This window comes from Sphingobium sp. LF-16 (genome assembly GCF_003711185.1).
Taxonomy (GTDB): Bacteria; Pseudomonadota; Alphaproteobacteria; order Sphingomonadales; family Sphingomonadaceae; genus Sphingobium; species Sphingobium yanoikuyae_A.
In genome coordinates this window covers 1365001-1824198 of record NZ_CP029335.1, presented here as the reverse complement: position 1 = coordinate 1824198, position 459198 = coordinate 1365001, and the positions used below count along the sequence as shown (strand labels likewise).

The window sequence follows — 459198 nt, the reverse complement described above, 5'->3', positions numbered from 1 at the left end:
GCGCCGGTGTTCGATCCCAAGGGGCGCGAGGTGGTGAGCGCCCATTCGGTTCGTTACGACTATCTGGTGCTGGCCTATGGATCGGTCACCAATGATTTCGGGACGCCGGGCGTCGCCGACAATTGCCTGTTCCTCGACAGCCGGGCCCAGGCCGACAGCTTTCGCGATCAGTTGCTCGACCATTGCCTGCGCGTGTCGCGCGCCATGTCGGCCGATCCCGCGTCGGATGCACGGGTGCGGATCGCGATCGTCGGCGGTGGCGCCACCGGGGTCGAACTGGCGGCGGAACTCTATAATGCCGCCGATGCGCTGGGCTATTATGGACTGGAGGTGTTCGACCGCCAGCGGCTCGACGTCACCCTGCTGGAGGCGGGACCACGCGTCCTGCCGGCCTTGCCCGACCGACTGGCCGACGCCGCGCGCGAGGAACTGGAGGTGCTGGGTGTCAAGGTGCGCGCTGGCGTCGCCGTCACCGCCTCCACGCCTGAGGGGATGGAGACGAAGGATGGTGGCTTCGTCCCCGCCGATCTTCAGGTCTGGGCCGCCGGGGTCAAGGCGGCGGCGATCCGCGATGGCCTGGATGGGCTGGAACTGTCCCGCGCCGGCCAGGTGATCGTGCGGCCGACGCTACAGAGCCTGGCCGACGACCGCGTCTTCGCGATGGGCGATTGCGCCTCCTACACGCCACAGGGCGCCGATCGGCCGATCCCGCCGCGCGCGCAGGCCGCGCATCAGATGGCGGACACGGTGTTCGCCAATCTCGGCCGACTGATGGCCGACCGCCCGCTCAAGAGCTTCGTCTACAAGGATCATGGCTCGCTGGTGTCGCTCAGCCGCTATTCGACGGTCGGATCATTGATGGGCAAGCTGGTCGGCGGGCGCATGGCGGTGGAAGGGCGGCTCGCCCGCTTCGTCTATATGTCGCTCTATCGCATGCATCTGCTCGCCGTTCACGGCAACATACGCGGTCCCGCGCTGATCCTGGTCAGCCATATCAACCGCTTCGTACGCCCGCGCCTCAAGCTGCATTGAGGCGCCGGGCGGCTGCGGCGGCAAGCGACAGGGGCATCGCCACAGAATTGCTGCGATCAAGTTGAGACGAGCGGCTGCCTGCGGCCTGGTCTGTCGCCTGAATGCGCCCCTAAGAGCCATTTTCGATGTCTTGGAAATGGTAGCGGAGGAGGGACTTGAACCCCCGACACGCGGATTATGATTCCGCTGCTCTAACCAGCTGAGCTACTCCGCCCCATGGGCTTCGCAGGGGGTGTTTCCCTGCGGTGAGGCGGCGCTATACGCAGGGGATGGACGGTGGTCAACGGGGCGATTGCAAAAATCTGCATTCTTTTTTGAACGCCCTGCCAGAGGCCCCATCGCGCGCTCGTTTGCGCGCGTAGAAACGATCGGCACGACCTATTTCCGCAATCCCGACATGGCCGACGGAACGCTTTTTCCGCTCCGCCATTTTTGTCTTGCAATCGCAACGATGCGGCGCACTATTGTTGCAATGCACAACCGGCCGAGGGCCGAGGGAGGAACGACAACTTGCCCTTCCATGAAATGTTTGAGCCTGATGGTTCGCTGCGCCCCTGTTACGACGAAGTGCAGAAATGGGTGGAGCGGACAGGCATAGCCGGGCTCAATCGTCGCATGGATGAGGCGGAAGCGATCTTCCGGCGCATCGGCATCACCTTCGCCGTCTATGGCGAGGGTGGCGACCCGGAACGACTGATCCCCTTCGACCTGCTGCCGCGCATCTTCACCGCGAACGAATGGCGCATCCTCGACAAGGGCATCCGCCAGCGCGCCCGCGCCCTCAACGCCTTCCTGCACGACGTCTATCATCGCGGCGAGATCGTGAAGGCGGGCATCATGCCGGCCGACATCATCTATCGCAACAGCGCCTATCTCGCCGAAATGGCCGACTTCACCCCGCCGGGGAAGGTCTATAGCCATATCGTCGGCATCGATATCGTGCGCACCGGGCCGGGCAGTTTCGAGGTGCTGGAGGATAATTGCCGCACCCCCTCGGGCGTGTCCTACATGCTCGAAAATCGCGAGATCATGACGCGCATGTTCCCCGAGCTGTTCGCACAGGGCATGGTCGCGCCGGTCGACGATTATCCCGCCGAACTGCTCAAGAGCCTGAAGGAAGTCGCGCCGCCCGCCTGCAAGGGCGATCCGGTGGTGGTGGTGCTGACGCCCGGCTCGCTCAACAGCGCTTATTATGAGCATAGCTTCCTCGCCGACCTGATGGGCGTGGAACTGGTCGAGCCGGCCGATCTGTTCGTCGACAATGACCGGGTCTGGATGAAGACGACGCTCGGGCCCAAGGCGGTCGACGTCATCTATCGCCGTATCGACGACGAATATATCGACCCGCTGGTCTTCCGCCCCGACAGCCTGCTGGGCGTGCCGGGCATCTTCAGCGTCTATCGCAATGGCGGCGTGACGCTGGCGTCGGCGCCCGGATCGGGCATCGCCGACGACAAGGCGGTCTATATCTATGTGCCCGAGATGATCCGCTTCTATCTGGGCGAGGAGCCGATCCTCGACAATATCCAGACCTGGCAATGCTCCAAGCCCGACGAAATGGCCTATGTGCTGGAGCATCTGCACGAACTGGTGGCCAAGGAAGTCCATGGCTCGGGCGGCTATGGCATGTTGATCGGACCCAAGGCGAGCAAGGCGGAGGTCGAGGCCTATGCCGAGCGGATCAAGGCCAATCCCGGCGAGTTCATCGCCCAGCCGACGCTGGACCTGTCGACCGTGCCGACGCTCGGTCCGGCCAGCGTGGTCGGCCGCCATGCCGATTTCCGCCCCTATTGCCTGGTCGGCAAGCAGTTGCGGCTGGTCCCCGGTGGCCTGACCCGCGTGGCGCTGACCGAAGGGTCGCTGGTGGTCAATTCCAGCCAGGGCGGCGGGGTCAAGGATACCTGGGTGTTGCAGGATTGATGGGCGCAGCCGCTTCTCTCCTTTCGATTACCCCTGATGATGCAGGGCCGGGCGCAACGACGTCGGCCCCCACGGTGAAAAGAGCCAAGACATGCTGAGCCGGACCGCCGAAAATCTCTTCTGGATGGCGCGCTATATGGAGCGCGCCGAAGCCACCGCACGGCTGCTGTCGATGGGGCAGCGCATGGCGATCCTGCCGGGTGCGCATCATCGCGACGAATGGCGATCGGTCGTGCGCGCGACTGGGGCCGGGCATCAGTTCCCGGACGGCGTGCCGGTGACGGAAAGCGATGTCGTGTCCTTCCTGATGCTGGACGCCGACAATCCCAGCTCGATCCGCTCCTGCCTGCTCAAGGCCCGCGCCAATGCCAAGTCGGCGCGCACCATGCTGACCCAGGACATGTGGGAGGCGCTCAACGACGGCTGGCGCAAGCTCGACAGCTATGACGTGGCCGAGGCCAAGGCGCAGCTGCCGGCGCTGATCGACTGGGTGAAGACCCGTGTCATGACCTTCCGCGGCGCGGCCCATTCGGGCCAGCTGCGCAATGAAGGCCATGACTTCCTGCGCTGCGGCTCTGCGCTCGAACGGGCGCAGATGACGCTGCGGCTGCTCGACGTGAAATATTATGTGCTGCTGCCCGAAACCGAAGTCATCGGCGGCAATCGCGATCATTATCAATGGACGTCGGTGCTTTATGCGCTGTCGGGCGCGCGCGCCTATCATCATGTCTATGGCGGCACCTACACGCCCTGGCAGATCACCGATTTCCTGATGCTCAACCGGCTGTTCCCGCGCAGCGTCGCCTATTGCTGCGATCAGCTCGCCTATCGGCTCAACCGGCTGGCCGGTTGGCACAATGCGCGCGGCACCTGTCATGACACGGTCAAGCAGTTGGTGAGCGAGTTGGAGGAACTGGACGCCGGCGAGATTTTCCGCCGCGGCCTGCATGAAACGGTGCAGTACAGCCTGATGATGAGCAACCGGCTCGGCGTCGAAATCGCCGAAACCTATCATTTCGGCTGAAGGGGGAGGGGAAGCGCGCCATGAAATTGCTCGTCCGTCACCAGACCGTCTATGGCTATCCCGCCTCCGCCGGCCGCGTCGCGATGCGGCTGAAGCTGGTGCCGGTCGATACGCCGGGCCAGAAGGTCCATGACTGGCAGGTCAGCATCAATGGCGAGGCGCTGACCAATTTCCGTCCCAACAGCTATGGCGAGATGGAGGCGGTCTGGGTCCGCCATGATAGCCTCAGCGAGGCGGTGATCGTTGCCGAGGGGTTGGTCGAGACGCGCGAGACCCATGGTATTGGTGGCCTGCCGCAATGCCGGGTCGATGCCCGCTATTTCCTGCGCGACACGGCGCTGACCAGGGCGTCCGATGCGATCCGCGCCATGGTTGCCGCCCTGCCGGAAGGAGACGGGCCGCTGGCGCAACTCCATGCCCTGTCGGCCGCGATCAGCGATGCCGTTCAATATCGGCCGGGCGTGACCGGCGCCGACACGACCGCGGCGCAGGCTTTTGCTTTGGGTGCTGGCGTGTGCCAGGATCATGCCCAGATCTTCCTTGCCGGTGCGCGCCTGCTGGGGGTGCCGGCCCGCTATGTCTCGGGCTACCTGCTCGCGGCCGAGGGCGATCTGCTGCACGAAACCCATGGCTGGGCCGAAGCGCTGGTGCCGGGGCTGGGCTGGGTCGGCTTCGATCCGTCCAACCGCGTCTGCGTCACCGAACGCTATCTGCGCCTGGCCAGTGGCCTGGATGCCGATGAAGCTGCTCCGATACGGGGCTCCGTGACGGTCGCGGGCGATATCAGCATTGACGCCGATGTCCGGATCGCGCAGGCGGAAGACGGAGTCGAGGAACGGCAATTGCAACGCCAGCAACAGCAGAGCACGCCCACGCCCCGCTCCTAGGGTAGAGATAAGCAGGACTTCGGGGCGATGACCTATTGTGTGGCGGTACGCGTGGACCAGGGGCTGGTCATGCTGTCGGACACCCGGACCAATGCGGGCATGGACAATATCGCCCGCTTCCGGAAAAGCTTCACCTATCATGTCGAGGGTGAGCGGGCGATCACCTTGCTCTGTTCGGGCAATCTGTCGATCACCCAGGGGGTGAAGACGATGCTGTCGCGCGCGATCCGCGAGGCTGAGAGCGATCCCGCGGTGGAGACCATCCTCAATTGCGACACGATGCACCGCGCGGCGCAGCTGGTGGGCGATGCGATGCGCACCATGCAGGGCCGCTACCGCGAGAGCATTGCGATGGACGGATCGGCCGCCAGCGCCTCGATCATGATCGCGGGCCAGCGCAAGGGCGGCAAGCCGCGCCTCTATCTCATCTATTCGGCCGGCAATTTCATCGAGGCGACCGAGGACACGCCCTTCTTCCAGATCGGCGAGCATAAATATGGCAAGCCGATCCTCGACCGCATCATCCAGCGCGAGACGAGCCTGGAGGACGCGACCAAGGCGGTGCTGGTGTCGATGGATTCGACCCTGCGCTCCAACCTGTCGGTCGGCATGCCGCTCGACCTCACCGTGATCGAGACCGACACGTTCGACTTCCGCGTCCGCACCCGGATCGAGGCGGATAATGAGGAATTTGCGATGATCTCGCAGGGCTGGTCCGCCGCCCTGCGCAAGGGGTTCGAGGATCTGCCCAACGTCCTAGATTAAGGGGAGGGGGCTAACCCGCCACCTCCAGCAACATGGTCGCGACCGCTTCCGGCTCGGTGATCATCAGGTCATGGCCGGTATCGATCTCGAAATTGCGATGGCCTTCCAGCTGGCGGGCGCGGGCCTCCTCCGGGCTGTTCTGCAACGCATGGGTGCAATTGATATTGGTGCGCGGCAGGCGAAACGCCGCATCGCCATTTTCCAGACGTAGCGGCTGGCCGAAGCATTTCCACGGATGCGGCGTCAGCCGCGCCTCGGTCCAGGCGACATCGGCCGGATCGGTGATGCCGAAGAAGCCCGCCATGCCGGGGAAGGGCCACATCACCAGTTCGATCCCGTCGACGGTGCGGCCCATGGCGCGGGTCGGTTCCATCTGGGCCGGCGCCACTATTTCCAGCGATTCCCCGTCCCTGGGATGGGCGGCATCCAGATAGACCAACTCGCGGATGCGCTCGGCCGCGCGATCGGCGACGCCGGTAATCACCATCCCGCCATAGCTGTGCCCGACCAGGATGACATCCTCCAGCCCCTCGAACGTCATCAGCGCCACCACATCCTGGATATGCATGTCGAGATCGATGTCGGCGTGGAGAAGATGGGCGCGCTCGCCAAGGCCTGTCAGCGTCGGGCAATGGACCTCATGCCCCGCCGCGCGCAGCCGCCGGGCGACCTGCTGATAGCACCAGCCGCCATGTCCCCCGCCATGCACCAGCACGAATGTCGCCATGCTCCGTCTCTCCCAATGACTATCGATCCGCCATTTGTGATACATAATGGATCATAGGGCAACGCGACTTGTGCAACGCCTCGGCGATGCTGCGGTTCAAGCTTTGGCCGTCCCAAGCAAATCTCCTGCCCAACTCCTGCTTGCGCGGGGGCTGGCAGGGCCTATCTCTGGCGGCCACACGAATCGCAGCTGGAATTATCGATGACCGCCACCCACTCCACCCGCATGCTCATTCTCGGTTCCGGCCCGGCCGGCCTGTCCGCCGCCATCTATGGCGCGCGCGCGGGCCTGGCGCCGATCGTGGTGCAGGGTATGCAGCCGGGCGGCCAGCTGACCATCACCACCGACGTCGAAAATTATCCGGGCTTCAAGGATGTGATCCAGGGCCCCTGGCTGATGGAACAGATGCAGGCCCAGGCCGAACATGTCGGCGCGCAGATGATGTATGACCAGATCGTCGACGTCGACCTCAGCGAACGCCCCTTCAAGCTGAAGGGCGACAGCGGCACCCTCTATGTCGCCGACACGCTGGTCATCTGCACCGGCGCCCAGGCCAAGTGGCTGGGCGTCGAGGGCGAGGAGCATCTGCAGGGCAAGGGTGTCAGCGCCTGCGCCACTTGCGACGGCTTCTTCTATCGCGGCAAGAAGGTCGTGGTCATCGGCGGCGGCAACACCGCGGTCGAGGAGGCGCTCTACCTCACCAACCACAGCCATGACGTGACCCTGATCCACCGCCGCGACTCGCTGCGCGCAGAAAAGATCCTGCAGCAGCGCCTGCACGCCCATCCCAACATCAAGGTGCTGTGGAACAAGGCGGTCGACAAGTTCGTCGGCGGCGGCACGCCCGAAGGTCTGGTCGGCGTCGATCTGATCGACACCGTTACCGGCGAGAAGTCGCATGTGCCGACCGATGGCGGCTTCGTCGCGATCGGCCATCACCCCGCGACCGAATTGTTCGACGGCAAGCTGCCGCTCGACGAAGGCTATATCGTGGTGGAGAAGGGCACGACCCACACCGCCATTCCGGGCGTCTTCGCGGCCGGTGACGTGACCGACAAGATCTATCGCCAGGCGGTGACCGCAGCCGGCATGGGCTGCATGGCCGCCCTCGACGTCGAACGCTTCCTCGCCGAAGCCGACTTCGAGCAGCTGGTCGAAGCGTAAGAGCCTGTTTGAAAAATCGCGAAAGGGCGATTTTTCAATACGGTACCAGCCCGCTCCCCCGCCCAACAGGATGACACTGGATCGGGCGGTTGGGCGTGGGAGCTGGCTGGAACCGGCTTCCTCGAACGGACTCCAAGAAAAAGGGCTGGGCCGGAAACGGCTCAGCCCGAACTTCTTTGGGAAAGGGCGGCTTTCAGCCCAGCTTGGCGCGCAGGAAGGCGACCAGCGTGCCGAAGGTCTCGAACGTGTCGCCGTCGATATCCTCATCCTCGATCAGGATGTCGAAGCGATCTTCCATTTCGGTGAGCAGGCCGGCAACAGCCATCGAGTCCAGCTCGGGCAGGGCGCCGAACAGCGGCGTGTCGGCCTCGAACGCATCGGCCCGCTCCTGCGACAGGCTCAGCACGTCGCGCAGAAGCGCCCGCACCAGGGTTTCGATATCGTCTGTCCGGTCGACCGGCTGAGTGGATTGCGCCCGCATGATGGCGGCTATCTAATGGCTCGCCGCCTATCCGACAAGCGCGGAAATGCAGGTGCGCGCGGCGGGAATCCAGCTGGATGCGCGGCGCGGATTGAACAGGTCGATCTGGTAGAGGGGAATGCGCTCGTCCATCCATTCGCGCTTATAGTCATTGTCACCGGTGCCATAATCGATCGTTGCGACCCGATCCTGGTCGATGGCATGGGCGAACATCGCATGGCTCAGCAAGGTGCCGGGCGACCCTTCGTCCTGGGTTCTGTCATGGGCCAGCTTGTGGATCAGCGCCGTGCCATGTTCCACCGTCCATAATTGGGTCGCCACGGCGCGGCCGTCCAGTCGGGCAAAGCCCAGCCGCAAGGTGCCGGCATCGCTTTCCCGCTGCGCCAGGACGCGCAGGAAGTTGAGGCCAGGCTCGGGTGCCTTCCAGCTATGCGCCTGCACATCGACATAATCCTGCCACAGCGTATCGGTCAGCTTGTTGTGGATGCTGAGGTCGTAACGCTCCTGCCGGGCCTTGCGCCGCACCTGGTTGCGCAACCGGCCGGGGCGCTGCGCCCAATAGCTAGAGAAATCCCGGCCATCGACATGCAGCAGATATCGGCCGCCCATCGGCCGCTGCACCGCGAACCAGCCGGCGCGGCGAAAGGCGCCGATCAGCGAGCCGGGCAGGGCAAGGGGATAGAGGTTGATCTGTGCCTGTTCGCGCAGCAGATGGCGGGCGATATTTTCCAGCAGCCGGGCCTGTTGACGCGCGTCCGGCGCCCCCAGGAAAATCGGGCTCCAGGCGAAACTATACCAATTGGCAAGGGCAGTTAGGCGACGAGCCGAGGGCGCGAGAAGGAACAACCAGGCCTCGCAGGCGTCCTCTGTCTGTTGGAACACCCTGAGCGGGGTGTCGCCAAGGCAAAGGGGGTGCAATGTTTCAAACCAGTCCAGCCGGTCGAACAGGCTGTCGATATGGGCGCGGTCCATCCGGCCGCCGATCGCCGACCGCACTTCCGACAGCGTCCGATATTCCCTTGGGACCAGCAACCTATTATCTCCCGGCACCTTAGCTGCCCTTAGGACCTAATTCTGGACATGACGTTAAGCGACCCCCTGTTGGCTTCCAAGGCGCCAATCGACGATGCCGATGTGCAGCCGATAGACCATCTGCTGCTGCGTGGCGATCCGGAACGGCCGGCGCTCGCGGGGCGGTCGGGCGCGCAGGACTATGCCGAACTGGAACAGGCGCTTGGTCGTCTCGCCGGATGGCTGGCGGGCTTTGGCCTTGCGCCCGGCGCGCGGGTGGCGAGCTGGGTGGCCAAGGGGCCGGTCGCGGCGCTGATGCCGCTCGCCGCGCCGCGCGCGGGGCTTGTCCATGTCCCCATCAATCCGCTGCTCAAACATGCGCAGGTCGCCCATATCCTGGCCGATAGCGGCGCGGCGCTGCTGATCGGCACGGCCAGCCGCCTGTCGACGCTGGCACCCGGCGATATTCCGGCTGGCTGTCATCTCCATCGTGAGGATGATGCGGCCGCGGGGATGAGCGGCGGCGCGGCATTGCCGCCGTCCGATGCCGCGCCCGATGCTCTGGCCGCCATCCTCTATACCAGCGGATCGACCGGCCGGCCCAAGGGGGTGATGCTCAGCCACGCCAATCTCTGGCTCGGCGCGGTGTCGGTGGCCCATTATCTGGGGCTGGCGCCGGAGGACCGGACGCTGTGCGTGCTGCCCTTCAGCTTCGACTATGGCCAGAACCAGCTGCTTTCCACCTGGTATGCGGGCGGTTGCGCCTATCCGCTCGATTATCTGACCCCGCGCGACGTGGTGAAGGCGGTCGATCGCTGGGACATCACCACCCTGGCCGGGGTGCCGCCGCTCTGGGTACAACTCACCGAACTGGACTGGCCGGCGGAGATCGCGGCCAGGCTCCGTCGCCTGACCAATAGCGGCGGGGCGCTGACCCGGCCGCTGGTGGCACGGTTGCGCGCGCTGTTCCCGCAGGCCGATCTCTATCCCATGTATGGCCTGACGGAAGCCTTCCGCTCCACCTATCTGTCGCCCGCGCTGGTTGACAGTCACCCGGATTCGATGGGGTCGGCCATTCCCTTTGCCGAGATATTGGTGGTCCGTCCCGATGGCTCGCTGGCCGAGGATGACGAGCCGGGCGAACTGGTCCATGCCGGCCCGCTGGTGGCGCAGGGCTATTGGCAGGATGCAGCGCGCACCGCCGAGCGCTTCAAGCCGGCGCCATCCGCCTCGCGCCATGGCGGCACGGCCGTATGGTCCGGCGACACCGTCCGCCGCGACGCGGATGGGCTGCTCTATTTCGTCGGCCGCGACGACGCGATGATCAAGTCGGCCGGCAATCGCATCAGCCCGACCGAGATCGAGGAGGCGGCCGTTGCCGTCGCCGGCGTGGCGGAGGCTGTCGCCCTCGGTGTCAAGGATGAGCGGCTGGGACAGGCAGTGCTGCTGCTGCTGCGCGCCGCCGACCCCGATATATCCGCGGCTGTTGCCGCCCATCTGAAGGCCGAACTGCCCAATTTCATGCAGCCGCGCGAGACGCTAGTGCTTGCACAGTTCCCGCGTAACCCCAATGGCAAGATCGATCGAGTCGCGCTGGCCAAGGAGTATGCGTCATGAAGCCCATGGGCCCCATTCCCGCCTGGTTCGCCGAGGAAGAAGGCATGTTGCTGATCGGCGGCTGCGGTGCGGCGAGCCTGGTCGACGAAGCGGGCGACACGCCGCTGTTTGTCTATGACATGGGGATCATCGAGGCGCAGGTCCGCCGCTTCCGCGAGGCGATCCCCAAGCGGATCGACCTTCATTATGCGATCAAGGCCAATCCCTATGCGCCGCTGCTGGCGCGCATGGCGGGGTTGGTCGACGGTTTCGACATCGCATCGGGTGGGGAACTGGCGATGGCGCTGGAGGCCGGCATGGACCCGGCACGGATCAGCTTTGCCGGACCGGGCAAGCGCAATGACGAACTGGAAGCCGCCATCCATGCCGGCATCACCATCAACCTGGAGTCCGAGGGGGAGGGCGCGCGCGCCCTGACCGTGGCGGAGCGTCTGGGCAAGGTGCCGCGCCTCGCCGTGCGGGTGAACCCGGATTTCGATCTCAAGGGCTCGGGTATGCGCATGGGCGGCGGTGCCAAGCCCTTCGGCGTAGATGCCGATCGCGCGGCCGCGCTGGCGCGTGCGATGATCGATGGCGGCGCGGACTGGCGCGGCTGGCATATCTTCGCCGGCAGCCAGGCGCTCGACCCGATGGCGATCATCGAGACCCAGGCGGCGACCATCGATCTGGCGGCGCGCCTGTCCGATGCCGTCGGCGCCGCGCCGCCTCTGGTCAATCTGGGCGGCGGTTTCGGCATTCCCTATTTTCCCGGTGACGAGCGGCTGGACATCCGGCCGATCGGCGTCGCGCTCGACACCGCGCTCAATGCGCTGCCCGATATCCTGACCGACAGCGCATTCGCGATCGAGCTGGGCCGCTGGCTGGTGGGGGAGGCTGGCATCTATCTGACCCGTGTGGTCGATGTGAAGCAGAGCCAGGGTGAAACCTTCGTCGTCGTGGACGGTGGTCTGCACCATCAACTGGCGGCCAGTGGCAATTTCGGCACGGTCGTGCGGCGCAACTATCCGATCGCGGTGGCCAACCGTTTCGGGCGCGAGCCGACCACCCAGCCGGTCAATGTCGTCGGCTGCCTATGCACGCCGATCGACCGGCTGGGCGAAAAGGTCGCGCTGCCGCCAGTCGATGTCGGCGATTTCATCGCGATCTTCCTTGCCGGTGCCTATGGCGCGTCGGCAAGTCCCGCGGCCTTTCTTGGCCACCCAAGTCCTCGTGAACTATTACTTGGCTAATCCATGTCCGACAGCAGGCCTAACCCTATCTTTACCCTTTTCCGGCATGACGAGGATGAAGCCATGGGCCTGCACGCGATCATTTTTTCCGATCGCGCGTCGGCTATGATGGTATGAAGGGGTGAATTTTATGCGTTTTCAGCGGATTTCTAGGCTCCTGATCGGTGCATCGCTGCCTGCGGTGGCCCTGTCGGGCTGCGCTTCGACCAGCTCCGCGCCGCAGCTTCCCCCCGCATCCTTCGTCGCGACCCAGGAAGGGCCGGGCGAGGAATATATCATCGGCCCGCTCGATAACCTGACCATCTTCGTCTGGCGCAACCCGGAACTGGGCGCCAAGGTGCAGGTGCGTCCCGATGGCCGCATCACCACGCCGCTGATCACCGACATGCCGGCCGTCGGCAAGACGCCCAAGATGCTGTCGGACGATATCAAGCTGGCGCTGACCCAATATATCGAAAATCCGCTGGTATCGGTGATCGTCGACAATTTCTCCGGCACCTACAGCCAGCAGGTGCGGATCGTCGGCGCGACCGAAAAGCCGGCCTCCATCCCTTATCGCGCGAACATGACCCTGCTTGACGCCATGATCTCGGTCGGCGGCCTCAGCGAATATGCGTCCGGCAATCGCGCCCGCCTGGTCCGCTTCGACAAGGCCAGCGGCAAGCAGAAGGAATATCAGGTCCGCATCGGCGACCTGCTCAAGAAGGGCGACACCAAGGCCAATGTCATGCTGGTGCCCGGCGACGTCATCATCATTCCGGAAAGCATGTTCTGATCATGGCGGGTCTGTACGACGAGCTGCTGGTCCTCCTCCACGGCATATGGAGCCGGCGCTGGATCGCGCTGGCCGTGGCCTGGGGCGTGTGCATGCTGGGCTGGCTGGGCGTGTCGCTCATCCCCAATGGCTATGAATCCAAGGCGCGGGTCTATGTGAACACCCAGTCGCTGCTGGAGGACAAGATCGGCATCACCCAGGTCCAGTCCCAGCAGGATCTCGACCGGGTGCGCCAGACGCTGCTGAGCGCGGAAAATCTGGAAAAGGTCGTGCGCGGCACCGACCTTGCCCAGACCATTTCCGGACCGCGCGACGTGGCGGGCAAGATCACCACCCTGCGTGAGCATATCACCGTGCTGGCCCAAGCGGACCCCAGCATGATCGACATCAGCGCGACCTCGGCCGACAGTGGCCTGTCGGATGGCGCCAATGCCCGCATCGCCCAGCAGGTGGTGCAGAAGCTGATCGACATCTTCCAGGAAGAAAATCTGACCGGCGGCCGCACCGAAACCCGTCAGAGCCTGGCCTTCCTCGACCAGCAGATCGCCGGTCGCGGCAAGCAGCTCGAAGCGGCCGACAAGCGGCGCGTCGAATTTGCCCAGCGCTATGCCGGCGTGCTGCCGGGCGCCGGCACGATCAGCCAGCGCATGGATGCGGCCCGTCTGGAAATCAACAATATCGATGCCCAGCTGGTGCAGGCGCAGAGCGCGCTCAGCGCAATGAACGGCCAATTGGCTGGCACCCCGGCGACCCTGCCGGGCGTGGCGGTCGGCGGCGGTGCATCCCCGCTGGCCCAGGCCCAGGCCGAACTCGCCGGCATGCGCGCGCGCGGCTGGACCGCCAGCCATCCCGACGTGATCGCCGCCCAGCGGCAGGTCGACAATCTGCGTCGCCAGGGCGGCGCCAGTGGCGCGGCCGCTGCCGGCACGCCCAATCCCGCCTATCTGTCGATAAAGTCGATGCAGGCCGAACGGGCCGCCACCGTGCAGGCGCTGTCGACTCGCAAGGCGCAGCTTCAGGCCGATCTCAACACCATGACCGCGCATCAGATCGATGAGCCGGGCGTGGCGTCCGAACAGGAAAAGCTGGATCGCGACTATGCCGCGCTCCAGACCCAATATGACAAGCTGCTCGCCGACCGCGAGGAGATCCGCCTGCGTGGCGACGTGAAGACCGAAACCGGTGCGGTGCAGTTCAGCGTGCTTCAGCCCGCCAGCCTGCCGACGGCGCCCGCTGCACCCAACCGGCCGCTGCTGCTGCTGGGCGTACTGATCCTCGGCATCGGCGCCGGCATTGGCGTCGCTTTCGCGATCGGCCAGCTCAAGGGCACCTTCCCGACGGCCGCCCGTCTGGAACGGGCCGTGGGCATTCCGGTCGCCGGGTCGATCACCCAGGTCGCCAGCACGGCCCAGGTCACTCTCGACAAGCAGCGGATGAAATGGTTTGCGGGCGCCAGCGGCGGCCTGGCTGCCCTGTGCCTGTTGTTGATCGTCGTCGAATTCATCCAGCGCGGTACGGCGTGAAGGAGCCTGATCCCATGAACCAGCATAGCCCCATCAAGGGCCGCGGCTCGCTGATCGAACGCGCCACCGAGATTTTCGATTTCCAGGCGGCCCTGCGTGGTCGTGCGGCGCCGGCCGTCGATGTGCCGGCCGATGCGCCGCCACCGCCGCCGATGTTCGATCCCGCGCCGCCGGCGCCGGCTCCGGTCGCGTCCGATGAAGCGCCGATCTTCCGTGCCCAGGCCTGGACCAGCCCGGCCCAGCCGGTCGATCGCGACCGACTGACCGAAGCCGGCTTCCTGGTGCCCGGCGCGCCGGTCACCGCGATGAGCGAGGAGTTCCGCCTGCTCAAGCGCGGGCTGCTGACCCATCTTCAGGACAATCCGCGCGGCAACCGCATCCTCCTCTGTTCGCCCCATAGCGGCGAAGGGAAGACCTTCTGCGCGATCAATCTGGCGCTCAGTCTGGCGGCGGAGCAGGATCGCGAGATTTTGCTGGTCGATGCCGATTTTGGCAATCCGGGCATCCCCGAAACGCTGGGCCTGCAGGCCGGGCCGGGGCTGATGGATGCGCTCGCCGATCCGCTGGTCGCGATCGAGGATTGCGTGCTGCGCACCGACATTCCCTCGCTGTCCGTCCTGCCGGCAGGCCAGCGCAGCCATGCCGACACCGAATATCTCGCCTCGGCGCGGACCGAAATGCTGCTGCAACGGCTGACCGAGGGGCGGCCCGACCGCATCATCGTGTTCGATTCCCCGCCCTTGCTCGCGGCCTCGCCCGCTGCCGTGCTGGCCAGCCATGTCGCGGTCGCGCTGCTGGTGGTGCGCGCCGACAAGACGTCGGAAAGCGCGCTGCGGGAGGCGGCTGCACTGCTGAAGGGCGGGGCGCAGGTCCAGTTGCTGCTCAACGCCGTCCGCTATACCGGCGGGGCTCGTCGCTTCGGTTCCTATTATGGCAAGGGCGAGGCGGGATGACCGCGCGTGACCTGATCGCCGGCACCTCGCTGCTGGTGCTTGCCAGTGTCAGCGCCCCGGCGCTGGCACAAGGCACGCCTGCGTCCACCAGGAAGGTCGACGTGACGCCTTATCTGGGCATCGATCAGGTGGTGATGGTGCCGCTCAAGGGCGACGGCGACGTCGTGACCTATACCAATCTCACCGCCGGCGTGACGGTGGAGGTCCAGACCCGCCGGCTCAACGCCGCAGCGGACGTCCAGTATATGCACAGTTTCGGCTGGGGCCACGCGACCGATTCCGACGTGCTGAGTGGGATCGCCAATGCCGGCTACAAGCTGACCCCCGAACTCACCCTGCAGGCCGGCGGCATCGCCTCGCGCGTGCGCACCGACGGCTATTCGGGCGCTGCGGCGATCGACAATCGCTACACCAGCCAGATCTGGGGCGGCTATATCGGCCCCAGTTACGCCACGAAGGTCGGCGATCTCGACATCAAGGCTTCCTATCGGCTGGGCTATGCCCGCGTCGACGACGATGTCGATGTGAATGCCCCGGACGCCGCGATTGCCAATGGCTCGTTCGCGCAAAGCTGGACGCATGACCTGAATGGCTCGATCGGCTTCTCGCCGGGCACGATATTGCCGGTCGGCCTCACCGCCAGCGCGGGCTATAGCCGCGAGGATGCCAGCCAGCTCGACCAGCGGTTCGAGGATGTCTGGGGCCGGGTCGATGCGATCATGCCGGTTTCGCCCACGGTCGCGCTGCTCGGCGGCATCGGCTATGAGGATATCGAAATCAGCCAGCGCGCGCCCTTGCTGGACGAGGATGGGGTGCCGATCATCCGCAACGGCCGCTATGTCACCGACAAGAGTTCGCCACGCGAACTTTATTATGATTTCGGCGACCTGATCTGGGATGTCGGCGTGCTGTGGCGGCCCAATCGCCGTACTTCGCTCAAGGCGACGGTGGGCGAACGCTATGGCGGCATGTCCTATCAGGGCCAGTTCACCTGGCAGGGGCGCAACAGCAGCGTTGGCATCGCCGTGTTCGACGGCATTGAAAGCTTCGGCCGGATGATCACGGCGGATGCGGCCGCCTTCACCGGCACCAACCTGATCGTGCCGCGCAATCCCTTCACCGGCGATCTCACCGGCTGCGCCTTCTCGCCGACCGGCGGGGGCGAATGCTTCAACGATGCGCTGGCCGGCATCACCGGCGCCAATTTCCGCTATCGTGGCGTCGCCGGGCAATATTCCACCCGGCGCGGCCCCTGGGGCTTTGGCCTGGGCGGCGGCTATTCCAACCGCAAGTTCATCACGCCGACGACCCAGAGCGTGCTGATCAGCGGTACCCACGACCAGAATTGGTATGGCAATGGCACCGTCACCTATGCGTTCAACGACCGCGATTCCCTGGATACGGCGGTCTACATCAATTATTTCGATGCCAGCGGCGCCCGCGCCGATGTCTTGAACTATGGTGCCTTCACAAGCTATTTCAGAGGCTTGACTAGGAAACTTACGGCATCGGCTTCGCTCGGCGTCGATGCGGCGAAGGCGGATGATTTTGACACGCTGATCAACGCGATGGGCCAGGTCGGCCTGCGTTACAGCTTTTAAGGGAATTCCGGTTATAAGGGCGTCTATGCGACGCCGGCATGCCGGATGGAGACGACAGATGTACGATCAGTTCTATGGATTGCAGGGCCGCCCGTTCCAGCTGACGCCGGACCCGCATTTCTATTTCGAGAGCACGACGCATCGCAAGGCACTGTCCTATCTGGGCTATGGTCTGGCGCAGGGCGAGGGCTTCATCGTCATCACCGGCGACATCGGCGCCGGCAAGACGACGCTGGTCGGCCATCTGATGAGCACGATCGATCCGGCGCGCCTGACCGCGACCAAGATCGTGTCGACCCAGGTCGAGGGCGACGACATGCTGCGCCTTGCCGCGCAGAGCTTCGGCCTGGCCACCGACGGCGTCGCCAAGGCGCAGATATTGCGCCAGATCGAGGCCTATTTGCAGGGCCAGGCCCGCGCCGGCCGCCGTTCGCTGCTGATCGTGGACGAAGCGCAGAACCTGCCGGTCTCGGCGATCGAGGAACTGCGCATGCTGTCCAACTTCCAGTTGGGCGGCCAGTCGCTGCTGCAGATATTCCTGCTCGGCCAGCCCGAATTTCGCGACCTTGTCCGGTCGCCCGAGCTGGAGCAGCTGCGCCAGCGCGTGATCGCGACCCATCATCTCGACCCGATGCTGCCGCAGGAAGTCGAACCCTATATCAGCCATCGCCTGACGCTCGTCGGCTGGACCGGCAATCCCTATTTCACCGACGATGCGCTTGACGCCATCTATGCCGCCACCGGCGGCGTGCCGCGCCGCATCAACGCGCTGGTCAGCCGCGTGCTGCTGCTGGGCGCGCTGGAGCAACTGACCGAGATTGACGGTCAGGCGGTCCAAGCGGTGATCGAGGATATGGGCGTGGACGAGGATGTCAGCGCCGAACCGATCGCCCCGTCCGTGCTGGATACCGCTGGCGAAACCGCGCCGGAACCGATCGCACCGGCCGAACCGGTCGCCGCTGCCCCCGCACCGCAGGCGGTCGCCTGGCAGGCCCCGGCGCAGCCCGATCTCGTGTCGCCCGCCGTGCATGAGGAGATCGAGGCGCTGCGTGCCGAAATCGCCGCCCTGCGCGCGATGCAGAACCATGCCTCCTATGCCGCGCCGACGGTCGATCCCGAAGCGCTCAAGGGCTGTTTTGCCCTGATCGAGGAGCGCCTGTCGGGCCTCGAATTCCGCGTCGAGGAACAGGATGCGGCGCTGCGCCGCGTGCTGACCCTGCTGGTCGACTGGGTCGAGCGCGACGAACGCGCCGCCGATCCGGAGCGTAACGCCGCCTGATCGCGCCCGCGCGGCAACACCGGGACAAGATCATGATGCACAATGCCCTGTCCGTCGATGTCGAGGACTGGTTCCAGGTCGGCGCCTTCGAGCGGACGATCGACCGTTCCGATTGGGAGGGGCTGACGCATCGCGTCGAGCGCAACACCGATGCGGTGCTGGACCTGTTCGCGCAGGCCGGCGTCACCGCGACCTTCTTCACGCTGGGCTGGGTCGCCGAACGCTATCCCGCTTTGATGCGCCGCATTGCCGAAGCCGGGCATGAAGTCGCCAGCCATGGCTATGACCATGCCCGCGTCTTCACCTTCACGCCCGAACAGTTTCGCGCCGACCTGCGCAAGTCCCGCGCAATCCTGGAGGATGCCAGCGGGCAGAAGGTGTCGGGCTATCGCGCGCCCAGCTTCTCGATCGATCCGCGCACGCCCTGGGCGCATCCGATCCTGGCGGAAGAAGGCTATGCCTATTCCAGCAGTGTCGCGCCGATCCGGCACGACCATTATGGCTGGCCCGACTCGCCCCGCTTCGCCTGGAAGCCGGTGGCGGGATCGGAGCTGCTCGAACTGCCGGTCACCACGGCAAAGCTGGGCCAGCGCACGCTGGCGGCCGGCGGCGGGGGCTTTTTCCGCCTGCTGCCCTATGGCTTTTCACGCTGGGCGATCCGCCAGGTGAACGGCCAGGCGCAGCGGCCCGCCATCATCTATTTCCACCCCTGGGAAATCGACCCGGATCAGCCGCGCGTCGCCGGCGCGCCACTGCGCTCGCGGGTGCGCCACTATACCAATCTGTCCGTCATGGCCGCCAAGCTGCGCCGCCTGACCCAGGATTTCGCCTGGACCCGCGTCGACGCGCTGGTTGCGCAGGAAGCGGCGCGCGCCACATGATCGCGGGCAACCGGGCCGATCTGGCGATCACCACGCTGGACCTCAAGGATCCGGCGCAGGCGCAGGCGGCCGATGCCTATGTGCTGGCTCATGGCGCCAGCACGCCCTTCCATCGTCCGGCCTGGCTGATCGCGATCGAGCGGGCGACCGCGAACCGGGCGCTGATGCTCGCGGCGGCTGCGCCATCGGGCCAGATTTGCGGCCTGCTGCCGCTCCAGCATGTGCGCAGCCGCCTGTTCGGCCAGGCGCTGGTGTCCGCCGCCTTCGCCGTCGACGGCGGTATATTGGCCGATGATCCGGCCGTGATCGCCGCCCTGGCTGCTGCCGCCCGGAATGAAGCGCGGGCGCGGGGCGACGTGCCGGTCGAACTGCGCGGCGGTGTCGCACCGGGGGAGGGGTGGCGCGTCTGCGAGGGCGAGCATGTCGCCTTCGTCCGCCCGCTTGCCGCCGATGACGAGGCGGAACTGCTCGCCATACCGCGCAAGCACCGCGCCGAACTGCGCAAGGCGCTCGCCAATCCGGCGCTGACCGTCGATCATGGCCGCTCGACGGCACATCTGCGCGACCATTATCGCATCTATGCCGAATGCGTTCGTAACCTCGGTACCCCCGGTCTTCCCCGCGCGCCTCTTCCGCGAGGTAATTGCCGCCTTTGGCGCGGATGCCGACATTAGCATCGTGCGCGATGGCGATCGCGATCGCCCGGTCTCGGCCGTGCTGACCCTCTATCATGGCGACCGGGTCATGCCCTTCTGGGGCGGCGGCGGCGCCGATGCCCGCCGGCTGCGTTCCAACGAACTCATGTATTATCGCCTGATGGGCCATGGCCGCGCCCGCGGCGCCCGCCGGTTCGACTTTGGCCGGTCCAAGGTCGGCAGCGGCCAGGCCGCCTGGAAAAAGAGCTTTGGCTTCGATCCGCAGCCGCTCGTCTATTATGACTGGTCGCCCACCGGCCAGTTGCGCGACGTCAGCCCGACCAGCGCAAAATATCAGCGGCGGATCGAACTGTGGAAGAAATTGCCGCTGCCGGTCGCCAATCTGCTGGGGCCGATGATCAGTCGGGGCCTCGGCTGATTACCATATATTCAGTCCTTTGGGCCTATGCCGGTGCCAGGGTACTGAGGGAATGAGCAGATGAATGCGATTGTCGATCTGAGCGTCATCGTCGGAGAGGCGCGTCTGTCCGACCCGGCTGTCGTGGCGGAAATCGATGCCTGGGTCTGCGCCCAGCCGGGCTCGACGCCCTTTCATCGACCGGCCTGGATCATGGGTGTGGAGGCCGGCACCGGCCAGAAGGCGATCATGCTGGTCGCCCGCACGCCCTCGGGCGAGATCAACGGCGTGCTGCCGCTCACCCATATCCGTTCGGCCCTGTTCGGCAAGGCGCTGGTCGGCAGCGGATTCGCGGTCGATGGCGGCATTCTCGCTTCCCATCGCAAGGCGATCGCCAAACTGGCCGACGCGGCCTGGTATCAGGCGGAAAAGCTCGGCTGCGACACGCTGGAACTGCGCGGCGGCGAAGCGCCCGGCGGCGCCTCATGGCAGAACAAGGCCGACGCCTATCTCGGTTTCTCGCGCGCGCTTGCCGCCGATGACGAAGCGGAACTGAAAGCCGTGCCCAAGCGCCACCGCGCGGAAATCCGCAAGGGGTTGGGCAACGACCTCCAGTTCGAGACCGGGCGCGACCAGCGGCTGCGCGACATCCATTATCGCCTCTATTGCCAGAGCGTCCATAATCTGGGCACGCCGGTCTTCCCGCGCGCGCTGTTCGATGCCATCCTCGACCGGTTCGGGGCGGATGCGGACATCGCTATGGTATCGAAGGACGGCAAGCCCCTGTCGGCGGTCATCAGCCTCTATCATGGCGGCGCCTGCATGCCCTATTGGCATGGCGCCGGGCTGGAGGCGCGGGCGATGCGCTCCAACGAAGTCCTCTATTTCACCCTGATGCGCCAGGCCCGCGAGCGCGGCCTCACCCATTTCGACTTTGGCCGGTCGAAAGTCGGCACCGGCCCCGCCGCCTGGAAGAAGACATGGGGTTTCGAGGGCGATCCCCTCGGCTATCATCTGCGCACCGCGCCGGGCAAGGAGACGCGTGACGTCAATCCGCTCTCGCCGCAATATCGGCGCAAGGTGGAATTGTGGAAGAAACTGCCGCTGCCCGTCGCCAACCTCATCGGCCCGCATATCGCGCGGGGCCTTGGATGACGGGTGAGCTTCTTTTCCTCTGCCATCGTATCCCGTTCCCGCCCGACCGGGGCGACAAGATCCGGTCCTATCATCTGCTTCAGCGGCTCGCGCAGATGGCACCGGTCCATGTCGGCTGCTTTGCCGATGATGATCGCGACATGGGTTTCGCCCCGGACATGGCGCGACTGACGGCCAGCCAGTGCGTGTTGATGCGCGACCGTTCGCGCATCGTCGCCGGCCTCTCGGGCCTGGCGCGCGGCCAGTCGCTGCTGGTGTCGCTGTTCGATCATCCGGACCTGCATCGCTGGGTCGCCCAGGTCATGGCCGAACGGCCGATCCGCGCCGTCATTGCCTATTCGGCGCAGATGGCGCATTTCGTGCCCATGCTGCCGGCGGGGGTGCGGTTCCTGATGGATTTCGTCGATTTCGATTCGGCCAAATATGCCGCCTATGGCGCGCAGGAATCTGGCCCGATGGGCTGGATCAATCGGCGCGAGGGCCGCGTGCTGCTCGATTTCGAGCGCAAGGTTTCGGCCCGCGCCGATATCTGCAGCTTCGTCAGCGAGGCCGAAGCGGCCTTGTTTCGCGATGCCTGTGGCCTTGGCCCGGACCGGATCGTCGCGCTCGAAAATGGCGTGGCGCTCGACTATTTCGACCCCGCCGCCGATTTCCCGGCGGTCGATAAGGGGGCATGGCCGCTGATCGTCTTCACCGGCCAGATGGACTATCGCCCCAATGTCGAGGCGGTCGAGAGTTTCGCGCGCCAGACGCTGCCCGCCATCCAGTCCGCACGCCCTGACGCGCGCTTCGCCATTGTCGGCCGCAATCCGTCGAAGCCGGTGCAGGCACTTGCCGATCTCCCCGGCGTCATCGTCACCGGCGGCGTGCCTGATGTGCGTGGCTGGCTGGCCGCTGCCGATCTGGTGGTGGCCCCGCTGCGCATCGCGCGCGGCATCCAGAACAAGGTGCTCGAAGCCATGGCGATGGCCCGTCCGGTCGTCGCTTCGCCCCAGGCCGCCGAAGGCATTGATGCGGTCGATGGCCGCGATTTCCTGGTCGCGGATGACCCGGTGGCCGAAGCCCAGGCGGTCCTGTCGCTGCTCGCCGATCCAGCGCGAGGAACGCAGCTCGGCCTCGCCGCCCGCCGCCGTGTCGAGGACCGCTATCGCTGGTCGGCGACGCTGGGCGGTCTGCCCGACCTGCTGCTCGGCGCGCCGGGCAGGGCCGATCCGCAGGCCGCATGACCGATCGCGCCCGTTCCCTTGCCGATATGCCGCGCATCGGTCTTGCCGGCTGGCGTGGCCATCTGACCGCGCTCGGCGTGGTCGCGGCTGCCATATTGACGCTCTTCTTCGACGATCTCTATTCGATGGTCTCGATCTGGTGGAACGCGTCCACCTTCGGCCATTGTCTCTTCATCCCGATCCTCATCGCCTGGCTGGTGCAGCAGCGTCTGCCCGGCCTGCGCCAACTGGAGCCGGTCGCCTGGCCGCCGGGCCTGATCTGGCTGGGCCTTGGCGCCTTTGCCTGGCTGCTCGGCGCGGCGGCGGGCGTCGCGATGGTCCGCCATGGCGCGCTGGTCCTGATGCTTCAGGGTGCGGTGATCGCGCTGCTCGGGCCGATGGTGGCGCGCGCCTTGCTCTTCCCGCTCTTCTACGCCTTCTTCATGGTCCCCTTCGGTGAGGAGATCGTGCCGCATCTTCAGTTGGTGACGGCGCATCTGTCGATGATGTTCCTGACGCTGGCCGGCGTGCCCGCCCATATGGAGGGCATCTTCATCACCACCCCGACCGGCTATTTCGAGGTGGCGGAGGCCTGTTCGGGCGCCAAGTTCCTGATCGCCATGACCGCCTATGGCGCGCTGGTCTGCAATGTCTGCTTCCAGACCTGGCCGCGCCGCATCCTGTTCATGGCCGGGGCGCTCACTTTGTCGGTGCTGGCCAATGGCGTGCGCGCCTTCGCCACCATATTGGTCGCCCATCTGACCACGGTCGACGCGGCCGTCGGTTTCGACCATGTCGTCTATGGCTGGGTCTTTTTCGCGATCATTATGATCATCGTGATGGCGACCGCCTGGCCATTCTTCGATCGTAAGCCCGGCGATCCCTGGTTCGATCCCGCGCCGCTGCAGCGCCCCGTCCGGCGGCAGGCGCCGGCCGGCATGATGGCGGCCATCGCACTCGGCATCATCGTTGCCGCGCCGCTCTGGCTGGCGGCCACTGCGGCCACCGCCCGTCCGCTGCCATCGCGCATCGATCTGCCGGCGGTGCCGGGCTGGACCCGCACCAGTGCCGCCCAGACCTATCCCTGGAAACCGCGCTTCGATGGCGCCGATCATTTCATCTCGGGCCGCTATGCCAATGCGCACGGACAGGTCGTGGACCTCGTCGTCGCCGCCTTTGACCGGCAGGAGGACAAGCGCGAACTGGTCGGTTTCGGGCAGGGCGCGGTCGATCCCGACAAGGAATGGACCTGGTCTTCGCCCGCGCCGGCGCCCGCCGACGCACGCGGCGAGCAGATCACCGGTCCCGGCCCGCTCGTCCGCCATGTCGTCAGCTTCTATGTGGTGGGGCAGGGCGCACCGACCGGCAGCAAGCCGGAAGTGAAGATCCAGACCATGCTGGCCCGGCTGCTCGGCCGCGATCCGCGCTCGGTCGCGATCCTCGTTTCCGCTGAAGAGCATCCGGGCCATCCCTCCGACGCGGCGATCGCCGCCTTCCTGCGCGATCTGGGCAATGTGAAGGAATTGGCTGACCGCAGCGCGGGCATAGGCTAGGACCGTAACAATGTGCGGAATTGCGGGCATCTTCCATCTCGAAACGGCCAAGCCGGTCGATCCGGCGCGGGGTGCGCGCCATGCTGGACGTGATGCCGCATCGCGGCCCGGACGGCAGTGGCATCTGGACCGCGCCGGGCGTGGGCCTCGGCCATCTGCGCCTGTCGATCATCGATCTTGGCGGCGGCGCCCAGCCGATGCTGACCGAGGATGAAAGCCTGGTCGTCACCTTCAACGGCGAAATCTACAATTTCGCCGAGGTCCGCGCCGAACTGGAGGCGAAGGGCCATGTCTTCCGCACCGACAGCGATACCGAGGTCATCCTGCACGGCTATCGCCAATGGGGCGAGGAGTGCGTCAGCCGCTTCAACGGCATGTTCGCCTTCGCCCTGTTCGATGCGCGCGCCCAGTCGCTCTGGCTGGTGCGCGACCGGCTGGGGGTGAAGCCGCTCCATTATGCCCTGTTGTCGGATGGCAGCCTGATCTTCGGATCGGAACTGAAGAGCCTGCTCGCGCACCCCCTGCTCCGCCGTGCGCCGGACCTGAGCGCGGTCGAGGATTATCTGGCCTATGGCTATGTCCCCGACGATGCCTGCATGGTCGCGGGCGTGCGCAAGCTCGGGGCGGGTGAGACGCTGCGCCTGGTGCGCGGCCGTCCGCTGCCCCATCCCCAGCGTTATTGGGACATCAGCTTTGCCGATCGCAGCAAGGCCAGGCCCGAGGCGCTGGAGGAGGAGCTCGTCGCCCTGATGCGTCAGGCGGTGCGCTCGCGCATGGTGTCCGACGTGCCGCTCGGCGCCTTCCTGTCCGGCGGCGTCGACAGCAGCAGCGTCGTCGCGCTGATGGCAGAGGCGTCGAACCAGGCGGTCAAGACCTGCACCATCGGCTTCGACGTCGCCAGCCTGGACGAGACCGCCTATGCCGACCGGATCGCGCGGCGCTTCGCCACCGACCATCGCACCCGTATCGTATCACCCGATGATTATGGATTGGCCGACACGCTGGCCTTCCATTTCGACGAACCCTTTGCCGATGCCTCCGCGCTGCCGACCTACCGGGTCTGCGAACTGGCGCGCGAACAGGTGACGGTGGCCCTGTCCGGCGATGGCGCGGACGAGGCGTTTGCCGGCTATCGCCGCCACCGTTTCCAGATGCAGGGGGAAAGGCTGCGTGGCCTGATCCCCGCGTCGGTGCGCGAACCCTTGTTCGGCACGCTCGGCCGCTATTATCCCAAGGCCGACTGGGCGCCGCGCCCGCTGCGCGCCAAATCGACCTTCCTCGAACTGGCTGGCGACGGCGGCGAAGCTTATGCCGCCTCGGTCGGGGTCACGCCCCATGCCCTGCGCCAGCGTCTCTTCAGCCAGGACATGAAGAGCCGGCTGGGCGCCTATCGCGCCGAGGATCGCTATATCAAGGCGATGGCCAATGCCCCGGCGCGCGACCCGCTTGATCGCGCCCAATATGCCGATATCCGCATCTGGCTGCCCGGCGACATCCTGACCAAGAGCGACCGGATGAGCATGGCCGTCAGCCTGGAAGCGCGCGAGCCGCTGCTCGACCATCGGCTGGTCGAATTTGCCGCCCGCCTGCCGGTTGCCCAGCGCATTCGCGGCAATAGCGGCAAATATCTCATGAAGAAGGCGATGGAGCCGTTCCTGCCACAGGATATTCTCTATCGCCCTAAAATGGGCTTCGTGACGCCGATCAGCGCCTGGTTCCGCGGCGCGCTGGCGGGCGAGGCGACGGCGGTCGCCGGCGGCTCGGCCCTCGCCCGCACCGGCTGGTTCGACACGAAGATGCTGGCGAAAATCGCGGCCGACCATAAGGCCGGCATATCCGACCATGGTCGCCTGCTCTGGCAAATGGTGATGCTCGACAAGGCGCTCGGCCGGCTGTTCGGCGCGTGATCCCCTTGCAACCGGCCCCGCCCGGTGCCAACGGGACAGCATAATGAATATGCAGGGCGCCTCATTGACTGTCTCGAAGGAAATTGTGCGGCTGCGCCTCTATGCGCTGTGCCTGGCCGGCGACATGGCGGGGCTGTTCATCGCCTTCCTCCTCGCCAACTGGCTGGTCGTCGGCGCCTTCCTGGGCGAACCGGGCAAGCCGCATGGCCTGGTGATGTTCTCGATGGTCGCGCCACTCTATGCGATCCTCGCGGTGCAGGGTGGTGCCTATGGCATCAACACGCTGGATCGGGTGCGGCGCGGCATCTTCCGCGCACTGCTGGCGCTGGCGCAGGCGGCGCTGTTGATGCTGCTGATCGTCTATCTGGGCAAGATCGCCGAACAGCTGTCCCGTCTGACCTTCCTCACCGGCCTGCTGCTCGGCGCGGCGACGCTGGCGCTGGTGCGTCTGGCCGTCGCGCGCCTCGCCGTCCGGCTGCTGGGCGATGTCCCACATCTCACCGCCGTCATCATGGACGGGGTCGCGATCGAGACCGGCGCCCATATGGAGGTGATCCAGGCGGACGCCGCCAATCTCCACCCCGAACGCCATGACGCCGACATGGCCGCACGCCTGGCCGCCGCCGTCGGCATGGCGGAGCGCGTGATCGTCGCCTGTCCGCTCGAACGGATGGACGACTGGTCGGCCGCGCTCAAGTCGCTGTCGGCGCGGGGCGAGATCGTCGTCCCCGAACTGCTGCGCTTTGCCCCCGCGCGCGTCGATGAGTTTGACGGCCAGCCGACGATCATCGTCGCCGGCGGCCCGCTGCAATTCCGTGATCGCCTGATCAAGCGGCTGTTCGACATCCTCGTCGCCACCATTGCCACCATCGCGCTGTCGCCCGTCCTGTTCGGCGCTGCCCTGGCGGTGAAGCTGACCAGCCCCGGCCCGATCCTCTTCCGCCAGCCGCGCATCGGCAAGGATGGGCGGCCCTTCTCCATCTACAAGTTCCGCTCGATGCGGACCGAGGCGAGCGACCACAAGGCTGCCACGCTGACGAAGCGCGATGATGATCGCGTGACCCGCGTCGGCGCCTTCCTGCGCAAGACCAGCATCGATGAACTGCCCCAGCTCTTCAACGTGCTGAACGGCGACATGAGCGTCGTCGGACCGCGCCCCCATGCCGCCGCCGCCAAGGCGGGCGACAGCCTCTATTGGGAGGTCGACGCCCGCTATTGGGAACGGCATTGCATCAAGCCGGGCATGACCGGCCTTGCCCAGGTGCGCGGCCATCGCGGCGCGACCGACCATCATCAGGATCTGATCGACCGGCTCCAGTCGGATCTGGAATATGTCAGCGACTGGTCGATCTGGCGCGACCTGCGCATCATCGTCGCGACGCTGGGTGTTCTGGTGCATCACAAGGCCTATTGATCATGATCGACCTTCTGCTTGTCCTTGTCCTGCTGCTTTCGCTTGTCGCGGTCGCCTGGCCTTTCTTCTTCTATCCGCTGATCCTGCGCCTGTTGCCGACCCGTGCGGAAGCGCCGGCCGATGGCCCGCTGCCCAGCGCCTCGCTGCTTTTCTGCGCCTATAATGAGGCTGCCTCGATGCCGGACAAGCTCGCCAATCTGGCGATGCTGAAGGATCGGCATCCTACCCTCGAAATCCTGGCCTTCGATGATGGATCGTCAGACGGCACCGCCGGGTTGATCGCTGCGCAGGGGGGCGGCGGATTTATCACCCTGTTGCAGGGCCCCGGACGCAGCGGCAAGGCGCATGGCATGAAATTGCTTGCTGCCCGTGCGCGCGGCGATGTGCTGATCTTCACCGACGCCAATGTGCTGCTGGATGCCGACGCGATCGACAATCTGCTCGCTCGCTATGCCGATCCCGATATTGGTGGCGTGCTCGGATCGCTCCATTATCTGGGCGAGGGCGACAGCGCGACCGCGGCCGTCGGCTCGCTCTACTGGCGGATCGAGGAGAGGCTGAAGGACGAGGAGTCGCGCACCGGCAATGTGCTGGGCGCCGACGGTTCGATCTTCTCGATCCGTCGCTCACTCTATCCGGAATTTCCCGATAGCGTGCTCGACGACCTCACCGTCTCCATGGCGGTGGTCTTTGCCGGCAAGCGGCTGGTGAAAGCGAAGGATGTGATCGCGCGCGAGCGGCTGGTGACCGGGCGCGGGGACGAGTATCGGCGCAAGGTGCGGATCGCCGCCCGCGCCTGGCACACGCACAGCCATTTGCGCCCGCAACTGCGCCGCATGGCGGCGATCGACCGGTTCAAATATGCCTCGCGCAAGATCGTCCGCTGGTTCGGCGGCCTGTTCATTCTGATCGGCGCGCTCGCTGTGCTGGTGCTGGCGTTGCGCTTGTCGATCCTGCTCGCCATGCTGGGGGTGATCGCGGTGACGGCCCTTTTCCGCATCGGCGGACGGGCCCGCAGCGGCCCGCTGGCAACATTGATGGATATATTGATTGCCTATGCCGCAACCCTGAAGGGCGTGGTCAAGGCCATGCGCGGCCGCACCGTCACGATCTGGAATCCGGCCCAGTCGCGATAATCTTTCGCGCTGATCCCCCTCGCCAAAGCCGCGCCATATTGTATAGGCCGGAAGCTGATACCGAGCGGAGAATGGCGTGATTACTGTCCAGCGGGTGGCCAAGGCCGCCGGCAAGCATCTGACCAAATTGGGTCTCGACCTGCGCAAGGCGTTGGGTGCCTCCGCCAATCGCGGCTGCCCGGCCTGCGGCATGACGGTCATCGGCTTCTTCCGCTATGGCGACAATGGCGAATGGGGCTGCCCCAATTGCAACGCCTCGCCGCGTGAGCGGCTGATGAACTATCTCATCATGAAGGGCGTGTTGACCGTGCCGACCGACGGCGCGATCCTGCACATGGCCCCCAATGAGGGGAGCCTGGTGAAGCGCTTTTCTGAAGCGGCCGACTATGTCCCGGCCGATCTTGATCCCGCGCGCTATACCGTGCCCGGCATGCACAAGGTCGACCTGATGGCGCTGTCCGACAGCGATCGCTACGACCTGTTCTATGCCAGCCATGTGATGGAGCATGTGCCCGACGACATGGCCGTGCTGCGCAATATCCTTCGCGCGCTCAAGCCGGGCGGCGAAGCCTGGCTGATCGTGCCGCTGTGGGACAAGCCGACCGAGGATGGCAGCTTCGACATCCCACCGCGCGAGCGGGAACGGCGCTTTGGCCAGTGGGACCATGTCCGCCAATATGGCCTCGACTTCGCCGATCGCATCCGCGCCGCCGGCTTCGAGCTGGAGGAAATCGATGCGCGCGACATCGACGCCGACACGCGCCATTTCTATGCGCTTGATGATCGGCTGTTCCGCGCGCGCAAGCCGCTGGGAACTGCGACGCAGTGAGCATGCTCGCGCGGATGGAGGCATCCGCCCGCATCCTCGCACTGGTCAAGCTCGCCAATGTCGGGCTGGTGATGATCTGGGGTTTCGCCGTCACCTTCGTCTTCGTGCGGGTGCTGCCGCTGGCGGAGTTCCAGGCCTTCCTGCTGCTCGTCGCCTTCGGCAATTTCACCATTTCGGCGGAATTCGGCCTTACCAGCATCATCTATGCGCGCCTGCGCCGCTTCTGGCTGGGCAGCGATGAGGCGGCGGCCGATGGCGGGTTCCGGCTGGAGGAAATGGGTGTCCTCTTCCTCTTCCTGGGCCTGCTGATCGCCGGCGCGGTCGTCATCCTGCTCGGCGCGCTGGCGCTGGGCGGGTTGCATACGGCCATGCCGGCGCTGTTCCTGCTCTTCTTCCTCACCGCCTGTCTCAACCTGTCGGCTTTGCTCGCCAAGCGGGCGCTGGCAGCGATCGACGGCAATTTCCTGTGGGAAGGGCTGGATTGCGCCCGCCGCCTGGTGACGATCGGCCTGCTGGCGGCGATCCTGTTCGGGCTCGATCCGCGTCTGTCGGTCGCGTTGCAACTGGCGGTCAGCGTTCTGGTGATCGGCTATGCCATCGTCCATGTCCATCGCCGCCTCGGCATGCGCCGCAGCCACTGGTTCGCCTTCCGCGTTGGTGGTGGGCATGTGCGCCGCCATTATCTGCGCGATATCGGCGCGTCGGCGGCCTTCACCGTGTCGGACATCGTCGCCTATAACGCGCCCTATTTCACCATCGCCATGGCCACCAGCGATGCCCGGCCGATGCTGCTGTTCGACTTTTTCTTCAAGATGTCGCGCTCGCTCTCGATGCTGGTGCGCGCCATGGTGGAGGCGGCCCTGCCGCGCATCACCCGCGCCTATCATGCCGGCGAAAGCGCGCGGGTGCGCCAGCTCCTGACCCGTGCGCTCGGCGCCGCGCTCTTCTTCGCGCTCGCCGGTTCGGCGTTTCTGATGCTGATCGGCGGCTGGCTGTTCGACAAGCTCTTCGACAGCCGCGCCGCGATCGACCAGGCCGACTTGGGCCTCACCGCGCTGGCACTGGTCGCGCTCTCGGTCATCTGCGTCTCGGTCTATGTCCAGGCCGCGCTCGGCCGCTTTGCCCATCTGCTCCAGCGCTCGCTGCCTTTCCTTGCCGGTTCGCTGCTCAGCGTTCCGCTCGCCGGCGCGCTTTGGCCCGATCGCTTCGATCTCGGCTTCCTCGGCCTCTATGCCCTGACCCTGATGCTGGCCGCCGGCCTGCATCTCGTCTCGCTGCGCCGACTGGTGCGCGCATGAAGATTGCCATGCTCGATCCGTCGCTCTTCACCGGGCGCTATGATGACGGGCTGTGCGCCGGCCTGGCGCAGGCGGGCGCTAACGTGACCCTGCTCGGCCGGCCGATGCGCGCTACCGATGCGATCGTGCCGCAGGGCTATAGCTACGCGCCGCGCTTCTTCCGCCACAGCGAGGCCCTGCGCGATCGGCTGGGGGAGGGGCGGGCCTTCCGTCTCGCCAAGGCGGCCGAATATGGCCTGACCTGCGCGCTCGGCAATCTCGATGCGATGACCGGCGCGGACGTCACCCATGTCCAGTGGCTGCCGCTGGCGCCGGCCGACCGGCTGATGCTCGATCGGCTCAAGGGCCGCACCGCGCTCGTCCACACCGTCCATAATGCCGATGCCTATCATGCCGACAGCGGCCTGCAGGGGCGCGGCTATCGCGCGCTGCTCGATCGGTTCGATGCGTTGATCGTCCATGGCGACACGACGCGCGCGGCGCTGGTCGGGCAGGGCGTCGATCCCACCCGCATCCATGTGACGCCGCACCCGCCGATGCGGCTCGCGCCCGCCACCCCGGCGGACCTTGCGGCCATTCCCGATCCCGCCGCGCCCCGCATCCTCTTCTTCGGCACGATCCGCCCATACAAGGGCGTCGACCTGCTGGTGGAGGCCTGCCTGTCGCTCTGGCGCGCGGGTCACCCCTTCGAACTGGTGCTGGCCGGCAAGCCCTTCATGGATGTCACCCCGATCCTCGATCCGGTTCATGCCGCCGGCTTCGGCGACCGCCTCATCACCGATTTCGGCTTCCTCACCGAACCCCGGCTGGACGCGCATATGGCAAAAGCCGACCTCATGGTCTTTCCCTATCGCCATATCGATTCGAGCGGCGCTTTCCTGTCGGCGCTGCACCATGGCAAGGCGATGGTCACCTCCGACGCGGGTATGTTCGGCGCCTTGCCGGACGGCGTCACCACGCGGGTTCCGGCCGGAAATGCGGTGGCGCTTGGCCAAGCCCTCTTGCCGCTGATCGAAAGCGCGGCCATCAGGCAGGCAGTGGGGGCGCGGGCGCGCGCCTATGGAGATATTATGGGCAATTGGAAGGACATGGCCTTGGCGACGATGGATATTTACCGCCAGGTGCTGCGCGCATGAGCCGCTATGTCCGCGAATTGTCCGACCGAGCATTGGCCCTGCGCCTGGCGCTGGCCGGCCGCGTCCACCAATATCCCGAAATCCAGGCGCTCAAGCGCTTCCTGTCCGCCTTCGCCATCGACTGCCTGTTCGACGTCGGCGCCAATCGTGGCCAATATGCGACCATGGCACGCAAGGATGCGGGCTTTGCCGGCACCATCCTCTCCTTCGAGCCGAACCCGGACGTCTTTGCCGAACTGAGCAAGGCCGCTGCGTCGGACTGCAAATGGCATGTCTTCAACATGGCCCTGTCCGATTTCGACGGCACCGCCAGCTTCAACATCATGGCCGCGGACCAGTTCAGCTCCCTGAAGGCGCCGTCGGGCGCACAGGACGCGATCTTCGCCGATCGGAACAAGGTGACGAAGACGGTCGAGATGCAGTGCCGCCGGCTCGACAGCCTGCTGCCCGAACTGCGCGCCGCCCATGGCTTTGCCCGGCCCTTCCTCAAGATGGACACGCAAGGGCATGACCTGTCGGTCTGCGAAGGGGCGGGGAGCGTCATCGCCGACATGGCCGGCATCCAGACGGAACTGGGCGTGCGTCCCATCTATGAAGGCGGCACCGGCTATCGCGCGATGATCGACTGGCTGGAGGCACGCGCCTTCGTCCCCTCCGCCTTCTTCGCCAATAACAAGGGCCATTTCCCGCTGCTGGTCGAAATGGACGGCATCTTCGTCAACAAGGCGCTGCTGGACAGCTGATGCCGGGGGGAATGCCCTTCGTCAGCGCGCGGCGCCTGTTCCTTGCCGGGGCGATCGGCCTCGCTTTGTGGCTGGGCGCGACCTTCCTGTGGCATGTGACCTGGCGTCAGGGTGTCAGCCTCGCCGTCATCCTGTTCCTGGACCAGGATTTTCCGGCGCTGATGATCGGTCTGTTCCTGCTGGCGCTGGCCGCGCCCTTTGCGGAGGGGATGGGCTTTCGCCTGCCGCAACCGCGCGCGCGCATCATCGTGCCGATCATCGTGCTGCTGGGGCTGGCCGCCTGGGCCGGTCATTATGCCCTGTTCCAGGATTATTCGGTTTCCCGCGATGAAGAGGTCGCGCGCTTTGCCGCCGCCTATATGCGCGAAGGCCTGTTCGCCCGGCCGATCCCGGTTGAATGGGAACCCTATCGCCGGGCGATCATGCCCGAATTTTTCTCACCCTTCGGCGCCGCCGACTATTGGACCGCTGCCTATCTGCCGGTGAACAGCGCGATCCAGGCCCTGTTCTGGCAGATGGGCGACCCCAATCTCGCCGGCCCGGTCTTGCTGGTGCTCGGCCTCTTCTCGCTGTGGCGGGTGGCGCTCCATCTCTTCCCCGACCGGCCCGATGCCGTCTGGGTAACGATGCTGCTCGGCCTTTCCTCGGCCCAGCTCTGGGTCACGGCGATGACCCCCTATGCGATGACCGGCCATTTCGCATTGAACATGGTCTGGCTGGCGCTGGTGCTGCGCGGCGGCATTGCCGGCCACCTCTCGGCCGGCGTGGTCGCGCTGATCGCGGCGGGGCTGCATCAATGGCATTTCCCGCCCATCTTCATCGCCCCCTTCATCCTCTGGATGCTGTTGGCGCGGCGCTGGACCGTGGCCGCCTTCCACGCGCTGACCCTGGTCGCGATCGTCATCGTCTGGGCCAAGATCTGGCCCGGTTTCCTGCTCCATGCGCTGGGCGCGCCGACCGATGTGCGCCCGTCTGCCGGCGTCGCCGACAAGGTCGGCAGCCTGTTCCAGCGCCTGGGCGACCGCTGGCAGCCGCTGGTCAATCTCAGCCGCTATGCCGCCTGGAACAATATATTGATGGTGCCGCTCGCGGGCCTGGGCGTGCTGGCGATGCGCTGGCGCGATGCGATCCGCGGGCGTGAGATCGCCCTGCCGCTGGCGCTGGGCTGCCTTGCCGGGTGCCTGCTGGCGCTGGCGCAGGGCTATGGCTGGGGCTTCCGCTATGCCCATGGCTTCATCGGCCCCTTCTGCCTGCTGGGCGGTCTTGGCTGGGCGCGCTTCCGGCCACAGGGGGCGATGCGGCCGATCTTCATCGGCTTCGTGGTGACGCTGCTGACCGCCGGCTTCCTGGTCTGGCGCACCCATGTCTTCGTCGAACCCTATGCCGCCAGCCACCGCATGATCGACGCCTCGCGCGCCGACGTCGTTCTGGTCGATCCGCGCGGCGGCCTCTACGTCACCGATCTGGTGCGTGGTCGTAATGGCGTGCCGGGCAAGCCGATGGTCATGAACCTCGGCATGCTGACGCTCGATCAGGTGGACGAGCTGTGCAAGACCTATGTGGTCGAGCTGTTCGACCGCGCCGAATTCCGCCCGCTCGGCGTGCCGTTGGCGCGCTGGAATCTCGGGCGCATGGACACGCTGCGCGCCCATATGAAGCTGGCCGGTTGCGATCGCCCGGTCCAGCCGCCGCTGCCCGAGACGATCGACGACGCCATGAACGCCGCCGATAACGCCTTCTAGATACCATGGCCGTCATCGCGAGCGAAGCGTGGCGATCCATGGATTGCTTCGCTTAGCTCGCAATGACGCAATGCGTTAGCTTGAAGGGCAAGTGAGGGGCATCACTGCCCCTTCACATAGACCCGCTTGCCGTTGATCCAGGTTTCCAGCACCTGCGTACCGCGAATGTCGGTCGGGCTGGCCGTCTCGATATTGCGGTCGATCAGCAGGAAGTCCGCCCGCTGCCCCGGCACCAGGCTGCCGAATTTCTTCTCGGCAAAGCCGGCAAAGGCCGCCTGCCGGGTAAAGCCGTCCAGCGCCGCCTCGAAGCTCACCTTCTGCTCGGGCATCCAGCCACCGGCCGGCTCGCCCCTGGCGTCCTGTCGCGACATGGCGGCGGCAATGCCGGGGAAGGGATTGGGGCTTTCGACCGGCACGTCCGAACCGAATGCCAGCGGCACCTTATTGTCCAGCATCGCCTTCCAGGCATAGGCGCCCTTCAGCCGGGCCTCGCCCAGCCGCGCCGTCGCCATGCGCCAGTCCGACGTTTCATGCACCGGCTGCATCGACGCGATCGTGCCATAGCGGGCAAAGCGCGGCAGGTCGGCCGGATCGATGATCTGGGCATGTTCGACGCGCCAGCGCCGGTCGCCGCTATAGGTGTCCGACATTTCCTGGATCGCGTCGAGTATCTCGCCATTGGCGGCGTCGCCGATCGCGTGGACCGCAACCTGGAAATTGTCCATCGCCGCCCGGCTCATGATGTTGCGCAGCTGCGTCGACGGGATCATCGGCAGGCCGCGCTGGCCCGGCGCATCGCTATAGCCCGCCTTCAGCCAGGCGCCGCGTGACCCCAATGCGCCGTCCAGCAGCAGCTTGATCCCGCCCATGCGCAGATGATCGTCATACAGCCAGGGCGTGGGTTCCGGCCCGGCGATCAGCACCATATTGTCGAGGCCATAGGCATAGGACATGATCCGCACGCGCAGCGCGCCGCGATCGGCCGACCGGCGGAAGGCCTGCCAATCCTCGATGCTGGTGCCCATGTCGGCAATGCCGGTGATCCCCACCGCCAGCAGCGCGCGCTGCGCCTTTTCCAGCGCATTGTCGCGATCCTTGGGGGCAGGGGCGGGCACGACCTTCTGGATCAGGTCCATCGCCTTGTCGACGAACACGCCCGCCGGCTTGCCCGCTGCCATCTCGATCCGGCCACCAGCCGGCGCCTTGGTCGCGGCGCTGACGCCGGCCGCGCGGATCGCGGCGCTGTTGGCCCAGCCGGCATGGCCGTCGATCCGCTCCAGCCAGACCGGAATATCGCCCACGGCCGCGTCCAGTTCGGCTGCGGTCGGGAACCGGCCCAGCCCCCATGTCTCCTGGTTCCAGCCGGTGCCGATGATCCATTTGCGGCCGGTATTCTCCTGCGCATAGGCGCGGATCTTCGCCTGTGCCTCGGCCAGCGATTTCGTGTCGGACAGGTCCAGCGTGATCAGCGAAAGGCCAAGCCCCATGACATGGCCATGCGCGTCGATCAGGCCGGGGATCAGCGTCTTGCCGCCTGCGTCCAGCTTGAAGCTCGGGCCTTTCGGCCGCTCGGGCCAGGGCTGGCCGCGCTTGGGCTTCTTGGGCTTGTACTCGGGCTCCTGATAGCGGCCCTGGATCAGCTTCTCGACCTTGCCCTCATCGTCGATCATCAGCGCGCCGAAATGGACGATCTTGCCATCCGGTCCGATGGCGATGCCGTTCACATTGTCGATCACGCCCGATGCATAAGCGGGCATGGGCAAAGCAAGCGCGGCAATCGCCGCCAGCATTATCTTCCTCATGCGCGGGTGATCCGCCGCACCAGCGCGCTGGTATCCTGCCGATGGCCGCCCATCGCCTGCACGTCGGCGTAATATTGATCGACCATCGCCGTCACCGGCAGGGTCGCGCCATTGGCCCGCGCTTCCTCCAGCGCCAGCCCCAGATCCTTGCGCATCCAGTCCACCGCAAATCCGAAATCGAAACTGTCCTGCGCCATCGTCTTCCATCTATTATCCATCTGCCAGCTTTGCGCTGCGCCCCCCGAAATCGCCTCGAACACCTTGTCCAGGTCGAGTTCCGCCGCCTGGGCAAAGCGCATCGCTTCGGCCAGGCCCTGCAGAACGCCGCCGATGCAGATCTGGTTCACCATCTTCGTCGTCTGGCCCGCGCCGGCCTTGCCGACATGGACGATGCGCGCGGCATAGGCCTGCATCACGATCGTCGCGGCCGCCACTGCCGGGGCGGACCCGCCGCACATGATCGACAGCCGGCCATTTTCGGCGCCCGCCTGACCGCCCGACACCGGCGCATCGACGCAGTGCAGGCCCAGGCTCTCGCCCTCGACGGACAATTGCCGGGCAATGCGCGCTGAAACGGTCGTATGGTCGATGAACAGGCCGCCCGGCTTCATCGTGCGGAACGCGCCTTCGCGCCCCAGCGTGATCTGGCTCAGGTCATCGTCGGTGCCGACGCAACTGATGACGATGTCGGCCTCCTCGGCGGCCTTGGCCGGACTGATCGCGACTTCGCCGCCATAGGCCTCGGCCCAGCTCTTGGCCTTGCCGATCGATCGATTGTAGACGGTCAGATGATGCCCCGCCTTGGCCAGATGCCCCGCGATCGGGCCGCCCATGACCCCCAGGCCGATAAACGCGATATTAGCCATAAGCCTCGTACATTTCGTGCGTGCAACCAAGCCATAGGGCCAGTTTTCGGCAAGTGCCAGTTTCTTCACCGGCAATTTTGCGTTAGGGCGCTGCGCCATGAACACGCTGAGCAAGATAGAGGGCGCCCTGCCGCTGCCCGTCACCGTCGATGACATCCTTGCGGCCCGGACACGCATTTCCGGGTCGATCGTCAAGACGCCGACGCTCATTAGCCAGACCTTCTCGCAAATGCTTGGCTGCAACGTCTATCTGAAGTTCGAAAATCTCCAGTTCACTGCCGCCTACAAGGAACGCGGCGCGCTCAATCGTCTGCTGCAACTCGATGAAGCGGCCAAGGCCAAGGGCGTGATCGGCGCCTCTGCCGGCAACCATGCGCAGGGTCTTGCCTATCATGGCAAGCGCCTTGGCGTGCCCGTCACCATCGTCATGCCGACCACCACGCCGATCGTGAAGGTCACCCAGACCCAGGGCCATGGCGCCACCGTCGTCCAATATGGCGAGAAGTTCGACGACGCCTATGCCCATGCCCGCAAGCTGGAGGTGGAGCAGGGCCTGACCTTCATCCATCCGTTCGACGAGCCCGACATCATCGCCGGCCAGGGCACGGTCGGTCTGGAAATGCTGGAGGATGCGCCGCAGATCGACACGCTGATCATACCGATCGGCGGCGGCGGCCTCTTCTCGGGCATCGCCACCGCGGCGCGCGCGATGAAGCCGGACATCCGCCTGATCGGCGTGCAGGCGGAACTCTATCCGTCGATGTATGACTTCATAAAGGGCGCGGACCTCGCCTGCGACGGCGACACGCTGGCCGAGGGTATTGCGGTGAAGCAGCCGGGCGAGCTCACCCGTCGCTTCGTCGAGCGTCTGGCCGACGATGTGCTGCTGGTCACCGAACGCCGGCTGGAGGAGGCGGTCAGCCTGCTGCTCCAGATCGAGAAGACGGTGGTGGAGGGGGCCGGCGCGGCCGGCCTCGCCGCACTGCTCAGCTATCGCGAGCAGTTTGCCGGTCGCAATGTCGGCCTGATCCTGACCGGCGGCAATATCGACACCCGCCTGCTCGCCAATGTGCTGCTGCGCGATCTCGCCCGTTCGGGACGTCTCGCCCGCCTGCGTATCATCCTACAGGATCGGCCCGGCGCGCTGTTCCATGTCGCCCGCATCTTCGACCAGGAAGCGGTCAACATCCTGGAACTGTCGCACCAGCGCATCTTCACCAATCTGCCGGCCAAGGGGCTCAGCCTCGACGTCGAGTGCGAAACCCGCGATGGCGCTCACCTCCAGCGGCTGATCGCGGCGCTGGGCGCGGCGGGTTATGAGGTCGCGCCGATCGAGGTTGCCTGATTTTGGGACATGCTTAACCATCGGTAAAAATTTCGTGGTAAATGACCTTTTCATGGTTGGGCCGGGACGGCATAGTCCGACCATGAAAAGGCAAATTCGCATGACTGAATCGGGGGGAGAGGCATGAGCGCACCATTCCGCTTTCCGCGTTTCTTCGTGACGAACCCCAGCCCTTGCCCCTATCTGCCGGGCAAGAGCGAGCGGAAGGTCTTCACCGAACTCAATGGCGACAATGCCTCGGAACTCAATGATGCGCTCGGCCGTATCGGCTTTCGCCGCAGCCAGAATGTCGCCTATCGTCCCAGCTGCGCCGATTGCTCGGCCTGCGTGTCGGTGCGCGTCGTCGCGCAGGAATTCAAGCCCAACGCGACCCAGCGCAAGCTGATCCGCCGCAACAGCGACCTCGTCGTCACCGCCTGCAAGCCCTGGTCGACCGAGGAGCAGTTCGAATTGCTCCAGCGCTATCTGCGCGCGCGGCATCCCGGCGGCGGCATGACCGAAATGGACGAGATGGACTTTGCCGACATGGTCGAACAGACCCCGGTCGAAAGCCATGTCGTCGAATATCGCCTGCCCGGCGAGGATGGCCGCCCCGGCAAGCTGGTCGGCGCCTGCCTGACCGATCGCCAGGGCGACGGCCTGTCGATGATCTACAGCTTCTTCGACACCGAACTGGAAGATCGTCCGGGCCTCGGCAACTTCATCATCATGGATCATATCCAGCGCGCCGCCCGCGCGGGCCTGGCCTATGTGTATCTGGGCTATTGGGTCGATGGCTCGCAGCGGATGCAGTACAAGATCCGCTACCGCCCGCTCGAAAAGCTCAGCCGCGCCGGCTGGGTCCGCTTCGATCCGGAGGAGCAGGCGCAGGCGATCCGTGTCGTCATGCCGCGGGACGAGCCGCCGCTGCCGGTCGAACTGGCCGCCATCTTGCGCCGCTGACGGCGCAGTTTCTGTAAATTACAGATTCTCGATCATTCCGGTTACGTGCAGGCTTGTTTAAGCTTTTCCTGCATCATCGCTGCCATGACGAACAGGGCGGCACGGCAATCGGGGATGGGCGATGGATCGCTTCGCTGATCGGCGCTTTGCCGATGGCGCCCGCGAACTTGGCGGGCCAGCGGCCCATATGCCGTCCGGCGCTAACATCGCGCACAGGACATTATCAGCCAAGATCAAGTATGTACGCCCACCCGTCATTCACTGGTTCGCGGATTATCGCGGTCGGCTGCTGACCTACTGGGTCGAGGGCGAGGTGCGGGGCGGGGGGCTTCGCATGGGGCTGATGCGCCATGGCTGGCGCAAGGGCTTTGATTCGGTCGATATCGGGATCATCATACGGGCCGCTGCCGCGTCGTCGCAGCCGGAACCGCTGGTCGTTCGCCTGCGTTGCGCAGATGGCGCAAGCCGCTGGTGCCTGCTCCGCATGACGCGGCAGGCAATGCCCGCAGGGGCATGGCGCTGGTATGGAACGGTCGAGGATATGCATGATCGTCGCGACAAACAGGCTGAATTGCTGGAAACCGCACTGGCGGAAAGTCGCGAACATCATCGCTGGTCGGTAGAACTCAGCCCCCAGGTTCCCTGGACCGCCACGCCCGATGGCGCGATCGAGGAGGTCGGGCCGCGCTGGCGCGATCTGACCGGCAGCTCGCCCGAACAGGCGATGGGCGCCGGCTGGATCAACGCCCTGCATCCCGACGACATGGACCGGACCCTGACGTTGTGGCGCGAACGGCTCCAGTCGGGCGATCCGGTCGATGTCGATTATCGCCTGCGCCTGCGCGACGGCAGCTATCGCTGGATGCGCGCCCGCGCGGCCGCCCGGCGCGATGGCAAGGGCGCGATCATCCGCTGGTATGGCACGCTGGAGGATATCCATAATCAGAAGCTGGCGCAGCAGGCGGTGGCCGAGAGCGAGGAGCATTTCCGCCTCGCGGTGCAATCGGCGCGGCTCGGCATCTGGGACTATGACGCCCGTTCGGGCCAGCGCAGCTGGTCGGCGGAATTCCGGGCGATGCTGGGCCTGACGGCGGATGCGCCGGCGACCACGGAACTGGCCCTGTCGCTCGTCCATCCCGATGATCGCCACAAGCTCAAAGCGATGATGGACGGCGTCGCCGCCAATGTCCTGCCGCCGCATTTCGAGGCGACCCTGCGCGTCCATCGCGCCGACAATGGCGCGCTGCGCTGGATCCGCAGCACCGGCTGGGCGACGCGCACGGAAGTCGGCCAGTTGCGGCGGATCATCGTCACCTTCCTTGACGTCACCGAACAGCGCGATGCGGAAGAACGTATCCGCTGGGCCGCCACCCATGATCCGATGACGCGGCTGCCCAACCGGACATTGTGGCAGGGCGTGCTGGAGGAACTGGCGGATCAGGCGCGCCCGACCGGCGCGGGCTTCGGCCTGATGCTGTTCGACATCGATGACCTCAAGCGGATCAACGATTCGCTCGGCCATGACGCGGGCGATGCGCTGCTCTGCGGCTTTGCCGAGCGGCTGGCCGCGGCGGCGCCGGTCGATGCGGTGGTCGGTCGCCTGGGTGGGGACGAGTTCGGCCTGATCGCCGCCTCGCTGGTGGATAGTGCGACCGTGCAGGCCTGCAGCCAGGCGATATTGGACAAGATGCGGGTGCCCTTCGCCTATCAGGGGCAATTGCTCGAAGCCGGGGTCAGCGTCGGTGGCGCCGTGTTCGGCGAGCATGGTGACGATGCGCATGAACTGTTCAAGGCGGCCGACCTGGCGCTCTATGCATCGAAGGCGAGCGGCCGCAGCCGGCTCACCATGTTCCATTCCCAGTTGCGCGCCGACGCGCAGCAGCGCAGTTCGATGATCCACATGGCGCGCCAGGTGATCGCCGAGCGGCTGGTCGAACCCTATTATCAGCCCAAGGTCGACATGCGCAGCGGGCAGGTGCTGGGTTATGAGGCGTTGCTGCGCTGGCAGCATCCCCGGCTCGGGGTGCAGGCGCCCGCTACCATCGCCGCCGCCTTCGAGCATGGCGAACTGGCCATCCGCCTGACCGACCTCATGCTCGACGCGGTGCTGCACGACATGGCGGCCTGGCTCCGGATGGGCTTCGATCCCGGCCGGGTGGCCGTCAACGCCTCGGCGGCGGATCTGCTTCAGGCCGATTTTGCCGATCATGTCCTCGCTCGACTGGATCAGCATGGCGTGCCGGCACAGAATTTCGAGATCGAAGTGACCGAGTCGGTCTTCCTTGGTCGCGGCGCCGATCAGGTCGCGCGCGCGCTTGATCGGTTCGCGCGGGGCGGGGTGCGTATCGCCCTCGACGATTTTGGCACCGGCTTCGCCTCGCTCAGCCACCTCAAGCAATATCCGGTCAATGTGCTGAAGATCGACCGCAGCTTCGTCAGCCATGTCGACAGCGATGCGGGCGACGCCGCCATCGTCGACGCCGTCATCAAGCTGGGCAGCAGCTTCCGCATGGAGGTGGTGGCCGAGGGCGTGGAGACCGCCGAACAGGCCGCTTTGCTGCTCCAGCATGGCTGCCATATCGCGCAGGGCTATCATTATGGCCGGCCACAGCCCGCCGCATCGGTCCTGGCTGCGCGCGGCGCGGCGCCTATCGCGCCGAAAAAGTGACCGCCTCTATCTTGTTGCCATCGGGATCGCGCACGAAGGCGCCATAATAATGATCGTCATATTGCGGCCGCACGCCCGGCGGCCCGGCATCGCTGCCGCCCAGCTCCAGCGCCAGTCGATGAAATCCGTCGACCGCGCCGCGATCGGCCGCGACGAAGCAGATATGGATGCCGTTGCCGGCGCTCGCGGGCGCGCCATCGACCGGTGTCTCGACGCTGAACACCACGTCGGTCACGCCATAGTCGAGCGAATGGGGATGGTCGCGCAGGCTGCGATAGCCCAGCAGCGCCATCAGCGGGTCGTAGAAGGCCCGCGCCCGCGCCACATCATTGGTGCCCACCGATACATGATGCAGCATAACGCCCCTCCCGTCGCCTGATCCCGCCCGTCAACGCACCAACCCATGGTCGCGGTTCCGGACGGTTCAGCGCGGCGTCGCCTCGGTCGCATAGCGGGTGGTCGCCTGGGTCGTGCCGTCGGGATTGATGATGATGGTCGTCACCAGCGGCGGTGGATAATAGAAGCCGCCCGAAATATAGCCGCCCGGCGGCAGGCCGGGCACCGGCGGAGCGGCCGACACGACGGTCGTGGTCGCCGGCTGGTTCGACCAGTGCGTGCCGCTCGTCGCCGCCACCGATGCTGGCGGAGGCGTCGGAGCCGCCGCAACAGTCGTCACCGTCGACGCGCTCGGGCTGACGGCGCTGCTGGCATAGGCGGGCGCATCATAGTCCACGCCGGGGCGGCTGGACGGTGCGGGCTGTGGTGCGGGCTGTGGCGCGGGGCTATAGGTCACCATGTCGTCGGGCGCGCTATAGCCGGCCTCGCCACCGGAACTGGCGATGACGGCCGGCTGCGGCGCTCCCTCTTCATAGCCGCCTTCATAACGCGACCAGTCGATGCCGCTGCGCACGTCGCGCACCCGGCCATATTGGTCGGTCATCACCGCATCGTCATAATAGCGCGACCAGCCATAGCCGGTGGTCGGCGCCGGCAGGCCATAGGCGCCATAATTGGCGATGAAGAAGCGCGGATGGACCCAGTAGGCGGGCAGGGCAAAGCCCACGCGTGGCCGCTGATAGCTTTGCCAGCCGCCCGGCGCGGCCCAGCCGGCATACCAGCGCCCGTCATAGCGCGGCCCCCAGCGATGGGCAGTGGCGGTCGTTGTCGTCGCCGTGGTGGTGGTACGGACCACGCTCGTGCCGGATGCGACCGGTGCCTGCGCGGCAACCGGCCCTGCAAGGCTGGCGATCAGCGCCATGGCGCTGCTGGCGAAGAATAAGCGCGCGGCCATCATCATGCTCCCTGTTCCTGCAGGGGCGTCGGGCCGCCCGCACGGTCATCATGCTAACGCGGAAATTAGCATGACGATCCGTGCAACGCCATGTTCGGCTTATGAAATCCTGTCCCGGAACGGGGCAGGGCGGCGATCAGCCGATGCGGCCGGCGACCCGCGCGACCAGCGCTTCCAGCCCCTGCTGGTCGGCACTGTCGAACCGGGCGGGGCGGGGGCTGTCCAGGTCCAGCACGCCTATCAGCCGGCCGTCATGCACCACCGGCACGACGATCTCGGACGCACTCGCCGCGTCGCAGGCGATATGGCCGGGGAAGGCATGGACATCGGCCACCAACTGCGTCTCGCGCGTCTGCGCGGCGGTGCCGCACACGCCGCGGCCCAGCGGGATGCGGATGCAGGCCGCCTTGCCCTGAAAAGGCCCCAGCACCAGCTCATCCTCGACCATGCGATAGAAGCCCGCCCAGTTGAGGTCGGGCAGGAACTGCCAGATCAGCGCCGACAGGTTCGCCATATTGGCGACAGCATCGGGTTCGTCGCGGGTTAGCGCGTCGGCAGCGGACAGAAGATCGGCGTAAAGCGTCGCCTTGTTGGCGTCGGCAGCGGGGGCGAAATCATACATGGGCACGCATATAGGATGGCCCGCACCGCTCGGCCAGAGGCTAGGATGTCGGGAGGGGTTTATCGATCAATCGCCGCTTGAGAGGGGCCGGCAACAGCAGATCTGCATAGGATATGCCCGTGTAGCAGCGTATCTGGACGACAAGGCCGGCAAGCAGGGCGATCGGTGCAATGAGGTTCCACGCCATCACCAGCAAGGGCGCGGCAAAGGCCATCCACAGGATGATCCGCTCTTTGCGATGAAGCGCGTGCCATTGGCCATAAAGCAGGATCGCGAAGCCAAGGCAGCAAACCGTCAGGTCATAGTTGAAGATATAGGGGGTGATCAGGGCCGTCGCGGTGGCCGTGATGAAGGCCAGTTGATGGACGGTGCAGTGACGCGCGCGCCAGACCATGTAGAGCGCGCTGCCCGCAAACAGGGTCTGGGCCAGCAGCGGCAGCCAATAAGGCCCCGCGCGCAGCGCGACATAGGCCGATGTCATCATGAAGAAATAGAATTTCTCGCCTTCGGCGGTCATGATCCGGGTTTGGAGGGCAGAGGTATCCGTCAGCCAGGTGGGCCAGAGATCGAAGCCGAACGCCAAGCCGCTCAGCCCGATCAGCCCCAGGGTGACGGCGAGTGCCGCGCCTATCGCCCGGAAGGCCCTGCGATGGACCAGCGTCAGGGCAATCAGCAGGCCCAGATGGGGCTTGAGCGTCAGCAGCCCGGCGACAAGGCCGGCGCGGACCGGCGCATGGCGCAACTGGGCGAAGAACAGCAGCCACAGGCCGCCAATGACGAACCCATAATGGCCGACCCAGATATTGACGATCGCCGCCGGCGTCAGCAGCGCAAGCCAGGAGGACAGGCCGGCCGGTATGTAGGGACGGGCCGCCCAGGCAAAGAAGATGGCGCCAAGGCCCGTCCACAGGGCGAGCGCAACCGGATAGGGAAACAGCGCAAAGGGTATCGCCAGGAACAGGCTATGCGGAGGATAGGAGTAGTTCAGCATCTCCAGCGGGCCGAAAAGCCCGGCCTGCCAGTCCATATAGGACTGAAAATCATAGAGACGCTCAAGCTGGTCGGTCAGTGCGAGCGTTCCGCCGGACCAGACATTGAGGAAATCGCGGCCGATCAGAAGTCGGGCTTCGGGCAGGTGCAGGCCGTCAAGTTGGCGCAAATCCGAGAGGATCAGGAAGGCGCCCAAGAAGGTGGCGGCAACCCACATGAACCAGTTCCAGGGGCGCGGTGGCAGAAGAATAGGGCGTTCGGCCGGCATGGCATCCTCGGGAAGCTGGGAACGCAGTCCTGCGCTCAGCCCTTCCTAGCAAGGCAATGATGGTTAATTCGTAAATGGCCGCTAGATTCAGTCCATCCTGACCCGGCCGCGTCCCTGTTTCACGGCGGCGCGCTTGACCTTGCCGTCGACGCGGCGCTTCTGCGATGCCTTGGTCGGCTTGGTCGGGCGCCGCTTCTTGGGCACGATCGTCGCCTCGCGGATCAGCGCGAACAGCCGCTCGCGCACCTCCTGCCGGTTGAGCAGCTGCGATCGCGCGCCCTCGCTGCGCAGGATCAGCACGCCCTCGCGGGTCATGCGCGATCCGGCCAGGTCCGCCAGCCGCTGCTTCACTACATCGGGCAGCCCTGGCGAGGCGGCGACGTCGAAGCGCAGCATCACCGCGCTGTCGGTGGTGTTCACATGCTGGCCGCCCGGCCCCGACGCGCGCGCGAAGCTCTCGACAATCTCGTCGCTGTCGATCGCGATGGAGCGGGTGACCGGGATGGCGACCATGGCGCAGGGCCGGGGCTTACAGCCCGGCCTCCTCCAATATCTCGGGGCCGAAACCTGCATCGACGAAGCTCTGCGGCAGCGGCGCGGTCGCCTGCGCCGGCGGCTTGTTGTCGCCGCGCGGCACGCTCAGGAAGCGGCTGTGCAGCAGCATCGCGCCCTTTCCGTCGCCATAGACCGGGTCGCCGACGATGCCGAAGCCCAGCCCATGCTGGGCATGGACGCGGATCTGGTGGGTGCGGCCGGTCTCGGGCGTGAAGGCGATCAGCGCGCGGCCGTCCTTCACCGCCAGCTTGCGCCAATGGGTGACGGCGGGCTTGCCCGCCTTCGCCGCGATCATGCGCCAGCCCTGGCTCGGCGTGCTCACCTTCTTGAGCGACAGGGCGATCGTGCCTTCGTCCGCCTCGGGCACGCCCTCCAGCACCGCGACATAGCGCTTCTCGACCGTGCCGGCCTCGAACGCGGCGGCAAAGCGCTTGTGCGCCTTGGGGTTGCGCGCGAGCAGCAGGCAGCCGCTGGTGTCGCGGTCCAGCCGGTGGACCGCCAGCGGCCAGCGCTGAAAGCCGAAGGTCAGCGAGGCGAGGTGGTTTTCAAGGCTGATCGATCCGTCGCGCGGCGCGTCGACCGGCAGGCCGGCGGGCTTGTCGAGGATGATGGCCTCGCCATCGATGAACAGCACTTTGTCGCTAAGCAGGGTCAAATATCAATCCGATCGGGAAATCTGGCGTCCGGGTAATCTGGCTGGGCGATTGACGCCCACGCCGCATCCTATAGGGCGTGGAACCGATGGAGAATAGGGGCCTTGCCTATCAACATGCGCCGCAGCGGCTCGACTGGGTCGATGTCGCGCGCGGCATCGGCATCATCGCCGTGGTGTTCGGCCATGTCTGGACGCGTGGGCCCTTGCGCGACGCCATGTACAGCTTCCACATGCCGCTCTTCTTCCTGCTGTCGGGGATGCTCTCGCGCCCGCATCCGGTCGGCGCCTTCACCCGGCGCCAGTTGCTCGGCCAGATGCGCCCCTATGCCATCTTCCTCGCGCTGCTGATCCTGGCGGATCATATCATCGAACCGGCCAAGGGCAATCTGCCGATCTTCCACCAATGGCCGCGCGATCTGCTGCTGATCCTGCTCGGCGGCTATTGGCTGCGCGGCCCCTATACCATCTTCTGGTTCGTGCCCTGCCTGATGCTGGCGCGCATCCTGTTCAACCTCGCGCTCAACCGCTGGCCCGATCCGCGCGACCGGCGCTGGCTGATCCTGATGCCGGGACTGCTGGTGCTGGCGGAGGGGCTGGGCTGGATGACGCCGGCCTCGCCGCTCGGCCTGCTGAGCGTGCCGATGGCGATGATCCTGCTCTGGGTCGGCGCGCTCTGGCCCCGATTGCACTGGCGCAATCTCTGGATCGCGCCGCTCGGCCTGCTCGCGCTGGCAGGGCTGGCCGGCTGGCTGCCGACCCTCAACATGAAGGCGGCCGACTATGGCTGGCCGCTGCTCTCGATCGCGTCCGGCATCGCGACGTCGCTGCTGCTCTTCCGCCTCTCGGCGCGGCTCGCGCCAGTCTCCGCCCCGCTCGCCGCGCTTGGCCGGGCGTCACTGGTCATCATGTATCTGCACGTCGCGATCATCCATTATGGCACGCCCTATCTGGCCAGGCCCTGGCTGCTCGCGCTCGCGCTGCTGGCGCCCCTTGCCCTGTGGCACTTCATCCGCCTGTTCCCGCGCCTCAGCCGCTGGATGCTCTAGGGCAAGGACGGCGCCGACGCTGGCCAGGATCGCCAGCCCGCCAGGAAGAAGGCGATGGCCGCCATGGCGCGCGCATGCGTTCGGTCTGAAACGCCAGCCGGCTCGATCCCTTGCGCCGCCCGGTCCAGCGCTTCGCCGGCGACCAGCCGCACGAACATGTCCGCGCCCATCCTGACCGTCTCTGCCGGCCGGGCGCCATCCTCGGCCAGGATGGCCGCGATCGCCGTGCTGGCGCGCTGGAACGGGCCATCGACGCTGAGCGCCAGCCCCGGCTGACGCGCAGCCTCGGCCACGATCATGCGATACAGCGCGATCGCATGGGGATTGAGCAGCCAGCCGAGCAAAATCTCGCCCGCCGCCTGTAAACGCTGTTCCAGCGGGCCGGCCTCGACCCGCGCCAGATTGGGCATGCCCGACTGGCGGGCTAGGCGCTCGACCACCTCGACGAACAGGTCCGACTTGGTCCGCGCGCGGCGATAGAGGGTGCGCTTGGTCACGCCGGCGCGGCGGGCGATGGCTTCCATGCTGGCCCCCTGGAAACCGGCCTCGATGAAGGTCGCCAATGCCGCATCCAGCATCGTCGCTTCAATCTGTTCGGCCGCCTCGCGCGATGGCCGGCCGGTCGGCCGCGCCGATCCGTCGCTCCCTGATCCGTCAGCCCGCTGGCTGGTGTCGGCGGCCATCCCTGCTTTCCTTCCATTCGGCTCCGGCATAAAAGGATACGGAACCGGATACTTTGAGTCGAGTTTATTTCCCATCGGTCATGCCGTCGCCCGGCGGCGATAATCAAGGAGCAGTTGGAATGGCGTTGTTTCAGGATCGGGTCGCGATCGTCACCGGCGGTGCATCGGGCATCGGCGAAGCGGTGGTGAAGGATTTGCTGGCGGAAGGCGCGAAGGTCGTCATCGCCGATTTCGACGAAGCGGGGGCGCAGCGTCTCGCGCAATCCTGTGGCGAGGATCGGGCGCGCGCCTTCAAGGTCGATGTCAGCGATGCACAGGCGGTCAGCGCCAGTGTCGACTTCGCCGTCGAAACCTTCGGCGGACTGCATCTGGCGGTCAACAATGCCGGGATCGGCGCGCCGTCCACGCCGCTGGCCGACATCGCCATCGATGACTGGCACCGGGTTGTCGGCGTCGATCTGCACAGCGTCTTCTACGGCATGAAATATCAGATCCCGGCGATGCTGAAATCCGGTGGCGGCGCGATCGTCAACATGGCCTCGATCCTGGGCGCGGTCGGCTGGGCCGGTTCCGCCGCCTATGTGACGTCCAAGCATGCGGTCGTCGGCATGACCAAGACCGCCGCGCTCGACTATGCCGCCCAGGGTATCAGGGTGAATGCGGTCGGGCCGGGCTTTGTCGAAACCCCGGCACTCGGCAAGACCATGACCGATGCGGAACGGGCGGTCCTCGCCGGCCTGCATGCGTTCGACAGGCTGGCGCGCCCGGAGGAGATCGCTGCCATGACCAGCTTCCTCCTGTCCGATCGCGCTTCCTTCATGACCGGAACCTATTATCCGGTCGATGGCGGCTATCTGGCGCGCTGACGGCGCGGGGCGTCAGCCCTGCTGGATCAGCGACAGCCGATGATCCTCGCCGGCGCGGGCGACCAGGGCGTAGGCGGCCTGGGCGATCACCTGCGCCTGGCTCAGCGCGGCGGCATCCTCCTGCTGGGCGGGAGCGACCGGGTCGGCGACGGCCGATGCCGCTGGCGACGCATAATAGCCCGCGTCGGACAATTGCGTGTCCAGCGTGGTTTCCGGTGCCGCGACGGCCTGCGATCGCGGCGCTGGCGTGGGCGCGCTATAGGTCAGGGGTGACAGCGAAGCTGACAGGGCAACGCTATCGCTGACGACGGCGGCGGATTCGCTTGCGATCGCCGGCGCCGGCGCGGTCGCTGCGGCAGTTGGTGTCGTTTCGACCGCCGGCTGGACGCTGGCGACCGGCTCGCTGGCCGCAACCGGCGTGGTGGCCGCCGGTGTGCTCGCCTCTGTCACTTTCGCTGTCGTGCTGCCGCTATTCTGGTTCGCCTGCCGAACCTTTTCGGCAAATTCTTCCATCGCCTTCTTGAACTGGCCCCAGCCATTGCTCGAGCCGCCGATCGCACCAACCATCTCTGTTTCGCTCCCGGTCCCCGATCCTGCCATGGCGCGGCGGGGGCTGCGAATTTGACAAGGAACGGGCTTATCCGGCGATTAAGCATTCAGTGCAGATGGCGCAGCTTGTCCGGGTTGCGCATGATGTAGATGGCGGTCACCTGGCCATCCTCTATGTCCAGTGCGGTGGTCTGCAACTCGCCATCGGCCTCGCGCGTGACGAAGCCGGGCAGGCCGTTGACCATGCAGGTGCGCAGCAGGGTCGATCCATATTTGCCGAACAGCACTGCCAGCGCCTTGTGGACCTGCATCACCTGGCCATGGCCGATCGCCGGGCGGATCGCGGCCGGGCGCTTGCCGCCGCCATCGCTGTGGAAGCTGACATCCTGCGCCAGCAGTGCACCCAATGTGCTCATGTCGCCGCTGCGCGACGCGGCGAAGAAGGCGCCGGCAATCTCCAGCCCGCGCTGTTTCTCGATCTGGAAACGGGGGCGGGCGTCGCGGACATGATCGCGCGCGCGGGCGGCGAGCTGACGACAGGCGGCAGCATCGCGCCGGATGGTCCTCGCCACCTCGTCAAAGGCGAGGCCGAACACATCATGCAACAGGAAGGCTGCCCGCTCCAGCGGCGACAGCCGCTCCAATGCCAGCATCAGCGGTAGGGTGACATCCTCTTCCTCGTCCGCTTCCTCGACAACCGGCTCGGGCAGCCAGGGGCCGACATAGGTTTCGCGCTGCGCCCGCGCCGACTTCATCTGGTCGAGGCAGAGCCGGGTGACGATGCGGCGGAGAAAGGCTTCGGGCTCGCGCACCGCGCCATGGTCGGTGCCCATCCAGCGAATGAAGGCATCCTGCACCACATCCTCGGCATCGGCGACCGATCCCAGCATGCGATAGGCGACCCGGATCAGGCGGGGACGCAGCGGGTCGAAGCGCGCTGCCGCGTCCATCTGCGTCCCCCGCGCCATCAGGCTGCTGCCTTCATCGGCATGTCGTACCAGAGGTTGAAGCCGACGGCGATGCGGTTCCAGCCATTGATGATGTTGATCATCAGGGTCAGCTTCACCTGTTCCTCCTCGGTGAACTCCCAGTTCAGCGCTTCCTTGGCCGCTTCATGGGTGTGGCCCTTGGCGATTTCGGTCAGCGCCTCGGTCCAGCCCAGCGCAGCGCGCTCGCGGTCGGTATAGCAGGGCGCCTCGCGCCAGGCGGTCAGCAGGTAGATGCGCTGCTCGATCTCGCCCTTCTCGCGCGCTTCATAGGTGTGCATGTTGATGCAGTTCGCGCAGCCGTTGATCTGCGACGAACGGATCTTCACCAGTTCGATCAGGCTCGGCTCCAGGCTGTCGGCGACAGCGGTGGACAGCGCGGTCCAGCTCTTCATCAGCTGCGGCGCGGCGGCATAGGGATTGATCTTGTCGGTCATGATACAGCTCCTTTGCTTGCTATTGCTGACATGACGAGACGGCCGCGCCCGATGTGACATGGGCAGCAACTTTTTTCGTCGGGCTTGAAAATATTTTGCCGATTCCGGCTCTGGACAGGGGGCGGGGGCAGGCGCTAGCGGCCGCGCCCTATGTCTATCATTGCCACCATCATGAACACGGCCACCGGCCAGCCCATCCAGAAGATGAAGTTCGAGCGCATGCCCAAGCCCTGGGTCTCGCTGAACCTTGAAAATGGCGAACTGGTCACCGCCGACCGCGTCGTCGTCGGCAAGCCCGCACCGGGCAAGTTCATCACCCCGGTCGAAGTCTGGGTCACGCCCAAGACGCTGGGATGACATCCACAAGGTTCGGTCACGCCAACATTGCCGGATCGTAAAATTCCATTGAGCTCCTAAAAAAGGCCCTTATATCGGCGGTTTGCTGAGTGGGGACTCAGGGGGCTTGGGGGATTTTATCAGATTCGCGGCGCGTCTTGTCGCGTCGGTGCTGTGCGTGCCGACGTCGGTTGCCAGTGCGCAGCATGTCGATGCGGAACGCGCATCGACACCTGCCATCCTGTCGGCCGGACAGATTTTCGACGTTGCCGAATCCGCGCGACAGGCACGCGATTTCGAAACCGCCCAGGCGGCCTATCGCGCCCTGTTCGCCGATGCCGATCCCGAGTTGCGGATCGAAGCGCGCTTCCGGCTGGGGCTGATGCTGGCCGACGACCTGCAACGCTACAGCGATGCGGCGGTCGAGTTCCGGCATATCCTTGATGTAAAACCCCATGCCGCCCGCGTGCGCTTGGAACTGGCCAGGGTGCTGGCTGCCAGCGGTGACGTGCGGGCTGCCGGCCGCGAAATGCGCGCGGCACAGGCTGCCGGCTTGCCGCCACAGGTCGAGCAGATGGTGCGCTTCTATGCCAATGCCTTGAGCGCACGGAAGACGCTCGGCGGTTCGATCGAACTCGCCCTTGCGCCCGACAGCAATGTCAATCGCGCGACCCGTTCCGATCGGCTTGGAACGGTGATCGGCGATTTCCTGCTCGACAAGGATGCCCAGGAAAAATCGGGTGTCGGGCTCAGTCTGCGCGGCCAGGGCTATTGGCGCCACGGCATCGAACCGGGCGCGGATCTGCTGGTGCGCGCGTCGGTCGGCGCCTCGCTCTATCGCGATGCCTCTTTCAACGACATCAGTGCGGCGTTGCAGGTCGGCCCCCAATATCTGTCGGGGTCGGATCGTATTACCGTGGCGGCCGGGCCAAGCTGGCGCTGGTATGGCGACCGTCTCTATTCGACCGGCTATGGTGGCAGCGCGAATCTGCTGCACCCGGTGGGAAAACGTAGCCAACTTCAGCTTGAAGGTGGCGTTACCCATGTCCGCAACCAGCGCAACGCCTTGCAGACAGCGGATGATTTCACCCTGGCCGGGGCATTTGATCATGCCTTCAGCGCGCGGGGCGGCGGCGGCGTTCAGATGTTTGCCCTGCGCGAAGCAGCGCGCGATCGCGGTTATAGCTTCGTCAGTGGTGGGGGCAGCGTCTATGGCTTCCGCGAAATGGGGCGCACGACCTTCGTCGCGACAATGGGATACAGCCATTTGGAGGCTGATGCCCGGCTGCTTCTTTATCCACGCCGGCGCATCGAAAATCGACTGAGCGCGAGCATCGGGGCGACGTTACGCGCCTTGCAGGTCGGTCCGTTCGCGCCACTGGCGCGGCTCAAATGGGAACGCAATCGCTCGACCATCGAAATCTATCAATATCGCCGAATTTCTGCCGAGTTCGGCATCGGTTCGGTTTTCTGACGGGGGAATGAAGATGACGAAACAGGCTCTTCGCGGCGCGAGCGCGATCGCCTTCATGCTGGCGCTTTCTGCATGTGGCGGGGGTGGTGGCGTGAACAGTACGCCCACTCCCACGCCAGCACCTACTCCGACTCCGACGCCCACACCCACACCCACACCGAGCGCCAATGCGGATCTGGTCGCACCGCTTGTTTCGGAAACTTTCGTCAATAATGCGGTGGCTGGTACAGCCAGCTTCCCGGCAAATGGAGCAGGTACGGCGACTGCCGCCAAATCTGCACTGACGTTCCGTTATGATGCGTCGAGCAATCGCTATTCGGTGTCGGCCGCCGACCGTTCGCAGAATTTTGCTGTATCGAGCAGGGATGCTGCGCTCAGCAATGCGGACCTCGACGTTTATGTCGACAAATCGGGTAACCGCACCGACACGTTGGCCGTTCGTAAGAACGCAGCCGAGAAGGGGACGCCTGACAGCCCGCAATTCCAATATGCCGGCGCTGCCGTGTGGCAACGCACCACAGCAAATAACAGCGCAGTGAGCGCCACTGCGGATGCCTTTACCTATGGCGTGGAAACAAAGGCTTCGGCCATGCCGCTCGGCGGCACCGCAACTTTTGTGGCATCGCTGAACGGCATTGCCACCTATGCCGACACGGCGCTGGGCCTCAAGGGTGCGGGCACGCTGAACATTGATTTCGCCTCTGGCGGCCTGACCGGCAATGGTGATTTTTCCACCTATGGAACGGATGGCGGAAAGGTGGACACCAGCAACTGGTATGCCAGCGCCAGGATCGCGTCCGGATCCAATGCCTTCAGCGGCAGTTTCACGATCGGTGCGCCCAGCAACCCGGCCGGGTCGTTCGATGGACGCTTTTATGGCCCCAACCATGAGGAACTTGGCGCGGCCTGGAGCTGGAACACGCCGACAGGAGGGCGCGCCTATTTGGGCACGCTGCTGGGGCGCGACCTGGCAACATTGCCGGCCAATGGCGGGCTGGATGCGCTGCGCGTCAATGAGGCGTTCGAAACCACGGGCATGCAGGCGCAATATATCCTGACCTCGCCCACCAACAGCTATATGCAGCGCATCACCAGCCTGACGACACCGCCCGTCACCATGCGCTATTCGGAAGATAGCGACAGTCTGGTGGTCAATCAGTTTGCGGTGGTCAGCGATGTCGCCTTGACCGACGCGATCAGGGATGCTGCGGCCAGCAATGCGTCCTTCGACGTCTATCGGACCACGAAGACGGAAACATTTGGTGGGGTCGCCAGCGAACATCCGATCGAGATCCGTGTCCTGAAACCGGGCGCCGGAAACCCGACGATTGCGCTGACCTATACCAGCTTTGCAACCTGGTCGGTTGGTCCCGTTCCCAGTCTGTATCAGTCCGACGTCAACGAAACTGTGCTGGCCTATGGCCGCAAGACGCCGGATGGCGCGATGCCGCGGTCTGGTTCGGCCAGCTATGCGGCGATCATCCAGGGGATCACGACTGTGCCCGTAAGTGCCAGTGCAACGCAGCGGCCCTATGTCATCACGGGCGATGCAAGCCTCTCCTATGATTTCGCCGCGGCCCGAATGTCGGGCGTGATGCGCCCCGTGGCAACCGATCGCGATAGCGGGCAGCGCTACGAACTGGGGGCGCAGAATTTTGCCGGAAGTTCCATTGTCGGCTCATCCAGCTTTTCGGGACAGTTCGAAAAGGAAATGACCATTCGTGGCATTGGCACCACTAATGGCAGCATCAACGGCCAGTTTACCGGCCCGCAGGCGCAGGAATTCTTTGCGCTCTGGAATTATGGGATGATCGATCCGGTCAATGGCGGCACGCTCAACATGGGCGGCGTCATGGTCGGCAAGCAGACGCAGTAGAACGGCCCCCAGTTCGAAAGAAAAAGGAGCTGGCGCGCAGTCCCGGCGTGCCAGCTCCCTACAACCTGGTGGCGCACCCATGCGACCGAAGAACGCAGCCAGGCTGCGTTCCCCAGACGGCGCGGGTTGCGATTAACCGTGCAATTTGATCGCGGTTTCGGCGATCCGGCGGCCCTGATAGCGGGCGCCGTCCAGTTCTTCCTCGCTCGGCTGACGGCTGCCGTCGCCGTCGGCCATGGTGGTCGCACCATAGGGCGAACCGCCACGCACCTTGTCGACGCCCATCTGACCGGCAAAGCCATAGTCCAGGCCGACGATCGTCATGCCGAAATGCAGCAGGTTGGTGATGATCGAGAAGAGGGTGACTTCCTGGCCGCCATGCTGCGACGCGGTCGAGGTGAAGGCGCCGCCGACCTTGCCGTTGAGCGCGCCGCGCGCCCACAGGCCGCCGGCCTGATCCAGGAACGAAGCCATCTGGCTCGACATGCGGCCAAAACGGGTGCCGGTGCCGATGATGATCGCGTCATAATCCGCCAGTTCGGCGACGGTCGCGACCGGGGCTTCCTGGTCCAGCTTGAAATGGGCAGCCTTAGCGACTTCCAGCGGCGCGGTTTCGGGCACGCGCTTGATGTCGACCTGCGCGCCGGCGGCGGCAGCGCCTTCGGCCATGGCCTTGGCCATCGTTTCGATATGCCCGTAGGACGAATAATAGAGAACCAGAACCTTAGCCATTGTCACGTCTCCTTGCCTGAACTGAAAGGTTGAAAAGGGTGGTCGCCCGCACAAGGGAGGGAGCATGCGGGCGACCCGGACCGGTTCGTTGGGGAGGGGGAGTAACGAACCGGCGCGTAAGCTTCATGCCTATTCGCTGTCGACCAGGACGATTTCGCTGTCCTCGATCGCAGTGATGGTGATGGGCGCGCCGCCGATGATGGCGGCGCCGTCCCGTGCCTCGAAGGTTTGGCCATCGATCTCGATCCGACCCGTCGCCGGGACCAGATAGAGGTGGCGGCCTTCGGCACTCTCATAGGTCACGCTGTCGCCGGCCTTGATCGTGCCGCCCAGCAGCCGGGCGTCGGCCCGGATGCGCAGCGCTTCCTTGTCCTCGTCATGGCCGCTGGCCAGCACCACCAGCTTGCCGGAGCGATCGCCCTTCGGGAAGGGCTTGGCGCCCCAGCTGGGCGATCCGCCGACCGAACGGGGAATGACCCAGATCTGGAACAGGGTGGTAGTCTCGTCCTCCAGATTATATTCGGCGTGGCGGATGCCGGTGCCGGCCGACATCACCTGGACGTCGCCCGCCTCGGTGCGGCCCTTGTTGCCCAGGCTGTCCTGGTGGGTGATCGCGCCGGTGCGGACATAGGTGATGATCTCCATGTCGCTGTGCGGATGGGGCGGGAAGCCCGAGCGCGGACCGATCTCGTCGTCGTTCCATACCCGGATCGCGCCCCAGCCCATGCGGGCGGGATCATAGTAATTGGCGAAGGAAAAATGGTGCCGTGCGTTCAGCCAGCCATGGTCGGCATGGCCGAGCGACGCGAACGGGCGGCGCTCGATGCGGCTCGCGGTTGTCGTGCTCATAGGGTCTGCCTTTCGATTGCGATGCCGGATGCTTCCGGCTTGCTTTCCGACAATCTAGCGATCAGGTTCGTTTCTTGAATAAGCAGTGTTGAAACGGATTGTTTCCCTATGCGCCTACCTGATTTCGAGGCCTGGGCGATGTTCGCCGCCGTGGTCGAACATCGCAGCTTTACCGACGCGGCCAAGGCGCTCAGCGTCTCCAAGGCCACCGTGTCCAAGGCGGTGACCCGCCTGGAGCAGCATCTCGACACCAGCCTGTTCAGCCGCACCAGCCGCCGCCTGGCGCTGACCGAGAGCGGCCGGCGCCTTGCCGATCATGCCCAGCGTATCCTGGCCGAAGGGCAGGCGGCGGAGGAGGCTGCGCGCGACGAGACCGCCGAACTCTCCGGCACGGTGCGGCTGGGTGCGCCGATGAATTTCGGCCTGCTGCGGATCGCGCCGCTGATCGCGCAGTTCACCAAGGAAAATCCGCTGGTCGATGTCGACCTGCATCTGTCCGATGCGAAGATCGACATTGTCGAACTCGGCCTCGACGCCACCATCCGCATCGCCGACATGCCCGACAGTTCGCTGCGCGCGCGCCGGCTGGCGGACGTCCATATGCATGTCGTCGCCTCGCCCGCCTATCTGGCCGAGCGCGGCCGCCCGACCCATCCGTCCGACCTCGGCAGCCATGACTGCCTCTGCTATTCCAACGTCACCGCGCCCGATGTCTGGCGCTTCACCGGGCCGGGGCAGCAGAATGTGACGGTGCAGGTCCGCCCGCGCATCACCGTCAACAGTGGCGAGGCGATGATGCCCGCGCTGCGGCTTGGCGTCGGCATCGCCCGCCTGCCCGATTTCATCGTCGGCGATGCGATCCGCTCGGGTGAGCTGGAGGAGATTTTGCTCGATTGGCGGCCGCCGCCCTTCGGCCTGCATCTGGTGACGCCGCCCTCGCGCCTGCGCCCGGCGCGGGTGGAGGCGCTGCTCGACTTCCTGACCCGTCACCATGGTTGCTGAGGCTGGTTTACGAAGTGCAAATTTCCGCCTTGTGATCGCCGCGGATCGCCCCTGCGAAAGGCGGAACCATGGCAGGACTTTGCTCGTTTCATCCCGTAATCCAGCTTGACTCGGCGGGCTTCGTTACGGGGTCAACGCTTTGTAAATAGATTCGTTTTTATACGACTCGCGGATTCCTGCGGGTTAGCGAAAAATTAACCTTTGTCCTTCAGAAGTTTTTTGGTTAATGATTGCGAGCAGAAACCGTTCTGGTGGGGTGAACGGACCTGCGACACGAAGGGGCTTCCAATGCGCGTGCTGCTGATTGAGGACGAACCGACCACCGCCAAGGCGATCGAGCTTATGCTCACGACCGAGGGCTTCAATGTCTACACCACCGATCTCGGGGAAGAGGGCCTCGATCTCGGCAAGCTGTACGACTATGACATCATCTGTCTCGACCTGAACCTGCCCGACATGCACGGCTATGACGTGCTGAAAAAGCTGCGGGCGGCACGGGTGCAGACCCCGGTGCTGATCCTGTCAGGCGTCGCCGAAATGGACAGCAAGGTCCGCTCTTTCGGCTTCGGCGCTGACGATTATGTCACCAAGCCGTTCCATCGCGAGGAACTGATTGCGCGCATCCACGCCGTGGTCCGCCGCTCGAAGGGCCATTCGCAGTCGGTCATCCGCACCGGCAAGCTGGCGGTGAACCTCGACGCGAAGACCGTGGAAGTGGACGGCAACCGCGTCCATCTGACCGGCAAGGAATATGCGATGCTGGAGCTGCTCTCGCTCCGCAAGGGCACGACCCTCACCAAGGAGATGTTCCTCAACCATCTCTATGGCGGCATGGACGAGCCCGAACTCAAGATCATCGACGTCTTCATCTGCAAGCTGCGCAAGAAGCTGGCGCTGGCCTGCGGTGGCGACAATTATATCGAAACCGTATGGGGCCGCGGCTATGTGCTGCGTGATCCCGATGAGGTCGAGGCGCTCGAAGCGCGGGTTGCCTGATCGACCGCTGATTGCATGTCAGGGGGTGGAAAGGCCGGCGGTCCGATGGGATCGCCGGCCTTTTCCATGTCCGCCATATTGTTACAAATTATGTAATTTCCATAGAATTAAGCTGCCATTTACCATCGATGCCTAGGCCGGGGGTGAAGGAGTTTTATGTTCATGGGCCAGGCCATTCACCCCCACAGCCGCGATGCCGTCTGGGACGCCATCTGCCGTTCGCAGGCGGTGATCGAATTTGCGCCGGACGGCACGATCCTCTGGGCCAATGACCTGTTCCTGGCGACCATGGGCTATGCGCTGGGGGAGATTGTCGGCCGCCATCACCGCATCTTCTGCGATGAAGGCCAGGCGCGCTCGGCCGCCTATGCAGCCCTGTGGGACAAGCTGGCGCAGGGCGATTTCGATGCCGGCGAATATCGGCGCCTCGACAAGCATGGCCGCGACATCTGGCTGCAGGCCACCTATAATCCGGTCTTCAATGCCGAAGGCCGAGTCGAGCGCATCCTCAAGATCGCGACCGACACCACCCCGTCCAAGATATTGCGCGCGGAACTCAAGAGCACGGTCGACGGGCTGGTCGACATTGTCGAGACGATCAGCGGCATCGCCAACCAGACCAATCTCCTCGCCCTCAACGCCACGATCGAGGCGGCGCGGGCGGGCGAGGCCGGGCGGGGCTTTGCGGTGGTCGCGGCCGAAGTCAAGAAACTGGCGGGGGACACGCGCGCGGCGACCGATCGCGCCCGCGCCATGGTGGTCGCCTCCAGCTGATCCCGTCGCCCGATTGCGGACATGATGCGGCCGGCGATCCGATGGGGATCGCCGGCCGTTTCCGTCAGGCGACGGCTACGGGGTTATGGGGTCAATCCGTGGCCTGATCGGAAGAGGAAGGGGTAGCGGCCTCGCTCTGCGGCTGGCTGGTGCTGCCATGGGTCTCGCCGCTGCCCGAAACCTGCCCGCTCGCGTCGATCGAGGCAGCGCTGCCGACGGCATTGGTCGCGTTGCCCGCGACATTGCCCGCCGCCGACCGTGCGCCGCTGGCCGTCGAGCCCGCCCGATCGCGGGCGGAGGCGACCGTGCTGCCTGCCCGATCACGCGCCGATGCCACGGTGCTGCTGGCCCGATCGCGCGCCGTCGCGACGCCGCTTTCCGTCCGGTCCCGTGCGGCGCCGACCGTGTCGCTCGCCCGGCTGCGCGCCGTATCGGCCGCGCCGGTCACATCGCTGGTGCCCAGCGTATCTACCGCCAGATTGCCGCTGGCCGATCCCGATCCGCTGGCCGAGCGGCTCTTGCCACGACGGGTTGCCGATCCTTCGGCGCGGCCATTGCCGTTGCCGCTGGCGCCGACCCGGCCATTGTCGAGGTCGATGCTGCGATCCAGACTCCCCGATCCGCCGAACGAACCACCCAGCGCGCCGCCCAGGCCGCCGGTCATGCCGCCCAGTCCGCCACCACCCAATGCGCCGCCACCGCCCAGCAACTGGGCCGATGCGGGGGCCGTGGTGAGCGCCGCGAGGCAGGCGGTTGCGATGATAATCTGCGTCTTCATGGACCGTCTCCTTGGTCATCTTGATCCGATGACAGGACAACGGCGGGGCGTTTCGCTTTAATCCCGAACGTCTAAATTTTTCTCGCAAGGCATGGAAATTCAATCCCTATTTCTGCAGGTGCCGCACAATATGCCGGCGCCATAGCCCTTGCCGCGGGCGGGTTTCGCCTCCCGCCGCAATGCCTCGACCGATCCGCCAGCCATCAGCCGCCCGGCCACCAACGGCGCCGCAAAGGATGTGCCGCGCACCTTGTCCCGGCCGCCGTGCATGTCGGCGGCCATCATGTCCGCACCGGGCGCGGCGAAATCGACATGGGCCGCGCGCCCGGCCTCGGGCAGCAACCGGTCCCGCCCGTCGACGCCGGTTACGGCGATCACCTGCGGATAGGATGCGGGGTAGGCGGGCGGGGCGGCCGGGCCGTCATTGCCGACTGCCGCGACCAGCATCACCCCCTTGTCGCGCACCAGCCGGATGGCCCCGGCCAGCAAGGGATTGTCCGGCCCGACCAGGCTGATCGTCACCACCCTCGCGCCGCGCGCCGCCATCCAGCCCAGCGCGCGGACGATGGCAAAGCTGCTGCCGCCGGCCGGATCGTCGCCATAGACGTCGGCGACCAGCAGCGGCGTGCCCGGCGCGGCGCCCTTCACGCTGCCATATCCGCCGATCAAGGACGCGACCGCCGTGCCATGGGCGCTGGCCCTTGGCGCGCCGGCCACGAAGCCGCGCTGCTCGATCGGGCCGGCCAGCGCCGGATGCGCGGCCACGCCGCCGTCGATCAGGCCCGCCGCGCCGCGCCCGACCGACCCATGGCTTGCCAGTGCAGCCGATCGCTCTGCCGCAGCCGCGCCGCTCGGGAAATAGAGATTGTCGGCGCTCGCCTGCGCCTGCGGGGCGATCTTGCGCACATTGCGCAGCGCGCGCGCCAGGCTCTGGCCATCCGGCACGGTCAGACGGGTGATCGCCATGTCGATCCCCTCCGCCTCGATCCGTTCCACGCCATAGCCGGCCGCCCGTAGTGTCTCGATCGCGGCCGCGTCCGCCCCGGTCAGCAGGATGATGCCGCGCCGCGCCGGCTCTCGCCGGTCGTCCAGTTCGACCGCGTCGCCATGCTGGCGCAGCAGCACGTCGATCCGCGCCGTGCGCGCCGCTGCCAGCCGATCGGCCAGCCGTGCCGGCGACAGCCGATCCAGTCCGCTCTGGTCGACGATGCCGCCCAGCCGGTCGAGCGTATCGGGCAAAACCTGGCCGACCCCGCCCAGCGCACCGCCCCCCAACGCACTGGCGGCTGGCGCCGGCAGCAATTGCGCCTGCGCACCCGGTGTCGCCAGCCACAATCCCGCGATCAGCAACGGGCGCGTCCATCTCATCTCTGTCTCTTCCCGCCGGTCATCGCCGGCCTTTTCAGCGTCAAAATCGTCCATCGTCAAAAAAATCCGGTTGCTGGACTTTCTGAAGGATGAAACGGCCGGGCAGGGACGTTTCATCCCTGAAAGCAATTTGGAGAAACCATGTCGTTCGAGCGCGACCTGCTGGCGATCCTGCCCCGGCTGCGGCGTTTTGCCGCCAGCCTGTCGCATGATCGCGCCGATGGCGACGATCTGTGCCAGGCGGCACTGGAAAAGGGGCTGCGCGCCCGCGACCAGTGGCAACCGGGCACGCGGCTCGACAGCTGGATGTATCGGATCATGCGCAATCTTTGGATCGATGAGGGCCGCGCTCGTCAGCGGGCCGCCAGAACCTTCGCCCCGGAAGAGGCGGGGGCCGATGTCGGCTATGCCGGCGACAAGGCGGTGGAGCAGGCCATGACCCTGTCCGACGTCGATCGGGCGATGCAGGCATTGCCGCCCGAACAGCGCGAGGCGATCGCGCTCGTGCTGGTGGAGGGGCTGTCCTACAAGGAGGCGGCTGCGATATTGAACATACCCATGGGCACGCTGACCTCGCGACTGGTGCGCGGTCGCGGCGCGCTCATTGAACTATTGGGGGAAGCGGCATGACCGACATTGATGAAGCCATGCTGATCGCCTGGGTGGATGGCGAATTGGACGAGGTGACGCGGCGGCGCGTCGACCGCGCGGCGGCGGAAGACCCGGCGCTGGCCGCCCGACTGGAGCAGCATCGGCGGTTGCGCGCGCGGCTGGCCGGCCATTTCGCGCCGATCGCGCAAGAGGATGTGCCTGCGTCGATGCAGGCCATGCTGGTGCCGCCGACGGTGGTGCCGATCGCGCGTCCCTCGCGGCGCTGGAGTTGGGTTACGGGCGGCGCGATCGCCGCCAGCCTGCTGCTGGGCCTTGGCATCGGCCATATGTCGGGCGGGCCGGTAGGGCCGATTGCGGTAAAGGACGGCGCGATGCTGGCACAGGGACCGCTCGCCACCGCGCTCGACAGCCAATTGGCCTCGGCCGGGGAGGATGGCCCGGTCCGTATCGGCCTTAGTTTCCGGCGCAAGGGCGGCGGCTGGTGCCGCAGCTTCGACGGCGCGGCCATGGCCGGTGTCGCCTGCCGCACCGATGCCGGCTGGCAATTGCTGCAGGCGGTGCCCGGCAAGGGCGAGACGAGCGAATATCGCCAGGCCGCCTCGGCCGATCCGCGCCTTCTCGCCACCATCGACGGCCTGATCGACGGCGCTCCTGCCGATGCGCAGGGCGAACGGGCGGCGCAGGCGGCGGGCTGGCGCTAACTGCCGCTTCGCTGTCGCCTGACTGTCGCTTCACCGTCGCGTCACTGTCGCTTCGGTGGCGCGTCAGGGACGCGTGGCAGGCGCGCCAGACCGCAAAAACGGCTGGTTTCACGTCGCACGACACTGTGAACTTTCAACTGTCGCGTCAGAATTCCAGGTTCAGCCGGCCATAATAGAAACCGCCGCTGATCCCATAGGGGGCATAGGCATTGTAAAGGCTGCCGGCCGTCCGGTTCACGGGCTTCAATTTGTTGGGATAGGTGTTGAGCAGATTATTGGCGCCGAACGATAGCTTGACGCCCTTGGTCAGCCGGTAGCCCAGTTCGAGGTCGAGGATCGTCTTGGGGCTCAGCTTCTCGTCGACATAGCCCAGGGTGCAGCCGGCACTGCCGGCGGTGCAGGCGGCAAAATCCTCGGTATGATAGACGGCGGCGCTCGCCCGCTGATAGATTTTGCCATAGCGGGTGGCGCGCAGGTTCAGGTTGAAATCGCCCTTTTCCCACAGGATGTTGCCGATCAGCTTGTCGCGCGGCGTGCCTTCGGAAAGGTCGCCTTGCTTGGCCCGGCCGATCAGCACCAGCCCGGATGCGGCGATCTCGTCGGGGACCGGGTCGATATGGGTGAAGATCGTCTTGTTGAAATTGGCCGACAGGCTGATCGTCGCGGTGCCAAGGTCGCCCAGCCCCGCCCGATAGGTGCTGACGATGTCGAGGCCGCGGGTGCGCGTATCAGCCGCGTTGGAGAAGATGAGGCCGCCGGCAATGCCCTGGATGCCCGCTGCCGCCAGCGCATCCATGACCACCGGGCCGCTCAGCGTTTCGGACAGCAGGATGCGGTCCCTGACCTTGATCTGATAGGCATCGACCGTGACGTTGAAATTGGGGGCCGGGGTCAGGACGATGCCGGCGGAAAAGTTGGTCGACTTTTCCGGTTTCAGCGGCTGCGCCCCTAGCGCCCGCGCGGCAACCCCGTCGACCGGCAGCGCCTGCACCGGCAGCAACTGGTTCACGCCGTTGACGGTGACGTTGATCGTGGAGGAGGAGGCATAATGTTGCTGCTGCAGCGTCGGCGCGCGAAAGCCGGTGCTGGCGGTGCCGCGAATGGCAAAGCCGCGAAACGGCTCGATGCGCAGCGACGCCTTGCCGGTATCGGTGGTGCCGAAGTCGGAATAATCCTCATGCCGTCCGGCAAGGCCGAACTCCAGCCCCTCGACGATCTGGCCTTCCAGATTAATATAGGCGCTCCAGTTGTCGCGGCTCCAGCTACCCGATCCTTCGGGCAGGAAGCCGGTGACGCCCTGCGACCCGACCCCGGTCCGCGTCGCCCCCGCGAGCCAGCTGCCGGCCGGCGAGACATAGCCGCCATCGATATAGGATTCCGGGTCGCCCGGACCGATCAGGAACTTGTTCTTCTTATATTCGGCGCCGACCGCGACCGACAGCGGCCCGGCGAGGCCGATATCGAGCTCCTTGCTGAAGTCGAGATTGCTGGTCCATTCGTCGAAGCGGATCTTGCCGAGATAGAAATGGGTCGGGCTGGCCGGTCCCATGGAGGGGTTGAGCGAGGTGGTCTGCGCATATTTGACCTCGTCCTGCGCATAGCTGGTCGACAGGTCGACATGGATGCCGCCGCCAATCTCGCCGCGCAGGCCGCCGGCGACCTGAAAATCCTCGTCATAGACGTGGATGCGCGGGATATAGCCCTCGGGGTAGATTTCCAGGATATTGTTGAGCGCCGCTGGGTTGCGATAGGTCAGCCAACCGGCTGCATGCCGCTTGGAATAGGTGCCGAAGCTGTACAGCTCCATGTCGCCGCCAACCGGCATCATCGCGTCATAGCTGGCATTGCCGCCGATCACCTGCGGCTGGCCATATCTGGCGCGAATGCGGTCCGGATCGGCATTGCGCGCGTCGCCGGTGGGGTAGAAGGGATTGCTGGTGATCGGACTGCTGTTCACCACCGTATTGTCCTGCAGCACGCCTTCGCCCGACAGGTGGATATAGCCGCCGTCCGGCCCGATCGCGAAACCCTTGTCGATCTGCCAGCGGCCCTGCCAGCCGCCATTGTCGGCGGTGCTGCCCATGGTCAGCGCCGCGCCGCCCTGCGTGTCGTTCTTCAGGATGATGTTGACGACGCCGGCGATCGCATCCGACCCATATTGCGCCGACGCGCCGTCGCGTAGCACTTCGATCCGCTGGATCGCATTGCCGGGGATCAGGTCCAGGTCCGGCGGCGACTGGCCATTCTGGACCGACCCGTTGATGAACAGGGTGGCGGTATTGTGGCGCCGCTTGCCGTTGACCAGGACCAGCAACTGGTCGCCGCCCAGGCCGCGCAGCGACAAAGTGCGCACCGCCCAGCTGGCGCCCGCGCCGTTGTTCGACACATTGATCGACGGCACCAGCGTGCCGAGCAGGTCGCGCACCGACTGCTTGCCGCTGGCTTCCAGATCCTTTTCCCCCAGCACGTCGATCGGCGCCAGGCTTTCGGCGACGGTGCGGGTCGTCTGGCGGGTGCCGGTGACGATGATGGGCGCGGATTCCGCTGCCGGCTCCGGCGCAGGCGCCATGGCGAGGCCATCAAGCGTAGCCGTGCCGCTCGCCTGCGCGAACTGGATCGCCAGCGGTCGGCGACGCACCGCGCTGCGGTTGGGCGGGGTGACGAGGGCGATGACGCCGGCGCCGGCCGGGGATCGGCGCAATTCGGTGCCGGCCAGCAACTGGCTGAGCGCATCGTCGGTGCTCAGCCATCCTTCGACCCGGCGGCTGCGGATATTGGCGACTTCATCATAGGGGAACAGGATGCGAATGCCGGCCTGCGCCGACAGCGCCCGCAGCGCGCCGCTCAGGGGCTGCGACGGGATGGAGAATTTGTGCCGCTGCGACAGGCTGGTGTCCGGCGCAGGGGCGGCAAGCAGTTGGGTCGGCGCAACAAGGCATGTGGCGAGCGAAAGCCCCGCCAGAACATGGCGTTTCTGCATGATATGTCCCCTGCTGATCGGCATTTTTTGCCGTTGGTCATGGGAACGAAATATGGTGGGCGATCCGCCATGGACCGGCAACAAAAGCGTCAGGCTGTGGTCGCGGCTGGGGAAGGGCTCAGGTTTCGCCGGTCTGAAGGAACCATCGGTCCGCGCCCTCCAGGCCGATGGCAGTCAGCCGGCCGGAATAATAGGCGCCGGTATCGATGCCGATGCGATTGGCCAGATTTTCGACCTCGGGCGTGATGCTGTGGCCATGGACCACCATCTTGTCATGCCGCCCGCCATGGTTGAGGAAATCGCCGCGTATCCAGCGCAGATCGGACGGTCGCTGCTCGGCGATCGGCACCCTGGGGCGGATGCCGGCGTGGACGAACAGATAGTCGCCGACCGTCAGATGATCGACGAAGCTGTCGAGGAAATCGACATCCGCGCGGGGAATATAGTTCAGCATCCAGTGGGCGATCGCCCCATCATCCATGTTGGCGCTCAGCGAAAGCGGCAGGCCGTAGCTGGCGAGCGTTTCCATGCCGCCGATGCGCCGGAAGAAGCCGACCGCGCCCTGATCGCCGCGCGCAGCCATGACGAAAATCTCTTCATGATTGCCCTTGAGCAGCCGGATGTCGCTGCCCGATCCATGCAGCGCCCGGACCCGCTCGATCACCTGCGCCGAATGCGGCCCACGATCGATCAGATCACCGAGCAGGATGAGGCCCCGGCGCTTTCCAGGCCGCAGCGCATCGTCGGCCGAAAGCATGCCGAGCAACTGGTCGAGCAGGTCGAGCCGGCCATGAATGTCGCCGATCGCATAGATGCGCCAGTCATCCCCCACGCTGGGAGGCGTCCCGTCCCGGTCATCGGATCGGCGCAGGAATTTCAGCATCGGGAGGGCCATGTGCGCTTCATGGCCCGCGATGCTGCCACAGCGTCACAGGCGCGGCAATGTCACGCCCTGCTGTCCCATATATTTTCCGGCCCGGTCGGCATAGCTGACCTCGCAAGGCTCGTTGCCCTGCAGGAACAGGAACTGGCAGGCGCCTTCATTGGCGTAGATCTTGGCGGGCAGCGGCGTAGTATTGGAAAATTCCAGCGTCACATGGCCTTCCCAGCCCGGTTCCAGCGGCGTGACGTTCACGATGATGCCGCAGCGGGCATAGGTGGATTTGCCAAGGCAGATCACCAGCACGTCGCGCGGGACGCGAAAATATTCGACCGTGCGGGCAAGCGCGAAGCTGTTGGGCGGGATGATGCAGACGTCGGTCTTGCGGTCGACGAAGCTGTTGGAGGCGAAATCCTTGGGATCGACCACGGCGCTGTCGACATTGGTAAAGATCTTGAACTCGTCGGCGACGCGCGCGTCATAGCCATAGGAGGACAGGCCATAGCTGATGCAGCCGTCGCGGCGCTGATTCTCGACGAACGGCTCAATCATGCGGTTCGACTGGGCCTGCTTGCGGATCCAGCGGTCGGAAAGGATGGACATGGGTCTGTCAGCTCTTCTGTGCAGGGGTGATGCCAAGGTCGGCCGGGCCGAAGGCGTGGGGCAACAGGTCGGCAACGCGATGTTCGACCAGGCCGTCACCTTCGGGCGCGACGCAATAGATGGCCAGGGTGCGGCCGGCCATCTGTTCGGCCTCGTTGATGACCTGGCGGCATCGGCCACAGGGGCTGACGATCGCCTCGCCGCCGACGCTGCCGTCCGCCGCCATGCCGCCGCCGACGACCGCGATCTCGGTGACATCGGCCAGACGGCCCTGCGCGTTGACGGTCGCCAGCGCGACGGTTTCGGCACAGAGCGACAGGCCATAGCTCGCATTTTCGAAATTGCTGCCGGTGACGATGCTGCCATCGGTCAGGCGCACGGCGGCGCCCACGGCAAAGCGGCTGTAGGGCGCATGGGCATGGGCCAGCGCGCCGCGTGCTGCCGCGACCAGCGCGGCGATATTCTTGTCTTCTGCACTCATGGTGCCACCACATCCCATCTGATCGGTCCGTCGACGCCGTCGATATGCCGCATGTCGCTGGCTGTCCACATCACCCAGGGACGTTTGGCATAATCGGGCGCGAAGAAATTGCCGTCGACCCACAAGGTCCGGTTGATGCCGCTGGCAATGTCATATTGGGCGTCGAAATCGGCGCTGATGTTGAGCAGGGCGGGCTTGCCGGCATGGCTTTCGACCAGATTGACCAGCGTGTTGAGTTCCGACAGCACCTGATCGCGGCCGGGGCGCGTGGCGCAGGATGGATCGAACCCCAGTCGGATGACCGGGGGCAGGGCGGCATTGTCGCGCGGTACGGTGGTCATGAACTGGGTCGCCTGATCGACGGCCTTGGCGCACAGGCTATAGTCCAGCGCCGCGCCATAGCGCATGCCCGCGCCACGCGCGCCGCGCCAGTTGGCGGCGAACAGCGGGTCGCGCAGGCTGGCGCCCCTGGCCGCGCGAATATAGGCGAAATCCGCCCCCTGCGCCGCCAGCGTGCCCCATTCGACCAGGCCGGTGTCGGATGTCACCGATACGCCCTGGGTCGGATATTCGTCACGGTTCGGAGCCCATCCGCGTGCATAGATCCACAGTGCCGAACCCAGCACCATGATGATTGCCAGAACCGCCCCCAAGCGGACCAGCAAGCCCCCCAAAGTCAAACGCCCGATGATATTACCCCTTGATGTGCAGGACGCAGATAAGTGTGAACAGGCGGCGCGCGGTGTCGAAATCGACCGCGATCTTCCCCTCCAGCCGCTCTTTCAGCATGTCCGCTGCGTCGTTGTGAATGCCCCGCCTGGCCATGTCGACGGTTTCGATCTGCGCTGGCGAGGCATTGCTGATCGCCTGATAGTAACTGTCGCAGATCGCGAAATATTCGCGGATCGGCCGGCGGAAACGGCCCAGGCCCAGGATGATCGCCTCCAGCGGGCTGTCGTCCGCGCGGTTGATCTCGATGACCAGGCGCCCTTCCTCGACCCGCAGCACCACCTTGTAGGGGCCGGCATAGCCGTCGGCATGGACGCGCTCCGGCGCGAAATGATTGTCCTCCAGCAGGTCGAAAATGGCGATGCGCCGTTCCTGCTCGACATCCGCGTTGCGCCACAAGATGGTGCGCTCGTCGAGCTTGATGTCTATGATGCGCGGATCGGCCATGGCGGGTCTGCTGTCAGTGCGGCGACGGGCCACGAAAAGCAAGCGGGACTTGTGGCGGGGGAGATGCGGTTGTTTCAACCTTCGCCCTTGCGCGACCCGCGTCGTGGCGCGATGAGGGCCCATGGTCGAACTCGTGAAACTCAATGCCGCTCCCGAAGAGGGCGGGCTGGAACTGCCGCGCAACGTCGAAGCGGAAGCTGCGCTGCTCGGCGCGCTGATGATTGACAACCGCATCGCGGAGGATGTGCAGCTCAAGCTGAAGCCCGAACATTTCTTCGAGCCACTGCATGGCCGTATCTATGAGGCGGTGATGCGCCTGATCGAGCGCGACATGATCGCCAATCCGGTGACGCTCAAGCCGATGCTGGAACAGGATCCGGCGCTCAAGGAGCTGGGCGGCGCTGCCTATCTGGCGCAGCTCACCGGTAGCGGTGCCGCGCTGCTGGGTGCGCGCGACTTCGCAACCCAGATCTATGACCTTGCCCTACTTCGCCAGCTTGTGAACGTCGGTCGAGAACTGGTTGATAATGCTTTAGATACCAGTGAGGATGTCAATCCGCGCGAGCAGATCGAGCTGGCCGAAGTTGCGCTTTACAAAGTGTCGGAAGGCGAGGGCGAGAGCGGGTCGGTCAAGAGCTTCCTCTCCGCCTCCACCATGGCGGTACAGGTGGCTGAACGTGCGCTCAACAGCGGCGGCCATGTGTCGGGTATCACCACCGGCATCAACAGCCTCAACGAGAAGATCGGTGGTCTGCACAATTCCGACTTGATGATCCTGGCCGGTCGTCCGGGCATGGGCAAGACGTCGCTGGCGACCAATATCGCCTATAATGCGGCGTCGCGCTGGCTGCGCGACCATAGCGACGGCATTCCGCCGGAAAAGAATATGGGCGCCAAGACCGCCTTCTTCAGCCTCGAAATGTCGGCCGACCAGCTCGCGACCCGCGTTCTGGCCGAACAGTCGGGCATCAGCGGCGAAGCGCTGCGTATGGGCAAGATCAGCCGGGCGGACTTCCAGAACCTGTCGCGCGCCGCGCGCGACCTTCAGGAACTGCCGCTGTTCATCGACGATACGCCGGGCCTGACGATCGCGGCGCTGCGGACCCGCGCTCGTCGCCTCAAGCGCCGTCATGATGTCGGTTTCATCGTCGTCGACTATCTCCAGTTGCTGCAGGGCAGCGGCAAGGTGGGCGATAGCCGCGTCAATGAAATTTCGGAAATTTCCCGTGGTTTGAAGACGTTGGCGAAGGAACTTCATGTGCCGGTGCTGGCGCTGTCGCAGCTCAGCCGTGCGGTGGAACAGCGCGAGGACAAGCGTCCGCAGCTGTCCGACCTTCGCGAATCGGGCTCGATCGAGCAGGACGCGGACATGGTCTGGTTCGTGTTCCGCGAGGATTATTATGTCGCCGCCAAGGAACCGGGCAACAAGGAAGGCCCCGAGCATCAGGAATGGGTGCAGGAGATGGAGCGCATCTACGGCCTGGCCGAAGTGATCGTCGCCAAGCAGCGTCACGGTTCGACCGGCCGTATCCGCATGAAGTTCGACGCCAAGATCACGCGCTTCTCGGATCTGGCCGAAGGCAGTTCCTACCTCGAAGACCTCGAATAAGAAGGCATGGCGGCGGATATATCCGCCGCCACCCGGTTCAGCCGGCGACGAACGCCTTGAAGACGATGCACAGGCCGATCATGCTGGCGAGATAGGCGAGCGAGCGGACCACCGGCACGCCCAGGCCATAGAGCGGCAGGTAGAGCGCGCGCGACACCAGCCACAGCCAGCCGCCGATCGCCGTCCATTCGCTGGTGCGGCCGGCCACCACCACGCCGAACAGGACGATGATCGCGATCGGGAAGGTTTCCAGGAAATTGGCCTGGGCGCGGACCAGCCGGCCGCCGACGGGATCGAGCGGGGGCAGGTTTTCGTCCCGCGCCCCGGTATTCCATTTCAGGCCATATTGCTTCGTCTTGAGATGCGCCGCCGCGAAGATATGGACCAGCAGCAGGACACAGGCCCAGGCCAGGATCTTCAGTTCAACCGCCATCATGCCCTCCCTTGATCGCGGCGGCGCCATGCCATCCGCTTATTTGACGATCGGCAACCATATCGCGCTGGCGCCCGCCGCGCCATATTGCACGCTCTGAGTCGCCGGCTTGTAGTCGCCCGGCTTCGCGTCGAAGATCGAAGGTACATAGGTCTGCGGGTTGCGGTCATAGACCGGGAACAGGCTGGACTGGATCTGCACCATGATGCGGTGGCCCGGCTTGAACACATGGTTCACGTTCGGAAGGCCGAATTTGTAATTTTCCGCCTTGCCCGGCGTCAGCGCCTGCGGCTTGTCGAAGCCATGGGCGTAGCGGCCCCGGAAAATGTCGATGCCGATCGGCAGTTCATAGCCGGCCATCACCGGATTGGCGGTGTTCTCTTCCGGATAGACGTCGATCAGCTTCACCACCCAGTCGCTGTCGGTGCCACTGGTGGCGGCGAACAGGTCGACCATTGGCTGGCCGGCGATATGGACCTCCTTGTCCAGCACCGGCGTCACATAGGTCAGCACGTCGGGCCGACCATCGACGAAACGCTGGTCCTTCACCAGCCAGGTGCGCCAAGCCTCATTCTGGTCCTGATGGATCGGCCGGGGCAGATAGGGGACCGGCTTGGCCGGATCGGACACATAGGAGTCGCTGCCGGCTGCCGCCGGCTTGGCCCAGGACAGGCTGTAGCTGGCACCCAGATAGAGCGGCGTCGGCGTGCCGCCCGGCCATTTGGCGCGGGTTTCCCACTTGTCGATGCCGGTCGCGTAGCTGAGCGATCCGGGCATGGTGTAGCCGGCGGGCGGATTGTCCTTGAGATAATGGTCGAGGAAGGGCTTCATCGTGCCGACGCGGAACTGGCGGCCGGTATCGCCCTCGAACTGGAGATCGCCGAGGCTCCGGCCCTCATAATTGACGCCGCTATGGCGCCAGGGGCCGATTACCAGGCTGACCATGTCATTCTTCTTGTCCTGCGGTTCCAGCGCCTTGTAGACCGCCGGGGCGCCATAGCTGTCCTCCTGGTCCCACTGGCCCACGACCAGCATCGTCGGCACGGTCAGGGTGCGCTTGGCCAGCAGTTTGTCGACCGCCTGTTCCTGCCAATAGGCGTCATAGGCCGGATGTTCGAGCAGCTTGCGGACCGAGGGGAAGGCGTCGAGGCCATAGGCGCGGGCGAAGTCGCCGGCCGATCCGGCGTTCAGCATCGTCGTATATTCGTCGCCATTGCCCATCGGGATGGCGCCGCCGCCCTTCTTGGCGGTCTGCGACAGGCTGTAACCGAAGCCGAAATTGCGGAAGGCGCCATTGTGGAACCAGTCGTCGCCCATCCAGCCGTCGACCATCGGGCTCTGCGGCACGGCGGCCTTCAGCGCAGGGTGCGGATCGATCAACGCCATCAGCGAGGTGAAGCCGGGATAGGAGGAGCCGGTGATGGCGACCTTGCCGTTGGTTTCCGGCACATTCTTCACCAGCCAGTCGATCGTGTCATAGGCGTCGGTGCTGTTGTCGACGTCGGTTTTGTTGAGCGGGCCACGCAGCGGACGGGTCATGACATAGTCGCCCTCCGACCCGTGCAGGCCGCGCACGTCCTGATAGACGCGGATATAGCCGTCATTGACGAAATCCGCGTCCATGACCGGCAGGATTTCCTCGATCCTCTGACTGCGGTTGCGGCTGGTCGCCTTGCCGGCATCATAGGGGGTGCGGGTCAGCAGGATGGGGCCGTGGCTGGTGCCCTTGCGCATAACGATGATGGTGAACAGCTTCACCCCGTCGCGCATCGGGATCATCACTTCCTTGCGCACATAGTCCGCCTGCGGCCGGGCCGGATCATAGACATCGACCTTGTCCGGGGTCATCGGATCGGTCTGGGCGGCGATCGGCGCGGCGAGCGCAGCGATCATCAGGGCGGCAGCGGAAATCTGTGCGGTACGAAGCATGGCGATACCCCTTTGTTCTTTTGTGATCATGCAACGGGTCCGGCCTTGAGGAAAGGCCGGACCCGCTTGTCCTTTGTCAGGCCTGCGCGAGGGCGCGAGCGCGATCCTCGATCCGCTTCTCCAAGATCGACAGCGGCATCGCACCTTCCTCAAGAACGGCGTGGAACTGCTTGATATCGAACTTGTCGCCCAGCAGCGCCTGCGCCTTTTCGCGGGCCTTGGTCCAGCTGCCATGGCCGACCTTGTAGCTGGTCGCCTGGCCCGGCTGGGTGCAGTAGCGCTCGACCTCGCGCTGGCAGCGGGGGCGGGCAAAACCGGTCTTCTCGACCATGTAATCGGTCGCCTGCTTGACGCTCCACTGCTTGGAATGGATGCCGGTGTCGACCACCAGGCGGGCGGCGCGGAACAGGAAGGACTGGAGGTAACCGGCGCGATCGATCGGCGTCGCATAGCCGCCCAGTTCATCGGCCAGCTGCTCGGCATAGAGCGCCCAGCCTTCGCTATAGGCGCTCATGAAGGCGGTCTTGCGCAGCATCGGCACATCGCCGGCAGTCTGCGCGGTCGAGATTTGGAGGTGATGGCCGGGCACGCCTTCATGATAGGTGAGGGCAGGCAGGCCATATTTCGGCCAGTCGCCGACGTCCTTCAAGTTGATGAAATAGATGGCCGGGCGCGAACCGTCGAGCGCGGCGCGGTTATAATAGCCGTTGGAGGCGCCATCCTGGATCTCGACCGGCACCGCGCGGATTTCGAGCGGCGTATTGGGGATGGTCGTGAACGCCTGGGGCAGCTTCGCCTTCATGGCGTCGAGGTCGCGGTTGAGCTGGGCGAGCAGGGCGGCGCGGCCGTCCGGGCTGTCGGCATAGAGCTGGGCCGGGTCGACATTGAGCGCGGCGAGCTTTTCTCCGACGCTGCCCTTGGTAAAGCCGGCGCCGTTCAGGATCACGTCCAGCTTGGCGCTGATGTCGGCGACCTGCTCCAGCCCCATGGCGTGGATCTGATCGGCGCTAAGGTCGGTGGTGGTCGCCTGCTTGAGGGCGGCGGCATAGATTTCATCGCCGCGCGGGGTGCGCCATACGCCGTCACCGGCGGCGGTCTTGGGCTTCAACGCCTCGATCGCGGCGATCTGTTCTTCGAGCGCGGGATAGATCGACTTTTCGACGATCGCGGCGGCCTGCGTCTGCCAGTCGCCGGTCACGCCCTTGGCCGCGGCGCGCTTCGCCAGCGACTGGACCAGGCTGCTGGTCGCGGCGGGCTGGCCGCGCAGCTTCTTCATCTGGCCGAGCGTCAGGTCGAGCGACCAGCCGGGGGCGAGATAGCCGCGCGCGGCCTCGTCCCGCTGCAGCGCGGTATCGGTCCGCAGGTTGCGGGCAAAGGCATCGAGCCGGGCGACATAGGCCTCGCAATCACCGACCGTGTTGATGGTGTGCGCGGTGTTGAGGAAATCAGGCGTCTGGAAATAGCTGCCGCCCTGCTGGAAGATGCGATAGGGGCGCTGGACGCTGTTGAGGCCGAACTTGGCGGGGGCGACCGTCTGCTGGTCGAGCGAATAGAGGATGACCTCCAGGTTCAGGCGCTGCGCATCCGACAGGGCGGCGCCCTCATATCCCTTGAATTCCTTGATCGCCGCCTGGGTGGCGGCCAGCTTCTTCATCGTGCCCGACTTGCTGTTGTCGTCGAGCTGGCTCTTGGCGGCGGAGCGGGCGCCCTTGTCGAGGCCGAGGCTGGTGACCATGGCGGGCGACAGGTCGAGCTGGCGCTCGAAGGCGGTGGCGAAGGCGGCCGACAGGCGGGCATCATCGGCGCCGGCCGCCTGGGCCAGGGCGCGTGGCGCCGCAGTGGCGAGCGCGACCGCGCCCGAGGAAAGCAGGAATTGACGACGATCCATGGGGCGACTCCCTTAAGTCCCGTTGGAAAGGGGGGAGTGTATTGCGCCGCTGACACGACAGGTCCAGCGCGCGCCCACGCTTGTTACGCAATGTTACAATAAGATAAGGGACGGGCGCCCCGCAGGGCGCCCGGTGCAATCAGAAGGCGGGCAGGTTTGCCGGGTCTTCCGGATCGATGACGGGGATCGGCGTCACCGGCGAATGGATACCGCACTCCACCTTGTCCCAGCCGCGCCAGCGACCGGCGCGCGGGTCTTCGCCCGGCAGCACCTTGGACGTGCAGGGTTCGCAGCCGATCGACAGATAGCCCTGTGACTCCAGCGGGTGACGCGGCAGTTGTTCGGCCTCGAAATAGGCTTCCAGATCGGTCTTGGTCCAGTCGCCCAGCGGATTGATCTTTAGCCGGCCGTCCTCGACCTCGAAGCGCGGCAAATTCTGGCGCGTGACTGACTGGAATGCCTTGCGGCCCGAAATCCAGCCGTCCAGGCTCGCCTTGGCACGCTTCATCGGCTCGACCTTGCGGATTTCGCAGCAGCCGTCGGGGTCATAGGACCAGCGCAGGCCGGTTTCGTCCTTCTTGGCCAGCACGGCGGCGTCGGGCGCGACCACGCTGCTGTTGGTGAAGCCCAGCCGTGCGACCAGCGTGTCGCGATAGTTGAGCGTTTCGGCGAACATCTTCTGCGTGTCGACGAAGATCACCGGGATAGCCTTGTCGGCCTTGGCCACCAGATCGAGCAGCACCGCGCTTTCCGTGCCGAAGGAAGAGACGACGCCGACATTGCCGGCGAGCCCTTCCGCGAACACGGTCTTGAGCATGGTCAGCGTATCGACGCCCTCGAAGCGCGCGTTGAGCGCATCGGCATCCCCCTGGGTAAAGACGGGGCGGGCATCGATCACATCTACTAGCCGCTCTGGGATCTGGCGGGCAGGTTCAGCCATCAATTTTCTCCGGATGCCGTTTCGCCCAGACGGGCTGACGGCCATCGATCGTCTTCTGATAGACGTCGACATAGCGGGTGAGCGCGCGCTCCACGGCGGCGTCATCCAGGGCTTTGGCGGGGTGGAAACTGTCGAAGCCGCAGCGGCGCATGGCGTTGATCTGGTCGACCAGCACGTCGCCCACGGCGCGCAATTCGCCCTGATAGCCCGATTCCCGCAGGATACGTGCGGCGGAATAGCCGCGCCCGTCGCCATAGGCCGGGAAGTTCACCTCGACCAGCGAGAGGCGATCGAGATGGGGCAGCAGTTCGCGCGCATCCTCGCCCGGTTCGATGCGGACGGCGGTGGCGTTGGACTGGCCGGTGAAGGATTCGACCGTGACGGCCGGCTCCTGCGCGGCTTCACCGTCGCGGAAGGAGAGGAACTCAACCATAGATCGCCTCCTTGAAGGGCTTCATGCCGATGCGGCGATAGGTGTCGAGGAAGCGCTCCCCGTCGGTGCGCTCGGCGAGGTAGATGTCGGTGACCTTCTCGATCGCGTCGACCACGCCGTCTTCGGAGAAACCGGGGCCGGTGATCTGGCCGAGCGACGCATCCTCCGCGCCCGATCCGCCGAGCAGCAGCTGGAAATTCTCCACGCCCTTCCGGTCCACGCCCAAAATGCCGATATGGCCGGCATGATGGTGGCCGCAGGCATTGATGCAGCCCGAAATTTTGAGCTTCAGCTCGCCAAGTTCGGCCTGACGCGCATTGTTGGCGAAGCGCTGCGCGATCTTCTGTGCCAGCGGGATCGAGCGGGCATTGGCGAGCGCGCAATAATCAAGGCCAGGGCAGGCGATGATATCGGTGATGAGGTCGAGATTGGCCTCGGCCAGTCCCGCTTCGTCCAGCTTCTGCCAGATGGCGTAGAGATCGGCCTTCTTCACATGCGGCAGGACGAGATTCTGCGCATGGGTGACGCGCAGTTCGTCGAGCGAATATTGCTCGGCCAGCGACGCGACCAGTTCGATCTGCTCGGCCGACGCGTCGCCGGGAATGCCGGTTAGCGGCTTCAGGCTGATATTGACGATCGCATAGCCGGGCTGCTTGTGGGCCGCGACCTGACGGTCGACCCACAGGGCGAAGGCCGGATCGGCACGGTCGATCTCTTCGCTCAGGCCCGTTTCATAGGCCGGGTTGGCAAAGAAGGCGCGGATGCGGTCCAGTTCCTCAGTCGGCGGGTTGAGGCCAAGCTCGCGCATATGGGCGAACTCTTCCTCGACCTGCCGCTTATATTCCTCGACGCCGATCTCATGAACCAGGATCTTGATCCGGGCCTTGTACTTGTTGTCGCGGCGGCCGTAGCGATTATAGACGCGCAGGCAGGCCTCCAGATAGGAGACGATCTCCTCTTCGGCGACGAAATCGCGGATCTGCGGCGCGACCATCGGGGTGCGGCCCATGCCGCCGCCGGCATAGACTTCGGCGCCGATCACGCCATCCTTCGACACCAGCTTCAGGCCGATATCGTGCAGGCGCATCGCCGCGCGATCGTCGTCGCTGGCAATCACGCAAATCTTGAACTTGCGCGGCAGATAGGTGAATTCCGGGTGGAAGCTCGACCATTGACGCAGCAGTTCGGCCCAGGGGCGGGGGTCCGCCACCTCGTCGGCACTGACGCCGGCATATTGGTCGGAACTGATGTTGCGGATGCAATTGCCGCTGGTCTGGATGGCGTGCATCTCCACCGTCGCCAGTTCGGCGAGGATGTCGGGCGCATCGGCCAGCTTGATCCAGTTATACTGCAGGTTCTGGCGCGTGGTGAAGTGGCCATAGCCCTTGTCGTACTTGGCCGCGATCTCGCCCAGCTTGCGCATCTGCTTGCCCGACAGCGTGCCATAGGGGATGGCGACGCGCAGCATATAGGCGTGAAGCTGCAGATAGAGGCCGTTCATCAGCCGCAGCGGCTTGAACTGATCCTCGGTCAGCGCGCCGGTCAGGCGGCGCTGCACCTGATCGCGAAATTCATCGACGCGGGCGTCGACGATGGACTGGTCATAGCTGTCGTAGCGATACATGTCAGATCACCCAGTTGCCGGCGTCGGCGTCATTCGGTTTCAAATTGAGGTCGGGGCGCACCGTGGGGCCAAGGGCGCGGATGCGGTCCTTGATATGGGCCGGGCGCACGCCCTCGTCGGTGACGGTCGCGTCGATCACATAGGCGCCGACGACACGCAGCGCCGCTTCCTCGGTGCGGGCGAGGTCGTCGCCCTGTTCGCCGACATCGGCGCTGTCGCCGACCTGGCGCGACCAGCCATCGCCGGCCCACCAGATGACATCACCGGTCACCAGATCATTGCCCGTCAGGATCTTCACGAACGCATCTCCGAAATACTCTCCCCTTTTGCCGCCCAGTCCGCCAGCACATCGCGTGCCAGGGCATGGGCTGCCACGTCGCCGACCACGATCAGGGCCGGGCTTTTGACTTCTTCACGCGCCACCATGTCGCCCAGATCGGCGAGCAGGGTGCGCAGGCTGCGCATATCGGCGCGCGTGCCATTTTCCAGCACCGCGACCGGGATCGCCGGCGACACGCCGTCGGCCATCAGCTTGTCGGCGATGTCGGCGGCGGTCGCGACGCCCATATAGATGACGAGCGTACGGCCTTTTCCCGCAAGGCCCGACCAATCCTGATCGGTAAGCCCCTTGCACTGGCCGGCGACGAAACTGACCGCGCTCGACGCCTCGCGATGGGTCAGCGGCAGTTGCGCCTGGGCGGCGGCGCCGATCGCGGCGCTGATGCCCGGCACGACCTCGACCGGTACGCCGGCGGCGCGGCAGGCATCTACTTCCTCGCCACCACGGCCGAAGATGAAGGGATCGCCGCCCTTCAGGCGGACGACCGGCTCGCCAGCCAGGGCGAAGCGGACCAGCAGGGCGTTGATCGCCTCCTGCGGCATGGAATGGCGGCTGCGCTGCTTGGCGACCGAGACCAGTTCCGTCTGCGGCCCGGCCAGCGCCAATATGTCGTCGGACACCAGCCCGTCATGCACGATCAGGCGCGCGTCGCGGATCAGGCGCACGGCCTTGATGGTCAGCAGTTCCGGGTCGCCCGGTCCCGCGCCCACCAGGTGGACGGTAGCAGGTGCAATGTCAGCCATGCTCGCCACATGGCGAAAGGGCGACGGAGTTTCAATTCAGAATGGATATGGAGGGGCTTAGGAAAAGTTTTGTCCAGTAGCCGGGTTGTCAATCGCCCATGGCGCTGACGTCGATGTCCTTGAGGCCGATGCCGATGGTGGCGCGGGGCTGTTCGATCTCGGCCGAGGCGACCGGATAGGCGCAATAATCGGCGGCATAATAGGCGCTGGGGCGGTGGTTGCCGGATACGCCGACGCCGCCGAACGGGGCGGTGCCCGATGCGCCATTGGTGGGCCGGTTCCAGTTGATCACGCCGGCGCGGACATTGTCCCAGAATTGTGCATATTGTTCGGGACTGCCGCCGACGAGCGAGGCGGACAGGCCATAACGGCTGCTATTGGCCTCGGCGATGGCGGTTTCGAAATCGGGCACGCGCACGATCTGGAGCAGCGGGCCGAACAGTTCGACATCGGGCCGTTCCTGCATCGCGGTCACGTCGATGATCGCGGGCGTCAGGAAGGGCAGGCCCTTTTGCGGCCGGACCATATGCTTGATCGGCCGGCCGCCATGGCTCATCAGATAGAGGAAGCTTTCGGTCAGGCCATCGGCGGTCGGATTGTCGATGACCGGTCCCATATAGGGCTGCGGATCGGCATGGGGGTGATCGACGATCAGCCGGTCGGCGAGCTTCTTGACCTCGGCGATCAGGGCGTCGGCCATCGCGTCGCGCACGATCAGCCGGCTGGCGGCGGTGCAGCGCTGGCCGCTCGACAGGAAGGCGGACTGGATCACCAGCGCGGCGGCGGCGCCGATTTCCGGCGTGTCCCAGACGACCAGCGGATTGTTGCCGCCCATCTCGAGCGCCAGGATCTTGCCCGGCTGGGTGGCGAACTGGCGGTTGATGGCGATGCCGGTCTGGGCCGATCCGGTGAACAATATGCCCGCGACATCGGCATGGGCGGCCAGCGCCTTGCCTTCCTCCGCGCCGCCGAGCAGCAACTGGACGGCATCGGTGGGGACGCCCGCTTCATGATAGAAGCGCACCAGCATCTCGCCGACCGCCGGGGTCTTTTCCGACGGCTTGAAGATGACGGCATTGCCCGCCAGCAGCGCCGGGATGATGTGGCCATTGGGCAGATGGGCCGGGAAATTATAGGGGCCAAGCACCGCCATCACGCCATGGGGCTTGTGCCGCACCGACTGGCGGGCGCCCAGATTGGCCTCCAGCCGGCGCTGGCCGGTGCGTTCGGAATAGGCGGCGACCGATGTGTCGATCTTGGCCATGACCGCCGTCACCTCGGTCCGGGCGTCCCATAGCGGCTTTCCGGTTTCGCGGGCGATCAGGTCGGCCAGTTCCTCCTCATGGGCGCGCACGACATTGACGAAGCGGCGCAGCGTTTCGATGCGGAAGGCGACCGGCTGTGCGGCCCAGCGCGGCCAGCCGGTGCGGGCGCGGGCGACGATATCGTCCACGTCGCCGCTTTCGCCCTGCCATAGCAGGGCGCCGGTCGCGGGTTCATGGGACGTCAGCGAGGCGGACATGGTGCAGGATATGACCGAAAATGGTTAACGAAGGAAGAGCGGGGCATGGAGGGCGCTCTTCTACGTTCGGCCAATAGGAAATGTTCCGCTTAACTTCCCATATTTCCCGCATATTTGGACATTTAAGAACCGAAGTTGGAAATTTTATGATGCTGGGTCGATCCGGCCAGGGCGGGCGCCGATGCCGGATCGATCCTGTATCATCCTGCCGTCGAATAGGACAGCGCGGCCGCCTGTGAGCGGCGATCAGAAGCCGTAGCGGATCGACATTTCGGCGCTGCGCCGGGCTTCTTCGTTGCGAACCGCGGCAAGATCGGCCGGCGCTGTCCGATCGGTCAGGCGGTGGAGCAGGAACTGGCCGAAGCTCCATTCGCCCAGGTCCGACGCGGCGTTGATATGGCCGCTTTCGCCCGCGTCGGCGAACTGGCTGCCCCAGAATTGGGCGAGCCGCCGGGCGCTGGCAAAGTCGATATAGGGATCGTTGCGACTGGCGACGACGATCGAGGGGAAGGGGAGCAGCCCCTTGGGCGTGGGGCCGAAGCCGACGAGGCGGCGGTCGACCGCGCCGCTGTCCACTTCCGGCGGCGCCACCAGCAGGGCGCCGGCCACCTTGTCCCGCAACTGTCCGGTTTCGAACGCTGCCCACCAGGCGACCGCATGGCAGCCAAGGCTGTGCGCGGCCAGGATCACCGGCCCGTCAACCTGGGCGATGGCATGGCCCAGATTGGTGATCCAGGCATTGCGATGGGGCGCGTCCCAGCTGCCCAGTTCGACCCGATGGCAGTCGGGAAGCGCCTTTTCCCAAAGGCTTTGCCAATGGCCCGGACCGCTGTTCATCAGGCCGGGCACGGTCAGGATGGTGGGGGTCTGGTCATCCGACAGGGTGTGAATCGTCATCTGCACCTCCAAATCTATGGCGCGATTTTATCACTACTGATTTGATTGACAATAAAGCTTTGCTGATGCGTGGCGAAGTTGGGATGGATCGTCGTTCGCGGAAAATGCCAAATATAAAAATATATCGCCGACTGTTGGTGTAATTTTCGTGCGGCAAATGTGATTTGCGCGGACTTAGGCCCGATTTTCCGGGCTTTCGGTAAATTGGCACGGCCCCTGCAATGCTCCTGGCACGACCCGATCGGGGTCGCGGAACGAGATTTCAGGGAAGGAATTTGCTCATGAAGACCATCGCCATCATCGCCGCTGTCGCCGCCATGACCGTTGCTGCCGCGCCCGCCTTCGCCCAGCCGGAAGGCAAGTTCGGCAACGCCAAGGTCCGCTATGAAGAAAAGACCGACCGCTACTGCTTCCGCGAAGTGCAGCCCAGCACGCTGGTGCCGCGCGTCGATTGCCGCAGCAAGCAGGACTGGGCCGACGCGGGCCTGACCATCAGCCGCAAGCCGGCCGTCCAGCTGGCCCAGCGCTGAACGCCGGCTCCACCGATCCATCAAAATCAGGGAAGGAATTTGCTCATGAAGACCATCGCCATCATCGCCGCTGCCGCTGCCATGACCGCTGCCGCCACGCCCGCCTTCGCTCAGCCCGAAGGCAAGTTCGGCAATGCCAAGGTTAGCTATGAAGAAAAGGCCGACCGCTATTGCTTCCGCGAAGTGCAGCCGAGCACGCTGGTGCCGCGCGTCGATTGCCGCAGCAGGCAGGATTGGGCCGACGCTGGCCTGACCATCAGCCGCAAGTCGGCCGTCCAGCTTGCCCGGCGCTGAGGCGCAGTGCCTCCCGGCGAGAGGAAGCCGGGAGGCTGCCCAGATGGGGCGGATTTTGCGGCAGGTCGCGCCAGACCCGCGATCAACGCCGGAACGGCGTCGCCCCGATGTCGTTGGTTCGACGGACGCGGCCCGCGCATGGTTATCACGGGGCGGCCTGCGACCGATGGAGCGTCCCGTCCCGCCTTCCGGGGCAAAGGCGGGACGCTTTTTCCGTGTTACGCTGCTGCGAGCTGCGGTAATTGGCCGGACCGATCCGGATTCTTTCTGAAAATTGATGGCGGGTCTCGACCGGAAATCGACGCGACAGTCGAAGTTCACAGTGTCGTGAGGCTGATTTCGGGGAAAAGCACCGGTGATGCTCCTGCGACGCGCCGACGGCGCGCCTGTGAAGCGACACGCGCATCGAAATCGGGTCATCACCACGCCTCGGTGACGCGACAGTGGGGCGACAGTGAAGCGACGCCCGTGCGCCAGCAGGCGGTTGCGGAGCGACCGCGAGATGGCGTGAAGATCGTGTGATTGATTCATTTCCAAGGGTAGATCAGAGAAAGGCGGAGTAGGACAGGGTGGGAATGGCCATTTTTAGCCAATCCGATGCGGGATGTGCTTTCCGCAAAGTTGCCGTAAGCGGCTCCATTGCCCTGCAAGTATCGACCGGCCTGAGCGGCGGACTGCGCTGCTCTTGCTCATGTCTACCGCGCCTGACACGATGACTGCATGAGGATATGCAGCCTGCCGCTGATCGTGATTGCATTGGAAGCCTGCACACCGGCCGTAAGTGAACCGGCAGGACCATGCACAGAGAATTTCTGCCTCCCCGATGGGGCTAAGATCACCCGCACCCAAGAAGGGCCAGATTTTAACGTCCATGATGTCTCATGGATGAGCCAGAGGTTCGGCATCTACGAGGGCAATCATCCCCAAAAGGGGGATCAGGGCAGCCGCGCAGCCGTCAAGCTCCGCATTGACTCCAAGGCTCACATTGGCGTCGCGGAGGGGCGTGGCAGGATCATCGTCGCCACCGGGAAAGGCTGGCCCGCCTTTTTGGACGTAATGGGGCCGTGCAGGTCGGATAAGGACTGCATGCTCGTGAAGTTTGCCGAGGGACTGAGGGGGCGGTGAAGTCTGAATGGGCCAGAAAGACCGGACGGTCGCGCATCGACCATTTTTCGACGTTCGCATGGTTCCCCACTGATCTCAATTGCAGACGTTCTGGCAAAGCTGCAAACAGGCTCGATGGAACAGCCCATTCATGAGCCTAGATGCAACACATGCGGTCGCATTCTTGGCATAGATGCCGATCCCCTTTCCACGAACTGTGGCGGTGATTGTTGGGGATGCGTTGGCGAACTAGAGGCGGATGGATGGCCAGCGTCTGCGGAAAAGGTATCTGCTGAGGTAGCTTCTGGGCTTCGCGACCCTGATGGCTCAGTGAAGCCCTCGCAACGATAGGCCAAGATCGACCAGAAGCGGGCGTTTCCTACTCCCCTCCCTTCCAGGGAGGGGCCGGGGGTGGGTGCGCCGCGTAGCGGCGGTCTACGGTCGATAGGGCAGAAGCTCGCTACGCTCGCAACCCACCCCAACCCCTCCCTGGAAGGGAGGGGCTATGTCTTGTTCCCACCCCATTCCGCCACGCGATCAGGTGTGGTGACACTTGCTTTGCCGGGTCTGGGCCTTTCTTACGGCAGTGCGGGCGCTGCCCCATGCGCCTCGCCCATGCGGCGGATGGCGGCGACCTTGGCGTGGAGCGGGGACCAGTCGTCGGACTGGTCGATCGCGCTCCAGATCGCTTCCACCTCGTCGATATGCATGGAGCAGGGGGCTTCGTCCGACCAATAGGCGTGGTCGCGGGCGCCAGGGATGGGCGGGTGGTCGGCCAGCGTGTCGCGCAGTTCGGCCCAGATCGGTTCGCTGTAACGCGCCGGATTGCGGGGCGTGCCGCCGCGCCAGTCGTGGAAGAAGATATCGATCGGCGTCGCGGTGGTCATCATCGCGCGCACGGCGGTTTCGGTCATGGCGGCGCTGTCCGTGCTTGGCTGGACGCCGAGGCGCCAGCAGAAGCGGCGCTGCATCGCCTGGGCATAGAGGGTGGGGAAGCGTTCGAGCTGTTCGATCAGCGGCGGCGCTTCGCTGAGCGGACGCAGCGAGACGGCGAGCTGGGCGACATCCCAGTGGATCGCCTCGGCCTGGCGGGCGAAGGCGTAGAGGCCGGCATGGTCGAAATAGGCGGCGATGAAATTAGCGTCCCAGAGCGGCGTGAAGCGCCAGGGGCCATAGTCGAAGCTTTCGCCGGTGACATTGATATTGTCGCTGTTGAGCACGCCATGGACGAAGCCGGCGACCATGTAGCTGGCGGCAAGGTCGGCGGTGCGATCGACCACGCGGCCGAGCAGTTGGGCGGGCGGGTTGTCGCCGGGCTGCTCCCCATAGAGGCGGGTGAGGGCATAGTCTGTCAGTTTTTCGAGCAGCGCATTATCCTCGATATAGGCGGCGCGCTGGAAGCTGCCGATGCGGATGTGCGAATGGCTGAGGCGGACCATCGCCGCGCCGCGCGTGGGGGATGGCTCGTCATTGCGCTCCAGCGCCTCGCCGGTCTCGATGATCGAGAAGGTCTTCGACGTGTTGACGCCCAGCGCCTCCAGCATCTCGGTCGCCAAAATCTCGCGCACGCCGCCCTTGAGCGTCAGGCGCCCGTCGCCAAAGCGGCTATAGGGGGTCTGGCCCGATCCCTTAGTGCCAAGGTCGAGCAGGCGGCCGTCCGCGTCGCGCATCTGGGCGAAGAGGAAGCCGCGGCCGTCGCCGATATCGGGATTATAATGGCGGAACTGATGGCCATGGTAACGCAGGGCGAGCGGCTGGGGGAGGTTGTCGGGCAGGGGCGCGAAGCGGCCGAAATGGGCTATCCATTCGGCGTCGCTCAGATGATCGAGGCCGATGGTGGCGGCGGCGCGATCATTGCGGAACCGCAACAGGGTCTGTGGAAAGTCCGCAGCATGCACCGGATCGGCGATGTCGGGCATCAGCGCGGTGATTTCCGTGGCGGGGCTGTAATTGGCGGCTTGCGGCTTGTTGTCCATGCGGCGATATGGGGGAGCATGGGCGGAAGGATCAAGCTTGACCGGCTATAGTGACGCATATTGGTGGTCCCCGGACGGACTGCGGCTGCATTATCGCGACTATGCGGGCGGCGAGGACGGGCGGCCGCCCGTGCTGTGCCTGCCGGGGCTGACCCGCAATGCGCGCGATTTCGAGCCGCTGGCGCAGCGGCTGGCGGGCGAGTGGCGGGTGATCTGCCCGGATATGCGGGGGCGCGCGGAAAGCGCCTATGCCAAGGATCCGATGAGCTATGTGCCGCTCACCTATTTGCAGGATATCGGCCGGTTGCTGGCGGACCTGGCGATCACCCGCTTCGTGGCGGTCGGCACGTCGCTGGGCGGGATCATCACCATGCTCATCGCCGCGACCCATCGCGAATGGCTGGCCGGCGCGGTGCTGAATGATGTCGGCCCGACGCTGGACGAGGCGGGGCTGGACCGGATTCGCGGCTATGTCGGCGTGGGTCAGTCGCACCCCAGCTGGGTCCATGCGGCCCGCGCGCTGGAGGAAGCGAATGGCGATGTCTATCCGGCCTATGGGCTGGAGCAGTGGCTGGCGATGGCCAAGCGCCTCTATCGGCTGAACAGCGGCGGGCGGATCGTGCTCGACTATGACATGCGCATCGCCGAGCCGCTGCGCGCGCCGGGCGGCGAAGCGGGTGTCGACATGTGGCCGGTGATGGCGGCGTTTCAGGGCATTCCGACCCTGTTGCTGCGTGGCGGCCGATCGGACCTGTTGAGCGCGCCGACGGCGGAGCGGATGGCGCGCGAGGTGGGGGCAAGCGCGGAACTGGTGACGGTGCCTGATGTCGGCCATGCGCCGGCACTGGACGAGCCGGAGGCGGCGGCCGGGATCGACCGCCTGCTGGAACGCGTGCTGCGTGGTTGATGGCGGCGGCGTGAGGCGGGGCGAGCCGCCGCGCATCCTGCATATCCATGGCAGCTTTACTTTGGGCGGCAAGGAAGCCCGCGCGATCCGGCTGATGAACATCTGGGGCGACAAGGCGCGGCACAGCATCGTCAGCGCTGCGCCCGAGGCGCTGGGTGCCCGCAGCGCGATCGCGCCACAGGTGCCGGTCGATTTTCCCGCTGCGCCGCCCTTTGCCGGGCGGCCGGGGCTGGCACGGTTTCGTGCGATCGCGCAGTTCCTGTCCGGCTATGACCTGGTGCTGGGCTATAATTGGGGGGCGATGGACGGGGTGATGGCGCAGCGGCTGTTCGCCCGGTCGATGCGCCTGCCGCCGCTGATCCATCATGAGGATGGCTTCAACGCCGATGAGGCGGCGGGGCTGAAGCCGCAGCGCAATCTCTATCGGCGCATGGCGCTGGGCCGGGCGCAGGCGCTGGTGGTGCCGTCGGCCCGGCTGGAGCGGATCGCGCATCAGGCGTGGAAGCAGCCGGCGGGCAAGGTGCATCTGATCCGCAACGGCATCGATGTGGCGCGCTATGCGCAGGCACCGACACCGGATGCGATACCGGGTCTGGTGCGCACGCCGGGCAAGCTGCTGGTCGGCACGCTGGCAGGGCTGCGCGCGGTCAAGAATATTCCCCGGCTGGTGCGCGCGGTGGCCGCCCATCGCGAACGGCTGCAACTGGTGGTGGTGGGCGAGGGGCCGGAGCGCGACGCGATCCTGGCCGAGGCGGCGGCGCAGGGGCTGGACGATATCTGTCTGGCCGGGTTCATGACCGACCCCTGGCGCTTCATCGGCCTGTTCGACATTTTTGCCCTGTCGTCGGACAGCGAGCAGTTCCCGATCTCGCTGGTTGAGGCGATGGCGGCCGGACTGCCGGTGGCGTCGACCGATGTCGGCGACGTCGCCAATATGGTCGCGCCGGCCAACCGCCCCTTCGTCGCGGCGGACGAGCAGGGGCTGGCCGACGCGCTCGGGACGCTGGCCGCCGACCCGCAATTGCGCGCCGCATTGGGGGCGGCAAACCGGGCGCGGGCGCAGCGCGATTATGACGAAAAGACCATGGTTGACGCCTATGCCGCATTATATGGCGAGGCTCTGGCCAGCCCCCACATTTTGCGCTAGGGCGCCCTACAGTTCGTCATCCCTGACAAAAACTGTTATAGGACGACATTTCAACCGGTCTGGGGAGGCCGGTTCATTTCGCGGGAGAAGTCGTTGTTCAAGGGTTTGAAACCCATCGTCTATGGTGGCCGTGAAGTCTGGCCGCTGGTCGAAGGTGGCAAGGGTGTTGCTGTTTCCAACCATGCCAGTTCGGGCGCCTGGGCGGCTGCCGGGGGCATCGGCACGGTATCGGCGGTCAATGCCGACAGCTATGACTCCATGGGCAATATCATCCCGCAAATCTATCATGGCCGCACCCGCCGCGACCGCCATGAGGAACTGATCGCCTATGCCATCGACGGTGCCGTCGAGCAGGTGAAGCGCGCCTATGAGATTGCCGGCGGCAAGGGCGCGATCAACATCAACGTGCTGTGGGAAATGGGCGGTGCGCAGCGCGTGCTGCACGGCGTGCTGGAAAAGACCAAGGGCATGGTCGCCGGCGTCACCTGTGGCGCGGGCATGCCCTACAAGCTCAGCGAAATCGCTGCCTCCTACAATGTCAGCTATCTGCCGATCGTGTCGTCGGGCCGGGCCTTCCGCGCGCTGTGGAAGCGCGCTTATTCCAAGGCATCGGAATGGCTGGGCGCGGTGGTCTATGAAGATCCCTGGCTGGCCGGCGGCCACAACGGCCTGTCGAATGCGGAAGATCCGCGTGCGCCGCAGGACCCCTATCCGCGCGTGCGCGACCTGCGCGCCACGATGCGCGAAGGCGGCATTTCCGACGACGTGCCGATCGTCATGGCCGGCGGCGTCTGGGCGCTCAAGGACTGGAACGACTGGATCGACAATCCCGAACTGGGTGCGATCATGTTCCAGTTCGGCACCCGTCCGCTGCTGACCCAGGAAAGCCCGATCCCGCAGGATTGGAAGGACCGGCTGATGCAGCTGGAACCGGGCGACGTGCTGCTGCACAAATTCTCGCCCACCGGCTTCTACAGCTCGGCGATCCGCAATCCCTTCCTGCGCTCGCTCGAAGCGCGGTCGGACCGCCAGATCCCGTTCAGCACCGAGCAGGCAGGCGACCATACCCACCAGCTCGACGCGGGCGTGAAGGGCAAGAATTTCTGGGTGACGGTCGGCGACCTGCTGCGCGCGCGCGAATGGGTGGGTCAGGGCTTCACCTCCGCGCTCAAGACGCCGGACAACACGCTCGTCTTCGTGACCGAGGAAGAGAAGGCGGAAATCCGCAAGGACCAGACCGACTGCATGGGCTGCCTGTCGCAGTGCAGCTTCTCCAGCTGGATGGACAGCGAGACCAACTCGACCGGTCGCCTGGCTGATCCGCGCAGCTTCTGCATCCAGAAGTCGCTGCAGGAATCGGTCCATGGCGGCGACCTGGACAAGAATCTGCTGTTCGCCGGCCATGCTGCCTATCGCTTCAAGCAGGACCCCTTCTATTCGAACGGGTTCGTGCCGACCGTGAAGCAGCTGGTCGACCGCATCCTGACCGGCGACTGATGGCAGCGGATATTCAGGGGCTGGCGGTGCTGCAATATGACACGCCGCATTTCGACGTGGTACGGCCGGGGCAGTTCGTGCTCTGCGCCGTATCGGGCGCGCGAATCGACCTCGACGACCTGAAATATTGGAGCGCGGAGTTTCAGGAAGCCTATCGCGGGCCGGAGGAGGCGACTGCCTCCTTCCTGCGCCACCGCGGTGCAGCATTTCGCTGAACCGCGGTAAGTACCTGCCACTATTCGGCTTTTTGGCATCGTTCTATTAGTTGAATGATCGCTGTGCGCTGCAGCGAAAATTTCAAGATGTTGTGATTTCCATTCATCGCCCCGGCGGCACGTTTTGTCGTGAGATTGCTGTTCCCACGTCCATTTATCTGATGTATTCTTCCTCAACAGGCGGCGCAGATCGTCTTTTGGGTGAAGGATGTGTCAGATGTCTCGAATTGATGTCTTCGGCGATCGTATCTGTCTGGTGAGCAGCCTGCTGATCCTGGGCTGGTTCATTTACAACGTGTCCTTCTAAACAGGACGCGACCGGGAAAGGCAGGGCGATCCATTTGGCGATGCAAGTCGCTGGATGCGCTTTGTTTTTTTCGGATCCTGCTGGATTTTCCTCTCCTTTTGACAGCGGTATCGGCTGGCAATTGCTGCCGGAACCGATATGAACGACGGGAATGCTTTTAACAGGGCGTCCTCGGGGCGCCCGTTCACGCCAGTCATGGGAGTTGCCCGCCGTGAAAACCCGCGCCGCCGTCGCCTTCGAAGCGAAGAAGCCCCTCGAAATCGTCGAAGTCGATCTGGAAGGCCCCAAGGCGGGCGAAGTCCTGGTCGAGATCATGGCGACCGGCATCTGCCATACCGATGCCTATACGCTGGACGGGTTCGACAGCGAGGGCATCTTCCCTTCGATCCTGGGCCATGAGGGCGCGGGCATCGTCCGCGAAGTGGGGGCTGGCGTCACCAGCCTGGTGCCGGGCGACCATGTCATCCCGCTCTACACCCCCGAATGCCGCCAGTGTAAGTCGTGCCTGAGCGGCAAGACGAACCTCTGCACCGCGATCCGCGCGACCCAGGGCAAGGGGCTGATGCCCGACGGCACGACCCGCTTTTCCTACAAGGGCCAGCCGATCTTTCATTATATGGGTTGTTCGACCTTCTCCAACTTCACCGTCCTGCCCGAGATCGCGCTGGCCAAGATCCGCGAGGACGCGCCGTTCCAGAGCAGCTGCTATATCGGCTGCGGGGTGACCACGGGCGTGGGCGCGGTGATCAACACCGCCAAGGTGCAGGTGGGCGACAATGTCGTGATCTTCGGCCTGGGCGGCATCGGCCTCAACGTCATCCAGGGCGCGCGCCTGGCCGGTGCGAACAAGATCATCGGCGTCGACATCAATCCCGATCGTGAGGAATGGGGCCGCAGGTTCGGCATGACCGAATTCCTCAACTCCAGGGGCATGAGCCGCGAGGAGGTGGTCGCCGCGATCGTCGCGATGACCGATGGTGGCGCGGACTACACGTTCGACGCCACTGGCAACACCGAAGTGATGCGCGTGGCGCTGGAAGCCTGCCATCGCGGCTGGGGCACCAGCATCATCATCGGCGTGGCCGAGGCCGGCAAGGAAATCAGTACCCGCCCGTTCCAGCTGGTCACGGGCCGCAACTGGCGCGGCACGGCCTTTGGCGGGGCCAAGGGCCGCACCGACGTGCCCAAGATCGTCGACATGTACATGACCGGCAAGATCGAGATCGACCCGATGATCACCCATGTCATGGGGCTGGAGGACATCAACAAGGGGTTCGACCTGATGCATGCGGGCGAGAGCATCCGCAGCGTCGTCGTCTTCTGACCCGATAACCCAACAGGAGAGTGACCATGTTCAGCCATGTGATGGTGGGATCGAATGATCTCGACGCTTCGCGCGCCTTTTATGACGCGCTGTTCGGTGCGGTCGGCGGCAAGCCGGCGATGCAGGACGACAAGGGGCGGCTGATCTACATGCATGACGGCGCGCTGTTCATGGTGACAAAGCCGATCGACGGGGAGCCGGCCTGCCATGCCAATGGCGGCACGATCGGTTTCCGCATGACATCGGCCGAGCAGGCCGATGCCTGGCATGCGGCCGGGGTCGCGGCGGGTGGCACGGCTTGCGAAGATCCGCCGGGCGTGCGCGAGGGCGGTTTCGGCAAGCTCTATCTCGCCTATCTGCGCGATCCCGCCGGCAACAAGCTGTGCGGCCTGCATCGGATCGGCTGAGGAAGGGAGAGCCAAGTGGAGACGGTTTCGACCAATCAGGCCTTTGGCGGCATCCAGGGCGTCTATCGCCATGCCTCGCGCGAGACGGGGACGGAGATGACCTTCTCCGTTTTCGTGCCGCCGCATGCGCCCGGCACGAAGCTGCCGGTGGTCTGGTATCTGTCCGGCCTTACCTGCACCCATGCCAATGTGACCGAGAAGGGCGAGTTCCGCCGGGCCTGCGCGGAACTGGGCCTGATCTTCGTCGCGCCCGATACCTCGCCGCGCGGCGAGGGCGTGGCCGACGATCCGGACGGCGCCTGGGACTTTGGCCTGGGCGCAGGCTTCTATGTCGATGCGACGCAGGCGCCCTATGCCGCCCATTATCGCATGTGGTCCTATGTGACGCAGGAATTGCCGGCGTTGATCGCCGAGCAGTTCCCCGCCGACATGGATCGCCAGTCGATCATGGGGCACAGCATGGGCGGCCATGGTGCGCTGACCGTCGGGCTGACCTATCCCGATCGTTATCGTGCCGTGTCGGCCTTTGCGCCGATCGTGGCGCCGGGGCAGGTGCCTTGGGGCGAGAAGGCGCTGGGCGGCTATCTGGGCGCGGACCGGGCGGCGTGGCGCAAGCATGACGCGGTCGCGCTGATCGAGGATGGAGCGCGGATCGATGCGCTGCTGGTGGATCAGGGCGCTGGGGACAGCTTCCTGGAGGGGCAGTTGCGCCCCGAATTGCTGCGCACGGCTTGCGACGCGGCGGGCATCGACCTGACGCTCAATCTGCGCGAAGGCTATGACCATAGCTATTATTTCATTTCCAGCTTCATGGACGATCATCTGCGCTGGCAGGCGGCGCGGCTTGGCTGAGCAATTGGGCTGATCGCGGGCCGTCCGGGCAAAGCCCGGATGGTCGCGGCACAAGATAAGCTATTTTGCCTTTCTCAACTGGATCGGTAGATAGAGTGCTGAGCGTTTCGCTCCGCGGCTTTTGAAGGATGTCAGCTTGCTCCGCGTCACCAACGGCTAAAGCGCACGGTACCCAAGCGACAACGCCCGGTTTCGTGTTCCTCCCGCAAAAGGAGAAGACGATGACCCATAAGCAAGCTCGTGTCCGCCAGCAGCGGCAGGACCAGACCCCGCAAATCCACATTCCCCATAGCAGCTGGTCGCGCGTCGAGCGCAATCGCAGTGCTGAGGCCGTGCTGGCGCCGGGCGATTTCTGGGCGCGGCTGGGACTTTAACGGCCGTTGGCTTCGCGCTTGTCGAGAAGGCGCGTAATAGGGTTCTCGACAGGCTCGAACCGAACGGATGTCGGGCCGCTTAGCCGTCCTAGCGAAACACAACCGTCTTGCCGCCATTGCGCAGCACGCGTCGGTCGGCGAGCCAGCCGACGGCGCGGGCCAGCACCTGGGCCTCGATATCGCGGCCGATGCGGATCATGTCGTCGGCGGTGGCACGATGGTCGACGCGCTCGACCGCCTGTTCGATGATCGGCCCTTCGTCGAGATCGGCGGTGACGAAATGGGCGGTCGCGCCGATCAGCTTGACGCCGCGCTCATGGGCGCGGTGATAGGGGCGGGCGCCCTTGAAGCCGGGCAGGAAGCTGTGATGGATGTTGACGCAGCGGCCCGCCAGCCGATCGACCAGATTTTCCGACAGCACCTGCATATAGCGGGCGAGGATCAGATATTCCGACCGGCTGCGATCGAACAGGTCGAGCAGGGCGGCCTCCTGCGCGGCCTTGTCGCCATTAAGCGGCAGCTCATGATAGGGGATGCCGTGCCATTCGGTGATGCGGCGCATGTCGGGATGGTTGGACACCACCCCCATGATGTCGACCGCCAACGTGCCGGTCTGCCAGCGGTGCAGCAGGTCGGCGAGGCAGTGCGACCCCTTCGACACGGCGATCAGCATGCGCGGGCGTTCTGCCGCTTCAGTGAGGCGCCAGTCCATGGCGAAGCGGGTGCCGATGTCGGCAAATTCGTCGCGCAGACCGGCTGTGTCGAAGCGCATGCCGGTGTCGGTCGCCTCGAACGCGACGCGCATGAAGAAGAGGCCGGCCTCGCGATCGGCATATTGCTGGCTGTCGGTGATGAAGCCGCCCCGTTCGGCGAGGAACTGGCTGACCGCCGCGACGATGCCGACGCGATCGGCACAGACCAGGGTCAATATCCAGGACGGGATGGTCTTGTCGTTCACTCTGCGGCTCCCAGCAATTCTGCCGAGGCGTTGCCCCAAGCCGGGGCTGCGATCAAGCCTTGGCGCTGGTCATGGCGAAGATGCCGGTGGCGTTGCCGGTGTCGAAGGCCAGGTCCAGCCGGCCGGTATCCGGGTCGATATCGCGGCTGATGAATTCGTAGAAGGAGCCGGGAACAGTGCGCAGGTCGCGATCTGCGAAGAGGCGTTCGACACTGTCTGCGCGGAAAGCGGTCTGGCGGACGCGGCCGGTGGCGGAGATTTCCAGCTTGGGCTTCATCGGCCGGTCTTCCGCCTTGAGGCGATCTGCCAGCGCGGCGACATCGGGCACGCGATCGGTCGCATGGTTGAAGGCATTGCCCTCGGTCGCGATCCAGGCGGCTTCGTTGGAGCGGGAGAGCAGCAGCTCATAATCGGCAAAGGCCGGCGGTTCATGCTGGCGGTCGAAGGCGGAGACGATGACAGGCAGGGCGGTGGCGGCGTCATCGAAGCCGACCGGTTCGCCGGCGGCATAGCGGTCGAGCAGGGCGATGGTCGGGGCATCGAGCGGATCGCGCGAGGTGCCGAAGATGCGGGTCGCCGCTTCGCCAAATTCTGGATCGAACCGGTCGACATGCAGTTCGGACAGGAAGAATTGCGGGATCGCCTCGGGCGCGTCGACATGGACATAGGCGCGGCCGGTCATCTTGAGGCGATCGAGCGGATAGAGGGCGGCCATGCGGTAGCCCAAGGGCAGGAAGATGCGGGTGAAGGCATCCTCGCCAGCGGGCAGGGCGCCGGTCGGCCCATCGGCAAAACGGATGGTGCGCAGCGCGCCATGGTCGAACATCACCCGGCCGCCGCGCGCCAGCGTGTCGGCGACATAGGCCGCGCCACTCGGCACCCGTTCGAGCAGGTCGTGGAACAGGATGACGTTCATCGCCATGGCAAAGGCGGCGCGACTGACGGTCGGGCCGCTTTGCGCCAGCAGCGCGGGATCGATCGCCAGCGCGTCCAGTGCGGCCTTGCCGGCGTCTTCGCCCAGCACCGACTGAACCAGGGCGACGATGCTTCCTTCATTCTGCGACGACATAAGAACGCTCCACGATGACAGCGCCCTTATCGCAGGATAGGGTGGGTCGCGCAAATAGGGAGCTGTCATCACTTGATGCGGAACGGGAATGGATAGGGCGCGCAAATGGCTGCCGCCGATGAGCGCGCTCAACAGTTTCGATGCGGCCGCGACCCATGGCAGCTTCTCGCGCGCCGGGGTGGAGGTGGGGCTGACCCAGAGCGCGGTCAGCCGCCAGATCGCGCTGCTGGAGGATTGGTTGCAGACGCCTCTGTTCGACCGGGTCGGGCGACGGGTGCAACTGAACGAGGCGGGGCAGGCCTATGCCGAGGAGATCCGTCCGGCGCTCGACCGCATCCGGCGGGCGACCCGGCGGGTGGCGGCGCGGCGGGCGCAGGGGGCGCTGCGGATCGCGACCCTGCCCAGTTTCGGCATGCGCTGGCTGGCGCCGCGCCTGCCGGGCCTCAGCGCGCTGCATCCTGATCTGGTGGTGGATTTCGCGTCGCGATCCGACCCGTTCGATTTCGCGCAGGAGGAATTTGACGCGGCGATCCATTATGGCCTGCCGGAGGAATGGCCCGGCGTGGCGCAGGATTATCTGTTTCGCGAACAGATGGTGCCGGTCTGCGCGCCGGACTGGCTGGCGGCCAATGTGCTGCGGTCGCCGGCCGATCTGCTGGGCAAGCCGCTGCTGAGCCAGAGTTCGCGACGGGACGCCTGGGCGCGCTGGTTCGCGGCAGCGGGCGTCGAGGCGGGGCCGTTGCCGCCGGGGCCGGCGTTCGAGCATTTCCTGATGCTGGCGCAGGCGGTTGTGGCGGGGGCGGGCGTGGCGCTGATCCCCAGCTTCCTGATCCGGCCGGAGCTGGAATCGGGCAGCCTGGTTATCCCGTTCGATCGCCCCTTGTCGAGCGAGCAGGCCTATTATCTGGTCTATCCCACGGGGCTTGGTGGCCATCCGGGACTGGCACGGTTTCGCGCCTGGATGCTGGCGAGCGCGGGCGCGGATTAGGCGCCCGCGCTCGGGTGCCTAGTTCTTCTTCGGCATGCAGTCCGCGCCGGCGGCCTTGATGCTGCTGCACAGGCGCGAGGCGTCGGCGCTGGTGGCGATCGGTCCGGCCTGAAGGCGGGTGATGCTGCCGGCCTTGACCAGATAGGGTTGATAGCCGGAGAGGCCGCTGACCTTGCGGGTCAACTGGCTCCACAACGCACGGGCGCGGCCTTCGTCGCCGAACGCGCCAAGCTGGACGCGCCAGTCGCCGCCGGCAGCCGGTGCCGGCATCCTGGACGGCGCGGGCTTGGGTGGCGTGGGCTTGGAGGGCGCCGGTTTGGCTGCCTCCGGTGCCGGCTTGGGCGCGACCGGCTGCGGCTTGGCAACCGCGACCTGGGTCATGGGTGCGGGAGCTGGCTTTGCTGGTGCCGGGGCGGGAGAAGCCGGGCGGGGCTGTGCCGCTGTCGCCGGCAGGGTCAGGCTGGCGCTGGCCAGGCTCTTTTCCTGCGCCTCCATCGACGAGGCCAGGGCAAGGCCCTGCTTGCGCTGGTCGGCGGGGATATATTTGTCCATCTGCTGCAGGCTGGTGGTCGCCTGTGGCAGGCCGGAGGCGGAGGCGCGGGTCATCATCGCATAGGCGCGGACCCAGTCCTTGCCGACCATGTCGCCGTTGAACAGGGCGGTGCCGACAATATATTGCGCGCGGGTTTCGCCGCGGGCGGCGGCATGCTGGAGATAGGGCATGGCCCCGGCGCGATCGCCCTGCTGGAACATCAGCAGGCCCAGATTATCCTCGGCGCGGGCATGGCCCTGCGCCGTCGCCTTGCGATACCAGTCGACCGCGCTGTTGAGGTCGGCCGGAACGCCGCGGCCAAGCTTGTAGGCCTGGCCCAGATTGAACTGCGCATCGGGATCGCCGGCATTGGCGAGCGGGCGCCATTCGGTGATCGCTTTGGCATAATCGCCCTGCTGCCAGGCATCGACGCCGGCCTTCACATCGGCAAGCGCCGGCAAGGCGGCCGTCAACAGCGTGCCGAACGCAATGGCTCCCCAGATAGGCTTCATATCCATGCTCCAGACCGGAATATTCGTCCGGCACTATCGTCAAACAAGGTTAACGTCTTCTTAGCATTGCCGGATCCATGATGTGAAACCGGGGATAGGTGATCCTCAACAAGGTTGCCAGACCAGTTAACCGAATTTTAGGCGGCGCCATGCCAAATCGTTTCGGAACTGGATTTACCTGGGGGAAGGCGCGTGCGCATATTGGCATTGGCATCGCAAAAAGGCGGATCGGGCAAGACGACCCTGTCCGGTCATCTGGCCGTACAGGCCCAGTTGGCCGGGGCCGGTCCGGTCGTGCTGATCGACATCGATCCCCAGGGTTCGCTGGCCGACTGGTGGAACGAGCGCGAGGCCGAATATCCCGCCTTTGCCCAGACCACGGTTGCGCGGCTGGCCGCCGATCTCGAAATTCTGCGCCAGCAGGGGTTCAAGCTGGCCGTGATCGATACGCCGCCGGCGATTACCATGGCGATCCAGAGCGTGATTTCGGTTGCCGAACTGATCGTCGTGCCGACCCGCCCGAGCCCGCATGACCTGCGCGCCGTCGGTGCCACGGTCGACCTGTGCGAGCGCGCCGGCAAGCCGCTGATCTTCGTCGTCAATGCCGCGACGCCCAAGGCGCGCATCACCTCCGAAGCCGCTGTCGCTTTGTCGCAGCATGGCACGGTGGCGCCGGTGACGCTGCACCATCGCACCGATTTCGCCGCCTCGATGATCGACGGCCGCACGGTGATGGAGGTCGATCCCAAGGGCAAGTCGGCCGCCGAAGTGACCGGGCTGTGGAGCTATATCTCCGATCGCCTCGAGAAGAATTTCCGCCGCACGGTCTTTTCCGTGCCCCAGAACAGCGTCGGCACCGCCGCCGCTTCGCGTCCCGCCGGTGGTGGCTTCGGCCGCCGCGTCGTGCAGTAAGAAAAGGGGGCTATCATGGCTGAAGCCAAACCGATCGCTTCCCTGACGTCCGGCCTGCTGGCGCGCAAGGGCGCGGCCACGCCGGCGATGCGCCGCCCGATGCTGGGCTTTGGTCGCCCGAGCAATGCCGGCATGGTGTCCGATGATCTGGGCTGGAACGACATGGGTTTCGACGTGCCGATGCACGATGACGAGCCTGCCGCGCCGACCGCGCCCGTTGCCACCGGCCTGACGCCGATGACCACGGTGCTCGCGCCGGTTCCGGTGCCGGCGGTCGTGACCGAACGCGAGGAACTGGCCGAGCGCGTGGCACAGGTCGTTCTGCCCGAGACGGTGGAAGCCGAGCCGGAACCGGCCGAACTGGTGATGGCTGCCAAGCCGATGCGGGCAAAGCCGGCGTCGGTGCGCGCCGCGCCGCCCAAGGCGATGGCGGTCGACAACGCACGCAAGGCGGCCTTCACGCTGCGGCTGGACGCGAGCCGTCATCTCAAGCTGCGTCTGGCGGCGGCGGTGACCGGCCGGTCGGCGCAACAAGTTGTTACCGAAGCACTGGATGCTTTCCTCGAAGGGCTGCCCGAGATTGATCGGCTTGCCCAGCAATTGCCGCACTGACGCGGCGATCTTTGATTATAGGTGGGTAAGGTCATGAAACGAACGGCATTTGGCAAGGCGGCCGTTTCCTCCTTGATGGTGGCGACGACGATGGTCGGCTGCACCGGCGCGGCATTCCATCCGCGTTCGGCGGCGGTCAAGCACGCCAATCCCGGCAAGCCGGCCGAGGCTGCGGAAAAGGCGCTGGCCGATCGTGACGGCGCAAAAGCGGTGCAGGCAGCGGAAGCGGCCGTGCAGGCGGCGCCCGACAATGCGCAATATCGCCAGTTGCTGGGCCGTGCCTATGTGCTGGATGGCCGCTTCGTTTCGGCCGAGACGGCCTTCACCGACGCGATGACCCTGGGCAACCGCGATTCGCGCACCATCGTCAGCCTGGCGCTGGTCGAGGTGGCGCTGGGCAAGAATGACGCCGCGCGCGATCTGCTGGCCGCCAATACCGACAATGTGCCGGCGGGCGATTATGGCCTGGCGCTGGCGATGGCCGGTGATCCGACAGAAGGCGTCCGCATCCTGTCCGCCGCGATCCAGGATCCGTCGGCCAATGCCCGCACCCGCCAGAACCTAGCCTATGCCTATGCGCTGGCCGGTCGCTGGAAGGATGCGCGCCTGGTGGCCGGGCTTGATCTGGCGCCGCTTGCCGCCAATCAGCGTATTGCCCAATGGGCCGGCATGGCCGACCCGGCACTGGCGCCGCAGCGCGTCGCCGCGCTGATGGGCGTTACCGTCAACGGCGCCGATCAGGGCCAGCCGGCGGTGCTGGCGCTGGCGCCCGCTGCGCCGGATGCCGCGCCGGCGGCGCTGGCCGCTGCGTCGACTGAGCCGGCCCCGGTGCTGGACCTGCCGAGCGGTTCGCCGATCGAGATGGCGGCGGCCGAGCCCGCCCCTGCCGCGCCCGCGCTCAACACCCGGATCATCGAAACTGCCGTGCCGGCGTCCACGCCCGCACCTGCGGCCAAGGCTGCGCCCAAGCCGGCGCCGGTGCGCGTCGCCGCCAAGCGCGACTTCGTCGTCGAAGGCCCGGCGGCCAAGGCCAAGCCGGCCAAGGGCAAGGCTGCCCCGCTCGCCAGCCCGGCAGCGCGGATGCAGCAGGTCGCCTATATCAAGCCGGTGACCACGGGGGCGAGCGCCTGGGTCGTTCAGCTTGGTGCTTTCGATTCGCCGGCCGTGGCCAAGGAAAAATGGACCAGCATGGCGCGCGTCAATGGACGCATCGCCGCCTTCCCGGTGCTGACCAGCCAGGCGACCGTCAACGGTCGGACCTTCCACCGGATCGCGATCAGCGGCTTTGGCAGTCGTGCCGACGCGCAGACGCTGTGTCAGTCGATCAAGGCACAGCGCGGCCAGTGCTTCGTGCGGGAAGGCGCACCGAACGCGACGCCGCAGCGCTGGGCCGTGGCATCGACGCGCGGTCGCCAATTCGCATCGCGCTGATCGCACGGCGCCTTCGGGCGTGACCATGACTTCATGCGGGCCGGGCCGAAAGGTTCCGGCCCGCAATGCATTTGCGCGCCGCGAGTGCTGCAATCGTGCGATGCGCTGAATTTCGGATTGTCTGGAGCCAGTCCGGCCTTGCCAAGGGCTGAAATAGTGGCTCCCCGAGTAGGATTCGAACCTACGGCCATTCGATTAACAGTCGAATGCTCTACCGCTGAGCTATCGGGGAGCAGCCCTGCTTGCGCCGGGCAGGCCGCGCATATGCAGCGGCTTGTCCCAAATGGCAAGCGTGAAATTGCAGAAAATTACGCGATGAATTGTTCGGCCGCGATCCGGTCGTCCAGCGTATGTTCGGGGTCGAACAACAAAGTCAGCGGCGTGGCGCGGTCGATCTTGACCTCCACCTGGGCGACGTCACGGACTTCGCGCTGGTCGGCGACGGCACTGACCGGACGCTTGACCGGATCGAGCACGGTAAAGCGAATCGCGGTATTTTCCGGCAGGATGGCGCCACGCCAGCGGCGCGGCCGGAACGGGCTGATCGGGGTCAGGGCGACGAGCGCCGACCCCAGTGGCAGGATCGGGCCATGGGCGGACAGATTATAGGCGGTGGACCCGGCGGGCGTTGCGACCAGCACGCCGTCGCACACCAGTTCGGGCAGCACGGGGCGATCGTTGACCTGCACTTCCAGCTTGGCGGTCTGGCGGGTTTCGCGCAGCAGCGAGACTTCGTTGATCGCCGGGATGGAGAAACGCTCGCCATCGACGGTGTCGACTACCATGCGCAGCGGATTGACCTTGAAGCTCTTGGCTTTTTCCAGCCGCTGTTCCAGCCGTTCAAGCCGCCATTCGTTCATCAGGAAGCCGACCGTGCCGAGGTTCATGCCGAAGACCGGCAATATGCGGCGGGATTCCAGCATGGCGTGCAGCGTCTGCAGCATGAAGCCGTCGCCGCCCAGCGCGATGACCGTGTCCGCCTGTTCCAGCGGCACGAAATCATAGGCGGCGCGCAACCGCTCTTCCGCTGCCCGTGCAGCCTGGGTCGGGGACGCGACGAGGGCGCGCCGGGGTTCGCTCTTCATCCGCCGGTGACGCTCATATGTCGCTGGACCGCCGCAGTCGGAGCGCCGGCACCGATCCGGAAATCATGGGCGGCAGGCTTGCGCCGCAGTGCGCGATCGACCAGCGGCTCGACCGCGGCGAGGCCGCCGCTGCGCAGCGCGGCCTTGAAATCGACATGGTCGTCATGGCCCAGGCACATGTAGATCTTGCCCTCGCAGGTCATGCGCATCCGGTTGCAGTCGGCGCAGAAATTGCGGGTGAGCGGGGTGATGAGCCCAAGCCGTATGCCCAGCCCCTCAACATCATGATAGCGCGCCGGGCCACCCGTGCGCGCCGCGATCGGGGTGAGGGCATGATGGGCGTCAATCTCCTGCGCGACATGCGACAGCGGTAGATAATGGTCGGTGCGATCCTCGCCGGTTTCCCCCAGCGGCATGGTCTCGATCAGGGTCAGGTCGAAGCCCTGGCTGTCGCACCAGCGGAGCATCGGCAGGATCTCGTCGGCATTGATATCCTTGAGCGCGACCATGTTGATCTTGACCGCGAGCCCAGCCGCGCGCGCGGCATCCAGTCCGCGCCGCACGGCCGACAGGTCGCCGCCACGGGTGATATGGGCGAAGCGATCGGCCTGCAGGCTGTCGAGGCTGACATTGATACGGCGGACGCCGGCGTCGTGCAGCGCCTCTGCATGATCGGCCAGACGCGTGCCGTTGGTGGTCAGCGTCAGTTCCTGAAGGCCGGCATCCAGATGGCGACCGATTCGACGGATCAGGTCGATGATGTCGCGGCGCACCAGCGGTTCGCCGCCAGTCAGACGGATGCGGCGCACGCCGCGCGCAATGAAGAGATCGGCGAGCAGCGCGATTTCCTCCAGCGTCAGAACCTGATTTTTCGGCAGGAACTGCATTCGCTCCGCCATGCAGTAGCGGCAGCGCAGGTCGCATCGATCCGTAACGGAAATCCGCAGATAATCGATCCGGCGGCCAAGGCCGTCGGTCATGGAAGTTGCGGCAGGATCGACCATGGCCATGTCCCTAGCTAGGCCATGGGCATGGCGGGCGCAAGCTGGCCGGTTGCGGGGCGGTGAAGAGGTCGGTAACCGGTTGCTGTTACAAGAGCGGCATGCGCCTTGTCAGGGAGTCGATAAAAGAGTGAGCGGGCAGGCCGCCCCGGACGGGCAGCGCAGCATCTTCATCCTGTCGCCCGGCGACCGCGACCCCCTGTGCCGTGCCGCGCAGGAGGCGGGCTGGCGCGCGATCGGTGCGCGGCGTGCCACCGATGCGCCGCAACGTTTCCTGCGCAGCGACGCCCAGATCGCGCTGGTCGACATGCGCGGTGGGACGGCGGCCAAGCTGATCGCGCCCTTGGTGCCGGCGGTGGATGCGGGCGGCTGCGCGCTGGTGGTGCTGGTCGATGCGGCGGCGGTCGCGACCCTGCCGCAATTGTTCGATGCCGGCGCGACCCATTTTCTGGTGGCGCCGGTAACGCAACCCCTGTTGCAGGCGACGCTGGCATCGGCGCAGCGACTGGTCGAGCGGCTGGGCGGTGGCGCGATGCAGAGCCAGCGGGCGCAGCGCATCCGCCGGGGCGACGCGCTCTATTGGGAGATGGATCGTGACGGCGCCGGGCTGCGGCTGAGCGAGAGCCTGGCCCGCAATCTGGGGATAGAGGCGTGGCAGCCGACGCCGTCGACCTTGATCCACCGGCTGGCGCGCAATGAACGCAAGGCGGTGCTGAACGCGCTGGAGGGGATGATGCAGTCGGGGCGTCCGGCGGCATTCGCCCATGCCGTGCCGGATCGGCCGGGCAATCGGCTGGTGCATCATCTGCGCTTCGTCGATGGCACGGTGGCGGCGGATGTGGAGTGGCTGTCCGACGCGCAGGACCAGGATGTGGCGAGCCGCGACAATCTGACCGGGCTGCGTTCGCGCCAGGCGGCGCTGGACTGGCTGGATCGCCGGTCGGGGCTGCCGACGACGGTGGTGCTGCTGTCGATCAGCCAGTTTGATCGCATGAATGCGGCCTATGGCCAGGTGGTGGGCGATGCGCTGCTGGGGCGGATTGCGCGGCGGATCGAACAGATTGTCGATAGCGTGGCGGGCCATGCGATGGTCGCGCGTATCGCCGGCACGGAATTTCTGGTCGGCCTGACCGGCGAGCCGGCGGCGGCGGAGCGGGCGACCTATCTGGCGCGGCAGTTGATCGAGGCGATCAGCCGGCCGTTCAGTGCGGGCGACCATCTGATCCGCTTGATTGCGCGATGCGGTATCGCGCAGGCGCGGGCGGAGGATGATGCGACCCAGTTGCTGCGGCGGGCAGGGGCTGCACTGGCCGATGCGCGACAGGGCGGGGGCGAAGGCATTCGCATCTTTTCCGCCGAGAAGCGCAGCCGCCAGCTCGACGCCGACCAACTGGAAACCGACCTGCGGCTGGCGCTGCACCGGGGCGAGATCGGCATCGTGTTCCAGCCGCAATATCCGGTCTATGACCATCGCATCAGCGGGGTCGAGGCTTTGGCGCGGTGGAACCACCCGATCTATGGCCCGCTGGGGGCCGGCATATTGTTCGGCACGGCTGAACGGTCCGACTATATGCTGCCGCTGTCGGCGCATATCCAGGCCGAGGCATTGCGGCAGGCGGCGGCCTGGCCGAGCGCGCTGTCGAATCTGCGCCTGTCGATCAACGTCACGGCGGCGGATATTTCGCAGCCGGGGTTCATGGCCGATTTCCTGGGCCAGGTAGACCGCAGCGGCTTTCCCCGGTCGCGGCTGACGGTGGAGATTACCGAAAGCGGGCTGATCCATGATGTCGACGCGGCGGCGGCGCTGCTGACGGCATTGCGGTCCGAAGGACTGGCGGTGGCGATCGACGATTTCGGCACCGGCTATTCGAGCCTGGCTTATCTCAAGGGCCTGCCGCTCGATTATCTGAAGATCGACTCCAGCCTGGCCCAGGATATCGCCGGGTCGGCGCGCGACCGGATCATCGTGCGCGGGGTGATCCATATGGCGAAGTCGCTGGGCCTCAACGTCATCGCCGAAGGGGTGGAGACGGAGCAGCAGCTCGACCTGCTGGCACGGGAAGGCTGCGATTATTATCAGGGCTTCCTGCGCTCGGCGGGCGTCTCAACGCCCGAACTCATATCGCTGGTGCTACAGGGTTAGGCCGACCTTTCCGATGAGGGCCGAGCCGGCGTGGCGCGCGTCGCGGCTATCGATGTCGGTGTCGCTGTAGCGCAACTCCGCCGACCAGCGGCCGCGATACCAGGCGATCGCCGCGCCATAATCCCAATAATCGCCGCCCGGCCGCAGCCGTTGCGATGCGATCGGATCGCGATCCGACCCGGAACTATGGCCGACCCGCGCCGAGGCGGTGAGCGGCGTCCCCGGAATGGCGAAGGAGGCGGCGGAGGACAGATAGAGATTGTCGCCGCCGATCGCCGACTGGCGCGGCGCATATTGGGCGCCGATGTCGATGCTGGCGGGACCGATCAGAAAGCCGGCGCCGGCGCCAAATTCGCCATAGCCCTGATGATCGGCGCCGGGGAAGAGATGGTAGCGCGCGTCGAGCGACAGGCGCCAGCCGCCCAGTTGATGGACATAGGAAGGGCCAAGGTCGATCACGGCGTCGGCGCCGCCATGGCGATCGCTGCCCCAGAGGCTGGTGGCGGCACCATCGAGCGACAGGCCCTGCGCGACCGGCACGGAGAGGCTGCCGCGCAGCACCGGATCGCCGTCGCTCCAACTGAGGCCCCGGCGACGCTCGTCGCTGGCGACCTCGACCGTGGCGCTCGGGCCGCTGGCATATTGGGCGGCGGCCGGTACGGCATGGAGGGCGAGGCCAAGCCCGCCCAGCCATGCCAGGCCGATGGTCCGATCAGTTCGACGCAAGATTGCGCACCGAGTCCAGTTCGGCCAGCAGCGGCGCGCGATCGGCTTCTGCCACGGCGATCAGATGGGCTTCGATCTTGTCCTGATACTGGGCCATGTTGCGTTCGCCCGACTGACGGCCGGTCGTGCAGGCGCCAGCCTCGCTACCCGAAAAGCGCTTGTCGCTCGACACGGTACGCGCCAGCGCCGGGCCGTGGTCGAGCTTGCGGTCGACGACGATCGTCGCGGTCCACTGGCAGCGCTGGCCGTCCATGCGGTTGGGCGTCTTTGCACCGATGGTCTTTGTGCGGATGTCGGCACGGGCGGTGTAGGTGGCACCGACCTGATTACCATGATGCTCGACCGACACATTGTGGGTCGCGGCGGCGGCAAGCGCCATAAGGATCAAACTCATTTCATTCTCCTGCTGTGACGCCGCGCTTTGTTGCCCGGTCGTCACGAAGGCATGTAGGTTTCGACTGTTGCTGCTTCTTTTCCGGTTGATGATGAATGGCGACATGAGGGTCGGATATGCAGGGTGCTGGGTCATGACAGGGTCATCGTGACGCGTCAGCCGCAAAGTTCACACCGTTCTTGCCCCGTATTTCTGGCCGATTTTGCGAAAAAAAGGTCATGGCAACGCGCCACGCAAGCGACAGTGACGCGTCAATTGGGTGCCGGTGACGCGACGGTCGGGTCATGGGGACGCGTCATCCGGGTCATCAGGACGCGACAGTCGGGGCATGATTTCATGCGGTGGTCGAGGCGCGGAGACAGGCGGCATCATCCGGCAGGATAGAGCAGAGAAAGTTCAAATAGGAAAGAAGTGGTTGCTGAACGTTTCTGCTGGCCATTGCGACTTGCAAGCCTGCGTCGATCCGCCACTATGAACTTGAGGAATGCAGGAGGGATATCATCATGTTCGCCCTTTTTCTTCTGTTGCAGGCAGCCGCGCCCGATATTGTCGTGACGGGCGAGAGGCTGGTCGAAGAGCAGGCGAAATGCGCGCGCGGCGAATGCACGCCACTGCGCGATGCGCAGGCGACGATCGCCCTGGCCGAGCAGCAGTTCCGCAATGGCGAATATGTGCATGCCAAGGGGCTGCTGGCCGCGGCGATCAGCCGCAACAAGGACAGAGGCGCGGAGGCGCCGCGAGCGGTTGCCGCCATCTATGAAGCGATGGCGACGGTGTCGCTGCATGAGGGCGATCAGGATGATTATCGCCACGCGGTGGCGGGGCAGGTGAAGACGCTGCGCGACAATCTGCCAGCGGATGATGTGGCGGTGCAGGCATCGGCCACGGCGCTGGGCGACATGTGGATCAAGCTGGGCCGCTATCGGCAGGCGGAATCGACCTTCCGTGGAATAGAGGAGCAGGCGCTGGCCGAAGGGCGCGCCTATCCGGCGATGATGGCCGGGATGAAGCGGGTGTGGCTGGCTGGCGCGCTGGGCAAGATGCGCGATGCGCGTATGATGCTGGACGCGCTGGAGCGGCGCCCGATCGCGCAGGAGCCAGGCTTTCGCACTGCCCTGCGCGTGGTGCGACTGCGACTGGCGGTGCGGGCCGGCGACGATGCGGAAATCACCCGGCTGGCCGAAACGATCGGCACGGACCAGGGTGGCCCGCCGGTGCTGATCTGGCAACCATCCTATCCCGGTAGTGCGGCGGTCGAGGCGAATAATAGTGCCCGGACCTTTGATCTCGTGGATGCGGTTCCGATCAATTCGTCCGACCTAGCCAGCATCCAGTGGGTGGATGTGGGCTTCTGGATCCGGCCGGATGGGCATACCGAGGAAGCGGAGATATTGCGGGGGTCGCGCGCGCCTGCCTGGGCGCCGGCAATCCTGAAGCAGGTAGCGGGGCGACGCTATGCTGCGAGTGCGAAAGCGGGAGAGGGGGATGCATCCGGCAGCTATCGGATCGAGCGTGTCACGCCCAAATATCAATATGTGGTTCCCAAAGGATCGGTGATCCGGCGTCGGGTTCCGGCAGCCGGCTTCGAGATACTGGACCTGACCGCATCGGAAGCGGCGATGCCGCCGCCCGGCGAATAAGGCCGGGTATGGGCATAGCGGTTCATGTGACAGGGTAGCTGACAGAAAGGAAGGAAATCATCATGTTCGCCCTTTTGCTTCTGGTGCAGGCGGCCTCGCCCGATATCGTCGTGACGGGCCAGCGGCTGGTCGAGGAGCAGGCAAAATGCGTGCGCGGCGAATGCACGCCGCTGCGCGATGCGCAGGCGACGATCGCGCTGGCCGAGCAACGGTTCCGCAATGGCGAATATATGCAGGCTAAGGGGCTGCTGGCCGCAGCGATCAGCCGCAACAAGAACAAGGGGGCGGAGGCGCCGCGAGCGGTTGCCGCCATCTATGAAGCGATGGCGACGGTGTCGCTGCATGAGGGCGATCAGGATGATTATCGCCGCGCGGTGGCAGGGCAGGTCAAGACGCTGCGCGACAATCTGCCGGCGGACGATGTGGCGGTGCAGGCATCGGCCACGGCGTTGGGCGACATGTGGATCAAGCTCGGAAAATTTCGCCAGGCGGACGCCAGCTTTCACGCGATCGAGGATCAGGCGCTGGCCGAAGGGCGCGCCTATCCGGCGATGATGGCCGGGATGAAGCGGGTGTGGTTGGCCGGCGCGCTGGGGAAGGCGCGCGAGGCGAGCATTATGCTGGATGCATTGGAGCAGCGGCCGATTGCGCAGGAACCGGGATTTCGCACCGCCCTGCGCGTGGTGCGCCTGCGCCTGGCGGTGCGGGCCGGCGACGATGCGGAGATCACCCGCCTGGCCGGAACCATCGCTGCGGACCAGGGCGGGCCGCCGGTCCTGGTTTGGCAACCGCCCTATCCGGGGGATGCGATGGCCGAGGCCAGCAATAATGTTCGGGCCTTTGGCGGCGTCGATGTGACGTCGGTCCGATCCACCGATGTGGCCAGCATCCAGTGGGTGGATGTGGGCTTCTGGGTTCGACCAGATGGGCATACCGAGGAAGCGGAAATCTTGCGCGGGTCGCGCGCGCCTGCCTGGGCGCCGGCGATCCTGAAACAGGTTGCGGGACGGCGCTATGCGGCGAACGCCAAGGTTGGCGAGGAAGATGGGCCTGGTAGCTATCGGATCGAGCGGGTGACCCGCAAGAACCTATATGCGACCCCGGTCGGGTCGAATATCCGGCGCCGGGTGGCTGCACCGGGCTTCGAGATATTGGACCTGACCGCATCGGAGGCCGCCATGTCCCCGCCGGGCGAATGAGGCAGGGGCAGCAGCGCAAAGTGCTTTCCACCCCGGAGGGCAGGCTCTAAAGGCCCGCGCTCATCATTTTTCGAGACGGGAAGCCAGCGATGATTCAACCGGGTGCGACGTTCAAGGACAATCTCCAGCTGCTGCCGCCGATCGACGGCATTGCCCGCATCGACCTGAAGGATGCGACCGGCACGGTCGTGGCCAGCATCGAGAACCAGCCGGGCAAGCAGGGATCGTTGGCGGTCTATGCCTATTTGCAGAAGGTGTTCGGCACGCTGGACGCGGCGGCGGCCGAGCATGGGCTGACGGTGTTTGCCGAACATACGGCGGACGCTCGCAATCGGCCGGGCGCGCACCCCAATGTCGATCGGTTGATCGCGATCGTGGACGGCGGCGATGCGCTGGCGATCGGGGTGGTTGCGGGCTGAACGAGCCGGGTAAATTATTGCCTCGACGCGCCATTTCTTTTGCCGCTGTCGGGGCATGACGCAGGGCCTGCCAGGTCGGGCGGGCGAAATCGGATGAGGGCAGGTTGCTTCGAAAGGCCCTCACCCTCCCACGCCTGCGGCGCGGCCGCCTTCCTCTCCCGTTCACGGGAGAGGGGAATTGGCAATGGCCGGGATGGGTGTGAACAAGACATTCCTCCCCGGCACGGGGAGGGGGACCGCTCGCGTAGCGAGTGGTGGAGGGGCACAGGCCGGATAGCTCAGCGCTAAGAGGCTCCTGCCCCTCCGTCAGCGCTTCGCGCTGCCACCTCCCCGTGCCGGGGAGGAATGTCAGCTTCTGGTCGTTTTCTCCCCGCGCGGCGGTGAGGAACAGAGCGCAGGCTTACCCCGCCGCCTTGGCCAGCCCCTTCGACAGTTGCAGCGCGCCGTTGAGGCGGGCGGCGGGGTCGGGCCAGGCGCGGGTGACGACGACCTTGCTGTCCGGGCGGAGGCGGGCGACGCCGTCGAGGCGCTGGACATAGGCGACGAGGCCCGCGGGGTTGGGGAAGCGATCCTCGAAGAAGCTGACCAGCGCGCCTTTTGGCCCGACATCGATCTTGGCGATATTGGCCATGAGGCAATTCTGCTTGATCTCGATGATCTTGAGCAGGTTCTGGGTCGGGGCGGGCAGCTTGCCGAAGCGGTCGATCAGTTCGGCGGCGAAGGCCTCCAGACCCTGGCGGTCCTCCAGCTCGTTGATGCGGCGATAGAGGCCCATGCGCAGGTCGAGATCCGGCACGAATTCTTCCGGGATCATGATCGGCGCGTCGACGCTGATCTGTGGCGAGAAGCTGTCGCGGCGTGCTTCGAGGCCGGCGCCGCCGGCCTTGGCGTCCATGATCGCGTCCTCCAGCATCGACTGGTACAGCTCGAAGCCGACCTCCTTGATATGACCCGACTGTTCGTCGCCGACGAGATTGCCGGCGCCGCGAATGTCGAGATCGTGGGAAGCAAGCTGGAAGCCGGCGCCGAGCGTATCGAGATCGGACAGCACCTTGAGCCGCTTTTCCGCGGTTTCGGTGATGATGCGGTTGGCGGGCGTGGTGAAATAGGCATAGGCGCGCGTCTTCGACCGGCCGACGCGGCCGCGCAGCTGGTAGAGCTGGGCAAGGCCGAAGCGGTCGGCGCGGTGGATGATGAGCGTGTTGGCGCTGGGGATGTCGAGGCCGGATTCGACGATGGTGGTGGAAAGCAGCACGTCATAGCGCTTGTCGTAGAAGGCGGACATGCGCTCCTCGACATCGGTGGCGCTCATCTGGCCATGGGCGACGATCGGCTTCACCTCGGGCACTTCGGTGCGCAGGAACTCCTCGACCTCGGTCAGGTCGGAGATGCGCGGCACGACGAAGAAGCTCTGGCCGCCGCGATAATGTTCGCGCAGCAGCGCCTCGCGGATGACGACGCCGTCCCAGGGCATGATGTAGGTGCGCACCGCCAGGCGATCGACCGGCGGGGTCTGGATGACCGAGAGTTCGCGCAGGCCCGACATGGCCATCTGCAAGGTGCGGGGGATGGGCGTGGCGGTCAGGGTGAGGACATGGACGTCGGTCTTCAGGGACTTCAAGCGTTCCTTGTGGGTGACGCCGAAGCGCTGTTCCTCATCGACGATGACGAGGCCGAGGCGCTTGAACTCCAGCCCCTTGGCGAGCAGGGCGTGGGTGCCCACGACAATGTCGATCGTGCCGTCGGCGAGGCCCGCCTTGGTCGCCTTTGCCTCCTTGTCGGGGACGAGGCGGGAAAGACGGGCGATTTCCAGCGGGAAGCCGCGGAAGCGCTCGATGAAATTCATGTGATGCTGGCGCGCGAGCAGGGTGGTGGGGCAGATCACCACCACCTGCATCCCGGCCATAGCGGCGACGAAGGCGGCGCGCAGCGCGACCTCGGTCTTGCCGAAGCCGACATCGCCGCAGACGAGCCGGTCCATCGGGCGGCCGGCGCCCAGATCCTCGATGACATCACCGATCGCGCGGTCCTGGTCGTCGGTTTCCTGATAGGGGAAGCGGTCGACGAAGGCGGGATAGCCGGCGGCGTCCGGCTCGGCGATTTCGGCCGGGCGCAGGGCGCGTTCGGCGGCGGTCTTGAGCAGTTCGCCCGCAATCTCGCGGATCCGCTCCTTCATCCGCGCCTTGCGCCGCTGCCAGGCCTCGCCGCCCAGCTTGTCGAGGCTCACGCCCTCGCTGTCGGAGCCGTAGCGCGAGAGGACTTCGAGATTTTCGACCGGCACATAGAGCTTGTCGCCGCCGGCATAGGAGAGGGCGACGCAGTCATGCGCGGTCTTGCTGACCGGGATCTGGGTCAGCCCCTCATAGCGGCCGATGCCATGGTCCATATGGACGACGAGGTCGCCGGGCGAGAGGGTGGCGAGTTCGGCGAGGAAGGCGTCGGCGCTCTTCTTGCGCTTGGCGCGGCGGACGAGGCGATCGCCCAGCATATCCTGTTCGGTGAGGACGGCGACGTCGGGCGCGGTGAAGCCATGGTCGAGGCCGAGCACGGTGAGGACGGCGCTGCCACCGGCCGCTGTGCCAAGCGCCTCCTGCCAGCTGTCGGCGGCGGCGAGGCGGGCGACGCCATGATCGGCGAGCAGGCCCGACAGACGCTCGCGCGCGCCGGCCGAATAGCTGGCGATCACCACCTTCTTCTTGGTGCGGCGCAGGGCGTCGATATGCTTGCCGACCGCCTCATAGACATTGACGTTCTGCGCGCGTTCGGGCGCGAAATCGCGCGGGCCGTCGACGGCGAAGTCGAGGACGGTGGCGCTTTCGGGCTCGTGGAAGGGGGTGGTGGCGTGCATAGGCCAGCTGGCGGCGGCGGCATCCCACTCGGCGGCGTCGAGATAGAGGGCGTGCGGCGCGAGCGGGCGATAGGCGCCTGGATCGGCCGATTTCGCGGCGATGCGGTTGGCATGATAGTCGCGGATCGCCTCGAACCGGGAGTCAGCTGCGCCGACCACGCCATGGTCGCGGACGATGATCGCGTCATCGCCCAGATGCTCGGTCAGCGGAACCAGCTTTTCCTCGAACAAAGGCAGCCAATGTTCCATGCCGGCGAGGCGCCGGCCTTCGCTCACCGCCTGATAGAGCGGGTCGCCGGTCGCGGTCGCGCCGAAGGTTTCGCGATAGCGGCCACGGAAGCGCTTGATCGTGTCTTCGTCGAGCAGCGCTTCGGATGCAGGGAGCAGGGTGAAGCCGTCGACGCTGCCGGTGGTGCGCTGGTCGGTCGGGTCGAAGCGGCGCACCGTCTCGATCTCGTCGCCGAAGAAGTCGAGGCGCAGCGGCTGGTCCTCGCCGCCGGGGAACAGGTCGACGATGCCGCCGCGAATGGCGAACTCGCCGCGATCATGGACGGTGTCGGTGCGGACATAGCCGTTGGATTGCAGCATGTCGGCGAGGCGCGTGATCGCGATCCGCTCCTTGGGCGCGAGGCGCGCGACCAACTGGCGGACGCGGAACGGGGTGAGGGTGCGCTGGGTCAGGGCGTTGAGGGTGGTGAGGACCAGCTGCGGCCCTTTTGGTTTTGCCTGGAGCGCATGAAGGCCGGCAAGACGCGCCGACGCAGTGCGGAGCGAGGGGCTGGCCCGGTCATAGGGCAGGCAGTCCCAGGCGGGAATTTCGATGAGCTCGATCTCTGGCGCGAAATAATGGGCGGTCTCGGCGACCGCGCGCATCAGTTGCTCGTCCGAGGCGACGAAGACGGCACGCGTCGCATCCGAACCATGGGCCGCGCGGGCAATGTCCGCCAGCAGCCAGGGCTGGAAGCCGGCCGGCACGCCGGACAAGGTGAGCGGCGCCTTCGCCTTCAGGATTTTCTGGAGATCGGTCATGTTTCTACTTCCTTCCTCCCCCTTGGGGGGAGGGGGACCGGCGAAGCCGGTGGAGGGGTGTTACGCTCTCGAGAGGTTGACACCCCTCCGTCTGGCCTGCGGCCAGCCACCTCCCCTGCCAGGGGAGGATGGCTTCAGTTCTCGATCTTGACGAAATCGAGCTTCAGGAACTGGTCCATCATCGGGCCCTTCCATTCTTCGGGCACGGGGATGGTGCCGAGCGCCCAGCCGATGATGTCGGCATCCTGTTCGTCCATGAAACGCTCGAACCAGGCGATCTGCTCTTCGTTCCAGGTCGCATGGTAGCGTTCGAAGAAGCCGCCGACCGTGTAATCCGCCTCGCGCGTGCCCCGGTGCCAGGCGCGGAATTTCAGGCGACGCATCAGCGGGTTGTCGTTCACAATTTGTTCCTTTAACGGACGTGCCGAAACAGCCGATCGGATATTTGAATGACCGTCCCGGCTGCGTTAGAGAAGCCTCAGATAGCCATGCGACCCGATATTCTCAATCCGCTCTTTGCCGAAATCTCCGCGCTCAAGGGCATTGGCCCGGCGCTGGCCCGTCCGCTCGAACGGCTGGGGCTGGCGCGGGCAGTCGATGTCGCCTTTCACCTGCCGGTCAATTATGTCGATCGGAAACTGATCGACGAACTGGACATGGCGGACGCCGGCAAGGTGATCGGCATCATGCTGACCCCGGTCGATTATCGCGCCAGTGGCAATGCGCGCGCGCCGTTCCGGGTGCAGGCGCTGGACGCCCATGGCAATGCCGTCTCCCTCGTCTATTTCGGCCGCAACAGCGCCTGGCCGCGCAAGCTGTTGCCGCTCAACGAAGCGAAATTCGTGTCGGGCAAGCTGGAAGCCTATGGCGACAATCTGCAGATGGTCCATCCCGACTATGTGTTGCCGCCCGAGGAGGCCGACACCGTGCCGGCGCGCGAAAGCGTCTATGGCCTGTCGGAAGGGCTGACCAACAACCGGATGCGCGACCTAGTGGGGCAGGCGCTGGCCCGTGCGCCCGAACTGCCCGAATGGATCGAGCCGAGCCTGCTGGCGAGCAAGGGCTGGCCGGCCTGGCGCGCGGCGCTGGAGCGTTTCCATGCCGACCCGACCGACGCGCAGGCGCGCGAGCGGCTGGCCTATGACGAGATTTTTGCCGGGCAGCTGGCGCTGATGCTGGTGCGGCAATCGTCGCGGCGGCGGCGCGGCGTGCCGATCAGCGGCGACGGGCGCCTGCGGGCGATGCTGAAGCTGCCTTTCGCCCCAACCGGTGCCCAGCGCCGCGCGATCGGCGAGATCGAGGGCGACATGGCGCAGGCGACGCCGATGCTGCGGCTGCTGCAGGGCGATGTCGGATCGGGCAAGACGCTGGTGGCGCTGATGGCGCTGCTGAACGCGGTCGAGGCCGGGATGCAGGGCGCGATGCTGGCACCGACCGAAATATTGGCGCGGCAACATCATGAGACGCTGCGCAAGATGGCGTCGGGTCTTCCGATCGAGATCGCGATCCTGACCGGGCGCGAGAAGGGGAAGGTGCGCGAGGCGACGCTGATGGGGCTGGCCGATGGCAGCATCCACATCCTGGTCGGCACCCACGCGATCTTTCAGGAGAAGGTGCAGTATAAGGCGCTGGGCCTGGCCGTGATCGACGAGCAGCATCGCTTCGGCGTGGCGCAGCGGATGATGCTGGCCAGCAAGGCCGAGCGATCGCCGCATCTGCTGGTGATGACGGCGACGCCGATCCCGCGCACGCTGACCCTGACCTATTATGGCGAGATGGACGTGTCGCGGCTGGACGAGATGCCGCCGGGCCGCCAGCCGATCCAGACTTTGGTGATGTCCGCCAACCGGCTGGACGAGGTGGTCGAGGGGCTAGCCCGCCATGTCGAGGGCGGCGGGCAGGCCTATTGGGTGTGCCCGCTGGTCGAGGAGAGCGAGACAAGTGACCAGGCGGCGGCCGAGATGCGCGCCGAGACGCTGCGCCAGCGCTTCGGCGACCGGGTGGGGCTGGTCCATGGCAAGATGAAGGGGCCGGACAAGGATGCGGCGATGGAGGCCTTTGCCGGCAATCGCACCCAGATATTGGTGGCGACCACGGTGATCGAGGTCGGCGTCGACGTGCCCAATTCGAGCCTGATCATCATCGAGGGGGCGGAGCGTTTTGGGCTGGCGCAGCTGCATCAGCTGCGCGGCCGGGTGGGGCGCGGCGACAAGCCGTCGGTCTGCCTGCTGCTGCGCGGCAATGCGCTGGGCGAGACGTCGCGGGCGCGGCTGGCGCTGATGCGCGAGACCAATGACGGCTTCCGGATCGCCGAGGAGGATCTGAAGCTGCGCGGTGCGGGCGAGGTGCTGGGCACGCGCCAGTCGGGTGAGGCGGAGCTGAAGATCGCGACGCCCGAACATGTGTCGGCATTGGTGGACGCCGCGCGCGACGACGCCCATCTGCTGATCGACCGCGACGGTGGGCTGGACAGCGAGCGGGGACAGGCGGCGCGCACCTGTCTCTATCTGTTCGAAAAGGATGCCGCGGTGGGGTTGCTGCGGGGGGGGTGAGCGGCGCGGCCGTTCCCTTGACAGTATTGCTCGCATAGGACACCCCGTGGCGATGACGCCAGAACCGATCCAAAAGCTGAGCCGACGCGGCATTGCGGTCGAGATCGTGGCCTTTGTCGGCTTCGCGCTGCTGGCCAAATATGGGTTGAGCCTGCTCTTCTGGCGCTATGCCGGCCCGGTGTCGCTGCTGCTGACGCTGTATATGCGTTTTTGCGGCCTGAGCTGGTCGGCGATGGGATTGATCCCGCTGCCGGGATGGAGGGCCAAACTGATGGTCCTGCCCAAGGCGGGGTTGACGCTGCTGGCCTTTGCCATCGTCGTTGCACTGGTGACAATCGTCGGGCCGGCGATTGGACTGGCGTTCCTGGCGAAGGAATCCGCTGGCGTAGCCGATCGCTGGGGCGCGGTGGCGGGGAGCCTGCCGCATTTTCTGTTGTGGATCGGCATCGTGTGGAGCGCGGCGGCCTTTGGTGAGGAGATGTTCTTTCGCGGCTATCTGATCACTCGGTTGCAGGCGCTGTTCCCGGCCGGCCGCGTGGGTGCAGCGATGGCCGTACTCCTGTCCGCGCTGATCTTTGGCTATGGCCATTTCTATTATCAGGGGTGGCGCGGGGCGATCATGACTGGTGGGATCGGTCTGGCGTTCGGGGCGATGTTCCTGTTGTTCCGGCGCAATCTGTGGCCGTTGATCCTGTTGCACGGCGTCATCGACACGCTGACCTTCACCGCCATATTCATGCGATGGAAGTAGCGATCGGCCAAGGCTTCATCCTGTAAGGCGTGATCACAATCTCTGCTGCATCTGCGAAACAAAATGCGGGGCGGTCGCGTTGCCCCTGGCATGACCGACATCAGCCTGACCCATATCACGCCGATGGCCGCGCTTTCGATCGCGCTGTCGGTGGTCGTCGCCTTCGCCGTTCACGGCGCGCTTTACTGGATTGCGGTGCGGCTGGTGAAGCGCGCGCGGATCGAGCCGCTGCTGTTGCCGGCCATCTTCCAGCCGACGCGCTGGCTGGTGGTGCTGCTGGCTCTGGGCGCGGGGCTCAAGTCGATCGAGATGGGGCCGCGGATCGAGGATATCTGGTCGATCGGGGCACGGATGATATTCGCGCTGCTGGTCGGCTGGCTGGTGTTTCGCGCCATGCGGGCGGGCAAGGCGATGCTGGAGGCACGCGCCGACATCAGCGTCGAGGATAATCTGAAGGCGCGGCGGCAGCGCACCAAGATCAGCATCCTCTATCGCATCTGTCAGTGCATTGTCGGCTTCTTCGTGATCGCGATGATGCTGATCGCCATTCCGGGCGTGCGCACGATCGGCGTGTCGCTGATGGCGTCGGCGGGCCTTGCTGCGCTGGCGGTGGGCGCAGCGGCGCAACCGGCGCTCAAGAATTTGATCGCGGGCATCCAGATGGCCTTTTCCGAGCCGATCCGGCTGGACGATGTCGTCATCATCGAAGGGGAATGGGGGCGGATCGAGGAGATCAGGCTGACCTATGTGATCGTGCGCATCTGGGACGACCGGCGCATGGTGGTGCCAGTATCCTATTTCCTGGAGAAGCCGTTCCAGAACTGGACCACCAGCACGTCGGACCTGCTGGGCACGGTTTTCCTCTATGTCGATCCGACCGCGGATATCGAGCGGATCCGCGCGCGCTTCGTCGAGGCGGTGAAGGCGAACGGGCGCTGGGACGGGCGGGTGGCGATCTTGCAGGTGACCGACCATCGCGCCGATGCGCTGGAACTGCGTGGGCTGCTGTCGGCGCGCAATGCTGGGATCGCCTTTGACCTGCGCTGCGAGGTGCGCGAGGCGATGCTGACCTTCCTGCGGACCGACATGCCCGAGGCGCTGGTGCGCGGGCGTCAGACGCTGGAGAGGGATGAAGCCTTTACCAGGCGGTCCGGCGTGGCGGGATGAGCGCCATCATGGCGTCATAGCCTGCGGTCGGGATCGGCTCGACAAATTCGAGGCCGATCCGGCCTTCCTCGCTCCAGCGGACGAGAGCGCGACGATCCTTGAGCACCGGTAGCCAGATCAGCACCCGGCCGCTCAGCGCGAGCAACTCTTCCGTGCGGCACATCAGGCCGAGTGGCGAGATGTTGATGATCCGTACGCCATGGGTGCGGCCGTCCGCTGTGATATGGCTGACCATGTCGACCAGGTCGCGCGCCACCCGCCGCTGATCGACGGAAGGGTCGCGCGACCGCATGACATGGCCAAGATTGGCGAAAACCGAGGAGGACATGGGTTTCAGCCTAGCGGGCGGAAAGTGGAGGCTTTCCTACCTGGTAGCGTTAACTCGACTGAAACCCTGTTTGTCCTCAGGCGGTGACCAGGCCGTGCTTCTTGGCGCCGAAGCTCAGCTTGTCGCCGACCTTGAGCGTGACGGCGGGGTCGGTGACGACTTCACCATTCACCTTGATCGCGCCCTCGGCCAGCTTGCGGCGGACTTCCTTGTTGGAGGTCGCAAAGCCAAGGCCGGTGGTCGCCTGGATGACGGTCAGCCCCTCGGCGCCGAGCGCAACGGTCGGCAGATTGGCGTCCGACGCGCCTTCCTCGAAGGTCTTGCGCGCGGTTTCGGCGGCGAGAGCGGCGGCTTCGGCGCCACGGCAGAGCGCGGTTGCCTCGTTCGCCAGGATCTTCTTGGCCTCATTGATCTCCGCGCCCTGCAGCGCGGCGAGACGGTTGACCTCATCCATCGGCAGATCGGTGAACAGGCGCAGCCGGTTGAACACGTCGGCGTCGGCGGTGTTGCGCCAGAACTGCCAATAATCATAGTCGGACAGCTGGTCCTGGTTCAGCCAGACGGCGCCGCCCACGGTCTTGCCCATCTTGGTCCCGTCGGCATTGGTCAGCAGCGGCGTGGTGAGGCCGAACACCTGGGTGCCATCGACGCGGCGGGCCAGTTCGACGCCGTTGACGATATTGCCCCACTGGTCCGATCCGCCCATCTGCAGGCGGCAATCGCTGCGGCGCGACAGCTCCAGGAAGTCATAGGCCTGGAGGATCATGTAGTTGAATTCGAGGAAGCTGAGCGACTGCTCACGGTCGAGGCGCAGCTTGACGCTGTCGAAGCTCAGCATCCGGTTGACCGAGAAATGCTGGCCGATGTCGCGCAGGAACGGGATATATTCGAGCTTGTCGAGCCAGTCGGCATTGTCGACCATGATCGCGTCGGTCGGGCCGTCGCCAAAGGTCAGGAAGCGTTCGAACACGCGCTTGATGCTGGCGACATTTTCCTGGATCAGGTCGACGGTCAGCAGCTTGCGCGCTTCATCCTTGAAGCTGGGATCGCCGATCTTGCCGGTGCCACCGCCCATCAGGACGATCGGCTTGTGACCCGCCTTCTGCAGCTGGCGCAGCATCATGATCGACACGAGATGGCCGACATGGAGCGACGGCGCGGTCGGGTCGAAGCCGATATAGCCCGGCACCACCTGTTTGGCGGCCATGGCATCAAGCCCTTCCGCGTCGGTCAGCTGGTGGATGTAGCCGCGTGCTTCGAGCAGGCGGAGGAGATCGGACTGATAGTTGCTCATGACGCGCGCCTGTAGCATTGGGGCAGCAACTGGAAAAGAGGCGGAGTTTTCGATCATGTTGGCAATCGGTCTGATGTCCGGCACCTCGCGCGACGGGATCGACGCCGCGCTGATCGAGACGGACGGCGAGGGGCAGGCCGAGGCAATCATTTTCCACGCCCAGCCCTACAGCGATGATTTCCGCGAACGGCTGGCCGCTGCCTGCGCGCGGGCAATGGCGATGGACGCGCCGGGCGAGGACCCGCTGATCCGGGCGGTGGAGATGGACCTTACCAATTTCCATATCGATGCGATCGCCGACATGCTGGGCCGCAGCGGGCATGTGGCGGAGGATATCGGGGTGATCGGCTTTCATGGCCATACCGTTGCCCACCGGCCTGAGCGGCGCTGGACCTGGCAGATTGGTGACGGCGCGGTGCTGGCCGGCGCGTTCGGCATTCCCGTGGTCGCCGACCTGCGCAGCGCCGATGTGCGCGCGGGCGGGCAGGGCGCGCCGCTGATGCCGGTCTATCATCGGGCATTGTCCGATGGTCTGGCAAAGCCGGTCGGCATCCTCAATCTGGGCGGGGTGGCGAACATCACCGCGGTTGGATCGGACGGCAGCCTGGTTGCCTTCGACACCGGGATGGCGAGCGGCCTGATCGACAACTGGATGCAGGCGCATGGCGACGCGGCCTATGATGCGGGCGGCGCGACCGCCGCGCGGGGCCAGGTGGACGAGGCGCGGCTGGCGGCGATGATGGCCGATCCCTGGTTCGCCGCGCCGCCGCCCAAGAGCATCGACCGCGAGGCCTTCACCATCGCGCCGGTCGAGGGACTGTCGCTGGCGGATGGGGCGGCGACGCTGACCGCCTTTTCCGCGCAGGCGGTGGCGCGCGGTGTCGACCATCTGCCCGAGCGGCCGGCGCGCATCTATGTGGCGGGCGGCGGGCGTCATAATGCCACGCTGATGGCGATGCTGGCGGCGCGGACCGGCGCCGATGTCCGCTCGGTCGACGAACTGGGCTGGGATGGCGACGCGCTGGAGGCGCAGGGCTTTGCCTATATGGCCGTGCGCCACCTCAATGGCCTGCCGATCAGCTTTCCCGGCACCACCGGCGCGCCTGAACCGATGACCGGCGGCGTGTTGTTCCAGCCCTGAAAAAGGGGGATGGGGCGACCGGGCGCCGCCCCTGATCCTTATTGCCGCAGGCGCTCGATCGCCTGGGCAAGGGCGACATAGAGCTTGCCCATGTCGGACGAGAGGATGGCGACGCCCAGGGCATTGCCGTCGCGCGCCGACAGGATGATCCGCAGCATCGCCTCGAAATCGTGGATGTAGCGGTTCACATGCTCGCGGAAATCGGCGTCATTGTCATAATGGAGCGCGATTTCGCGGGACTCGCCGGCGTCGAGCAGCTTGACCGCCCGGCGGGTGAAGACGCCGCGATCGCCCTTGAGATAGGCCGACCAGTTGGTGTCGGTCACATCGTTGGACAGGATCTTGGCGACGTCGATCGCGGTGCTGTTGAGCGATTCGATCAGCAGGGCGGAGCGGCGGGAGAAATGGTCGCGATCGCGTTCCTCGGCCGCGCGGCCGGCTTCCTCGATCCTCTGTTCCAGCCCGGCGCTGGTATCGGCGATCGTCATCAACTGGCGGGTCAGCCGGTCCGAAGCATTGTGCGCGGCGCGCACGGCCTCTTCCGCGACATCGGCCAGCTTCTCGATCTGGGCCGAAACCTGATCGCCGACGGCCTGCTGCATCGCTTGCTCGCTGGCTTCGGCCAGGTTCTGCACCGCGTCGGGGATGGCGCGGCCGAGCGCCTGACGGGCGCGCTCGGCGGCCTGTTCGGCGGTGTCCTTGACGCGGAGCAGGGCGGTGATGAGCAGCGGGCCGGCACCTTCGGTGATGCGGGTCGTGTCCTCATGCGCGGCGTCGAGCGCGGTGCGCAGCTTTTCCACCAGCTCGCGGTTGGATTCGATGCCGCTTTGCGTGCTCTCCAGCCATTCGGAGAGACGGCGACCCTGGCCGCGCAGCATCTCTTCGGCTTCCTGGGTGCGGCCGACCAGCGCTTCCGAAATGGCTTCGAGCCGTTCCAGTTCGGGCGTTGCGGCGCCCAGCATGGCGCGGCTGGTTTCCAGCCGTGCGTCGAAGCGGGCGAGCGCGCCGGGATAGGTTTCATCCAGTTCGCGAACGCTCGAATCGAGCGCCACCATCAGCGTTTCGGCATTGCCGATCAGCTTTTCGGCGGTGGTGCCGCCGTCATGCAGCGCCGTGTCGATCCGGCGGGTTTCCTCGGTCAGGCGGGTCAGCGCGTCGGTCAGCTTCTGGCTGCGGGCGAGGGCATTATCCTCCAGGGCGGCAAAGCGGGCCTCGGCCTGGTCGATCGTCTGGTTGAGCGTGCCGTGCAGCCCGGCCATCAGGCTGCGCTGTCCTTCGACCAGATCGTTGATCTGGTGCAGGCGGCTTTCGACCTCGCCAATATCGTCGGCAAGGCCGGCGACGGTATCGGTGCCGATCGCGGCGATGCTGTCGCGCGAACGGGTGATTAGGCTGTCCAGTGCGCCGGCCTGATCGCGCAGCCCGGCATCGGTCAGGGCGAGCGTTTCGCGGGCCTGGAGCAGGGTGGCGTCGAGCCGCTGGCGCAGATCGTCCTCGATCGAGCCAAGATCCTGGCCCAGCGCGGCGAGCGCATTCTGGCTGGTGGCGGTGATGCTGGCCTGGGCACGGGCGACCAGCGCTTCCAGCGTGGCACGCTGGGTCGAAAGCCCTTCCTGCGCGCGCTCCATCGTGTCGCGCACCTGATCCATCGAGGTTTCGAGGCGACCGCGCAGCGATGCCTCGACCAGATCGAGATCCTGGGTGAGGGCGCGAACCGCACCATCGCTGGTTTCGCCGAGCGACAGGGCAACGCGATTGACCAGCACGTCCAGTGCGGCCGACTGGGCATCGATGTCCTGCCGGGTCTGGTCCATGGCGGCGCGCGCGCTCTGCGCCGATGTCTCGATCCGCCCGGCGGCGATGTCGGCCAGGCCGTTGACCTCGTCGGTGGCGCTGCGGGTCGTCTCCTGCAACTGGCCTAGCTGGCTCGACAGGCTCTTGGTCGCGGACAGGGTGCGGGTGCGGGTGTCGTCGGACAGTTCGCCCAGCGCGTGGAGGCGCGCTTCGAGCGTGTCGATCCGTTCGGCCAGCGCATGACCATTGTCCATGATCTGCGCGGCCATGCGCACGGCCCGTTCTTCGAGTTGAGGCATGGCGGCGATCAGCGCGTCCATCCGCGCGACCAGAGCGGTGCCAGCACGCTCGGCGCTTTCGGCGCGATCGGCGGTGGTCTGGGCGCGGCCGGCGATCAGTTCGGCCGATGCCTCCATATTGCTGCTGGCGGCGGCGCCATAGCTGTCGAGCAGTTCGGCCTGATCCTGCATCGTCTGGCGTGCGGATTCGAGCCGGTCGGCGATCCGGCCGAGGCGCAGTTCGAGCAGTTCTGCCTCGGTCCGCAGCGCATGGGCGGTATCGAGATAGCGGCGCGATTCGGCGCGGCTGTTACGCACGATCAGCAGATAGGCGATGCCGAGCAGGCTGATCGGCACCAGCAGCGTGGCGACGAGCGCGGGCCAGGCGGCCGGGCCGGCGCGCCACTGATCCGATACGATCGTTGCCCAGAGCGCGAAGCCGAGCCAGAGCGCGGCCAGCAGGCCGAGCCCGATCCGGGCGTTGCGCACCAGCTTTTCGCCTTCCCCCTGCGCGTCGTCAGGGGCATCATCAATGTCCAGTACGGCCTGCTTCAATAGCAGGATGTCATCCGCGGCCGGCGCGTTGCCGGTCGCGTTTCCCTCGTCTCGCCAGAATTCGACGATTGTGCTGCCCCCATTCATGGGTGTGATCCTATCATCTTTTCCGTCTGCGCAAATGCCTTGTTACCAAAACTTAACGCAATTTCGATAGCTTCCGTCCCCATGTCCTATGATCCTGGCGCTCTTAATGCGGCATTGGCCGCCGCCGTCGGCGAAGACGCGGTGCTGATCGCCGATCTGCGCGTGGCTTTCCTTGAAAGCGCGGAGCGCCATCTCGACCTGATGAGCCGGGCGCGCTGCGACGCCAATTGGGAATTGGCGGCCTGGCGCTTGAAAGGCCTGGCGGCGAGTTTCGGCCTGACCAGCCTGATGGCGCTGGCGGACGAGGCGGTCGAGGCCGCGCCGGGCGATCCGCGCGCCTTGCAGCGCTTGCGCAGCACGATCGCGCTGCTTCAGCAGGGCTGAAACCGGTGATTTGAAAGCGCCTGCTTGCGCTGCGTCGTTCGGCTTGCAAGAAGATCGTCGCAATCAAAACGGGTCGGTTTCCAGACAATATGACATTCGCGGCCATTCTCAGTGCCAGCCGGGCTTCAGGTGATTCGCCTGCAGCGCTTCGCGCCACCCTGCATTTCGCCGGCCAGACGCTGGTCGAATATCAGGCGCGACAGGCGGTCCGGGCCGGTGCGGACCGGATCATGATCCTGGTCAGCGTCATCACGCCGGCCATTTCGCAGGCGGTCGACCGGCTGAGCGCGGACGGCATTGCCGTCGCCCTGATCCGCGACATGGTGTCGATGGTGCGCGATGCGCCGCGCGACGCGGATGTGCTGCTGGTGGCTGATGGCGCGGTGGTGGCGCAGGGCCATTATGATGCGCTGGCGGGGCAGGCGGGCAATGCTTTGCTGGTCACTGACGACAGCCGCGCCAGTGCGCCGTTCGAGCGGATCGATGCGGGGCAGCGCTGGGCCGGGCTGGCGCGGATCAATCCGGCGCTGCTGTTCGGCACGCTGGACATGATCGGTGACTGGGATCTGGCGCTGACGCTGGTGCGATCGGCGGTGCAGGGCGGTGCGGTGCGAATCACCGTGCCGCAGGATGATCTGCTGGAAGGCCGAGTCGCGCTGGTCGACGGGCAGGAACAGGCGGACCTCGCCGCGCAGGCGGTGATGTCGACCGGCACGCGATCGGGATCGTCCAGCCGCGGCGGGATCGAACATTATTTGTTCGGGCCGCTCGCCCGGCTGCTCGGCCCTGCATTGATGCGGAGCCAGGTGCCGGCGATGCAGGTGCGGATCGGTTCGATCGCGCTGGCCGGCATTGCGTTGATGCCGCTGGAACTGGGCTGGCCGGGCACCGGGCTCAGCCTGTTGCTGCTGGCGCTGCTGCTGGCGGAACTGGCCGATCGACTGGATGAAATGGCGCTGCGCCGGCCGCCGAGCGGCTGGATCGCCTTTCTAGCGCCGGGGCTGGCGCTGATCGGCGTGATGCTGTCGGGCAGCGGGATGGTGCCCAACTATCTGGCGTTGCTGCTGGGCATCATCACGCTTGCCGATCGCTGGCGCCGGACCGGGGCGGCGCGCGCCTGGATGATCTTCACGCCCGGCACCGCGTTGCTGGTGCTGCTGCTAGCTCTGCTGACGGGGGCGGAGGCGCTTGGTTTCGACGTTGCCATGCTGGCGGCGATCGGATCGATTGGGGCGATCATCCTGTCGCGTCGGGGCGGATGATTTTTGTCGCATCGAGAGCGTTGATTTTGCTGTCAGGGTTTAGTGCATTTTAACGACGTGGGGTTATGCTGCCTTGCATGAGCGCCCACACGTCCCTTGCCGGATCCATCATGGCGGACAGCTGGCCCATGGCACATGTCATGGCCGGCATGTCGGCCGTGCCCGTCGGCCATGCGATTGATCTCGCCTTTTTCTTTCCGGTCGAGGACCGCGCGCGCCATGATGCGCTGATCGCGGAGACGCGCCGTCATCTGGGCGGATGCCTGACTGCGATCGAGACTGCGCTGAGGCTGAGCCTGGCGGGTGATCCTGCAATTGCGGCAGCGCTGGGACGTTGGCCCGATGGGCTATGCTGGCCGACCATCTGTGCGCAGCCGACCCTGCTGGGGCCGGCCTTGCTTGCCCATATGCAGATGCGTGCGGGGGTCAGCCTGTTGCTGCGGCAGATCGGGCGCCCCGATGGCGAGCAGCCGGAACAGCCCGAGGCCGAATCGATCCTGTCGTCGGACGATCCCGAAATTGGTGACGCGATCGTCGCGCTGGCGCTGGCCGAGGGGCAGTGGCAGGCGATGGGGGGCGAGGATCAGCCGATGCGGCCCGATCTGCCGGCCGAACATTTTGCCGAACTGGTATGGACTGCAGCGGCCTGTCTGGCGGCGGTGGTGCAGCGCACCGCGCTGGAGCCGGACAATCAATTGCTGGGCGCGTTCGAGCGGGCGGGCTGGGCGCTGCTTGCCAGCCATGACGAAAGCAATGGCCCGATCGCGGCGGCCGACCAGCTGGTGCGCCGGTTGGGGCCGCAGGCCGATGCGCCCGACCTTCTGGGCGCGGCGCTGGGGCAGCGGCGTTTCCTGCTGTTTGCGGCGCTGGCCGGGCGACGGCTGCGCCTAGGCACCGCGCAGGTGACGGACATATTGATCATGGGGCCGGTGATGCAGGTGGCGACACTGTGCCGGGCGCTGGGCGGAACCGGGGCGGATTATCGCCATCTGCTGCTGGCGCTACGGCCGGTGCGGCCGGGTCTGTCGGACGCGGTGATCGTGGCCGAGGCCGACCAATATCAATTGCTGAGCGACGTGAAGGCGGAAGCCGTGGTGGGCGCCCTGCGCGCGCCGGCCGCCTTCCGCGCGAAGCTCGATCATTTGCGGCGCGTCACCGGATGAACATGACGCTCCACCCCTCCATCGTCCGGGCAACGGCATCGGCGGACGGCACGCTATTGAGTGCCGATGCCCCGCTGCTCGCCTTGCAGCGGGAGGCGGGGAGCGATCTGCTGGGGCCGCTCGCCATTCCGCAACTGGCGGCTGTGGTGCGGTTGGCGGCGCGATTGGGCGTCACGGTGTCGCGGCCGGTGGTCGCGGCGGCGGAGCGCGGCGATATCGACATGTGGGTACGGGCGCGCAGCGACGAAGGGCCGGACGGGCGCATCGTGTCGCTGGCGGTGGTCGACTGGAGCGAGCGGCCGCCGCTTGCCAATACCGGCGATCATAGCCGGCGCGAGGCCGATCTGGCGGCGCTGGCCGATGGCTGGACCTGGCAGATCGACACCCAGTTGCAGTTCCAGATGGCAATTGCCGGGACCGACCGGCAGGGCGCATTGCCGACGCAGCCGCCCATGCCGGGTAGCCGTTTCTCCAGCTATTTCGAGTTGCAGAGCGATGGTGAGGGCGACATGGCGATCCTGCGCGGCTTCACCCAGCGCCGCGCCTTCCGCGATCAGGTCGCGACATTGGTGCATGATCCCGAACAGCATGTGCGGCTGGCGGGCTTTCCGCTGTTCGATCTGGCCGGCCATCTGGTCGGCTATCGCGGCAAGGCCTGTCCGATCGAGCGACCGCCGGCGCTGGCGCGGGCGGATACGACGCAATTGTCGCTCTATCCCGGCGAGTTCGGCAAGCGGCTCGACCGGTCTCTGCGCCAGCCGCTGGGGCGGATCATCGCCAATGCGGACACGATCGGCGCGCAACTGGAAGGGCCGTTGCGGCCCGATTATGCCGATTATGCCAATGATATTGCGACTGCCGGCCGTCACCTGATGGCGCTGGTCGACGATCTGGCGGATCTGCAGGCGATCGACCGGCCCGATTTCGGCGTGATCATCGAGGATGTCGACCTCGCCGACCTGGGCCGGCGAGCCGGCGGCCTGCTGACGGTCAAGGCGCTGGATAGGCACATCAAGATCCATTGCCCGGATGCCGACCAGATATTGATGGCGAGGGGCGAGTTCCGCCGCGTGCTGCAGATACTGGTCAATCTGGTCGGCAATGCGGTGCGCTATTCGCCCGAGGGATCGCAAGTGCGCATCGTCGTGGAGCGGGAGCATCGGCAGGCACGGGTGCTGGTGATCGACCAGGGGGCGGGCGTGGCGCTGGAGGATCGCGAGAAGATTTTCGACAAGTTCGAGCGGCTGGGACGTGACGATCCCGGCGGTAGCGGGCTGGGCCTCTATATCTCGCGCAAGCTGGCGCGGGCGATGGGCGGCGACATCAGCGTTGGCGGCACGCCGGGCGAGGGCGCGCGCTTCATCCTGACGCTGCCGGTGCTCGACTGACGGGCGCGCGATCGCGCTTATATGAGATAAAGAGCGCTTGTTTGTCCGGCCGATGCTGCCCCGATAGGGTGGTGGCATGGACAGATCGCATTGCCTGGCCACCTATGGCACGCTGGCGCCCGGACGGGCCAATCATCATCAACTGGCGGAACTGCAGGGCAGTTGGCAGGCAGGGCATGTGACCGGCCATCTGGTCGCGCATGGCTGGGCCGCGTCGATGGGCTTTCCCGCCTTCATTCCCGACGAGGGCGGTGCGGCGGTGCCGGTTCAGCTGTTCCGGTCGTCCGACCTGCCGGCGCACTGGGCGCGGCTCGATGCGTTCGAGGGGGCGGATTATCGCCGTGTCGCGATCGATGTGGTTACCGATCAGGGGCGCGTGCCGGCCTGGATCTATGTCCATGCAGGGGTAGGCGGCTGAGCCCTAAACGAAAAACGGCGCCCGATGGGGCGCCGTTCCTCTTGTCTCTTGTGACCGCGTCTTAGCGCTTGTCGACGGCGACATAGTCGCGCTGCGTCGGGCCGGTGTAGAGCTGACGCGGACGGCCGATCTTCTGCGCTGGGTCCGAAATCATTTCGTTCCACTGCGCGACCCAGCCGACGGTGCGGGCGAGGGCGAAGAGCACGGTGAACATTTCGGTCGGGAAGCCGATCGCCGAGAGGATCACGCCCGAATAGAAGTCGACATTCGGGTAGAGCTTCTTCTCGATGAAGTAGGGATCGTTGAGGGCGATCTGCTCCAGTTCCTTGGCGACGTCGAAGATCGGGTCGTTGACGCCCAGCTTCTCCAGCACGTCCTTCGCGGTCTTCTGCATCACGGTCGCGCGCGGATCGTAATTCTTGTAGACGCGATGGCCAAAGCCCATCAGGCGGAACGGATCGTCCTTGTTCTTGGCGCGGGCGATATATTCCGGGATGCGATCGACGGTGCCGATTTCGCGCAGCATGTTGAGCGCGGCTTCGTTCGCGCCGCCATGCGCCGGGCCCCACAGGCAAGCGATGCCGGCCGCGATGCAGGCGAACGGGTTGGCGCCCGACGAACCGGCAAGACGCACGGTCGAGGTCGACGCGTTCTGCTCATGGTCGGCATGCAGGGTGAAGATCTTGTCCATCGCGTCGACGACGATCGGATCGATCTTATACTCTTCCGCCGGGACCGAGAAGGTCATGTTCAGGAAGTTGGCGGTGTAGCTGAGGTCGTTGCGCGGATAGACGAAGGGCTGACCCACCGAATATTTGTACGCCATCGCAGCGATCGTCGGCATCTTGGCGATCAGGCGGTGGCTCGCAATGCGGCGCTGTTCCGGATCGTTGATGTCGGTCGAGTCATGATAGAAGGCCGACAGGGCGCCGACGACGCCGACCATGATCGCCATCGGGTGGGCGTCACGACGGAAGCCGCGGAAGAAGGCGGTCAGCTGTTCATGCACCATGGTGTGGCGCGTGATGGTGTTGGTGAACTCGGCCAGTTCCTTGGCCGAAGGCAGTTCGCCGTTCAGCAGCAGATAGCAGACTTCCATGAAGCTGGACTGTTCGGCGAGCTGGCCGATCGGATAGCCACGGTGCAGCAGCACGCCGGCGTCGCCATCGATATAGGTCAGGCCCGACTCGCAGCTGGCGGTCGAGGTGAAGCCCGGATCGTAGGTGAACATGCCGGTGTTGGCGTAGAGCTTGCGAACGTCGATGACCTGGGGACCGACGGTACCATCCATGATGGCATAGTCCTTGGCCTCTCCGCCAACGGTCAAACTGGCATTATTATCCGACATGTTTTTCTCCTTAACTGCCGTCAACCGGCCACCACGTGCCCCGCAGCGGTCAGTCGCTTCAAGCTTTCCTCTTTCCCCAGAAGGAAGAGGACATCAAAAATACCCGGCGAGACCGTGCGCCCGGTGAGCGCCGCACGAAGCGGCTGTGCCACCTTGCCCAGGCCAAGCCCCGCATCCTCTGCCACGCGGCGTATCACTTCATCGATCGCTTCAACCGTCCAGGACTGGACGGGCTGGAGAGCGTCGGCTGTCTTTTTCAGCAGCTCACGCGCGGGTTCATCTAGCAGAGCAGACGCCTTCTCGTCAAAATCGAGCGGGCAAGATTTGAACAGAAACTCCGCGCCTTCTGCAATTTCGTTAAGTGTCTTGGCCCGCGGCTTGAGCGAAACCATCGCCTGGGTCAAAATATCGCGCTGGGCGTCATTCAGTTGCGTATCAAGACGCGACTCAACGCGCGGGGCGACCAGAGCGGCCAGGCGCGCCTCATCGGCCTCGCGCAGATAATGGCCGTTCAGATTTTCCAGCTTCTTGATGTCGAAGCGCGAGGGCGAACGGCCGACGCCGTCGATATCGAACAGTTCGATGGCGCGCTCGATCGAGATGATCTCCTCGTCGCCATGGCCCCAGCCCAGGCGCAGCAGATAGTTGAGTACCGCTTCGGGCAGCATCCCCATCTCGTCGCGATAGGCGTCGACGCCGAGCGCACCGTGGCGCTTCGACAGCTTTGCGCCGTCCGACCCGTGGATCAGCGGGATATGGCCATAGACCGGCTCTTCCCAGCCCATCGCCTTGATAATGGCCAGCTGACGGAAGGCGTTGTTGAGATGGTCGTCGCCGCGGATGACATGGGTGACGCCCATGTCATGGTCGTCGACCACGACGGCCAGCATATAGGTGGGGGTGCCGTCCGACCGGAGCAGGATCATGTCGTCCAGCTCGGCATTCTGCACCACGACGCGGCCCTGGACCGCATCCTCGATGACCGTTTCACCGGTCCGAGGGGCCTTGATACGGATGACGAAGGGGGCGCCTTCGGGCGCTTCCTCCGGCGAACGGTCGCGCCAGCGGCCATCATAGCGCATCGGCTGCTTGGCGGCGCGCTGCTGTTCACGCAGCTCGGCCAGCTCTTCCTGCGTCGCATAGCAGCGATAGGCATGGCCATTGGCGAGCAGCTGGTTGGCGACCTCGGCATGGCGCGGGGTACGCTCGAACTGGAACACGGCCGGCTCATCGCCGCCCAGGTTCAGCCATTCCAGACCGTCGAAGATGGCTGCCACGGCTTCCTCGGTGGAGCGGGCGCGATCGGTATCCTCGATGCGGAGCAGGAACTTGCCGCCATGATGGCGCGCGAACAGCCAGTTGAACAGCGCGGTGCGGGCGCCGCCAATATGCAGGAAGCCCGTTGGCGACGGGGCGAAACGGGTCACCACCTGCTTGTTCAATCCCGTTGCACTTGCCGTCATATTCGCTGACATTCTTCCTGCCTGATCCATGGATGCGACGCCCCCTAGCATGGCTTTTGAGCCACGACAAACGTCCGTTGGGCGCAGGACGGTGCGTATTGCGCACAATGGATTTGCGCGGATCGAACAATGGCTGGAGGTGGAGCGCGAACAGCTCGCCTTGTGGGTGCCGGTGGCGCTGGGCGCGGGCATTGCCGGCTGGTTCGTACTGCCGGGACCGGCACACTGGCTGGCCAGTTGCTGCGCGGCGCTGGGGCTGGCCTGTCTGGCGCTGTTGCTGCCGGTGGGCGCGCGATTGCGGCATATGCTGGTGGCGGGCGGCTTGCTGGCTTGTGTTGGTTGCCTGCTGGTCTGGGGCAAGGCGACATGGCTGGGTCAGCCGCCGCTGGCCCGTCCCATATTCGTACAGGTGACGGGGACGGTGACGGCGGTGGCCAAGCTGCCGGCGCAACAGATGGTGCGCGTGGGGCTGCGGCCGATCGAGGCGCCAGCGCTGCCCGCGGCGATCCGAGTGAATATCGCGGAGGCGGATGTGCCCGAAGGACTGGGTAAGGGGGCGGTGCTGCGCTTTCGCGTGCGCCTGATGCCGCCCGCGCCGCCGAGCGTGCCGGGGGGCGTTCGATTTCGCGCGGCGTGCTTATTTCCAGGGGATCGGGGCGACCGGGCGGGCGCTGGCGCCGGTCGAAATGGTGGAGCAGGCGCGCGAGGGGCCGACGCTGCGGGCGCGACTGTTCGATCATATCGGCGGGCAGGTGGCGGGCGCACCGGCGGGGATTGCGGTGGCGCTGGCGACCGGCGATCAGGGCGCGATTGCCGAAGCGGATGCCGAGGCGATGCGGCGCAGTGGCCTTGCCCATCTTCTGTCGATCAGCGGGCTGCATGTGACGGCGCTGATCGGGGCGGTGATATTCCTGCTGTTGCGCCTGCTGGCGCTGATCCCGCGCGCGGCGCTGGACTGGCCGCTGATGCTGATCGCGGCGGCCGGGGGCGCGCTGGCGGGGATCGGCTATACGCTGCTGACGGGCGCGGAGGTGCCGACGGTGCGATCCTGCATCGCGGCGCTGCTGGTGCTGGGCGGGCTGGCGCTGGGGCGCGAGGCGATCACCTTGCGGCTGGTGGCGACCGGGGCGCTGGTGGTGCTGGTCTTCTGGCCGGAGGCGCTGATCGGGCCGAGCTTCCAGATGAGCTTTGCTGCCGTGGTCGCGCTGGTGGCGCTGGGCGAGCATCGGTGGTTCAAGGCGTTCGCGATGGCGCGGGACGAGCCTTGGTTGCGCAAGGCCGGGCGGACGGTGGCGGCGATGCTGATGACGGGCCTTGCCATCGAACTGGTGCTGGCGCCGATCGCCCTTTTCCATTTTCACAAGGCAGGTTTGCTGGGTGCGGTGGCCAACCTGATCGCGATCCCGCTCACCACCTTCGTCATCATGCCGCTGGAGGCGCTGGCGCTGGGCTTCGATCTGGTCGGGCTGGGCGCGCCCTTCTGGTGGCTCACGACCAAGGCGATCGCGCTGTTGCTGGCGGTGGCGCATGGCGTGGCGGCCAGCCCGATGGCGGTGATGCTGGCGCCGGCGGTGCCGGGCTGGATTTTCGGGATCATTGTCGTTGGTGGTCTGTGGTGCTTGCTGTGGCGCAGTCACTGGCGCTGGCTGGGGTTGGGGCCAATCGCAATCGGCCTGATCGGCATCGCGCTGCTGGCGCCGCCCGACATCGTTGTAACCGGCGACGGACAACATGTCGCGGTGCGAACACCGACGGGGACGATGGCGCTGCTGCGCGAGGGCGTGGGCGATTATGTCCGCGACGTGCTGAGCGAGAGCGCGGGCTATGACGGGACGCTGGAGGCGATCGCGAAGATGCCGCAGGCGCGCTGTTCGACCGATCTGTGCGCGGTGACATTGCCACGGGACGGGCGCGACTGGCATTTGCTGGTGACGCGCAATGCGATGCTGGTCGACCGGCCGATATTGGAGCGGGATTGCGCGGCGGCCGATATCGTCATCAGCGACCGGGGCCTGCCCTGGTGGTGCCGGCCGCGCTGGATGAAGATCGACCGCCGGCTGCTGTCACGCTCCGGCGGCCTGTCGATTGGCCTTGAAAGCGGCAAAGTTCACACCGTCCATCGGCCCGGAGACGCGCATCCGTGGATCGTGCGCCGCCGGCCCCGAACGGCCGGTCAGTTGTAGCGGCGCAGCAGGCCGGCGAGCTTGCCCTGGATGCGGACCTGGCGCGGATCGTAGATTTGCGGTTCATAGGCGGCATTGGCGGGATCGAGCCGGACCCGGCTGCCTTCGCGGCGGAAATATTTGAGCGTCGCTTCGGCGTCGTCGATCAGGGCGACGACGATCTGGCCTTCGCGCGCGACTTCGGTGCGCTGGATCAGCGCGAAGTCGCCGTCGAGAATGCCGGCCTCCATCATCGAGTCCCCCGACACTTCGAGCGCATAATGATCGCCCGAGCCGAGCAAGGCGGCGGGGACGGAGAGCATGGTATGGCTTTCCATCGCCTCGATCGGGACGCCGGCAGCGATGCGGCCGTGCAGCGGGATTTCGATCACGTCATTGGCGGCGGTCGGCAGCAGCACGGCCGGAGCCGACACCTTGGGCGTCGGAATGGCCGGCGCGGGCGCGCGGTGCATCGCGTCGGGCAGCTTGAGCACTTCGAGCGCGCGGGCACGGTTGGGCAGGCGGCGGATGAAGCCGCGTTCCTCCAGCGCATTGATCAGCCGGTGGATGCCGGACTTGGAGCGCAGGTCGAGCGCGTCCTTCATCTCCTCGAACGAAGGGGACACGCCGCCTTCTTCCAGCCGGGTCTGAATGAAGCTCAGCAATTCCTGCTGCTTGGGCGTCAACATCGGCGGTCCTCCATGGAACGAATGAAGAACGCATAGGAAACGGAAAGGGGCAAGTCAAGCGCGTTAAGCCATGCGCCGCTTTTGCCGGTCAGGCGGTCAGATAGTCAGGCGGTCAGGGGGATGATGTCGACCATGTCGCCGGCAATGGCGGGGGCTGAACCGGCCGGGCGGCGGATCAGACAGTCGGCCAGCGCCATGGCGGCTGTAGCGGCGCTGTCCTGCGCGGTGACCGAGACGATGCCGTCGGCGCCGCGATAGGCGCGCAGATAATCGTCGCGTTCCGCCGTCGCGCCGAGTGGGGCGGCAAGGCGGGCCTGCACGACCGGCGGCAGCGGCGCGCGCGATCCGGCGAGATGGCGGACCAGCGGGCAGAGGAAGAGGGTGCCGGTGACGAAAGCGGAGACCGGATTGCCCGGCAGGCCGAGGAAGGTGGCGTTCCCCAGGCGCCCGGCCATCAGCGGTTTGCCCGGCCGCATCGCGATCTTGTAGAAATCGAGCGTGCCGCCGGCGGCCGCAAAGGCGGGGCGGACATAGTCATGGTCGCCGACCGAGGCGCCGCCGGTCGAGACGATGATGTCGGCCTGTGCCGCCTGTTCCAGCGCCTGCGTCATGGCGCCAAGATCGTCAGGCACGATGCCGAGGTCGATCACGTCGCAGGGCAGGGCGGCGAGCAGGGCGGCCAACATCGGCGCGTTGGACGAGGGGAGATATCCCGGCGGCGTCGGCGCGCCGGGGGGGACAAGCTCATTGCCGGTCGAGAGCAGGGCGATGCGCGGCCGAGCACCGACGGGCAGACTGCCATGGCCGCCCAGCACCGCAAGCGCGATCCGGCCCGGCGTGAGGCGGCTGCCGGCGCTGACCAGCGGCGTGCCGGCGCGGAAGTCTGAGCCGAGCAGGCGGACATGCCTGCCGGACGTCAATATGCCGTCATGCGCGGTCAGTGTGTCGCCATCGCGCGTGGCATTTTCCTGGATCAATATGGCGTCGGCGCCGGCCGGCAAGGGCGCGCCGGTGAAGATGCGGCAGGCCTGGCCCGGTTGCAGGGCCGGGATATTGGTGTCGCCCGCGCTGCTGGTGGCGACCAGTTGCCACGGCCCGGCGCCTTCGGATGCGCGCACGGCATAGCCGTCCATCGCGGAAAGATCGGCCCAGGGCTGGTTACGGAGTGCGCTGATGTCGGTGGCGAGCCAGCGACCGGCACAGGCGGCGACGGGCACATATTCGGCTGGCAACGGATCGGCGAGGGCAAGGAGCCGCGCCTGCGCGTCCGCGACCGGCATCAGGCTCATCGGTCGCTGCTCTCCGGCGCGGTCCAGTCGCCCGACTTGCCGCCGCGCTTGGCGAGCAGGCGAACATCGCCGATTATCATGCCCTTATCGAGCGCCTTGGCCATGTCATAGACGGTGAGCAAGGCGGCGGTCGCGGCGGTCAGCGCCTCCATCTCCACCCCGGTCTGGCCAGCGGTGCGCGCGGTTGCGGTGACGGTGACGCCGTCATCGTGGAGAGTAAAGTCGATGGTGACGGCGCTCAGCGGGATCGGATGGCAGAGCGGGATCAGTTCGGCGGTGCGCTTGGCCGCCATGATGCCGGCGACGCGGGCCACGGCCAGCACATCCCCCTTCTTGACGAGGCCGGCGGCGATCGCCTGCGCAGCGTCGGCCGCCATGGTGATGCGGCCGGCGGCCACCGCCTCGCGCGCGCTCACGGCCTTGGCCGAGACATCGACCATGCGGGCGGCGCCATCCTCGTCGAGATGGGTGAGGCCGGTCATGCGCCTGTCAGCAGGTTGCGGGTCGCCGCCTCGACATCGGCCTGGCGCATGAGGGTTTCGCCGACCAGGAAGCAGCGCACGCCATGATCGGCCATGGCGGTGAGGTCGGCATGCGAGCCAAGGCCGCTTTCGGCAACGAAGGTGCAGCCATCGGGCGCCTTGCCGACCAGTTCATAAGTGCGCGCGAAATCGACGCTGAAATCGCGCAGGTCGCGGTTGTTGACGCCGATCAGGCGCGAGCGGAGCTTGAGCGCGCGTTCCAGTTCGGCCTCGTCATGCACCTCGATCAGGGCATCCATGCCAAGGCCAAGCGCGGCGTCCTCTATCTCCTGCATCTGGGCGTCGTCCAGCGCGGCAACGATGATCAGGATCGCGTCGGCGCCGAGCGCGCGGCTTTCGAGGATCTGCCAGGGGTCGACGATGAAATCCTTGCGCAGCACCGGCAGCGCGCAGGCCGATCGGGCGGCCATGAGATAATCGTCATGGCCCTGGAAATAGGGCTCGTCGGTCAGCACCGAAAGGCAGGCAGCGCCACCGGCGGCATAGGCCACCGCATGGGCCGGCGGATCGAAATCGGCGCGGATCAGCCCCTTCGACGGGCTGGCCTTCTTCACCTCGGCGATCAGGCCGAAGCCCGAACGGGCGGCATCGTCCAGCGCCCTGCGGAAGCCGCGCGGCGGGGTCTGCTCGCTGGCGCGGGCGTGGAGCGATGCGATCGTGGTCGCGGCCTTGCGGCGGGCGACATCCTCGCGCTTGAAATCGCAGATTTCGATGAGCTTGTTGGTCATTGATAGGCAATCCAGCAATTGAGGAGCGCGTTGGCAAGGCCGTTGTCGATCGCTTCGGCGGCCTGTTCGACGCCTTCCTGGAAATCATGGGCAGCGTCAGCCACCACCAAAGCGGCGGCGGCGTTGAGCAGCACGGCGTCGCGGTAGGCACCGGCCTCGCCCTGGAGCAGGGCGCGGAGCGCCGCGGCATTATGGGCCGGGTCGCCGCCGCGAATGGCGGTGACGGGTTGGGTCGAGAGGCCGAGGTCCGCGGCGGTCAGGCGGCGCATCGCGACCACGCCGTCGGCCGTCACCTCGGCAATGTCATTGCCGCCGGCGAGCGAGAGTTCGTCGAGGCCCTCGTCGCCCGACACGATCATCGCATGGGTCGCGCCAAGCTGGCCGAGCGCATCGGCATAGATGGGGACATAGGCGGGGCGGGCGATGCCGACGAGCTGGCGACGGACATTGGCGGGATTGGCGAGCGGCCCCATCAGGTTGAAGATGGTGCGTTCGCCGATCGACCGGCGGACCGGGCCGAGGCGTTTGAGCGCAGGATGGTAATTTTGTGCGAACAGGAAGCAGATGCCCAGATCCTTGAGCGTCGCTTCCGCCGTGGCGGCGGCGCGATCGAGATCAAGGCCCAGCGCTTCGAGCGTGTCGGCGGCGCCCGCCTTGGACGAGGCGGCGCGATTGCCATGCTTGGCGACCGGCACGCCGGCGGCGGCCACCACCAGGCTGACGGCGGTCGAGACATTGAGCGTATGATGGCCGTCGCCGCCGGTGCCGCAGACGTCGATCGTGCCGTCGGGCGCGTCGACCGGGATCATCCGGGCGCGCATCGCACGGGCGGCGGCGGCGATTTCCGTCGCGGTCTCGCCGCGCCGCGCCATTGTGACGAGGAAGCCGGCGATCGCCTCGTCCGACAGGTCGGCGTCGAACAGCAGGTCGAAGGCGCGGGCGGCTTCGTCGGCGGCCAGGGGCGCGCTGGGATCGGGCAACAGGGTCATGGGCCAAGCCTTTAGTCCCGGCCGCGCGCGAAAGTCGAGGGCGACATGCTATTTGCCCGCCAATTGGAATTTTGTTGCGTGGCCCGGCAATTGGCTTGACGTGCAGGCCAAAGGGGCGTTGTCGGAGAAACCATGCACCGTTCCTGGTCGACCCTGTTCTGGAGCCTTGCCATCCGCCAGCGCCGCCGGTTGCGCGAGAGCGAGGCGGCCTTCATCCTGCTCGCCATATTGGCGGGCGTGGCGGCGGGGCTGATCACCAACCTGTTGCAGCTGATGGCGCACGGCATTCAGGAACTGCTCTATGGCGTCAGCATCAACCGGCTGAGCGCGTTGGGCGAGATCCGCCATCCCTGGCGGCTGCTGGGTCTGCCGCTGGGCGGGCTGGCGCTGGTGCTGCTGGCACGGCTGCTGCGCCGGCGGCAACGGCCGCAACGGCCGCTGATCGACGTGGTGGAGGCCAATGCGCTGCATGGCGGGCGCATCCCGATGGCCGACAATCTGGTGATCGCGGGGCAGACGATCTTGTCGAACGGGGCGGGTGCTTCGGTCGGGCTGGAGGCGGCCTATGCGCAGATGGGCGGCGGCGTCGCGTCGCTGCTGGGGCAATGGCTGAAGCTGCGGCGCAATGATCTGCGCACTTTGGTCGGCGCGGGCGCAGGGGCGGGCGTGGGCGCGGCCTTCGGCGCGCCGCTGGCCGGCGCCTTCTATGCGTTCGAGATCGTGATTGGCCATTATACGCCGGCCGCGATCGCGCCGGTTGTGGCGGCGGCCCTGAGCGCTGCCTTCGTGACGCGCGCGCTCGGCGTCGAACCCTGGCTGATCGCGACCACGGCGGACCGGATATTGGGGACGGCGGACTATCTTCTCTATGCGCTGCTGGGCCTGATCTGCGCGGGGCTGGGCATCCTCATCATGCGGATGGTGACCTTTGCCGAGATGCGGGTGCAGGGCTGGACCTGGCCGGGGCGGTGGAAGCCGGTGATCGGCGGCCTGCTGCTGATGCCGCTCGCCTGGTTGACGCCGCAGACCTTGTCGGCGGGCCATGGCGCGCTGCACCTCAACCTCATCCTGCTGCCCGACTGGACGGTGCTGCTGATGATCCTGTGCCTCAAGATCGCGGCGTCGGTGATTTCCCTGAGCTTCGGCTTTCGCGGCGGGCTGTTCTTTGCGTCGCTGTTCCTGGGATCGCTCGCGGGACAGATTTTCGCGCAGATCGTCGACATTGTCGGGATCGGCTGGTCGCTCGACCCCAATGATGCGGCGCTGGTGGGGATGGCGGCACTGAGCGTCGCGATCGTCGGCGGGCCGATGACGCTGGGCTTGCTGATGCTGGAGACGACCCATGATTTCCAGCTGATGGGCGTGGTGCTGACCGCGTCGCTGCTGTCGAGCGCGGTGACGCGGGAAATGTTCGGCTACTCCTTCTCCACCTGGCGGCTGCATCTGCGCGGATCGACCATCCGCAGCCCGCGCGACATTGGCTGGGTGATGAACCTGACCGCCGGGCGGATGATGCGGCGCGACTGGGTGTCGGTGCCCGATACGATGAGCGTCGGCCAGTTTCGTGCGCTCGTGCCGCTGGGGTCGGCGAGCAAGGCGATCATGATCGACGGTGCGGGCGGCTATCGCGGCATCGTGCCGACGGCGGCGGCCTATCGCCCCGAACTGGCGGAAGATGCGCCGATCGCGCCGCTGGCAACGATGGCCGATATCTCGCTGCGGGCTGACGCGGATATTCGCGCGATCCTGCCTTTGTTCGACAAGGCGGCGGCGGACGAGCTGGCGGTGGTGGACGAAAGCGGGCTGGTGCTGGGCGTGCTGACCGAGAAACATGCGCGGCGGCGCTATTTCGAGGAGATTGAGAGTTCGCAGCGGGCGCTGTTCGGCGAGGGATAGGGCTTTCTTGGAAAATGCGCGGAAGGGCGCATTTTCGGTGCCGCACCGGCCCGCGCCCCCACCCGGCCTCCCACAGTATATCGCCGTAGGGCGTCCGGGCGGGGGCGCGGGCCGGGGTTGCATTGGCGGGGCAGGGCTGTAGAAGGCGGCCATTCGCATGGACCCGGTGAAATTCCGGGTGGCTATTCCGGCCGCCGATCCGCCGGACAACATCACACATGATTATCGAGAACGCGCCCGCGTTGGCGCCATGTGACCTGATGTGGATTTTCGACATGACCCAATTTTTCAGCCGCTATCGCCGCCAATGGTTCAGCGACGCCCGGACGGCGCGCCATGACATCATGGCCGGCATCGTCGTCGCACTCGCCCTGATCCCCGAAGCCATCGGCTTTTCCATCATCGCCGGGGTCGACCCGCGCGTCGGCCTCTATGCCTCGGTCGCGATCGCCATCACCATCGCGCTGATCGGCGGGCGGCCGGGGATGATCTCGGCCGCGACCGCTGCTGTTGCCGTGCTGGTCGGGCCGCTGGTGCGCGAGCATGGCGTGGAATATCTGTTCGCCGCGACGATCCTGATGGGCGTGGTGCAGATCATTGCCGGGCTGCTGCGGCTCGACCTGCTGATGCAGTTCGTGTCGCGATCGGTCATCACCGGCTTCGTCAATGCGCTGGCGATCCTCATCTTCGTGGCGCAACTGCCGCAGCTCACCAACGTTGGCTGGCAGACCTATGCGATGGTGCTGGCTGGCCTCGCCATCATCTATCTTTTTCCCCGGATCACCAAGGCGGTGCCGGCGCCGCTGGTCGCGATTTTGCTGCTGAGCGCGCTGTCGATCGGCCTGGGCCTGCCGGTCCATACGGTCGGCGACATGGGGCGGCTGCCCGAAGGACTGCCGAGCCTTGCCCTGCCGCAGGTGCCGCTGACCTGGGACACGCTGCGCATCATCCTGCCCTATTCGGTGACGATGGCGGCGGTCGGCCTGCTCGAATCGCTGCTGACCGCGCAGATCGTCGACGACATGACCGACACCGATAGCGACAAGCAGCGCGAATGCATGGGGCAGGGCGGGGCGAATATCGTCGCGTCCCTGTTCGGCGGCATGGGCGGCTGCGCGATGATCGGCCAGTCGGTGATCAACGTCACGTCCGGCGGACGCGGGCGGCTGTCGACCTTCGTCGCTGGCGCCTTCCTGCTGTTCCTGCTGGCGGTGCTGGGGCCGTGGGTCGGGCGTATCCCGATGCCGGCGCTGGTCGCGGTGATGGTGATGGTGTCGATCGGCACCTTCAGTTGGGCCTCGATCGCCAATCTGCGGAGGCACCCGCCGACCTCCTCGGCCGTCATGCTGGCGACGGTGGTGGTCGTGGTGGCGACCCGCGACCTGTCGCTGGGCGTGCTGACCGGCGTGCTGCTGTCGGGCATCTTCTTCGCCGCCAAGGTGCAGCGCATGTTCGCGGTGGAGCGCAGCGAGGCCGATGGCCGGGCGACCTATCGCGTCACTGGCCAGATCTTCTTCGCCTCGGTCGATCGCTTCACCCGCGCTTTCACCGGCGAGGAAAGCGCGACCCATGTGCTGATCGACGTGTCGGGCGCGCATTTCTGGGATATTTCGGGCGTCGGCGCGCTCGACAAGATCATCGCCCGGCTGCGGCGCGAAGGGCGCATGGTCGAGGTGGTCGGCTATAACCGGGCGAGCGCCGACATCGTCGACCGCTTGGCCCTGCACGACAAGACCGGGGTGGAGACGGGGGCGGTGCCGCACTGACATGCGGCCTGCCCCGCCGTCATCCTGACAGACGTCGGGATGATGGAGAAGAGTGAAGCGGCGGAGGCGGGCTTACGCCGCCTCGCGCTCGCGGACCGGGATGCCGGCGATCTTCATGAAATTGGCCAGCATGTCATGGCCATGTTCGGTCGCGATGCTTTCCGGGTGGAACTGGACCGAATGGATCGGCAGGGTCGCGTGGCGGAAGCCCATGACCGATCCGTCCTCGCTGGTCGCGTTGACCACCAGGTCGGCCGGAATATCCTCGACGATCAGCGAGTGATAGCGGGTCGCGGTGAAGGGCGAGGGGAGGCCGGCGAACAGGCCGGTGCCGTCATGGCGCACCGGCGAGGTCTTGCCGTGCATCAGCCCGCCGCGCACCACCTTGCCGCCGAAATGCTGGCCGATCGCCTGATGGCCGAGGCACACGCCCAGCAGCGGCGCGCCGGCATCGGCGCAGGCCGCGACCAGATCCAGGCTGACACCCGCCTCATTGGGGGTGCAGGGACCGGGCGACAGCAGAAAGGCCTTGGCCCCGCTCGACAGGGCCTGGCCCGCCGAGATGGCGTCGTTGCGCACGACCTCTACCTTGGCCCCCAGCTCCATCAGATAATGGACCAGGTTCCAGGTGAAGCTGTCATAATTGTCGATGACGAGGATCATGGGACACAGCCTATAGGCGCGGATGACGATGGGGGGAAGGGGATGGTCGAGAGAAGCACTGATTGCTGGCAACAAATTGCTTGAGAGCATCGACGCAAGTTGTAACGACACCGGTCTATGCTATTTCAATCGCTCCATCTCGTCTCTGCGGCATTCCTGGCGGTCGTCCCCGGTGCTGGTTCGAGTGCATTTCCGGAAATGGTGAAGCCAGAGGTGGCGCTCCAGCAAGTCGTCGCATGTGGCTTTGAAACTGCGCAGGTCAAGTCTGACGACATGCTGCAGGAAGATGTCATCGACATTCCCAGCGTAGCGACCATCGGCGACGGGCAATTGGAATGTGTGGCGCGTGCCTCAATCCGCACAAGCTATTACGTTATTTTTCCTGCCCCGTCGAAGGACGCATATCAGGCAATCTACTGGCGGCTGTCGCGCGAACAGGCCAAGGTCGATGCGCGGGCCTGGTTGGCCCAGCGCGGCTTGCTGGATCATTTGCCGGTTTATGATCCGCGGAAATCGGACATCGCGGCATTTGCGCGAACGCTCGAAAATCTGTGCGGAGAGAAAGCTGCACACGCGCTCAAGCCGATGGGCGGAATGGCCACATTTGACGAGGATGTTTTGCTGGCGGGAAGCATGGATCAGGACAGTTTTTGGTGCCTGACGAATGCTGCAACGGTGTCCGGCTATCCTTTGGGTTTCATAGGCCATGAAACCGGTCCAGGCGATAAATGATCGCTTGATGATGTCGTCATCCCAGCGAAGGCTGGGATCTCTCTTCTTCTCTTGGGCCTGAAGAAAAGTGAGATGCCAGCGTTCGCTGGCATGACGATGTAAGTGGCGCCAGCGCTCCGCCGCTCATCCCTTAGCGTTTCTTGTGCTTGCCCCGGCTGCTGCCGATGTGGCGGATGTTGGTGGGGCGGCCGCGGTGGATTTTCGGGCGGGTGCGGTCGCGTTTCAGCGGGCTGCCGCGCGGGGCCGGATTGTCGGGCAGTTCGAAGCGCAGCGCGCCGTTGATCGGGTCGGCTTCGGCAAGGCGCAGTTCCAGCCGCTGGCCGACCGTATAGCGGTCGCCGCTTTCGACGCCCTGCAGCGCCTTGCCCGCTTCGTCGAAGAAGAAATGTTCGGCGCCCAGCGTCGATACGGGCACGAGGCCGTCGCCGCCCAGCCCCTCGACCGTGGCGAAGAAGCCGAAATTCTGGACGCCGGTGATCCGCGCCTTCACCACTTCGCCGACATGGGCCGACAGGAAGGCGGCGACATAGCGGTCGATCGTCTCGCGCTCCGCCTCCATCGCGCGGCGCTCATGGCCCGAGATCATCTCGCCGACCCGGCCCATATTCTCATAATCCTCCTGGCTGAGGGAGGAGCGGTCGGGGATCGCCCTGTCCTTGGGCGCGGGCAGTTCGAGATCATAGGCGCCGACCAGCGCGCGATGGACCAGAAGGTCGGCATAGCGGCGGATGGGTGAGGTGAAATGGGCGTAGCTGCCCAGCGCCAGCCCGAAATGGCCCATATTCTGCGGCGCATAATAGGCCTGGGTCTGGGAGCGCAGGATCTGGGTCATGATCTGCTCCTTCTCCTCCGACTCGCCGACCTTCTTGATCAGCTGGTTGAAGGTGGACGGGCGGATCACCTGGCCAAGTGCGAAGTCGATGTCGAAGGTGGCGAGATATTCCTTGAGCGCGACCAGCTTGTCGCGGCCCGGCGTTTCATGGACGCGGTACATGACCGGCGCCTTCTTCGCCTCCAGCGCCTTGGCGGCGGCGACATTGGCGGCGATCATATAATCCTCGATCAGCATATGGGCGTCGAGCCGTTCGCGCACCGCGACGCTGACGATCTTGCCCCATTCGTCGAGGACGACGCGCCGTTCGGGCAGGTCGAGCGCAAGCGGATCGCGCTTTTCGCGGGCCTTGCGCAGCAGCGCCCAGCAGGCCCAGAGCGGTTTCAGGGCATGTTCCACCAGATCCACTCCGTTCGGGCTGAGCGAAGTCGAAGCCGCTTGCTGAGCCGCAGGCGAAGCAACCTCGCCTTCGGCTCGGCCCTGCCCTTCGACAGGCTCAGGGCGAACGGAAGAAAGAGCATCGATCGCCGCCTGCGCATTTTCATAGGCAAGGACGGCGGCGACGCGGATGATGGCGCGGGAGAAGCGGAAGCTCTTCACCTTGCCCTGCGCATCGATCACCAGATGGCAGGCCATGGCGGCGCGGTCCTGCCCGGCGCGCAGCGAGCACATGTCGGACGAGAGCTGGTGCGGCAGCATTGGCACGACGAGGTCGGGGAAATAGACGCTGTTGCCGCGCTTGCGCGCTTCGCGGTCGAGCGCGCTGCCGGGGCGGACATAGTAGCTGACATCGGCGATCGCGACGATCGCCTTGTAGCCGCCTTCATTGGCGGGGTCTTCGTCCGGCGCGGCCCAGACGGCATCGTCATGGTCGCGGGCATCGACCGGGTCGATCGCGACGATCGGCAGATGGCGCAGATCCTCGCGCTTGTCCTCATGCAGCGGCAGCTTCGATGCGGTGACCGCTTCCTCCTCCACCGCTTCGGGGAAGACATGCGGGATGCCATGCTTGTGGATCGCGATCAGGCTGAAGCTGCGCGGGGCGAAGGGATCGCCCAGAATGTCGGTGACGCGCGCGCTGATCCGCGGCGGGCGGCCGGTCGGCTCGGCCAGGACCAGATCGCCCTTCTTCGCGGTGCCGATGTCGCTGATCGGCGTATCCTTGCGGATGCGCTTGTCGACCGGGCGCAGCCACAGCTTGCCGTCGGCCATTTCCTCGACCACGCCGAGCAGCATCTCGGTCGCCTTGGCGAGCTTCTTCATGGGATGGGCGAGCCAGCCCTTGCCCGCTTCCTCGGTGCGGGCGAGGATGCGGTCGCCGATCGTCAGGGCGCCGCGTTTGCCCCGTTCGACCACGCGGATGCGGGGCGCGGGCTGGCCTTCGGCCTCCCAGCGTTCGGGGGTAGCGATCAGGGTGGTGTCGTCGACATCGACGATGCGCAGCACCGTCACCTTGGGCACGCCGCCCATCTTGTGGAAGGCGCGGGCCGGGCCGATGTCGAGCAGGCCCTCGTCCGCCATGTCCTTGAGCAGCGCCTTGAGCGCGATTTTTTCCTGCCCCTTGAGGCCGAACGCCTTGGCGATTTCGCGCTTGCCGGCCGGGGTGTCGGACTCGGTGATGAAGTCCATCACCTGCTGCCGGGTGGGGAACCCGGCGGGACGGACTTTCGCGCGGGCCGGGGCCGCTTTCTTCTGCTTCTGGGTCGATGCCATGGCTCCGCTATAGGGGGCAGGGGGCAAGGGCGCCAGTGGCATGGCGGGATGGGGGTGGCGGATCGTTGGAACGGGCATGACGATATTGCTTCTCCCCCTGTTGCTGGCTGCCGCGCCTGATGCCCCGATCACGCCGATGGATAAGGCCAATGCCGAACATTATGTCTGGGGCGGCAGCAATGATGGCTGGCATCTGGTGAAGCGCGACGAGATGTCGGTGATCCAGGAACGGATCGTGCCGGGCGGGGCGGAGATGCGCCATTATCATCAGCGCGCGCGGCAATTTTTCTATGTCCTGTCGGGCGAGCTGACTCTGGAGGCGGGCGGGGTGACCCATGTGCTGAAGGCTGGCCAGGGGCTGGAAGTGCCGCCGGGCGTGCCGCACCGGGCGCAGAACAGGAGCGGCGCGCCGGTCGATTTCCTGGTCAATTCGACGCCCAAAAGCCATGGCGACCGGGTCGAGGCACCGACGGAAAAATAGGAAATTCCCCGCTTAACTTCGCATATTTCCTGCACATTCTGATATTTTGGAACAATTGTTGGAAATCTTGTTGCGGGGTCGGGGAGGAGGCTGTTCGTGTCGCGGACGCAGGACATGGCGACATTCTAGCCCGTCGGGCTGGCTGTAGGACAGGCTTGCCGGTAGAGGGGCGGTATGCAGCTTCTTATCGATGGTGAGCTGGTCGATGGCGCGCGCGCGATCGACCTTGTCAATCCGGCGGACGGGCAGGTCTTTGCCGCCGCGCCCTGTGCCGATGCGGCGCAGGTGGAGCGGGCGGTCGCGGCCGGGCAGCGGGCCTTCGCCGGCTGGCGCGCGCTGGACTTCGCCGAACGTGGCGCGCGGATTGCGGCGCTGGCCGATGCGCTGGAGGGCCGGGCCGAGGATTTCGCCGCATGTCTGACGCAGGAACAGGGCAAGCCGCTGGCCGAGGCGCGGGGCGAGATAGAGGGAGCGGTGGCGGCGCTGCGCTATCATGCCGGGCTGCGGCTGGAGCCGGTGGTGCTGAAGGATAGCGCGACCGAGCGCGTGGTCGAGCAGCGCCATCCGCTGGGCGTGGTGGCGGCGATCGTGCCGTGGAACTATCCGTTGCTGCTGCTGGCGCTCAAGCTCGCGCCGGCGCTGATCGCGGGCAATGTCGTGATCGCCAAGCCCGCGCCGACGACTCCGCTGACGACATTGATGCTGGGCGCGCTGGCGGCCGACATTTTCCCCGCCGGGGTGGTGCAGATGCTGGGCGATGCCGGCGATGTCGGGCCGATGCTGACCGCGCATCGGGGAATCGCCCATGTCAGCTTCACCGGATCGACCGCGACCGGGCGGCGGGTGATGGCGGCGGCGGCCAACACGGTGAAGCGCTTCACGCTGGAACTGGGTGGCAATGATCCGGCGATCCTGCTGGACGATGCCGATGTCGCGACGGTGGCGCCGATCCTGTTCGACGGGGCGATGGGCAATGCCGGGCAGGTCTGTCTGGGCGTCAAGCGCATCTATGCGCCGCGCGCGCTGATGCCGGCGCTGGGCGCGGCGCTGGTTGCCTGCGCGCAGCGGGCGGTGATCGGCGACGGTCGGGCGGCCGGCACGACCATCGGCCCGGTGCAGAATGCGGCGCAATATGCGCGGCTGATCGACCTGCTGGCGGAGGTGCGGGCGCAGGGGCGGGTGCTGCATGGCGGTGCTCCCATGGAGGGAGCCGGCTATTATATTGCGCCGACCATCGTTACCGACCTGCCCGACGCGGCGCGGCTGGTGCAGGAGGAGCAGTTCGGGCCGATCATCCCGCTGCTCGCCTATGATGATGAGGAGGAACTGGTCCGCCGGGTGAATGACGGTCCCTATGGGCTGGGCGCGTCGGTATGGACCGCCGATGCGGCGCGCGGGCAGGCGATGGCGGCGCGGATCGACAGCGGGCTGGTCTGGGTCAACCGGCTGTTCGACCTGCCCTTCGACGTGCCGATCGGCGGCGCCAAGCAATCGGGCATCGGCCGGCACCAGGGGCTGGCCGGGGTGGAGGAATTCACCCAGATCCGCATCGTCAACGCGGCTCTGGGCTGAGCGGAAGGAGCGCGCAGATGACCGAGATATTGCTATTTTCCTATGGCACGCTGCGGCTGGCGGAGGTGCAGATGGCGCTGTTCGGTCGGCTGGTGCAAGGGGAGCCGGATGCGATGTCGGGCTATCGCCAGCGCATGATCGAGATCAGCGACCCCGACGTGATTGCCAAGAGCGGCACGCGCTGGCACCCGATGGTCGAGCCGAGCGATAGTCCCGAGGACGCGGTGGAGGGAATACTGTTCCGCCTGACGGAAGCAGATGTCGCCAGCGCCGACGCCTATGAGGTCGACTATGTCCGGCGCGAAGTGCTGCTGCGGTCGGGACGGCGGGCCTTTGTCTATGGGGACAAGGGGGCTTAGGCTGGCAGCGCCAAGGCACATATATGGAATGGCGGGGATGGGTGGTTAGGGGACTGGCGGCTTTGGGCGAGGTCAAGCCGTTAACGGCCCTTCTTTCAATAATATCGCCAACGCTTAAAAGTCTGAAACAGACCGCCCGAAATAAGAAGAATAGCCAATAGTAGGGTGCCGCTGAATGCAGAAGCCACCCCCATCACAACGATGTTTCTGATCGATATATCGGACTCGCTGTTATCAGGCGTCGGTATCAACATCATTGCTATGAATATCAATGGTGCAATACAGAAAAAGGCCACCCCCATCCATATTCGCCGATTTAGCTCAGCCAATCGCATCCGGCTATTAACTAAGGAAATAGCGACGAGTATCGGTATCAAGAATGACAGAAGAGCGTAATCTTTCGGAGCCATGCGATACTCTATCGAGCAGGCTCATCGTCCGCTAGTAGGAAGGTTCGCCCACAGCTAAACGCTCCAAAATGGTCGCTTCTAGGCCGGCAGAACATATCCTCGCTGCTAGGCCGCCGGCCAATGGAACACGATGCGGCTGTTGCCAGTGACCTCGCCCCGCGCGTCAAAGCGGCGTTCCAGCGCCAGGCCGGTGCCGTCCGGGGCGATGGCGACGACGCTGCTGCAGCGTGTGCCATAGACGGGGTTGCGGATGAAGATGGGGGAGAGGGGCGGCTCCAGCGGGGCGTCGGACGGCGTGGCCGGGGCGATGCCGGTGGCGGGCAGGGTCTCGCGGCGCAGGGCGTCGAACAGGCTTTCCGGATCGGTCGCGCCGGCGACCAGCCATTGCAGCATCGCTTCCTTGAGCGCGAGCGTCTTGGGCCAGGGCTGGTCGAGCGGACCGTTGGAAAGGCCGTAGAGGCCGGGTGCGAGCAGGCTGCGCTGGGGTTCGGGGCGATTGGTGAGGAAGAGGAGCCGGTCGCGGTCGGTGAGCAGCAGGTTGAACGGGTTGAAATCGTCGAGTGCCGCAGTGTTAGGATCGGCATAGGTGCCGCTGCCGGTCAGCAGGTCGGTGACCAGTGCGCCGCGTGAGGCGCGGTCGGGCAGGGGATCGCCGAAACCGCGCAAATTGGTGATGACGGCGACGCGGCCATCCTCGTCCGCGCCGAGCCAGGTGCCGCCCGATTGCAGGTCGCGCCCGGCGATCAGCCCCGGCCGATCGTCCCAGCGCGCCATCGCGGCGGCGGGGCGGGCATGATATTCGTCGCGATTGCCGATCAGGACAAGCTGCCAGCGCGGGTGCGCCCGCCAGGCCAGTGCTACGATACACATAATGCCGCCTCCATCCTGCAACACCGGCTTGATAAATCGCGCGGCCGCCGCCATATAGGGGGTGCCGGGCTCGCCCGGCTATGGTGATAAATCGTGTCGTATAATAGACGCAGCGGACCCGGGGGCAGTACCCGGCGGTTCCACCACATGTCCCGGAAGGCCTTTGGTCTGGCGGGGTGTCTGATGGGGCCGAACTAGGATCGACGTGTGTTCAAAGGCGATGCTTTTACCCGGCCCGTGTAAGCCGTTAAACTGTGCAAAACTCACAAGTGCCAACGATAACGAAGCACTCGCCATTGCAGCGTAATTGAGGGCCTCACGGCCTGACATTACTCTAAAATAGCGCGGTTGAACCCACCGGGCAACAGAAGGGAATTCAGCGGCCCCCGGAGGCGCCGGGCAACAGAAGCCTCCGGACCCAATCCATCAGCGATGTTTTTTTCAGGCCACGCCGCTTGCGGCGCATGGCCTTTTTGCGGGTCCATGATGCGATTCGAATCGAACAAAATTTGCATGCCGCATTCGATTTCACTTTTATGACACTGATGTGAAAAACGCATAAGGCAATGAAATTGCGTCTATATAAAATGGAATCGACGCCCATGCCTGATCTTGTGCCGATGTCATCAAGATGAAATAATTCCGGCTATGTTGGAAAGTTTTTTTCGGAGAAAATCGATGTTCAAGGCGGCGGCAGTTGCGGGCTTTCTTCTGGCTTCGGCAGTGCCGGCCATGGCGTCGGCGGCGGATGACGTGATCGTCAGCGTCGTGCCGGATGCGGGTCTGGCCGCGTCGGCGCTGCTCGCCCATGATTTCGACAAGGCCGCCCGCAAGCTGCAGGCGGTCTGGCCCGACACCATCAACGATCCGGCGCGCCTGATCAACCTGGGCAATGCCTATGCGGGGATGGGGCGCACTAGCGATGCGCGTGAGGCCTATGCTGCGGTTGCGCGCGTGCCCGACATGACGCTGGTGCTGGCCGACGGCAGCGAGGAATCCTCGCGCTCGATTGCGCAGCGCGCTTCGGCCCGCCTGAATACGAGCTATGCGATGCGCTGAACGCCCTGTTTCAGTGGCTCGCGCAGGGGCGTCGTCCGGTGGACGGCGCCCCTTTCTGTTGGCTGTGGCGGTTGGGCCACTGTCTTTGAACTGTAATTTTATCGACCCCGATATGTCATAAAAGGAAAATGAGGCTGTCATTTACCGCGCCTACCTGCCGCTTCCGAGGGCGACAGGGGGCGTTGTCCGATTCGCTTTTCCCCCTTGCGCTCCGCATCGCAACAAACCCGGCAGAAGCCGGAGCGGAGACGACATGGCCAAGATCAACCGTATCCATAATATCCTGATGGCGGGCTGCGCCTGCGCGGCGCTGGCTGCCTGCGGCGCGGACGACATCGCTTCGCCCGGCACCGGTGGCGACGTCATCATCAACCCGACGCCGACCCCCACGCCGACGCCGACCCCCACGCCGACCCCGACCGGCGTTACCCCGGCTGCCGGCTGCCCGACGATCGCCGACCCCAAGGGCCTGACCGACGAAGGCACCATCTCCAGCTCGAACGGTGATGCCTGGCGCGTCTGCACGCTGCCTTCGATCATCGCCAAGAGCATCACCCTGCCCAAGATCGCCGGCCTGGTCTATCAGATGAAGGGCCGCGTCGACGTCGGCTGCGACAGCGGCTTTGCTGCGCCCACCGCCTCGGCGCCCGTCACCAGCTCGACCGTGGGCTGCACCACCGCCAACGGCTTCACGCTGGTCGGTGGCCAACTGACCGCCGACACCAACGTCACCCTGACCATCGAGCCGGGCGTCATCGTCTATGGCGGCACCGGCACGAGCTGGCTGGCCGTCAACCGCGGCAACAAGATCAACGCCGTCGGCACCGCCAGCGCGCCGATCATCTTCACCAGCCGCGACAATATCAACGGCAACTCGACTGAAAACTCGATGGGCCAGTGGGGCGGCGTCGTGCTGATGGGCCGTGCGCGCGTCACCGACTGCAACAGCGGCGGTTCCGTTGGCGCAGACACTTGCGAGCGCCAGACCGAAGGTTCGGCCGATCCGGCCGTCTATGGTGGTCGTGACGACACCTATAATGCGGGCACGATGAAATATGTGCAGATCCGCTATTCGGGCTATGTTCTGGGTTCCAACTCGGAGCTGCAGGCGCTGACGACCGAAGGCACCGGCAGCGCCACCACGCTGGACTATATCCAGAGCTTCAACAGCTCGGACGACGGCGCGGAATTCTTCGGCGGCACGGTCCACATGAAGCATTATATCGCCACCGGCGCGGATGACGACAGCCTCGACGCCGACACCGGCATCCAGGGCCGCTTCCAATATGTGCTGATCGTGCAGCGTCCGGGCCAGGGCGACGCGCTGATGGAAGTCGACAGCAATGGTCTGGAAAGCGATACCCCGCGCCAGAACACCATCGTCGCCAACTTCACCGCGATCCAGTCGCAGGTCAGCAGCAACAACGAAGCCAATGACCAGGCATCGATCCTGAACCGCGGCAACAGCGACCTGTCGCTGGTGAACGGCATCGTCGTGTCGCCCAACAACGAGTGCGTCCGCCTGCATGGTACCGGCACTGCCGCGACCCGCGCCACGCTGACCGCCCGTTCGGTGCTGATGCAGTGCAACGCGACCAAATATATCGGTTCGGGTAGCGGTTCGACCGCCTACACCGCCGCCGATGTCGCCGCGATCTTCAGCGGCAACAACAACAATGATGCCTACACGGCCTCGCTGAGCGCGGTGTTCATCAACGGTGCGGCCGAAACCGCCGCCACCGCGATCGACGCCAAGACGCTGGACAGCTTCTTCGACACGACGACCTATGTCGGCGCGGTCAAGGACGCCAACGACACCTGGTTCGCCGGCTGGACCTGCAACTCGGCCTACGCGCCGTTTGACAGCACCAGCACCGCGCGCCGCGCCTGCACCTCGATCCCGCTCTAAGACGGGACGGACCTGATGCGGGGCGGGACGCGGCCATGATCGGCCGCATCCCGCCCCGAAACGTGCAATGACCTTATCTAGGGGATATTCGATGGCGACGCCGCTCAAGTTCGCGGGCCTGCTGCTGCTTTCCACTGCGCTGGTCGCGCCGGCCGCGCTGGCCCAGGAAGTGCCCGCGCCCGCCGATGCCACCACGTCCGACCCGCAGGCGGCCGATCCTGCTGCCGCTGCCGGTCGTTCGACCGCTGAGGATCCGGAGGCGGCGCCCGACATTTCGGTCCCCGGTTCCGACATCATCGTCACCGGCCGCCGCAGTGCCAACGTCCAGAAGAATATTCCGGCGGTGGTTTCGGTCCTGTCTTCCGCCGATATCGCCCGGACGGGCGACGGCAACATTGCCGGCGCGCTGGGCCGCGTCACCGGCCTGTCGGTGGTCGGCAACGGCTATGTCTACGTCCGAGGCCTGGGCGATCGCTATTCGCTCGCGCTGCTGAACGGTTCGCCGCTGCCCAGCCCCGAGCCGCTCAAGCGCGTCGTGCCGCTGGACCTGTTCCCGACGAACATCGTCTCGTCCTCGATGGTGCAGAAGAGCTATTCGGCCAATTATCCCGGCGAATTCGGCGGCGGCGTCATCAACCTGACGACCAATGCGGTGCCGGCGGAAAGCTTCCTGACGATCAGCGGCGGTATTGGTGCCAACACCGAAACCACCTATCAGATGGGCTATAGCTATTATGGCAGCAAGAGCGACTGGACCGGCTTCGACAATGGCAGCCGCGACATTCCGCCGGCGCTCGCCGCCTTCTTCGCCAGCGGCGAACGGATCAGCTCGGGCAATGTCGATACCACCGCGATCGCGGCGGAAATGGTGCGCTTCAGCAAGGGTACCGTCCAGCGCATCAAGGATATCGACCCCAATTATTCGGCGACCATTTCGGGCGGCACCTCGTTCGACCTGGGCGGTTCGACCCTGGGGCTGATCGCCACTGCGGGCTACAGCAACAAGTGGACTACGCGCGACCAGCGCCAGCAAAATTCGATCACGCCCGACCTGTCGGCACTCAATTCGGATTTCCAGCGCGTCACCACCGACAATCGCATCGTCGTGAACGGCCTGCTGGGCCTGGGCCTGGAGTTTGGCGACAACAAGATCCGCTGGACCAACCTCTATATCCGCGACACGCTCAAGCACACCCGCATGGGCCTGGGCAACACCCAGACCCAGCCGACGTCGGACATCATGGAGCAGGATACCGCCTGGTATGAGCGCCAGCTGATCGACACGCAGGTGGTGGGCGAGTTCAAGCTGAGCCCGGCGTTCAGCCTGGATGTGCGCGGCGGCTTCGCCAATTCGCAGCGCGAAGCCCCCTATGAACTGTCGTTCGAATATATCCGCACCAATGCAGCGGCCGACCCCTATGGCAATCTGTTCGTCAACCGTCTGAATGGCAATACCGGCCAGACCGCGACGGTCAGCTTCTCCGACCTCAACGAGGATCTGTGGTCGGGCGGCGCGGACCTGACCTGGAAGCCGTCGGCCGACATGGCGCTGACCGCCGGCTATGCCTATGTCGACACCAACCGCACCAGCTCGCGCCGCGACTTCCAGTTCCGCGCGTCGAGCGACATGCCCGAGGGCGTGGGCGTGCTGCGCCCCGACCTGCTGCTGGCGCCGGGCATCGTCAACGCTTATGACATTGCCCTGATCGAGACCAACGAAGGCAATCCCGCCTTCCGCGCGACGCTCAAGAACCATGCCGGCTATGGCAAGCTGAACTGGCAGATCCTGGACGACCTGTCGCTCGACGCGGGCGTGCGTTATGAAACGGCCAAGCTCAACGTGTCGCCGCTGCAGGTGTTCAGCACGCCGGGCGCCGGCACGGCTTCGACCCAGCTCGACAACAATTACTGGCTGCCCAGCGGCACGCTGACCTGGCAGATGCGCGACGACATGCAGGTGCGCCTGAACGCGTCGAAGACCATTGCCCGGCCGCAGTTCCGCGAGCTGATCTATCAATTCTACTTCGATCCGGACACCAACCGTCGCTATCAGGGCAACCCCTATCTGCAGGACAGCAAGCTGTTCAACGCGGAAGCGCGCTATGAATGGTATTTCGCGCGGGATCAGCGCTTTACGCTGTCGAGCTTCTACAAGACGATCGACAATCCGATCGAAACCTTCATCTCGCTCAACAGCGATGCGTTCATCACCAGCTTCGCCAACGCGCCCAAGGCCGACCTCTATGGCGGCGAAGTCGAGCTGCAGAAATATTTCGACCTGTCGTCCATGTCTGACAGCGCGTTCTTCTCGACCCGCCGTCTGGTGACGATCGCCAACTATACCTACACCAAGTCGAAGCTGAAGGTGAAGGAGGGCGATACGACCGCCGTGTTCGGCGCGTCGTCGACGCTGGCGACCGACTATTTCCGCAACGGTTCGCCGCTGACGGGCCAGTCGGACCATCTGGTCAACTTCCAGTTCGGCCTGGAAGACCAGGACAAGTTGTCGCAGCAGACGCTGATCCTGTCCTATGCCAGCAAACGCGTGACCAGCCGTGGCCTGGCCAACCAGGACCAGCCGGACGTCTATGAACATCCCGGCATCAACCTGGACTTCGTGGCGCGCCAGGGCGTCTATGTCGCGGGGCGCCAGTTTGACGCCAAGTTCGAGGTGCGCAACATCCTGGGCAACGACTATGAGGAAAGCCAGTCGAACGGCACCAACAAGGTCATCTACAACGCCTATAATTATGGCACGACCTTCAACTTCTCGCTGTCGACCACCTTCTGACGTCAGGCACAGCCGAAACGGAAAGGGCGCCCGATCGGGCGCCCTTTTGCGTTGGGGGATCGGCGGTGCGGGCTCATTTCTCCATCAGCAGCTTCACGATCCGGCGCTTGCCGAAGCGCAGCGGGTCGGCGAACCAGGTTATCTCCACTTTCTGCCCCTCGCGCAGATAGGGCGGACCGCCGGCAAAGCCGCAGAAGGTCGCCACCGGACAGCGGCTGCCCTCGTGCCAGGAAAAACTCTCCCCGCCGATGTCGAAGCCATGGGTTATATTGGTCTGATGTTTCTGGAAGGAGAGGGGGTCGGTATTCCGGCTGCGCGTGCGGATGTCCCATAATTTGCTGATCCGGCCCTTGGTCACGCTCATCTGGTCCATGTCCATGGCGCCGACCCTCAACTGGTCGAACAGCGGCAGGACGCCGAACCACAGACCGGCAAGCAGGATCGCGGCCGGCATATAGCGCGGCATCCGTCGCCCGGATCGCTTCCACCAGCGGGCGCCCAGGAACAATAGGGCAAAGAAGATCAGATAGAGGATCGCGGCCCAGTCGAACGGCGCCATGCTCCTGTCATAGGCTGTAATCACGCGAGCCCCCCCCCAGCGCATTTCTTCCATCATGCCATGACGGGTGCGAAAGGAAAGAGGCTGGCGGTGCGTGCGACCGGGCAGGGGGGGGCATGGCCGCGCATTCGGAGCGGGCAGGCATGTTGTCCGTGCATCATCGCGGACGCTTCACAGGGTTTTCCCCGATAGCCGGCTGGTCAGGCAGGATGCAGACAAAGGCGACCCAATTCCTGTTCATGCGAAGGGAAAGCACCATGGCCGACAAGAAACCCAATATCCTCGTCATCTGGGGCGACGATATCGGGATATCGAACCTCAGTTGCTACACCGACGGGGTGATGGGCTATCGCACGCCCAATATTGACCGGATCGCCAGGGAGGGGATGAAGTTCACCGACAGCTATGGCGAGCAGAGCTGCACCGCCGGCCGTTCTTCCTTCATCACCGGACAGAGCGTGCTGCGCACCGGCCTGTCCAAGGTCGGCATTCCCGGCGCGCCGGTGGGCATGAGCGACAAGATCATCACCTTCGCCGCGCTGCTGAAGGAGCAGGGCTATGCCACCGGCCAGTTCGGCAAGAACCATCTGGGCGACCTGAACCATATGCTGCCGACCAACCATGGCTTCGACGAATTTCTCGGCAATCTCTATCACCTGAACGCCGAAGAAGAGCCGGAGATGGAAAATTATCCGCTCAACGAACCGGACATGCCGCATTTCAAGGAACGCTTTGGCCCGCGCGGGGTGATCCATTCCTTCGCGACCGATGTCGACGACGTCACCGAAATGCCGCGCTGGGGCAAGGTCGGCAAGCAGAAGATCGAGGATACCGGCCCGCTGACGGCCAAGCGTATGGAAACCTGCGACGATGAATTCGTCGAACGCGCGTCAAAGTTCATCAAGCAGGCGGAGGCCGATGGAAAGCCGTGGTTCGTATGGGTGAACACCACGCATATGCACATGTTCACGCACCCCAAGCCGGGCAGCAAGGGCCAGGCCGGCCGCTGGCAGTCCGACTATCACGACACCATGATCGATCATGACAAGAATGTCGGCCAGCTGCTCGACCTGCTGGACGAACTGGGCATCGCCGAGGACACGCTGGTCCAATATTCGACCGACAATGGCCCGCATCGCAACAGCTGGCCCGATTGCGGCACGACGCCGTTCCGCAGCGAAAAGAACACCAATTGGGAAGGCGCCTTCCGCATTCCGATGATGGTGCGCTGGCCGGGCAAGGTGCCGGCCGGATCGGTCTCCAACGGCATCGTCCAGCATCATGACTGGCTACCGACCTTCCTGGAAATGGCGGGCGAGCCCGACATCGTCGAGAAGGTGAAGAAGGGCTACAAGGCGATCGGCCGGACCTACAAGAACCATATCGACGGCGTCAGCCTGGTCGGACACATCACCGGCAAGGAGGAGAAGAGCCCGCGCAACGCCTTCTTCTACATCAGCGACGATGGCGACATCCTGGCCATGCGCTACGACAATTGGAAATGCGTGTTCCTGGAACAGCGCTGCGCCGGCACGATGAAGGTCTGGGGCGAGCCGTTCACCCGGCTGCGCATTCCCAAGCTCTTCAACCTGCGGATCGATCCCTATGAGTTCGCCGACATCACATCCAACACCTATTATGACTGGGTGTTGAAGAACACCTTCTTGCTCTATGGCGCGCAGGCGGGGGCGGCCCAATTTGCCGACACCTTCAAGGAATTCCCGCCGATCCAGAAGCCCAACACCTTCACCATTGACGACGCGATCAACGCGATGGGCGATGCGGCGGGCGGCGCGAGCTGAACCATGAAAAAAAGCGGCGCGGGATACTGTCCCGCGCCGCTTCTGATCATCGCTGTCCTGATGCCGCCGCCCGATCCTGCGATCGGGCGGCGGTCTTGATCAGGCCGCCTTGGGCGGAGCGAACTTGGTGAGGTCTATGCCGACCACCGCCTTCTTATATTCGTCCATATTGGGCGTGCGGCCCAGGATGGTCGAAAGCACCACCAGCGGGGTCGAGGCGAGGAGGGATTCACCCTTCTTCTCGGCCGTGTCTTCCACCACGCGGCCCTGGAACAGGCGGGTCGAGGTGGCGAGGACGGTGTCGCCCTTCGCGGCCTTTTCCTGGTTGCCCATGCACAGGTTGCAGCCCGGACGCTCCAGATAGAGGGTGTTCTCATATTCGGTGCGGGCGGCGTTCTTGGGGTGGCTGTCGTCGAATTCGAAGCCGGCATACTTCTTGAGCACGTCCCAGTCGCCTTCGGCCTTCAGCTCGTCGACGATGTTGTAGGTCGGCGGGGCGACGACCAGCGGCGCCTTGAATTCGACCTTGCCCTCGGCGGCTTCGATGTTCTTCAGCATCTGGGCCAGAATCTTCATGTCGCCCTTGTGCACCATGCACGATCCGATGAAGCCCAGATCCACCTTCTTGGTGCCGCCATAATAGGAAACCGGGCGGATGGTGTCGTGGGTGTAGCGCTTCGACACGTCGGCATTGTTGACGTCCGGGTCCGCGATCATCGGTTCGTCGATCTGATCGAGGTCGACGACGACTTCGGCATAATATTTGGCGTTGGCGTCGGGCGACAGGGCCGGCTTCTCGCCCGAGCGGATCTCGGCGATGCGCTTGTCGGCCAGAGCGATCAGGCCACGGAGCGTGCCGGCGGCATTTTCCATGCCCTTGTCGATCATGATCTGGATGCGCGACTTGGCGATTTCCAGCGACTCGATCAGCGTTTCGTCCTGCGAGATGCAGATCGACGCCTTCGCCTTCATTTCGGCGGTCCAGTCGGTGAAGGTGAAGGCCTGGTCGGCCAGCAGCGTGCCGATATGGACTTCGATGATGCGGCCCTGGAAGACATTCTCGCCAGCGAACTGGTGGAGCATCTGCGCCTGGGTGGCGTGAACGACGTCGCGGAAGTCCATATAGGGCGCCATCTGACCCTTGAAGGTGACCTTGACCGACTGCGGGATCGGCATGGTGGCTTCACCGGTGGCCAGCGCCAGCGCAACCGTGCCCGAGTCCGCGCCGAAGGCGACGCCCTTCGACATGCGGGTGTGGCTGTCGCCGCCGATGATGATCGCCCAGTCGTCCACGGTGATGTCGTTCAGCACCTTGTGAATGACGTCGGTCATCGCGTGATAGACGCCCTTGGGGTCGCGCGCGGTGATCAGGCCGAAATTGTTCATGAAGCTCATGAGCTTGGGAATGTTGGCCTGGGCCTTCTTGTCCCACACCGACGCGGTGTGGCAGCCCGACTGATAGGCGCCGTCGACCAGCGGCGAGATGACGGTGGCGGCCATCGCCTCCAGTTCCTGCGCGGTCATCAGGCCGGTGGTGTCCTGCGACCCGACGATGTTGACCTTCACGCGCACGTCCGAACCGGCATGCAGCACCTTGCCCGGCGTCACGCCCACGGCGTTGCGGTTGAAGATCTTTTCCACGGCGGTCAGGCCCTGGTCGTCGACCGTGATTTCCTTGTTCGGCGCGAACACCTTGGGTGCTTCGATGCCCAGCGTTTCGGCAGCGAAGGTCTGCAGCTTCTTGCCGAAGACGATGGCGTAGCTGCTGCCCGCCTTCATGAATTCCATCTTCTGGGGCGTGAAGGCGGCGGCGACGTCGACCAGTTCCTTGCCGGCCTCGTCGGTCAGCTTCTTGTTCTTGACGTCGATCTTCAGCACCGTGCCAGTCGCGACCGAGAAGGCCTCCTCCAGCACCGGATTGCCGTCATTGTTGATGATCGCCTTGCCCTCGCCATCGGTCTTCTTGACCCAGTTCTTGAGGTTGAGACCGATGCCGCCGGTGACGTCCACAGTGGTCGCGAAGATCGGCGAGATGCCGTTGGTGCCCGCGACGACCGGCGCATAGTTGACGAAGGGGACATAGGGGCTCTGCTGCTTGCCGGCCCACAGCGCCACATTGTTGACGCCCGACATGCGCGACGAGCCAACGCCCATCGTGCCCTTTTCGGCGATCAGCATGACGCGCGCGTCGGGATGCTGGGCCTTCAGGGCGACGATTTCCTGCTGCGCCTCGGGCGAGATCATGCACAGGCCGTGCAGTTCGCGGTCCGAACGCGAGTGGGCCTGGTTGCCCGGCGAGAGAAGATCGGTCGAGATATCGCCTTCGCCGGCGATGAAGGTCACGACCTTGATCTCGTCCTCGACCTCGGGAAGCTTGGTGAAGAATTCGGCCTTGGCATAGCTTTCCAGCACGTCCCTGGCGACGGCATTGCCGGCCGCGAAGGCGTCGCGCAGGCGGAACATGTCGGCGTCGTAGAGGAAGACCTGGGTCTTGAGCACGTCGCCCGCCTGCACGGCCAGCGCCGCGTCATCGCCGAGCGCAATGTCGAGCAGCACGGCGATCGAGGGGCCGCCCTTCATGTGGCTGAGCAGTTCCAGCGCGAAGGCGGGGGTGATTTCCGCGACGGTGACGTCGCCCAGCACGACCTTCTTGAGGAAGTCGGCCTTCACGCCGGCGGCGCTGGTGGTGCCGGGCAGGGTGTTGTAGATGAAGAATTTCAGCGCATCGGCGCGATGTTCGCTGCCCGCGTCCTGGATCAGGGTGATGAGTTCGGCGACGAGGGCGCCGTCGTCGATCGGCTTGGGTGCGAGCCCCTGGACTTTCCTGCTGTCGATTTCGGCCAGATAATCCAGGTAGATGCTCATTATAAATCCAATGCCATAAAGTGTATGAATCCGGGCGTGGCACCACCGGACGGCTTTATGGACCGACCTGGGGCGGTGACGGGTCGCGCGTAGGCCAAGATCGCCCGGCTTGCAAGCTGCCCGATAGGCCCGGATGCACCGATCCGGATCGCCCCGGCGCTCGCTGCGCGGGGAGCGGCGGCGATCCGTAGCGGCGGACGAGTGTCAAGGCGGATATTGGGTGCCACCATGATGTCTGCAACCCTTCTTATGTTGCCCAGGCGGCTCCAACATGTCCCGCAAAGAAGAGGCGTGCACTCCGCCGGTGTCGCGATTGTGAGAAATTGTTGCGCAGGCGGCTGGGCATATCATCATTGATTGACCGCTACCTTCTTCCTCCACATCAGACCGTGAAATTCTAATGCGACTAAGTCGCACTATTATTTCAATGGGGGTCTGAAATGCCATTTCCTGCAATATTCTCGACGCGTGCCCATCTGCTGGGGGGCGCTGCCCTGATCGGTGCGCTCGCACTGCCCGTCGCCGCCCAGGCGCAGGCGCCCGATGCCGATGCCGATGCGCAGTCGAGCGCGATCGTCGTCACCGCGGCCGGCTATGAACAGAATATCATCGAGGCACCGGCCAGCATCACCGTGCTGGGCCGCGAGGAATTGCAGGAGAAGCGGTTCGGCAGCCTGGCCGAAGCGCTGCAGGATGTGCAGGGCGTCGATGTCGGCGGCGAAGCGGGCAAGACCGGCGGCCTCAACATCTCGATCCGCGGCATGCCCAGCGACTATACGCTGGTGCTGATCGACGGCCGGCGCCAGAATGCGCCCGGCGGCGTCACGCCCAACGGCTTTGGCGAAACTTCCACCAGCTTCCTGCCGCCCTTCTCCGCGATCGACCGGATCGAGGTGGTGCGGGGCCCGATGTCCACCCTTTACGGCTCGGACGCGATGGGCGGCGTCGTCAACATCATCACCCGCAAGGTCGGCGATCGCTGGGTCGGCACCGCCAGCGCCGAAAGCACGATCCAGGGCGATGATCGCTTCGGCAATATCCAGTCGGTCAACGGCTTTGCCCAGGGGCCGATCATCAAGGGGCTGGCCGGCCTGACCCTGCGCGGCAGTGTTTTCCACCGCGCCGGCTCCGATATCGAGATCCCCGGCGATCCGGCGCTGACCTTGGGCCGCAACCCGGTGGAATCCGACATCTATAATTATGGCGGCCGGCTGACGCTGACGCCCCATACCGATCATGACCTGTGGTTCGAATATGATCGCAACGAACAAAGCTATGACAATAGCCGGGGCCAGCTCGGCACGCTGGGATCTGGCGGCTATGCCCCCGAACAGCGGTTCAACCGCAGCAATTATGTGATCGCGCACAGCTGGCGCATGGGTTTCGGCCAGCTCGACACCACCCTGACCCGCAACGAGACCGAGACGATCGGCCGCCTGATCCCCAATGGCACGCCGGGCGCTGTGCCGGGCAGCCCGCGCACGCTGGAGGCGCGCAACGACATCATCGATTCCCGCTTTGCCGGCAAGGCGGGCGCGCTGGCCTTCACCGTTGGCGGCCAATATTGGAAGGCGCGGATGGTCGAGGGCGTCGCCCCCGAACCGTTCAAGTTCACCCAATGGGCGGGCTTTGCCGAAGCGACGCTGACCGTCGTCGATGGCTTCAATATCACCGGCGGCGCGCGCTATGACAATCACTCGACCTTTGGCGACAAATGGTCGCCGCGCGCCTATGCGGTGTGGAACATCAATGATGTGCTGACCCTGAAGGGCGGCGTCAGCCGCGGTTTCAAGACGCCGCGCGTCGAACAGATTGCCGAGGGCATCATCGGCTTTGGCGGGCAGGGGCGCATCCCGCTGCTCGGCACGCCGGGGCTGAAGCCGGAAACCAGCACCAGCTATGAAGCGGGCCTCTATTATGACGGCGACGGCTTCTTCAGCGGCAATGTCACCCTGTTCAACAATGACTTCACCGACAAGATCGCAAGCGGTCCGGGCATCCCCAATTGCCAGTTTTCGGGCAATCCCAATCGCCCCGGCTGTCTGGATGTCGGCCCGTTCCCGACCGTGGACCTGTTCAGCCAGTCGATCAACATCGACAAGGCCCGCACCCGCGGCGTCGAGGTGGCAACCCGTTTTGCCCTGACCTCCACCCTGTCGCTGACGGCCAACTATACCTATACCGAGACCGAGCAACTGAGCGGCGCGGAAGAGGGGCTGCCGCTGATCGGCATGCCCAAGCATATGCTGAACGGCAATCTGCGCTGGAAGCTGGGCGACAAGGCCAGCGTCTGGACCCGCGCCGAAATCCGTTCCAGCCGCTATCGCGGCGCCAATGCGCAGCAGACGTCCGTGGGCGACTTCCGCAGCTATGAAGTCTTCCACCTGGGTGGTTCCTACCAGGTCGCACCGGCCTTCCGCCTGTCGGCGACGCTCTACAACATCCTCGACACCGACTATGCGGTCTATGTGCCCTATCAGACCGGCACGACGACCGCCTGGACCCCGGCCTATTCGATCAACCAGGAAGGGCGCCGCCTCTGGCTCTCGGCCACGGTCGACTTCTGACGGGAGAAGGGCCCCGCCCTGCGCGCCAGGCGCGGGGCGGTGTCATGGGCTCCCTGAAGGGAGAGGTGGTCTGAAAGGCGATCAATTTTAGTTGGTCGGTGCTAGGGTCAGGATCCATTGATATGGGCGTTGCGATCTGATTCATGCTCCGTGAGGAGACTGGAATTGAGTGACCTGTATTGGCTGACGGACGACCAGATGGCGCGGCTTGAGCCGTATTTCCCCAAGAGCCATGGCAAGCCCCGGGTTGATGATCGACGGGTGTTGAGCGGGATCATCTTTGTGAACCGTAACGGGCTGCGCTGGCGGGATGCACCGAAGGATTATGGTCCGCACAAGACGCTCTACAATCGCTGGAAGCGGTGGAGCGATAAGGGCGTGTTCCTGCGGATGATGGAAGGTTTGGCTGCGCCTCAGTCTTCCGAACGCAAGACGGTGATGATCGACGCGACCTATCTTAAGGCGCACCGCACGGCATCAAGCCTGCGGGTAAAAAAGGGGATGCTGGCCGCCTGATCGGACGCACGAAAGGCGGCATGAACACCAAGCTTCATGCCGTGACGGATACCAATGGTCGCCCGATCTGCTTCTTCATGACTGCGGGCCAGGTCAGCGATTATATCGGTGCTGCTGCTCTTCTCGACGAGCTTCCCAAAGCCCAGTGGCTGCTGGCCGACCGGGGCTATGATGCCGACTGGTTTCGTGACGCCTTGCAGGAAAAGGGTATCAAACCGTGCATCCCGGGCCGGAAATCCCGGAGCAAACCCGCCAAATACAACAAGTGTCGCTACAAACGGCGTGAGTAGCCCCTAGATTTCTGGACGCCTTCTATCCTAATTTTGAGGACAGGAGACGACGATGGGGAAGCCCAATTTCAGCGATGAGTTCAAGCGTGATGCGGTGGCGCAGATCACCGAGCGAGGGTATCCGGTAGCGGAGGTATCTGAGCGGCTCGGCGTCAGTCAGCATTCGCTGTATGCTTGGAAGCGACAACTGGCGAGGTGGTGTCTGGCGATGCCAGCAAGGATGCCGAGATCCGCCAGCTGAAGCGCGAGCTGGCCCGGGTGACCGAGGAGCGCGACATCCTAAAAAAAGCCACCGCGTATTTCGCCAGGGATGCAAAGTGAGATACGCATTTGTCGCCGAGCATCGTGACCAGTTCGGGGTTCGATCGATGTGTCGGTGTCTGCGCATCCAGCCCAGCGGTTTCTATGCTTGGCAGAAGAGCCCACTGAGCACGCGGGCCCAGGAAGATGCTCGGCAGACAGAGTTGATCCGGCAAGCCTGGAACGACAGCGGCAAGGTCTATGGCTACCGCAAGCTGCACGACGACCTGCTGGATCAGGGCGAGACCTGCTGCCCGAACCGCGTTGCCCGGCTGACCAGGCTGGCGGGTATCAAGGCGCAGGTCGGCTACAAGCGCCGACCGGGGAGCTATGGCGGCAAGCCGTCCCTGGCGGTCGACAACACTCTGGATCGCCAGTTCGACGTGGCCGCACCCGACAGGGCCTGGGTGACAGACATCACCTACATCCGGACCCTGGAGGGCTTTGCCTATCTGGCCGTCGTGATTGATCTCTATTCCCGCCGCGTGGTGGGTTGGTCGATGCAGAGCAGGCAGACCACCGATGCGGTGCTGCAGGCGCTGCACATGGCGGTATGGCGGCGCAAACCGAAGCAACGGGTGCTGATCCACTCGGATCAGGGCTCGCAGTTCACCAGCATGGACTGGGCGGCCTTCATCCGGGCTCACAATCTTGAGCATTCGATGAGCCGGCGCGGCAACTGCCATGACAACGCCGTCGCCGAGAGCTTCTTCTCCTCGCTCAAGCGTGAGCGCATTCGGCGCCGTACCTACAAAACACGCGATGAAGCCCGGCAGGATGTGTTCGATTACATCGAGATGTTCTACAACCCGGTGCGCAAGCAGATCAGGAACGGGATGCTGTCACCCAACCAGTTCGAACGGCAGCAGATTCTGAAAGCAGAAGGCGTCTAGAAAACTAGGGGCTACTCAGCGCAACCGCATCGAGATCATGTTCGGACGCCTCAAGGATTGGCGCCGGGTTGCTACCCGCTACGATCGATGCCCGACAGCCTTCTTCTCCGCCATCGCCCCCGCTGCCACCGTCATCTTTTGGCTTTGATCAACGAGTCCTGACCCAAGAGGATGGTTCAAAATTTTCTGTGGTGATTTTATGGTCTTGCGATGCTGCATGCGAAAAGTTGGATCGAGGCGATGAAGAGCCATGCGGTAGCCGATGTGATGTCTGTTCAAAATCCTCGGCGAGGCGATGATTGCGGTGCAGCCGGGCGAGGGTTCCCTCGACGACTCAGCGTCGCGGGAGAATGGCAAACCCTTTGCGGCACTCGACCGTTTGACGATCTCGGTGGTCCATTTGCCGATCCGGCCCAGCGCGTCCCTGAGTTTGTCACCGGCATAGCCACCATCGGCGAAGACATAGCGCAGCCACGGGACACGCCTTGATCATCTCGGCCAGCACCAGCGGAGCGTCGTCACGGCTTTGGATGTCGGCGGCGTGGAATACGGCATGGACGAGATTGCCGTCGGTATCCGTCAAGATATGGCGCTTGCGTCCCTTGGTCTTCTTGTCCGCGTCATAACCCCGTGACCCGCCGCTTTCCGTGGCTTTGACGCTCTGGCTGTCGATCAGGCCAGCGCTGGGTGAGCCCTGGCGGCCTGCAGTTTCGCGTCCGATCAGCAGCAGGGTATGGCTCGACGACAACCATATTCTGTTGTCCCACCAAAGATAGAACCAACGCCGCGCCGTCGAGACCGGCGGCAAACACGGCGGAAGCATCCGCCACGAGCTGCCGCCACGCAACAGATGCAGGATTGCCTCGACAATCCGCCTGAACGACCACTTGTGCAGCCGCCCCACATGCGAGGGCGGCGGAAAGAATGGCTCGAGCAGCCCCCTTCGGCATCGATCAAATCGCTTGGCAGCCAAGTCTGCACGCACATACTGCGTTTCAGTGGTATCGGCCCACATCGTTGATTTCATTTGGTTTGTCGCAAAGCCGCTGAATCAACGACAGGATGCACCGTCAATATAACCCACTGATACGAATCAACTTGATTTCGGAGCAGGCTCTCAGGAGTTAGAGCCTCCGGCGATCTCGGTGTGGTTCAGGCATAATGTCCCATGGTGATCCCCCCGTTCCCGACATAGGAGGGGGCGTTCGATTGCCGTCGCGGCAATCCTGATGAACATGGTTTCTTGTTGGCCGGGATGTGTTCAAGATCATGGACTGGTTTCCTGTTGTTTTCATCCTGTTCAAGATCGTCGTGCTGGGGGGCGGCATGTTCTTTGCCGTCCGATGGCATTATGAACAGGACAGGAAGGCGCAGAAGGGGGCGGTGCTGAGCGCGGTCGGCAAGATCAGCCTGGCCCTGCTGCTGGCGCTGATGGGCCTCCTGTCCCTCACCTTCATGCTGGCGCGGATTCTGGGCATGGATATGGCCCTGTGATTTTGGCGCTGTGATTGTGGCCCGCGTCGTGCGTGGCGCGTTCGGATCATCGTTGCGCTGACGGGCGGCCTGTGCCGGAAGGGCGTCAGCCGCGCAGGCGGTCGAGGCGGTGCTTCAGCTTCCTCTGCAGCAATTCCCAGTTGGTCACGCCCTGGATCACGCCGCCATTGGCGACGATCATCTGTTGCAGCCGATAGGTGTCGACATCCTGGATATCGACCCGGTCGCGGTCGATCACGGCTAGGGCGGCGGCGGTGCCGGCCGCTTCGCCCAGCGCCATCGAGGTCGGCTCCATGCGGATGGTGGAAAAGGCCTGGTGGGTCGCCGCGACGCAGAAGGGCACCATGAGGTTGGTGCACTGGTCGCGATGCGGCACCATCAGTTCGAAGGGCAGCGGCGAGCGTTGATATTTGCCGCCGGCGGGCAGCATGAAATGGCCTTCATTGACGATGCCCCATTGCCCCCGTTCGTCCCGGACCGCGATGCGGCTGGCGGCGTGGCTGTCCTGCCAGTAGGAGGCCATGGCGACGATCGAGGGGAGGCGCGGGGGCACGCCATCGATATCCGACACGTCCCGGCCCGACCAGGCAAGGCCATTGTCCAGCCGGCGCGCCTCGCGCACATAGAGCTGGGGCGACCAGCCGGGCGTGTCGGCGGGATGGCAATCGGTGTGGCGGCCGCGCACCAGGCCCCAGTTGCGCACATCGCGTTGCAGCCCGGCGGGAATGCGGGGATCGCGGCCATGGGCCATGGCGTGGAACCAGCCGCGAATATAATTTTCATGCGCCTTCCATATGCGTTCGCGCGCATCATAGTCGGCCGCCGGATAGGCGCGGTTGAGGCCGACCGCGTCGAGCGACATGGTGCCGCGATTGTTGATGTCGTAGATGCCCGGCGCGACCTCGTCCGCCTTCACCAGATCGCGGGCGAAATGCCAGTCCCGGCCATAGAGCTGGCCGGCGCGCCGGCGTCGGTCGAAATCGCGAAACAGCAGTTCATAGTCGGCCTCGCGATAGCCATCGGGCGCGGTGGCGGGCAGGTCGAGCCGCAGTTCGGGCCGATCGGTCATGGTCAGGCGGAAGCAATAGGCCTGCACGCCATCGTCGGCGGCGCCGACCGGTCGGTTCGGCGCGGGATCGACCCCGGCGATCAGGCGGCCCGACGGCTGGTCGACGAAAGGGTTGATCGGCAGGATATTGTCCTTCTGCGGCGGATCGGTCCGGGTCAGCAGCTCATAGCGTGACCCGCGATAGCCATTATAGGGATTGGCCCGGTCGGCGGATTCGCGCCCGACCCTGGTGCTGATGCCGGCGCGGGCCATCAGGTCGCCTTCATAGGAGGCGTCGATGAAGATGCGGCCATGGGCGCGAACGCCCGAGCGGGTGATGATCTCGCGGATGGCGCGATCGGTCCGGTCGACGGTCTCGACCCCGTCCGACCAGAGGACCGGCACCCCGGCGGCATCGAGCAGGTCGCGGAAATAGGGGGCAGCAACGGCCGGGTCGAAGGCGTAGCGATTGCCCGGCATGCCGCCCGCCGCCGCCAGCGCGGCCATGGTGGTGCGGGCATAGCCGCCGACCGCATCGATATCGCGTATGTCGGTCCAGCTGAGCCCGCCGGCCAGCATGCCGCCGGGCTGGATTTCGCGCCAGCCGCCGATCAGCACCGCCGACGCGCCCAGATTGGCGGCGCTGACCGCGGCGATGACGCCGGCGGGGGTGGCGCCATAGACGACGACATCGGCATCGGCCCAGGCTTCCCCGGCGAGCGCGGTGCGGCGCGGATGGATGAGGGCGGCCGGCTTGCCGCTGGCCTGATGGCAGCTGACCAGGCCGGCCGCACCCGCTGCGCCCGCCATCGTCGCCAGAAACGCGCGTCTGTCCATGACCGCCCCCATCCCGGATTGCCCCTGCAAAGGCTTTCCGATTTGCGGGGGCGTGGAAATTCCGGTCGAACACCTAATGGATTGCGCGGTCAGGGCCGGGCAGGACGGGACTGGACCGTTGCAATATGCGACTGGTCTGGCAGGATCGGCGCTCCACCACCAGAAAAGCAGGAGTGGGTGCATGATCATCTATGGCGCGCGGCCGTCGCCCTTTGTGCGCAAGGTCATTGTCTTTGCAGCGGAAAAGGGGATTGCGGTCGAGGTGCGGCCGGCCGGGTTCGGCAAGGGCGGCGAGGCGTTCGAGCGGGCGTCCCCCTTCGGCAAGATTCCGGCACTGGTCGATGGCGATTTCGCGATCAGCGATTCGACCGCGATCATAACCTATATGGATGCGCTGCATCCCGAGCCGAACCTGATCCCGACCGAACCCAAGGCGCGGGCGCGGACGATATGGTATGAGGAATTTGCCGACACCATCGCCCAGCCGGTGGGTGTCGACATCTTCTTCAACCGGGTGGTCGGCAAGCTGCTCGACATGCCGCATGATCCGGCCCGCGCCGACTGGGCTGAGGCAGAGAAGATGCCGGGCATCTATGATTATCTGGAGGCGGTTCTGCCAGACAGCGGCTGGCTGGTGGAGGATCGCTTCACTTTGGCCGACATTGCCGTCGCCTGTCCGCTGATCAATGTCTGCTATTGCAGCAGCGGGTTGAAGGATGGCCGATGGCCCAGGGTGAAGGCCTGGCTCGACGGGCTGCAGGCGCGGCCGAGCTTTGCCGGGGCGATGGCGCTGGAGGCGCGGATGCTGGGCAAGGCTGCGGTTCGCGGGGGTATGACGCGGGCAAGAAGACCAAGGGGCGCAAGCGCCATATCTTGACGGATACCGACGGCAATCTCGTCCATGCCGTATTCCACGCCGCCGACATCCAAGGCCGTGACGACGCTCCGCTGGTGCTGGCCGAGATGATCAAGGCGTGTCCCGTGGCTGCGCTATGTCTTCGCCGATGGTGGCTATGCCGGTGACAAACTCAGGGACGCGCTGGGCCGGATCGGCAAATGGACCACCGAGATCGTCAAACGGTCGGGTGCCGCAAAGGGTTTGCCATTCTCCCGCGACGCTGAGTCGTCGAGGGAACCCTCGCCCGGCTGCACCGCAATCATCGCCTCGCCGAGGAATTTGAACAGGCCATCACATCGGCTACCGCATGGCATTTTGCATCGCCAACCGTGGACGATAGCGATCGCTTATCGATCTTTTTTTGGTAAGGCAAAAAGCGGCGCTATTGCTTCCACAAATGGGCAGTCCGCAATCCACGGTGGGTTCAACGGGTGGCGGCAACACATGCTTGGAAACGCTCTGCGGGCGTTTGATATTCGAGCGTTTTCCTTGGCCGTTCGTTGAGTTGCCGTGCAACGGCACTCAGCTTGGCCTGGCTGTATAGCGACAGATCGGTTCCTCTGGGGAAATACTGTCGCAGCAGGCGATTGGTGTTTTCGTTGGAGCCGCGCTGCCAGGGCGATTGCGGGTCGCAGCAATAGACTTCGACATCGGTAGTCAGTGAGAGACGCGGATGATCGGCCAGTTCCTTGCCGCGATCCCAGGTGAGCGACTTGTAGAGTTCGCGCGGCAGGCGCTGCGTCTGCCTGATCAGCGCCGACACGACGCTCCTGGTGTCCTTGTTGGTGACCTTGACCAGTATCGCGTAGCGCGAATGCCGTTCGACCAGCGTCGCGATGTGGCTGTTCTTCGTGCCTCCGATCAGATCGCCTTCCCAGTGGCCGGGAATGGCGCGGTCCTCGACCGAGGCGGGGCGTTCGCTGATCGACACGGCACCCTTGATCTGGCCGAGGCCATTGCGCTTGAGGCTGGCGTGCCGCGACCGGCGGATGGTGCGCCGGGCGCGCAGATGCTCCAGCAGTTCCTTCTTCAGAACTCCCCGCGCCTGTATGTACAGGCTTCTGTAGATGGTCTCGTACGACACCTGCCTGTGCGGCTCCTGCGGAAAGCTGTGCCTGAGCCACCTCGCAATACCATTTGCGGCGCAGCTTGACCGATACCGCCTGTGCCAGTGACGGCGAGCAAGCCAGTTTGCAGGGCTTGGGCCGCAAGGCACGGTCCCATGCCGCCTGATCGGACGCCGTCGCCCGATACCGTGCAACACCGCCATTACGCCTGACTTCGCGACTGATCGTCGAGGGCGAGCGACCCAGTCGCCGTGCTATCGCACGCAAGGGTTCTCTGACGCTCAGGCCCCGCGATATCTCCTCCCGCTCGGCAAGGCTCAGCGCACGACTGCAACGCTTGCGAGCGGCGGGCCGGATGCCGCCGGTCGGCGAAATCACCGAAAATACCGACGAAGACTCTCGATCAAACCTTCGCCCGATCGAACTCATCGATTCCCCGCGCTGCCAGCAATCCCATATCCCCGCTCGCTGGCTGGCCGTGTAATAGATCCGACGACGCTGCTTCATCGCGACACTCCATCTTCCTCAAAAGATTAAAGTGTTGCCGCCACCCGTTGAACCCACCGCCGATTTCAACCATTTGACGAGCGCCCGATTTGCCCACGCCGTCTACTCCCCCAATTGCCTGGCTACCAATGGTGCGACCTTGGTGGTGATGCGTTGGACACCTTGCGGATTGGGGTGGATGCCGTCGGGCAGCAGCAGGCTCCGCTGGCCAATCACGCCGTCGAGGAAGAAGGGGTAGAGCGGTACGCCATGCTTCTTCGCCAGGTCCGGGTAGATCGGGTTGAAGGCGGCGGCATAGTCCGGTCCCATATTGGGCGAGGCCATCATGCCAGTCAGCATTGCCGGAATGCCGCGCTTGGCAAGTTCGGTTAGGATGGCGTCGATATTGGTCCGGGTCGCCTGCGGGCTGAGGCCGCGCAGCATGTCGTTGCCGCCCAGGCCCACGAGGACCAGGTCTGGCTTGCGCGGCAGGCCGTCGAGACCGAAAGCGAGGCGGGCGAGGCCGTCGGCGCTGGTGTCGCCTGACACGCCGGCATTGACGACATGGGCCTTGACCCCCTGTTTTGACAGGGCTTGTTCAAGGATGGGTGCAAAGCCCTGATCCTGCTGAAGATTATAGCCGGCATAGAGGCTGTCGCCGAACACGACGACCAGCTTGTCATCAGCGATTGGCTGTGTCGCCTTCGCTGTCATGTTCGCTGCATTATTGTCTGCGGGGGCAAGTGCCTGCTCCTTCGTTGGGGAACAGGCGGCGAGCAGTTGGACAAGCAGCAGCGAGAACCCATATAGCCGGAAACCGTTCGCCAAGGAGCCTTCCTTCTTCATGCATGCGACCATCGATGCCCCCCATATCGCGATCCAGGCGCGCAATGTCACCCTCTCGCTCGGCAACACGCAGATATTGAAGGGCATCGACCTGGATATTCGTCGCGGCGAGAGCCTGGCGATCTTGGGCGCGTCGGGATCGGGCAAGTCATCGCTGATGGCGATCCTGTCGGGGCTGGAGCAGGCGAGCGGCGGCACGGTCAGCGTCGCAGGCGTCAATTATCGCTCGCTCGACGAGGATGGGCTGGCGCGGGCGCGGCGCGGGCGGATCGGCATCATCCTGCAATCCTTCCATCTGTTGCCGACGATGACGGCACTGGAAAATGTCGCCGTGCCGCTGGAACTGGCGGGTCTGGCCGATCCGTTCGAGCGGGCGGCGCGGGAATTGACGGCGGTGGGCTTGAGCCATCGCCTGTCCCATTATCCCGCCCAGCTATCGGGCGGCGAGCAGCAGCGCGTGGCGATCGCGCGGGCCATGGCGCCCGATCCGGCGATATTGTTCGCCGATGAACCCACCGGCAATCTGGACCAGTCGACCGGCATGGCGATCATCGACCTGCTGTTCGCCCGGCAGCAGGCGAGCGGCGCGACCCTGCTGATCATCACCCATGATCCGGCGTTGGCGGCGCGGTGCGACCGAACCGTCGAGATGCGGGACGGCCAACTGAGCGGCGAGGTCGCCGCGTGACGACATTGGGGTGGGGGGCAAGCTGGCGGATCGCGCGGCGCGACCTGCATGCCGGGTTCCGCGGCTTGCGGCTGCTGTTTGTCTGCCTGTTCCTGGGCGTGATGACGCTGGCGGCGATCGGCAGCCTGACCAGCGCGATCACCGGCGAGATTTCCGCGCGGGGACAGATGATTTTGGGCGGCGATGTCGAGATCGCCATGACCCAGCGGGTGATGGACGCGCGCGACCAGCAGGCGATCGCGCGGCTGGGCCGGATGAGCGAGACGGTGCGGCTGCGCGCGATGGTCCACAAGGGCGGTGGGCGCGCGGCGCCGCCGCTGCTGACCGAGTTGAAAGGCGTGGACGATGCCTATCCGCTCTATGGCACGCTGGCGTTGCAGCATGGCCGCTATGCGCCGCTGGCCGCCGACCACATCCTGATCAGCCCGGCCCTGGCGGAGCGGATGGCGATCGGCGTCGGTGACGTGCTACGCTATGGCACGGCCGATTTCACTGTGGCGGCGATCATCGCCGACGAGCCGGACCGGGTGGGCGAGGGCTTTACCCTGGGGCCGGTGGCGATCGTGTCGATGGACGGGCTGGACCGCACCGGGCTGATCCAGCCGGGCAGCCTCTACCGCGCCAAATATCGGCTGCGCCTGCCCGCTGGAGCGGATGCGCAGGCACTGCGCGAGCGGCTGGAGAAGCGCTATGTCGAGCAGGGCTGGGAATTTAAGGACCGCGAGCGGGCAGCGCCGGGCATCAACCGCTTCATCGAGAATATGGGCCAGTTCCTGTCGCTGATCGGCCTGGCTGCACTGGTGATCGCCGGCATCGGGGTCAGCAATGGCGTCGCGTCCTATCTGGCGATCAAGCGCGGCGCGCTGGCCACTTTCAAGGTGCTGGGGGCGACGTCGGCCGATATCCAGCGCATCTATCTGCTCCAGATCGGGGTGGTCGCAGGGCTGGCGATATTGGCCGGGCTGGTGGCGGGGGCGCTGTCGCCGCCCCTGCTGGTCTGGGCGGCGGGCGACATGCTGCCGGTGGCGCCGGGCTTCCATCTCTATCCGCTGCCGCTGGCGACGAGCGCTGCCTATGGCCTGCTGATCGCGCTGATCTTCACCCTGCCGCCGCTGGCCCGTGCGCGGACCGAGCCGGTGGCGGCGATCCTGCGCACCCTGGTCGACGGGCGACGGCGGATCGACCGGCGGACGCTGGCGCTGGTCGGCGGGGCGATCGCGCTGCTGGTCGCGGTCGTGCTGCTGACGGCGCGCACGCCGATGTTCGCCGCGGCCATGCTGGGCGCGATCATAGCGACCCTGTTGCTGCTGCTGGCGATGGGGCAGGGGATAAAGTGGCTGGCGCGGCGCATGCCCCATGCGCGGCGGCCGCTGCTGCGGCTGGCGCTCGCCAACCTCCATCGGCCCGGCGCGCAGACCGCCGCGCTGACCGTGGCACTGGGGCTGGCGCTGACCCTGTTCGTCACGCTGGCTGCGATCCAGACCAGCATCCAGGCGGAGATCGGCCGGACCGTGCCGAAACAGGCGCCCAACCTGTTCATACTCGACATGCCGGCCGGGGCGGAGGCGCAGTTTCGCGCTTTGATGGCCAGGCGCGTGCCGGCGGCGAAGCTGAACGTCGTGCCGATCCTGCGTGGCACGGTGACCGGCTATTCGGGCAAGCGCGTCGCTGACCTGAAGGAAAAGCCGGAAGGGGCGTGGATCCTGCGCGGCGAGCGCGGCGTCACCTATAGCGCGACCCTGCCGGAGGGGAGCGAGATCGTGGAGGGACGCTGGTGGCCGCGCGATTATGTCGGGCCGCCGCTGGTGTCGCTCGATGCCGACCAGGCCAAGGCGCTGGACATCTGGGTCGGCGACCGCATTACCGTGTCGATCCTGGGCCGCGAGATCGAGGCGCGTGTCGCGTCGCTGCGCAAGATCAACTGGGACACGATGGGCTTCAACTATGTGATGGTCTTTTCGCCCAGCACGCTGGCGTCGGCGCCGCACAGCCTGACCGCGACGATCAGCCTGCCCGACAAGCGCCAAGAGCAGGCGGTGACCAGAGCGCTGCTGGCGACCTTCCCTGGCGCGTCGGTGATCGAGGTGGGGCAGGTGATCAGCCAGGTGTCGGGCCTGCTGGATCAGATGTCCGGCGCGATCCTGGCGGCGGCATCGGTGACGGTGCTGGCGGGGGTCGCGGTGCTGATCGGCGCGATCGCGGCCGGGCGGCAGAGCCGCAGCTATGACAGCGTGGTGCTGAAGCTGCTGGGGGCGACGCGCGGCCAGATATTGGGGGCGCAGGCGCTGGAATATGGCGTGCTGGCCGGGCTTCTGGCGCTGGTGGCGCTGCTGCTGGGTGGGGCCGCCGCCTGGTATGTGGTGGTGCAGCTGTTCAGCTTTGGCTGGGCGCCTGACTGGGGCGTGGTGCTGGCGACGCTGGCGGGCGGGGCGGTGCTGACGCTGGGGATTGGCCTCGCCGGATCGATCCCGCTGATGTCGGTGCGGCCGACTCGGGCGCTGCGGCAGCTATAGAGAGGATGCCCCGGCGCTATTGCGGGGGCATCTTCATGTAGAGCGGCAGGGTGAGGCTGAGGAAGAAGGCCTCGCCCTTCAGCCGGTTGGTGGCGTCGAGTTCCTTGAAGGCGCGCAGGCGGAAGGTCGCGGGCGAGCGGCCCATGGTGACATTGAGTGCGGCGGTGCCGCCGACGCCGACCACTTCGCCCCGGAAGGCGCCGAGCAGGGCGCCGCTGCTCTTGTCATCGCTGATCTGCTTGAGCCAATAGCCCTGGGCACCGATGGAGAATTTCTTCGACAGCGCCTTTTCCACCGATCCTTCGAGGTGAAACTCGTTGCCGCTGTCATATTCCGTGTAATCATTCTTGCCGTTGAAGGTGACGCCGGCCTTGCCGGTCAGATCCCAGCCGCTCTCATCATCATGGAGGCTGAGCGCCAGCGAGGTGTCTACCGCCCAGCGATGCAGCGCCAGATTGGCCAACTGGTCCTCGCGATAATGGCCGACCGGGATGTTGACCATGCTACTGGCCTGGATGTGGAGCTTGCCCGCCTTCCAGCCGAGCATGGTGTTGAACACCGGATCGCCGACCACCAGCGCGGAATCATGGACGTTGAGGCTGCGCAGATTGCCGAACGGGCCGGTGACGACGGCATTGGCATCAATCATCGGCGCACCGACCGGCACGGTCACGCCCATGGACAGGGTGCCGCCCAGGATGTTGGTGGAGGGAACGACCAGCGTCGTCAGGAAATCGGCGACGATCGTTGCATCGAGGCCGGCGACGACATTGCCGCCGACGACGAATTCCTTGCTGGCGCTCGCGCTGCCATTGTAGATGTAGATGGTGTCGTCGAAATAGACGCCCTCCAGCGGCGGCATCACGGCGGTCGCGGGGCCGCCGGTGCCGGGAACATAGAGGCTGGCCGCGCCCTCGACGGCCTGGGCCGGGGTGCTGATCGCACCCGCCAGCGGCAGGATAACGCCCAGCAGGCAGGTCTTCACATTGCGCATCATCTGTCCCCATTTTCCCTGAAGGCCATGAAGCCCGGTGCCATCATCCATCGGCGCGGCGGGTGGGGCCATCGGGATAATCCCCGACCCGGTTGGGGGACGCTCGCATCGCAGAAAACCCTGTGATCGATGCTAAGATCAGGAAAATGCACGATAACCATGCTTTCCTCTCGCCAAGCAAAGTGGGACATGGCAGATTTTCCGCTGCCAGGCCCCGCGTGGACCATGACGGAAAGGCCGATATTGGCGGCTTTGCGCGCTGTCGGGGCAATATCGGCCGATGCGGGGGAAAACCCCCATTGTTTCAAGCGGGCGGGCCGCAAAGATAGGCAGGCTCATCATGGGCGCCATCGGGAGTGGACAGGGGTAAGGGATGAGCAAGCCATTGACGCGGATATTGATTGCCGACGATCATCAGGCCTTGCGCCAGGGGGTTCGGACTTTCCTCGAAACCCAGGATCGCTGGCAGATCGTCGCCGAGGCATCGGACGGGCATGACGCGCTGAAGGCGGCGCGCGATACCCAGCCGGACATCGCCATCCTGGATTATTCCCTGCCGCTGATGAACGGGCTGGAACTGACCCGCGCGCTCAAGCAGGAATTCCCGCGGATCGAGATCTTGATCTACACCATGCATGATCGAGAGGATCTGCTGGTCGAGGTGCTGCGCGCGGGCGCGCGTGGCTATGTGCTCAAGTCGGACAGCGGCCAGCATCTTCAGTCGGCGGTCGAGGCGCTGTCGCTGCGCAAGCCCTATTTCTCGGCGGCGATCTCCGAAACATTGCTCGACCATTATGTGAAAAGCAGCGTGGCCGGCAGCAATGTCGCGACGCTGACCCCGCGCGAGCGCGAGATCGTCCAGTTGATCGCGGAAGGGAAGATCAACAAGCAGATTGCCCATCTGCTCGATATCAGCGTGAAGACGGTCGAGACCCATCGCGCGGCGGCGATGCACAAGCTGAAGCTGGGAACGACGGCGGAACTGGTGCGCTATGCGGTGCGCAACAATATCGTTGAACCCTGATCGGTCGCTGATCCGCACGCGGGCCTGATCTCGCCCCGTCGATCAGGCGAGGTCAGTCGGTCTGGCGGCGGCGCGGTATGGTCGCGGTGACGAGCGTGCCGGCGCCGGTCAGGCGGACTTCCAACTGGCCGGCGAGGGCCATGACCCGCTCCCGCATGCCCGACAGGCCGACGCCGACGATGTCCCGGCCCTGGCCGTTGAGGATATGTTCGGGCACGCCCCGGCCATCATCCTCTATCTCCAGCGCGAAGCCAGTCTGGGTCCGCCGCAACCGGACGACCGCATGACTGGCATTGGCATGTTTGTAGACATTGGCCAGTGCTTCCTGCGCGACGCGATAGAAGGCGATCTCCATGTCCGGGTCGCGCTTGATCGGTCCCGAAAGGCAGCGAAATTCGACCTGGAGCCCGGACCGGCGGGCGAAGCCGCGGGTGAAATGGGCGAGGGCCGCCTCGATACCATCCTCCGCCAGTTCGGGCGGATGGAGCAGATAGCTGAGCGTCCGCACCTGGTCCTGGATCGCCTTGAGCGAGATTTCCATGGCCTGATAGGCGTCGTTGGCCTGGGGGCTCATGTCGCTGTTGCGCAGCGTCATGAGGTTAAACTGCATCAGGGCCAGTTGCTGGGCCGTTTCGTCATGCAGTTCGCGGGCGATCCGCTTGCGCTCCTCTTCCTCCGCCTGCAGCATCGAGAGGTGGTAGCGACGGGGATTGGCGGTTTCGCTTTCCGGATCTTCATCGTCGAGATGGCTGAGGATGAACAGATCCTCAGCGCCCGGCAGGCGTTCGCCATGGACGACCATGCGGATGTCCTGCCCGGCGAGCGGGAAGCTGAGGGTCTGGCTGAAGGGCGTGTTGTGCTGACAGAGGGCGGCGACATGTTCGCTTACGCTGCGGGCATCCTGCGGCGGCGCGGCGAAACGCGCCTTGACGGCATAGTAGCTCTGGCCTGCCACGAGATGCAGGTCGAGGCCAACGGCGCGGAGATAGGGCTGGCAGGCGCCATTGATGGCCACGATGCAGGCATCGCGATCCACCACCACGATCTTGACCGGAATGCTGTTGATCAGGCGCTGCAGCTCTGCACGGGATGTTGTATGGGACGGACTCGGCGGAACCAGATAGATCGGCACGGGAACTGTGGCACTGCCACGTTCGTCACCGAAAAACTCCGGATAATAGGGTGCCCCCGCTTGATGTAGTTCGAGCATGACGTCTCCCTCACCAGCTAAAAATGCCCTGTATCATTCGACCGGGGCGAAAGTCCCGGCGCGTAAAGATTATCTGCGCGGCAAATGCCGCGTGAAAATGGACTAACTAACGAGCGACCCTGTTATCGGTAAGTATACCGGTGGTGATTCTATGTAGCAATGGTCAAGCCTGTGTAAAAAGCAGAGTTTTTCATGGCCTTTCGACGCTTTCTGCATTGATGGATGTTTGGCCGGTTGCTGCCACGAAACCTATGTGAAATGGGCGTTTAACAGCGTTAATGGACCAAAGTATGACATTGTATACTTTGAAGAAATGTGGGTTTTATGTATAATTTTAGGTCTAAGGAAATATACCTAGCGTGGCGCGCCGAAGTTGGTCGGCGGCCTCCTCGCCGCTCCTGAGTCGCGCATGCCGGATGGATGGTTGAGAGGCCCGATCTGATGACCGGGTATTTACCCGGAGAGGGGGGATCGGCCTGCACGACATTTTCCGGCCGCATTACAGGCCAATGGTGATGACGGCATCGGGTTTACCCCGGCAACATTCTCCGCGCTCCTAGGCAATGACCCCGATGCCCAAGCTCTACGCAAGGGTGCACAAGGGGGCAGGCGGCATGGTCACCGTATCTAGGCCGTAAACTCATAAAAGCCTTGAGGATTGGCGATTGACGTGATTCAGAGGCCTCGAGAGTTGGAGGGCTTGATGGCACGGCGGCGGTACGAACTGACAGATCGGGAATGGGCGATTATCGAGCCGTTGCTGCCCAACAAACCACGGGGCGTGGCGCGGGTGGATGATCGCCGGGTTCTCAACGGGATTATGTGGCGCTTTCGCTCAGGAGCGACGTGGGCCGAAGTGCCCGAGCGCTACGGCCCCTCGACGACCTGCTACAACCGGTTTGTCCGCTGGCGCAAAGCCGGGGTCTGGGACCGGCTTCTGGCAGCGGTTTCCGCCGGATATAATGGTGAACTGGTGATGATCGATTCCACCTGCATGCGCGTCCACCAGAATGGTGCGACGGGCAAAAAGGGGGAAGCTGCGATCGTGGCATGGGACGTTCCCGGGGCGGTCTCACCAGCAAACTCCATGCTCTTGTCGATGCTGACGGACGCCCTGTCGGCCTGAGACTGACCGGCGGGCAAGTCCATGATGCCTGTGAAGCCGAAGCGCTGATTGAGGCCATTCCCGAGGGCGCAACCCTGCTGGGGGACAAAGGATATGACAGCAACGCCATCCGTCAGGCCGCTGCTGCCAGAAACGTTTGGGCCAACATTCCCAATCGATCCAACCGCAAGCAACCCTTCGCCTTCTCGCCGTGGCTCTACAAACAGCGAAACCTCGTCGAACGATTCTTCAACCGCATCAAGCAGTTCCGGGGCATCGCCACCCGCTATGACAAAGACCCTGCCAACTTCCTCGCAGCCATCAAGCTCATCTGCGTGCGCATCTGGTGCAGTGCGTAATGAGTCTACGCGCTAATGAGCGGCCGCCGGCCGAAGGGAGGACGAAATGGCGCGTCACAGCATCAGGCTTGGCGGCATTTGTGTCGTGATGATGGGCACGGTTGCAGCGCCCGCGCATGCGCAATCGCTCGACGACAAATATTGGGTCGAGGTGGGGGCCTATTGGCCATCGGTGAGTTCCCATGTCCGGGTCGCGCCAGCCTCCAACCCGGATGGTGGCACGAATATCGATCTGGAATCCGACCTCGATCTCGACAAGCGCAAGGTGCTGCCGCAGGTCGCGGCGGGGATAAGATTGGGCGGTAACTGGTCGGTGATGGGCGAATATTATTCGCTGAGCCGCAATGGGTCCAGGACGGTGGCGCGCGATATCACATTTGACGATGTCACCTATCCGGCCGGGGTGCGGGTGGAGAGCGGCTTCGATAGCGACGTCTACCGGCTTACCTTCGGCTATGCGTTCGTGAGCACCCCTGATACCCGCGTCGGCGCGGCGCTGGGGCTGCATGCGACCGATTTCACCCTGACGCTCAAGGGGGATGCCCGATTGGGGGAAACGCAGGTGAGTGGGACGCAGCGCCGCCGCAAGGCGCTGGCGCCGCTGCCGACGGTGGGGCTATTTGCGTCGCAGCGGATCGCCACCGACCTGACGCTGAGCGCGCGGGCGGATTATCTGTCGCTCAAGATCGACGATTATAAGGGGCGGCTGCTCAATGCCGAAGCCGCCATGACCTGGCGCTTTGCCAAGAATGTGGGGATCGGTGCGATGTGGCGCTACGTCAATTATCGGGTCGATGTCGACAAGGACAATTGGGCCGGGCGGATGAAATATCGGTTCAGCGGCCCGGCGGTCTTCATGCAGGTCGGGTTCTGACAGGAAAGGGGCGTCGTGCGGATCGGCGCGACGCCCCTTTCTGTCTGTCAGGCCGCGCGGATCACGCAGCGAAAGCCGATATGGCTGGTCGAGGAGTCGATCGCCTGGGCATGGCGCGCGGCTGGGCGATAGCGCCGGCAATAGCTGGGCGCGCAGAGGTGCGAGCCCCCTTTAAGGACACGGCGCGGGATGAGGATGTGTGGCTGCTGCGGGTCATAGCTGGCTTCGCGCGCCTGGTTGAGCGGGTTGCGCGGCGCGCAGCAGGGGCGCGAGGGATCGGCCTGGTGCCGGGCGGCGTAGAAATCCTCGGTCCATTCCCAGACATTGCCGATCATGTCGGACAGGCCATAGCCATTGGCGGGGAAGCTGCCGACCGGCGAGGTGCGTTCATAGCCGTCGATCAGCAGATTTTCGGACGGGAAATTGCCCTGCCAGAAATTCGCCATCGCCTTGCCGTCGGGCAACAGTTCGTCGCCCCAGGCAAATTCCTGGCCATCGACGCCGCCGCGCGCGGCAAATTCCCATTCCGCTTCCGTGGGCAGCGCCTTGCCGGCCCAGGCGGCATAGGCAGCCGCGTCGTCATAGGTGACATGGACCACCGGATGATCGTCGAGGTCATCGATCGAGGAGTCCGGGCCGAGCGGATGGCGCCAGTCGGCGTCGAAGACATAGCGCCACCACTGGCTCCAGTCATGCAGCGGCACCGGACGTTCGGTCGGCGTGAAGACCAGCGAGGCGGGGCGCAGCATGTCCGGCTGGGCGCCGGGATAATCGTCCGGATTGGGGGCGATCTCCGCCGTGGTGCGGTGGCCGGTCGCCTCGACGAAGCGGCGGAAGTCGCGATTGGTGACGGGGGTGGCATCGATCCAGAAGGCGTCGACCTCGACCGGATGGGCCGGCGCTTCCTCGGGATAATGATGGTCCGACCCCATGATGAAGCGGCCGCCGGGAATATGGATCATGTTGTCCGGCGCAGTGGCCGCAGGGGCGAGGGGGGATGGCACGGTCAACCGATACTCCTTGTCTGTCGATCCTGTTGATGCGCCTATACGGCGCGCGTCGCAATGGCCGCGAACAGGGCAATGCCGGCCACGCACATGATCAGCGCCATGACCAGCACCGGCCGGCCCAGATGAAACTGGTTGGTCTGCTTGAGGTCGGACAGCGTCATCCAGTAACCCCATGTGCCAAGCAGAATGGCCAGCGTCCCCATGCCGGCGAGGAACAGGCCGATATGCTGCGGGCTCTGGGAATCGCCATGGCCCGTCTTCTCCGTGGCGGCGTCGAGAAATTTGTAGATGGTGAAGCCGAAGCTGAGCATCGAGAGCGAGGTGCGAATCCAGGCCATCAAGGTGCGATCGGCGGCCATGACGGTGCGTTTTGCACCCAGATCGGCTGGCAGATTGGGAATGTCTTCCGTCATGATCGCCGCTCCATCAGCGAGAAATCTTGCGGTGATCCTAGGCGTGCCGTCGGGGATTGGCGATCATGATAAACCCTGGGACGGCACGGTAACGATCTGTTGCCGGTGCGCGGGCGCAAAGGGGCGCGGAGCGTTGGATAGCAGCATGTTATGGTCGCGCCGGATGACGGGCGTCGGCGCAAAAGGCCGATCAGGGCAAATCCCGACTTGGCCGGCCCCGGCGGCGCTCTAGCTTGATAGCGACAGGACAAGGCCGGGACGGTGCGCAAATGACCACCCGGCAGCAGGGATCGGCCGGGACTACCGGCCCATGAAATGACTGCCACCCATCCCCCTGGGTGTGGTCATGCATCAGGCGGGAAGAAGGACTGCACTTTCCGCCTGATGCTCCGTCAGCCTCAGGCCCTGCTCGGAAAGAAATGCGGCCAAATCGGCAATTATCCCGATGGGCCGTATCGGCGGAACAGCGATAGTCGGCTGCAGCAAGGGAGATGGCGTCCGATGGCTGCATCGCGCATCTCGCCGCGCGTCCGATCCGGGCAGAAGGAGCTTGTGATGAGGTCTAGGATAAAATGTCTCTGTGTGCCGCTGGCGCTGCTTTCCGCATCCACTGCCCATGCGCAGACTGCCGCACCGGCGGCGGGCGTGGTCGAGCCGGCGGCAATGGACGCGATGGACAAGATGAGCGCCAAGCTGATCGCGCTGCCCGGATTCGCGCTGAAGGCCGATGTCACGACCGAAGTGGTGCTGGATACCGGCCAGAAACTGCAATTCACCGGTGCGCTGGACATTCAGGTCCACAAGCCCGACGCGTTCAAGATCGTCGCCACATCCGACATTCAGAACCGCGAATATTATTTTGGCGGCGGCAAGTTCACGGTGCTGGCGCCGCGCCTGAACTATTATGCCAGCGTGCCGGTGACCGGTTCGATCGGCCAGTCGCTCGACAGCCTGCGCACCACCTATGGTGTCGAACTGCCGCTGGCCGACCTGTTCACCTGGGGCACGGACCAGATGCTGCGCAGCCGCATAAAGTCGGGCTATGTCATCCGCCCCGAGACGATCGATGGCCGTACCTGCACCCATTATGCCTTCCGCCAGGAAAAGGTCGACTGGCAGATATGGATCGAGGACAGCAGCCAGTTGCCCTGCAAGATGGTGATCACCGACACGAATGATCCGTCGATGCCGCAATATAGCGCGCTGATGCGCTGGGACGGCAGCGCGCGACCGTCGGCGGCTGACCTCGCCTTCACCGCGCCAGCCGGCGCCAATCCGATCCACATGGTGGACCTGAGCAAGGGAGAGGCGAAATGAGCATGGAGGCAAAACGCGGCCTGGCCATCATCGCGTCGCTTGCCCTGATGGCCGAACCGGTCGTCATCGGTCGGGTCATGCTGTCATCGGCGGCGCTGGTGCTGGGCATGGCCGCATCGACGGCGGAGGCGGCGCCGCCCCGGAACCGTGGCAATCGCGGTGGCGGCGGGCGCGCACGACCGGCGCGGCCCTCGGGCGGCGGCCATGCGGCACGGCCGGGCAATTCCCATCCCGGCGGGCGGCCGGGCGTTCGCGGCGGATCGGTCAACAATGTCAATCACAACCGGCATCACAACACGGTCAACAATGTCCATGTGAATGTTGATCATGGCGGTGGACATCATGGTGGCGGTCCGGACCGCTACGACCATTATGATCATCATCGCCATGACCGGTGGGATGATGATTGGGACGATCACTGGCATCCGGTGGCGACCGCGGCCGCGGTGACGCTGACGGCGGCGGCGATCGGATCGATCGTGCGCAGCATTCCGCCGGATTGTTCGACCGTGGTGGTCAATGGCATCAGCTATTCGCAGTGCGGCAACAGCTGGTATCAGCCGCAATATGTCGGATCGTCGGTGCAATATGTGGTGGTCAATCCGCCACGCTGAGGCGCCGGTCGATCAAAGGAAAAAGCGGCCGTCCGAAAGGGCGGCCGCTTTTTTTGTGGTGCAGGTGCCGGACAGGCGAGGAGGCCCGTCCGGCAATATGATCAGAACTTGACCGAGGCGTTCACGAAGAAGGCGCGGCCGTATACGTCGTAGGTCGACGGATAGGTGTTCGACTGCTGCTGGTTGTCGCCCATGATCGGCGGCTTCTTGTTGAACATGTTGTTCATGCCCAGCGACCAGCCGAAGGTTTCCGTCGCCTGCACCTGAAGGCCGAGGTCGAACAGGTTGTAGGCCTTGATCTTCTCGACGCTATAGGTGGTCGTATCGTCGTCGTCGCGGACGCTCGACAGATAGCGATGGGTCAGGCCCAGGGTGATCGGACCGCTGCTCCAGGTGATGCGGTTGTTGAGCCGCAGCTTGGAATAGGGATCGCCGCAATAGACGCCGAAGCGGCCGGCGCAGCTCTGGTTCAGTTCCGGGATCGCCGCGACCGGGTTCAGGTCGTAACGGATCAGGCGGGTGCCTGCGACGCGGAAGCTGAGCTTGCCGGTCTTGGCGCCGAACACGCCGAAGTTGAGCGGCAGGCTGTAGTTCATCTCGAAGTCCACGCCCTCGGTCTTGAGACCACCGGTGTTGGACAGGAGATTTTCCGCGCCCTCGATCGCATAGCTGTTCTCGTTGCGCGGCAGCAGCGAGCAATAGCTGCTGTCATAGGGCGTCCAGCCATTGGACTGATCGCCATAGCAGGCCTTGATGATGTTCGCGGTGCCCGGCGTCGAGATATAATTGTCGATCTTGATATGGTAATAATCGACCGTCAGGCTGAAGCGCGGCAGGAAGCTGGGCTGGAGCACGACGCCCGCGGTCCAGGTGTCCGACTTTTCCTCACGCAGGTTCGGGTTGCCGCCGGTGATCGAATCGATCTGCGAGCTGCCACCGTTGATGTCGGTGCCGAGCGCGCTCGACGGAACGCCGGTCGCGACGCAGCTGGCCGCCAGGCTGGCATTGGTGGTCGCGTCCTCGGTCGAGCAGGGATCGTTCGCAGTCGGGAAGTCCTGCGACTGGCCCGAATAGAGATCCGCGACGGTCGGCGCACGCACCGCCCGGCTGTACTGGCCGCGGAAGGTGACGTCCTTGATCGGCGCGTAGATGAGGCCGGCCGAGAAGGTGCCGACATTCTTGGCTGCGGTCGAGTAATGCGAGAAGCGATAGGCGCCGTTGAAGTCGAGCTTGTGGACCAGCGGCAGGTCGGCGAGCAGCGGCACGTCGATTTCGGCGAACAACTCCTTCACATTATAGCCGCCCGACAGGCCTTCACCGGCGTTGAAGCCGACGACGTCGCCCGAGGACAGGGCATAGTCCGGATCATAGCTGCCATGTTCGGAGCGATATTCCGCACCGAAGGCGATACCGGCCGGGCCGGCGCCCAGGTCGAACAGATTGCCGTTGGTGACGGCGAAGCTGGCGACCTGTTCGGTCACGGTGCTGACATTCTTGACCGGGATCGAGATGAAGGCGGCGGCTTCGCTGCTGATATTGCCTTCGCCGAAGATGTTCAGCGGGACGCAGCCATTGCTGGTGTCCGAACAGACCAGGTTGCCGTCGCTGTCATAGGTGGTCTTGAGCGCCTGCTCCACGCGGCTGCGCGATACGTTGCCGGTCTGGGTCTCGACCTGCTTGGTGCGCGAATAGCTGTAATAGCCGTCATAGTTCCAGTCGCCGGCAATCTGGCCCTTGGCACCGATCAGGGTGCGATAGGCGGTGTTGTCGACATTGGAGATGCGGGCGCCGACCTCGTTGAGGCGGCGATAGATGGCGGCGGTGGCATAGCCATCGCCATCGGTGTCCGCTGCCGACAGCAGCGCCTGGGATTCCGGCGAAAGCAAGGAGGAGTCGACGTCGAGCGAGACCGAGCCGGTGAACGGCGTGGACGCCAGGCGGTTCTTCACCCGGTTGTTGATGAACTGACCCTCGGCATAGACGATCAGGTGATCGTTGACGTCATAATGGGTCTGGGCGCTCAGCAGAATGCGCTTCTGGGGCACCTGCAGATAATTGTCCGGCGCATAATTATAGGCGTCGGTGGACGAGTCATAGGCCGAATAGCTGCCGTCCTGATTGAACTTATACTGGGTGCCGGACAGGGCGAAGCGGGTGCCGGGGATCGAGCCCGAGCCGCCGGCGGCCAGGCCGCCATCGCCGTCATCGGTATAGGCCTGCTTGGTGTAGCTGCGGGCCGACTGCTGCACGGCGTCGCGCTTTGTGTAATCGATATAGAAGGTGGCGTTGCCGCGACCGTCGGCGAAATTGCCACCCATCAGCAGGTTGGTGTTGAAAGTGCCGCCGTCGCCGGCCTGGTTGATGCGATAATTGGCGTTTGCTTCCACGCCAGAAAAGTCGCGCTTGGTCACGAAGTTGATGACGCCGGCGATCGCGTCCGAACCATAGACGGCGGAACGGCCGCCCGACACGACCTCGACATGGTCGATCAAGCCCGCCGGAACGGTGTTGAGATCGACGATCTGGTTGGAGTCATAGGAGACGTAGCGACGCCCATCGACCAGCACCAGGGTGCGGTTGGCACCCAGGCCGCGCAGGTCGGCCGTCGACACGCCGCCGCCCGGATTATTGGATGCCGCCGTCGTGCTGGGGATCAGCTGGGGCAGGTCATTGATGATCGATTCGACGTTGACCTTGCCGCTGAGCTTCAACTCCTGCGCGCTGACGATCGCGATCGGCGATGCCTGCTGCAGGTCGGGGCGGGCGATGCGCGAGCCGGTGACGACGATGGTGTCGCTGGTCGCGCCATCATCCGCCGCGCTGGTCTGCGCGAAGGCCGGGGTCGCCAGGCCGAGCAGGATGGTCGACGCCGAAAGGCGCCGCATGATGTGAGACGGCATGAAAATAATCTCCCTTGGGATATTCTATCCCGGTCCGCGCCCTGTTGGTTTTGTCCTTGGGGTGACGCGAGCCGATGGAGAGATTTGTATGCGTGCGACGAAGTGCGTCAACGCGATTTGCCGTGTTTCACAAAGGTTTAACAAAGCTGTTGCCAATAAAAAACAGATATGACGATATTTTTTATTATGTTGTGAAATGTTGCGTATGTTTCACGGAATTTCATGATTTATGAAATGTTGTAATTATATTTGATTTGTGACGAAAAAATCCCCGCATATTTTCATATGCGGGGTAATGGATCTGATTTTTATTATGATTAGTTGGCGGCGTTGCCAGCCGTGACGGGGTGGACGAAGATATAGCCTTCGTTGCGCACGGTGCGGATCGTCTGTCCCTTGAGGCCGCCAGCCGACAATTTGCGACGCAGACGGCACAGCTGGACATCGATGGCGCGGTCATAATGGTCGCTCGACGCGCCATAGACCTGATCGAGCAACTGGTGGCGGTTGAGCACCTGGCGCGCATTGGCCACGAAGACGCGCAGCAACTGATATTCGCCCTCCGACAGCGAGATGGTGCCGCCGCTCGGATCGAACAACTGGCGGGTGGTAAGGTCGAAGCGCCAGCCCTGGAAGGCGACCCAGCTATTGTCGCGCGGTGCCGTAGCCATGGTGCCGGCATCGGCCTGGCGGCGACGGGCGCGCAGGGCCGCATTGGCGCGGGCGAGCAGTTCGCGGGCGTTGCAGGGCTTTGTCAGATAATCTTCCGCGCCCATTTCCAGGCCCAGGATGCGATCAATGTCGCTGCTGGCGCGGCTGTGGATGATGACCGGAATGCGCCGCTCGAACGCGAATTCGCGCAGCAGGCCGGCTGTATGCTGACCCGGCATCATCGGTTCGGCGATCAACAGGTCATAATGACCCACTTCCGAAAGGCGGCGCATGTCGGCGAGATTGGCGGCGGTGTCGACGTCGAAGCCATAGCGGCCGAAATAGTCCGACAGCGACGTCAGCAGTGCTGCGTCATCGTCGGCAAGGAGGATGTGGCTGTTCTGCATGATCGAGCATAGGACGGCGCCGTTGCGGCCATCCCGTCGCGTGATTTCGCGTCGCGGCATGTCTGTTGTTCCAGTCGGTCGGCAATGGCAGCCTCGCCATGCCGGTAATAGTCGTTGAAATGGGCGATGGCGCCTTCGTCCAATATGTCGCGCATGCGCAGCGGGCGACCGAAGCGGCCCGAGGCATTGGCGCGGCGGAGCAGCTTGCGGCTGAACCCATACCAGCCGGGCAGATGGAGCAGGCAGTCCTTGTCCGCGACGGCGCGCCGGGTGAAGAGATTGGCTGCGCGAAAGGCCCAGAGCAGCAGCCGGCCGGGGGAGGGGTTGCGTGTGCCCCAGTCCAGCCGGTCGAGGGTGATATCCAGCCCGAAACGGGCGGCATAGGTGGCGGCGAAACCGCGTGGATCGGCGCGAAAATCCTCATAGCGGAAGACATGGACATTGTCCGCGCCGAACAGCCGGTCATAATGAGCGATCAGCCGGGCATAGTCGAAATGCTCGCGGCGGAAGCCGGGCGCCTCGTCCCGCTCCGGCGCCACCGGGCCGAGCCGGTCGCGGCCGAACAGGTAGCGATGGATGCCGAAAGTGCCGCCGCCCTTCACATATTGGAGATAGGCGGACGCGATGGCCGAGCAGGGATCGCGCACGAAGATGACGATCTGCGCGCCGGGCAGCGTATCGTGGATGCGGCCGGCGACATCCTTGGAAAGATTGCCGGCCAGCCCGCCATTATGCAGCCCGCCGCTCAGATTTTCCTCGCACAGGATGATGTCGTCGCGGTCCTGGCCCAGTCTGTGGCGGGCATGGTCAGGCTCGAAATGCAGCGCGCCGGCTTCCAGAAAGGCGGCCCGCGCGACAGCGCGGGGCAGGTAGCGACGATTGCGGACGGCGGGATAGAAAATATCCTGGAACCAGGTGGTGCCGGTCTTGTGATAGCCGATATGGACGATGGGGCCCCTGTAGTTGCGCATCCTATCCTCCTTCGGTCAGTGCGGGCGTGCTGCGAGACGGGGCGGGCCGACGGGGCGGCAGTTCATGCAGGATCAGGCGGCAATGCCGTTCCCACGACAGGTTGTTCGCGGCCCAGATCCGCGCCTGATCGCCCAGCCGGCGGCAGAGCGCGGGATCGCGCGCCAGCAGCGCGAGCGCCGCGCGCAATGCGCTGGGGGAATTGCCGTCGACGACCAGGCCGGTGACGCCGTCGCGGACCAGTTCGGCCGGGCCGCCATCCGCGCCGACGATGCAGGCCAGCCCCTGTGCCATGGCATCGGCGACGCTGAGGCCGAAGCCTTCCACCTCGGCGCCATCCTCCAGCGCGATCTGGGGGTGGAGGAAGATGTCAGCATCGCGATATTGCTCGGCCAGTTCCGCGTCGGAGACATAGCCGGCCAGGCGGACATGATCCTCCAACTGGTGGCGGCGCACGGTCTGTTGGATGCGGATGCCGTCCACCCCGCGGCCGACGATGGTGTAGCGCAGTGAGGCCTCCTCGCGCAGGCAGGCGGCTGCGGCGTCGATCGCGGCCGGAATATTCTTGCGCGCGACGAGGCGGCAGACGGTCAGTATCTGAGCCGGCGCGTCGCCATTTTGGAACTCGGTGGTGGGGCGGTCGGCCGGCATGCGCACCCCGTTCCAGGCGACGATGGTGCGCGCGGCGAGATCGGGCAGGCGCTGCACCAGCAGGTCGCGGGTGACGGCGCTGACCGCGACGATGCGCCGGGCGCGGCGCAGCACCAGCCGCAGCAGGGCGAAGGCGCCGCCGGCCGGGCGACCGACTTCCCGGCCATGGATCGTCACGATGAGGGGGCGGGGAAAGGCGAGGGCAGGCAGGGCCGCACGCCAGGTGCAGGCATGGATCGCTTGTGGGCGCTCGCCGCGCAGCCAGGCGCCGGCCATGGCGCGGAACAGCCGGCCATAGACCCGCAGGCGCGAGGCCGGGCCGACATCGATCAGTTCGACGCCGTCGCTGCTGACCCGGCGCGGGCCAGCCGAGGATTTGGCGAACAGGGTGACGCGCCAGCCCAGCGCGGCATAGGCGCGGGCGGTTTCGGCCACATAGGTCTGGACCCCGCCTTCATCAGGCGCATGGACGCGGGCGACGAGCCAGAGGCGGCGATCGGCATCAGCCATGGCGCAGCGCCTCCCGCAGCGGATAGGGTGTCGGAACGGGTCTCGCTGCTGGTGCGCCGCGCGTCAGATAATCCGCGACCGCCCTTGCCGCGCGCGCCGAGGCGGGCGCGCCGCCGCTGGTGAAGGTATCGGACAGGCCGCGTCGTTGGGCGGCGTCATACATGCCGTGGGCGGCTATGGCGGCGGCGACCTTGTCCGGGATGCGATCGGCGGATTCATGGACTGGGCCATAATGCCAATGGGCATAGTTGGGATCCTCGCGCCACTGTGCGCGATGGCCGTTGAGGAACAGGCAGGGGCGCGGCGTGGCGATGAATTCGTAGATCTGGCTCGACACGTCGCCGATATAGGCGGCGGCAAGCTGGACATAGCTCATGTCGACGCTTGCCCGGCTGCCGAGGTCGACATGGATATGCGGCAGGGCGGCAAATTCAGCCAGCATGCGCTCAGCCGCAGCGCGCTTGCGGCGATTGTCGAACAGGCGGACATGGGGCGCGACGATCAGATTAAAGCGATCATCGGCCGCGAACTGGCGCAGCACATCCATGCCCATCGCCTGCCAGGAGGAGAGGCGCGGCGAGAAATGCGGGTTGTAGAGGATGATCGGGCGACTGTCGGTAAAGGGGCTGGCCGGGCGCTGACCCTGGGTCAGGTCGAACTTGCCATAGCCGGCAATGGCGTAATGATCCTCGCGGATCAGGCCCTGTGCCAGCATCCGGCGGCGCTGCTTCTCGCCCGCCAGCAGGACGAAGTCGAACAGCGCGATGCGCGGATCATAGCCGACCGCGCGGTCGCCTGCGCCATGACAGGTGTGGATGAAGCGGCTGTCCGCCAGCCCGAGACGGCGCAGCAGCAGCGAGGTGCGTTCGGGCACGACGATCGCGTCATAGCGGGCGAGACGGCGGCGTGCAGCGAGCAGGGTGGCGAGCTTGGGCGGGCTGGCATGGCCCGACAGATGGGACAGGCTGCGCAGCCAGATATTGTCGAGATGGATGAAGTTCAGCCGGCCGCCGCCATGACGGGCCGCCAGGTCGCGGGCCAGCGCAATATGATCGGCGCCGGCCGCGATGATATCGACGCGAAAGCGCGGATCATGCGACAATTCCAGTGCCAGCGGCATGGCGTGCAGAAGATGATGGATCTGCGCGTTGAAGAAGAAGCAGATCGACTGCGTCTTCCTGTCTGCCTTTTCGGTCCGGGCCGGGAAATTGATCGGCTGTTGTATCACGCTGCACTCCGCGTCTGACGCTGGTCAGGCGAAGTGTCTGCGTGTGATTTTGCCCGGCGATTTCAGATTGCGGCGATGTCTGTAACATTGTGCGCCGGGTTCGGCATTTCCATGTCAGCCCTGCCCGGCGGCGAACTGCCCTATTTCCGGACGACGGCGGCGTTGAGGAACGGATCATTGCCGATGAACATCGGCGTGCTGTCGAACAGCGAGATGCGCCATTCGCCGTCCGCATCCCGGCGGAATTCCATGCGGCAATCGGCGACGATGGTCGGGCCGACCAGGTTCAGGATCGGCGCCTTGCCCTCACCCGAATAATTGACCAGCATGAACTGCGCGCTGCCATGGTCGGCGGCCGGGAATTGAATGCGCATGTTGGTGATGGTGTGCCGCTGGGTGCGGACGCCATCCTTTTGCTGGGTGGCGACGCGCTCGTTGCGGGCGGTGTAGAAGGCGGTGATGGGGCCATGGCCCTGATGCAGCGTGCCGCCGACCAGATAATGGCAATCGTCGGTGCAGAGCGGCGCGACGTTCATGCCGCCGTTGAGGTCGAGATCATAGCCCCAGTCGATCACCAGTTGCTCGATCTCCAGCGCGGCAATGGCGGTTTCGGCGGTGAAGCGGGGCATTATCCTCATCCTTTCCTGTGGCATGCTGCTCTTTCCGACAGCTTGTGCGCATGGGGATGGGTGCCCGCAAGCATAGAGGGCTCCGCCGTGGCGATGCTTGATGGGTGGTCAGGGCTGGGGCGCGACCGCGTCCATGATCGTGAGTTTCTCGCCGGTCGAGGCGCCGACGCTGGAGTCGGTGACTAGGATGGTGGTGCCCGGCTTCAACTGGCTGCGGATCTTGTCGTAGAAGCCGCGCGGCAGGCGCACCCGGTTCAGCACCGCTTCGTCCACGACATTCTCGACATCATTTTCATGGCCCGGCAGGCCGACATAGAGCCAGTGGGTCTTCCCATCCTTCCCCATGGTGAGGGTGATGACATGGGAGCCGGGATCGCCCTCCTTGATCTCGGCGACGCTGCGGCCGATTTCCGTGCCGTTGCGCAGCACGACGATCCGCTGCTCCTTCTTCGAGACGATGATGGTCAGCGGGCCGCTGGTCGCCAGTTCGGGTTGCCAGCGATATTCCTCGCCCTTGAGCGGGCGATATTCGACCTGCTCGCCCTTGTCGTTGATCGGTGACAAGAGGCTCGCCTGGCTGGTGCGCATATGGGTGGCAGCATTGCCCTGAACCACCACGGTCGCACCCAGGCTGGTGATGGCGAAGAGTTCCTGCGAGAATTTATAGGGCAGGTGGATGCAGCCATGGCTTTCGGGATAGCCCGGCAGGCCGCCGGCATGGAGCGCGACGCCGTCCCAGGTCAGGCGCTGCTGATAAGGCATGGGCGCGTTATTATAGGTGCTGGACCGATGGTCCTTGTCCTTCTGCAGGATGGTGAAGACGCCGGTGGGCGTTGCATGGCCTTCCTTGCCCGAGGAGATGGTGGACACGGCGATGCGCACGCCATTGCGATAGACGGTCGCGATCTGGCGCGAGAGATCGACATAGACGAGCAGCGGCCCGGTCGGCGATACCTGTGGCGCCCAGACCCATTGGCCCGGCTTCAGATTGTCGGCACGGCGAGCAAATTCGGGAGGGGATGTGGCGCGATCGCCCTGGGCGAGAGCGGGATAGGGGAGCAGCAGCAAGGCGCAAAACAGGCGACCGTGGCGAACCATATTGCGGTAGTCGATCGGCACGTCATGTCCCCCTGGTTATCGTTGCGCGGTGATATCCGTGATCCTTGTGCATTTCCATCGGGGGCGACCCTGAGGCGTCATGATGAAGGGGGGGGAGGTCCATGAGATAATCGTTTCTGTTGCGCCCGAAACGGACCTTGTGCGTCAGTCCTGCTGATTGACCGGCGCATGGGGTTCTGCGCATCCTTTTCGGCCGCAGCGATGATCGAGGGGAATGCTTTGGACCGTTGGCAAGCCATGAAGATATTCGTTCGCGTGGCGGAAACAGGCGGTTTTGCCGAAGCCGCGCGGCAATTGCATCTGAGCCCGCCGGCGGTCACGCGGGCGATTTCCGCGCTGGAGGATGAGATCGGCGTGCGCCTTCTAACGCGGACCACGCGATCGGTGAAGTTGACCGAGGCAGGACGCGGCTATCTGGACGATTGCCGGCGGATATTGGCCGACATGGCGGATGCGGACGCGGCGGCGGCGGGCGCCCATGGCAATCCCACCGGCACGCTGATCGTCACGGGATCGGTAATCTTCGGCCAGATGTATGTGCTGCCGATCCTGCTCGACTATCTGGATCGCTTTCCGGCGGTGACCGGGCGCAGCCTGTTCGTCGACCGGCTGGTCAATATCGTCGAGGAAGGCATCGATGTCGCCATCCGGATCGGGCATCTGCCGGATTCGGGCCTCAGCGCCATTCGGGTCGGGACGGTGCGGCGGGTCATCTGTGGCGCGCCGGCTTATTTCGAGCAGCATGTCATGCCCCGGACCCCGGCCGACCTTGTCCATCATCGCATCATCGGCCCGACCGAGGCATGGGCCTCCCCCGAATGGCATTTCGGGCCGGAGGGCCGGAGCAGCGTCACCGTCCACCCCCAACTTTTCTGCAATACCAATGAAGCGGCGATCGCCGCTGCCGAGCAGGGCTGGGGGCTGACCCGCGTGCTGTCCTATCAGGTCGAGCCGGCACTGGCGGCCGGGCGGCTGGTCACGGTTCTGGACGAGCAGATGGAAAAGCCGCTGCCGATCCATGTCATCCACGCCGAAGGGCGGCGGGCGGCGGCCAAGGTGCGCAGCTTCGTCGATCTGGCGGTCGATCGGCTGCGGGCCAATCCTCTGTTCCAGCAGACATGACCATTATTCCATCATAAGGAATAATGACTTCCAGCTTTCCCAAATTATCAGGAATGACGACAAGGATTATCTCTGTCTCCAGAAGCTGAAGCCCTTGCTCAGCGACCCCAACAGGGTGGTGGACATGATGAAGAAACTGGTCATTTCGATGCTGCTGGCGACCGCCGGCATCGCTGCCTCGGCCGAGGCGATCGCCGCGCCCGCGAGCGCCGTCGCCACGCAGGCCGCGGCCGCCACGGTCCATTATCGCAGCGCCACGATCGATGGCGTCAAGATGTTCTATCGCGAAGCCGGCCCCGCCGACGGCCCGGTGGTGCTGCTGCTCCACGGCTTCCCGACATCGTCGCACATGTTCCGCAACCTGATCCCGCTCCTCGCCGACCGCTATCATGTGATCGCGCCGGACTATCCGGGCTTTGGCCAGAGCGACGCGCCCGACCATCGCCAGTTCACCTACAGCTTCGCCCATTATGCCGACATGGTCGACACGCTGATGGGCAAGATCGGCGCCCGGCGCTACGCCATGTATGTCATGGATTATGGCGCCCCGGTCGGCTACCGCCTCGCCCTCAAGAATCCCGAGCGGGTCAGCGGCCTCATCGTCCAGAATGGCAATGCCTATGAGGAAGGGCTGGGCGCCTTCTGGGATCCGATCAGGACCTATTGGCAGAGCGGATCGGCCAAGGATCGCGAGGCGCAGGCCTGGCTCGTCGGCCTCGACGCCACCAAGTTCCAATATACCGATGGCGTGCGCGACCTGTCGCGGATCAGCCCCGACAATTGGGTGCAGGACCAGGCCTTGCTCGACCGGCCGGGCAACAAGGATATCCAGCTCGACCTGTTCTACGATTATCGCACCAATGTGCCGCTCTACCCGGCATTCCAGGCCTTCTTCCGCGAACGCAAGCCGCCTACGCTGATTGTCTGGGGCAAGAACGACAAGATCTTCCCCGAACCCGGCGCGCATCCCTACAAGCGTGACCTGCCCGACGCGGAGATGCATATTCTCGATACCGGCCATTTCGCCCTGGAAGACAAGCTGGATGAAATGGCGCCGCTGATCCGCGACTTCCTCGATCGCAAGGTCGCGGCGCGCTGAACCCCCGGCGGGGCCATGGTGATGCATGGCCCCGCAACGGACGGATGATGGGAGACGGACCATGTCCTACGGTTTTCTGGATATCGCCACGACGCCGAGCGTCCGCGCGGCGCAGGCGGAGATGGGCGCGGACGCCCATTGGGCGGCGTTCAGCGGCAATCGCGCTTTTGACCGCTTCACCGACAATGAAGCCCATTTCCTGGCGGCCCGCGACAGTTTCTACATGGCCACCGTGTCGGAGGATGGCTGGCCCTATGTCCAGCATCGCGGTGGCCCGGCCGGCTTCCTCAAGCTGATCGACGACCGGACGCTGGCCTTTGCCGACTATCGCGGCAACCGCCAATATATCAGCACCGGCAACCTGGCCGCAAACGACCGGGCTTGCCTGATCCTGATGGACTATCCCCGCCGCGCCCGGCTGAAAATCTATGTCCATGTCGAGAAGCTGGCGCTCGATGCCGATCCGGCGCTCACCGACCTCGTCATGGACAAGGATTACAAGGCGCGGGCAGAACGTATCTTCCGGCTGCGGCTGGAGGCGTTCGACTGGAATTGCCCGCAGCATATCACGCCGCGCTTCACCGAGCGCGAGATCGAACAGGCGGTCCGGCCGCTGCATGAGCGGCTGGCGCAACTGGAAGCTGAAAATAGGGCGTTGCAGAATCGCCTTGCAAAGATGGGAGACGCATGATGGACAATGTGAGACCGCCGCTGCCACCCTTCACCCTGGAGAGCGCGACACAGAAGGTGCGCCTGGCCGAGGATGGTTGGAACAGCCGCGATCCGGCCAGGGTGGCCATGGCCTATACGCCGCTCAGCCAGTGGCGGAACCGGGCGGAGTTCGTCAATGGCCGCTCCGCGATCATCGCCTTCCTGACGCGCAAATGGCAGCGCGAACTGGATTATCGGCTGATCAAGGAATTATGGGCCTTTGCCGACAACCGCATCGCGGTGCGCTTCGCCTATGAATGGCATGACGACAGCGGCAACTGGTTCCGTTCCTATGGCAACGAGAATTGGGAGTTTGACGCGAGCGGCCTGATGCAGCGGCGGTTCGCCTGCATCAATGATGCACCGATCAGCGCGGCCGACCGGAAATTCCACTGGACGCAGGGGCGCCGGCCTGACGATCATCCGGGGTTGAGCGAGCTAGGGATGTAGGGCGGCTGCCCGCAGAGAAATGCGATCGCCAGTGCGTCGGCATATCTGTTGTTCGTCAGATATGATCGAATCTGGTGACCCCTACGGGAATCGAACCCGTGTTTCAGCCGTGAGAGGGCCGCGTCCTAACCGCTAGACGAAGGGGCCGTATGTCGCATGGGCGACAGGCAGGGGCGTGCCTTTAGGCAGGGCTGGCGATGGCGTCAAGCGAAAGCAGCGAAAATTTCCGGCGACCTACGCTGACTGCAGCCCATAAAAAACCACCCCATGCGATGCACGGGGTGGCCAGGTTCAGGGAGGAGACGCCTCCAAGGGGGAGGCGCCCTATACGACGCGCCCGAAAGGGGGGCAGGCGCATCGCATGCAATAGAAATAGGGCAGGGCGCGGCTGCTTTCAAGAGCAAGCCCCGCCCTGTCCCGATATATTTGCGATTAACGGAGTTAATCGGACTTTAGGCGTCTGCTGGCACCGGTGCGGCCGGTACAGCGATCGGGCCCTTGCCCTGGCTGACCTGGCCTTCAAAGATCTCGCGCATCAGCTGCAGCGAGAAGAGATGGGCGTGAATCAGCGGCAGCAGGCCGTTCTGGTTGATCTTGCGCAGCTGGTCACCGCGCAGGTCGCGCAGCTTTTCCTCGTTCACCATGCGGAAGCCGCGATAGACGAAGGGCTGTTCGTTGTTCGGGGTCTGGATCGCGACTTCGCCGTCCATCAGCAGGTCCATCTCGGCCAGATCCTTCATGAACTGGCCGGTGCGGGCGGCGGCCTGCTCGAAATCCTCGCAGAACTTCAGGATGCCCTTGGTCACGTCGGTCGGCTGGCCATTTTCGAACAGGACCGGGCCGTCGCCTTCGGTGCCGATCGCCTTGCTGGTCGGATCAAAGCAGAGCGAGAGTTCGTCGCTGTCGGGACGCAGCTTGGCCAGCATCCAGGGGTAACGGCGGACATAGGCCGGGATATAGGCCGGGCCGCGCAGCTTGCCTTCGTCATCGACGAAGACGTTCACGCCTTCGTTGAGGCCCATCAGCGCGAGCGGCACCGAATCCTGGCCCGCCGAGAAGATGATGGGCACGAAACGCTGGGCCGAGACGAATTCGTCGATGGTCAGCGGCACGGCGTGCTGGGTTACCAGGAACGGAGCGGCATCGACCGGCTGGGTGCGATAATCGGCATGATCGACGGTGCTGAGTGGGATCAGGTCGTTGTAGAAGATGGGAAGGCTGTTCGCGGGCGCGCTGGCCATGATGTTGTTCCGTCCTGTTAGAAAGCGCGCAAGGCTTGCGTCGCTGATCCGAATATGGGTGTGACGGGATAATCGGAGCTATCCCGCTAGGCAATCGCTTTGTGGATATGCTGCGCTCAACCCTCGTCGGGGCGAGGGATGAGCTTGTCGGGGTTCATGATGCCGCCCGGATCGAAGGCTGTCTTTATCGCGCGCAGGGCATGGATGCGGGCCGGGCTGGCGAGGCGTCCGAGTTCGGCGCGCTTCATCTGGCCAATGCCATGCTCGGCCGAGATGGAACCGCCCGCGGCGACCACCGCGTCATGGACGAAGGCGTTGATCGCCTGGCCCTGCGCCGCGATCCAGGCCGGACCGTCGCTGGTGCCCCTGGGCGCGCGGACATGGAAATGGACATTGCCATCGCCCAGATGACCGAAGGAAGAGGCGGTCGTGCCGGGGAAGGCTGCTTCGGCGGCGGCGGCAGCCTCCAGCATGAAGGCCGGCATGCGCGGCACCGGCACGCTGATGTCATATTGCAGCGCGGGCCCCTGCGCCTTTTCGGATTCCGACAGGGATTCGCGGATGCGCCAGAAGGCCTCTGCCTGGGATTCGCTGGCGGCAATGGCGGCGTCGATCGCGATGCCGCGTTCCAGCGCCAGGCCGAGCGCGCCTTCCAGCCGCTCGGTCGGGCCGGGCTCGCGCATGTCGCCATGGTCGACCTCGATCAGCACATGCCAGGGCGTGCGGGTCTCGATCGGGCAGCGCGTGCCGGGAATATGGGACAGGACATGGCCAAGGCCATCGTCGGCAATCACCTCGAACCCCTCGACGCTGTCACCCAGTTCGCCTTCGACCAGGCGCAGCAGGGCGAGGGCATCGGCGGGTGTCTGCACGCCGACCCAGCCAACCGCGCGGGCGGCGATGGCGGGCACCAGCCGCAGGGCGGCCGCGGTGATGACGCCCAGCGTGCCTTCCGCGCCAATCAGCAACTGCTTGATGTCATAGCCGCGATTATCCTTCTTGAGCGCGTCCAGCCCGTCGAAGATGCTGCCATCAGGCAGCACAGCCTCGATCCCCTCGACCAGCGCGCGCATCGTGCCGTGGCGCAGCACCTGGGTGCCGCCGGCATTGGTCGAGACGAGGCCGCCGATCGTGGCTGATCCCTTGGCGCCCAGGCTGAGCGGAAAGCGACGGCCGGCCGCTTCGGCGGCGTCGTGCAGGTTGGAAAGGATGACCCCGGCCTCGCACACCGCCAGATTGTCGTCGGCCGACAGGTTGCGGATCTGGTTCATGCGGCGCAGCGACAGGATCAGCGCCGATCCGTCGGCCGGCGGTGTCGCGCCGCCGACCATCGACGTGTTGCCGCCCTGGGGGACGAGGGCGATGCCAAGTTCCGCTGCCAGCGCCACGCAGTCGGCCACTTCGCGCGTCGAGGCAGGGGACAGGATCGCGCGGGCCTTTCCATGATAGCGGCCGCGCCAGTCGCTGACCCAGGGGGCGATATCGTCGGCATCGGTAATGACGCCCTTGGGGCCGAGCAGGGCGACGAAGCGATCGATGGCATCCTGTGCGATTATGGCTTGTTCTGTCATGGGACATGCTATGCCCCGGAATTCATCGACGGTTCAACCGTTGGCCGATAGCTTGCCACTCCCAAAAGGGGTTCCGCTTGGTTCATACCATCCTGATGCTGCTTGCAGCGCCTGCTGCCGACCCGGTGCAATGGGCGCAACTGACGATTGAGCAGCGCGTGATCATTCGTGTTCCGATGGCCAAGGGGCGGGCGCCGACGCGAGTCGTGCCCAAGAGTGACGAGCGCTGGGAAGAGAAGAAGGGGCCGCGCTGTGTGGCGCTGCGATCGATTCGCGGGGCCAGCATCGTGGTGTCCAACGGGGTCGACCTGATCCTGGCGGACAAGCATCGCTACCGCGCGCGGCTGGAGCGGGGATGTGATTCCGCCAGCTTCTATTCGGGCTTCTATGTCGAGCCGGACGAGGATGGATCGCTCTGTTCGGGGCGGGACGAGTTGCAGGCCCGCAGTGGCGCGAGTTGCGGGATCGACAGCTTCAGGCGGCTTGTGGAAGCGGACGCCGAGGATTGATCGGCAGAAAAACGGCTGGTTTGGCCAGCATATTGCGCGATTTCCTTGACAAGATGGCGATATTTTCGCAAGTCGCGCGCGATTTCCGTCGTGCGGACGCGCAGGACGGCCAACCTCCTGTCCCGGACATTTGAATGACTTTTGCCGATCTCGGCCTCTCCGACGAATTGCTCAAGGCCGTAACCGAGGCGGGTTACGACACGCCCACGCCGATCCAGGCGCAGGCGATCCCGCCGGTGCTGATGATGAAGGACATCATCGGCATCGCGCAGACGGGCACGGGCAAGACCGCCAGCTTCGTGCTGCCGATGATCGACATCCTGGCGCATGGCCGCGCCCGTGCGCTGATGCCACGCAGTCTGATCCTGGAGCCGACCCGCGAACTCGCCGCCCAGGTGGCCGAGAATTTCGAGAAGTACGGCAAATATCACAAGCTCTCCATGGCGCTGCTGATTGGCGGCGTGCAGATGGGCGACCAGATCAAGGCGCTGGAAAAGGGCGTCGACGTCCTGATCGCGACGCCGGGCCGCCTGATGGACCTGTTCCAGCGCGGCAAGATCCTGCTCAACGGCTGCAACATGCTGGTGATCGACGAAGCCGACCGCATGCTCGACATGGGCTTCATCCCGGATATCGAGGAAATCTGCACCAAGCTGCCGGCGCAGCGCCAGACACTTCTCTTCTCTGCCACCATGCCGCCGGTCATCAAGAAGCTGGCCGATCGTTTCCTGGACAATCCCAAGTCGATCGAGGTGGCGCGCCCGGCAACGGCATCGACCAACATCACCCAGCGGCTGGTGAAGGTTGATTCGCGCAAGAAGCGTGAAGCGCTGCGCGCGATGCTGGAAGCAGAAGAGGTGCAGAGCGCGGTGATCTTCTGCAACCGCAAGACCACGGTGCGCGAACTGAACAAGAGCCTGCAGCGTCACGGCTTCAAGTCGGGCGAGATTCATGGTGATATCGACCAGGCATCGCGTATCGCCGAACTGGAGCGGTTCCGCGATGGCAGCGTGAACATCCTGGTGGCGTCGGACGTCGCGGCCCGCGGCCTCGACATCAAGGGCGTCAGCCACGTCTTCAATTTCGACGCGCCCTGGCATCCCGATGACTATGTCCACCGCATCGGCCGTACCGGTCGCGCGGGGGCCAAGGGCGTTGCCTATACCTTCGTCGCGGCCGAGGATGCCGAGGCGATCGACAATATCCAGAAGCTGATCGGCACCAAGATCGACTATGTCGAAACGCCGGTCGCGGCTGCGCCTGCGCCGCGCGCGAAGGAAGAGCCGCGCAAGGCCGATCGCGAGGAGCGCCACAATGAGCGGCCCGGCGGCCGCGACGCGCGTCGCAAGCCCGAGCGCAAGGATGACCGGCGCAACGACAAGCGGGATGATCGTCGTGACGACCGCCGCGATGCGCCGGCTGCACGCCCAGCGCCGCATAGCCGCCGTCAGGAACCCGATGATGGTCCGGACGATGGCTGGAACGGTCCGGTGCCCGAATTCCTGAATTTCGGTTTTGGCGGCTGAACGGCGCCACTTAGATTGAAAAGGCCCCCGTCACGCGCAGGCATGGCGGGGGCCTTTTTGTTATGTGATCGGGACGGGGCAAGGGGAGAGATTGGCCATGACGGCAATTCCAGGTGTTGGCGCTTTTGCGATCGTGCCCAGCAATGACGTCGCCATTGCCCTGGCCTTCTGGGAAAGGCTGGGCTTCGTGCGGATCGGCGGCGATCACCATTATCATATCATGGAGGGATGGGGGTGCGAGGTGCATCTGACCCAGGCGGGCGCGCCGCCCTGGGATGTGCCGGCGCATAATCCCTTTGGCGTCTATCTGCGCACGCCCGATGTGGCGGCGATCGCGGCGCTGGTCGATGATCTGGTCATCCGGCCAGGCGGCATTTTGCGCCATCGCGAATGGGGGCTGTATGAGGTCGGGATCAACGGTCCGGATGGACTGCTGGTGCGCATCGGCTGGCCGTCCGAACTGATCGAGGGCGCCTGACGCTATAATAGTCCCTGCGCGCGCAGGCTGCTATGCCCCTGCGCACCGATGATGATATGGTCGTGGACGCTGATCCCCAGCCGCTTGCCGGCCTCGACAATCTGGCGGGTGATCTCGATATCCTGCTTGCTGGGGGATGGATCGCCCGATGGATGATTGTGCACCAGGATCAGGGCTGCTGATCCCAGTTCCATGGCCCGCTTGATAACCTCGCGCGTATATATGGCCGCCTGGTCGATCGATCCGTCACCCATATTCTCGTCGCGGATCAGCATGTTGCGGCTGTTGAGATGCAGCACCCGCACGCGTTCGACATGGAGATAGGCCATGTCCGCGCGCAGATAGTCGAGCAGTGCCTGCCAACTGCCCAGCACCGGTCGTTCCGCCACATCGTTGCGCAGCATTCGCAGTGCGGTGGCCTGGACGATCTTGATCGCGGCGACGCTGGTATCGCCCATGCCGGGCACCCGTGCGATCGCCTGCCAGTCGGCCGCCATCAATCCGCCGATCCCGCCAAATTCGCGCAGCAGCAGCCGAGCCAGCGGCTTGGTGTCGCGGCGGGGGATGGCAAGGGCGAGCAGATATTCGATCAGTTCATGGTCGAGCAGCCCGTCGCCGCCTTCGGCCAGGCGCTGGCGCAGGCGGGCGCGATGACCGGCACCATCCTGGCTCGCGCGTTCGTCCTTTTCGGTCATGCTGGCGATCCCCCATTCCCCGGCGAATGAAGGCTAGGCTTTGCGGATTTCGTGGGCAAGGCTATTTCTGGGGTGGATATTTCCAATGGGTCGGACGTTATGGATGCGTTACGGACCTGAAGTGCGAGCGAAAGTCGGGGTTGGCCAGGCAGATGGAAGACGAGAACGGCGAAGCCGAAATTCGCCGGGGCTGGCTGCGCTGGCTGGGTGTCGGGACGGGTTCGCTCGGCCTGGTGCTGGTCGCGCTGTGGACGCAGCGCGCGCCGATCGCCGAGAATTTCGTCAACCGCGAACTGAACCGGCGCGGGGTCCAGGCCAATTATGACCTGACGCAGGTGGGCCTGCGCACCCAGCGGATCGAGAATGTCGTGCTGGGCGATCCGGCGCGGCCGGACCTGACCGCTCGTTGGGTGGAGGTCGACATCGCCTTTTCCGGCGTGACGCCGCAGGTGGCAGCGGTTCGCGCCGGTGGCGTGCGGATGCGCGGCGCCTATCGCGACGGGCGTGCTGACGCTGGGCGAACTGGACAAGTTTCGCGATCCCGATTCGACTGCGCCCTTTGCCATGCCTGACCTGCTGCTTCATCTGCGCGACGCGCGGTTGCGGCTGGATACCGACGCGGGGGCAGTCGGCCTGCAGATCGATGGCAATGGCAATCTGAAATCGGGTTTCCGCGGCAAGCTGGCCGCCGCCATGCCCAGGGCACGGATGGCCGGCTGTGGCGTGGCCAAGGCGAGCGCCTGGCTGGACGTGGCGATGGTGGACGGCCGGCCGCATCTGCGCGGGCCGATCAAGGGCGATGCGCTCGCCTGCGCGGACATGGCGATGGCTGCGCCGACGGCCGACATCGATCTGTGGCTGGGCCAGAGGCTCGACCGCTGGAACGGATCGGCCAAGCTGGCGGGCGAGGCGCTCAAGGCGCAGGGCATGCTGCTGGCGGCCCCGGTCGGTCGGATCGAGTTCGACGGTACGGCCAAGGCCATGGCCGGGCGTGCGCGGATCGGCGCACGCGCCTTTTCCGGTGCCGGGGTGCTGGCGGGGCCAACCGAACTGGCCGGTGACTGGACGCTGCGCGGCGGTGATGCGACCTTCAGCGGCGATCTGACCGCGCGGAACGGGCGGATGGCCGGGCGCGATCCGCTGGCGGCTTTGCGCACGTCGACGGCCGGCACGCCGGTGGCGCCGCTGGCCCTGCGATTGGCGGATGCGGCACGGCGGGCCGGCGCGGATAATCTGCTGCGGGCGCGGGTGGCGCTGGCGCAGAAGGGCGATGCAGGCAGTCTGGTGCTGACCGATACCGAATTTGCAGCGCGCAGCGGCGCGCAGGTGGCTGTGGCGCGGGACGGCCGGGTGACGCTGGCCTGGCCGGGCAAGGGCGGCGCGGCGATCGATTGGGCGCTGGACGGCGCGATCACGTCGCAGGGCGGCGGCTTGCCCAAGGCGGCGCTCCGACTGGCCCGCCGCGCCGGCGGCGGTTTTGGCGGGCAGCTATTCATCGATCCCTATACGGCCGACGGCGCCCGGCTGGCGTTCGAGCCTGTCCGATTCGTTGCCGGGCCGAAGGGCGACACGCGCTTCACGACCGCGTTGCGGCTGGATGGGCCGCTGCCCGATGGGGCTGTTCGCGGTCTTGGCCTGCCGATCGATGGCCGGCTGGCGTCTAATGGCGCGATCGCGATCAACGAACATTGCGCGCCACTGACCTTGCTGGAAGCGCGCTATGGCAGCTTCGCGCTGGGGCAGACCCGGCAGACGCTCTGCCCACTACCCAATTCGGCGCTTTTCGCCATGGGGCCGGGCGGCATGAAGGGCGGTGCGGAGCTTCGCAATGTCGCGCTGAACGGGCGAAGCGGCGACAGCCCGATGGGCCTAAAGGCGGACAATGCCCGGCTGATATTGGGCCAGACCGGCTTCACCCTGGGCAATGCAGACTTTGCCATCGGCCCGGAGGATGCGCCGGTGCGCCTGTCTGCGACGAGCGTCACCGGTGCGGCGACGAAGGAAGGCTTTGCCGGCGACATCAAGGGCGCGGGTGGACGGATCGGCACCGTGCCGCTGATTGTCGAGCAGGGGGCGGGCGACTGGGCCTTTGCTAAGGGGGCGCTGTCGCTCAAGGCGGCGATGCAGGTGCGCGATGCGCAGCCTTCGGTCCGCTTCAACCCGCTGTTCGTGCCTGACTTTGCCCTGGCGATGAAGGATGGCCGAATCACCGCGACCGGCACGCTGCAGGTGCCGGGCAAGGGTGCCACGGTGGCGCGCGCCGATATTGCGCACGACCTGGGCAGCGGGAAGGGGCATGCCGACCTGACCGTGCCGGACCTGGGCTTCGGGCCGGGATTGCAGCCGGAGGAACTGACGCCGTTGACGCTCGGCGTGATCGCCAATGTCGCCGGCCGCGTGACTGGCGAGGGGCATATCCGCTGGACCGGGTCCGATGTCAGCAGCGATGGCGTCTTCCGGACCGAACGGCTGGATCTGGCGGCGGCATTCGGCCCGGTCGAGGGGCTGTCGGGCGAGATCCATTTTTCCGACTTGCTCAATATGGTGACGCCGACCGGGCAGGAGGCGCGAATCGCGCTGGTCAATCCGGGCGTCGAGGCGCGCAATGGCACGGTGCGCTATCGCTTGGGTGCCGGCCAGAAGTTGCATATCGAGGGCGGTGGTTTCCCCTTTTCGGGCGGTGAACTGGTGCTTCTGTCCACGACCATGGACTTTGGTGCCGATGTCGATCGCTATCTGACCTTCCGGGTCATCGGCCTCGACGCTGGTGCCTTCATCCAGGCGATGGACCTGAAAAATGTGTCGGCGACCGGCACGTTCGACGGCATCATGCCGCTGATCTTCAATGCGCAGGGCGGGCGGGTTGCCGGCGGCGTGCTGGTCGCGCGGCAGCAGGGCATGGCACCGCTGATCATGCCCGAGGGCGTGCTGCCTAGCATCCCCTGCGACCCAACGCGCCAGTCAGGCGTGCTGTCCTATGTGGGGCCGGTGTCGAACGAGCAAGTCGGAGTTATGGGCAAGGTCGCCTTCGATGCGCTGAAGGATCTGCAATATAAATGCCTCACCATCCTGATGGATGGCGCGCTGGATGGCGAGATGGTCACCAATGTGGTGTTCAACGGCGTCAACCGAGGTCAATTGGGCGGTGCGCCGCAGGGGATAGCGAAAAGCTTCGTCGGCCTGCCCTTCATCTTCAACGTGCGGATTTCCGCGCCCTTCCGCGGCCTGATGAAATCCGCCCAATCCTATGTCGACCCGTCGCAGGTGATCCGCGACCAGATTGGCGAGGATGCCCAGCAGAAGATGCGCGCACAAAGCGCGGCCGATCTGCAATCTGGTCTTGCGGTTCAGCCTGCGGCAAGCGAGACTGTGTCAAATACGGAGCCGAAATGAAGATAGCAGCAATCATGATGGCCGGTCTGGCAGCTTCGGCCCTTGGAGGATGCATCCAGGTCAAGGCCCCGGACAAGCCGATCGAGATCAATCTGAACGTGAAGGTCCAGCAGGAGGTCGTCGTCCGTCTGGAGAAGGACGCCAAGGATCTGATCAACAATAACCCGGAGTTGTTCCCGCAATGACACGCAAGTTCATGCTGGCCGCCGCTGTGCTGGGCGGCCTGGTTCTGGCCGGCACCGCGCAGGCCCAGGGTGGTGCGGCCGCCGCGATCGCTGCCGGCACGGTGGGCGAGCAGGCCGATGGCTATCTGGGTATCGCCGGCACGGTGGGCGCGGATGTGCGGGCCGAGGTCGAATCGATCAACATCAAGCGTCGCGCCGTCTATACCGATCTGGCCGGCAAGCGCGGCGTGACGGTGCAGGATGTGGCGGCCGCAACCGGTTGCCAGACGCTCAGCAGCCGGGTGAAGCCGGGGCAGGTCTATCGCGTCGGCGGTGGTGCCTGGCAGACCAAGGGCGCCGGGGCGATCTCTTTGCCGGCCTATTGCGCCACCGCAGGCCAGTAAAATGCGCGTGGCTGGCGGACTTTGACCGCCAGTTCGTCTGGGCAGGATAATCTCCTGCCCAAGTATAGTTGACTATCCGTCATCCCCTTTCTAAACGGGCCGCGCCTTGACGGGTGCAGCCGCAAGCGCCATGCCGCCTGCCATTGGGTTTCAGCCTGATGGAAGGATTGGCAATGGTTGCGGGTGAATCCGGGCAGGACCCGGCGGGGGAAGATGCGCGGATCGCTTCACTGGAAGCGAGAATTGCGCAGGCGGAACATGCCGAGCAGGTCAGACAGGGGACGAAGGTGCAGCAGGCGGACGATGGTTCGCGTCTGGGCAACAGGGTTCTCGCAGAGCTGATCGGTGGTCTTGTCGGTGGTGCGTTGATCGGCTGGGTTCTCGACCGGCTGCTCGGCACATCCCCATGGCTCCTGCTTGTCTTCCTCGGTCTCGGGATCGTGGCGGCGTTCAGGAACATCATCAGATTGACGACGACGAAGCGTTCCGATCAATAGGGGCGCTTTTGTCTTAGTCCGAATATTAGACGGTACAGGGGTCCAAGTGGCAGAATCCGGCAAAATCGATCCGATGCATCAGTTTGCGATCGAACCGCTGTTCGGTACCGATCACCTGTCCATCGGCGGCTTCAACATCGCCTTCACCAACAGCGCGCTCTATATGGTCGCCGCTGCGGTGGTGCTGTGGATCTTCGTGATCGGCGGCATGAAGCGCGAACTGGTGCCCGGTCGTTGGCAGATGGCGGTCGAATATTTCACCGGCTTCATCAAGAACCTGCTGATCTCGAACGTGGGTGAAGGCGGCAAGAAGTACATTCCCTATGTCTTCTCGCTCTTCATGTTCATCCTGATGGCCAACCTTCTGGGTCTGTTGCCGCTGGGTCTGGTCGGGGTCCACCCCTTCACCTTCACCAGCCATTTCACCGCCACCGGCGTGTTGGCGATCATGAGCTTCTCGATCGTGCTGATCGTTGGCTTCTGGAAGCATGGGCTGCACTTCTTCTCCCTGTTCGTGCCGCACGGCACGCCCCTGCCGATGATCCCGGTCATTTTCCCGATCGAGCTGATCTCGTTCATGGTGCGTCCGTTCAGCCTGGGCCTGCGACTGTTCGTGGCGATGACCGCCGGACACGTGCTGCTCAAGGTGCTGGCCGGCTTCGTCATCAACAGCTCGAATGCTGGCCCCGGTTTCGGTCTGACCGTCGGTGCCGCCAGCTTCGTGCTGATGGTCGGTATCAGCGCGCTCGAAGTGCTGGTCGCCGTGATCCAGGCCTATGTGTTTGCGCTGCTGACCTCGGTCTACATCAACGACGCCGAAAACCTGCACTGAGTTTTCGTACATTCTTCAACGTTTAATTGGTTAAGAAAAAGGAGTTTAGAACATGGACGCAGAAGCCGCAAAGCTGCTCGGTGCTGGCCTGGCCGCGATCGGTGCGGGCATTGCCGCCCTCGGTGTGGGCAACGTCTTCAGCTCGTTCCTCGAAGGCGCGCTGCGCAATCCGGGTGCCGCTGACGGCCAGCAGGGTCGCCTGTTCATCGGCTTCGCCGCCGCCGAACTTCTGGGTCTGCTGGCGTTCGTTATCGCCATGATCCTGGTCTTCGTGGCCTAAAGATCGACGGGGCGGGCAGCCTGGCTGCCTGCCCCTTGACGACCGCCCCCTTTTCGGACGGATAAAAATGCCTCAAATCGCGCAAATCGCCGATACCTATGCTTCCCAGATCTTCTGGCTGCTGCTGACGTTCGGCTTCGTCTTCTTCGTCATCGGCCGCGGCATGGTGCCCAAGGTGCAGGCGACGGCCGACGCGCGCGACGCGAAGATTTCGGGTGATCTCGATGCTGCCAAGGCAGCCTTCGCCCGCGCCGACGAAGCGGAAGCGGACTATCGCGTCCGTGATGCCGAAAGCCGCACCGCCGCCCAGGCGACGCTGGCCAAGGCGAAGGCGGATGCCGCCAAGGCTTCAGAAGCGAAGCTGGCCGCCGCCGATGCGGAGATCCAGGACAAGATCGGCGCTGCCGAAGCCCGGATCAAGACCGCCACGGATGCCGCCATGGCACAGATTGAAACCGTCGCCGCCGATGCGGCGCGCGACATGGTCGTCCGGATTTCCGGCGTGGAAGCGTCGGACGAAGCGGCCCGCAACGCAGTAAAGGCGGCACTGGCTCATGGCTGAGGCAGCAGTAGAGCATAGCGAGGCGCAGGCCCCGCACCTCAATCAGGCAATCCACGCCGAAGGCATGGAGCCGGTTGGCACCGTGGCGCATGAAGGCGTCGCGCCGCATACCGATCCCAAGGCGGTCGGCATGGACGCGACCGCCTGGGTCAGCCTGGCGATGGCGGTGTTCATCGTCATCCTGCTGATCAAGAAGGTGCCCAGCCTGATCGGCGGTGTGCTGGATGGCCGGATCGCCCAGATCAAGGAACAGCTGGCCGAAGCATCGAAGCTTCGTGCCGAAGCCGAAGCGCTCAAGGGCGAATATGAAGCCAAGCTGGCCGCTGCGGCTGGTGAAGCCGACGCCATGCGCAAGTCGGCCGAGCATGAAGCCGAAACGCTTCTGTCCGATGCCAAGGTGCAGGCTGCCGATCTGGTCGCCCGTCGCCAGAAGATGGCGGAAGACAAGATCGGTGCGGCTGAGCGCAGCGCTCTCGCAGACATTCGTGCCAAGGCGGTGAAGGCCGCTACCGGCGCTGCAGCCGCCCTGATTGCCGAAGGCCATGATGCCAAGGCGGACAAGGCGCTGGTCGATGATGCGATCAAGGGTCTCGGCCCGGTCGCCTGATCGAAAACAGGCAGAATTAGCAAAAGGGTCGGCACCGAAAGGCGCCGGCCCTTTTTGTTTGGGTTCAGGCTGGCGTGCTGTGCGTCCATTCGGATCGCAGCATTCGCATGATCGCGGTATCCCATCGCGCATCGCCAACCCGAACGGAGGACAGGCGGACGCCTTCGGTCACGAAGCCGAGCCGTTCATAGCTGCGGATGGCGGGCCGGTTCCAGGCATAGACATTGAGCTCCAGCCGCTCGACGGCGTCGAAGGCAAAGGCGCTGGCGAGCGCAAGGCGCAGCATCGGCACCGCCAGACCCCGGCCTCGCGCATCGGGCGCGATCGCGACCCGGCCCAGCGTGGCATTGCCGTTGCGCCAGTCGAAGGCGATCTGGACATGGCCGACAAGCTGACCGTCGTCCTGGGCCATCCAGCACAAGCGCGCGGGCGGATCGCTGCGTCCTTCATCCAGCATTGCCGTCATCTGCTCACCGGACAGCGGGAAATGGACAAAAGGCCCACCCCACTGAACGACATCCGCGTCGCTGCCAAACCAGCCCGACAGGGTGGAGAAATGATCGGGGGTGAAGGGAAGGAGATGGACCATAAGGCGGTCATAGGCGCGCCAGCGTGCGGAGTGCCACGGCCGGTTGTTCCAAGGTGGCGCGGTCGGCGGATCAGACGAAGATGCTGTTCCAGTCCTGCTTCATGCTGACCAGGGTCAGGCCATAATCCGGGGCCTTGTCCAGCGCCTCGGCCAGGGGGCTCAGGAAGAAATCCCGATCATAGGCAAATTCCCGAGCGGCATCGTCATGATGCAGCAGCAGCGCCAGCCGTGGCCCTGATCCGGTCTTCACATAGCGGAGCATGGCGAGGTCGCCGTCCGAATTGCCGAAGGCCAGGATCGGGCGACGGCCGATATGAAGGGCGATATTCTGCGCCTTCGCCTCGCGGTCGTCGAAACAGTGGAGTTCGGGCAGCTTGACAAGTTGCGCGACGCCATCACCGTCGATTTCGAACCGGGTGCGAAGGCTGGAGCCGATCACCTGTTCGGGCGGAATGCCATAGACGTCTTCGGCGAAGGCGCGCATCAGGTCGAGCCCGCCGCCCGAGACGATATAGGTCTTGAAATCATGGGCGCGCAGGAAATCCAGCAATTCGATCTGCGGGCGATAGACGCACCGGGTGAAGGGCCGGTCGAGCAGGGGATGATGTGCGGTGGCGAGCCAGTCGCGTGCGATCCTGTCAAATTCCTCTTCGGTCGCACCCGCATGTTCACGGGCGGCAACCTCCAGCAGCCCTAGCTTCCCCAGCGCCTTCATGGCCGGCATGTCCTGCTCGACATAGGCCTTGAAAGGCTGTTGCTGCGCGAGTTCCGGTTCCTGTTCGATCAGCTTTGCGCGCAGCATGCGGCCGAACAGGAACTGGGTCTGAAGTGGCTGTTCCGCCCAGAGCGTGCCGTCATTGTCGAAGGTGGCGATGCGCTGCGGGGCGGGGATATGCTCCGGTCCCGAGCCTGTCACGCGGGCGACGAAATCCAGGATTGCGGCCTTGGCAGGTCCGTCATTCCAGGACGATAGGGGATCGGACATGGCTGGCTCCTCGGCGCTTGAACGTCCGGTGATTGGACCGCGACGGCAAAGCGGGAGCAATCGGGGTTTCCCCCGGAAAGGGGCGGGCATGGCCCGCAGTCGGGGCGAATGGCGCCTGGCCATTCGCCCCTTTGCCTGGCGATCAGGCGGCCAGCGTGGCGTTGTCGATCACGAAACGATATTTGACGTCGCTCTTCTGCATGCGGGCATAGGCGTCTTCGATATCCTGGATGCGGATCATCTCGATATCGGCAGTGATGCCCTTTTCGGCGCAGAAATCGAGCATTTCCTGGGTCTCGGCGATACCGCCGATCAGCGAGCCGGCGATCGAACGCCGCTTGAAGATCAGCGCGCCGACATTGGGCGAGGGGTGAGCATGCTCGGGCACCCCGACCAGCGTCATCGTCCCGTCGCGCTTCAGCAGGGTGGTGAAGGCGTCGAGGCTATGGCTGGCCGCGACCGTGTTCAGGATGAAGTCGAAGCTGTTGGCATGGGCCTGCATTTCCTCGGCATTGCGCGAGACGACGACTTCGTCCGCGCCCAGGTCCAGCGCGTCCTGGCGCTTGGATTCCGAGGTGGTGAAGGCGACCACCTTGGCGCCCATGGCATGGGCCAGCTTGATGCCCATATGGCCCAGGCCGCCAATGCCGACGATGCCGACCTTCTGGCCGGGGCCGACCTTCCAGTGGCGCAGCGGCGAATAGGTGGTGATGCCCGCGCACAGCAGCGGCGCCACGGCAGCGAGCTGATCGGCCGGGTGGCTGATCTTCAGGACGAACTTGTCCTTCACCACGATATTCTGCGAATAGCCGCCCAGCGTGTGGCCCGGCGCATCATCGGTCTTGCCATTATAGGTGCCGACAAAGCCGTTCTCGCAATATTGCTCCAGCCCTTCGTCGCAGGAGGCGCAGCCCTGACAGCTGTCGACCATGCAGCCGACGCCGACCGTGTCGCCGACCTTGAATGCGCTGACATGATCACCAACGGCCGTCACATGCCCGACGATCTCATGGCCGGGAACGCAGGGATAGAGGGTACCGTCCCATTCGGACCGGACCTGGTGCAGGTCCGAATGGCAGACGCCGCAATAGGCGATATCGATCGCGACATCATGCGGACCGACGGCGCGGCGTTCGATGTCGAGGGCTTCGAGCGGCTTGTCGGCGGCGTTGGCGCCATAGGCTTTAGTGGCCATGGGGATGTCCCTTTGCTTGAGGTTCGCGGTGTGCAGGGCATATGCCCCTCCGCTGCTATTCTTGGATGGGCGCGGGCCGTGGGACGGCCTGTGCCTGTCCCATGTAGGAAGTCGACAGGCTGTTGATTAGGCCGGCTTTCGGCAACACAGCCATGAATGGCAATCATGAATGCCGGTGTTGGCCGCCCTTTGTTCCACACCGCCATTGCGATCCGCGCCGGTGCCGCTATCTCTGCGGCCATGTCGCAGCCGCAATCCCCCGACCGTTTCAACGAAGACAAGGCGACCTATACCGTCACCGGCAGCCAGCCCGATATCGATGCGGGCGTGGAGGCGATCCGCACGACGCTGAAGACCTTGCCGACCCGGCCCGGCGTTTACCGGATGCAGGATGCGCGTGGCGATGTCCTCTATGTCGGCAAGGCGCGGGCGCTGAAGAACCGGGTCGCCAATTATACCCAGGTCGACCGGCTGCCCAACCGGCTGCGGCGCATGGTGGCGCAGACGCGCAGCATGACCATCGTCACTACCAACAGTGAAGCGGAAGCGCTGCTGCTGGAGGCGCAGCTCATCAAGCGCTACCGCCCGCCCTATAATGTCCTGCTGCGCGACGACAAAAGCTTCCCCTTCATCCTGTTGCGCGAGGATCATGATTTTCCCCGCGTGCAGAAGCATCGCGGCGCGCGCAAATATAAGGGGCGCTATTATGGCCCCTTCGCCAGCGCCGGATCGGTGACGCGGACGATCAACGCACTGCAAAAGCTGTTCCTGCTGCGGTCCTGCACCGACAGCTTCTTCGCCAATCGCTCGCGGCCCTGCCTGCTGTATCAGATCAAGCGCTGCTCGGCGCCCTGCGTCGATCGCATCGACACGGCCGGCTATGCCGAACTGGTGCAGGATGCGCAGGATTTCCTGGGCGGCAAGTCGACCGCCGTGCAGCAGAAGCTGGGCGCGGCGATGGAGGCAGCGGCCGAGGCGCTGGATTTCGAACAGGCGGCGATGATCCGCGACCGGCTGAAGGCGCTGACCTTCATCCAGGGATCGCAGGCGATCAACGCCGAAGGGCTGGGCGACGCCGACATCTTCGCATTGGCGGAGAAGGGCGGATCGATGTGCATCCAGGCCTTCTTCATCCGCGGCGGCCAGAATTGGGGGCATCGCAGCTTCTTCCCGGTCCACACCAATGATGTGGCGACCGAAGAGGTGCTGGAAAGCTTCATGGCGCAATTCTACGAGGAAGTGCCGCCGCCCAAGCTGATCCTGACTGACCGTGAACCGGCCGAGTGCGAGCTGATGGCGCTGGCGCTGAGCGAAAGGCTGGGCAGCAAGGTTCGGATCGAGGTGCCCCAGCGCGGCGAGCGCACGCGGCTGATCAAGCAGGCGCAGCGCAACGCGGTGGAGGCGCTCGACCGGCGTCTGGCCGAGACCACGACCCAGGCCAAGATATTGGACGAGATGGTCGAGGCTTTCGGGTTGGACGGCGTGCCCGATCGGATCGAGATCTACGACAACAGCCATATCCAGGGCGCCCATGCGCTGGGGGCGATGGTGGTCGCCGGGCCGGAGGGCTTCCGCAAGAACGCCTATCGCAAGTTCAACATGAAGAACCCGGACATATCGAACGACGATTTCGCGATGATGCGCGAAATGTTCGAGCGGCGCTTTGGCCGGGCGGCGCGCGAAGACCCTGATCGCGACGGTGGCGAATGGCCGGACCTTGTGCTGATCGACGGCGGCAAGGGGCAATTGTCGGCGGCGCGGGCGATGCTGGAGGATATGGGCATCGAGGATGTCTGCATGATCGGCATCGCCAAGGGGCCACATCATGGCCGCGACGGGCGCGAGGTTTTCCACCTGATGGATGGGCAGGAGGTGAGTTTCCCGATCAATCATCCGCTGCTCTTCTACATGCAGCGCCTGCGCGATGAAGCGCATCGCTTTGCCATCGGCGCGCATCGGGCGAAGCGCAGCAAGGCGATCACCGTGTCGTCGCTCGACGAGGTGCCCGGCATCGGCCCGGCCCGGAAAAAGGCGCTTCTGATGCATTTCGGGACGGCGCGGGCGGTGCGCGATGCGGCGCTGGAGGATCTGCAACGGGCACCCGGCGTGTCGAAGGCGGTGGCGCAGCAGGTCTATGATTATTTCCACGGCTGAAAAAATGTGACGATGACGCAATGATTTTTGCTGGCTCATAAGTATCGCGTTAACAATTGTTGGTGATGTTTCCCCAGCCGATCGGCGGGGGAGACAAGAGTGGGGAACAGGTGGGGGCTTGCGGCTGCGCAATTGGCGACAGTCGCTTTTCTGATGATGGCGGGTGTTCTGGCGCCGCCGGCGCGTGGCGACATGCTCGCCATTCCCCTGACAACGGCGAGCGGCCATGGATTGGCGGCGGGGTTGATTGCAGTCGGCGCGATCCCGGTCGGCCAGGGGCAGATCGATGGGGCATTGGTGGTGCGGGGCGATCGCGATCGGCTGGGCTGGCCGATGCTGGCGCGCGGCGTGTTGCTGCTGGCGGCGCCCGATTTTCTCTGCGCCAGCAAGGGAGGGCGGGCATGAACGTCGAACGCCCGATGGAAAGCATCCGCTTGGCCGGTGCGCGCATGCTGATGTGGCTATTCTGGCTGAATGTGCCGGCACTGATGCTGATCGGCTGGTGGCTGAAGGCACCCGATGCGGAAGTCGGCGCGCTGGCGGCTGCGCTGCTGGCGCTGCTTCCGACCATCATGGTGCGGCGGCGCGACATTGCGGCGCCGGCGCGCATGACGCTGGCGGTGACATCGGTGGCGATCCCGGCGCTCTATGTCTTCCTGCTGCGCGGCCATGGCTGGCAGATGGACATGCATATGGGCTTCTTTGCGGCGCTGGCAGCGCAGACCGTTCTGCTTGATCGGCGGGCGTTGCTGTTCGCGGCCGGCGTGACGGCGCTCCATCATCTGGCCCTCAACTATAGCTATCCCGCCTGGGTGTTCGCCAGCGAGGGCGATCTGCCGCGGGTGCTGGTGCATGCGCTGATCGTGGTGATCCAGACCCTGATGCTGTGGTGGATCGTGTCGCTGCTGACCCAGACCATCCGCCTGCAGACCGAGGAGCGGCAGCGGAGCGAAGGGCTGCGCAAGGAAGCCGATGCGGCGAAGGAGCGGGCCGAGGTCGCGCTGGCCGAACTGGAACGGGCGCAGACGATTGCGACCCGGCAGCGCGCGATCGAGGAGGCGGCGCGGCGGGCCGAAGAGGCAAGCGAGCGGCGTCGGCTGGTGGCCGATGCGCTGGAGGCGCGGCTGGGCGCGGTGGTCGGCGACCTCGGCCAACTGGCGGGGCAATTGTCGGCCAGCAAGCAATGGCTGTTCGATCTGCTCGATCGCACCACCCAGCGCTCGGCCGAATTGCGCAAGGCCCATGCCCGCGCCGATGGCGATGTCCGCGCGGTGGCGCAGGACACGGAAAAGCTGGCCATTTCGATCAATGGCGTGGGCGGCAGTGCCAGCCACACCCGCGACAATGCGCTGCGCGGCGCCATGGCGACCCGTGCGCTGACGCCGGAGGTCGACATGCTGTCGGCGACGGTCGATTCTGCCAGTTCGATCGTCGCGCTGATTTCGCAGATCGCGGCGCAGAGCCGGACTCTGTCGCTTAACGCCGGGATCGAGGCGGCGCGTAGCGGCAGCGAGGTGCGCGGTTTTGCCGTCGTGGCGTCGGAGATGAAGAGCCTGGCCGCGCAGACGGCCGAGGCGACCCGCCAGATCGACATCTATCTGCAGGATATTCGGCGCGCGGCCGACAGCGTGTCGGGCGCGATCGATGTCGCGACCCAATCGGCCGACACGATCGACCGGTCGACCGCCGGCATCGTCGATGATGTGGCGGAACAGATACGCGCCACCGGCGAGATCGCCGCGGCAACCGAGGAGATGGCCCGCCATATCGCAGAAGCGGCGTCCCAGGCCGAAGCGCTGAGCCTGGCGCTGGCGGAGGCGCAATCGGCCATGGGCGAAACCGACGCGGCGGCGACGGCCTTGTCCAGTCGTTCGCAGGAATTGCAGGAAACGGTGCGTAACGTGCTGGAGGAACTGCGCGCCGCTTAGCGCTGGGGCGGGTCGCCGGGGAAATTCGCCTTCAGGAAATCGAGCACCAGCCTGGCGCGGGCGGGTAGGCGTTTCAGCGCGGGATGCACCGCCAAAATGTCGATCGGGTCGATCTGGCTGGCGGGGAGGACGCGCATGAGGCGCCCCGCCTCCAGATCGTCTGCCACCCGCACGGCGGGCAGCATCGCGATGCCGAGGCCGGCAAGCGCGGCGCGATGCACCGCCTCGCTATTGTCGCTGCGGAACGGGCCGCTGATCAACTGGTCGCGGCCGTCCACGGTCCATTTGGCCGGCAGGTCGCCATAGCCATAGGCGATGCAGCGATGGCTCGGCAGATCGTCCGCGCTGGCGGGCAGGCCATGGCGCGCGACATAGTCGGGATGGGCGACCAACATGCGGGGCAGGGCACCGAGCCGATGCACGACCAGCATATCGTCCCCGACCTGGCCGACGCGCAGCGCCAGATCGAGCCGGTCCTGGACCAGATCGCGTTGCCAGTCGGTCATCGCCATGTCGATCCGCAGGCCGGGATGCTGATCGCTCAACAGGCTCAGCAGGCCCAGATAATAGAGGCCCAGCGCGGTGGTGACGCCGATCCGCACCGTGCCGCTGACATCGCCCTGGACCGGGCGCAATTCCTGTTCGGCCACTTCCAGCGCGTCGACCAGAGTGCGGGCATGGACCAGCAACTGGTCGGCTTCCGGCGTCGGGACCAGCCGGCGCGTGGTGCGATGGAACAGCACGGTACCAAAATGGGCTTCCACCTGATCGAGCCGGCGGGCTATGGTGGTGTGGCTCGCATGCATCTCGGCAGCGACGCGCGTGAAACTGGGCTTTTCGCATAGCCGTATGAAGGTGCGGATCGAAAGAAGCAGGTCGCTCATTTGAACATGTCCTGCACAGATATTGTGCCGGGAATCCCTATTGTGCGGAGAACGGAAAAGCCAGACCTAAGCGCCGGCGCAGGGACGCCAGTCAGACATTTAATGGAGACGAGAGGATGGCATCGGATCGTATCGGTCATGCAGGGTTTGCGGCAAAAAGACGCAGCGCGCAGGACGCAGCTGCCCTGATTACCGACGGCATGACCGTGGGCATGAGCGGCTTCACCGGTTCGGGTTATCCCAAGGCCGTCCCTCTGGCGCTGGCCGATCGAATCACCGCCGCCCATTCCGCTGGTGATCCGTTCCGGGTGAAGGTGTGGACCGGCGCGTCGACCGGGCCGGAACTGGACGGTGCGCTCGCCAAGGCCGACGGCGTCGAATTTCGTCTTCCCTATAATAGCGATCCGATCGCCCGCGAGCGGATCAACCGCGGCGAGATGCAATATTTCGACATGCATTTGAGCCAGGTCGCCCCGATGGCGTGGCAGGGCTTTTTGGGCGAACTGGATGTCGCCGTGGTCGAAGTGACCGGCATCACTCCCGACGGCCTGCTGATCCCGTCCGCCTCGGTCGGCAACAACAAGACCTGGCTCGATCGCGCCAAGGGGGTGATCCTGGAGGTCAATAGCTGGCAGAATGCCGCGCTCGAAGGGATGCACGACATTTATTACGGCACGGCGTTGCCGCCGAGCCGCGTGCCGATCCCGCTGACCCGCGCCGACGATCGCATCGGCGAACCCTATTGCCGGGTCGATCCCGCCAAGGTGCTGGCGGTGGTCGAAACCGACTCGCCCGATCGCAACGCGCCCTTCACCCCGCCCGATGACAGTGCGCGGGCGATTGCCGGCCATCTGCTCGAATTCCTCGGCCATGAAGTGAAGATGGGTCGCATCCCGGCGTCGCTGCTGCCGCTCCAGTCGGGCGTCGGCAATATCGCCAATGCCGTGCTGACCGGCCTGATCGACGCTCCGTTCGACAATATGGTCTCCTATACGGAGGTCATTCAGGACGGCATGCTCGACCTGCTGGAATCCGGCAAGCTGCGCATGGCGAGCGCCACCGCCTTCTCGCTCAGCCCCGAGGCGGCGGCGCGGCTCAATGCCGACATGGCCCGCTTCCGCAACAAGATGATCCTGCGCCCGCAGGAAATCAGCAACCATCCCGAACTGGTTCGCCGCCTGGGCTGCATCGCCATGAACGGCCTCATCGAGGCGGATATCTACGGCAATGTGAACTCCACCCACGTCATGGGATCGCGCATCCAGAACGGCATCGGTGGATCGGGCGACTTTGCCCGCAACGCCTATCTGTCGATCTTCATGACGCCCTCGACCGCCAAGCAGGGCAAGATTTCGGCGATCGTGCCGCATGCCAGCCATGTCGACCATATCAACCAGGATGTGCAGGTGATCGTCACTGAGCAGGGGTTGGCCGACCTGCGCGGGTTGGCGCCGCGCCAGCGGGCCGAACTGATCATCAACAATTGCACCCATCCCGATTATCGTCCGATGCTGAAGGATTATTTCAGGCGGGCGATGCAGGGCAGCTATGGCCTGCAGTCGCCGATGCTGCCGGCCGAGGCCTTTGCCTGGCACCAGCGCTTCATCGATACCGGCACGATGATGCCGGGCTGATCATCAATGGCCCGGTGCAGCCTGACCTGCGCCGGGCCACTGATCATTGCTGTTCGATTGCCGCTTTCCGACATATTCCCGCTGAGGGAACCGGGAGCCATGCCGTCCGCTTGACCTGCATATTCGCAGCACGGACCTATCATGGATTTCCTGACGACCGACTTTCTCGACAAGCCCATCTGGATGTGGGCGCTCTTCCTGACGATCATCCTCGCATTGCTGGCGCTGGATCTGGGCGTGCTGCATCGCAAGCAGCGCGAGATCGGCGTGCGCGAGAGCGTGAAGCTGGCCGGCTTCTACATCGCCATTGGCCTCGCCTTTGGCGGTTGGATCGCCTGGCAGATGGGGCAGGAGGCAGCGGTCGCCTATCTGACCGGCTTCGTCGTCGAAAAATCGCTCGCGCTCGACAATGTCTTCGTCATCGCGATGATCTTCTCCTTCTTCCATGTGCCGCGCCGCTATCAGCATGAGGTGCTGTTCTGGGGCATCATCGGCGTGATCGTCCTGCGCGCGATCATGATCGGACTGGGCGCGGCGCTGGTCCAGAATGTCTCCTGGGCGCTCTATTTCTTCGCGGCGATCCTGATCTTCACCGGCATCCGCATGTTGTGGACGGTCGGCAAGGAACAGACGATGGAGGGGAACCGGCTGCTCGGCTTCCTGCGCCGTCACATGCGCGTGACCGACCGGGTGGAGGGCGATCATTTCTTCGTGCGCCAGCCGGCTGAACCGGGCGGCAAGCCGCTGCTCCATGCGACGCCGCTGTTTCTGGCGCTGGTGATGATCGAGATTGCCGACGTCATCTTCGCGGTGGATTCCGTGCCGGCGATCTTCGCCATCACCACCGATCCCTATCTGGTCTATACCTCCAACATCTTCGCGATCCTGGGGCTGCGTGCGCTCTATTTCGCGCTGGCGGCGGCGGTTCACCGCTTCCATTATCTCAAATATGCGCTGTCGGTGGTGCTGATCTTCATCGGCGCCAAGATCTTCCTGGCCGATGCGCTGGGGCTGGAGAAGATCCCGCCGGCCTTTTCCCTGCTGGTGACGGCCGGGGTATTGGGTGCAGGCATCGGCCTGTCGCTGTGGCGCACCCGTGGCGAGGCGCAGCCGCAACATTAGATTTGGCACGGATGCCGGATCGTCGATAGGAAGGCGCCATGCCCGTCCTCATCACATCCGGCATCGTCTGCGCGCTGCGCGCCCATGGCGAACATGGCGCGGTCGCGCGGCTGTTGACGCCCGATCATGGGCTGGTCGCGGGCTATGTGCGCGGCGGGCGGTCGCGGGCGCTACGCCCGGTGCTGCTGCCGGGCAATGCGGTGAAGGCCGAGTTCCGCGCCCGTACCGAAGATCAGCTCGCGAGCCTGACCGTCGAATTGGAGCATAGCCGCGCGCCCTTGCTGGGCGAGCCATTGCCGGCGGCAGCGATCGACTGGGCCTGCGCGCTGACGGCGGCGGCCCTGCCGGAAGGAACGCCCTATCCGACGCTTTATGAAGCGCTCGACGGCGTGCTTGGCGCGGTCGAGGCGGCGCCGGCGGCGCGGGGCTGGGCGGCGGCTTTGGTCCGCTACGAATTGCTGTTGCTGGCGGAACTGGGCTTCGGCCTTGATCTGAGCCGCTGCGCCGCGACCGGCACCGCCGACGACCTGGCCTTTGTCAGCCCGCGCAGCGCGGCGGCGGTCAGCCGGGCGGGGGCGGAGGGCTATGAGGCGCGCCTGCTGCCGCTGCCGCCTTTCCTGTTGCAAGGCGGGGCTGGCCACTGGCCGCAGATCATGGATGGATTGCGCCTGACCGGCTTCTTCCTGGAGCGGTCCGTGCTGACCGAAAGGCGGGCCGATGTGCTGGCCGCGCGCGAAAGACTGGTCGATCGGCTGAAAAGAGCGGTTGCGTAACGCGCGCAGTTTTTGCAAGGGCGGGCGCGCCGTTTCCGCATTCTCCGTTCGCCCGTCGGGCAGCGGCGGCCATTTTCTTTCGCGGAACCGTGGCGGCAGAGATTTAGAAAGAGGTTTCCCATGTTGATCGCCCTGTTCCCTGGAGATGGTATCGGCCCCGAGATCGTCGCGCAGGCGAAGCGCGTGCTTGATGCGCTGGCGATCGACGGACTCACCTATGAAGAGGGTCTGGTCGGCGGTTCGGCCTATAAGGCGGTCGGCCATCCGCTGCCGCCCGAGACGCTGGACATTGCCAAGCGCGCCGACGCGATCCTGTTCGGCGCGGTCGGTGATCCCGACTGCGACTCGCTGGAGCGTCATCTGCGTCCGGAACAGGCGATCCTGGGCCTGCGCAAGGAGCTGGGCCTCTTCTCCAACCTGCGCCCGGCCAAGGTCTTCCCCGAACTGGCGCATGAAAGCGCGCTGAAGCCCGAAGTGGCCGGCTCGATCGACCTGCTGATCGTGCGCGAAACCAATGGCGACGTCTATTTCGGCGAGAAGGGCATGCGCACCACCGCCGATGGCCTGCGCGAAGGTTATGACATCATGTCGTACAATGAAGCCGAGGTGCGCCGCATCGCCCATGCCGGTTTCCAGGCGGCGCGTGCGCGTCGTGGCAAGCTCTGCTCGGTCGACAAGGCCAATGTGCTGGAAACCAGCCAGTTGTGGCGCGACGTGGTGATCGAGGTGTCGGCCGAATATCCCGACGTCGCCCTGACCCACATGTATGTCGACAATGCCGCGATGCAGCTGGTCCGCAACCCCGGCCAGTTCGACGTCATCGTCACCGGCAACATGTTCGGCGATATCCTGTCGGACCAGGCGAGCATGTGCGTGGGCTCGATCGGCATGCTGGCGTCGGCGACGCTCAACGGCAGCGGCCAGGGCCTCTATGAACCGATCCATGGGTCTGCGCCCGACATTGCCGGCCAGGGCAAGGCCAATCCGCTGGCGACCATCCTGTCGGCGGCGATGATGCTGCGTTACTCGCTGAACCTGCCCGAGCCGGCCGACCGGATCGAGGCGGCGGTGGCCAAGGCGCTGGCCGACGGCGCCCGTTCGCCGGATCTGGGCGGCACGATGAACACGGTGGAGATGGGCGACGCGGTCCTCGCTGCGCTTTAATTCCGCTTCGGTTCGTCGCATTTGCATGACGCGAACGTAAAGTTTCTTCGTTTCCGGTCGATATGAGCGGTGAATGGGGACGCAAATGCCGACTGAACTGATTGAAGACCATCATGTCCTGCGGGGCATGATGCGGGATTTTGCCAGCATGATGGACGATGACGTCCGCGACATGGCACTTCTGACCCGCTGGCGCATCCGCTTCGCCCAGTTGTTCCGCGACCATATGGGGCGTGAGGACATGCTGGCGCGGGGCTTGCGCCAGGGGCCGCTGGCGATGGAGGCCGAGCCGATCGTGCATCAGCATGGCCGTACCATGGTGGCCCTGTTCCTGCGTTACAGCGACCATATCAAGCAATGGACCCCGGCCCAGATCGCGGCCGACTGGGGCAATTACAAGCGGGCGACGCTGGCGCTGCAGGATTCCCTCTATGACCATATGGAGTGGGAAGAGGCGCATCTGCATCCACTGATCGAGGGCAGGGTGCGAAGGGCCGCCTAGACCTTGATCGCTTCAGGCTGAATCTGCCTGAAGCGTGAATCAAGGTCTAGCATCCAAGAATAGAGCCTGATTCACGCTATCGGTGGAAGCGCAAGGCGCTTCCGCCTCAAACGATCAGGCTCTAGGGGGCCAATTCGCGCATATCGGTCCTGTCGGCTCTTCCACGCGCCAGCTAGGCAGCGGCATGGACGACTTTTCCCTGCCCAGCCTTCGTGCCGCCGCCGCCATGGTCCATGACCAGGTGCCGCCGACCCCGCAATATGCCTGGCCGTTGCTGGCCGGGCGGATCGGCGTCGAAACCTGGGTCAAGCATGAGAACCACACGCCGACCGGCGCCTTCAAGGTGCGTGGGGCCATCACCTATATCGACTGGTTGCGCCGCACCCATCCCGAGGTGACGGGCATCATCACCGCGACCCGCGGCAATCATGGCCAGGCGCAGGTGCGCGCGGCCCGCGCCGCCGGCCTCCAGGCGACGATCGTTGTCCCCCATGGCAATGCGCTGGAGAAGAATGCCGCAATGCGGGCATTCGGTGCCACCCTGATCGAACATGGCCATGATTTCGACAGTGCCAAGGCGGAGGCGGTGCGCCTGGCCGCCGAGCAGGGGCTGTTCATGGTCCCGGCCTATCATGCGGAACTGGTGCGCGGTGTCGCCAGCTATGGGCTGGAACTGTTCGATGCTGTGCCGGACCTGGACACCGTCTATGTTCCCGTCGGTTGCGGATCGGGCCTGTGCGCCACGATTGCGGCAAGGGATGCGCTGGGCCTCAAGACCAAGGTCGTCGGCGTCGTGTCCGCCCATGTCGATGCCGCCAAGCGCTCGTTCGAGGCGGGCAAGCTATTGACCAGTCCGACCGCCTATACCTTTGCCGATGGCGTTGCTGTCTGCACCCCGGTCCAGGCCGCGCTCGACTATTTCGGGCCGCGCGCCGACCGCTTCGTCGGCGTCACCGATGACGAGGTGGCGGATGCCATCCGTATCTACTGGCAGGACACCCATAATCTGGCCGAGGGCGCCGGTGCGGTGGCGCTGGCCGCGCTGATCCAGGAAAAGGAGCAGATGCGCGGCAAGAAGGTTGCGGTTATCCTCTCGGGCGGTAATGGCGACATGAGCCAGATGGCACAGATATTGGGCGGCGAAACGCCGCGCGTCACGACGGATATGCGGAAGGCGATATGAAGCGGAAGAGCGGTCAGAACCCTGAGATCACCAAGAACTGGAAGCCGGCGACGCTGGCCATCCGGGGCGGCACCGCGCGCACCGAATATGGCGAGACGTCCGAGGCCTTGTTCCTGTCCAGCGGCTATTGCTATGACCGGGCCGAGGATGCCGCCGCGCGCTTCGCCGGTGAACAGCAGGGCATGACCTATAGCCGGCTGCAGAACCCGACCGTCGAGATGCTGGAGCAGCGCATCGCCCTGCTGGAAGGCGCCGAAGCCTGCCGCGCGACCGCGACCGGCATGGCGGCGATGACCGCTGCCCTGCTGTGCCAGCTGTCGGCCGGCGACCATGTCGTCGCGGCCAAGGCGGCCTTTGGTTCCTGCCGCTGGCTGGTCGACACGCTGCTGCCCAAGTTCGGCATCGTGACGACGACGATCGACGGCAGCGACGTTGCCGCCTGGGAAGCGGCGGCACGGCCCAATACCAAGGTCTTCTTCTTCGAGACGCCGGCCAACCCGACCATGGACGTGGTCGACATCGCCGCCGTCTGCGCGATCGCCAAGGCACGCGGCATCACCACCGTTGTCGACAATGCCTTCGCCTCGCCCGCGCTGCAGCGGCCGATGGAGTTCGGCGCCGATGTCGTCGCCTATAGCGCGACCAAGATGATGGACGGGCAGGGCCGTGTGCTGGCCGGCGCTATTTGCGGCAGCCGCGACTGGATCGACAATGTGCTGCTGCCCTTCCACCGCAACACCGGCCCGACGCTCAGCGCGTTCAATGCCTGGGTGGTGCTGAAGGGGCTGGAGACGCTGGACCTGCGCATTCGCCGCCAGAGCGAGAATGCGCTCAAGGTAGCCCAGTTCCTGGAAACCCGCCTGCCCAAGGTCAATTATCCGGGACTGGAAAGCCATCCCCAGCACGCGCTGGCGATGCGGCAGATGGAAGCGGCCGGGCCGATCTTTTCCATCTACACCGGTGGTGGCCGGGCTGAGGCGCATGGCCTGCTCAACGCGCTGGAACTGGTCGACATCAGCAACAATATCGGCGATTCGCGTTCGCTGATGACCCATCCGGCATCGACCACCCATTTCGGCATGGCCGAAGAGGCGCGGCTGGAAGTCGGCATCACCGAGGATATGCTGCGGCTGAACGTCGGCCTGGAAGATCCCGACGATGTGATCGCGGACTTCGACCAGGCGCTCAAGACGATAGGGCGTTGACGGAACCGGGCAGGGAGGCGCATGCGGGAGATATGAACGCATTGTTCCCCCTGCACGCGACGACGCGGGACATCATCGTCCATGTCGCCGTGACTTTCCTGCCCGAACAGTCGGAGCCGGACCGGGGGCGCTGGTTCTGGGCCTATCATATCCGGATCGAAAATCAGGGCGAACAGCCGGTGCAACTGCTGAGCCGTCACTGGATCATCACCGATGGGCGGGGCATTCAGCAGGAATTGGAGGGTGAAGGCGTGATCGGGGAACAGCCGGTGGTGCAACCGGGCAAAAGCTATGACTATGTGTCGGGCTGCCCGCTCAACACGGCGACGGGGTCGATGCGCGGCGCCTATACGATGATCGGTTCCGATGGCGAGACGTTCGAGGTGACCATTCCCCATTTCGCGCTGATCGCGCCGGCGGTGGCCGAATGAAGCGGACCCATTTGCCGCTCAACGGCCTGCGCGTGCTGGATGCCGCCGCGCGTCACCTGTCCTTCACCCGCGCGGCGGACGAACTGGCGGTGACGCCGGCGGCCGTCGGTCAGCAGATCCGCGCGCTGGAGGATATGCTGGGCGTGGTGCTGTTCCGCCGCACGCCCAAGGGGCTGGAACTGACGCCCGAGACCGAGGCGGGGCTAGAAGCGCTACGCGCCGGTTTCCTGGAGTTCGAGGAAGCGGTGCGGGCGATGCAGGCGGGCCAGTCCAGTTCGTCGCTGACGATCGCGGCGCCGCGCGACATCACCGCCAAATGGCTGCAGCCGCGCCTGGCCGCCTATGCCGCGAGCCAGCCCGGCCTGACCTTCTCATTGGTCGCCGCCGACGAGGCGCTGGACTTTACCGAGGCCAATCTGGACCTGGCGCTGCGCCTGACCGATGGCGCGGGCGAGCATGAGGGCATCAAGATCGGCGAAACCGCCTTCGTTACCGTGGAAGCGGCGGCGGGTGGGCCGGAGCAGCGGATCGAGTGGCCCGGTTGTCCCTCGGGCGACCTGCCGGCCGCGATCCGGGTCGCGGATGCGGGCCTGGCGATCGAGGCGGCGGCGAACGGCTTTGGCCGGGCGAGCGTGCCGCTGCTGCTGGCACAGGCGGATATCGAGAATGGACGGGTGCGCAAGGTGGGGGATGCCCTGCCGACGATGCTCAGCTACTGGCTGATCGCGCCGTTGCCGCAATGGCGCCAGAAGAAGGTCAAGGCGCTGGTCGAGGCGCTCACGACCTGACCCGGCGGGGCCGGGAAAATAGGATTTCGTCCGCTTAACTTCGCATATTTCCCGCACATTTCGACATTAAATGTCCAACTGGTGATGGATTGTTACGCGCTCCTTTCATGTCCTATCGGGCATGTATAGAGGATCGGCCGCGTGTAGGACAGGCGCCGGGCCGGGGATCAGTCGGCGAGCAGGTTGAGCGCGCGCGTCATCAGCATGACGAAGCGGCCTTCGTCGACGCGGGCGACCGGATCATTCCAGGCGCCGCTGACTGCGTAATATTGGCCGTCCTGCGCCTGCACCAGGAAGTTCATCGCAATGACGCCGGGTTCGCTGCCGCCCTTATAGCCGAAATAGCGCCAGCGTTTCGCGTTGGCGGGGGCGATGCCCGGATTGACCGCCATGATCGACAGGGCATCGCCACCGGTGCGGCGCAGCCAGTCGAGCTGGGCGATTTCCTCCTGCGGGCTGGCGAACCATTCGAGCGTGTCGATCGCCACCGGATTTTCCGACACGGTGCCGACATCGACATGAGCGGCGGTCAGCCGGGTGGCGGCATCCCGCAACAGGGCGCGGCGATCGGCGATGGTCCCGGCCTCATAGCGGTGGCGCAATTCGGCATTGGCCGGCATCTTGAGGGCAAAGGCCTCGGCCGTGGTCAGCATCGGCAGGCTGCGGGGATCGGTGATGCCGAAGCGCTGGCGCATGGCGTCGACCTTGTCGCGGCCCAGGCCCAGCAGCAACGTGTCCGACGCGCTATTGTCACTTTCGGCGATCATCGCGGTCGCCAGGCTGTGCAGCGTCATCGGCGCGTGATCGGGCCATGCCATCAGCCGACCGGAAAAGCTTTTCGGGCCGAGCGGGATGACATCGCTCCAGCGCCGCTCGCCGGCCTGCACCGCACGCGCCAGTTCGGCCAGCACGGTCAGCTTGAAGGAGGAGCCGGTCGCCAGCGGCTGGTCGGGATGGTGCGACTGGAGCAGGACGGGACCGGCATCGGTTAGCCGGGCGATGGCGAAGCTGCTGCGACCCGGCAGGGCAGCAATGTCGCGCAGCACCGCGGCCATGCTGTCATCGGCCTGGCGGCTGCCGATGATGCGCAGGCCGACGACGCGGTTGGGCGGGTCGGGGGCGATCACCAGCGTGATGGCGACGATCGCCCGTTCGTAGCGGACCTCCATCTGCCCGGCGGTTGCGCTTTGCTGGGTGAGCGCGCCAAGCGCGATCGGACGGCCATGCTGCCGGCGCAGGTCGGCGGCGAGCGCGCGCCAGCGGTCGACCGGGATCGCGTCGATGAAGACGGGGGAGAAGAAGTCGGCTTCGTTGCCGGGGCCAGCGAGGATGGTCACCAGTTGCGTGGCGCGCGCGCGAAAAGCGGGGGCAGGATCAGCCATGGCGCGGCCCGGCAGCAGCGCCATCCCGATAAGGACAAGCGCGGCCGCCAGCAGCCTCATGCGTCAATCGCTTCCTCATCGACCGCCGCCGCATTTTCCTGGATGAAGGCGAAGCGATGGGCCGGATTGGTGCCCATCAGCCGTTCTACCAGATCGCGTACCTGCTGCCGGTCCTCGATATCGTCGGGCAGGGTGATGCGGATCAGGCTGCGGGTCTTGGGGTCCATGGTGGTTTCGCGCAGCTGCATCGGGTTCATTTCGCCCAGCCCCTTGAAGCGGCTGATCTCGACCTTCTTGCCCTTGAACTCCTTGGCCAGCATCGCCTCGCGCTGGGCATCGTCCATCGCATAGAGGCTCTTGCCGCCGGCGGTCAGGCGATAGAGTGGCGGCTGCGCCAGATAGAGATGACCGCGCCGCACCAGTTCGGGCATTTCCTGGAAGAAGAAGGTCATCAGCAGGGTGGCGATATGGGCGCCGTCGACATCGGCGTCGGTCATGATGACGATGCGTTCGTAGCGCAGATTATCCGGGTTGCAATCCTTGCGCGTGCCGCAGCCCAGCGCCAGGATCATGTCAGCAATTTCCTGGTTTGCCAATATCTTGGCGGTGTTTGCTGAGGCGACGTTGAGGATCTTGCCGCGCAGGGGCAGGATCGCCTGCGTCTTGCGGTCGCGGGCCTGCTTGGCCGATCCGCCGGCCGAGTCGCCTTCGACCAGAAAGATTTCAGCACCTTCCGGGTCATCGTTCGAACAATCCGTGAGCTTGCCGGGCAGGCGCAGCTTGCGCGCGCTGGTGGCGGTCTTGCGCTTGACCTCCTTTTCCTGCTTGCGCTTCAGCCGCTCGTCCATGCGGTCGATGACATAGGCGAGCAGCGCCTTGCCCCGGTCCATATGGTCGGTCAGGAAATGGTCGAAATGGTCGCGCACGGCATTTTCGACCAGGCGCGCGGCGTCCGGGCTGGTCAGGCGATCCTTGGTCTGGCTCTGGAACTGGGGATCGCGGATGAAGACCGACAGCATGATTTCCGATGACGTCATGATGTCGTCGGCGGTGATGTCCTTCGCCTTCTTCTGCCCCACCAGTTCGCCAAAGGCGCGGATGCCCTTCACCAGCGCGGCGCGCAGGCCGTTTTCATGGGTGCCGCCATCGGGGGTCGGGATGGTGTTGCAATACCAGCTATAGCTGCCGTCGGACCAGAGCGGCCAGGCGACCGCCCATTCGACCCGGCCGGCTTCGCCCGGAAAATCCTGATTGCCCGAGAAGAATTGGGTGGTGGCGCATTCGCGGTCGCCCAGTTGCTCCTTCAGATGGTCGGCCAGGCCGCCGGGGAACTGGAATACCGCTTCGGGCGGGGTGTCGTCACCGATCAGTTCGGGCGCGCATTTCCAGCGTATCTCGACCCCGGCGAACAGATAGGCCTTCGACCGGGCGAGGCGATAGAGCTTGGCCGGCTTGAACTTCTGCTCGCCGAAAATCTCGCTGTCGGGGATGAAGCTGACCGCCGTGCCGCGCCGGTTGGGGGCGGCGCCGACCTTTTCCAGGCCGCTGGTGGGCAGGCCCTGGCTGAAGCTCTGGCGGAACAGTTCCTTGTTGCGCGCGACCTCGACCACCGTCCTGATCGACAGGGCGTTGACGACGCTGATGCCCACGCCGTGCAGGCCGCCCGAGGTGGCATAGGCCTTGCCCTCGAACTTGCCGCCCGAATGGAGCGTGGTGAGGATGACTTCCAGCGCCGACTTGCCGGGAAATTTCGGGTGGTCATCCACCGGAATGCCGCGACCATTGTCGGTGATGGTCAGCTTGTTGCCCGGTTCCAGGCTGATCTCGATCCGGGTGGCATGACCGGCAACGGCTTCGTCCATGCTGTTGTCGAGCACTTCGGAGGCGAGATGGTGGAAGGCGCGCTCGTCGATGCCGCCAATATACATGCCCGGACGGCGCCGGACCGGCTCCAGCCCTTCGAGCACTTCGATGGTGGAGGCGTCATAGCCCGGCGAGGTGGTGGACTGGGCGGAGGCGAACAGGTCTTCGGACATGCCGCCAAGCTATAGGCAGCCGGGCGTCGGGCGCAAGCGCTGCGCGCACGCGATCGCTAGCAATCAATTGTTACAAGGCGCTTTGCAACAAATTGGCCGACAGAGCCGTTGCCTCCATCAGGGTATATTCCCAAGGTCAGGCTGGAGAAATTCATGACATTCAAGCATTTTGCGCCGATCGGCGCCACGCTGGCGCTCGCCCTGGCGACCCCCGCGCTGGCGCAGCAGGACAGCGGTAAGGTCGACTGGACCGGCCCCTATGTCGGCGGCTCCTTCGGCTATAACTGGTCGAAGGGTGACGGCGGCGAGCATCTGCGCTTCGACACGGACGGGGACGGCAATTATGACAATGTCGTCACCACGGCGGCCGGGGCCAATGCCTTTTCGCCCGGCACCTGCGGCGGTTCGGCACGGGGCGCGACGTCGGCCAGCGGCTGCAATGGCGACAAGGATGCGATCGGCTGGATGGGCCATGTCGGCTATGACCGGCAGTTCGGCAATATCGTGGCGGGCATCGTGGGCGAAGCGGGCAAGGCCTATGTCAGCGACAGCGTGACCGAATATTCGACCACGCCCGCCAGCTATACCATGACCCGGCGGATCGGCTGGAACGCCAATCTGCGCGCGCGGCTGGGCTACACCACCGATGGCGGGGTCATGCCCTATATCACCGGCGGTCTGGCCTATGCCAAGGTGAAGAATCATTTCGACACCAGCAACACCGCCAACAGCTTCACCGAATATGATCGCAAGGAAGATGCCTGGGGCTACACCATGGGCGGCGGTGTCGAGGCCAAGGTCGCGCAGAATTTCTCGATCGGCGCGCGCTATCTTTGGACCCGTTATAACACGGGCGACTATCGCGTCGATGTGGGGCAGGGCAGCGCGCCCGCGACCAACCCCTTCATCATCACGCCATCCGGCGGCACCAGCATCAACCGTGGCGACAAGTTCGACAATCAGAGCCTGATGGCGACCGCCAGCTTCCGCTTCTGATCCGCCGCAATGAAAGGGCCGGGGCGATGCTCCGGCCCTTTCCTCTTGTGATCTTTACCTGATCCCGCGCCCGACATAGCTTCCCGCCGACAGGATTTGGCGGGAGGTCGAGAAAATGCCGGCAGGTTTCAACCCCGATGCGGCGACCGCCGCCTATCTCGCGACGCTGTCGCCGGCCCAGCATGAACGGGCGATCGCCTATACCCAGGGCGGGCATTGGCTGCTGCTTTGGGGCATGCTGGTGACACTGGTCGCCATGGCGCTGATCTGGCGCAGCGGCCTGCTGGTGCGGCTGGGGCGGCGGGTGCATGTGCGGCGCCCCAATCTGGCGGTGTTCCTGTCCGCCTTGCTCTTCTTCCTGCTCGACTGGCTGATCGAACTGCCCTGGTCCGTCTATGCCAATTGGGGACGCGAGCGCAGCTATGGGCTGACCAGCCAGGGTTTCGGCGGCTGGCTGGGCGAGGATATATTGTCGAGCGCGATCAGCATTCCGTTGGTGGCGCTGCTGGCGGTCGCCATCTATGCGCTGATGCGCCGCACGCCGCGCTGGTGGTGGGCCTGGTCGGGGCTGGTGGTCGTGCTGGGCATCATCCTGATGGTCGTCATCGCACCGGTGGCGATCGAACCGCTGTTCAACAAATATACCCCCGCGCCAGCCGGGCCGACCCGCGATGCGGTGGTCGAACTGGCCCATCGTGCCGGCGTGCCGGGCGACAAAATTTATATTTATGACGGGTCGAAGCAGTCGGAACGCTATACCGCCAATGTCTCCGGCCTGTTCGGCACGGCGCGAGTGGCGATGAGCGACACCATGTTCAAGCGCGGCGCCGACCTGGCCGAGGTGCGGGGCGTGGTGGGCCATGAAATGGGCCATTATGCCGAACATCATGTGCTGTGGCTGGCCGGCGGCATGAGCCTGCTGGCGATGCTGCTCTTCTTCCTGGTCGACCGGCTCTATCCGGTCGCGGCGCGCTGGTTCGGCGCGGGCAGCGCGATCAGCGATCCGGCGCATATGCCGGTCGCCTGGGCGGTCGCAGCGGTGGTCGGGGTATTCCTGGTGCCGCTGATGAACAGCATCAGCCGCTATGACGAGAATGCCGCCGACCGTTTCTCGCTCAAGGTCGCGCATGAACCCGATGGCCTTGCCAAGGCGCTGGTCAAGACGATCGAATATCGCGCCTCATCGCCCTCGCGGCTGGAGGAAATCCTGTTCTACGACCATCCCAGTGTCGAACGGCGCATCCATGCGGCGATGGTCTGGAAGGCGGAAAATCCGCAACTGGTCGGCAAATAGGAGCAAAAGAAAAGGCCGCCCGGTGGGGCGGCCTTCCTTGTCTCGTTTGTTCAGCGAACCCGCGGGCCGCCAAAGGGCAGCGGCGGGGGCGGGCGGCGCGTGCCGCGCGGCAGCTGTGCCTGATAGGCGCGGCCGCAATGTTCCACGCAATAGGGGAAGCCGGGGTTCACTGCTTCGCCGCAGAAATGGAAGTCCGGCTCGCCCGGATGGCCCATCGGCCACTTGCAGATCCGCTCGGTCAGGTCGAGCAGGCTGGTCTTGCCGGCAATTTCGGCGCTCGGCTTGGCGGGCACCAGACGGCGCGGCGGTGCCGGCGGGATCGGTGCCTGCTGGTCACCGGGGCCCTGGCGCAGGAAGCCGCCGGGGCCGACCGACACGATGCGCGGCTGCGGCGCGGCGGGCGCGTCGCTGGGGGCAGCGGCGGCAGCCGGTGCGGCAGGCGCAGTCGGTGCGGCGACCGGGGCCGGACGCGGCGGCGGCGGCGGGGCGGCCACGGGCGCGGCGGCGCGGGGCGCTTCGGCTTCCGGGGCAGGGGCTGCCGGCTTGCGGGCGGGCGCGGCCTTCTTGGGCGCCTCGTTGGCCTTCACCGGGGACGGGCGCGACTGCAGGCCAAGGCGATGCGCCTTGCCGATTACCGCGTTACGGCTGACGCCGCCCAGTTCGTCCGCGATCTGGCTCGCGGTCAGGCCCTTTTCCCACATCGCCTTGAGCTGGTCGATACGTTCGTCGGTCCAGGACAATGAAAACTCCTCACAATCTGTGCTATGCGCCCTATATGGGGCATGCAGGCGCGACTTCCAACCGCGCAGAACGCCCTTGCGGCATAACGGACCAGCCGATAGTCGATCCCATCATGAACGACCAGCCCAAAATTGCAGCCGCCCATCCCGCACCCGTTCCCTTCCATGAACCGGGGGAGTTGGTGATCCGCAACGTCAACTGGGCCGGCATGCGCGCGCTCTACCGCAAGGAAGTGCGGCGCTTCATGAAGGTGCAGCTCCAGACGATCTGGGCGCCGGCCGTTACCACGCTGATGTTCCTGGTGATTTTCACCATCGCGCTGGGCGGGGCGAACCGCCAGGTGCTGGGCGTGCCCTTTGCCGATTTCATCGCGCCGGGCCTGATGATGATGGGCATGATGAACAATGCCTTTGCCAACAGCAGCTTCTCGCTGCTGGCGGGCAAGATGCAGGGGACGCTGATCGACTATCTGATGCCGCCGCTGTCGGTGGGCGAATTGCTGCTGGCGCTGGTCGGCGCGGCAGTGACGCGCGCGGTTGCGGTCGGTCTGGCGCTGTGGGGGGCGATGGCGCTGTGGCCGGGCGTGCATGTGACGCCGACGCATCTGTGGGCGGTGATCTGGTTCGGCCTGATGGGCGCCAGCCTGACCGCGTTCATCGGCGTGATGACGTCGATCTGGGCAGAAAAATTCGATCATGCCGCCGCCATCACCAATTTCGTGATCGGGCCGATGACCCTGTTGTCGGGCACCTTTTATTCGATCGACCGCCTGTCGCCGCTCTTTCGCGCGATCAGCCACGCCAACCCCTTCTTCTACGCCATTTCCGGTTTCCGCTATGGCTTCGTCGCGGCGGCGGACGGCAATGTGCTGGTCGGCAGCGTCGTGCTGCTGGCGCTCAATGCCGGGCTGGCGGTGCTCTGCTATGTGCTGCTGCGCAAGGGCTGGAAGCTCAAGGCCTGACGGCGTCAGGTCAGGGCCGCAAAGATCGGCACGGCCAGCATCGCGCCCAGGATCAGCATGGCTGCCAGCAGCCAGTGGCGCAGTCGGGGGAGGGCGCTGACGCCCTCCTCTTCCCATGGCCACATCAGGCGGCGCTGCCCTTTCCACCCACGCGGGTGACGGTGAAGCCCGCGGCTTCCGCTTCCGCGACCGGATAGATGTTGCGCAGGTCGACCAGCACCGGTGCGCTCATCGAGCTGGCCAGGCGCTTGAGATCCAGTGCGCGGAAGGCGTCCCATTCGGTCACCAGCACCAGCGCGTCGGCGCCGGAAGCGGCCTCATAGGCCGAACCGGCCATGGTGACGCCGGGCATCATCGGCGCGGCGACGTCCATGCCCTCGGGATCATAGGCGACGACCTTCGCGCCGGCATCCTCCAGTGCCTGCACGATCGCCAGGCTGGGCGCGTCGCGCATGTCGTCGGTATTGGGCTTGAAGGTGACGCCCAGCAGGGCGACGGTCTTGCCGCGCGCTTCACCGCCCAGCGCCTTCACGATCTTGCGGCCCATGGCGCGCTTGCGCAGGTCGTTCACCTGCACCACCGTTTCGACGATGCGGATCGGCGCGTCATAATCCTGCCCGGTCTTGACCAGGGCCAGCGTATCCTTGGGGAAGCAGGAGCCGCCATAGCCCGGACCGGCATGCAGGAACTTGCTGCCGATCCGCTTGTCGAGGCCGATGCCGCGCGACACGTCCTGCACTTCGGCGCCGACCGCCTCGCACAGGTCCGCCATCTCGTTGATGAAGGTGATCTTGGTCGCCAGGAAGGCGTTGGCGGCATATTTGATCAGTTCGGCCGTGCGACGGCCGGTGAACATCAGCGGCGCCTGGTTGAGGTTCAGCGGGCGATAGACCTGGCTCATCACCGAAATGGCGCGTTCCGATCCGGTGGTGCCCACGACGACGCGGTCGGGGCGCTTGAAGTCGCCGATCGCGGCGCCTTCGCGCAGGAATTCGGGGTTCGACACGACCTGGATGTCGAGGTCCGGGCGCAGTTCGCGCGCGATCCGCTCGACCTCGTCGCCGGTGCCTACGGGCACGGTCGACTTGGTGACGATGACCGCCGGGCCATCGAGGGATTCGACGATTTCCTTGGCGGCGGCATAGACATAGCTGAGGTCGGCATGGCCATCGCCCCGCCGCGAGGGCGTGCCGACGGCGATGAAGATCGCGTCGGCGCCCTTCACGCCTTCGGGCAGGTCGGTGGTGAAGGTCAGGCGACCGGCGGCGGCGTTGGTGCCGACCAGCTGGTCAAGGCCGGGTTCGTAGATCGGCATGGTGCCGGCCTCGATCGCGGCGATCTTGCCCGCATCCTTGTCGACGCAGACGACATCATGGCCGAAATCCGCAAAGCAGGCCCCGGAGACGAGGCCGACATAGCCGGTGCCGATCATGGTGATTTTCATGAGTTGGTGGAACTCCAAACGGGAAGTGATTGGTTTGAGGCTCTAGCATAGTCATAACGCAATACAATTCGCGCCTTTGCGTAATTACCATGCTACCGTTTAGCGGCTGGTTACCCTTTTTTGCCAGGGAAGGCGCATCCGAACGAAAGGGCACAGAGTGAAAGTAGCGCTGGTATTTGGGACACGGCCGGAAGCGATCAAGCTGTTTCCGGTGATCCACGCGCTCAAGGCGCGTGCCGATATCGACACCCGCGTGATCGTGACGGCGCAGCATCGCGGCCTGCTGGACCAGGTGCTGGAGATTGCCGGTATCGTGCCCGACATCGATCTGGACGTCATGACGCCCAACCAGACGCTGGACGGGCTGACCGCCAAGTTGATCGTCGCGCTGGGCGAGGCGTTCGACGCGGAGAAGCCCGACCGGGTGGTGGTGCATGGCGACACGCTGACGACGATGGTGGCGAGCCTGGCGGCCTATTATCGCAAGATCCCGGTCGCCCATGTCGAGGCCGGCCTGCGCAGCGGCGACATCCATCATCCCTGGCCCGAGGAGGTCAATCGCCGCGTTGTGGCGTGCATTGCCGACATGAATTTCGCGCCGACCCAGGCGGCGGCCGACGCACTGCTGCGGGAAAATCGCGATGCGGCCGGCATTCATGTCACGGGGAATACCGTGATCGACGCGCTGCTGGCGACGGTCGATCGGGTCCATGGCGAACCAGCGCTGGCCAGCGGCCTTGATGATCTGGCGGCGCGTTTCGCGGGCAAGCGGATCGTTGCCGTCACCAGTCACCGGCGCGAAAATTTCGGCGGCGGCATGGAGGCGATCGCCCGTTCCATCGCGGACATTGCCGCGCGGCCCGATGTCGCGGTGATCTTCCCCGTCCATCCCAATCCCAATGTCCGTCCGGTCATGGATGCGGTGTTGGGCGAGCTGCCCAATGTCGCGATGATCGAACCGCTCGACTATCCCCATTTCGTCCGCCTGCTCGACCTGTGTCATCTGGTGCTGACCGACAGCGGCGGCGTGCAGGAAGAGGCGCCTTCGCTCGGCAAGCCGGTGCTGGTGATGCGCGAGACCACCGAACGGCCCGAAGGGGTGCAGGCGGGCACGGCGAAGCTGGTCGGGGCGGACCGGGACCGGATCGTGCGCGAGGTGCTGGCGCTGCTCGACGATGATGCCGCCTATCAGGCGATGGCCCGTGCCCATAACCCGTTCGGCGACGGCAAGGCGGCCGAGCGGATTGCCGATATCATTGCAGGAAAGGCCGGCGCGGCGCATCTTGCCGCCTGACATTACCCAAATCTTCAACATTTCCGGGCAATGTCGCTCCGAATTTTGGTGAATGAAGGATTATCTCCCCCATGCCCGTCGACAGCAAGCAGAAGGTTTCCGTCATTGGCCTGGGCTATATCGGCCTGCCGACTGCGGCGCTGATCGCGCGCGGCGGCGCGCAGGTCGTCGGTGTCGATGTCAGCGCCCATGTGGTCGAGACGGTCAATTCGGGTCGGGTCCATATCGAGGAAGTCGATCTGGACGGCCTGGTGCAGGGCGTGGTGGCACGCGGCAATCTGCGTGCGTCGCTCAGCGTAGAGGCCAGTGACGTCTTCATCATCGCGGTGCCGACCCCGGTGGCCGAGGACCGCGCACCCGACATCTCCTATGTGCTGCAGGCCGCCCGGACCGTCGCCCCGGTGCTGAAAAACGGCGATACGGTGATCCTGGAATCGACCTCGCCGGTCGGCACGACCGAGGCGATGCGCGACCTGATCGCCGAGCTGCGCCCCGACCTCAGGATGCCGGCGCCCGGCGTGGCGGGCGACATCGCCATCGCCTATTGCCCCGAGCGGGTGCTGCCCGGCCGCATCCTGGTCGAGCTGATCGACAATGATCGCTGCATCGGCGGCATCACGCCGCGCTGCGCGCGCAAGGCGCTGGGCTTCTATCGCCAGTTCGTGCGCGGCGCCTGCATCACCACCACGGCGCGCGCGGCCGAGATGGTGAAGCTGGTGGAAAACAGCTTCCGCGATGTCAACATCGCCTTCGCCAATGAATTGTCGGTGATCGCCGACCGCATGGACATCGACGTGTGGGAGGTGATCCGCCTGGCCAACCGCCATCCACGCGTCAACATATTGCAGCCGGGGCCGGGCGTCGGCGGCCATTGCATCGCCGTCGATCCCTGGTTCATCGTCCATGGCGACCCGGAAAATGCCCGCATCATCCGCACCGCGCGCGAAGTGAATGACGGCAAGACCGATTATGTCGTGGCCAAGTCTTCGGACATGATCGACGCCTTTGCCGGCGAGGATGTCGCCTGCCTCGGCCTCGCCTTCAAGCCGAACATCGACGATTTCCGCGAAAGCCCGGCGGTCAAGGTCGCCAGCCGGCTCGCCCGTCGTTACGGCAAGCGGGTCAAGCTGGTCGAACCCTATGCGCAGGATCTGCCGATGGAGTTTGCCGGCACCGGCGCCGAACTGATCGATCTCGATACGGCTCTGGAACAATGCGGCGTGTTCATCATTCTTGTCGATCATGACATGTTCAAATCCGTTCCCGTCGACGAACGTGCCGGCAAGGCCGTCTATGATACGCGCGGCATCTGGCCCGACCAGCCGCGTCGTCAGCCCGAGCCGGCCGCGCAGCGCATCGCGGTCTGATCGTCGGCCGGGCGGTTCGTCCTGCCCCCCGCGCGGTTGCCATGACGGTGCCGCGTCGCTAACCCCCGAGCCGAGCGGCCCTTTTGCGGGCCGCACCCGGTTCGCAATGGGGTGTTGATGCGCATGAAGCGCCAGATTTTGGGGCACTATGGCAAGGGCATGAAGGGCGGCGCCGTCGCGGCAGCGGCGATGCTGCTTGCCGGCTGCTCGACCGTGGAGGATGCCCCGCGCGGCGAGGCCGCCTATGCGCTGATGCCCGCGCCCGCCGCGGTGGGCCGCGACTATGTCATCAGTCCCGACGATGTGCTGCGCATCCAGGTCTATCATGAGCCCGACCTGTCGCTGGAGGATGCGCGGGTCAGCGCGGCTGGCATGGTCCGCATGCCGCTGGTCGGCGATGTGTCGATCGGCGGGCTGACCGCCGGCGAGGCGTCGGACGTGATCGCCGGCCGGCTGGGCGAGCGCTATCTCGTGTCTCCGCAGGTCACGGTGTTCGTGAAGCAGGCAGTCGGCCGCCGCATCACCGTCGATGGCGAGGTGCGTGAGCCCGGCCTGTTCCCGATCGAGGGACGGATCGGCCTCATCCAGGCGGTGGCGCTGGCCCATGGCCCGACCCGGCTGGCTAGCCTGGGGCAGGTGGTGGTGGTCCGCACCGTCGAGGGGCAGCGCCAGGCCGCGACCTTCGACCTGGGCGCCATCCGCAAGGGGGAAGCGCCCGATCCTGAAATATTGCCGGGCGATCTGGTGATCGTCGGCCTGTCCCGCGCCAAGGCTATCCTTGGCGGCGCGCTGATCGCCATTCCTGCTGTCGCGACCGGCTTCATCGCCATAGACGGAGGCAATTGATGGTGTCCCGGATTATCGAACTGGAACAGCGTCAGGCCGGGGAGGAGGATCGCACCACCCGCTTTGTCGAGAGCGCGCGCGGCACATGGACCGTGGTGCGGCGGCACCGCGTCATCCTGTTCGTCACCATGGCGCTCTGCGTGCTGGCGGGCGTCATCTATATCCTGCTGTCGACGCCGGACTATCGCGCGACCGCCTCGGTCGAGGTGGAGGATGTGCCGGCAGGGGCCGCCGGCGCTGGCGCGATGCAGAAGCCGGTCAGCGCCGCCGACACCGAAAGCATGATGCAGACCGAGCTGGAAGTGCTGCGCAGCCGGGCACTGGCCGAGGATGTCGCGCGCGATCTGGCGCTGGTCGGCAGCCCGGTCTTCTTCCAGGGCATGGATGCGCGCCGCCCGGCACAGGGGCAGGGCAGCCTGACCCAGCGCCAGGTCGAGCATGAGCAGGTCATCAAGTTGTTGCGCGACAATCTGCAGGTCGAATTGCCGGGCAAGTCGCGGGTGCTGCGCATCAGCTTCGTCAGTGCCGATCCGGCTTTGTCGGCCAGAGTGGCGAACAGCTATGCCGACAGCCTGATCCGGGCGGACCTGAAGCGCGGCTTTGAGTCCGGCGTGCAGGCGCGTCGTTTCCTGCTGGGTGAGCTGGATGGCGCGCGCAAGGATCTGGAACGGGCCGAGCGGGATCTGGCGGTCTATGCCTCGCGCACCGGCGCAGTGCCGGCCGAGCCGGCCACGGACGAGGACAAGAAGAGCGACGGCAAGGATGCAAAGCCGGACGCCGCACCGGTGCCGGAAGGATCGACCGCGGCGCGTCTGGCGCAGCTCAACGCCTTCCGCGCGCAGGCGGTCGCGGACCGTATTGCCGCGCAGAAGCGCTGGGAAAGCGCGAAGGCGGCGAGCGCCGAGACGCTGCCCGAGGTGCTGGGCAATGGCGCCATGCAGCAGTTGATGGCGGAACGGGCGCAGGCGCGCGCGGCACTGGTCGAGGAACGGCAGTTCCGCAAGGATGCCCACCCAGAAATGCGCGAGGCGCGGGCGCGGCTGGCGGCGCTTGACGACCAGGCCGAGAGCATGGCGAACACCATCCGCGCGTCGCTGCGCCAGGAATATGAGGTGGCGGCGCATGGCGAGAAGCAGATAGCTTCGGAAATCGCCGCGCTGGAAGGCGATGCGCGGGTCGAGCGCGGCCGCGATATGCAGATGAGCATGATGAGCCGGTCGGTCGAAACCTATCGCCTGCTGCATGACAGCCTGTTGCAGCGTTATCGCGACATGGCGTCGCAGGCGGGCTTCCAGGCCGGCCGCATCCAGCCGCTCGACCGGGCGGCGGTGCCGACCACGCCCTTTGCCCCCCATGTCGGCCAGATCATGCTGGTCGCGCTGCTCGGCGGCATGCTGCTGGGCCTGCTGCTGATCGCGGCGCGGCACATGTTCGACGATGCGGTGACGTCGGCCGATACGCTGGCGGAGCGGGTCGACCTGCCGCTGCTGGGCGCAGTACCGACCACCGGCGATCAGCCGAGCGCGCCGGACATCTTCGCGCCGATCGCGGCGTCGCTGCAACTGGCATCGGTTGCCGGCCTGCCGCGCTCCATCCTGGTCACCAGCGCGCAGGAGGAGGAAGGCAAGTCGCTGACCGTCAACGCGCTGGCCCGCGCGCTGGCGCGGCTGGACAAGAAGGTGCTGGTGATCGACGCCGACATGCGCCGGCCGGTGCAGCACAGCCTGTTCCGGGTAACCGCGACGCGCGGCATCAGCGAGGTGCTGACGGGCCAGGGCAAGGTCGAGGATCTGATCCTCGACAGCGGTGTCGCCGGCGTGTCGCTGCTGCCCTGCGGCGCGGTGCCGCCCAATCCGGCGGAATTGCTCTCCACCCCGGCGCTCGATGCGCTGCTGGGCGCGGTGCGCGACCGCTATGACACGGTGCTGATCGATGCGCCGCCGATCCTGGGCATGTCCGACGCGCAACTGCTTGCCGCCAAGGTGCAGGTCACGCTGCTGGTGGTCGAATGGGGGCGCAACCATCATGGCGGCCTGCGGGTTGCCGTGGAACGACTGCGCCGGGCCGGCGGCTCGATCGTCGGCGCCGTGCTGACCAAGGCACATGGCCGGGCCTATGATTATGACTATCACCGGGGCGGCTAGAGCCTGATCGTTTAGCGCGCCTTGGCGCGCGCGCATGCAACCTTGTGGAGGCTGTAGCTGGCGAAGGACTTTTCGACATTTGCCTTGCCCCGCGCGACGATGCTCCATGTCAGTTGCGCGCCTTTGATGCGCCAACGGTTGACGAAGGTCGCGTCGGGATAGGCATAGCCGATGTCGAAGCCATCGGGCTGGCTTTCGCCTTCGCCAAGGGCCGTGAAGGCGCCGCCGAAACTGTCGGCCCAGAAACCGATGATCGGATGGGATTTTTTGGTGCCGCCGAAGATCAGATGCGCGGCGTAGCGATCCTTGGGATCGGCCAGGGCGCTGCTTTCCACATCGAGTGCGAGCATGGCATCGAGCGCTATGGGCTGACTGCGGATGGACACGCTGACCGGCTTGCCCATCACGCTGCCTTCACCTTCCCAGCAGCCATTTAGCGCAAGGACCGCTTCGGGAACGGCGATGGTGCCGGGTTCGGCGGCTTGAGCGGCCGTCGGCAATAGCAGCAAGGCTATCAGCTGCACGCGCGATTTGCTGATCATCGATCCCCCTTGGTCATTGTCCATCTCGTGTAGAACAAAGGGGGAATGATGCAAGTCAGGACCGATGCCGGCATCGCCGCAGCCGGAAGTTAAAAAAAAAGCCCGCCGCGCTGATGCGTGGCGGGCTTTTGCAATTTCGATCCGGTGATCAGGCGCGGGCGAGCAGGCCCTCGACCAGGCCGGCGAACAGGCGCTGGCCGTCGGTGTTGCCATGGGCCGGTTCGATCACGCGCTCGGGGTGGGGCATCATGCCCAGTACATTGCCGGCTTCGTTGAGGACGCCGGCGATGTTGCGGGCCGAACCGTTGATGTTCTGGGCGTAGCGCAGCGCGACGCGGCCTTCACCTTCCAGCCGATCGAGCGTGGCGTCGTCGGCAAAATAATTGCCGTCATGATGGGCGACCGGGAAGCTGATCGCTTCGCCGGCGGCATAGCGGCTGGTGAAGGCGCTCTGGGCGTTCTCGACGGTCAGGGCGACGTCGCGGCAGACGAAATGGCCGCCGGCGTTGCGCAGCAGCGCGCCGGGCAGCAGACCGCTTTCGGTCAGCACCTGGAAGCCGTTGCAGATGCCCAGGACGAAGGCGCCCCGGTCGGCGGCGCGGGCGACAGCCTGCATCACCGGCGAGCGGGCGGCCATCGCGCCGGAGCGCAGATAGTCGCCATAGGAAAAGCCGCCGGGCACGCCGATCAGGTCGATGTCGTCGGGCAGTTCGGTATCGCGATGCCACACCATGGTGGGATTGGAACCGGTCGCAGCCTCGAACGCCACCGCCAGGTCGCGGTCGCAATTGCTGCCCGGAAAGACGATGACGGCGCTCTTCATGGCTCAGGCCACCTTTTCGATGCGGTAGTTTTCGATGACCGTGTTGGCCAGCAGCTTGCGGCACATGGCGTCGATATCCTCGTCGCTGGTGCCATCGGCCAGGTCCAGCTCGATGAGCTTGCCGGCGCGCACGTCGTTGACGCCGCCAAAGCCCAGGCCTTCGAGCGCGTGATGGATCGCACGGCCCTGCGGATCGAGGACGCCGCCCTTGAGAGTGACGAAGATGCGGGCTTTCATGAGGTGCAAACTCCTTGGCATGCCGCCCGCCGATGCGGGGGGATGAACTTTGCCGCTCCCCCTAGGCGCGGCGCGGCGCGCAGGCAAGAGATTATGACTTTCTTAGGAAGCTGAGAATAATCTGAGGGCGGAGTTTTTACAGGGATATGGGGCATGTCCGGTCTGGCACTGGCAATGTTTGTGGGGCTTTTTGCCTGGGGGCAGCAGATTGTGGGCTATGATGACCCGCATGGGCGGGTTCAGCTCGCTTTGTTTGCAACCTTCTGCTTCGGTCTGCTCGTCGGTTATCGCGCCAAGTCCGCCTGAGGATCAGGGGCGATAGCGGCTGGGCGAGACACCCAGCGCCCGCTTGAACATGGTCGAGAAATTGGCCGGCCCGTCATAGCCCAGGTCCAGCGCGATCGTCGTGATCGCTTCGCCCGCCGCCAGCCGGGGCAGGGCCGCCGACAGGCAGGCCTGTTGCCGCCATTGCGCGAAGCTCATGCCCGTTTCCTGGCGGAACAGCCGGGTGAAGCGACGCCGGTTCATCGCCAGCGCGTCTGCCCATTGGTCGATCGTCACATGGGCCTGCGGCTGTTCGACAAAGGCGTGGCAGCGCGCCGCAAGCGCGGCATGGCGCGGGAAGGGCACAGCAAGCGGGATCAGAGGCGCCCGCTCGATCTCCGCCACCAGCAACCGCATGACCAGGCCATCGCGCGCCGCTTCCGCATATTCGACCGGAACATGGGCGGCCTCCACCAGCAACTGGCGCAGCAGCGGCGACACGCCGAGCACCCGGCAGGACCGGGCCAGGCCGGGATAGACGGCCTGGTCGACCAGCACGCTGCGCGTCTGCACCGCGCCGACCATCCGCACCGCATGGGGCGTGCCGCCCGGAATCCAGACGGCCCGTTCGGGTGGGGCGACCCAGGCGCCCTGCGGCGTGCTGACCGCGACCACGCCGGACGCGGCATAAAGCAATTGCCCGCGGCGATGCTGATGCTCGGCCAGTTCGAAGGAGGGCGGATAATCATTGCCGATGCCGACCACCGGCCGGGGCACATGCTCATGATCGTCCGGGTGCCGCTGGTCCATGATTGTCCTGATCGCAAAAGAGATTGACCCATATGCGGAAGCGGGACGAGAAGGGAAGCGCTAATCGGTCCGGCCTCAGAAAGGAACCGACAATGAAAGAGATAAGGATAGAAAAGGCAGGCGCACAATTGGCAGCGGGCGGCACGGCGTTCGGCGTGATCGTGGCGATCAGCTTCTGCCATCTGCTCAACGACATGATGCAGTCGCTGCTTCCCGCCATCTATCCGGGTCTCAAGAGCGAGCTACATCTGAGCTTCGGCCAGATCGGCATGGTGACCCTGGTCTATCAGATTACCGCATCGATCCTGCAGCCGATGATCGGCCTTTATGCCGACAAGCGACCGACGCCGATGGCACTGCCGGGTGGCACGCTCTTCTCGCTGGCGGGCCTGACCGTGCTGTCGATCGCGCACAGCTACGGCCTCGTGCTGGTCGGCGCGGCGCTCCTGGGCGTCGGTTCATCGGTCTTCCACCCCGAATCCTCGCGGGTGGCGCGGATGGCAGCCGGCGGTCGCCATGGTTTGGCCCAGTCGTTGTTCCAGGTCGGTGGCAATGCGGGGCAGGCGCTGGGGCCGCTGGCCGCGGCGCTGGTCGTGGTGCGCTGGGGCCAGTCGAGCCTGGCCTTCTTTGCGCTGCTGGCGCTGCTGTCGGGCGCGGTGCTGTGGAACGTCGCCAACTGGTATCGCCATCATGGCCTCAGCCGGTTGCAGGTCGGCTGCGCCGGCGCGCTGCATATCGAACTGCCGCGCGGGCAGGCGGCGCGGGGCATCGCCATCCTGCTGGCGCTGATCTTCTCCAAATATGTCTATCTCGCCAGCCTGACGAGCTATTACACCTTCTACCTGATCCAGCGGTTCGACCTGTCGGTGCAGAATGCGCAGCTCCATCTGTTCGCCTTCCTGGCGGCGGTGGCGGTCGGCACGGTCGCGGGCGGGCCGCTGGGCGACCGGTTCGGGCGCAAATATGTGATCTGGTTCTCGATCCTGGGGGCGCTGCCCTTCTCCCTGGCGCTGCCCTATGCCGGGCTGTTCTGGAGCGGGCCGCTGACCGTCATCATCGGCCTGATCCTTGCCTCCGCCTTCCCCGCGATCGTCGTGTTTGCGCAGGAACTGGTGCCGGGCAAGGTCGGCATGATCTCGGGCCTGTTCTTCGGCTTCTCCTTCGGCATGGGCGGGCTGGGCGCGGCCGGACTGGGCTGGCTGGCGGACCATAGCAGCATCGAGATGGTGTTCCGGGTCTGTGCCTTCCTGCCGGCGATCGGCCTGCTCACCGCCTTCCTGCCCAATCTGGGACGCGAGCGGAACTGAATGTCACGGGCGGGGTGGCCCAGGTCGCCCCGCTTATTCTCTTTGCCGGCAACTGCTTATAAGGCTGGGGCATGAGTCCCGACCTTCTCTATCTCGCCTGTGCCATCATCGCCGTCATCATATCGGGGCTTGCCAAGGGCGGCTTTGCCGGTGTCGGGGCGCTGGCCATGCCGATCATGGCGCTGGGCGTCGATCCGGTGCGCGGCGCGGCGATCCTGCTGCCGATCCTGATCCTGCAGGATGCCGTCAGCGTCTGGGCCTTCCGCCGCAGCTGGGATGGCCGCATTCTGGCGGTGATGCTGCCCGGCATGGCGATCGGTGTCGGGTTGGGCTACTGGTTCGCGGCGCAAGTCTCCGAAACGGCGGTGCTGGGCGCGCTCGGCGCCATTTCCACCTTGTTCGGGTTACAGCGGCTCTGGGTCGAGCGGGGCGGGGCGATCGTCCTGCCCTCGACCTCGCCAGGCTGGGTCGGCACTTTGTTCGGCGTCGCGAGCGGCTTCACCAGCCAGATCGCCCATGCCGGATCGCCGCCCTTCCAGATGTGGGTGCTGCCCAAGAAGCTGCCGCGCGACATGCTGGTCGGCACCACGGCTGTCGCCTTCGCTGTCATGAACTGGATGAAGGTGCCGGCCTATGCCGCGCTGGGCCAATTCACGCACGCCAATCTGATGGCGACGGCGCTGCTGGTGCCGGTGGCGGTGGGGTCGACCTTCGCCGGCGTCTGGCTGGTGCGGCGGGTGGACGCTGCGCGCTTCTACACGCTCATCTATGTGCTGATGGTGCTGCTGGGGCTCAAGCTGATGGCGGATGCCATCCTCGCCTGAGACCTAAAAGAAAAAGGCCGGCGTTGCGGCCGGCCTTTTCGTAGATCAGTCCTTCTCGCGCTTCTTGCGATGCGTGTCGAGGTCGAGGACGGTGGTGTCCAGCCCTTCGGGCAGCAGGCCCAGGCGGCGCGCCACTTCCTGATAGGCTTCGACTTCGCCGCCGAGGTCGCGACGGAAGCGATCCTTGTCCAGCTTCTCGTTGGTTGCCATGTCCCACAGGCGGCAGCCATCGGGGCTGATTTCATCGGCCAGGATGATGCGGCTGTAATCGCCGTCATAGAGGCGGCCGAATTCCAGCTTGAAGTCGATCAGGCGAATGCCGATGCCGGCGAACAGGCCGCACATGAAGTCGTTGATGCGGATCGCCATGTCGGCGATGTCGTGCATCTCTTCCTGCGTGGCCCAGCCGAAGCAGGCGATATGCTCTTCGGAGATCAGCGGGTCGCCCAGCGCATCATCCTTGTAGCAATATTCGATCAGCGTGCGGGGCAGCTGGGTGCCTTCCTCGATGCCAAGCTTCTTCGACAGCGAACCGGCGGCGACGTTGCGCACCACGACCTCGATCGGCACGATCTCGACCTGGCGGACGAGCTGTTCGCGCATGTTGAGGCGGCGGATGAAGTGGGTCGGCACGCCGATCTGGCCGAGCAGGGTGAAGATATGCTCGGAAATCCGGTTGTTGAGCACGCCCTTGCCCGAAATCGTGCCCTTCTTCTGGGCATTGAAGGCGGTCGCATCATCCTTGAAATATTGGATGATCGTGCCGGGCTCGGGGCCTTCGTAAAGGATCTTTGCCTTGCCTTCGTAGATCTGGCGGCGACGGGCCATGCGCGTTCCTGTCTTTTTCTTACAAAAGATTTTGCCCCGGCAAACGCGAATCGGAAAGGATCAGCGGGTGCCGGGGCTGCTTGGGGTGGCCCATAGAGCAATATAGGCGGGGGTGCAATTGTGGCGGCTATGCCCCCTTCATCTTCCGAAATTCGTCGAACAGGCCAAGGAAGCGGTCGATGTCCGCCCTGCTCAGGAAATAGGGGGTGGCGAGGCGCAGCTTGCTGGGGTTGCCGCCGCGAATGCGCACCTTGTGATTTTTCCAGAGCCAGTCCTGCAATTCCATCCGCTGCACCGGCGGCACGTTGACGGTCGCGATCGCGCAGCGCAGCGCCGGATCGGGCGAGGTCCAGTCCTCCGCGCCGCGCTTCACCATCTCGGCATGGATATAGTCGGCGAGCATGCGGTTGCGCGCCTCGATCCGCTCCATGCCGATGCTGTCGGCGAAGCTGATCGCGGCATTGAGGCCCATCAAGGTCGGGATGCAGGAGGAGCCGATCTGCATATAGCGGTCCGCCATGCGGGTCGGGTCGTCATAACCGCCGGTCGCGATCGTGTTCCAGACCCGGTCCATCACGCTCCTGTCGCGCAGATAGAGGAAGCCGGTGCCCTTGGTCGCGAACAGCCATTTGTGCATCGACCCGGTATAGAGGTCGCAGCCGATATCGTTGAGGTCGACCTTCATCATGCCCGGCGCATGGGCGCCGTCGAAGGCGGAGATGATCCCCTTCGACCGGGCGAGCGCGGCGATCTCCTTGGCCGGCAGCACCACGCCGGTCGAGGTGCTGATATGGCTGACGAAGATGATCCGCGTCTTCGGCGTGATTGCGTCACTGATGCGGTTGAGGATTTCGGCTGCGTTCTTCGCCGGCTTTGGCATGGCGAATTTCTTGACCACCACGCCATAGCGGCGCGACCGCAGCATCCAGGGCATTTCGCCCGATCCATGTTCCTCGTCGGATATCAGCACTTCGTCGCCCGGCTTCATGTCGAAGCCATTGGCGATGTAGCTGTTCGCCTCGGTACAGTTGCGCAGGATCGCCATCTGCTCGACCTTGGCGCCCATGAAGTCGGCAAAGGGCTTGCGATACTGGTCCCAGGCGCCATAGCCCCAGATCGGATAATCCTCCGACCCTTCCTGGGTCATCTGCTCGGTCGTCTCGAACCCGTCAAAGATCGCCTTCAATACCGGGCGCGGCGAGGAGCCGACGGTGCCGACATTGAGGTTCACGACATCGGCCGGGATCAGGAACTGTTTGCGCAGCGCCGCCCAATAGGCATCTTCATTCTTCGCATGGAGATCGGCGGCCGGCAGCGGCACGCTGGTCAGCGCTTCCGCCCCGATCGGCGCGGCGAGCGAGGCGGCAGCGGCGCTGCCGAGGAAGGAACGGCGATCGAGCATGGACATCCCCCATTTGGCGCTCCCGAAGCCGGAGCGGCATCATGTCTGCCGCTGGTTTAACGAGGCGCAAGGGGAAATCCGCAGGGGACGCGCTACAGCACGTCGCCGAACATGAACCAGATCAGCGCCAGCCAGGCGATCAGGCCGACGCTACCAATGATCACGCCGGATTTGGCGCTGATGGCGGCCCACAGGCCGCGCGGTTCGTCATCATCTTCGCTATGCATGGCACCGGCCTAGCGGGACCGGTGCCTGATCTCAATCATTCGGTCGCCGGTTCCGGTTCGGCCTCCGGCTCTTCCTGGCGAGTGGCCGCCAGCCGATCGGTGAAGGCGCTGCGCCACCAACTGATATCCTGCTGCTCGACGCTGTCCATCATCGCCCGCCAGCGCCGCTTGCGCTCGTCGAGCGGCATGGCCAGCGCCCGGTCGATCGCGTCGGACATCTCTTCGGGGCTATAGGGGTTGATGAGCAGCGCGTCCTTGAGCTGCATCGCCGCGCCGGCGAAGCGGGACAGGATCAGGACGCCGGGATCGTCCGGGTTCTGGGCCGCGACATATTCCTTGGCGACCAGGTTCATGCCGTCGCGCAGCGGCGTCACCAGCCCGATCCGGGCGGAGCGATAGATGCCGGCCAGCTTGTCGCGCGGATAGCCCTGGTTGACGTATCGGATCGGGGTCCAGTCGACATCGCTATATTCGCCGTTGATGCGGCCGGCGAGCGAGTCCAGCGTGGCGCGGATCTGCTGATAGCTTTCCACCTCGCCGCGCGAGGGCGGTGCGATTTGCGCCAGCACGACCCGGCGATGATGTTCGGCATGATCCTTCAGGAAGCGGGCATAGCCGTTGAACCGTTCTTCCAGGCCCTTGCTATAGTCGAGCCGGTCGACGCCGACGATCAGTGAGCGATCCTGCAGCGAGGCGCGGACCTGGCGGTGCATCTCCACCGCCGCGTCGCTGGCGGCGGCCTGCTTGAACTCTTCGGCATTGATGCCGATCGGGCAGGCGACGGCCTGGATGGTGCGACCGCCGACGGTGACGAAATCGCCATCCACGGTGCCGCCCATCTCGCGCTCGACATAATGGCGGAAGGATTCCAGCCATTCCTCGGTATGGAAGCCGATCACGTCATAGGCGAAGAGGGTGCTGACCAGCTTGGTATGGTGGGGCAGGGATACCAGCAGGCGGGTCGGCGGCCAGGGGATGTGCAGGAAGAAGCCCATCCGGTTCTGATGCCCCCGGTCGCGCAGCATCTGGCCCAGCGGGATCATGTGATAATCCTGCACCCAGATAATGTCTTCCGGTTCGATCAGCGGGCTGGCGGTGTCGGCGAAGCGCTGGTTGACGCGGTTGTATCCGCCCTCGAAATCGCGGGCATATTCGGCCAAGTCGATGCGATAATGGAACAGCGGCCACAGCGTCTTGTTGGCATAGCCATTATAATATTCGTCGACATCCTGCTCTTCCAGGTCGATCGTCGCGGTCTTCACCCCGTCATCATCGGCAAAGCCGATATGGCCGGTGAAATTGTCCGTCGTGCCGCCCGACCAGCCAACCCAGATGCCCCGGCTTTCACGCAGCGCCTGCGCCAGTGCGACGGCCAGCCCGCCCTGATTGGCGGCGCCATTGGGGCGACTGACCCGGTTGGAAATGACTATCAGACGGCTCATCGCATCACGCTCCACGGTTTGCTCAGCAAGACGGCGCAGTTGATGATGCCGACCAACGAATAGGTTTGCGGGTAATTTCCCCAGAGTTCCCCATTATGGGGATCGATATCTTCGGACAGCAGGCCGGCGGCGGTGCGGCGGGACAGCATCTCCTCGAACAGTTCGCGCGCCTCCTCGGTCCGGCCGGTGCGATGCAGCGCTTCGATCAGCCAGAAGGTGCAGACATTGAAGGCGGTGACCGGCTCGCCGAAATCGTCCGGCGCGCTGTAGCGCAGCATGTCGTTGCCGCGGCGCAGATCCTTTTCCAGCGCTTCGAGCGTGCCGGTGAACATCGGATCGTCGGCGGTCAGGAAGCGCAGGTCGAGCAGTTGCAGCAGCGATGCGTCGCGCGCGTCATCCTCGAAATTGGCGGAGATCGCCTTGCTGTCGGCGCGCCAGGCGGATTCGATGATGCGGGCGCGCATGGTTTCGGCGCGGTTTTCCCAATGGGCGGCGCGCAGCGGCAGGTCGAGCGCGGTGGCGGCATGGGCCAGACGATCGCAGGCGGCCCAACACATTACCGCGCTGTAGCTGTGGACATGGGCGCGGGTGCGCAATTCCCACAGGCCTGCGTCCGGCTGGTCATAAACCTGCCAGGCGCGTTCGCCCACCGCCTCCAGCGCCTCGAAATCGGCATGGCCGGCCATGCGCAACAAGCGCCGGTCGATGAAGCCCTGGACCGAGGACAGGACGATCTGGCCATAGGCGTCATGCTGGATCTGTTCATAAGCGGCATTGCCGACCCGCACTGGCCCCATGCCGCGATAGCCGGGCAGGTACGCGGCCTCCCATTCATGCAGCGTCGCATTGCCGCGCACATCGTAGAGCGGCTGGATATGGCCGCCCTTGGCACCGTCGACGATGTTGCGCAGGTAGACGAGATAGGTTTCCAGCACGTCCAGCGCGCCGAGCCGGTTCAGCGCCTCGACCGTATAATAGGCGTCGCGCACCCAGCAGTAGCGATAGTCCCAGTTGCGGCCACTGTCGGCATGTTCGGGGATGGAGGTGGTGAGCGCGGCGACGATCGCGCCGGTTTCCTCATGCTGGCAGAGCTTGAGGGTGATGGCGGAACGGATCACCGCCTCCTGCCATTCGGGCGGGATGGCGAGGCCGCGCACCCAGAGCTGCCATTCCAGGATGGTGTCGTCCAGCATCCGCTCGATCGCCGGGCGCAGCGCGTCGGAAAACCCCTCGTCCGGCCCCATGAAGAAATGCATGTCCGATTCCAGCCGGAACCAGCTTTCCTGGGAAATGAGGCCGATCGGCGCGTTGGTCGATATCCGCATCGCCATGTAGGACAGGACCATGCGGATATGGTTGGAGCCGTAGGTGACCGGGACATTTTCCTTGCCCCAGCTGGTCGTGGGGCGCAGGCGGACGCGGATGCGCGGGCTGCCGGCGGCGGGGCGCACGATGCGCGCGAAGGCGACCGGGCGATACATGCGGCCCTTATGCTTGTGGCGCGGGCAGAAATCGAAAATCTCGATCGCATTGCCCTGGCCGTCGCTCTGGCGGGTGACCAGGATCGGCGTGTTGCGGATATAATGCTGCTCGACCGCGACGCAATTTTCCAGCTCGATTGCCCAGAAGCCACGCGCTTCCTTGCTGTCCCAATGCTTGTTGTCGAGCAGGGCTGAGAAGACGGGGTCGCCGTCGACCCGCGGCACGCAGGCCCAGACCATGCGCCCGGCGCGGTCGATCAGGGCGGATGCCTGGCAGTTTCCGATCGGCCAGAGGTCGAGATCGCGCTCGTTTCCGGCCAGGATATGGTCGCTGGTATCGATGATGTTCGGCCCCCTTCGTTCATGCGAATGGTGGCCGCCGGTCAGATGATCGCGGCGACCCCCTGCGCCAGATAATGCCTGACGGCGGCAACCTGTTCCAAGCCGAAGGCCGCGTGCGTGTGCCGCGCGGGCCCGACCAATATGCCATGGCCGCCCAATTGCGCGGCGGCGGCGAAACCTTCCTCGTCCGTGACATCGTCGCCGATGAAGATCGGCGTGCCGCCAGCCATCGGCGCCTGCTGCATCAGGCGGGTGAGCGCGCTGCCCTTGTCGGCGCCGCCGGGGCGCAGTTCGAACAGCATCTTGCCGGCCTGCACGGCCAGGCTATGTTCCTCTGCAAGCTGATGGGCAAGCAGGCCGGCGGCCTCGCCACAATCGGGCGCGCCGCGGAAATGGAGGCCGACGCTGATCGACTTGCGTTCGACCAGCACGCCGGGACGGGTGTCGGCAAAGATATGGAAGGCCCGTTCGACCGCGTCTATGGCGGGCAGGCGGGGCGGCGCATCCGGCGCTGCGCCGGGCGCGGCAAATTCAAGGCCGTGGGTGCCGGCGAGCAGGAAATCCTGAAAGCCGAAATCGCGCAGCGTGGCGATCGACCGGCCGCTGACGATGGCGAGGCGCCCGTCCAGCTTGCGTCGTAGCGCCGCCAGCAGGGCGAGCAGATCGTCATCGACATGCACCCCGTCGGGCGTGTCCGCAATCGGCGCCAATGTCCCGTCGAAATCGAGGAACAGGGCGGCGCCGGTCAGCAGCGCGGGCGGGGGAGCGGGAAGATCGGGCAGAGGGGGAAGAGCGGTTTCGGGCACGGCCTAAAGGTGGCGCCTGTACCGGAAACCGCAACCCCTGTTTTGCCCCTTGCCGGGATTTTCACGATTGGCAGGGACGCTTGCATTGGCGTTCATCGGCCCAGGGCGCGCTCCATTCGATGCGGTGAAGCACCCGAAATGCCTGCATCACGCGATGCAGGAAATGGTCGGCACTTTTGCTGATTTCTTCATGGCTGTCGTTCCACAGCCGGGCGTCATATTGATCGCGCATCACTGTTCCTTCCGTCCATGATCATCGCCGGGCGCGGAGGGCCGCCGGCACCGCTGTCTCTGCCCGAACGGCACCCTTGGCGCCAACAAAAGCATGGACAGTATAGATAAGCCTGGCTTATCGAATGGCGCATGCCTCCGCTGCCGCCCCTGTCCGCCATTCGTGTGTTCGAGGCCGCCGCGCGGCTGGAGAATTTCACGGCCGCCGCGCAGGAACTGGGGATGACCCAGGCGGCGGTCAGCTATCAGGTGAAATTGTTGGAGGAGCGGCTGGGCATCAGCCTGTTTCAACGGACCGGGCGCAAGGTGGCGCTGACCGAGAAGGGCCGCGAGATCGCGCCGATCCTGACCCGCGCCTTCGACCAGATGCGGCAGGGCTTTGCCGCACTGACCCAGGATCATTCGGCGGTGCTGAGCATAAGCTGCACCAACAGTTTCGCGCATCTCTGGCTGGCGCCGCGCATCGGCGCCTTCCAGATGCGCCATCCGAACCTCGCCGTGCGGATCATGGCCGATGACGCGGTGGTCGACCTGGCGCGCGACGGCATCGATCTGGCGGTGCGCGGCGGCAAGGGAGAATGGCCGGGGCTGGAGGCGAAGCTGCTGACCCATAACCGGCTGGTGCCGATGTGCAGCCCGGCCTGGCGCGACCGGCACGGGCCGATCGCCGATGCGCAGGCGCTCCATGCCCTGCCGCGCCTGTCGCCCGACGACATGTGGTGGCATGAATGGTTCGCGGCGATGGGCGTGGAGGCCGACCCGGCCGATGGCCCGCCCGGCATCGCGCTCGACAGCCAGGTGATGGAGGGGCGCGCCGCGATCGCCGGGCAGGGGATCGCCATCCTCAACCATTTCCTCTGGAAGGCGGAGGTGGAAGCGGGGCAACTGGTGGAGGCGGTGCCCTCCTATGTCCGCGAAATCGCCAGCTACTGGCTGGTCTATCCGCCCCACGCCCGCAACACGCCCAAGATCAAGGCTTTCCGCGACTGGATCAGCGCGGAGTTTGCAAGCGCCATCGCCGCCGATCCGGACGCGCGTTTCTTGCCGCGTTGAGCGTTCATGCGTATATCTATGCGCATGCTATGTACAGGAGTGCCGGTATGACCAAGCAGGAGCGGATCGGAGCGCGCAAGGCGACCAACCTGTCGCTCGACAGTGCCTTGGTGGAGGAAGCCAAGGCTCTTGGCATCAACCTGTCGCGTGCTTGCGAAGATGCCTTGCGCCAGGAGATCGCGGCAGAACGTGGTCGGCTATGGCAGGCGGAGAATGCCGAGGGGATCGCGGCGTCGAACGCCTATGTCGAGAAATACGGACTGCCGCTCGAAAAATATCGGTTGTTCTGATGGCGCGCTTTCACGCGCACCGATTGCCCGACGGCGCCTATGTGCTGGACTGTCAGGCAGAATTATTATCGCATCTTACCACCCGTTTCGTCGTGCCGCTGGTGCCGATCGCGCAGGTCGGGACGCCGATGGCGCGGCTCAATCCGCGCTTCGATGTCGAGGGGCAGGAATTGGTGATGATGACGCAATTTTCCGCAGCGGTGTCGGCGCGTTTCATCGGCAAGCCGCTATTGTCGCTGGAGCAGCATCATTATGTCATCACCACCGCGCTGGACATGCTCGTAAGCGGCTATTGAGCAAATCCGTTTCCGTTTTGCCCCCATCCTGCTAAGCCACTCCCGATGACCGATTTTCGCGACCCGTTCGACGCTATCAAGGACCATCCTTTCGACGCGGCGCTCTCGCAGCGCTATCTGGTCTATGCGCTCTCCACCATCACCGCGCGTTCGCTGCCGGACCTGCGCGACGGGCTGAAGCCGGTGCATCGGCGCCTTCTCTGGGCGATGCGGCTGCTGCGGATGGAGCCGGGTGGCGCGAACCCGGACGTGCTGGTCGCCAATCCGGCGCGCAACACCACCAGCTACAAGAAATGCGCCCGCGTCGTCGGCGACGTGATCGGTAAATATCACCCGCATGGCGACGCCTCGGTCTATGACGCGATGGTCCGCCTGGCGCAGGATTTCTCGCTGCGCACGCCGCTGGTCGATGGCCAGGGCAATTTCGGCAATATCGACGGCGATAATGCCGCGGCCATGCGCTATACCGAGGCGCGACTGACCCAGGCGGCTGCCGACCTGATGGCGGGCCTTGACGAAGGCACGGTCGATTTTCGTCCGACCTATAATGGCGAGGATGAGGAGCCGGAGGTATTCCCCGGCCTCTTCCCCAATCTGCTGGCCAATGGCGCCAGCGGCATCGCGGTCGGCATGGCGACCAGCATCCCGCCGCACAATGTCGGCGAACTGCTGGATGCCGCCACCCTGCTGATCGACAGCCCGGAGGCGGACGACGCCGCGCTGATGGAGATCGTCAAGGGGCCGGACTTCCCGACCGGCGGCGTGCTGGTCGATAATCAGGCGATCATTTCCGAAGCCTATCGCACCGGGCGCGGCTCCTTCCGCACCCGTGCCCGCTTCTCCACCGGCCGCAACGAGGATGGCAGCTGGGAAGCGGAGGGGATCGAGAAGCTGGCCGGCGGCACCTGGCAGCTGGTGATTTCCGAAATCCCCTATCAGGTGCAGAAGTCGAAGCTGATCGAGCAGATTGCGGCGCTGATCAACGACAAGAAGCTGCCGATCCTGGAGGATGTGCGCGACGAGAGCGACGAGGCGATCCGCATCGTCATCGTCCCCAAGAGCCGCAACGTCCCGGTCGATATACTCAAGGACAGCCTGTTCCGGCTGACCGACCTGGAAAATCGTTTTCCGCTCAACCTCAACGTGCTCGACGCCAGCCATACGCCGCGCGTGCTGGGGCTGCGCGCGGTGCTGGTCGAATGGCTCAAGCACCAGATCGAGGTGCTGGTCCGCCGGGCGCAACACCGGCTGGAGAAGATCGCCGCGCGGCTGGAACTGCTCGACGGCTATATCATCGCCTATCTCAACCTCGACCGGGTGATCGAGATCATCCGCACCGAAGATGAGCCCAAGCAGGTGATGATGGACGAATTCAGCCTGACCGACCGTCAGGCCGAGGCGATCCTCAACATGCGGCTGCGCAGCTTGCGCAAGCTGGAGGAAATGGAGCTGCGCCGCGAACATGCCGAGCTGGTCAAGGAACAGGCGGAGCTGGAAAAGCTAATCGAAAGCCCGGCCAAGCAGCGTACCCGCCTGAAGCGCGACATTGCCGACCTGCGCAAGCGCTATGGCCCCGATACGGTGATCGGCCGGCGCCGCACGCTGGTCGAGGAAGCCGGGCCGGCGCGCGAGATCCCGCTGGAGGCGATGATCGAGCGCGAGCCGGTGACGGTGATCCTGTCCGAACGCGGCTGGATTCGCGCGATGAGCGGGCATCGCGACCTGGCCGCGGCCGATACGCTGAAGTTCAAGGAAGGCGACGGGCCGCAATTCGCCTTCCACGCCTATACCACCGACAAGCTGCTGATGGCGACGTCGAGCGGGCGCATCTATACGCTGGGGGCGGACAAGCTGCCGGGCGGGCGCGGCTTTGGCGATCCGGTGCGGATGATGGTCGACATGGACGATCAGGGCGGCATCGTCGCGCTGATGCCGGCCAGGACGGGTGGGCAGTTGCTGCTGGCCTCCTCCGACGGGCGCGGCTTCCTGGCTGATGTGGCGGATATCCTGGCGGAGACGCGCAAGGGCAAGCAGGTGGTCAATGTCCGCACGGGCGCGAAGCTTGCTGTGGTGCATGCGGTCGATCCGGAGGCGGACAGCATCGCCGTCATCGGCGAGAACCGGAAACTGCTGGTTTATTCCATCATCGAAATGCCCAAGATGGCGCGCGGGCAGGGTGTGCAGATGCAGCGCTATCGCGACGGGGGGCTGTCCGACGCGATCGCCTTCCGCCTGAGCGACGGGATCAGCTGGGCTATGGGCGGCGAGACCGGCCGGACCCGGACCGAGGCCGACATGACGCCATGGCGGGTAGCCCGCGGTGCCGCCGGTCGCATGCCACCGACAGGCTTCCCGCGCGACAACAAGTTCTGACGCAAATTCAGCACCATCGGCAGATGTTCGTTTCCCGAATATTTACCCTTGGCGGATAAGGCAGAGGCATGAAAGCCATGTCGGTGCGTAGCTGGCCCCCTGAACAGACCAGTGGCCTCCCCTTGCCCGGGGATGATGACACGCATCTGCCGCACATGATCGGAGCGAGCGAATGGCTCACCGCCCTGTCGCAGGCTGCGGCAATTTTATCATGTGAAAACAATGCAATAAACATTGTCGAAGCGAATGAGCCGTTCCTCAAGGCGTTCCGGGAACATCGCGAACGGACGGCCGCAACGGCCCAGGCATCGGCCGAATGGCGCGCGCGAGTCACCGGTTTTGCCAAGTCGGATCGCGATTCGGAAAGTTTCGAAATCCGCCGCGACGGCAAGCTTGGCCCTGAATATTTTCTCTGCACGCTCGGACGGCTGCGGGCCACCGGCGCGCGCGCCGAACAATTTCTCTTCACCGCGATCGATCGCACCAGCGAGCGGACGATGGAGAAGAATTTGCGGCGCGAGCTGCTTTCCGACGGCCTGACCGCGCTGCCCAACCGCACCGGCTTTGGTGAGGAAATCGATGATCGGCTGGCCAATGGCAGTTGGCCGGACAATGCCCAGTTCGGCATCATCGCGATCGACCTTAGCCGGTTCAGCCGGGTGAACGAATCGCTTGGCCCGATGGCCGGTGATGAACTGCTGATCACGGTCGCCAAGCGGCTCAAATCCTGTCTGCGTCAGGGCGATGTGCTGGCCCGCATCGGCGGCAATGACTTTGCCATTTTTGCACGCTTGAACAATGGCTTGTCTGACTGTCTTCAGATCGTTCAGAGGATCAGGGAGGCGCTGAGTTCGCCGATCCGCCTGTCTGACCTGCAGATCCGCGTCGATTGCGCGATCGGCTGCGCCCTGTCGACGCATCTGGAGGATGATCCGGACGATGTCGTCCGCAAGGCGCAGGCGGCGGTCAAGATCGCCAAGCGCACCGGCAAGGTCGAGATTTACCGCAATGGCGTACTCAAGGAAGCGCAGCGCCGCTTCTCGATCGAGAGCCGGCTGCGCGATGCGCTCGCCCATGGCGGGTTGACCCTGGCCTATCAGCCGCTGATCCATCTCCAGACCGGCGAAATTACCGGTTTCGAGGCGCTGGCGCGTTGGGATGACCCGGAACTGGGCCATGTCTCGCCGGTGGAGTTCGTGCCGGTCGCGGAAGAGAGCGGTCTCATCACCCCGCTCGGTCGCTGGGCCGCCTATGAAGCCGCGCAGGCGCTGAGCCGCTGGGACGCGAAATTCGGCCAGGCCCTGCCGGTCGGCGTCAACGTCAACCTGTCGCCGATCCAGATGGCGCGCGACGATGTCGCATCGATGTTCGAGGAAGCGCTGCGCTATTCGGGCATTGGCGGCCATCGCCTGACCGCCGAACTGACCGAAAGCGCGATCATCGCCGATCCGGACAAGGCGCGCAAATTGCTGTTCGCGCTCAAGGATTTGCAGATGCCGATCGCGATGGACGATTTCGGCACCGGCTTCTCTAACCTGGCGAGCCTGCACAGCCTGCCGATCGACATCCTAAAAATCGATCGAAGTTTCGTGTCCAACATGCTGGAAGATCACGATAAAGCCGTGATCGTCCGTACCATATTGTCACTGGCGGAATCGCTCAACCTGCGGGTTACGGCCGAGGGTATCGAAACCCAGGAACTGGCCGACATGCTGCAGAAGATGGGCTGCTGGCAGGGGCAGGGCTATTATTTTGCCCGCCCGATGAGCGAAGCCGATGCCTTCGACTATTGGCGCGTGCGCTGGAATTTCGAAACGATCTGATCGGCGATTTCGCCGACCCGGTCGGCGTCGGGGAAATCCTCCGCCACCCATGATTTCTGCACTTCCTGCAAGGCACGGGCGACGTCCGGGCCGGGCTGAAGGCCGCGCGCGATCAGCGCGCCGCCGCCGATCGGCAGGCTGGGCGGGGTCCAGCCGTCGAGCGGGGCCAGGGCCGACAAGGGGGCGGCAGGATCGAGCAGGATGCGGTCGATCGCGCCTTCCACGCCGACCCGGTGCGCCAGCGCGCGCGGCCCTTCGGGTGCGGAGGCGGTTTCGAGCGCGGTGATCAGCCGCTTGCGCGCCTTGTTGGAGAGTTTGAGCCGCGCGCCAATCTGGTCCGCCAGCGCCGCGTCGGTCGGCACCAGCGCGGCCAATCGGCGCAGCGCCGATGGTGCCATGCTCGCCTCATTCTCCCGCGCAATCAGCTTAGCCAGCCGGTCGATGCCTTCGTGCGTGATTTCGGGCAGCACCGGCAGCCAGATCCCGCCGTCCACCATCAGGCGCAGCGCCGGCACAGGATCGCGCACCACCAGCAATTTGAGCAGTTCGTCGGCGATCCGCTCGCGTGACAGCGCCATCAGGCTGTTGGCCGCGGCGACGCAGGCATCATAGGCCGACGCGTCAACTTCGTTGTCACCATAGCGGGCCAGGAAACGGAAATAGCGCAGGATGCGCAGATGATCCTCGGCGATCCGCGCGCTGGCATCGCCGATGAAGCGCAGGTGTCGGGCGTCGAGATCGGCCACGCCGCCGAAATAGTCGCTGATCGCGCCGGTCAGGGGATCGGCATAGAGGGCGTTGAAGGTGAAATCGCGCCGGGCGGCATCCTGCTGCCAGTCGTCGGTATAGGCGATGGTGGCGCGGCGGCCATCGGTGCTGACGTCGCGGCGCAGCGTGGTGATCTCGACCGGCCCGTCGGGCAGCACGGCGGTGATCGTGCCATGCTCGATCCCGGTCGGCACCGCCTTGATCCCGGCCGCCTTCAGCCGATCGACCACATCCTGCGGCATCAGGCTGGTGGCGATGTCGAGATCATTGACCGGCAGGCCAAGCAGCCCGTCGCGCACCGCGCCGCCGACATAGCGGGCACGGCCCCGGTTGGCATCGAGTGCGGCGAGAAGGCCGGAAAGGCCGGAGCGGTGGCGCCACGGGGCGTCAGGAAGAATGCGGGTCATGGCCGAGCCTGCGGGAAAGATTGGCGAGGATGGCAGCGGTCACGCCCCAGATGCGGCGGCCCTGCCAGTCGATTTCATAATATTGCCGCTCGATGCCTTCGAACATCAGGCTGCGGCGCACTCGATTGGCCGGATCGAGCGCATAGTCAAGCGGCAGTTCGAACCAGTCGGCCACTTCGCCCGGTTGGGCGCGCAGCGGCAGATCGGGCGGTATGACGCCCAGCACCGGCACGATGTCGAAGCCGGTGAAGGTATGATAGCGGTCCGACGTGCCGATGATGTCGACCCGGTCGGAGGGGAGGGCGATTTCCTCGCGGGCCTCGCGCAGCGCGCCGGCAATCTCGTCGACATCGTCGGGGTCGACCCGGCCGCCGGGAAAGGCGACTTGCCCGGCATGCTTGCGCAGCTTTTCGGAGCGCTGGGTCAGGATCAGGCCGGGATTGGCCCGATCGGTGATCGCGACCAGCACGGCGGCCGGCGCCAGTGCCATGTCGCCGACGATGCGCGGATCGCGGGTTTCGGACGGCAGCAACTGGATGTCGCGGCTATGCCCGTCGATCAGTGCGGCGCGCAGCCGCTGGGCCAGCGTCATGCCGCGCCGTCCAACGGAAAGAAGCGGCCTTCGCTCCACAGGCCGACACGCTCGCCTTCTTCATCCAGGGCCAGGTTCATCAGTTCATAATAGACGCTGCGCACGATCAGCGCGTCGAGCCCGGCACGGACGTGGAGATAGGGATGGGGACCATCATCCTTCTCGCGCAGGGTCAGCGCGTGGTCGGGGCCGACCGGCACCAGTTCGCCGGTGTTGAGCCGGAAGGCGAGCTTGCGGCTGGCGCCTTCGCCCTCGCTCTTGAGTTCGACCGCAACGAAGGGGGCATCCTCGACCGCGATGCTCAGCTTCTCGACCGGGGTGACGAGCACATAGGAGCCGTCGCCCTCACGCCGCAATATGGTGGAAAACAGCCGCACCATCGTTTCGCGCCCGATCGGCGATCCCTGATGGAACCAGGTGCCGTCGCGCGCGATCCGCATCTCGCTGTCGCCGCAATGGTCGGGATTCCATTTCTCGACCGGCGGCAGGCGCTTTTCGGCGGCTAGGCGGGCAATGTCGGCGAGCGACAGGTCGGCGAGGTCGGGCAGGGGCTCCATCGGCATGGAAAGCAGATAGGAGCGGCCGGCTCGCTTGGCAAAGGTCTTTCGGTCGGGTCAGGCGGTAACGGTGATTCGCGGCGACAGCATGCCGGTTCCGCCGACCGGGCGCCCATCGACCGACAAGGCGAGCAGGCGCCGGGGCTCGAACGGGCCGGGGCAATCCCAGCCGGCGGTGCCGTCGGCGGTGAAGCCCCAGAAGCGGCCATAATATTCCGGATCGCCGATCATCATCAGCGGTTCGCAGGCCTGTGCGCGGGCCGCGGCGACCACTGCATCCATCATCGCGCGACCATGGCCGCCCTTCTGATGCGCCGGCGCAACCGCGACCGGGCCGACCATGATCAGTGGCAATTGGCTGCCATCTTCGTGGGTTAGCGCCACCGGCCAGCTTTGCAGCGATCCGATCAACTCGCCCTTTTCGTCCAGCACCGCAAAGGACAGGGCGGGCAGCCAGGGCATGCCATCGCGGATCAGATAGGCGGTGCGGCCGTGCCGGTCAGGGCCGAAGGCGGCGTCCAGCAGGCCCTCGATCGCGTCGGCGGGCTGGCTGTCGAGGGGAAGAATTGCTGACATGTCTTGCCGATCCGCCATCAATGGCGCATGGACCGCGCCGGAAGCGGCGGGCCTATAGCGTCCATGCCGCAAAAGGAAAGATCAAACTGGACCCGCGCCCTTCGCGCGACCGGACATGGCGAGCTATGGACAGCATTTTTGACGATTATCTGACGCTGGAGGTCAACAACCTGCACGTCGACGTATTGACCGGCATCTATTCGGAAGAGACGCATCTGCCCCAGCCGCTGCGCATCTCGATCCGGGCCAAGCTGCGGATTGCGGACCATTATGATCCCGATACGCCGCTCAGCGAGTCGAAAAACTACATGGACCTCAAGCATGCCGCGTCGACCGCGCTGCCCGAGGGGCTGCACTTCACCCTGATCGAGGGCGTGGCCGACCATATCATCGAGACCATCTTCCTGCAGGACGACAAGGTCCGCCATGTCGAGGTGAAGATCGTCAAGCTGGCGCTGAGCGAGCGGGGCGAGGAAATCGGCATCACCCTGGGCCGCGGCCGGAAATAAGCGCTGCTAGCGCTGAGAATGAGAGGCCCGCCGCTGCCGGACGCAGCGGCGGGCCTTTTCTTACGCTTTCTTGATGAGGCCGATCTCGATCAGCCGCTCGGTCAGATAGTCATGCGCACTGATCGGCTCCTCGCGGCGCGGATTGTCCGGCGTCACGCATTGCGGCAGCGCATCGATCATGAAGTCCGGGCGCAGATGCAGGAAGAAGGGCATGGAATAGCGCGAATGGCCGCGGCGTTCGGGCGGCGGATTGACGACGCGGTGGCTGGTCGAGGGTAGCACATGGTTGGTCAGCCGCTGCAGCATGTCGCCGACATTGATGGCGAGCGCGCCCGGCGGCGGCACGACCGGTAGCCAGTTGCCGTCGCGATCCTTCAGTTCCAGCCCGCCTTCCTCGGCGCCCAGCAACAGAGTGATGAGGTTGATATCCTCATGCGCGCCGGCGCGGATGCCCGGTGCCTCGGGCGACACCGGCGGATAATGGAGCAGGCGCAGGATCGAGTTGCCGTCCTTGATCGGGCCGTCGAACCAGCGTTCGGGCAGGCCCAGATAGAGGGCGATCGCCGACAGCAGTTCCGCGCCGACCCGGTCGAACTCGGCATAGAGCGGCGCGAACACGTCGCGGAACGCCGGCATCTCGGTCGGCCAGACATTGGACGGCATGGTTTCGGCAAGCGGATCGCCGGGCGCCAGGTCGCGGCCGACATGCCAGAATTCCTTGAGGTCATTCTCGCTCGCGCCCTTGGCAATCTCCACGCCGAAAGCGGTGTAGCCACGCTGCCCGCCATTGAACTTGGCATCATAGGCGCGCTTCATTTCGACCGGCTGGGCGAAGAATTCGCGTGCCAGCGCCCATCCCTTGTCGACCAGCGCCTGGTCCATGCCATGGTCCTTGACCATGGCGAAGCCGAAGCGTTGGAAGGAACCACCGAAGGCGGCGGCGAAATCGCCCTTACTCATCTCTGCCATGGACAGGACGGGCACCTGGTCCAGCACGGATTGCGACACGTATATTCTCCAGATCGATTTGGCTTGCGGATGATATAGCGATCAGCCGCGCTGGTTCCCATCCTTGATCGTCCTTGGCGCCTGATGCAAGGATGCGGCATGAACTACTGGCTGATGAAATCGGAACCCGACGTCTTTTCCTATGCCGACCTGGTCAAGAAGGGGAAGGCGGAATGGGACGGGGTGCGCAACCATGCCGCCCAGTTGCACATGAAGGCGATGCGCAAGGGCGACCTGGCCTTCTTCTATCACAGCAATATCGGCGTCGAGGCGGTCGGCATCATGGAGATTGTCGAGGAAGCGGCGCCGGATAGCACCGACGAGACCGGCAAGTGGATCGCGGTACATGTTGCGCCGCACAAGAAACTGGATCGCCCGGTGACACTGAAGACGATGAAGGCGGACCCGGCATTGGCCGACATGGTGATGTTACGGCAATCGCGCCTGTCCGTCGCGCCGCTGACGCCGCAGCAGTTCGAGCATATCGTCGCCTTGTCAAAGGCTTAGAAAAACGAGACTGCCTCGATTGCGTTCCGCGCAACTGGAACGCCGTTTTTTGCGATTGTATGAGTTTTTGCGCTGCAACATATGGGTGGCAACAGAACAGAATGTCCAAGAGGTGTTTGAGGGCATTCACAAGGAGCACACCCATGCGAATGCTGTCCAAGTTTGTTGTCGCCGGCGCCCTGAGCGCTATCGTTGCCGTCGCTGCCCCCGCCAATGCGCAGGACGCCGCCAAGCAGCGCTTCACCCACGAAGGCTACACCTACGTCTATGACGTCAAGGATACCAAGACCGGCAAGGTGATCTCGGGCCGTCGTTACCCCGACGCCGTTGCCTTCAACCTGCAGGTCAAGGGTGACAAGGTTTCGGGCGTCTCGGGCGGTCAGACCGTGTCGTTCAAGGTCGATGACGCGCGCGGCGCGGCTTCGGGCGCGACCAACTAAGCCATTTGGCTTCGGCCATCAAAAAGGGCGGCTTCCCGATGGGAAGCCGCCCTTTTTCGTTGTCCTTGACGACGGGATCAGCGGCAGCGGCGCTTGCTGTCGATTTCCTTGCCGAGCAGCGCGCCGCCGGCGGCGCCCAGGATCGTGCCGGTCGCACGGTCGCCACGGGTATCGATCGCGCGGCCAACCAGGGCGCCGCCGACGCCGCCGACGATCAGGCCGGTCGTGCCATTGGACTTGCGGCAATAGGTGCGGCCATCGCGACCGCGCCATTCCTTGTAGCGATAATGTTTGCGGGCCTGTGCGCCGTCCGTGGGAACGGCCATCGACACGGGAATGGCCAGCGACAGGGCGGCCATGGCCATCAGGGCGTTACGCATAATATCTCCTCCGAATTGCGTTGTCAGCCGATTGAACCCCTGCCTATTGACCTAGGTTGCATGAACCTCTGACAACGGCATAAGTTTTTGTTTCAGTGGAAATTAAATTTGAGGTGAAGCGATGAACGCAGGCGACGGGCAGGATGCTGCCACACTGATCCGGGCGCTCGACCTCGCCCCGCATCCCGAAGGCGGCTGGTATCGCGAAACCTGGCGGGCCCAGGCGGCTGCGGGCCAGAGAGCGGCGGGCACCGCGATCATGTTCCTGCTGGAGGCGCATCAGCGATCGCACTGGCATCGGGTCGATGCCGACGAGATGTGGTTCTGGCATGCGGGGGCACCGATCATCCTGGGCATTGCTCCGCCGCAGGGGCCGGCGGTCGATCATCACCTCGGCCCGGATATCGCCGCGGGACAGATGCCGCAACGCCTGGTCCCGGCGCATCATTGGCAGGCGGCGCGGCCGGTCGGCGGATGGGCGCTCGTCAGTTGCACGGTCACGCCGGGCTTCGACTTTGCGGGCTTCACGCTCGCGCCGCCCAATTGGGCGCCCGCCTGAAGCGCGCGGATTTCCGCCGATTTTCAGACTTATCCAAAGTTATCCACAGATTTGTGGCGCGGCCTGTCTTCAAACTGTCTGAATCCGCTTTGTGCGACTCGCGGATCGTGACAGCATCCTCGTATCGGGACAGTCGGCTAGGAGCGATCCAAAGCCGGAAAATCCAAGAGAAATCAAGGATTTTTTGCCCTGATGGTCCGTTGGAAGCTGCCATGCGCGAGGATGGCAGGGACGATCGGATCCAAGCCTTTCAGGATGATGCCTGGTACGCGCGAAAGTGAACGTCGGGCTTCGGATGAAAGGTCAGCAAGGGTGAACAGACCTTCGGGCTCGTTCTCCCGCGCGAAGATGTGGCAACACATCACATCGCCGGACCGGAAGGCGCAGCCTGCAAGGGCATGTGGCCGAAAGGAATCGACGTTAGTGGGGGCCGGCAGCAATGTCGGCCCCCATTTTGTTTCCGGGATGCCGAGTGCCATCCAGTGCGCATGAACGCACTGTTCAAGAGTCCGTCGGTGCCGGCTGAGGGGATCGAACCCCCGACCTTCGGTTTACAAAACCGCTGCACTACCGCTGTGCTAAGCCGGCGCACCCGACGGGTCGGACGCCCTTACTATCAGACGACGCCGAACGTCCAGCCCTCTGTGCGCGCAATTTCGTCGGTCAGGGGCAAAGGTGTCCAAAGTACTGGATTTTTGGCCCTTTTGCGCATCCAGGCGGCGGTCAGCAAGGCATCGGCCTGATGGTCGGCGGCGATCGGACCGGCGTAAGGGGCGGTTGCAAACATGGTCAGCGCGTTATTGAGGGCGGCGAGATCGCGCATCTTGGTCCGGCCCTTGGGCCGCCCGGCGGCGCGTGCAGCGATGCTGGTATAGATTTCGACGACCAGCGATCCGGTGGCGGGCAGCGGATCGAACGGCCAGACCGGCACATGCGGGCGGATATGGTGGAGCAGGCGCATGCCGGCAAAGCTGGCCTTGGCCACCTGCGCCGCGCCGATCGCGTCATAGATGGTCGAGGGCTTGCCGCCGCCCCCGGCATTATAATGGGCTTCGCAGGCGCGGTTGTGCAAAAAGTCGGCCTTCACGCCATCGGCCTTGCCGAAATAGAAATGGCGGCGATGGGTGGTTTCCAGCAGGCTGGCAGCACCCAGATCGGGATCGTCGCAGACCGCATCGACATAGGCCCAGAAAGCGGGCCCGTTCGTGGGCGTCGGGTCACCGGGCAGATAGGCGCCGCGTGCGACGAAGGGTGGGGCGAAGCTGAAGTCGAAGCCGAACAGGGTCGGTGCCTCGCGCGCTGTTGCGATCAGCCAGTCGGCGACCGCCTGACGCGACCAGATGCCGCCGGGCGCCTCGACCAGCTCCGGCGCATCCTGACCGATGCCGCAGATGGCGACCGCTATCCCCTTGTGCCGCGCGCCCTTGGCGCCCGACCAGTCGATCGCGGCGAAGCGCGCGAACCGGGGCGTCACGCCGCGCCGCGCTCGGCGCGCAGCTTGTTCCAATAGGCAATGCGCTCGGCGATCCGCGCTTCGAATCCTCGCTCCGTCGGCGTGTAGAAGGTCTGCGGACTCATCTCCTCCGGCCAGTAATTGGCGCCGGAAAAACCGCCCTCGGCATCATGGTCATATTGGTAATTCTTGCCATAGCCGACCTGCTTCATCAGCTTGGTCGGGGCATTGACGATGTTCATCGGTGGCATCAGGGACCCGGTTTCGCGCGCGGTGCGGAAGGCCGTCTTCATCGCCATATAGCCGGCGTTCGATTTGGGCGCGGTGGCGCAATAGATGCAGGCCTGAACGATCGCCAGTTCGCCTTCGGGCGAACCGAGAAATTCATAGGCGTCCTTGGCGGCGAGGCACTGCACCACTGCCTGCGGGTCGGCCAGGCCGATATCTTCGGTGGCGAAGCGGACGAGCCGGCGCAGCACATAGAGCGGTTCCTCGCCCGCGGTCAGCATGCGGGCGAGATAATAGAGCGCCGCCTGCGGATCGGAGCCGCGCAGCGATTTGTGAAGCGCGGAGATGAGGTTGTAATGGCCCTCGCGATCCTTGTCATAGACTGCGACGCGGCGGTGGAGCAGGGCGGAGAGGCCGGCCGGGTCGAGCGGCGCGGGAATGTCGATCGAATAGAGCGTTTCGACCTGATTGAGAAGGAAGCGGCCGTCGCCGTCCGCGCTGGCCAGCAGCGCTTCACGCGCGGCCATATCCAACGGCAACGGGCGGTCCATCAGCGCTTCGGCCCGGTCCAGCAATTGTTCGAGCGCCGCGGCGTCGAGCCGGCGCAGGATCAGCACCTGCGCGCGGGACAGGAGCGCGGCGTTCAGTTCGAAGCTGGGATTTTCGGTCGTGGCGCCGACCAGCGTGACCGTGCCATCCTCGACGAAAGGCAGGAAGCTGTCCTGCTGGGCGCGGTTGAAGCGGTGGATCTCGTCCACGAAGAGCAGGGTCTTTTCGCCACGCCGGCCATGGTCCTTTGCGGCGGCAAACACCTTCTTGAGGTCGGCGACACCGGAAAAGACGGCCGAGATAGGCTCGAACCGCATGCCGACGGCGTCGGCGAGCAGCCGCGATATGGTGGTCTTGCCGGTGCCGGGCGGACCCCAGAAGAGGATAGATGACAGGCGGCCGGCCGCCACCATCCGGCCGATCGCGCCGTCGGGGCCGGTCAAATGCTCCTGGCCGACCACATCGGCCAGCACGGCCGGACGCAACCGATCGGCCAGCGGGGCATGGTCGATGCCGGCGGGAAGGACATCGTCGGAAGAGAAAAGATCAGCCATCGTCCCCGATATAGGTCGGCCGGGCCGATCAGGGAACAGGGCTGGAACGGATCTTGGCGCCTTGGGTGCGCTGGCGGATGATCCGCAAATAGGTATCGACCAGCGCCTGGTTCACCTGGTCCCAGCCGAAATGTTCGGCCTGCGCCTCGGCGGCGGCGCCTGCGCTGGCGCGGGCGGCAGCGTCAGTGCAGTAGATTTGCAGCGCATCGGCGAACTTGCCGATGGCGCCGGGGCGGATCAGCCGGCCGGTGACGCCTTCCTGCACCAGGTTTTCGCTGCCGGTGGCGCGGGCCGCGACGGTGGGCAGGCGGCAGGCCATCGCCTCCAGCGTGACATTGCCGAACGTCTCGGTGACCGACGGGTTGAACAGCATGTCCATGCTGGCGACCGCGCGGCCAAGGTCGGCCCCGCCCTGGAAGCCGGTGAAGACGGCATCGGGCAAGCGGTTCTGGAACCATTCGCGGGCCGGCCCTTCGCCGACCACCAGCACCTTGTGCGGCACCTTGCGCGCGGTCAGTTGGTCGATCGTGTCGGAAAAGACGTCCAGCCCCTTCTCCATCACCTGACGGCCGATGAAGCCGATTACCGGCACATCGTCGGCAAAGCCGAGCGACCGGCGCCAGTCGAGATCGCGGCGCTGAGGGGTGAATATCTCGCGATCGATGCCACGGGTCCAGATGCCGACATCATAGCTCATCCGCTGCTCGCGCAGCAACTGGGCCATGGATTCCGACGGGGCGACGATGGCGTCGCAGCGGCGATAGAAGCGGCGCAAAATGCCCTCGATCGCCGGCTCCAGGAAGGCGAGGCCATAATAGCGCGGATAGGTTTCGAACCGGGTGTGGACCGAAGCGACGGCGGGCAGGTCATGATCGCGCGCCCAGGTCAGTGCCCGATGGCCGAGCGGATCGGGGCTCGACAGATGGATCATGTTGGGCGCGAACGCCTTCAGATCCCGGCGCAGCGCGCGCGACAGGCGGGTGGGGATGCGATATTCCGGGCGGCCGGGCACGGGAATGGACGGAGCGCTGACCAGGTCGCCGGTCGGCGGGAAGGCGGGTGTATCGGTGGTCGGGGCATAGACGCGCACCTGTGCACCCTGACGCAGCAGATAGCCGACGAAGCGATTGAGCGCCTGGTTCGCGCCATCGCGCACATAATTATAATTGCCGCTGAACAGCGCGACACGAAGTCCGGTAACATCCATCGCGGCCCCTTAGACCAGACCGGCGAAAAACCCAAGGAACCAGAGCGGGTCTCGGGAATTTTGCTGAGGCTGACCGGGAAAGCCGGCCGGCATGATTGCCCCCGAAGGAGAGGATGTCTGCTGATGGCCGAAAGATTCCGCAAGGGAACACGGGTCAGGTGGAATTGGGGGCAGGGTGTCGGCCGGGGACGGATCGCTGAGCGGTTCGAGCGGCATGTGGAGCGGATGATCGCCGGCTCGCTGATCCGTCGCAACGGGTCGACCCGCGATCCCGCCTATCTGGTCCAGACCGACAAGGGCGACCTGGTGCTCAAGCTGGGATCGGAACTGAGCGTGGCCTGATCTTAGCGGGCCAACGGGGCAAGCTGGCCGCAACTGGCCATCGTCATCGCGCTGCAACCATGGCATGGAGCGGCATGACCCAGCCTTTCATGACCATCGATGCGCTGCTGATCGGCATGCCCCGGCCCTTTCGCGATGACGAGCATAGCGCCATCGCCAAGCAGCCGGTCGCCGGCTCGATCCGCATCCACTGGCTGGGGTTCGCGGGCGACGGGGTGGCCGATACCGTTCATCATGGCGGCTGGGACAAGGCGATCCATCTCTATCCGCAGGACCATTATGGCTGGTGGCGCGATCGCAAGCCTGATCATCCGCTGCTCGATGCGCCGGGTGCCTTTGGCGAGAATATCGCAAGCCGCGGCATGACCGAAAGCGACATCTGCCTGGGTGATCGGTTCAGCTTGGGCAGTGCGGTGGTGGAGGTGAGCCATGGCCGCCAGCCTTGTTGGAAACTCGACCATCGTTTCGGTGCCCGCGACGTGATGGCGACGATCGTCAAGACCGCGCGCTGCGGCATCTATTTCCGAGTGATCCGCGAAGGCGAGGCGGAAGCGGGCACGCGGATGGGGTTGCTGGAGCGGCCCTTGCCCGACTGGAGCATCGAGCGGGTCTTTCGCCTGCTGATCGGCGGCGGGCACAAGGCCGATCCTGATGCGGTGCGCGCGCTGGCCGAGATGCCGCAACTGGCCGAAGCCTGGCGCGAACGGGCGCGCAAGCTGGCGGCGTGACGGCTGAGGCTGACTAGCGCTCCACCGCCATCCGCACGGCGAGGCCGCCCAGCACCGTGCCCATGAACCAGCGCTGGATCGTGAGCCAGCGCGGCCGGGTGCCGAGGAAGCCGGCGATCGATCCGGCGAGGCAGGCGATGATCGCGTTGACCGACAGGCTGATGACGATCTGGGTCGCGCCCAGGATCAGCGACTGGCCAAGCACATGACCGCGCGCCGGATCGACGAACTGGGGCAGCAACGAAAGATAGATCATCGCCACCTTCGGATTGAGCAGGTTGGTGAGCAGACCCATGGCGAACAGCTTGCGTGGGCCGTCGAGGGGCAATTGCTTCAATTGAAAGGGCGAGCGGCCGCCGGGTCGCACCGCATTCCAGGCGAGCCACAGCAGATAGAGCGCGCCGCCCAGTCGCAGCACGTCATAGGCGAAGGGCACCGCCATCAGCAGCGCGGTGATGCCGAAGGCGGCAGCGACCATGTAGAAGAGGAAGCCGCAGGCGACGCCGAGCAGCGAGACCATGCCGGCGGCGCGGCCCTGGCTGATCGAGCGCGAGATCAGATAGATCATGTTCGGACCCGGCGTCAGCACCATGCCGAGCGAGATGAGGGCGAATGCGGCAAGATGCGCGGCGCTGGGCATGGCTGGGTTCCCCGGATGAGCGTTTGGCCTCGCCTAGGGGGGAATGATCCGCGCCGACAGGTCCGGGAGACTGTAATTGGCCACCCCGAATGGGGTGGCCTTATGCCGGGCGGGTGCGCCACATGGCGATCGGGCACATGGTCAGCACGGGTTCGTCTTTCTGATTGTAGAGCGTCACCTTGTTGCGGACGATGCCCATTTCCGGGCGGCTCTGCGAAATTTTCTTGTCGATCACTTCATTGGTGCCGCGCAGTGTGTCGCCGGGGCGGACCGGGCGCAGCCAGCGCAGTTCATCGACGCCCATCGCGCCCAGGCTGGCCGCCTGGCGTCCGGGTTGCTTCTGCATTTCGGCGACGAACATCTTCATGAACAGCGCTGTGGTGTGCCATCCGCTGGCCGAGATGGTGCGAAAATGGGTGGTCGCCGCTGCCTCGTCGGACAGATGGAAGGGCTGGGGATCGAACTCCGCGGCAAAAGCGATCGTTTCCTCGCGCGACAGGGTCAGCGGCCCGAACGCCACGCTGTCGCCCACCACGATATCCTCGAAATAGAGAATGTCGTCCATATCATCCGTCTCCTCGAAGCGATTTCGAGGCAGATGGCACATCTGCCGGCTCGGAAATCGCGCCATCATTCTTCAACGGATAAAAAGGTAGGTGAGCTTTCCGTTTACGTCAACTGTCAGCTAATGGTCAGCCCCGGCGTGCCGCGCGGAACGGTCATGGTCGCGCGGGTGCGGATCTGGCCGCCCGGCGCCGATACCTGATCCATCACCATCGCCCGCGTCGTCCAGGCGTCGGCCGTCACTTCGCAGGTCAGATAGCCGCGCTGGTCGTTGATGAATTTGAGCTGCGGGTTGTTCTTCAGGATGATGTCGCTGCCGGGCCGCAGGTCCGATCCGTCGCCGCCCGAGGAGATGGAGGTCGACACGAACTCGACCGCGACCGGCTTTGTGCCGTCATCCAACAGGCCGGCGAGATTCTGATGCTCGTCGCCGGTTAGAACCACGACATTGTCCAACCCCTTCATCCGGCCGAGCAGCCGCTGGCGCTGCACCTTGTAGCCGGCCCAGGTGTCCATATTGTAGATCGGCTCTGCCGCGTCCGCACTGTTGCGGCGGTCGAGCGCCATCATCATCACCTGCTGCGCCAGGCAGTTCCACTTGGCGTCGCGGCGGGCAAGGTTGCGAGCCAGCCAGCCTTCCTCCTCAGCGGAAATGACCTGTGCCTGGGTGGCGGCCATTTCGGCGCAGGCCGGCTTGAAATTGTCGCCACAGGGCTGATCGGTGCGGAACGTCCGGGTGTCGAGGAAGTCGATCGACAGCAGGTCGCCGAAGCGGGCCTGGCGATACATGGTGCCGATCATCTCGCTGCGGGGCGCCATCGCCGCGCGGACCGGCATATATTCATACCAGGCCTGCATGCCGGCGGCGCGACGCATGCGGAAGGCATCGGCCGGCGCGCCCCTGGCGTCGATGTCGCCGACCCAGTTGTTGGCGACCTCATGGTCGTCGAAGGTCGGGAACCATGTATGACGGCAACGCGCCGCCTGCAGGTCATAATCACTCAGATATTGGGCGTAGCGCAGCCGATAGTCGGCAAGGTCGTAGCAATCCTGGCCGATATGGTCGCGCACCTGCGGTCCGGGCAGGCCGTCCTTGTCATAGTCCGGGCCGCGCTGGCTATATTCATAGATGAAGTCGCCATAATGATAGACGAAGGCGAGATCGTCCTCCCGCGCCAGATGGCGGAAGGCGGTGAACAGGCCGTCCTGATAATTTTGGCAGCCGGCGACGCCGAATTTGAGCAGCTTGGGACTCGCTGATGCCAGCGGCAGGGTGCGGGCGCGGCCACGCGTCGATTGGTCATTGCCGAGCGCAAAGCGATACCAATAGGGCCGGTCGGGCTGAAGGCCGGTCACCTCGACATGGACGCTGTGGCCCAGTTCCGGCCGGGCGATCGCTTCGCCACCGGCCACGATGGTCCTGAAGCGATCATCCGCCGCGACCTCCCATTTCACCGGGATAGGCGTCATCGGCATGCCACCATGCGGCTCGAACGGGCGCGGCGCCAGCTTGGTCCAGATGACGAAGCCGTCGGGCGCCGGATCGCCCGATGTCACGCCCAGCGCGAAGGGGTAGCCGGCGAACCAGCTCTGGGCGTGGAGAATGGCGGGCGCGCCGGCGATCGGGGCGATGGCGGCGGCGGAGAGGAGCGAGCGGCGCGTGAACATGACGCGCCGCCTAGAGCCGCTTTATGACAAATGCATGTCGCCCGATCAGGGCTTGACCAGCCCCTGCAGCACCGCCGGGTTGCCGTCGCTCGCCACCGGCGTCACGCCCAGCAGGCGGGCGAGCAGCGGATAGACATCGACATTGGTGAAATCGGCCGAGGGACGGAAGCCGCCGACGAAGGCCGGGCCGTTGGCGATGAACAAAGCCTGCATTTCGGGTGCCCGATCGTCCCAGCCATGGTCGCCGCCGGTCACGGGCTTGGTCGGGGTGGTGTTCTGGAATACCCAGCCGGTTTCGGCCAGGCAGAAATAGGGCGGGATGCGGCGATGGGTGCCATAGTGGAAGCGCGCCGGGATTTCGCTCTTGCGCCAGCACTGCATATGTTCGCGCGGCTTGAACAGCGCGGCCTCCAGCGCCTTTTCGCGGCCGGGATTGGCGACCAGGCTGGCATAGGGGCCGGCCTCGACCACGCGATAGTCGGCCGGGTCGGCGATTTTGTCGATCGGCAGCACCCGATCATTGGCCTTGGCGGCCATGCCATGATCCGACACGATGACGATATTGGCCGGCTGGCCCAGCGTCTTGAGGCCGGCGAGGAGGTCACCGATATGGGCATCGACATCGGCGACCGCCTGGGTGGTTTCCGGCGCGGCCGGGCCGTTCACATGCCCAGCGGTATCGACCTCATCGAAATAGAGGGTGACGAAGCGCGGGCGGATGTCGGCCGGGCGGCGCAGCACGTCCAGCACGCCGTTGACGCGCTGGGTCGGGCTGATCGCTTCGTTGAACTGCGCCCAGTCGCTCGGGCGCGATCCGCCGCTGATCTTGTAGGGCCACTCGGCGGCCTTGTTGCCGCCCCAGGCGACGTTGGAGCCTGGCCAGAACATGGTCGCGGTGCGCACGCCCTGCTTTTCGGCGGTGATCCAGATCGGCTCGGCCTCGTTCCACCAGTATGGATCGTCGCTCGTCATGGTGAACTTGTCCTTGGGCCGGCTGGCATCTTCCATATTATTGGCGACGATGCCGCTGCGGTCCGGCCGGTCGCCGGTCACGATCGCCCAATGATTGGGAAAGGTCTTGGTCGGGAAGGACGGGCGCATCGATGCTTCGGTGCCGCCGGCCGCCAGCGCGTTGAGGTTGGGCGAGACGCCGCGGGTCAGATAATCGGGGCGGAAGCCGTCGATCGACACCAGGATCGTCACCGGCGCGCGCTGTTCGGCCGGGGCGGCAGCGACGCTGGCGGGATGCTGCTGCACCGGGGCGCAGGCGCCGAGCAGGGTGGAAACGGACAGGGCAAACGCGAGCGACAGGCGACGGGCGGACATCAGGGCCTCATGGCAAAAGGGAAGATTTGACCGCTGCTTAGCAGTCCAACCAAGTCGGTAAAGTGACGAATGGTTCATGTCGGATCGACATAGCGCGCCAATATGCTCCAGGCTTGGCGCTTGGAATCACGCGACAGGCTGGCATAGGCGCCGCTGGAGGAGGGCAGATCGATCATCACCAGATCGGACCTTTCGCCCAATTGGCGACGGCCATGCTGGGCGGCGGTCTTGCCGTTGAAGGCGATCGCGCGGAGATTGGGCAGGCGGGACAGGAAGGCGCTGAGGTCGCGCAGTTCCGCACCCCGGATGCTGCTGTCCAAGCTGCCGTCGCGATCGGCGCTCTCGATCACGTCCCACAGGCCGACGCCCCGTGCGCGCAGTCGCTTGAGCTTCATCGCATAGGGCGCGCTGCGCAGATCCTCGCCCAGAACGTCGCTCATCAATGCCCAGAAGGCATTGCCGCGATGGGCATAATATTCGCCCTGCTTGATCGAGGCGTTGCCGGGCAGGCTGCCCAGGATCAGCAGCCGCGTTTCCGCGTCCACGCTGGGCGGAAAGGCGATCTTGCGGCGGACGGGCATGATGCGGGGCGGTTGGGTCATTGCCTTCCAAGCTTTTGTTTCTAAAAGATTGCGCGTCACAAGGGGGATCTGATGAAGAAGATGTGGAGCGCCATTGGCGCCATGTTGCTGATCGGCGCCATGCCGGTAGCGGTTTTTGCCCAGTCGGACCAGCCTGCCGGTCCGGCGGCGAGCGCGGAACAGCGCGCCTATGAGGCCAAGGTGAAGGCGGTGCTGGCGAAGCAGCGCCCGCAAAATGGCGACATCACCCTGACCGAAGCCAAGGCCGTGCTGCATCTGGGCCAGGATTATTATTATCTCGACGCGGCGCAGGCGCGCGAGGTGATCGTCGACATGTGGGGCAATCCGTCGGCCCAGGCCGATGGTGTGCTGGGCCTGGTCTTTCCGGCCGGCAAGACCTTCGTCGATGACGATGCCTGGGGCGCGGTCATCACCTATGAGCAGAGCGGCTATGTGAAGGACGATGATGCCGCCTCGACCGATTATGACGCGCTGATGGCCGACATGAAGTCGGGCGAGGAGGAGCGCAACAAGGAGCGCGCCGACGCCGGATATCGCGCGATCCAGCTGGTCGGCTGGGCCGAGCGGCCCGCCTATGACAAGGCGCATCACAGCGTCATCTGGGCCCGCGACATGCGTTTTGGCAATACGCAGGAGGATACGCTGAACTATGACGTCCGCCTGCTCGGCCGTTATGGCGTGCTCAGCCTCAACATGGTGTCGACCATGTCGCAACTGCCATCGGTGAAGGCAGCAGCAGCCAAGTTCGGTGCTTCGGTCAGCTATGACGCAGGCGCGCGCTACGCCGATTATGTGCCCAATGTCGACAAGGTCGCCGAATATGGTATTGGTGGGATGATCGCGGCGGGTGCCGGCCTGCTGGCGGCCAAGAAGCTGGGCCTGATCGCGCTGATCGTGGCCTTCGGCAAGAAATTGCTGATCCCGATCATCCTGGTCTTTGGTGGCGGCTGGCGCTGGATCAAGCGCCGCCTGGGCAAGGGCGAGGAGGAGGAGGTTGCTCCGCTAGAGCCGGAGTCAGTAGCCGCTGACGCCTCGGAAGAGGAAAGCGCCCCGCGCTGAACGAACAAGGGCCGGGGGATCGCTCCTCCGGCCCTTTCCATGTCAGCGTATCTTTTGCTGTCAGACGTTGAAGCGGAACAGCATGATGTCGCCGTCCTGCGTCACATAATCCTTGCCTTCCGAACGCCACTTGCCCGCTTCCTTGGCACCGGCTTCGCCATTGAACTGGACATAGTCGGCATAGGCCATGGTTTCGGCGCGGATGAAGCCCTTTTCAAAGTCCGAGTGGATCGCGCCGGCGGCCTGCGGGGCCTTGCTGCCCTTGGCTACGGTCCAGGCGCGGGCTTCCTTGGGGCCGACGGTGAAGAAGGTGATGAGGCCCAGCAGATCATAGCCGGCACGGATGATGCGGGCGAGGCCGGCTTCGGTCAGGCCCAGCGCTTCGAGATATTCGCCGCGTTCCTCGACCGGCATGGTGATGAGTTCGGCTTCGATCGCGGCCGACACGATGACCGCGCTGGCATTTTCGGCCGCCGCCTTCTCGAACACGCGGGCGGAAAATGCATTGCCCTCGGCCGCGGCGCCTTCCTCGACATTGCAGACATAGAGGACCGGCTTGGCGGTCAGCAGTTGCGCCTGAGCGAACAGGCGGGCTTCTTCCTCGTCGCGCGGCTGGGTCAGGCGGGCGGGCTTGCCGTCGCGCAGCAGTTCCAGCGTCTGGCCCAGCACCGATGCAGCGGCCTTGGCTTCCTTGTCGCCCTGCGCGCCCTTCTTGAGCAGGTTGGGAACGCGCTTTTCGAGGCTTTCGAGGTCGGCGAGCATTAGTTCGGTTTCGACCGTCTCGGCGTCGGCGATCGGATCGACCTTGCCTTCGACATGGGTGATGTCGTCATCCTCGAAACAGCGCAGGACGTGGACGATGGCGTCGGTCTCGCGGATGTTGGCCAGGAACTGGTTGCCCAGCCCTTCGCCCTTCGACGCGCCGCGCACCAGGCCGGCAATGTCGACGAAGGCGAGCTGCGTCTCGATGATCTTGGCGCTGCCGCCGATCCTGGCGATGGTCTGCAGCCGGTCGTCGGGCACGGCGACGCGGCCCTCATTGGGCTCGATCGTGCAGAAGGGATAATTCGCCGCCTGCGCTGCCTGCGTCTCGGTCAGCGCATTGAACAGGGTGGACTTGCCCACATTGGGAAGCCCGACGATACCGCAACGAAAACCCATTATCGAAACCTTTGAAGACGCAGATTGATGCTCTGCCCGCTAGCGCCTTCCCGCCTGCAAGGCCAGCATTTCCACGATGCGGGGGCGGAAAACAATGGGTGCGGGCGCCGTTTCGGGCGTTCCTCCGGGTTGCTCCCTATTGCGCGGAGCGGGGCTTTTCCTAATATAGCTGGAAAATAAGCGGGTCGCGCTGGCAATCGGGAGACGATTATGACCATCGCGACAAGGCTTGATGCTGCTATTGGCAAGAGTATCAACAAGATATGTGAAAATAAATTTCACGATCAGGCTGCGAATCACTGTGCGCATTTCGTTTCGCATATATGCGATTTGACATTTTCCTTTAACTGCAAACAGTTCGCCGGCGGAAACAAGCCTGGCGCCAATGTTCGTGTGCATGAGGTGTTCGCCCAATGCCCGCGCGTGGGACGCTGGGCCGATGCCGATCTCGCCAAGACCCAGCTGATTTTCGTGACGCTGGCCAGCAATGTCGACCTTGCCCGCAAGGAGATGGTCAACATCCCGCAAAAGCATATCGGCGTCTATCATGGCGGGAAGGTCTATCATTACAGCAACACCGCCGATCAGGTGACGTCGGAATCGCCTGACAGCTTCTTTGCCAAGTTTCAGGCGCTCTATGCCGGTAATCAGGGGCTATTCTATGGCTGGATACCGGGCGAAAATCTGATGCTCGACGTGCAGGCCAAGCCGCAATCGGTCAGCGCCGCCAAGAAGTTCGAACTGCCCGATCCGGTCGATGGTCGCTGGAAGGCGCGACTGGTGGGCGAACCCGATTTCTTCCTGGTGGGGAAGGAGGTCAATGACGCCGTCCGCAAATATCACGGCATCTTCATGCCGGGCGCCAGCTATTGGGGCGAGATTTATCGGGCGGAGGATTATCGCCCTAGCTTGCGTACCTGGGCGACGCTGCTGGAAGTGACGGGGGCCTGCGAGAGCGAAAATCACTTCAATCTGGTCAACACCTATGATCGGGCGAAATTCACCTTCGGCTTCTTTCAGCTGGCTGCGCATACGCCGCAGGACAATCTGATCCTGATGTTCCACCGGCTGGCCCAATTGCCGGATTTCAAGGGCTATTTTCCCGAGCTGGAACTGCGGGGCGGGCGGTTGTTTCGGGTCGATTCCGATGGCGGGGCGACGGATCTGGAGCAGGAATTCACCGCCAGCAATGGCGAACGGCAGATCATGTTGTTCATGAACTATCTAAACCCCCAGCGGGTGCCGATCGACCGCCAGGAAGTCTTGCAGGCGGCGCGGCTGATCCACTGGACGCAGCATGATCCGGCTGCCCGGCTGGCCCAGGTGCGGACTACCGCCGATATTCTGCAGCGCAAGATGGCCGCGCGCTACGCCCGGAAACTGCCGCTGGATGGCAAGTCCGACATCATCTGCGCGATCGTGGCGGATATTTTCCATCAGGGGCGCTCGACCTTTGCCGCCGTCAAGCCGCTGCTCAGCAGCGCCAATCCGGTCGAGGCGCTGCTGAAGGTCAATGATGCCGCCTGGAGCGGGCGTAACAATCGGCTGCGCGCGGCAATCAAGGTCGCCAAGGACCAGGGGCGGCTGGGGCAGAAACATTATTCCGCCGCCACCAACGAATTTGTCTGACCCGGAGGATCAGTGGCGGAAGAACAGCGTCACCGATGCGACATGGTTGACGCGCTGGCGGCTGCCGCCCTGGTCGATCAGCTGGTTGAGATAGCCGACTTCCATGGTGGATGCGCCCGGCAGGCCGATCTCGACCCCGGCGAAGCTGCGGAGCTGGTCGAAGCCTTTGCGGGCGCCCCAGTCGGTATCGTTGAGGGCAAAGAAGACCTCGCCATAGGCGAGCGCATTGACCGCATCGCTGCCGGGTTTGAGTGCATGTTCCACCCGCAGCATTTCGCGCAGGCGCCAGCCCATGTCGCTGCCGTTCGAACGCCAGCGCTGCTCCAGCCGGGTGCGTGAGGAAATCTCGGCATCCTTTGGCCGCGCCAGCGTCCAGCTCAGCTGCTGGAAGCTGCGTTCCTCATTGACGTCCTTGCCACCCTCGATCGGGACGACGACATGGGCGTAACCCTGATAGAGGGTGATATTGCGCGACAATTTGACGCCCAGCGCGCCGCGGAACAGCGCCTGATCGATCCGCGACACGCCGTCGCCGACGCGCGGCTGGATTTCGGCGAAATAGACCAGCTCGTCCTTGATCGACCCCATCGACGTCAGATTGACCCAAAGCTGCTCGTCTTCGCTCGTCGCGGCCTGGGCGGGCACGGCGAGGGTGGCAAGGGACAGGACGACAGCAAGCGACGGGAAACGCATGAAACCTCTGGCGGTGGAAAGCGACATTCCCACCGCCTTTAGGTTGCTGTCATTGCTGTCCCGTTGCTGCGGGGTAAGCGATGGTGAACCGGTTCAGGTGATGACGCTGGGCTGATCCATGCCGGTATAGCCGGCAATGTCGGCCAGTTCCTGCGCGGCCGCGACCAGCGGCGCCAGCGCATCGCCGGTCGCCAGTGCCAGATCGCCGTCCGGCCCGACATAGCGTTCGATATAGACGCGCAGGGTCGCGCCCTCGGTGCCGGTGCCCGACAGGCGGAACACCACGCGCGATCCATCCTCGAACAATATGCGCACGCCCTGGTTCCGGCTCACCGACTGGTCGGTCGGATCGGTATAGGCGAAATCGTCCGCCGCCTTCACCGTGCCGCCGATGTTGCCGGTGCCGGGCAGGCTGGCGAGCGTGTCGCGCAGCGCGGCCATCAGCGCGTCGGCCTTGTCCTTGGCGATCGCTTCATAGTCATGGCGGGCATAATAGTTGCGGCCATAGGTTGCCCAATGATCGGCCATGATGTCGGCCACGCTCTGCTGGCGCGCGGCCAGGATGTTGAGCCACAGCAGCACCGCCCAGATGCCGTCCTTCTCGCGCACATGGTCGGACCCGGTGCCGGCGCTTTCCTCGCCGCAGATCGTCGCCATGCCGGCGTCGAGCAGGTTGCCGAAGAATTTCCAGCCGGTCGGCGTCTCGTAGAGCGGAATGCCCAGCTTCTGCGCCACCCGGTCGGCCGCGCCACTGGTCGGCATGGAGCGGGCAATGCCCTTGAGGCCACCGGCATAGCCGGGCGCCAGATGGGCATTGGCGGCCAGCACCGCGAGCGAGTCCGAGGGCGTCACATAGCAATGGCGGCCGATGATCAGGTTGCGATCGCCGTCGCCATCCGACGCCGCCCCGAAATCGGGGGCATCGGCGGCCATCATCCGGTCATAGAGCGCCTTGGCATGGACCAAATTGGGGTCGGGATGGTGATGGCCGAAATCGGGCAGGGGGGTGCCGTTCATCACCGTGCCGGCCGGTGCGCCCAGGCGCTTTTCGAAAATCTCGGTCGCATAGGGGCCGGTCACCGCGCTCATCGAGTCGAAGGCGAGGGTGAAGCCGCCGGCGATCATCGCCCTGATCGCGGGGAAATCGAACAGGCTTTCCATCAGCGCGGCATAGCCGGCGACTGGATCGACCACTTCGACGGTCATGGCGCCCAACTGGCTGGTCCCCAGCGTGTCGATATCGACGTCGGGGGCGTCGAGGATGCGATAGCTGTCGATCGTCAGGGTCCGCGCGTGGATCGCGTCGGTCACCTTCTCTGGGGCTGGCCCGCCGTTCGACACATTATATTTGATGCCGAAATCCTCGTCCGGCCCGCCGGGATTATGGCTGGCCGACAGCACCAGTCCGCCAAAGGCGCCGGACGATCGGATCAGATGTGACGCGGCCGGGGTCGACAATATGCCGCCCTGGCCAACCAGCACCCGGCCAAAGCCGTTCGCTGCCGCCATCCTGAGCGCGATCTGGATGACCTCCCGGTTGAGATAGCGGCCATCGCCGCCGATCACCAGGGTCTGGCCCGCAAAGCCGTCCAGGCTGTCGAACACCGACTGGATGAAATTTTCCGCATAATGGGGCTGCTGGAAGACCCGAACCTTCTTGCGCAGGCCCGATGTGCCGGGCTTCTGGTCGTCGAAAGGCGTGGTCGCGACGGTCTGGATCACCTCTGTCCCCTGCTTTGCCTAATAAGTCGTTACGCCTCTATGGCTTGTTCATGCTGCACTGCGCAATGCGCTTTGTCGCGCCGAAGGTGCGGGCGACCGTGATCGGATGCGATTACTGCGCAAGAGACGGGTTGGCCAAAGCCGTCATGCGGGTTATCACCCATGGCAACTATTCAGAAAATCGGCATTTTCAGTGACAGTATCGTGACCTTTGTAGGAGGTTCCATGTCTCGTCTGCCCGCTTTCCTGTCCGGTCTTGCGCTGCTCTCGGCGCAACTGGCTTCGGTGTCGGCCGATGCCTGCACGCGCCTGGTCTATCATGGTGCCAATGCCGATGTGATCACCGCCCGGTCGATGGACTGGAAGGTCGATGTCGGCACCAACCTCTGGATCTTTCCGCGCGGCATCGCGCGCAGTGGGGAGGCCGGCCCCAATTCGGTCAAATGGACGTCCCGCTATGGCAGCGTGATCGCCACCGGTTACGACATTTCCACCACCGACGGCATGAACGAGGCGGGGCTGACCGCCAATCTCCTGTGGCTGGTCGAATCCGAATATCCGCATTTCGACGGCAAGCAGCCGGGCATGAGCATCGCCATCTGGACCCAATATGTGCTCGACAATTTTGCCACGGTGAAGGAGGCAGTCGACGCGCTGTCCAAGGAAAGCTTTGTCGTCGTCACCGATAATATTCCCGGCGAGGAACGGCTCGGCACGCTCCACCTCGCGATTTCCGATGCGTCGGGCGACAGCGCCATCTTCGAATATATCAAGGGCAAGCTGGTGATCCATCACGGCCCGCAATATCCGGTGATGACCAATTCGCCGATCTTCGACGAGCAATTGGCGCTCAACGCCTATTGGAAGGATATTGGCGGAACGACGATGTTGCCGGGCACCAACCGCTCGGCCGATCGCTTCGCCCGCGCCTCCTTCTATGTGAATGCCATTCCCAAGAGCGAAGACCCGGTGACGGCGCTGGCCAGCGTGTTCAGCGTGATCCGCAATGTCTCGGTGCCATTCGGCATCTCGACCCCGGACCAGCCCAATATCTCCTCGACCCGCTGGCGCACGGTCGCGGATCACAAGCGCAAGCTCTATTTCTTCGAGTCCGCGTTGACGCCGAACAGCTTCTGGGTCGATCTGAAGACGATCGACTTTGCGCCTTCTGCCAAGGTGAAGAAGCTCGATCTTGGCCCGAACCAGACGAAAACCTTTTCGGGCGAGGTCAGCGGCCAGTTCAAGGATGCGCCGGCCTTCAAATTCCTGGGACTGTCCTGATCGGCTGGGGGCGCCGCCATGCGATATCTTCCTCTATGCTGCCTGCTCGCCAATGCCCTTGTCTATGCCGGACCGGCCTTGGCGCAGGAGGCGCCGGCGCACCTGTCCGATGACACGCCCGATCAGGGCTGGCATCTCACCGTCTCGCCCTATGTCTGGGCGGCATCGCTGCACGGCAATGCGGAACTGGCTGGGTTCCGCACCAGGGTCGACATGCCCTTCTCGGAGATATTCGACCATCTCGACTTCGTCACCATGGGTGAAGTCCTCCTGAGCAATGGCAAGGTCGGCGCCTATGTCGATGGCCAATATGTGAAGACCAGTCAGGACGCATCCGTCTATCACCAGCAGGTCGGACTGGGCATCAGGAAGACCCATGTGTCGGGCGGCCTGTTCTATAATATCATCGACCATCGCATGGCGGAGCGAACCGTCCATGGGGATCGGCGGCGCTTTACCTTCGCGCCGGTCGTCGGTTTGCGCTGGTCGAAACTGTCGGCCGATGTCGCGGCGCTGGGCCTGACGGCCAATCGCAAGGCCGACTGGACGGAGGTGCTGGCCGGCGTCCGCACGGCGGGCGATATCGACCGTCACTGGGTGATCGACGCGCGCCTGAATGCCGGCGGCTTTAGCGATCGGAAATCCAGCATGGATAGCGAGGGAACGATTGGCTACCGGCTGCGCCTCGCCGGCCTGCCGCTGACCGTGCGCGCTGGCTATCGCTTCGTCCATCAGCAATATCGGATGCGCGACTTTACCGGCCAGCAATTTCGCTGGAACGTATCGCAGGAAGGGCCGCTACTGGGTCTGTCGGCGCGCTTCTGATCCGCCTCAGTCGGCCAGCCGCAGCGCCACTTCGTTCATGAAGCGGGCGTCGTCATTTTTGGCCAGCCATTCCGCCTCGGCACCGATCGCGCCCAGCATGTCGGCGAGCGCGTCCATCTCGCTCTTGTGGTAATTGCCCAGCACATAGCCATGGACCTTGTCCTTGTGGCCCGGATGGCCGATGCCCAGCCGTATGCGGCGGAAATCATTGCCGATATGGGCGTCGGTCGAACGCAGGCCATTATGGCCGGCATTGCCGCCGCCGCGCTTCACCTTGACCTTCATCGGCGCAAGGTCGAGTTCGTCATGGAAGACGGTCACGTCCTGCGGCGTCAGCTTGTAGAAGCGCATCGCCTCGCCGATCGCGCGGCCGCTTTCGTTCATGAAGGTGGCGGGCTTGAGCAGGATGATCTTCTCCGGGCCGATCCGCCCTTCCTGCACCCAGCCCTGGAACTGCTTCTTGGGCGGCGAGAAGCGATACATGTCGGCGATCAGGTCCACGGCCATGAAGCCGACATTGTGCCGGTGCATCGCATATTGCTGCCCCGGATTGCCGAGGCCGGCCCAGATCTGCATCGTCTATCTCGCATGAAAAGAAAAATCCCGCCCGCCGGTTAGGCGGACGGGATCGGAATTTCCAGCCTGCAAGCAAGCTGCAAGGCGATTACTCGCCTTCGCCCTCGGCGGCTTCGCCTTCGGCGCTCTTCAGAGCCGAGGGAGCGACGATGGTGGCGATGGTGAAGTCGCGGTCTTCGATCGCAGCCTTCGCGCCCTTGGGCAGGGTCACGGCGCTGATGTGGATCGAATCGCCGACTTCGAAGCCCTTGAGGTCGACGACGACGTCATCGGGGATCTCGGCGGCATCGACGACCAGTTCGACGTCGTGACGGACGACGTTCAGCACGCCACCCTTCTTGAGGCCGGGCGAGGCGTCTTCATTCTCGAAGCGCACCGGGACAGCGACGGTCACGGTGGCATGTTCCGAAACGCGCAGGAAGTCGGCGTGCAGCGGACGATCGGTCACGGGGTGGAAGGCCACATCCTTGGCGAGGGTGCGGACGGTCTTGCCGCCGACTTCGACCATGATGACCGAATTGAAGAAGTGACCGGTGCCGAGCTGCTTGTTGAGGAGCTTTTCCTCGACGTGGATCGACAGGGGTTCTTCGTTCATACCATAGATGACGGCGGGTACGCGGCCCTCACGGCGGAGGGCGCGGGAGGCTCCCTTGCCTGCCCGATCGCGTGCCTCGGCCGACAGCGTAAGCTGCTCGCTCATTGCGTGTCTCCAAAAGCAAATTTGATACAATTTTCCCGCCACGCCTCCAGGGATGACCATCGCGGGAAGGCGGCCCTGTAGCAGAAAGCGGCGATAAAGCAAGTTTAGCGTTGGCTTATTGCACGCGCGTGACCTTGTAGCCTTTCGCCTTGAGCAGATCGACGAGATTGTCCTTGCCGGTCAGGTGGCCGGCACCCACCGCGATGAAGGGGCGGCCCTTCAACTTGTCGACCGCGCCGACCCAGTCGCGGTTGCGCGCGGTCAGGATCGCGTCCTCGACCACCGGATCGGGCTGCTCGCCATTCTGGTCCTCCTTGGCGATCGCCTCCATGTCGCCCTTGGCCCAGGCGGTCAGGATGCGATTATAGAGCGCCTTCATGTCCTTGGCTTCATGGATGGTCTGGATCAGCAGCTTGCGCTGCGCCGCTTCGGGCAGGCCGTCAAAGGCGCCGAACTGGCGCTCGACGGTTTCGAGGCCACCGATCGGCCGGCCCTTGAAGGCGGCGATCAGTACCGGCTCGACGCCATTGGCCTGGCTGACGTTCAGGCTTTCCTGCGACGCGGCGGACAGCAGCATGGCCGCCGCCCAGCTTTCATAGCCCGACAGCGCCTGCGCGCTGGTGCCGCCTTCCTTCACGATCCGGTCGAGTTCGGGGCGCTCGCCCGCCGGCACGCGCGCGTCGAGCGCGGGCAGGTTGGGGCTGCGGCCCATGCTTTCGAACAGGCCCAGCGTCTTCTGCTGGTCCTGCAGGTCGGCGGCTTCCAGCACCAGCTGGTCGGCGTCCTTCCAGGCCTGCTTGATCGTCGGCGTCTGCCAGTCGATCCCTTCGGGCAGGACATGAATGGTGCCGAAGATCCAGCCGTCCAGCCCGGCGCGTTCCACCCGCCACAGCGCTGGCCCTTGGCCGGCCTCGACCTTGGGGGCAGGGGCCTTCTGCTCGCTGTCGCAGGCGGCGATCAGGGCGAGGCCGCAGAGGGCCAGAAAACGGATCATCCAGCTTTTCATGGCCTTATTCCCCCTGCTTCACGCGCGCGCTGGCGATGCCCAGCGTCTTCAACTGATCCTGCACGCTGCCCTTGCCGGCCAGATGGCCCGCGCCGACGGCGACGAAGACGGTGCCGGGCTGATCCAGTCGCGCCTTGATCCACTTGGCCCAATTGGCGTTGCGGTTGATCAGCAGCACCTGGGCCAGTTCCGGTGTGGCCTTGAGCGAATCATTCATCTCGTCGGCCAGCTTTTCCGGCTGGCCAGTCTGCCAATGGTTGAGCAGGGCGGCGAACTCGCCTTCCATCCCGTCCATGCCCTCGACCGTGGCATTGAGGAACTGGACCTGCTGCGCCATCGGCAGGTCGGCGAAGAAATTGAGCTGCTGCTCCACCGTTTCCAGTGCGCCGACCTTCTTGCCGGCCTTTTCGGCTGCGGCCCGCAATATCTTTTCCGCGCCGATGTCGGACTGGTAGCCCAGCTTCTGCAGTGGCGCGACCGACAGGATCATGCCGGCCATCCACGGATTGAACGCCTCGAACGACTGCCAGGGCACGCCGGCCGCCACCATCGCCGCGCGATATTTCTGCGCGGCGTCGGGCGCGAGGCGGGTGGACAGGGCGACCCGGTCGGTTGCCATCGCCTTGCCCGCCATCATCTGCGCCATTTCGCCGGGATTGTCGGGTTCGATGATTTCCAGCACCAGTTCGTCCGACGCTTCGAACGCCTGCTTCACCCCGCCCTTGAACCAGTCGATCCCCGGTTTCAGCACATGGACGGTGCCGAACAGATAGATGGTCGTGTCGTCATCCTTCACCTGCCACAGGGCGGGCGCCACATTGGTGAGGACGGGTTCGCGGGCGGCGACGGGCTGGGTCTGACCCCAGGCGCCGAGCAGCAAAAGTCCCGCAGAGAGCCAGCGGGACGGGAAAGCGGTCAGTCTCATATCCCTTCCATGCGGGCGCCGGGCGCGCAGGGCAAGCGGCTTAACCCTGTTCGACGCGGCTTTTCCTTGACCCTTGGCCCGCGCTGCGCCAAGGCGCGGCCGACCATAATCTGTCATTATTGCAAGGACCACCGGTGGCCGAGGGCAAAGCGCTTTCCTTCCAGGACCTCATTCTCACCCTGCACGCCTATTGGGGCAAGCAGGGTTGTGTCATTCTTCAGCCCTACGACATGGAAGTGGGGGCGGGTACATTCCACCCGGCGACCACGCTGCGCAGCCTGGGCCCCAAGCCCTGGAACGCGGCCTATGTCCAGCCCAGCCGCCGTCCGACCGACGGCCGCTATGGCGAGAACCCGAACCGGCTGCAGCATTATTACCAGTATCAGGTGATCATGAAGCCCAGCCCTGCGAACCTGCAGGAACTGTATCTGGGCAGCCTCAGGGAAATCGGCATCGATCCGCTGGTCCATGACATCCGCTTTGTCGAGGATGACTGGGAAAGCCCGACGCTAGGCGCCTGGGGCCTGGGCTGGGAAGTCTGGTGCGACGGCATGGAAGTCACCCAGTTCACCTATTTCCAGCAGATGGGCGGCTATGACTGCAAGCCGGTCGCGGGCGAGCTGACCTATGGCCTGGAACGCCTGGCCATGTATATCCAGGGCGTGGACAGCGTCTATGACCTGAAGTTCAACGACCAGGGCGTTACTTATGGCGACGTGTTCCTGGAAAATGAGCGGCAGATGTCGAAATGGAATTTCGAGGTCGCCGACACCGAAAAACTGTTCCGCTGGTTCAAGGACTGCAAGGCCGAATATGACCAGTGCATCGCCAATGATGTGCCGCTCGCGGCCTTCGAACAGGCGATCAAGGCCAGCCACACCTTCAATCTGCTGCAGGCGCGCGGCGTGATCTCCGTGCAGGAGCGCGCCAGCTATATGGGCCAGGTCCGCGACATGGCGAAGGGTAGCTGCGAAGCGTGGATGAAGACCAACGGATGGACCGCCTGATGACCATGAATAATATCGTCATCCCAGCGAAGGCTGGGATCTCGGGCCATGTGGCGCTGCATTCGCTTGCGGCCCCAGCCTGCGCTGGGGCATCGGAGGAAATCGCATGACCGATTTCCTCCTTGAACTGCGCTGCGAGGAAATTCCCGCGCGCATGCAATTGAAGGCGTCCGACGATCTGGCGCGCCTCTTCACCGAGGAACTGGCCAAGGCCGGGCTCAAGCCCGCGTCGATCGACAGCTTCGTCACGCCGCGCCGCCTGGCGCTGATCGCTCGCGACCTGCCGCTGGAAACCGCGGCGGTCAGCGAGGAGCTCAAGGGTCCCCGCACCAGCGCCCCGGCGCAGGCGCTTGAAGGCTTCCTGCGCAAGACCGGCCTGACCCAGGATCAGCTTGAGGATCGCGACGGCGTCTGGTTCGCCGTGGTGAACAAGCCCGGCCGCGCCACCACCGACGTGCTGGCCGAAGCCGTGCCGGCAGTCATCCGTGCCTTCCCCTGGCCCAAGTCGATGCGCTGGGGCGCGGCCAGCGCCACCACCGAAAGCCTGCGCTGGGTCCGCCCGCTGCAGGGCATCATCGCGCTGCTCGGCGGCGAGATCGTGCCGTTGTCGATCGAAGGGATCGAGGCTGGTCGCGAGACGGTGGGCCATCGCTTCCATTCGACCGGCGCGATCCGCATCGACGGCGCCGACGATTATGCCGACAAGCTGCGCGCCGCCTATGTCATCGTCTCGCATCAGGAGCGTCAGGCGATCATCGAGGCGAAGGCCGGCGAGGCCGCTGCGGCCAAGGGCTATAGCGTGATCGAGGACAAGGGCCTGGTCGCGGAGAATGCCGGCCTTACCGAATGGCCGGTGCCCTTGCTGGGCGATTTCGATCCGGACTTTCTTGAGGTTCCGCCTGAAGTCATTCAGCTAACCCTGCGTATCAACCAGAAATATTTCGTTCTGCGTGATGCGGGCGGAAAGCTGGCCCCGGCCTTCATCTGCACCGCCAATATCGAGGCGAAGGATGGCGGCGTGGCGATCGTCGCTGGCAACCGCAAGGTGCTGGCCGCGCGCCTGAGCGACGCCCGCTTCTTCTGGCAGCAGGACCGCAAGACCCCGCTCGCCGAGCAGGCGAAGAAGCTCGGCCGCATCACCTTCCACGAGAAGCTGGGCACCGTCGCCGACAAGGTCGAGCGCGTCGCAAAGCTGGCCGAATGGCTGGCGAGCGAAGGTATCGTGCCGAACTGTGACCCGGCGCTGGCGCGCCAGGCAGCGGAACTGTGCAAGGCGGACCTCGTCACCGAAATGGTCGGCGAATTCCCTGAACTGCAGGGCGTTATGGGTGGCTATTACGCCCGCGCCGAAGGCCTGCCCGACGCCGTCGCCGATGCGATCCGCGACCATTACAAGCCGGTTGGGCAGGGCGACGACGTCCCCACCGCGCCGGTCACGGTGGCGGTCAGTTTGGCGGACAAGCTGGATACTTTGGTGAGCTTTTTCGCCTTCGGGATGTCGCCGACTGGATCTAAGGATCCGTTTGCCCTGCGTCGCGCCGCTCTTGCCGTTCTCGCAACCATTCAGAATAACAACATCCGTCTTCCATTGTTTGAGCTGATGAAGTCGGATTATGTTCCTGATCTGTTGCAACCATTGCTGCTAGGCAATGTGAGATCCGATATTAAACGTGATATTGAAGCATTTGAACGGGCAGGGTTTACGCCTGATCAGCTGAATATTGGCGAGTACACCGATAAAATTCGAGAATCTGTTGCTCCAACGGATCTGACCAAGCCGATTATTGCAGCGTGCTTTGAAATCATTCCCTTCTTCGCTGACCGTCTCAAGGTCCAGCAGAAGGAAGCCGGTGTTCGCCACGACCTGATCGACGCGGTGTTCGCGCTGGGCGGCGAGGACGACCTTGTCCGCCTGCTCGCTCGCGTGAAGGCGCTCCAGTCCTTCGTCGCGACGGACGACGGCGCCAATCTGCTCGCGGGCTACAAGCGCGCCGCCAATATCCTCAAGAAGGAAGGCGTGGAGCAGGCGGAGGCGATTTCGCTTTCCTATGAACCCGAAAAGGCGGAAGCTGATCTGATCGCTGCGCTCGACGCGGCGGAACCGCAGGCGGCACAGGCTGTCGCGGCCGAGGAGTTCGAGGGCGCCATGGCCGCGCTCGCGACGCTCCGCGCGCCGATCGACGCCTTCTTTGAGACCGTGACGGTGAATGATGCTGATCGGGCGAAGCGCACGACTCGCCTCGCGCTGCTGGCGCGGGTCCGTGATGCAGTGCACAATGTCGCCGACTTTTCGAAGATTACAGGATAAGGAAACGAAATTCCAAAATCTGCGGGAAATATGCGAAGTTAAGCGGGATAAGTCCTATCCCCTAATGGCTTGAGCCGCTAATTGCGGCATTATTATTGCAACGCACAACTCGGCAATCAGTGCAGGGAGAGCCGGTATATGGTTATGACGGAAGAGGCCCAGATGAGCACCACTTCGACGCGCTATGTTTATCGTTTCGGCGGTGGCGTGAACGACGGGGGCAAGGGCGACAAGAATCTGCTGGGCGGCAAGGGCGCGAACCTGGACGGCATGGCCGCGATCGGCCTGCCGGTGCCGCCGGGCTTCACCATCACCACCGAAATGTGCACCCGCTATTATACCGATGGCGGCGTCTATCCCGAAAGCCTGAAGGCGGAAGTCGCCAATGGCATCGCCCATATCGAGGCGGTCACCGGCAAGAAGTTCGGCGACGCTGCCGATCCGCTGCTGGTTTCGGTCCGCTCGGGCGCGCGCATCTCGATGCCGGGCATGATGGACACGGTCCTCAATCTCGGCCTGAATGACGAGACTGTGCTGGGCCTGGCCGCCGCATCGGGCGACGAGCGTTTCGCCTGGGACAGCTATCGCCGTTTCATCCAGATGTATTCGGACGTGGTGCTGGAACTCGATCATGGCGCATTCGAGGAAGCCCTTGAAATCGCCAAGGAAGATCAGGGCTACACGCTCGACACCGAAATGACCGCCGACGACTGGAAGGCGCTGGTTTCGGAATATAAGGCGCTGGTCGCCAAGCTCTGGAACAAGCCTTTCCCGCAGGATGTCGCCGACCAGCTCTGGGGTGCGATCTCGGCCGTGTTCGGCAGCTGGCAGGCGGACCGCGCCAAGGTCTATCGCCGCCTGAACTCGATCCCCGGCGACTGGGGCACGGCCGTCAATGTGCAGGCGATGGTGTTCGGCAATATGGGCGACACCTCGGCCACCGGCGTCGCCTTCACCCGTGACCCCGCGACCGGCGAGAATGCCTATTATGGCGAATATCTGATCAACGCTCAGGGCGAGGACGTCGTTGCCGGCATCCGCACGCCGCAGTACCTCACCAAGCAGGCGCGCGAGCGGGCAGGGGCCAAGCCGCTGTCGATGGAAGAGGCGATGCCCGAAACCTATGCCGAACTGGCACGGGTGTTCGACATCCTCGAAACCCATTATCGCGACATGCAGGACATCGAGTTCACGGTGCAGCAGGGCAAGCTCTGGATGCTCCAGACCCGGTCGGGCAAGCGCACCGCCAAGGCCGCGCTCAAGATCGCGGTCGAAATGGCCAGCGAAGGCCTGATCACCGAGGAAGAAGCCGTCGCCCGCGTCGATCCCGCGGCGCTCGACCAGCTTCTGCACCCGACCCTCGATCCCAAGGCGCCGCGCGATGTGCTGACCAAGGGCCTGCCGGCCTCGCCGGGCGCAGCCAGCGGCGCGATCGTGTTCGATGCCGACACCGCCGAGCGTCGCAACGAACTGGGCGACGCCGTCATCCTGGTCCGCGTCGAAACCAGCCCGGAAGATATTCACGGCATGCACGCAGCCAAGGGCATCCTGACCGCGCGTGGCGGCATGACCAGCCACGCCGCCGTGGTGGCGCGCGGCATGGGCCGTCCCTGCGTCTCGGGCGCGGGCAGCCTGTCGATCGACAATGCCAACAAGATCCTGCGCATCGGCAGCCGCGAGCTGAAAGAAGGCGATATCCTGACCATCGACGGTGCCACCGGCGAAGTCATGGCGGGTGAAGTGCCGACCGTGCAGCCCGAACTGGCCGGCGACTTCGGCATCCTGATGGCCTGGGCTGACAAGGTCCGTCGCCTGAAGGTCCGCGCCAATGCGGAAACCCCGCTCGACTGCCAGACCGCACGCGACTTCGGGGCCGAAGGCGTGGGCCTGTGCCGGACCGAGCATATGTTCTTCGACGCGGCCCGCATCACCGCCGTGCGCGAGATGATCCTGGCCGACAGCGAGAAGGGCCGCCGCGTCGCGCTCGACAAGCTGCTGCCTGAACAGCGCGACGATTTCGCCCAGATCTTCATGGTGATGGCCGGCCTGCCCGTGACCATCCGCCTGCTCGATCCGCCGCTCCACGAATTCCTGCCGCATGGCGAAGCGGAGTTCGAGGAAGTGGCCAAGGCGGCGGGCGTCGGTGTCGAGGCACTCAAGCGTCGTGCCGCCGAACTGCATGAGTTCAACCCGATGCTGGGCCATCGCGGTTGCCGCCTGGGCGTGACCTATCCCGAAATCTACGAGATGCAGGCCCGCGCCATCTTCGAAGCCGCGCTGATCGTGAAGGAACGGAGCGGCGAAGCGCCGATCCCCGAAGTCATGATCCCGCTCGTCGCGACGAAGAAGGAACTGGAGCTGATGAAGGCGATCGTCGACCAGGTCGCCAAGGATGTCTTTGCAGAGCAGGGCGCATCGGTCGATTATCTGGTCGGCACGATGATCGAATTGCCGCGCGCGGCGCTCAAGGCCGGTGAGATCGCCGAAGTCGGCGAATTCTTCTCCTTCGGCACCAACGACCTCACCCAGACGACGATCGGCATCAGCCGTGACGACGCCGGCCGCTTCCTGACGCAATATGTCGACAAGGGCATCTTCGCCCGCGATCCGTTCGTCAGCATCGATGTGGAGGGCGTGGGCCAGCTCATCGAACTGGCGGCCGAGCGCGGTCGGGCGACCCGCCCCGGCATCAAGCTGGGCATCTGCGGCGAACATGGCGGCGACCCGGCCTCGATCGCCTTCTGCGAGGCGACCGGCCTCGATTATGTCTCGGCCTCGCCCTATCGCGTGCCGATCGCCCGCCTCGCTGCGGCGCAGGCCGCTCTGGCGAAGAAGTAAGAGGAAAGGGCGGGAGGCAACTCCCGCCCTTCTTCGTTTCAGGCAGTCAGGCGTGGCCGGTGAGGCGGCTCAGCAGGCCCGGCTTCTCGCCCCGTTCCAGATCATGCGCCTGGCCGCGCCAGTCCTCATGCGCGATCGTGCCGGGCTTGAGGCCCAGGCGGGCTTCCAGCGTCGCTTCCTGCTCGCCATTCAGCGCCGCGATCTGGCCATAGCGATGATAGCCCGCCTCGTTGAGCGCGACCTCCTGCGTCTGGCTGATGCCGTTGATGCGGCTGAGGTCATCGCGGCCATGCACGCCGCCGGCTACGGCGGTGGCCGTGCCGGGGCCGATCGGGGCGGACTGCTGCTCCAGTTCGGCGATCCGCTCGTTGGCGGCATTCAGCCGCGCATCGCGATCCCGGATGGCATGATGGTGAGCGCTCTGCTCCTCGCGCCACAGCCGCTTATATTTGCCCCGGCCGCTCATCATCAGGCCAAGCACCAGGCCGGCCAGCAGCGCCACCAGCAGCAGCGCAATCTCATTGGGTGTGAAGCTCATGTCGGCATCCTTTCCAGCGTCGAAACGATCAGCCCGCCGGGAAGTTGCCGAAAACGCCCATGGTTGGGGCATTGTCGAAAAAAGTGAAAGAAAGTGCTTGCCAGCACCGCCGGACGCTTCTAACAGCGCCACTCCAACGCACCCGTAGCTCAGCTGGATAGAGCATCAGACTACGAATCTGAGGGTCGGACGTTCGAATCGTTCCGGGTGCACCATTTTCCTTCACCGCTGAACAATCGAACGCAACTCACTCTGGTTGCTTGAGATTTTGCCGCGTCAATCGGCATTGACGCCGGGCGCGATCTGAAGAAGCATTCCGTCATGCGCACGACATTGGGCATCTGCACCCGCAAGGCACGCTATGCCACGGAGGAGGAAGCCTGGGCGGTCGTCCATCGGGCCGATATCGTCCTGCGGCCTTATCGCTGCGCCCTGTGTCGCCAATATCATTTGACCAGCCGGACCAAGGGCATGCGGCTGCGGCCACCCTATCGGGAATGACCGATCGGAGGCCCAAGCGGCTTCCAGATTATTTTCCCTGCCGAAGTCGGCATGCTAGGATCATCGCATCGTTCGACATGCGGGGAATATCCATGGTCTGGATCGCACGCCTCCTTCTGTTCATCCCGTCACTCGTTGCTGGCTGGTTCGTGTCGCAGGAAGACCCGCGCTACTGGGTGATTGCGCTGGCGATCGGCCTCACTTTCCTGGCGCTGGGCATCGTTGCCGCCATCTATATTCCGATTCTCCATCCCTGGCCGCGCCGCAAGCGGTAAGGCGGCGACAGGCAAGTCCCGGAAATACTGGCTTTTGTCGGCGATTTTCGCATAAATTTCACATTGATGATTTTTGGGGGTTGCCAGATCAGCCGGGCCCTTATATCTGCGCCTCCACAACGCACCCGTAGCTCAGCTGGATAGAGCATCAGACTACGAATCTGAGGGTCGGACGTTCGAATCGTTCCGGGTGCACCATTCCTTCTCAGGAATAAAATGGGCCGGAAGCCGCAAGGTTTCCGGCCCATTTGGCGTTTAAGGACTGAGCGCCAAGGCGACGATCGCGTCGATGTCCAGATGCTCTTCCAGCCGGGCGGCGATCGCATCCAGCGCCATGTCGACCGACCGATCATAATCCGCCACGCCGCCATCGACGCCCAGCCGGGCAAGCAGGGCCGCACGCAGCGGGCTGCTGGCGAGCAGGCCATGGACATAGGTGCCCATCACCCGGCCGTCGGCGCTGATCGCGCCATCTGCATTGCCGCCAAGACTTGCGAAGGGCCGGTCGCTGTCGGGGCCACTCGTTTCGCCGATATGCATCTCATAGCCGCCAAAGGCAGCGCCCAGCGCCACGCCTTCGACCCGTTCCAGCCGCTTGCCCGCCGACAGTCGCGTCTCGACGTCGAGTAGCCCCAGGCCCTCGACCGTGCCCGCCGGTCCCTCGATACCGTCAGGATCGGCGATATGGCGTCCCAGCATCTGATATCCGCCGCAAATGCCCAGGATGGAGCCGCCGCGGCGATGATGCGCCAAGATATCGATGTCCCACCCCTGCGCGCGCATGGCCGCCATGTCGGCGATCGTCGCCTTGGAGCCGGGCAGGACGATCAGCGCGGCCTTGGCCGGTATCGGCTGGCCGGGCGGCACCATGCGCAATTCCACGCCAGGATCGAGCTTGAACGGGTCGAGATCGTCGAAATTGGAAATGCGCGGCAGGATGGGGCAGGCGATGATGGTGCGCTCGGTTCCGGGCTGTGCTGTCCGCTCCAGCACCACCGCATCCTCGCTGGGCAGGCGGGCGGTATCCTCCAGCCAGGGGACGACACCAAAGCCGCGCCAGCCCGACAGCGCCTCGATCTGGCGATAGCCATCCTCGAACAGTGCCGGGTCGCCCCGGAACTTGTTGATCAGGAAGCCGCGGATCATCGCGGCATCGTCCGGATCGATGACGGCCCTGGTACCGACGATCGCCGCGATGACGCCGCCCCGATCGATATCGCCGACCAGCAGCACCGGCACATCGGCGGCACGGGCAAAGCCCATGTTCGCAATGTCGCCGGCGCGCAGGTTGATCTCGGCCGGTGATCCGGCGCCTTCGACGACGACGATGTCGCATTGCGCTTTCAGCCGCTCATAGCTTTCCAGCACGGCGCCCAGCAACTGCCCGCGGGCACTGCGGAAATTACCGCTGCCCAATGTGCCGCGCACCTGACCATGGACGATCAACTGGGATGTCCGGTCGGCCTGGGGCTTCATCAGCACCGGGTTCATGTCCGTATGTGCCTCGACCCCGCAGGCGATCGCCTGCAGCGCCTGTGCGCGGCCGATCTCGCCGCCGTCCACGGTGACGGCTGCATTGTTCGACATATTCTGTGGCTTGAATGGCCGGACGCGATAACCCCGGCGGAGGAGGGCGCGGCATAGCCCCGCCACCAGCACCGATTTGCCGACGTCCGATCCGGTTCCCTGCAGCATGATTGCGCCCATGGCCTGTTCCTGCAAGCCGGCGGCAATGATGGCAAGCGCTTAGCGCATCATGCGACGAGCGTCGGCATCCCGCACCGCATCTGGTGGACCTTGACCGTCGCGGTGCCCAGCTTCACGCCAAGGATCGCGGTGAGGTTGTTCAGCAAGCCGTCGAGAATCTGCGCCGTTTCACCCAGAAGGCTCATGACGGGCGAGATCAGGGGGCTGAGCGGCAGTTGCAGGCCGGCGAGCGTCACCGTGACCTTGGTCTGGTTGGCCAGGCTGGAGGCGACGCCCTGGGTCAGATCCTGGGTGCTGACGGTCTTGCTTTGCTGCCCCGAAATATCGCTGGGCGTGAACAGCACATTCTGCTGAGTCACGCCGCCCAGCGCGACATTGGCATAGGCATGGACCTGGGTCAGCGATCCGAGGACCGACGCCAGAGTCGCGGTACGCGGATTGGCGGGCGTCGAGAAATTGGTGAGCGCGGCTTCATCGACGTCACCGATCACCGCCGTGCCGATCGACGGCTTGACCGCCAGCGTCACGCCATTGTTGATGGCCCCTTGATCGCAGACGATATTTGACAATTGCGCTTCGGCCGATGCCAGTTCGACATAGAGCGGGATGCGGATCGTCGCGATCCCGGTCAGCAAGGTTGCGACCCGGCTCTCCAGGAAGATGCGGGTCTGTGCCGTGCGCAGAATGAAATTCTTGTCGTTGGTGATGCTGATCAGGGGTGTGCTGGCCTGGCCGGTGCCGGTGATGAGCTTCAGCCGCGTGCTGGTGAGGCCCGGAACGTTCAGGGTCAGGTCCAGCGGCACGGCGGTCGAGGATGGCGGGCTCAGCACCATGCGCAGCATCGAGAAGGAGTCGAGCAGCAGGCTGGGCTGGCCGGTCGAACTGCCGGTCCCCTTCATCGGTCCCAGATCGATGACATCGCTGAGGCGGACGCTCTTGCCCGGCAGCTTGCCGCCGATATTGCGGAGCAGGGCGGCCGTGCCACTATTGTCCGCAGTGTCGGCAATGGCGCCGATAACGTCGGACAATGGAATATTGGCGCCGAACAACTCGCCATAGGCGGCATCATTGCGCCCGGTGCGCACCTTGAGCGCATCGGCGAAATGGAGCAGGTCGACGTTTAGGTTGGCCAGCCCCTGATAGTCCATGACCGACAGATTGAGTTCCGTTCCGGCGAGGGCGGACAGCAGCATGTTTGGTAGGCCGCCGCTGAGTGAGGCAAGGCCGGTGCCGATGGAGAAGGCCGCTGCATCGGAGCGCGCGGCAGTGGCATGGGCGCGCACATCGACGCCATCCTTGCCGACCAGCAGGCGGCCGAAGAATAGGGGGGTGCGGCGCTGGACCTGGACCTGGATCGCGCTGGCGCGTGGGTCGCCCGACACGAAGCGATTGCCGACCGCGACTGCGCTATTCTGGTCATAATAGCCGGTCTGGACCGCCACCAGGGACACGCCAGGCACGCCGCTCTTGGTCAGTAGCGCTTCGGCGGCCGATCGTCCGCCACTGCTGGCTGCCAGCGCAGCCGCATCGGCCACGCCCTGCAACTGGCGCTTGGCGAGATAGACCGATCCCAGGTCGACGGCGACCGTTGCGGCGCCGGCGAGCATGAATAGCGATCCCGCCAGCAGGACGCTGATGCCGCCGCGCTTGTCGGTGAGCAGGCGGGCCATGCGGTTGCGTGTCCGGGTCATGACGCGATCCGCACGACGGCGCTCCGCTGGATCTGGGTAGCGGGCATCGGGAAGATGGCAGCGGAGAAGAACGGTGCGTTGCTGAGATTATAGGTCAGGGTGACGGTATAATAGCCGCTATTGGAATTGGCGGCGACGCCGATTGTCTGCGCGCCCGGCAGCGGAAAGGATGGGCGACTGGCATTGACGCTTTCGTCGACCAGCGCCCGACGCTCGGTGGCGGTCATACCGGCCACGGCCGCGCGTGCCGCGTCATTGGCTGCCTGCTGCAGGCTATGGGCGGTCATCAACCAGCCGCCATAGAGCAGGATGCCGAGCAACAGGACGATCATTAGGGGAAGGGCGAAGGCGGCTTCGACAAGCACGCTGCCACGCTCATGACGGGACATGGCCTGGCCCAGTCGGGCGAGGCGAAGCACCGCATGGAGAGGAAGGTTCCGCATGTCACTCCAATAAAGGCGCAACATTCAAAAAGCGGTATGCGAAATTCACGCACCTTTTGTGCGAATTGCGTAAATCCGAGGCAGCATTTTTGGGGCTTTTCGGACATTTTGGGGTGATACTGAACGGTCTACACGGACAAATCCGCTACGACCGCTGGATTTTACATCATTGGGATCCGGCTTGGTCGTTTTCGCTCAAGCAGGGCGGAGTCATGACCAGCACAACGCCCTCCGTTCCGTAGGTGCCGCGCAACTGGACCAGCGCGCCTTCCATCGGGAGCAAGGCGCCACCATTGGTGAGCAGATGGGCCTGGACGCGGCGGTCGCCCTCGCCGCGCAATACCGCTTCCAGTTCCTGGCGGAAATGCGGCCGCTGTGGCAGGGCGATGAGGTCGGTCATATAGGCATTGATCAGGCGGGCTTCGGGCAGCCCGACCAGGGTGCAGATGGTGGCATCGACATATTCGATGAAACCCCGGTTGGAGAGGCGGGCATAGCCGACGCCGCCATGGATGCCCATTGCCTTGAGAATGGCCGATTTGACGTCGGCCAGGCGATGGCGTTGCACGTCCGACGTGATGTCGCGCAGCAGCAGGCCGATCCCGTCGGCGAAGGGAAAGGTTTCGACGTGGAGCCAGCTATCGTCGCGGAAGGGGGATGGAATATCCGCAGCACTGATTTCGCCAGACACCTGGCTATGCCGGGCATGCGCCTCGGTCAGCGTGCCGACCAGTTCTGGCAGCGCATCCCAAAGCATCTGTCCTTCCAGCCGCCGGTCCCAGCGACGTGCCATGGCCAGCGCGACCGGATTGATCAGGTCGATGCGAAAATCGGCGCGGCACAGGATCAGTCCCTGGGCCATGCGCACGGCCAGTTCGCGCAATCGATCCGGATTCTGGTCGAACTCGTCCTGGCTGGCCAGCGCCTTGAACCGGTCCAGCCCCATGAACACATGGGTTTCGCGGCCATGATGGGTTATCAGCAGGGGGTGTCGCGCGCCGATCTCGCGCCAATGGGCAAAGTTGCGGACCAGTTCCGCAGCGGTGACACTCCTGTCGCTTATGTCGTCCGGCATGGTTGACCCTCTCCCAAATCTGGGTGCAGGCACGAAGACCCTCACCAACGGGTGGCGGCTACGTAATATCCCTTATGTGCGGCGAACTGGTGTTGCTTTGCGAGCAATGGTGTTCAGATAGTATCAAGAGCCGTAACTGCGCTGGAGTTCCAGGGCATCAAGCATTTTTCCGCCCGCCATGAAGACAGCGCCGGAGCAGGCGAGGGCAAGCAACTGGCCGCCCACGCCGGGATATTGATGCATATAGACGACGCCGCGCTCGCTGGCGCCCAGCGCGAGCGCGTAGATCACGAGAAAAGCCTCGAACTTGGTCTTGATCGTGAAGAGGCGTTTGATCCGTTCCATCAGACTCATCCGAGGCTTCCGTCCATCTTCTAAGGCATTAAGTCGCCCGAAAGTTGCAAATGGTCAACAAGGCTTAACCATGATTGTTCGATCCGGGCAATAAGGCGCGTGTCGGACAGGTCGTCGGGCGCAATGGTTTCGGGCCAATAGTCCGAAACGATGCGGGCGATTTCATCCAGGCGCGGCTCATCGACCAGGAAACGCGGGTCGATATCCTTTGGATCCGCGACCACGCGCAGGCGCAGGCAGGCGGGACCGCCACCATTGGCCATGGACTGACGGACATCGACGGGAATGAGGCGACGGATCGGGCCATTGCCGGCAACCATCTGTTCCAGCCAGGTCCATACCGCCGGCACGGCCTGCGCCTCGCTCGGCAGGATCAGCGCCATGGTGCCATCGGGGGGGGTGACGAGTTGGGCGTTGAACAAATAGCTCTTGATCGCATCGGCCAGACTGACGGCGCTGGCGGGCACTTCGACGATCTCCACCGACGGCAACAGCGTGCGCAACGAGGCGTAGAAGGCCTGCTTGTCGGCAAAGGCCTGTTCATGGGTGAAGAGAACGCGCTCATTGGCGACGGCGACGACGTCATTGTGGAAGGCGCCGGCAGCGATCGCCTCCTGCGACTGCTGCACGAACAGGGTGCGGGCCGGATCGAGGCCGTGAATACGGGCGACGGCCTTGCTGGCCTCGACATGCTGGCGGGCGGGGAAGGGGCCACCCGACTGGCCATAGACGAAAACCTCGACGCCCGGTGCGCCATGGCTGTCGCACAGGCGCATATGATTGGCCGCGCCTTCGTCGCCAAAGGGCGCGGGGATGGGCCCATGCACCGCAAAGGCGCGGGTGTCGGAAAAGGCGAGGCGCAGTTGCGCCAGGGTCTGGGGCCATTCATGGCTGCGATGCGCCATGGTGACGAGATTGGCGACGGTCAGGTGGGTGCGCCCGTCGGCTGTGTCGGCGGCCGGCGAGACGGTCGCGGCGTTGGCGGCCCACATCGACGAGGCCGACATGGCGGCAGCGCGGATATGCGGATCGGCATTGCTGATGTCGGTGCCCAGGGTCGCGAGCCAGGCGCCGTCAGGACGCCATTGCGGCAGGAAAATACCCTGGGCGAGGCCGAGGCGCAGATTGCCGCGCATCTTCTCTATCCCCTGCAGGGCTGCGGTGCGGGGGTGCGACACCGCGCCGGCATTGCGGGACGAGGCCAGATTGCCAAGGCTGAGGCCGGCATAATTATGGCTGGGGCCGACCAGCCCGTCGAAATTGATCTCGCGCACGCTCATGCCCGCCCCGCCATGGTGAATGCCTGTCCGACGTCCAGTTGCAGCAGCGCGGCGCTGGCCGCGTCGAGCGAGATGCTGCCATCCTCGCCCTCCTGCACATAGCCATAGGTGCAGCGATAATCGGCGAGCAGGCCGGTCGACACCAGCATCTTGTCGCCGCCCTTGTCATGGGTGGCCGCCAGCGTGACGTCGCGTGCCTGGGCCACGGTGCGGAGTTGGTCGATCTGACCCACCATGGTCGGGCCGCCGTCGAAAATGTCGACATAGCCGGCGTTCGTGAAGCCCTCGGTCTCCAGCATCCGCATAGCCGCGCGACCATTGGGATGGGGCAGGCCGATGACGGCGCGGGCGCTGTCGGTCAGCATTGCGGTGTAGATCGGCGTCTTGGGCATCAGGTCGGCGATGAACTGGTTGCCGTTGACGGCGTTGAACTCGTCGGCCTCCTGGAAATTCATGCCGAAGAAGCGGCCGGCAAGGCCGTCCCAGAAGGGCGAGCCGCCCGCTTCGTCGATCACGCCGCGCAATTCGGCAATCACCCGGTCGCCGAAGCGATCGCGATGGTTGCGGATGTAGAGATAGCGGCTGCGCGCGAGCAGCAGGCCGAGCCCCTCGGCCCGTTCGCGCGGATGGAGGAAGAGGCCGCCGACTTCGGTCGATCCTTCCAGATCGGTCGTGAGCGAGAGCATCTGGGCGCGGAAGGTGCGGGCCAGTTCGCGGCTATGCTGGGTGAGGACACCCAAGCGATAGGAGTAGAAGGGCCAGCTCTGCCCTACGGTGCTGAAGATTTGGCAGGTGCCGCGCACCTGGCCGGTCTGCGCATTGACCAGAACCAGGACGATCAGATCATCCTTGATCCCGCCATCCTGCCGGCTGAGCGCCTGTTCGGTGCGCTCCAGCTTGGCGGTCAGGGCGGCGCGATCGGGCGGCAGGTTGGTGAAGCCACCCCCGGTCAGCTTCGCCATTTCATACAGGGTCTGCAGATCGTCCGCTCGCGCGGTGCGCATGTAGAAACTCAAAAGGCGGTCCTCTCTCTCAATATTGTCCTTGGGCGATCCGCAGCAGCGCCAGCGCGGACAGTTGCGCGCGCTCGGCCAGGCTGTCGCTGATCAGAAATTCGGCGTCGCTGTGGATGCTGCCGCCGCGCACGCCCATGGTGTCGACCACCGGTACGCCGCAGGCCGCGATATTATTGCCGTCGCACACGCCGCCGGTGTCGCGCCAGCCGATGTCGAGGCCGAGGTCCGCGCCGCAGCGCCTGACCAGGCCGAACAGGCGCTCGGCCTTGGCATCCATGGGCTTAGGCGGGCGACCAAAGCCGCCGTGGAGATGCAGGCTGACGCCATGGTCGCGGGCGACATCGGCCATGGCCCGATCCAGCAAGGCGCGGGCCGCGATTTCATCGTCCGGCGTGCGCGGGCGGAAATTGACCCGCAGCACGGCATGGTCGGGCACGACATTATTGGGGCTGCCGCCGTCGATCTTGGCGGGATTGCAGGAAAAGCCGCTGCCGCTGCCGGCCTTCAGCCGCAAAGCGAGGTCGGCGGCCGCGAGCAGGGCATTGCGGCCATCGTCCGGGTTGCGGCCGGCATGGGCGCTGAGGCCGGTGACGATGATCGAGAAATTGCCGCTGCCCGCCCGCGCGCCGGCAAGCGTGCCATCGGGCAGGGCCGGTTCATAGGTGAAGGCGGCGCGCTTGCCGGCTGCGGCCTGACGGAGCAGGGCGGCGGAGGAGGGGCTGCCGACTTCCTCGTCGCTGTTGATCACGACTTGATAGCCGAGCGTCCGGGGCGCCTCGCTATGCTCGATTGCCGTCAGGGCGGCGAGCATGACGGCGATGCCGCCCTTCATGTCGGCGACGCCGGGGCCGTTGAGAATGCCGGGTTCCAGCCAGCGAAGCGTTTGGAACGCATGATCGGCCGGGAAGACCGTATCCATATGCCCCGTCAGCAGCAACTGGACCGGCGCATCGGGGCGGACGGTCAGGCGAAGATGCTGGCCATGGCGGATCACCGATGTGCGGCCATCGGGCGCCACGGTCTCGACCGGATCGGGGTCGATCAGGTCGATCGCGCCCGGCAGCACCGAAAAGGCGTCGGCGAGCGTGGTGGCCATGGTGGCGAGCCCGGTCAGGTTGCGCGATCCGCTGTTGATGCTGGCCCATGCCTCGACCTGTGCCAGCATCGGCGCGGCGGCGGCCTGTTCCAGCAGGGCGGTTTCAGGGGCTGTTACGGGCGGGTGGGTGCCGTTCATCCCGGAGGTCTATCAGAGCGCGGGCGCCTGCTCCACCCCGATCAGAAATCGTAGCTGAGGGTCAGGCGGCTGAGCGTGTCGAAGTCGCGCGCGGACAGCAGGGTCTCCGACTCATACTGCACCGTATAGGACAGGCCAGCGGACAGGCGGGTGCTCACCTTGGTTTGTAACTGTGTCAGAGAATTGACTGAAAATACGTCAGTTTCTGCGTAACCTGCAGCGGTCTGCTTGAAGGTGACATTGGGCGCCAGACGCCAGGCCAGGTCCATAGATGCACGCGCGCCCAGCTTGGTTTCGCGCGGCCCGATCACATATTTGGCATGACGGACGGACGGGCCCAAGTCTAGCGACAGGTCGATCGGCTTGCTGACGATCACCTTGTAACCGATACCGGCCGAGGCGGTGTAGCGCTCGTCATAGCCGATCGAGGGATCGCGTTCGAACTGGGTCAGGCCATAGGCGAAACCGCGCGGGTCGAACTGATAGCGCGGTTCATAGCTGGCGGTGTAGCGCTCGCGCGAGGTGACGCCATTGGCGCGGCGATAATCGACCGTGGCGCTGAGCTTATGGCTCCATTCCAGCCCTTCGCGCTTGACCTGCGCCGCGGCGCTGATGCCGATTTCGCTGGTCGAACCGGTCGAGCGGAAGCCGCCGGCTTCCAGCTTGCCGGTCCATAATTCGGTGAAGCGTGCCTCGCGAATCACCGTGTCATGGGTCGCCTTGGTTCGTTCCTTCCAGCTGTTGACCATCTGCTGGATCTGGTCGGCCGATTGCGGATTGGTCTGCTTGGCGATCTTGGCGACGGTCGCAATTTCCGTCTCATTGCCATTGGCAATCGCCGCCTCCAGCATCTCGCGGACGGATGGCGGCAGCAGCGCAGGCGCATTGGCCCAAGCCTGGGTGGCAAAGAGTAGGGGCAGGATAGCCAGACAGTGACGCATGCCGCTGTCATAGCGAACCGACCGGGGATTTTAAGCCCCCATCAGATCAAGTCGTGGAATTCCTGCAATATGTCGCGGTAAAGCTTGCGCTTGAACGGCACGATCAGCTCCGGCAGCGTTTCGGGCGCAGCCCATTTCCACTCCCGGAATTCGGGATGCTTGGTCCGGATGTCGATATCGCTGTCCTTGCCCAGGAAGCGGGCGAGGAACCAGATCTGGCGCTGGCCACGATATTTGCCGCCCCACAGCTTGCCGATCAGTTCAGGCGGCAGATCATAGAAATGCTCGTCGCGGCTCTTGGCGATGATTTCGACATGTTCGGGCGTGATCCCGGTCTCTTCGCCCAGCTCACGCAGCGCTGCCGTCTTGGCGTCTTCGCCATCGTCGATCCCGCCCTGTGGCATCTGCCAGGCTTCCACCACATTATCGAGGCGCTGACCCACGAAGACCTTGCCCGCCATGTTGACCAGCATGATCCCGACGCACGGCCGGTAATTCAGTTCTGCATTATCTGGCATCGACGCCATGTCTTTCCCTGCATCGCTGCAGCCATGGCCGGTTGGCGGCGCATGGCTAGTGTATTGGGCTCCAGAATAGGCGGCGGCGATGCGCGCGTCCATTGGCCGAATCGACATTCATCGGATTTGCCGGGCATCTCCCGGAAGGGCGCGGAAAATTCATTTGGAACCGGGGTGCTAGGCAGGCATTGGGCGGTCATGCCTTCCCCCATCATCATCTGGTTCCGCCAGGATCTCCGCCTCTCGGATCAGGCGGCGCTCGCCGCCGCCGCGCAGGCCGGCCCGGTCATTCCGCTCTATATCCTTGATGATGAAAGCCCGCGCCAATGGGCGATGGGTGGTGCGTCGCGCTGGTGGCTGCATCACAGCCTTGCCAGCCTGGACGAGCGATTGAGGGCGAAGGGATCGCGGTTGATCTTGCGGCGCGGACGATGTGCCGATGTGCTGGCGCAGGTGGCCAAGGAAAGCGGCGCGCAGGTGGTGCATGCCATCCGCCATCATGAGCCCTGGTGGCGCAACGCCGAAAAGGCGGTGGCAAGGCAGATCGACCTGCGGCTTCATGACGGCGGACTGCTATTGCCAGTGGAGGCGGTGCGGACGGGTGGCGGGACGCCCTATCGCATCTACACGCCCTTTTCTCGCGCGGTGATGCTGCACATGCCACCCGCGCCACCACAGCCCGCGCCGCAGCGGATCGAGGTGCCATCGCACTGGCCGGACAGCGACAGGCTGGAAGGCTGGAACTTGTTGCCGCGCGACCCGGACTGGGCGAGCGGCTTCCCTGCCGACTGGTCGCCGGGCGAAGAGGGGGCAAAGCGCTATCTCGACAGTTTTCTGGGAGAAGTCGGAGACTATGCGGTCGCGCGCGATCTGCCGTCGCAGGAGGGAACGTCCCGCCTGTCCCCGCATCTTCATTTCGGGGAGATTTCGCCGGCCAAGGTCTGGCATCGGGTGGCGCAGGCGCCGGGCGACGCGACCATCTATCTCAAGGAACTGATCTGGCGCGATTATGCCCATAATCAGGTCTGGGCCTTGCCGACCTATGGATCGGAAAATGCCCAGCCGGCCTTCGACGCCATGCGCTGGCGCGATCTGCGCGAGGCGCGAGTCGACTGGACGGCGTGGAAACGGGGGCAAACCGGTTATCCGATCGTCGATGCCGGCATGCGCCAGCTCTGGCAGACGGGTTGGATGCACAATCGGGTGCGGATGATCGCGGCCAGTTTCCTCATCAAGCATCTGCTGATCGACTGGCGCCATGGCGCGCGCTGGTTCTGGGACACGTTGGCCGACGCGGATTATGCTAATAACAGCGTCAATTGGCAGTGGGTGGCGGGCAGCGGCGTCGATGCCAATCTCTTCACCCGGATCATGGCGCCGCTGACCCAGTCGGACAAGTTCGATGCCGCCGACTATATCCGCCAATGGGTACCGGAACTGGCGCATCTGGACGATCGCGTCATCCATGATCCGGATTTTCATGGGGTTAGGCCATCATCCTATCCCGAAAAGCGGATCGGCCATCGCGAGGGGCGCGAGCGTGCGCTGGCGGCCTATCGCCAGATGAAGGGGTGATTGCAGCGACGCGCGGCATGGGGCAGAAAGAGGCCCGATGAATGCAGTCGACCCCCGTCGCGGCAAGGCCGCATTGTCGATCCGGCGCCCGCCGGCAGACCGGACGCCGGGATGGCGGGCGCGCCTGTTCGCGCCGCTTTTCCATCGGATGCTCGATCGCGTCGACCAAGGACTGGAGCAGGGTTCGCTGGATGCGACTTTGCCGGACGGCACGCGCCGGATGCTGGGCGGACGGGCGCCGGGGTTCGACTGTGTCGTGGACCTGGTCGACTGGCGCGCCTTGGTGCGACTGGCGATGGGTGGCTCGGCGGGCTGGTATCGCGCCTGGGCGGCGGGCGAGTGGCGCAGTGCCGATCCGGTTCCGCTGTTCGCTCTGTTCATGGCCAATGCGGTATCGCTGGGGCGCGTCGCGCGACCCCATGGGCCGGCCCGTTGGGCAGGGCGATTGTTGCACTGGGCGCGGCGGAATAGTCGTAATGGCTCGCGCCGGAACATCGCTTTCCATTATGATCTGGGCAATGACTTCTACGGCCTGTGGCTGGACCTGAACATGCATTATTCCAGTGCCTTGTTCCTCAATCCTGAGGATCGAATCGAAAGCCTGGAACGGGCGCAGCAGCGCAAGGTGGACGCCCTGCTGGATCGGCTGGACCTGCGTGACGGGCAGGCGCTGCTGGAAATCGGATGCGGCTGGGGCGGCCTCGCCGAACAGGCGATGGAACGCTGCGCCATCCAATATGACGGGCTGACCCTGTCGGTCGAGCAGGCTGATTATGCGCGCGATCGGCTGGGATCGGGCGCGCAGATTCATCTGACCGATTATCGCGACGCACAGGGGCGGTATGAGGCCATCGCCAGCGTGGAAATGGTGGAGGCCGTCGGCCAACATTATTGGCCCGACTATCTGGATGCGGTCGCACGCCTGCTGAAGCCCGGTGGGCGCGCCGCGATCCAATATATTTTGATCGATGATGCGATCTTCGATCATTATGCGCGCGGCGCCGATTTCATCCAGACCTACATCTTCCCTGGCGGCATGCTGATATCCGAAAGTCGCTTTCGGGCCTTGGCGCAGGAACGCGGGCTGGAATGGTGCGACGTGCGTCGTTTTGGCGACCATTATGCCGAAACGCTGCGCCGCTGGCGCGAGCGGTTCGACCGGGCGATCGAGGAAGGGCGATTGCCGGCCAGTTTCGACCAGCATTTCGTGGGCTTGTGGCGCTATTATCTGATGTACTGCGAAGGCGGTTTCCGGGGCGGCACCATTGATGTCGCCCAGGTCACGCTGATGAAGTCGGCAGCTTAACCCTCGACGCGCAGGCGATGGCCGTTCGGGGCATCGCTCAGCACCAGATCATGGATGGCCCTGGCGACCGTTTCCGGTCCCTTGAGCGTTGCGGGGTCTTCGCCGGGGAAGGCGCGGGCGCGCATCGCGGTGCGGGTGGCGCCGGGATCGACGATATGGGTGCGGATGGCGGAGATGTTCTTCATCTCCTCGCCATAGGCGCCGACCAGCGTTTCGAGTGCGGCCTTGGACGCGCCATAGGCGCCCCAATAGGCGCGCGGGGTGGCGCCGACCGAGGATGTCAGGGCAATGACCCGCGCGTCGGCGCTGGCCCGCAGCATCGGATCAAAAGCGGCGATCAGCGCCTGGGGCGCAGCGATGTTGAGCATCAGCAGCCGGGCAAATTCCTTGGCATCGATTGCGGGAACCGATGCCAGCGATCCAAGCGTGGCGGCGTTGAGGACGAGGATGTCGAGCGCCTTCCAGCGACCCGAAATGGCCTGGGCCAGGCGGCCGATGCTTTCGCCGTCGATAAGGTCGAGCGGTGCGATGGTGGCGCTGCCGCTGGCCTGATGAATGCGATCTTCCACCTCTTCCAGTCCGCCGCTGGTGCGCGCGGTCAGGATCACATGGGCGCCGGCTGCGGCCAGCGCTTCCGCCGTGGCGGCGCCGATGCCCCGGCTGGCGCCGGTGACGAGCGCAAGTTTTCCGAACAGCGGCAAGGTATCAGACATCGGCTCTCCGTTCGCCCCGACCGATGCCGGGTGTCGTCGTGGGAAAAGGAAAGGGCGGGGTCGTGCGACCCCGCCCGGTCGGGCCTTGCCCGTGGATCAGGAGACCCGTTCTGCCAGCAGTTCGAACTGGTTTTCGACCACCGCTTCATCCTGGTCGGTGAGCTTGGTCGGATAGTCGCCGGTGAAGCAGGCGTCGCAATATTGCGGACGGATGTCGGCGCGCTTCGCCTCGCCCAGCGCCTTGTACAGGCCGTCGATCGAGATGAAGGCCAGGCTGTCGGCGTGGATGAAGTCCTGCATGCCGCCAATGTCCAGCTTGTGCGCCAGCAGCTTGGTGCGCTCGGGCGTATCGACGCCATAGAAGCAGCTATGCTTGGTCGGCGGCGATGCGATGCGCATATGCACTTCGGCCGCGCCCGCTTCGCGCATCATCTGCACGATCTTCAGCGAGGTGGTGCCGCGAACGATCGAGTCGTCGATCAGCACGATGCGCTTGCCCTGGATGAGGGCGCGGTTTGCATTATGCTTCAGCTTGACGCCCAGATGGCGGACCTTGTCGCCCGGCTGGATGAAGGTGCGGCCGATATAGTGCGACCGGATGATGCCCAGTTCGAACGGGATGCCCGATTCCTGCGCATAGCCGATGGCGGCCGGCACGCCGCTGTCGGGCACCGGGATGACATAGTCGGCCTCGACTGGATTTTCGATCGCCAGCTGCGCGCCGATCGCCTTGCGGACCGAATAGACGCTGGAATTGTCGATGATCGAATCGGGGCGGCTGAAATAGACATGCTCGAAGATGCAGGGACGCGGATGCACTTCGCCGAACGGGCGGATCGAGCGCATTTCGCCATCCTTGGTGACGATCACGAGTTCGCCCGGATCGATCGAGCGGACATAGTCGGCGCCGACCACGTCGAGCGCGACGGTTTCCGAAGCGAAGATAGTCGAATCGCCCAGTTTGCCCATCACCAGCGGGCGGATGCCGAGTGGATCGCGGCAGGCGATCATGCCCTCGGGGGTCATCACGATCAGCGAATAGGCGCCTTCGATCTGCTTGAGCGCATCGATGAACTTGTCGAGCAGGGTGCGATAATTGGACGTCGCGACCAGATGGATGATGACTTCGGTGTCGGAGGTCGACTGGAAGATGGAGCCGCGGCGGATCAGTTCGCGCCGGACCTTCATCGCGTTGGAGATGTTGCCGTTATGGGCAACCGCGAAACCGCCGGAATTGAGTTCGGCATAGAGCGGCTGGACGTTGCGCAGCGAGGTTTCGCCGGTGGTCGAGTAACGGACATGGCCGCAGGCCGTGTCGCCGGGAAGGCCCCGAATCACCTCGTCGCGGTCGAAATTGCCGGCGACATGGCCCATGGCACGATGGGTATGGAAATCATGCCCGTCCCAGCTGGTGATGCCTGCCGCTTCCTGGCCGCGATGCTGCAGGGCGTGAAGGCCGAGCGCTACCATCGCGGACGCGGTTTCTGCGCCGGATACGCCAAAAATGCCGCATTCTTCGCGCAACTTGTCGTCGTCGAAAGGATTCGTCGTAATCATGGGTGTGAGCGGGTCCATTGCCGTTCCTGACCACCCCTCTGGGGCGACCTTTCGCGCGCATATAGTCCCTCCCGCTCGATTTGTCGCCTGCCTGTAACAAAAAAGCGTGGCCAATCGTGGCAACGCTGCGTTTTGCTGGCTTTTCCATGGGCTAAACGGCCACTGGCGTTGACGTTCGGGTGTCGCTAAGAAACCTGTACTCATGCACCGTTTTGCCAATCCCGCCCGCTTCCTGAAGATCGCCCGTCCGATGACGGGCTGGCTGTTCTGGCCCGGCCTCGTGCTGCTGCTGGCCGGCTGCGCTTCGGGTCTGTTCCTGACGCCGGCGGATTATCTGCAGGGCGATACGGTGCGCATACTCTATATTCATGTGCCGGCCGCGTGGCTGGGCATGGCGGGCTGGACCGGCATCGCCGTGTCCGGCCTGATGCAACTGGTGTGGCGCCATCCGCTGGCTTCCGTAGCCGGCCGCGCGATCGCGGCGCCGGGCGCGCTGTTCACCGCCATCTGCCTGATGACCGGTTCGATCTGGGGCCGGCCGACCTGGGGCACCTGGTGGGAATGGGACGGGCGCATGACATCGATGCTGGTGCTGCTCTTCCTCTATCTGGGCTATATCGCCCTGGCCAATGCATCGGCGCGGCAGGGACAGGGCGGGGTCAGCCCGGTGACCGCGATCTTCGGCCTGGTCGGCGCGATCAACATCCCGATCATCAACCGTTCGGTGGTCTGGTGGAACAGCCTGCACCAGGGGCCGAGCATCACGATGCGCGGATCGAGCATCGACGGATCGTTGCTCTGGCCGCTGGGCCTGACGCTGTTCGGCTTCACCTTGTTGTTCGCCGCGATCGTGCTGATGCGGATGCGGGCAATTTTGGCACAAAATAAGGTCGAGGCGCGGATGCAGCGCCTGACGAGAGGGTAGAGATGAACCAATGGGCTTTCGTGATCGCCGCCTATGCCGTGACGGCGGTGGGTACGGCGATCGTCACCATCGTTAGCTGGCGCGCGATGCGATCGGCCGAACGTCAGGCCGAGCGGCTGTCTGACCGGACATGAAGGCCAAGCATCAACGGCTGATCCTGGCGCTCGCGGCGCTGGTGGCGATCATCGGCGCCGGGCTGCTCGCCGTATCAGCGCTGAAGGACGAAGCGGCCTATTTCTACGCGCCCAACGACGTGAAGACCAAGGGCGTGGATCCCGGCAAGGCGATCCGTCTGGGCGGCATGGTGGTGAAGGGCAGCCTCAAGCGCGCGGCCGATGGCGTGACGATCGATTTCGACGTGACCGACGGCAAGGCGACCGTGCCGGCGACCTTCAGCGGCATCGCGCCCGACCTGTTCAAGGAAGGCAGCGGCGTGGTCGCGGAGGGCGCTTTTGACCGGCAGGGGCGGTTCGTCGCCACCAATTTGCTGGCCAAGCATGACGAGCGCTACATGCCCCGCGAACTGGACGGCATGACCTATAATGAAACCACGCATGAGATGAAGGCCGCACCATGATCGCCGAAGCCGGTCTCGCTGCCCTGTGGTTTGCCGCGGTCCTCGCGCTGCTTCAGCTGTTTCTGGTCGGCATGGGGCTGGCGGGCGGCAAGGGCGAGGTGCTGGGCGCCGTCCGACCTGTCGCTGTTTTGCAGGGTGTGCTGACGGCAGCCGCCTTTGTCGCTTTGATCAGCCTGTTCCTGCGGTCCGACATGTCGGTGCTGCTGGTGGCGACCAACAGCCATTCGGCCAAGCCCTGGCTCTACAAGTTCGCCGGAACCTGGGGCAACCATGAAGGGTCGATGCTGCTCTGGGTCACGGTGATGGCCGTCGCCGGCGCGGCGGTGGCGCTGTTCGAGCGCGCGTTGAAGCGCGACGCGCATATGGCGACGCTGGGGGCGCAGGCGGCAATCAGCCTGGGCTTCTACGCTTTCCTGCTCTTCTCCTCCAATCCCTTCGCCCGCATTTCCCCGGCACCGGCGGACGGGCAGGGGCTCAATCCGCTGCTGCAGGATCCTGGCCTCGCCTTCCATCCGCCGACGCTCTATCTCGGCTATGTTGGCCTGTCGGTCGCCTTTTCCTTCGCGGTCGGGGCCTTGCTGACGCGGCAGGTGGATGCGGCCTTTGCTCGCGCCATGCGCCCCTGGGTGCTGGCCGCCTGGGTCATGCTGACGCTTGGCATCACCGCGGGCAGCTATTGGGCCTATTATGAACTGGGCTGGGGCGGCTGGTGGTTCTGGGATCCGGTCGAAAATGCATCGCTGATGCCCTGGCTGGCGGCGACCGCGCTGCTGCACAGCGTGACCGTGCTGGCGACCCGCGACGCGCTGCGCGCCTGGACGGTGATGCTGGCCGTCGTCGCCTTCTCCATGTCGATGGTCGGCACTTTCCTGGTCCGCTCGGGCATATTGACCAGCGTCCATGCCTTCGCCGTCGATCCGGAGCGGGGCAGCTTCATCCTGGCATTGCTGGCACTCTATATCGGCGGCGCTTTGGCCTTGTTCGGCTGGCGGATCGGCACGGTGCGCGAGGGCGCGCCGTTCGAACTGGTCAGCCGCGAAACCTTCCTGGTGGTCAACAACCTGTTGCTTTCGGTGATCCTCGGGCTGGTGCTGATCGGCACGCTTTACCCGCTGATGACCGAAGCATTCGGACACAAGGTGTCGGTTGGCGCGCCCTATTTCGATCGCATTGCCGGACCAATCGCGCTCATCCTGCTGATCGTCATGGCGGCAGGGCCGCTCACCCGCTGGCGCCGGGATCAGGCGCGCGCTGTGGCCGGGCGCATGCTCGTTCCGGCGGCGGTCGCACTGGCGGCCGTGGTGCTGGTTGGTGCCCTCGCCTGGGGCCGGATCGGGCTGTTGCCCTATTGCGGGCTGGTGGTGGCGCTGGCCGTCGGCGTGGGATCGCTCGCGCCGCTGTGGAAGCGTAATCTGCGCCGCACCCCGCTCTTCACCTATGGCATGGTGATCGCGCATCTGGGCTGTGCCGTCAGCCTGGCGGGCATGGCCTGCGATTCGGCGTTCACGGTTGAGAAGCTTGTGGCAGTCCGGCCGGGCAACAGCATCGAGACGGCCGGCTGGACGCTGCGCTTCCAGCGTATCCTGCCGCTTGCTGGCGACAATTGGACGGCGTTGCAGGCGGACGTCATTGCGGAACGGAGCGGCCGCGCGGTCGTGATCCATCCGCAATCGCGCTTCTTCGCCTCGCCGCCGACGACCACGACCGAGGCAGCTCTGCTGACCCGGTGGAATGGCCAGCTCTATGTCGTGCTGGGGCAGGAAGCCGATGCTGGCCGCTGGCAGATGCGGATCTGGTGGAAGCCGTTCGTGACGCTGATCTGGCTGGGTGGCATCATGATCGCGCTGGGCGGCCTGCTGGCGCTGGTCGGGCGAGAGCGGCGCGGCTGGCTGATGAAATGGCGTGCGCGGAGGGCAATGGCATGAGGAAGCTGCTGATCTGGCTACCGCTTGTCCTGTTCCTCGGCTTCTTCGCGCTGTTCGCCACCGGCCTGTTCAAGCCGGATGACCGTGTCATCACCTCCAAGCTGATCGGCCAGGCTTTGCCGGCCTTCACCCTGCCGGCTGCTGCCAGCGATCGGCCGGCGCTTGCCAGCACACAATTGGCGGATGGCAAGCCGCGCCTGCTCAACATCTTTGCCAGCTGGTGCATTCCCTGCGCGGCGGAGGCGCCGCAACTGATGGCGCTCAAGCAGGCTGGGGTAGCGATAGACGCGATCGCGATCCGCGATGCCCGGCCCGATGTCGACGCCTTCCTGGCGCGCAACGGCAATCCCTATAGCCGGATCGGCCTGGATGCGCGCAGTGGCGTGCAGATCGCACTGGGCTCGTCAGGCGTGCCGGAAACCTTCGTGATCGATGGCAAGGGCAGGATCGCCTATCAGCATATTGGTGACATCCGCGCCGATGACGTGCCGATGCTGCTGCAACGGCTGAAGGACGCGCAATGATGAGGGGGCTGCTTTCTCTTCTCCTGCTGATGCTGGCGGCGCCGGTTCAGGCGCAGACCGCCCTGCCGCCGGCGCCCTATGCCGACCGGCAGCTTGATGACCCGGCGCTGGAGCGCAAGGCGAAGGCGCTGATGGAAACCATCCGCTGCCTCACCTGCCAGAGCCAGTCGATCGCCGATTCGAACGCCAGCATGGCCGGCGACATGCGCTCCGAGATACGCGAGCGGATCAGGGCGGGAGAGGAGCCTGAGCATATCAGGCGCTGGCTGATCGAGCGCTATGGCGATTGGGTCAGCTATGAGCCGACGGCCGCGCCGATCCTCTGGCCGCTCTGGGCGGCGCCGATCGTCCTGCTCGCATTGGGGCTGTTGTTGATGCGCGGACGGATCAAGCGGAGGCCGCGGGCATGACGGGCTGGATCATCGCTTTCGGCATCGCCATCCTCGCCATGGCGGCGCTCTGCTTCATCGGGCGCATCCCGCGCGTGACGCGGGAGATCGTTGCAGCGGCTTTGCTGGTCGGCCTCGCGGGCTATGCCTGGCAGGGGCATCCCGGCCTTGCCGGCGCGCCGCGACAGGTCGCAGCCGAGAAGGAAGCGCAGTTCGACGAGAAGCTGGCGGAGCGACGCCGCAGCCTGGCGGAGCGCTATGGCCCGGCCGGCCAATGGCTGATCATGTCGGATTCCTACGGGCGGCGCGGCCTGACCAAGGAGGCAGCCAATGTCCTGCTCTCCGGCCTCAAGCAGGCGCCGGAAGACGCCAATCTGTGGCTGGGCATGGGCAATGCGCTGGTCGCGCATGCCGATGGCGTGGTCGCGCCGGCGGCGGACTATGCCTATCGCCAGGCGTTGCGGCTTGACCCGGAGGGGCCGGCGCCGCGCTATTTCTATGGCCTTGCCCTCGCCCAGGCTGGCCAGTTGGATGCCGCGCGCAAACAATGGTTGCCGCTGGCGCAATCGGCGCCCGAAGGCAGCAAGATCAAGGCGGAACTGCAGGCCAATATCGCGCGTATCGACGCCATGCTGGCAATGGATGCGGCTTCGCGATGATCCGCATCGGGGCGATCATTGCGTGAACCCTGTGCCCATGGTAGGGGCCGGCGGTTTGCTGGGCTCCGTCCTTGGAATGAGAATTGCCCTGGCAAGGGTTGCGACATGATATTGATGATCGAGCATTTCCTTCATGGCTGATGACAGCGCGGTCGCCGTCCCCGAAGACGGCGAGCAGGATGGGCATGGCCATGCCCGCCAGAAAGCCACGGCCAAGCTGGTCGTCGGCGCGATCGGTATCGTCTTCGGCGATATCGGCACCAGCCCGCTCTACGCCTTCCGCGAAACTTTTGCGGGGCACCATCATCTCGACCTCGATCCCGACCATATATTGGGCGTCATCAGCCTGATGTTCTGGTCGATGATGCTGGTTGTGACGCTCAAATATGTCAGCATCATCATGCGCGCCGACAATAAGGGCGAGGGCGGTAGCCTGGCGCTGCTGGCGCTGATCAACGGCCAGACCAAGACGCAGCGCTGGTCGCGCGGGATCGTGCTGCTGGGTGTGTTCGCGACGTCGCTCTTCTACGGCGATTCGATGATCACGCCGGCGGTTTCCGTGCTGTCGGCGGTGGAAGGCCTGGCGGTCTATAATGCCAATCTGGCGCCGGCGATCCTGCCGGTCGCGGTGCTGATCCTGCTCGGCCTGTTCTGGATCCAGGGTCTGGGGACCAACAAGGTCGCGACCCTGTTCGGGCCGATCATGCTGATCTATTTCGTGACGATCGCATCGCTCGGCCTGCTCAGCATCGTCAAGACGCCGGGCATTCTCTACGCCTTCAATCCCTATTGGGCGGTGATGTTCTTTGCCACCGATCCGCTGCCCGCCTTCCTGGCGCTGGGCTCGGTCGTGCTGGCGGTGACGGGCGCCGAAGCGCTCTATGCCGATATGGGCCATTTCGGCCGCAGCCCGATCCGCGTGTCCTGGCTGATCTTCGTCCTGCCAGCGCTGATGCTCAACTATATGGGGCAGGGCGCGCTGCTCTTCCGTGAGGGCGCCGCGGCGCTGCACAGTCCCTTCTACAATCTCGCGCCGCAATGGATGCAGTTGCCGCTGATCGGCCTTGCCACGCTGGCGGCGATCATCGCGTCGCAGGCGGTCATATCCGGCGCTTTCTCGGTCACGCAGCAGGCGATCCAGCTCGGCTTCATGCCGCGTCTGCGGATCGAGCATACCAGCGCCTCGACGGCCGGCCAGATCTACATTCCCCTGATCAACTGGGGGTTGATGGTCATGGTCATCCTGCTGGTGCTGGTCTTCAAGACCTCGTCCAACCTGACCGCGGCTTATGGCATTGCCGTCACCGGTGCGATGTTCATCGACAATGTGCTGCTGACCGTGGTGCTCTATCGGCTGTGGCACTGGAAATGGTATTATGCCGCGCCGTTGCTTGCCGTCTTCTACCTGGTCGATGGCGCCTATCTGGCGGCCAATCTGACCAAGGTGCCCGACGGCGGCTGGTTCCCGCTGCTGATCGGCTTCGTCGTCTTCACCTTGCTGACCACCTGGTCGCGCGGGCGCCGGCTGGTGCAGGAACGGCTGCGCGAGGCAGCGATGCCGATCCCGGTATTCGTGGCTTCGGCCGCCAACAGCGCCGTGCGCGTGCCGGGCACCGCTGTTTTCATGACTTCGACGCCCGATGGCGTGCCGCATGCGCTGCTGCATAATCTCAAGCACAACAAGGTGCTGCACGAGCGGGTGATCCTGTTGACGGTCAAGATCAAGGATGTGCCCGTGGTCGAGGATGACGGCCGGTGCAAGCTGGAGGATCTGGGCCGCGGCTTCTTCCGTCTGGTGCTGCAATATGGCTTCATGCAGGAGCCGGATGTTCCGGCCGCGCTCAAGAATGTTACCGGCTGCGGCCAGGCGTTCAAGATGATGGACACCAGCTTCTTCCTGGCGCGCCAGACGCTGCTGCCTTCGGCCAATCCCGGCATGCCGCTGTGGCGCGAGAAGATTTTTGCCTGGATGCTCCGCAACGCGGAAAGCGCGATGGAGTTCTTCCGCCTGCCGACCAATCGCGTGGTCGAACTGGGTAGCCAGGTCGAGATTTGACCGGCCTTTAGAAAAGCCGCATCTGCGCGCCTTCGGGCGGCCGGAACAGGTCGGTGCGGACGCTGATCCGCGCCTGCCCCAGATTGGCCTTGCGCCGTGCCTTGATGAAGCGGGTGCGGGTCAGGTCGGCCCAGACGCCCTGGCCGCGCATCCGGCTGCCGAAATCGGGATCATTGTCGCGCCCGCCGCGAATGTCCCGGATCATCGCCATCACCTTGGCGGCGCGATCGGGATAATGGGTTTCCAGCCAAGCGCGAAACAGTGGCGCGACCTCATGCGGCAGGCGGACCAGGATGTAGTTGACGTCCTGCGCGCCGGCCATGGCGAGCCGCGCCACCACCTGTTCGATCTCATGATCGTTGATCGCCGGGATGATCGGCGACATGTTTGCCGATACCGGCACGCCAGCTTCGGCCAGTCGGGCGATGGTGGCGATCCGTCGCTCGGGATGGGGCGCGCGCGGCTCCAGTGTGCGCGCGACCTTGGGATCGAGCGAGGTGACCGAAATCATCACCGCGACCAGATTGTCGCGCGCCAGATCGGCAAGCAGGTCGATGTCGCGCAGGATGCGGTCGGACTTGGTGGTGATGAAGACCGGATGGCGGCATTCCACCATCACCTCCAGCAATTGGCGGGTGATCCCCCAATCCTTCTCGATCGGCTGATAGGGATCGGTATTCGTGCCCATGGCGATCGGCGAGACGCTGTAGTTCCGGTGCGACAATTCCTTGCGCAGCAATGTCGCTGCATCCGGCTTGGCGAACAGGCGCGTCTCGAAGTCGAGCCCCGGCGACAGATCATGATAGGCGTGGGTCGGGCGGGCAAAGCAATAGATGCAGCCATGCTCGCAGCCGGCATAGGCGTTGATCGACTGGGAGAAGGCGATGTCGGGCGACGCGTTGCGCGAGATGATCGTGCGCGGCGTAATCAGCGAAACGCTGGTGCGCAGTTTCTGGGCCGGTCCGTCGATCGCTTCCACGGCGTCGAGCCAGTCGCCGTCCGCCTCGCGCGCGGCCAGGTTGAACCGGCTGCTGGCCTGGTTGTGCGTTGCGCCGCGTCCGGGGATAATTACCATTTTGAAATAAGAACATATCAGGAACTTATTGACAAGGTCGCTTCCGACGCGTCATGGCTGGCCCCTTGAAAGCAGGGGGAAATATCATGCGTGCTTGGTGGCTTGTTCCGGCTCTGATGTTGATGGCAGGCGCGGCCGATGCCGCGACGCCGACGACGGATTGTGCCGCAAATATGGTCTGCGCCAGCCGGCCCCAGTCGGTGGTCGATGCGTTGCAGGCGGCAGGTTACAAGGCGGCGCTGACCAAGAGCAAGTCGACCGGTAACCCGATGATCGAGAGCGCTGCCAGCGGTTATAACTTCACCATCTATTTCTATGGCTGCGAAGAGATGAAGGACTGCAACTCGTTGCAGTTCGGTATCAATTTCGCAGATGATGGCGGCAACACGGTCGAACTGGCGAACAAGTGGAACCAGTCCAAGCGCTTCATCCAGATGTCGCTGGCCGACGACAAGACGCTGGACGTGTCCTATGACGTCAGCACGATCGGCGGTCTCAACCAGGAGAATTTCGCCGACGTGGTCGACTGGTGGTCAGTTATGCTCGGCGAACTCAGCAAATTCTTCAAGGAGAACCCGGCGCCCACGCTCAAGAAGTAAGGGCGCGTAGAGACTGTTTGAGAAAGCCCGTTCCGCCCCGCTCCCCCGCCCAACCACCCGATCCAGTGTCATCCTGTCGGGTGGTTGGGCGGGGGAGCGGGCTGGAACCGTAACGAAAAATCGCCCTTTCGCGATTTTTCAAACAGCCGCTCAGCGCTCGGTGAGGCGTGGCATCAGCTCGACGAAATTGCAGGGACGGAACCGGCTGTCGAGCTGGCTGGCGAGAATGCCGTCCCAGGCATCCCGCACCGCGCCAGTCGAACCGGGCAGCGCGAAGATATAGGTGCCGCGCGCGACGCAGGCGGTGGCGCGCGACTGGATGGTCGAGGTGCCGATCGACTGATAGCTGAGCCACCGAAACAGCTCGCCGAAACCGGGAATTTCCTTGTCCTGCACCTGAGCGAGGGCTTCGGGCGTGACGTCGCGGCCGGTGACGCCGGTGCCGCCGGTGGTCAGGATCACGTCAACCTGCGGATCGTCGATCCAGGCGTGAAGGCGCGCGACGATGGCGCTGCGATCATCGGTGACGATCAACCGGTCGGCCAGGATATGGCCCGCGCCGGTCAGGCGATCGACCAGCGTATTGCCGGACCGGTCATCGGCCAGGGTGCGGGTGTCGGAAACGGTCAGGACGGCGATGCGGACGGGCAGGAAGGTCCGGCCCTCATCGATCGGCATCAGTCCGATCCGCCGGCGATCATCGCCCGGCCATCGGCCTTGCTGAGACGCACTAGCTTGACGCCCTTGGCATTGGGGAAGGTTGGCCACATGCCTTGCGCCATGCCGGTCAGGCAATCCGCCTCGCCCTTCGCCTGGATCTGGTACATCCAATAGTTGCGCATGACGATGTTCACATAGGCGCGGGTTTCATAATAGGGCAGGGATTCGATGAAGAGCAGCGGATCGCCCTTGTCCTTCACCTCGCTGTTCCAGCGTTCGACCGGCAGCGGGCCGGCATTATAGGCGGCCATCACCTTGGGCAGCAGGCCGCCGGTCGCGCTCATGTCGCGCAGCGATTCCAGATAGCGCTGGCCATATTCCATGTTGGTGGACGGCACGAACAATTGCGATGCGTTCGACAGGCCGACATCGCCGGCGGTTCCGGGGCGCACCTGCATCAGGCCGCGGGCGCCGGCGCTGGAGACGACGTCCGAACGGAAGCCGGATTCCTGCAGCGTATGGGCGTAGATCAGCGAGGGGTCGACGCGCCAGCCGCCGTCCGGCCGCCAGGCCGGCGCCGGGAAGCGGGCGAAGCTGTCGGGCTGCTTGCCGGCCGGGCCATTATGGGCGAGCCAGAGCTGGGTTGCGGGCAGATTAAGCGCGCTGGCCAGGCGCAGCAGCGCATCATATTGGGCGGTGCCACCCAGCTTCGCCTGATAGCGCAATATCTCGTCGGCGCGGCCATTCTCGCCAATATCGGCCAGCGCGATCGCGCTGCGGACATTGGGACTGTCCTTGAGCTGGCGCCAGTCATTGTCGCTGAAGCGCGCATTCATGGTCGCCCCGCCCAGTGGCATGCCCAGGCTCTCGCGGGCGAGCAGGCCATAGAAGGTCTCGTCGGATCGCGCCGCGAGCTTCAGCATATTCTCGACCTTCTCGGCCTCGCCGCAGACCATATAGGCGCGCGATGCCCAATAGGCGCCGGCCGCGCGCATGTCCGCGTCGCCCGCCAGCGCGGCGACATTGGCGAAGGCCGGGGCGGCAGCGCGGCAATCATTCTGGCGCCAGGCGGCCAGGCCCGTCGTCCAGTGAGCCTGCACAGTCCAGTCGCCGCCGGTACGGGTTTCGAGCGCGCGCGCGGCCATACGGCGCGCGTTGAGATCGTCGCTTTCGATATAATAGGCCCAGGCAACACGCTGGCGCACCTCGGTCAGGCCTTCGGGCGTCAGCCCGGCTTCGCCGGCGGCAAGCAGCCCTTCCGCGCCGGCCGGATCGTCATTCTTGATGAAGGTCAGGATCTGGGCCGACAGGCTCTGGGCCAGAACGTCCGTCTTGCTGCCGCTGACATATTGGCGGCGCGGGGCGGAGCCCAGCCATACCAGCTTCTGCACCTGCGGCAGATCGGGCAGGATGGTCGCGCCGCGCTTCTGCGCCAGGCGGGAAAGCTGGTCGGCCTTGGGCAGCCAGGCTGCCTTGTTGACGAGGTCGAGCAGGTCGAACAGCTCGACGCGCGGCGACCCCTTGGCAAGATAGAGTTCCGACAGGGCCAGCGGACGAACCGCATCCTGCGGGTCGAGTGCCAGGATCATCGCCTTGGCATCCGACCATTTCTGGTCGCGCAGGGCGGCGAAGATGGCATTGTAACGCGCCTTGTCGCCATCGGACAGCTGCAGCGGCGTGTTGACGGTGGAACTGGTCGGCAAGGTGGGGAGGGTTTCGGCCGCTTTGGCGCCGGCCGGGATCGCCAGCGCCGCGCTCATGCTGAGCAGGGCAAGGCTGGAAATGCGGGTTGCAACGCGAATCACGGGCGATCTTCCTCAATCAGGCTTTGCAGGGCGCGCCAGCATTCCGCCTTGGCCGCGGGCTGGCTGAGCAGCAGGCGCGGATGGAATGTGGCAATGGCGGGCACAGTGCCGCCATCATGGTTAAAGGGGCGTAAACCGGTGGGCCGGTCGGCGCCATCGGTCGGAAGCAGCGCACGGACCGTCCGATCGCCCAGCAGGAGCAGGCGGCGCGGCGCGGCGAGATGGACATGGAGCCTGATGCGATCGGCGACATGGGCCAGATCGCTGGCCTCCACCATGCCGCCGGCGGGGCGGACGGTGAACAGCGAGGCCAGGCAGATATCGTCACGGCGCAGGCCAATGGCCCGCATCATGGCATCGAACAGAGCGCCCGCGCGATCGGCAAACAAATGGCCCGCGCCGGCATCTGCCATGTCAGGCATGTCGGTGATGACCATCAGCGATGCTTCGGCCGGGCCGGTCGGCAGGATCGGGGTGCCGGGCCATTTGCGTTCGGGCTGGGCCGAATCACTGGCAAGCCATTCGAGATAGGCGTCGAGCGTCTTGGGTTTTTCGGGCGGCGGCGGAGCAAAGGCCTTCGCAGCCTGCTCGGCCAGCTGGGCGCGCGTCGGCTGCGGCCGCAACCAGTTGACTGGTGCTTCCGCTACGGCGCCGTCCACCCCCGCCAGCGACCACCACGCCAGATAGGCGTCAGGCGCTGCGGCTCCAAAGTCCCGCTCTAATCCCCGCATCACGATGCCCTTGGGCCAGAGGTTGACGCGAGGGTCAAGAATCTTCATCGCGTGGAATGTCAAAACGTTGGAGTAATAAGGCGACCGGATGGCCGGACATGTGCTGGCGGGCGCCTTTATGGAGGGATTATGAGCGAACGGGATTCGATGCCCTATGACATCGTCATCGTCGGTGGGGGACCGGCTGGCCTGTCTGCAGCGATCCGGCTGAAGCAATTGGCCAATGCCGCAGGGCAGGAACTGGCCGTCTGCGTGCTGGAAAAGGGGTCGGAAATCGGCGCCCATATCCTGTCGGGCGCGGTGGTCGATCCCAAGGCGCTGGATGAACTGATCCCCGACTGGAAGGAGCAGGGCTGCCCGATGGCCGATGTTCCGGTCACCGACAACCAGCATTGGGTCTTGTCCAAGGCGGGCAAGATGGCGATGCCGCACATCATGACGCCGGGCTGGATGCACAATAAGGGCACCTATACCGGATCGCTGGGCAATTTGTGCCGCTGGCTGGCCGAGCAGGCCGAGGGGCTGGGCGTCGAAATCTTCCCCGGCTTCGCCGCCGCCGAAATCCTCTACAATGAGGATGGCAGCGTGAAGGGGGTCGCGACCGGCGACATGGGCATTGCCCGTGATGGCGAGCGCAAGGCGGACTATCAGCCGGGCTTGGAGCTGCACGCCAAATATACCTTCTTTGCGGAGGGCGCGCGCGGCCACCTGACCAAGATCCTCAAGCGCCAGTTCGACCTGGAGGCCGATTGCGAGCCGCAGGTCTATGGCCTGGGGATGAAGGAATTGTGGGACATCGATCCCGCCAAGCATCAGCCGGGTCTTGTCATCCATACGCAGGGATGGCCGCTAACCGACGCATATGGCGGTGGTTTCCTCTATCATCAGGCCAATGGTCAGGTTGCGCTCGGCTTCGTCGTCGGGCTGGGCTATCGCAACCCGCACCTTTATCCGTTCGAGGAATTCCAGCGCTGGAAGCAGCATCCGGAAATCCGCAAGTTCCTGGAGGGTGGCCGCCGCGTTTCCTACGGCGCGCGCGCGATCAACGAGGGCGGCTGGCAGTCGATCCCCAAGCTGGTCTTTCCCGGTGGCGCGCTGATCGGGTGCTCGGCCGGCTTCGTCAACGTGCCGCGCATCAAGGGCAGCCATACCGCCATGAAGTCGGGCATGCTGGCCGCCGAGGCCGCGTTCGAGGCGATCCAGGACGAGCGCGCGCGCGACGTGCTGCACGATTATGAGGATCGGCTGCGTTCCAGCTGGATCGCGGACGAACTGAAGCTGGTGAAGAATGCCGAGCCGCTGCTGGCCAAGTTCGGCAACACCATCGGCACGCTGCTGGCCGGCATCGACATGTGGATGCGCACGCTCAAGATCGGTCTGCCCTTCACCATGAAGCACAAGCCCGATTGCGAGAAATTGTGGCGCAAGGACCAGTGCGAGAAGATCGCCTATCCCAAGCCCGATGGCGTGATCAGCTTCGACCGTCTGTCCTCGGTGTTCCTGTCGAACACCAATCATGAGGAGGACCAGCCGGTCCATCTGCAGTTGAAGGATCCGTCGGTCCCGATTTCCTACAATCTGCCCCTTTATGACGAGCCGGCTCAGCGTTATTGTCCTGCCGGTGTCTATGAAGTGGTCGGTCTGGATGAAGGGGAGCCTCGCTTCCAGATCAACGCGCAGAATTGCGTCCACTGCAAGACATGCGACATCAAGGACCCGACCCAGAATATTAACTGGGTCGTGCCCGAGGGCGGTGGAGGACCGAATTATCCGAACATGTAGGGGCCTGATTCAAGGACTGTTGCTGATGCTGCCGGCCGTGGCCGGCGCATCGGTCGATCCCGATATGGCCTTGCATGCCTATGCCCGCGCGCGCCTTGCCGATGGTGAAGGCGCGCTGGGCGTTGCGGTCGACAGCTATCGTGTGGCCCTCGCCGGCGATCCGACCAGCCTTGCCATTGCCCGCCGTTCCTATGTCCAGGCATTGGAAAGCGGCGACATGCCGCTGGCATTGCAATCGGCCGCGTTGCTGGATGAGGGCGGCATGCTGCCGCGCGACGGCACCTTGCTGCGGATTTGCGACGCATTGGGGCGCAAGGATTGGGCGGCGGCGCAGACCTTCACCGACCGGCTGGTGGAGGAGGGCAATTTCTCCTTCCTCGCCCCGATCGTGCAGAGCTGGATATCGCTGGGCCAGCGCCGCTATGTGGCGCCCGTCATCGATAGCAAGGACAAGTTCGGCGCGCTGGGCGCCCGCTATCTCGACGAGCATCTGGCGTTGCAGGCCATGGCGCGGGGCGACAAGGAAGAGGCGATTGGCGCGATGCGCCGTGCCTTGGCCTTGCGCGTGACGGATGACGAAGCGCTGCGCCTGACCTTCGCCGCGCAACTGGCCGGGCGCCGGGCGAAGGCGGATGCCCTGGCCCTGCTGCCCGCCGATGAAGCGAGCTTCGCCAAGGCCCGTACGGACGTTGCCCGCGGCAAGGTGCCGGGAGCGATTGCCGCACCCTTCACGCCCAGGCAGGGCTTTGCGCAATTGCTGGCCCGTCTGGCGGTCGACATCGCGTCCGACGAAACGGGCACGGCGCTGGGCATTCGTCTGGCGCGGATCGCGACCTTTGCCGATCCTGCCGCGGCCGAGCCACATCTGGTGGCGGCGAAGCTGCTGGTGGCGGGCGATCTCGCCAATTATGCGGCGGTGGAAGCGCGCAAGGTGCCGGTGACTGGCTGGTACGGCGCGCTCGCCCAGGCGGAGCTGGTCGAGGCACTGGCGGCCTCGGGGGATCGCGACGGCGCGATCGCACTGGCGCAAAGCCTGGCATCGGCTCCTAAAGCCGAGCCAGAACGCCTTGTAAGACTTGGACGATTGCTGGCGGACTCCGGCGATTTCGACGGCGCTGCATCCGCTTTCCATCGTGCGCAGGCAGGCTATTCGGCTGACAGCCTGCCTTGGGCATTACTGCTGTTCGAAGGCAGCGCGCTGGAGCAGGGCAAGCGGTGGGACGAGGCTCGTGCGGTGCTCGAAAAGGCCGCTATCATGGCCCCGAATGAACCGGTCATCCTCAATTATCTCGGCTATGCCCAGATCGAACGGCGGCAGAATGTCGATGTGGCGCTCGACCTGCTGAAAAAGGCGAGTGCGCTCAAGCCCCAGGATGCCTCGATCACGGACTCGCTTGGCTGGGCCAAGTTCGTGACCGGAGACGTCAAAGGCGCAGTCCCGGTGCTGGAACGCGCCGCAGCCGGAGCGCCCGGTGATGCCACGATCAACGAACATCTGGGCGACGCATTGTGGACCGCCGGTCGCCGCTATGAAGCGCGCTACGCCTGGCGCGCAGCAGCGGTCTTCGCGGAGGGGGATGTCGCCAATCGGCTTGACGCTAAGGCCCGTGAAGGCTTGAAACCCGAATATGCTGCGCCCTGAGATTGTATCGAAATTCTGTGAATATTTCCGAACAACTAACTGAAATTGCTTATGCAAAGGTCAATCTGGCCTTGCATGTGCGCGAGCGCCGCGCGGATGGCTATCATGCGCTGGAAAGCCTGTTCGTCTTTGCCGATGATGGGGACATTCTCCATGCCCGTCAGCGCGACGATGGCGTCATCACGCTCGCCGTGGAAGGCCCTTGTGGTGCTGGCCTGAGCGGCGACGATGACAATCTGGTCATGCGAGCGGCGCGGCGCCTTCAGGCGGCCACCGGGGTAACGGTCGGCGCCGATATTCGGCTCGACAAGCGACTGCCGGTTGCATCCGGCATTGGTGGCGGTTCGGCGGATGCGGCTGCGACGCTACGCCTGCTGCTGCGTCTCTGGAATATCACCGTGGAAGACGCTGTATTACAGCAATTATCCCTGTTGCTTGGCTCGGACGTGCCGGCCTGCTTGGCCAGTACCACGCAACTGGTGCGCGGCCGTGGCGAGCTGCTGGAGGCGCAGGCGCTGGACGACCTGTCGGGCCGGCCGATGATGCTGGTCAATCCGCGGGTCGGCGTCTCGACGGCGTCGGTCTTTGCCGGCTGGGACAGGATCGATCGCGGTGCGCTCGATGCGCTGGATATTGATGGGCTTGCGCGCGCCGGTCGCAATGATCTGGAAGCGCCGGCCCGGCTGTTGGCGCCGGTGATCGGTGATGTGCTGCAGGCGTTGCAGGCGCAAGCTCCCCGGCTGGTGCGCATGTCCGGATCGGGCGCGACCTGTTTTGCGCTGTTCGATGACGGGCAGGCCATGGTGCAGGCCGCGGCGGCCCTGCGCCGCGATCATCCGGATTGGTGGGTGATGGAAACGAGGATCAGGACATCATGAGCGAAGCCTTCACCACTGTGCGGGAGGGCGATCTCGACCTGCTGATCATCGCCGATCATGCCTCGGCCCATGTCCCCGACGATATCGACCTGGGCATCGATCCGGCGCTGCTTCGCGAACATATCGCGATCGACATAGGTGTGGCGGAGGTCAGTCAGTTGCTCGCGGCGCAACTGAACTGCTCCGCGATCCTGGCCGGCATCTCCCGCCTGGTCATCGACCTCAATCGCGAAGAGGATGCGCCCGGCCTGCTGCCGGTGATGAGTGACGGCCATGCCATTCCGGGTAATCGCGACGCCGATCTGGCCGAACGGATGCGCCGCTTCCATCATCCCTATCATCATCAGGTGGCGGCCATGCTTGACGGCATGACGTCACCCTTCATCCTGTCCATGCATAGTTTCACGCCGCGCCTGGCAAGCGATCCGGCGCAGCAGCGGCCCTGGGATATCGGCATTCTCTATAATCAGGATGATCGGGCGGCGCGGATCGCCATTCCGATGCTGGAGGCGGCGGGGCTGAATGTCGGCGACCAGCTGCCCTATTCTGGCCAATTGCTCAACGCGACCATGAACCGCCATGCGGAAGCCAATGGCATCCCCTATCTGGGGATCGAGATGCGGCAGGATCTGGTTGGCGATGCTGCCGGGCAGCGCCGCTTTGCCGATCTGCTCGGGCCGATCGTGCTGGAATGCCGTAACCGGCTGAGTTGATGGTCGGGCCTGGCGCGCCGGGCCATAGAGGATGTCGAAAGGAGATGTTCTGATGGGGCTGCGATTGTCTGGCGCACTGATGTTGGCGGGGCTGGCCCTGGCGGGATGTGACGGCAAGGGCGGCGGGAGTGGGGCGATCGCCGATGACGACAGCCTGATCGACTGCGCGATCGGCAAGGGCGCTTGGTCGCGAGAATGTGGCGTCGAACGCGAGGGCGACATGTTGACGCTGCGCCATCGGGATGGCGGGTTCCGGCGGCTGAGGATCGTGCAGGACGGGCGCGGCCTGGTTTCGGCCGATGGTGCCGAGGACGCAAAGCTCACTATCATCGACAAGGGGCTGGTCGAAGTGACGATCGGTGCCGACCGGTATCGGCTGCCCGCTACCGTGGCGGCCAAGCCGAATTGATGGTGCCCGACCCGATATTGACGGCAGCAGCCATCCGTGCGGCCGAGCAGGCGGCGTTTGATGCTGGCGTCGATCCCTATGAACTGATGGAACGAGCCGGTGCGGCGGCGGCGCAGATCATCTGGCGTGCCGGGCATCGACGGGACGCGCTGATCCTCTGTGGTCCTGGCAATAATGGCGGTGATGGCTTTGTTATTGCGCATATATTGCGCGAACTGGGTGTGCCGGTGCGGGTTGCCTCCCTGGGTGACAGTCGCACTGCATCTGCCCTGCGGGCCAGGGCATTGTGGGACGGCCCGGTAGAGTCGCTGGCCGATGCCGCGCCGGCGGCACAACTGGTCGACGCGCTGTTCGGCACGGGGCTGACGCGTGGCCTGGATGCGGCGGTAGCGGAACGCTTGGGCGCATTGGTGGCGCATGCCAATCACAGCTATGCGATAGACCTGCCGAGCGGCGTGGGGACGGATGACGGCCAGCTATTGTCGGCGGTGCCGAAGTTCGACGTGACGATCGCATTGGGCGCGTTCAAGCCCGCGCATCTGTTGCAGCCGGCGGCCAGCCTCATGGGGAAGCTGGTGAGGGCGGACATCGGCCTGACCATGCCGCAGGACATGCATGTGCTTGCACCGCCGCGGCTTCGCGCGCCTGTTGCCGCTGCGCATAAATATAGCCGAGGTCTGGTTGGCGTTGTCGGCGGTCTTATGCCGGGCGCGGCAGCGCTGGCAGCGGCTGCGGCGGCCCATTCCGGTGCCGGCATGGTGAGGCGCTATGACGCTTCGCCTTGTGAGGCCAGGCCACATGCCATCGTTCATCAGCAGATTGAGGATGAAACTGTCCTCAGCGATGCTCTTTCCGAAGCTCGGCTGGCGGCCGTGCTGGTCGGTCCGGGATTGGGCCGGGAGGATGGGGCACAGATGCGGCTTGATGCTGCGCTGGCATGCAAGCGGCCGCTGGTGCTGGACGCCGATGCGCTCACCTTGCTGGCAGCAAGGGCAGCAACCCATATCCCGGCCGGATCGATCCTGACCCCGCATCAAGGCGAATTCGTCCGGCTGTTCGGCGATCTGCCGGGCAGCAAGATCGACCGGGCGCTGGCCGGCGCCCGCATGACGAGGTCGGTTGTGGTCTATAAGGGCGCGGACAGCGTGATCGCCGCGCCGGATGGCCAAGTAGCGGTGGCGCGGGGCGCTTCGACCTGGCTGTCTACAGCCGGAACGGGCGATGTGCTGGCTGGCCTGGTCGTCGGGCGACTGGCCGTGACCGGCGATCCCTTCCGTGCGGCGTGCGAGGCGGTGTGGCTGCATGGGGACGCTGCGCGACGGGTTGGCCCGGCTTTTGTCGCGGATGATTTGCTTGCCGCGCTTCCAGCCGCTATCGGCTCGCGACTGTGACCCAAGATAATGATCTCATCCTTCGCATCGCCGCCAAGGGCGATGGCGTCACCGCCGACGGGCGGCATTTCGCACTGGTAGCACCGGGCGACCGGATCGCTGCTGACGGCAGCATCGTCGCCGGCCCGCACCATGTCGATGCGCCCTGCGTCCATTTTCCCGGTTGCGGTGGCTGCGAGCTGCAGCAGATTGACGAGCCGAGCCTCGCTGATTTCGTCAGCGCCCGCGTGACCGGTGCGCTGGCCGGGCAGGGCGTAGTGCCGCAGACGGTGCTGCCGGCCCATGTTTCGCCACCGCGCACGCGTCGCCGCGCCTCGCTGCGCGCCTCGCGGCAGGGCAAGCGGATCAACATCGGCTTTGCCGAGCAGGGCAGCCATGTGCTGGTCGATCTGACGATGTGCGAGATCCTCGATCCGCGCCTGTTCGCGCTGATCGCGCCGCTGCGGACGATGCTGCTGACCTGCCTGCCCGACAAGCGCGCCGCGCATGTGCGCATGTCGCTGACCGATCAGGGCGTCGACCTGTTGCTGGAAGGCGTGAAGGTCGAGGGGCTGGCAGCGGACGAGGCGCTGGGGGATTTTGCCCGCGAACACGCCTTGGCGCGGCTGACCATCGATCAGGGTGACGGTCCGGAGACGCGCTGGGAGCCGGAGCCGGTGACCGTCAGCTTCGGCGGCGTGGCGGTCGGCTTCCCGCCCTATTCCTTCCTGCAGGCGACGCCCGATGGCGAGGCTGCCCTGGTGAAGGCAGTGCAGGACCCGCTGCCCGCGACCGGCGCTGTCGCCGACCTTTTCTGCGGCCTTGGCACCTTTGCGCTGGCGATCGGCGCCAATCGACCGGTCTATGCGGCGGAGGGCGCGCGCGATCTGGTGCTGTCGCTCAAACTCGCCGGCCATCGCGCGCAGCGGCGCATGGTGGCCGATCATCGCGACCTGTTCCGCCGGCCGCTGACGCCCGAGGAACTGAACCGCTTTGCCGCCGTGGTGATCGATCCTCCGCGTGCGGGTGCGCGCGAACAGGCGATGCAACTGGCGCAGTCGACGGTGCCGCTGATCGCCTATGTCTCATGCAATCCGGGCAGCTTCGCCCGCGACGCCGCGCATCTGGTGGCGGGTGGCTATGTGCTCGACAGCGTCATGCCGGTCGGCCAGTTCCGCTGGTCCACCCATGTCGAACTGGTCGGGATTTTCCGGCGCCCCTGAGCGATTTCCTACGAAGTTCACACCGTCGTGGAGGGGTAAAATGCCCCAAAGAAAATCCCTCGCTGCGAGGGGGCGGCAGCGAGGGATATAGTCTTTCGTTCGATCCTCGGCCTATGCGGGCCGTTGGACGGGCATCCTCTCCTAAAGGGGAGCGGTGCCCGTCTTAACCGAGCTTGATGACAGTTGCGCGACGACGGGCCGGCAGCGTTTCGGCATAGAGGCTGGCCATCGGCTCGTCCGACACTTCGATCGTCGATTCCGAGGTGAAGCCGTTGAAGCCGGTGCGCATTGCCGCGCCATAGGCGCCGAGCATGCCGATCTCGATATAGTCGCCGACCTTCACGTCCGCCGGGAGCATGAACGGGCCGACCATATGGTCCATGTCATCGCAGGTCGGGCCATAGAAGGAGAAGCCTTCCAGCTCTTCCTCGCTCTCATCCTCGCGCAGAAGGGCGACGGGGAAGCGCCAGCCGATATGCGCGGCATCGAACAGCGCGCCATAAGCGCCGTCGTTGATGTAGAGTTCCTGGCCACGGCGGCGTTCGACGCGCACGATGATCGAGCTATATTCCGCCGACAGCGCGCGGCCGGGTTCACACCACAGTTCCGACGAGTAGCTGACCGGCAGGCTTTCGAAGCCGCGGTGGATCGCCTCGAAATAATTTTCGAGCGCGACCGGCTCCATGCCCGGATATATGGACGGGAAGCCGCCGCCGACATCGATGATGTCGACCGTGACGGCCGCATCGACGATCGCGGCGCGCACGCGCTCGATCGCATCGCTATAGGCCTGGGGGCTCATCGCCTGGCTGCCGACATGGAAGCAGATGCCCAGCGCATCGGCAGCCTGACGGGTTGCCATCAGCAGTTCGCGGGTCTCGCCCAGCTCCGCGCCGAACTTCGACGCCAGGCTGAGTTCCGAATGTTCGGACGAAACGCGCAGGCGCACGCACAGCTCCAGATCGGTCGCATCATCGGTGGCGCGCATGATCTTTTCCAGCTCGTCGATCGTGTCGAGCGAGAAGGTGCGCACGCCATGGACATGGTAAGCTTCCGCGATCGCTTCCTCGGCCTTGACCGGGTGCATGAAACAGAGCTTGGCCTTGCCTTCGAGCGTTTCGGCAACGAGACGCACTTCGGCAATCGAGGCCACGTCGAAATGCGTGATGCCCGAATCGAAAAGCTTGCGGATCAGATCAGGAGACGGATTCGCCTTGACTGCATAGAGCGAGCGACCCGGAAACTTCTCAGTGAAGAAACGGGCGGCCCGAGCTGCGGCTTCGGGACGGATCAGCGTTACCGGTGCTGCCGGTGTGAGGGCGGTCGCTACCCCCAGCGCGCTATGATGCTTGTGCAACTCAAGGGACCTCCAGTGTAGTTCAGGGCGAAAAAGCTGCCTTGCGGTGGAAGTCCCATGGGGCAGCGAGCGGCCGATATATGCGGTGGGGTCCCCCCTGTAAAGCGCATATGAAAATTTTGTTGCGCAGCCCGCTATGAAACGTGCGTCATGCTGGATGGGTTGTTGAAAAGGCAGGATATTTCGGCCGGACGAAAGATAGTTTCCACGGAATTAACGTGGAAATTCACACGCCCGGCCGGGTAGAATCGGGAGTGGAATCAGGACAGCCGGCCCTTGAAATCCGCATAGGAAAAGCTGCGGATTTCCCGGAGTTCATCGCTCTTGGAATTCCACAGCCAGATGGCGGGCAGGGGCACGCCGTTGAAGGTGTTGGTCTTCACCATCGAATAATGGGCCTGGTCCAGGAAGGCGATGCGCGCACCCGGTTCGGCGCCGCCGGGCACCCGATAATCGCCGATGATATCGCCCGCCAGGCAGGATGGACCGCCCAGGCGCGTGACCGGGCCTTCGTCCTGCTCATGCAGCATGGCGGGGCGATAGGGCGCCTCGATCACGTCGGGCATGTGGCAGGTGGCGCTGATGTCGGTGATCGCGACGGGCATGCCATTGTCGATCACGTCCAGGATCTCGCCGACCAGGATGCCGGCATCGAGCGCCATCGCTTCGCCGGGTTCGATATAGAGTTCAAGGCCCGTCTGCGCCTTGATCGCCTGAAGGAAGGCGATCAGCTCGTCGATCTGGTAGTCGGCGCGGGTGACATGGTGGCCACCGCCGAAGTTCAGCCATTTGAGGCCGGCGACATGGGGCATGACGAACGGCTCGATTGCCGCCCAGGTGCGCTGGAGCGGCAGGAAATCCTGTTCGCACAGATTGTGGACGTGGAGGCCGTCCACCCCGTCCAGATGCTCTGCGCGCAACTGATTGACCGGGAAGCCCAGGCGGCTGTGCGGCTGCGAGGGGTCATATTTGGGCACCTCGCCCTCCGGGTGGAGGGGGTTGATGCGCAGACCGATGTCGAAGATGCGGCCTTCCGCGCGGGCGGCATCGATCACCGGCTTCATGCGGGCGATCTGGCCGGGGCTGTTGAAGATCACGTGGTCGGAAATCTTGAGGATTTCGGCCAGATCGTCAGGCTTGTAGGCAGCGCAATAGGTCGCGACCTCGCCCTGATATTCCTCGCGGCCTAGGCGCGCTTCATAGATGCCCGAGGCGCAGACGCCGTCGAGATATTCGCCCAGCACGCCGCCCAGCGACCACATGGAAAAGGCCTTGAGCGCGCCCAGAACCTTGATCCCGGCGCGGTCGCCGATATCGCGCAGCACCGACAGGTTCCGTCGCACCGCCGCTTCATCGACGACGAAGGCGGGCGAGGGGACGCGGTACAGGTCGAAATGGGCGAAAGCGGCGGGATCGCCAGCCTTGGTTTCCATGAAATATTACTCCTGATCCGCCAGCGGGCGGACATCGTTGATCAGGGCCTTGAGGACCAGGCCGGGTTCCTCGACCATCGGCATATGGGCCGAATGCTCGAACCAGATGGTCTTCTTGGCGGGGGCTTTCAACCGGTCCATCCACTGCGCGGCGAGCGGCGAAGGCACGGTATAGTCGATGCGGCCGAGCAGCATGATGACCGGCAGCTTCATTTCGCGGACCTTGGCGAAGCTGACATCGGCGACGCGTGGCCACAGGGTGATGGTCGAAAATTCGCTGCCCACGCCCCAGGCTTTTCGGTCTTCGGGTGTGTAGTCGGGCGACAGGCGCGGCGTCTGGAAATAGAGCGTCGGGTCGGGCCGGTCGGCCATCAGCGAGCCATAGGGAATGGCATGGCGGCGCCAGCCATCGGCCTTATCGATCGTGAAGGGGCCGCTGTCAGGATAGGGGGCAAGCGCCTCGATCGCCTTTACGGCATCGGTGTTGCCGGCCTTCCTGGCCTGCGCGATGGTCCAGTCCATGCCCATGCGTTCGCCGGCGCGGAAGTCGATCGCCTGGCCCATGCCGACATAGGCATAGAGCAGGTCGGGCCGCTTGATCGCTACCGAGAGGCCGACGGCGGAGCCCCAGCTATGGCCGAGCAGGAAGACCTTGCGCTTGCCATAGCGGGCCTTGAGATAGTCGATCAGTTCGATCGCGTCGTCACGATAGCGATCCAGCGTCATGGTCGGCGCGATCGCCTTGGGATCGTTCAGCGCATAGCTTTTGCCCGCGCCGCGCTGGTCCCACTGGACGACGGTGAAGAAATCCTCCCATGGCCGCTGGAACGACCAGGCGAAGGGCATTTCCACCGCGCCGGGGCCGCCATGGACGTATAGGAGGATCGGGTTGGCCCGGTCGGCGCCGCGCACATTGATCGCCTGCCGCGCGCCACCCAAGGTCACGACCAGATTTTCCTGCACGCCGTTCGGCGTCACGATGCGGTTGACGTCGGCGACGATGGCCTTGGCCGGGGCGTAGGGATCGGCGGGCTGCTGCGCAGAAACCGGCGCTCCAAAAAGAGAAAGCGCCAGAATGGCGCTTGTCAGCTTTCGCATTCCATCCCCTCCATCATCCCGCTGTCACGGATCAACATGCCGCCCCGCTCCTATGAACACGAGGTCCAATGAGTGGAGCGGCATGTGATATCGCGTGTCGCTTAGAAGGCCAGCGGCGCGTCCAGTTCCTTCACCTGCCAGGGCAGGCCATGCTTGTTCAGCATATCCATGAAGGGATCGGGATCGAACTGCTCGATGTTGAACACACCTTCACCCTTCCAGGTGCCGGTCAGCATCATGGCGGCGCCGATCATCGCCGGCACGCCGGTGGTGTAGCTGACCGCCTGGTTGCCGGTTTCGGCATAGGCGTCCTCATGGTCGCAGACCTGATAGATATAGACGGTCTTTTCCTGACCATCCTTCTGGCCGGTCGCGATGTCGCCGATATTGGTCTTGCCCTTGGTGGTCGAACCCAGGCTCGACGGTTCGGGCAGAACGGCTTTCAGGAACTGGAGCGGAATGATTTCCTGGCCATTATAGATGACCGGATCGATCCGGGTCATGCCGACATTCTGCAGCACTTCGAGATGCTTGAGATAGGCGTCGCCGAAGGTCATCCAGAAGCGGATGCGCTTGATTTCGGGATAGTGGGTGGCGAGGCTTTCCAGTTCCTCATGATACATGAGGTACATGTTCTTTTCGCCGACCTGATCGAAGTCGAACACCTGCTTGTGGCTGAGCGCAGGGCCTTCGACCCATTCGCCGTTCAGCCAGTGACGCGACGGGGCGGTCACTTCGCGGATGTTGATTTCCGGATTGAAGTTGGTGGCGAAATGCTGGCCATGGTCGCCGCCATTGCAGTCGAGAATGTCGAGCGTGTCGATCGTGTCGAGCAGATGCTTCTTGATATAGCTGGCGAAGACGCTGGTGACGCCCGGATCGAAGCCCGAACCCAGCAGCGCCATGATGCCGGCTTCCTTGAAGCGTTCCTGATAGGCCCACTGCCAGCTATATTCGAACTTGGCGGTGTCGCGCGGCTCGTAATTGGCGGTGTCGAGATAGTCGGTCTTGGTCGCGAGGCACGCGTCCATGATCGCCAGATCCTGATAGGGCAGCGCCAGGTTCACGACCAGCTTGGGCTGGACCTTCTGGATGAGGGCGATGGTCTCTTCGACATTGTCGGCGTCGACCTGGGCCACGTCGATATCCACGCCGACCAGCTTCTTCACCGATTCGGCGACCTTCTCGCAGCTGATGAGGCGGCGGCTGGCCAGCGTGATGTGGCTGAAAATATCAGGGTTCATCGCCATCTTGTGGACCGCGACAGACCCGACGCCGCCTGCGCCGATGACCAGAACCTTGCTCAATTCAACTGCTCCATAACTGTGGTCGCGCCGGACGCGCGAAAGCGCCCATATAGGGGCGTCGCGTGACAGAGCAAAGTCAGAGTTAGAAGCTGGCCCCGTCGATCTTCTGGATGGTCAGTGCTTCAATATCGATCGCGGGCACGCATCGCAGGTTGATCGCGCGCATTTCACCCTGGGGCGACTTGCCGAGCGCGAAGGCTTCCGTCCCGCAGGTCTTGCAGAATTGATGCGTGATGGCGTGCTTGTAGAAGAGATAGTCGGTCAGTTGCTCGGCGCCGCTGTCGAGGCGGAACTGGTCGACCGGAACGAAGGTCAGGATGAAGCCCTTGCGGCCGCAATGCGAGCAGTTGCAGCTCATCGCCTCGCTGGGCGGATCGGCATCGACTGTGAAGGTGACGGCGCCGCAATGGCAGCTTCCGCTATAGGCCATCCTCGTTCTCCTTCTGGTCCTTATGCTTCAGCTGACCAGACGCTTCAATCCCTCGACTGTATCCGCCTCCGCTGCCGGCTTGTCCTTGCGGATGCGGGCGATGCGGGGGAAGCGCATGGCGAGGCCGGACTTGTGGCGCTTGCTGTCGTGGATGGAGTCAAACGCGACCTCCAGCACCAGCGTCTTTTCGACTTCGCGGACCGGGCCGAAGCGGTTCACTGTATTGCCCCGGACAAAGCGGTCGAGCCATTTGAGTTCCTCGTCGGTGAACCCGCTATAGGCCTTGCCCACCGGCAGCAATTCGCCATCCGCCGTCCAGCAGCCGAACGTATAGTCGGAATAGAAGGAGGAGCGTTTGCCGTGGCCGCGCTGGGCATACATCATGACACAGTCGGCGGTCAGCGGATCGCGCTTCCATTTGTACCAGAGCGCGGCCTTGCGCCCGGCGACATAGGGACTGTCACGGCGCTTGAGCATGACCCCCTCGATCGCGGCATCACGGGCGCCGGCGCGGATGTCGGCGAGCGCCTGGAAATCGGGCGCGTCGATGACGGCGGACAGGTCGAAATGGTCGGGGGATAGTTGCGCCATATAGGCTTCGAGGCGCGCGCGGCGCTGCGTCCAGGGCAGGGCGCGCAGGTCCTCGTCTCCCTCGATCAACAGGTCATAAAGGCGGACGAAGGCGGGGTAGTCGGCCATCATCTTGGCGCTCACTGCCTTGCGGCCGAGCCGTTGTTGCAGGGCGTTGAAGCTGGCCGCAGCGCCTCCATGTTCTTTGGCGCCCTGAAATTCCCCCTTCACCAGCAATTCGCCGTCCAGCACGGCGTGACCGGTGAAGGCCTGCGCGATCTCGGGGAAGCTGCCCGTGATGTCGTCGCCCGCGCGGCTGTAGAGGCGCGTCTCGCCTCCATTTTTTGGGCCGGTGCCGACGATCTGGATGCGGATGCCGTCCCATTTCCATTCGGCGGCATAGTCGGCAAGGTCGACGCTGTCGGCTTCCAGCGGATGGGCGAGCATGAAGGGGCGGAAATAGGGCGTGCCCTCCGGGTCGGGACGGGCACTGCGGCCTTCGGCCCAGTCGAACAGGGCGGCATAGGGCGGGGCGAGGGCGTGCCAGACCTGTTCGACATCGTCGACGTCGAGGCCGAAGGCCTGGGCAAAGCCGGTCTTGGCGAGGCGGGCGGAAATGCCCACCCGCAGGCCGCCAGTGGCCAGTTTCAGCAGGGCGAAGCGGCCCGATGCGTCGAGATGGTCCATCATCTGCGCCAGCGCATCCGGTGCGGCGGCGCGGCTGACATTGTGCAGCCGGTCGATGACGCCGGACAGGCTGAGCGAGCCGTCGTTCAGTTCGGTCGGTTCATTGCCGGGGCGGGGCCAGAGCAGGGCGACGGTTTCGGCCAGGTCGCCGACATAGTCGCGGCTCATCTCGAACAGGATGGGATCGGTCCGGGCGCGGATCATCTCGCCGATGGCCGATGCCTTCACCGCCTTGAGGTCGAGATTGCCGGTCAGCGCCGCCAACGCCCAGCCCCGGTCGGGATCGGGCGCTTCGCGCATATAGGCGGCGATCAGCGCCAGCTTGCCGTTGCGCGAGCGGGTATAGACGAGGCCGTCGAGCAGTTGGGAAAAGGCCCGCATCACCCTTCCTCCTCATCCTCGCGGCCCACCAGCGCGAGCGCGCGGGCGCGATATTGGTGGGTCATGCACCAGTGGAGCAGGGCTTCCTCGCGCCCATGGGTGATCCAGGTCTCGCTGGGCGCGACTTCGCGGATGGTGTCGGTCAGTTCATCCCAGTCGGCATGGTCGGAAATGACCAAAGGCAGTTCGACATTGCGTTGACGGGCGCGCTGGCGCACCCGCATCCAGCCTGACGCCATGGCGGCAATCGGGTCGGGCAGGCGGCGGCTCCAGCGATCGTTGAGCGCGGAGGGCGGCGCCAGCACGATTGCGCCGCGCATATCCTTGGCCGCCACGCCAGTCGCGCCGCGCAACTTCCCCATGTCGACGCCGAAATCCTGGTAGAGCGCGCACATGCGTTCGAGCGCGCCATGGATATAGATGGGGTCATGATGGCCGCGCGCCCGCAACTCGCAGATCACCCGCTGCGCCTTGCCCAGCGCATAGGCGCCGACCAGCACGCAGCGATCGGGATTGGCATGGAGCGTATGGAGCAGCCGGTCCATCTCGCTGCCGGTGTCGGGATGACGGAAGACGGGTAGGCCGAAGGTCGCCTCGGTCACGAAGATGTCGCAGGGCACCGGCTCGAACGGCAGGCAGGTCGGGTCGGGGCGGCGTTTATAGTCGCCGGTCACCACCACCCGCTCGCCGGCATGATCCAGGATGATCTGCGCCGATCCCAGCACATGGCCGGCGGGGACATAGCGGATGGTGACGCCGCCCAGTCTGATCTCCTCGCCATAGCCCACCGCCGTGCCGCTGGCCGTGCCATAGCGCAGTGCCATGATCGCCAGCGTTTCCCGTGTGGCCCAGACATGGCCATGGCCGCCGCGCGCATGGTCGGCATGGCCATGGGTGACAAGCGCCCGTTCCTGCGGCTGCGACGGGTCGATCCACGCATCGGCGGGGCGGACATAGATGCCGGTGGGGTGGGGTTCGATCCAGTGCGCCATCAGATGCAGAAGATGGGAAAGGCGGTCCCGGTTCCGCAAGGGCCGTCATCATGGCGTAACCCAGCGGTCATGCGCACGACACGCGCCTGCCCTATCGGCCGACCGAACGACCCGGCAGCGAGGAGTGCGCCCATGGCCGCATCGGCCCACAAGAAAGTCACCAACGCGGTGCATCGTCACCGCCATCTGTCGAAGCAGGGGCTGCTGGAACGCGCCTTCACCTTCGCCTTCCGCGGCCTGGTCTATGCCCAGATATGGGAAGACCCGGCGGTCGACATGGAAGCGCTGGCGATCACGCCCGACAGTCATGTGGTGACGATCGCGTCGGGCGGCTGCAATGTCCTCTCCTATCTGACCGCCGATCCGGCGAAGATCACGGCAGTCGACCTCAATACCGCCCATATCGCGCTCAACCGGCTGAAGCTGATGGCAGCACAGACGCTGCCGGATCATGCCGCCTTCCACCGCTTCTTCGCGCGGGCGGACGACAAGGCAAATATCGCGGTCTATCGCGAGATCGTGGCGCCGCGCCTGGATGAGGCGACCCGTCGTTATTGGGAAGGTCGCGACATGACCGGTCGCCGCCGTATCGGTGGCTTTGCGCGGGGCATCTACAGGCATGGCCTGCTTGGCCGTTTCATCGGCGCGGCGCATCTGCTCGCGCGGCTGCATGGCGTGAACCCTAAGCGGATGCTGGATGCGCAGAGCCGCGAGGAGCAACTGGCGATCTTCGAGCGCGAACTGGCGCCGATCTTCGACAAGGGCTTTGTCCGCTGGCTGACCAGCCAGCCCGCCTCGCTGTTCGGCCTCGGCATCCCGCCCGCGCAGTTCGAGGCGCTGGCCGGCGACGACCGGATGGACAATGTGCTGAAAGCGCGGCTGAAGAAACTGGCCTGCGACTTCGATCTCAAGGACAATTATTTCGCCGTGCAGGCTTTTGGGCGGGGCTATGCAGGTGGTGAGGGGCCGTTGCCGCCCTATCTGCAGGCGGCCAATCATCGTGCGGTGCGCGACCGGGCAGAGCGGGTTGATGTCCGGCATATCAACTTCACCGACTTCCTCGCCAGCCAGCCGGCGGGATCGTGCGACCGCTATATCCTGCTCGATGCGCAGGACTGGATGGATGACGAGCAGCTGAATGCGCTCTGGGCGCAGATCACGCGGACGGCCAAGCCGGGCGCCCGCGTGCTGTTCCGCACCGCGGGCGAACCGAGCATCCTGCCCGGCCGGGTCGCTGACGATGTGCTGGCCCATTGGGATTATCGGGCCGACGCCTCGCGCGACTATACCGCGCGCGACCGGTCGGCCATCTATGGCGGCGTGCATCTCTATGTGCTGAAGGGCACCGACGCATGAGTGGTCATGGGCAGCTGATGGACGGGGTCTATCGCTACCAGCGGCACATTTATGACCTGACCCGCAAATATTATCTGCTCGGCCGCGACGGGTTGATCGCCGATCTCGATCCGCCCGCCGGCGGCGCGGTGCTGGAGATTGGCTGCGGCACCGGCCGCAACCTGATTGCGGTGGGCAAGGCCTGGCCCAGGGCGCGGCTCTATGGTGTCGATATCAGCGATGCGATGCTGGACACGGCGCGCGCCTCGGTCGTCAGGGCGGGCATGGCGGACCGGGTGACATTGGCGCAGGGCGATGCCTGCGGCTTTGATCCGCAGGCGCTGTTCGGCCGGGCGAGCTTTGAGCGGGTGTTCATCAGCTATGCGCTGTCGATGATCCCCGAATGGGAAATGGCGCTGGTCCAGGCGGCGCGCTGCGTGGCGCCGGGCGGCAAGCTGGAGATCGTGGATTTCGGTCAGCAGGAGGAATTGCCAGCGCTCTGGAAACGGGCGCTGTTCGGCTGGCTGGAGCGATTCCACGTCTCGCCTCGACGCGAACTCAACGGCGCGATCAACCGACTTGCGCAGGATATGGGCGGCTTTCCCCATGTCCGGACGCTCTATCGCGGCTATGCGGTCAGGGGCGGGCTGATCCGGGTCTGATGTTGGATTTGTAGGAGAGGGCGCGCTTAACTTCGCATATTTCCCGCACATTGTGACATTTGATATCCAATGTAGGAAATCTTGTTGCGGAACGGGCGTCGGGGCGGATGGTCCCGACTTGGCGCGTCATAGCGGCTTTTGCGCGGATAGGACAGGGCGGCGCTGCGATCGGCCGCCCCGTTCCTGTCCGGTCAGGCGGCCTGGCGCTCCAGCAGTTCCAGTTCCAGCCGGTCCCAGATTTCGACCAGTGCCGACACCAGGTCGCGCATCATCTCTTCATTATGGGCCGGGCCGGGGGTGAAGCGCAGTCGCTCCGTGCCGCGCGGCACGGTGGGATAGTTGATCGGCTGCACATAGGCGCCATATTCGGCGAGAAGGATGTCGCTGATCCGCTTGGCCTTGACCGGATCGCCCACCATCAGCGGTACGATATGGGTGACCGAGTTCATCACCGGCAGGCCGGCGTCGCGCATCAACTGTTTGAGCTTGGCGGCGGATGCCTGCTGGCCTTCGCGCTCGGCGCTGGAGCCCTTCAGGTGCCGCACGCTCGCGAGCACGCCGGCGACCAGCACGGGCGAGAGCGAGGTGGTGAAGATGAAGCCAGGCGCATAGCTGCGGATTACGTCGACGATCATCTGATCGGCGGCGATATAGCCGCCCATCACGCCGAAGGCCTTGCCCAGCGTGCCTTCGATGATGGTCAGGCGATGGGCGACATCGTCGCGCTCCGAAATGCCGCCGCCGCGCGCGCCATACATGCCCACCGCATGGACTTCGTCGAGATAGGTGAGGGCGTTGAACTCGTCGGCCAGGTCGCAGATTTCCGCGATCGGCGCGACGTCGCCGTCCATCGAGTAGACGCTTTCGAAGGCGATCAGCTTGGGCGCCTCGGGATCTTCGGCGGCGAGAAGTTCGCGCAAATGATCGAGATCATTGTGACGGAAGACGCGCTTCTCGCAGCCCGAATTACGGATGCCCGCGATCATCGAGGCGTGGTTCAACTCGTCCGAAAAGATGATGCAACCCGGCAGGATCTTGGCGAGGGTTGAGAGCGTCGCTTCGTTCGAGACATAGCCCGAGGTGAAGAGCAGGGCCGCTTCCTTGCCATGCAGATCGGCGAGTTCCGCCTCCAGGTCGACATGATAATGGGTGTTGCCGCCGATATTGCGGGTGCCGCCCGATCCAGCGCCAACATCATGGAGCGCTTCCTCCATGGCGGCGACCACCTTGGGATGCTGGCCCATGGCGAGATAATCGTTCGAGCACCAGACGGTGATCGGCTTCGGGCCGTTATGGCCGTGGAAGCAGCGGGCGTTGGGGAATGCGCCCTTGTTGCGCAGGATGTCGATGAACACGCGATAGCGGCCCTCGCTGTGGAGCCGGTCGATCGCCTGCGAAAAGATATGCTTGTAATTCACTACGCCGTTCTTCCCGTTGCTCGCGCGCCGGTTCTTCTATGGTCGCGCCATCCTCTGCCTGAGGAGTGCATTTACCTGCGCGCGCCTGCCATTGCCAGCGATAACCGCTCGCAACGATACGCAGATTCCCTATCAGTGTGATCGAAACGCTTTGCCATTGGACAAATGGCCTACCCCTGGGGTCAGAGCGCGTCGATGCGATCAAGGCCATAGCCGGCAAGCGCGTCACGCAGCGCCTCGACCTGGTCATCGACGCGTGTGAAGACGGCGATGCCGGGCGAGGGCGCATCCGGCCAGGGCTGTCCTTCGGTCAGGAAGGCGATGCGCCGGGCGATTCCTTCGCCGCCATGGACGAAGCCCATCGGATGCGGCGCGGCGGCGGCAAGTTCTTGTTCCACTAGCGGAAAATGGGTGCAGGCGAGGACGACCATGTCCATCCGGTCGCCGCCCGGCTGGTCGAGAAGCCCCGCCAGCGCATCACGGGCGATAGCGGGATCGAGCGTTTCGCCGCGCAGCTTCGCCTCGGCCAGTTGCACCAGCGCGGCGCTGCCATGGCGCAGCACGGTGCAGTCGGCGCCATGTTCGGCGGCAAGTCGGTCGACATAGGGCTGGCGCACGGTGGCATTGGTGCCCAGCACGCCGAACACCCGGCTTTTGGACAATAGCGCCGCCGGCTTGATCGCCGGGACGGTGCCGACCACCGGAATGTCGAGCGCGGCGCGGACATGCAGCAGGGCGATGGTCGAGGCGGTGTTGCAGGCGATGACGGCGAGGCGCGGGCGATAGCGCTCCACCAGCCGGCCGAGCAGGGCGGGCACGCGCGCGGCGATTTCCGCCTCGCTCTTGGTGCCATAGGGGAAGCCGGCGCTGTCTGCGGCATAGACGACCGGGGCGTTCGGCAAGGCGGCGCGGGCCGGGGCTAGGATGGACAGCCCCCCCACGCCGGAATCGAAGAAAAGGATGGGAGCGTCTGGTGCGACCGTCATGCGCGCCTGTGTCGCGGCATGGGGCGGGAGTGTCAACGTCCGGTGCTTGCAAAACGGGCCGGTCGCTGCCACCTCGCGGGCCGATCGAAGGAGAACAGGATGACCCAGCCCAGCATGAAGCAGAAGATGATCGCGGGTGAGCCCTATCATGCGAGCGACCCGGAAATCATCGCGGACCAGCTGGCCGCAGCGGCGTGGATGCAGCGTTTCAACGCGACCCTGCCGCCCGAGCGCGAGGCATTGCTGCGCGAGCGGCTGGGCGCGCTGGGGGCGGGATCGACGATCCGGCCGCCGTTCCACTGCGACTATGGCTTCAACATCTTCCTGGGCGCGGGCGTGTTCCTGAACTTCAACTGCGTCATCCTGGACGTGGTGCCGGTGACCATCGGCGACGGCACCCAGATCGGCACCGGGGTGCAGATATTGACCGCCGATCATCCGCGCGATCCGGCCGAGCGCGCCACCGGCATCGAATGGGGCGTGCCGATCAATATCGGCCGCAATGTGTGGATCGGCGGCGGCGCGATCATCCTGCCCGGCGTGACGATCGGCGACGATGCGCTGATCGGTGCGGGCAGCGTGGTGACGCGCGACGTGCCGGCCGGTGCAACCGTGGTCGGCAATCCCGCGCGGGTGCGGTAAACCGATACTGCCCATTGCTCCCCGCGCCCGTCACGCTATTGTCGCGCGCAACAATCAGAACAGGCCGGCCGATTGCATCGGCTGTCCTGTTCTGGTCTTTTGATGTACCGCGTTTTCCGAGCCAGCAGTTGTTCCACCTGCTTTGAAAACGCTTTATCGGCGAATTTCATGACACCTCCCTGGCTGCTTCCCGCTTTTGTCCTGGTGCTGGGCTATCTGCTCGGCTCGATCCCCTTTGGCCTGCTGCTGACGCGCTTCACCGGCGCTGGCGACCTGCGCCAGATCGGGTCGGGGAATATCGGCGCGACCAATGTGCTGCGCACCGGGCGCAAGGGGCTGGCGGCGGCGACCCTGCTGCTCGACCTGCTCAAGGGGGCGGCGGCGGTGCTGATCGGCGCGGCGCTGGTGGATGGTGGCGGGCCGATGGCGGGCGCCATGGCGTTCATCGGCCATTGCTACCCGGTCTGGCTGCGCTTTGCCGGTGGCAAGGGCGTGGCGACGATGATGGGCGTGGTGACGGCCATGTACTGGCCGGCCGGCATCGTCTTTGCGGTCGTGTGGCTGGGCGCGCTGTTCGGCACCAAATGGTCGTCGGTCGGCGGCATGTCGGCCGCGGTCAGCGCACCGATCGCCATGTTTGCCTTTGGCCGGATCGATCTGGTGCCGGTCAGCCTGGCGCTCGCGCTGATCGTGCTTTGGCGGCACCGTGCCAATATCGCCCGGCTGATGAAGGGCGAGGAGCCCAAGGTCGGCAGTTCCAAGCAGAAAGCCGCCACCGAGTGAGCGGGCAGGAGCGGTTCGACCGTCTCCGCCTGATCCGATCCCCGCGGATCGGCCCCGTCAGCTACCGCCAGTTGCTCGCGCGCTTCGGCAGCGCGGCTGAAGCGCTGCGCGCCATTCCCATGCTTGCCGCGCGCGGTGGGGGAGAGGCGCGGGTGGCCGATGCTGCCGCGATCGAGCGGGAGATTTCCGCGACCCGCGCGATCGGCGCCCGCTATCTGCTGATGGGGGATGCCGACTATCCCGCGCTGCTGGCCGAGATGGAGGGCGCGCCGCCGGCGCTGATCGTGCGCGGCGATGCCGCGATCGCGGCGCGGCCCTGCATCGCCATGGTCGGCGCGCGCAACGCCTCGGCCGCCGCCTGCCGCTTCGCCCGGATATTGGCGCAGCAACTGGGCGATCGCGGTGCGGTGGTCGTGTCCGGCCTGGCGCGCGGCATCGATACCGAAGCGCATCGCGGGTCGATCGACAGCAGCACGATCGGCGTGATCGCCAGCGGCATCGACATCGGCTTCCCGCCCGAAAATGCGGCCTTGCAGGAGGATGTGGCGCAGCGCGGCCTGCTGGTGACCGAGCATCCGCCCGGCACCCAGCCGCTCGCCCGGCATTTCCCGGCGCGCAACCGGATCATCGCCGGCCTCGCGCTGGGCACGGTCGTGGTGGAGGCGGCGCCCAAGTCGGGGTCGCTGATCACCGCAAGGCTGGCGACCGAGGCGGGGCGCGAGGTGATGGCAGTGCCGGGATCGCCGCTCGACCCCCGCGCCCAGGGCTGCAACCTGCTGATCCGCGAGGGCGCGACATTGGTGCAGAATGCCGACGACATTCTGGAGGCGGTCGGCGGGCTTGATCCCCGCATGGTGCGGCAGGGCAGTTTCGACTTCATCGGCCTGCCGGTGTCGAGCGATGTCGCCGATGCCGATCGCGCCGCGGTGATCGCGCTGCTGGGGCCGGTCGCGGTGGCGGTGGACGAGATCATCCGCCTGTCCAGCCTGTCGCCCGCTATCGTGCAGACGGTGCTGCTGGAACTGGAGCTGGCGGGCGGGCTGGAACGGCAGGCGGGTGGACGGGTGAGCCTGTCGTGACGAAGCATCTGGCATAGCCCGCTCATCTTGCCTACATCAGCCGACGCTTGACGCCCGCCGTCTTCGCCTTCCACACTCGCGCACATACGTGAGAGACTTCCAAACCGGGGCCTGAATGCAACTTGTCATTGTCGAATCGCCGGCCAAGGCGAAGACCATCGAGAAATATCTGGGCGGGGATTTCCATGTCCTGGCCAGCTACGGCCATATCCGCGACCTGCCGCCCAAGGATGGGTCGGTCGATCCCGACAATGGCTTTGCCATGTCGTGGGAAAATTATGGCGACAAGGGCAAGCAGCTCAAGGCCATCGCCGACGAGGCGAAGAAGGCCACGCGATTGATCCTGGCGACTGACCCTGATCGCGAAGGGGAAGCGATCAGCTGGCATGTGCAGGAAGTGCTGCGCGCCAAGAAGGCGCTGCCGCAGACGGTGGACCGGGTGACGTTCAACGCCATCACCAAGGCGGCGGTACTGGACGCGATGGCCAAGCCGCGCGCGCTGGACGAGGATCTGATCGACGCCTATCGCGCGCGCCGCGCGCTCGACTATCTGGTGGGCTTCACCCTGTCGCCGGTGCTGTGGCGCAAGCTGCCCGGCGCCAAGTCGGCCGGCCGCGTCCAGTCGGTCGCGCTGCGCCTGGTGGTGGAGCGCGAGCGCGAGATCGAAAGCTTCGTGCCGCAGGAATATTGGTCGATCTCGGCCGAGATGGAGCAGGGCGGGCAGGGCTTCACCGCGCGCCTGGTCCGCTGGAAGGGCGAGAAGATCGACCGCCTGACCATCGGCAAGGAAGGCGATGCCATGGCCGCCAAGGCGGACGTGGAGGCCGGCCGCTTCACCGTCGACAAGGTCGAGACGAAGCCGCTCACCCGCAATCCGCCGCCGCCCTTCACCACATCGACCCTGCAGCAGGAAGCCGCGCGCAAGCTGGGCTTTTCCGCCAGCCACACGATGCGGATCGCGCAGCAGCTCTACGAGGACGGCGCGATCACCTATATGCGTACCGATGGCGTGCAGATGGACGGCAGCGCCATCTCGGCCGCGCGCAAGGCGATCGCGGAACGCTATGACGGCGGTTATCTGCCCGAAAAGCCGCGCCAATATCAGACCAAGGCGAAGAATGCGCAGGAAGCGCACGAAGCCATTCGTCCGACCGAATTCCATCGCGACAAGGTCGGCGGCGGCGATCATGCGCGCCTCTATGACCTGATCTTCAAGCGCGCGCTGGCGAGCCAGATGGCTTCGGCCCGGCTGGAACGCACCACCATCGACATGGTCGACGGCAGCGGCAGCCATACGCTGCGCGCCACCGGCCAGGTGGTGATCTTCCCCGGTTTCCTCGCCCTCTATGAGGAAGGTCGCGACGACGCCGAGGATGATGATAGCAAGCTGCTGCCGCGCCTGAGCGAAGGCGATGCGCCGGCCAAGAAGAAGGTGAGCGCCGAGCAGCATTTCACCCAGCCGCCGCCGCGCTATTCCGAAGCCTCGCTGGTCAAGAAATTGGAAGAGCTGGGCATCGGTCGCCCGTCGACCTATGCCTCGACCCTGCAGGTTCTGAAGGATCGCGACTATGTCCGCGTCGAGAAGAACCGCTTCTTTGCCGAGGAAAGCGGGCGTCTCGTCACGGCCTTCCTGGAGCGCTTCTTCGAGCGCTATGTCTCCTATGATTTCACCGCTGGTCTTGAGGACGAGCTGGACGAGATTTCCGGCGGCCGTGCCCAGTGGCAGGAAGTGCTCGAAGCCTTCTGGAAGGACTTCAAGCCCAAGACCGCCGAGATCATGGAGCAGAAGCCGTCGGACATCACGGCGGAGCTGGACAAGTTCCTGGAGCCGATGCTGTTCCCGCCCAAGGCGGACGGCAGCAATCCGCGCGCCTGCCCGCTCTGCGCCGATGGCCAATTGTCGCTGCGCGGTGGCCGTTTTGGTGCGTTCATTGCCTGCTCCAACTATCCCGAGTGCAAATATACCCGCAAGTTCGGCCAGCCGGGCGGCAGCGATGGCGCCGATACCGGTCCCGAAATCCTGGGTCAGCATCCCGAGACCGGGCAGGACATCGTCAAGAAGTCCGGCCGTTTCGGCCCCTATATCGAGATGGGCGAGGGCAAGGAGGCCAAGCGCGGGTCGATCCCCAAGGATCTGCCCGATGGCGAGATGACGCTCGACTGGGCGATCAAGCTGCTGAGCCTGCCGCGCGAGGTTGGTCTGCACCCGGAAACCGGACTGCCGATCGTTGCCAATATCGGCCGTTTCGGTCCCTATCTGCTGCATGACGGCAAATATGGCCGCCTGTCCTCGACCGCCGAGATTTTCGAGGTGGGCATGAACATGGCCGTCGCCAAGCTCGCCGATGCGGCGAACAAGGGCGGGCGTGGCGGTTCGTCGCGCGAGCCGCTCAAGGTGTTGGGCAAGCATCCGCGCACCGAGGCGGAGATCAAGCTGATGGCGGGCCGCTATGGCCCCTATGTCACTGACGGCACCACCAACGCGACCCTGCCCAAGACGATCGAGCAGGACGCGCTGACCTTGGAGGAAGCGGCCCAACTGATCGACGCGCGCGCGGCGGCGGCCCCGGCCAAGAAGGGCAAGAAGGCGCCGGCGAAGAAGGCGGCCGCCAAGAAGCCGGCGGCAAAGAAGGAAGCGGGGGAGAAGAAGCCCGCCGCCAAGAAGGCACCGGCCAAGAAGAAGGCGGCGGCGGAATAATACGCCATCGCCCTGGTCGCTTGCTGCGGGGTTAGCCCCAATAATGTGCGGCAGCGATCAGGGCGCCGGCGGCGAGGATGGCCGCGGCGATCCAGTCACTGCCTTGGTATGATGGGGACGGCGTGGCTTGTGTTGCGTCTGCCTCCAGCCGCCGCGTCAGCGCGCGCAACAGGCGCGGGGCGTCGTCGGCGATGCGCGAGAGTTCGAGCAGCAGCGCGACGGTCTTTTCCGGGGCATGGGCCGCCGCGACCTGGCTCATCACCAGCCGGCCGCGCGCCTTTTGCAGCGCCTGCGACAGGTCGAAGCCGGGCTGGATCGCGCCCAGCACCCCGTCCATCGTGATCAGCGCCTTGAAGATGAGGGCGAGGTCGGGCGGCAGCACCAGCCCCTCCTTGCGCAGCAGCGGAAAGAAGTCGGCGACCATGCGGGTGAGGACCAGCGGGCCGCTGCCATGGCGCGCGACCAGTTGCTCGGCGGCGTCCAGCACCCGGCCGGGATCGGGCGCGCTGGCCTTTGACCAGAGCAGCAGCGTGTCGGCCAGGGTGCGCGCGTCGCCGGAGCGGAGCGAGAGGATGAAGGAAAGAAATTCCTGCCGCCGCCGCGCACTGACATGCCCGATCAGGCCCAGGTCGAGCAAGGCGAGCCGGTCACCGGGCAGGCAGAGAAGGTTGCCGGGATGGGGATCGCCATGGAAGCGACCATGGACCAGCACCATGTCGAGCACCAGCGCAGCGCCAAGGTCGGCGATCGCGACCGGATCGATGCCGGCAGCGCGCAAGGTGTCGCCGTCGCGCGGCGGCACACCGTCGATATAGTCCATGACCAGCACGGTTTCCGCGCAATAGGTCCAGTGGATCGCCGGAATGACCACGGCCGGGTTGTCGGCCAGGTCTTCGCGCAGCCGGTCGGCATTGCGACCTTCCTGGGTGAAATCCAGTTCCTCCAGCAAGGTATCGAGCAATTGCTGCACCAGCGCCTGCGGCTGGAAACGGCGCGCCTCGCGACTGCTGGCCTCGACGATGCCGGCCAGATGGGTGATGAGGCGCAGGTCCGCCTCCATCGCCTTGCGGATGCCCGGCCGGCGGATCTTGACCACCACCTCCTGCCCGTCGGTCAGCGTGGCGCGATGGACCTGTGCCATGGAGGCGGCTGCGAGCGGGGCCGTATCGAAGCGGGCAAAGGCGGTCTCGACCGGTTCGCCCAGCACCGCTTCGAGGCGCGGGCGAAGCTGGTCGAAGGGCAATGTGGGCGCGTCGCTGTGCAGCTTGCCGAATTCGGCGATCCACGCTTCGGGCAGCAGATCCTGCCGCGTGGCGAGGATCTGGCCGAGCTTCACATAGGTCGGGCCGAGCGCCTCCATCGCCTGCCGGGTGCGGCGGGGCAGGTCGGGCGGATCGGCGGCGGCGCTGTCATCGCCTTTCGCCAGTCCCAGCCGGGCGAGCAGCATGTCGAGGCCGAAGCGGGTCGCGACGCTGGTAATCTCGGCCAGTCGTGCGCGATCCCGCGTGGCCACCATGATGGTCTTGAGCATGAAGGCTCAACGACCGGGGTGGCGATTATGTTTCGCTTGTGCAGCGAAGTGGATCAGTCGACCCAGTCGAGGCCGATGTCGCGATAGATGAAGCGGTCTTCTTCCCAGTCTTCCTTCACCTTGACGTGGAGGTAGAGATGGACCTTGACGCCCAGGAGGTTGGCCAGTTCGGCGCGCGCCTTGGACCCGATTTCCTTGAGGCGCTGGCCACCCTTGCCCAGCACGATCGCGCGCTGGCTGGAGCGGCCGACCAGGATCTGCTGGTGGATTTCGACCGAACCGTCGTCGCGTTCCTTATACTGCTCGGTATCGACCGCGGCGGCATAGGGCAGTTCGGCGTGGAGCTGGTGATAAAGCTGCTCGCGGGTGATTTCGGCCGCCAGCATGCGGTCGGTCGCATCCGACACCTGATCCTCGGGGAAATGCCAGGGGCCTTGGGGCATGGCGTTCGCAAAGGCGGTCTTGAGTTCGGGCAAGCCATCGCCGGTCGCGGCGGAAACGAAGAAGGTCTCCTCGAACTCCAGTTCCTCATAGAGGCGCTGGGTATGGACGAGCAGCTTCTCCTTGACCGCGATGTCGACCTTGTTGAGCACCAGCCATTTGCGTTCCGGCCGGGCCTTCAGCGCAGCGATGATCGGCTCCATCTTGGCGCCAAGGCCCGCTTTGCCATCGACCAGCAGGACGATCAGGTCGGCGCCCTGCGCGCCGCCCCAGGCGGCCTGCACCATCGCGCGATCGAGGCGGCGGCGCGGCGCGAAGATGCCGGGCGTGTCGACCAGCACCATCTGCGCATCGCCCTCGATCGCGACGCCCATGACGCGGGTGCGCGTGGTCTGCGCCTTGGGGCTGGTGATCGCCACCTTCTGCCCGACAAGTGCATTGACCAGCGTCGACTTGCCGGCATTGGGGGCGCCGACGATGGCGATGACGCCACAGCGCTGATTTTCAAACTCGATGGTCAATCACATGCTCCGTTCGCTCCACGCCAATGCGCGGAGACGTCTTCCTAAACCAAAATGAATGTTGGGGACAGGCTTAGCCCGCCAATTGCTCCAGCAGGGCTTTCGCCGCGGCCGTCTCGGCTTCCTGCTTGGAGCCGCCGGTGGCGCTCGCCTCGCCCGCGCCCTTGATCGAGACGGTGACGGTGAAGCGCAGCGCATGGTGCGGCCCCGACCGGTCCGTCATCACATATTCGGGTGGCTTGCGCTTGTTCGACGCGGCCCATTCCTGCAGCGCCGACTTGGGGTGGCGCGGCGCGGCGGTCTGGGTGTCGACCCGGTCGCCCCACAGGCGACGGACCAATGTGCGTGCCTCGTCCAGCCCGGCCTCCAGATAGAGGGCGCCGATCAGCGCCTCCATCACGTCGCCCAGCACATTGTCGCTGTCGGCGGCGCCATCGTCGCGCGCCTGCTTGCCCAGCACCAGATGGGTGGGCACGCCGGCGGCGCGGGCCACCTGCGCACAGGTTTCGCCCGAGACCAGCGCGTTGAAACGGCGCGACAGCTTGCCTTCCGGTTCGGTCGGGAAGCGGGCATAGAGCCATTCGGCGATCAGCAGCCCCAGGATGCGGTCGCCCAGAAATTCCAGCCGCTCGTAATTTTCCGCCTTGGCGCTGCCATGGGTCAGCGCCTGTTCGAAGGCGGCGGGGTTGATCGGCGCGCGGCCGATCAGCGCGATCAGCCAGGCTGCGGTATCAGGCCTGTGCGAAGCCACCATCAAAAGCCTTCCCCGATCCGGCTCCAGCGTGCGGCGGTGAACCAGGTCCAGGGCAGCAGCCAGTTGGCGCTGCCGTCGGTCGAGAAGACCGAAACAAGTGCCTTGCCGACCAGATTTTCCTCGGGGACGAGGCCGATGCCGCCGCCTTCGACCGCCGGGAAGCGGCTGTCGGCGCTGCGATCGCGATTGTCGCCCATCATGAAGAGATGGCCTTGCGGCACCAGCACGGTGTCACGGTCGTCGGCGGCGCCATCGGGCACCAGGTCGAGGACGTTATAGCTCTTGCCGCCCGGAAGCGTCTCACGATACTGGGGATAGCGGCACTGCTTGCCACCGCCCGGCGCGGCCTGTTCGAATTCGGGGCGATAGCAGGGGGAGGGGCTGCCTTCCTTCTGCGCGGCATCTTCCATGTTGGGCGTCACCGGAATGACGAGGTCGGCGACTTTCTGCTTCGGGATCGCCTGGCCATTCAGATAGACGGTGCCGCCGCGAACCGAGATCATGTCGCCCGGCAGGCCGATCACCCGCTTGATATAGTCGTTCTTCTGGCTCGGCGGCGCCTTGAACACCACCACGTCGCCGCGCTGCGGCGTCGAGGGGAAGATGCGGCCGGGGATCAGCGGCACCGAGAAGGGCAGCGAATAGCGCGAATAGCCATAGGGCCATTTGGCGACCAGCAGATAGTCGCCGATCAGCAGCCGCGGCTGCATCGATTCCGAAGGGATGTTGAAGGGCGAGACGATGAAGCTGCGCAGGACGAAGACGAACACCGCCAGCTTGGCGAGGAACCAGATGAAGTCCCGCGTTTCCGATTTTGCGCTCATGTCTGCCTAATGTTCCTTCAAGATCGTGCCGCGCTGCGACGTATCACTGCGGCCTGTCGCGGCTTTTGCGGGGTCGCCCGCGCCGCGTCAAGCGCGTGGACGATGCAATGCGTGCCGCTTTTGGATAAGGAGAGGAAGAATCGACCGGTACAGCGTCGATATCGACCAACGACCAAGAGGATCTCCCGCATGTCCAGTCCCGCACTGGCGGCCCTTGCCGCCCTGCCTCAAGCTGAACTCAAGACCATCTTCGAGAGTGATCCCGGCCGCCTGTCCAAGCTGGTGCTGAGCCATGGGCCGCTGCGCTTCGACTGGTCCAAGACGCATCTGACCGACGATCTGGTCGACGGCTTCCTGAAGCTGGCGCAGGAACAGGATTTCACCGGACGTCGCGAAGCACTGTTCGCCGGCGAGGCGGTGAACAATACTGAAGGACGCGCCGCCGAGCACACCGCGCAGCGCGGCGTCGGCAATGCCGACAGCGTGGCGCTGGCCAAGGCGCTGCATAATCGCACCCGCGCGCTGATCGACGCGATCGAGGCGGAAGCGCTCGGCCCGATCCGCCATATCCTGCATATCGGCATCGGCGGGTCGGCGCTCGGCCCCGACCTGATCGTCGATGCGCTGGGCGGCGACGGCATGCGCTATGATGTCGCGATCGTCTCCAATGTCGACGGCACGGCGCTCGAAAAGGCGATGGATGCGTTCGATCCCGACGCCACGCTGATCGCGATCGCGTCCAAGACCTTCACCACCAGCGAAACCATGCTGAACGCGGCGAGCGCGATCAACTGGATGGTCGAGGCGGGTGTCGAAGACCCTTATGGCAAGGTGATTGCGCTGACCGCCGCGCCAGAAAAGGCGATGGAATGGGGCGTCGACGAGACCCGCATCCTGCCCTTCCCCGAAAGCGTCGGCGGCCGCTATTCGCTCTGGTCGTCGATCGGCTTCCCCGCCGCACTGGCGCTGGGCTGGGACGCGTTCGAAAGCCTGCTGGAGGGCGCTGCGGCGATGGACCGCCATTTCCAGCTGACCGATCCGCGCGAGAATATCCCGCTGATCGCCGCCTTCGTCGATCAATATTATGCTCGTGTGCTGGGCTGCGAGACGCGCGCCCTGTTCGCCTATGACGAGCGGCTGGCGCTGCTGCCCTCCTATCTCCAGCAGTTGGAGATGGAGAGCAATGGCAAGTCGGTGAAGCTGGACGGATCGCCAGTCGATGGGCCGACCGCGCCGATCACCTGGGGCGGCGTCGGCACCGATGCGCAGCATGCGGTGTTCCAGCTGCTGCACCAGGGCACGATCCTGACCCCGGTGGAGTTCATCGCCTCGATCGAACCGGGCAATGCGCTCGACCCGGCGCATCATCGCGCACTGCTGGTCAACTGCTTCGCCCAAGGCGCGGCGCTGATGCGCGGCAAGGACAATGAAGATCCGGCCCGTGCCTATGCCGGCAACCGCCCGTCGACCACCATCCTGATGGATGATGTGAACCCAGAGGCGCTGGGCGCGCTGATCGCCTTCTACGAGCATCGCACCTTCGCCAATGCCGTGCTGATGGGGATCAACCCCTATGACCAGTTCGGTGTCGAGCTGGGCAAGGAGATCGCCAAGTCGATCGAGGCCAATGGCCCGACCGGTTTCGACCCCTCGACCATGGCGCTGATCGAGATCGCGCTGGGCGAATAAACCTCCCCGCAGGGGGAGGGGGACCGGCCGCAGGCCGGTGGAGGGGGCTATCCTTCTCCGCCGGGCTGGCGGCACACCCCCTCCATCATGCTGCGCATGGTCCCCCTCCCCACATGCGGGGAGGAAATTCCCATTTGTAACTGCGCCGTCCAGCCGCCATATCCGCCGCCAAGATAGTGCGCCGAGCGGAGACTGGCATGAGCGATTATGATTTCGACCTTTTCGTCATCGGCGCAGGATCGGGCGGGGTGCGCGCGTCGCGCGTCGCCGCCGCGCATGGCGCAAAGGTCGCGGTGGCCGAGGAATTTCGCGTCGGCGGCACCTGCGTCATCCGCGGCTGCGTGCCCAAGAAGCTGCTCATCTATGGCGCCCATTTCGCCGAGGATCTGAAGGACGCCCGCCGTTTCGGCTGGAATGTGCCGGACTGCGGCTTTGAATGGGCGACGCTGCGCGACAATGTGCTGGCCGATGTCGACCGGCTGGAAGGACTCTACACCAACACGCTCAACAGCCATAAGGTCGAGCTGATCGCCGAGCGGGTGACGGTGACCGGACCGCATAGCGTGAAGCTCGCCAGCGGACGCGAGGTGACGGCCAAGGTCATCCTGGTCGCGACCGGCGCCTGGCCGCTGATCCCCGAGGTGGAGGGCGCAGAACATGGCATCACCTCCAACGAGGTGTTCCACCTGGACGAATGCCCCAAGCGCATCGTCATCGTCGGGGGCGGCTATATCGCGAATGAATTTGCCGGCATCTTCCACCAGTTCGGCAGCCATGTGACGATGGTCAACCGGGGTGGCACGCTGCTGCGCGGCTATGACGAGCAGATCCGCGACCGGCTGCTCCAGATTTCGACGATGAAGGGGATTAATTTCCGCTTCAACGCGCAGATGGAGAAGATCGAGAAGAAGGAGGATGGCACCTTGTGCGTCCACTTCAAGAATGGCGATCCGGTCGCGGCCGATATCGTGCTGTTCGCCACCGGTCGCCAACCGCACACCGACGGTCTGGGTCTGGAGAATGCCGGCGTCGAGATCGACGACAAGGGCGCGATCAAGGTCGACGAATATAGCCGCACCAGTTGCGAGAGCATCTACGCCGTGGGCGACGTCACCGATCGGCTGCAACTGACCCCGGTGGCGATCCGCGAGGGCCATGCCTTTGCCGACACCGTGTTCGGCAACAATCCGCGCACCGTCGACTATAGCTGCGTGCCGTCGGCCGTGTTCAGCCATCCGCCGCTGGCCGGCGTCGGCCTGACCGAAGCGCAGGCCAAGAACAAATATGGCACGGTGAAGGTCTATACCTCCGACTTCCGGCCGATGAAGAATGTGCTGGCCGGGCGCGACGAGCGGGCGCTCTACAAGATGGTCGTGGATGCGACCACCAACAAGGTGGTGGGCCTGCACATGATCGGCCCGGATGCGCCGGAAATCCTGCAGGCGGCGGCCGTCGCGGTGAAGGCGGGCCTCACCAAGCAGGATTTCGATGATACGGTCGCGCTGCACCCCAGCATGGCTGAAGAGCTGGTGCTGCTGAAGTAAAGGCGGAGAACCAAAAATCCGTTCGCTTCGAGCGTGTCGAGAAGCGCAGAGCGCTGCGCTTGCCGTTTCTCGACTTCGCTCGAAACGAACGGGCTTAGTTGTTGGCTACAAAGGTAATCACCAGCGCGTCGCGCCAGGCGGGCTGGGCGGGATCGACGGCGTGGATTTCGGTTACGCCGTGGAAGATGCGGTGGTCATCGATCAGCATCGCGTCGCCCGGTTGGGCCAGGGTGAATTCGCCCATCGGCGTGCCGTCAGCGGCGCCGATGCGGGTGACGCCCTCGCGCACGTTACGGCGTTCGACCAGCATCACGAAGACCCGATCAACGCCGTCGCGGTGCATGCCCTCGGGCGTGGGGCGGCCAAGCTCCCCCGGCTTCGCCTCGATGCGGAACTGGTGCATCTCGACATGCCAGTCGCCCGATGATGCCGGATCGAAATGGCCGACGCAAAAGGCGAGCAGCGCCTGCGTCACCGGCAGCGCGATCGTAGCGTCTTCGACGGGATCGAACCAGCGCTGCACGTCGCCGTTCAGCGGATTATAGTCGCGGCTCTGATAATGGGGCTGGTGCGGCTGGCGGATGAACTGGCCGGCGGCGCAGCGAAAGGTCGCGTGGCGGCGGCGGCGATAACGGCCGCCATCAGCCATGAAGAGGTCGGGGCCAAGATCGTCCCAGCTGCGGGCAAAGGGCGCCCAGTCGGCCGCGCCGATTTCCAGCTGGTGCAGCAGGCCGGCGCCGGCCAGGCGGGCATAGCCATCCTGTTCCAGCGCCTGGTCGATGGTGGGCAGGCAGTCCGTATCGCTCATTTCCATCCTCATAGGCAGAGGAGGAAACGAGCGACAGGGCCAGTTGCCACAAGCAGGATGCTAACTCCCGTTCGCTTCGAGCGAAGTCGAGAAGCGGCAAGCGCCGTGCTGCCGTTTCCCGACAAGCTCGAAACGAACGGACGTGGGTTTTTTAGTAGATGGTGGGCACCATGCCGCCTTCGACCTTGACCGCAGCGCCGTTGGTGGCGGCGGCCAGCGGGCTGGCGAGATAGGCGGTCATCGCACCGACCTCATCGGCTTCGATCAGCCGCTTGATCAGCGAAAGCGGGCGCAGCTTGGTGAAGAATTCAGCCTCGCGTTCGGTTTCGGACGCGTCCTTGTTCTCGACCACCGAGCGGATGAACTCGACAATGCCCTCCGAGCGGGTCGGGCCGGGCAGCACCGAATTGACGGTGACGCCGGTACCGCGCGTATGTTCGGCCAGGCCGCGTGAAATGGCGAGCTGGGCCGACTTGGTCATGCCATAATGGATCATCTCGGCGGGCGGCAGCAGGCCGCTTTCGCTGGCGATGAAGAGGATGCGGCCCCAGTTCTTTTCGAGCATCTTCGGAAAATAATGGCGGGCGAGGCGGGCGCCGCTCACCACATTGACCTCGAACAGATGATGCCAGTCCGCGTCCGTGATGTCGGTGAAGTCCTTGGCCTCATAGATGCCGAGATTATTGACCAGGATGTCGATGTCCGGGACGGCGGCGATCAGCGCGTCGGCACCCGCGGCGGTCGCGGGATCGGCCAGTACCGGGCGGATGGTGCCGGCCTGCGACAATTCGGCGGCGGCAGCGTCCAGCTTGGCCTGGTTGCGGCCGGTGATGACGACCTCGACCCCTTCCTCAGCCAGGCGCTTGGCGATGGCGAAGCCGATGCCGGCAGTCGATCCGGTGACGAGGGCGGTCTTGCCCGAAAGCTGAAGATCCACGATGAATTCCTCTGAAAGTGACAGCGAAGTTGACAGCAAGATAGAGCATTTTGCATTGATGATTAGATTGCACTTTCGCATTTCAGAAGTGATTTGAAATCATGGATAACCGGTTCGGCGACATCGAAACCTTCCTGATGGTGGCGGGTGAAGGCAGTCTGGCGGCGGCGGCCAAGGCTTTGCGCCTGACGCCATCGGCGGTCAGCCGGTCGGTCGCGCGGCTGGAACAAAGGCTGGGCGTCACCCTGCTGCGGCGGACGACGCGGGCGCTGGCGCTCACGCCGGAAGGCGTCACCTATCGCGACCGTATGGCGGTGCTGCTGGGCGACATGATGGCGCTGGAGGCGGGGCTGGGCGAGGATCGCACGGCGCCGCGCGGGCTGTTGCGGATCAACGCTTCGCCCTCCTTCGGCATCGAATGCCTGATCCCGATCCTGCCCGGCTTCCGTGACCTCTATCCGGCGGTGACGGTGGACCTGACCCTGTCCGACACGATCGTCGATCTGGTCGAGGAGCGGGCCGATATCGCCATCCGTATCGGCCCGCTGCGCGACACCAGCCTGCGCGCGAAGAAGCTGGGCCATAGCGCGATGGTGCTGGTGGCCAGCCCCGCCTATCTCGCCCGGCGCGGCACGCCGCAGACGCCGGACGATCTGGACGATCATGACTGCCTGCGCTTCAGCTTCCGCCGCTCGATCGACGGCTGGCCGTTCCGCATCCGCGGAAAGCTGGTGCAGCGGCCGGTGCAGGGCAGCTTCTACGGCAATTCAGGCGAAGTGGTGCGGCAGATGGCGGTCGCTGGCGGTGGCATCGCCCGGCACGGCCATTTCCATGTCGCGAGCGACATCAGGGCGGGGCGATTGGTCGAAGTGCTGGCCGACTATAATCCCGGCGATGGCGAGGATATCCATGCGCTCTATGCGGCGGAAGATCGCACGGCGGCGCGGGTGCGTGCGTTTCTCGACTATCTGGACGGGGCGATGCCCGTGGTGGGTTGAAGGGGCGCCCGCGGGTGCCGGCGCCCCTTCGTCCGGTCAAAAGGCCACGACCATCGACCCGCTGATCGCGCGGGGCGAGCCGAGATAGGCGGTGGTGGCGGTGCTGGTGAGGCCGGTGCCCGAATAGCCGATATAGACCTTGTCGAACAGGTTGGTGACGTTGAGCTGGAAGAAGGTCTTCTTGAGGCCCCATCGCTCCAGCGAGAAGCGGGCATCGAGATCGACCAGCGTATAGCCGGGCAGTTTCACCGTGTTGATGTCGTTGACATAGCGTTCGCCGGTCCGCTTGATCTGGAGGCCGAGGTCGACCGGGCCGAGCGTGCCCTGGATGCGGCTGCCCAGCGTGTAGACCGGCGCGCCGGCCTCGCGCTTGCCGGCGGTTGCGGCATAGGTGCTGGCGCCGGTCTGGACATCGTCCTTGATCTCCGACTTGAGGTAGGAGCCGAAGACGTAGAGCATCAGATCCTTGACCGGACGCACCGCGACGCTGCCGTCGACGCCATATTTGTCGACGCGCCCGAGGTTGCGGGTCACGCTGCAATCGCAATCGGCGTCATAGGCGGTCGCCAGGCGGTTGTTGTAGCGGGTGTACCAGCCCGAGAGCTGCGCCTGAACGATGCCGGACTGATAGCGCAGGCCAAGGTCGAACGCGTCGGAGGTTTCCGGCTTGGGATTGCCCGAGCTGGAGCCTTCGTCGAAATAGAGCGCGCCATAGAGCGCGTCGGTGCCGGGTACGGACAGGTTCTTGGCATAGCTGGTGAAGACGCTGGCCTTGCTGGTGAACTTGTAGGTGACGCCAAGGTTCGGCAGCAGCTTGTTATAGTCGAACTTGCGCGACTGCGGCGCGGCATAGGCGCTGTTGGCGGCAAGCTGGGCATCGATGCCGGCTTGGGTCGCCGGGCAGTTGACGTTGCCCGATGCGTCGGTGGTGACGCAATATTGATTGAGGTCGCGGCTGAAGAAGGGCATGCGCGCGCCCAGCAGCAGGATGACCTGATCGTCGAGATAGGAACCGCGATATTCGCCCGAAATCTGGTTCAGCGTGGCATAGGATAGCCGGTTGCGCTTCTGCACGACATTGCCGTCGGCATCGACGATCGGATTGTTGATCGGGAAGACATCGACCGGATCGCCATTGGCCTCCAGATAGCCGGCCTCGCCGGTCTGGCGATGGCGGGCGCGGTCATAGGTGTAGGACAGGCGCAGGCGATTGTCGGGGTCGATATCGTAGGACAGGTTGGCGATCACGCCATAGCGTTTGGTCACGGTCTGGCTGGGTGACAGGACGCGCACGAAATCCTGCGTGTCGCCATCGCCATTCAGGTCCACGCCGCCGACATAATAATATTGGGTCGAGCTGCTGGTGGCGGTGTTGCGGCTGTCCTTGAGATAATAGCCGCCCGTGTTGCCGTCGGCACTGGCGCCTTCATAGGCATAGGATGTGCCGCCGCCATTGGCCTTGGTATATTGGAAGCTGGGATCGACCGTCAGCGTGAGGCCATTCGCCAGGGTGAAGCGCGAATTGAGCCGGACATTGCCGGTGTTGGACGGGTTGTAGCGCCGCTCGAACGCCGAACCGCAGCTATTGGCATAGTCGGTGACGCCGGTCTGCGGCGTGTCCACGGTGCAGGTCGCGGTGTCGTAGAAGCGGCCGTCGGTCGTGCCGGGGAAGGTCGCGGTGGTATAGGTCGAACCGTTGAAGGTGTTGCGGTTCTGGTTGTAATGGCCCGCCAGTGCGATGAAGTCGCCATTGCTGCCGATCGGCTGGTAGATCTTGCCATTATATTGCTGTTTATCAACGCCGCCATAATTGGTGTAGGTCGACTTGTTGGTCGCGCGCGAGGCGGAGAACCAGGCCTTGGTGCCGAACGGCGTGAACACGCCGGTCTGGAACATGCCGAAGATGCGGTGATAGGCGCGATCATCGTCATTGCCGCGGGCGACGATATTGCCATAGCTGGCGCTGATCATCGCGCCCATCTCGTCCGATGGCATCAGCGAGCGGATGTTGATCGTGCCGCCGGCGGCCGAAGCGGTCGGGCTGTCGACGTCGGTGGAGCCCAGGCTGACGGTTGCCGCCTCGATGATTTCCGGGTCGAGCTGCTGGTTGGTGTAGAGCGCGTAATTGCCCGAGTCATTGAGCGGTATGCCGTCGATCGTCTGCGACACGCGGTCGGAGCTGAATCCGCGCACGGTGAAGCTGCCGCCCAGCGATCCCCAGGGGTCCTGGTTGGAGAAGCTGACGCCGGGCACCAGGTTCAGCGTTTCGTTGATCGCCTGGCCGGGGCGCTGGCGGGCGATGATCTCCTGGTCGAGCATGACCTTGGCCTTGGGCGTTTCGGGAATCTTGACGCCGCCCACGCTCTGGTCGCCCTGCGCACCGGTGACGATGATGCTGTCCTCGAAATCCTGCGAGCCGGTCGATTGCGCGAGCGCGATCGTCGGCGCAGCCGCCACGACCAGCGCGGCGCTGCACATCAATAGCTGTTTCATTGACCCGAAATCCCTTTTTACCATGTGCGACAAGGGTGCCGATTATCTGTTCTGGCACCGAGCTGTCCGTGACAGTCCCGCCCTGCAACTGGGATTTCGCTATGACAATTTTGTTAAAAGTGACACGACATATAAGTGAATTATATTTCAATATACTGCACGATCTTCATGGTTGAAGATGAGTATTGAAATGTAAAAGTAATGTCGGATTTTATTTCGGATTTTCGTGTAATTATTACTTCGTGTCAGCCGATCCAGTAGGGCACGATCTGGCGATTGTCGGGGTCGACATGGATCGGGCGGTCGGCGGGCGGGAAGGCGCGCTGGTCGCAGCTCTGGCGCGAGCAGAGGCGGCAGGTGATGCCGATCGGCGTCGCGGCGCCTTCCTCCTGCAGATGCAGGCCGTCGGCATAGACGAAATTGGCCGCATGGGCGACCTCGCAGCCCAGCACTACGGCGAAACGGCGCGGGGTGCGCTTGTAGCTGCCGGACGGCTTCACCAGCCCCTTGGCCATCGAGACATAGCGCACGCCGTCGGGGGTCTCGCCAAGCTGCACATTGATGCGGTCGGGCACGGCCACCGCCTCATGCACGTTCCACAGCGGGCAGGCGCCGCCGAAGCGCGCGAATTGCAGCCGGGTGGCGCTGTGGCGCTTGGTGATGTTGCCGGCCATGTCGACCCGGCAGAAGAAGAAGGGGATGCCGCGCAGGCCCGGCCGCTGCAGTGTGGACAGGCGGTGGCAGGCCTGTTCGAAACTGACGCCGAAGGTGCGGGCCAGCCGGTCGATATCATGGCGCATCGTCCGTGCCGCCTCGCGGAAGGGGGCGTAGGGCATGAGCAGTGCGCCGGCGGCATAATTGCCAAGGCCGATGGCGAGCAGCCGGTCGGCGCCGGTGACCGGCAGCCCGGCCTTGCGCACCACATCGGCGATCACCGCCTGCCCCTCCAGCATCATCAGCTGGTGCGCCAGCATGAACTTGCGGCTTTCGGTCGGCAGGGCGGCGTTGATGAACAATTGCCGGTCGGCGGCGCGATAGGCGCGCAGCGCGCTGTCGGGTGTCTCGGCGATCAGCGTCTCGATGCCGTGGCGGCGGGCGAGCGCCTCGACCAGCATCCCTTCGTCCAGCACCTGGCCCTGGGCAAAGCTTTCGGCCATCTCCTCGGCCAGGCAGTCGAGGCTATGGACATAATTGCCCGCCTCGTGAAACCAGTCGCGCGCCGCTTCCCAGGGCAGGCGGGCCTGCACCTCATGATCGTTGGCGATCGCCTCCTCGATCATGTTGATCCGCTCATTGGCGCGCATATGGGCGTTGTAGAGATCGACATAGCGGGCCGCGAACTCGGGGAATTGCAAATGCAGCTTCTCGATCCGTTCCGGCTCCAGCGCCGGGCCGGGCAGTTCGGGATGGGACAGGGCAAAGGCGAAGGCGCCCAGCAATTGCTCGTCCTCGCGGCTGTCGAAACTGGCCCAGTCGGTGGGAAAGGCATTGGCGAGCGCGGCCTTGACCTTGGCGGTCAGCGGGCGATCGTCATTTTCCATTTGGCTGAGATAGGATACGGATATGCCCAGTGCCTGCGCCATGGTCGCCTGGTCCATGCGATGGTCCAGGCGCAGCTGGCGCAGGCGTGGACCTGCGAATATACGATTGCCGCGTGCCATAATCCTTACCCTAATTTGCGAAGTCGCGATTTGCAAATTGGCAAATTTACATTTGCGAACTTTGTGTGCGGCTGGGTAGGGGAAGGGCAAGGCGGCGTCGGCCAAGCTATGGACGCCACGAATTTGGAGAGAAGCCTTTCATGTCGAAGCTCGCCATCATCGAACAGCTGGAAGCCAAGCGCGAGGGCGCCCGCATGGGCGGCGGCCAGCGCCGCATCGACGCGCAGCATGGCAAGGGCAAGCTGACCGCGCGGGAGCGGATCGAAGTGCTGCTGGACGAGGACAGCTTTGAAGAGCTGGACATGTATGTCGAGCATAACTGCATCGATTTCGGCATGGACGAACAGCATATTCCGGGCGACGGCGTCGTCACCGGATCGGGCACGATCAACGGCCGGCTCGTCTATGTCTTCAGCCAGGACTTCACCGTTTATGGCGGTGCGGTGTCGGAACGGCACGCGATGAAGATCTGCAAGATCATGGATATCGCGATGAAGGTCGGGGCGCCGGTGATTGGCCTCAACGACAGCGGCGGCGCGCGCATCCAGGAGGGTGTCGCCTCGCTCGCCGGCTATGCCGAGATTTTCCAGCGCAATGTGCTGGCGTCGGGCGTGGTGCCGCAGATCAGCGTCATCATGGGGCCGTGCGCGGGCGGCGCGGTCTATTCGCCGGCGATGACCGACTTCATCTTCATGGTGAAGGACAGCAGCTTCATGTTCGTAACCGGGCCGGACGTGGTCAAGACCGTTACCAACGAGGTGGTGACCCAGGAGGAACTGGGCGGCGCGATTACCCACACGACCAAGTCGGGCGTGGCGGACGTGGCGTTCGAGAACGACATCGAAGCGTTGCTGGCGGTGCGCGATTTCGTCGACTTCCTGCCCGCGTCCAACAAGGAACCGGTGCCCGAGCGGCCGAGCGCGGACCCGTGGGACCGGCTGGAGGACAGCCTCGACACGCTGATCCCGGCCAATGCCAACCAGCCCTATGACATGCACGAACTGATCCGCAAGGTGGTGGACGAAGGCGACTTCTTCGAGGTGCAGCCGGCGCATGCGGGCAATATCCTGTGCGGTTTCGGCCGGATCGAGGGCAAGACGGTGGGCATCATCGCCAACCAGCCGATGGTGCTGGCCGGCGTGCTGGACATCAACTCGTCCAAGAAGGCCGGCCGGTTCGTGCGCTTCTGCGATGCGTTCGAGATCCCGATCGTCACCTTCGTCGACGTGCCGGGCTTCCTGCCGGGCACCGCGCAGGAGCATAGCGGCATCATCAAGCATGGCGCGAAACTGCTGTTCGCCTATGCCGAGGCGACCGTGCCGAAGATCACCGTCATCACCCGCAAGGCCTATGGCGGCGCCTATGACGTGATGAGTTCCAAGCATCTGCGCGGCGACTTGAACTATGCCTGGCCGACCGCCGAGATTGCGGTGATGGGCGCCAAGGGCGCGGTCGAGATCATCTTCCGCGGCAAGACGCCCGAAGAGATTGCCGAGAAGACCAAGGAATATGAAGACCGCTTCGCCAACCCCTTCGTGGCGGCGAGCAAGGGCTTCATCGACGAGGTGATCCAGCCCCACTCGACCCGCAAGCGGATCGCGCTGGGCCTGCGCAAGCTCAGGAACAAGAGCCTCGAAAATCCGTGGAAGAAGCACGACAATATTCCGCTCTAAATAACGACGTCATCCCCGCGAAAGCGGGGATCCATCCCCCGACATTGCTTCTTGGGGATGGGTTGGGAGATGGGTTCCCGCTTTCGCGGGAATGACGATATTGGGAATGATGTTATGAAACTCGGCCGTCTCAACCATATCGGCATCGCGACGCCTTCGCTGGCGGCGAGCCTGGCCTATTATCGCGACATCATGGGCGCGACGCTGACGCACGAACCGTTCGACCTGCCGGCGCAGGGGGTGAAGGTGTGCTTCGTCGACACGCCGGGCGAGGGCGGCACAGCGGGCACGCAGATCGAGCTGATCGAGCCGCTGGGCGAGAACAGCCCGATCCATGGCTTCATCGCCAAGAACCCGGCCGGCGGGCAGCATCATATGTGCTATGAAGTGCCCGACATCCACGAGGCCAAGGCCTGGTTCGAGGGGCTGGGCAAGAAGGTACTCGGCGAACCGCGCATCGGGGCGCATGGCACGCCGATCTTCTTCGTCCACCCCAAGGACATGAACGGGGTGCTGACCGAGATCATGGAGACGCCGAAGGACGGCGCGCACTGACATCTCCCCTCCCGCAAGCGGGAGGGGCAGCGAGACTTGGCGGCTTTGCCGCCTAGTCGCAGCGGGGTGGGCACGGGACAGCCCACTCCAACTTCGGCTAGCCAACAAGTTGGCAAGCCTGCGTATCCTCTCCCGCCTGCGGGAGAGGAATAAGGTAGGGACTAGGATGACCGAGAAGCCGACATTGGACCAGTGGGCAGCCGCTGCCGCCAAGGAAGTGAAGGGCAAGGATCTGAACTGGGATACCCCCGAAGGTATCACGGTGAAGCCGCTTTACACGGCCGATGACGTCAGCGTCGATCCCGGCCTGCCCGGCTTCGCGCCCTTCACCCGCGGCGTGCGTGCGTCCATGTATGCGGGGCGGCCCTGGACCATCCGCCAATATGCGGGCTTCTCGACCGCCGAGGAATCCAACGCCTTCTATCGCCGCAACCTGGCCGCTGGGCAGAAGGGCCTCAGCGTCGCCTTCGACCTCGCCACCCATCGCGGCTATGACAGCGACCATCCCCGCGTCGTCGGCGATGTCGGCAAGGCGGGCGTGGCGATCGACACGATCGAGGACATGAAGATCCTGTTCGACGGCATTCCGCTCGACAAGATGAGCGTATCGATGACCATGAACGGCGCGGTCATCCCGATCCTGGCCTTCTTCATCGTCGCGGGCGAGGAACAGGGGGTCGAGCGCAAATTGCTCGACGGGACCATTCAGAACGACATTCTGAAGGAGTTCATGGTCCGCAACACCTATATCTACCCGCCCGAACCCTCGATGCGGATCATCTCCGACATTTTCGGCTACACCTCGCGCGAGATGCCCAAGTTCAACAGCATCTCCATTTCCGGCTATCATATGCAGGAAGCCGGCGCGACGCAGGTGCAGGAACTGGCCTTCACCATCGCCGATGGCGCGGAATATGTGCGCTATGGCGTGGCGAGCGGCCTCGACATCGACAAGTTTGCCGGGCGCCTCAGCTTCTTCTTCGCGATCGGCATGAACTTCTTCATGGAGATCGCCAAGCTGCGCGCCGCGCGCGTGCTGTGGCATCGCGTCATGACCAAGCTCGGCGCGCAGGATGAGCGCAGCAAGATGCTGCGCACCCATTGCCAGACATCGGGCGTCTCGCTGACCGAGCAAGACCCTTATAATAACGTCATGCGCACCACGATCGAGGCGATGGCGGCGATGCTGGGCGGCACCCAGTCGCTCCACACCAATGCGCTGGACGAAGCGATTGCGCTGCCGACGGACTTTTCCGCCCGCATCGCGCGCAACACGCAGATCGTGATCCAGGAAGAGACCGGCATGTGCAATGTCGTCGATCCGCTGGGCGGCAGCTATTATATCGAGGCGCTGACCCAGCAACTGGTCGACGCCGCGCAGGAAATCATCGACCGCGTGGAAAGCGAAGGCGGCATGGCCAAGGCCGTGGGCGCAGGCTGGCCCAAGGCGATGATCGAAACAGCCGCCGCCGCCCGTCAGGCCCGCGTCGACCGGGGCGAGGACGTCATCGTCGGCGTCAACAAATATCGCCTGGCGAACGAAGACCTGCTCGAAACGCTGGAAGTCGACAACACCAAGGTCCGCGAGGCGCAGATCGCCCGCATCAACCGGGTGAAGGCGCAGCGCGACGAGGATGCCTGCCAGGCTGCGCTCCAGTCGCTGCGCGATGCCGCCGCCGCGCCGCAGTCGATCGAGACCAATCTCCTGGCCCATGCCGTCGAGTGCGCCCGCGCCCGCGCCACGCTCGGCGAAATCTCTGCCGCCATGGAGGACAGCTTCAACCGCTATGGCACGCAGCCGACGCCGGTGAAGGGTGTCTATGGCGCGCCCTACAAGGATGACAGCCGCTGGAAACAGGTTCTCGACGGGGTGCAGGCCGTCGAACGGCGCCTCGGTCGCAAGCCCAAACTCCTCGTCGCCAAGATGGGGCAGGATGGGCACGACCGGGGCGCCAACATCATCGCCTCGGCTTTCGGCGACATGGGCTTCGATGTCGTGTCCGGGCCTTTGTTCCAGACGCCGGAGGAAACGGTGGTGCTGGCGCTCGACAGCGGCGTGGACGTGGTCGGCGCGTCGTCGCTCGCCGCCGGGCACAAGACGCTGATCCCCGAACTCATCAACCGGCTGCGCGAAAAGGGACGCAGCGACATCAAGGTGATCGCCGGCGGCGTCATCCCGCCGCAGGATTATGACTATCTTCGTGACGCAGGGGTTCAGGGCATTTATGGGCCGGGTTCCAATGTCGTGGAGTGCGCCGCCGATGTGCTGCGCCTGCTCGGCCACAACATGCCCCCGGTGGGGCTAGAGGAAGCTGCGTAAATGAATACCCCCTGCACCCTGACCGCCCGCAACGACTGGACGCGGGAGGAAATCGCCGCGCTGTTCGACCTGCCGTTTGGCGACCTGATGTTCGAAGCGCAGTCGATCCACCGCGCGAACTTCCCGCGCAACGAGGTGCAGCTGTCCACCCTGTTGTCGATCAAGACCGGCGGCTGTCCGGAGGATTGCGGCTATTGCAATCAGTCGGCCTCGGCGGAAAGCGGGCTCAAAGCCGAAAAGCTGATGAGCGTGCAAGCGGTGATGCAGGCGGCGGCGCAGGCGAAGGACGCGGGCAGCTCGCGCTTCTGCATGGGTGCGGCCTGGCGCAACCCCAAGGACCGCGACATGCCCGCCATCGTCGAGATGGTGAAGGGCGTGCGCCAGATGGGCATGGAAACCTGCATGACGCTGGGGATGCTGAGCGAAAGCCAGGCGGATATGCTGGCGGAAGCCGGGCTCGATTATTACAACCATAATATCGACACCTCGCCCGAACATTATGAGAAGGTCATCACCACCCGGACCTTTGACGATCGTCTGGTGACGCTGGAAAATGTCCGCAATTCGGGCATCAATGTCTGCTCGGGCGGCATCGTCGGCATGGGCGAGGCCCGCGAGGATCGCGTCGGCTTCCTCCATGCGCTGGCCGTGCTGCCGGTCCATCCGCAGAGCGTGCCGATCAACGCCCTGGTTCCGGTCAAGGGCACGGTGCTGGGCAATATGCTGGCCGACACACCGCTCGCCAAGATTGACGAGATCGAGTTCGTGCGCACCGTCGCGGTCGCGCGGATCGTGATGCCCGAAAGCATGGTGCGCCTGTCGGCCGGCCGCGAGAGCATGTCGGATAGCTGTCAGGCGCTCTGCTTCATGGCCGGCGCGAACAGCATCTTCACCGGCGACAAGCTGCTGACCACCGCCAATGCCGGCGACAATGCCGATGCGGCGCTGTTCGCCAAGCTGGGCGTCGTGCCGATGCAGGCCGAAGTGAAGGTTGAACTGGAGGCGGCTGAGTGACGAAACCCGGCGGCCGCAAGATCATGCTCTTCGTGGTGCTCAGTATCGCATACTGGGCCATCGCGTCGATCATGATCGCGATGGCCGCCATTCGAGTGTGTGGCATAACGCCGGATGCGGCTGAAGCCTGCGATACGACGTCGATCGCCATTGTGATGGCAATCGCCTTTGCCTTGTTTGCTGGCTTGTCGATGCTTTTCTTCAAGGCGCGGTTGTCGGGAGTGGATGAATGATCGCGCGTTCGCCCACCTTCGTCACCCCGGCCTTGAGCCGGGGTCCCGCTTCTTCTTTGCCGTCGCGCGGGAAGAAAGCGGGATGCCGGATCAAGTCCGGCATGACGGGTGTGGGTGAGGTTGCGGTGACGAAATGAGCTATCAGTCGTCTACCGCTGTAAATGCCAGATGGGCTTTGACTTTTCTGCTGCTGGTTTGGGCTTTGGCAAATGGTGGTCCAGCCATTGCTGTTTTCGCCGAGCGCGCTTTTGATCCTTTGAACTGGCGCTTGAATGAGATGGAGCCTATTTTCCGCAATTCGCGCACTTGGGGAGGATACTGGGCACTGGGCTCTGTAGTTTCGACTGCCATAGTTGCCGTTCCAATCGCCTGCATCGCGCTCCTGCGCAAACCAGACGGTGAAACTAGGTCGCTTAGAATGAGCGCGTTTCTTACTCTGGCAATTTGGTTCGCCCTTTTTGGCATTCTCTATTTTTCGATGGAGTTTGGTGGGCAAATGCGGCCGATGAGCGATCCGCTTTGCCTTGGTGTGGAAACACCCGGACCGGACAATTGTGACGTGAACGGCGCCAACTTCTTCATGCTGGCTCTCCCAACGATCAACGCGATCGTTTCGGCGACGCTGCTCACTTTTACATGGTTTATATATAGGCGAGAGAGCGAAACCTAAATGGCAATCACCAAGATCCTGATCGCGAACCGTGGCGAAATTGCGTGCCGTGTCATGCGGACGGCCAAGAAGATGGGCATCAAGACCGTCGCGGTCTATTCCGATGCCGACGCCCGCGCGCCGCATGTGCTGATGGCCGATGAAGCCGTCCATATCGGCCCGCCGCCCGCCGCCCAGTCCTATCTGCTGGCCGACAAGATCATCGAAGCGTGCAAGGCGACCGGCGCCGATGCGGTGCATCCGGGCTATGGCTTCCTCTCCGAGCGCGAGAGCTTCCGCAAGGCGCTCGACGCCGAGGGCATCATCTTCGTCGGCCCGCCCGCCAATGCCATCGCCGCCATGGGCGACAAGATCGAATCCAAGAAGCTGGCGATGGAAGCGGGCGTCAATGTCGTCCCTGGCTTTGTCGGCGTGATCGACGACACCGAACATGCCGTCCGCATCTCCAACGAGATCGGCTATCCGGTGATGATGAAGGCATCGGCCGGCGGCGGCGGCAAGGGGATGCGCCTTGCCTATAGCGAACAGGATGTCCGCGAAGGCTTTGAGGCGACCAAGCGCGAGGGCCTCAACAGCTTTGGCGACGACCGCGTCTTCATCGAGAAGTTCATCGAAAGCCCGCGCCATATCGAAATTCAGGTGCTGGGCGACCAGCATGGCAATATCGTTTACCTCAACGAACGCGAATGCTCGATCCAGCGCCGCCATCAGAAGGTCGTCGAGGAAGCGCCGTCGCCCTTCGTCAGCCCCGAAATGCGCAAGAAGATGGGCGAGCAGTGCGTCGCCCTGGCCCGCGCGGTCGGATACTTCAGCGCCGGCACGGTCGAACTGATCGTCAGCGGCGAGGACAAGACCGGCGACGGCTTCTATTTCCTCGAAATGAACACGCGGCTTCAGGTCGAGCATCCCGTCACCGAGGAAATCACCGGCGTCGATCTGGTCGAACAGATGATCCGCGTCGCCAATGGCGAGAAGCTGAGCTTCACGCAGGCCGACGTGAAGATCAACGGCTGGTCGATCGAGAACCGTGTCTATGCCGAAGACCCTTATCGCGGCTTCCTGCCGTCGACCGGCCGCCTGATCCGCTACAACCCGCCCGAAACCGGCACGGATGAGAGCGGCGCGCTGATCCGCGTGGATGATGGCGTGCAGGAAGGCGGCGAGGTGTCGATCTTCTACGATCCGATGATCGCCAAGCTGATCACCTGGGCGCCCACGCGCCTCGAAGCCATCGACAAGCAGATCGAGGCGCTCGACAAGTTCGAGATCGAGGGGCCGGGCCACAATATCGATTTCGTGTCCGCGCTGATGCAGCATGAGCGCTTCCGCTCGGGCAATATCACCACCGGCTTCATCGCCGAGGAATATCCTGAAGGCTTCACCGGCGCGCCCGCGTCGGCGGAATTGCTCCAGCGCCTGTCCGCGATCGGCGCCTTCGCCGCCATGGCACAGGCCGACCGCGCCCGTCGATGCGACGGGCAGCTTGGCAAGCGCCTTAGCCCCCCGACTGGCTGGCAGGTGAAGATCGGCGACGCCATCCATGATGTCGTGATCGACGGCGACGAAGTGACGGTCGATGGCGAGAGCCTCGACATGGCGCTGGAATATACGCCGGGCGATCGCCTGATTGAGGCGGAGTTTGGCGAGGAACAACTGGCGGTGCGGATTGCGCCGGTGCGGTCGGGCTTCGTGCTGACGGCCCATGGCGCCAGCCACAAGCTGCGCATCCTGCCGGCCCACGCCGCGCCCTATGCCGCGCACATGATCGAAAAGATCCCGCCCGATCTGTCGAAATATCTGATCTGCCCGATGCCCGGCCTGCTGGTCGCGCTGAACGTCAAGCAGGGCGACAAGGTCGAGATCGGCCAGCCGCTCGCCGTGATCGAGGCGATGAAGATGGAAAATATCCTGCGCGCCGGCAAGGCGGGCACGGTCAAGAGCGTGTCCGCCGCCCAGGGCGAAAGCCTGCCGGTCGACGCGGTGATCCTGGAACTGGAATAAGGCTCGCTTCCACCGTCACCTTGGCGAAAGCTGGGATCTCACATCTCTTTTGCGATGGCGTTGAAAGAAAAGTGGGATTCCAGCTTTCGCTGGAATAACGGGAATGGTTTGATGGCGCCATGCACCTGACCCACGACCCCAGCGCCCCCGCCGCCGACCCGATCGGCTTCGACGATTTCCTGAAGGTGGACATCCGCGTCGGCACGATCGTCTCGGCCGAGCCCTATCCCGAGGCGCGCAAGCCCGCCTACAAGCTGCTGATCGATTTCGGCCCGACGATCGGCCAGAAGAAATCGAGCGCCCAGATCACCGAAAACCACGCGCTGGAAGACCTGCCCGGCCGCCAGGTCGCCGCCGTAGTCAATTTCCCGCTGCGCCAGATCGGCAAGTTCATGTCGGAAGTGCTGACCCTGGGCTTCGCCGACGCGGCCGGCGCCGTCATGCTGTTCGCGCCCGACAGGCCCGTGCCGAACGGTTCGCGACTGTTCTGAACCTGTCCTACAAGGGCCGAGCCATGTTAGGCAGTCGGCATGGCGGCTATGCGCGTGCTGTTGGAAATTTCCTTTCCCGTTGGCGCATGAAGATGTCAAAATATACGGGAAATATGCGAGGTTAAGGGGGCGGGATGACGCAGGCGGTCGGGGGCGACTATGTGATGGATGCGAAGCGGGACCGGTTGGTCATCACCGCTTCGGCACTCGGCACGGTGTTCGAATGGTATGATTTCTACATCTATGGCGTGCTGGCGCCGATCATCGGCCGTACCTTCTTTCCGACCGACAATCCGACCGTGGAACTGCTCTATTCGCTCGCCGGCTTCGCGATCGGCTTCGGCTTCCGACCGCTGGGCGCGATGCTGTTCGGCTATCTGGGCGATCGGCTGGGGCGCAAATATACGTTTCTGGCCACTATCGTCCTGATGGGGCTGGCAACGGCGGGCGTCGGGTTGACCCCGTCGGCGGCCAGCATCGGTGTCGCCGCACCGGTCATCCTGATCGCGTTGCGCATCGCGCAGGGGCTGGCGCTGGGCGGCGAATATGGCGGCGCGGCCATCTATGTCGCCGAACATGCGCCGGCCGGAAAGCGCGGCTTCTATACCAGCTTCATCCAGGCCGGGGTGATTGGCGGCTTCATCCTGTCGCTGATCGTCGTGGTCGGCACGCAATGGATCGTCAGCATGGAGGTCTGGGACGCCTGGGGATGGCGTATTCCCTTCATCTTCTCGCTGGCGCTGCTCGCCATTTCGCTGTGGATGCGGCTGATGCTGCGCGAAAGCCCGGTCTTCACGGCGATGAAGAAGGCGGGGCAACAGGCGAAGAACCCGCTAAAGGAAGCCTTTACCGCGCCGGGCAACAGGAAGCGGATGCTGGTGGCGATGATCGGCATCGCGGCGGGCTTCACCGTGATTGCCTATACGGTGATGTTCCAGGCGCTCTATTTCCTGCAGAGCGGCCTGCATGTCGCGCCGGGCATCGCGCAACTGCTGGTCGGCGGCAGCGCCTTTGCCGGCATGGCGAGCTTCATCTTCTTCGGCTGGCTCTCCGACCGGGTCGGGCGCAAGAAGCCGATCGTCATCGGCTATGCGCTGGTGCTGCTGCTGGTCATGCCGCTCTACCAGTATATGGGCGCGACCGCGAACCCGGCGCTGACGCAGGCAGCAGCACGGGCGCCGGTGGTGGTGAGCGGTCCAGATTGCCGTTTCGATCCCTTTGCCAAGATACAGCCGACCGCCTGCGGCAAGCTGCTCGATCATTTTTCCAAGCGCGGCATCCCCTATGACAAGCGCAGCGGCGTCGCCCCCGCGGTCAGCATCGGCGGCGTGGCCGTGGTGGACCTCAGCAGGGAGGGGATCGATGCCGCGCTGACGGCGCAGGGCTATGATTTCGGTGTCGTCCGCCCCGACTGGCCGCGTGCGCTGATGCTGTTCGCCGCGCTGCTGCTGCTCTGGACCCTGTCGGGTGCGACCTATGGCCCGGTCGCGGCGCTTCTGTCGGAATATTTCCCGGCCCGCATCCGCTACAGTTCGCTCTCCATCCCCTATCATATCGGCACCGGCTATTTCGGCGGTTTCCTGCCGCTGGTCAGCCAATATATCGTCGCGCGGACCGGCGATCCCTATGCCGGCCTATGGTACACGATCGTCGTGGTGGCGCTGGCGCTGGTCACCTGCCTCGTCGCCTTGCCGGAAACGAAAGGACGCCCCCTCGACGCCTGAGCCCCGGCGCGCTATCGGCTGCGGGCAATGACTGGCTATATCGCTCCGCTCCGCCTGCGCCTCGATGGCGATGCGCTGCTTTCCAACTGGCGCTGGCTGGCGCGGCAGGGCGGCGCCCCGGCCTGTGGCGCCGCGATCAAGGCCGATGGCTATGGCCTGGGTGCGGCCGGCGTCATGCAGCGACTGAAAAGCGCGGGCTGCCGCGATTTCTTCGTGTCCAACTGGGGCGAAGCGGCAGCGCTCGAAGCGCAGATGGACGGTGTGAACTTCGCCGTCCTGCACGGCGTGCGCGACGAGGATATGGCGCAGGCACTGACCTCGCGCGCGCGGCCGGTGCTGTGTACGCCGGGGCAGGTGGCGCGCTGGAAGGCGGCGGGCGGTGGCGCCTGCGACCTGATGATCGATACCGGCATGAACCGGCTGGGCCTCGACTGGCGGGCTGACCTTAGCGAACTGGTTGATGGGCTGGAGATCGTGACGCTGCTCAGCCATCTGGCGTCAGCCGACGAGGATAGCGATCTCAATCCGACCCAACTGGCCCGCTTCCGGGATGTCCGGGCCGCTGTGCCCGCACAGCGCTACAGCCTTGCCAACAGCGCGGGCATATGCATGGGCGCGGACTATGGCTTCGACCTGACCCGGCCGGGTATCGCCCTTTATGGCGGCGTGCCGCATCCCGATGCTGCGCCGCATCTCCGCCCGGTCGTGCAGGCACAGGCCCAGATATTGCAGCGTCGCGCGGTCATCGCCGGCGACACGATCGGCTATAACGCGACCCATCGGGCCGAGCGCGATCTGGAGATCGCGATTCTCAACATCGGCTATGCCGACGGCTATCTGCGCGGCTTTTCGGGGCGCGGCGCGGCGCTGGTCGATGGTATCTGCCTGCCGGTGCTGGGCCGGGTGTCGATGGACTTGCTGGCAGTGGATGTCGGCGCGCGCCCGGATGTCGCGGAGGGCGACTGGCTGACGATCAACTATGATCTGCCGCAGGCGTCGCAGGCATCGGGCCTGTCGCAATATGAGCTGCTGACGGGCCTGGGCAACCGGTTCGACCGGATTTGGGCATGAGAGTCTGTTTTAGAAAAACCAGTACCGGCCCGCTCCCCCGCCCAACCACCCGATCCAGTGTCATCCTGTCGGGCGGTTGGGCGGGGGAGCGGGCCGGTACCGTAACGAAAAATCGCTCTTTCGCGATTTTTCAAACAGGCTCTAACACGAAAAGGGCGCCGATCGCGAGACCGGCGCCCTTCGCTATTCAGTCGCTGCCGCTCAGCGCTCGATGCACATCGACACGCCCATGCCGCCGCCGACGCACAGGGTGGCAAGGCCCTTCTTCGCGTCGCGCTTCGCCATTTCATAGAGCAGCGTGGTCAGCACGCGCGCGCCCGATGCGCCGACCGGGTGGCCGATCGCGATCGCGCCGCCATTGACGTTGACCTTGGCCGGATCCCAGCCCAGTTCCTGACCGACGGCCAGCGCCTGCGCGGCAAAGGCTTCGTTCGCTTCGATGAGGTCGAGATCGGCGACCGACCAGCCGGCCTTTTCCAGTGCCTTGCGGCTGGCCGGGGCCGGGCCGATGCCCATGATCGAGGGATCGACGCCGCAGGTGGCGAAGCTGGCGATGCGGCCCAGGATGGTGGCGCCGCGCTTGGCGGCTTCGTCGGCGCTCATCACCACCAGCGCGGCGGCGCCGTCATTGATGCCGCTGGCATTGCCGGCGGTCACGGTGCCGTCCTTCTTGAAGGCGGGGCGCAGGCTCTGCATCGCTTCGATCGTGGCGCCGGCGCGGATATATTCGTCTGCGTCGACGATGGTGTCGCCCTTGCGGCCCTTGATGGTCACGGGCAGGATTTCGTCGGCGAAGCGGCCCGACGCGCGCGCGGCTTCCGCCTTGTTCTGGCTGGCGACGGCGAACTCGTCCTGCGCCTCGCGGCTGATCTGATATTTCTCGGCCAGGTTCTCGGCGGTGATGCCCATATGATAGCCCTGGAACGCGTCGGTCAGGCCGTCATGGATCATGGTGTCGACAAAGCTGACCGGGCCCATCTTGGTGCCGCCGCGCAGCATCTGGGCATGGGGAGCGAGCGACATGCTTTCCTGGCCACCGGCGACCATGATGCGGGCATCACCGGCCTTGATCGCCTGCGCGGCAAGCGCGACGGCGCGCAGCCCCGATCCGCACAGCTGGTTGAGGCCGATGGCGGTGCGCTCGACCGGGATGCCGGCGTTGACGGCGGCCTGGCGGGCGGGGTTCTGGCCCTGGCCGGCGGTGAGGATCTGGCCCAGGATCACTTCGTCCACTTCTTCGGGCGCGACGGCGGCCTGTGCCAGCGCGGCGAGGATGGCCTGGCGGCCCAGTTCATGTGCCGGAGTCGTGCCGAAGGCGCCCATGAAACTGCCCACGGCGGTACGCTTGGCGGCGGTAATGACGATGTCTGACAAAGGCTCGATCCTCACTTGTGGTAATGTTGTTTTCGCAGGCGCACATAACATCATCCGCCATGGCGGGAAAGCCAAAGGGACAGCGGATGCCACAGCATGTCGGGTGCCCGCTGGCTCAATATCATGCCGACATGGCCAAGGTTCAATATCCGGCTTTCCGTAAGGGGCGGGGCGGCCGTGGCGGGCACGATTCGATCCGTTGCCGAAGCGATCGACAAGCTGGGGCAGGGGAGCGAGGCCGGGTCTATGACGGTCCCATCGATGTGCCATTCGTTTTGCCCGCTCGCATTTGCCGCATAGAGCATCTCGAACAATTGCTGCCCGGCGGCATAGGTGAGGGGTGCGCCCTCATTGGCCCAGTCCTCGACCGCGAGGAAGGCGCGCTCCTCGTCGGAGCCGGGTGTCATGTCGGCGAAGGCTGCATATTTCTGCACGGTCCGCTGCGGATCGAGCGCCCAGAAGCCCGATTGCAGCGCCTCCATCGGCACATAGCCGAGCCGGTCGCACACCGGCTTCGCACCGCGCCACAGGGCGGCGATCTCGGCAAGGTCGGCGGGCGGGAAGCCGGCAAAGTCCCAGGGCGAAGCGATCGTCGCTAGAGCTGCGACCCGGTGCAATGCTGCGGCCGCGATGGCGATCGTGCCGCCCAGGCAATAGCCGACCAGGATCGGTGGGCGCCGCAATGCAGCGAGCATCGGGATGAGCCGGTCGGTGACATGCTTGTCCAGGCCGAGGCTGCGGTCGGCGGCCGTCGGCGCCCCCCAATCGACCAGATAGGCGTCATGACCCGCTGCGGCCATATGGCGCAGCATGGAGCGGCTTTGCGACAGGTCCAGCACCTGTGGCGGGTTGATCAGGGAGGGGATGAAGACGACCGGCGCCCGATCGCTTTCCGGTGCCAAATCAGCGTGATACCGCAGCAGCCGGGCACTGCCCGCCGTTGCGGCGATGGGGCATGGTGGTGGTGGGGACGGACGCTGCGTCTCCTGATAGCGACGCAGGCCGATGAAGGCGCGGCGACGCAAATCAGGATCATGCTCCGTTTCGCGCCATAAAATGTTGAGAAAAAGGGGTAAAGGACGCGGGCCATGTTGCGGCGCGGCATCGCCCTGTGCTAATGCGGGATGAGCAGGTGAGGGAGAGACAGGCATGGCCAAATCGAAGGCTGCTAATGAATCCGAACCGGTGGTTATCAAGAAGTACGCTAACAGGCGGCTCTATAACACCGAAACTTCAAGTTATATCACGCTGGACCTTTTGTCGCAGATGACCCGTGAGGGGCGCGAGTTCGTCGTCGTCGACGCGAAGACCGGCGAGGACATCACCCATAATGTCCTGACCCAGATCATCATGGAAGAAGAACAGCGCGGCAAGAACATGCTGCCGGTCAACTTCCTGCGTCAGCTGATCGCCATGTATGGCGATTCCATGCAGTCGATGGTGCCGCAATATCTCGAAGCGTCGATGGACGCCTTCCGCAAGAACCAGCAGCAGTTCCAGGAAGCCATGAAGGGCGCCTTTGGCGGTGGCCCGCTGGCCGAGATCGCCAAGCGCAACATGCAGATGTTCGAGGCCGCGGCGAGCGCGTTCGGCAATGGGGTTCCGGGCATGCCGGGCGCCACGCCCAGCCCGACCCCAGCCGCGACCGAAGAAAGCAAGGATGACGAGATCGCCGTCCTGAAGGCGCAACTGGCTGCGCTCAATGCGAAGATCGACAAGCTGAGCTGATCCACCATGGCCAAGGCGGATAGACTGGAGCGCCTGGATATCCGCCGGGCGGAGCTGGAAGAGGAATATCGCGCGGCGCTGATTGCGGCGCTGCGCGTGACCGCTGGCGGGCGCTGGGGCCTGTTCGACCATCAACAGGATCGCAGCGCCCGCGCGAAGACCGCGCCGGTGCTCGCGCAGCTGGACGAACTGGCGCAAGAGATTGATGCGATGCGCGACACGCTGGGGCTGGAACCGTTTGACCTCCATCCCGCCTTTCTGGCCGCGCGGGGCAAGCCGGCGGCTGATGCGGTGGGCGAACCCAAGCAGGCCAAGGCCTGGCTCGAGCGACTGGGCGCCGACGCCGGCTGAACCCCGCCCGGCGCGATGCTTGGGGGTCGACAGGGATGGCGGGTCTGGCCTATGGCGCGCCATCCACTTTTAGACAGGCGACAGACCCCGTGAAACACGCCCTTAACGTTACCCGCGAACAGGATTTCGCTGCCTGGTATCAGGCCGTCATCACCGAAGCCGACATGGCCGAGGAAAGCGGCGTGCGCGGCTGCATGGTGATCCGTCCCTGGGGCTATGGCATCTGGGAACGGATCCAGACCCTGCTCGATGCGCGCATCAAGCAGACCGGCCACGAAAATTGCTATTTCCCGCTGTTCATCCCGCTCTCCTATTTCGAGAAGGAAGCCGAGCATGTCGACGGCTTCGCCAAGGAAATGGCGGTCGTCACCCATCATCGCCTGATCCAGAAGGACGGCAAGATGGTGCCCGATCCCGAAGCGAAGCTGGAAGAGCCGCTGGTCGTTCGCCCGACATCAGAAACCGTGATTGGCGCAGCCTTCAGCCGCTGGGTGCAGAGCTGGCGCGACCTGCCCGTGCTGATCAACCAGTGGGCGAATGTCGTCCGCTGGGAAATGCGCACCCGCATGTTCCTGCGCACCAGCGAATTCCTGTGGCAGGAAGGGCATACTGCGCACTCGACCGTCGACGAAGCGATGGAAGAGACGATGAAGATGCTCGAAGTCTATCGCAGCTTCGCCGAGGAATGTGTCGGCTTGCCGGTGGTCGCGGGCGAGAAGCCGGAGAATGAGCGTTTCCCCGGCGCCGTCGCGACCTATTCGATCGAGGCGATGATGCAGGACGGCAAGGCGCTGCAGGCCGGCACCTCGCACTTCCTGGGCACGACCTTCAGCCAGGCGCAGAATATCAAGTTCCAGAATGCCGAAGGGCAGCAGGAACTGGCCCAGACCACCAGCTGGGGCATGTCGACCAGGATGATCGGTGGCCTGATCATGGTGCATGGCGACGATGACGGCCTGCGCGTGCCGCCGCGCGTCGCGCCCTATCAGGTCGTGGTCGTGCCGATGCTGCGCGATACCGAGGAAGACGCCGCGATCGTCGATTATTGCACCGACCTGGTGAACCAGCTGAACGGGCTGGACGTGTTCCGCGAGCCGGTCCGCGCATTGCTCGACAAGCGTCCGTCCAAGGCCGCGACCAAGCGCTGGGGCTGGGTCAAGAAGGGCGCGCCGATCGTGATCGAGGTTGGCGGTCGTGACGTTGCCGGTGGCAATGTCTCGGTCATCCGCCGCGATCGCCTCTATCGCGAGGATGGCAAGCTCGACAGCCAGATCGTCGCCAAGGGCGATTTCGTCGCTGGCGCAACTGCGATGCTGGAGGATATCCAGACGTCGCTGTTCGCTGATGCGAAGGCGCGTCTGGACGGCAATATCGACAAGTCGATCACCGATCTCGACGCGCTCAAGGCCTATTTCAAGGCCAGCAAGAACCCCGGCTGGGCGCTGGTCCAGTGGGCCAAGCCGACCGGCGCGGAACTGGAGAAGGTCGTGCAGTGGCTGAAGGGCGAGAAGCTCACCCTGCGCAACGTGCCGACCGATGCCGAAGCGGCGGATGGCGCCTGCATCTTCACCGGCGGCACGGCGGTGGAGCGGGTGCTAGTGGGCCGCAGCTACTGAACATTATTTCCCCTCCCTTCCAGGGAGGGGATTAAGGGGTGGGTAGCGAGCGAAGCGAGCCTTTCGCTGCCGCTACGCGGCAGACCCACCCCCGGCCCCTCCCTGGAAGGGAGGGGGGCAAGCTTTACTCCACCCCCAGTTGCTCCAGCGCAAAGGCGCTATATTCGGCCTGGTCGCGATAGCGGCGGAAGCGGCCGGACTTGCCGCCATGGCCGGCCTCCATGTTGATGCGGAAGACCAGCGGATTGCTGTCGGTCTTGGTCGCGCGCAGCTTCGCCACCCATTTGGTCGGCTCATAATATTGGACCTGGCTGTCCCATAGGCCGGTGCCGACGAACAGGCTGGGATAGGGCTTCGCCTCGACATGGTCGTAGGGCGAATAGTCCAGCATCACGTCATACCAGGACTGCTGCTCGGGATTGCCCCATTCGTCATATTCGCCGGTGGTGAGCGGGATGGTCGGGTCGAGCATGGTGGTCACGACGTCGACGAACGGCACCTGCGCGATGATGACCTTGTAATCCTGCGGCGCCATGTTCGCGACCGCGCCCATCAGCAAGCCTCCGGCACTGCCACCCATCGCGGCGACACGGCCCTTCTTCGCATAACCCTGATCCACCAGCGCGCGGGTCACGTCGATGAAGTCGGTGAAGCTGTTCATCTTGTTCTTGAGATGGCCGTCATCATACCATTGGCGACCCATTTCCTGGCCGCCACGAATATGGGCGATGGCATAGACGACGCCGCGATCGAGCAGGCTGGGGAGCAGGGGCGAGAAGGTCGGATCGGTCGAATAGCCATAGCTGCCATAGGCATATTGGTAGAGTGGGGCGCTGCCGTTCTTCTGAAAACCCTTGGCGTAGATGAGCGAGACCGGCACCTTCGTCCCGTCGCGCGCGGTCGCCCATACCCGTTCGGTCACATATTTGGCGGGATCATAGCCCTTAACCTCCTGGATCTTCAGTATCTTGCGTTCGCCCGTGTCGACATTCACCTCATAGGTGGTTTCGGGCGTGCGCAGGCTGTCATAGGTGTAGCGGACCCAGGGCGTGCCGCTTTCGGCATTGACGTCCAGCGCCATGGCATAGGCGGGCTCATCGGCATTGACGAAGCTGCTCTTGCCGGCCTTGGTCAGCAGGCGCAGGCGCTTATTGCCTTCGGAGCGTTCCTCGATCGCGAGGAAGCTGTCGAAGGGCTGGAAATTCTCGATGAAGACGCTGGCGCTGGTCGGCACGATGTCCTTCCAGGCGGCGCGGCCCTTGGCGGCATCGGCGTCCGATATGGTCATCAGCCGGTAATTGGGGGCCTGCCAGTTGGTGCGGATCGTCCATTGGCCGCCCACATTGTCGCTGCTGTAGAGGAAGTCGCGTTCGCGCGGGGCGAGCGGCGTGAAACTGACCGGATTGGCGGACGGGACGCAGCGCTCCTCATTGCTGACGGTCGATTGCAGGACGATGCAGATGAACTTGTCCGACGTCGTCTTCTTGAGGCCCATGTAGAAGGTATCGTCCTTCTCCTCATAGACCAGCCGATCGGCGCCGACGGGCGTGCCCAGCACATGCGCCTTCACCCGCTTGCCGAGCAGGGTGGTCGGATCCTTCTCGACATAGAAGATCGTCTTGCTGTCGTCGGCCCAGGCGAAATCGGGTTCGGCGTTGGGGATTTCATCGGCCAGCAGCTTGCCGTCGGCGAGTCCCTTGACCCGGATCACATATTGGCGGCGGCCGACCAGATCCTCGGCATAGGCGAGCAATTTGTCGTCGGGGCTGACGTCCTTGCCGCCGATCGCGAAATAGCCCTTGCCCGCGCCCATCTTGGGTTCGTCGAGCAATATCTGTTCGGGCGCATCCATGCTGCCCTTGCGCCGGGCGACGATTGGATAGTCGCCGCCGGTCTCGAAGCGGCTGTAATAATAATAGCCCTTCTTGCGATAGGGGACGCTGCTGTCGTCCTGCTTTATGCGGCCGGTGATCTCGCCGTAGAGCTTGTCCTGCAACGGTTTGGTCGTTGCCAGCAGCGCGTCGGCATAGGCATTTTCGGCCGCCAGATAGGCGAGCATCTCGGGGTTCTTGCGGCTGTCGTCGCGCAGCCAATAATAGGGATCCTGCCGCGTCGCGCCGAAGGGCGCCTTCACCTCATGCGGCTTCTTTGCCGCGACCGGTGGTTTGGGGACGGTCTGCGCCTCGGCAGCGGCGGACAGTGCAGCAATGCTGAGGCTCGCCAAGAGCCAGGCCGAAGTGCGGATCATATTCCCTCCCTGCGAATCGCATGGCGGAGGCTGGCATGATGGCGGGCAGGGGGGAAGATGATCCGGGCCTGCCACAAGAAACGGCAGGCCCGGACTGAAGCTATGCGCTCAGTTACAGTACATATTTGCTGAGGTCGGTGTCATGGGCGACCGCCGACAATTGCTTGTCGACATAGGCCTGATCGATCACCAGCGTCTCGCCGCGGCGGTCCTCCGCCTCGAAGCTCACATCCTCCAGCAGCTTTTCCATCACGGTCTGCAGGCGGCGGGCGCCGATATTCTCGACCTCGCTGTTCACCTCGGCCGCGATCTTGGCGACGGCGCGGATGCCTTCGGGCGTCAGGTCGATCGTCACTTCTTCTGTCGCCAGCAGCGCGCGATATTGCGCGACAAGGCTGGCCTTGGTGTCGGACAGGATCGCGACGAAATCCTCCTCGGTCAGCGCCTTCAGCTCCACGCGGATCGGCAGGCGGCCCTGAAGCTCCGGCAGCAGGTCGCTGGGCTTCGCCACATGGAAGGCGCCCGAAGCGATGAAGAGAATATGGTCCGTCTTGAGCGGGCCATATTTGGTCGAGACGGTCGTGCCCTCGATCAGCGGCAGCAGGTCGCGCTGCACGCCTTCACGGCTGACCGACCCGCCGCGCACGTCGCTGACGGCGATCTTGTCGATCTCGTCGAGGAAGACGATGCCATTCTGCTCGGCGCTGGTGATGGCGACGCGGGCGACATCATCCTGGTCGAGGCGCTTGTCCTGCTCTTCCTCGACTAGCTTGTCCCAGGCGTCGGCAACACGCATCTTGCGGCGCTTCTTCTGCTGCTGACCAAAGGCCTTGGACATCATGTCGCTGAGGTTGATCATGCCGACCTGGCCGCCCATGCCGGGAATTTCCATCGGCATCGACGGAGTGTCGGCGACTTCCACCTCCACCTCGACATCGTTCATCTGGTTGCCCTCGATCTTCTGACGGAAGGAGAGGCGGGTGGCTTCGCTGGCATCCTTGCCGGTCAGCGCATCGAGCAGGCGGGCCATGGCGGCCTCCGATGCGGCTTCGCGCACGGCTTCGCGGCGGCGGTCCTTCTCCAGCCGCACGGCTTCCTCGACCAGGTCGCGAACGATCTGCTCCACGTCGCGACCGACATAGCCGACCTCGGTGAACTTGGTGGCTTCCACCTTGACGAAGGGCGCGTCGGCCAGCTTGGCGAGGCGGCGGCTGATCTCGGTCTTGCCGCAGCCCGTCGGCCCGATCATCAGGATATTCTTGGGTGTCACCTCGTCGCGTAAATCGGCGGGCAGGTGCTGGCGGCGCCAGCGGTTGCGCAGCGCGACGGCGACGGCGCGCTTGGCATCATGCTGGCCGATGATATGCGCGTCGAGCGCGGCGACGATGGCTTTGGGGGTCAGATTATCGTTCATGGTCTTTTCTTGGGATCTCAGGCTGCGCTGTCGAGCGTTTCGATGGTGAGCTGGTCGTTGGTGTAGACGCAGATATCCGCCGCGACACCCATCGCCTTGCGGGCCAGGGTTTCGGCATCTTCCTCATATTCCACCAGCGCGCGGGCGGCGGCGAGGGCATAATTGCCGCCCGAACCGATCGCGGCCACGCCGCCGAGCGGCTCCAGAACGTCGCCATTGCCGGTCAGGATCAGCGTGACGTCTTTGTCGGCGACGATCATCATCGCTTCCAGGTTGCGGAGATATTTGTCGGTGCGCCAGTCCTTGGCGAGTTCGACGGCCGCGCGCATCAATTGGCCATTATGGCGTTCCAGCTTGGCTTCGAGCCGTTCGAACAGGGTGAAGGCGTCGGCGGTAGCGCCGGCAAAGCCGCCGATGACGCTGCCGTCATGCAGGCGGCGTACCTTGCGCGCATTGGGCTTCATCACCGTCTGGCCCATCGAAACCTGGCCATCGCCGGCAACGACGACCTTTCCATTCTTGCGGACCGACATGATGGTGGTGCCATGCCAGACCGGCATGGACGAGCGGTTATGGTCATTCATGACCGCGCATATGGGAGCGGCAGTCAAGCGCTGCAAGCGTCTATGTAGAAACACGAGGCCGCCGCCGAAACGTGCGATTTGCGGGACGATTTCTGACGGTCGGTTAAGGAACCAATGTCGATGAATTGACATTGTGCAACGCAGCAATCATTGTCGGTCGTCCCAAATGGAGGGAAGCTACTCATGACTCTCAAGGCCAGAGCACAAGAAAAGGTCGAGCGCGCGGGTATTGCCAACTATTCGTTCGACCAGGATGTTCTGGTAATGTGTGGCGTGCGCTATGCGATCGAGGCGTGCGAATGCGGCGAGCCGGATTGCGACGGTGTGCGCCTGCGCAAGAAGTCGGCCTTTCCGCGCATCCTGCAGTGATGCAGGGCGGCAGGACGCCGCCCCGTCCCCGTTATCAGTGAATGACTTCCTTGCCGGCAGTGCCGACCGATTCGATGTCGCGGCCGACGCCCTGCACCGTGTTGCAGGCGGCGAGCGCGGACAGGAGCATGGAGGCGAGGACGAGAGCGACGGTCTGACGCATGGATGATGCACTTTCTGATCTATGTTGGTCGGGCCTGTATAATGCGGCCAAACGCGCTGGACAGAGATAATTTCCAAAAAGCTGCAAGGCGGCGCTTGACAGGTCAGGCATCGGATGCGAAAGGCCGCCTCCTCCTTACAGGGGGCGCGTAGCTCAGCGGTAGAGCACACCCTTCACACGGGTGGGGTCACAGGTTCAATCCCTGTCGCGCCCACCATGATTTCAACGATTTGCGTTGAAGCATGGCTGGAGATATCCAACATCGGTAGTTGACCGTTGCAGGCACAGACCAGCACCGGCGTTTCTGCGTGCCCTCGGCAAGTCGATGGTTGCCGCCGAGGATGAAGCTAAGCGGGCAATTTCGCCCTCATCCCCGGCCATCACAGCCTCTCACATATCGTCGAAGCGCGGAGCGCCTTCGAAATCGGCCTGCCCGAACGGCTTGTCGGTGAAGAGATAGGCATAATAATAATTGCGCAGCCGGGCGTGGAAGGCGCGGATGCGGTCCTGATAAGCCAGTTGCGCCCGCATGTCGGTGTCAGCGAGGCGGGCGAGCAGCGCCTGTACGCCGACCGAGGGCAGCAGCCAGCCGACCGAACGGGCGGCGGCGTCGCGCGCCTCGATCCCGTGGCGATAGGCAGTCGCCTTGGGCGCGACGCTTTCATCGCCGACCTGGTGGAAGGCGAAATACCATTTCCAGTGGAATGCGTGGCCTAGCGGCGGGCTGTCCTTCCATTCGGGATGGCCGGCATAGAAGGCCCGCATCGTCTGTTCGCGCGGAATGTCCCAGGCACGGTTGACCGCCTCGCGCTGGGCGAGCGTCAGTTCCACGCCCTGGCCGACCGGGATGGCACGGTTGATCGCGACATGGGCGATGGTCGGCAGCAGCAGGGTAAGCAGCAGCCACAGGCCGGCGAGCGACGCGGCATTGGTGACCGAACTCCAGCGCAGCCGCCCTACCAGCAGCGTGACGCCGATCCAGAAGGCGAGATAGAGGGCGACCAGGCCCAGCACCGCCAGCAGCGGCAGGAGCGGCACATGCGACAGGGTTGCGCCGATCGCCAGCGGCACGGCGAGGGCGAGGAACAGAAGTCCGCCGCGCAGCAGCACGCGCCGCGCCCAGAGACGCCGTCCCGATCCTGCAAGCGCATCAAGCATCCGCAGTCGCCCGGCTTCCCGCTCGCCCGAGACCAGGTCGTGGAACAGGGCAATCACGAACAAAGGCGTCAGATAGACCAGCACGAAGGCGAAATCGAAACGACCGGGCAGGGCGAGTTCGGGATTGAACGCCTCGCCATCGTAAAGCTGTGCTTCCAGCCCCAGTGCGCGGACACGCAGGATGTAAGGTGCGACGTCCCGCAGGCCGAGCGCCACGAAGGCGAGCGGCGCGGGCGCATCCCAGGTGGCATGGAAGCTGTAATAGGCGGCATTGCCGGGATCCTTCGTCTTGCCGGCCCATTGCGCGACGGCCGCGATATCCTGTGCCTGTTTCGGCTGGATGCGGGCGATGACGGCGCGCTGCCGGGCTACTTCGGCCATGCCGGCAGCGACCGAGGCGATGGCGAGCAGGGCGACGAGCAGCAGCGCCAGCAGCGCCATGCGCGAGCGCAGCAGCAGGCGCAGTTCATGGGTGAGGAGGGTCATGGACGGGCTTTCTGAAGATGGCGGGCGACGGGCAGCAGCGCCAGCAGCGCGAGTACCAGCCAGGCGAGCAGCAGGCCCAGGCCGGGCAGGCTGGCCGTCACCAAGTCGCCGGCGGTCGGCGCGATGAAGCGGAATTGGGGAATCGCCTGCCAATGGTCGGCGGAGATGCGCTTGCGCTGATCGGCGCCGGCATCCTTGGCCTTGTCATCGGCATAGCTGACGGCATCGGCCTGCAACTGGTTCAGATGCTGGACCATGGCGTAGCGATAGGATTCGGCCTGGGCGAGGAAGCGGCGATGGCCCGCAAGATCGGTGCCCGCGGCTGCCATCGACAATTGCCGCAGCGAGATGGCCGGGCTGATGATGCCGAAGCCGTCGGTCAGCCGGCTCTGCGCCTGCTGGATCGCGAAGCTGCGATCGGCATAGTCGTCGAACAGACCCGACGTCAGCTTCTCGCCCTCGACCGCGAGCAGGCCGTTATAATTGACCGGCAGATCCTCCACCTTGTCGACGCCATAGCGGCGCAGCACCTTCTGCTTGAAGGCGTTGAAGAAAGGATCGTCAGGATTATGCGCGTCGCCAAGGCGATGCAAATCCTGCTGGATGGCGATGTCGGTTTCCAGGCGGGTGGGCAGGCTATGGGCCTGCGCCGCGATGTCGGGCGCCACGCGCGGCAGCAGGATGACCAGCACCGCCCAGAGCGCGAGCAGCGCGAGTAGCGCGTCGCGCCCGCGACGCACGAGCGCGGAGACGAGGATCACGATGATCGACCAGAGCGCCAGATAGGCGCCATAGCCAAGCGCGATCACCGCCATCGGCCCGGCCAGCGCGCCCGGCTGACCCGCGATCAGCAGGAAGGCGATGAGCGCGGGCAGACCGACCAGCGCGGCGACCACGGCCAGCGCCAGCAGCTTGCCCATGACCAGTGCGCGGGCGGACACGCCCTGCACCAGAATCTGGCGCAGCGTGCCGCGTTCGCGTTCGCGCGCGACCGCGCCATAGCCAAGGAAGATCAGCAGCAGTGGCGCAATCACCTGCAGCACGAAGGCCGGGGTCAGCTGGCCGAAGCGGACCAGCAGCGAGGATTGGCGGACATCGCCAAAATTGGCGCTGTTCTGGCGATGCCCTTCCAGGAAGATGCTGTTGCCGGTGAACGCATCGACGCCGGGATCGAAGGCGGCGAGCGGTGGCAGCGGGCGGAAGATGAAATTGCCGAAATGGACCATGCGATGGGGGTGGCGGTCGGGCTGCGCCTCGAACGCCCCGGCGGCCTGGGCCTGGAACCGGGCGCGGGTTTCGGCAATGCCGCTCTGGTGCGACCAACTGATGAGCGCGGCGGCGAGCGTCAGCAGGACGAGCAGCGCGAAGGCGATGACGGCGACGCGGTTGCGCCGCATCAGCCGCAATTCGTCGCGCGCGATCAGGGTGATGGCGCTCATGCGGCAACGGCCTCCCGCGCGAACTTGCGATGCAGGTCGCGCACGTCGAAGCGGTCCGTGCCCTGCGCCGATGCCTCGTCGACGATCCGGCCGGATTCGAGGAAGCCGATCCGGTCGGCAATGTCGGCGGCCGACAGCAGGTCATGGGTGACCATCAGCACGGCCGCGCCCTTGCGTGCGACATCATGGACCAGCCGGTTGAAGTCGGCGGTCGCGCGCGGGTCAAGGCCGGAAGAGGGCTCGTCGAGCAGCAATACCGGCACTTCGCGCAGCAAGGCGATGGCGATCGCCACCTTCTGCCGCATCCCCTTGGAAAAGCCGCCGAGCCGCTTGTCCCAGGCCGATGCCTGCAGGCCCGTGGCGTCGAACGCGCCGTCAATCTCCTGCGGGGCCGGGTGGCGGCCGGCCAGCGCCAGCAGATAGGCGGCATTTTCCCGCGCTGTCAGATGCTCGTAAAGGGCGACATTTTCGGGGACATAGGCGATCTGCTCGCGCGCCTTGTCGGGCTGCGCCGCCGGGTCATGGCCGGCCACCAGCACCGTGCCGCTGTCGGGCCGGGCAAAGCCCAGCAGGGTCGACATGGTGGTCGATTTGCCCGCGCCATTGCCGCCGAGCAGCGCATAGATTTCGCCGGCATCGACATGCAGGGTCAGGCCGCGCAGCACAGGCTGGCTGCCATAGGACAGGTGGACGTCGGACAATATTATGGGCTGGCCGGTGGCGGTCAGGGACATGAGGGCAAGGCTCCTTGGCTGTTGCGCCGGACCATTTCGGCGATGCAGTAATCTGTCAATGAAATAATATAACATTTCCATTGACGGGTGTGGCGAGCCTACCCTAGGGGCAGCGGCGAATGAGATTCCGTCTCATTTCATTCAGGGGAAATTATGTCGATCCAGTTCCTGCCGCGCGCCCGCGCTGCGTCCGTCCGTTCCCGCCGCTTCCGCCATATTGCACGTGCGTTGCCGCTGGCTGCTGTCCTGGCTTGGCTTCCAGCGCAGGCGCAGACCGGCGACGCGGTTCATCATGCGCCGGAGGGCGAGGGCGCCATCACGGTCGACGGCGTGCGTCAGGCCTATCGCGGCGATTTCTCCGTGAAGGAGATTCCCCAGGCGATCACGACGATCGATGCGGAAACGCTGCAGCAGAATAATATCCTTCGCCTGACCGATGCGCTGGACCTGAATGCATCTGTCGTGCGCCAGAACACATTGGGCGGGTTGTGGGACAGTTTCGCCGTGCGCGGTTTTGCCGGCGATGAAAATCTGCCGAGCGGCTATCTGGTCAACGGCTTCAACGCCGGCCGGGGTTTTGGCGGCCAGCGCGACGTGGCCGGGATCGAGCGGGTGGACGTGCTCAAGGGACCGTCGGCTGCGCTGATGGGTCGGGGCGAGCCGGGCGGCACGATCAACCTGGTGACCAAGCAGGCGGAAATCGGCCGGACCTTCGGCAGCGGATCGCTGCAATATGGCAGCTATGACCGGTTCCGCGCCGACGCCGACGCCAACCTGGCGCTGACCGACGGCATCACCGCGCGACTGATCGGCTATTATGAGAAGGGCGACACGTTCCGCGACTATGTGTCGCAGAAACGCTGGGGCTTCCTGCCCTCGATCGGCGTTGCGCTGGGCGACCGGACGCGCCTGACCTATGATTTCGAATGGACCCGCGTGGAAGTGCCGTTCGATCGCGGCATCGTCGTCCTGAACAATGATTTCGACACCGTGCCGCGGTCGCGCTTCCTGGGCGAACCGGGCGATGGCGATACGGTGGCACGCGCCACCGGCCACCAGTTGCGGCTCGACCATCAGTTCAATGACGACTGGAGCCTGCTGGTCGGGGCCAGCCATCGCGACACGCTGCTGACCGGTTTCTCGTCCGACGCGGAGCAGACCGCATCGCGCCAGAAACTCTATGTCGACGGCCATTCCCTGTCGCGCCAGCGCCGCTCGCGCCGTTATGATGCGGAACATAGTGTGGTCCGCGCCGAACTGGCGGGCCATTTCGAGACCGGATCGCTGCGCCATCGCGTGCTGATCGGCGGCGATTTCGACCAGTTCGAATATGATAATTACTTCACCCGGTTCCGCCCGCCGGCCGTCAGCACCAACCCCAGCGACCAGGCCGGCTATGTCATCGACATCGACAATCCGATCTATGGCCAATATCCGCTGCCCGCGACGTCGGTGCTGACCAATCGTCTGGATGCGCAGCGCAGCTTCGGCTTCTATGTGCAGGACCAGATCGAACTGACCGAACGGCTCCAGATCCGCATCGGCGGCCGCTACGACAATCTGACGCTGAAGGTCGACAATCGCCTGCTTGCAGCAGCCAGCCGCTACAATAGCCGCAAATATGAGCGGTTCAGCCCGCAGGCCGGCATCGTCTATGAACTGAGCGATCCGATCTCACTTTATGCCGCTTATGGTCAGGGCTATCGCGCCAATATTGGCGCCGATTTCAACAATAATATCTTCGACCCGGAAACCAGCGAATCCATCGAGGCTGGCGTCAAGCTGACCGCGCTGGGCGGCGCGCTTACCGGCACCCTGTCCGTCTATCAGCTGACCAAGGACAATGTGCTGGCCAGCGACAATAATAATCCCGGCTTTTCCGTCGCGATCGGCAAGGCTCGGAGCCGCGGCATCGAGCTGGACGTGAACGGCCATCTGCCCGGCGACATCGATATCCTGCTGAGCTACGCCTATACCGATGCCGAGGCGCGTTCGGGAGTGAATGACCCCAATTTCGGCTATCAGATCCTGCCGGGTGACAAGCTCATCAACATTCCCGACCACAATCTCAACATCCAGGTCGCGAAGCATTTCGAAATGCCCGGGCGCGCGGCGCAACTGGGCGCGGGCATGCAATATGTCGGCGAACGGCTGGGCGAGACGGGCACGGACTTCACCCTGCCGTCGCACACCTTGTTCCGCCTGTTCGGCAGCGTCGATGTGATCGAGGGTGTCGAGCTGTTCGGGACGATCAGTAACCTGTTCGACGAGACATGGTATGCCAGCAGCTACAGCTCAGTCTGGGTGCAGCCCGGCACGCCGCGCACCGCCACCGTCGGCGTGCGCGCCCGCTTCTGAGCCGGAGGATAGAGACATGAACAAGAGGATGTCGCGCCTTCTGGGCGCCGCCGCTTTGTGTGTTGCTGGCACTGCCATCGCGCAGCAGCCGACTGAGGCGCCGCTGCCGGGGCTGCCTGCTTCGGTACTGCCGCCAACACTGCCCTGGTCGGGTGCGAGCGAAAAGCTGGTCGTCGGCAAGGATGATCCTTGGATCACGCCGGCCGAGCAGGCGCGTTTTGCCACCACGCCGCGCTATGCCGAGGTAGAGGCGTGGTTGAAACGTCTGGATGCGGCCTCGCCCCTCATCAGTTTGGAAAGCTTCGGCCGCACGGGCGAAGGGCGCGACATGCTGTTCGTCCGCGCGAGCAAGGGCGGCACGGGCAAGCCGGTCGTGCTGGTGCAGGCGGGCATCCATGCGGGCGAGATCGACGGCAAGGATGCCGGCCTGATGCTGCTGCGCGACATCGCCCTGCGCGGCAAGGGCAGCCTGCTCGACAAGGTCGATCTGGTGTTCGTGCCGGTCTATAATATCGACGGGCATGAGAAGATGAGCCGCTGGAACTTCCCGGCGCTGCGCGGCCCGGCGCAGAAGGGCTATGTCGGCAACAGCCGCAACATCAACCTGAACCGCGACTATTCGAAGGCGGATGCGCCCGAAAGCCGGGCGATGATCGGCCTGCTGCGCCGGCTCGACCCGATCCTCTATGTCGATTGCCATGTCAGCGACGGCTTCGACATGCAATATGACATCACCTTCACCTATGCCGGCTGGGGCCGCTATGCCTATCATCGCGCCACCGCCGACTGGCTGCAGGGCCGTTTCGGACCAAGCGTGACGGCGGCGCTGGAAAAGGCCGGGCATATCCCCACCATCTATCCCAGCCCGATCGACACGCGGGAGCCGACAAAGGGTATTCGCCAGGCGCCCGAAGGGCCGCGCTATTCGACCGGCTATGGCGATTTCATCGGCGTCCCGACCGTGCTGGTCGAAAACCATATGATGAAGCCCTATCGCCAGCGGGTGCTGGGCACCTATGTGCTGCTGGAGGCAGCGCTGAAGCTAGCCGGACAGGATGCCGGAGCGATTGCGCAGGCGAAGGCCAGCGACAGGGCAGCGCGCCCGACGCAAATGCTGACGCGCTGGAAGCCCGCCGCGCAGCCGATCGGCTGGGTCGAACGGTTCAAGGGCATCGCCTTTGACACCTATGTCTCGCCGGCGAGCGGGCGCAAGGAACAGAAATGGCTGGGGCGACCGGTCGACTGGCGGATGCCGATCATCGGCCAGGAACCGGTCGAGACGGTGCGCCTGCCCAAGGCATGGTGGGTGCCGGCCGGGCAGGCCGAGGTGATCGACCGGCTGACCCTGCACGGCATCCGCTACGAGGTGCTGGATGCGCCGCGCACGCTGACGCTCGATCGGGCGCGGCTGGTCGACCCGCAATCGATGCCGGTGCGCGATGCGCGCATCCCGCTGGACACGAAGTTACGGCACGAAGCGGTGACCGAAACGCTGCCCGCTGGGACGATCCGCGTGCCTGCCGATCAGCCGCTGGGCCTTTTGGCGGCGGCGCTGCTGGAGCCGGAAAGCCAGGACAGTTTCCTTGCCTGGGGCTTCTTCCCGGAGATATTGGCGGCGCCTTCTGGGGCGGAGGTTTTTGTCCGGGCGCCGATCGCCGAGGCGCTCCTCGCCGCTGATGCGCAGCTTCGCGCAGAGTTCGAGGCGAAATTGGCCGCTGATGCCACATTTGCGGCCGATGGCGACGCGCGGCTTGACTGGCTGTCGGCCCGGCTGCCCGATCGCAGCCCCTATCATCATCTCTATCCGGTGCTCAGGGAGCGCTGATCGCCCCCTTGTCGTCGGAAGGAAGTGGGCATTGGCAACAATGGCCACTTCCTTCCACCACCAGCCGGTCGATTAGGAAGCCCCGCTGCGCGAACAAGTGGCCAAGGGCCAATTTGATGTCGCCCATATCGATCTGTTCGACCTGACCACAATGCTGGCAGATGCCGACGGCAGCAGGGCCTTGCCGAATGGCGCAGAAAGCGTTCAACGTCTCGATCCGCAGGACTTTGCCCTGGGCGATCAGTTCATTGAGTGCGCGATAGACCTGGGGTGCGTAGAGCCGCTCATGCCGCTCGGCGGACAGGCTTCGCAGGTCATAGGCCGACAGGGGGGGGCGGGCCTGTTCCAGCAGCGTAGCCACCAGGCGCCGCACTTCGCCGGGGCGACGGGTTGGCCTGACGGATTTGCCTGTATTGCGCATCGTGGCAGATGCCGGGGCGACCAAGCCGCCCCGGCATTCCGGATCAGAAGCTGACCCGCGCGGTCACGCGGATGTCGCGGCCGGTGAGCGGGGCATAGTCCTTGAGGAAGGACGAGGCCCGGCGGGCGACCACATCGAAGATGTTGTTGGCCGACAGGGCAAAGCTGAGCGGACGTTCCTTACCCCACGGGCGGACATTCAACTCGGCATTGACCATGGTGTAGCCGGGCGTCGTGGTCTCGAACTCGGCGACCCGGTTCTGCTTGCTGACACGCTCGACTTCGCCGCGCAGGTCGAACTTGGTCGCCTGATAAGCGAGGCCACCGAGCAGGCGGAGCGGAGGAATGCGCGGCGCCGGCCCGACGCTCTTCACATTGGCATGGACATAGTCGGCCAGGCCATCAGCGACAATCTTGCCGTCGCCCAGCTTGGCCAGGGTCAACGATCCCTGCACCTCGAAGCCATAATAGCGGGCGTCCGCCTGGTTGAAGGCATAGACGGGCAGGCCATCTTCTTCCTCGCCGGTCAGATCCTCATAGATGAAGTTCGAGAACCAGGTGTGATAGGCCGACGCCTCGAAGCTGTAATTGTCGCCGCTGCCGCGCAGGATCGCCTCGACGCTGTTGGCCTTTTCCAGGTTGAAGTCGGGATTGCCGACTTCGTAGGCCTGGGTGCCGGCATGGGGGCCGTTGGCGAACAATTCTTCAGCCGCCGGCGCGCGTTCGGTGTGCGACAGGTTGAGGCCGATGCGCCAGCTGTCGGTCAGGCCATAGGAGGCGCCGACCGAGCCGGAGAAGGCGTCGAAGCTGCGCTTGCCGGCGAAGAACTGTTCCTGATCCTCCAGCGGATTGGCGGTCAGGCTGGTATGTTCGTAGCGGCCGCCCAGCTCGAACTTGAGCGCGCCATAATCGAGCTGCTGCAGGGTGAAGACGCCGATCTGCGTGGTCGAGTTTTTGGGCAGGAAGGCCTCTTCGCCGATCACGTTGAAGTCGCGGTTGAAGAGCTGCACGCCGGTCGCGCCGCGCCAGGCGCCATGCTTGGCCTGGGTCAGTTCCAGCCGGGCTTCCATGCCCTTGCTGAAGAAGGCGGTGCCGACCGAACCATCTTCTTCCAGCTCGGCATGGGTATAGTCGGCATAGCCCAGGCGCAGCGAAACCTTGTCCAGCACATTGCCGTCGCCATTCACTTCGGCGCGCAGGTTGACGCTGTCCTGCTTCATGCTGAGGCGAGGGGCTTCCTGCTCGTCGCCCGGCTGGGTTGCGAAGCGGATCGGCACGCCATAGAGGCTGTCATAATGGTCGTAGGAAATACCGATATTGCCGGTGTCGCCGATATAGGCGATGCCGCCGCCGGCGGTCCAGGTCTTGGCCGCCGAATTGGGCAGCTTGCCCTTGACCGCGGCATTGCCGGCGAAGTCGATCGCTTCCTCGCTGTCGTCGGCGGGGAGCAGGCTCGATGCCAGCGCCTGATCGCGCAGGGCAGGGGTGAGGGCATGGCCGCCGATGCGGACATCGTCGCTCTTGAGATAGCTGCCATCGGCATGAGCGACCCAGCCGCCCGATAGCGGCACGTCGACCGAGGCCGCGCCCGAACGCTCGTCCGCGGCCGAACCATAGGTGCCGATCGCATCGACATGGACCGGCTCATCCGGGATGGCCGTGGGGATACGCTTGTCGATCACGTTGACGACGCCGCCGATCGCCGAGGAGCCGTAGAGCAGCGACTGCGGACCGCGCAGCACCTCGATACGCTCGGCGAGCAGCGGATTGACGACCACGGCATGATCGACCGAGGTGTTGGACACGTCCACGGTCGACAGGCTGTTGGTCAGCATCTTGACGCGTTCACCCTGCAGGCCGCGCAATACCGGGCGCGAGGCGCTGGGGCCGAAGGAGGTGGCGGACACGCCCGGCTGATGTTCCAGCGTCTCGCCGATCGATGGGCGGATCGCCTGGGTCAGATCCTTGCCTTCGACCACGGCGACACTGGACAGCATGTCCTGGCGGCGGGTCGGCAATATGCCGGTGACGATGATGTCGGAACGGGCTGCTTGGTGATAGCCGTCGGCGGCGTCATCCGATGCGGTTTGCGCATGGGCGGCTGTCGAAACGCCGAGAACGGCAAGCGCGCAGCCGGCGAGAAACTGGAATTGCATGGACTTGGATCCCCCGAGGTGGATGGAGCGACATTATTCTGACCTCCACGCCCTGCTCGGTCGCGCTGGAGGCTGCCTCGCCTCTCTAAAAACATGTCCATGATGTTACAACATATCAAACATTACATTTCTGTCATGTGGCTTGCGCCCTATCCATCCAGCCCGCGAAGCTTCCGCAAATCGATGCCCAGCCGCCGGACCCGGTAATAGAAGGTCTTTCGCGGCAGGCCGAGGCGCTCGATGGCCTGCCCCATGTCGCCACCGGTCGCCTGGATCGCCTCGATGATCGCCATGCGCTCGAACGCATCCATGCGCGCGTCGAGCGGCAGCATCGCGCCATCGGCAACGGGTTCCTGCTCCAGGCCCAGCGCCAGCCGTTCGGCCAGCCGCCCCAGTTCATGGACATTGCCGGGCCAGTCATGGTCCAGCAGATGGGCCAGTACCGCCCGGCTGACCGGCGGCACCGCGCGGCGAAAGCGGCGGGCGGCGGCATCGAGCAGATGGGCGAAGATCAGCGGAATATCCTCGCGCCGTTCGCGCAGCGGCGGGATGTGCAGCCGCACCGCCGCCAGCCGATAGAGCAGGGCCGGCTGGATCGTCGCCGCCTGGCCCTGCTGCGTCATGCAGCCGATCACGCGCAGGTCCACCGGCTGGGGTTCGCGCGCTCCGACCGGGCGAACCAGCCGATCTTCCAGAAACTGGATCAAATGCGCCTGCAGCGCCGGCCCCGACTGGTCGACATCGTCCAGGAACAAGGTGCCCTGATGGGCGCGGGCCAGCCGCCCTTCGAGCGGCGCGCGTCCGGCCAGGCTTTCGCCATGCAGGCTGGTCTCGGCGATCGAATCCGGCACCGCGGCGCAGGCGATGCTGACGAACTGGGCGCTGGCGCGGCGGCTGCGCTGATGGACCATGCGCGCAACCAGTTCCTTGCCGGTGCCGGTCTCGCCCTCGACCAAAATGTCGATATTGGTGTCGGCCAGGGTTGCCACCATGTCGCGCAACCGCTCGATCGCCGGGGAATGGCCGATCAGCGGGGAGGCGACGGCGGTGTCGACCATCGCGCGCAGGCGGCGATTTTCGATCACCAGCAGCCTCTTCTCGCTCGCCCGCGCGACCGATGCCAGCAGGGCGTCGGGATTGAAGGGCTTTGTCAGGAAGTCCCAGGCGCCGGCCTTCAGCGCATCCACCGCCATCGGCACATCGCCATGGCCGGTGACCAGGATCACCGGCAGTTCCGCGTCGCGGGCATGGAGCGCCCGGAACAGGTCGATGCCCGACATGTGCGGCATTCGCACGTCGCTGACCACCACGCCGGGAAAATCCGCCTCGATCGCAGCTAGCGCATCGGCGGCGCTGGCGAAGGCGCGCACCTCATGGCCCGCCAGCGTCAGCGTCTGCGCCATGGCAGCGCGCAAATCATCATCATCGTCGATCAGGGCGATCGGACGCGGGGGCATGTCGGTCATGCGCGTTTCAAACTCAGCTGGAAATGGGCGCCGGCCTCGCTGGGCAGCAGGCGCAGCGACCCGCCCATGTCAGCCATGATGTCGCTGGCGATGACAAGGCCGAGCCCCAGGCCCGACGGGCGGCTGGTGACGAAGGGCGTGAAAAGCTGGCCCTGCACCGACGGATCGATGCCCGGCCCATTGTCGATCACCGAGAGCAATATCGTCTCCGCATCGAGCGCGACCGACAGGCGAATGGTCGGCGCGACCACGCCCTCCAGCGCTTCGAGCGCATTTTGCAGCAGGTTGACCAGCACCTGCTCCAGCCGGATCATGTCGGCCATGACGCGCAGAGCGTCCGGCAGGTCCGGCAGGTGCAGATCGACACGCGCCAGCCGCGATTTGAGGATCAGCACGCTGCCCTCGATCGGCCCGGCGAGCGGAATAGCGTCGATCACGCCGGTCGCCTTGCGGGAAAAACCGCGCAGTTCGGCCGTGACCTTGCCGATCCGGTCGGTCAGCCGCTCGATTGCCGCCATATTTTCGGCCGCAGCCTCGCTATCGCCACGCTCGATCAGCAGCCGGCCATTGGCGGCATAGCTGCGGATCGCGGCGACAGGCTGGGCGGTTTCATGCGCGATGCCGGCGGTGATCTGGCCCAGCGAGGCCAGGCGATTGGCCTGACGCAACCCTTCGCGCAGCGTGTCGGCGCGCGTCTCGCTGGCGGCGCGTTCCTCCATCTCGCGGCGTAATTCATGGGTGCGGGCGGTGACCATCGCCTCCAGTTCGCTGGTGCGGGCGGCGACCATGGCGGCCCGTTCGGCGCGACGATGGCCGCGTTCGCGCAATATCCAGATGCCGCCGGCGAGCAGCAGCAGCAGCAACAGGGTCGCCAGCCGCACCGTCCGCACGAAGCTTTCCACGCCATGCAGCGGCGTCAGCATGTTGAGCTGCCAGCCCGGTTCGCCGGCCGCGACCGATTGCCACAGCAGGCGGCGGCGCGGTTCGTCGGCGGGGCTGATGATCTGCCGGCCATCGGCATCGCCCATGCCCTTGAGCGGCACCGGCAGCAGCGAGCCGCGGCCGGACTGCAATTCGGCGCGGAAGCGCTGCTTAGCCTGCGCCGACAACGAATGGATGGTGGTGAAGCGCCAGTCGGGGCGGCTGGTGATCAGGATGATGCCCTCTCGACTGGTGATGAAGGTGATCTCGCCGAGCCGCGCCCATTGCTGCTCGATCCCGTCAAACTCCAGCTTCACCACGACATAGCCGCCGCCGCGCGATCGCCGCGACAGATACATGCCGGGCCGTTCGCTGATCGTGCCGAGGGCGAATTGCGCGCCCGATCCATGCGCGGCGGCCAGCTTGAAATAATTGCGGAAGGAATAGTCCTGGCCGACGAAGCTGCGCTCGCTGCCCCAGTTGCTCGATGCGACGGTGCGGCCGGATGCGTCGAGCACATAGATTTGCGCCGCGCCGGTGGTGCGGGCGAGCGCCTGCAGCTTGCGATCGAGCGCCCGCAGGGCGGTCTGCGATCCGGTGAGGCCGGCGACCAGATCGCTGTCGTCGGACAGTGCGATCGGCAACAACCGGAACCGCTCGATCTCGCTCTTGAGATAGGCCTGGCGCAGGATCGCCGCGCCGCGCGTCTCCGCACTCAGCCGGGCGATGGCATTGCGCTCGGCAACCTCGCCCGACAGCCAGAGCAGGCCGCTAGCGACGCCCAGGAACAGGGCGATCCACAGAATGCGATTCGGGAAGCGGGCGCTGTCCATAGCCCTGCATATCGCGCCAACCAGTGATGTGCAAATTTCTGCACATCGTGCGATACTGGTGAGCAATTATATGCACTAAATGAACTGGCTGCAGGCATGAAAATAATATTAATATGTTGAATTATAACGATTTAACTTCATTTCTCCTACAATTTGTCGCGCATGGCTGACAGCTCGATACTGGCCCCCTCAATTCCCGACCCGCCCAACCAAGAAGGCGGGAAGGCTTTTGGCGAGGGCCAGAAAGACAACTGTCATGCAGATTTCCGATTTCCCCGACACGCCGGTCACCCGGCGTCCCTGGTATCTTCATCTCTATGCGCAGGTGCTGCTGGCGATCATCGCCGGCGTGGCGCTCGGCCATTTCGCGCCGCATCTGGGGGAGGCGATGAAGCCGGTCGGCGACGCCTTCATCAAGGCGGTGAAGATGGTCATCGCCCCGGTCATTTTCCTGACGATCGTCACCGGCATTGCCGGCATGCGCGACATTGCCAGCGTCGGCCGGGTCGCGGGCAAGGCCTTTGCCTATTTCCTCTTCTTCTCCACCCTGGCGCTGGTCGTCGGCATGATCGTCGCCAATGTGGTGCGGCCGGGCGCGGGCCTCGACATCGATCCCGCCACGCTCGACGCCAGCAAGGTCAGCGAATATGCGGAAAAGGCGCATGACAGCACGCTGACCGGCTTCCTGACCGGCATCATCCCCGACAGTTTCCTGTCCGCCTTCGTCAGCGGCAATATCCTTCAGGTGCTGTTCGTTGCGATCCTGTTCGGGGTTGCGCTGGCACTGATCGGCGATCGCGGCGCGCGCGTGCTCGACCTGCTCGAAGATGTCTCGACCGCCGTGTTCAAGCTGGTCGCGATCGTCATGAAGGCCGCGCCCGTCGGTGCCTTCGGCGCCATGGCCTTCACCATTGGCAAATATGGCGTCGGCACGCTCGCCAATCTCGCCTTCCTGGTCGGCACCTTCTACCTCACCTCGGCGCTGTTCGTGGTCGTGATCCTGGGCCTGGTCGCCCGCGCCGCCGGTTTCTCGATCTTCGGCCTGATCCGTTACCTGAAGACCGAATTGCTTCTGGTGCTCGGCACCTCCTCGTCGGAAAGCGCGCTGCCGGCCCTCATCGAAAAGATGGAGCGGGCGGGCTGCCCCAAGTCGATCGTCGGCCTGGTCGTGCCGACCGGCTACAGCTTCAACCTCGACGGCACCAATATCTACATGACGCTGGCCGCGCTGTTCATCGCGCAGGCCACCGGCGTCGACCTGTCGATCGGCGACCAGATCCTGTTGCTGGGCGTCGCTATGCTCTCGTCCAAGGGCGCGGCGGGCGTGACCGGTGCCGGCTTCATCACGCTGGCGGCGACCCTCTCCATCGTCCCCTCCGTGCCGGTCGCCGGCATGGCCCTGATCCTGGGCGTCGACCGCTTCATGAGCGAATGCCGCAGCCTGACCAACTTCATCGGCAATGCGGTGGCGACGATCGTCGTGTCGCGCTGGGAAGGGAAGCTGGACCGGGCGCAGTTGCAAGCCGCGATGCGGGGCGAGGGCGGGGCGCCATCCCTGGCGGCTCCGGCGCTCGCCAGCGCCGTCCCGGCGGAATGAGGCGCAGCCACCATGGTTCGTTTCTCCTGCGCGGCCGCGCGCCGCCCCGTCGCCGTCTCCGCTCTCACCCTTGCCACCCTGCTCGCCACGCCAGCATGGGCCGACGACATGCCCGCTGAGCCTGCCAGCCTCTATCCAGCCGATGCCGTTGGCGAAGGATCGGTATCGGGCGGCTATGCCCTGTCTCGCTGGGCGGAGGACTGGCGCAGCAAGGCCGATCCCGCGCAGCGCGATGACCTGTTCGATCGCCTCAAATATCTGCCGCTGGATAAGGATGGCGACATCTATCTGACGCTCAGCGGCGAGGCGCGGGTGCGGGTCAACTACACCACCAACCTCAACCTGCGGAATGCCGGCAGCCAGCGGCAGGACATCAACCGGCTGGTCGGCGGCGCCGACCTGCATGTCGGGCCGCATCTGCGCTTCTATGGCGAGATCGCCCATGGCGGCATGTCCGGCGACAATATCGGCACGCCGTCTGGTTCACTGCGCAATGATCTGGTGCTGCTCCAGTCCTTCGCCGAACTGAAGGGGCGGGTTGCCGGCATGGACCTGGGTCTGCGCTATGGGCGGCAGGAATTTACCGATGGCCCCAATCTGCTGACGTCGCAGCGCGACAATAACACGATCCGCTATGCGCTGAACGGCGTGCGGGCCTGGGCACGGACGGGATCGCTGCGCATCGATGCCTTCGATTTCAAGCCGACCGCGCTGGGCAATGGCGGGACGGGCGATGACAAGGTCGAGCAGGGCCGGCGCTTTTCCGGCTTCACCGCCGGAATCCGCATTCCCGAAAAGGCGCTGGGCGGATCGGAGCTCTATCTCGATCCCTTTTTCTGGCGGTTGCGCACCAGCGAAGCGCTGTGGGGCGGCGTGACTGGCCGGGTCGAGCGCTTCTATGCCGGCGCGCGCCTGTGGGGGGAAGTTGGCCCGGTCAATCTCGACTGGACCATCAATCACCAGTTCGGCGATTTCGACGGGCGCGATATCAGCGCCTGGCAGCTTTTCTTCAACCAGAGCTACAAGCTGCCCGGCGACCTGCCGATGGGGCCGCGCATCGGCTTCCACGCCGATTATGCCAGCGGCGGCGGCACGTTCGAGGGCGGCACGCTGAAGGCTGCCTATGCCCCCTTCGGCAACAATATCTATTACAGCTACCAGCTGTGCATGACGCCGACCAACCTCAAGACGCTGGCGCCCAGCCTGACCCTGTCGCCGCTCAAGGGCGTGAAGGCGACGATGGAATATCAGTTCGCCTGGCGCGCCGATGAAAATGATGCGGTCTATCGCGCCAACAAGTCGATCTTCGCCGGCACCCAATCGGTCCCCGGCCACAAGATCGGCGAATCCATCCGCGCTCAGATCACATGGTCGATCACGCCGCGCCTGTCCTTTGTCGGGCGCTACGAGCATCTGGATGCAGGGCCGGTGCTTAGCCGTGCCGGTTATGGCAACAGCGATTATCTGGCCGGCTGGCTGAGCTTCCGTTTCTGAAGGTGGATGGGGTGGTGCGCATGACCTGACGGACAAGATTGGCGAACGCGCATCCGGCCGCCCGGCCCCTTTCCACGCAGATTTGGAATCCACGATCATGACATCCTCCTCCAGTCCGGCGGCACCGCGCCGCCGGTCCTTGTTCAAGAAGATCCTCCTTACCCTCGCCATCCTCATCCTGGTGCTGGCGATCGCCGCCACCGCCTTCCTGTTCCGTCCGATGGCCTCGCCCGCCGGCAAGGCGGCCGCCAATGACAAGCCGGTCGACGTGCTGGTGATCGGCGGCGGCATCATGGGTGTGACGCTGGCCACCTATCTCCAGGAAATGGAGCCGGACTGGCGGATCGACATCTATGAGCGGATGGACAAGGTCGCGCAGGAAAGCTCCAACGGCTGGAACAATGCCGGCACCGGCCATTCGGGCTTTGCCGAGTTGAACTATACGCCGGAGAAGGATGACGGATCGATCGCGACCGAAAAGGCCGTCGATATCGCCGAGCAGTTCGAGATTTCGCGCCAGTTCTGGTCGCATGAGGTCAAGCAGGGCCGTCTGCCCAAGCCGACCGATTTCATCAACGCGACGCCGCATATGAGCTTCGTCTGGGGCGACGACAATATCGCCTATCTGCACAAGCGCCGCGATGCGCTGGTCAAGAACCCGCTCTTCTATGGCATGCAATATTCGCAGGATCCCGCACAGATCCGCCGCTGGGCGCCGCTGGTGATGGAGGGACGCGACCCGAAGCAGAAGGTTGCGGCGACGTTCATGCCGCTTGGCACCGATGTCAATTTCGGTGTCATCACCACCCAGCTGACCCAGGCGCTGACCCGCAATCCCAATTTCAACCTGCAGCTTGGCCATGAGGTGCGCGGCCTGCATCAGAATGCGGACAAGACGTGGAACGTCACCGTCCATGACCTCAAGAAGAACAGCGATGCCGTGGTGAAGGCGAAGTTCGTCTTCATCGGCGCGGGCGGTGCCTCGCTCAAGCTGCTGCAGATGTCGGGCATTCCGGAATCGAAAAACTATGCCGGCTTCCCGGTCGGCGGCCAGTTCCTGGCGTTCGAGGGGCCGGCCGCGACCAGCCGTCACAATGTGAAGGTCTATGGCAAGGCGGAGGCCGGATCGCCGCCCATGTCGGTGCCGCATCTCGACGCGCGCAAGCTGGACGGCAAGTCGGTGACCCTGTTCGGTCCCTTCGCGCTGCAGAGCACGAAATTCCTGAAAAATGGCTCGCCGCTCGATCTGTTCGCCTCCATCTACAAGAATAATGTCGGCGGCATGATGAAGGTTGGCGCGGAAAATCTGGATCTGGTCCGCTATCTGGCGCAGCAGGCGACGCTGACCGATGCTCAGCGTCAGGCCGAATTGGTCAAATATTATCCCAATGCCAAGCGCGGCGACTGGAAGCTGATCACCGCGGGCCAGCGCGTGCAGGTGATCAAATATGATCCCAAGAAGGGCACGGTGCTGCAGTTCGGGACCGAGATCGTCACCGACAAGGATGCCAGCATCGCCGCGCTGCTCGGCGCTTCGCCTGGCGCCTCGACCTCGCCGGCGATCATGCTCGAAGTCATGCGTCGTGCCTTCCCGCAGCAGATGGCGACCAGCTGGAAGCCCAAAGTGGCGGCGATGGTGCCCTCCTATGGGCAGAAACTCAACGCCAGCCCGGATCTCACCAACCGCATCCGCCGCATGACCAGCCAGACGCTGGGCCTGCCCTATATAGAGGTGCCGGCGGGCCTGAATGGTGCGACGCTTAATGCCGGTGCCAAGCTGCCAGCCAAGCGCAACCTCAATTCGGAGCAGCAGGCGCTGTAACGACCGGACAGGGGAGGGGCTGGTGCGCGATCGCCAGCCTGTTCCCTGTTCCTCAGCCTATCGCCGGGTGATGCCGGCGCCGCCATCCACCGGGAACACGCCACCGGTGATCCAGGCGGCTTCATCCGACGCCAGGAACAGCACCAGATTGGCGACATCCTCGACCGTGCCGAGCCGGCCGAGCGGATGGCGCAGGATGTTGGCTGCCAGCGCGGCCGCCGGATCGGGCTGACGGTCGAAGGAGGCGCGCAGCATTGCCGTGTCGATTGAGGCCGGGGCGACGCAATTGGCGCGCAGACCGTCGGCCGCGACCTCCAGCGCAAAGCCCTTCATGAAGGTCTCGAGGCCACCCTTCGATGCGGCATAGGCCGCCAGGCTGGGCGCGCCCATGCGGGCATTGATCGAGGAAATGAAGACGAAATTGCCCCGGCCCGCGTCCTGCATGGCGGGGGCGAAGGCCTGGACCAGGCGGACCGCGCCACCGACATTCACGTCATAGATCGCATTGAAGGCTTGCGGCGAGGAGGCGAAGATGTCCGCCTGTTCGGTTGCGGCGCCGGCATGGACGATGATGTCCGGCGGCCCAAGCCGTGCCAGCAGGTCGTCCGCGCCCTGCGCAATGCCGGCGTCGTCCGCCAGGTCGCAGACCCATGCCTCGTCCCCCGCATCGGAGGCGATCCGGTCCATCGCGACGACATGGGCGCCCTCCGCCTTGAAGCGGGCGCAAATGGCCGCGCCGATGCCGCCGGCGGCACCGGTGACGAGAGCGATCTTACCGGACAGGCGGGGCATATCTTCTCCATTCGTATTTATAAAAGCAACATATCATCTAGAGATACGCTCGCAATGGCATAATTCTGACAATGTCAGATTGACGTGTTGCTAAATGAGCGATAATTGAAGCGGAAACAGGAGAGGAAGGGGTTCCATGAAGGTCAGTGGCGTATATCCGGTTCTGCCCACGCCGTTCGATGCGTCGGGCGCTATCGACGATAGCGGCATGGATGCGATTGTCGATTTCGTCGTCGATTGCGGTGTCGATGGCGCAGTCTTTCCGGGCCTCGCCAGCGAATATGACATGCTCTCGCTCGACGAGCGGATCGACCTGATCGGCCGGATCTCCGCGCGTATCGATGGCCGCATCGGCTTCATCATCGGCGGGTCCAGCCCGGACGTCGAAGAAAGCCTGGCGCTGATCCGTGCGGGCAAGGCGGCGGGTGCCGCCGGCGCGATGGTGATGACGCCGGGCGCGCTGGCCGGCGACAATGACGCGCTGGCCGCCCATTATCGCAAACTTGGCGAGGCTGGCCTGCCGTTGATGCTGCAAAATGCGCCCCGACCGATGGGGGCGGGCCTGAGCGCCGAGGATGTCATCGCCGTCGTCGGTGCCGTCCCCGCCATCCACTGGGTCAAGGAAGAGAATATGCCCTGCGGCCAGCGGATCAGTGCGATCCGCGCGGCCGCGCCCGATCATCTGCTGGGCGTGTTCGGCGGTGCCGGTGGCCGCTACATCACCGACGAACTGGCGCGCGGCGCGATCGGCACCATGCCGGCGGCCGAACTGCCCGAGGCGCATGTTGCGCTGATGGCCGCCCATCTGGCCGGCGACGGTGATGCGGTGCGCACCCATTATGAACGGATGTTGCCGCTGCTGATGATGCAGGCGGTGTTCCGCTGGCGGCTGACCAAGGAAGTGTTGCGTCGGCGCGGCCTGATCGCCGACGCCTTCACCCGCGCGCCCGGCCCGGAACTGGACGAGGGCGACCAGCGCGAGCTTGACCGCATCCTCGCGCGGATCGACGATTGGACCGGAATCGGCGTGGTGCAGGGCTGAAGGATATGGGCGCGATGGACGATGTGATCGAGCGGCTAGACGTCTTCACCGTCACCATACCCCGCGACGTGCCCTATCTGGGCGCGCTGGGGCCGGGCGAGGAAGTCAACGCGGCCGGCTATATCGTCCGGCGCCGCAATGGCACCATCTATCCGACGGTCGACCGATCGGTGGTGGTGCGCGTCACCAGCCGGTCGGGACTGGTCGGCTGGGGCGAAACCTATGGCCTGGTCGCGCCGGGCGCGATCCACGAACTGGTCGACGATGTCATCGCGCCGATCCTGATCGGCCGTTCGGCCCATGATGTCGAGGTGATCTGGGAAGATCTTTACGACCTGATGCGGGTGCGCGGCTATCAGGGCGGTTTCTGGCTGGATGCGATGGCGGCTGTCGACATCGCGCTGTGGGATATCCATGCCCGCGCCGTCGGCCTGCCGCTCTGCCGCATGCTGGGCGGGCAGCGGCGCGAGACCATTCCAGCCTATGTCTCCGGCCTGCCCGAACCGACATTGGAGGCGCGCTGCGCGCTGGCGAAGCGCTTCGTCGACCAGGGGTTCGACGCGATCAAGTTCGCCGGCGTGGTCAGCTTTGACGGGATCGAGGCGGAAGCGAAGGCGTTGCGCGCGGCGATCGGCCCGGACGTCAAGCTGATGGTGGATCTTCACTGGATGTATTCGGCGGCCGAGGCGGTGGCGCTTATCCGCCGGCTGGAACCGCACGACCTTTATTTCGCCGAAGCGCCGGTCAAGCCCGAGGATGTCGCGGGGCTGGCCGATGTCGCCGCCCGCGTCGCGACACCGATCGCGGCGGGCGAGGAATGGCGTAGCGTGTTCGATGCCCGCCCCCGGCTGGAAGCGCGGGCAGTGTCGATCGTGCAGCCCGAAATGGGCCATACTGGCATCACCCAGTTCATGCGCATCGCTCGTCTGGCCGAGGCGCATCATGTCCGGGTGATGCCGCATGCGACCATCGGCGTCGGCATCTTCGCGGCGGCCAGCCTGCATGCCGCCGCGGCGGTGCGCGACCTGCCCTATCATGAATATCAGCATTCGATCCTGCCGCGTTCGGCGCAACTGCTTGACGGGCGCCTGTCCTGCACGGCCGGCGCCTTTGCCTTGCCCGAAGGGCCGGGGTTGGGGGTGGCGCCGAACGCAGCCTTCTGGAACCATGTAACGCGGGGGCGGCAATGAAAGATCTGGGCTGGCTAAACGCCATGGTCGGACGCTAGAAACGGCCATGCGCACGAAAATCAACGCCCAGCCCAACCAGAGCCTGATCGACGGGATCACCACGCTTCAGGCGCTCGCTTCCTCGCCCGAGCCGATCGGCTGTCGCGAACTGGCGCGACAGCTGGATTCCGATCCGACCAAGATCAACCGCCTGCTCAAGACGCTGGCCTATCTGGGCATCGCGCGACAGACCGCGAACCGCAAATATACCGCCGGGCCGGGCATGCATGTGCTGGCGGCGCAGAGCCTGTTCGCGTCGGGCCTGATCCGTCGCGCCCTGCCGGAACTGGAGCAGCTGCGCCGCTACGGCCATACGGTGGCGATGGGCGTGCTGTGGAATGACAGTGTCTCCTATCTCTTCCACGCCCCGCCGGGGATCGAGGCGTCGCGCGGCCTGGGCCGTATCGGCCTGTTGCCCGCGACGACCAGCGGCATCGGCATCGCCCTGCTCGCGGAACTGGAGGATGCCGATGTGCGCGAACTGTATGAAGGGCGCGACATTCCGATGTTCCCCGACGGCATCGACAGCCTGCTCGCCAAGCTGAGCGAGGTTCGTGCGCTGGGCTATGCGCGCGTCCATGTGGCGGATGAGCGCGACCATCATATCGTGTCCGTGTCGATGGGCGATCCGGTCCATGCCGGCATCGCCATGTCGGGCTGGATTCCCGAGGGGGCGACGGCACCGCTGGTCGAGGCCCTGCGCGAGGCGGCGCAGCACATCGGGGAGTAAGTGTTGCTTCATGTGATACAAATATGGCGTGCTATCGATTTTATTCCGCAAAATTGGCCAATTAAATCGATATAGAAGCAACAAATTTCAGATTTCGGGATTGACACGTCGCTAATTGTGCAACAATTTCCCTCTCAGAAGCACAATGCTCGCACAGGAGGGGATGAAGATGCGCAAGGTAGCAAAATGCGCGAGCCTGTTGGTACTGGCCACTACGGCCGCGTTTCCGACGATCGTAGCCGCCCAGGAAACTGCAGAGCCGCAGCCAGCCCAGGCGGCCGACAGCGCGGTCGCCGATATCGTCGTCACCGGCATTCGCCAGAGCCTGAGCAAGGGCATCGAGACCAAGCGCCAGGCTGTCACCTTCGTTGACTCGATCGTGGCCGAGGATGTCGGCAAGCTGCCCGACCAGAATATCGCGGAATCGCTCCAGCGCGTGTCGGGCGTGCAGATCCGCCGCTCGCTGGGCGATGGCACCAGCGTGTCGATCCGCGGCCTGCGTCAGAACCGGACCGAGGTGAATGGCCGGTCGCTGGTCAGCCCCTTTGGTCGTGGTCCCGGTGTGCCGGCCGATGCCGATTTCAATCCGCTGTCGCTTTATCCCGCCGAACTGATCAGCCGCCTGGAAGTCACCAAGCTGCTGTCGGCCGACCAGATTGACGGGTCGCTGGGCGGCACGGTCAACATCATCACCCGCAAGCCGCTCGACGCGCCGAACACGATGGTCGCCGGCCGGATCGAGGGCAGCTATGCCGACATGCTCGACCGCAAGGGTGTCAGCGGTTCGCTGCTCTATTCGCGCAATTTCGATGACCGGTTCGGCGTGCTGGTGAATGTGACCGCGTCCGACCGGCCGATCCAGGAAGACAGCTTCAACAGCTTCGCCGGCTTCCTGCCGCTGACCGGCGCGTTCGACCCCAATGGCGATGGCGTGGCCGACAATGATCCCAATGGCGACGGCCTGGCCGGCACCTATATTGCCGACCTCCGCTATCAGCGGCTGCGCGAACGCCGCAAGCGACTGGGCGCCAATGTCGTACTGCAATGGCGGCCGACCGACGAACTGGAGCTGTCGCTGGACACCGTCTATGCCGCCGGCAAGGCCAAGCGTCGCCGCAACTGGTTCGCCGTCGCGCTGACCAGCAATGGCGCGGACTATGTCGACTACAGCTTCTCGCCCAATGAGGTGCTGGTCGCGGGTACAGTCCGCCGGCCGCTGCAGGGCAATGACGAGCGGCTGACGATCAAGGATGACTCGCTCTCCAGCGCGCTCAACCTGCGTTATGAGAAGGGGCCGTGGACGATCAAGGCGGAGGGCAGCTATTCGGACGCCCAGCTCAATTACAACCAGACCTATGTCCGCACCCAGACGCGGGCATCCTATCTGACCTCGTTCGATTTCACCGGTGGCGGCGTGCCGCAACTGACCCTGCCGTCGGGCGTCGACCTGCTCGATCCGTCGCTCTACAATTATTCCAACTTCTTCGATAACCGCTTTGAATCCAATGCGAAGGAATATGCCGGCCGGGTTGACCTGCGCTATGCGATCGAAAGCGGCGTGCTCGACTCCTTCGAGGTCGGCGGCCGTATCGCCAAGCTCAAGACCGCGCGCAATTCGCTGCTGTCACAGCTCACCTCCTCGGTCCGCCTGACCGATCGGGATGCGGCGCTCTATGAGGTCGGCAGCTTCCCCGATCTGCTCGGTGGCAAGGCGCCCTTCGCCCAATCCTATCTGGTCGGCAATCCGTTTGGCACCGGCGCGGACTTTGCCTGCGAGGCAATATTGGGCAGTTGCACACCGCGCGTGCTGGACCCCACCGCCTCCTACAAGCTCGATGAAGTAACCAAGGCGGGCTATGTGAAGCTCAATCTGAAGGGTGACCTGGGCAGCATTCCCTTCTCCGGCAATATCGGCCTGCGTTACACCCGCACCGATCGCGATGCGGTATCCGCGCTGCGCCGCGCCGACGGGACGTTCCAGCCGGTCACTGCCTCGCCCTCCTATGAGGACTGGTTGCCGAGCGCGGTGCTGAAATTCGACCTGACCGACAAGCTGGTCGCCCGTGTCGGCGCGGCCAAGGTCGTCGGCCTGCCGGACTCGCAGGATCTGAGCCCCGGCTTGCTGCTCAACCGCATCGTCTACACCGGGACCGGCGGCAATCCGAACCTCAAACCCTTCCGCGCGGATCAGTATGACGTGTCGCTGGAATGGTATTTCCGCCAGGGCTCGGCGCTGACGGTCGGCCTTTTCTACAAGGATATCGGCTCCTTCCTGACCACCCGCTCGACCTTCGAGGATGTGCCGGGCGAGACCCAGCAATTCCTGGTCACCCGCAAGGTCAATGGCGAGGGCGGCAAGCTCAAGGGCGCGGAAGTGATGCTGCAGTTGCCGTTCAACTTCCTCGATGGCTTTGCCAGCGGCTTCGGCATCCTGGCGAATTACAGCTATATCGACAGCAGCACGCCGTTCGTGAATGCCCGCACCGGCGCTACCCTGCCGCTGGAAGGGCTGTCCAAGCATAATGCCAATCTGGTCGGCTATTATGAAAAGGACGGGTTCGGCCTGCGCGTCGCCTATAATTATCGCTCGGGCTATCTCGACAGTGTGACGGCGGGTGGCGAAGGCTCCTTCTTCAAGCCCTATGAGACGATCGACGCATCGATCCGCTATGATTTTGGCGCCTTTGGTATCTATGCCGAGGCCGGCAACCTGACCAACGAGAAGCAGATCCGCTATACCGGCGCGCCCGAAGCGATCGCCCTCTATGCCGAGCAGGGCCGCCGCTTCGCCATCGGCGCCAACTTCAAGTTCTGAGGACGGGATGACTATGCTGATCGCGGGCGATTGGGGATCGAGCAACATGCGCCTCCACCTGTGTCGGGTGGAGGAGGGGCGGCTGATCCCGGTCGAGACGGTGCGTGGCAAGGGCGCCAAGGATGTGGCCGATCATGAAACCGCCTTCCGCGCGGCGGCAGGGGACTGGATCGATCGTCATGGTCCGATGCCGGTGCTGCTGTCGGGCATGATCGGGTCGACCATCGGTTGGCGTGAGGCAGCCTATCTGCCTTGCCCGGCCGGGCCAGAGGCGATGGCCGGCGCGCTGTTGCGGTTCGAGGTGGCGGGATGCCCTATCGCGATCGTGCCGGGCCTGTCCTGTCGCAACATCTTCGGCCAGCCCGATGTGATGCGCGGCGAGGAAGTGCAATTGTTCGGCTGGCTGGCGGGCGTGACGGATGATGACACCGAACGCCTGATCTGCCTGCCGGGCACCCATGCCAAATGGGTGCGGACACAGGGACGGACGGTGCTGGATTTCGTTACCTCGATGCAGGGGGAAATGCGCGAGTTGCTGCTCGCTCATGGCCTGCTCGGGCGGTCGTTGGCAAAACCCTATGATCCGGCCGCGCCGACGGACATCGCCGCCTTCGATGTCGGTGCCGGGCTGGTGATCGAAGATCCGACGCTGGCGATCGAACATGCGCTGTTCGCGCTGCGCAGCCGCATCCTGATGGGGGAATTGACCAGCGAAACCGCGCCATCCTTCCTGTCCGGATTGATGATCGGTGCGGAGGCCCGCGACGCGGTCGCCGCCCATCGCGCGCGCGGCATGGCGGTGGAAACGATCGTCCTGGTCGGCGCGGAACTGCTGGTCGATCTCTATGGCCGGGTCTGCGATCGGCTGGGGATCGCGACCGAAAAGGCGGCGGGCGATGGCACCGCGCTGGCCGGTCTGTCGGCGATCGCCGCGCGCATGGAGGCTGCCGCCGCATGATCGAGGGGAAGGCCCGCAAGATCAGATGGGCGATCCTGGCGATGCTGTTCGCCTCGACCGTGATCAACTATCTCGACCGGCAGGCGCTCTCGATCCTGGCGACGACGGTGCAGCAAGACCTGCATATGGATGACATCGCCTATGCGCGCGTCGTCCAGGCTTTCCTGATTGCCTATACCTTCGCCTATCTGATGGCCGGCCGGGTGACCGACTGGCTGGGCACGCGCCTGTCTTTGGCGCTGTTCGTGGGCTGGTGGTCGCTGGCGAACCTGCTGACCGGCTTCGTCCGGTCGGCAGGGGAACTGGGCGCGACGCGCTTCGCGCTGGGGCTGGGCGAGGCGGGCAATTATACCGCCGGTCCCAAGGCGGTTTCGGAACATTTTCCACCCAGGGAACGCGGCATTGCGCTTGGCATCTATACGGCCGGCGCGATGATCGGCGCAACGCTGGCGCCACCGCTGATCGCCGGCATCGCGCTGCATTTCGGCTGGCGCGCGGCGTTCATCGCCACCGGCGCGGCGGGCCTTGCTTGGCTGGTCGTCTGGTTGACAATCTATCCGCGCAGCGCGCCGGAAGCCAAGGAAGAGCGGATCAGCGAAGGCACGCTGTGGGGCCGTATCCTGCGCGACCGGTCGGTCTGGCTGCTCGCCGGCGCCCGCGCGGTCGCCGATCCGGTCTGGTATTTCTACCTCTTCTGGTTCCCCAAATATCTGACCGATATCTATGGCCTGACCCTGATCGCGGTCGCCTCCATGGCGTGGATCGTCTATCTCGCGGCCGACCTTGGCAGCATTGGGGGCGGCTTCTTCTCCAGCCGGTTGATCGCGCGCGGCGTGGCGCCGGCAACCAGCCGCATCATCGTGATGGGCGCGGCCGCGCTGGTGGCGCCACTGGGCGCGATCGCGGCCAGCCATCCGGCTCTGCCGATCCTGTTCGCGCTCGCCTCTGCCGTGGCCTTCGCCCATCTGGTGTTCCAGATCAACATCAGCACGCTGATCGTCGATCTCTATCCCACCCGTATCGTCGCCACCGTGTTCGGCGTGGTGGCGGCGGGCAGCGGGCTTGGCGGCCTGCTCTCGACCCAATTGGTTGGCCAGCTTGTCGCGGGCGGCGCGTTCGAACGCAGCTTCCTGCTGATGGCGCTGCTTCATCCGATCGCCTTTCTGCTTGCCTTCCTGGCGCTGCGCAGTGCGCGCCGATCCAATGGGGAAGGCCAACTCGTCCACGCATAACAACAAGTGGGAGAGGAAGATGAAGCGTTTCTATGGACTGGCAGGGGGACTGGCCCTTGCCGGAACGGCGTCGGCCGCGCTGCTGCTGAGCGATGCGACAACGACGGGCACGGGTACGGCGGCGACCAGCGCCATCGCCAACTGGGTCAGCCTGGGCAGCCCGCTCCAGGCAACGGCGGAAGAACCCATGGCCGCTGCGCTCGCCGCCAGCATCAGCGTCGAGCGGGTACCGCGAGACGCGGATTCCTCCAACCAAGCCGCCTGGTGGGTGCCGATTGCGCTGGCCCCCGACGGCACGCTCTATGTCGCCTTCGACAGCCCGCCCGCGTCCGGCGCGGCCGGCAGCCACGAGGTCAAGATCGGCAAGCGCGACACGAGCGGCATCTGGACCTTCGCCGTGCTGCGCAATCCCGATGGCACGGTCTGGACCGAGGCGGACGATATCGGGCACAAGCAGCCGACCATCGCGGTCGACGGCGCGGGCGTGCTGCATGTCTGGGCCGACATGCACAATCTGTCGGATGGCATGCGCTATTTCCGCGCCGATGCGCCCGGTGGCATGAGCTTCACCCGCCAGACCGATATCCCCGCCACCGGCCTCTATACCTATCCGGTCGCCAAGCGGGCGCCCAATGGCGACATCTATCTGATGATCCGCAGCTATGACGCGGCAACCTATGATGGCGAGGGTGAACTATATCGCTGGGCGATGTCGGGCGGCAGCGGCGCTTGGAGCCATGTCGGCACCTTTGCCGCCGCCAATGATGCGGTCGTCTATCCCGACGACATGACATTCGGCAGCGACGGCAGCGTTCATCTGCTGTGGGAATGGGCCAAGTCGCTGCCCCGGTCGCTGCGCCATTATGGCAGCTATCTGCGCTATTCGCCGACCGGCGGCGGCTGGAGCTATGCCGATGGCACAGCAGCGACGCTGCCGGTGGGCCTCGCCAATGCCAAGCTCTTCTTCCTGCCGCTCCAGTCGGGCGAGGTCTTCACCACCGACCAGACGCTCAAGGGGTTGCAGAGCGCTAAGCTGGCGCTTGACGATTATAATCAGCCGACCATCGCCTATCGCTATCGCCCGACCGATGGCAGCGGGGACGCCAATTTCGACGTCTGGCGCGTGCGCTGGAGCGGCACCGGCTGGACCAGTCGGGAAAAAATCTTTGCCGCCAGCAACAATGTGCCCGCGGCGCTGGGCATATCGCGCACGGCGGCGCAGGTCCGCGTCTATTTCGCCACCACCGGCGAAGGGCTGCGCCAGGGGCTGAAGACATCGACGGCGTCGGGCTGGACGATTACCGACCTCGCGCCCGGCAAGGCGATAACCCGGCTTGCCACGGTGCCGCTGTCGGCCGACACCGACATCATCTATGGCGCCGCGCCGACCGATGTGAACAGCACCACCGGCAGCGTCTATCTGACGCAGGTCACGAACTGAAAGGGAGACGGGATGATCGGCAGTCGACGCGAATTTCTGGCGGCGGTGGCAAGTTCACCGTTGTTTGGCCGCTTTTCTGCGGCCACCGACGAGCCGACGCAGATCATCCCGCTCTGGCCCGACGGCGTGCCGGGCGGCAAGATACCGGCCATCACCGAAGTGGTGGACGACCAGATCGACACGCTGGGCTATCGCTATCGCGTTGGGATCCATGTGACGCGGCCGACCCTGTCTTGGTTCGCGGCGGCCAAGCCCACGGGCGCGGCGGTGCTGATCATTCCTGGCGGCGGCTATTCGCGAGTCGGCATCGATCGGGAAGGCTATGAATGTGCGCGCTGGATGGCCGACATGGGCATCCATGCCTTCGTCCTGCGCTATCGCCTGCCGGCCGATCGCTGGGCGGCGGGAGCTGATGTCGCTCTACAGGATGCGCAGCGGGCGATGCGGCTGATCCGGGCCGGGCGCAGCGGCGGCTGGACCGTCGATCCGCAGCGCGTGCTGGTGCTGGGGGGCTCCGCCGGCGGCCATCTGGCCGGCAGCCTGTGCATGCGGCCCAACGACCGCATCTATCCGATGGCGGAAAGTGCGGACCATCTGTCGGCCCGGCCGGACGGGGCGATCCTGCTCTATCCGGTAGTGACGATGGCCGGCGCCACCAATGGCGGGAGCCGAAGGTCGCTGATCGGCGACGATCCGACTGAAGCGCAAATAGCTGCCTATTCGCTGGACAAGATCGTGGCGTCGACCACGCCGCCGATGATCCTGTTCCATTCGGTCCATGACCGCACCGTACCGGTCGACCAGTCGCTGACCTTGTTCGGCGCGGTACGCGCGGCGCAGGGGGCGATCGACATGCATTTGTTCGACGAGGGCAGTCATGGCGTCGGCCTGCGCGGCGACCCGGCCCAGCCCTTCGCCGACTGGCCGGTGATCGTGCGCAAATGGCAGGTGCGGAGCGGGCTGGTCTGAGTGTCAGGGGCTCCCGCGGAAGGGGGACATATTCTTCCAACCGATTGATCTTTTCCGTCGCATCGCGCTAAGCCCGGCCGATATTGTGGCGCCCGATCGGGTGCTGCCCGGAAAGGATGAGCATGTCCCCATATCTGAAGGCCGGCGCTGCGTTGGGCGCCTTGCTGCTGTTTCCCGTCACAGCCGCGCAGGCGCAGCAAAAGCTGACGCTGGAGCGGGTGTTCGCAAGCCCCGACCTTGCCGGCCCGCAGCCGCGTGCGCTCAAGCTCTCGCCCGACGGCAAGCTGGTGACCCTGCTCAAGCCGCGTGCCGACGAGAAGGAGCGGCTCGACCTGTGGGCGATCGACACCGCAACCGGCGCCGAACGCATGCTGGTGGATTCGAAGAAGACCGGCAGCGGCGCGGAACTGAGCGAAGCGGAAAAGATGCAGCGCGAACGCGACCGCTCGGTCGCTGGCAGCACCGGCATCACCAGCTATGACTGGTCGCCCGATGGCAAGACCATCCTGGTGCCGGTCGATGGCGATCTCTATCTCGCCGCGCTCGACGGCAAGGTCACCCGCCTCACCGACACGCCGGACGGCGAACTCAATGGGGTAGTCAGCCCCAAGGGCGGCTTCGTGTCCTTTGTGCGCGGCGGTAACCTGTTCGTGCAGCCGATGAACGGCAGCGAGAAGCAACTGACCCAGGGCGCCAGCGATACGGTCAGTTGGGGCGTGTCGGAATTCGTCGCGCAGGAGGAAATGGATCGGCGCACCGGCTATTGGTGGTCACCGACCGACGCGATGATCGCGGTCGCGCGGGTTGATGAAAGCCCGGTCGGGATTGTCACCCGCACCGCGATTGGCGGGGAGGGCACCAAGGTTTATCAGCAGCGCTATCCGGCTGCCGGCACGCCCAACGCCATCGTAGACCTTTTCGTCATGAAGGCGGACGGCTCAGGCCAGGTCCAAGTCGATCTCGGCGCGGACAAGAACGTCTATCTCGCCCGTGTCGACTGGTCGAAGGATGGCAAGACCCTCTATGTCCAGCGCGAAAGCCGGGACCAGCAGCGCCTCGACCTGCTTGCGGTCGATCCGACGACCGGCAAGGCCAAGATCGTCCTCACCGAAACGTCGAAAAGCTGGATCAACCTCAGCAACAATTTCATGCCGCTGAGTGACGGCAGTTTTCTGTGGTGGTCGGAAAAGACCGGCCATGGCCATCTCTATCATGTGCGGGGCGGCAAATGGACTGCGCTGACCAGCGGCGAATGGGAAGTACGCGATATCGTTGGTGTGGATGAGGGCAAGAGCCTGGTCTATTTCACCGGCAATCGCGAGACGCCGCTGGAGCAGCAGCTCTATGTCGCGTCGCTCGCCAAGGCCGGTCCACTCAAGGCGCTGACTGCCAAGGGCTGGTGGAACGATGCGGTGATGGATGGTGCGGCGAGCCGGATCGTCGTCTCGCGCCAGAATGCCGACCAGCCCAAGCAGGTCTATCTGGCTGATAGCAGCGGCAAGCAGTTGCAGTGGATTTCGGAAAATGCGCTGAAGGGCGATCATCCCTATGCGCCCTATCTGGCGAGCCATGCCAGGACCGTTTTCGGCACCGTCAAGGCGGCCGATGGCAGCACCCTCTACACCAAGATGCTGACCCCGCCGATGCAGCCGGGCAAGCGCTATCCCGTCTTCATGATCCATTATGGCGGTCCGGGTGCCGGGCGCCAGGTGACCAACACCTGGAGCGGCGCGCTCAACCAATATCTGGTCGACCGGGGCTGGATCGTCTTCTCGATCGACAATCGCGGCACGCCCGATCGCGGCAAGGCGTTCGAGGACCAGATCCATCGCGCCATGGGCACGGTCGAGGTCGACGATCAGTTGAAGGGCGTCGAATGGCTGAAGGCCCAGCCCTTCGTCGATCCCAAGCGGATTGCTACCTATGGCTGGTCCTATGGCGGCTATATGTCGCTCAAGCTGGCGGAAAAGGCGCCGGGCACCTTCGCCGCGATCGTCTCGGGCGCGCCGGTGACGAAATGGGAGTTTTACGACACTCATTATACCGAACGCTATCTGGGTCAGCCGCAGGACAAGCCGAGCGCCTATCCGGGGTCGGATGCGGTCGATGATGCGGTGAAGATCAAGGATCCGCTGCTGCTGATCCACGGCATGTCGGACGACAATGTCGTGTTCGATAATTCGACTGCGTTGATGGCCAGGATGCAGGGCGCGGCCGTGCCGTTCGAACTGATGGTCTATCCGGGGCAGACGCACCGCGTCGGCGGTCCCAAGATCAGCGTTCACCTCTGGACCACGATCGAGAATTTCCTGCGCGATCAAGGTGTCGATCCGGCCAAGTGAAGGCCGGGCGTGAGGAGTAAGGGATGGGTGGCGTCGGCCGTGCCGGCGCCACCTCCCACCCCGTGACTATCGCTGGCAATAGCCCTTCTTTCTGGACAAATCGCGCCACTGCGCTATGCGCCACCCCGCAATACTGCATGGAGTGGAGTGTTAAGTCATGGGTTATAAGGTCGTCGTCGTTGGTGCCACCGGTAATGTGGGCCGCGAGATGCTGACCATTCTCGCCGAACGCGAATTCCCGATTGACGAGATCGCGGCGGTTGCATCGCCCCGGTCGCAGGGCACCGAAATTGATTTCGGTGACACTGGCAAGACACTCAAATGCAAAAATATTGAACATTTCGATTTCACCGGCTGGGACATTGCCCTGTTCGCGGCCGGCTCCGGCCCGACCGCCGAATATGCGCCCAAGGCGGCGGCGGCCGGCTGCGTCGTGATCGACAATTCGTCGCTCTATCGCATGGACCCGGACGTTCCGCTGATCGTGCCCGAAGTGAACCCGGACGCGATCGATGGCTATGTGAAGAAGAACATCATCGCCAACCCCAACTGCTCGACCGCGCAGATGGTCGTGGCGCTCAAGCCCTTGCATGACGCCGCCAAGATCAAGCGCGTCGTCGTCGCCACCTACCAGTCGGTGTCGGGCGCCGGCAAGGAAGGCATGGACGAGCTGTTCGAGCAGTCGCGGAACATCTTCGTCGGCGATCCGGCCGAGCCGAAGAAGTTCACCAAGCAGATCGCCTTCAACGTGATCCCGCACATCGACGTCTTCCTGGACGATGGTTCGACCAAGGAAGAATGGAAGATGGTCGCGGAAACCAAGAAGATCCTTGATCCCAAGATCAAGCTGACCGCGACATGCGTGCGCGTGCCGGTGTTCGTCGGCCATAGCGAAGCGATCAACATCGAGTTCGAGAATGAGATTTCGGCGAAGGAAGCGCAGGACATCCTGCGTGAGGCGCCGGGCATCATGCTGGTCGATAAGCGCGAGGACGGTGGCTACATCACGCCGATCGAATGCGTCGGCGATTTCGCGACCTTCATAAGCCGCGTGCGTGAGGATTCGACCATCGAGAACGGCATCAACCTGTGGTGCGTCAGCGACAATCTGCGCAAGGGCGCGGCGCTGAACGCGGTGCAGATCGCCGAACTGCTGGGCCGTCGCCACCTCAAGAAGGGCTGAGCCCGAAGATGATCTCCGGCGCTGTCGCGGCATGGAAGGCCCTTCCTGTCGCTCAGCGCCGGATGATCGCCGCCTTGCTGGTGGCAATCGGGCTGGCCAATGTCACGCAGCCCTTTCCCGACCTTGCCCCGTTGCAGCATGGGCCGACATTGCTGCTGACGCTCACGGCGCCCTGGCTGCTGCGGCGCTGGCCGCTCTCGACCGGATCGGTCGGCTGCATCTGGCTGTTCCTGCTGCTCCACACCTTCGGCGCGCGCTGGATCTATTCCTATGTGCCCTATGATGACTGGGCTCGGATGCTCAGCGGTCATGATATTTCCAGCCTCCTCGGGCTGCAGCGCAATGCTTATGACCGGCTCGTCCATTTCGCCTTTGGGGCTTTGCTGACCGCACCGGTGGCGGAGATTGCGCGACGCAGGGGCGGCCTATGCCATGGCTGGAGCCTCGCCTTCGCCTTTGCCGCGATCGGCCTCGGCAGCGCGCTTTACGAGATATTCGAATGGCTGCTGACGGTGATCGCCGCCGGCGAGACGGCGGACTATTATAATGGCCAGCAGGGCGATGTGTGGGATCCGCAGAAGGACATGGCCGCCGCGCAGATCGGCAGCGCCCTTGCCCTGATCGCGCTCTTGCGCCGGCGCGGCGGAGATCCTATCGGCGAGGCCCCAAGCCCCGAAGGACCAGCGCAATGACCGACCTGCAGATCGAACGCCATGATATCAAGGGCCTGGACGGCCTGCCGATCGCGGTGCATGTCGTGGGACAGGGGCGCGATTTGGTGCTGATCCACGGCTATTTCTCCAACGCCTGGACCAACTGGATCCGCTACGGCCATGCCGCCAAGTTGGTGGAGGCGGGTTTCCGCCTGATCATGCCGGACCTGCGCGGTCATGGTGAAAGCGGCAAGCCGCATGACGCTGCGGACTATCCGGCCGATGCGCTGACCGACGACAATCTGGCGCTGGTCGAGCAGATGGGGCTCACTGACTATGATCTTGGCGGCTATTCGCTTGGCGCGCGTACGACCGTGCGGATGCTGGCGCGCGGCGCGACGCCGAGTCGGGTGATCCTGGCTGGCATGGGACTGCGCGGGCTCACGAAGACGCTCGACAAGGGCGGCTATTACAAGAAGGTGCTGACCAATCTGGGCACGTTCGAGCGCGGTACGTCGGAATGGATGACCGAGGCGTTCCTCAAGACCACCAAGGGCGACCCGGTGGCGATGCTGCATATCCTCAATACCTTCGTCGATACCGACGAGGCTACCATTGCCGGCTTCCAGCAGCCGACCGAGGTGATCTGCGGCGCTGACGATCAGGACAACGGCATCGCGCAGGAACTGGCCGATGCGCTGCCCAATGGCCGCTATGTCGAGATTCCGGGGAATCATATGAACGCGGTGACCCGCAAGGAACTGGGCCAGGCCATGGTCGATTTCTTGACTGCTTGACTGTCTCGCCCGCCTAATCCACCTTGGCCCCATAAGAAGACCTGAGGGGCCAAGTTCCATGAAAATCGCCATTTCGATCGCCGCGCTTGCGGCTGCCCTTGTTGCATCGCCGGTGCTGGCGCAGCAGGCGCCGACCACGCAGCAGCCGACCGCTGCCGAGGCAGAAGCCTTCCTGACCAAGGCGGAGAAGGCGCTGTTCGATCAGTCGCTGATCAGCAGCCGGGCCGCCTGGATCAACGCGACCTACATCACCGACGACACCGACGCGCTCGCATCCTATTTCGGTGCGATCGATACGACGATGCGGGTCGACTATGCGCTGGAGGCCGCCAAGTTCGCGACCGCGCCGGGCCTGAGCGAAGAGACCAGGCGCCGCCTGACGCTGCTGCGCACCGCGCTGACCTTGCCCGCGCCGACCACGCCGGGCGCCTCGCAGGAACTGAACGATCTCGCGACCACGCTCCAGTCCACCTATGGCAAGGGCAAGGGCACGCTGAACGGCCAGCCGATCAACGGCAGCGACATTGAAGAGAAGATGGGCACGGACCGCAACCCGGACGAGCTCAAGGAAATGTGGGTGAGCTGGCACGACAATGTCGGTGCACCGATGCGCGGCGACTATGCCAAGCTGGTGACGATCGCCAACCAGGGTGCCAAGGAACTGGGCTTTGCCGATACCGGTGCGATGTGGCGGTCCAAATATGACATGCCGGCCGATGACTTCGCCAAGCTGACCGACAAGATCTGGGCCGAGGTGAAGCCGCTCTACGATGATCTGCACTGCTATACCCGGACCAAGCTCAACGAGAAATATGGCGATGCGGTCCAGTCCAAGACCGGGCCGATCCGCGCGGATCTGCTCGGCAATATGTGGGCACAGGAATGGGGCAATATCTATGACATCGTCGCGCCCGCCGGTGCCGGTGACCTCGGCTATGACATCACCGACCTGCTGACGGCCAAGAATTACGATCCCATCAAGATGGTGAAGACGGGGGAGGGCTTCTACAGCTCGCTCGGCTTCGCGCCGCTGCCCCAGACCTTTTGGGACCGTTCGCAGATTACCAAGCCGCGCGACCGCGAAGTGATCTGCCATGCCTCCGCCTGGGATCTGGATAACAAGGACGATATCCGCATCAAGATGTGTACCAAGGTGAATGGCGATGATTTCGTCACCATCCATCATGAACTGGGCCATAATTATTATCAGCGCGCCTATAATATCCAGAAGCCGCTTTATCTGGACGGCGCAAATGACGGCTTCCACGAGGCGATCGGCGATTTCATCGCGCTGTCGATCACGCCCGACTATCTGGTGAAGATCGGCCTGCTCGATCCCGCCAAGGTGCCGGGCACCGACAAGGATCTGGGCCTGCTGCTGCGCCAGGCGATGGACAAGGTGGCCTTCCTGCCGTTCGGCCTGCTGATCGACAAATGGCGCTGGGGCGTGTTCGACGGATCGATCCCGGAATCCAAATATGAGTCGGCCTGGACCGACCTGCGCCGTCAGTATCAGGGCATCGTCCCGCCGGTGTCCCGTGACGAGACGAAGTTCGATGCTGGCGCGAAATTCCATATCCCCGGCAATACGCCCTATACCCGCTATTTCCTGGCGCGCGTGCTGCAGTTCCAATTCTATGAGGCGGCCTGCCGCCAGTCCGGCTGGAAGGGGCCGCTCCACCGCTGCTCCTTCTATGGAAACAAGGCGGTAGGCGAGAAACTTGATGCCATGTTGAAGATGGGCGCATCCAAGCCCTGGCCCGATGCGCTGCAGGCCTTCACCGGCAGCCGTGAGATGTCGGGCAAGGCGCTGGTCAATTATTTCGCGCCGCTTCAGACATGGTTGAAGACGCAGAATAAGGGCAAGTCCTGCGGCTGGTAAGTCGCCGTAAAAATTGGTAAATGGCCGGCGCATGAGCGCGCCGGCCGTTATTCTTTCCCTGCTTTTCGGTACTGCCCTGGTGATGACCATCGCCATGGGTGTTTCATGGCTGCATTTCGGCCGCCAGAGGCATGTGCTGACCTGGACAGCGTCCTATGCGGTCGCCATCCTCCAATGGATCGCCAATGCAGGTGGCTATTTCCTGCACAGCCGCTGGCTGTTCATCCTGACCGGCATCGGCCTCATTGTAAGCGCGTCGTTACTGGCGATCGGCATCCGTCAGCGTTCTGGCCGCCCCTTGCAGTTGCTGGCCTTTGCCGTCCCGGCTGTCCTGGTGAGCCTGGCAATGGCGATTGCGATCGGGCCAGTGGGTAGCCAGATCATGCAGGGGATGATCATTCCCGCCTATGTCGGTCTGCTCATGGCGGTCAGTGCGCTGTCGCTCTGGCCGCGCAACCGGTCCTTCACGCCGCCCGAACTGGCCTTCTTTGCCGCGCTGCTTGCCTTTGCCCTGGGCCAGCTGGCGTTGGCCGCATCGGCAGCCCTGATCCGCGGCCCGGAGGACGGCAAGGAACTTTATCGCGCGATCCTCGGGCTGTTCATGCCGACCGTCTATGTCGGCACGGCGGTCACGGCCGTGCTGGTGGTGGCGGGCGATCTTGCCCAGCAGCTTCGGCAGCAGATGATGCATGACCCGCTGACCAACGTCCTCAATCGACGCGGTATCGAGGAAGCGGCCGAACGGGCGATCGCCAACGCCCGGCGGCAGGGGCGACCGGTCGCGCTGGTCATCTGTGACCTGGATGGCTTCAAGGGGCTGAATGACGGCTATGGTCATATGGCGGGCGATGCAGCGCTGCGCGGCTTTGCCCATCTGCTGACCAATGCGGTGCGGCGCGGCGACGTCGTCGGCCGGCTCGGCGGTGACGAGTTCGGTTTGCTGATGGTCGACACCGGCGCAGAAGTCGCGGCCGACGCCATGGAGCGCGTGCGCGCCGAAATCAGTTGCCTGCGCCTTGGTGAAGCGCCGCACGCGCTGCTGCGGGCGAGCTTTGGCGTTACTGATTTGCGACCGGATGATCGGGAACTGGACGACCTGGTCGCGCGAGCGGATGCGGCGCTCTACACCGCGAAGCGAGAGGGCAAGAACCGGGTCACGGTATCCCGCGCCGCCGCCTGATCCGTCGGATCGGGCGACAGCGCGGACATTTCTGCCTTACCGGAAAGGCGGCTCGTTGAAGGCGCGCAGCTTGCGGCTGTGCAGCTTTGGACCTTCCTGACGCAACAGTTCGCAGGCCATCAGGCCGACACGCAGATGGCCGGCAATGGCTTCCTCATAGAAGCGGTTGGCCTGGCCGGGCAGCTTCAGTTCGCCATGGATCGGCTTGTCCGAGACGCAGAGCAAGGTGCCATAGGGGACGCGGAAGCGATAACCCTGCGCCGCGATCGTGGCGGATTCCATGTCGATGCCGACCGCGCGTGACAGGCTGAAGCGCAAGGCGGAGCTGGAATAGCGCAATTCCCAGTTGCGATCGTCGGTCGTGACGACCGTGCCGGTGCGCAGGCGGCGCTTGAAATCCTCCGGATTGCCGCCGCCCAATATCGCTTCGGCGGCGCTCGCCATCGCGACCTGAACCTCGGCGATCGCCGGCACCGGGATTTCCGGCGGCAGCATTTCGTCAAGCACATGGTCGTCGCGCAGATAGGCGTGGGCCAGCACATAGTCGCCGATCCGCTGGCTGGGGCGCAGGCCGCCGCAATGGCCAATCATCAGCCAGGCTTCCGGGCGGACCACGGCCAGATGGTCGCAGATGGTCTTGGCGTTGGACGGGCCGACACCGATGTTGACAAGGGTGATGCCGCTGCGATCCGGCGCGATCAGATGATAGGCCGGCATCTGATGCTTGCGCCAGGCGCTGTCGGCGATCATCTGGGCCGGGTCCGCCGTTTCAGGCGTCACGAAGACGCCGCCGGCACCGGACAGCGCGGTGAAGCGGCTGTCAGGACGCTGCAGTTCCTTGCACGCCCAGTCCACGAACTCGTCGACATAACGATGATAGTTGGTGAACAGGATATAGCGCTGCACATGCTCGGCCGGGGTGCCGGTATAGTGCTTCAGACGCGCCAGCGAGAAGTCGGTTCGCAGCCCGTCGAACAGGGCGAGCGGGCGGTCGCCTTCGGCATCCGGCGTGAACAGTCCGTCGGCGATCTCGTCGCCGATCTCGGCCAGTTCCGTTGCCGGGAAGTGGCGCGCCAGCTCGGTCGGCGGTGTGCCGTCGAGCGCATTGATGTCGAGCCCGTCTAGGACGTAGGGGAAGGGGATCTGCTGATCCGACAGGCCCGTTTCGACCTCCACGCCATAGTCGCGAACCAGAAGGTCGATCTGTTCGGCGAGATAATCGGCGAACATGGCGGGCCGGGTGACCGTGGTCACATAGCGGCCGGGCTTCGACAGGCGGGCGAAGGAGCGGCCCGGCGGCGGCGCCTGGCTGTCATCCTGATAGGTGACCCGCAGTTCGGGATAGCAGAAGCGCCGGTCGGCCCGCGCCTCGGGCGGCGGGATGCTTCCGTCGCGGGCATAGGCACGCATGGCCTCCCGCAGATTTTCAATGGATGTCTGATAGATGGCGTCGAGTTGCGCGACGATCGCTGTGCCGATGCTCTGTGTCATCACCTCTTGCTACCGCACTTGTGTGACGGAAGGAAGATGCCAGCGAAACAATCGCACGCCCGACCGATCCGGCCGGGCGTGCGACCCGAAAATTCAGAGCTGTTCGAGCATGAAGTCGGCCGAAGAGACCTTGAAGTCGCCCGGTGCTTCGACGTTCAGTTCCTCGACCACGCCGTCCTTGACGATCATCGAGAAGCGCTGGCCACGCTCGCCAAGGCCGAACTTGCTGCCGTCCATGGTCAGGCCCACGGCCTGCGCGAAGCTGCCATTGCCGTCTGCCAGCATCGTCACCTTGTCATCGGCGCCGGCCGACTTGCCCCACGCGCCCATGACGAAGGCGTCGTTGACGGCGGTGCAGGCGATCTCGTCGACGCCCTTGCCCTTGAGGGCATCGGCTTTTTCGATGAAGCCGGGCAGGTGCTTGGCCGAGCAGGTCGGCGTGAAGGCACCGGGCACCGAGAAAAGGGCAATGGTGCGGCCTGCGAAATATTCGTCCGAAGCAACCTGTTCGGGGCCGTTTTCGGTCATCTTCGTGAAGGTCGTGCTGGGAAGGCGATCACCCTTGGCGATGGTCATATCTTGTCTCCTGGCCTGTGGCGTCGCGGAGTTCGTTGCTCGCGCCTTCGCTGTCAAGGGTGCGGGCGCGGAATATGGCACGATGCCCCTTTGTCGCGACGGTCGCCGATTGGCATTGGCGCGTTTCTGCCTATATTCCGCAGCATGACCGATCCGCGCTTTTTTGGCGGCCGCTTCCTACTGGCATTGCCGGGCATGGAAGATGAGCGCTTTGACCATTCCGTGATTGCGCTGTGCGTGCATGACGAGGATGGGGCGCTGGGCATTTCTCTGAGCGAGGAGGTCGAGGGGGTCGGCTTGCGCGACCTGCTCCAGAGTTTCGATATCGACGCTTCGGCCATTCCTGACCAGCCTGTTCTGAAGGGCGGGCCGGTGGAGCCGCGGCGCGGCTTTGTGCTGCATTCGCTCGACTGGGCCGGGCAGGACATGGTGCAGTCCGGGCCGGACTGGGGCCTTTCCGGCTCGCTCGACATATTGAAGGCCATTGCCGAAGGGCGCGGCCCGAGCCGCTATCTTGTCGCACTGGGCTATGCGGGCTGGGGCGCGGGCCAGTTGGAACGGGAAATGGCGGGCGAAAGCTGGTTCCTGGCCGAGGGCGATGCGGCCCTGCTGTTCGACACGCCTGCGCACCGCAAATGGCGCGCCGCCTATGCCGCTGCGGGGGTCGATTCGGCCCATCTGGTGAGTGGCGGCGGGTCGGCCTGACTTTTTGATCCGTTGCGCTGTCGATTTTTGGCCGTTTCAGGGACAGAACAACAACAGCCATTGGCCGCTTGTTCTGTCATCGTAACTGAACCGTTTAGGGTAAATTCGCCTTAACCATAATGCGATAGAATACGGCAATCGGTCCCGCCCATTCTCTGTCTCTGGGGAATATGCGGGGTTATTTCATGAAGAAGATTATCTGTGCGGCGCTTGCCGCAGCGATGCCGCTCGCGCCGGCGTCGGCAGCGACCTGCTGGAAGAAGGATCATGTCGAGGCGGCGCAGGTCCGCAATTTCGAGATGATGCTGATGGTGTCGGCGCTTCGCTGCAACACGAGCGCCTATGATTTCCTGCCGGCCTATAACCAGTTCGTGCGTGAAAAGCGGACGGCCCTGGTCGAGGTTAATGACGCGCTGCGCAGCCACTTCGCGGACGTTGCAGGGCTGGAGGGCGGCCTCGACGCCTATGATGATTATGTCATCATGCTGGCGAACAGCTATGGCGCGGGTGCTGGCGGCCTCGAATGCCGGGATCTTCAGGCGATCCAGGCGGCGGCCAATGCGGTCCCGGCCAATCGGGCTGCGATTTGGAAATTGTCGGAATCTGCCGGCATCGCGCCGCGGATCGATGCGCCCCAGTGCGACATGGCGATCGCCCTCGCCAATGATCTGCTGGCCGACGAAGGCGTGAGTGGCGGCTCTGTGGGCCGATCCATCGCCATGGCCGAAGGGGCTGCACGCCTGCCGTCCGCGCAGGTTCGGGGCCCGGCCAATTAACACATAAAGAAAACTTTATATTGAGTTGCCATGCTTGGCGGCGATTGGTAAAGCCCGACCATCGCCGCCGCCTTCCTTATGCCGGCGGCCGGTCAATTTCTAATGATGGAGACAGGCTCGTGGCCACCGTACCCGCTGACAAGGCGCAGGATTATGTGATCGCCGATATCGGCCTTGCCGCCTTTGGTCGCAAGGAAATCGAGATCGCCGAAACCGAAATGCCCGGCCTGATGGCTCTGCGCGCCGAATTCGGTGCGTCGCAGCCGCTCAAGGGCGCGCGCATCACCGGCTCGCTGCACATGACGATCCAGACCGCCGTGCTGATCGAGACGCTGACCGCGCTGGGCGCGCAGGTCCGCTGGGCGACCTGCAACATCTATTCGACGCAGGACCATGCCGCCGCCGCGATCGCCGCGTCGGGCGTGCCGGTCTTCGCCGTCAAGGGTGAAAGCCTTCAGGAATATTGGGACTATGTCGAGCGCATCTTCGACTGGCACAATGACGACAGCGGCGTCTGCAACCTGATCCTCGACGATGGCGGCGACGCCACCATGTTCGCCCTGTGGGGCGCCCGCGTCGAAGCTGGCGAAGAGCTGTTCACGCCGTCGAACGAGGAAGAGGAAATCTTCTGCGCCGTGCTGAAGCGCGTTCTGGCCGAGCGTCCGGGCTTCCTGACCAAGACCGTCCAGTCGATCAAGGGCGTGTCGGAAGAAACCACCACCGGCGTTCACCGCCTGTATGAACTGTCGAAGAAGGGCAAGCTGCCCTTCCCGGCGATCAACGTCAACGACAGCGTCACCAAGTCGAAGTTCGACAACCTCTATGGTTGCAAGGAATCGCTGGTCGACGCCATCCGTCGCGGCACCGACGTCATGCTGGCCGGCAAGGTCGCCTGCGTCGCCGGCTTCGGCGACGTTGGCAAGGGTTCTGCTGCCTCGCTGCGCAATGGCGGCGCCCGCGTCCTCGTGACCGAGGTCGATCCGATCTGCGCCCTGCAGGCCGCGATGGAAGGTTATGAAGTCGTGACGATGGAAGAAGCCGCCCCGCGCGCCGACATCTTCGTTACCGCCACCGGCAACGAAGGCGTCCTGACCGTCGATCATATGCGCGCCATGAAGAATATGGCGATCGTGTCGAACATCGGTCATTTCGACAGCGAGATCGAAATCGCCGGCCTCGCCAACATGAAGTGGACCGAGATCAAGCCGCAGGTCGACGAAGTCGAGTTCCCCGATGGCAAGAAGATCATCGTCCTGTCGAAGGGCCGTCTGGTCAACCTGGGCAACGCCACCGGCCACCCGAGCTTCGTGATGTCGGCCAGCTTCACCAACCAGACGCTGGCCCAGATCGAGCTGTGGACCAAGAGCGAGACCTACGGCAACGACGTCTACGTCCTGCCCAAGCATCTGGACGAGAAGGTCGCCGCGCTGCACCTGGAAAAGCTGGGCGTGAAGCTGACCCAGCTCAGCCAGCGTCAGGCCGACTATATCGGCGTGCCGGTGGAAGGCCCGTTCAAGCCGGACCACTACCGCTACTAAAAATTGGAAAGGGGGAGGGCCATCCTCCCCCTTTTACCTTATCCGATGCTCGGACCATGCTGTGCCGGGCATTCATCATATCTGAGCGCTTTCCGCCGGCGCCAAGTTGCGTTAGGCCCGTGGCCATTGGTCTGTATGAACGATAAACAACTGGTCGCGAACGGGATGGGAATGGCGCAATGGGGTCTATGAGCCCGCTTGCCACTTTGTTGCTGGGCACGGTGATGGCCGGCTGGCTGGGGGCTGCGATATGGGCGCTGATCACGGGGCAGCGCATGCGCCGCGCGGGGATGCAGGCGCAGGGCAAGCTTGATCGGCTGACGACGCTGCTGGCGTCGGCGCCGGCTGCGCCCGTCATCATTCATCCTGACGGCCGGATGGAGGCCGCCGACCGGCTGGGCAAATGGCTGGGCCGGGACCGCGTGCCGACCTTCGTGTCCGAACTGACGGCGCCCGATGGTGGGCTTGAGCCGGCCGATGCCGCCGCATTGGGGCGCGAGATCGGCGCCGCACAGAAAGCGGGCAAGAGTTTTTCGCTGCCGATCCGGGGCAGCGGTTCGTCGCGCACGCTGCTGGTTCGCGGTGCGCCCGCCGGGCCGGCGCTGGCCGCCAATGGCGGTGTCGTGCTGTGGATCTTCGACGCGACCGACAGCCAGGCGGAAATCCAGGCGCTGAGCGCGACCGTCGGGCAATTGCGCGAGGCGCTGGAGGCGCTCGCCGGACTGGTCGAGGCCGCGCCCTTCCCGATGTGGCACCGCACGCCCGACCTGCGGCTGAGCCTGGTCAACAGCGCCTATGTCCGCGCCGTCGACGGCGCCGGTGCCCATGACGTGATCATGAACGGCACCGAACTGGTCGAGAATGTGAACGGCTTCAGCCCGCAGGACGCCGCGGCACAGGCGCTCGACGAAGGCAATTCGCTTGCCCGTATCGTTCCGGCAACGATCGATGGCGAACGGCGGACGATGCGCGTCGTCGACGTGCCGCTGGGCGCGGCCGGGGTGGCAGGTTTCGCGATGGACCAGCATGAGCTGGAACAGGCGCGGGTCGAGCATCGTCGGCTGGAAGCGGCGCAGCGCGATCTGCTCGATCGTCTGTCGGCTGGTGTTGCGCGCTTTGGTCCCGACCGGGCGCTGCGCTTCTGGAACCAGCCCTTCATCAGCCTGTTCGGCCTGAAGCAGGAAGCGCTGACCGATGCTCCGCTGTTCGAGCGCGTGCTGGATCAGATGCGCGATGCCCGCCGCCTGCCGGAAAATCGCGACTTTCCGGCCTGGCGCGCGGAGCGGCGCGACTGGTTCCTGTCGCCGGATCCGCTGGAGGAAAACTGGCTGCTGGTCGATGGCACGCATTTGCGCGTCTATGCCCAGCCGCTGCCCGATGGTGGCCTGTTGCTGATTTTCGAGGATCGGACCGAACAGGTGCAATTGTCGAGCGCGCGCGACACGCTGCTGCGGGTGCGGACAGCGACCTTCGACAATCTGTTCGAGGCGATCGGCGTCTTCTCGTCGGATGGGCGCCTGCATCTGTGGAACAGCCGTTTCCGCACCATCTGGGACATTAGTGAAGAGGCGCTGGGCAAGCATCCCCGCATCGACGAGTTGATGCGTGCCGTGCAAAGCCGCCTTGCCAAGCCGCAGCAGAGCAATCTGGTGCGCGAACTGGTCCGCGCGGCGACGGTCGAGCGCAAACAGCGTGTCGGCCATGTCGGCTTTGCCGACGGGCGTATCTTCGAATTTGCCGCCATTCCGCTGCCGGACGGCAATGCGCTGTTCACCATGCTGGATGTCACCGACAGCCGGCGGGTCGAGCAGATGCTGCGCGACCGCAACGAGGCGCTGGAACAGGCCGACAAGGTGAAGACCGCCTTCGTCACGAACATGAGCTATGAGTTGCGCACGCCGCTGACGACCATCGCTGGCTTTGCCGAGATGATGAGCGCGGGCTATGCCGGCGAACTCAGCGACAGCGCGGTCGAGTATGTGAACGGTATCCTGCAGAGCACCGGGCGCCTGTCGATGCTGATCGATAATGTGCTCGACCTGACCCAGGGCGAGGCCGGCACCTTGCCGATCGAGCGCAGCGAGGTCGATCTGGCGGCGCTGGTGCGCGCCAGCGTTGCGCGCATCGACGCCGAGGCGAAGGCCAAGGGGATCGATCTTGCCGTCACCCTGCAGGATACGCTGGGGGTGATCCAGGGCGATGCGCGGCGGATCGGCCAGGCGGTCGATCATCTTCTGGAAAATGCGGTGCGCTATTGCGGCGCGGGCGCACGGGTGCTGTTGCATGGCGATGGCGGCCCCGATCTCGCCCGCCTGGTCGTGTCGGACAATGGCCCCGGTATCGATGCCACCCGGCAAGCCACGATCTTCGATGCGATCAGCCGCGCCGAGCAGAACCGCAAGGGCGCGCGCGCGACGATCGGCCTGCCGCTGGTCAAGCAGTTGGCACAGGCCCATGGCGGCACGTTCGAGCTGGTATCGGAGCCCGGTCAGGGAACGATGGTGGTGATCGAGCTGCCCCGTGGCTGAACTGGATATGATCCTGGAGGGCGAGGGCGCCCAGCTCGATCTGGGCCGACGACTGGCGGGCCATGTCCGCATCGGTGACGTCATCGCGCTGGAAGGCGGACTGGGTGCCGGAAAGACGACGCTAGCGCGCGGCCTGCTGGAGGGGCTTGGCCTGGAAGGGGAGGCGCCCAGCCCCAGCTTCGCGATCGTCCAGCCCTATGACATTCCCGATGTCCGCCTGCCGGTCGCCCATGTCGATCTCTACCGGCTTGATGATGCGGAGGAAGCGGCCGAGCTGGCGCTGGACGAATATCTGCAGGACAGCCTGCTGATCATCGAATGGCCCGACAGGCTGGGCGATGGGCTCTGGTCGCACGCCCTGTTTCTGACCATCATGATCGAGCCGGATGGCGCACGGCGCTTGACAGCGCGCGTGCCCGACGCTTGGACGGATCGATGGTCACAGATATGATCCCCCCCGCAACCGCACCCGCTTTCCTCACGCAGGCGGGCTGGGATGGCGCCGCCATCGTTCCGCTCGCCGGCGATGCGTCTTTCCGTCGCTATTTCCGCGTGGTCGACGGCGGTCGCCGCGCCGTGCTGATGGACGCGCCGCCGCCGCATGAAGATCCGCGTCCGTTCATCGCGATTGCTCAGCATCTGCTGGGTCAGGGCTTTGCCGCGCCGGCGATCCTGGCGCAGGATCTGACGCAGGGCCTCGTCCTGATCGAGGATTTCGGTGACGAGCGCCTGAAGGAGCATGTCGAGGAGGATCCGGCGGGCGAACTGGCGGTCTATCGCCGCGCGATCGATCTGCTGGCCGACCTGCACAAGCTGCCCGCAGCGGATGTCCCGCCCTACGACCGCGCGGTCTATCAACGCGAAGTTGGCCTGCTGACCGAATGGTATTGCCCGGCGCTGGCGCTGGACGTCGATGCCGACGCCTATCATGCGGCCTGGGACGCGGTGCTGCCGATCGCAGAGCAGTCGGCAAGCCCGGTCGTCACCGTACTGCGCGACTATCATGCCGAAAATATCATGCTGATCGACCGCCCCGAAGTGCGCGGCCTTGGCCTGCTCGATTTTCAGGACGCGCTGGCCGGCCACCCGGCCTATGATCTCGTTTCGCTGCTGCAGGACGCCCGGCGCGACGTGTCGCCGGAATTGGAGCTGGCAATGCTGGCCCATTATCATGCGGTCGCCAATCCGCCGGCCGATTTCGACGCCGCCTATGCGGTGCTGGGCGCCCAGCGCAACGCGAAGATCATCGGCATCTTCACCCGCCTGTGGAAGCGTGACCACAAGCCGCGCTATCTGTCCTACCTGCCGCGCATGTGGGGGCTGCTGGAGCGCGACCTGGCCCATCCGGCGCTGGCGCCGGTCAATGCCTGGTTCGACGCCAATATCCCTACCGACAAGCGTCATCATGCGCTCGCGGAGTTTGCCCAGGCATGATCGATACCGCCATGCTCATGGCAGCAGGACTCGGCAAGCGGATGCGCCCGCTGACGGCGACCCGTCCCAAGCCGCTGGTGAAGGTCGCCGGCAAGGCGCTGATGGACCATGCGCTCGATCGCCTGGCGGCCGGTGGCATCAAGACCGTGGTCGTCAACGTCCATTATCTCGCCGATACGGTCGAGGCGCATCTCAAAACGCGCAAGGACATGGACTTCCGCATTTCCGACGAGCGGGCCAAGCTGCTGGAGACGGGCGGTGGATTGATCCACGCCAGGCCACTGCTCGGCGACAAGCCGTTCATCTGCGCCAATAGCGACAATCTCTGGATCGACGGGCCGGCCGAGACGCTGGGCATGATGCAGCGGCTATGGGATTCCGAACGGATGGATGCGCTGCTGCTGCTGGTGCCGCTGGCGCGGGCCAATTGCCATAGCGGACCGGGCGATTTCCATATGGATGCCAATGGCCGTCTGACCCGGCGCAAGATCGCCCATGTCGCGCCGTTCGTCTTCACCGGCGTTCAGATCCTGTCGCCCCGCCTGCTGGTCGATCCGCCGGCGGATGTCTTTTCGACCAATATCTTCTGGAACCGCGCGATCGCGGCCGGACGCCTCTATGGCGCGGTGCATCAGGGGCTGTGGTTTGACGTGGGCACGCCGCAGGCCATTCCCGTCGTGGAGTCGATGATCGCCCATGGGTGATCGGGCCAAGCCGGCGCTGTACACCATCCCGGCGCATCGCGCCTTCGCCGACGCGCTGGTCGCCGGCATCTTGGCGCAGCAGGGAAGCGATCCCGTCCGTCTGGCGCAGGGCATGATCCTGCTGCCCAGCAATCGCGCCGTCCGGGCCGTGAGCGACGCCTTTGTCCGCCGGGCCGAAGGCGGCCTGCTGCTGCCCCGCCTGGTTGCGCTGGGCGATCCGGAACTGGGCGAGGAAGTGGGCGGTGCGCTCGATCCGCTGTGGGAGGGCGATGCGGTTCCCGCCGCCATCCCGCCGATGCGGCGGCAGATGATCCTGGCGCGTATGGTGCAGGATGCGGGCGGCGCGGCCGATGCCGGCCAGGCGCTGCAACTGGGACAGGCGCTCGGCGCCGTGCTCGACCAGATGCAGGTGGAGCGGGTGCCGCTCGATGCGCTGTCGAAGCTCGACCTGATCGAGGGGCTGTCGAGCCATTGGGAAAAATCGCTCGACCTCTTCTCCATCCTGATTGCGCGTTGGCCGGCCGAGCTGGCGCGGCTGGGCTTCATCGACCTTGCGGATCGGCGCAACCGGTTGTTCGATCGGGTTGCCGCGCGCTGGGCGGAGGCTCCACCGCCGGGCTTCATCGTCGCGGCCGGCATCAGCGCAACTGCGCCGGCGATCGCCGGGCTGCTGCGGCGGATCGCCGAACTGCCCAATGGACAGGTGGTGTTCGCCGGCCTCGACCAGAATTTGGACGAGGACGCCTGGGCCGCGATCGGTCCGTTCCCGCCCGATCCCGTCACCGGCCGCAGCGCTGCGGGACATGAGACCCATCCCCAATATGCCTTGAAGCGCCTGCTCGACCGGATGAGCGCCAGCCGCGAGGATGTCGCCCAGTGGCGCTGGGGCAGCGAACATGATGCCCGCGCCGTGCGCGGCCGCAATATTTCCAACGCGATGCTGCCGCCGCGCCTGACCAGTCGTTGGCGCGACCTCAAGACCGCCGACCGCTCGCTCGCCGGGGTCGAAGCGCTGGAGGTGGCGACGCCCGGTGAAGAGGCGCAGGCCATCGCCATCGCATTGCGCGAAGCGCTGGAGACGCCCGAGCGCACCGCCGCGCTGGTGACGCCCGATCGGCAACTGGCCGTGCGCGTTTCCGCGCATCTGCGGCGCTGGGGCATAGAGGCCGACGACTCCGCCGGTCAGCCGCTCTCCCGTCTGCCGCCCGGTACCTTGCTGATCGCCATGGCGGAGGCGGCGGCCGAGCGTTTTGCGCCGGTCGCGCTGCTGACCCTGCTCAAGCATCCGCTGGTGATGCGCGGCGAAATGCGTCTCCCCTGGCTGGAGGGCGTGCGCCAGCTCGACCTGCTGCTGCGGGGGCCGCGGCCGCAGGCGGGGCTGCGGGGCATCGACCTGCTGCTGGATCCGCGCGAGGGCGAGGACCGACAGAAGGATTTGCGTGCGCAGGCCCGCGCCTGGTGGCCATGGGCGCGCGATCTGCTCGAACCGCTGGAGGCCGCCTTCGCGCTCGCGCCCGATCTGGCCGGGCAATTGGCGGCGGTGCGCGAACAGGCCGGGGCGCTGACCAATGACGCGCTCTGGGCCGGGCATCAGGGTCATGCCGCCGCCGACCTGTTCGCCGAGATGGAGGCGGCCGCCATCGAAGGTCCGCGCCAGGCCGATATCCGGTCGTTGCCGGCACTGCTCGACCATATGCTGGGCGTCGTGTCGGTGCGCCCGCCACAGGGCGGCCATCCGCGCATCGCCATATTGGGACTGGTCGAGGCGCAGCTGGTGCAGGCGGACCTGATGATCCTGGGCGGCCTCAACGAAGGCAGCTGGCCGGGTCTGCCGTCGCCCGACCCCTGGCTGGCGCCGCGCATTCGCCGTGAACTGGGTCTGCCGGGCCTGGAAACCCGGATCGGCCTTGCCGCGCATGATTTTGCGAGCGCGCTCGGCGCCCCGTATGTCCTGATCACTCGTGCCCGGCGCGGCAGCGGTGGGCCGGCGATCGCTTCGCGCTTCTGGCTGCGGCTGAAGGCGATGGCCGGGCCGCAATGGAAGACCGCCGATCGCTATCGCCTGCTGGCGGACGCGCTGGACCTGCCACCCAGCCACCGGCCGTCCGCGCGTCCCGCGCCGGTGCCCCCTCTCGCCGCCCGGCCGACCCGCATTCCGGTTACCGATGTTGACCGGCTGAAGGCCGATCCCTTCGCCTTCTATGCCCGACGCATCCTGAAGCTCAATCGGCTCGACCCGGTTGATGCCGATGCCGGACCGGCCTGGCGCGGCACCGTCGTGCATGAGATATTGGAGCATTGGGCGCAGGGTGGCAGCCGCGATCCGGCCGATCTGGAGGCGCGCGCCCGCGCCATGTTCGCCCGGCCCGATGTTCATCCGCTGCTCCGCGCCCTGTGGCAGCCGCGCCTGATCGAGGCGATCCGCTGGATCGCGGCCGAAGTGGCGAAGGATCAGGCCGCTGGTCGCCATATCCTGGCGGTGGAGACCGAGGGCAAGGCGGAGATTGCCGGCGTGCTGCTCACCGGCAAGGCAGACCGGATCGACCGGATGCCCGACGGCAGCATCGGCATCGTCGATTACAAGACCGGCAAGCCGCCCAGCGCGCGACAGGTGCGTGGCGGTTATGCGCTGCAATTGGGCCTGCTCGGCCTGATCGCGGAGTCCGCCGATGGCGCCTTTCCCGGCGTTGCCGGCGCGCGGGTCGCGGGGAGTTTCGAATATTGGTCGCTGGCCAAGAAGGGCGACGCCTTTGGCTACCGCGAGAGCCCGGTCGATCCGGTGGGTAAGCGCGACAAGATCGTCACCGCCGATTTCACCGCCTTCGTCTATGACCAGTTCCGCGACGCGGCCGAAACCTGGCTGACCGGCACCGCGCCCTTCGCCGCGCAGGTCAATCCGGAAGTGGCCAATTATGGCGATTATGACCAGCTGATGCGGCTGGAGGAATGGTATGGGCGCGACGATGGCTAAAGGCTCCAGCCCGCTGCAACCGCTAGCCGGCGCGCAGGCGCTGGCCGCTGCGCCCGATGCCCATGTCTGGCTGTCGGCGTCCGCCGGCACTGGCAAGACCCATGTGCTGACCGCGCGCGTCTTCCGCCTGCTGCTCCAGGGCGTGCGGCCGGAAAATATCTTGTGCCTGACCTTTACCAAGGCGGGCGCGGCGGAGATGGCCGACCGTATCCATGACCGGCTCGCCACCTGGGTGCAGGCCGAGGAACGCGACCTGTTCAACGATCTGGAGGCACTCGGCGAAGAGAGCGGGCCGGAAGCGCGCGATCGCGCCCGGCGCCTGTTCGCCGAAGTGCTGGAATCGACCGGCGGCGGCCTGCGCATCCAGACCATTCATGGTTTCTGCCAGCAATTGCTCGCCTCCTTCCCGCTGGAGGCGGACCTCGCCCCCGGCTTCCGCCCGCTCGACGCGCGCGAACAGGGTGTGCTGGCCCGCCAGACGCTGGCCGACATGGTTATCCGCGCCGAGGAACTGGGCGATGCCGAACTGATCGATGCCTTGCAGGCTTTGAGCCTGCGACTGGGAGAGGGGGCGGCCGAGACTTTCCTGCTGCGCTGTGCCGCCCGCCTTTCTGCGCTGGCAGAACTACCCGGCGATATCGGTCCCTGGCTGGCGCGCGAACTGGGCTTGCCCGAAGGCGATATCGACGCCTGGCTGGCGGACCAGTGCAGCGATGCCATGTTCGACATGCGTAGTCTGGCCTGGGTGGCGCAGGCCAATGCCGACTGGGGCACCGGCCGGGCCCTGGAGCGCTGCGACCGGATCGCCGCCTGGCGCGGACGCGATCCCGCAGCCCGCGCTGCGACCCTGACCGACCTGCATAGCGCCTGGGCCAAGGCGGACGGCGACATCCTCTCCGCCAAGGGCTGGGTGCCGCCGATCGACGGCTATGGCGAGGCGACGGCGCGGCTCCATGCCCGCTGCGCCGAACTGATCGGGGTCAAGCTGCAGGCCGATTATGCCGCGCTGCTGGCCCGCGCGCTCCATGCCGGGCGTGCCTATGCCCGTGCCTATGATGAAGCCAAGCGGCTCGCCGGCGCGGTCGATTTCGACGATCTGATTGAACGGGCGTCTGGGCTACTGCAACAGGACGGGATTGCCGAATGGATCCGCTACAAGCTGGATCAACGGATCGACCATATCCTTGTCGATGAAGCGCAGGACACGAACATCCGGCAATGGCGGATCGTGCAGGCCTTGACCGAAGAGTTTTTCACCGATGAGTGGGAACCGGAGGCAAAGGTTCGGACGCTATTCACTGTCGGCGACTTCAAGCAGGCTATCTTCGGATTTCAGGGCACCAGTCCCAAGGCATTCTCCGATGCACAGTTGGTGTTTGGTCATTATGCCAAGCAAGCCAAGCAATCTTTCCATGACCTGTCGCTGGATCGCAGCTTCCGTTCGACCCCGCCGGTGCTCGACCTGGTCGACCGGACGATCGCCACCTTGCGGGCGCAATCGCTGGGCCTTGCCGAGGGCGAAGTCCGCCATATCAGCGCCAATCGCCATCCCGGCGACGTGCTGCTGTGGAAGCCGACGATCGCGGGCCTGGCCGACGAGGTCGAGGGCGAGGAAGATTGGGTCGCCGATCAGGAACGGGAACTGGCCGGCAAGATTGCGCGCCAGATCCGGCAATGGATCGACGACAAGATGATGCTGGAGGCGCGTGGGCGCCCGGTCCGCCCTGGCGACATCATGATCCTGGTCCGCCGCCGCAGCGAACTTGCGCGCCTGATCGTCGCGCGCCTCTATGAGGAAAAGGTCGCGGTTGCCGGCATCGACCGCCTGCGCCTCAATGCGCCGCTGGCGGTGCGCGACCTGCTGGCCGCGCTGCGCTTTGCGACGCAGCCCGACGATGACCTGAACCTTGCCGCCCTGCTGGTGTCGCCGCTGATCGGCTGGACCCAGAACGAACTGATGGAGCGGGCCATCGGGCGCAAGGGTGGTCTCTGGCGCCATCTGCTCCAGCGGCTGGACGACGCGCAATTGCTGCCGCTGCGCCAATTGCTTGGGCAGGCGGATTTCACCACCCCCTATCGCTATCTGGAGGCGATCCTGTCCGGCCCGATGGACGGGCGCCGCCGGCTGATCGAGCGGCTGGGCGCGGAAGCGGCCGACCCGATCGAGGAATTGCTGAACGCCGCGCTGGGCTTCGAGGCGGACGACCATCCCTCGCTCCAGCGCTTCATCGACTGGTTCGATCGCGGCGAAGTCGAAATCGTCCGCGACGCGGCGGCGCAGGGCGATGCGCTGCGGTTGCTGACCGTGCATGGCGCCAAGGGGCTGCAGGCGCCGATCGTCATTCTCGCCGATGCCTGTCTTGATCCCGACGCCGGCAACCGCATGGATTCGCTCGAATGGAATGGCCTGCCGATCCTGGCCCCGCGCAAGGGCGAGCGACTAGGACCGATCGGCGAGGTCGCGGCCGATGCCGCGGCAATCGAGCGGGAGGAGCATTGGCGCCTTCTCTATGTCGCCCTGACCCGCGCCGAGGAGAAACTGATCGTCGCCGGATCGCTCGGGCCAAGGGCGAAGGGTGAGGTCAAGCCGCAAAGCTGGTATGGCGCGGTCGATGCGGCGATGGTCGACATGGGCTGCGACTGGGAAGCCGATCCCCTCTGGGGTGCCCGCCGCCGCTGGCGCGGGACCGAGGTACTGACGCCCAAGGCGGCACAGCCGGAAAGCGCCGAAGACAAGCCGGTAGTGGTCGAGCCGGACTGGCTGCGCGCGCAGGCGCCGGCGGAACAGCGTCCACCCCGGCCACTGGCGCCCTCCGCGCCGGTCGAGGATGACGTGCCCAATCCGCCGCCCACCGCCGCGATGCGCCAGGCAGCCGAGCGCGGTCGCTGGCTCCATGCCCTGTTCCAGCGCCTGCCCGACCTGCCGGCCGAGCGGCGTCGCGAGGGGGCGGGACGCTGGCTGGAGCAGCAGGGGGCAGGGGATGCCACTCTGCGCCGGGATGTGATCGATCATGCGCTGCGGGTGATCGAGGATCCACATTTCGCCGCCCTGTTCGCGCCGGGCGCGCTGGCCGAAGCGCCGATCGCCGCGGTGGTCGGCGAAGCGGTGATTGCCGGCACGGTTGACCGGCTGCGGGTCGAGGCGGACCGGGTCCAACTGGTCGATTTCAAGACCGGACGGATGACGCCGCGCGATGCGGAGGAGGTGCCGGTCGCCCATGTCCGGCAGATGGCGGCCTATGTCGCGGCGCTGGAAGTGATCTTCCCCGGCCGCACGGTGGAGGCGGCCTTGCTCTATACCAGCGCGGGGCGGCTCATCGCGCTGCCGACGGCGCAATTGGCGCCCTACAAGCCGGGCTTTTCGCCCACGCAGCAATATTTGCTGCTGTGACCCGTTGAGCCACGGGCGCAGCCATCCTAGATATCGACCAACTTAAGGAGTTTGCAGTTATGGCCACCAAGGCAGTTACCGATGTCAGCTTCAAGCAGGACGTAATCGACGCCGACAAGCCCGTGCTTGTCGACTTCTGGGCCGAATGGTGTGGCCCGTGCAAGATGATCGGCCCGGCTCTGGAAGAGATTAGCGAGGAGCTGGCCGACAAGGTCACGATCGCCAAGATCAATATCGACGAAAATCCCGATGCGCCGGGCCAGTATGGCGTGCGCGGCATCCCGACGATGATCCTGTTCAAGAATGGCGAAGTCGCCGCGACCAAGGTCGGCGCCGCGCCCAAGAGCGCGCTCAAGGGCTGGATCGAAAGCGTCCTCTAAGTCGCTGGTAAATCTAAAAAAGGGACGGCAGCCGGGCTGCCGTCCCTTTTTATTAGCTGAGCGGGATCATTACCAGTTCGGCATAGGCCGGCTTTTCGCGCAGCCGATCATACCAGGCGCGCAGATGCGGCAGGTCGGGCCGCGGCATGTCGAGCGTGAAATAGGTGTGGGCGTAGACGCCCATTGGCACATCCGCGACACCGAAATTGACACCCGAAAGCCATGCTTGATCGGCCAGCGCCCGGTCGAGGATCGCCATCGCCGCGCCCGACGCCTGCGCCGACTTCTCGATGACCTGTAAATTTCGCTGTCCATCTTGGCGTCGCACCAACTGGATGAAGGCGTCGCGCTGGGCGTCGGCAAAGCTGAATTGCCAGTCCATCCATTTGTCGCCCTGCGCCCGCAGCGCCGGGTCGGTGGGATAGATCTCCTCCGGCGCGTAGCGATGGGCGAGATAGCGCAGGATCGCGTTGGACTCCCACAGTATGACATCGCCATCCTCGATCGTCGGGATCAGGCGATTGGGGTTCATCGCCAGATAGGCGTCGGACATGCCATGTTCCATGCCGACATCATGGCGGACGAAGGGCAGGCCGATTTCCTGCGCGAACCAGGCGACCTTCTTCACATTATGCGAATTGAGGCGGCCCCAGATCGTCAGCATGTTCGGTCTTCCTTCGGTCAGGCGTAATAGGTTTTGGCCGCCAGATCCCACAGGCGCGGGGAGGATGCGCCCATCAGGCCCCGACGCTGTTCACCGACCCGATAGGTGCTGCCGTCGAGCCGTTGGCAGCAGCCCCCCGCCTCATTGACGAATAGGGTGCCGGCCGCATGATCCCACGGCAGGACGCGCGCGAAGATCGACACGTCATTCTGCCCCAGCACCAGCCGGGGATATTGCTCGGCGGCGCAGCGGGGAATGTCCACCATGGTGAAAATGGCCTGCGACTTGCGCTCCATCTCGGCCCGTTCCTCCGCCTCCATGAAGATGGTGGAAATGGCAGCAATCGGCAGATCGCCGCTACTTTCCTTCGCCATTATCCGTTCGCCATCGACATGGCTGCCGCCGCCCAGGGTCGCATGACACAACCGTCCGGTCAGCGGATCGAGGATCCAGCCGGCCAAAGTGGCGCCATTGTCGGCCAGCGCAATCATGATGCCGAAGGGCGGCTTGCCCGATGCGAAATTGCCCGTGCCGTCGATCGGGTCGATAATCCAGTTGAGGCCGTCGCCGGCGCGGTCGAGGATCGACGGGTCTGCGGCGCAGGCTTCCTCGCCGATGACCCCGGCTTCGGGCAGGATCGAGGCCAGTCCTTCGGCCAGCCGGATCTCGCTTTCCTTGTCGGCGATGGTGACGAAGTCGTTCGCCGCCTTCTCGCTAATCTCTTCCGCCGCCAGATTCTGGTAGCGGGGCATGACGATGTCGCGCCCGACCTGCCGCATCAGCGCGACGACGGGATCATGCAGTTCCACCATCATGCGCCGGTCCCCTTAGCTGCGATAGTCCGCGTTGATCGAAATATAGCCGTGGGTCAGGTCGCAGGTCCACACCGTGGCGCGGCCTTCGCCCAGGCCGATATCGACGCCGATGACGATATCCTGCCCCTTGAGATGGGCAGCAACCGGCGCCTCGTCATAGCCGTCGAGCGCCAGGCCGCCGGCCGCCACCTGGGTCGCGCCGAAACGGATGGCGAGCTTGTCGCGCTCGGCCGGTTCGCCCGCCTTGCCGACGGCCATGACGACGCGGCCCCAATTGGCGTCCTCGCCGGCGATCGCGGTCTTCACCAACGGGGAGTTGGCGATGGAGAGGGCAATGCGGTGGGCGCTGGCATCGCTCTCCGCACCCTCGACTGTGATCTCGATGAACTTGCTGGCACCTTCGCCGTCGCGCACGACCAGATGGGCGAGTTGGCGGCACAGGTCGGACAGCGCCGCAGCAAAGGCATCCGCACCGGCATCGTCCATCGATGCGAGCGGCGCATTGCCGGCCTTGCCGGTGGCGAAGGCCAGCACCGTGTCGCTGGTCGAGGTGTCGCTGTCGACGGTGATGCAGGAAAAGGTCCGCTTGTTGGCGGCCGAGAGCATCTGTTGCAGCAGTGCCGGATCGATCGCGGCGTCGGTAAAGATATAGCCCAGCATCGTCGCCATGTCGGGCGCGATCATGCCCGACCCCTTGATGATGCCGACCAGGTCGACGCGGGTGTCGCCGATCATCGCCGAGACATGGGCGCCCTTGGCATAGGTGTCGGTGGTGCCGATCGTGTTCGCCGCATCCTCCCAGCCGCAGGGCGCGGTAGTGAAGGCTGCTTCCAGACCCGCCTCGGCCTTGTCTATGGGCAGCGGCACGCCGATGACGCCGGTCGAAGAGACGAAGATATCGGACGGCTGGCACGACAAGTGATTAGCGACCTTGGCGGCGATCGCTTCTACCGCCGCGCGGCCACGATGGCCGGTAAAGGCGTTGGCGTTGCCGGCATTGACGACGACGGCGCGCGCCTGGCCCATCGGGATGGCGTCGCGGCACCATTCGACCTCAGGCGAGGGGCATTTGCTCTGCGTCGTCACGCCTGCGACCGCCGTGCCCGCATCCAGCTCGACATAGGTAAGGTCGCACCGGTCCCAATTCTTGTATCGCGCCTTGGCGACACGCAACGTCACGCCAGCAATGGCGGGCAGGGCGGGGAAGGCGGCGGGGGCGAGGGGGGAACGGTCGGTCATGGGGCGCGGCATGAGCGAAATCCCCCTTTGCGTCAATGGCTCGATCGGGCGCTAGTCCCGCAGATAGAGGCGCCCGACGCCATCGGGCATCGGGACCATGCGATAGCCATGGCCACGGGCATAATTGTCCAGGCTGTCGTCGGGCCGCAGCGGCAATTTCCGTGTGCCATGTTCATAGCCGGTAAGGATCGCCGCCGGCATGGCGCGATCCAAGCCTGCCAGGGTGGCAGGCGTCAGCGCATGGAGCCGGCGCGCCTGCTCGGGGCGGAGCGTCCAGCCGGTGCGATAGACGAACGGGCCGGTTGCAAGGCGCGGATCGAGCGCCAGGCCGCTGTCGATTGCGAGATGCGGGGAGAGGGTGAGGATATCGGCGCCGCCCGCGGCGCGCACCGTCCTGCCCAGCCAATCGGCATTGGCCTGCACGGCCAGCAGCGGCGATCCGGCACGGGCGGCCGTTACCAGATCCCGGATCGAGGGAATGAGACCGGGGATCGCTGCCAGGCAGAGCAGCGCCAGCATCGCCTTGCGCCGCAGCGGCCGCCAGTGACGGGCATCGTCGAACAGATAGCCGAGGGCGAGGGCAAGCGGCGGCAGCAACGGCATCAGATATTGCAATTGCGTCGGGGTCGGCAGCGCGGCGCCGATCAGGGCGCCGGCGGTCATCCATATCGCCAGCCGGCGCCCGGATGAGCGCATGCGGCCACGGGTCGCGATCCAGTTGGCGATGAGCAGCAGCAAGGCGACAAGGGCAGGGCCCTTCCAGAGATATTTGAGAAGGTCGCGCAGCTTTTCGGCCGTCGCCAGCTCCTGCGCGGCGCCGTTGGCGGCATACCAGGCGTGGGGCGCGGTCATGCCATAGGTCAGGACGCCGTAGAGAAAGCCGTCTGGCCCCGATGCCCAGGCGATGGCCATGGGCGCCATGCCCAGCAGCGCGCCGAGCGACAGGCACAGGGTCGCGCGAATAGCCGGCCGGCAGCCGCTGGCGATGACGAACAGGCCCACGGTCGCGCCGAGCGGAGCGAAATTGAGCTTTGTCGCGATCGCAAGGCCATAGAGGATGCCGGCCCCAAGCCAGTGGCGGTCCGAGCGATGACGCAGGCCAAGCAAGGTCAGCAGCATTGCGGCGGAGGCCAGCAGGGTTGCCAGCATATCGTTGCGGACCACGGAGCCGCTGAACTGGAACGCGGCTGTTGCCGCCATCAGTGGCATGGCCAGGGTAGCGCTGGAGCGCGATATGCCTGCCGCACGCTGGGCCGCCCAGATGAGCGCAAGCGTCGCGAGCGCCATGACGGCGGTGGCAAGGCGCATCGCCAGTACCATATGGCCCGATGCGATCAGGCTCAGCGGTGCCAGCCCCCAGGCGTGCAGCGGCGGCTGAAGATAAAGAAAATCGCGAAACATGACCGCATGCCCGCTGAAATAGGCACCGGCGACATATTGGCTTTCGTCATGATCGAAGGGCGCCGCAATCGCGGCGATCAGGAACCAGCCGATCAATGCGCTGACCAGCAGCGCCGCCAGAGGCAGGCGCAATCGGCGCGACGGCGCCATGGAAATGGAACGATACACCCTGTTTGCGACCCTTGTTGTCGTGGCGCTCTTGCGGCGGCGTGCGCCCAAACGCAAAATATTTTCGGCGGCGCGTCGCGCCTGCACGACGGCAGGACGGCGCGGCTACGGCAAAACCGCATCGGGCAAAGCCGTTACAGCCGTGCGACAGTCCGTCGCATTGATTGACTATCGGCTGTGCCGTGCCTAAATCGCGGCGCACATCTGCCCATGTGTCCGTTGGACCCATGGCCCCCTCATTGTCAGGAATTTGCATGTTCGGCGCACTCGCCAAGTCTATCTTCGGATCGTCCAACGAACGTTATGTGAAATCGCTGGGCAAGGTCATCGACCAGATCGCCGCCTTTGAACCGACGATCCAGGCGATGAGCGATGAGGAACTGGTGAACCAGACGGCGCGCTTCCGCGAGCGCCTGGCCAATGGCGAAACGTTGGACGGCCTGCTGCCCGAAGCCTTTGCGACCGTCCGCGAAGCGTCGGTCCGCGTGCTCGGCATGCGTCACTTCGACGTCCAGATGATCGGCGGCATCGTCCTGCATCGCGGCGAGATCGCCGAAATGCGCACCGGTGAGGGCAAGACGCTGGTGGCGACGCTCGCCACCTATCTGAACGCGCTTGAGGGCAAGGGCGTCCATGTCGTCACCGTGAACGACTATCTGGCCAGCCGTGACTGCGAATGGATGGGTCAGGTCTATCGCTTCCTGGGCCTCACCACCGGTGTGATCGTGCCCAACCTGTCGGAAGACCAGCGCCGCGAGGCCTATAATGCCGACATCACCTATGCGACCAACAATGAACTCGGCTTCGATTATCTGCGCGATAACATGAAGTTCGATCGCGGTGCGATGGTCCAGCGCCCGTTCAACCATGCGATCGTCGATGAAGTCGATTCGATCCTGATCGACGAGGCGCGCACGCCGCTGATCATTTCCGGTCCGACCGACGACAAGTCGGAGCTGTATGTCGCGGTCGACGCGATCGTGAAGCAGCTGGTCGAGGAGGATTATGAGAAGGACGAGAAGCAGCGCACGATCACGCTGACCGAAGACGGCACCGAGAAGATCGAGCGCCTGCTGGAGGCCGCCGGCCTGCTCCAGGGCAATAATCTCTACGATTTCGAGAACACCCAGGTCGTTCATCACGTCAACCAGGCGCTGCGCGCGGTGGTGATGTTCCGCCGCGACATCGACTATATCGTCAAGGACGGCAAGGTTGTCATCATCGACGAATTCACCGGTCGCATGATGGATGGTCGTCGCTGGTCGGATGGCCTGCACCAGGCAGTGGAAGCCAAGGAAGGCGTCCAGATCGAGCCGGAAAACCAGACGCTCGCATCGATCACCTTCCAGAATTATTTCCGCATGTACCCCAAGATTTCGGGCATGACCGGCACCGCGTCGACCGAAGCGACCGAATTCTACGAAATCTACAAGATGAACGTCGTCACCATCCCGACCAACCGGCCGGTGCAGCGCGTCGACGAGGAAGATACGTTCTACAAGAATCTGGAAGACAAGTTCCGGGGCATCGCGCGCACCATCAAGGAACATGCCGAAAAGGGTCAGCCGGTGCTGGTCGGCACCGTGTCGATCGAAAAGTCGGAAATGCTGTCGGAATTCCTCAATCAGGAAGGCGTCAAGCATGCGGTCCTGAACGCGCGCTTCCACGAGAGTGAAGCCCATATCGTTGCCCAGGCAGGCCGCAAGGGCGCGGTGACGATCGCCACCAACATGGCTGGCCGCGGCACCGACATCAAGCTGGGCGGCAATCTGGAGATGCGGGTCGAGGACGAACTGCGTGATATGCCGGAAGGCCCCGAGCGCGAGGCGGCGATCGCCCGTATCGAGGTCGAGATCGAAGCGGAGAAGCAGGAAGTGCTAGCCGCCGGCGGCCTGTTCGTGCTGGCGACCGAGCGGCACGAAAGCCGTCGTATCGACAATCAGCTGCGCGGCCGTTCGGGCCGTCAGGGCGATCCCGGCCTGTCGCGCTTCTACCTCAGCCTCGACGATGACCTGATGCGCATCTTCGGCCCGGACACGATGTTCGCCAAGATGATCCGCTCCAACCTGGAGGATGGCGAGGCGCTGCCCCCGTCCAAGTGGCTGAGCAAGGCGATCGAGACCGCCCAGCGCAAGGTCGAGGCGCGCAACTACGACATCCGCAAGCAGGTCGTCGAATATGACGATGTCATGAACGACCAGCGCAAGGTGATCTACGAGCAGCGCAGCGACATCATGGACGCCGAAACGGTGGACGATGTCGTTACCGACATGCGCCATGAGACGGTCAACGACCTGGTCGGTGCATCCTGCCCGCCGGGCACCTATCCCGAACAATGGGATATGGAGCGGCTGAAGCTGCGCACCGCCGAAGTGCTGGGTCTGGAGCCTGATTTCGACGCCTGGCTGGCTGAAGACGCCGTCGATCCGGAAATGATCGAGGAGCGGCTTGCCGGTCTGGCCGACGCGGCCATTGCCGAGAAGACGCAGGAAGTCGAAGCGGCCGACTGGCACATGATCGAGAAGAGCATCATGCTCCAGAGCCTCGACCATCACTGGAAGGAGCATCTCTCGACGCTCGACGCGCTGCGCCAGGTGGTGCATCTGCGCGCCTATGCGCAGAAGACGCCGATCAACGAATATAAGCAGGAAGCCTTCGCCCTGTTCGAGCGCATGCTGGAGAATATTCGCGAGGACGTGACCAGCTCGATCGCGCGGGTGCAGTTCCGTATGGAAGCGCCGCAGCCGCAGTTCGACCTGCCGGTGCTGCCGGACTTCATCACCACGCATATCGACCCCTTCTCGGGCGATGATAATAGCGCAGATATCGATGGCAGCCAGCTGGCGGGCATCACCACCACCATTCCGCGCGCACCGGTGGACAATGTCGCGCCGGGCGAGTTCGCCAATCTCGACATCAGCCGCAACGCGCTTTGCCCCTGCGGTTCGGGTCAGAAATACAAGCATTGCCATGGTGCGCTAAGCTGAGGCGCGACCACAGGCGAAAAACAGGGAAGGGCGTTGCCGATGGCAGCGCCCTTTTTTTGTTTTGATCCTGCAATGAAAAGGCGGAACTCTTGCGCTGACAGGCCGTTGCGCATTGCGCCTATGCGATGCGGACCGGATGTTCCGGCGGAAGGAGAAGGGCATGAGGAAATTTGCGATGGTGCTGGCCTTGGCTGTGATGGCCGCCCCGATGGCGGTAACCGCCCAGCCCCCCGGCCACGGACAGAACAAGCCTTCGCACAATAATGGCAATGGTCCGGGTAATCGGCCGTCGGGCCATGATGGCGGACCTGGCCATGGGGCATCGCACGGCAAGCCGTCGCACAATAATGGGCGTCCGCCGTCAGCGGGCAGACCGTCGCATTCCGCCTCCCACGGCGGAAAATTTTATCCCGACCAGCATTATCGCCCCGGTTCGTCGCGCGATCGCTATCGCATCGATCGGAACACGCGGGTCTATCGCGGTGGTAATGGGCGCTATTATTGCCGCCGTAATGATGGCTCGACCGGCCTGATCGTGGGCGCCGCCGTCGGCGGCCTCCTGGGCAATGCGCTGGGTGACGGCGATTCCGGCGTGCTGAGCACGATCCTGGGCGCAGGCGTCGGCGGCGCGCTGGGCCGCGAGATCGACCGCGGCAACGTCTATTGCGAATGATCGATCACCAGAATGCGGAGTGCCGCCGATCGCGTGATCGGCGGCACTTTTCGCGGGCGGGGCCGGTGACGGGAGGCCATTTATTGAACGCCTGTGATGTCGGCGCGGCGCGGCGCGGCGCTCCGCTGATGGGGCTCAAGCGGCTTGAGACGCTTCGATTAGTGATCCCTCACTTCGCAGATTTAAGTTCGATAATATATATTATGTTAAATCACGGGTTGGACGGATGGGAGGTCTTCCTCCTCATCCATCTCAATCCTCCAGGATGCGGCTATGGGCTTTGGTGTCGCGCATGCGGACATAGACCGTCAGCGAGATCGCGATCATGATGCTCACATAAATATAGAAAGCGGATTCCCTCCCGGACTGTTTGAACCAGAGCGCGACGAACTCGGCCGTGCCGCCGAACAAGGTGTTGGCCAGCGCATAAGGCAGCGCTACGCCGAGCGCACGAATATGTGCCGGAAACAGTTCGGCCTTCACCACCGCGTTGATCGACGTATAGCCGGTGACGATCACCAGGCCCGCCATCACCAGCAGTCCGGCGACCAGCGGATCGCGCGTTACCGCCAGCGTGGCGAAGATCGGATAGGTGCAGAGCACGCCCATGATACCGAAGCCGATCATCAGCGGCTTGCGCCCGATCCGGTCAGACAAGGCACCAGCCAACGGTTGCAACAGCATGAAAATAAACAATGTTATCCCATTGATTTCCGACGCTGTTTCACGACCAAAACCGGCCGTGTTGACGAGGAATTTCTGCATGTAGATGGAATAGGCATAGAAGGCGATCGTGCCGCCGGCGGTCAGCAGCATCACCGTCAGCGTTTCGCGCGGATGATTGGTGATGAGTTCGATGAAACCGGACTTGGGTGCGCCTTCGGCTTGCGCCACTTGATAGCTTTGCGTTTCGGCGAGGCCGCGCCGCAGCCAGAAGACGATCACCGCCAGCGCCCCGCCAATGGCGAAGGGAATGCGCCAGCCCCAGGCGTCAAGCTCTGCCTCGGTCAGGATCGACTGGAGCAGCAGCAGCACGCAGATCGCCACCAACTGCCCGGCAATCAGCGTCACATATTGGAAGCTGGAATAGAATCCGCGCCGGTCCTTGCCGGCCATTTCGGTGAGATAGGTCGCGCTGGCACCATATTCACCACCAATCGACAGGCCCTGCATCAGCCGGGCAAGAACGAGCAACAGCGGCGCGCCGACGCCGATCACCTCATAGCCCGGCGTCACCGCGATCAGCAGCGATCCGGCACACATCAGCGAGACCGACAGGGTCAGGCCACTCTTGCGGCCATGCCGATCGGCATAGACGCCCATCAGCCAGGCGCCGATCGGTCGCATCAGGAAGCCCACGGCAAAAATGCCGGCCGCGCTCAGCAACTGGGCGGTGCGATCCTCGCTCGGGAAGAAATGCGGGGCGAAGTAGAGGGTGAAAGCGGCATAGGCATACCAGTCATACCATTCGACCAGATTGCCGGTGGAACCGCCGATGATCGCCTTGAGCCGGGCGCGTTTGTCGGGTGCCGCCCCCTGCCCCTCATGTGACATCATGGCGTCAGCACCATTTCACCATTTTCAACGCTCCAGCTCTTGAGACGGGACAGCATGTTCATGCCGATGACATTGACGTCGCCCAGCGCCGGCGAGACGACGACCTCGACATCATTGGCGCGCAGCGGCCCGACCGTCAGCGTCGAGATGCTGGCGCAGCGCGCGTCGATCTTGCCATTGGCGGTGTTGAGCGGGATCGGGGGCGCATTCATGTCGATATTGAGGCCAGTGGCGCGGGCGGTATTTTCCGAAAGGGCGGTGATGGTCGCGCCACTGTCGATCAGGAAGCGCGCGGACATGCCGTTGACCATGCCCTCCACCCAATAATGGCCGTCCGGCGCGACCGGAATGCGCACCACCTGACCATCGGACTGGATCGGCGGTGGGGCCGGCGGCGGCGCGGGCTGTGATATGGACCCGGCACTGTTCTGCGGCTGGAGCAAGGCCCCCTCCTCCGCCGCGAACCGTGCCGGCATCAGCCCCGCCTTCTGGGCGAAGGTGAAGAGGCCGAGCAGGGCGCCGAAGATCAGCACCCAGAGCAGCGCCATCCGCACGAAGCTGCCCAGCGCGATGCGACGGCCAATGAGCGCAGAGCCAACCAGGACCAGGGCGAGCAGATACCAGATGCTGGACATCGCCTGATCCGTGCCGTCCATCAGTGGGGTGCTCCGTCGTTGAGGTCGATGACCAGCCCGTCATAGCCCGGCTCCACCCCTTTGGGGAGCGTGGCGCACAGGGTGGCATAATCCATGCTCTGGTCCATATGGGTGAGGATCGCGCGCCAGGGCCGGGTTGCCATGATCCCTGCCAATGTCATCTCCAGATGGGCATGGGTGGGATGCGGCCGGGCGCGCAGCGCATCGACCACCCAGATGTCGAGATCGTCGAAGAGCGCCAGCATATCTGGCGTTATTTCATGAAAATCCGTGGCATATCCGACATGACTATCATCATGACTGAAGCGAAATCCAGTCGAATAAATGTCGCCATGGGGCATGTCGGTGCAGGCAATGTCGATATCGCCGATCCGCAGCCCATCGGGCAGATCATGCGGGACGATGATCGGCGGATAGCCCCCCCTCCCCGCAAAGGCATAGGCAAAGCGGGCCTGGAGCAGGCGCATCGTCTGGGCACGGGCATAGCCGGGGATCGGGCTGCCGCGATGATGGAACAACTGGCGAACATCGTCGATGCCATGGCTGTGATCGGCATGGTCATGGGTCCACAGGATCGCATCGATGTCGATCACGTCGGCCGCCAGCAACTGCGCCCGCATGTCGGGCGAGGTATCGACCAATATCCGTGTCGTCGCGCTCTCCACCAGGATCGAGACGCGGGTGCGGCGGTTCCTGGGTTCCTTGGGGTCGCAGGCGCCCCAATCATTGCCGATCCGGGGAACGCCGGAGGAGGTGCCGCTGCCAAGGATGGTCAGCTTGAGGCTCATGCCTGCGGCCGGCCCTCAATCTTGGCGAATAGACGCAGGAAATTGGCCGATGTGGCCGCCGCCAGATCCTCGATGCTCTCACCGCGCAGATCGGCAAGGAAGCGGGCCGTGTCGGCAACGAAGGCCGGTTCGCACGGCTTGCCGCGATGGGGCACCGGGGCGAGGAAGGGCGAGTCCGTTTCCACCAGCAGCCGGTCGAGCGGCAGGCGCGCCGCCGTTTCCTGCAGATCCTTCGCGCTCTTGAAGGTCACGATGCCCGAAATGCTGATGCAGAAGCCAAGGTCCATCGCCGCGTCGGCGAAGGCACCGCTGGCGGTGAAACAGTGGATGACGCCGCTATAGGCCCCCTTCCCCATTTCGTCCCGCATGATCGCCAGCGTATCCTCTTCCGCTTCGCGGGTATGGACGATCAGCGGCAGGCCGGTCTCGCGGCAGGCGGCGATATGGCTGCGGAAGCTCTTCTGCTGCCGCTCGCGATCGCTATGGTCGTAATAATAATCGAGGCCCGTTTCGCCGATGCCAACGACGCGCGGATGGGCCGCGCGCTCGACCAGCTTGGCGGTGTCGACATGGGGATGCTCGTCCGCCTCATGCGGATGAATGCCCACGGTCGCCCACACATCCGCCTCGCGCACCGCCGTGCCCAGCACATCGTCCCACTCGCTCTCGCGGGTGGCGATGTTGAGCATCAGGTCGACGCCGCGTGCGCGGGCGCGTTCCAGCACATTCTGCTGATCCTCGATCAACCCCTTGTAATTGAGGTGACAATGGCTGTCGATCAACATGGGTTCAGGCGTCCGCTTCGGTCAGTTCTAGGCGCGGGAAGAGCGGCTTGGGCGCGGCCAGCACGAAATCGCTTTCGGCCAGGTCGCTATACCAATGATCGCCGATCGCGCCATAGCTGCGCTTGTCCGCCGGCACGCCCATATGGTCGAGCAAGGCCGTGGCGCTCGCCGGGATCACCGGCTGGATCGCGACCGCCAATTGGGCGATGGCGATATAGAGCGTCGCCAGCACTGTCTCCATCCGCTCGGGATCGGTCTTGCGCAGCGACCAGGGTGCCTGCACGTCGATATATTGGTTACAGGCAAAGGCGGCGCGCAACCAGGCATCAATCGCCACCGACGGCGCCAGATCGGCCATGGCGGCGGGCAAATCACCGCGCACGACCTTGTCGATCAGCGCGAACAGCTCCGTATCGGCGGCGTCATGGCCATTGAATGCCGGCAGGCGGCCTTCAAGATTTTTGGCGATGAAGCTCAGCGTGCGCTGGGCGAGATTGCCGAACGCATTGCCAAGGTCGCTGTTGGAACGCTGGACGATCGCTTCCGCGCTATAGCTGCCATCATTGCCAAAGGTCACTTCGGACAGCAGGAAATAGCGCAGCTGGTCGACGCCGAAGCGTTCGGCCAACTCCATGGGGTCGGCGACATTGCCGACCGACTTGGACATCTTCTCGCCCCGGTTCAGCAGGAAGCCATGGCCGAACACCTGCTTAGGCAGCGGCAGCTTCGCGCTCATCAGGAAAGCCGGCCAGTACACCGTATGAAAACGCACGATATCCTTGCCGATGATATGGGTGATATCGCCACCCTTCGCCCAATAGCGCGCCATCCGCTCGGCATCGTCAGGATAGCCGCAGCCGGTGATATAGTTGGTCAGCGCATCGACCCAGACATACATGACATGGCCGTCGGCGCCGGGCACCTGGACACCCCAGTCGAAGCTGGTGCGCGAGATGCTGAGATCGGACAGGCCGCCCTCGACGAAGCGCAGGATTTCGTTGCGCCGGCTTTCCGGGCGGATGAAATCGGGCTGGCTGTTATAGAGGTCGAGCAGCTTGTCCTGATATTTGGACAGGCGGAAGAACCAGCTTTCCTCGACGGTCCATTCGACCGGCGTTCCCTGCGGCGACAGCTTGACGCCGCCTTCGCCCTCGGTGATTTCCTTCTCATCATAGAAAGCTTCGTCGCGGACCGAATACCAGCCCTCGTAACGGCCCAGATACAGGTCGCCATTGGCCTCCATCGCCTGCCAGATCGCCTGGCTGGCGCGGTGATGATCCGGTTCGCTGGTGCGGATGAAACGATCATAGCTGATATTCAGACTATCGTTCATCTGCTTGAAATAGGATGACATCTCATCGGCCAGTTCGCGTGGCTCGATCCCACGGTTGCGCGCCGTCTGGGCCATTTTCAGCCCATGTTCGTCGGTTCCGGTCTGGAAGAAGACATCGCGGCCCATCATCCGCTGGAACCGGGCGATCGCGTCGGTGGCGATCACCTCATAGGCATGGCCGATATGCGGACGGCCGTTGGGATAGGAGATGGCGGTGGTGATGGTGTAAGGCTGCGACATGCAGCCTCCCTAGCGGCTGTTCGCGTCGCCGCAAAGCCGCTTTTCAGGTCGCCGCCTCAGCCAGTGCCGCGACATGGCCGCCCAGCTCGAAAACGACCGAGGCCGGGTCAAGCGACAGGATCACCGCGCCACCCGCCAGATGGCGGGCCGCTTCCCAATGATCGAGCGCGCTGCCGAGTGCCGGGCCATGGCGAGTCCGGGCGGCCTGGGCGATGAAGGCGGGCGCGCGCTCCAGAAAGGCTTCGTAACGCGGCTTGGCCGCCTTGCCCGCCAACGCCTTGGCCAGGCGCAAGCGCTCCCGATTGCCGGGATCACCGTCGGCAGCGATCGCGAGCAGCGATTTTTCGAGGCCCGCAAGATCGAGGCCCGCATAGCGCAGCGCGCGACCGGGCGAGCCCTCCCCCGCGCGCAGCAGCGCGTCAAGTTCCGGCCCGGACAGGCTTTCATCCTCGCGCCGGAGCACCGTCGCCATGGCACCGTCCGGCAGCGGATCAAAGCGCATCGTGCGGCAGCGCGAGCGGATGGTGGGCAGCAGCCGGCCGGGCGCATGGCTGACCAGCAGGAAGATCATGTCCGCCGGCGGCTCTTCCAACGTCTTGAGCAGGGCGTTGGCGGCGCCGCGCTCCAGATCATCGGCGCTGTCGATCACGACGATGCGACGGGAGGAGAGCGAGGGCGCCGACTGGATCAGCCGCTGCAGGCCGCGCACCTGATCGACGCTGATGTTGCGCGCGGTAACCCCATCTTTCTCCAGCGGCGCCAGTTCGGCATAGTCGGGATGCGCGCTCGCCTCGATCAGGCGGCGGATTGGGTGGCTTTCGGGAACAGCGAGCCCCTCACCCTCTATCTTCGGGCCGGCCGCATCCGCCAGCAGGCGCATCGCCATGGCGCGGGCGAAGCTGGCCTTGCCGATGCCCCGCGGGCCGCTCAAGATCCAGCCATGATGCATGCGCCCGCTGCTTGCCGCCGCAAGTAGGGTCTGCGCCTCGGCGTCATGCCCGACCAGTGACGTCATGACAGCAGGTCGTCCAGTGCCGCGAGCAGTCGGGCAGTGACCCCCTCCGCCGCGCCGGAAGCGTCGATCGCGCGGACCCGTGCCGGCTCATCGGCGGCAAAGCGGACGAACGCATCGGCCACGGCACGGTGGAAGCTGCGGTCGCGACCGCCGATCCGGTCCGACACGTCGCCGTCACGGGCATGGGCGCGCGCTTCCGCTTCCGTTTCGGGGAGGGTCAGAAACAGGGTGCGGTCGGGCAGGAAGCCGGCGCTGCCGATCTGGTGCAGCGCCAATATGTCGGCATCGCTAAGTTCGCCCTGTCCCTGATAGGCACGGCTGCTGTCGAGGAACCGATCGGACAGCACCCAGGCGCCACGGGTCAGCGCCGGGCGGATCGTCTTCTCGATATGGTCGGCGCGCGCGGCGGCGAACAGCAGAGCTTCGGCGCGGGCATTCCAGCGGTCCGCACCGCCAGTCAGCAGCATGGCACGGATCGCTTCCGCCCCCTCGCTGCCGCCCGGCTCGCGGGTCTCGACAACCTCCAGCCCGCGCGCGCGCAGAGCCGCCGCCAGCGCACGAATCTGGGTCGACTTGCCGGCGCCCTCGCCGCCTTCGAGCGTGATGAAACGGCCTGTGATCACCCGAAGAAGGACTTCAGACCATTCCACAAACGACCGAAAATGCCCGCTTCCGCGACATCTTCACCAGCGACCAGCGGCAGCACCTGGGGCGGCGTATCCGGGGTCTGGACAATGAGCTGGGCGATCTGCTGGCCCTTGGCAATCGGCGCCTTGATCGGGCCAGTATAGACGACCTTCACCTTCACATTGGCCGACGCGGTGCGCGGCATGGTGACGGCCATATTCTGCGGCGCGACCAGCGACACAGTCGATGCGCTGCCCAACTGAACCGCGGCGGTCTCGACCGTCTGCCCCTTCTTGAACAGCGGCTGCGCCTTCCAGGCGCGGAAGCCCCAGTCCATGAAGCGGACGGATTCGGCGATACGGCCGTTGAAGCTGGTCAGGCCCGCAACCACCATCACCAGGCGGCGGCCATCCTGTTCGGCCGAACCGGTGAAGCCGAAGCCGGCTTCCTCGGTGTGGCCGGTCTTGAGGCCATCGGCGCCCGCGATCTTGCCCAGGATCGGATTGCGATTGGCCTGCGCAATGTCGGAGCCGCCCATGGTCTTGCCCCAGGTGAAGGAGCGGGTGGCGTAGAATTTCTTGTAGAGATCCGGCGTCTCTACGATCGTGGCTTCGGCAAGCTTGGCCAGATCTTCGGCGGTGACATAGGTCACGCCCTCGTCAGGCCAGCCGTTGCTGGTGCCGAAATGGCTGTTCTTGAGGCCCATGCGCTTGGCCTCCTCGTTCATCAGTGCGACGAACGCCTGCTCGGTGCCGGCAATGCCCTCAGCCAGCACGACGCAGGCGTCATTGCCCGACAGGGTGACGATGCCGTGCAGCAGATTTTCAACCGACACCTGCTCGCCCACCGACAGGAACATGGTCGATCCGGCCTTGGGGCCGTGCCATTGCTGCCAGGTTTCCGGACGGACCGTGAATTTGGTGTCGAGCTTGAGTTCACCCTTCTGGATCAGGCGGAAGGCGACATGCGCCGTCATCATCTTGGCCATCGAGGCCGGCGGCATCCGGGTTTCGCCGCCCTTGTCATAGAGGACGGCGCCCGAGGAAAGATCCTTGAGATAGGCGATCGGCGCCTCGCTCGTATAGGGCGGGGCCGCGGCAACCAGCGGCTGGGCCAGCAGACCGACGAAGAGAGTGGCGGCAACGGTTTTCTTCATGAACTCAAGCCTTCGACTGGATAGATTCGCTGGACGCATCGCTATGATTAGCGCGCGTCATTAGCCATGACACGGACATTCGCAAAGCCCTTCGCTGCCGCCGCCTTCACGCCGGCCTGCGCCGCCTCCTGCGAGGGATAAGGACCATAGCGCACCCGCCAGACCGGACCGGCCGCCACGGCGTGCGCGCCGATCTGCCTGGCCAGCGCCTCGGCCCGGCTTTGGGAAGAAAGCGCTGCAACCTGAACGACATAGCCGCCGGACACCGGTTTTGTCGGCGCTGTGGTCTTCGGGGCCGACCTGGGAGTGGGCGACGCGGGCGCATCGAAGGATACGCCGGGACGGCTGGAGTTGCCCGCGGCAGGGATGGCCTGAACGACGGGACGCGCGGTCTGAACCTGCACCGGCTGGCTTGCCGGCACTTGCGCCAGGCGCCCGCGTAGCACCTTCAGCAGGGGTTGCGGCGTCTCGATCCGCTCGGGCGCGCGTTGATGGGCGCGCAGCAGCGCCTTTTCCTGCTCGGGCGGATTGACCCGGCGGACGCGAACGGCCGCGGCGCCATCACCGGTAATGCCCAGTTGCTCGGCCGCGCCGCGCGACAGGTCGATGAGCTTGTCGTCGCTGAACGGGCCGCGATCGTTGAGCCGGACCAGGATGGTGCGACCGCTATCCAATGCCGTCACCTCGACATAGCTTGGCAGGGGCAAGGTCTTGTGCGCGCCGCTGATCGCCGACGGCACGAAATCCTCGCCATTGGCCGTCGGCTTGCCAATCGCCTCCTCGCCATACCAGCTGGCATAGCCGACCTCGTCATAATTGACCGGATCGGCCGGGACATAGGTCTTGCCGCCCACGCTATAGGGTTCGCCGATCTTGACCGGTTCGTCCGCAACCGCTGGCGCCGTTACAGGTGTCGCGGGGCGCGGGGCCGGCGGCGCAACGGCCTGCTCGCCGCCGCAGGAGGCCAGCAGAGACGCCGCGCCGCCCAGCGTGAGCCAGTTCCTATTGCTTGACCGCATCGGCCAGCAACCCCACGGAAAGAGCGTAGAAATTGGAGCAATTATAGTCGAGGATCGCGCGATAATTGCTGGTCAGCAGATAGGCGGTCTTGCCCGGCCCATCCGGCTCCAGGAGGGTCGCCATGACAGTGTCCGCTGGCCAGATGCCGCTGGCCGGGAACAGGCCCAGCTTGCGCCACTCGGCCATGCTCAGCCAGCGGCTGTGGCGGTTGAAGACCCGCGGGCAGCGCGGCGCCGTCGTGCGCGCCGCCACCGAGGCGCGGTTGAAGCTGGTCGGCACGCTGACCGCTACGCCCCAGGGCTGGCCCCGCCGCCATCCGGCCGCAACGAAATAATTGGCGATCGAGGCCAGCGCATCCGCCTGGCTGGTCCAGATGTCCGCCCGGCCATCGCCGTCGCCATCCTTGGCGAGCTTGAGATAGACCGAGGGCAGGAATTGCGGATAGCCGGTCGCCCCGGCCCAGCTGCCGACCAGCCGGCTGCGCGGCACGCCATCGTTCAGCATCTTGAGCGTCGCCAGCAATTCCGGCTCGAACAAGGTGCGTCGGCGCCCTTCATGCGCGAGCGTGGCCAGCGACCGGATCAGGTCGAAATCGCCGGTATAGGAGCCATAATTGGTTTCGTGGCCGAAAATGGCGACCATGATTTCCTCGGGCACGCCGGTTTCCGCCTCGATCCGGGCCAGCCGTGCGCGATTGGCGGAATAGACCGCGCGTCCGCGACTGATCCGCGCGGCATCGACATGCTTGACCCGATAGGGCTCGAAATTGGGAATGGGCGAATAGGCGCCGCCGCCCGGCTGGCTCTGATCCAGCGCCACGACGCGCGGGTTGATCGTCAGGGTCGGGAAGACAGCGTCCAGCGTCGCGTCGCGAATGCCCATGGCGCGTGCCTTGGGGCGCAGGGATTCCAGATAGGCGCGAAAGTCCCCATCATCCTGCGCGATCGCGACCTGTGGCGCAGCCAATCCTGCCACAACCGTCGAAAAACCCATCATCAGCGCAATGGCCAGCGAATTGAACCGAGAATCTGCCATGACCTTTTGTGGCACAGCCAGGGCGACCGGCGAAACCCCTATCCGATACGAAGTCGCGAATGGACGACCATTCCCTTCAATATTGTCATTTTTGCCCTTGGCTTGTTCGCCCGCTTCGCTAGGAAGCGTCGCAACGGAAGTGTGGCCGAGTGGTTTAAGGCAGCGGTCTTGAAAGCTACTGGAGCTTGCGACCCGTGTGCGGAATTAGGAGTTTGGTTACAAGGGGTTAGCATGGTTCAGGTTTGCCGGGAAATTTCACCCGTAAGCCTGTCGTAAGTTGCCAACCCTAAAAACGGCAAGGAAGAGTGTCCGAGTGGTTTAAGGAACCGGTCTTGAAAACCGGCGACGGGGCAACCCGTCCGTGGGTTCGAATCCCACCTCTTCCGCCAGTTGCAATGGGGGACGAATGCCAAATCAACATGTTCTGCAACGCCTCACAGGTTTGCAATCCATTCTAAATGGCGTGCATCAGAGCAGCGTAGGATTATCGTCAGCGACGATTGGGCAAGAGCGGGCCGCGTTTGTTGATGAGTTTCTAAGCAAGGTGCTTCCCCCCATCTATCGGTTCGGAACAGGTGATGCGACTGATGCTGCTGGAGCCAAAAGCGGACAACTGGATGTAGTCGTTGAATATCCATTTGCGCCTTCCCTGCCGATGGTAGGAGCCGGACAAAGTCGTCTTTACCTTGCAGAATCTGCTGCGGCAGTGATTGAAGTAAAATCGAACCTATCCAACCAATGGAACGACGCCGTTAATACCGCCAAGGCTCTTGCACCTCTCAAGAGATCGTTTGGTGCGACTATGAGTTTTGGTGCTGGGCCGCAGCCTCAAATTCCCATGTTTGCCGTCGGTTATACTGGCTGGAAGACAATGCCACCGCTTCAATCAAATCTGAACAATTGCCCAGATATATTTGGGGCATTGGTGATTGATGCCGGCCTATATGCTTCGAAGAGCGGTCTTGTTGCAACTGGACCCTGGGCACTATGGGGCTTAATTATTGATCTCCATTTTGTGACCAACTCGCTTCAAAGCGCGTCAACTAGCCCTCTTGACTATGCGAAGTAATTTTTAGCGCATTACCTGAACGGCGCTCCATGTCCCGTCATGCTCCCAATTGCGGAGGGCAGCGACGACCGCCACCATGTCCCGCCGGTCCAGCGCTCCGCTCTCAATGCCAGGCAGCACCTCATGCTCGACCCAAGCATCGAACGAGCCAAACATGACCGTGAAGGGCGACGGCTTCGGCTTCTCCGCTTCCTCTATCCGCTTGATGCGGCGTTGAAGGGCGCGGATGCCTGCCATGTGGTTATTTCAATCCGAGGTGGAAACGCAGATCAAACGGCATGTCGGGCGCGCCAGAGCGCACCACCGGCACGGATGCAGGCGGTGGAGTGGGTTCGAGCATGACCACAGGTTCCGGCGCTGGTGCAGCGGGAACAGCCTTGCGCCCCATCGCTGCATAGATGGCAGGCGCGGCTTCAATGAGGGCTTCGCATTCCAAGCGTTGCATCACCGCATCAATCGCCATCTGCTCCCGCATGGTAGCAAAGTGACGCGGTGCCAGCATGGCGCGAATCTCCGCCTGCTGCTCGCGTTCAATACGGCGGCGCTCCGCCAACGGTATGTCAGCTTTCATATGTCACCTTCAGTTGGACCAGAATGTCATAGGCATCGGCGCGCACGCGCCAGTCGTCGCAGTCGCGGAGCACTTCGATCATGCTCTTGATGATGCCCCGCCGCATCTGCCCGCGCTCCTGATCGGTCATGCGCGCGACCGCTTTGCAGAGGGGGTCAAAGCGCCCTGACACGAGCATGTCGTCATAGCTGAACGGCACGACATAGAGCGGATGTGCCATGCGGTCCGCCATGCTGACCGCCCAGTCCACTTCCGCCTGATACTCCTCTATCCCGCGATAGGGCATGTGGTGCAGCACGCGGTTGCCCGCCTCGTCGTATCCAAAGAACGACGCACGCACGAACACATCGTCGTCGCCAATGGCGTGGGCATGGACGTAGTTTCGTTCGGTTCGGATGATCGGCATCAGGGTGCCCCTATGAGTGGATTTTCGAAGCCGCCGCCATCGCCCTGAACCTGTGGCCAATTTCGCCGCTCACATTCACAAAGCATTGGTTGTGCACGCAAGCCTTAATCAGGGCGGGTCCAGATGCGTATTCCGTGAAATCAGCAAAGTTCCCTGCGACCGGGCAGAACGGCAATGCGGCGGTAATTAGGTCCGAAATGCCATCATGCATCGCTTCCTTGCCAATACCGGAACGGGCGACGAGGACGATGTAAAGATTCAAACCGCTCTTGGGAATCACCCAAACCTTACCGCAGATCCCCGCCATCAAGCCCAGCGCCGCCGTGATCGCTACTTCGGGAACCGGGAGCAGCGCGCTCTGATAGACATACTGTGTGAGTAGCCCCTAGTTTTCTAGACGCCTTCTGCTTTCAGAATCTGCTGCCGTTCGAACTGGTTGGGTGACAGCATCCCGTTCCTGATCTGCTTGCGCACCGGGTTGTAGAACATCTCGATGTAATCGAACACATCCTGCCGGGCTTCATCGCGTGTTTTGTAGGTACGGCGCCGAATGCGCTCACGCTTGAGCGAGGAGAAGAAGCTCTCGGCGACGGCGTTGTCATGGCAGTTGCCGCGCCGGCTCATCGAATGCTCAAGATTGTGAGCCCGGATGAAGGCCGCCCAGTCCATGCTGGTGAACTGCGAGCCCTGATCCGAGTGGATCAGCACCCGTTGCTTCGGTTTGCGCCGCCATACCGCCATGTGCAGCGCCTGCAGCACCGCATCGGTGGTCTGCCTGCTCTGCATCGACCAACCCACCACGCGGCGGGAATAGAGATCAATCACGACGGCCAGATAGGCAAAGCCCTCCAGGGTCCGGATGTAGGTGATGTCTGTCACCCAGGCCCTGTCGGGTGCGGCCACGTCGAACTGGCGATCCAGAGTGTTGTCGACCGCCAGGGACGGCTTGCCGCCATAGCTCCCCGGTCGGCGCTTGTAGCCGACCTGCGCCTTGATACCCGCCAGCCTGGTCAGCCGGGCAACGCGGTTCGGGCAGCAGGTCTCGCCCTGATCCAGCAGGTCGTCGTGCAGCTTGCGGTAGCCATAGACCTTGCCGCTGTCGTTCCAGGCTTGCCGGATCAACTCTGTCTGCCGAGCATCTTCCTGGGCCCGCGTGCTCAGTGGGCTCTTCTGCCAAGCATAGAAACCGCTGGGCTGGATGCGCAGACACCGACACATCGATCGAACCCCGAACTGGTCACGATGCTCGGCGACAAATGCGTATCTCACTTTGCATCCCTGGCGAAATACGCGGTGGCTTTTTTTAGGATGTCGCGCTCCTCGGTCACCCGGGCCAGCTCGCGCTTCAGCTGGCGGATCTCGGCATCCTTGCTGGCATCGCCAGACACCACCTCGCCAGTTGTCGCTTCCAAGCATACAGCGAATGCTGACTGACGCCGAGCCGCTCAGATACCTCCGCTACCGGATACCCTCGCTCGGTGATCTGCGCCACCGCATCACGCTTGAACTCATCGCTGAAATTGGGCTTCCCCATCGTCGTCTCCTGTCCTCAAAATTAGGATAGAAGGCGTCCAGAAATCTAGGGGCTACTCACCCGCCAACATCGTCCCTGGCATTGGCTTTTCACCTGGTGACATGCTCCCCTGATTGCCACCAGTCAGAGGTAGAGTCCGGCTCCTTCATGATGGTTGGTTGAGGTGATGGCAACCTGTCCGGGGGCATGCCCCCGGACAGGTTGGCCGGCTTTCTCGGCGGGGGTTCTCCCGCCCAGTTTCGAGTGTGGCCTGACGTAGTTGTAATCGTGCCGCCAGGCATCGAGCACGAAGCGAGCATGCGGCAGCGACGTGAACAGGGTCTCGTTGAGGCATTCGTCGCGCAGACGCCCGTTGAAGCTCTCGACGAAGCCGTTTTGCATCGGCTTGCCGGGTGCGATGTAATGCCACTCGACCCGCCGTTCCTGCGACCAGCGCAGGATGGCCGACGAGGTCAGCTCGGTGCCGTTGTCGCTGACCACCGTATGCGGCTTGCCGCGCATCCCAATCAGCCGCGTCAGCTCCCGCGCGACCCGCACACCCGACAGCGACGTGTCGGCCACCAGCGCCAGGCATTCCCGCGTGTAGTCGTCGACCACGCACAGGATGCGGAACCGCCGGCTGCACGTCAGGGTGTCGGAGACGAAGTCGAGCGACCAACGCTGGTTCGGCCCGTCCGGCAGCACCATCGGCGCCCGCGTGCCCAGGGCGCGCTTGCGGCCACCACGGCGACGGACCCGCAGGTTCTCCTCGCGATAGACCCGCAGCAGCTTCTTGTGGTTGGGCGTCATGCCCTCGCGAGCCAGAAGATACCCGAGACGCCGATAGCCGAAGCGGCGACGCTCGGCCGCCAACTCGCGCAGACGCTGTCGCAGCGGACCATCGTCCGGACGCGACGATCGATACCGGATCACCCGCCGGCTCACGCCGACCAGGTTGCACGCCCGACGCTCGCTCAGCCCGTGATGCTCACGGGCATGGGCGACGGCATCCCGCTTAGCGCCGGGCGTCACCATTTTTTTGATGCCAGATCCTTCAGCACCACGTTGTCGAGCATTGCCTCGGCCAGCAGCTTCTTCAGCCGGCTGTTCTCTTCCTCCAGCGTGCGCAGACGCCGGGCCTCGGACACCTCCAGACCGCCATACTTCGACTTCCATTTGTAGAACGTCGCCGAGCTGATTCCGTGGCGGCGGCAAACATCCGCCGTCGCCATCCCAGCCTCCTGCTCCTTCAAGATCGCGATGATCTGCTCTTCGCTGAACCTGCTGCGCTTCATCTTCGTCCGACTCCTTTACGTCAGACTCTACTCAAAATCGGTCACATTTCAGGGGAACACGTCACTGACAAGATGCTGCAGGCACGCCTGTTCTCCTACGGAGATGCGGCCCGCTACCGACTTGGCGTCACCGCCCCAGGAAGACCCTAGGGCGGTGTTTGTAGTTCTATGGCGTTGGTTGCGGGAGTAGGATTTGAACCTACGACCTTCAGGTTATGAGCCTGACGAGCTACCGGGCTGCTCCATCCCGCGACACTGGGCTTTTGTGTGGCCCTGATACGCAAAAAGGGCGGCTTTGCGGGCCGCCCTGTTTTGTAACATTGTGATGGGTTTTTGATCCGTTGCTATGCGCGTGCTTCAATGCCTGGCGACGCCCTACTCTTCCAGTGCTTGAGCAATAGTACCATCGGCGCAGACTGGTTTCACGGCCGAGTTCGGGATGGGATCGGGTGGGTCACAGACGCTATGGTCACCAAGCAATGAAGCAGGCGCATAACTGCGGGTTTTTAATCGATACCGTGCACTATTCACTTTCACTTGGGAAAGTGAACAACAAGAGCTTGTGTGTTTGTATGTTCGTATATCTGGGCTGGCTTAAAACCACGCCATCAGCGCCTTGGCTGTTTCCAGCATTGTCGTTGATGGTGGGACTCTTAAGCGCGAACAGAGCAATTAGGACTGGTTAGCTCCATGCGTTACCGCACTTCCACATCCAGCCTATCAACGTCGTGGTCTACGACGGCTCGATGAAATCTTATCTTGAGGGAGGCTTCCCGCTTAGATGCTTTCAGCGGTTATCCCGTCCATACATAGCTACCCTGCTGCGCCACTGGCGTGACGACAGGTACACCAGAGGTATGTTCAACCCGGTCCTCTCGTACTAGGGTCAACTCCTCTCAAATTTCGACGCCCACGGCAGATAGGGACCAAACTGTCTCGCGACGTTCTGAACCCAGCTCACGTACCACTTTAATTGGCGAACAGCCAAACCCTTGGGACCTGCTCCAGCCCCAGGATGTGATGAGCCGACATCGAGGTGCCAAACGATTCCGTCGATATGAGCTCTTGGGAATCATCAGCCTGTTATCCCCGGCGTACCTTTTATCCGTTGAGCGATGGCCCTTCCACGAGGGACCACCGGATCACTATGACCGACTTTCGTCTCTGCTCGACTTGTCAGTCTCGCAGTCAGGCGGGCTTATGCCATTGCACTCTAACAGACGGTTTCCAACCGTCCTGAGCCCACCATCGCGCGCCTCCGTTACTCTTTAGGAGGCGACCGCCCCAGTCAAACTACCCGCCACAGAGGGTCCCTGCACCGGATAACGGTGCGAGGTTAGACATCAGAAAACAACAGGGTGGTATTTCACCTATGGCTCCACATCAACTGGCGTCAATGCTTCAAAGCCTCCCACCTATGCTACACAGTTCTTTCCTAATGCCACTCTGAAGCTGCAGTAAAGGTGCACGGGGTCTTTCCGTCTAACCGCGGGTACTCCGCATCTTCACGGAGAATTCAATTTCGCTGAGCATATCCTGGAGACAGTGGGGAAGTCGTTACGCCATTCGTGCAGGTCGGAACTTACCCGACAAGGAATTTCGCTACCTTAGGACCGTTATAGTTACGGCCGCCGTTTACCTGGGCTTCAATTCAGAGCTTGCACTCCTCCTCTTAACCTTCAGGCACCGGGCAGGCGTCAGGCCCTATACGTCGTCTTGAAGCCGACTTAGCAGAGCCCTGTGTTTTTGCTAAACAGTCGCTACCCCCTGGCCTGTGCCCCCCATCAAAAGTTGCCTTAAGATGGGGCCTCCTTCTTCCGAAGGTACGGAGGCAATTTGCCGAGTTCCTTCAGGATACTTCTCTCAAACGCCTTGGTATACTCTACCATTCCACCTGTGTCGGTTTAGGGTACGGTCTATACGGTGGGGCTATTTCCTGGGACCCCTTCACTGCCCGGAGCAATCCAATAAGCCCGAACAATTTACGGCATCCGTCACACACCACCAGGCCCACGAATATTAACGTGGTTCCCATCGACTACCCCCTTCGGGCTCGTCTTAGGGGCCGGCTTACCCTGCTCAGATTAGCTTTAAGCAGGAACCCTTGGAATTTCGGCGAGAGGGCATCTCACCCTCTTAATCGCTACTCATGTCTGCATTCGCACTTCCGATACCTCCACGGTCGGTTACCCTTCCGCTTCAACGGCCTACGGAACGCTCCGCTACCGCTCAGTCAAAGACTGAACCCTAAGCTTCGGTGCATCACTTTAGCCCCGTTACATCTTCGCCGCAGGATCTCTTATTTAGACCAGTGAGCTGTTACGCTTTCTTTAAAGGATGGCTGCTTCTAAGCCAACCTCCTGGTTGTTTTGGAAATCCCACATGCTTTCCCACTTAGTGATGACTTGGGGACCTTAGCTGTAGGTTAGGGCTGTTTCCCTTTTGACGACGGACCTTAGCACCCGCCGTCTGTCTGCCGAACTAGACTCGTTGGTATTCGGAGTTTGGTTAGAATTGGTAGATCTCGCGACCCCCGCATCCATCCAGTGCTCTACCCCCAACGGCAAATATTCGACGCTCTACCTCAATAGATTTCGCGGAGAACCAGCTATTTCCCGGCTTGATTGGCCTTTCACCCCTAAGCACAACTCATCCGACAATTTTTCAACATTGAACGGTTCGGTCCTCCAGTGCGTGTTACCGCACCTTCAACCTGGTCATGCATAGATCGCCGGGTTTCGGGTCTAATGCATCAAACTATGGCGCCCTATTCAGACTCGCTTTCGCTGCGCCTACACCTAACGGCTTAAGCTTGCTTGATACACTAAGTCACAGACCCATTATGCAAGAGGTACGCGGTCAGGTCTCAAGGACCCTCCCACTGCTTGTAGGCATCCGGTTTCAGGTACTGTTTCACTCCCCTCATCGGGGTGCTTTTCACCTTTCCCTCACGGTACTGGTTCACTATCGGTCATGTACGAGTATTTAGGCTTGGAGGGTGGTCCCCCCATGTTCAGACAGAGTTTCACGTGCTCCGCCCTACTCAAGTCCTGATGTTTCATTTTCGCATACGGGGCTGTCACCCGCTATGGCCGAACTTTCCAGATCGTTCTGCTAATTAAACATCAGGCACTGGCCTGGTCCGCGTTCGCTCGCCACTACTAACGGAATCTCGGTTGATGTCTTTTCCTCCGGGTACTGAGATGTTTCAGTTCTCCGGGTTCGCTTCACCAAAGCCTATTTTATTCAGCTTAGTGATACCTCTCCCATTTAACTACGCGACCGGCGAACCGATAACGGAATTAAATGGTGAAGGTGGGTTGTCCCATTCGGAAATCGCGGGATCAAAGCCTGCTCACGGCTCCCCCACGCTTATCGCAGCGTGCCACGTCCTTCATCGCCTGTACATGCCAAGGCATTCACCAGATGCCCTTACCT

402 protein-coding genes, 9 tRNA genes, 2 rRNA genes, 1 other RNA gene, 11 pseudogenes and 1 other annotated feature (2 of these 426 cut by a window edge) are annotated in these 459198 nt (G+C 64.7%); of the genes and pseudogenes, 227 read left to right on the top strand and 198 right to left on the bottom strand.

Annotated features, from left to right (window positions below; translation table 11 throughout):
- Positions 1-1032: the 3' portion of an NAD(P)/FAD-dependent oxidoreductase gene (locus tag DIZ22_RS08535; RefSeq protein WP_122928103.1), read on the top strand. Its footprint begins 294 nt before the window's first position; the window shows 1032 of its 1326 coding nt (coding positions 295-1326); its start codon lies beyond the left edge, outside the window; its stop codon occupies positions 1030-1032.
- 137 nt (positions 1033-1169) lie between these two features.
- Here DIZ22_RS08535 and DIZ22_RS08530 read toward each other — a convergent pair.
- Positions 1170-1246, bottom strand: a tRNA-Met gene (locus tag DIZ22_RS08530).
- Between the two features lie 296 nt (positions 1247-1542).
- Here DIZ22_RS08530 and DIZ22_RS08525 point away from each other — a divergent pair.
- From DIZ22_RS08525 to DIZ22_RS08510, 4 genes are all read left to right on the top strand, one after another.
- The gene (locus DIZ22_RS08525) at positions 1543-2952 is read left to right on the top strand and encodes a circularly permuted type 2 ATP-grasp protein (RefSeq protein WP_004212139.1); all 1410 of its coding nucleotides are present in this window, start codon (positions 1543-1545) and stop codon (positions 2950-2952) included.
- Positions 2953-3043: 91 nt separating this feature from the next.
- Positions 3044-3976, top strand: coding sequence for an alpha-E domain-containing protein (locus DIZ22_RS08520; protein ID WP_004212140.1), 933 nt, complete (start codon positions 3044-3046; stop codon positions 3974-3976).
- A gap of 20 nt (positions 3977-3996) precedes the next feature.
- Complete coding sequence (locus DIZ22_RS08515; RefSeq protein WP_048936983.1) at positions 3997-4863, top strand: transglutaminase family protein; 867 nt, start codon at positions 3997-3999, stop codon at positions 4861-4863.
- Between the two features lie 27 nt (positions 4864-4890).
- A complete protein-coding gene (locus tag DIZ22_RS08510; RefSeq protein WP_048936982.1) occupies positions 4891-5628 on the top strand; it encodes a peptidase in 738 nt (245 codons plus the stop codon).
- A gap of 10 nt (positions 5629-5638) precedes the next feature.
- Here DIZ22_RS08510 and DIZ22_RS08505 read toward each other — a convergent pair whose 3' ends face one another.
- The gene (locus DIZ22_RS08505; protein WP_048936981.1) at positions 5639-6355 is read right to left on the bottom strand and encodes an alpha/beta hydrolase; all 717 of its coding nucleotides are present in this window, start codon (positions 6353-6355) and stop codon (positions 5639-5641) included.
- A 201-nt stretch (positions 6356-6556) separates the two neighbouring features.
- Between DIZ22_RS08505 and trxB the strand changes: the two genes are divergently transcribed.
- On the top strand, positions 6557-7519 hold the full coding sequence (gene trxB, locus DIZ22_RS08500) for a thioredoxin-disulfide reductase (RefSeq protein ID WP_004212146.1): 963 nt from the start codon (positions 6557-6559) through the stop codon (positions 7517-7519).
- Between the two features lie 193 nt (positions 7520-7712).
- Here the strand turns inward: trxB and DIZ22_RS08495 are convergent, their stop codons facing one another.
- Positions 7713-8000: an acyl carrier protein gene (locus DIZ22_RS08495; protein ID WP_037516813.1), complete on the bottom strand. Its 288-nt coding sequence runs from the start codon at positions 7998-8000 to the stop codon at positions 7713-7715.
- Between the two features lie 27 nt (positions 8001-8027).
- Complete coding sequence (locus tag DIZ22_RS08490) at positions 8028-9032, bottom strand: GNAT family N-acetyltransferase (RefSeq protein WP_122928102.1); 1005 nt, start codon at positions 9030-9032, stop codon at positions 8028-8030.
- Positions 9033-9080: 48 nt separating this feature from the next.
- Between DIZ22_RS08490 and DIZ22_RS08485 the strand changes: the two genes are divergently transcribed.
- From DIZ22_RS08485 to DIZ22_RS08390, 20 genes and pseudogenes are all read left to right on the top strand, one after another.
- Positions 9081-10628, top strand: a complete 1548-nt coding sequence (locus DIZ22_RS08485) for an acyl-CoA ligase (AMP-forming), exosortase A system-associated (RefSeq protein WP_048936978.1) — start codon at positions 9081-9083, stop codon at positions 10626-10628.
- Positions 10625-11857 carry a pyridoxal-dependent decarboxylase, exosortase A system-associated gene (locus DIZ22_RS08480; RefSeq protein WP_048936977.1) on the top strand — a complete coding sequence of 411 codons (1233 nt, stop codon included), beginning with the start codon at positions 10625-10627 and terminating at the stop codon, positions 11855-11857. The genes DIZ22_RS08485 and DIZ22_RS08480 overlap by 4 nt, the downstream gene beginning before the upstream one ends.
- 130 nt (positions 11858-11987) lie before the next feature.
- Positions 11988-12632 (top strand): XrtA/PEP-CTERM system exopolysaccharide export protein, encoded by a 645-nt coding sequence (locus DIZ22_RS08475; protein WP_048936976.1) that lies wholly within the window; start codon positions 11988-11990, stop codon positions 12630-12632.
- Positions 12633-12634: 2 nt separating this feature from the next.
- Complete coding sequence (locus DIZ22_RS08470) at positions 12635-14155, top strand: XrtA system polysaccharide chain length determinant (RefSeq protein WP_048936975.1); 1521 nt, start codon at positions 12635-12637, stop codon at positions 14153-14155.
- A 14-nt stretch (positions 14156-14169) separates the two neighbouring features.
- Positions 14170-15108, top strand: a complete 939-nt coding sequence (locus DIZ22_RS08465) for an AAA family ATPase (RefSeq protein WP_048936974.1) — start codon at positions 14170-14172, stop codon at positions 15106-15108.
- On the top strand, positions 15105-16709 hold the full coding sequence (locus DIZ22_RS08460; protein ID WP_048936973.1) for a hypothetical protein: 1605 nt from the start codon (positions 15105-15107) through the stop codon (positions 16707-16709). Before DIZ22_RS08465 ends, DIZ22_RS08460 begins: the two co-directional genes overlap by 4 nt.
- 58 nt (positions 16710-16767) lie before the next feature.
- Positions 16768-17988, top strand: coding sequence for an XrtA/PEP-CTERM system-associated ATPase (locus DIZ22_RS08455; protein WP_037507928.1), 1221 nt, complete (start codon positions 16768-16770; stop codon positions 17986-17988).
- Between the two features lie 32 nt (positions 17989-18020).
- Positions 18021-18869 (top strand): XrtA system polysaccharide deacetylase, encoded by an 849-nt coding sequence (locus DIZ22_RS08450; protein WP_080993530.1) that lies wholly within the window; start codon positions 18021-18023, stop codon positions 18867-18869.
- Positions 18866-19943 (top strand): annotated as a pseudogene (locus DIZ22_RS08445) (FemAB family XrtA/PEP-CTERM system-associated protein). Before DIZ22_RS08450 ends, DIZ22_RS08445 begins: the two are co-directional and overlap by 4 nt.
- A 60-nt stretch (positions 19944-20003) precedes the next feature.
- Positions 20004-21077: a FemAB family XrtA/PEP-CTERM system-associated protein gene (locus DIZ22_RS08440; RefSeq protein ID WP_048936971.1), complete on the top strand. Its 1074-nt coding sequence runs from the start codon at positions 20004-20006 to the stop codon at positions 21075-21077.
- Positions 21074-22303, top strand: coding sequence for a TIGR03087 family PEP-CTERM/XrtA system glycosyltransferase (locus tag DIZ22_RS08435; RefSeq protein WP_048936970.1), 1230 nt, complete (start codon positions 21074-21076; stop codon positions 22301-22303). The genes DIZ22_RS08440 and DIZ22_RS08435 overlap by 4 nt, the downstream gene beginning before the upstream one ends.
- The gene (gene xrtA, locus DIZ22_RS08430; protein WP_048936969.1) at positions 22300-23835 is read left to right on the top strand and encodes an exosortase A; all 1536 of its coding nucleotides are present in this window, start codon (positions 22300-22302) and stop codon (positions 23833-23835) included. The genes DIZ22_RS08435 and xrtA overlap by 4 nt, the downstream gene beginning before the upstream one ends.
- Before the next feature lie 10 nt (positions 23836-23845).
- Positions 23846-25742, top strand: a pseudogene (locus DIZ22_RS08425) (XrtA/PEP-CTERM system amidotransferase).
- 43 nt (positions 25743-25785) lie between these two features.
- Complete coding sequence (locus DIZ22_RS08420) at positions 25786-27156, top strand: sugar transferase (protein ID WP_122928101.1); 1371 nt, start codon at positions 25786-25788, stop codon at positions 27154-27156.
- A 2-nt stretch (positions 27157-27158) separates the two neighbouring features.
- Positions 27159-28292, top strand: coding sequence for a glycosyltransferase family 2 protein (locus tag DIZ22_RS08415; RefSeq protein WP_048936966.1), 1134 nt, complete (start codon positions 27159-27161; stop codon positions 28290-28292).
- A 76-nt stretch (positions 28293-28368) separates the two neighbouring features.
- Positions 28369-29121, top strand: coding sequence for a methyltransferase domain-containing protein (locus tag DIZ22_RS08410; RefSeq protein ID WP_048936965.1), 753 nt, complete (start codon positions 28369-28371; stop codon positions 29119-29121).
- A gap of 14 nt (positions 29122-29135) precedes the next feature.
- The gene (locus DIZ22_RS08405) at positions 29136-30419 is read left to right on the top strand and encodes a hypothetical protein (RefSeq protein ID WP_122928778.1); all 1284 of its coding nucleotides are present in this window, start codon (positions 29136-29138) and stop codon (positions 30417-30419) included.
- On the top strand, positions 30416-31555 hold the full coding sequence (locus DIZ22_RS08400) for a glycosyltransferase family 4 protein (RefSeq protein WP_048936964.1): 1140 nt from the start codon (positions 30416-30418) through the stop codon (positions 31553-31555). The genes DIZ22_RS08405 and DIZ22_RS08400 overlap by 4 nt, the downstream gene beginning before the upstream one ends.
- A complete protein-coding gene (locus DIZ22_RS08395) occupies positions 31552-32298 on the top strand; it encodes an FkbM family methyltransferase (protein WP_048936963.1) in 747 nt (248 codons plus the stop codon). The genes DIZ22_RS08400 and DIZ22_RS08395 overlap by 4 nt, the downstream gene beginning before the upstream one ends.
- Complete coding sequence (locus tag DIZ22_RS08390; RefSeq protein WP_048936962.1) at positions 32298-34040, top strand: hypothetical protein; 1743 nt, start codon at positions 32298-32300, stop codon at positions 34038-34040. The genes DIZ22_RS08395 and DIZ22_RS08390 overlap by 1 nt, the downstream gene beginning before the upstream one ends.
- Positions 34041-34141: 101 nt before the next feature.
- On the opposite strand, the gene DIZ22_RS08385 is transcribed toward DIZ22_RS08390, so the two are convergent.
- Positions 34142-35830: an amidohydrolase gene (locus DIZ22_RS08385; protein ID WP_048936961.1), complete on the bottom strand. Its 1689-nt coding sequence runs from the start codon at positions 35828-35830 to the stop codon at positions 34142-34144.
- Positions 35831-35838: 8 nt separating this feature from the next.
- Positions 35839-36708: an NAD(P)-dependent oxidoreductase gene (locus DIZ22_RS08380; protein ID WP_010339958.1), complete on the bottom strand. Its 870-nt coding sequence runs from the start codon at positions 36706-36708 to the stop codon at positions 35839-35841.
- Between the two features lie 97 nt (positions 36709-36805).
- Between DIZ22_RS08380 and DIZ22_RS08375 the strand changes: the two genes are divergently transcribed.
- The 3 genes from DIZ22_RS08375 to DIZ22_RS08365 all read left to right on the top strand — a co-directional run bounded on the left by DIZ22_RS08375 (position 36806) and on the right by DIZ22_RS08365 (position 41663).
- On the top strand, positions 36806-38053 hold the full coding sequence (locus DIZ22_RS08375) for a threonine ammonia-lyase (protein WP_048936960.1): 1248 nt from the start codon (positions 36806-36808) through the stop codon (positions 38051-38053).
- A 123-nt stretch (positions 38054-38176) separates the two neighbouring features.
- Complete coding sequence (locus DIZ22_RS08370; RefSeq protein WP_004212177.1) at positions 38177-38995, top strand: arginyltransferase; 819 nt, start codon at positions 38177-38179, stop codon at positions 38993-38995.
- Between the two features lie 121 nt (positions 38996-39116).
- Positions 39117-41663 (top strand): GGDEF domain-containing phosphodiesterase, encoded by a 2547-nt coding sequence (locus DIZ22_RS08365; protein ID WP_122928100.1) that lies wholly within the window; start codon positions 39117-39119, stop codon positions 41661-41663.
- Here DIZ22_RS08365 and DIZ22_RS08360 read toward each other — a convergent pair.
- The 6 genes from DIZ22_RS08360 to DIZ22_RS08335 all read right to left on the bottom strand — a co-directional run bounded on the left by DIZ22_RS08360 (position 41644) and on the right by DIZ22_RS08335 (position 46044).
- Positions 41644-42021, bottom strand: coding sequence for a VOC family protein (locus tag DIZ22_RS08360; protein ID WP_004212180.1), 378 nt, complete (start codon positions 42019-42021; stop codon positions 41644-41646). The two genes, DIZ22_RS08365 and DIZ22_RS08360, sit on opposite strands and share 20 nt — an antisense overlap.
- Before the next feature lie 66 nt (positions 42022-42087).
- Positions 42088-42960, bottom strand: a complete 873-nt coding sequence (locus DIZ22_RS08355) for an RcnB family protein (RefSeq protein WP_048936957.1) — start codon at positions 42958-42960, stop codon at positions 42088-42090.
- Positions 42961-43090: 130 nt separating this feature from the next.
- Positions 43091-43576: a GAF domain-containing protein gene (locus tag DIZ22_RS08350; RefSeq protein ID WP_048936956.1), complete on the bottom strand. Its 486-nt coding sequence runs from the start codon at positions 43574-43576 to the stop codon at positions 43091-43093.
- A gap of 40 nt (positions 43577-43616) precedes the next feature.
- Positions 43617-44783, bottom strand: coding sequence for a glycosyltransferase family 87 protein (locus tag DIZ22_RS08345; protein ID WP_240626831.1), 1167 nt, complete (start codon positions 44781-44783; stop codon positions 43617-43619).
- 138 nt (positions 44784-44921) lie between these two features.
- Positions 44922-45347, bottom strand: coding sequence for an alternative ribosome rescue aminoacyl-tRNA hydrolase ArfB (arfB, locus tag DIZ22_RS08340; RefSeq protein ID WP_048936954.1), 426 nt, complete (start codon positions 45345-45347; stop codon positions 44922-44924).
- Between the two features lie 16 nt (positions 45348-45363).
- Positions 45364-46044: an RNA pseudouridine synthase gene (locus DIZ22_RS08335; RefSeq protein ID WP_048936953.1), complete on the bottom strand. Its 681-nt coding sequence runs from the start codon at positions 46042-46044 to the stop codon at positions 45364-45366.
- 86 nt (positions 46045-46130) lie between these two features.
- Between DIZ22_RS08335 and DIZ22_RS08330 the strand changes: the two genes are divergently transcribed.
- Positions 46131-47090, top strand: coding sequence for an acyltransferase family protein (locus DIZ22_RS08330; protein ID WP_122928099.1), 960 nt, complete (start codon positions 46131-46133; stop codon positions 47088-47090).
- Here the strand turns inward: DIZ22_RS08330 and DIZ22_RS08325 are convergent.
- Positions 47087-47773: a TetR/AcrR family transcriptional regulator gene (locus DIZ22_RS08325; RefSeq protein WP_122928098.1), complete on the bottom strand. Its 687-nt coding sequence runs from the start codon at positions 47771-47773 to the stop codon at positions 47087-47089. The genes DIZ22_RS08330 and DIZ22_RS08325 overlap by 4 nt on opposite strands.
- Before the next feature lie 119 nt (positions 47774-47892).
- On the opposite strand from DIZ22_RS08325, the gene DIZ22_RS08320 reads away from it, so the two are divergent.
- The gene (locus DIZ22_RS08320; protein WP_048936950.1) at positions 47893-48639 is read left to right on the top strand and encodes an SDR family NAD(P)-dependent oxidoreductase; all 747 of its coding nucleotides are present in this window, start codon (positions 47893-47895) and stop codon (positions 48637-48639) included.
- A 12-nt stretch (positions 48640-48651) separates the two neighbouring features.
- Here DIZ22_RS08320 and DIZ22_RS08315 read toward each other — a convergent pair whose 3' ends face one another.
- From DIZ22_RS08315 to DIZ22_RS08305, 3 genes are all read right to left on the bottom strand, one after another.
- Positions 48652-49206 carry a hypothetical protein gene (locus DIZ22_RS08315; protein WP_048936949.1) on the bottom strand — a complete coding sequence of 185 codons (555 nt, stop codon included), beginning with the start codon at positions 49204-49206 and terminating at the stop codon, positions 48652-48654.
- 89 nt (positions 49207-49295) lie between these two features.
- Positions 49296-50156 carry a sigma-70 family RNA polymerase sigma factor gene (locus DIZ22_RS08310; RefSeq protein ID WP_048936948.1) on the bottom strand — a complete coding sequence of 287 codons (861 nt, stop codon included), beginning with the start codon at positions 50154-50156 and terminating at the stop codon, positions 49296-49298.
- Positions 50156-50611 (bottom strand): carboxymuconolactone decarboxylase family protein, encoded by a 456-nt coding sequence (locus DIZ22_RS08305; protein WP_048936947.1) that lies wholly within the window; start codon positions 50609-50611, stop codon positions 50156-50158. The genes DIZ22_RS08310 and DIZ22_RS08305 overlap by 1 nt, the downstream gene beginning before the upstream one ends.
- A 150-nt stretch (positions 50612-50761) precedes the next feature.
- Between DIZ22_RS08305 and DIZ22_RS08300 the strand changes: the two genes are divergently transcribed.
- From DIZ22_RS08300 to DIZ22_RS08290, 3 genes are all read left to right on the top strand, one after another.
- A complete protein-coding gene (locus DIZ22_RS08300) occupies positions 50762-50968 on the top strand; it encodes a hypothetical protein (RefSeq protein WP_010339971.1) in 207 nt (68 codons plus the stop codon).
- Between the two features lie 106 nt (positions 50969-51074).
- A complete protein-coding gene (locus DIZ22_RS08295; protein WP_048936946.1) occupies positions 51075-52421 on the top strand; it encodes a surface lipoprotein assembly modifier in 1347 nt (448 codons plus the stop codon).
- A gap of 7 nt (positions 52422-52428) precedes the next feature.
- Positions 52429-54297 carry a hypothetical protein gene (locus tag DIZ22_RS08290; protein WP_080993529.1) on the top strand — a complete coding sequence of 623 codons (1869 nt, stop codon included), beginning with the start codon at positions 52429-52431 and terminating at the stop codon, positions 54295-54297.
- Between the two features lie 132 nt (positions 54298-54429).
- On the opposite strand, the gene wrbA is transcribed toward DIZ22_RS08290, so the two are convergent.
- Positions 54430-55029 (bottom strand): NAD(P)H:quinone oxidoreductase, encoded by a 600-nt coding sequence (gene wrbA, locus DIZ22_RS08285; protein ID WP_048936944.1) that lies wholly within the window; start codon positions 55027-55029, stop codon positions 54430-54432.
- Positions 55030-55158: 129 nt separating this feature from the next.
- Positions 55159-55878: a pirin family protein gene (locus DIZ22_RS08280; RefSeq protein ID WP_048936943.1), complete on the bottom strand. Its 720-nt coding sequence runs from the start codon at positions 55876-55878 to the stop codon at positions 55159-55161.
- 108 nt (positions 55879-55986) lie between these two features.
- Here DIZ22_RS08280 and DIZ22_RS08275 point away from each other — a divergent pair, with 108 nt between their 5' ends.
- The 3 genes from DIZ22_RS08275 (at position 55987) to DIZ22_RS22375 (ending at position 58650) form a co-directional block, all read left to right on the top strand.
- Positions 55987-56880: a LysR family transcriptional regulator gene (locus DIZ22_RS08275; RefSeq protein WP_029548055.1), complete on the top strand. Its 894-nt coding sequence runs from the start codon at positions 55987-55989 to the stop codon at positions 56878-56880.
- Positions 56881-57168: 288 nt separating this feature from the next.
- Positions 57169-57876, top strand: coding sequence for a response regulator transcription factor (locus tag DIZ22_RS08270; protein WP_004212203.1), 708 nt, complete (start codon positions 57169-57171; stop codon positions 57874-57876).
- A gap of 156 nt (positions 57877-58032) precedes the next feature.
- Positions 58033-58650 (top strand): methyl-accepting chemotaxis protein, encoded by a 618-nt coding sequence (locus DIZ22_RS22375; protein WP_048936942.1) that lies wholly within the window; start codon positions 58033-58035, stop codon positions 58648-58650.
- 91 nt (positions 58651-58741) lie between these two features.
- Here the strand turns inward: DIZ22_RS22375 and DIZ22_RS08260 are convergent, their stop codons facing one another.
- Together DIZ22_RS08260 and DIZ22_RS08255 are read right to left on the bottom strand one after the other, a co-directional pair.
- Positions 58742-59428, bottom strand: coding sequence for a hypothetical protein (locus tag DIZ22_RS08260; protein WP_122928097.1), 687 nt, complete (start codon positions 59426-59428; stop codon positions 58742-58744).
- Between the two features lie 99 nt (positions 59429-59527).
- Positions 59528-60850 (bottom strand): S8 family serine peptidase, encoded by a 1323-nt coding sequence (locus DIZ22_RS08255; RefSeq protein WP_122928096.1) that lies wholly within the window; start codon positions 60848-60850, stop codon positions 59528-59530.
- Between the two features lie 87 nt (positions 60851-60937).
- Here DIZ22_RS08255 and DIZ22_RS08250 point away from each other — a divergent pair, with 87 nt between their 5' ends.
- Both DIZ22_RS08250 and DIZ22_RS08245 read left to right on the top strand, forming a co-directional pair.
- Positions 60938-61426, top strand: a complete 489-nt coding sequence (locus tag DIZ22_RS08250; protein WP_004212209.1) for an RNA polymerase sigma factor — start codon at positions 60938-60940, stop codon at positions 61424-61426.
- A complete protein-coding gene (locus DIZ22_RS08245; protein WP_048936939.1) occupies positions 61423-62109 on the top strand; it encodes a hypothetical protein in 687 nt (228 codons plus the stop codon). Before DIZ22_RS08250 ends, DIZ22_RS08245 begins: the two co-directional genes overlap by 4 nt.
- A 145-nt stretch (positions 62110-62254) precedes the next feature.
- Here DIZ22_RS08245 and DIZ22_RS08240 read toward each other — a convergent pair whose 3' ends face one another.
- The 6 genes from DIZ22_RS08240 to DIZ22_RS08215 form a co-directional block, all read right to left on the bottom strand.
- On the bottom strand, positions 62255-65089 hold the full coding sequence (locus DIZ22_RS08240; protein ID WP_048937049.1) for a TonB-dependent receptor: 2835 nt from the start codon (positions 65087-65089) through the stop codon (positions 62255-62257).
- A 118-nt stretch (positions 65090-65207) separates the two neighbouring features.
- On the bottom strand, positions 65208-65984 hold the full coding sequence (locus DIZ22_RS08235; RefSeq protein WP_048936938.1) for a metallophosphoesterase family protein: 777 nt from the start codon (positions 65982-65984) through the stop codon (positions 65208-65210).
- Positions 65985-66017: 33 nt separating this feature from the next.
- The gene (gene dcd, locus DIZ22_RS08230) at positions 66018-66572 is read right to left on the bottom strand and encodes a dCTP deaminase (protein ID WP_048936937.1); all 555 of its coding nucleotides are present in this window, start codon (positions 66570-66572) and stop codon (positions 66018-66020) included.
- A gap of 7 nt (positions 66573-66579) precedes the next feature.
- Positions 66580-67053 (bottom strand): cytidine deaminase, encoded by a 474-nt coding sequence (locus DIZ22_RS08225; protein ID WP_048936936.1) that lies wholly within the window; start codon positions 67051-67053, stop codon positions 66580-66582.
- Positions 67050-67682 carry a GH25 family lysozyme gene (locus DIZ22_RS08220; protein ID WP_004212215.1) on the bottom strand — a complete coding sequence of 211 codons (633 nt, stop codon included), beginning with the start codon at positions 67680-67682 and terminating at the stop codon, positions 67050-67052. The genes DIZ22_RS08225 and DIZ22_RS08220 overlap by 4 nt, the downstream gene beginning before the upstream one ends.
- A 64-nt stretch (positions 67683-67746) precedes the next feature.
- Positions 67747-68229 carry a UPF0262 family protein gene (locus DIZ22_RS08215; protein ID WP_010339983.1) on the bottom strand — a complete coding sequence of 161 codons (483 nt, stop codon included), beginning with the start codon at positions 68227-68229 and terminating at the stop codon, positions 67747-67749.
- Positions 68230-68350: 121 nt separating this feature from the next.
- On the opposite strand from DIZ22_RS08215, the gene DIZ22_RS08210 reads away from it, so the two are divergent.
- Positions 68351-69838 (top strand): replicative DNA helicase, encoded by a 1488-nt coding sequence (locus tag DIZ22_RS08210; RefSeq protein ID WP_048936935.1) that lies wholly within the window; start codon positions 68351-68353, stop codon positions 69836-69838.
- 37 nt (positions 69839-69875) lie between these two features.
- Here the strand turns inward: DIZ22_RS08210 and DIZ22_RS08205 are convergent, their stop codons facing one another.
- The 10 genes from DIZ22_RS08205 to DIZ22_RS08160 form a co-directional block, all read right to left on the bottom strand.
- Positions 69876-70271 carry an MAPEG family protein gene (locus DIZ22_RS08205; protein ID WP_004212218.1) on the bottom strand — a complete coding sequence of 132 codons (396 nt, stop codon included), beginning with the start codon at positions 70269-70271 and terminating at the stop codon, positions 69876-69878.
- A gap of 39 nt (positions 70272-70310) precedes the next feature.
- Positions 70311-72200 (bottom strand): CocE/NonD family hydrolase, encoded by a 1890-nt coding sequence (locus tag DIZ22_RS08200; RefSeq protein WP_048936934.1) that lies wholly within the window; start codon positions 72198-72200, stop codon positions 70311-70313.
- A 76-nt stretch (positions 72201-72276) separates the two neighbouring features.
- Positions 72277-74088, bottom strand: a complete 1812-nt coding sequence (locus tag DIZ22_RS08195) for a DUF885 domain-containing protein (protein WP_048936933.1) — start codon at positions 74086-74088, stop codon at positions 72277-72279.
- A 139-nt stretch (positions 74089-74227) separates the two neighbouring features.
- Positions 74228-75028, bottom strand: a complete 801-nt coding sequence (locus tag DIZ22_RS08190) for a phosphoadenylyl-sulfate reductase (protein ID WP_048936932.1) — start codon at positions 75026-75028, stop codon at positions 74228-74230.
- Positions 75021-75461, bottom strand: coding sequence for a DUF934 domain-containing protein (locus DIZ22_RS08185; protein WP_048936931.1), 441 nt, complete (start codon positions 75459-75461; stop codon positions 75021-75023). The genes DIZ22_RS08190 and DIZ22_RS08185 overlap by 8 nt, the downstream gene beginning before the upstream one ends.
- Positions 75454-77085 carry a nitrite/sulfite reductase gene (locus tag DIZ22_RS08180; protein ID WP_122928095.1) on the bottom strand — a complete coding sequence of 544 codons (1632 nt, stop codon included), beginning with the start codon at positions 77083-77085 and terminating at the stop codon, positions 75454-75456. The genes DIZ22_RS08185 and DIZ22_RS08180 overlap by 8 nt, the downstream gene beginning before the upstream one ends.
- 1 nt (position 77086) lies before the next feature.
- Positions 77087-77383, bottom strand: a complete 297-nt coding sequence (locus tag DIZ22_RS08175) for a DUF2849 domain-containing protein (RefSeq protein ID WP_004212225.1) — start codon at positions 77381-77383, stop codon at positions 77087-77089.
- Entirely contained in the window at positions 77380-78168 is a 789-nt protein-coding gene (cobA, locus tag DIZ22_RS08170) for a uroporphyrinogen-III C-methyltransferase (RefSeq protein ID WP_048936929.1), read from the bottom strand. Before cobA ends, DIZ22_RS08175 begins: the two co-directional genes overlap by 4 nt.
- 88 nt (positions 78169-78256) lie before the next feature.
- The gene (astD, locus tag DIZ22_RS08165; RefSeq protein WP_048936928.1) at positions 78257-79690 is read right to left on the bottom strand and encodes a succinylglutamate-semialdehyde dehydrogenase; all 1434 of its coding nucleotides are present in this window, start codon (positions 79688-79690) and stop codon (positions 78257-78259) included.
- Between the two features lie 246 nt (positions 79691-79936).
- Positions 79937-80587, bottom strand: a complete 651-nt coding sequence (locus DIZ22_RS08160; protein WP_170828690.1) for an alpha/beta hydrolase — start codon at positions 80585-80587, stop codon at positions 79937-79939.
- Positions 80588-80868: 281 nt separating this feature from the next.
- Between DIZ22_RS08160 and DIZ22_RS08155 the strand changes: the two genes are divergently transcribed.
- Both DIZ22_RS08155 and DIZ22_RS08150 read left to right on the top strand, forming a co-directional pair.
- Positions 80869-81117: a hypothetical protein gene (locus tag DIZ22_RS08155; protein WP_048936927.1), complete on the top strand. Its 249-nt coding sequence runs from the start codon at positions 80869-80871 to the stop codon at positions 81115-81117.
- Between the two features lie 45 nt (positions 81118-81162).
- Positions 81163-81411 (top strand): hypothetical protein, encoded by a 249-nt coding sequence (locus DIZ22_RS08150; protein WP_048936926.1) that lies wholly within the window; start codon positions 81163-81165, stop codon positions 81409-81411.
- Between the two features lie 1682 nt (positions 81412-83093).
- Here the strand turns inward: DIZ22_RS08150 and DIZ22_RS08135 are convergent.
- Entirely contained in the window at positions 83094-84491 is a 1398-nt protein-coding gene (locus tag DIZ22_RS08135) for a protein adenylyltransferase SelO family protein (protein WP_048936924.1), read from the bottom strand.
- Between the two features lie 37 nt (positions 84492-84528).
- Between DIZ22_RS08135 and DIZ22_RS08130 the strand changes: the two genes are divergently transcribed.
- The 8 genes from DIZ22_RS08130 to DIZ22_RS21735 all read left to right on the top strand — a co-directional run bounded on the left by DIZ22_RS08130 (position 84529) and on the right by DIZ22_RS21735 (position 91521).
- Positions 84529-85398 carry an alpha/beta hydrolase gene (locus tag DIZ22_RS08130; protein ID WP_048936923.1) on the top strand — a complete coding sequence of 290 codons (870 nt, stop codon included), beginning with the start codon at positions 84529-84531 and terminating at the stop codon, positions 85396-85398.
- Complete coding sequence (locus DIZ22_RS08125) at positions 85391-86545, top strand: glycosyltransferase (protein WP_122928093.1); 1155 nt, start codon at positions 85391-85393, stop codon at positions 86543-86545. The genes DIZ22_RS08130 and DIZ22_RS08125 overlap by 8 nt, the downstream gene beginning before the upstream one ends.
- 93 nt (positions 86546-86638) lie before the next feature.
- The gene (locus DIZ22_RS08120; RefSeq protein ID WP_004212237.1) at positions 86639-88042 is read left to right on the top strand and encodes a nitronate monooxygenase; all 1404 of its coding nucleotides are present in this window, start codon (positions 86639-86641) and stop codon (positions 88040-88042) included.
- Positions 88042-88257 carry a DUF2093 domain-containing protein gene (locus tag DIZ22_RS08115; RefSeq protein ID WP_048936921.1) on the top strand — a complete coding sequence of 72 codons (216 nt, stop codon included), beginning with the start codon at positions 88042-88044 and terminating at the stop codon, positions 88255-88257. The genes DIZ22_RS08120 and DIZ22_RS08115 overlap by 1 nt, the downstream gene beginning before the upstream one ends.
- A 518-nt stretch (positions 88258-88775) precedes the next feature.
- Positions 88776-89888, top strand: coding sequence for an S-(hydroxymethyl)glutathione dehydrogenase/class III alcohol dehydrogenase (locus DIZ22_RS08110; RefSeq protein WP_048937047.1), 1113 nt, complete (start codon positions 88776-88778; stop codon positions 89886-89888).
- A 26-nt stretch (positions 89889-89914) separates the two neighbouring features.
- Complete coding sequence (locus tag DIZ22_RS08105; protein ID WP_048936920.1) at positions 89915-90295, top strand: VOC family protein; 381 nt, start codon at positions 89915-89917, stop codon at positions 90293-90295.
- Between the two features lie 15 nt (positions 90296-90310).
- The gene (gene fghA / locus DIZ22_RS08100) at positions 90311-91147 is read left to right on the top strand and encodes an S-formylglutathione hydrolase (protein ID WP_048936919.1); all 837 of its coding nucleotides are present in this window, start codon (positions 90311-90313) and stop codon (positions 91145-91147) included.
- 221 nt (positions 91148-91368) lie between these two features.
- Positions 91369-91521, top strand: a complete 153-nt coding sequence (locus tag DIZ22_RS21735; RefSeq protein WP_010338958.1) for a hypothetical protein — start codon at positions 91369-91371, stop codon at positions 91519-91521.
- Positions 91522-91609: 88 nt separating this feature from the next.
- Here the strand turns inward: DIZ22_RS21735 and purU are convergent, their stop codons facing one another.
- Together purU and DIZ22_RS08090 are read right to left on the bottom strand one after the other, a co-directional pair.
- Positions 91610-92479, bottom strand: a complete 870-nt coding sequence (gene purU / locus DIZ22_RS08095; protein ID WP_048936918.1) for a formyltetrahydrofolate deformylase — start codon at positions 92477-92479, stop codon at positions 91610-91612.
- A gap of 52 nt (positions 92480-92531) precedes the next feature.
- Positions 92532-93548, bottom strand: a complete 1017-nt coding sequence (locus tag DIZ22_RS08090; protein ID WP_122928092.1) for a DUF1338 domain-containing protein — start codon at positions 93546-93548, stop codon at positions 92532-92534.
- An 88-nt stretch (positions 93549-93636) separates the two neighbouring features.
- Between DIZ22_RS08090 and gcvA the strand changes: the two genes are divergently transcribed.
- On the top strand, positions 93637-94536 hold the full coding sequence (gene gcvA, locus DIZ22_RS08085; protein ID WP_048936916.1) for a transcriptional regulator GcvA: 900 nt from the start codon (positions 93637-93639) through the stop codon (positions 94534-94536).
- A gap of 18 nt (positions 94537-94554) precedes the next feature.
- Here the strand turns inward: gcvA and DIZ22_RS08080 are convergent, their stop codons facing one another.
- A complete protein-coding gene (locus DIZ22_RS08080) occupies positions 94555-95586 on the bottom strand; it encodes an SPOR domain-containing protein (protein ID WP_048936915.1) in 1032 nt (343 codons plus the stop codon).
- A gap of 186 nt (positions 95587-95772) precedes the next feature.
- On the opposite strand from DIZ22_RS08080, the gene DIZ22_RS08075 reads away from it, so the two are divergent.
- The 3 genes from DIZ22_RS08075 to DIZ22_RS08065 are packed head-to-tail and all read left to right on the top strand — an operon-like array spanning position 95773 to position 98535.
- Positions 95773-96492: a ParA family protein gene (locus DIZ22_RS08075; protein WP_004212248.1), complete on the top strand. Its 720-nt coding sequence runs from the start codon at positions 95773-95775 to the stop codon at positions 96490-96492.
- Between the two features lie 15 nt (positions 96493-96507).
- Entirely contained in the window at positions 96508-97104 is a 597-nt protein-coding gene (locus DIZ22_RS08070) for a hypothetical protein (protein WP_048936914.1), read from the top strand.
- A 33-nt stretch (positions 97105-97137) separates the two neighbouring features.
- The gene (locus DIZ22_RS08065) at positions 97138-98535 is read left to right on the top strand and encodes an SPOR domain-containing protein (RefSeq protein ID WP_206364621.1); all 1398 of its coding nucleotides are present in this window, start codon (positions 97138-97140) and stop codon (positions 98533-98535) included.
- A gap of 157 nt (positions 98536-98692) precedes the next feature.
- Here the strand turns inward: DIZ22_RS08065 and DIZ22_RS08060 are convergent.
- From DIZ22_RS08060 to moaA, 3 genes are all read right to left on the bottom strand, one after another.
- Positions 98693-98767: transfer RNA gene (locus tag DIZ22_RS08060), tRNA-Asn, on the bottom strand.
- 76 nt (positions 98768-98843) lie between these two features.
- Positions 98844-99620, bottom strand: a complete 777-nt coding sequence (locus tag DIZ22_RS08055; protein WP_122928090.1) for an NAD kinase — start codon at positions 99618-99620, stop codon at positions 98844-98846.
- Entirely contained in the window at positions 99617-100630 is a 1014-nt protein-coding gene (gene moaA, locus DIZ22_RS08050; protein ID WP_048936912.1) for a GTP 3',8-cyclase MoaA, read from the bottom strand. Before moaA ends, DIZ22_RS08055 begins: the two co-directional genes overlap by 4 nt.
- Positions 100631-100751: 121 nt before the next feature.
- On the opposite strand from moaA, the gene DIZ22_RS08045 reads away from it, so the two are divergent.
- Positions 100752-102764, top strand: a complete 2013-nt coding sequence (locus tag DIZ22_RS08045) for a bifunctional diguanylate cyclase/phosphodiesterase (protein WP_048936911.1) — start codon at positions 100752-100754, stop codon at positions 102762-102764.
- Here DIZ22_RS08045 and DIZ22_RS08040 read toward each other — a convergent pair.
- A complete protein-coding gene (locus DIZ22_RS08040) occupies positions 102753-103490 on the bottom strand; it encodes a TorF family putative porin (RefSeq protein WP_048936910.1) in 738 nt (245 codons plus the stop codon). The two genes, DIZ22_RS08045 and DIZ22_RS08040, sit on opposite strands and share 12 nt — an antisense overlap.
- Positions 103477-103884 carry a hypothetical protein gene (locus DIZ22_RS08035; RefSeq protein ID WP_048936909.1) on the bottom strand — a complete coding sequence of 136 codons (408 nt, stop codon included), beginning with the start codon at positions 103882-103884 and terminating at the stop codon, positions 103477-103479. The genes DIZ22_RS08040 and DIZ22_RS08035 overlap by 14 nt, the downstream gene beginning before the upstream one ends.
- Positions 103885-104387: 503 nt before the next feature.
- Between DIZ22_RS08035 and DIZ22_RS08030 the strand changes: the two genes are divergently transcribed.
- The 3 genes from DIZ22_RS08030 to DIZ22_RS08020 all read left to right on the top strand — a co-directional run bounded on the left by DIZ22_RS08030 (position 104388) and on the right by DIZ22_RS08020 (position 107142).
- The gene (locus DIZ22_RS08030) at positions 104388-105524 is read left to right on the top strand and encodes a hypothetical protein (protein ID WP_048936908.1); all 1137 of its coding nucleotides are present in this window, start codon (positions 104388-104390) and stop codon (positions 105522-105524) included.
- A 62-nt stretch (positions 105525-105586) separates the two neighbouring features.
- Positions 105587-106723 (top strand): hypothetical protein, encoded by a 1137-nt coding sequence (locus tag DIZ22_RS08025; RefSeq protein WP_048936907.1) that lies wholly within the window; start codon positions 105587-105589, stop codon positions 106721-106723.
- Between the two features lie 89 nt (positions 106724-106812).
- On the top strand, positions 106813-107142 hold the full coding sequence (locus tag DIZ22_RS08020) for a DUF2322 family protein (protein WP_048936906.1): 330 nt from the start codon (positions 106813-106815) through the stop codon (positions 107140-107142).
- A 400-nt stretch (positions 107143-107542) separates the two neighbouring features.
- Here the strand turns inward: DIZ22_RS08020 and mfd are convergent, their stop codons facing one another.
- Both mfd and DIZ22_RS08010 read right to left on the bottom strand, forming a co-directional pair.
- Positions 107543-111019: a transcription-repair coupling factor gene (gene mfd / locus DIZ22_RS08015; protein WP_122928089.1), complete on the bottom strand. Its 3477-nt coding sequence runs from the start codon at positions 111017-111019 to the stop codon at positions 107543-107545.
- Between the two features lie 134 nt (positions 111020-111153).
- Positions 111154-111420 carry a succinate dehydrogenase assembly factor 2 gene (locus tag DIZ22_RS08010; RefSeq protein ID WP_048936904.1) on the bottom strand — a complete coding sequence of 89 codons (267 nt, stop codon included), beginning with the start codon at positions 111418-111420 and terminating at the stop codon, positions 111154-111156.
- 87 nt (positions 111421-111507) lie between these two features.
- On the opposite strand from DIZ22_RS08010, the gene recG reads away from it, so the two are divergent.
- From recG to DIZ22_RS07995, 3 genes are all read left to right on the top strand, one after another.
- Positions 111508-113571, top strand: coding sequence for an ATP-dependent DNA helicase RecG (gene recG / locus DIZ22_RS08005; RefSeq protein ID WP_048936903.1), 2064 nt, complete (start codon positions 111508-111510; stop codon positions 113569-113571).
- Between the two features lie 52 nt (positions 113572-113623).
- Complete coding sequence (locus tag DIZ22_RS08000; RefSeq protein WP_048936902.1) at positions 113624-114322, top strand: type II CAAX endopeptidase family protein; 699 nt, start codon at positions 113624-113626, stop codon at positions 114320-114322.
- Between the two features lie 63 nt (positions 114323-114385).
- Positions 114386-115489 carry a mechanosensitive ion channel family protein gene (locus DIZ22_RS07995; protein WP_048936901.1) on the top strand — a complete coding sequence of 368 codons (1104 nt, stop codon included), beginning with the start codon at positions 114386-114388 and terminating at the stop codon, positions 115487-115489.
- Here the strand turns inward: DIZ22_RS07995 and DIZ22_RS07990 are convergent.
- Positions 115461-115817: a PilZ domain-containing protein gene (locus tag DIZ22_RS07990; protein WP_037520412.1), complete on the bottom strand. Its 357-nt coding sequence runs from the start codon at positions 115815-115817 to the stop codon at positions 115461-115463. The two genes, DIZ22_RS07995 and DIZ22_RS07990, sit on opposite strands and share 29 nt — an antisense overlap.
- Before the next feature lie 76 nt (positions 115818-115893).
- Positions 115894-117111, bottom strand: coding sequence for a tyrosine--tRNA ligase (tyrS, locus tag DIZ22_RS07985; RefSeq protein WP_048937046.1), 1218 nt, complete (start codon positions 117109-117111; stop codon positions 115894-115896).
- Between the two features lie 55 nt (positions 117112-117166).
- On the opposite strand from tyrS, the gene DIZ22_RS07980 reads away from it, so the two are divergent.
- Positions 117167-118252 (top strand): anhydro-N-acetylmuramic acid kinase, encoded by a 1086-nt coding sequence (locus DIZ22_RS07980; RefSeq protein WP_122928088.1) that lies wholly within the window; start codon positions 117167-117169, stop codon positions 118250-118252.
- A 38-nt stretch (positions 118253-118290) separates the two neighbouring features.
- Here DIZ22_RS07980 and DIZ22_RS07975 read toward each other — a convergent pair whose 3' ends face one another.
- Positions 118291-120966, bottom strand: coding sequence for a hypothetical protein (locus DIZ22_RS07975; RefSeq protein WP_122928087.1), 2676 nt, complete (start codon positions 120964-120966; stop codon positions 118291-118293).
- Between the two features lie 81 nt (positions 120967-121047).
- Between DIZ22_RS07975 and DIZ22_RS07970 the strand changes: the two genes are divergently transcribed.
- From DIZ22_RS07970 to DIZ22_RS07950, 5 genes are all read left to right on the top strand, one after another.
- Complete coding sequence (locus DIZ22_RS07970; RefSeq protein ID WP_037511783.1) at positions 121048-121350, top strand: Hpt domain-containing protein; 303 nt, start codon at positions 121048-121050, stop codon at positions 121348-121350.
- 89 nt (positions 121351-121439) lie between these two features.
- Positions 121440-122612, top strand: a complete 1173-nt coding sequence (locus tag DIZ22_RS07965; RefSeq protein WP_048936897.1) for a hypothetical protein — start codon at positions 121440-121442, stop codon at positions 122610-122612.
- 77 nt (positions 122613-122689) lie between these two features.
- The gene (locus DIZ22_RS07960; RefSeq protein WP_048936896.1) at positions 122690-123775 is read left to right on the top strand and encodes a DUF2336 domain-containing protein; all 1086 of its coding nucleotides are present in this window, start codon (positions 122690-122692) and stop codon (positions 123773-123775) included.
- A complete protein-coding gene (locus DIZ22_RS07955; RefSeq protein ID WP_048936895.1) occupies positions 123772-125163 on the top strand; it encodes a HAMP domain-containing sensor histidine kinase in 1392 nt (463 codons plus the stop codon). The genes DIZ22_RS07960 and DIZ22_RS07955 overlap by 4 nt, the downstream gene beginning before the upstream one ends.
- A gap of 76 nt (positions 125164-125239) precedes the next feature.
- Complete coding sequence (locus DIZ22_RS07950) at positions 125240-125581, top strand: gamma-glutamylcyclotransferase (protein WP_048936894.1); 342 nt, start codon at positions 125240-125242, stop codon at positions 125579-125581.
- Between the two features lie 61 nt (positions 125582-125642).
- Here the strand turns inward: DIZ22_RS07950 and DIZ22_RS07945 are convergent, their stop codons facing one another.
- Complete coding sequence (locus tag DIZ22_RS07945) at positions 125643-126929, bottom strand: citrate synthase (protein WP_010336542.1); 1287 nt, start codon at positions 126927-126929, stop codon at positions 125643-125645.
- Between the two features lie 20 nt (positions 126930-126949).
- On the bottom strand, positions 126950-128422 hold the full coding sequence (gltX, locus tag DIZ22_RS07940; RefSeq protein WP_169861118.1) for a glutamate--tRNA ligase: 1473 nt from the start codon (positions 128420-128422) through the stop codon (positions 126950-126952).
- A gap of 19 nt (positions 128423-128441) precedes the next feature.
- On the opposite strand from gltX, the pseudogene DIZ22_RS22370 reads away from it, so the two are divergent.
- A pseudogene (locus DIZ22_RS22370) lies at positions 128442-130563 on the top strand (ComEC/Rec2 family competence protein); the annotation flags it as partial.
- Between the two features lie 2 nt (positions 130564-130565).
- Here the strand turns inward: DIZ22_RS22370 and lexA are convergent.
- From lexA to trpD, 5 genes are all read right to left on the bottom strand, one after another.
- A complete protein-coding gene (gene lexA, locus DIZ22_RS07930; RefSeq protein WP_048936892.1) occupies positions 130566-131243 on the bottom strand; it encodes a transcriptional repressor LexA in 678 nt (225 codons plus the stop codon).
- A gap of 104 nt (positions 131244-131347) precedes the next feature.
- Entirely contained in the window at positions 131348-132532 is a 1185-nt protein-coding gene (gene glp / locus DIZ22_RS07925; RefSeq protein ID WP_048936891.1) for a gephyrin-like molybdotransferase Glp, read from the bottom strand.
- Entirely contained in the window at positions 132529-133014 is a 486-nt protein-coding gene (moaC, locus tag DIZ22_RS07920; RefSeq protein ID WP_048936890.1) for a cyclic pyranopterin monophosphate synthase MoaC, read from the bottom strand. Before moaC ends, glp begins: the two co-directional genes overlap by 4 nt.
- On the bottom strand, positions 133011-133802 hold the full coding sequence (gene trpC / locus DIZ22_RS07915; protein WP_048936889.1) for an indole-3-glycerol phosphate synthase TrpC: 792 nt from the start codon (positions 133800-133802) through the stop codon (positions 133011-133013). The genes moaC and trpC overlap by 4 nt, the downstream gene beginning before the upstream one ends.
- Positions 133799-134791 (bottom strand): anthranilate phosphoribosyltransferase, encoded by a 993-nt coding sequence (gene trpD / locus DIZ22_RS07910; RefSeq protein ID WP_048936888.1) that lies wholly within the window; start codon positions 134789-134791, stop codon positions 133799-133801. The genes trpC and trpD overlap by 4 nt, the downstream gene beginning before the upstream one ends.
- A gap of 132 nt (positions 134792-134923) precedes the next feature.
- On the opposite strand from trpD, the gene DIZ22_RS07905 reads away from it, so the two are divergent.
- Positions 134924-136687 carry a chloride channel protein gene (locus DIZ22_RS07905; protein ID WP_122928086.1) on the top strand — a complete coding sequence of 588 codons (1764 nt, stop codon included), beginning with the start codon at positions 134924-134926 and terminating at the stop codon, positions 136685-136687.
- 156 nt (positions 136688-136843) lie between these two features.
- Positions 136844-136899, top strand: a sequence feature (sul1 is cis-regulatory element that is thought to sense ions involved in sulfur or methionine metabolism; They are found in Alphaproteobacteria).
- A 63-nt stretch (positions 136900-136962) separates the two neighbouring features.
- Positions 136963-138453, top strand: coding sequence for a SulP family inorganic anion transporter (locus DIZ22_RS07900; RefSeq protein WP_080993534.1), 1491 nt, complete (start codon positions 136963-136965; stop codon positions 138451-138453).
- A gap of 72 nt (positions 138454-138525) precedes the next feature.
- Here the strand turns inward: DIZ22_RS07900 and DIZ22_RS07895 are convergent, their stop codons facing one another.
- Positions 138526-139116 (bottom strand): aminodeoxychorismate/anthranilate synthase component II, encoded by a 591-nt coding sequence (locus tag DIZ22_RS07895; RefSeq protein WP_007708936.1) that lies wholly within the window; start codon positions 139114-139116, stop codon positions 138526-138528.
- A gap of 117 nt (positions 139117-139233) precedes the next feature.
- Here DIZ22_RS07895 and DIZ22_RS07890 point away from each other — a divergent pair, with 117 nt between their 5' ends.
- The gene (locus tag DIZ22_RS07890; protein WP_164488869.1) at positions 139234-139848 is read left to right on the top strand and encodes a hypothetical protein; all 615 of its coding nucleotides are present in this window, start codon (positions 139234-139236) and stop codon (positions 139846-139848) included.
- A 130-nt stretch (positions 139849-139978) separates the two neighbouring features.
- Here the strand turns inward: DIZ22_RS07890 and DIZ22_RS07885 are convergent, their stop codons facing one another.
- A complete protein-coding gene (locus tag DIZ22_RS07885; protein WP_048936884.1) occupies positions 139979-142393 on the bottom strand; it encodes an RNB domain-containing ribonuclease in 2415 nt (804 codons plus the stop codon).
- Between the two features lie 76 nt (positions 142394-142469).
- Here DIZ22_RS07885 and DIZ22_RS07880 point away from each other — a divergent pair, with 76 nt between their 5' ends.
- From DIZ22_RS07880 to DIZ22_RS07870, 3 genes are all read left to right on the top strand, one after another.
- Entirely contained in the window at positions 142470-142874 is a 405-nt protein-coding gene (locus DIZ22_RS07880; protein ID WP_048936883.1) for a cupin domain-containing protein, read from the top strand.
- Between the two features lie 174 nt (positions 142875-143048).
- Positions 143049-144446, top strand: coding sequence for an aldehyde dehydrogenase family protein (locus DIZ22_RS07875; protein ID WP_048936882.1), 1398 nt, complete (start codon positions 143049-143051; stop codon positions 144444-144446).
- A 17-nt stretch (positions 144447-144463) separates the two neighbouring features.
- Positions 144464-144805 (top strand): gamma-glutamylcyclotransferase family protein, encoded by a 342-nt coding sequence (locus tag DIZ22_RS07870; RefSeq protein ID WP_048936881.1) that lies wholly within the window; start codon positions 144464-144466, stop codon positions 144803-144805.
- A gap of 515 nt (positions 144806-145320) precedes the next feature.
- On the opposite strand, the gene DIZ22_RS07865 is transcribed toward DIZ22_RS07870, so the two are convergent.
- Positions 145321-146085 carry an NRDE family protein gene (locus tag DIZ22_RS07865; protein ID WP_048937045.1) on the bottom strand — a complete coding sequence of 255 codons (765 nt, stop codon included), beginning with the start codon at positions 146083-146085 and terminating at the stop codon, positions 145321-145323.
- A 24-nt stretch (positions 146086-146109) separates the two neighbouring features.
- On the opposite strand from DIZ22_RS07865, the gene ssrA reads away from it, so the two are divergent.
- Positions 146110-146464, top strand: a transfer-messenger RNA (tmRNA) gene (gene ssrA / locus DIZ22_RS07860).
- Here ssrA and DIZ22_RS22060 read toward each other — a convergent pair.
- Entirely contained in the window at positions 146415-146600 is a 186-nt protein-coding gene (locus tag DIZ22_RS22060; RefSeq protein ID WP_159078612.1) for a hypothetical protein, read from the bottom strand. The genes ssrA and DIZ22_RS22060 overlap by 50 nt on opposite strands.
- A 163-nt stretch (positions 146601-146763) precedes the next feature.
- Here DIZ22_RS22060 and DIZ22_RS07855 point away from each other — a divergent pair, with 163 nt between their 5' ends.
- The 3 genes from DIZ22_RS07855 (at position 146764) to DIZ22_RS07845 (ending at position 151844) form a co-directional block, all read left to right on the top strand.
- Positions 146764-147144 carry a hypothetical protein gene (locus DIZ22_RS07855; protein WP_004207460.1) on the top strand — a complete coding sequence of 127 codons (381 nt, stop codon included), beginning with the start codon at positions 146764-146766 and terminating at the stop codon, positions 147142-147144.
- A gap of 253 nt (positions 147145-147397) precedes the next feature.
- Complete coding sequence (locus DIZ22_RS07850; RefSeq protein WP_048936879.1) at positions 147398-149053, top strand: hypothetical protein; 1656 nt, start codon at positions 147398-147400, stop codon at positions 149051-149053.
- A gap of 91 nt (positions 149054-149144) precedes the next feature.
- Positions 149145-151844 carry a TonB-dependent receptor gene (locus DIZ22_RS07845; protein WP_048936878.1) on the top strand — a complete coding sequence of 900 codons (2700 nt, stop codon included), beginning with the start codon at positions 149145-149147 and terminating at the stop codon, positions 151842-151844.
- A 73-nt stretch (positions 151845-151917) separates the two neighbouring features.
- Here the strand turns inward: DIZ22_RS07845 and DIZ22_RS07840 are convergent, their stop codons facing one another.
- Positions 151918-152427: a hypothetical protein gene (locus DIZ22_RS07840; RefSeq protein ID WP_234415587.1), complete on the bottom strand. Its 510-nt coding sequence runs from the start codon at positions 152425-152427 to the stop codon at positions 151918-151920.
- A gap of 233 nt (positions 152428-152660) precedes the next feature.
- Here DIZ22_RS07840 and DIZ22_RS07835 point away from each other — a divergent pair, with 233 nt between their 5' ends.
- Entirely contained in the window at positions 152661-154205 is a 1545-nt protein-coding gene (locus DIZ22_RS07835; RefSeq protein WP_122928776.1) for an arylsulfatase, read from the top strand.
- 99 nt (positions 154206-154304) lie between these two features.
- Here the strand turns inward: DIZ22_RS07835 and DIZ22_RS07830 are convergent, their stop codons facing one another.
- Positions 154305-157070 carry a bifunctional aconitate hydratase 2/2-methylisocitrate dehydratase gene (locus tag DIZ22_RS07830; RefSeq protein ID WP_048936876.1) on the bottom strand — a complete coding sequence of 922 codons (2766 nt, stop codon included), beginning with the start codon at positions 157068-157070 and terminating at the stop codon, positions 154305-154307.
- A gap of 440 nt (positions 157071-157510) precedes the next feature.
- On the opposite strand from DIZ22_RS07830, the gene DIZ22_RS07825 reads away from it, so the two are divergent.
- From DIZ22_RS07825 to DIZ22_RS07810, 4 genes and pseudogenes are all read left to right on the top strand, one after another.
- Positions 157511-159637 (top strand): TonB-dependent receptor, encoded by a 2127-nt coding sequence (locus tag DIZ22_RS07825; RefSeq protein WP_048936875.1) that lies wholly within the window; start codon positions 157511-157513, stop codon positions 159635-159637.
- Between the two features lie 165 nt (positions 159638-159802).
- A pseudogene (locus DIZ22_RS07820) lies at positions 159803-160437 on the top strand (IS5 family transposase); the annotation flags it as partial.
- A gap of 58 nt (positions 160438-160495) precedes the next feature.
- A pseudogene (locus DIZ22_RS07815) lies at positions 160496-161636 on the top strand (IS3 family transposase).
- A gap of 16 nt (positions 161637-161652) precedes the next feature.
- A pseudogene (locus DIZ22_RS07810) lies at positions 161653-161784 on the top strand (IS5/IS1182 family transposase); the annotation flags it as partial.
- A gap of 49 nt (positions 161785-161833) precedes the next feature.
- Here DIZ22_RS07810 and DIZ22_RS07805 read toward each other — a convergent pair.
- Positions 161834-162651, bottom strand: a pseudogene (locus DIZ22_RS07805) (IS5 family transposase).
- A 254-nt stretch (positions 162652-162905) separates the two neighbouring features.
- Here DIZ22_RS07805 and DIZ22_RS07800 point away from each other — a divergent pair.
- The gene (locus DIZ22_RS07800; RefSeq protein ID WP_170978476.1) at positions 162906-163130 is read left to right on the top strand and encodes a hypothetical protein; all 225 of its coding nucleotides are present in this window, start codon (positions 162906-162908) and stop codon (positions 163128-163130) included.
- Positions 163131-163215: 85 nt separating this feature from the next.
- On the opposite strand, the gene DIZ22_RS07795 is transcribed toward DIZ22_RS07800, so the two are convergent.
- On the bottom strand, positions 163216-165015 hold the full coding sequence (locus DIZ22_RS07795; RefSeq protein WP_240626829.1) for an FAD-dependent oxidoreductase: 1800 nt from the start codon (positions 165013-165015) through the stop codon (positions 163216-163218).
- Positions 165016-165196: 181 nt separating this feature from the next.
- Here DIZ22_RS07795 and DIZ22_RS07790 point away from each other — a divergent pair, with 181 nt between their 5' ends.
- On the top strand, positions 165197-165892 hold the full coding sequence (locus tag DIZ22_RS07790) for a glutathione S-transferase family protein (RefSeq protein WP_048939701.1): 696 nt from the start codon (positions 165197-165199) through the stop codon (positions 165890-165892).
- Positions 165817-166281, top strand: a pseudogene (locus tag DIZ22_RS07785) (transposase); the annotation flags it as partial. The gene DIZ22_RS07790 and the pseudogene DIZ22_RS07785, both read left to right, overlap by 76 nt.
- Positions 166282-166337: 56 nt before the next feature.
- Here DIZ22_RS07785 and DIZ22_RS07780 read toward each other — a convergent pair.
- Positions 166338-167487: pseudogene (locus tag DIZ22_RS07780) on the bottom strand (IS30 family transposase).
- A 102-nt stretch (positions 167488-167589) separates the two neighbouring features.
- The gene (locus DIZ22_RS07775; protein ID WP_048939620.1) at positions 167590-168312 is read right to left on the bottom strand and encodes an arylesterase; all 723 of its coding nucleotides are present in this window, start codon (positions 168310-168312) and stop codon (positions 167590-167592) included.
- Here DIZ22_RS07775 and DIZ22_RS07770 point away from each other — a divergent pair.
- Positions 168311-169000, top strand: a complete 690-nt coding sequence (locus DIZ22_RS07770; protein WP_048939621.1) for an ATP-binding cassette domain-containing protein — start codon at positions 168311-168313, stop codon at positions 168998-169000. The genes DIZ22_RS07775 and DIZ22_RS07770 overlap by 2 nt on opposite strands.
- A complete protein-coding gene (locus DIZ22_RS07765; protein ID WP_122928083.1) occupies positions 168997-171513 on the top strand; it encodes an ABC transporter permease in 2517 nt (838 codons plus the stop codon). The genes DIZ22_RS07770 and DIZ22_RS07765 overlap by 4 nt, the downstream gene beginning before the upstream one ends.
- Before the next feature lie 16 nt (positions 171514-171529).
- Here the strand turns inward: DIZ22_RS07765 and DIZ22_RS07760 are convergent, their stop codons facing one another.
- Positions 171530-172579: a transporter gene (locus tag DIZ22_RS07760; RefSeq protein ID WP_122928082.1), complete on the bottom strand. Its 1050-nt coding sequence runs from the start codon at positions 172577-172579 to the stop codon at positions 171530-171532.
- 301 nt (positions 172580-172880) lie between these two features.
- Here DIZ22_RS07760 and DIZ22_RS07755 point away from each other — a divergent pair, with 301 nt between their 5' ends.
- Complete coding sequence (locus DIZ22_RS07755; RefSeq protein WP_004207433.1) at positions 172881-173531, top strand: response regulator transcription factor; 651 nt, start codon at positions 172881-172883, stop codon at positions 173529-173531.
- Between the two features lie 52 nt (positions 173532-173583).
- On the opposite strand, the gene DIZ22_RS07750 is transcribed toward DIZ22_RS07755, so the two are convergent.
- Positions 173584-174741: an ATP-binding protein gene (locus DIZ22_RS07750; protein ID WP_048939624.1), complete on the bottom strand. Its 1158-nt coding sequence runs from the start codon at positions 174739-174741 to the stop codon at positions 173584-173586.
- Between the two features lie 703 nt (positions 174742-175444).
- Between DIZ22_RS07750 and DIZ22_RS07745 the strand changes: the two genes are divergently transcribed.
- Positions 175445-176205, top strand: a protein-coding gene (locus DIZ22_RS07745) for an IS5 family transposase (RefSeq protein WP_107917612.1) whose coding sequence is annotated in 2 segments (ribosomal slippage) — positions 175445-175781 and positions 175781-176205 — 762 coding nt in all. Because the reading frame shifts where the segments join, the coding sequence is not laid out codon by codon here.
- Positions 176206-176251: 46 nt separating this feature from the next.
- Complete coding sequence (locus tag DIZ22_RS07740; RefSeq protein ID WP_048938616.1) at positions 176252-177079, top strand: outer membrane beta-barrel protein; 828 nt, start codon at positions 176252-176254, stop codon at positions 177077-177079.
- A gap of 47 nt (positions 177080-177126) precedes the next feature.
- Here the strand turns inward: DIZ22_RS07740 and DIZ22_RS07735 are convergent, their stop codons facing one another.
- Positions 177127-178041, bottom strand: coding sequence for a formylglycine-generating enzyme family protein (locus DIZ22_RS07735; RefSeq protein WP_048938617.1), 915 nt, complete (start codon positions 178039-178041; stop codon positions 177127-177129).
- 83 nt (positions 178042-178124) lie between these two features.
- The gene (locus tag DIZ22_RS07730) at positions 178125-178502 is read right to left on the bottom strand and encodes a DUF202 domain-containing protein (protein ID WP_004207429.1); all 378 of its coding nucleotides are present in this window, start codon (positions 178500-178502) and stop codon (positions 178125-178127) included.
- 555 nt (positions 178503-179057) lie between these two features.
- Between DIZ22_RS07730 and DIZ22_RS07725 the strand changes: the two genes are divergently transcribed.
- Positions 179058-179819, top strand: a complete 762-nt coding sequence (locus DIZ22_RS07725) for a DUF2092 domain-containing protein (protein WP_206364620.1) — start codon at positions 179058-179060, stop codon at positions 179817-179819.
- Positions 179816-180433, top strand: coding sequence for a hypothetical protein (locus tag DIZ22_RS07720; protein WP_037520350.1), 618 nt, complete (start codon positions 179816-179818; stop codon positions 180431-180433). The genes DIZ22_RS07725 and DIZ22_RS07720 overlap by 4 nt, the downstream gene beginning before the upstream one ends.
- A gap of 101 nt (positions 180434-180534) precedes the next feature.
- On the opposite strand, the gene DIZ22_RS07715 is transcribed toward DIZ22_RS07720, so the two are convergent.
- From DIZ22_RS07715 to DIZ22_RS07685, 7 genes are all read right to left on the bottom strand, one after another.
- Complete coding sequence (locus DIZ22_RS07715; protein WP_048938619.1) at positions 180535-183333, bottom strand: TonB-dependent receptor; 2799 nt, start codon at positions 183331-183333, stop codon at positions 180535-180537.
- A gap of 317 nt (positions 183334-183650) precedes the next feature.
- Positions 183651-184391 (bottom strand): response regulator transcription factor, encoded by a 741-nt coding sequence (locus DIZ22_RS07710; protein ID WP_048938620.1) that lies wholly within the window; start codon positions 184389-184391, stop codon positions 183651-183653.
- Positions 184343-185362 (bottom strand): sulfotransferase, encoded by a 1020-nt coding sequence (locus DIZ22_RS07705; RefSeq protein ID WP_122928080.1) that lies wholly within the window; start codon positions 185360-185362, stop codon positions 184343-184345. Before DIZ22_RS07705 ends, DIZ22_RS07710 begins: the two co-directional genes overlap by 49 nt.
- 1 nt (position 185363) lies before the next feature.
- Positions 185364-186521: a glycosyltransferase family 4 protein gene (locus tag DIZ22_RS07700; protein ID WP_048938622.1), complete on the bottom strand. Its 1158-nt coding sequence runs from the start codon at positions 186519-186521 to the stop codon at positions 185364-185366.
- The gene (locus DIZ22_RS07695) at positions 186514-187749 is read right to left on the bottom strand and encodes a hypothetical protein (RefSeq protein WP_048938623.1); all 1236 of its coding nucleotides are present in this window, start codon (positions 187747-187749) and stop codon (positions 186514-186516) included. The genes DIZ22_RS07700 and DIZ22_RS07695 overlap by 8 nt, the downstream gene beginning before the upstream one ends.
- A 140-nt stretch (positions 187750-187889) precedes the next feature.
- Complete coding sequence (locus DIZ22_RS07690; RefSeq protein ID WP_017502601.1) at positions 187890-188378, bottom strand: nuclear transport factor 2 family protein; 489 nt, start codon at positions 188376-188378, stop codon at positions 187890-187892.
- A gap of 108 nt (positions 188379-188486) precedes the next feature.
- On the bottom strand, positions 188487-189497 hold the full coding sequence (locus DIZ22_RS07685) for a L,D-transpeptidase (RefSeq protein ID WP_080993650.1): 1011 nt from the start codon (positions 189495-189497) through the stop codon (positions 188487-188489).
- A gap of 237 nt (positions 189498-189734) precedes the next feature.
- Between DIZ22_RS07685 and DIZ22_RS07680 the strand changes: the two genes are divergently transcribed.
- The 4 genes from DIZ22_RS07680 to DIZ22_RS07665 all read left to right on the top strand — a co-directional run bounded on the left by DIZ22_RS07680 (position 189735) and on the right by DIZ22_RS07665 (position 192879).
- Positions 189735-190619 carry a LysR family transcriptional regulator gene (locus DIZ22_RS07680; protein ID WP_234415585.1) on the top strand — a complete coding sequence of 295 codons (885 nt, stop codon included), beginning with the start codon at positions 189735-189737 and terminating at the stop codon, positions 190617-190619.
- A 124-nt stretch (positions 190620-190743) separates the two neighbouring features.
- Positions 190744-191718: an alpha/beta hydrolase gene (locus tag DIZ22_RS07675; RefSeq protein ID WP_048938650.1), complete on the top strand. Its 975-nt coding sequence runs from the start codon at positions 190744-190746 to the stop codon at positions 191716-191718.
- A gap of 61 nt (positions 191719-191779) precedes the next feature.
- Complete coding sequence (locus DIZ22_RS07670) at positions 191780-192409, top strand: pyridoxamine 5'-phosphate oxidase family protein (RefSeq protein WP_048938624.1); 630 nt, start codon at positions 191780-191782, stop codon at positions 192407-192409.
- Positions 192409-192879 (top strand): nuclear transport factor 2 family protein, encoded by a 471-nt coding sequence (locus DIZ22_RS07665; protein ID WP_048938651.1) that lies wholly within the window; start codon positions 192409-192411, stop codon positions 192877-192879. Before DIZ22_RS07670 ends, DIZ22_RS07665 begins: the two co-directional genes overlap by 1 nt.
- A gap of 72 nt (positions 192880-192951) precedes the next feature.
- Here the strand turns inward: DIZ22_RS07665 and DIZ22_RS07660 are convergent.
- The 3 genes from DIZ22_RS07660 to DIZ22_RS07650 all read right to left on the bottom strand — a co-directional run bounded on the left by DIZ22_RS07660 (position 192952) and on the right by DIZ22_RS07650 (position 195691).
- Positions 192952-193026, bottom strand: a tRNA-Glu gene (locus DIZ22_RS07660).
- Between the two features lie 305 nt (positions 193027-193331).
- Positions 193332-194120: a SapC family protein gene (locus tag DIZ22_RS07655; RefSeq protein ID WP_004207403.1), complete on the bottom strand. Its 789-nt coding sequence runs from the start codon at positions 194118-194120 to the stop codon at positions 193332-193334.
- Positions 194121-194236: 116 nt separating this feature from the next.
- Positions 194237-195691 (bottom strand): FAD-binding oxidoreductase, encoded by a 1455-nt coding sequence (locus DIZ22_RS07650; protein WP_048937918.1) that lies wholly within the window; start codon positions 195689-195691, stop codon positions 194237-194239.
- Positions 195692-195768: 77 nt separating this feature from the next.
- Here DIZ22_RS07650 and DIZ22_RS07645 point away from each other — a divergent pair, with 77 nt between their 5' ends.
- The 3 genes from DIZ22_RS07645 (at position 195769) to DIZ22_RS07635 (ending at position 198204) form a co-directional block, all read left to right on the top strand.
- A complete protein-coding gene (locus tag DIZ22_RS07645; RefSeq protein ID WP_004207401.1) occupies positions 195769-196200 on the top strand; it encodes a hypothetical protein in 432 nt (143 codons plus the stop codon).
- A gap of 134 nt (positions 196201-196334) precedes the next feature.
- Positions 196335-197726, top strand: a complete 1392-nt coding sequence (locus DIZ22_RS07640) for a DEAD/DEAH box helicase (RefSeq protein ID WP_048937917.1) — start codon at positions 196335-196337, stop codon at positions 197724-197726.
- Between the two features lie 97 nt (positions 197727-197823).
- Positions 197824-198204: a VOC family protein gene (locus tag DIZ22_RS07635; RefSeq protein WP_048937916.1), complete on the top strand. Its 381-nt coding sequence runs from the start codon at positions 197824-197826 to the stop codon at positions 198202-198204.
- A gap of 2 nt (positions 198205-198206) precedes the next feature.
- Here DIZ22_RS07635 and radC read toward each other — a convergent pair whose 3' ends face one another.
- Positions 198207-198899, bottom strand: a complete 693-nt coding sequence (gene radC / locus DIZ22_RS07630; RefSeq protein ID WP_048937915.1) for a DNA repair protein RadC — start codon at positions 198897-198899, stop codon at positions 198207-198209.
- A 152-nt stretch (positions 198900-199051) separates the two neighbouring features.
- On the opposite strand from radC, the pseudogene DIZ22_RS07625 reads away from it, so the two are divergent.
- The 8 genes and pseudogenes from DIZ22_RS07625 to DIZ22_RS07590 all read left to right on the top strand — a co-directional run bounded on the left by DIZ22_RS07625 (position 199052) and on the right by DIZ22_RS07590 (position 205638).
- Positions 199052-202292, top strand: a pseudogene (locus tag DIZ22_RS07625) (YdbH domain-containing protein).
- A complete protein-coding gene (locus DIZ22_RS07620) occupies positions 202289-202477 on the top strand; it encodes a YnbE family lipoprotein (RefSeq protein WP_004207396.1) in 189 nt (62 codons plus the stop codon). Before DIZ22_RS07625 ends, DIZ22_RS07620 begins: the two are co-directional and overlap by 4 nt.
- Entirely contained in the window at positions 202474-202860 is a 387-nt protein-coding gene (locus tag DIZ22_RS07615; RefSeq protein WP_010337715.1) for a YdbL family protein, read from the top strand. Before DIZ22_RS07620 ends, DIZ22_RS07615 begins: the two co-directional genes overlap by 4 nt.
- A gap of 173 nt (positions 202861-203033) precedes the next feature.
- Positions 203034-203357, top strand: coding sequence for an AtpZ/AtpI family protein (locus DIZ22_RS07610; protein WP_004207394.1), 324 nt, complete (start codon positions 203034-203036; stop codon positions 203355-203357).
- A 46-nt stretch (positions 203358-203403) separates the two neighbouring features.
- On the top strand, positions 203404-204189 hold the full coding sequence (locus DIZ22_RS07605; RefSeq protein WP_017503282.1) for a F0F1 ATP synthase subunit A: 786 nt from the start codon (positions 203404-203406) through the stop codon (positions 204187-204189).
- A gap of 52 nt (positions 204190-204241) precedes the next feature.
- On the top strand, positions 204242-204469 hold the full coding sequence (locus DIZ22_RS07600) for a F0F1 ATP synthase subunit C (protein ID WP_004207392.1): 228 nt from the start codon (positions 204242-204244) through the stop codon (positions 204467-204469).
- Between the two features lie 67 nt (positions 204470-204536).
- Entirely contained in the window at positions 204537-205031 is a 495-nt protein-coding gene (locus DIZ22_RS07595) for a hypothetical protein (protein WP_004207391.1), read from the top strand.
- Positions 205024-205638 carry an ATP synthase subunit B gene (locus tag DIZ22_RS07590; RefSeq protein ID WP_004207390.1) on the top strand — a complete coding sequence of 205 codons (615 nt, stop codon included), beginning with the start codon at positions 205024-205026 and terminating at the stop codon, positions 205636-205638. Before DIZ22_RS07595 ends, DIZ22_RS07590 begins: the two co-directional genes overlap by 8 nt.
- 64 nt (positions 205639-205702) lie before the next feature.
- Here the strand turns inward: DIZ22_RS07590 and DIZ22_RS07585 are convergent, their stop codons facing one another.
- The 3 genes from DIZ22_RS07585 to DIZ22_RS07575 all read right to left on the bottom strand — a co-directional run bounded on the left by DIZ22_RS07585 (position 205703) and on the right by DIZ22_RS07575 (position 208407).
- Complete coding sequence (locus DIZ22_RS07585; RefSeq protein ID WP_048937913.1) at positions 205703-206227, bottom strand: GNAT family protein; 525 nt, start codon at positions 206225-206227, stop codon at positions 205703-205705.
- 70 nt (positions 206228-206297) lie between these two features.
- Positions 206298-207212 (bottom strand): HAD family hydrolase, encoded by a 915-nt coding sequence (locus tag DIZ22_RS07580; protein ID WP_122928079.1) that lies wholly within the window; start codon positions 207210-207212, stop codon positions 206298-206300.
- A 142-nt stretch (positions 207213-207354) separates the two neighbouring features.
- The gene (locus DIZ22_RS07575) at positions 207355-208407 is read right to left on the bottom strand and encodes an NAD(P)-dependent alcohol dehydrogenase (RefSeq protein ID WP_048937912.1); all 1053 of its coding nucleotides are present in this window, start codon (positions 208405-208407) and stop codon (positions 207355-207357) included.
- A 240-nt stretch (positions 208408-208647) separates the two neighbouring features.
- Here DIZ22_RS07575 and uvrC point away from each other — a divergent pair, with 240 nt between their 5' ends.
- The 3 genes from uvrC (at position 208648) to DIZ22_RS07560 (ending at position 212489) form a co-directional block, all read left to right on the top strand.
- Positions 208648-210561, top strand: coding sequence for an excinuclease ABC subunit UvrC (gene uvrC, locus DIZ22_RS07570; RefSeq protein WP_048937970.1), 1914 nt, complete (start codon positions 208648-208650; stop codon positions 210559-210561).
- Positions 210562-210714: 153 nt separating this feature from the next.
- Positions 210715-210966, top strand: a complete 252-nt coding sequence (locus DIZ22_RS07565; protein ID WP_048937911.1) for a hypothetical protein — start codon at positions 210715-210717, stop codon at positions 210964-210966.
- Complete coding sequence (locus tag DIZ22_RS07560; RefSeq protein WP_048937910.1) at positions 210963-212489, top strand: methyl-accepting chemotaxis protein; 1527 nt, start codon at positions 210963-210965, stop codon at positions 212487-212489. Before DIZ22_RS07565 ends, DIZ22_RS07560 begins: the two co-directional genes overlap by 4 nt.
- On the opposite strand, the gene DIZ22_RS07555 is transcribed toward DIZ22_RS07560, so the two are convergent.
- The gene (locus DIZ22_RS07555; protein WP_122928078.1) at positions 212486-213373 is read right to left on the bottom strand and encodes a LysR substrate-binding domain-containing protein; all 888 of its coding nucleotides are present in this window, start codon (positions 213371-213373) and stop codon (positions 212486-212488) included. The two genes, DIZ22_RS07560 and DIZ22_RS07555, sit on opposite strands and share 4 nt — an antisense overlap.
- A 116-nt stretch (positions 213374-213489) precedes the next feature.
- On the opposite strand from DIZ22_RS07555, the gene DIZ22_RS07550 reads away from it, so the two are divergent.
- From DIZ22_RS07550 to DIZ22_RS07510, 9 genes are all read left to right on the top strand, one after another.
- Positions 213490-215007: an acetyl-CoA hydrolase/transferase family protein gene (locus tag DIZ22_RS07550; RefSeq protein WP_122928077.1), complete on the top strand. Its 1518-nt coding sequence runs from the start codon at positions 213490-213492 to the stop codon at positions 215005-215007.
- A gap of 141 nt (positions 215008-215148) precedes the next feature.
- Positions 215149-216129: a TerC family protein gene (locus tag DIZ22_RS07545; protein WP_122928076.1), complete on the top strand. Its 981-nt coding sequence runs from the start codon at positions 215149-215151 to the stop codon at positions 216127-216129.
- Between the two features lie 38 nt (positions 216130-216167).
- A complete protein-coding gene (gene recO, locus DIZ22_RS07540) occupies positions 216168-216902 on the top strand; it encodes a DNA repair protein RecO (RefSeq protein ID WP_048937907.1) in 735 nt (244 codons plus the stop codon).
- Between the two features lie 120 nt (positions 216903-217022).
- Positions 217023-218066 (top strand): 3-isopropylmalate dehydrogenase, encoded by a 1044-nt coding sequence (gene leuB, locus DIZ22_RS07535; RefSeq protein ID WP_017502837.1) that lies wholly within the window; start codon positions 217023-217025, stop codon positions 218064-218066.
- A gap of 85 nt (positions 218067-218151) precedes the next feature.
- Positions 218152-218568 carry a hypothetical protein gene (locus DIZ22_RS07530; RefSeq protein ID WP_048937906.1) on the top strand — a complete coding sequence of 139 codons (417 nt, stop codon included), beginning with the start codon at positions 218152-218154 and terminating at the stop codon, positions 218566-218568.
- A gap of 184 nt (positions 218569-218752) precedes the next feature.
- On the top strand, positions 218753-219751 hold the full coding sequence (locus DIZ22_RS07525) for a threonine dehydratase (protein ID WP_048937905.1): 999 nt from the start codon (positions 218753-218755) through the stop codon (positions 219749-219751).
- Positions 219748-220956 carry an aminotransferase class I/II-fold pyridoxal phosphate-dependent enzyme gene (locus DIZ22_RS07520; RefSeq protein ID WP_048937904.1) on the top strand — a complete coding sequence of 403 codons (1209 nt, stop codon included), beginning with the start codon at positions 219748-219750 and terminating at the stop codon, positions 220954-220956. Before DIZ22_RS07525 ends, DIZ22_RS07520 begins: the two co-directional genes overlap by 4 nt.
- A 32-nt stretch (positions 220957-220988) precedes the next feature.
- Entirely contained in the window at positions 220989-221387 is a 399-nt protein-coding gene (gene apaG / locus DIZ22_RS07515) for a Co2+/Mg2+ efflux protein ApaG (RefSeq protein ID WP_004207375.1), read from the top strand.
- A complete protein-coding gene (locus DIZ22_RS07510; RefSeq protein ID WP_048937903.1) occupies positions 221384-222175 on the top strand; it encodes a LysR family transcriptional regulator in 792 nt (263 codons plus the stop codon). Before apaG ends, DIZ22_RS07510 begins: the two co-directional genes overlap by 4 nt.
- A gap of 167 nt (positions 222176-222342) precedes the next feature.
- Here DIZ22_RS07510 and DIZ22_RS07505 read toward each other — a convergent pair whose 3' ends face one another.
- Both DIZ22_RS07505 and parE read right to left on the bottom strand, forming a co-directional pair.
- Entirely contained in the window at positions 222343-223617 is a 1275-nt protein-coding gene (locus DIZ22_RS07505; protein WP_048937902.1) for a serine hydrolase, read from the bottom strand.
- Complete coding sequence (gene parE, locus DIZ22_RS07500; RefSeq protein ID WP_122928075.1) at positions 223614-225593, bottom strand: DNA topoisomerase IV subunit B; 1980 nt, start codon at positions 225591-225593, stop codon at positions 223614-223616. The genes DIZ22_RS07505 and parE overlap by 4 nt, the downstream gene beginning before the upstream one ends.
- A gap of 153 nt (positions 225594-225746) precedes the next feature.
- On the opposite strand from parE, the gene DIZ22_RS07495 reads away from it, so the two are divergent.
- Both DIZ22_RS07495 and DIZ22_RS07490 read left to right on the top strand, forming a co-directional pair.
- Entirely contained in the window at positions 225747-226589 is an 843-nt protein-coding gene (locus DIZ22_RS07495; protein WP_048937900.1) for an outer membrane beta-barrel protein, read from the top strand.
- A gap of 115 nt (positions 226590-226704) precedes the next feature.
- Positions 226705-227883 carry a M48 family metalloprotease gene (locus tag DIZ22_RS07490; protein WP_122928074.1) on the top strand — a complete coding sequence of 393 codons (1179 nt, stop codon included), beginning with the start codon at positions 226705-226707 and terminating at the stop codon, positions 227881-227883.
- A gap of 50 nt (positions 227884-227933) precedes the next feature.
- On the opposite strand, the gene DIZ22_RS07485 is transcribed toward DIZ22_RS07490, so the two are convergent.
- Complete coding sequence (locus DIZ22_RS07485; RefSeq protein ID WP_107917602.1) at positions 227934-228623, bottom strand: GcrA family cell cycle regulator; 690 nt, start codon at positions 228621-228623, stop codon at positions 227934-227936.
- 113 nt (positions 228624-228736) lie between these two features.
- On the opposite strand from DIZ22_RS07485, the gene DIZ22_RS07480 reads away from it, so the two are divergent.
- Positions 228737-229585: an ABC transporter permease gene (locus DIZ22_RS07480; protein ID WP_010337736.1), complete on the top strand. Its 849-nt coding sequence runs from the start codon at positions 228737-228739 to the stop codon at positions 229583-229585.
- A 124-nt stretch (positions 229586-229709) separates the two neighbouring features.
- Here the strand turns inward: DIZ22_RS07480 and DIZ22_RS07475 are convergent, their stop codons facing one another.
- Positions 229710-231029, bottom strand: a complete 1320-nt coding sequence (locus tag DIZ22_RS07475) for a UDP-glucose/GDP-mannose dehydrogenase family protein (RefSeq protein WP_004207365.1) — start codon at positions 231027-231029, stop codon at positions 229710-229712.
- Between the two features lie 157 nt (positions 231030-231186).
- Here DIZ22_RS07475 and wecB point away from each other — a divergent pair, with 157 nt between their 5' ends.
- From wecB to DIZ22_RS07455, 4 genes are all read left to right on the top strand, one after another.
- Entirely contained in the window at positions 231187-232323 is a 1137-nt protein-coding gene (gene wecB / locus DIZ22_RS07470; RefSeq protein WP_048939130.1) for a UDP-N-acetylglucosamine 2-epimerase (non-hydrolyzing), read from the top strand.
- Between the two features lie 71 nt (positions 232324-232394).
- Positions 232395-233690, top strand: a complete 1296-nt coding sequence (gene wecC / locus DIZ22_RS07465) for a UDP-N-acetyl-D-mannosamine dehydrogenase (protein ID WP_004207363.1) — start codon at positions 232395-232397, stop codon at positions 233688-233690.
- Positions 233691-233807: 117 nt separating this feature from the next.
- Entirely contained in the window at positions 233808-234536 is a 729-nt protein-coding gene (locus DIZ22_RS07460) for a polysaccharide biosynthesis/export family protein (protein ID WP_010337739.1), read from the top strand.
- On the top strand, positions 234536-236680 hold the full coding sequence (locus DIZ22_RS07455; protein WP_048939131.1) for a polysaccharide biosynthesis tyrosine autokinase: 2145 nt from the start codon (positions 234536-234538) through the stop codon (positions 236678-236680). The genes DIZ22_RS07460 and DIZ22_RS07455 overlap by 1 nt, the downstream gene beginning before the upstream one ends.
- Before the next feature lie 11 nt (positions 236681-236691).
- Here DIZ22_RS07455 and DIZ22_RS07450 read toward each other — a convergent pair whose 3' ends face one another.
- From DIZ22_RS07450 to purS, 3 genes are read right to left on the bottom strand one after another with little or no spacing between them, the layout of a single operon-like run.
- Positions 236692-237435, bottom strand: coding sequence for a hypothetical protein (locus tag DIZ22_RS07450; protein ID WP_234415578.1), 744 nt, complete (start codon positions 237433-237435; stop codon positions 236692-236694).
- A complete protein-coding gene (gene purQ, locus DIZ22_RS07445) occupies positions 237371-238045 on the bottom strand; it encodes a phosphoribosylformylglycinamidine synthase subunit PurQ (protein WP_122928073.1) in 675 nt (224 codons plus the stop codon). Before purQ ends, DIZ22_RS07450 begins: the two co-directional genes overlap by 65 nt.
- Positions 238046-238048: 3 nt before the next feature.
- A complete protein-coding gene (gene purS, locus DIZ22_RS07440) occupies positions 238049-238282 on the bottom strand; it encodes a phosphoribosylformylglycinamidine synthase subunit PurS (RefSeq protein ID WP_004207358.1) in 234 nt (77 codons plus the stop codon).
- Between the two features lie 153 nt (positions 238283-238435).
- On the opposite strand from purS, the gene DIZ22_RS21730 reads away from it, so the two are divergent.
- Positions 238436-238588, top strand: coding sequence for a hypothetical protein (locus DIZ22_RS21730; protein WP_004207357.1), 153 nt, complete (start codon positions 238436-238438; stop codon positions 238586-238588).
- Between the two features lie 3 nt (positions 238589-238591).
- On the opposite strand, the gene DIZ22_RS07435 is transcribed toward DIZ22_RS21730, so the two are convergent.
- Positions 238592-239356: a helix-turn-helix transcriptional regulator gene (locus tag DIZ22_RS07435; protein ID WP_037506827.1), complete on the bottom strand. Its 765-nt coding sequence runs from the start codon at positions 239354-239356 to the stop codon at positions 238592-238594.
- Positions 239357-239448: 92 nt separating this feature from the next.
- Between DIZ22_RS07435 and DIZ22_RS07430 the strand changes: the two genes are divergently transcribed.
- Both DIZ22_RS07430 and DIZ22_RS07425 read left to right on the top strand, forming a co-directional pair.
- Positions 239449-240663, top strand: a complete 1215-nt coding sequence (locus DIZ22_RS07430) for an MFS transporter (protein ID WP_048939132.1) — start codon at positions 239449-239451, stop codon at positions 240661-240663.
- 71 nt (positions 240664-240734) lie between these two features.
- Positions 240735-241487, top strand: coding sequence for a sulfite exporter TauE/SafE family protein (locus DIZ22_RS07425; RefSeq protein WP_048939133.1), 753 nt, complete (start codon positions 240735-240737; stop codon positions 241485-241487).
- Between the two features lie 45 nt (positions 241488-241532).
- Here the strand turns inward: DIZ22_RS07425 and purC are convergent, their stop codons facing one another.
- The 7 genes from purC to DIZ22_RS21725 all read right to left on the bottom strand — a co-directional run bounded on the left by purC (position 241533) and on the right by DIZ22_RS21725 (position 248247).
- On the bottom strand, positions 241533-242315 hold the full coding sequence (purC, locus tag DIZ22_RS07420) for a phosphoribosylaminoimidazolesuccinocarboxamide synthase (protein WP_004207352.1): 783 nt from the start codon (positions 242313-242315) through the stop codon (positions 241533-241535).
- A gap of 127 nt (positions 242316-242442) precedes the next feature.
- On the bottom strand, positions 242443-243717 hold the full coding sequence (locus DIZ22_RS07415) for an aminotransferase class V-fold PLP-dependent enzyme (protein ID WP_122928775.1): 1275 nt from the start codon (positions 243715-243717) through the stop codon (positions 242443-242445).
- Between the two features lie 92 nt (positions 243718-243809).
- Positions 243810-243944, bottom strand: coding sequence for a hypothetical protein (locus DIZ22_RS22365; protein WP_010337747.1), 135 nt, complete (start codon positions 243942-243944; stop codon positions 243810-243812).
- A 35-nt stretch (positions 243945-243979) separates the two neighbouring features.
- Positions 243980-245386, bottom strand: coding sequence for an alpha,alpha-trehalose-phosphate synthase (UDP-forming) (gene otsA / locus DIZ22_RS07410; protein ID WP_004207349.1), 1407 nt, complete (start codon positions 245384-245386; stop codon positions 243980-243982).
- The gene (locus DIZ22_RS07405; protein WP_276309031.1) at positions 245383-247152 is read right to left on the bottom strand and encodes a glycoside hydrolase family 15 protein; all 1770 of its coding nucleotides are present in this window, start codon (positions 247150-247152) and stop codon (positions 245383-245385) included. Before DIZ22_RS07405 ends, otsA begins: the two co-directional genes overlap by 4 nt.
- A 98-nt stretch (positions 247153-247250) precedes the next feature.
- Entirely contained in the window at positions 247251-248015 is a 765-nt protein-coding gene (gene otsB / locus DIZ22_RS07400; protein WP_048939135.1) for a trehalose-phosphatase, read from the bottom strand.
- A 61-nt stretch (positions 248016-248076) separates the two neighbouring features.
- A complete protein-coding gene (locus DIZ22_RS21725; RefSeq protein WP_004207346.1) occupies positions 248077-248247 on the bottom strand; it encodes a hypothetical protein in 171 nt (56 codons plus the stop codon).
- 131 nt (positions 248248-248378) lie between these two features.
- On the opposite strand from DIZ22_RS21725, the gene DIZ22_RS07395 reads away from it, so the two are divergent.
- From DIZ22_RS07395 to DIZ22_RS07375, 5 genes are all read left to right on the top strand, one after another.
- On the top strand, positions 248379-249299 hold the full coding sequence (locus tag DIZ22_RS07395; RefSeq protein ID WP_170978334.1) for a LysR substrate-binding domain-containing protein: 921 nt from the start codon (positions 248379-248381) through the stop codon (positions 249297-249299).
- A gap of 47 nt (positions 249300-249346) precedes the next feature.
- Positions 249347-249589: a type II toxin-antitoxin system CcdA family antitoxin gene (locus DIZ22_RS07390; protein WP_048939136.1), complete on the top strand. Its 243-nt coding sequence runs from the start codon at positions 249347-249349 to the stop codon at positions 249587-249589.
- Positions 249589-249885: a CcdB family protein gene (locus DIZ22_RS07385; RefSeq protein WP_048939137.1), complete on the top strand. Its 297-nt coding sequence runs from the start codon at positions 249589-249591 to the stop codon at positions 249883-249885. The genes DIZ22_RS07390 and DIZ22_RS07385 overlap by 1 nt, the downstream gene beginning before the upstream one ends.
- 45 nt (positions 249886-249930) lie before the next feature.
- On the top strand, positions 249931-252258 hold the full coding sequence (gene parC, locus DIZ22_RS07380; protein WP_048939138.1) for a DNA topoisomerase IV subunit A: 2328 nt from the start codon (positions 249931-249933) through the stop codon (positions 252256-252258).
- Between the two features lie 68 nt (positions 252259-252326).
- Complete coding sequence (locus DIZ22_RS07375) at positions 252327-254081, top strand: EAL domain-containing protein (RefSeq protein ID WP_122928071.1); 1755 nt, start codon at positions 252327-252329, stop codon at positions 254079-254081.
- On the opposite strand, the gene DIZ22_RS07370 is transcribed toward DIZ22_RS07375, so the two are convergent.
- From DIZ22_RS07370 to DIZ22_RS07355, 4 genes are read right to left on the bottom strand one after another with little or no spacing between them, the layout of a single operon-like run.
- On the bottom strand, positions 254045-255256 hold the full coding sequence (locus tag DIZ22_RS07370; RefSeq protein ID WP_122928070.1) for a CCA tRNA nucleotidyltransferase: 1212 nt from the start codon (positions 255254-255256) through the stop codon (positions 254045-254047). The genes DIZ22_RS07375 and DIZ22_RS07370 overlap by 37 nt on opposite strands.
- Positions 255237-255848, bottom strand: a complete 612-nt coding sequence (locus DIZ22_RS07365) for a CoA pyrophosphatase (protein WP_048939141.1) — start codon at positions 255846-255848, stop codon at positions 255237-255239. Before DIZ22_RS07365 ends, DIZ22_RS07370 begins: the two co-directional genes overlap by 20 nt.
- Positions 255845-256411 carry a DUF1285 domain-containing protein gene (locus DIZ22_RS07360; protein ID WP_048939142.1) on the bottom strand — a complete coding sequence of 189 codons (567 nt, stop codon included), beginning with the start codon at positions 256409-256411 and terminating at the stop codon, positions 255845-255847. Before DIZ22_RS07360 ends, DIZ22_RS07365 begins: the two co-directional genes overlap by 4 nt.
- 51 nt (positions 256412-256462) lie before the next feature.
- Positions 256463-256981 (bottom strand): N-acetyltransferase, encoded by a 519-nt coding sequence (locus tag DIZ22_RS07355; RefSeq protein WP_026108829.1) that lies wholly within the window; start codon positions 256979-256981, stop codon positions 256463-256465.
- A gap of 125 nt (positions 256982-257106) precedes the next feature.
- Between DIZ22_RS07355 and DIZ22_RS07350 the strand changes: the two genes are divergently transcribed.
- A complete protein-coding gene (locus DIZ22_RS07350) occupies positions 257107-257490 on the top strand; it encodes a dihydroneopterin aldolase (protein ID WP_004207337.1) in 384 nt (127 codons plus the stop codon).
- 60 nt (positions 257491-257550) lie between these two features.
- Here DIZ22_RS07350 and DIZ22_RS07345 read toward each other — a convergent pair whose 3' ends face one another.
- Positions 257551-258498 (bottom strand): 2-oxoglutarate and iron-dependent oxygenase domain-containing protein, encoded by a 948-nt coding sequence (locus DIZ22_RS07345; protein ID WP_122928069.1) that lies wholly within the window; start codon positions 258496-258498, stop codon positions 257551-257553.
- 99 nt (positions 258499-258597) lie between these two features.
- On the opposite strand from DIZ22_RS07345, the gene DIZ22_RS07340 reads away from it, so the two are divergent.
- Together DIZ22_RS07340 and DIZ22_RS07335 are read left to right on the top strand one after the other, a co-directional pair.
- Positions 258598-259005 carry an EVE domain-containing protein gene (locus DIZ22_RS07340; protein WP_004207335.1) on the top strand — a complete coding sequence of 136 codons (408 nt, stop codon included), beginning with the start codon at positions 258598-258600 and terminating at the stop codon, positions 259003-259005.
- Positions 259006-259154: 149 nt separating this feature from the next.
- Positions 259155-259445, top strand: a complete 291-nt coding sequence (locus tag DIZ22_RS07335) for a hypothetical protein (protein ID WP_010337758.1) — start codon at positions 259155-259157, stop codon at positions 259443-259445.
- A gap of 77 nt (positions 259446-259522) precedes the next feature.
- Here the strand turns inward: DIZ22_RS07335 and DIZ22_RS07330 are convergent, their stop codons facing one another.
- Positions 259523-259825 carry a glycine zipper 2TM domain-containing protein gene (locus DIZ22_RS07330; RefSeq protein WP_010337759.1) on the bottom strand — a complete coding sequence of 101 codons (303 nt, stop codon included), beginning with the start codon at positions 259823-259825 and terminating at the stop codon, positions 259523-259525.
- Positions 259826-259946: 121 nt separating this feature from the next.
- On the opposite strand from DIZ22_RS07330, the gene DIZ22_RS07325 reads away from it, so the two are divergent.
- Positions 259947-260384, top strand: coding sequence for a cupin domain-containing protein (locus DIZ22_RS07325; protein ID WP_048939144.1), 438 nt, complete (start codon positions 259947-259949; stop codon positions 260382-260384).
- Positions 260385-260557: 173 nt separating this feature from the next.
- On the opposite strand, the gene DIZ22_RS21720 is transcribed toward DIZ22_RS07325, so the two are convergent.
- The 5 genes from DIZ22_RS21720 to DIZ22_RS07305 all read right to left on the bottom strand — a co-directional run bounded on the left by DIZ22_RS21720 (position 260558) and on the right by DIZ22_RS07305 (position 264375).
- Complete coding sequence (locus tag DIZ22_RS21720; RefSeq protein ID WP_137405162.1) at positions 260558-260863, bottom strand: hypothetical protein; 306 nt, start codon at positions 260861-260863, stop codon at positions 260558-260560.
- Between the two features lie 37 nt (positions 260864-260900).
- A tRNA-Thr gene (locus DIZ22_RS07320) sits at positions 260901-260972 on the bottom strand.
- Positions 260973-261000: 28 nt separating this feature from the next.
- The gene (locus DIZ22_RS07315) at positions 261001-261858 is read right to left on the bottom strand and encodes a hypothetical protein (RefSeq protein WP_048937193.1); all 858 of its coding nucleotides are present in this window, start codon (positions 261856-261858) and stop codon (positions 261001-261003) included.
- Complete coding sequence (locus DIZ22_RS07310) at positions 261855-263168, bottom strand: replication-associated recombination protein A (protein WP_048937192.1); 1314 nt, start codon at positions 263166-263168, stop codon at positions 261855-261857. The genes DIZ22_RS07315 and DIZ22_RS07310 overlap by 4 nt, the downstream gene beginning before the upstream one ends.
- 28 nt (positions 263169-263196) lie before the next feature.
- Complete coding sequence (locus tag DIZ22_RS07305) at positions 263197-264375, bottom strand: glycosyltransferase family 1 protein (protein ID WP_048937191.1); 1179 nt, start codon at positions 264373-264375, stop codon at positions 263197-263199.
- Between the two features lie 123 nt (positions 264376-264498).
- Here DIZ22_RS07305 and DIZ22_RS07300 point away from each other — a divergent pair, with 123 nt between their 5' ends.
- Positions 264499-264717, top strand: coding sequence for a DUF2945 domain-containing protein (locus tag DIZ22_RS07300; RefSeq protein ID WP_080993540.1), 219 nt, complete (start codon positions 264499-264501; stop codon positions 264715-264717).
- Positions 264718-264791: 74 nt separating this feature from the next.
- Positions 264792-265445: an MOSC domain-containing protein gene (locus DIZ22_RS07295; RefSeq protein WP_048937252.1), complete on the top strand. Its 654-nt coding sequence runs from the start codon at positions 264792-264794 to the stop codon at positions 265443-265445.
- A gap of 13 nt (positions 265446-265458) precedes the next feature.
- Here the strand turns inward: DIZ22_RS07295 and DIZ22_RS07290 are convergent, their stop codons facing one another.
- The 5 genes from DIZ22_RS07290 to DIZ22_RS07270 form a co-directional block, all read right to left on the bottom strand.
- A complete protein-coding gene (locus DIZ22_RS07290; RefSeq protein WP_048937190.1) occupies positions 265459-266085 on the bottom strand; it encodes a LysE family translocator in 627 nt (208 codons plus the stop codon).
- 100 nt (positions 266086-266185) lie between these two features.
- Positions 266186-266650, bottom strand: coding sequence for a MaoC family dehydratase (locus tag DIZ22_RS07285; protein ID WP_017499528.1), 465 nt, complete (start codon positions 266648-266650; stop codon positions 266186-266188).
- Positions 266651-266766: 116 nt separating this feature from the next.
- Entirely contained in the window at positions 266767-268317 is a 1551-nt protein-coding gene (locus DIZ22_RS07280) for an alkaline phosphatase D family protein (RefSeq protein WP_048937189.1), read from the bottom strand.
- A gap of 45 nt (positions 268318-268362) precedes the next feature.
- Positions 268363-269643, bottom strand: a complete 1281-nt coding sequence (locus DIZ22_RS07275; RefSeq protein WP_048937188.1) for an ectonucleotide pyrophosphatase/phosphodiesterase — start codon at positions 269641-269643, stop codon at positions 268363-268365.
- 74 nt (positions 269644-269717) lie between these two features.
- The gene (locus tag DIZ22_RS07270; RefSeq protein ID WP_122928068.1) at positions 269718-270245 is read right to left on the bottom strand and encodes a DNA-deoxyinosine glycosylase; all 528 of its coding nucleotides are present in this window, start codon (positions 270243-270245) and stop codon (positions 269718-269720) included.
- Positions 270246-270296: 51 nt separating this feature from the next.
- Here DIZ22_RS07270 and DIZ22_RS07265 point away from each other — a divergent pair, with 51 nt between their 5' ends.
- The gene (locus DIZ22_RS07265; protein ID WP_122928067.1) at positions 270297-271304 is read left to right on the top strand and encodes a DUF2167 domain-containing protein; all 1008 of its coding nucleotides are present in this window, start codon (positions 270297-270299) and stop codon (positions 271302-271304) included.
- 60 nt (positions 271305-271364) lie between these two features.
- On the opposite strand, the gene ychF is transcribed toward DIZ22_RS07265, so the two are convergent.
- Together ychF and DIZ22_RS22200 are read right to left on the bottom strand one after the other, a co-directional pair.
- Positions 271365-272465 carry a redox-regulated ATPase YchF gene (gene ychF / locus DIZ22_RS07260; RefSeq protein WP_048937185.1) on the bottom strand — a complete coding sequence of 367 codons (1101 nt, stop codon included), beginning with the start codon at positions 272463-272465 and terminating at the stop codon, positions 271365-271367.
- Positions 272466-272504: 39 nt separating this feature from the next.
- Positions 272505-272864 carry a hypothetical protein gene (locus DIZ22_RS22200; protein WP_234415571.1) on the bottom strand — a complete coding sequence of 120 codons (360 nt, stop codon included), beginning with the start codon at positions 272862-272864 and terminating at the stop codon, positions 272505-272507.
- A gap of 24 nt (positions 272865-272888) precedes the next feature.
- Between DIZ22_RS22200 and DIZ22_RS07255 the strand changes: the two genes are divergently transcribed.
- On the top strand, positions 272889-274094 hold the full coding sequence (locus DIZ22_RS07255) for a hypothetical protein (RefSeq protein WP_240626826.1): 1206 nt from the start codon (positions 272889-272891) through the stop codon (positions 274092-274094).
- A 9-nt stretch (positions 274095-274103) separates the two neighbouring features.
- Here the strand turns inward: DIZ22_RS07255 and DIZ22_RS07250 are convergent, their stop codons facing one another.
- Both DIZ22_RS07250 and DIZ22_RS07245 read right to left on the bottom strand, forming a co-directional pair.
- Positions 274104-274814: a DUF2490 domain-containing protein gene (locus DIZ22_RS07250; protein ID WP_122928065.1), complete on the bottom strand. Its 711-nt coding sequence runs from the start codon at positions 274812-274814 to the stop codon at positions 274104-274106.
- A 66-nt stretch (positions 274815-274880) separates the two neighbouring features.
- On the bottom strand, positions 274881-276509 hold the full coding sequence (locus DIZ22_RS07245) for an alpha-D-glucose phosphate-specific phosphoglucomutase (RefSeq protein WP_048937182.1): 1629 nt from the start codon (positions 276507-276509) through the stop codon (positions 274881-274883).
- A 225-nt stretch (positions 276510-276734) separates the two neighbouring features.
- Here DIZ22_RS07245 and DIZ22_RS07240 point away from each other — a divergent pair, with 225 nt between their 5' ends.
- Positions 276735-277790, top strand: a complete 1056-nt coding sequence (locus tag DIZ22_RS07240; protein WP_122928064.1) for a linear amide C-N hydrolase — start codon at positions 276735-276737, stop codon at positions 277788-277790.
- 18 nt (positions 277791-277808) lie between these two features.
- Entirely contained in the window at positions 277809-278615 is an 807-nt protein-coding gene (locus DIZ22_RS07235; protein ID WP_048937180.1) for a hypothetical protein, read from the top strand.
- A 6-nt stretch (positions 278616-278621) separates the two neighbouring features.
- Here the strand turns inward: DIZ22_RS07235 and pth are convergent, their stop codons facing one another.
- From pth to DIZ22_RS07215, 4 genes are all read right to left on the bottom strand, one after another.
- Positions 278622-279191 carry an aminoacyl-tRNA hydrolase gene (pth, locus tag DIZ22_RS07230; protein WP_048937179.1) on the bottom strand — a complete coding sequence of 190 codons (570 nt, stop codon included), beginning with the start codon at positions 279189-279191 and terminating at the stop codon, positions 278622-278624.
- A gap of 88 nt (positions 279192-279279) precedes the next feature.
- A complete protein-coding gene (locus tag DIZ22_RS07225; RefSeq protein WP_004207310.1) occupies positions 279280-279891 on the bottom strand; it encodes a 50S ribosomal protein L25/general stress protein Ctc in 612 nt (203 codons plus the stop codon).
- Positions 279892-280006: 115 nt separating this feature from the next.
- Positions 280007-280897 (bottom strand): TraB/GumN family protein, encoded by an 891-nt coding sequence (locus tag DIZ22_RS07220; protein WP_048937178.1) that lies wholly within the window; start codon positions 280895-280897, stop codon positions 280007-280009.
- Between the two features lie 4 nt (positions 280898-280901).
- Complete coding sequence (locus tag DIZ22_RS07215; RefSeq protein ID WP_048937177.1) at positions 280902-281822, bottom strand: TraB/GumN family protein; 921 nt, start codon at positions 281820-281822, stop codon at positions 280902-280904.
- Positions 281823-281956: 134 nt separating this feature from the next.
- Here DIZ22_RS07215 and DIZ22_RS07210 point away from each other — a divergent pair, with 134 nt between their 5' ends.
- From DIZ22_RS07210 to ppdK, 3 genes are all read left to right on the top strand, one after another.
- Positions 281957-282829, top strand: coding sequence for a glycine--tRNA ligase subunit alpha (locus DIZ22_RS07210; protein WP_004207307.1), 873 nt, complete (start codon positions 281957-281959; stop codon positions 282827-282829).
- A gap of 106 nt (positions 282830-282935) precedes the next feature.
- Complete coding sequence (glyS, locus tag DIZ22_RS07205) at positions 282936-285137, top strand: glycine--tRNA ligase subunit beta (RefSeq protein ID WP_048937176.1); 2202 nt, start codon at positions 282936-282938, stop codon at positions 285135-285137.
- Between the two features lie 138 nt (positions 285138-285275).
- Positions 285276-287975 (top strand): pyruvate, phosphate dikinase, encoded by a 2700-nt coding sequence (gene ppdK / locus DIZ22_RS07200; RefSeq protein ID WP_048937175.1) that lies wholly within the window; start codon positions 285276-285278, stop codon positions 287973-287975.
- A 46-nt stretch (positions 287976-288021) separates the two neighbouring features.
- Here ppdK and DIZ22_RS07195 read toward each other — a convergent pair whose 3' ends face one another.
- Entirely contained in the window at positions 288022-288513 is a 492-nt protein-coding gene (locus DIZ22_RS07195) for a hypothetical protein (protein ID WP_048937174.1), read from the bottom strand.
- Between the two features lie 138 nt (positions 288514-288651).
- Here DIZ22_RS07195 and DIZ22_RS07190 point away from each other — a divergent pair.
- The 4 genes from DIZ22_RS07190 (at position 288652) to DIZ22_RS07175 (ending at position 289487) form a co-directional block, all read left to right on the top strand.
- A tRNA-Arg gene (locus DIZ22_RS07190) sits at positions 288652-288728 on the top strand.
- A 106-nt stretch (positions 288729-288834) separates the two neighbouring features.
- On the top strand, positions 288835-289014 hold the full coding sequence (locus tag DIZ22_RS07185; RefSeq protein ID WP_004207303.1) for a hypothetical protein: 180 nt from the start codon (positions 288835-288837) through the stop codon (positions 289012-289014).
- A 92-nt stretch (positions 289015-289106) separates the two neighbouring features.
- Positions 289107-289289, top strand: a complete 183-nt coding sequence (locus tag DIZ22_RS07180) for a hypothetical protein (RefSeq protein ID WP_048937173.1) — start codon at positions 289107-289109, stop codon at positions 289287-289289.
- A gap of 121 nt (positions 289290-289410) precedes the next feature.
- Positions 289411-289487: transfer RNA gene (locus tag DIZ22_RS07175), tRNA-Arg, on the top strand.
- 57 nt (positions 289488-289544) lie between these two features.
- Here DIZ22_RS07175 and DIZ22_RS07170 read toward each other — a convergent pair.
- The 10 genes from DIZ22_RS07170 to DIZ22_RS07125 all read right to left on the bottom strand — a co-directional run bounded on the left by DIZ22_RS07170 (position 289545) and on the right by DIZ22_RS07125 (position 299557).
- Positions 289545-290996, bottom strand: coding sequence for a cobyric acid synthase (locus DIZ22_RS07170; protein ID WP_122928772.1), 1452 nt, complete (start codon positions 290994-290996; stop codon positions 289545-289547).
- A 47-nt stretch (positions 290997-291043) separates the two neighbouring features.
- The gene (locus tag DIZ22_RS07165; protein WP_122928063.1) at positions 291044-292687 is read right to left on the bottom strand and encodes a TadG family pilus assembly protein; all 1644 of its coding nucleotides are present in this window, start codon (positions 292685-292687) and stop codon (positions 291044-291046) included.
- Entirely contained in the window at positions 292684-293130 is a 447-nt protein-coding gene (locus DIZ22_RS07160; RefSeq protein WP_240626825.1) for a TadE/TadG family type IV pilus assembly protein, read from the bottom strand. Before DIZ22_RS07160 ends, DIZ22_RS07165 begins: the two co-directional genes overlap by 4 nt.
- Before the next feature lie 166 nt (positions 293131-293296).
- On the bottom strand, positions 293297-294205 hold the full coding sequence (locus tag DIZ22_RS07155; RefSeq protein WP_010337851.1) for a histidine kinase: 909 nt from the start codon (positions 294203-294205) through the stop codon (positions 293297-293299).
- 123 nt (positions 294206-294328) lie between these two features.
- Complete coding sequence (locus tag DIZ22_RS07150; protein ID WP_029547748.1) at positions 294329-294550, bottom strand: hypothetical protein; 222 nt, start codon at positions 294548-294550, stop codon at positions 294329-294331.
- Positions 294551-294579: 29 nt separating this feature from the next.
- Positions 294580-295839 carry an N-succinylarginine dihydrolase gene (locus DIZ22_RS07145; RefSeq protein WP_048937170.1) on the bottom strand — a complete coding sequence of 420 codons (1260 nt, stop codon included), beginning with the start codon at positions 295837-295839 and terminating at the stop codon, positions 294580-294582.
- Positions 295836-296855 (bottom strand): arginine N-succinyltransferase, encoded by a 1020-nt coding sequence (locus DIZ22_RS07140; protein WP_037506629.1) that lies wholly within the window; start codon positions 296853-296855, stop codon positions 295836-295838. The genes DIZ22_RS07145 and DIZ22_RS07140 overlap by 4 nt, the downstream gene beginning before the upstream one ends.
- 16 nt (positions 296856-296871) lie before the next feature.
- A complete protein-coding gene (locus DIZ22_RS07135) occupies positions 296872-298089 on the bottom strand; it encodes a hydrolase (RefSeq protein WP_048937169.1) in 1218 nt (405 codons plus the stop codon).
- Positions 298090-298130: 41 nt separating this feature from the next.
- A complete protein-coding gene (locus DIZ22_RS07130; RefSeq protein ID WP_048937168.1) occupies positions 298131-299030 on the bottom strand; it encodes a DUF481 domain-containing protein in 900 nt (299 codons plus the stop codon).
- 41 nt (positions 299031-299071) lie between these two features.
- Positions 299072-299557 (bottom strand): RNA pyrophosphohydrolase, encoded by a 486-nt coding sequence (locus DIZ22_RS07125; protein ID WP_048937250.1) that lies wholly within the window; start codon positions 299555-299557, stop codon positions 299072-299074.
- Between the two features lie 189 nt (positions 299558-299746).
- Here DIZ22_RS07125 and DIZ22_RS07120 point away from each other — a divergent pair, with 189 nt between their 5' ends.
- Positions 299747-301123, top strand: a complete 1377-nt coding sequence (locus tag DIZ22_RS07120; RefSeq protein WP_048937167.1) for a deoxyribodipyrimidine photo-lyase — start codon at positions 299747-299749, stop codon at positions 301121-301123.
- 37 nt (positions 301124-301160) lie between these two features.
- On the top strand, positions 301161-302429 hold the full coding sequence (locus DIZ22_RS07115; RefSeq protein ID WP_048937166.1) for a cyclopropane-fatty-acyl-phospholipid synthase family protein: 1269 nt from the start codon (positions 301161-301163) through the stop codon (positions 302427-302429).
- Here DIZ22_RS07115 and DIZ22_RS07110 read toward each other — a convergent pair.
- Both DIZ22_RS07110 and purF read right to left on the bottom strand, forming a co-directional pair.
- Positions 302426-303142: an SDR family NAD(P)-dependent oxidoreductase gene (locus DIZ22_RS07110; protein WP_048937165.1), complete on the bottom strand. Its 717-nt coding sequence runs from the start codon at positions 303140-303142 to the stop codon at positions 302426-302428. The two genes, DIZ22_RS07115 and DIZ22_RS07110, sit on opposite strands and share 4 nt — an antisense overlap.
- 96 nt (positions 303143-303238) lie before the next feature.
- The gene (gene purF, locus DIZ22_RS07105) at positions 303239-304717 is read right to left on the bottom strand and encodes an amidophosphoribosyltransferase (protein WP_004207288.1); all 1479 of its coding nucleotides are present in this window, start codon (positions 304715-304717) and stop codon (positions 303239-303241) included.
- A gap of 184 nt (positions 304718-304901) precedes the next feature.
- Here purF and ccmC point away from each other — a divergent pair, with 184 nt between their 5' ends.
- The 8 genes from ccmC to DIZ22_RS07065 all read left to right on the top strand — a co-directional run bounded on the left by ccmC (position 304902) and on the right by DIZ22_RS07065 (position 311754).
- Positions 304902-305624 carry a heme ABC transporter permease CcmC gene (gene ccmC, locus DIZ22_RS07100; protein ID WP_037506637.1) on the top strand — a complete coding sequence of 241 codons (723 nt, stop codon included), beginning with the start codon at positions 304902-304904 and terminating at the stop codon, positions 305622-305624.
- A gap of 2 nt (positions 305625-305626) precedes the next feature.
- On the top strand, positions 305627-305758 hold the full coding sequence (locus DIZ22_RS07095) for a heme exporter protein CcmD (protein WP_107917594.1): 132 nt from the start codon (positions 305627-305629) through the stop codon (positions 305756-305758).
- Positions 305755-306201: a cytochrome c maturation protein CcmE gene (ccmE, locus tag DIZ22_RS07090; RefSeq protein WP_048937164.1), complete on the top strand. Its 447-nt coding sequence runs from the start codon at positions 305755-305757 to the stop codon at positions 306199-306201. Before DIZ22_RS07095 ends, ccmE begins: the two co-directional genes overlap by 4 nt.
- Positions 306198-308126: a heme lyase CcmF/NrfE family subunit gene (locus tag DIZ22_RS07085; RefSeq protein ID WP_048937163.1), complete on the top strand. Its 1929-nt coding sequence runs from the start codon at positions 306198-306200 to the stop codon at positions 308124-308126. The genes ccmE and DIZ22_RS07085 overlap by 4 nt, the downstream gene beginning before the upstream one ends.
- The gene (locus DIZ22_RS07080) at positions 308123-308650 is read left to right on the top strand and encodes a redoxin family protein (protein ID WP_234415568.1); all 528 of its coding nucleotides are present in this window, start codon (positions 308123-308125) and stop codon (positions 308648-308650) included. Before DIZ22_RS07085 ends, DIZ22_RS07080 begins: the two co-directional genes overlap by 4 nt.
- Positions 308650-309060, top strand: a complete 411-nt coding sequence (locus tag DIZ22_RS07075) for a cytochrome c-type biogenesis protein (protein WP_048937161.1) — start codon at positions 308650-308652, stop codon at positions 309058-309060. Before DIZ22_RS07080 ends, DIZ22_RS07075 begins: the two co-directional genes overlap by 1 nt.
- Positions 309057-309698 (top strand): cytochrome c biosynthesis protein, encoded by a 642-nt coding sequence (locus tag DIZ22_RS07070; protein ID WP_048937160.1) that lies wholly within the window; start codon positions 309057-309059, stop codon positions 309696-309698. Before DIZ22_RS07075 ends, DIZ22_RS07070 begins: the two co-directional genes overlap by 4 nt.
- A gap of 133 nt (positions 309699-309831) precedes the next feature.
- A complete protein-coding gene (locus tag DIZ22_RS07065; RefSeq protein WP_048937159.1) occupies positions 309832-311754 on the top strand; it encodes a potassium transporter Kup in 1923 nt (640 codons plus the stop codon).
- A 7-nt stretch (positions 311755-311761) separates the two neighbouring features.
- Here the strand turns inward: DIZ22_RS07065 and DIZ22_RS07060 are convergent, their stop codons facing one another.
- Positions 311762-312829, bottom strand: a complete 1068-nt coding sequence (locus tag DIZ22_RS07060) for a PA0069 family radical SAM protein (protein ID WP_122928062.1) — start codon at positions 312827-312829, stop codon at positions 311762-311764.
- Positions 312830-312915: 86 nt separating this feature from the next.
- Between DIZ22_RS07060 and DIZ22_RS07055 the strand changes: the two genes are divergently transcribed.
- Positions 312916-313428 carry a YbjN domain-containing protein gene (locus tag DIZ22_RS07055; RefSeq protein ID WP_048937157.1) on the top strand — a complete coding sequence of 171 codons (513 nt, stop codon included), beginning with the start codon at positions 312916-312918 and terminating at the stop codon, positions 313426-313428.
- A gap of 150 nt (positions 313429-313578) precedes the next feature.
- Here the strand turns inward: DIZ22_RS07055 and moaB are convergent, their stop codons facing one another.
- Genes moaB through DIZ22_RS07040 form a run of 3 tightly spaced genes read right to left on the bottom strand, consistent with a single transcriptional unit; the run spans position 313579 to position 316672 of the window.
- Positions 313579-314106, bottom strand: coding sequence for a molybdenum cofactor biosynthesis protein B (gene moaB / locus DIZ22_RS07050; RefSeq protein WP_048937156.1), 528 nt, complete (start codon positions 314104-314106; stop codon positions 313579-313581).
- Positions 314106-315893, bottom strand: a complete 1788-nt coding sequence (locus tag DIZ22_RS07045) for a lytic transglycosylase domain-containing protein (protein WP_048937155.1) — start codon at positions 315891-315893, stop codon at positions 314106-314108. The genes moaB and DIZ22_RS07045 overlap by 1 nt, the downstream gene beginning before the upstream one ends.
- Entirely contained in the window at positions 315890-316672 is a 783-nt protein-coding gene (locus DIZ22_RS07040) for a uracil-DNA glycosylase family protein (protein ID WP_048937154.1), read from the bottom strand. Before DIZ22_RS07040 ends, DIZ22_RS07045 begins: the two co-directional genes overlap by 4 nt.
- An 81-nt stretch (positions 316673-316753) precedes the next feature.
- Here DIZ22_RS07040 and DIZ22_RS07035 point away from each other — a divergent pair, with 81 nt between their 5' ends.
- Genes DIZ22_RS07035 through DIZ22_RS07005 form a run of 7 tightly spaced genes read left to right on the top strand, consistent with a single transcriptional unit; the run spans position 316754 to position 324641 of the window.
- Entirely contained in the window at positions 316754-318406 is a 1653-nt protein-coding gene (locus tag DIZ22_RS07035) for an electron transfer flavoprotein-ubiquinone oxidoreductase (RefSeq protein WP_048937153.1), read from the top strand.
- 25 nt (positions 318407-318431) lie between these two features.
- Positions 318432-320048, top strand: a complete 1617-nt coding sequence (locus DIZ22_RS07030; protein WP_048937249.1) for a tetratricopeptide repeat protein — start codon at positions 318432-318434, stop codon at positions 320046-320048.
- A 17-nt stretch (positions 320049-320065) separates the two neighbouring features.
- Positions 320066-320926 carry a 4-(cytidine 5'-diphospho)-2-C-methyl-D-erythritol kinase gene (locus DIZ22_RS07025; RefSeq protein WP_206364619.1) on the top strand — a complete coding sequence of 287 codons (861 nt, stop codon included), beginning with the start codon at positions 320066-320068 and terminating at the stop codon, positions 320924-320926.
- A complete protein-coding gene (locus tag DIZ22_RS07020; protein ID WP_048937151.1) occupies positions 320923-321639 on the top strand; it encodes an N-formylglutamate amidohydrolase in 717 nt (238 codons plus the stop codon). The genes DIZ22_RS07025 and DIZ22_RS07020 overlap by 4 nt, the downstream gene beginning before the upstream one ends.
- 52 nt (positions 321640-321691) lie before the next feature.
- Positions 321692-322048 carry a hypothetical protein gene (locus tag DIZ22_RS07015; protein WP_048937150.1) on the top strand — a complete coding sequence of 119 codons (357 nt, stop codon included), beginning with the start codon at positions 321692-321694 and terminating at the stop codon, positions 322046-322048.
- Positions 322048-323439: an NAD(P)H-hydrate dehydratase gene (locus tag DIZ22_RS07010; RefSeq protein WP_048937149.1), complete on the top strand. Its 1392-nt coding sequence runs from the start codon at positions 322048-322050 to the stop codon at positions 323437-323439. Before DIZ22_RS07015 ends, DIZ22_RS07010 begins: the two co-directional genes overlap by 1 nt.
- The gene (locus DIZ22_RS07005; protein WP_048937148.1) at positions 323436-324641 is read left to right on the top strand and encodes a class I SAM-dependent RNA methyltransferase; all 1206 of its coding nucleotides are present in this window, start codon (positions 323436-323438) and stop codon (positions 324639-324641) included. The genes DIZ22_RS07010 and DIZ22_RS07005 overlap by 4 nt, the downstream gene beginning before the upstream one ends.
- Before the next feature lie 163 nt (positions 324642-324804).
- Here the strand turns inward: DIZ22_RS07005 and DIZ22_RS07000 are convergent, their stop codons facing one another.
- The 7 genes from DIZ22_RS07000 to DIZ22_RS06970 all read right to left on the bottom strand — a co-directional run bounded on the left by DIZ22_RS07000 (position 324805) and on the right by DIZ22_RS06970 (position 332896).
- A complete protein-coding gene (locus DIZ22_RS07000) occupies positions 324805-325998 on the bottom strand; it encodes a type III PLP-dependent enzyme (protein WP_048937147.1) in 1194 nt (397 codons plus the stop codon).
- Between the two features lie 260 nt (positions 325999-326258).
- A complete protein-coding gene (locus tag DIZ22_RS06995) occupies positions 326259-327431 on the bottom strand; it encodes a carboxynorspermidine decarboxylase (protein WP_048937146.1) in 1173 nt (390 codons plus the stop codon).
- 6 nt (positions 327432-327437) lie between these two features.
- Positions 327438-328529, bottom strand: a complete 1092-nt coding sequence (locus DIZ22_RS06990) for an alpha/beta hydrolase (protein WP_048937145.1) — start codon at positions 328527-328529, stop codon at positions 327438-327440.
- Between the two features lie 101 nt (positions 328530-328630).
- Positions 328631-329836 (bottom strand): saccharopine dehydrogenase family protein, encoded by a 1206-nt coding sequence (locus DIZ22_RS06985; RefSeq protein WP_048937144.1) that lies wholly within the window; start codon positions 329834-329836, stop codon positions 328631-328633.
- A gap of 82 nt (positions 329837-329918) precedes the next feature.
- On the bottom strand, positions 329919-330266 hold the full coding sequence (locus DIZ22_RS06980; protein WP_048937143.1) for a GFA family protein: 348 nt from the start codon (positions 330264-330266) through the stop codon (positions 329919-329921).
- Between the two features lie 27 nt (positions 330267-330293).
- Complete coding sequence (locus tag DIZ22_RS06975) at positions 330294-331904, bottom strand: cisplatin damage response ATP-dependent DNA ligase (protein WP_048937142.1); 1611 nt, start codon at positions 331902-331904, stop codon at positions 330294-330296.
- Entirely contained in the window at positions 331904-332896 is a 993-nt protein-coding gene (locus DIZ22_RS06970; RefSeq protein WP_048937141.1) for a ligase-associated DNA damage response exonuclease, read from the bottom strand. Before DIZ22_RS06970 ends, DIZ22_RS06975 begins: the two co-directional genes overlap by 1 nt.
- 132 nt (positions 332897-333028) lie before the next feature.
- Here DIZ22_RS06970 and DIZ22_RS06965 point away from each other — a divergent pair, with 132 nt between their 5' ends.
- Both DIZ22_RS06965 and DIZ22_RS06960 read left to right on the top strand, forming a co-directional pair.
- Positions 333029-334252, top strand: coding sequence for a DUF3419 family protein (locus DIZ22_RS06965; protein WP_048937140.1), 1224 nt, complete (start codon positions 333029-333031; stop codon positions 334250-334252).
- Positions 334249-334893: a class I SAM-dependent methyltransferase gene (locus tag DIZ22_RS06960; protein WP_048937139.1), complete on the top strand. Its 645-nt coding sequence runs from the start codon at positions 334249-334251 to the stop codon at positions 334891-334893. Before DIZ22_RS06965 ends, DIZ22_RS06960 begins: the two co-directional genes overlap by 4 nt.
- Before the next feature lie 191 nt (positions 334894-335084).
- On the opposite strand, the gene hemA is transcribed toward DIZ22_RS06960, so the two are convergent.
- A complete protein-coding gene (hemA, locus tag DIZ22_RS06955; protein WP_010337893.1) occupies positions 335085-336311 on the bottom strand; it encodes a 5-aminolevulinate synthase in 1227 nt (408 codons plus the stop codon).
- A gap of 182 nt (positions 336312-336493) precedes the next feature.
- Complete coding sequence (gene murI, locus DIZ22_RS06950) at positions 336494-337297, bottom strand: glutamate racemase (RefSeq protein ID WP_048937138.1); 804 nt, start codon at positions 337295-337297, stop codon at positions 336494-336496.
- Positions 337298-337396: 99 nt separating this feature from the next.
- Between murI and DIZ22_RS06945 the strand changes: the two genes are divergently transcribed.
- From DIZ22_RS06945 to topA, 4 genes are all read left to right on the top strand, one after another.
- Entirely contained in the window at positions 337397-337939 is a 543-nt protein-coding gene (locus DIZ22_RS06945; RefSeq protein WP_048937137.1) for a sugar O-acetyltransferase, read from the top strand.
- 168 nt (positions 337940-338107) lie between these two features.
- Complete coding sequence (gene plsY / locus DIZ22_RS06940; RefSeq protein ID WP_017499586.1) at positions 338108-338722, top strand: glycerol-3-phosphate 1-O-acyltransferase PlsY; 615 nt, start codon at positions 338108-338110, stop codon at positions 338720-338722.
- On the top strand, positions 338719-339801 hold the full coding sequence (gene dprA, locus DIZ22_RS06935; protein WP_048937136.1) for a DNA-processing protein DprA: 1083 nt from the start codon (positions 338719-338721) through the stop codon (positions 339799-339801). Before plsY ends, dprA begins: the two co-directional genes overlap by 4 nt.
- Positions 339802-339916: 115 nt before the next feature.
- A complete protein-coding gene (gene topA / locus DIZ22_RS06930) occupies positions 339917-342499 on the top strand; it encodes a type I DNA topoisomerase (RefSeq protein WP_048937135.1) in 2583 nt (860 codons plus the stop codon).
- 31 nt (positions 342500-342530) lie between these two features.
- Here the strand turns inward: topA and DIZ22_RS06925 are convergent, their stop codons facing one another.
- The 4 genes from DIZ22_RS06925 to lepB all read right to left on the bottom strand — a co-directional run bounded on the left by DIZ22_RS06925 (position 342531) and on the right by lepB (position 346570).
- A complete protein-coding gene (locus tag DIZ22_RS06925; RefSeq protein ID WP_048937134.1) occupies positions 342531-344030 on the bottom strand; it encodes an AarF/UbiB family protein in 1500 nt (499 codons plus the stop codon).
- A 53-nt stretch (positions 344031-344083) separates the two neighbouring features.
- Positions 344084-344992: a GTPase Era gene (gene era / locus DIZ22_RS06920; protein WP_048937133.1), complete on the bottom strand. Its 909-nt coding sequence runs from the start codon at positions 344990-344992 to the stop codon at positions 344084-344086.
- Between the two features lie 73 nt (positions 344993-345065).
- The gene (gene rnc, locus DIZ22_RS06915) at positions 345066-345746 is read right to left on the bottom strand and encodes a ribonuclease III (protein WP_048937132.1); all 681 of its coding nucleotides are present in this window, start codon (positions 345744-345746) and stop codon (positions 345066-345068) included.
- Positions 345746-346570 (bottom strand): signal peptidase I, encoded by an 825-nt coding sequence (gene lepB, locus DIZ22_RS06910; RefSeq protein WP_048937131.1) that lies wholly within the window; start codon positions 346568-346570, stop codon positions 345746-345748. Before lepB ends, rnc begins: the two co-directional genes overlap by 1 nt.
- A 189-nt stretch (positions 346571-346759) precedes the next feature.
- On the opposite strand from lepB, the gene pgi reads away from it, so the two are divergent.
- Together pgi and gor are read left to right on the top strand one after the other, a co-directional pair.
- Positions 346760-348259, top strand: a complete 1500-nt coding sequence (pgi, locus tag DIZ22_RS06905; RefSeq protein ID WP_010337903.1) for a glucose-6-phosphate isomerase — start codon at positions 346760-346762, stop codon at positions 348257-348259.
- A 197-nt stretch (positions 348260-348456) separates the two neighbouring features.
- Complete coding sequence (gene gor / locus DIZ22_RS06900) at positions 348457-349803, top strand: glutathione-disulfide reductase (protein ID WP_048937130.1); 1347 nt, start codon at positions 348457-348459, stop codon at positions 349801-349803.
- A gap of 94 nt (positions 349804-349897) precedes the next feature.
- On the opposite strand, the gene DIZ22_RS06895 is transcribed toward gor, so the two are convergent.
- Positions 349898-350611 carry a 2OG-Fe dioxygenase family protein gene (locus DIZ22_RS06895; protein ID WP_048937248.1) on the bottom strand — a complete coding sequence of 238 codons (714 nt, stop codon included), beginning with the start codon at positions 350609-350611 and terminating at the stop codon, positions 349898-349900.
- A 151-nt stretch (positions 350612-350762) separates the two neighbouring features.
- Positions 350763-351548 carry an SDR family oxidoreductase gene (locus tag DIZ22_RS06890; protein ID WP_048937129.1) on the bottom strand — a complete coding sequence of 262 codons (786 nt, stop codon included), beginning with the start codon at positions 351546-351548 and terminating at the stop codon, positions 350763-350765.
- Between the two features lie 101 nt (positions 351549-351649).
- Between DIZ22_RS06890 and DIZ22_RS06885 the strand changes: the two genes are divergently transcribed.
- Positions 351650-352546: a LysR family transcriptional regulator gene (locus DIZ22_RS06885; protein ID WP_048937128.1), complete on the top strand. Its 897-nt coding sequence runs from the start codon at positions 351650-351652 to the stop codon at positions 352544-352546.
- Between the two features lie 36 nt (positions 352547-352582).
- On the opposite strand, the gene DIZ22_RS06880 is transcribed toward DIZ22_RS06885, so the two are convergent.
- Together DIZ22_RS06880 and DIZ22_RS06875 are read right to left on the bottom strand one after the other, a co-directional pair.
- Positions 352583-355039: a TonB-dependent receptor gene (locus tag DIZ22_RS06880; protein ID WP_240626823.1), complete on the bottom strand. Its 2457-nt coding sequence runs from the start codon at positions 355037-355039 to the stop codon at positions 352583-352585.
- A gap of 245 nt (positions 355040-355284) precedes the next feature.
- A complete protein-coding gene (locus DIZ22_RS06875; protein ID WP_010338815.1) occupies positions 355285-356700 on the bottom strand; it encodes a helix-turn-helix transcriptional regulator in 1416 nt (471 codons plus the stop codon).
- A 140-nt stretch (positions 356701-356840) separates the two neighbouring features.
- On the opposite strand from DIZ22_RS06875, the gene DIZ22_RS06870 reads away from it, so the two are divergent.
- From DIZ22_RS06870 to alr, 10 genes are all read left to right on the top strand, one after another.
- Positions 356841-358373: an acyl-CoA carboxylase subunit beta gene (locus DIZ22_RS06870; protein WP_048937126.1), complete on the top strand. Its 1533-nt coding sequence runs from the start codon at positions 356841-356843 to the stop codon at positions 358371-358373.
- Between the two features lie 114 nt (positions 358374-358487).
- Complete coding sequence (gene mce / locus DIZ22_RS06865) at positions 358488-358928, top strand: methylmalonyl-CoA epimerase (RefSeq protein WP_048937125.1); 441 nt, start codon at positions 358488-358490, stop codon at positions 358926-358928.
- 166 nt (positions 358929-359094) lie between these two features.
- Positions 359095-361248, top strand: a complete 2154-nt coding sequence (gene scpA / locus DIZ22_RS06860) for a methylmalonyl-CoA mutase (protein ID WP_122928060.1) — start codon at positions 359095-359097, stop codon at positions 361246-361248.
- On the top strand, positions 361249-362262 hold the full coding sequence (gene bioB / locus DIZ22_RS06855; protein ID WP_004207227.1) for a biotin synthase BioB: 1014 nt from the start codon (positions 361249-361251) through the stop codon (positions 362260-362262).
- Complete coding sequence (locus DIZ22_RS06850; protein WP_048937123.1) at positions 362259-362495, top strand: hypothetical protein; 237 nt, start codon at positions 362259-362261, stop codon at positions 362493-362495. The genes bioB and DIZ22_RS06850 overlap by 4 nt, the downstream gene beginning before the upstream one ends.
- A 133-nt stretch (positions 362496-362628) precedes the next feature.
- Entirely contained in the window at positions 362629-363165 is a 537-nt protein-coding gene (locus DIZ22_RS21715) for a hypothetical protein (protein ID WP_137405177.1), read from the top strand.
- A complete protein-coding gene (locus DIZ22_RS06840) occupies positions 363166-365166 on the top strand; it encodes an acetyl/propionyl/methylcrotonyl-CoA carboxylase subunit alpha (protein WP_048937121.1) in 2001 nt (666 codons plus the stop codon).
- 119 nt (positions 365167-365285) lie between these two features.
- Positions 365286-365657 (top strand): tRNA-binding protein, encoded by a 372-nt coding sequence (locus tag DIZ22_RS06835; RefSeq protein WP_048937120.1) that lies wholly within the window; start codon positions 365286-365288, stop codon positions 365655-365657.
- A gap of 134 nt (positions 365658-365791) precedes the next feature.
- Positions 365792-367381 (top strand): MFS transporter, encoded by a 1590-nt coding sequence (locus DIZ22_RS06830; protein WP_048937119.1) that lies wholly within the window; start codon positions 365792-365794, stop codon positions 367379-367381.
- A gap of 27 nt (positions 367382-367408) precedes the next feature.
- The gene (gene alr, locus DIZ22_RS06825) at positions 367409-368452 is read left to right on the top strand and encodes an alanine racemase (RefSeq protein ID WP_048937118.1); all 1044 of its coding nucleotides are present in this window, start codon (positions 367409-367411) and stop codon (positions 368450-368452) included.
- A 201-nt stretch (positions 368453-368653) separates the two neighbouring features.
- Here the strand turns inward: alr and DIZ22_RS06815 are convergent, their stop codons facing one another.
- Entirely contained in the window at positions 368654-369826 is a 1173-nt protein-coding gene (locus tag DIZ22_RS06815; protein ID WP_048937117.1) for an acetyl-CoA C-acetyltransferase, read from the bottom strand.
- Between the two features lie 50 nt (positions 369827-369876).
- Positions 369877-370851 carry an alpha/beta fold hydrolase gene (locus DIZ22_RS06810; RefSeq protein ID WP_048937116.1) on the bottom strand — a complete coding sequence of 325 codons (975 nt, stop codon included), beginning with the start codon at positions 370849-370851 and terminating at the stop codon, positions 369877-369879.
- A 124-nt stretch (positions 370852-370975) separates the two neighbouring features.
- Here DIZ22_RS06810 and phaR point away from each other — a divergent pair, with 124 nt between their 5' ends.
- The 3 genes from phaR to proS all read left to right on the top strand — a co-directional run bounded on the left by phaR (position 370976) and on the right by proS (position 373521).
- Positions 370976-371554 (top strand): polyhydroxyalkanoate synthesis repressor PhaR, encoded by a 579-nt coding sequence (gene phaR, locus DIZ22_RS06805; protein WP_017502180.1) that lies wholly within the window; start codon positions 370976-370978, stop codon positions 371552-371554.
- A 6-nt stretch (positions 371555-371560) separates the two neighbouring features.
- A complete protein-coding gene (locus tag DIZ22_RS06800; RefSeq protein WP_010338802.1) occupies positions 371561-371905 on the top strand; it encodes a hypothetical protein in 345 nt (114 codons plus the stop codon).
- 89 nt (positions 371906-371994) lie between these two features.
- Positions 371995-373521 carry a proline--tRNA ligase gene (gene proS, locus DIZ22_RS06795; protein WP_048937115.1) on the top strand — a complete coding sequence of 509 codons (1527 nt, stop codon included), beginning with the start codon at positions 371995-371997 and terminating at the stop codon, positions 373519-373521.
- A 124-nt stretch (positions 373522-373645) separates the two neighbouring features.
- Here the strand turns inward: proS and DIZ22_RS06790 are convergent, their stop codons facing one another.
- From DIZ22_RS06790 to hslV, 3 genes are all read right to left on the bottom strand, one after another.
- On the bottom strand, positions 373646-375769 hold the full coding sequence (locus DIZ22_RS06790) for a S9 family peptidase (protein WP_122928057.1): 2124 nt from the start codon (positions 375767-375769) through the stop codon (positions 373646-373648).
- A 112-nt stretch (positions 375770-375881) separates the two neighbouring features.
- A complete protein-coding gene (hslU, locus tag DIZ22_RS06785; RefSeq protein WP_004207215.1) occupies positions 375882-377183 on the bottom strand; it encodes an ATP-dependent protease ATPase subunit HslU in 1302 nt (433 codons plus the stop codon).
- Between the two features lie 17 nt (positions 377184-377200).
- Positions 377201-377767, bottom strand: a complete 567-nt coding sequence (hslV, locus tag DIZ22_RS06780) for an ATP-dependent protease subunit HslV (RefSeq protein ID WP_004207214.1) — start codon at positions 377765-377767, stop codon at positions 377201-377203.
- Between the two features lie 183 nt (positions 377768-377950).
- Between hslV and DIZ22_RS06775 the strand changes: the two genes are divergently transcribed.
- Positions 377951-378136, top strand: coding sequence for a hypothetical protein (locus DIZ22_RS06775; protein ID WP_004207213.1), 186 nt, complete (start codon positions 377951-377953; stop codon positions 378134-378136).
- Between the two features lie 34 nt (positions 378137-378170).
- Here DIZ22_RS06775 and DIZ22_RS06770 read toward each other — a convergent pair whose 3' ends face one another.
- Positions 378171-378299, bottom strand: coding sequence for an entericidin A/B family lipoprotein (locus DIZ22_RS06770; RefSeq protein ID WP_004207212.1), 129 nt, complete (start codon positions 378297-378299; stop codon positions 378171-378173).
- 142 nt (positions 378300-378441) lie between these two features.
- Between DIZ22_RS06770 and DIZ22_RS06765 the strand changes: the two genes are divergently transcribed.
- Positions 378442-378516, top strand: a tRNA-Val gene (locus DIZ22_RS06765).
- A 173-nt stretch (positions 378517-378689) separates the two neighbouring features.
- Here DIZ22_RS06765 and DIZ22_RS06760 read toward each other — a convergent pair.
- The 3 genes from DIZ22_RS06760 to DIZ22_RS06750 are packed head-to-tail and all read right to left on the bottom strand — an operon-like array spanning position 378690 to position 382116.
- Positions 378690-379943: a DUF3526 domain-containing protein gene (locus DIZ22_RS06760; protein WP_048937113.1), complete on the bottom strand. Its 1254-nt coding sequence runs from the start codon at positions 379941-379943 to the stop codon at positions 378690-378692.
- Positions 379940-381382: a DUF3526 domain-containing protein gene (locus DIZ22_RS06755; protein ID WP_048937112.1), complete on the bottom strand. Its 1443-nt coding sequence runs from the start codon at positions 381380-381382 to the stop codon at positions 379940-379942. Before DIZ22_RS06755 ends, DIZ22_RS06760 begins: the two co-directional genes overlap by 4 nt.
- The gene (locus tag DIZ22_RS06750) at positions 381379-382116 is read right to left on the bottom strand and encodes an ABC transporter ATP-binding protein (RefSeq protein WP_048937111.1); all 738 of its coding nucleotides are present in this window, start codon (positions 382114-382116) and stop codon (positions 381379-381381) included. The genes DIZ22_RS06755 and DIZ22_RS06750 overlap by 4 nt, the downstream gene beginning before the upstream one ends.
- Positions 382117-382269: 153 nt before the next feature.
- Here DIZ22_RS06750 and DIZ22_RS06745 point away from each other — a divergent pair, with 153 nt between their 5' ends.
- Together DIZ22_RS06745 and DIZ22_RS06740 are read left to right on the top strand one after the other, a co-directional pair.
- Complete coding sequence (locus DIZ22_RS06745) at positions 382270-384474, top strand: TonB-dependent receptor (RefSeq protein WP_122928056.1); 2205 nt, start codon at positions 382270-382272, stop codon at positions 384472-384474.
- Between the two features lie 16 nt (positions 384475-384490).
- On the top strand, positions 384491-386299 hold the full coding sequence (locus tag DIZ22_RS06740; protein WP_048937109.1) for a M14 family metallopeptidase: 1809 nt from the start codon (positions 384491-384493) through the stop codon (positions 386297-386299).
- Here DIZ22_RS06740 and DIZ22_RS06735 read toward each other — a convergent pair.
- From DIZ22_RS06735 to DIZ22_RS06720, 4 genes are all read right to left on the bottom strand, one after another.
- A complete protein-coding gene (locus tag DIZ22_RS06735; RefSeq protein WP_159078592.1) occupies positions 386286-386660 on the bottom strand; it encodes a transcriptional repressor in 375 nt (124 codons plus the stop codon). The two genes, DIZ22_RS06740 and DIZ22_RS06735, sit on opposite strands and share 14 nt — an antisense overlap.
- 103 nt (positions 386661-386763) lie before the next feature.
- Positions 386764-388875, bottom strand: a complete 2112-nt coding sequence (locus DIZ22_RS06730) for a TonB-dependent receptor (protein WP_122928055.1) — start codon at positions 388873-388875, stop codon at positions 386764-386766.
- A gap of 149 nt (positions 388876-389024) precedes the next feature.
- Positions 389025-390341, bottom strand: a complete 1317-nt coding sequence (locus DIZ22_RS06725) for a sigma-54 dependent transcriptional regulator (protein WP_048937106.1) — start codon at positions 390339-390341, stop codon at positions 389025-389027.
- The gene (locus DIZ22_RS06720; protein WP_048937105.1) at positions 390338-392095 is read right to left on the bottom strand and encodes an ATP-binding protein; all 1758 of its coding nucleotides are present in this window, start codon (positions 392093-392095) and stop codon (positions 390338-390340) included. Before DIZ22_RS06720 ends, DIZ22_RS06725 begins: the two co-directional genes overlap by 4 nt.
- Positions 392096-392351: 256 nt before the next feature.
- Between DIZ22_RS06720 and DIZ22_RS06715 the strand changes: the two genes are divergently transcribed.
- From DIZ22_RS06715 to mqo, 3 genes are all read left to right on the top strand, one after another.
- Positions 392352-393692: a dicarboxylate/amino acid:cation symporter gene (locus DIZ22_RS06715; RefSeq protein WP_048937104.1), complete on the top strand. Its 1341-nt coding sequence runs from the start codon at positions 392352-392354 to the stop codon at positions 393690-393692.
- 12 nt (positions 393693-393704) lie between these two features.
- Entirely contained in the window at positions 393705-395186 is a 1482-nt protein-coding gene (locus tag DIZ22_RS06710) for an alginate export family protein (protein WP_122928054.1), read from the top strand.
- A 97-nt stretch (positions 395187-395283) separates the two neighbouring features.
- Positions 395284-397008, top strand: coding sequence for a malate dehydrogenase (quinone) (mqo, locus tag DIZ22_RS06705; protein ID WP_122928767.1), 1725 nt, complete (start codon positions 395284-395286; stop codon positions 397006-397008).
- Between the two features lie 57 nt (positions 397009-397065).
- On the opposite strand, the gene DIZ22_RS06700 is transcribed toward mqo, so the two are convergent.
- A complete protein-coding gene (locus DIZ22_RS06700) occupies positions 397066-397800 on the bottom strand; it encodes an SDR family oxidoreductase (RefSeq protein WP_048937102.1) in 735 nt (244 codons plus the stop codon).
- A gap of 136 nt (positions 397801-397936) precedes the next feature.
- Between DIZ22_RS06700 and DIZ22_RS06695 the strand changes: the two genes are divergently transcribed.
- The 14 genes from DIZ22_RS06695 to DIZ22_RS06630 all read left to right on the top strand — a co-directional run bounded on the left by DIZ22_RS06695 (position 397937) and on the right by DIZ22_RS06630 (position 416253).
- Positions 397937-398842: a dihydrodipicolinate synthase family protein gene (locus DIZ22_RS06695; protein ID WP_048937101.1), complete on the top strand. Its 906-nt coding sequence runs from the start codon at positions 397937-397939 to the stop codon at positions 398840-398842.
- A 14-nt stretch (positions 398843-398856) separates the two neighbouring features.
- On the top strand, positions 398857-400032 hold the full coding sequence (locus DIZ22_RS06690; protein ID WP_048937246.1) for a mandelate racemase/muconate lactonizing enzyme family protein: 1176 nt from the start codon (positions 398857-398859) through the stop codon (positions 400030-400032).
- Between the two features lie 46 nt (positions 400033-400078).
- Positions 400079-400801, top strand: coding sequence for a helix-turn-helix domain-containing protein (locus DIZ22_RS06685; RefSeq protein ID WP_048937100.1), 723 nt, complete (start codon positions 400079-400081; stop codon positions 400799-400801).
- A 169-nt stretch (positions 400802-400970) separates the two neighbouring features.
- Entirely contained in the window at positions 400971-403616 is a 2646-nt protein-coding gene (locus DIZ22_RS06680; RefSeq protein WP_234415567.1) for a TonB-dependent receptor, read from the top strand.
- Between the two features lie 7 nt (positions 403617-403623).
- The gene (locus DIZ22_RS06675) at positions 403624-404574 is read left to right on the top strand and encodes a 2-dehydro-3-deoxygalactonokinase (protein ID WP_234415566.1); all 951 of its coding nucleotides are present in this window, start codon (positions 403624-403626) and stop codon (positions 404572-404574) included.
- On the top strand, positions 404571-405806 hold the full coding sequence (locus DIZ22_RS06670) for an MFS transporter (RefSeq protein ID WP_048937097.1): 1236 nt from the start codon (positions 404571-404573) through the stop codon (positions 405804-405806). Before DIZ22_RS06675 ends, DIZ22_RS06670 begins: the two co-directional genes overlap by 4 nt.
- A 19-nt stretch (positions 405807-405825) precedes the next feature.
- Positions 405826-407247 (top strand): BNR-4 repeat-containing protein, encoded by a 1422-nt coding sequence (locus DIZ22_RS06665; RefSeq protein WP_048937245.1) that lies wholly within the window; start codon positions 405826-405828, stop codon positions 407245-407247.
- A 12-nt stretch (positions 407248-407259) separates the two neighbouring features.
- The gene (locus DIZ22_RS06660; protein ID WP_048937096.1) at positions 407260-408216 is read left to right on the top strand and encodes an alpha/beta hydrolase; all 957 of its coding nucleotides are present in this window, start codon (positions 407260-407262) and stop codon (positions 408214-408216) included.
- Between the two features lie 122 nt (positions 408217-408338).
- On the top strand, positions 408339-410558 hold the full coding sequence (locus tag DIZ22_RS06655; RefSeq protein WP_048937244.1) for a S9 family peptidase: 2220 nt from the start codon (positions 408339-408341) through the stop codon (positions 410556-410558).
- A 157-nt stretch (positions 410559-410715) separates the two neighbouring features.
- Positions 410716-411741, top strand: coding sequence for an aspartate-semialdehyde dehydrogenase (locus tag DIZ22_RS06650; RefSeq protein ID WP_004207185.1), 1026 nt, complete (start codon positions 410716-410718; stop codon positions 411739-411741).
- 8 nt (positions 411742-411749) lie between these two features.
- Positions 411750-412433: a DUF2238 domain-containing protein gene (locus DIZ22_RS06645; protein ID WP_048937095.1), complete on the top strand. Its 684-nt coding sequence runs from the start codon at positions 411750-411752 to the stop codon at positions 412431-412433.
- A complete protein-coding gene (locus tag DIZ22_RS06640) occupies positions 412430-413191 on the top strand; it encodes an alpha/beta fold hydrolase (protein ID WP_122928053.1) in 762 nt (253 codons plus the stop codon). Before DIZ22_RS06645 ends, DIZ22_RS06640 begins: the two co-directional genes overlap by 4 nt.
- Before the next feature lie 58 nt (positions 413192-413249).
- Complete coding sequence (locus DIZ22_RS06635; RefSeq protein ID WP_122928052.1) at positions 413250-415073, top strand: M2 family metallopeptidase; 1824 nt, start codon at positions 413250-413252, stop codon at positions 415071-415073.
- A 31-nt stretch (positions 415074-415104) separates the two neighbouring features.
- On the top strand, positions 415105-416253 hold the full coding sequence (locus tag DIZ22_RS06630) for a GGDEF domain-containing protein (RefSeq protein WP_048937092.1): 1149 nt from the start codon (positions 415105-415107) through the stop codon (positions 416251-416253).
- A gap of 36 nt (positions 416254-416289) precedes the next feature.
- On the opposite strand, the gene DIZ22_RS06625 is transcribed toward DIZ22_RS06630, so the two are convergent.
- Both DIZ22_RS06625 and DIZ22_RS06620 read right to left on the bottom strand, forming a co-directional pair.
- A complete protein-coding gene (locus DIZ22_RS06625) occupies positions 416290-417744 on the bottom strand; it encodes an AMP nucleosidase (RefSeq protein WP_010338771.1) in 1455 nt (484 codons plus the stop codon).
- Positions 417745-417837: 93 nt separating this feature from the next.
- Positions 417838-418320, bottom strand: coding sequence for a peroxiredoxin (locus DIZ22_RS06620; RefSeq protein WP_048937091.1), 483 nt, complete (start codon positions 418318-418320; stop codon positions 417838-417840).
- Positions 418321-418464: 144 nt separating this feature from the next.
- On the opposite strand from DIZ22_RS06620, the gene DIZ22_RS06615 reads away from it, so the two are divergent.
- The 10 genes from DIZ22_RS06615 to trxA all read left to right on the top strand — a co-directional run bounded on the left by DIZ22_RS06615 (position 418465) and on the right by trxA (position 432747).
- Positions 418465-419025, top strand: a complete 561-nt coding sequence (locus DIZ22_RS06615; RefSeq protein ID WP_048937090.1) for a YqgE/AlgH family protein — start codon at positions 418465-418467, stop codon at positions 419023-419025.
- A 170-nt stretch (positions 419026-419195) separates the two neighbouring features.
- Positions 419196-419801 (top strand): hypothetical protein, encoded by a 606-nt coding sequence (locus DIZ22_RS06610; protein WP_048937089.1) that lies wholly within the window; start codon positions 419196-419198, stop codon positions 419799-419801.
- A 119-nt stretch (positions 419802-419920) separates the two neighbouring features.
- Entirely contained in the window at positions 419921-421339 is a 1419-nt protein-coding gene (ahcY, locus tag DIZ22_RS06605; protein WP_010338767.1) for an adenosylhomocysteinase, read from the top strand.
- A 179-nt stretch (positions 421340-421518) separates the two neighbouring features.
- Positions 421519-423867: a PAS domain-containing sensor histidine kinase gene (locus DIZ22_RS06600; RefSeq protein WP_048937088.1), complete on the top strand. Its 2349-nt coding sequence runs from the start codon at positions 421519-421521 to the stop codon at positions 423865-423867.
- A complete protein-coding gene (gene tsaE, locus DIZ22_RS06595) occupies positions 423860-424318 on the top strand; it encodes a tRNA (adenosine(37)-N6)-threonylcarbamoyltransferase complex ATPase subunit type 1 TsaE (protein WP_048937087.1) in 459 nt (152 codons plus the stop codon). The genes DIZ22_RS06600 and tsaE overlap by 8 nt, the downstream gene beginning before the upstream one ends.
- The gene (locus DIZ22_RS06590) at positions 424315-425301 is read left to right on the top strand and encodes a phosphotransferase (RefSeq protein WP_048937086.1); all 987 of its coding nucleotides are present in this window, start codon (positions 424315-424317) and stop codon (positions 425299-425301) included. The genes tsaE and DIZ22_RS06590 overlap by 4 nt, the downstream gene beginning before the upstream one ends.
- On the top strand, positions 425298-426005 hold the full coding sequence (locus DIZ22_RS06585; RefSeq protein ID WP_048937085.1) for a nucleotidyltransferase family protein: 708 nt from the start codon (positions 425298-425300) through the stop codon (positions 426003-426005). Before DIZ22_RS06590 ends, DIZ22_RS06585 begins: the two co-directional genes overlap by 4 nt.
- Entirely contained in the window at positions 425998-428976 is a 2979-nt protein-coding gene (addB, locus tag DIZ22_RS06580; protein WP_048937084.1) for a double-strand break repair protein AddB, read from the top strand. The genes DIZ22_RS06585 and addB overlap by 8 nt, the downstream gene beginning before the upstream one ends.
- On the top strand, positions 428957-432367 hold the full coding sequence (addA, locus tag DIZ22_RS06575) for a double-strand break repair helicase AddA (RefSeq protein WP_048937083.1): 3411 nt from the start codon (positions 428957-428959) through the stop codon (positions 432365-432367). Before addB ends, addA begins: the two co-directional genes overlap by 20 nt.
- A 32-nt stretch (positions 432368-432399) precedes the next feature.
- Positions 432400-432747, top strand: a complete 348-nt coding sequence (gene trxA / locus DIZ22_RS06570) for a thioredoxin TrxA (protein ID WP_257011054.1) — start codon at positions 432400-432402, stop codon at positions 432745-432747.
- Positions 432748-432799: 52 nt separating this feature from the next.
- Here the strand turns inward: trxA and DIZ22_RS06565 are convergent, their stop codons facing one another.
- From DIZ22_RS06565 to DIZ22_RS06550, 4 genes are read right to left on the bottom strand one after another with little or no spacing between them, the layout of a single operon-like run.
- A complete protein-coding gene (locus tag DIZ22_RS06565) occupies positions 432800-433411 on the bottom strand; it encodes a glutathione S-transferase family protein (protein WP_048937082.1) in 612 nt (203 codons plus the stop codon).
- 17 nt (positions 433412-433428) lie between these two features.
- On the bottom strand, positions 433429-434226 hold the full coding sequence (locus tag DIZ22_RS06560; protein ID WP_048937081.1) for an inositol monophosphatase: 798 nt from the start codon (positions 434224-434226) through the stop codon (positions 433429-433431).
- 12 nt (positions 434227-434238) lie between these two features.
- Positions 434239-435465 (bottom strand): bifunctional glutamate N-acetyltransferase/amino-acid acetyltransferase ArgJ, encoded by a 1227-nt coding sequence (gene argJ / locus DIZ22_RS06555; RefSeq protein WP_048937080.1) that lies wholly within the window; start codon positions 435463-435465, stop codon positions 434239-434241.
- Positions 435466-435516: 51 nt separating this feature from the next.
- Positions 435517-437034, bottom strand: coding sequence for a glycosyltransferase family 39 protein (locus DIZ22_RS06550; RefSeq protein WP_240626821.1), 1518 nt, complete (start codon positions 437032-437034; stop codon positions 435517-435519).
- A gap of 254 nt (positions 437035-437288) precedes the next feature.
- Here DIZ22_RS06550 and secA point away from each other — a divergent pair, with 254 nt between their 5' ends.
- Positions 437289-440021 (top strand): preprotein translocase subunit SecA, encoded by a 2733-nt coding sequence (gene secA, locus DIZ22_RS06545; protein ID WP_122928050.1) that lies wholly within the window; start codon positions 437289-437291, stop codon positions 440019-440021.
- A gap of 160 nt (positions 440022-440181) precedes the next feature.
- Complete coding sequence (locus tag DIZ22_RS06540; protein WP_164488868.1) at positions 440182-440694, top strand: glycine zipper 2TM domain-containing protein; 513 nt, start codon at positions 440182-440184, stop codon at positions 440692-440694.
- Positions 440695-440946: 252 nt separating this feature from the next.
- Here the strand turns inward: DIZ22_RS06540 and DIZ22_RS06535 are convergent, their stop codons facing one another.
- Genes DIZ22_RS06535 through DIZ22_RS06490 form a run of 10 tightly spaced genes read right to left on the bottom strand, consistent with a single transcriptional unit; the run spans position 440947 to position 450906 of the window.
- The gene (locus DIZ22_RS06535; RefSeq protein WP_080993537.1) at positions 440947-442251 is read right to left on the bottom strand and encodes an MFS transporter; all 1305 of its coding nucleotides are present in this window, start codon (positions 442249-442251) and stop codon (positions 440947-440949) included.
- Positions 442248-442907 carry a TIGR02281 family clan AA aspartic protease gene (locus DIZ22_RS06530; protein ID WP_122928049.1) on the bottom strand — a complete coding sequence of 220 codons (660 nt, stop codon included), beginning with the start codon at positions 442905-442907 and terminating at the stop codon, positions 442248-442250. The genes DIZ22_RS06535 and DIZ22_RS06530 overlap by 4 nt, the downstream gene beginning before the upstream one ends.
- The gene (locus DIZ22_RS06525; protein ID WP_048937075.1) at positions 442907-443695 is read right to left on the bottom strand and encodes an MBL fold metallo-hydrolase; all 789 of its coding nucleotides are present in this window, start codon (positions 443693-443695) and stop codon (positions 442907-442909) included. Before DIZ22_RS06525 ends, DIZ22_RS06530 begins: the two co-directional genes overlap by 1 nt.
- Positions 443692-444480 carry a TatD family hydrolase gene (locus DIZ22_RS06520; RefSeq protein ID WP_048937074.1) on the bottom strand — a complete coding sequence of 263 codons (789 nt, stop codon included), beginning with the start codon at positions 444478-444480 and terminating at the stop codon, positions 443692-443694. The genes DIZ22_RS06525 and DIZ22_RS06520 overlap by 4 nt, the downstream gene beginning before the upstream one ends.
- A gap of 4 nt (positions 444481-444484) precedes the next feature.
- Positions 444485-446053 carry a methionine--tRNA ligase gene (gene metG, locus DIZ22_RS06515; protein WP_048937073.1) on the bottom strand — a complete coding sequence of 523 codons (1569 nt, stop codon included), beginning with the start codon at positions 446051-446053 and terminating at the stop codon, positions 444485-444487.
- Positions 446054-446096: 43 nt separating this feature from the next.
- On the bottom strand, positions 446097-447068 hold the full coding sequence (locus DIZ22_RS06510; protein WP_048937072.1) for an AAA family ATPase: 972 nt from the start codon (positions 447066-447068) through the stop codon (positions 446097-446099).
- Complete coding sequence (gene tmk, locus DIZ22_RS06505; RefSeq protein WP_048937071.1) at positions 447065-447691, bottom strand: dTMP kinase; 627 nt, start codon at positions 447689-447691, stop codon at positions 447065-447067. The genes DIZ22_RS06510 and tmk overlap by 4 nt, the downstream gene beginning before the upstream one ends.
- Positions 447688-448851: a D-alanyl-D-alanine carboxypeptidase family protein gene (locus DIZ22_RS06500; RefSeq protein ID WP_048937070.1), complete on the bottom strand. Its 1164-nt coding sequence runs from the start codon at positions 448849-448851 to the stop codon at positions 447688-447690. The genes tmk and DIZ22_RS06500 overlap by 4 nt, the downstream gene beginning before the upstream one ends.
- Positions 448852-448898: 47 nt before the next feature.
- Positions 448899-449870: a septal ring lytic transglycosylase RlpA family protein gene (locus DIZ22_RS06495; RefSeq protein WP_048937069.1), complete on the bottom strand. Its 972-nt coding sequence runs from the start codon at positions 449868-449870 to the stop codon at positions 448899-448901.
- Entirely contained in the window at positions 449854-450906 is a 1053-nt protein-coding gene (locus tag DIZ22_RS06490) for a lytic murein transglycosylase (protein ID WP_048937068.1), read from the bottom strand. Before DIZ22_RS06490 ends, DIZ22_RS06495 begins: the two co-directional genes overlap by 17 nt.
- 299 nt (positions 450907-451205) lie before the next feature.
- Between DIZ22_RS06490 and DIZ22_RS06485 the strand changes: the two genes are divergently transcribed.
- Positions 451206-451295: transfer RNA gene (locus tag DIZ22_RS06485), tRNA-Ser, on the top strand.
- Positions 451296-451312: 17 nt separating this feature from the next.
- Positions 451313-451975 carry a DUF6602 domain-containing protein gene (locus DIZ22_RS21710; protein ID WP_137405184.1) on the top strand — a complete coding sequence of 221 codons (663 nt, stop codon included), beginning with the start codon at positions 451313-451315 and terminating at the stop codon, positions 451973-451975.
- Positions 451976-451978: 3 nt separating this feature from the next.
- Here DIZ22_RS21710 and DIZ22_RS06480 read toward each other — a convergent pair whose 3' ends face one another.
- The 9 genes and pseudogenes from DIZ22_RS06480 to DIZ22_RS06435 all read right to left on the bottom strand — a co-directional run.
- A complete protein-coding gene (locus tag DIZ22_RS06480) occupies positions 451979-452212 on the bottom strand; it encodes a hypothetical protein (protein WP_048937067.1) in 234 nt (77 codons plus the stop codon).
- 4 nt (positions 452213-452216) lie between these two features.
- Positions 452217-452546 carry a hypothetical protein gene (locus DIZ22_RS06475; protein WP_048937066.1) on the bottom strand — a complete coding sequence of 110 codons (330 nt, stop codon included), beginning with the start codon at positions 452544-452546 and terminating at the stop codon, positions 452217-452219.
- Positions 452536-452952, bottom strand: coding sequence for a hypothetical protein (locus tag DIZ22_RS06470; RefSeq protein ID WP_048937065.1), 417 nt, complete (start codon positions 452950-452952; stop codon positions 452536-452538). The genes DIZ22_RS06475 and DIZ22_RS06470 overlap by 11 nt, the downstream gene beginning before the upstream one ends.
- A gap of 10 nt (positions 452953-452962) precedes the next feature.
- Positions 452963-453262 carry a hypothetical protein gene (locus tag DIZ22_RS06465; RefSeq protein ID WP_137405185.1) on the bottom strand — a complete coding sequence of 100 codons (300 nt, stop codon included), beginning with the start codon at positions 453260-453262 and terminating at the stop codon, positions 452963-452965.
- Between the two features lie 83 nt (positions 453263-453345).
- Positions 453346-454486: pseudogene (locus DIZ22_RS06460) on the bottom strand (IS3 family transposase).
- Between the two features lie 123 nt (positions 454487-454609).
- A protein-coding gene (locus tag DIZ22_RS06455) for an IS3 family transposase (protein WP_107917615.1) occupies positions 454610-455760 on the bottom strand; the annotation gives its coding sequence in 2 pieces (ribosomal slippage) (positions 454610-455508 and positions 455508-455760; 1152 coding nt in all).
- Between the two features lie 175 nt (positions 455761-455935).
- A tRNA-Met gene (locus DIZ22_RS06445) sits at positions 455936-456012 on the bottom strand.
- 110 nt (positions 456013-456122) lie between these two features.
- Positions 456123-456237: ribosomal RNA gene (rrf, locus tag DIZ22_RS06440) — 5S ribosomal RNA — on the bottom strand.
- 176 nt (positions 456238-456413) lie between these two features.
- A 23S ribosomal RNA gene (locus DIZ22_RS06435) occupies positions 456414-459198 on the bottom strand (it continues 7 nt past the right edge of the window).

Bases quoted from the DNA above. Each gene is read 5' to 3' on its own strand.
- lexA (WP_048936892.1), bottom strand. From the start codon at position 131,243: ATGTTGACGCCCAAGCAGCAGGAATTGCTGAGCTTCATTCAGACCCGG.
- DIZ22_RS08380 (WP_010339958.1), bottom strand. From the start codon at position 36,708: ATGGCTAATATCGCGTTTATCGGCCTGGGGGTCATGGGCGGCCCGATC.
- DIZ22_RS06535 (WP_080993537.1), bottom strand. From the start codon at position 442,251: ATGATGTCACATGAGGGGCAGGGGGCGGCACCCGACAAACGCGCCCGG.
- DIZ22_RS08280 (WP_048936943.1), bottom strand. From the start codon at position 55,878: ATGAGCACGACAACCGCGAGCCGCATCGAGCGCCGCCCGTTCGCGTCG.
- DIZ22_RS06660 (WP_048937096.1), top strand. From the start codon at position 407,260: ATGATCGGCAGTCGACGCGAATTTCTGGCGGCGGTGGCAAGTTCACCG.
- leuB (WP_017502837.1), top strand. From the start codon at position 217,023: ATGTTGATCGCCCTGTTCCCTGGAGATGGTATCGGCCCCGAGATCGTC.
- parC (WP_048939138.1), top strand. From the start codon at position 249,931: ATGACCGATTTTCGCGACCCGTTCGACGCTATCAAGGACCATCCTTTC.
- DIZ22_RS08370 (WP_004212177.1), top strand. From the start codon at position 38,177: ATGAGCGCACCATTCCGCTTTCCGCGTTTCTTCGTGACGAACCCCAGC.
- DIZ22_RS07650 (WP_048937918.1), bottom strand. From the start codon at position 195,691: ATGACAGAACAAGCCATAATCGCACAGGATGCCATCGATCGCTTCGTC.
- DIZ22_RS08020 (WP_048936906.1), top strand. From the start codon at position 106,813: ATGATTCAACCGGGTGCGACGTTCAAGGACAATCTCCAGCTGCTGCCG.
- xrtA (WP_048936969.1), top strand. From the start codon at position 22,300: ATGACCGATCGCGCCCGTTCCCTTGCCGATATGCCGCGCATCGGTCTT.
- DIZ22_RS06540 (WP_164488868.1), top strand. From the start codon at position 440,182: ATGAGGAAATTTGCGATGGTGCTGGCCTTGGCTGTGATGGCCGCCCCG.
- DIZ22_RS07670 (WP_048938624.1), top strand. From the start codon at position 191,780: ATGTCCTACGGTTTTCTGGATATCGCCACGACGCCGAGCGTCCGCGCG.
- wrbA (WP_048936944.1), bottom strand. From the start codon at position 55,029: ATGGCTAAGGTTCTGGTTCTCTATTATTCGTCCTACGGGCATATCGAA.
- DIZ22_RS07965 (WP_048936897.1), top strand. From the start codon at position 121,440: ATGACATTCGCGGCCATTCTCAGTGCCAGCCGGGCTTCAGGTGATTCG.
- DIZ22_RS08360 (WP_004212180.1), bottom strand. From the start codon at position 42,021: ATGCTGCATCATGTATCGGTGGGCACCAATGATGTGGCGCGGGCGCGG.
- DIZ22_RS08515 (WP_048936983.1), top strand. From the start codon at position 3,997: ATGAAATTGCTCGTCCGTCACCAGACCGTCTATGGCTATCCCGCCTCC.
- DIZ22_RS06585 (WP_048937085.1), top strand. From the start codon at position 425,298: ATGATCGATACCGCCATGCTCATGGCAGCAGGACTCGGCAAGCGGATG.
- DIZ22_RS07760 (WP_122928082.1), bottom strand. From the start codon at position 172,579: ATGGCCCCACCCGCCGCGCCGATGGATGATGGCACCGGGCTTCATGGC.
- DIZ22_RS06885 (WP_048937128.1), top strand. From the start codon at position 351,650: ATGGATAACCGGTTCGGCGACATCGAAACCTTCCTGATGGTGGCGGGT.
- DIZ22_RS07030 (WP_048937249.1), top strand. From the start codon at position 318,432: ATGCTGCCGGCCGTGGCCGGCGCATCGGTCGATCCCGATATGGCCTTG.
- DIZ22_RS07635 (WP_048937916.1), top strand. From the start codon at position 197,824: ATGACGGCAATTCCAGGTGTTGGCGCTTTTGCGATCGTGCCCAGCAAT.
- DIZ22_RS06965 (WP_048937140.1), top strand. From the start codon at position 333,029: ATGGCCGCATCGGCCCACAAGAAAGTCACCAACGCGGTGCATCGTCAC.
- DIZ22_RS07280 (WP_048937189.1), bottom strand. From the start codon at position 268,317: ATGTTCACGCGCCGCTCGCTCCTCTCCGCCGCCGCCATCGCCCCGATC.
- DIZ22_RS08195 (WP_048936933.1), bottom strand. From the start codon at position 74,088: ATGGATCGTCGTCAATTCCTGCTTTCCTCGGGCGCGGTCGCGCTCGCC.
- DIZ22_RS07740 (WP_048938616.1), top strand. From the start codon at position 176,252: ATGGCGCGTCACAGCATCAGGCTTGGCGGCATTTGTGTCGTGATGATG.
- DIZ22_RS07955 (WP_048936895.1), top strand. From the start codon at position 123,772: ATGAACATGACGCTCCACCCCTCCATCGTCCGGGCAACGGCATCGGCG.
- DIZ22_RS08350 (WP_048936956.1), bottom strand. From the start codon at position 43,576: ATGTATGATTTCGCCCCCGCTGCCGACGCCAACAAGGCGACGCTTTAC.
- DIZ22_RS08375 (WP_048936960.1), top strand. From the start codon at position 36,806: ATGAACACGCTGAGCAAGATAGAGGGCGCCCTGCCGCTGCCCGTCACC.
- DIZ22_RS08505 (WP_048936981.1), bottom strand. From the start codon at position 6,355: ATGGCGACATTCGTGCTGGTGCATGGCGGGGGACATGGCGGCTGGTGC.
- moaA (WP_048936912.1), bottom strand. From the start codon at position 100,630: ATGGCCATGGTCGATCCTGCCGCAACTTCCATGACCGACGGCCTTGGC.
- DIZ22_RS07790 (WP_048939701.1), top strand. From the start codon at position 165,197: ATGATCATCTATGGCGCGCGGCCGTCGCCCTTTGTGCGCAAGGTCATT.
- DIZ22_RS07430 (WP_048939132.1), top strand. From the start codon at position 239,449: ATGAAAGAGATAAGGATAGAAAAGGCAGGCGCACAATTGGCAGCGGGC.
- DIZ22_RS08180 (WP_122928095.1), bottom strand. From the start codon at position 77,085: ATGTATCGCTACGACAGCTATGACCAGTCCATCGTCGACGCCCGCGTC.
- DIZ22_RS08240 (WP_048937049.1), bottom strand. From the start codon at position 65,089: ATGCAGAAACGCCATGTTCTGGCGGGGCTTTCGCTCGCCACATGCCTT.
- alr (WP_048937118.1), top strand. From the start codon at position 367,409: ATGACTGGCTATATCGCTCCGCTCCGCCTGCGCCTCGATGGCGATGCG.
- DIZ22_RS07390 (WP_048939136.1), top strand. From the start codon at position 249,347: ATGACCAAGCAGGAGCGGATCGGAGCGCGCAAGGCGACCAACCTGTCG.
- DIZ22_RS08090 (WP_122928092.1), bottom strand. From the start codon at position 93,548: ATGTCGTCGCAGAATGAAGGAAGCATCGTCGCCCTGGTTCAGTCGGTG.
- DIZ22_RS06680 (WP_234415567.1), top strand. From the start codon at position 400,971: ATGCGCAAGGTAGCAAAATGCGCGAGCCTGTTGGTACTGGCCACTACG.
- DIZ22_RS08155 (WP_048936927.1), top strand. From the start codon at position 80,869: ATGAAGACCATCGCCATCATCGCCGCTGTCGCCGCCATGACCGTTGCT.
- DIZ22_RS06760 (WP_048937113.1), bottom strand. From the start codon at position 379,943: ATGACCCTCCTCACCCATGAACTGCGCCTGCTGCTGCGCTCGCGCATG.
- DIZ22_RS07610 (WP_004207394.1), top strand. From the start codon at position 203,034: ATGGTTGCGGGTGAATCCGGGCAGGACCCGGCGGGGGAAGATGCGCGG.
- DIZ22_RS07115 (WP_048937166.1), top strand. From the start codon at position 301,161: ATGAATGCAGTCGACCCCCGTCGCGGCAAGGCCGCATTGTCGATCCGG.
- DIZ22_RS06635 (WP_122928052.1), top strand. From the start codon at position 413,250: ATGAAAATCGCCATTTCGATCGCCGCGCTTGCGGCTGCCCTTGTTGCA.
- DIZ22_RS07555 (WP_122928078.1), bottom strand. From the start codon at position 213,373: ATGAGCGACCTGCTTCTTTCGATCCGCACCTTCATACGGCTATGCGAA.
- DIZ22_RS07340 (WP_004207335.1), top strand. From the start codon at position 258,598: ATGAACTACTGGCTGATGAAATCGGAACCCGACGTCTTTTCCTATGCC.
- DIZ22_RS07165 (WP_122928063.1), bottom strand. From the start codon at position 292,687: ATGACCCGGACACGCAACCGCATGGCCCGCCTGCTCACCGACAAGCGC.
- DIZ22_RS07355 (WP_026108829.1), bottom strand. From the start codon at position 256,981: ATGTCAGCAATTCTTCCCCTCGACAGCCAGCCCGCCGACGCGATCGAG.
- purF (WP_004207288.1), bottom strand. From the start codon at position 304,717: ATGGACCCGCTCACACCCATGATTACGACGAATCCTTTCGACGACGAC.
- DIZ22_RS06750 (WP_048937111.1), bottom strand. From the start codon at position 382,116: ATGTCCCTGACCGCCACCGGCCAGCCCATAATATTGTCCGACGTCCAC.
- DIZ22_RS07880 (WP_048936883.1), top strand. From the start codon at position 142,470: ATGACGATATTGCTTCTCCCCCTGTTGCTGGCTGCCGCGCCTGATGCC.
- purC (WP_004207352.1), bottom strand. From the start codon at position 242,315: ATGGCCCGTCGCCGCCAGATCTACGAAGGCAAGGCAAAGATCCTTTAC.
- DIZ22_RS07450 (WP_234415578.1), bottom strand. From the start codon at position 237,435: ATGGCAACACCGACGGCCAGCGCCTGTTCGCCGGCCTGGTCGAGGGCC.
- DIZ22_RS06880 (WP_240626823.1), bottom strand. From the start codon at position 355,039: ATGAAACAGCTATTGATGTGCAGCGCCGCGCTGGTCGTGGCGGCTGCG.
- DIZ22_RS08475 (WP_048936976.1), top strand. From the start codon at position 11,988: ATGCGTTTTCAGCGGATTTCTAGGCTCCTGATCGGTGCATCGCTGCCT.
- DIZ22_RS07250 (WP_122928065.1), bottom strand. From the start codon at position 274,814: ATGTCGCTTTCCACCGCCAGAGGTTTCATGCGTTTCCCGTCGCTTGCT.
- glp (WP_048936891.1), bottom strand. From the start codon at position 132,532: ATGAGCCTGATGCCGGTCGCGGACGCGCAGGCGCGGCTCCTTGCCCTC.
- parE (WP_122928075.1), bottom strand. From the start codon at position 225,593: ATGTCCGAAGACCTGTTCGCCTCCGCCCAGTCCACCACCTCGCCGGGC.
- DIZ22_RS21720 (WP_137405162.1), bottom strand. From the start codon at position 260,863: ATGGCACTCGGCATCCCGGAAACAAAATGGGGGCCGACATTGCTGCCG.
- DIZ22_RS08460 (WP_048936973.1), top strand. From the start codon at position 15,105: ATGACCGCGCGTGACCTGATCGCCGGCACCTCGCTGCTGGTGCTTGCC.
- arfB (WP_048936954.1), bottom strand. From the start codon at position 45,347: ATGGTCGCCATCCCGGTCACCCGCTCCATCGCGATCGACAGCGACGAG.
- DIZ22_RS08520 (WP_004212140.1), top strand. From the start codon at position 3,044: ATGCTGAGCCGGACCGCCGAAAATCTCTTCTGGATGGCGCGCTATATG.
- DIZ22_RS07945 (WP_010336542.1), bottom strand. From the start codon at position 126,929: ATGTCGGATAATAATGCCAGTTTGACCGTTGGCGGAGAGGCCAAGGAC.
- DIZ22_RS08235 (WP_048936938.1), bottom strand. From the start codon at position 65,984: ATGGCCCTCCCGATGCTGAAATTCCTGCGCCGATCCGATGACCGGGAC.
- DIZ22_RS07130 (WP_048937168.1), bottom strand. From the start codon at position 299,030: ATGCGTCACTGTCTGGCTATCCTGCCCCTACTCTTTGCCACCCAGGCT.
- DIZ22_RS06870 (WP_048937126.1), top strand. From the start codon at position 356,841: ATGTCGAAGCTCGCCATCATCGAACAGCTGGAAGCCAAGCGCGAGGGC.
- DIZ22_RS07560 (WP_048937910.1), top strand. From the start codon at position 210,963: ATGAACGTCGAACGCCCGATGGAAAGCATCCGCTTGGCCGGTGCGCGC.
- DIZ22_RS07690 (WP_017502601.1), bottom strand. From the start codon at position 188,378: ATGCCCCGCTTCACCGCCGAAACCGCCATTGCCGCGCTGGAGATCGAG.
- DIZ22_RS07550 (WP_122928077.1), top strand. From the start codon at position 213,490: ATGGCATCGGATCGTATCGGTCATGCAGGGTTTGCGGCAAAAAGACGC.
- DIZ22_RS07295 (WP_048937252.1), top strand. From the start codon at position 264,792: ATGACCCAGCCTTTCATGACCATCGATGCGCTGCTGATCGGCATGCCC.
- DIZ22_RS08210 (WP_048936935.1), top strand. From the start codon at position 68,351: ATGGTCGAACTCGTGAAACTCAATGCCGCTCCCGAAGAGGGCGGGCTG.
- DIZ22_RS06625 (WP_010338771.1), bottom strand. From the start codon at position 417,744: ATGACACAGAGCATCGGCACAGCGATCGTCGCGCAACTCGACGCCATC.
- topA (WP_048937135.1), top strand. From the start codon at position 339,917: ATGCAACTTGTCATTGTCGAATCGCCGGCCAAGGCGAAGACCATCGAG.
- pth (WP_048937179.1), bottom strand. From the start codon at position 279,191: ATGCAGATCTGGGCCGGCCTCGGCAATCCGGGGCAGCAATATGCGATG.
- DIZ22_RS07525 (WP_048937905.1), top strand. From the start codon at position 218,753: ATGGACGACTTTTCCCTGCCCAGCCTTCGTGCCGCCGCCGCCATGGTC.
- trxB (WP_004212146.1), top strand. From the start codon at position 6,557: ATGACCGCCACCCACTCCACCCGCATGCTCATTCTCGGTTCCGGCCCG.
- hslU (WP_004207215.1), bottom strand. From the start codon at position 377,183: ATGAACGATAATCTGACCCCCAAAGCCATCGTCGCCGCGCTCGACGCG.
- DIZ22_RS08310 (WP_048936948.1), bottom strand. From the start codon at position 50,156: ATGGCGCGGGGGACGCAGATGGACGCGGCAGCGCGCTTCGACCCGCTG.
- DIZ22_RS07040 (WP_048937154.1), bottom strand. From the start codon at position 316,672: ATGAAGATTCTTGACCCTCGCGTCAACCTCTGGCCCAAGGGCATCGTG.
- DIZ22_RS06520 (WP_048937074.1), bottom strand. From the start codon at position 444,480: ATGTTGATCGACAGCCATTGTCACCTCAATTACAAGGGGTTGATCGAG.
- DIZ22_RS07905 (WP_122928086.1), top strand. From the start codon at position 134,924: ATGCACCGTTCCTGGTCGACCCTGTTCTGGAGCCTTGCCATCCGCCAG.
- pgi (WP_010337903.1), top strand. From the start codon at position 346,760: ATGTCCAGTCCCGCACTGGCGGCCCTTGCCGCCCTGCCTCAAGCTGAA.
- dcd (WP_048936937.1), bottom strand. From the start codon at position 66,572: ATGTCCATCCTTTCCGACCGCTGGATCCGCAAGCAGGCCCAGTCGAAC.
- DIZ22_RS06975 (WP_048937142.1), bottom strand. From the start codon at position 331,904: ATGCGGGCCTTTTCCCAACTGCTCGACGGCCTCGTCTATACCCGCTCG.
- DIZ22_RS07415 (WP_122928775.1), bottom strand. From the start codon at position 243,717: ATGCTCGATCGCCGTTCCTTCCTCGGCAGCGCCGCTGCCGCCTCGCTC.
- DIZ22_RS07060 (WP_122928062.1), bottom strand. From the start codon at position 312,829: ATGGTAATTATCCCCGGACGCGGCGCAACGCACAACCAGGCCAGCAGC.
- DIZ22_RS06755 (WP_048937112.1), bottom strand. From the start codon at position 381,382: ATGAGCGCCATCACCCTGATCGCGCGCGACGAATTGCGGCTGATGCGG.
- purQ (WP_122928073.1), bottom strand. From the start codon at position 238,045: ATGAAGAGCGCCGTCATCGTCTTTCCGGGCAGCAATTGCGACCGCGAC.
- DIZ22_RS07950 (WP_048936894.1), top strand. From the start codon at position 125,240: ATGGACAGATCGCATTGCCTGGCCACCTATGGCACGCTGGCGCCCGGA.
- DIZ22_RS07885 (WP_048936884.1), bottom strand. From the start codon at position 142,393: ATGGCATCGACCCAGAAGCAGAAGAAAGCGGCCCCGGCCCGCGCGAAA.
- DIZ22_RS06695 (WP_048937101.1), top strand. From the start codon at position 397,937: ATGAAGGTCAGTGGCGTATATCCGGTTCTGCCCACGCCGTTCGATGCG.
- DIZ22_RS07975 (WP_122928087.1), bottom strand. From the start codon at position 120,966: ATGAATGGGGGCAGCACAATCGTCGAATTCTGGCGAGACGAGGGAAAC.
- DIZ22_RS08030 (WP_048936908.1), top strand. From the start codon at position 104,388: ATGTTCGCCCTTTTTCTTCTGTTGCAGGCAGCCGCGCCCGATATTGTC.
- DIZ22_RS08455 (WP_037507928.1), top strand. From the start codon at position 16,768: ATGTACGATCAGTTCTATGGATTGCAGGGCCGCCCGTTCCAGCTGACG.
- mce (WP_048937125.1), top strand. From the start codon at position 358,488: ATGAAACTCGGCCGTCTCAACCATATCGGCATCGCGACGCCTTCGCTG.
- DIZ22_RS07180 (WP_048937173.1), top strand. From the start codon at position 289,107: ATGGTCTGGATCGCACGCCTCCTTCTGTTCATCCCGTCACTCGTTGCT.
- DIZ22_RS08290 (WP_080993529.1), top strand. From the start codon at position 52,429: ATGAAGATGACGAAACAGGCTCTTCGCGGCGCGAGCGCGATCGCCTTC.
- DIZ22_RS06640 (WP_122928053.1), top strand. From the start codon at position 412,430: ATGACCGACCTGCAGATCGAACGCCATGATATCAAGGGCCTGGACGGC.
- DIZ22_RS07120 (WP_048937167.1), top strand. From the start codon at position 299,747: ATGCCTTCCCCCATCATCATCTGGTTCCGCCAGGATCTCCGCCTCTCG.
- DIZ22_RS08320 (WP_048936950.1), top strand. From the start codon at position 47,893: ATGGCGTTGTTTCAGGATCGGGTCGCGATCGTCACCGGCGGTGCATCG.
- DIZ22_RS08405 (WP_122928778.1), top strand. From the start codon at position 29,136: ATGGAGGCATCCGCCCGCATCCTCGCACTGGTCAAGCTCGCCAATGTC.
- tyrS (WP_048937046.1), bottom strand. From the start codon at position 117,111: ATGAGCAACTATCAGTCCGATCTCCTCCGCCTGCTCGAAGCACGCGGC.
- DIZ22_RS06590 (WP_048937086.1), top strand. From the start codon at position 424,315: ATGATCCCCCCCGCAACCGCACCCGCTTTCCTCACGCAGGCGGGCTGG.
- DIZ22_RS07455 (WP_048939131.1), top strand. From the start codon at position 234,536: ATGGTGTCCCGGATTATCGAACTGGAACAGCGTCAGGCCGGGGAGGAG.
- DIZ22_RS06480 (WP_048937067.1), bottom strand. From the start codon at position 452,212: ATGGCAGGCATCCGCGCCCTTCAACGCCGCATCAAGCGGATAGAGGAA.
- DIZ22_RS07495 (WP_048937900.1), top strand. From the start codon at position 225,747: ATGACATTCAAGCATTTTGCGCCGATCGGCGCCACGCTGGCGCTCGCC.
- DIZ22_RS08185 (WP_048936931.1), bottom strand. From the start codon at position 75,461: ATGGTTGAGTTCCTCTCCTTCCGCGACGGTGAAGCCGCGCAGGAGCCG.
- recG (WP_048936903.1), top strand. From the start codon at position 111,508: ATGCGACCCGATATTCTCAATCCGCTCTTTGCCGAAATCTCCGCGCTC.
- trpC (WP_048936889.1), bottom strand. From the start codon at position 133,802: ATGACCAACAAGCTCATCGAAATCTGCGATTTCAAGCGCGAGGATGTC.
- DIZ22_RS07960 (WP_048936896.1), top strand. From the start codon at position 122,690: ATGAGCGCCCACACGTCCCTTGCCGGATCCATCATGGCGGACAGCTGG.
- DIZ22_RS07680 (WP_234415585.1), top strand. From the start codon at position 189,735: ATGAAGATATTCGTTCGCGTGGCGGAAACAGGCGGTTTTGCCGAAGCC.
- DIZ22_RS08415 (WP_048936966.1), top strand. From the start codon at position 27,159: ATGATCGACCTTCTGCTTGTCCTTGTCCTGCTGCTTTCGCTTGTCGCG.
- DIZ22_RS07830 (WP_048936876.1), bottom strand. From the start codon at position 157,070: ATGAGCATCTACCTGGATTATCTGGCCGAAATCGACAGCAGGAAAGTC.
- uvrC (WP_048937970.1), top strand. From the start codon at position 208,648: ATGTCGCAGCCGCAATCCCCCGACCGTTTCAACGAAGACAAGGCGACC.
- DIZ22_RS08260 (WP_122928097.1), bottom strand. From the start codon at position 59,428: ATGAAGACGCAGATTATCATCGCAACCGCCTGCCTCGCGGCGCTCACC.
- DIZ22_RS07265 (WP_122928067.1), top strand. From the start codon at position 270,297: ATGAAGAAGATGTGGAGCGCCATTGGCGCCATGTTGCTGATCGGCGCC.
- DIZ22_RS08470 (WP_048936975.1), top strand. From the start codon at position 12,635: ATGGCGGGTCTGTACGACGAGCTGCTGGTCCTCCTCCACGGCATATGG.
- DIZ22_RS07530 (WP_048937906.1), top strand. From the start codon at position 218,152: ATGCCGACTGAACTGATTGAAGACCATCATGTCCTGCGGGGCATGATG.
- DIZ22_RS06990 (WP_048937145.1), bottom strand. From the start codon at position 328,529: ATGCGAAAGCTGACAAGCGCCATTCTGGCGCTTTCTCTTTTTGGAGCG.
- DIZ22_RS06610 (WP_048937089.1), top strand. From the start codon at position 419,196: ATGCGGGGTTATTTCATGAAGAAGATTATCTGTGCGGCGCTTGCCGCA.
- DIZ22_RS07425 (WP_048939133.1), top strand. From the start codon at position 240,735: ATGAGTCCCGACCTTCTCTATCTCGCCTGTGCCATCATCGCCGTCATC.
- DIZ22_RS07850 (WP_048936879.1), top strand. From the start codon at position 147,398: ATGGCCAAGATCAACCGTATCCATAATATCCTGATGGCGGGCTGCGCC.
- secA (WP_122928050.1), top strand. From the start codon at position 437,289: ATGTTCGGCGCACTCGCCAAGTCTATCTTCGGATCGTCCAACGAACGT.
- DIZ22_RS06710 (WP_122928054.1), top strand. From the start codon at position 393,705: ATGGTTCGTTTCTCCTGCGCGGCCGCGCGCCGCCCCGTCGCCGTCTCC.
- DIZ22_RS07585 (WP_048937913.1), bottom strand. From the start codon at position 206,227: ATGGTCCATCTCCTTCCCTTCACCCCCGATCATTTCTCCACCCTGTCG.
- DIZ22_RS08385 (WP_048936961.1), bottom strand. From the start codon at position 35,830: ATGCTGGCGGCGATTGCCGCGCTTGCTTTGCCCATGCCCGCTTATGCA.
- DIZ22_RS08365 (WP_122928100.1), top strand. From the start codon at position 39,117: ATGGATCGCTTCGCTGATCGGCGCTTTGCCGATGGCGCCCGCGAACTT.
- astD (WP_048936928.1), bottom strand. From the start codon at position 79,690: ATGTCCGCCTCGCTGACGTCCCATGAACCCGCGACCGGCGCCCTGCTA.
- DIZ22_RS07035 (WP_048937153.1), top strand. From the start codon at position 316,754: ATGAGCGAACGGGATTCGATGCCCTATGACATCGTCATCGTCGGTGGG.
- DIZ22_RS07310 (WP_048937192.1), bottom strand. From the start codon at position 263,168: ATGGCTGATCTTTTCTCTTCCGACGATGTCCTTCCCGCCGGCATCGAC.
- DIZ22_RS06645 (WP_048937095.1), top strand. From the start codon at position 411,750: ATGATCTCCGGCGCTGTCGCGGCATGGAAGGCCCTTCCTGTCGCTCAG.
- DIZ22_RS07980 (WP_122928088.1), top strand. From the start codon at position 117,167: ATGTTGGCAATCGGTCTGATGTCCGGCACCTCGCGCGACGGGATCGAC.
- DIZ22_RS07225 (WP_004207310.1), bottom strand. From the start codon at position 279,891: ATGAGCGAGCAGCTTACGCTGTCGGCCGAGGCACGCGATCGGGCAGGC.
- addB (WP_048937084.1), top strand. From the start codon at position 425,998: ATGGGTGATCGGGCCAAGCCGGCGCTGTACACCATCCCGGCGCATCGC.
- DIZ22_RS06675 (WP_234415566.1), top strand. From the start codon at position 403,624: ATGACTATGCTGATCGCGGGCGATTGGGGATCGAGCAACATGCGCCTC.
- DIZ22_RS07460 (WP_010337739.1), top strand. From the start codon at position 233,808: ATGCGCATGAAGCGCCAGATTTTGGGGCACTATGGCAAGGGCATGAAG.
- DIZ22_RS07365 (WP_048939141.1), bottom strand. From the start codon at position 255,848: ATGACGCTGGCCCAGCGGCTGCGCGCCGCACTGATCGACGGGCATAGC.
- DIZ22_RS08080 (WP_048936915.1), bottom strand. From the start codon at position 95,586: ATGGATATGAAGCCTATCTGGGGAGCCATTGCGTTCGGCACGCTGTTG.
- DIZ22_RS08070 (WP_048936914.1), top strand. From the start codon at position 96,508: ATGGCTGAAGCCAAACCGATCGCTTCCCTGACGTCCGGCCTGCTGGCG.
- DIZ22_RS06800 (WP_010338802.1), top strand. From the start codon at position 371,561: ATGGCCAAGGCGGATAGACTGGAGCGCCTGGATATCCGCCGGGCGGAG.
- DIZ22_RS06790 (WP_122928057.1), bottom strand. From the start codon at position 375,769: ATGATCCGCACTTCGGCCTGGCTCTTGGCGAGCCTCAGCATTGCTGCA.
- otsA (WP_004207349.1), bottom strand. From the start codon at position 245,386: ATGAGCCGTCTGATAGTCATTTCCAACCGGGTCAGTCGCCCCAATGGC.
- DIZ22_RS07480 (WP_010337736.1), top strand. From the start codon at position 228,737: ATGAACGACCAGCCCAAAATTGCAGCCGCCCATCCCGCACCCGTTCCC.
- DIZ22_RS07305 (WP_048937191.1), bottom strand. From the start codon at position 264,375: ATGGATGTTACCGGACTTCGTGTCGCGCTGTTCAGCGGCAATTATAAT.
- DIZ22_RS06830 (WP_048937119.1), top strand. From the start codon at position 365,792: ATGACGCAGGCGGTCGGGGGCGACTATGTGATGGATGCGAAGCGGGAC.
- DIZ22_RS22365 (WP_010337747.1), bottom strand. From the start codon at position 243,944: ATGCATAGCGAAGATGATGACGAACCGCGCGGCCTGTGGGCCGCCATC.
- DIZ22_RS08395 (WP_048936963.1), top strand. From the start codon at position 31,552: ATGAGCCGCTATGTCCGCGAATTGTCCGACCGAGCATTGGCCCTGCGC.
- DIZ22_RS06970 (WP_048937141.1), bottom strand. From the start codon at position 332,896: ATGGCGCACTGGATCGAACCCCACCCCACCGGCATCTATGTCCGCCCC.
- DIZ22_RS07125 (WP_048937250.1), bottom strand. From the start codon at position 299,557: ATGGCGTCGATGCCAGATAATGCAGAACTGAATTACCGGCCGTGCGTC.
- DIZ22_RS07770 (WP_048939621.1), top strand. From the start codon at position 168,311: ATGCATGCGACCATCGATGCCCCCCATATCGCGATCCAGGCGCGCAAT.
- cobA (WP_048936929.1), bottom strand. From the start codon at position 78,168: ATGGCTGACATTGCACCTGCTACCGTCCACCTGGTGGGCGCGGGACCG.
- gltX (WP_169861118.1), bottom strand. From the start codon at position 128,422: ATGGATCAGGCAGGAAGAATGTCAGCGAATATGACGGCAAGTGCAACG.
- gcvA (WP_048936916.1), top strand. From the start codon at position 93,637: ATGGATAGGGCGCGCAAATGGCTGCCGCCGATGAGCGCGCTCAACAGT.
- DIZ22_RS08065 (WP_206364621.1), top strand. From the start codon at position 97,138: ATGAAACGAACGGCATTTGGCAAGGCGGCCGTTTCCTCCTTGATGGTG.
- DIZ22_RS07010 (WP_048937149.1), top strand. From the start codon at position 322,048: ATGGTGCCCGACCCGATATTGACGGCAGCAGCCATCCGTGCGGCCGAG.
- DIZ22_RS08485 (WP_048936978.1), top strand. From the start codon at position 9,081: ATGACGTTAAGCGACCCCCTGTTGGCTTCCAAGGCGCCAATCGACGAT.
- DIZ22_RS21710 (WP_137405184.1), top strand. From the start codon at position 451,313: ATGCCAAATCAACATGTTCTGCAACGCCTCACAGGTTTGCAATCCATT.
- DIZ22_RS08255 (WP_122928096.1), bottom strand. From the start codon at position 60,850: ATGGACGATTTTGACGCTGAAAAGGCCGGCGATGACCGGCGGGAAGAG.
- DIZ22_RS06475 (WP_048937066.1), bottom strand. From the start codon at position 452,546: ATGAAAGCTGACATACCGTTGGCGGAGCGCCGCCGTATTGAACGCGAG.
- DIZ22_RS07720 (WP_037520350.1), top strand. From the start codon at position 179,816: ATGAGCATGGAGGCAAAACGCGGCCTGGCCATCATCGCGTCGCTTGCC.
- DIZ22_RS08465 (WP_048936974.1), top strand. From the start codon at position 14,170: ATGAACCAGCATAGCCCCATCAAGGGCCGCGGCTCGCTGATCGAACGC.
- DIZ22_RS07700 (WP_048938622.1), bottom strand. From the start codon at position 186,521: ATGGCTGATGCCGATCGCCGCCTCTGGCTCGTCGCCCGCGTCCATGCG.
- DIZ22_RS06835 (WP_048937120.1), top strand. From the start codon at position 365,286: ATGCACCTGACCCACGACCCCAGCGCCCCCGCCGCCGACCCGATCGGC.
- DIZ22_RS06980 (WP_048937143.1), bottom strand. From the start codon at position 330,266: ATGGCCTATAGCGGAAGCTGCCATTGCGGCGCCGTCACCTTCACAGTC.
- DIZ22_RS07505 (WP_048937902.1), bottom strand. From the start codon at position 223,617: ATGAGGCTGCTGGCGGCCGCGCTTGTCCTTATCGGGATGGCGCTGCTG.
- DIZ22_RS06530 (WP_122928049.1), bottom strand. From the start codon at position 442,907: ATGGACGGCACGGATCAGGCGATGTCCAGCATCTGGTATCTGCTCGCC.
- DIZ22_RS21725 (WP_004207346.1), bottom strand. From the start codon at position 248,247: ATGCGCGATCAATATGACGCCCGGCTGTGGAACGACAGCCATGAAGAA.
- DIZ22_RS06655 (WP_048937244.1), top strand. From the start codon at position 408,339: ATGTCCCCATATCTGAAGGCCGGCGCTGCGTTGGGCGCCTTGCTGCTG.
- DIZ22_RS07145 (WP_048937170.1), bottom strand. From the start codon at position 295,839: ATGAGCGTGCGCGAGATCAATTTCGACGGGCTGGTCGGCCCCAGCCAT.
- DIZ22_RS07215 (WP_048937177.1), bottom strand. From the start codon at position 281,822: ATGAGACTGACCGCTTTCCCGTCCCGCTGGCTCTCTGCGGGACTTTTG.
- DIZ22_RS07185 (WP_004207303.1), top strand. From the start codon at position 288,835: ATGCGCACGACATTGGGCATCTGCACCCGCAAGGCACGCTATGCCACG.
- DIZ22_RS08150 (WP_048936926.1), top strand. From the start codon at position 81,163: ATGAAGACCATCGCCATCATCGCCGCTGCCGCTGCCATGACCGCTGCC.
- ccmC (WP_037506637.1), top strand. From the start codon at position 304,902: ATGCACCGTTTTGCCAATCCCGCCCGCTTCCTGAAGATCGCCCGTCCG.
- moaB (WP_048937156.1), bottom strand. From the start codon at position 314,106: ATGCCGATCGATGAGGGCCGGACCTTCCTGCCCGTCCGCATCGCCGTC.
- DIZ22_RS08035 (WP_048936909.1), bottom strand. From the start codon at position 103,884: ATGAGTTTGATCCTTATGGCGCTTGCCGCCGCCGCGACCCACAATGTG.
- DIZ22_RS08435 (WP_048936970.1), top strand. From the start codon at position 21,074: ATGACGGGTGAGCTTCTTTTCCTCTGCCATCGTATCCCGTTCCCGCCC.
- DIZ22_RS07015 (WP_048937150.1), top strand. From the start codon at position 321,692: ATGGGGCTGCGATTGTCTGGCGCACTGATGTTGGCGGGGCTGGCCCTG.
- DIZ22_RS07065 (WP_048937159.1), top strand. From the start codon at position 309,832: ATGGCTGATGACAGCGCGGTCGCCGTCCCCGAAGACGGCGAGCAGGAT.
- DIZ22_RS07545 (WP_122928076.1), top strand. From the start codon at position 215,149: ATGGATTTCCTGACGACCGACTTTCTCGACAAGCCCATCTGGATGTGG.
- glyS (WP_048937176.1), top strand. From the start codon at position 282,936: ATGACCGATTTCCTCCTTGAACTGCGCTGCGAGGAAATTCCCGCGCGC.
- DIZ22_RS06700 (WP_048937102.1), bottom strand. From the start codon at position 397,800: ATGCCCCGCCTGTCCGGTAAGATCGCTCTCGTCACCGGTGCCGCCGGC.
- DIZ22_RS07170 (WP_122928772.1), bottom strand. From the start codon at position 290,996: ATGGGCGCAATCATGCTGCAGGGAACCGGATCGGACGTCGGCAAATCG.
- DIZ22_RS07335 (WP_010337758.1), top strand. From the start codon at position 259,155: ATGCTGTCCAAGTTTGTTGTCGCCGGCGCCCTGAGCGCTATCGTTGCC.
- DIZ22_RS08160 (WP_170828690.1), bottom strand. From the start codon at position 80,587: ATGACGATTCACACCCTGTCGGATGACCAGACCCCCACCATCCTGACC.
- DIZ22_RS07085 (WP_048937163.1), top strand. From the start codon at position 306,198: ATGATCGCCGAAGCCGGTCTCGCTGCCCTGTGGTTTGCCGCGGTCCTC.
- ychF (WP_048937185.1), bottom strand. From the start codon at position 272,465: ATGGGTTTTCGTTGCGGTATCGTCGGGCTTCCCAATGTGGGCAAGTCC.
- DIZ22_RS08275 (WP_029548055.1), top strand. From the start codon at position 55,987: ATGCGCCTACCTGATTTCGAGGCCTGGGCGATGTTCGCCGCCGTGGTC.
- DIZ22_RS08135 (WP_048936924.1), bottom strand. From the start codon at position 84,491: ATGGACAACAAGCCGCAAGCCGCCAATTACAGCCCCGCCACGGAAATC.
- DIZ22_RS06715 (WP_048937104.1), top strand. From the start codon at position 392,352: ATGCAGATTTCCGATTTCCCCGACACGCCGGTCACCCGGCGTCCCTGG.
- DIZ22_RS08390 (WP_048936962.1), top strand. From the start codon at position 32,298: ATGCCGGGGGGAATGCCCTTCGTCAGCGCGCGGCGCCTGTTCCTTGCC.
- DIZ22_RS06685 (WP_048937100.1), top strand. From the start codon at position 400,079: ATGCGCACGAAAATCAACGCCCAGCCCAACCAGAGCCTGATCGACGGG.
- DIZ22_RS07995 (WP_048936901.1), top strand. From the start codon at position 114,386: ATGCGGGGCGGTCGCGTTGCCCCTGGCATGACCGACATCAGCCTGACC.
- DIZ22_RS07825 (WP_048936875.1), top strand. From the start codon at position 157,511: ATGCCATTTCCTGCAATATTCTCGACGCGTGCCCATCTGCTGGGGGGC.
- DIZ22_RS07800 (WP_170978476.1), top strand. From the start codon at position 162,906: ATGGACTGGTTTCCTGTTGTTTTCATCCTGTTCAAGATCGTCGTGCTG.
- DIZ22_RS07900 (WP_080993534.1), top strand. From the start codon at position 136,963: ATGACCCAATTTTTCAGCCGCTATCGCCGCCAATGGTTCAGCGACGCC.
- mqo (WP_122928767.1), top strand. From the start codon at position 395,284: ATGACATCCTCCTCCAGTCCGGCGGCACCGCGCCGCCGGTCCTTGTTC.
- DIZ22_RS06510 (WP_048937072.1), bottom strand. From the start codon at position 447,068: ATGACGTCACTGGTCGGGCATGACGCCGAGGCGCAGACCCTACTTGCG.
- DIZ22_RS06895 (WP_048937248.1), bottom strand. From the start codon at position 350,611: ATGAGCGATACGGACTGCCTGCCCACCATCGACCAGGCGCTGGAACAG.
- rnc (WP_048937132.1), bottom strand. From the start codon at position 345,746: ATGGTGGCTTCGCACAGGCCTGATACCGCAGCCTGGCTGATCGCGCTG.
- DIZ22_RS07600 (WP_004207392.1), top strand. From the start codon at position 204,242: ATGGACGCAGAAGCCGCAAAGCTGCTCGGTGCTGGCCTGGCCGCGATC.
- DIZ22_RS07730 (WP_004207429.1), bottom strand. From the start codon at position 178,502: ATGACGGAAGACATTCCCAATCTGCCAGCCGATCTGGGTGCAAAACGC.
- DIZ22_RS07325 (WP_048939144.1), top strand. From the start codon at position 259,947: ATGAACGCAGGCGACGGGCAGGATGCTGCCACACTGATCCGGGCGCTC.
- DIZ22_RS08355 (WP_048936957.1), bottom strand. From the start codon at position 42,960: ATGATGATGGCCGCGCGCTTATTCTTCGCCAGCAGCGCCATGGCGCTG.
- mfd (WP_122928089.1), bottom strand. From the start codon at position 111,019: ATGACCGATCTCCAGAAAATCCTGAAGGCGAAGGCGCCGCTCACCTTG.
- DIZ22_RS07095 (WP_107917594.1), top strand. From the start codon at position 305,627: ATGAACCAATGGGCTTTCGTGATCGCCGCCTATGCCGTGACGGCGGTG.
- DIZ22_RS08200 (WP_048936934.1), bottom strand. From the start codon at position 72,200: ATGCTTCGTACCGCACAGATTTCCGCTGCCGCCCTGATGATCGCTGCG.
- DIZ22_RS08480 (WP_048936977.1), top strand. From the start codon at position 10,625: ATGAAGCCCATGGGCCCCATTCCCGCCTGGTTCGCCGAGGAAGAAGGC.
- DIZ22_RS06770 (WP_004207212.1), bottom strand. From the start codon at position 378,299: ATGCGTCAGACCGTCGCTCTCGTCCTCGCCTCCATGCTCCTGTCCGCG.
- DIZ22_RS07665 (WP_048938651.1), top strand. From the start codon at position 192,409: ATGGACAATGTGAGACCGCCGCTGCCACCCTTCACCCTGGAGAGCGCG.
- DIZ22_RS06725 (WP_048937106.1), bottom strand. From the start codon at position 390,341: ATGACCGACATGCCCCCGCGTCCGATCGCCCTGATCGACGATGATGAT.
- DIZ22_RS07590 (WP_004207390.1), top strand. From the start codon at position 205,024: ATGGCTGAGGCAGCAGTAGAGCATAGCGAGGCGCAGGCCCCGCACCTC.
- DIZ22_RS07835 (WP_122928776.1), top strand. From the start codon at position 152,661: ATGGCCGACAAGAAACCCAATATCCTCGTCATCTGGGGCGACGATATC.
- bioB (WP_004207227.1), top strand. From the start codon at position 361,249: ATGAATACCCCCTGCACCCTGACCGCCCGCAACGACTGGACGCGGGAG.
- DIZ22_RS08250 (WP_004212209.1), top strand. From the start codon at position 60,938: ATGTCGTTCGAGCGCGACCTGCTGGCGATCCTGCCCCGGCTGCGGCGT.
- DIZ22_RS06875 (WP_010338815.1), bottom strand. From the start codon at position 356,700: ATGGCACGCGGCAATCGTATATTCGCAGGTCCACGCCTGCGCCAGCTG.
- DIZ22_RS07395 (WP_170978334.1), top strand. From the start codon at position 248,379: ATGCCTCCGCTGCCGCCCCTGTCCGCCATTCGTGTGTTCGAGGCCGCC.
- DIZ22_RS07580 (WP_122928079.1), bottom strand. From the start codon at position 207,212: ATGTCCGATCCCCTATCGTCCTGGAATGACGGACCTGCCAAGGCCGCA.
- DIZ22_RS06960 (WP_048937139.1), top strand. From the start codon at position 334,249: ATGAGTGGTCATGGGCAGCTGATGGACGGGGTCTATCGCTACCAGCGG.
- DIZ22_RS07735 (WP_048938617.1), bottom strand. From the start codon at position 178,041: ATGATCCATATTCCCGGCGGCCGCTTCATCATGGGGTCGGACCATCAT.
- DIZ22_RS07710 (WP_048938620.1), bottom strand. From the start codon at position 184,391: ATGCAGAACAGCCACATCCTCCTTGCCGACGATGACGCAGCACTGCTG.
- DIZ22_RS08245 (WP_048936939.1), top strand. From the start codon at position 61,423: ATGACCGACATTGATGAAGCCATGCTGATCGCCTGGGTGGATGGCGAA.
- DIZ22_RS07775 (WP_048939620.1), bottom strand. From the start codon at position 168,312: ATGAAGAAGGAAGGCTCCTTGGCGAACGGTTTCCGGCTATATGGGTTC.
- DIZ22_RS07370 (WP_122928070.1), bottom strand. From the start codon at position 255,256: ATGACCCGCATTCTTCCTGACGCCCCGTGGCGCCACCGCTCCGGCCTT.
- ppdK (WP_048937175.1), top strand. From the start codon at position 285,276: ATGGTTATGACGGAAGAGGCCCAGATGAGCACCACTTCGACGCGCTAT.
- DIZ22_RS07220 (WP_048937178.1), bottom strand. From the start codon at position 280,897: ATGAAAAGCTGGATGATCCGTTTTCTGGCCCTCTGCGGCCTCGCCCTG.
- DIZ22_RS07330 (WP_010337759.1), bottom strand. From the start codon at position 259,825: ATGCGTAACGCCCTGATGGCCATGGCCGCCCTGTCGCTGGCCATTCCC.
- DIZ22_RS07080 (WP_234415568.1), top strand. From the start codon at position 308,123: ATGAGGAAGCTGCTGATCTGGCTACCGCTTGTCCTGTTCCTCGGCTTC.
- plsY (WP_017499586.1), top strand. From the start codon at position 338,108: ATGACACCTCCCTGGCTGCTTCCCGCTTTTGTCCTGGTGCTGGGCTAT.
- DIZ22_RS22200 (WP_234415571.1), bottom strand. From the start codon at position 272,864: ATGCACACGAACATTGGCGCCAGGCTTGTTTCCGCCGGCGAACTGTTT.
- DIZ22_RS07275 (WP_048937188.1), bottom strand. From the start codon at position 269,643: ATGTCCGCCCGTCGCCTGTCGCTCGCGTTTGCCCTGTCCGTTTCCACC.
- DIZ22_RS07075 (WP_048937161.1), top strand. From the start codon at position 308,650: ATGAGGGGGCTGCTTTCTCTTCTCCTGCTGATGCTGGCGGCGCCGGTT.
- DIZ22_RS06490 (WP_048937068.1), bottom strand. From the start codon at position 450,906: ATGGCAGATTCTCGGTTCAATTCGCTGGCCATTGCGCTGATGATGGGT.
- DIZ22_RS06730 (WP_122928055.1), bottom strand. From the start codon at position 388,875: ATGCAATTCCAGTTTCTCGCCGGCTGCGCGCTTGCCGTTCTCGGCGTT.
- DIZ22_RS08420 (WP_122928101.1), top strand. From the start codon at position 25,786: ATGAATATGCAGGGCGCCTCATTGACTGTCTCGAAGGAAATTGTGCGG.
- DIZ22_RS07895 (WP_007708936.1), bottom strand. From the start codon at position 139,116: ATGATCCTCGTCATCGACAATTATGACAGCTTCACCTGGAACCTGGTC.
- DIZ22_RS21715 (WP_137405177.1), top strand. From the start codon at position 362,629: ATGAGCTATCAGTCGTCTACCGCTGTAAATGCCAGATGGGCTTTGACT.
- DIZ22_RS06615 (WP_048937090.1), top strand. From the start codon at position 418,465: ATGACCGATCCGCGCTTTTTTGGCGGCCGCTTCCTACTGGCATTGCCG.
- DIZ22_RS06650 (WP_004207185.1), top strand. From the start codon at position 410,716: ATGGGTTATAAGGTCGTCGTCGTTGGTGCCACCGGTAATGTGGGCCGC.
- moaC (WP_048936890.1), bottom strand. From the start codon at position 133,014: ATGACCGGCCTCACCCATCTCGACGAGGATGGCGCCGCCCGCATGGTC.
- metG (WP_048937073.1), bottom strand. From the start codon at position 446,053: ATGTCGCAGCCTTACACCATCACCACCGCCATCTCCTATCCCAACGGC.
- DIZ22_RS22375 (WP_048936942.1), top strand. From the start codon at position 58,033: ATGTTCATGGGCCAGGCCATTCACCCCCACAGCCGCGATGCCGTCTGG.
- DIZ22_RS07285 (WP_017499528.1), bottom strand. From the start codon at position 266,650: ATGGACGACATTCTCTATTTCGAGGATATCGTGGTGGGCGACAGCGTG.
- DIZ22_RS07655 (WP_004207403.1), bottom strand. From the start codon at position 194,120: ATGGCCAGCGCGCCCGCGAACAGCCTTCCCATCTTCTACAACGACCTG.
- DIZ22_RS08190 (WP_048936932.1), bottom strand. From the start codon at position 75,028: ATGGCTGAACCTGCCCGCCAGATCCCAGAGCGGCTAGTAGATGTGATC.
- DIZ22_RS07110 (WP_048937165.1), bottom strand. From the start codon at position 303,142: ATGTCTGATACCTTGCCGCTGTTCGGAAAACTTGCGCTCGTCACCGGC.
- DIZ22_RS06630 (WP_048937092.1), top strand. From the start codon at position 415,105: ATGAGCGCGCCGGCCGTTATTCTTTCCCTGCTTTTCGGTACTGCCCTG.
- DIZ22_RS07520 (WP_048937904.1), top strand. From the start codon at position 219,748: ATGAAGCGGAAGAGCGGTCAGAACCCTGAGATCACCAAGAACTGGAAG.
- DIZ22_RS07290 (WP_048937190.1), bottom strand. From the start codon at position 266,085: ATGCCCAGCGCCGCGCATCTTGCCGCATTCGCCCTCATCTCGCTCGGC.
- DIZ22_RS06945 (WP_048937137.1), top strand. From the start codon at position 337,397: ATGACCCAGCCCAGCATGAAGCAGAAGATGATCGCGGGTGAGCCCTAT.
- DIZ22_RS06720 (WP_048937105.1), bottom strand. From the start codon at position 392,095: ATGGACAGCGCCCGCTTCCCGAATCGCATTCTGTGGATCGCCCTGTTC.
- DIZ22_RS06495 (WP_048937069.1), bottom strand. From the start codon at position 449,870: ATGCGGTCAAGCAATAGGAACTGGCTCACGCTGGGCGGCGCGGCGTCT.
- DIZ22_RS07725 (WP_206364620.1), top strand. From the start codon at position 179,058: ATGAGGTCTAGGATAAAATGTCTCTGTGTGCCGCTGGCGCTGCTTTCC.
- DIZ22_RS08345 (WP_240626831.1), bottom strand. From the start codon at position 44,783: ATGTGGGTTGCCGCCACCTTCTTGGGCGCCTTCCTGATCCTCTCGGAT.
- DIZ22_RS22060 (WP_159078612.1), bottom strand. From the start codon at position 146,600: ATGCAAATTTTGTTCGATTCGAATCGCATCATGGACCCGCAAAAAGGC.
- DIZ22_RS07510 (WP_048937903.1), top strand. From the start codon at position 221,384: ATGAAGCGGACCCATTTGCCGCTCAACGGCCTGCGCGTGCTGGATGCC.
- DIZ22_RS07620 (WP_004207396.1), top strand. From the start codon at position 202,289: ATGAAGATAGCAGCAATCATGATGGCCGGTCTGGCAGCTTCGGCCCTT.
- DIZ22_RS08055 (WP_122928090.1), bottom strand. From the start codon at position 99,620: ATGAAGAGCGAACCCCGGCGCGCCCTCGTCGCGTCCCCGACCCAGGCT.
- DIZ22_RS08220 (WP_004212215.1), bottom strand. From the start codon at position 67,682: ATGGTGCTGGGTTCGGCACTGTGGATCTATGCACGCGGATGGGCTCCG.
- trpD (WP_048936888.1), bottom strand. From the start codon at position 134,791: ATGACCCTGTTGCCCGATCCCAGCGCGCCCCTGGCCGCCGACGAAGCC.
- DIZ22_RS08315 (WP_048936949.1), bottom strand. From the start codon at position 49,206: ATGGTTGGTGCGATCGGCGGCTCGAGCAATGGCTGGGGCCAGTTCAAG.
- DIZ22_RS07475 (WP_004207365.1), bottom strand. From the start codon at position 231,029: ATGAAAATCACCATGATCGGCACCGGCTATGTCGGCCTCGTCTCCGGG.
- DIZ22_RS21735 (WP_010338958.1), top strand. From the start codon at position 91,369: ATGACCCATAAGCAAGCTCGTGTCCGCCAGCAGCGGCAGGACCAGACC.
- lepB (WP_048937131.1), bottom strand. From the start codon at position 346,570: ATGAGCGCAAAATCGGAAACGCGGGACTTCATCTGGTTCCTCGCCAAG.
- DIZ22_RS07270 (WP_122928068.1), bottom strand. From the start codon at position 270,245: ATGACCCAACCGCCCCGCATCATGCCCGTCCGCCGCAAGATCGCCTTT.
- DIZ22_RS06745 (WP_122928056.1), top strand. From the start codon at position 382,270: ATGTCGATCCAGTTCCTGCCGCGCGCCCGCGCTGCGTCCGTCCGTTCC.
- DIZ22_RS08105 (WP_048936920.1), top strand. From the start codon at position 89,915: ATGTTCAGCCATGTGATGGTGGGATCGAATGATCTCGACGCTTCGCGC.
- DIZ22_RS08305 (WP_048936947.1), bottom strand. From the start codon at position 50,611: ATGACCGACAAGATCAATCCCTATGCCGCCGCGCCGCAGCTGATGAAG.
- recO (WP_048937907.1), top strand. From the start codon at position 216,168: ATGCCCGTCCTCATCACATCCGGCATCGTCTGCGCGCTGCGCGCCCAT.
- DIZ22_RS07865 (WP_048937045.1), bottom strand. From the start codon at position 146,085: ATGTGTATCGTAGCACTGGCCTGGCGGGCGCACCCGCGCTGGCAGCTT.
- scpA (WP_122928060.1), top strand. From the start codon at position 359,095: ATGACCGAGAAGCCGACATTGGACCAGTGGGCAGCCGCTGCCGCCAAG.
- DIZ22_RS06840 (WP_048937121.1), top strand. From the start codon at position 363,166: ATGGCAATCACCAAGATCCTGATCGCGAACCGTGGCGAAATTGCGTGC.
- DIZ22_RS07360 (WP_048939142.1), bottom strand. From the start codon at position 256,411: ATGCCGATGGAGCCCCTGCCCGACCTCGCCGACCTGTCGCTCGCCGAC.
- DIZ22_RS07195 (WP_048937174.1), bottom strand. From the start codon at position 288,513: ATGAGCTTCACACCCAATGAGATTGCGCTGCTGCTGGTGGCGCTGCTG.
- phaR (WP_017502180.1), top strand. From the start codon at position 370,976: ATGGCCAAATCGAAGGCTGCTAATGAATCCGAACCGGTGGTTATCAAG.
- DIZ22_RS07575 (WP_048937912.1), bottom strand. From the start codon at position 208,407: ATGGCCACTAAAGCCTATGGCGCCAACGCCGCCGACAAGCCGCTCGAA.
- DIZ22_RS07150 (WP_029547748.1), bottom strand. From the start codon at position 294,550: ATGGAACGGATCAAACGCCTCTTCACGATCAAGACCAAGTTCGAGGCT.
- DIZ22_RS06670 (WP_048937097.1), top strand. From the start codon at position 404,571: ATGATCGAGGGGAAGGCCCGCAAGATCAGATGGGCGATCCTGGCGATG.
- DIZ22_RS08495 (WP_037516813.1), bottom strand. From the start codon at position 8,000: ATGCGGGCGCAATCCACTCAGCCGGTCGACCGGACAGACGATATCGAA.
- DIZ22_RS07640 (WP_048937917.1), top strand. From the start codon at position 196,335: ATGACTTTTGCCGATCTCGGCCTCTCCGACGAATTGCTCAAGGCCGTA.
- DIZ22_RS07845 (WP_048936878.1), top strand. From the start codon at position 149,145: ATGGCGACGCCGCTCAAGTTCGCGGGCCTGCTGCTGCTTTCCACTGCG.
- DIZ22_RS07750 (WP_048939624.1), bottom strand. From the start codon at position 174,741: ATGCTCGAACTACATCAAGCGGGGGCACCCTATTATCCGGAGTTTTTC.
- DIZ22_RS21730 (WP_004207357.1), top strand. From the start codon at position 238,436: ATGTCCGGTCTGGCACTGGCAATGTTTGTGGGGCTTTTTGCCTGGGGG.
- ccmE (WP_048937164.1), top strand. From the start codon at position 305,755: ATGAAGGCCAAGCATCAACGGCTGATCCTGGCGCTCGCGGCGCTGGTG.
- DIZ22_RS07970 (WP_037511783.1), top strand. From the start codon at position 121,048: ATGTCCTATGATCCTGGCGCTCTTAATGCGGCATTGGCCGCCGCCGTC.
- DIZ22_RS07300 (WP_080993540.1), top strand. From the start codon at position 264,499: ATGGCCGAAAGATTCCGCAAGGGAACACGGGTCAGGTGGAATTGGGGG.
- DIZ22_RS08000 (WP_048936902.1), top strand. From the start codon at position 113,624: ATGACGCCAGAACCGATCCAAAAGCTGAGCCGACGCGGCATTGCGGTC.
- DIZ22_RS08115 (WP_048936921.1), top strand. From the start codon at position 88,042: ATGGCAGCGGATATTCAGGGGCTGGCGGTGCTGCAATATGACACGCCG.
- DIZ22_RS08400 (WP_048936964.1), top strand. From the start codon at position 30,416: ATGAAGATTGCCATGCTCGATCCGTCGCTCTTCACCGGGCGCTATGAT.
- DIZ22_RS07490 (WP_122928074.1), top strand. From the start codon at position 226,705: ATGCCGGCAGGTTTCAACCCCGATGCGGCGACCGCCGCCTATCTCGCG.
- DIZ22_RS07675 (WP_048938650.1), top strand. From the start codon at position 190,744: ATGATGAAGAAACTGGTCATTTCGATGCTGCTGGCGACCGCCGGCATC.
- DIZ22_RS07705 (WP_122928080.1), bottom strand. From the start codon at position 185,362: ATGCGCAACTACAGGGGCCCCATCGTCCATATCGGCTATCACAAGACC.
- wecC (WP_004207363.1), top strand. From the start codon at position 232,395: ATGCCCGTCGACAGCAAGCAGAAGGTTTCCGTCATTGGCCTGGGCTAT.
- DIZ22_RS07020 (WP_048937151.1), top strand. From the start codon at position 320,923: ATGAGCGAAGCCTTCACCACTGTGCGGGAGGGCGATCTCGACCTGCTG.
- DIZ22_RS07565 (WP_048937911.1), top strand. From the start codon at position 210,715: ATGATGGCGGGTGTTCTGGCGCCGCCGGCGCGTGGCGACATGCTCGCC.
- DIZ22_RS07160 (WP_240626825.1), bottom strand. From the start codon at position 293,130: ATGCGGAACCTTCCTCTCCATGCGGTGCTTCGCCTCGCCCGACTGGGC.
- DIZ22_RS07755 (WP_004207433.1), top strand. From the start codon at position 172,881: ATGAGCAAGCCATTGACGCGGATATTGATTGCCGACGATCATCAGGCC.
- DIZ22_RS06740 (WP_048937109.1), top strand. From the start codon at position 384,491: ATGAACAAGAGGATGTCGCGCCTTCTGGGCGCCGCCGCTTTGTGTGTT.
- DIZ22_RS07990 (WP_037520412.1), bottom strand. From the start codon at position 115,817: ATGTCCTCCTCGGTTTTCGCCAATCTTGGCCATGTCATGCGGTCGCGC.
- addA (WP_048937083.1), top strand. From the start codon at position 428,957: ATGGGCGCGACGATGGCTAAAGGCTCCAGCCCGCTGCAACCGCTAGCC.
- DIZ22_RS07375 (WP_122928071.1), top strand. From the start codon at position 252,327: ATGAAAGCCATGTCGGTGCGTAGCTGGCCCCCTGAACAGACCAGTGGC.
- DIZ22_RS07870 (WP_048936881.1), top strand. From the start codon at position 144,464: ATGACCGAGATATTGCTATTTTCCTATGGCACGCTGCGGCTGGCGGAG.
- DIZ22_RS08225 (WP_048936936.1), bottom strand. From the start codon at position 67,053: ATGAGTGCAGAAGACAAGAATATCGCCGCGCTGGTCGCGGCAGCACGC.
- DIZ22_RS06775 (WP_004207213.1), top strand. From the start codon at position 377,951: ATGACTCTCAAGGCCAGAGCACAAGAAAAGGTCGAGCGCGCGGGTATT.
- DIZ22_RS08270 (WP_004212203.1), top strand. From the start codon at position 57,169: ATGCGCGTGCTGCTGATTGAGGACGAACCGACCACCGCCAAGGCGATC.
- DIZ22_RS06600 (WP_048937088.1), top strand. From the start codon at position 421,519: ATGGGGTCTATGAGCCCGCTTGCCACTTTGTTGCTGGGCACGGTGATG.
- DIZ22_RS07855 (WP_004207460.1), top strand. From the start codon at position 146,764: ATGTTCAAGGCGGCGGCAGTTGCGGGCTTTCTTCTGGCTTCGGCAGTG.
- DIZ22_RS06500 (WP_048937070.1), bottom strand. From the start codon at position 448,851: ATGAAGAAAACCGTTGCCGCCACTCTCTTCGTCGGTCTGCTGGCCCAG.
- DIZ22_RS07435 (WP_037506827.1), bottom strand. From the start codon at position 239,356: ATGGACCAGCGGCACCCGGACGATCATGAGCATGTGCCCCGGCCGGTG.
- DIZ22_RS08300 (WP_010339971.1), top strand. From the start codon at position 50,762: ATGTCTATCATTGCCACCATCATGAACACGGCCACCGGCCAGCCCATC.
- DIZ22_RS07155 (WP_010337851.1), bottom strand. From the start codon at position 294,205: ATGCCGGACGACATAAGCGACAGGAGTGTCACCGCTGCGGAACTGGTC.
- gor (WP_048937130.1), top strand. From the start codon at position 348,457: ATGAGCGATTATGATTTCGACCTTTTCGTCATCGGCGCAGGATCGGGC.
- DIZ22_RS07795 (WP_240626829.1), bottom strand. From the start codon at position 165,015: ATGGACAGACGCGCGTTTCTGGCGACGATGGCGGGCGCAGCGGGTGCG.
- DIZ22_RS08205 (WP_004212218.1), bottom strand. From the start codon at position 70,271: ATGGCGGTTGAACTGAAGATCCTGGCCTGGGCCTGTGTCCTGCTGCTG.
- DIZ22_RS07240 (WP_122928064.1), top strand. From the start codon at position 276,735: ATGTCTCGTCTGCCCGCTTTCCTGTCCGGTCTTGCGCTGCTCTCGGCG.
- apaG (WP_004207375.1), top strand. From the start codon at position 220,989: ATGAACGCATTGTTCCCCCTGCACGCGACGACGCGGGACATCATCGTC.
- DIZ22_RS06565 (WP_048937082.1), bottom strand. From the start codon at position 433,411: ATGCTGACGATCTGGGGCCGCCTCAATTCGCATAATGTGAAGAAGGTC.
- DIZ22_RS06525 (WP_048937075.1), bottom strand. From the start codon at position 443,695: ATGAGCCTCAAGCTGACCATCCTTGGCAGCGGCACCTCCTCCGGCGTT.
- DIZ22_RS06665 (WP_048937245.1), top strand. From the start codon at position 405,826: ATGAAGCGTTTCTATGGACTGGCAGGGGGACTGGCCCTTGCCGGAACG.
- DIZ22_RS08215 (WP_010339983.1), bottom strand. From the start codon at position 68,229: ATGGCCGATCCGCGCATCATAGACATCAAGCTCGACGAGCGCACCATC.
- DIZ22_RS07070 (WP_048937160.1), top strand. From the start codon at position 309,057: ATGACGGGCTGGATCATCGCTTTCGGCATCGCCATCCTCGCCATGGCG.
- DIZ22_RS08440 (WP_048936971.1), top strand. From the start codon at position 20,004: ATGAATGCGATTGTCGATCTGAGCGTCATCGTCGGAGAGGCGCGTCTG.
- DIZ22_RS08450 (WP_080993530.1), top strand. From the start codon at position 18,021: ATGATGCACAATGCCCTGTCCGTCGATGTCGAGGACTGGTTCCAGGTC.
- DIZ22_RS07385 (WP_048939137.1), top strand. From the start codon at position 249,589: ATGGCGCGCTTTCACGCGCACCGATTGCCCGACGGCGCCTATGTGCTG.
- DIZ22_RS06470 (WP_048937065.1), bottom strand. From the start codon at position 452,952: ATGCCGATCATCCGAACCGAACGAAACTACGTCCATGCCCACGCCATT.
- DIZ22_RS07890 (WP_164488869.1), top strand. From the start codon at position 139,234: ATGCTATTTCAATCGCTCCATCTCGTCTCTGCGGCATTCCTGGCGGTC.
- DIZ22_RS08330 (WP_122928099.1), top strand. From the start codon at position 46,131: ATGGAGAATAGGGGCCTTGCCTATCAACATGCGCCGCAGCGGCTCGAC.
- radC (WP_048937915.1), bottom strand. From the start codon at position 198,899: ATGACCGAAAAGGACGAACGCGCGAGCCAGGATGGTGCCGGTCATCGC.
- argJ (WP_048937080.1), bottom strand. From the start codon at position 435,465: ATGACCGACCGTTCCCCCCTCGCCCCCGCCGCCTTCCCCGCCCTGCCC.
- DIZ22_RS08510 (WP_048936982.1), top strand. From the start codon at position 4,891: ATGACCTATTGTGTGGCGGTACGCGTGGACCAGGGGCTGGTCATGCTG.
- DIZ22_RS07715 (WP_048938619.1), bottom strand. From the start codon at position 183,333: ATGCCGTCTCACATCATGCGGCGCCTTTCGGCGTCGACCATCCTGCTC.
- DIZ22_RS08325 (WP_122928098.1), bottom strand. From the start codon at position 47,773: ATGGCCGCCGACACCAGCCAGCGGGCTGACGGATCAGGGAGCGACGGA.
- murI (WP_048937138.1), bottom strand. From the start codon at position 337,297: ATGACGGTCGCACCAGACGCTCCCATCCTTTTCTTCGATTCCGGCGTG.
- DIZ22_RS07135 (WP_048937169.1), bottom strand. From the start codon at position 298,089: ATGAACGGCACCCACCCGCCCGTAACAGCCCCTGAAACCGCCCTGCTG.
- DIZ22_RS06620 (WP_048937091.1), bottom strand. From the start codon at position 418,320: ATGACCATCGCCAAGGGTGATCGCCTTCCCAGCACGACCTTCACGAAG.
- purS (WP_004207358.1), bottom strand. From the start codon at position 238,282: ATGAAAGCCCGCATCTTCGTCACTCTCAAGGGCGGCGTCCTCGATCCG.
- DIZ22_RS06925 (WP_048937134.1), bottom strand. From the start codon at position 344,030: ATGCTCAAGACCATCATGGTGGCCACGCGGGATCGCGCACGACTGGCC.
- DIZ22_RS07615 (WP_010337715.1), top strand. From the start codon at position 202,474: ATGACACGCAAGTTCATGCTGGCCGCCGCTGTGCTGGGCGGCCTGGTT.
- DIZ22_RS07875 (WP_048936882.1), top strand. From the start codon at position 143,049: ATGCAGCTTCTTATCGATGGTGAGCTGGTCGATGGCGCGCGCGCGATC.
- DIZ22_RS07235 (WP_048937180.1), top strand. From the start codon at position 277,809: ATGCGATATCTTCCTCTATGCTGCCTGCTCGCCAATGCCCTTGTCTAT.
- DIZ22_RS06690 (WP_048937246.1), top strand. From the start codon at position 398,857: ATGGACGATGTGATCGAGCGGCTAGACGTCTTCACCGTCACCATACCC.
- hslV (WP_004207214.1), bottom strand. From the start codon at position 377,767: ATGAATGACCATAACCGCTCGTCCATGCCGGTCTGGCATGGCACCACC.
- DIZ22_RS06560 (WP_048937081.1), bottom strand. From the start codon at position 434,226: ATGATGGTGGAACTGCATGATCCCGTCGTCGCGCTGATGCGGCAGGTC.
- DIZ22_RS07055 (WP_048937157.1), top strand. From the start codon at position 312,916: ATGCGTGCTTGGTGGCTTGTTCCGGCTCTGATGTTGATGGCAGGCGCG.
- DIZ22_RS07350 (WP_004207337.1), top strand. From the start codon at position 257,107: ATGGACAGCATTTTTGACGATTATCTGACGCTGGAGGTCAACAACCTG.
- DIZ22_RS07595 (WP_004207391.1), top strand. From the start codon at position 204,537: ATGCCTCAAATCGCGCAAATCGCCGATACCTATGCTTCCCAGATCTTC.
- DIZ22_RS08025 (WP_048936907.1), top strand. From the start codon at position 105,587: ATGTTCGCCCTTTTGCTTCTGGTGCAGGCGGCCTCGCCCGATATCGTC.
- DIZ22_RS06995 (WP_048937146.1), bottom strand. From the start codon at position 327,431: ATGGAAACCAAGGCTGGCGATCCCGCCGCTTTCGCCCATTTCGACCTG.